This is a genomic window from Clostridium sp. JN-1 (genome assembly GCF_003718715.1).
In the GTDB taxonomy this organism is placed as follows: Bacteria; Bacillota; Clostridia; order Clostridiales; family Clostridiaceae; genus Clostridium_AV.
On the sequence record NZ_CP033465.1, the window covers coordinates 692,059 to 1,153,431 of the forward strand.

Sequence of the window (461,373 nt, forward strand, 5' to 3'; positions counted from 1 at the left end):
TTGACAGCTCAGATAGGAGATAAACTATGGATAAAAATAAAGCGAATGTACCTAAAATAAGATTTCCAGGATTCACTGACCCTTGGGAACAGCGTAAGTTGGGTGAAGTCCTTGAAATTATGACAAGAACGAATAATGACGGTGAATATACTCGGGATGATGTTTTATCTGTTTCAGATGAATATGGTGTTATAAATCAGATAAAATTTCAAGGCAGAAGTTTTGCTGCTGAAGATGTTACAGGCTACAAAAAAGTTGTCAAGGGTGACATTATTTATACGAGAAGTCCGTTGGCAGCAAAACCGTTCGGAATTATAAAAAAAGTAAGCAATGAAGAGGGTATAGTATCTCCGTTGTATATCGTAAATGTTCCGACTGAGGGCAATGACTCAACATTCATTTATTACAACTTTGATATGCCTGAAAAGACAAACAATTATCTTCGTCCACTCGTAAGAATGGGTGCTAAACATACAATGAATATTTCTAACGATGAATGGTTATCGGGTGAAATCTATGTTCCGTCTTTAGCTGAACAAAAAAAAATAGGTGCTTACCTTGCAGAACTCGATAACCTTATCACCCTTCATCAGCGTAAGTTAAATCACTTGCAAGATAAGAAGAAGAGTTTGTTGCAAAAAATGTTCCCGAAAAATGGCGAGAATTTTCCAAAACTTCGTTTTCCAGAGTTTACCGACCCTTGGGAACAGCGTAAGTTAGGAGAGATTTCAGATAAAGTAACTGAAAAGAATACAGAAAATTTTTATGATGAAACTCTTACTAATTCAGCAGAGTTTGGTATTGTCACCCAAAGAGATTTTTTTGACAAAGATATTTCCAATGCAAAGAACTTAAATGGATATTATGTAGTTCAAAATGATGATTTTGTTTATAATCCACGAATTTCAAACTTTGCCCCCGTCGGACCAATAAAAAGGAACAAATTAGCAAGAACAGGCGTAATGTCGCCACTTTACTATGTATTCCGAACACACGATATTGATAAAACCTACTTAGAACATTATTTCGATACGACTTGCTGGCATAGTTTCATGAAACTAAATGGAGATTCGGGCGCACGTTCCGATCGGTTTGCAATTAAGGATTCTGTGTTTATAGAAATGCCAATTCCATTTCCAAACTTGGAAGAACAGAAAAAGATCGGGAGGTTTTTTGATACAATAACAACCCTTATCACCCTTCATCAACGTAAGTTAAATCACTTGCAAGAACAAAAGAAAGCATTATTACAACAGATGTTTGTATAAAATAATTTGAAAAGAGGAAATAAAACAATGAGTAATAATCCACAAACAATTACTAGCAAACTTTGGGCTATGGCAAATGAACTGCGCGGCACAATGGATGCGTCAGAGTACAAAAACTATATCTTAGCATTTATGTTTTATCGATACCTTTCGGAACATCAAGAGCAGTATTTAGTGGGGAATAATGTTATTGATGTTCGTGATGGAGAATCTATTAATGATGCTTATCTAAAACAAGCGGTAGGTAAAGATTTAGATGACTATTTACAAGATATTTCATCAAGTCTGGGATATGCAATTGCGCCAAATGATACATGGGAGTCTCTGATTAATAAAATTAATGACGCACAAGTTATTCCTAGTGACTACCAAACTATTTTTGATAACTTTAATAAAAATGCGGAATTAAATAAAGAAGCAGTTAAAGATTTTCGCGGTATATTCAACGATATTAACTTGGGAGACTCACGTCTTGGAAGTTCTACAAATGAACGTGCAAAGTCACTTAACAATATAGTTAAGTTAGTTGATGGAATTGAATACAAGGGGGATGATGGAAAAGATATTTTAGGTGAAATCTATGAATACTTAATCGGTCAATTTGCTGCAAATGCTGGTAAAAAAGGTGGAGAATTCTATACACCTCATCAAGTAAGTAAGATTTTAGCTAAAGTAGTAACTAGCGGTGTAGAAAAATCAGATGAATTCTTCAGCGTATATGACCCAACAATGGGTTCAGGTTCATTACTACTTACTGTTGGACAAGAATTGCCTAATGGTACTCATATTAAGTATTTTGGTCAAGAGTTGAATACAACAACTTATAACTTGGCTCGTATGAACTTGATGATGCACGATGTACCTTATAACAATATGACACTAAATAATGCTGATACTTTGGAAAGCGATTGGCCAGATGGACCAGACGGAAAAGGAATTGACCACCCACGTAGTTTTGATGCAGTGGTTGCAAATCCACCATATTCTGCAAAATGGAATAATGATAAAACCAAATTAAAAGATCCACGTTTTAGCGATTATGGAAAATTAGCACCAGCGTCAAAGGCGGATTATGCTTTTATATTGCACAGTATATATCATTTAAACAGCACTGGCACAATGGCTATTGTTTTGCCTCACGGTGTGCTATTTCGTGGTGCAGCAGAAGGTAAAATTCGTCAAACTCTGATTGAAAAAAATTATCTTGATACGGTCATAGGTTTGCCAGCTAACTTATTCTATGGAACAAGTATACCAACAATCATTTTAGTATTTAAGAAGAATCGTAAAATGAAAGACATATTATTCATTGATGCAAGTAATGATTTTGAAAAGGGTAAGAATCAAAATAACTTAAGTAATGAAAATATAGATAAAATCATTAATACGTTTAAAGAACGTAAAGATGTTGATAAATATGCTCACGTAGCATCAATTAAGGAAATCAAGGAAAATGAGTTTAACTTGAATATTCCACGTTATGTTGACACTTTTGAAGAAGAAGCTCCAATTGATTTGGATGAAGTAAATAGGCAGTTAGAACAAGATAATAAGGAAATTGCAGAACTTGAGGCAGAGATTAATGAACAATTAAAGATTTTAGGTGTAAAAAATTAGATTTATTGGTAGTGGGAAAGTGAGACATTCACTTTCCCGCATTTGTTTGGTACAGCGTGATGCAATTTTCGATAATGGTTTCTAGTTAAATTAATTCTGATAATGAACGCATAACCAAATCTATATCTTTATTTTCAAGTTCCTGAATAATATGCAAATAGGTTTTTTGGGTTGTTGTCATACTAGCATGCCCTAACCTTCTTGCGACACTTGCAATTGACACACCAGCAAATAACAAAAGAGAGGCATGCGTGTGGCGTAATCCGTGAATTGAAATTACTGGGACTTTTGCATTCTTACAGTGTCTTGTTAATATGTCATTAACAGTTGAATTATATACTTTGTTTTCTGCAAATATAGGTTTATCTTCTGGTAATCCTTTTAGTAATTCAGAAAACTGAATTACTGTTTGCCAGTCTATTTGTACTTTTCGTACAGAGGATTGATTTTTTGTTGGAAGAAATCCCCCACTTCCTTTATAATCCCATGTTTTACTGATTGAAAGTATCTGATGTGAAAAATCAAAATCTTTAGGTGTAAGTGCTAATGCTTCCGAAAATCGCATCCCAGTTTTTGCAACTAATAGTATAAACCAATCCCAACTTACTTCAGACTTTAAATCAAGATTACTTAATAGAGTATGTAACTCGAACTGATTCAGGTACTTTGTTTTTTTATTTCTTGGAGCTTTTCCTTTGATTATTGCTTTTCTCGTAGGATCCCTATCAATTAGACCTTCATCCACTGCATCTAAAATTGCAGCTTTTAATTGATGATGAAAATCCATTGTTGTTTGACGCTCATGATATGCAGCATAGTCATTAAGTAATTGTTGGTAGGTTATACGATTCAAATCGCAAATCATAAGGTTCGGAATAAGTTTTTTAAGCCACTTTTCTGTCATAAGATATTTATCCATAGTCACTTTTCTTATAGCACCATCTTTGTATACTGTAATCCACTGTGCATAATATTGGCAAAATAAATCAGTTTTCTTTATTTTTTCTAACATTAATAATTCCTCCTTTTGAGTTATCGAAAATTGCTCACGCTGATGAAGGGTGATAAGGGTTGTTATTGTATCAAAAAACCTCCCGATCTTTTTCTGTTCTTCCAAGTTTGGAAATGGAATTGGCATTTCTATAAACACAGAATCCTTAATTACAAACCGATCGGAACGTGCGCCCGAATCTCCATTTAGTTTCATGAAACTATGCCAGCAAGTCGTATCGAAATAATGTTCTAAGTAGGTTTTATCAATATCGTGTGTTCGGAATACATAGTAAAGTGGCGACATTACGCCTGTTCTTGCTAATTTGTTCCTTTTTATTGGTCCGACGGGGGCAAAGTTTGAAATTCGTGGATTATAAACAAAATCATCATTTTGAACTACATAATATCCATTTAAGTTCTTTGCATTGGAAATATCTTTGTCAAAAAAATCTCTTTGGGTGACAATACCAAACTCTGCTGAATTAGTAAGAGTTTCATCATAAAAATTTTCTGTATTCTTTTCAGTTACTTTATCTGAAATCTCTCCTAACTTACACTGTTCCCAAGCATAAGTTGATCATTTGGATGAGATCTTGCTTACTTAATTCTTTTCGAAATAATTAAGTGTGAGCACAAATCAGTAATTGAAAAAGTATACCTATTTTATTAGTATAACCATATGTTGGAATTTAGTGGTTAGTATTTTTACCTTAGCATTACTCTTAACAGGTATCTTATACTAAGGCTAAGACTCTGCGTCTAGCGTTCACCACACTAAGGGGAGTAAGTAAAAGAGGAATAGTGAAGTAAAGTGATCCCAATATCAAGGACATTTATAAAAAAGGCATTAAGTCTTAAAGTAATATTTCAACCAAATGAGGGACGCTTAGATTTATACTATAAGGAAAGACTTATATCTTTAGATAACAGTGGGAAAGAACATATTCCTTATTTGAGATGGTGTTTAGGTTATAATAATAATCACATAGATTACTGTTTTAATGGTTTTATGTTTAAAAATTTACTATACAGAAACAACTATGTATGTGGATTATACAATGTACCTGAATTTATAGGAGCCTTAGCAACATTTTTAAGAAATCGAAATATTGGAACTGATTATTTCCAAAACAGTAAATACTATTGTTTTTAATATAAGGAGAGAAAGTTTTTTAATATCCTTATGTCATAAAGGCGATATGACACAGAGGCATTGGTATTGTATCTCCAACAGATACGTTTACCGGTGCCTTTATCAAGTGGCATCCTTGATCAGAATGAATTAAGATTTCCTTCGTTTTATAATAACCATACCTAGAAATACCAGCACATTTACACAACCAGCTTATATTCAAGAGATTATTATCCCGCTGCACCATTTACTGAATCATCTTGAACTTTAGTATTTCAGTTGGTATTTTGCTAGTCTCATATTCTGAGACAAAGTATGCCCTAAATTCTTCAGTGTATGTTATAACCTTCAAGCTGGCACTCTTTACGTATGGATTTTTCAATAAAACTTCTAATTGTTCATCTGTAAAATAATTTTTTCCTATAGTAATCGGTTCATTTAAAATAATTTACAACAAAAAAAGATTCTGTAAAACAGAATCAGTTAAAAATGGTGCTTTGTACGTTTTTTATAACTGTCTATTTTATAGGACCTATTTTACAAATCTAGGTACGTTCTCTTTTATATTTTTTATTGTCCACCACACTTGGGGATCTAGAGACTTTAACCTTAGCTTCTTCCTTTTTTAAGGTTTCTTTAATATGCTGTATATCTTTAACTTGTTGTTTATATATGGATACATCTTCTAAGATGACTTTATGTTTTACAAATTCCACCTGTTCCTCGCTCAAAGGGATACGTATAAATTCAGTAGAACTATTTTTATGTTGTGCATCAGCTGAGGCAAAGGTCTTTTTCTCAATTATAAGTTCTTCATGTACAATAGGTATAGTAAAATTTTTTTCTTCTGTGAAAGTTTCTTTATGAGTTTTTACATTTCCCGTTTGTATCCACTTTTTTGCTATATCAAGCTGTTCTTTTTTAATTTGAAGAGTTGCATTATTGATATTATTATTTGTCTTTACCATAAATTTTGTCCTCCAATTGTTTAGAAAGACACCTCACGAATTGTGTATAATTTGTGAGGTGTCTCAAATTTAACTAGCTCTGGTTACTTGTACTGTCAACTACATTAGGATCGCCAATTTTATTTACTTTAGCTTCTTCTCGTTTAAGAGTTTCATCTATATGCTCTGTATTTTCTATAGCACGTTTATGAGCTGAAACTTCTCCTGATACTACTGTGTGCTTATTTACATCAACCTTTTCTTCACTGACGGGAATTTTAATGCTTTCCTCATCAGTTATAGGAGAATCAGAGGATTCATTGTCTAGGTTTCTTCTTTCAATTACGACTTCTTCACGTGTTACAGGGACATCTACACTTTTTTTCTCTTCTATGATTTCTTTACCAAGTTCTACCTCACCTTTTTGAACTTTATTTTTAGTAATGTCAAGTTCTTCCTTACGGAGACGAAGTTTTGCTTCATCCTTATCAGTATCCCTTTTATTATCATCATTGTTTCCCCAAATTCCATTTAATATACTCATATATAAACACCTCCTTAAATAATAACCATTTATATATTGCCCTTTGTGAAATGTATTATCCTGATTGAATATTGGAAATATGCTAAAGAAAAGGTTTGACAGTAATTAAAAATGTTTTCCAGTGTTAACAACAATTTAAAAATTTATTTTAATACAAGAAATTACAATTAAATAATTTTATGAAACATACCCCTCATGTGTAAGCTGTAGTTAGATTAATTAAACTAAACTATTGAAGGTTTTACGAAGGATAATAAATAGTGTTTTTCCGCTATTCTTACTCTATAAATTTAAGAGGATGTTTTTAAAAAATTTTATAATATAGATTACTATATATTTGCAAGGTTAATACTTTCATGTTCACATTTAATATATTATTTGCATAATATACTTATATATAGATAAGCGTTTATGTAAGAATATATTTATCATTGATAAGTATAAAATGTATTGACATTACATAGGATACTATCTATACTATTATATATAGACAAACATCTATATAGGAGGAGCATTAATGAGCTTAAATTATGATGATAATGCAAAAATTATTAAAGCATTATCAGATGGTAGTAGATTAAAAATAATTGATATATTGTCTTGTGGAGAAAAGTGTGCTTGTGACATATTGGAGCACTTTGATTTTACACAGCCAACACTTTCCCATCATATGAAAGTCCTAATGGATTGCGGTCTTGTACAATCTAGAAAAGAAGGTTTATGGTCATATTATTCATTAAATATTACTAATTGTAATAAATTAATTTTATTTTTAATGAATATTATAACGGATACAGATGAATGTATCTGTAAAGGTAAAACAAAATGTAAATGTAAATAATAAAAAACTTAGTTAAGAGAATTAAATTATATTACATTAAGATAATGCAGCTTTACAAAAGAAGTTTGGATAGCACCTAAGAACCTTGCAACTTTAGTCGTGAAAAGTTCAGCATTGGATAATTAAATTAAGGAGGAAAAAAGATGAGTGATTTTAAAAAGGTAGATGTTAGAAATGCTGTTCGTAATAGTTATGGAAAGATAGCTATTGGGAATGCAAAAAAGGATGGCTGCTGTGGTGGAAGTATTAAGCTTAAAAAACCTGCTGTAGATATATCTCGTAAAATTGGATATTCTGATGAAGAGATATCAACTGCTCCAGAGGAAGCTAATATGGGATTAGGCTGTGGAAATCCTCAATTAATAGCTAATATTAAGGAAGGAGAAACTGTTATAGACCTTGGAAGTGGTGCAGGATTTGACTGCTTTTTAGCTTCAAAGAAAGTTGGGACTAAGGGATATGTTATTGGAATTGACATGACTCCAGAGATGATTAATAAATCAAGGGTTATGTCTAAAAAATATAGATATAGAAATGTAGATTTTAGATTAGGTGAAATTGAAAATATTCCTGCAGCAGATAATACTGCGGATGTAATTATTTCAAATTGTGTTATAAATTTATCTCCAAATAAACAAAGAGTATATAATGAAGCTTATCGTGTATTAAAAAAAGGTGGAAGAATTGCTATTTCTGATATAGTTCTTGTTAGAGAATTGACGAAGGAAATGAAGCAAGATGAGAAACTTTATTGTGGATGAGTTACTGGTGCATCTTCAGTTGAAGAATTAAAATTATATTTAGAAAAAGCTGGCTTTAGTAATATTAAAATTGAAACTCATGAAGTCTCAAAGGAATATGCTGAAAAATGGGGACATAATTTAAAAGTTGGAGAATACATTATGTCTGCATCAATAAAAGCAATAAAACCATAAAAGTTTTTTACTGTTTAGTAAGATAAAATTGAGATATTCACTTTATATTATAATATTATGATATGTTATAAATATATATAACATTATGTTATTTATAACATAGTGCTATTTTTAGGTGTCTTTGTGGCGGAGACATTAAATATGAGCCAAAACTTTTAAAGTTGATAGAAATGAACAAAAGCTCTGATTTTATAATCAGAGCTCTATATTTTGCATTAATTCATAATAAAGTTGAGGACAAGCCAATGATTTTAAATTGCCAACAATTAAATATGTCAACTCAAAACCCAAAGATTAATTCTATTACTTTGGATCTTCTTAGATAGTATTAGAATTAGGATATTATATTTCTAATAAACATTACAACTCACTTCTTTTTTATTATTCGTAAAATCTTTACCCGATAGGGTGTGTTTCTAATCTAACTTAGCTTTCTATTTTCACTTAACGTGAAACCAAATTAGCAAATATTGATGTATCAGCAGACTTCTCAGTAGTTGCTATATTAGCACCTGACGGTGAAATTTATAGAAAGCTTTTTAAGATTATGCATAATAGAAATGGTTTTGATTACCTAGTAGATCAAATAAAAAAAGTGGAAGAAGAGTTTAACATGAAAACAGGAATTTTCATGGAATCTACTGGTGTATAAGAAAAATGTACAATTACTTTATTCAATACCAGGTGTTGGAGAATTAACTGTCATCACAATAATGAGTGAAATCGGCAATATTAAAGGTTTTGTTAAACCTAAACACTTAGTTGCTTATTTTGGTTTAGGTCCTTCTGTTAGCCAATCTGTTGAGTTTAGTAGTGACAAAATCATGCCTAAACGAGGCACTAGAACAGGCCGTTACCTTATATGCTGTCGCGTTAGCGTCTATACGTAAGAATTAGAAACGATGAACCTATAAATAGAGTTCTACTAAATTTCTATAATGAGAATATGAAGGGTAAATTACTAGCTGGTCTATAGTATTTCTTTCTGGGTTTGGAGTTTAGCAAGTGGCTAAGTATCAGACATAAAGGAGGGTAGTAGTGTTATATGATGATAGGGGAATGCTGGTATTGTAAAACATATATGCAAATGATATAATTATGCTATTATATTAGAGAATTTGGTAAATAAGTGACAATGATACAAAGAGTATATTGATTATTGTAACAAGTTAAAATGGCAAAATATTACTGAAGGGATTAAATATGTTAGTAGAATACAGCCATTGGCAAGTATATGAAGGAGCTTCTGAAGGTAGTGGTAGAAGCGATAAGGTGTGGTTAATAAATCCAGATACTAAAGAAATAGGATTGTTTAAATTTACTAAAACTGATAAGACTACTGAGCATATTTCAGAAAAATTAGCTTCAGAATTGGCTGAATTAATAGGATTGGAATGTGCTAGAATAGAAATAGGTAGGTATGATTCAAGAATAGGATCTATGAGTTATCTTATTAATAATAAATCTGAGATATTAATAGAGGGGATTTATTTAATTAATAAGCAATATCCAAATTATGATCCTGCTTCTATGTATGATAATGTAAATGAAGAGTATTATTCAATAGATATGATATTGAACTCACTTGATGAATATAATTTAAAGGATGAATTCCTTAAAATAGCTATTTTTGATTTTTTAATTGGAAATACGGATAGGCATCAAAATAATTGGGCAGTTATTAGATATAATGATAATTTTAGGATGTGTCCAATGTATGATAATGGATCTTCATTATGTTGTTATTTACAAGAAGATAATATAGATTCTTATTTAGGGAATGACAAGATGAAATTTAATTCTTTGGTTAATACTAAGTCTAGATCTAGAGTTAGAATCAATAAAAAAATAAAGAAAGAACCAACGCATCTTGAAATACTTAAATATATAAAATTACATTATTATGATTGTGTTATTGATTTGATAAAGGTTATAAATAAGAATATAACAGAATATAATTTAGAAAGAATTATTTCCAATTATTAAGTAAAAAAAGAAAAATATTAATAGAAAAATTTTTATTAGAAAAGACTAATTTAATGAGTCAGGTATTTTTGAGAGAGGAGGAATAGTATGTCTATTAAATGTGGTAGAGATTATATTTATTTAGTATGGAAAGATATTAAAACAAGAAGACAATATATTGTTGGACAATTATCAAAGAATGGACAATTTGAGTTTAATTATGGATTTGAGGTTGAAGAAGCAATAAAACAAGGATTTAAACTGTTAATTTCTTTTGAAGAAATTAATAAAGTTTATAAAAGTGACATTCTATTTCCAGCTTTCTCAAGCAGATTACCAGATAGCAAAAGAAAAGGAATTGAAAAAATTCTTTCTAAATATGGTTTAGATGATTATGATGCATATAAACTATTAAAAAGAAGTGGAGCTAAGTTGCCAATTGATAACTTAGAATTTATAGATCCTATATTAGATGAGAATGAAGAGATTATTAAGAGAATTTTTTATTTAGCTGGACCTAGACATTATATTGGATGTGAAGGAATAGATTGTGCTAAAGCAGAAAACTTAGAAGTTGGAGATGTATTACAATTAGTTTTAGAACCAGAAAATAAATTTGATAGAAATGCAATAAAAGTTTTAAATGAGAATAGCATTCACATTGGTTATATACCAAGATTTTATTCTGAAAGTATTATTAATTTGCTTAATAAGGGATACACATATAATTGTAATATTTATGAAATTCAAAAAGATAATAATTGCAATGAATGCGTAAAAATACAATTAGAAATGAAAAAATAGAATATGTAAGTATACAAAGATTTGGAGCCCTTGGGTGTATGTACACACATTCGAGGGCTTTCGTGTGTGGAAACATATGGATTAAATTTTTTAAAAGATTAATTAGAGGAGGATACATTATGAAAATTTCAAAGAAAGATGCGCTGCAATGGTTTGAGTTTTTCTCCATGTTACCAGAAGATGAAGAACTTATGACAAAACAACAGGAAATCATTTACGCTGTCTTTGCACAAATTGAGGAAGCAATCGATCATAGAAATGATATGTTAATGTCAGAAATTAGAGGTTTAAAAACTTTGGACAATAGAACCTTTTTCGTGGGAAATGAAAGCAAGTTCTCAAAAGGATGTCGTTCTTGTTTGTTCGGAACTGGTTTGAATGCAATTAGAAAAACGAATAAATGTAACATAGAGTGTAAGTTCTGTTACAATTATGGAGACTTAGATAATGTTCCTCCAATTGGCGAAGGTATGTGGGAAATTGGTGGCACAAAGTTTTATGAGAAGGATATTGATTTACTTCTTTCAATACACAATAAACCTACTGGCATTTCATACGTTTATTTAGAGCCATTTATGGAAATTGAAAAATACTATTCGATTATAAAGAAATTTAGGGATGCAAAGATTCATCAACATCTATATACAAATGGCATTTTAGCTACAGAAGAGACATTGAAAGCATTAGGTGAAGCAGGTCTTGACGAGATACGTTTCAACCTTGGTGCTTCTAATTGTTCAGATAATGTTATCGAAAATATTGGAATAGCGAAAAAGTATATTAAAAGTGTAGGTATTGAAACTCCAATGACTCCTGAGTTTTTCAAAAGCTTTTTTAAGAAAAAGCAGGCGATTTTAGATACAAAACTCGATTTTATTAATTGTGCAGAATTACATTTAAATGAGAATAATATAGACAATTATTATGGAGAAAACATGTATATTGCAAGGCTCGGATATATTTCTCCAATTTGGAGCAGAGAACTAACCTTGAAATTCATGAAAATAGCTGATGAAGAAAACTGGGATTTAGCAGTTCATGATTGCTCAAATCATACAAAGTTTGCTAGAGATTTGAATTTGAGCAGCAAAGAGGGTAAGTGGTTTGGAGCAAGTAGTTATGCCTGTGAGTTCTCTAGGATTCCATATGAAGCATTTTTACCAATACTGCGTGATGATAATTTCAAATTTTTAAGTGAAGAAGAATTACCTGACGGCTATAAACCAGGAGAATTGATTTTTTAGAGAGTCTTTGTAAATAGTAAGTAAATTCAATTATTTAGGAGTATGAAATGTGCTCAATTAATTAGTTAGTCCATATTTTCATGGAGGATGATGTGATAGTAAAAGTTTTTTGATAGAAAGGATGATATTATGCGTAGTAGAATTGATCGAATCAAAAAATATATTATACTTCTAATTATAATACTTGCTTTAGCAATAGTTATTTTTATTACATACAATGGCAATATACCTGTTCAGTGGAATGGTAATCAGGTTAGTTCGTATATGAATAAGTATTTTATTTTATTGTTTCCTGTAATTGCTGTATTTTTATTAATGTACTTAGAGGATTTTATTCGATGTTTTATAGATAAAAATGCTATTGATATCAAGAAACTTGATTTTTTCAATATTTTAAGTCAGATTATTATTATAGGTGTGGAAGCACAGATACTGTTAAATTTAATTGAAATCAGAGTAAATATTATTGTTCTTCTTATTCTTTGCACAGCTATGTCTGGTGTTGTAAAAAGAATTTATGATATTAAAACAAAATATTAGTAATTTAAAGCTCTTGAGTGTTGATGATGCATTTGAGGGTTTTTTTTATATAAATGTAAAAAAGCATCAGATTAATTTTTGATGTTTTTTGTATAAACAATTGGAAATTTAAAGGAATTAGTAACATTTATGAAGAACAATGTAATTATGTAATAATTGTGAGTGGGGTGTATTATATGGAGCTCAAAGAAATTTTAAATATTATAAAAGATGATTTTCCAGATAAATCAATAGATATTTCTGAAAGTTTAGGACTTTTAATGGATACAATTGATGACATTATAAATAGAATAAATGATAAAATGGGACAATCTTATTTAAATAGAGATTTTTCAGCTGCTGAGAAATATATTACTCTTGGTAAGTCAATTAACTTTTATGAAAATAAAGTTGATGAAATAATTAATTTTACAAGAATAGAAGAAAATGAAACTATTAAAGAAGATGATTCCGAAAATGATAATATTAAATCTTTACCTAATTATGAAGAATACATTGTTGATAATAAAGTAGAGCATACATTATACGAAAATTTTACGCATATAAGACCATTTGGATTTAGAATTGATGGAGCAGAACTTGTTGAGGTTAAAACTTGGCAAGAAGTATTTTTAAAAACATGTGAATTACTTATTCGTAAAGATGAAAAAAAATTCTTACAATTTGAAAATAAACCCAATATGAATGGTAAGAAAAATAAATATTTTTCAGTTAATGTTAAAGGAATTAGAAAGCCGGAAATGATTTTAGGCAAAATATACGTAGAGACTAATATGAGTAGTAATTCAATAAGAAATATTATAGTCAAAATGCTTAGAGAATATGATATTAAGATAAATGATTTTAAACTTTATTTTAGAGCTGATTATACAAATATAAATAAAGAAAATTTATGATAATTGGAGTGGTTTTAATGTCAATTAAAGAATTTGAATATTATCATGGTGCGGTTTTAACAAAGCTTTTGAGAAAAGATATTCCTATGACTTTAACCCTTATAGAAACAGATAAGAATCAATCTTGGTCAGCCTATAAAATCTCAAGTGATAAAAATGATTATATATTTTATATAAAATATTGTTTATCTCCAAAAGTTACTAATAAGCACGTTAGATGGACTTTTAGTTTTATAAATGAACATTTAAATGAACTAAAAAAATTTTCATCAAGTAATTTATGGCTGGCATTAGTGTGTGCTCAAAAGAATTGTAAGACAAAACCAATGGAATTATGTTTGTTAAATAAAAAGGAAATATTAGATGGAATTGATATTGATTCAATTAATAAACAAACCTTTACTGTTTATGCTGAGTCACGAAAAGAGTTAAGGGTATGTGGTACAATGAATAAGGAAAAGTTTACAGTTAAAAGAGATAGAATAAAATGTATTGTATAAAATCAAATGTTGACAACTGTAACTTGTCTTATATCTAATAATGTACATATTAGTTGTTTTGAACTAACATCAATGAAAATAAGAGATAGTTATTTTATAGACTTTAGTAAAATATTCTTTCTGCCAGCTTTAGAAGATTTTTATGTTGATGCTAAAGCAATAAATTTATTATATTAAATAAACTGGGGATGGGTGTTTGAGAATTGAATGGAATGATAAAATAAATATAACTAAAGAACAATGGAAAGAACTTTTTTTAAATAAAAATATAATAAAAGATTTTAATAAAGATTTAATTTTAAAAATTTATAAAAAGCCTAATTATATGGCAACAGCAACAGAAATTGCGAATGATGAAGGGAGAAAACCTAATTCATATAATTTTGCAGTTGGAGCTTTAGGAAAAAGAATTGCACATTACTTAAAAATTGAACCGCCAAGACAAAAAGAGGATAGCACAAAATTTAATTATTGGCATGTAATGTTTTTAGGGGCTATAGAAAAAAGTACTGGGCATTTTATATGGATTTTGCGTCCAGAATTGAAAATAGCTATAGATGAACTTATACAAGAAAATAAAATTCTGCTTAATAGTGAAGATATAAAACAAGTAATAAATATACCAGAAGAAATTACTAGAAAGCAATCACAAAAACTTAAGGAAGGTTCTAAATATAGAATTATAGTAAATGCTTATGAAAGAAATCCAAAAGCAAAGAGGGAATGTATTGAATATTACAAAAAACTTAATAATGGAAGAGTCATTTGTCAGATTTGTGGATTTGATTTTGAAATCTTTTATGGAAAAGAAGTAGAAGGACGAATTAATGTACACCATTTAAAACCACTACATGAAATTGGAGAGGAATATGAAATAGATGCAATAAATGATTTAATTCCAGTTTGTCCAAATTGTCATTTAGTAATTCATAGTAGACAACCTGCTTATACACCTAAAGAAGTCAAGAAAATGATTAAAAAGTGCAATTTGAACAAAAATAACAAATGAGAGTGAGTTTCCGGTAGTTTGGGAATTTATTTGTTTCCCAGATTTGCAAAATGAAATAAGAGTAGATTTAGTTATAAGGAACATATATTAAAGTCAGGGATTTAAAAAAATAACCATATGTGATAAAGTAGATTAGATGGAAAAACTTATAGAATGGGGACATGAAAATGAAAAGAAACTCTATTAAGGTAAGACTTGCAATTATGTTTTCGATAATATTTTTTATTTCAATTGCGTTATTTGCAGCGTTTGTTTTATTCAATTTTAGAGACAATATGATTAAACAAGTGGAATCAAATAGTTTAGAAATAGCTAAAAGTATATCTATTTCAGTAAAAAACAGTAATAATATTTCTAAGACTGTAGAAAAACAATTAGAAGAACAAATACATACAGCATGTCAGGCTGTACTTAATATGAAAGACATTAGCAATGAGTCTTTAACTGAACTTGCTGAAAAAATAGGTGTAACAGAAGTAGCTGTGGTAAATAAAGATGGAGTAGTTACATATTCAAATTTCCAAAACGATTTGGGATTTAGATTTAAGGATACATCTCCTTCAAGAAAGTTGTTAACTACTGATGCTTTAAGAATTAATGAAAGTATAAAGTTGAGTGATACAGATGACAAATATTATAAATATGGTTCAGCAACTTTAGATCACAATGGATTTGTGCAGGTAGGCATAGAAGCTAGCAAGGTTATGAATACTATAAATGAAAATTCAGCTCAAGCTTTTTTAGATAAAATGGATAAGTCTAAGCTTTTATATGCGGATGTATTGGATAAAGATTTAAAAGTAATTGCTCATACAGATAAAAGTAATATAGGGAAAAAGCTTGAAGATAGTATAAGTAGACAAGCACTAAATACAGGAAAGATAAGCACTAAAATGGAAAAAGATGCTTACGTAATGGCATTACCATATAAAGAAGGTAACTCCATAAATGGTGTAATTGAAGTTGCAATATCTGTTAAAGATGTGAACCAAAGTATTCAAAAAGTTATTTTGATTTCTATAATTGCTGTACTAGTATTAATTATAGGTATGATATGGTTTTTACATAAAGAATTAAATAAAGCTATTTCACCATTAATTAATCTTGCTGAGACTTCCGAAGAAATTTCTAATGGTGATTTAACGACAGAAATTGATGTGAATAATAGCTATAGTGAATTAAATGTGCTTTCACAAAGTTATAGTAAAATGGTTAACAATTTAAAAACACTTATTACAGATATTCAATATTCTTCAAATAATATTATAAATTCATCTGAAGAGTTAGCATCATTTTCAGAAGAGGTAAGCTCAACTTCAGATGAAATTACGAATACAATACAAACATCTAAGGAAGATTCTATGATTCAATCAAAGGAAGTAAATTATGTGAAAGAATCCGTTGACAATTTGTGTGATAAGCTCCAGCTTATTGGTGATAGAATAAACAACTTAAGAGAATCTTCAAATACAACTAATGAATTAAGTTCTAAAGGAAAAGATTATTTAGTATCTTTAAACAGCAGTATTACTAATATTAGTAATTCATCTAAAAATATAAGTAGTAAAATTGAAACATTAAATAATAAGTCTTCTGAAATATCAACTATAATACAGGTTATAAATTCTATATCAGAGCAGACAAATCTTCTAGCTCTAAATGCAGCTATTGAGGCAGCAAGAGTAGGAGAAGCAGGAAAAGGTTTTGCTGTAGTAGCAGATGAGATACGTAAATTGGCAGAACAGTCGCAAGGGGCAGCAATGCAGGTAGAAAATTTGATAAAAGATATTTTAAATGAATCTAATGAAACAGTTAAAGTAGTGGAAGAGTCCGAAAAAATTATAACTGGGGGTATAGATACAGCTAAAAATACTGAAATTTGTTTTAATGACATAATACAAAATATACAGTCTATGGTGCCGCAAATACAAAATACAGCAGAACATATTGCTGAAATAAATCAGAGTAGAGATAATGTATTAAATTCAGTAAATAAGACTTTAGATGTTACCAATGGTATAAATGATTCTTTTGAACAAATTGCTTCGGCTGCGGAAGGCCAAAGTTTATCCACAGAACATCTGGCAAGTATTGCCTGCAGTTTAAATGATTTAGCATCAAAGCTAAAAGAGTGTATAGATATATTTAAAATTTAATTGTTAAAGTTAGTAAAGAGATTAGAAAAAAGATTATGCAGTCTGCAGCGTAAAATGTCAAGAAAATATAAGCTAAATAAAAAGGTGGGTCTATAAATGTATGACTATCTAATTGTTGGATCCGGTCTGTTTGGATCAATATTCGCATATGAAGCTAATAAAAGAGGTAAGAAGTGTCTTGTAATAGACAAACGTTCACATGTTGGAGGTAATATATATACAGAACCAATACAAGGAATTCAAGTACATAAGTATGGTGCACATATTTTTCATACAAACAGCAGGAAAGTGTGGGAATATATGAGTAAGTTTGCTGAGTTCAACAGATACACGAATTCCCCTATTGCTAGATATAAATCTGAACTATATAATATGCCTTTTAACATGAACACATTCAATAAAATGTGGGGAGTAATTACTCCATCTGAGGCAAAAGCTAAGATTCAAAAGCAGGTTAAAGAAGCTGGCATTACTGAACCAAAAAATCTTGAGGAACAGGCTGTAAGTTTGGTTGGTAGAGATATTTATAAGAAATTAGTCAAAGGTTATACAGAGAAACAGTGGGGACGCAGAGCGGCAGAACTTCCAAGTTTTATTATAAAAAGACTGCCAATTCGTTTTACATACGACAACAACTACTTTAATGATAAGTACCAAGGGATACCAATTGGAGGTTATACACAAATCATTGAGAAAATGCTGGAGGGTATTGAGGTCCGCCTTGAGACTGATTTCTTTAAAAAACGTGATCAACTGACAGCACTTGCAGATAAGATTGTTTTTACCGGAATGATTGATGAATATTACAAGTATTGTTATGGAGAACTTGAGTATCGTTCTCTTCGCTTTGAAACAGAAATTTTAGATTGTGAAAATTATCAAGGCAATGCAGTTGTCAATTTTACAGAATATGATGTTCCATATACTCGAATAATTGAACATAAGCATTTTGAGTTTGGATGTCAAAGTGAAAATGTTAACCCTAAGACGGTGATCACAAGGGAGTATCCTGCCATATGGAAACGTGGTGATGAACCATATTATCCAATGAATGATAATAGAAATAATCAACTATATGCAAAGTATAAGGCGTTAGCAGACGCAGAAGATCGAGTTATATTCGGCGGACGTCTTGGAATGTATAGATATTTTGATATGCATAATGTTGTAGAAGAAGCATTGATGTGTGTAGAAAATGAGATGACATAAAATATCTAGCAAGATGCATTGAAAGCTTAATCATAAAACTTTCAATGTATCTACAAATAATACCCATCAACAATACGAACTTTTGTTAATTAAATCCAAATACTTTTCTTGATAATGAATAACCTAATAGTATAATTTTCCTTCCCAATAAGCCGTTAATTTGCATAAATAAGCCCAAAAAGGATTTATTTACTTCTTTATACAAACTCTTGTTTTTAGAATTTAAATAATACCAAAGCTCTTCTTTTTTATTTAAACTTTCTTCTGTATTATCTTTTAATAAAAGTACTGTACTAATTGTCATCATCATAACCAAATATTTAATCATGTATTTACGTAAATTTTTACACTTTATATCCATAGGATTACAACAGTCAATAATTATCTTTGTTACTTTAATTTGCTGATCAATACGCTCAATCATTACTTTTTCATTAACTGATTGGTCCTCTCTTCCAATAAGATATCTATAAAGATCCACATTTGCATAATACATTGTTTTTACATAAGGAAGCGGCTTATATACAAAAATGTTGTCAACATAAAACGTATGTTTAGGAAGCTCTAAATTGCATTTTTTAAGAACTTCTGTACGATAAATAACTGAGTGCATCAATATATTTTGGCTGTTTCTAAAATGCCCTAAATCATCCCATGTAAATATTTTCCCTTCTGGCATTGCAAATTTATAATTGATGCTTTTTGATTTGTGCATATTCATATTTTCATATACATAGTTTGTAATAAGCATATCCAATGATTTAGAGTTATTGATCATATTTTTTAATATATCAAGTACTTTTTTTAAGCTGCTTTTGTCAAGCCAGTCATCACTATCCAAAACTTTAAAATATACTCCAGTTGAATATCTAAGGCCTGTATTTACTGCATCACCATGGCCGCCGTTTTCTTTATGTATTGCATGTATTATATTAGGATATTTTTTTTCATATTCATCAGCAATTGCTGAAGTACTATCACTAGAACCATCATCTATAATTAAAATTTCTAAATCCTGGCTTCCAATCAGCAGTGAGTCTATTGCTCTATTCATATAGTCTGCTGAATTGTAACAAGGTATTGCTACAGTAAGAACTTTCATTTATACCTCCTGATTAATAAAGTTAAGCGTTTTATAAAGCTGAAAATGTAAAGATAGCTGCCATGTTAATTCAGCCAACATAACTCCTCCTAAAACATCAGCTATAACATGTTGTTTTGTTGTTAATGTTGAAATACATATCATTATTGCCATAAATAAAGAAAAACATCGATACCATGCAGGAACAGCTTTACAATTTCGCAAACCAGCAAAACAATACCAACTAACCAAACAATGAATTGATGGAAAAAGATTATTTGCTGGATCTATAGTATATAGAAATCTAAGCATGTCCGCAAAAATACCTGATGCAGTTATATCGGGTCTTACGTTAGTTGTAGGAAATACAATATATATAATACCACATATTAATTTTCCTAATAAATCTGCCGCTAAAAAACGATAGCAATGATCTTTACTTATGTTACTGATTAATATATAATTAACAATCCAAAAAACATAGCTTCCAAAATAAATCACTACAAATATTGGGATTACTGGAATCCTATTATCATAGTATGATGTTAAATTATGAAAAATTCTATTTCTATAAAACAAGCGTGCCCCTAAATATATAGAAAAATTAACAATCACACATAAAATCAAAGGTTTAATGGAATAACTTGGTATAAAATTATATATCTTTTTCATTATTTTCATCTTTCTTAACTATTTTTTTAAAAGAATAATATATTTAAATAATTATCTGTCTTTAATGAACAATCATTTCTTACATTAACCGTATGTTGAAATAATTGTTAGTTTTTTCATATAAGATCAGCTTATTTTAAGTATAATGTTTTACATTATACTAAGTCAATATATTAACTGCCCTTTTATAAGAAGTTTTCTAATTGTTCATTATTAACAATACCATAATTTAAATAGAGTACCATGATGAACATGCATATCAATATCTATGAGTGGGAAAAATAAAAACGAGGTGATAACATAATGAAAAAGATTGGTGTAGAAAAAGGATTATCTAGGATTGCAGACTATTTAAATACTGAGGGATATTCAGTAGAAATTCTTGGCGAAAATCTTGAGAGTGATGCTTTAAGGTGTAAAGATTTAGATGTAATTGTTGCAGCAGATTATAATAAAGATATGATGGGCTTTAGTGATACTTCCACAAAAGTCCCTATTGTCAATGCTAGTGGTTTAACAGGAGAAGAAATAAAGAATATGATTCAGCAAAAAACTACTGAGTAATAAATTAATTAATGATTAAAAATAGGATTAAGGACTAAATTCTTTAATCCTATTTTTATTTAAATTCTTAATCATTTACATGTATAAAGAAAAATCTTATATCCTTGTTTCCCCAGCCTAAGTCCCAGGGAACATGATACCTATCTGTTGTATGAGAGTTAACTAATGGATAGTTATGTGTGTCAAAGCCTGTTATTATTGCAAAATGATCTATGTTTCCTCTTCCCTTTTCATAAGCTATTAAGTCTCCAACTTGTAAACTGTTAAGTATTTCATCTGACATGCGGTGTGAATTTGTCAGCTGATTGTAAGTACCAACCTTTATAATTCTTCCTCTTCCACTATATAATAAATAACTTTTAAGACCATCTGCATTTGACCAAGCTCTACTGCTAGGATGCCATGTATCATTAATCTTTAATGAGCCGCCCTGCTTATCACCTAGGACTTGAGAAATAAAGTTAGTACAATCACCACCTGCTCCATTATAATCTTGATATTTTTTATTATATTTAAAGTCATTACTACTTCCCCAAGCTGCACCGCAATATTTATCAGCATAAGCTACTGCATTTTCTCTATTATAATGGTTTCTACTGCTTTTAACCAAAGTACTATTGATTTTACTTATAAAGTTCGAAGTCATATCAAAAATATTTTGTGATGATGCATATTTGTTATCAGCGTTATTGGCATAAAGTTGTAATGAGTCTTCAAAGCAGTCAGTATACCAATCACTAAGTATCAGCCATTTTTGGTTTTTGTTAATTAAACTAACAGTATGTCGTATACCCACTCCAAATGGATTTATTGAATTAGCCTGGTCCCCTTTATAATTATAATCAAATTTGTAACTTTCAATAAGACTTAATCTCAGTGCGTTTCCGGAACGTCTAACTTTTTTAATGTTAATATTAGATTTAATATTTTGAAATTCTATGTTTTTTTGACTAGACCAATCCTTTAAATATTTAACTCTTTTTATTTCGTGATCTAATGCATATTTACCACTTGGTTTGGATGTATCATAACAATCACTTAATGTTGAATAATCACCTGTTTTAAGAGCATTTGATCGAATATCATATATTTTTTGTAATTCAGAACTTATATCACTGTCACTTATATGTTTATTAGAATCATATGCTGAGGTTTTATAAAGCGGTGTTATTAAAAAAATAAGTATCAAAACTATGGATATAAGTTTAAATTTTGTATATTTCAATTTCAACATAATTTCCCCCCTAAGATTTAACATTGCTATTTTTAAAGCTTTTATAAATATATAATTAGAAGTTTATTATAAAATCATGCAATGAATATGTTACCAGCTGCAATATTAATAACAAATGATTAATTTTGCAAAAAGTTTTTATTTGCAATTGTAACAAATTAGAAGTAAGTGCATAAAATAAAGTGATTGTAATATTTGATTTTGGAGGTAATTATGCATTTTGAAAATTATGAGTGCCCTTTTTTAGATTATGATTATGAAGATATGTATAGACAGCAGCAGCAACAGCCTAGAAGAAGAGCTATAGCAAATATAACAGGAGGACCATTAGCCCCTAATATAAGAGGTACTGTAACATTTACAGATGTAAGAGGTGGAACTGAAGTTTCTGTAGAAGTTAATGGACTTCCACCATATAGACGTGGAGGAGGAGGCAGACCACAAGTTGGACCTTTTGGATTCCACATACATCAAAATGGTAATTGCAATCCAGGTACGCCTAGGGAACCATTACCTAGTACAGGGGAGCATTGGAATCCAACTAATCAACCTCACGGCAATCATGCAGGTGATTTTCCAGTTCTATTTTCAAATAATGGATATGCTAGGATGACATTTTTTACAAACAAGTTTAGAGTTGGTCAAGTTGTAGGCAGGTCCGTAGTAATACATGAAAGTCCGGATGATTATAGGACACAGCCAGCAGGGGCATCTGGTAGAAAACTAGCATGCGGTGTTATTAGATGGATGAGATAAATATACTTATTATTGAAAAGTTTAAGAAACATTAAAAATAATTTTATAAAATAATTGCATTGGTATATCCGATGCAATTATTTTTGAATTAAAGTGAATATAGTTAAGATAAGGTTCTGCTGTATCTAGCATAGTCCATATCCCTAGATAGTATGTGTCCAGATATCCATTTTATGAAAAATTCTAATATTCCCATTAAATATTTATCTTGATCTTCGTCTATTTCATCAAAATTTATATCTCTAAGCTTTTTAATAAATCCCTCATGCTGTGCTTTATGACTAACGAATTTTTTGTAACCTATATCTAATAAGTACTTTTCTTCCGTAGAAAAGTGATATTCACAATAATCTAGTAACTCATTTAAGATTTCTACTACTCTATCATATTTATCTAAAATCATATCATTTTTTAAAAGAGCATAAGATTTATTTGCTATTCTAAATAACTCTTGATGCTGTTCATCTATGGTTTTTATTCCAGTTTCATATTCCTTTTTCCATTGAAACATATACATACCCCCATTAACAAATTATATTAAATTTTCCTTACAATATAAGTATAACAAAATAAAGAAATAAGTCAATAATAATTATTATATAATTATTATTTTAAGTTATATTAATATAATTAAGTTAAAAGGTAATTGGCAAAATAAAAAATCCTATGTTTATTAAAATCATAGGATTTTTTATATGCTATTTATCTACTAACTTTTTTTCAAATGCTTCTACCATTTTTTTAGTCATTAATCCACCAACTGGTCCTCCAATATAACCGTTTAATTTTGAAGCTCTATTTCCCTTATAGCTATCATTAAGTTCCATTCCAAATTCGTTTTCATATTTTGTTTTTAATTTATCAAGTTCATCTTTTGCCTCTGGAACTAAAGGTCTTCTACTCATAATATTACACCTCCACTTCAGTATTAGTGTTGTACTTTTATGTAGAGATATACTTAGTAATTTAATATTTCCTTGTTAATATTAAGTTTTTTTGTCATCATGAAATTTGGAAAATTGAAGATAAATATGCATATTTCTAGAATGTATCGATACATTTGAGCTTTATAAATTAAATAATATAATTAATTTATAAGTAAAATAGATAAGGGGTGTAGTCATGGCAAAGTATGAATTAAACAAAAATTTAGCCCAAATGCTTAAGGGCGGAGTAATTATGGATGTAGTGGATGCTAAACAAGCTGAAATTGCTGAAAAAGCAGGAGCTTGTGCGGTTATGGCACTTGAAAAGGTACCAGCAGATATAAGAAAACAAGGTGGAGTTGCAAGAATGTCAGATCCTAAGATGATAAAGGAGATAAAAGCGGCAGTTTCAATTCCAGTTATGGCAAAGGTTAGAATAGGACATTTTGTTGAAGCTGAGATACTTCAAGCTATTGGAATTGATTTTATAGATGAAAGTGAAGTTTTAACACCTGCAGATGATAAATATCATATAGATAAGACAAGCTTTGATGTTCCTTTTGTATGTGGTGCGAGAAATTTAGGTGAAGCATTAAGAAGGATAGGGGAAGGGGCAGCAATGATAAGAACTAAAGGAGAAGCAGGAACAGGCGATATAGTTCAAGCTGTTACTCACATGAGATGCATAATGGATGAAATGAGAAAAGTTAAGAATTCACCAAAGGATGAACTTATGACATTAGCTAAAGAAATTGGAGCACCTTTTAACCTTGTAAAGTACGTTTGGGAAAATGGAAAGCTTCCAGTAGTCAATTTTGCTGCTGGTGGAGTTGCTACACCTGCCGATGCAGCACTCATGATGAAATTGGGGGCTGAAGGAGTATTTGTTGGATCAGGAATATTTAAGTCAGGAGATCCTGAAAAAAGGGCTAAAGCAATAGTTATGGCAGTAACTTATTACAATGATTCAAAGATTATAGCAGAAGTTTCAGAAGATCTTGGTGAGCCAATGGTTGGAATAAATTGCAGTGAATTAACTAACAGATTTGAAGAAAGAGGCTGGTAAGATGAAAATAGGTGTACTTGCATTTCAAGGAGGGGTAGTAGAGCATATAAATCATTTAAAATCATTAAATTATGATGCAGTTGAAGTAAAAAGATGCGAAGATTTAGATAATCTCGACGGCATCATACTTCCAGGGGGTGAAAGCACAACTATTGGCAAGTTACTCAAAAAAACAGGAGTTTTTCAAAAACTAAAAGAAAAAATAATAGATGGTCTTCCAGTATGGGGAACGTGTGCAGGAATGATACTTTTAGCTAAAGACATTGAAAATGATTCAGCGAGATATATGCAAGTAATGGATATAACAGTTAGAAGAAATGCATACGGAAGTCAAGTTAATAGTTTTTTAGCAAAAAAAGTTATTAATGAAGTTTGTGATGAGGAAATACCTCTAGTGTTCATAAGAGCTCCTTACATAACCAAAGTAAATGAAAATGTAAAAGTGTTGTGTAAAGTCAATGAGAATATAGTTGCAGTAAGAGAAAATAATATGCTTGCAACTTCATTTCATCCTGAACTAACTGGCAATTTAAAATTTCATGAATATTTTATCAATATGTGTAAGTAGTAATGATCATAATCCTATGAACTTAGTTTTTCAGGTTCAATAAAATAGCTTAGGGGGCTGTTGCACTAAGAGTAATTTATACAATATGTTGTACTGATTTTTGATTTGCAAAACAACATATTGTATGTAAATTACTTAATGCAACAGTCCCTTACTTTATTATTAATAAAATAGTATTGAAAATAATTTGAGAAAGGAATAATATAATATTATGGATTACAATTGTAATTAAGCTTTAGGAGGAATATTTATGTCAAACATACCTAAAATATCTGAAGCCGAGTGGGAAGTAATGAAAATTATATGGAGCAAAAATCCTTGCTCGGCAAACGAAATAATAAAACAATTGGAAGATAGTACAAGTTGGAAACCTAAAACAGTTAAATCACTTATAAGCAGGCTTTTAAAGAAAAATATAATTGGATTTAATGAAGAAGGCAGAACTTATTATTATTATCCTTTATTTGATGAAAAAGAGTGTGTAAGACAGGAGAGCAGTTCTTTTATTAAAAGAGTATATAATGGTGCTGCTAAGAATATGTTATTAAATTTCATAGAAGACAATAAATTGACAGAAGAGGATTTAGACGATTTGAGAAAAATATTAAATGATAAGGATTAGAAATTATGTTTAAGTTTATTATTTTATATAAATGGGTTTTATACCTATCATTTTTAACTAGTTTTTGATAATATTTTTCTTTATTATTAAGAAAATTTTAAAACAAAGACTGAGAATAGAAGTTCAATATGTTATTGGAATTTTGATTTTAATAAGACTTATTGTACCAGCTCTGCCTAAGAGTTCACTTAGCATATTCAATGTAATACCATTTTACTTAAATAGACCTCCTGTTGAATCAGCAATAGACAAATTTGATTATGATCAGTATCTTACTGAGAGTACAGATGAAAAAAGTGTAGATAATACTAAAGACAATGGTAATTATAGATATTTAAATCCAAATATTATCATGGATACTTTCAATATACCTGAATCATATATACAAGTAATATTTAAAATATGGTGTGCAGGTTTTATTTTGGGCATGGTGTATATTTTTATGTCATATGCAGCATGTTTAAAAAAAGTAAATAAATATACAAATGTAAAGGACAAAAGAGTTATTGACATATTACAGAAGTGTAAGAGTAATATGAATATTAAAAAGGATATTAATGTTGTACAAGGGTTGAATATAAAGAGCCCAGCAATTTTTGGTATGTTTAAACCTAAGATATTAATGCCATTAGCTGTAATTAAAAATATGGATGATGATGATATTAAAAATATATTTTTACATGAACTTTCACATTATAAGAAAAAAGATATTTTAGTAAATTATGTTATCAGAATAACTAGAGTAATTTATTGGTTTAATCCTATCATATGGTATTTCACAAATGAAATGAAAAAGGATATGGAATTGTCCTGTGATTCTATAGCTCTTAACTATATAGAATCTGAGAAGACCAAAGAATATGGATATGCTATGATAGACCTCATAAAATACTCAAAGTTTGTTAAAAAATCTAGAGTAAATATGGCAGTTGGCATATCTGTAGATGCTAAATATATGACCAAAAGAATTAGCATGATAAAGAAATTTGAAAGAATTTCACCTAAGGCCATTGTAAGCTCCATAATTGTATTCTGCTTTTGTATATTAATTATGCTTACTGAAGCAAAAATAAACAATGTATTTTCACAAGGTACGTTAAATAAACAGATAACATCCAAATATGTAGTAGATGAACTTGGGGTAAATAGAATAGAGGATAATACAAGTTATCCTTACGAATGTGATCATGATGCTTTGGGAAGTTGGAAATCTGTAGATATTGTTGATAATATAGCTGATTTCAAAAAAGATAAGAGACAGTGGAAAAGTAACATGTATATAAAAGAAATTAAATTTTTTAATGGAGGTACTACAGATAAAAGTTGGTTAACGTGGACAAAAGGAATTGTAGTTAATAAAAGTGATAAACTTTCTAGTGAATATGTAATAAAAAATGTAGATGGACAAACTTATATGTTTTTCCAGTGGAAAAGTGGAGACTATGCTTTTGGATGCAGAAAACCAATTTACTATGTTTTGAAAAAGGTTTAAATATAGAGTTTGCAGCTTGAAAGTTAAATTATACAGATCATATAATGACGAATTTCATCATCATAAAAACTTTTAATAAGTCTAAAGCTTGGTATTTTGAAAACCTAAAGAAACTTAGATAAACTCGTACCTCAGACATATCTAAGTTTCTAAGGTTTTCTAAAATACCTCACTAAGACGTATTTATAAAAGTTTTTAAGTATAATTTCAAATTTGTCATTATATTTCATGTATAAGTTTAAATTTCAATTAGAAACGCTATAAAAATTAATTATGGATAGAAGGAGAATTAAAGATGAAGAAAAAAATTTTAGTTATTATGATTACAATTGTAATTCTATTTGCAATTGGAGGAGGCATTTTTGTAAAGAATGCTATGGAAGAAGGTGACCCTAAGAATTGGGGAATAAATCCTTCAAAAATTTCAGATATAGTAACAAACAGGGTTTTGCAAAAATGCAACTCAGATCTTGAGATAATATATGGATTTCAAGATAAAGATATGTCTAAAAAGGATTTGTCACAGGTCTCTTTAGATGTTATTTCAAATATAAGTTTTGATAAGTACACAAAGTGGCCTGAGAAAAGCAAACTTCCACAAGGATATGATCCAAATAAGTGGTTTGATATGGGTAAAGATCCAGGACTTAATTTGAGTAAAATTCATGAAAAGGGCATTACAGGAAAAGGAATTAGTGTTGCAGTTATAGATAAGCCAATAAGATCTACTCATGATGAATTTAAAGGTAAGATGAATTACTATAAAGTAGGTGATCATCAAACAAGCCCTCATTTTCATGGATTAGCGTGTGCTTCTATTTTAGCAGGAAAAACTTGTGGAGTAGCAAATGATGCAAAATTATATTATTTTGCAACTCCAGATTCAAAAGATAGGCAGAAGTATTATATGGAAGCCATAGATAAAATTATTGATGTTAATAAGTCACTTCCTAAGAATGAAAAAATAAAAATTGTATCTATATCAGACGGTATAAGAAAGAATGATAAAAACTATAGTAAATGGCAGCAAACTATAAAGAGAGCAAATTCCAGCGGCCTTACAGTAGTATATTCTAATTTACTTGGAAAAAAAAAGTTCGTATGGGGAGGATGTGATCCTTCAAAGGATAGAAATAATCCATTAAATTATAAACTTAGTAAATACTTAAATGAAAAAAAGATAGATAAATCCAACATAATTGTTCCAGGAGATTTTAGAACTACTGCTGGTAATAGTTCTGATAATGCCTATGTTTACCGGGGTGAAGGAGGATTTAGCTGGGCTATTCCATACGTTACAGGACTTGCAGCTCTAGCATGGCAGGTAAATCCAAATTTAACCTTTGATCAAATATTAGATAAGCTTATAGAAACAAAGACCACTACATCAGAAGGTAGATATATAATTAATCCAGAGAAATTTATAAATTCTATATCTAAATAAATTACATTAAAAGATGATTTCTATATTTATAGGAACCATCTTTTTTAGTTATAATAGTTCTTAAGTTATTTAAAGTTGTACTTATTACATTTATATAAATTCAAACGTTAACAAGTTAACAAGTTAACAAGCGTATTTATTACATATTTTATGATATTTGCAAAAAATATGTGATTTTTCGGCATATACTGCACAATATGAATATATGTAATTATTCCAATATAGGTTATAATTATCATGTATAAGTGAAATTATGAATTCAATTTATAACAGAGGAAATAAAAACATAGGACAGAGGACAAAGGACAGATGACAATGAAGGTTGATTTTTTGCTAATGCAAAAGAATCTTTAAATTTATATAAATTAGCAATGTTTCGCTTTAGCGAAACGAGCTATCAAAAGTTTAATTAAAGATTTTTCGCAAGCTTAGCGGAGAAAAATCTTCCTTCTCTGTCCTCTGTCCTGTGACTTATGTCCTCTGTTTTTATATACTTTATTAATAAACCGGGGGTGTTATATTGTGAAAAGCATTAAAGTAAAATTATTAGTACCTATTGAGATATTAATTTTAATAGTCATAATTGGGCTAAGTAGTGTTTCATTAAAATTATCATCTAAGGCCATTGCAAACAGTAATAGTAAGACTATGACTAAAATTGCAGAAGAAGGGGCAGATATTGTCTCAGTTAAGGTTTCAGAGCAGCTAAGTATACTTCAACAAATTGCCTTACGTGACTCAATAACAGATAGTACAAAATCTGTAGAGGATAAACTTGCAGCATTAAACGACGATGTTAAAAGAAACAATTATATTAGCATTGCAATTGTTGATTTAAATGGAAATGCTAAGTATACGGATGGAAAATCTGCAAATATTTCTGAAAGGGATTTTTATAAAAAGGCTTTGTCAGGTAAGGCAGTTGTTTCTGATCCAATTATAAATAAGGTAGGCAAAAATTTAGTTGTAGTATATGCTGTGCCAATAAAAGAAAACGATAAAATAGTTGGAGTGATGGCTGCTGCAAAGGATGGAAATAACATCAGCTCTATATCAAGTGATATAAAGTTTGGCAGTACTGGAAGATCGTTTATGATATCAAATACTGGAGTAACAATAGCCAACACAAACAAAGATTTAGTAATTAAAATGGATAATATTATTGAAGATTCAAAAAATGATCCTAAATTAAACGAACTTGCGAACATAGAAAAGAAAATGATCAACCGCGAAAATGGTTCAGGTACATATTCTTATAATGGAAAAGATGAATTTATAACATTTGCACCAGTTCCAAATACAACTTGGTCCCTTGGTGTTATTGTAGACAAAAGTGAAGTAAATTCAAAGCTTAATGTTTTGAAAAAGATTATAATAGTGTCTGCTATTTTATTCTTAATTTTAACTTTTGTCATTGTACATTTTATTTCAAATAATTTTGCTAAAAGAATAAAAACTGCAACTAATTATGTTGTTACAATGGCATCTGGCGATTTTACAAGCACGATACCAAAAGTTAATTTGAATATGAATGATGAAATAGGAACAATGATGCAAGCAGTAGATACTATGCAGGAATCTATAAAAGCTATGCTGCAATCTGTAACAGGTAATTCAACTAAAATTGATAAAGATTCACAAAAGTTGTTTTCTATTTCTGATGAGATGAGTTCATCTTCAGAAGCTGTATCACTTGCAATTCAAGAAGTTACTAAGGGTGCAGCATCTCAAGCTCAAGATTTGGTATCTATAACTGAAACTTTAAATAGCTTTGGTAATAACTTAGGGAAAATTACTGAAAAAATTAAAGATGTTGATACAAATTCTAAAGGAATTATGACACTGTCAGGAGAAAGTAGTAAACAAATTCATGAACTTTCCCAATCTATAAGTGATACAACAACTACTTTTAAAAACTTTGAAGCAAAAATTATAGATTCCGGTAAAAATATAAGCAAAATAAATGAAATAACTAGTTTGATTAATTCAATAGCAGAACAAACAAATTTACTAGCACTTAATGCAGCTATTGAAGCTGCAAGAGCAGGAGAGGCAGGAAAAGGTTTTTCTGTGGTTGCGGATGAAATTAGAAAGCTTGCTGAACAATCTAGGGATTCTTCTGATAGTATATCAAAATTAATTGATGATATTTATAATCAAAATAAAGTGATGGTGAATACGACTGCTGAAGTTAGCAGTGATTTAGGTAAACAAACTTTGATTATTGATAATACATTAAATTCATATAATAGCATTATTAAAGCTGTAAAAGAGATTATTCCTAAAATTGACGACATAAATAATGCTGCATCAGAAATAAATGAAAGAAAAGATGGAATTTTAACTAAAGTAGAATCTACGGCATCTATTGCAGAGGAAACTTCAGCTGCTACAGAAGAAATATCTGCTTCTTCCCAAGAAATGAATAGTTCTTCTGCAGAAGTTTTAAATGCTTCAAATAACCTTAGTTCAAGTACAAAGGAAATGATGCTTCAAGTACAAAAATTTAAATTATAGTTTAGTTAAGATATGGCAAAGAATTTTAAAGTCTTTGCCATATTTAAATCATCATGATTGATTTTTGTGTTCATACTGTGTATAATATATATACACAGTATGAACATAAAATTCACGAGTATTTACAAAATGTATATAAATAGTTAGTATTTATATAGAATCGAATTATTTTAAATTAGGAGGGGAGTTAAATGTCAGAAGAAAATAAAGATGGTAAAGATGGAATTTTAAAAAATATTATTGGTGTTATAATTTCACCTAAGGAAACTATGGAGAGGGTCAGTGAAAACCCTAAAGTATGGAGATACTTAATCCCTATAACACTTATTCAATTAATTATTACTGCAGTTGAACTGCCAAAACTTACAAGTTATACTATTTTAAAAGCCCAGGAAATGACAAATGTTTCTCAATCTGCTCTTCCAGCTTTAAAAACAGGAGTTATAATTTCTGGAATAGTTACAGCATTAATTTTGCCAGCACTAATAGCATTAGTGTCAAGTGCATTTATCAAAGTTGTATCTTCTATTACAAGCGAAAAGGGAAGTTTTAAGAGCTTATACTGTATGAATATTTTAGCTTATGTTCCAATGTTAATAGGAGCAATTTTAACTGCAGTAATAATGATGTTTACAGAACCACAAAATATAAAAAATATTTCAACAAGCCTCACATTGTTCTTGAGTTCATCGGTAGATATGAAAAGTACTATTTATAAGTTGTTCTCAGCTATAGATTTTTTCTATATATGGAGTATTGTATTATCGGTAATAGGGACTTCTGTTGTATTTAAAATGAAAACTAAGAAGGCTGCAATTATAGTTTTTGGAATTTATATTGTTTCAATTATTATTAGAGTTTTAGCTTAAAAGGTATCTTATTAAGAATATTTATAATGTAATAAGCTGACATTGTTTTTTATATAATGTCAGTTTCGCATTTATTTATACAATTTGTCTAAAAAAAAGTGAATAATTTTATATTAATGTTATAATAAAAATGTATTGTGTTTTAAAGTAATTTGTATATTATATTTAGCTTAGAAAGGTGAGGAAAAGTGAAAATGAAATCTAAGTTCAAATTTATAAAGGACAAGAAGAAATTAGGAATTATAGCAGCCGTTGTACTTATAATCGCAATTATAGGAATACTTTCTTATGCAAAGGCTCAAAAATCTCAAATAAAGAATGTAAGTATATCTAAAGTTATCAAGAAAAGCATAGTTCAAAGTACTGTTGTTCCTGGAACTATACAGCCTAATTATAGAAATGAAATAACTTTAAATAATACTCAAAAAGTAGCAAAGGTTTTGGTAAGTGAAGGGCAAGAAGTAAAACAAGGTGATGTTTTAGTTAAAATGGATACATCTGACTATGAAAGTGAGTTAAAAAAAGCAAAGGCAGATTTGGATAGTGCTGAAAGTGCAATATCACAAGCACAGACAGCAGGAGGACAAGCAGGTAATAGTGGATCAATTTCAACAAGTTCCATTAAATCTCAAATTGATAGCTTAAATGAAAAGATAGATAATGCCAATATAAAGGCTGGTGTGGATGGAAAAGTAGTAAAAGTTGATGCAAAAGAAGGTCAAACTCCACAAGAAGGAGATAAGATAATAGTAGATGATGCTTCGAAATATAAAGTTTCTATAGATATGAGTCAATATGATGCTATGAAGGTTTCAAAGGGACAAAAGGCTATTGTTAAAATAAAAGGAAATGACGACATGAGGTATATTGGTTCTGTTACTGATGTAGGACAAATAGCCCAAACCCAGACTGATATTAAAAATGGTCAGCAGGAACCTAAGGTAAATGTTATAGTAACTCTTAATGATGCAAGTGGTGATGATAGTATAAAATCAGGATACGAAGCTGATGTAGAAATTATATTTGATGAGAGACAAAATGCAATTACTATAGGGGTAGATAGCATAAGAGAAGAAAAAGGAACAAAGAAAAAGTATGTTTATGCAGTAAATAATCAAAACAAGGTTGAAAAAAGATACATAAGAACGGGAATAGAAACAGATGATGCTGTAGAGGTTACAAGCGGTTTTAAACAAGGAGAAAGATATATAACAAATCCTCAAGATACACTTAAGGTTGGAGATACTGTAAAAGATGCTTCAAAGGATCAAGCAGGAGGGACTAAGAAGTGATAATTAAATTGGAGAATTTAGTTAAGGTATATGATACTGGAGCTATAAAGCTCAAAGCTTTAAAGGAAATCAACCTGGAAATTGAAAAAGAAGAGTATGTAGCAATAATGGGTGCCTCTGGATCTGGAAAGTCTACTCTTATGAATGTACTTGGATGTTTGGACAAACTTACAGATGGAAAGTATTATTTGGAAGATACTGATGTATCTTCACTAGATGATAATAGCCTAGCTGAAATAAGAAATAAAAAAATAGGATTTGTATTTCAAGCTTTTAACTTACTTCCAAAGCTTACAGCCATAGATAATGTGGAACTTCCAATGATGTACGCAGGAGTTTCTAAGCAGGAAAGAGAAAAAAAGGCAAAGTGGGCATTAGATAGAGTTGGGTTATCTAATAGAATTCATCATAAACCAAATGAAATGTCCGGCGGACAAAAACAGAGAGTTGCCATTGCAAGGGCTTTAGTTAACAACCCATCAATAATACTTGCAGATGAACCTACAGGAAATTTAGACAGCGTTTCGAGTGAAGAAATAATGGGCATTTTTCAAGGGCTAAATGATGAAGGGGTAACTATTGTTATGGTTACACACGAACCTGATATAGCCATGCACACAAAGAGAAATGTAGTTTTTAAAGATGGAGCTATAATTTCTGACAGCTTAGTTACAAATAGAACTATAGTTGGGGGGCAGAAGTAATATGAATGTCGAAGAAGGATTTAAATCTGCACTGCAGAGCATAAAGTCCAATAAACTAAGATCTTTTCTAACTATGCTTGGAATAATAATAGGGATATCTTCTGTAATCACTATAGTTTCTATAGGTGCTGCTGCAAAAGAATATATTGCAGGAGAATTTCAAGGAATAGGCAGTAATGTAATTAATGTACGTTTAAATCAATATTCAGATAAATCTATAGAGAAAAAAGATTACTTTACTATGGATGATGTTGATCTTATAAAGAATAAGATACCTGAAGTTACACAAGTTGTTCCAACGCTTTCAGGTGATGGAAACTTGAATGTTGAAAATAAATCTAGACATGTAGAAATCATAGCATCAGCAAAAGGGTATGACAAGATTTCAGGTATAAAGATGCTCAGCGGAAGATTTCTAAATGAACATGATGTAGAAATAAGATCAAGTGCAGCAATTATAGATGAAAAGACAGCTCAAAAGTTATTTCATGGAACAGATAATGCAATTGGAGAAGACATTGAATTGACATCCGATACTGGAGAAGTAAATCTTCATGTAGTTGGAGTATGTAAAGATCCTAATGGAGATTTAGGAGAAGCATCAGAGAATGTTCCAGGCGACGTATTCATACCTGTAACAGCTGCGGATAGGATACTTACAAATACTGATATTAGTTATATGTCGGTTATGTTATCAGATATGAGTAAAGCAGATGAGATAAGTTCTAAAATAGTAAAAATGCTTGAAAATAAACACCAAACTAAGGGAGTATATATGGCTCAAGATGGCTTCAAGGGACTTGACTCTCTAAATAAGGTCTTAAATATTATAACTGCTATACTTGGTGCTATTGCAGCTATATCTCTTTTAGTAGGTGGAATAGGTGTTATGAATATAATGCTTGTTTCTGTAACAGAGAGAACTAGAGAAATTGGTATAAGGAAGGCAATTGGAGCAAAAACGCGTGACATAAAAATACAATTTCTTATGGAATCTATAATATTATGTCTCATAGGTGGGATAATTGGTACTATATTTGGTATAACCACAGGCAAAATTGTTGGGGCTATATTAAAAATACATGTTCCAATATCGATTGGAATAATACTTATAGCATTTTTATTTTCATCGGCAATTGGAATATTCTTTGGATTATATCCAGCAAGTAAGGCAGCAAAATTAGATCCTATTGAAGCTTTAAGATATGAATAATAAAGTTGCACCCCTGGGGTGCAACTTTTTATATATTTGGAAAAATCTACACCCCTGGGGTATAAGTTATTAGACCTTTTTTACAATATTCATAATGAAACCATTGGCATGTGCTGCATATATTTTTAAAACTTTCATAAGTTATTTTTTTGTAGATAATATCTAGAAGATCTCTATAATAATACACTTTATTTTTTACTATTTGAAATAAATCTAATACTTCTTTGTCCAAATAGTTCACTTTATATTGATTACAACAAGATTTTCCACCTATGTTATAAGGGCAGCAAGAACAGATGATATCTGTTTTTGCTATAATCTTTACCTGTATGGAAGTGTCTTTTTTTAATGAATAAACAATCTTATCCATATTCTTAGTGAAATCTTTGCTATAACCATAACCCCTATACCCCTGAATACATAATAAATGGTGAGCTCTTAATGTTAGCATTGCGTAAGGCTTGTTTTTATAAGAGAGACCCGAACTCTGCTGCCTAATATATAGGCAAGTATAACTTTTATAGTATCTAGGGGAATAAAGGGAAGAATACCTACCATTATAGATTTTCCTATTGTCATTTTTGTTACAAATGCAAGTTGAAGTGATCCAATTGTATAACATAATATCAGTGCAGTTATTAACCCCATAATTGATTTAACAAAAGACAATTCTTTTTCTGAAATTTTTCCTATGATGAAGGCTATAATAGGATAACTTATGAGATATCCTCCAGATGGTCCTAATACTATATTTAAACCGCCAGTAAAATTTGCAAATACAGGTGCACCAATTGCTCCTAAAAGTACATATACAAGTTGAGATAATGCACCAAGTTTACTGCCTAAAATTATTGCAGATATGAAAACTGCGAATATTTGAAAGGTTATAGGCACGGGAGTAAAAGGCAGCGGTATAGAAATTTGAGCTAGAATAGCTGTTAAAGCTGTAAATATAGCTGCTGTGGTCATTTCTTTAAGTTTTAAATTCATATTTTTTCCTCCTTATTAATTGTTAACACAAGTACACATTTTATGTTGACAATAAAAGTATAATAGCTGTTTAATAAATTGTCAACATAAAACATGCACCCCAGGGGTGCAATATATTATATATTTGGAAAAATTTGCACCTACAGGGTGCAATGTTGTAAGATAGTAATGAGAGTTTATATTAAGAATATTAAATGAGGTGACCAAAAATGGGTAAACAATTGCTGGAAGGTATAAGAGTACTAGATTTTACACAATATTTAGCTGGACCATATTGTTCTATGTTTTTGGCTGATATGGGAGCAGAAGTAATCAAAGTAGAAAATCTTAAAAGCCGAGGAGATTTTGTAAGAGGTACTCCACCAAAGGAAAAGAAAACAGGAAATAGTATGTACTTTGCTAATTTAAATCGTAACAAAAAAGATGTTTGTCTTAATTTGAAGACAGAAGAAGGAAAAGAATTATTTGCAAAGCTAGTGAAGTCAGCAGATGTCCTTGTAGAAAACATGCGCCCTGGTGTTATTGCGAAGTTGGGATTTAGTTATGAAAATTGTAAAGCTTTAAATCCAGGTTTAATATTTACTTCAATTTCTGGATTTGGACAGTACGGACCATATTCTAGCAGACCAGGATTTGATTTAATTGCACAAGCTATGGGTGGATCTATGAGTGTTACAGGATGGCCGGGAGAAGAACCTACTCGTGCAGGTATAGCAATTGGTGATATTATGTCAGGTATGAATGCTTGTATTGGTATTTTAGCATCTCTTGTAAAGAAAAAAGAAACAGGTCTTGGACAGCAGATTGATGTTGCACTAGTTGATAGTATTGTATCTAGTTTGGAATCCAAAGCTATGCAGTATATTTATGAAGGAAAAGTTCCAGAAAAAGAAGGAAATAAATATATAGCTTCAGCTCCATATGATTCATTTACAGCAAAAGATGATTATTTTGTAATTGCTAGCGGAACAGATCTGCATTTTAAAGCATTATCAGCAGTAATTGGACAACCTGAATTAGCTGATAATCCTTTATATAAAACTACAGAAGATCGTAAAGTTAATGCTAAGACATTAAAAGAGATTATTAATAAATGGGCAAGCAATAAAACAGTTTCTGAATGTGTAGATGCTATTTTAGGGGCTGGAGTTCCTGCAGCACCAATATATAATGCTAAAGACATATATGAAGATAAAAATATTAGTGAAGTTAGAGAAATGTTTGTTAAAGTTAAAGACCCTGAAGCAGGGGAAATAACTATTCTAGGTAATCCAATTAAAATGAGTGAATATCCATGTCAATATAAAACATCTGCTCCAAAGTTAGGTGAACATGATAATGAAATCTTTGAACAATTAGGATATTCTAGAGAAAAACTTGATGAATATAGATCTAAAGGAGCACTTATTTAATAATCAACTAGAAAAATAGAAATATTAAAGGCAGTATGTGCTATATTAATACATACTGCCTTTAATATATGTATAATTTGATTCCTATTTTAATACGTATCCAGCAAGTACACTTTGAAGTTCATATATATTTAAAGTTCTGTTGAATTGTTTTTCAATAGGTGCTTGAGTTCCAGATATCCATATTTTTAGCTCTGCATCTAAATCAAAGTTTCCAGATGTTTCAATGCTAAAGTGAGTAATGTTTTTGTAGGGAATTGAGTGATATTCTACCTTTTTACCAGTCATACCTTGTTTATCTACTAATATAAGTCTTTTATTTGTAAAAATGAATAAATCGCGAATTAATTTATATGCTTTTTCAACATTTTCCGTGGATGTAAGTATATTAGCAAAGTTTTTTTGTATTTCTTGAGTATTTACTTCTGAAGCATTTCCCATTAGTCCATTAAATAATCCCATTTGTTTCCTCCTAACATAGTAGTGATATTATTAATTAATTCTATATAATAAAAAGAAGTCCTTCTAAAGTCTATTTAAAAGTTTTAGATTTATGGATGTCATATACTATTATGAATTTAAAGCAAAGAATTATCTTTTAATGTAATAGTTAAAATACCTGCACAATGAGAAATTTTTTTATAACTACAATTATATTTATATTTTAATTTTTCTTTTATTTGAGAATAAATAAAATAACTTTCAGTATAATCCCAATAATCTATAAACTTTTCTTTACATTCATTTAGTTCCATCTTTGTTTTAAAAGAAATATCTCCCAAAAAAATTTTGCCTGATGGTTTTAGTAATAAGCAAATTTTATCAATAAAACTTATTTTTTTTATATCTGACAAGTGATGAATTGCATAAGTACTAATAATATAATCATATTTTAAGCTTTTTATTTCATCTGAAAATTCATTAGAAAAATCTCCAGTAACTAAAAGTGCATTTGGCATTTTTTTTCTCGCAATTTCAACCATTTTATGAGAAAAATCTAATCCAGCTATTCTGTATCCCTTATTATAGAGTTGTGATGTTAAAGTCCCTGTCCCAAAACCAATATCTAGTACAGCGGCATTTTCTTTTTTACAAACTTGTTTATATATATAGTTTAATACGTCTTTATATCCTGCAAATGGATATTGATTATTTTCTTCACTAAGATTTACACTTGCATCATATTCATTTGCCCATAGATTAAAATCGTTGCTAGTTAACATTAAAAAAATCTCCCTTTATAAAAATATTAACCTTTTTTTACAACAAACATATATTACACAAATTATATCACATTTTTTATTTAGTTCTTTTATATAAACAGAGTATCTTCCGTGGTTGAAGATACTCTGTTTATTCAGTTTATACAAAATTTTTTAAAGGCTTTATAAAATCTACATGTTATAGAAGTTGTCAAATTAGACTTTACTCTGATGCCTGTTCAGGTATAAGTAACTCTACAGAACTTCTTTCAATCAGTTCAATGTATTCTTCAGGTGGAAGTTTATCTGTTATTAAGTAATCTATGTCATCTAAATTGCAGTAGGTTACTAAAGAACAAATATTAAATTTTGAATAGTCTGCTAGTAAAAATACTTCAGTACTTTTTTTAACTGCAGTTTTTTTAATTTCACTTTCAAGTGGAGAAGAATTTGTAACTCCACTAGTTAGAGATATTCCTGTGGCAGCCATAAAAGCCTTGTTTATATTATAATTTTTAAACAAATTTAATGAAGCTATACCTGCAAAAGAATTTGTTTTTCGATTTAACGTTCCGCCAGTAGAAATTATATTTATATTATTGTATTTTGAACAATTCATGATAAAATTTAAGTTATTTGTTATTATGGTTAAATTGTTTCTATCTTTTAAAAACTCTACCATGTTTAAAGTTGTTGTACCTGAATCTACAAATATTATATCGCCGTCTTTAACAAAGTTGGAGGCAGCTTTTGCTATTAAATTTTTGGCGCAGCTGTTTTTTATTTGTCTCTCGTCAAATGAAACTAATAGTTTTGAATTTGCTGCTACACCTCCATATACCTTTTTTATGTTACCTCTTTTAACTAATTCTTGTACATCTCTGCGGATAGTGTTTTTGGACACGTTAAAAACACTAGTTAATGTGTCTAAAGTTACAGTGTTTTTATTTAATACATATTCCTCTATTTGATTCATCCTCTTTGACTTCATAATACCATCCTTTCCATAAAGTGTAGGTTTAGTGAATTTATATGATAAAAACAAAACATTATTATTCGTATACTACAAATTATTTGATTATGTTATATATATATAATTATATATGAAAATTAATAAAAGTAAACTAGTTGAGTATAAAATCAGTCTTAAATTAACCAAAATATATTCAATTATATAGTAATAAAGAAATCAATGGTTAAAATAATAAAAAAATGTTGACTAATTTATAAACTAGTGATAATATGTAATCAAAAGATAACCATAACATAACAAACAAATAGTGATTATAAATAATTAATTATGTATGAGAAGGTGAAAATATGAGTAATTTATTTTTAATGCCAAGGTACGTTGTTACTGGCGAAGGTGCCCTAGATAAAGCAGGTAATGATATAAAGTTACTTGGAAGCAAAGCACTTATAATAACAGATGATATTATGGTTAAGTTAGGTAACATAAATAAGGTTACTGATTTATTGGACAAAATTAATGTAAAATATGCAATTTACCATGATGTAAATGGTGAACCTACAGATTCTATGGTTGAAAACGGAATCAGGAAATATAAAGACGAAAACTGTGATTTCTTAATAGCATTGGGTGGAGGAAGTCCTATAGATACAATGAAAGCTATAGGTGCAATGATAACTAATCCTGGTAATATTAATGACTATTTAGGAAAGGTAATAGAAAAAGAAACACCGCCGCTTGTTGCAATACCAACTACGGCTGGAACTGGATCAGAAGCAACTCAGTTTACTATAATAACAGACACTAAGAGGAATATAAAGATGCTTTTAAAAGGTTCGTACTTAATTCCTACAATTGCAATAATAGACCCTGTTTTTTCAATGACATCTCCAAAAGGTGTTACATCTGCAACTGGATTGGATGCATTGACACATGCAATTGAATCGTATACATCAAAACTTGTACAACCTATGTCTGAAATATTCTCAATTTCAGCAGTAAAGAAAATATTTAACAATTTACTTGAAGCATATAATGATGGAAGTAACATTAAAGCAAGAACGGAAATGTCTATAGCAGCACTTCAAGCTGGAATAGCATTTAATAATTCATCAGTTACAATAGTTCATGGTATGAGCAGACCAATAGGAGCTCTTTTCCATGTACCTCACGGACTTTCAAATGCAATGCTTCTAACAGATTGTTTAAAATTTGCACTATCTGGAGCACCAGATAAGTTTTGTGACTTAGCAAAGGCAATCGGAATATATAAAGATGGAATGAGTGATATAGAGGCTGGTGAGGCTTTTATAAAAGCAGTTGAAGATTTATGTAAAGATTTACATGTACAAACACTAGAAGAGTTTGGCGTTGATAAAAGCAAATTTGATGGTAACTTGGATAAAATGGCAAGTGATGCACTTGATAGTGGAAGTCCTCAAAATACTATGAGAGAAGTTAAAAAGGAAGATATTATAAGTATATATAAAGATCTTTGGAAGTAGGTGATACTGTGTCGCTAGAAAAATTAGAAAATTTGTTAGCTAATGCTGAGAAAGAAAAATATGCTGTAGGAGCTTTTAGTATTGCAAATATGGAAATGATAATAGGTGCTGTAAAAGCTGCGGAAGAATTAAATGCACCAATTATACTTCAAATTGCAGAAGCCAGACTCAAACATTCACCGCTTAAACTTATAGGTCCTGTTATGATTGCAGCGGCTAAAGATGCCAAAGTTCCAGTAGCAGTACACTTAGATCATGGTTTAACTATGGATTGTATAAAGGAAGCTCTTAATCTTGGATTTACTTCAGTTATGATTGATGGTTCTAAACATTCGCTTGAAGATAATATAAAGTTGACTAAAGATGTTATAACTGAGGCGAAGAAATATGGAGCGTCAGTAGAAGCTGAAATTGGAAGAGTTGGCGGAAGTGAAGATGGAAGTGAAGACATATCAGCTTTGTATACGAATACAGAAGATGCAAAGAGATTTTATAAGGAAACAGGTGTAAATGCACTTGCAATAGGAATAGGAAATGCTCATGGAGTTTACAAGGGTTCACCTAATTTAAACTTTGATGTGCTTAAGGATGTTGATAAAAATGCGGACGTTCCATTAGTATTACATGGAGGTTCAGGTATAAGCGATGATGATTTTAGAAAATGTGTAACTTTGGGAATGAGAAAAATAAACATAGCAACTGCTACATTTATGTCTGTTGCTAATAATGTGAAGATGCTCTGCGATAAATCTAAAACTGTTGATTATTTTAAACTGCATGAAGCAGAAATAGAAGGAGCTTACTTAAATGTAAAAAGGCACATTAAAATATTTGGCACTGAAAATAAAGCGTAGGAGGATAAGTATGAAGTATATAGAGTTTGATAATAATAGAAAAATTGATGTAATACCACTAGGAAGAGCAGCAATAGATTTTAATCCTGTAGATGTAAATAGAACATTAGCTGAAAGTACAACTTTTAAAAAATATTTGGGAGGTTCTCCAGCTAATGTAGCAGTCGGACTTGCTAGGTTAGGAAAAAAGGTAGGATTTATAGGAAAAATATCAAACGATAGGTTCGGAGATTTTATAATTGATTACTTTAAAAAAGAGGGAATAGATACATCAAATGTTTATAGAGCTAAAAATGGTGAATCTTTAGGACTTACATTTACAGAAATATTGAGTCCAACTGAAAGCAGTATTTTAATGTATAGAAATAGCATTGCAGACTTAAGCTTGAATGTAGATGAAATTGATGAAGAGTATATAAAAAATGCAAAGGCAATTTCAATATCGGGAACTGCATTAGCTCAAAGTCCATCAAGGGAAGCTGCTTTAAAAGCATTAGAGTATGCTAAAAAGAATAACACAGTAGTTATATTTGATATAGACTATAGAGAATATAACTGGCATAATAAAAATGAAATTGCAATTTACTATTCGATAGTAGGAAAAAATAGTGATCTTATAATAGGATCAAGGGAAGAATTTGATCTTATGGAAGGATTAATTTGCAAAGATAGCAGTGATGAAGAAACTGCCAAGAGATGGATTGAATATGGAAATAAAATTGTGGTTATAAAACACGGTAAAGAAGGTTCAACAGCTTATACAAGTGATGGCAAAAGTTATAACATAAAGCCTTTCCCTGTAAAACTTTTAAAATCATTTGGCGGTGGAGATGCCTACGGTTCAGCATTTATATATGCTCTTCTAGAAGGATGGGACATTATGGATGCACTTGAATTTGGAAGTGCTTCTGCTGCAATGTTAGTTGCAAGTCACAGTTGTTCAGATGCAATGCCAAAAGTTGAAGAAATAAAAGAATTTATAAAGAAAGAAAAAGCTGAATATGGAGAGATGGTAGCAAGATCTTAAAGCAAGGAGGAATTATACATGAGTTTGAGTGAATTTGGAAACTTAGGTTCTTTAAAATATGGTCAAAACAAAATATGCGGAATAAGCGGTCCGTATAAAGAAATGTTTATGGATATTTCAGTAAACAAGATTAAAAAAGGTTCAGAAGAATCATATGAAGAAAGTGACAAGGAAATAGCTGTACTTCTTTTGACTGGAAAAGTTGAGATAAGCTGGCTCCACAATAAAGAAATCATAGAAAGACATTCTGTATTTGATGAAGATCCATGGTGCCTTCATGTCCCACATGGTATAAAAGTAACAGTAAAAGCAGAAGAAGAAAGTGAAATAATCTTCCAAGCTGCAGAAAATAAAAATGACTTTACTGCAAAATTGTATTCTCCAAAAGAGTGTCAAAGTGATATATTTGGCAAAGGAGTATGGAATGATACTGCAAGAAGAGTAGTTAGAACTGTATTTGATTATCATAATGCACCTTATTCCAATATGGTAATTGGAGAAGTTATAACTTTTCCTGGAAAATGGTCAAGTTACCCACCACATTACCATCCACAACCTGAAGTATACTATTATAAATTCAATAAACCTCAAGGATTAGGAATGTGTCTCACAGGAGATACTGCACATATGATAACTGATAATAGTTTTGTTGCTATTCATGGAGGAGATGTTCATCCTCAAACATCAGCACCCGGATATGCTATGTACTATTGCTGGATGATAAGACATCTTAAAGATAATCCATGGACAGATAGAATTGATGTTGATGAACACAAGTGGTTATGGGAAAAAGATGTTAAAATATGGCCTGAAAAGTAGTATTAAAGCAGGAGGAGATTTTAAAATGAGTACAATTAGATTGACTACAGCTCAAGCATTGGTTAAATTTTTAAATAATCAGTACGTAAAATTTGATGGTAAAGAAGAAAGATTTGTAGAAGGAATATTTGCTATATTTGGACATGGAAATGTAGTAGGACTTGGACAAGCACTAGAAGAAAACAGAGGAGATCTTATAGTACGTCAGGGAAAAAATGAGCAGGGTATGGCTCAGGCAGCTGTGGCATTTGCAAAGCAGCACAGAAGAAGAAAAATATATGCATGCACATCATCTGTAGGACCGGGAGCAGCTAATATGGTAACAGCAGCAGCAACTGCTACTGCAAATAATATTCCAGTATTATTACTTCCAGGTGATACATTTGCAACAAGACAGCCAGATCCAGTACTTCAGCAAGTAGAGCATACAAATAATCTGTCTATAACTACAAATGATGCATTTAAAGCTGTATGTAAGTATTGGGATAGAGTAACTAGACCAGAACAACTTATGAGTGCAATGATAAATGCTATGAGAGTACTTACAAGTGTAGATAATACGGGAGCTGTATGTATTGCATTACCTCAAGATGTTCAAGGAGAAGCCTATGATTTTCCAGACTACTTCTTTAAAAAGAGAGTGCATGTGATTGCTAGAAGAAAAGCAACTGATGAAGAGATAGAAGAAGCTTCTAAATTAATAGCTTCAAAGAAAAAACCATTTATTATATGCGGCGGTGGTGTAAAGTATTCAGAAGCTGGAGAAGAACTTAAAAAGTTTGCGGAAGAATTTAAAATACCTATTGGTGAAACCCAAGCTGGAAAGAGTTCAGTAGAAAGTGATTTTAAATTGAATCTTGGAGGAGTTGGAGTTACAGGAAACTTAGCAGCAAATCTTATAGCTGAAAGTGCGGATTTAGTAATAGGTGTAGGAACTAGATTTACTGATTTTACATCAGGATCAAAGGAATTGTTTAGAAATAAAGATGTTGATTTTGTTACAATAAATACTTCTGTATTTCATGCATACAAGATGGATGCAGCAAAAGTAGTAGGAGATGCCAAAGCATGTCTTATACAATTAAGGGAAGCTCTTGAAAAGCTGTCTTATAAGAGTTCTTATAAAAATGAAATAGAAGAAGCTAAGAATAAGTGGGAAAATGAAGTAAAAAGATTGTATAGTATTGAATATCCAAAAGCAGGATTTAAGCCTGAAATAGCAGGACAAAATGAAGAGTTTTTAGATGAATTTTATAAAATGAATAAATCAGCACTTACTCAGACTACAGCTATAGGTGAAATCAATAAATTTTTAGAAGAAAAATTAAATGGAAACTATGTAGTAGTTGGTGCTTCAGGAAGTCTTCCAGGAGATTTGCAAAGATTATGGTATTCAACTAAAAAGTACAGTTATCACATGGAATATGGTTATTCATGCATGGGATATGAAGTATCGGGATCTTTGGGAGTAAAGCTTGCAGAACCTGATAGAGAAGTATATACAATGGTTGGCGATGGTGCTTTCCTAATGTTACATTCAGAATTTATAACTTCAATTCAAGAAAAAGAGAAGATAAATGTAATTTTATTTGACAACTGCGGATTTGGATGTATAAATAATCTGCAAATGGGAAATGGAATGAGCAGTTTTGGAACTGAATTTAGATTCAGAAATGAAGATGAAAACAGATTGAATGGTAATTATGTTCCTGTGGATTTTGCAAAATGTGCAGAAGGTTATGGAGCTAAATCATATACAGTAAAAACTATTGATGAATTAAAAGACGCATTAGAAGATGCTAGAAATCAAAACGTGTCAACTTTAATAGATGTAAAGGTACTGCCTAAGACAATGACAAATGGCTACAAGTCATGGTGGCATGTTGGCGTTGCAGAAGTGTCCAATAAGAAGTCAATACAAGATGCATATGCTCAAAAACAAAAATTCCTTGGAAATGCAAAAAAGTACTAATTTATCTATAATTCGTAATATAAAAACAGAGGACACAGGACAATTGACAGTGAAGGTTGATTTTTTGCTAACGCAAAAGAATCTCTAAATTTATATAAATTAGCAATGTTTCGCTTTAGCGAAACGAGTTATCAAAAATCTTCCTTCTCTGCCCTCTGTCCTCTGGTTCTTGTTACGAATTGAAGAACTGTATGAGTTGATTGAAAAATATTTTGAGATTGAATAGTGTTTTTGAAGAGTTTAGCAAAGTTATGGTAGATATTTGACCACATATTCAATATATGAACAAGATATACTCAAAAAATCACAAAAATGTATTGCAAATATGTGAAATTAATGTATAATTAATTATAAGAGATAAATACATTACTAAAATACAATATTTAAATTAATTGCTGCAATCGTTTTTTATATTGATTTTTTAACTTACCTACATAATGTATAAAGGAGATGTTTTTATGTTAAAAGTCGGAATCATTGGCGCAGGTAGAATAGGCAGAGTACATGGTGAAAGCATATCAAAATATGTAAAAGAAGCACAAATTAAAGCAATAGCTGATCCATTTTTAAATGAAGATCAGAAAAAATGGGCTAAAGAAAAAGGAATACCGTATACTTATACTGATTATAAAGAAATATTAAATGATCCAGAAATAGATGCTGTTTTGATTTGTTCATCAACTGACACACATTCAAAAATTTCAATTGAAGCTATAAAGGCACATAAACATGTATTTTGTGAAAAGCCAATAGATCATGATCTTTCTAAAATAAAAGATGTTATAGAAACACTCAAGAAAAACCCTGGAGTTAAATATCAAGTTGGATTTAACAGAAGATATGATCATAATTTCAGAGCAATTAAACAAGCAGTACTAGATGGAAAAGTAGGAGAACCACATATTTTAAAAATAACTTCAAGAGATCCTGAACCACCATCAATTGATTATGTTAAGGTATCAGGAGGAATGTTCCTTGATATGACTATACACGATTTTGATATGGTTAGATATTTAATGGACAGTGAAGTTGTTGAAGTTTATGCTATAGGAAATGTTTTAGTTGACAATGCAATAGGAGAAGCCGGAGATGTTGATACAGCTATTATAACTTTGAAACTTGAAAATGGTGCTATGGCAGTTATAGATAATTCTAGAAAATCAGTTTATGGATATGACCAGAGAGCAGAGGTATTTGGATCAAAAGGACAAGTTGCTATATCGAATGATTCAGTATCATCAGCAGTTATATCAACAGAAAATGGTGTTACAGCAGAAAAACCAATGTTCTTCTTCCTTGAGAGATATATGCAGGCTTATGCAGAAGAAATAAGAGAATTTATTGATGCTATTGTAAACGATAAAGATACTCCGGTAAATGCAGATGATGGATTAAAGCCAGTACTCATTGGACTTGCTGCAAAAAAATCATTAGAAGAAAATAGACCTGTTAAAATATCAGAAATAAAATACTAGAATTCATTTTAAGATTTAGGAGGAACTGCAAATGTTTAATAAGGATAAAGTAAAAATAGGAATTTGTCCTATAGGATGGACCAATGATGATATGCCGGACTTAGGAAAAGAAAATACTTTTGAACAAGCTGTAAGCGAAATGGCGCTAGCAGGATTTAAAGGTACAGAAGTTGGAAATAAGTATCCTAAAGATGTAAAGGTTTTAAAAAAGGCTCTTGATTTGAGAGGATTACAAATAGCTAGTGCATGGTTTAGTTCATTTTTAACAACAAAACCATATGAAGAAACAGAAAAAGCATTTATTGCACACAGAGACTTTTTACATGCTATGGGCGCAAAGGTAATTGTTGTTTCAGAACAAGGACACAGCATACAAGGACAGATGGATACTCCAATATTTGATGGAAAATACCATATGAATGAAGAAGAGTGGAAGATGCTTGCAGATGGACTTAATAAATTAGGAGAAGCTGCAAAAGAAAAGGATATGAAAATAGTTTACCATCATCATATGGGTACAGTAGTACAAACAACAGAAGAAATAGATAAGCTTATGGAGATGACTGATGATAGTTTAGTTTATTTATTACTCGATACAGGTCATTTAGTATATTCTGGAGAAGATCCAGTTGCTATAACAAAAAAATATGTAAATAGAATAAAGCATGTACATTTAAAAGATGTTAGACCTGAAAAAAAGGACAAGGTTAAGAGAGAAAAATTGAGTTTCCTTAAAGGAGTTAGAGAAGGAGCTTTCACAGTACCTGGAGATGGATGCATAGATTTTGAACCAATATTTAAAATACTCTCTGACAACGATTACGAAGGATGGATGCTAGTAGAAGCTGAACAAGATCCAGCTATAGCAAATCCACTTGAATATGCATTAAAGGCAAGAAAATATATTGAGGATAAGATAGGATTTTAAATTGCCATAAAAATTTTCCTTTTACGTTTTGCTTTTGAGTAAGACCCCAAAGCAAAACGTAAAATCTTGTTATATGAAGCATTTCTCATAGAAAGCATACAAATAAAGTATTTACATATAATGTAACCTTATCATTTATTATATGCAAGATATTAATTTTATATTGTTAGCCTTTCCATGGAAAACCATTACATTGTAATAGTAACATATTTATTATATTACATCAAGAATAAGTATAAAAGACTAAAAAGTTCAAATGTTATATATTTATCGTAAAATTTATGAAATATTAATAGTAAATAGTTTGGGGGGATTAATGAAATGGAGCAAAGCGTTAATAAATCTAGAAGAAAGTTTTTAAAGAAAATATCCATTTTATCAACTTTTGGTTCACTCCTATTTGGTTATGATAGTGGAGTAATAAATGGTTCTCTTAGTTTTATGAGCAGAAAAGATCAATTAAATTTAACGCCTTTAACTGAAGGACTTGTTACAAGCTCATTACTATTAGGTGCAGCTTTAGGTGCAGTAGCATGGGGGCGTCTTGCCGACAAATATGGAAGAAAGAAAATACTTAAAATACTTGCTGCAATTTTTTTCTTTTCTACGGTAGGATGTGCAGTTTCACCTAATGCAGCAGTCATAATTATGTGCAGATTCATAGTAGGAGTGGGAGTAGGAGGAGTATCAGTTGTTGTGCCAACATTTTTGGCTGAAATGGCTCCTACTGAAATAAGAGGAAGTCTTGTTTCTCAAGATCAATTGATGATCGTTACAGGACAGCTATTAGCATATATATTTAATAGTATTCTGGGGAATTTTTGTAATAATCCTGGAGTTTGGCGTTATATGATAGTTATTTCTACTATTCCAGCAATTGTGCTGTGGTTTGGAATGTTTATAGTTCCTGAAACACCAAGATGGCTGGCTGCCAATGGAAAAGTTGCCCAAGCACTAGAGGTTTTAAGACAAACACGTGATGATGCAGAAGCTGAATCAGACCTTAGAGAAATCAAAAAAAATCTCGATAAGGCTACTTTTAAAGATTTAGGTACTCCGTGGATTAAGCGAATTGTAGTTATTGGATGTGTAATAGCTATTATACAACAATTTGCAGGAATTAATGTAATAATGTATTATGGAACAACTGTTTTGGAACAGTCTGGATTTGGAGTTAAAACAGCATTAATTGCAAATGTAGCAAATGGATGTATGTCTGTTATTGCATCGTGGTCTTATATGCACCACATGGCAAATAGATACAGACGAAGACCTTTACTCATAGGTGGATATGTTGGAACCACTTTAACCCTGCTCGCAATGAGTATTGTTTCACGTGTGCTAGTAGGTACAGCTGTACTTCCTTACTTAGTGGTTGTTTTAACTATGATTTACCTAGCAATATTCCAATCTACTCTAGGACCGTTAACATGGTTATTATTATCTGAGATTTTCCCAATGAGAGTAAGAGGAATAGGATATGGTGTTGCTACATTCTTTAACTGGATAGGTAACTTTGGAGTTGGTTTATGCTTCCCTATAGTAGTAGCAACGATTGGTTTATCTAGTACATTTATGTTATTTGTAGGATGTGGAGTTATATGTATAATATGTGCATATAAATTTGTACCAGAAACGTTTGGTAAATCCCTCGAAGAGATGGAACAATATTTTAGAAATTATGATAAAAGTGAGTTAACTGATAAAATAGCGAAGTAACTGCTAAAAAGTAATTGCTGATTAAATTATATTAATTAACACAAACAGTATGAAAAATTGTTAATATCTAAATAAACAAAACAGGGGGTATTAAAAATGAAAAAGATTAAAATTGGTTCTGCAGGTTTGGGACGACTTGGCTATGAACATGCCTGCAATATTGCAACTCGTGTACCTGGAGCTGAATTAACTGCCATTTGTGATATGGATCAGAAAAGACTTAAGGAAGTGGCAGAGGAGCTAAGTGTTGAATACACTTATACTGACTTTGCTGAGATGTGTAATAATCCAGAACTAGATGCAATTGCTATAGTAACTCCATCTGCACTTCATACACAGCAGATTGAGATTGCACTAAAAGCAGGCAAGCATGTTTTCTGCGAGAAACCGCTTGATACCAATATAGAACACTGTAAACAAGTTGAGAAGGTAGTAGAAGCACATAAGGACAAAATATTTATGCTTGGTTTCATGCGCCGTTATGATAAATCTTACCGCAAGGCAAAAGAAAAAATAGAAAATGGTGATATTGGAAGAGTTGTTTTAGTACGTTCATATACTCAGGACCCTATAACTGGTATAGAAGGTGCTTTGAAGTTTGGACCTCACAGTGGAGGACAATTCTTGGATATGTGTGTTCATGATATAGATTTGTGCCGCTGGTTTACTGGAAGCGAACCTAAAAATATGTGGGGAATTGGTGGATGTTTTGAATTCAAACAATATAGTCAGTGGAATGATGGAGACAATGTAAGCTGTCTTATTCAATTTGAAGATGAAACTATGGCATTCCTATTTGCAGGTAGGGCTGCTGCACATGGCTGTAATGTAGAAACTGAAATCATTGGTACACGTGGTACACTTCGTATTGGATCTGTTGGAACGGACAGCTTGCTTGAAGTATTGAGTGAACATGGTGTATGTCGTGAATGTTATCCAGATTTTCTTGCTCGCTGGCATGATGCTTATATAGATGAAATGGTTGAGTTTGTTAAATGCATTCAAAAAAATCATCAGCCTGATGTAACAGTATATGATGGTACAGCTGTATCAAAAATTGCAAATAGATGTAAAGAATCATTTGAAAAAGGAGAAATGCTTCCATATAATTCATAGGACTTATATGGAAGGGAGGAGAACGTACCTAGATTTGATTTACACAAATCTAGGTACGTTCTCTCCTCCCTTTGATTAAAATTACTTACCAAGCCGCATATTTGAGATATTCAAAGTATTCATTTCTCCCCAAATTCCTTTCGAATGTGAGAACTTGTCTATTTTCTGGAGAATATCAACTTCTTCTTTATTTAATTTAATTTTGTCTACAAAACATATTGTACTAATGTTTATAAATACTGATCGTGCCTCAAGTTGTGGTGTTTGGCTTCTATTTGCAGTGCGTTCAATTGCACAATTTAAAATGTCTAGAAGTCTAGAATATCTATTGTCTTGTGAACTCTTTCCAAAATCAATCTTTTAAAAGTATCAAATAGGTTAATTGCTGTTTGTTCATCTTTTCCCTTTTTCATTGACGATTTTCCCTGGTTATGAAAATCGTAACAAAACATAACCTCTCCCCTCTTTTTATTTTTATTTCAACGATTTTTAAAAACCAATATATTTTATTAAATCTCCATAATATAAGATGTTAAAGTAATAGTTTAACAATTTTTCCACCATTAACATCCATTTCAACCAACATTATAGTTTAATATTAATCAAACATCAATGCAGAACAAAAAACGGTTTGTGTCAATTATATAACTTGAAACCTATTTTGTAGATTATATTAAAAAACGGAAAAATTTTGGATGGGCAAAAATCTATCCAAAATTTTAAACAATCTTATGATCAATAATCTGTATTAGAAAAATTATATTAATATATCTTTGTTTATTTTGAATAATAGTATATAATTTATATGTTTATGGAAAAAACTAATTTAAGAATAACTAAATAAAAGGCGGTATTATATGAGAAATTTGAAATTATCAATTGAGTACGATGGAAGTAAGTATAAAGGATGGCAAAAGCAAAAAGAAGGAATTTTAACTGTACAGGCAAAACTAGAAAATGTTTTAAGTAAGATGACTGAAGAAGACATCCAAGTAATAGGATGCGGCAGAACTGATACTGGTGTTCATGCAGAAGATTACATAGCAAACTTTCATACAAATTGTACATTGAGTATAGATGATATGTTAGATTATTTATACAAGTTTTTACCTGAAGATATAGTAGTAAAATCCATGAAGGATACTTCAGAGCGATTTCATGCAAGATATAATGCTAAATCTAAAACTTATGTATATACGATAAATAATAATAAGTTTAGAGATGTATTTAATAGAAAGTATGTATATCATATTGATCAAAAGCTTGATTTGAATAAAATGAGGAGTGCAGCTGAAGTTTTAGTTGGAACTCATGATTTCCAAAGCTTTACTAGATTAAAATCTAGTAATAAATCAACTGTTAAAACCATCAATTATATAAAGATAAATGAGAATAATGGGATGATATCCATAGAGATAAATGGAAATTCATTTTTACTTAACATGGTGAGAATAATTACTGGAACCCTTATAGAAGTGGGTATGGGAAAAATTGAGGATAAGGATGTAAAAGAAATATTAGAGAAAAAGGAAAGACCGGAAACAATCCCCATAGCTCAAGCAAAAGGGTTGTGTTTAAAAACTGTTCAATATTAAACTTTTATTTTGGCAGCATACCATACCCTGCGTGCAAACTAAGTTTTAAGCTAAAAGTAATGTATAGTTATTTTAATTTGCAAATCAACTTACACGCAGAGATATATTTGTAAAATGATAGCACATTTAAAAAGTTTTTTACAGCTCTTAGTGAAGTATTTTAGAAAATCTTAGTAGATTATATATTGTTTGAGCTTGCGAGTTTATATAATCTACTTAGATTTTCAAAATACAAGCTTAGAGCTGTTAAAACTTTTTAACGTGCTGAAATTTGCAAATATATCCCGAGTGTAAGTTAAGCTGCAAACTACAAACCCTATAAATTAACTTAAACCCATTTCTTTTCTTTTTTTAAGTATATGACTTTCAATACCATCTGCAATTTCTGGAGGATTGTCACCTAAAGCTAATTTACCTCCAGTTACATCTTCACACTTTTTAGTTAGTAAGTCTATAAGTTTTGGAGCACCAGTCATAAAAGGAGTGGGGGATAAATGAGTATAAGTACCATAAGCTAGTGCAAAAATTCCATCTATGGTTGCTTTCTGTTCCATCCATGCCGGTGCAGTAATAGCTATTGGAAGCTGAGGAATATCAACATTAAGATGATCTGCAAGTGCAGTAACTAACATGGATATTCTACCAGTATCTGTACAAGTTCCAAAACTCAACACAGGAGGAATTTTAAGCATGCTGCAAACTTCTCTTAGACCGCTTCCTGCAAGGTCATTTGCTGCTTCTAAGGTACAAAGTCCAGCAACTTCAAGGGCGTGATTTCCGCAGCCTCCGCTTACTACTAGTATATCTCTTTTTATAAGTTCTTTTGTTAGGTTTATTGTAACCCAATCTTGAGGACCATTTCTTAAAGTAGAACAGTTTACAAGTGCTACTATTCCTTTTATTTTTCCAGAAGCTATTACATCAACTAGGGGATCAAGTTTGTTTCCAAGAGCACCTAAGACAGCCTCAGTAGAGAAGCCGGCTATAGCTTTTTGAGTTCTCTTTGGAACAACTGCTTTTATATTTCTTTCTTTTCTCTTGCGGAAATTTTCTATTCCAAGGTCAATTAATTTATCTGCCATACCGTCAACTTTTGATGGGTCATATGGAATCTTATATTTAAGTCCTGGTAAATCTATGATAGTGCTTACTGAAACTAGAGTTATTTGATATTTTTCAGCATACATATCTATAGCTGGAGGTGAACAGTTTTCTTCCATTGCAAATACATCCACGGCACCAGTGGCTAACAGCGGTTCTATGCTGAGCCAGTCTCCCGTGTGACCTACAAAAGTTTTATCCATATCAAATCTTTGCAGGAGTTCTTGACCAGTTTCTATTGAACCAACAATTCTAAGTCCCTTTGCTCCAGCAGATATTGCCTTTTGCTGCACTTCATCTGTTCTTGCCTTTAATATTGATGCAGCGCCGGGCCACGGCTGATGTCCATTAAATACTATATTTACATAGTCTGGATCCATAACTCCCAAATCCATATTTACTTCATGAGGTTTTGGAGTCCCAAAAAGTATATCTTGAACCATTTCAAGTCCTATTTGAGAATTATATATTGTGGCTATACCAAGTCTAAGTGCTTTCATTGCAAGAGAAACATGGCTTCCATCTACATTTGTAAGACAGCTGGCAACACAATTTTGTTCCTCATGTACTGAACCAGCTGGGTATATACCTAATTTTCTCCAAACTTCTTTTCTCTTTTTAGGAGCAAAAGCTTTAACCATTATATTGTCTTCTTCTACACCAATTCTTTGTTGATCTTCAAGTAAAGTGGCAAGTTCAATTGCCATATCGTTAACTTCTTGATTTGTATTTATTCCTACTTTTTCACACATCCACTTAAGCTTATTTATGTCAGTAATTTTAAAAGGTGTTTTTCCTTCAGCTGTGGCTTTTAAAGTTCTAAAGGCTTCATAAGCATGATGGCTATATGTACCACTTCCCATTATATTCTTTAAAAGAAAGTTTCTCATTGCCATAGCATCTGGACCTATTCCGCATACACCCCTGTCTTGACCAGTTTTCTCGCTGATTCTACAAGGTCCGTTTGAACAAAGTTGGCAGCTTAACCCTTGAAGACAAAATTTGCAGCGGATTTTTTCTTGAAGTTCATATCTGTCAAAGACATTTGACATTTTGTCTTCTCTTATCCTTTTTAGCATTTCTTCAACAGAATCATGGTAACTAGCTCTTTTATTCAAAGTAGTTTGGGTCATAAATTTATTCACTCCTTTAACTTTTATATGTTAATAGATTCCTTTTAATTAGTATATCTATGTATATATAAATTAGTCTGTCAAGTATTATCATAATTTCCTAGTTAATTGAAAAAGTAAGATACATATTGTTAAAGTTAGCTGTAGGATATACTATAAAATACAAGAATTAATTTGGAAAAATAAGTATATAATAATTTTAGATAAGTAAAGGCATAATAATATTGATAAATTAAAGCACTTCTTGTTTTAGAAGTGCTCTAATTTTATTTTAAACAAACTGTCTGAAGATTCACCCTATAGTAAAATATCCATATAAAGTAAACGTATACAAGGGGGACGTTAAATGATTAAAAGATTGAAGGGCATAACAATATTAACTACACTTTTAATATTTGCATCACAGACATTTGCAGTGCAGACATTAAATAGTGTTAAAGCATCAGAAACAAATACACAATTAATAACCATGTCTATAGATGATGATTCTTTAGGAGGATTTAAATTAATTTCTAAGAAGTGGATAAAAGATATAAAATCAACTGCTTATATTTATGAACATTTTAAAAGCGGTGCACATCTCATATATCTTGAAAATGACAGTGACAATAAAATGATGTGTGTAAATTTTCGCACACCTTCAAAGGACAATACAGGTGTAAATCATGTAATAGAACATTCTGTACTTGAAGGTTCCGAAAAGTATCCAGTTAAAGATCTTCTAAATCAACTTATGAAACAATCCATGAGTACATTTTTAAATGCATTTACATCGGACAATAGTACAAGTTATCCTGTATCTAGCAAGAGTGATAAGGATTTCCAAAACTTAATGAGTGTGTATTTAGATTCAGTTTTTTACCCTAATGTATTAAAAGATAAGAAGATTTTTGAACAGGAAGGCATAAGATATGAACTCAATTCTCCAGATAGTGAATTAAAGTACAATGGCATAGTATATAATGAAATGAAAGGAGATTACTCTTCCCCTGACTGGATTTTAAGCAGAGCTATACAGCAATCCTTATTTCCAGATACTTCTTATAAGTATGAATCCGGCGGACTTCCAGACGAAATACCAAAGCTAACTTACGATGAACTTGTGGATACATACAATAGCAATTACAATCCTTCAAATAGTTATTTTTATCTATATGGCAAAATGGACATTAATAGTAAGTTGAAATTTATAGGTGACAATTACTTAAATAAAATACCGAAAAAGCAAGTAAATACAGAACTTAAGATTCAAAAACCTTTTACTAAAATGGTTGAAAAGAAGGTATCATATCCTGTTGAAAGCGGAACAAATACTAAAAATAAAACTTATTTAAGTTTAAATTATGTAATTGATGAAGTCACAAATGAAGAATTAGTTAACTCATTTAAATTTATCAGTACACTTTTAGGCGGACTCCCATCTTCACCCATCACAAAAGCCTTAAAAGATAATGGATTTGGCTGTAACGTATCAGTTAAATTTAATGCTGACAGTATTCAACCTGTTCTTAGTATAGCAGCAGAAAATGTTAATGAAAATCAAAGAAATAAATTTAAGAAAGTTATTGCAGATACACTTCAGGGTATAGTTAAAAATGGAATAGATGAAAGTTTATTAAATGCAGTTGAAAAAAGACAAAATTACAGCAGGAGAGTGATGCAGGGAGATTATGCATTAGCATATAATAATTTAATTATGATGAGCTGGCTTTGTGGGGGAGATCCTACAACATTTTTAAATATAGATGCTGATTTAACTTATGCTAAAAGTAATGCACAAAATCTTATAAAAAAATATTTGCTGGATAATAACCATTCATCCTTAGTAGCTTTGGTGCCAAAACCTGGACTTGAAGAAAAAAATGAAGCTTTACTTAAAGGAAAATTAGCAAAATACAAGGCTTCGCTTTCAAAAGATCAAATAAATGAACTTGTTAAAGATACACAGGACTTAAAGAAGTGGCAGGAAACACCACCATCAAAGGAAGAACTAAATACACTTCCAACATTATCACGCTCAGATATAAATAAAAATGTTAAGGAATATAAAACTGTAGAAAAAAATGAAAGTGGTTTTAAAGTTTTAGATCATCCTATAAATACTAATGGATTGGATATTGTAACGATGTATTTTGATACTGCTAAGGTACCTCAGGATAAACTAGGATACATATACTTATTAAATAATGTTCTTGGTAATATAGATACAAAAAATTATTCTAAGGAAAAGTTATTAGAACAAAATATGATAAATGGAAGCACGGCATTTTATACTAATTGTTTAGTTAAAAATGGAGACAATGATTCCTATTTCCCAAAGTTTGCTGCACAAATATCATCTGCAGACGATAACTTATCGCCATCTTTTGATCTTTTAAAAGAAGTTATTTTTAATTCAAATTTAAGTGATAAGGCTAGATTGAAAGAAATAATAAAGCAGATGAGGATAAAACAAGAACAATCTAGAGCATATGATGGAAATACTATGGGTTTTCAAAAAGTTTTATCATATATGTCTGGTTCCGGCAGATATCAAAATTATGTTAATGATGGACTATATGCATTTATATGTGATCTTAATAAAAACTTTGATAGTAAGAGTGATGAAATTGTTCAAAATCTGCAGCAAGTTAGAGATATTGTATTCAATAAACAGGATATGATTGCAAGTTTTATTGGAAATGATGATAATTATAGAAATTTTGCAGATAATTTTAGTAAGTTTGCTGCTAATCTTAAAGATGAAAAATTGCAGACGTATAAATACAGCTTTGACAGTTCTAAGATAAATGAAGGGATTATCATTCCTTCAAAAGTTCAATATGTATTTAAAGGCGGAGATCTTAAAAAATCAGGATATACACAAAGTGGTAAGTATATGGTACTTCAAAACATAATAGATGGTTACTTGTGGAACAACATAAGGATTAAAGGAGGCGCTTATGGGGCAGGATCAAGTATGAATAATGGTACTATTTTGTTCCATTCTTATATGGATCCTAATTTAAAAGAGACCTTGGATGTTTTTAATGGAATACCTGAATACTTAAAGAACTTTAATGTGGATGAAAAGCAGATGGATAACTATATAATAAGTGCAGCTTCAAATGTAGATAATCAATACAATTATGTTAATACACTTATAGGACCTGCAGGAGATGGAATTACAGCGGATGAACTGTATTTAGAAGGCATAAATCAATCTGACATTCAGAAGCAAAGAGATGAACTTGTATCTACTACAGAACAAGATATAAGAGATTTTGCACCTGTTATGGATGCTGTATTAAAGCAAAATTACATTTGTGTTGTAGGTGGAGAATCAAAGATAGAAGAAAATAAGGATAATTTTAGTACGATAGAAAATGTACTAACTTCAAAAGAAGAAAAAGATAACTAAAATTTTGCTGCATCATAATTATATTATTGACAAGTAGAATAAGTAGTAATATATTTAAAGTATACTAGTTGAGTATACTTTAAATATTACACATAAGGAGAAGATATATGAGAATAACGCAGGAAGCAGATTATGCATTAAGAGTTGTACTTTATCTATCAAAAGTTGGATATGGAAATAAAGTAGATGCTGCCACTATTTCAGATAGTCAAAGGATTCCACTGAGGTTTTTATTAAAGCTTTTAAGAAAACTTGTGGCTTCAGGTATAATAATTTCGTATAGGGGCAAAAATGGTGGGTATTCTCTAAACAAATTTCCAGAGGAAATTTCAATTAAAAATGTTGTTGAGTCAATAGATGGACCAATTTGTTTAAATAGATGTATACTTGATCCTAACTACTGTACTGCAAAAAGAGCAGGGAAATGCGAAGTACATATGGTGCTTGAAAAAGTAAATAGAAATCTTACATCTGAACTTGAAAAAATTAATTTTGAAGATTTAAAAAATGGGAAACATTAGTTTCCCATTTTAAATATAAAGTTTTTTTATTACGTATTTTTCAAATTCAAGCGCAGTATCTTTATCCATATCTTTTATTCCTTCAAGTTTATAGTCAATTTTTAAATTTCTATACTTGTCTAATCCCAATGTGTGATAAGGTAAGATTTCAAACTTATCAACTTTGGATAGATCAATATATTCTTTTATTAAGCTAACTAATTTATCCATACACTCCTTACTATCCGTTATTCCAGGTACCATTACATGTCTAAGCCATATTCTAGAGTTTGAATTATTTACTGCTTTTACAAAGTTTAAAAATTCACTAATACCTTTTCCAGTTAAACTTTTATAACCATTGTCATCTATGCTTTTTACGTCGAGAATAACAAGATCTGTGTATTTTAAAATCTCATCATACATACCAATGCCAAAGCCTGCTGTATCAACTGCTGTGTGTATATTATTAGCTTTACAAAGTTTTAAAAAATCAATTAAAAATTCAGGCTGCATGAGAGGTTCGCCGCCGGAGCATGTTACCCCACCATTTGACTTTTCAAAGTAAACTTTAAATCTTTCAACTTTTTTTAAAAGCTCATCTGCACTTATATGAATTCCTGAATTTAATTTCCATGTCTCTGGATTGTGGCAAAATGCACACCTAATACTGCATCCTTGAAAAAATATAACTACACGTATTCCAGGGCCGTCAACCAAACCCATGCTTTCTATAGAATGAATATTTCCCATACAAATCCCTTCAATAATTTAAATTTACATTCTCTCATGGAAAGTTCTGTGTATAACTTCCATTTGCTGTTCTCTTGTTAGTTTGATAAAGTGAACTGCATATCCAGATACTCTTATAGTTAAAGTAGGGTATTTTTCTGGATGATCTACTGCATCTAATAATGTTTCCCTATTCATTACATTTACATTCAAGTGATGAGCACTTTTATAAAAATATCCATCTAAAATAAATGAAAGATTATTTATTCTGCTTGTCTCATCTTTTCCAAGTGCAGATGGTGTAATTGAAAAAGTATTTGATACACCATCTTGGCAAACTGAACGATAAGGTATTTTAGCTACAGAATTTAATGATGCAAGAGCTCCATTTTTATCCCTGCCGTGCATTGGATTAGCTCCTGGAGCTAAAGGTTCCCCAGCTTTTCTTCCATCAGGTGTAGTTCCTGTCTTTTTACCATACATTACATTTGATGTAATTGTTAGAGCAGAAAGTGTATGTTCTGCATTTCTGTATGTTTTAGTTTTTCTAAGTTCATTTATAAATGTATTTACTATTTCAACTGCTATATCATCTGCTCTATCATCATCATTTCCGTATTTAGGGAAATCTCCTTCGACTTTAAAGTCAATAGCAATCCCATCTTCATTTCTTATTGGTTTTACTTTTGCATATTTTATTGCACTTAATGAATCTGCTGCAACTGAAAGTCCTGCTATTCCACATGCTAAATATCTGTGCACATTAGTATCATGCAGTGCCATAAGCCCTGCTTCATATGCATATTTATCATGCATATAGTGAATTAAGTTAAGTGTATTTACATAGAGATTTGCAACATATTCTAATACTTTGGAATAATTATCTTTAACTTCTTTATAGTCCAAGAATTCTCCATCTAATTTTTTAATATTAGGAACTACTTTTTCAAATTTTTTCTCATCAATTCCACCATTTATTGCATATAATAATGATTTAGCAAGGTTAGATCTTGCACCGAAAAATTGCATTTCTTTACCTATTTTCATTGCAGATACACAGCAAGCTATTCCATAATCATCACCATATATTGGTCTCATTATATCGTCATTTTCGTACTGAAGTGCATCAGTTTCTATTGACATTTTTGAGCAGTACTTCTTAAATGGCTCTGGGAGATTTTGAGACCACAGTACTGTCATATTTGGTTCTGGAGCAGGTCCTAAATTTGTAAGAGTATGAAGAAATCTATAAGAATTCTTAGTAACTAGTGTTCTGCCGTCTATTCCCATACCACCTATTGATTCAGTAACCCAATTTGGATCTCCAGCAAATAGTTCATTGTATTCAGGTGTTCTAAGGTGTCTTTCAAGCCTTAGTTTTATTACAAATTGATCAATTAGTTCTTGTGCTTCAGCTTCAGTTATTATTCCAAGCTTTAAATCTCTTTCAATATATATATCAAGAAATGTTGAAACTCTGCCGAGGGACATGGCTGCCCCATTATTCTCCTTTATGCCTGCAAGATATCCAAAGTAAGTAAATTGTACAGCTTCTTTTGCATTTGATGCTGGATTTGAGATATCTATTCCGTATTTTTTAGCCATGGATTTAATCTTTTTAAGAGCTTTAATTTGTTCAGCAACCTCTTCTCTTTGTCTTATCAAATCTTCAAGCATGTCACCTTTTAATGATTTCAAATCTTTTTGTTTTTCCTCTATTAAGAAATCTATTCCGTATAGAGCTATTCTTCTAAAGTCTCCTATGATTCTTCCTCTTCCATATGCATCAGGCAAACCTGTTAAAAGTCCAACGTGTCTTGCTGTTCTCATTTCTTCTGTATAAGTATCAAATACACCTTCATTATGAGTTTTTCTATACTTTGTAAATATTTCATCCATTTCTTCGTCAATTTTATATCCATAGGCGTCAAGAGCTTGTCTTGCCATTCTGATTCCACCAAATGGATTTACCATTCTCTTTAAAGGTGCATCTGTTTGAAGACCAACTATAGTTTCATTTTCTTTATCTATATATCCAGGGTTAAAGTTGTCTATGCCTGATACTGTTTTTGTATCTACATCAAGTACTCCACCTTTTTTTATTTCGTCTGATATTAAACCTTCACATTTTTCCCAAAGAGTTTTAGTCTTAGAAGCAGCAGGTGCAAGAAAGTTTTCGTCTCCAGTATAAGGAGTATAATTTTTTTGTATAAAGTTCCTCACGTCAATAGTTTCAGCCCATATTCCTTGATTGAAATTATTCCATTCTTTTTTCATAAAAATCCTCCTTCTAATATTTCTTTAGATTACTTTGCTGTATACAACTTAAATATGCATATTGTTATTTTGAAAATATTACTAATATGTTAAATAAAAAGACCGCCTGGACTATTATTGCCCAGGCGGTCGGCTTTCAAGAATCATACTCCCTGTGGTTATATCCACTTCCGCCGGTTATACGATCCATTTAAATTCAATTTTATTTACAATGTTAAAATATCATACTTTAAAAATAATGTCAATATAAATTCTTCAATTTGTTTTTTTGTCTACCAGCCCTTGGCTGCAGTAAGAACTTCATCTGGAATGTCGCCTCTTAAATAATCCACTATTGAAGATTCAATAACATCAAGTGCTTTATCAAGCTGCTCTTTAGTTATAACAAGCGGCGGCTGAACACGTAATACATTGTTTGCAAAAAAGGTAAGCAGCACTCCCTTTTCCCAGCATCTATAACAAATTTTTGCTGCAGCTTCTTGTGCTCTCTCTTTTGTATTTCTATCTTTAACTAAATCAACACCTATATTAAGTCCTATGCCTCTAACATCTCCTATTAGTGGATATTTATCTTTCATCTTATTAAAACGTTCTTTGGCATACTTACCTAAATTTTTGGAGTTTTCTAAAAGGTTTTCTTCTTTTATTATATTAATTGTAGCAAGTGCTGCCTTGCAGCATATAGGATTGGCCATAGTTGTAAAAGCATGTGCAATGGGACCTAATGCATCCATAATCTCTGCCCTTGCCACAATTGCACTCATTGGCATGCCGGAGGCTATTGATTTTCCCATAACTATTATGTCTGGTTCAACTCCGAAGTTTTCTATGCTAAACCATTTACCAGTTCTTCCAAAGCCCTGCTGTACCTCGTCAACAGCAAATAAAATTCCATTTTTCTTGCATAACTCATACAGCTTTTTAACATACTCTTGTGGAGGTACAATAATCCCTGCATCACCTTGTATAGGTTCCATTATTACTGCAGCTACTTCTTCTGGTGGTAAATAACTCTTAAATTTATCTTCTAAATCTTGTAGACATTCTAAATTACAACTTTCTTTCTTCTTATTGAACTTACAGCGATAGCAGTGAGGATAATTTATGTGATATATATCTGGAACTAAAGGTCCAATTTTTCGGCGCATATTTAAACTTATAGCAGAAAGTGAAATAGAACCATATGTGGATCCATGATAAGCACCAATAAAGGAAATTATTTTGCTTCTCCCTGTATAAGCTCTAACTAATTTAATCATTCCATCATTAGAATCAGATCCTGTAAGACCAAATATAACTTTCTTTTTGAAGTTTCCCGGTGTTATTTCTGTTAGCTCCTTAGCTAATTTAACTAAAGGTTCATGATATGTGTAAACTGGTGTGTAGTGAATGATTTCTTTTGCTTGTTCTATGATTGCGTTTACAACTTTAGGATGTGAATGACCAACATTAGCTGCTCCTGCACTAGATAACATGTCTATATATTGATTTCCATCAGCATCTTCAATTATAGCTCCTCGTCCGCGTTTCACAACCATTGGATAGTAAGGTACCCTGCAAGCAGCTCCAATAACCTCAGCATCTTGAGCAACAATATTTTCACAGTGTTTTACATTCATAGTCAATACACTCCCCTTTCATGAATAAAAATAAATTAACTAGTTATTAACTTTTTAAGTATTTATTAACTCATTTGTTATTAACTATTCTATTACACATTAAAGATAAATTCAACCATTTTTTAATAAATAATTAAAAAATTAAGTTATACTTATTTAGACAAAAAAACTGTATTCTTGCTATTAAGAATACAGTTTAAATCTTCAAAATAAACTAGTGTACTAATTAATATATTGGCGGACATATACTACTTATACCTATGACCTTTTCGGAAGTTGGATTATAAAATCTATGAGGTATATTTTCTTGTATGTAAATACTATCTCCTTTATTTAAAGTATACTTATCTTCTGCTAGATATAATTCAACGGTACCTTCAATTATAAATATGCATTCATCTGCTGGATGTATCATTAACTCATCGTTACTCCAACTGCAAGGATCCAATTGAAAATATATAATTTCCATTTTAGAATTCACTTCTTTATCTGAAGCCATAGGAGTAACAAATTCGTATATAATACTGGAGTTAGGAAGCTCAAGCTTTTTTCGCTTTTCTGCATGAATAAGCACATTCTGCTTTTTTTCATCAGTTAAAAATGTATAGATAGGTACTCCCAGCTCAACTGAAATTTTTCTTAATGACGATATAGAAGGATCAATAATATTTCTCTCAATTTGAGAAAGATAACTAGCTGTTAATTTTGTCTTATCAGCTAGTTCGTTTAATGTTAACCCTTTTTCCTGTCTTATTTCTCTAATTTTAGGTCCTAGCAAAAGTAACACATCCTTATCACTATATAATATAGTATTTTAATCTCTTCTTAAGTATTATTTTACATTATATATCTATAATGTCAATTTTCAAATCCATAGAGGTTTTTTACTACTAATTTATGCATATTTTATATTATGATAATTCGTTTTTCAGGTTGATGTCAAAATTTCCAAAATGGGATTTTTTATTTTATATATGTCTGATTTAAATATACATTGACAGGCGATGTATGTTTATGTATAATGTAACTAAATTATTGAAGTAATGTTTTAACAACAGAAGATTTAAAGAAATTGCGAGGTGATGAAGTGTCTATAACTTCAGATATTATAAGAGGTCATACTGAAACTATAATTTTAGCACACCTGGTTAAAAAGGATAGTTATGGGTATGAAATAAATAAGTTTATAAAGAAAAAGACAAATAATAAATATGAACTTAAAGAAGCAACTCTTTATTCAGCATTTAGAAGATTGGAAAAAGCGTCTCTTATAACTTCCTATTGGGGAGATCAAAAGACAGGAGCAAGAAGAAGATACTATTCTATAACTGAAGAAGGAAAAAAAGTATTAGAGCAAAATAGATTAGATTGGAATGAATCAAAAGAATTGATTGATAAATTAATTAATGGAGGTATTTAAAGATGCATGAAAAATTGAGAAAGAGTGTTGAGGAATTGTTTGAAAATACACCTCAAACTTATAGGGCAAATGAGCTTAAGGAGGAGCTTTTAGCCAATCTAATAGATAAATATGATGACTTAGTGTCATCTGGAAAAGATGAAGAGGAAGCTTTTAAAATGGCAATTTCAAGTATTGGAGATGTAGATGAGCTTATAGATGGTTTAAAAGATAAAAATGCATTTAACTATAATGAAGAGTATTGTAAAAAAAGTGCACTTATTTTATCTATATCAATAGGCTTATATATTATGAGTGTAGTAGTTTTAATACTGTTAAATGAGGTTTTTATGGTAAATGATGTTGTGTCAGTGAGTATTATGATTACCATGGATGCTATTGCTACATGCCTTATAGTTTATAACCACGCTTCAAAACCAAAGTATGTGAAAGGTGATGATACTTTAGTGGAAGAATTTAAGGAGTGGAAATATTCAAATGATAATCAAAGGGAAATTATGAGGTCAATAAAATCTATAATGTGGCTTATCATAGTTGCTTTGTATTTTGTTTTAAACTTTGTATTTGGAGCTTGGGCATATTCATGGATTATATTTATAATAGGTGCTGCAGTTAATAGAATTATAACTTTAAGTTTTAAATTGAGGGAGCAGCGAGATGAATAGACGATTAATAAAAATATTGATTATAATATGGTCAGTTATTGCTTTTATAGCTGCAGCATTTTTAGTATATGGTATTTCACATGCAGGAAGTTTTGGAATGTTTGAATTTGGACACATTGATGATTCATATATAGTACAAAAAAGTCAGAGCATACAAGTAAGTAATTGCAATAAAATAGGCTTGAATTTTCCTAGGGGTAATGTAATTATACAGACAACAAATGAACCAAGTTTAAAAGTGGTACAAAGTTCATCTAGAAAATTGAAAGATAAAGACAAGTTTACAATCAAAAAACAAGGAGATAATATTCAAATTGAAACAGGTGCAAAAAATAGGGCATTTACCTTTAGTATATTTGATTTTGATGAGGATACTTCTAATGAAAAAATAGAAATTTATATACCTAAAGATTATGCGAAAGACCTGGATGTAAATACATCTTCAGGAAATATCTTATTCAGTTCAGATATGAAGTTAAATGATATAAATTGCAGTCAGGGTTCCGGTGATTTTAAAATTCAAAATAGTATTACTGCAAATAATGCTGCTATAAAAACAAATTCGGGAGATATATACATAGCCAGTCTGGATTCTAAATATTACAATATAGAAGCTGCATCAGGGGATATATTGGTAAAGTATATTTTAGGTTCAGGAAATGCGAAAGCTGTATCAGGGAATATAAAAATGAATTACAAGTCCATTGGTGAGTATGCAAAGGCAAGTTCTACTTCTGGAGATGTAAAATTGATACTTCCTCAGAATTTGAGTTTTAAATTTGAAGGAGAGTGTACTTCTGGAGATATAAAAGGGGATTTCCCATTAAATTATGAAAATGATAGAAAAAGCAAAGCGTCTGCGCAGGTAGGAAATGACCCGTATAAGACAATAGATGTAAGTACAGTATCAGGTGATATAGACATTTCAAGCAAGTGATGAATAATATTCAAAAACCCAGCAATTTTAAAATGCTGGGTAAAATTATTTTTATTTAAGTATAAAATTTTTACATTATGGTATCTAATCAAATATAGTATTAATTAATTTAATTACTGTTTCATTGCAAACTTTGTAATTGATTTCAAGACCATTTCTCGTGCCTTCTATTATCCCTGCCGTTCTGAGTTTTTGAAGATGTTGAGACAATGTAGATTGAGGAATCCCAAGGCAATTTTGCATATGACTAACATTGCATGACCCTGATTTTAGAAGCCCTGTAACTATACATATCCTAACTGGATGTGCAAGTATTTTAAATAAATTAGCTATTTCATTATATTTTTCAAAGTTATTAAAATTATCACTCATAATTTTGATTCTCCCTAAACTGTATTTTCACATTCATATATTACGATGTATAAATATGATAGTCAATTACAGAAATCCAAGAATAAATGATTATATTAAAGAAAATAAAAGATTATAGAAGGAGGTGGGATTGATGAATGATAAACTTACTAAAATAGATATTATTACTTCTAAGGGAAAATTTGAAGAATTGAAAATTTATATCTAAATTCCAGTAAAAAAATTAATTTTACTGGAATTTAGATGCGAAATTTCTGGCTTTAATCCATGCTGCTTTTGTTTTTTGAAACTCTTCATAGTGTTCCCTTACATGAAAGTTGTATAATTTGAGTTCATCTAATATATTTAAAAACTTTTTGTTCTTAAAATATGCACAAACTTTGGGAGTAACTTTAGTAAGGTCATCCATCATTTTACCTATTTTTGCATTATAATCTTTTTTATTTGTAATATAGAGTAAAAGTGGTTTATATCTTATCCAGCCTATTGAAGCTAATAGAAATCTCCTGATAATGTCATTTGTATTTGGAACTACAGCCTTTAGTTTGCCTGGAAGTACTCCTTTTAGTATATGTTGATACTTGGAGAATCCATCATGAAAGGTGTAGCATGGAACTTTTTTTACAGTACAATTACTTAAGCATGTACTCATAAATGTGTCTTCACCTCTGGCACCCGGTGGATTATAAAACGGGTATAATTTATCAACATTTTTTAAGTTAAAGCATAAATTTGAACCTGAAATGAATTTCATGCCGTTTATTTCATTGACTTCTTCAATTAAATTACTATTGATGATTTTAGGATCGGCATATGTGACGCCGCTATTTACCATCTTTTCTTTAATTGACTCCCAGTTTATAATGTCGTTGCTGATGGATTCTATAAATAGTTTGAAATCATCTTCTGTAAAATCATTATTAAATTTAATTATTGGAATTGGCGAAATATACCCACATTGACGCCCATAAGTTATATCGGAGTTTTTAATATTTTTTATATGTGTTGATAAAATGTCCTGACCTTCCCAGACTATTTTATTATTAATTTTTATAGGAGCTACTGGATATTCATCATCATCAATAAAAATAAGGTAATCCATGTTATTTTTTATAGCAAAATATAAGATTGTATTTCTCTTCATTGCATATCCTTCACCAAATATCAGTTTACATTCTTCTAATGTCATTATATTGTTTTTAACCAAGTAGTCTATTTCATTTGATATTTTACTTTTGTCTAAATAACTTATTGAATTGATTATTTCAAGTACATTTTTGTCAGTAATAATGTAATCATTGATGTTTGTCTTTGTATATCCTAAATCAAAGTTAACGAATAAATTTATGTTGACTTTTTTACTGTCAATTTGAGATTCATTTAGGCTTTCGACATAAGTCTTAACCAAATTTTTAAAATTTTTACGACCTGTAACAAAACCAATACCTATATTAACCTTCACAATATATACCTTCCTTCACTATATTGATTTTTATAATATAGGGTTTCTAATTCCAAATTTAACTTATACTCCGGGATATTTTTGAAAGGACAGAGGACAGAGGACATAGGACAGCAAAAGAACATGAGTTTCTTTTAAATTAAAGATTTTTCTTAAGTACAGCGGAGAAAAATCCTCCTTCACTGACCGATGTCAATTGTTCTTTGTCCTCTAAAAATGCTTAGCATTTTTGCAATTTACGAATTGCAGATAATCTACTAAGACTTTCTAAAATACTTCACTGAAAGTTGCAAAAAACTTTTTGAATGTTCTATCATTTTACAAATATATCCCTGAGTATGAGTTAAGTTTTAAGCTAGAAACCCTATACATACCTTCTTAATTAAACATATGTAAATTGCATATAAGATTATTTTTATAAAATTGTAGATTAATAGAATAGGGTGAACTTGATAAGTTTAAAATAATAACAACTTTATTATAACACATAAGTTGTTACATTTAAATATTTAACATAAAAATTGTAATAATTAGTATGATGTGACAAATATTAAAATCAATTTCAACATTACTTTAGAGCATCTAGTTTATAAATTATAAATTAAATACAAAAATAAGAATTAAGCAAAAATACTGAAAGAATTGTTAAAAATATATTATATAATATAATAATTTTAAAATTTTAGCAGGAAATTATTTATAAAATGAAAATTATAAATTTTTTGTTTGTATATAAAGTAGAAAATTTAGTCAAAAGAAAACGTTTGTTGAATTTTTGGGTCTTTTATTTTTCAAAATTCGTTATATAATATAAAAATATATAACATTTTGAAAAATAAATTATATAGATTAAAGGGGGGCAATTTAATGAATATTTTTAAGAAAAAGTCATTACATGAATTAATGAAAAGCGTAGAAAAAACTGGCTTAAAGAAAAATCTTAAAGCAAAAGACATAGCAGCGCTTGGCATTGGGGCAGTTGTTGGCGTTGGAATTTTTGTAGCTACGGGAGAAGGAGCTCATGCTGCTGGTCCAGGAATTATAATTTCATTTGTTTTATGTGGTATAATAGCATGTCTTTGCGGATTATGTTACTGTGAGCTTGCAACCATGTTTCCAGTAGCTGGTAGTACATATTCATATGCTTATATAGCATTTGGAGAATTTGTTGCAATGATTATCGGATGGTGTTTAACTTCTGAATATTTAGTTGCAACTAGTGCAGTTGCATCGGGATGGTCTGGAACATTTAGAGGTATTTTGCAATCTGCTGGAATTACGCTTCCAAAGGCAATTGCTGCATCACCAAGTAATGGTGGAATAATAGATTTGCCTGCTGTTGCGATAATATTAATTTTAACAGCTCTTTTGTGTTATGGAATGCATGAAAGTGCAAGAGTAAATAATATTATAGTTGGTGTTAAGGTATTTATAATTTTGCTATTTATATTTCTTGGAGTATCACATATAAGGGTATCGAATTATACACCTTTTGCTCCTTTTGGATGGAAAGGCATATTTACTGGTGCAAGTACAGTATTTTTCTCGTATATAGGTTTTGATGCAATTTCAACAGCAGCCGAAGAAGCTGAAAATCCTAAAAAGGATGTATCAAGAGGTATTATAATATGTTTAACTGTAGTTAGTATTTTATATATCGCAGTTGCTGTTGTACTTACAGGAATAGTTCCATATAATGAAATAATTTCAGATAATGCAGTACCTGCTTCTTTAGCAAGAATAGGTATTAACTGGGGATCAGCTTTAGTCGGTGTTGGTGCAATTCTTGGTATGATTTCTACTATGATTGCTGTTTTGTATGGACAAATTAGGATATTCATGGTTATGTCAAGAGATGGTTTGATTCCAAAGGCATTTTCAAAGATTCATAAGACTCATAAGACTCCGTATATAGCTACGATAATAACTGGTATTATTGCTTCAGTTATAGCAGGATTTCTACCACTAGATATAATAGTACAATTTTTGAGTATAGGTACATTATTGAGTTTTATGGTTGTATCTGCTGGAGTTATATATTTAAGAAAAGCTATGCCTAATTTTGAAAGAAAATTTAAATGTCCTGGGGTTCCATTTACACCTATAATAACAATATTATGCTGTTTGACTCTTCTGAAATCAATGCATATTGTAACTTGGATTGGATTCCTTATTTGGCTTGCTATAGGATTATTAATTTACTTCACTTATGGTATAAGACACAGTGTTGTTCAAAATGATTATAGAGAAGAAGAAAAAAGTGCTTAAAATAAAAGTACAGCTTTAAAGGCTGTGCTTTTTTATATATGAGACAAAAGTTTATGTGCGGCGTAACATGGATTACAAATATGATAAAATAACTTTGTAGGTGTTACTTAATTTGTTATGATAAGTAAAGGAGATATAAAGAAAGTCAAAAGTGGCTTAAAAAATATGGAATAAAGATGGATATTTAAGGGGGAATAAAAATGCCAAGACCGACAAAGTTTAGAAAAGTTGAGTTTTTTCCAAAATATAATTATTTTATTCCTTTTGGAGAAAGAAAGTGCAAAATTAAAGAGATAGTTTTAAAAGTTGAAGAACTTGAAGCTATGAGACTTAAAGACATTGAAGAATTGAATCAAGAAGAGTGTGCAGAAAAAATGCAGGTATCCAGACAAACATTCCAAAATATAATAGATAGTGCAAGAAAAAAGGTTACATTAGCTTTAACACAAGGTAACGCTATTAGAATTAGCGGCGGAAACTATACAACAAACTTTTGCAAATTTAAATGTATGGACTGTGGTACAATTTATGATATAAAGTATGAGCAAGATAGAGTAACTTGTCCTAAGTGTCATTCACAGAATGTCGTATGTAGTAAAAAAGCCAAGTTTTGTGGAAAGTGGTGTAAGGGCAATAAGTGTAATAGCATATAAGTGTAGGGTTTCTAATTCAAAACTTAACTTACACTCTGGGAAATGCTCTCAAACTTCAGCACGATAAAAACTTTTAATCATTCTAAAGTTCAGCATTTTGAAACTCTAAGAACCTTTGATAAACTCGTACCTCAAACAGTATCAAAAGTTCTAAGATTTTCTAAAATACTTCGCTAAGAATGATAAAAAAGTTTTTATATGTACTTACAGTTTGAGAGCATTTCTCTGCGTGTAAGTTAAGTTTTTACTTGGAAACCCTATATAGGAAAACTAACTAACAGAGAAAAGTAAATATATTTATTTTTCAGCTGCATAATTTCCTGAGAAATATAAAATTCCTCCTAAAATAAGAATAATTACAACATTTATTTTAAATAAAAGTATTTTATTTAATAAAATTGATGATAAGAATATTAGTCCTATCCACAGTGAACATATTATCCAAAGAATAAAAAATTCTTTTTTACTGTTCTTTGGTTTTTCTTTAAAACAAGATTTGTTTATCCATAACATAATTATTATTATACCAATAATTATGACTATAAATTCTACTATACTTCCAAGAGAGAGATTTAAGTATAAGCTTAAATTCAATGTACGACTTTTTATATATTGTACTAAATTTTGAGATACATAATTTATTGGTACTAGTATCAAAATCATCATTCCCAGGTACATGACATATTCTCCTAGCCTAGAAAATATGTTGTAACTTGATTTATAGGCAGTTACTATGTCTTCACAATAACTTTTAAAATTATCTGTTCCTAAAACAACTTCCAAACTTACATTTTTACTTTGGGCAGTCAAAAAGCTATCTAAAAGCTGCTGTAGGAATTCTTCTGCATCTTTCGATTTCACATTTGATGTTCTTATAAATACTATTATGTCATCAAATACTTCCTTATTTTCATCAGTTAAATTTTCAGAAGCACTATTTAACTGTCTTATTAGAGAATTTATATTATTCATTTGAATCACCATCCAAAATTTTATTAACTGATTTTGATATGTCATCCCAGGCTTTGCAAAAGTCTATAAGTTCGGATTCGCCAAGTTTAGTCAAAGAATAATATTTTCGCTTTGGACCAAGTGGAGAATCACGTGTTACTGAAGATAATAGTTTATTCTTTTCTAATCTTATAAGAAGAGGATAAAGTGTTCCTTCAGACAAGTCCGTAAATCCATAATTACTCAATGAACTATAGAGTTCATATCCATATGTTTCTTTCTCTGATATTATTTTTAGGATACATCCTTCAAGTATACCTTTTAATAATTGAGATGTATTAGCCATTATATCACCTACCATGTAATACAACTTAGTTACTATATTGTAATGCATGTATATTGCAATGTCAAGTAGTTGATTTGATAAAAATTTAAAATTATTTTAAGATTTTAGTTAGTATTTAATAATATATTTTATTGAATTTAATTGATATGATAAGGCACTTTCAAATAATTTGAGGGAACTCGAGATAACTTTAATAAACTCTCAAATTATAACTTTTATGGCTATAGACTTTACCTAATAACACATTATATGGTAAAGTAATAGGTAGTATGTTAAAAGTAAGGAGGACAGAAGTTGAGAAATTTTATCAAACAAGCTATAAAAGTATTTTTTATGGCAGTGTTCATTGTAAGTATTTATTCTTTTGCAAGCATATCAGATAATCTGTATCTTTCAAAGAATAAGGTTTATGCTGATGATGAAACTCTTGCTAGTACTCAATCAAATGCAAACACAGCTGCGCAATCAACTAAAGTGCAGATAAATGGTCCTGCAGATATATTTTATGCACCTTTAGGATCGAGTAAAACTGTAAGGTGGGTAAAGAATGACGAAGTTACAGTATTAAATAAGGAAGGTAACTCTTATTATATTGAGTACAATAGTGACAAGGGCAAGTTAAGAGGATATATCGATCAAAGTTATGTATCTCCAAATTCTAACATTCCAGTAGTAGATCATAGCCAAAGTTCACAGATAGGTTGTTCTGGTGAATGCGTAAAAGTATATTCTGGACCAGGTGATGATTATGAAAACGATGATACAATAAGCAATAAAACAGTAAAAGTTTTAGGAAAAGAAGGCAGCTGGTATTTCATCGAATATACATATAATTTTGGTGGATTAAGAAGAGGTTATATTAGCTCAGAAAATGTCACACTAGGTTCAACATCACAAGGTAGTGATGCTGCTGTTCCAAGTGATCCTGCAGATTTAAATACAAATGTGAAGAGATTTTTAAATACTGCACGTTCACAAATAGGAACTTTGGCAAGTGGCAGCGAGGGTAATACAGTAAAATATGGAGAATGGTATGGGACCAATAATATACCTTGGTCTTCAACGTTTATTAGTTGGGCCGCATATAATTCAGGGCTGCAGAGTGAATTTCCAAAGACTTCATCCTATTCAGATTCAATGAAGTGGTTTAAGGACAAGGGTTTATGGGGAAATACTCCTAAAATAGGTTCAATCGCATATTTAAAAAACAATGGTTTACAATTTAATGGAATAGTTGAATCAATAGGCAGCGATGGAACATTGACATTGATACAGGGAGACTATTGTAAAAATAATTATTATCAAGTTGCAAGAGTAAATTATAAGCCTTCAGATGTTATAGTAGATGGATATGGATATCCTTCTTATCCAGCACCTACAAATACAGATACTTTTATAAATAAAAGAATATCTATATATGCAGGTTCATCAAATGATGCAGCTAATATAGGTTATATAGACAATGAATTAGTTACAGTTTTGAATAAAGAAGGAAATAGATGCTTAGTAGAATATAATACTTACGATGGAAAAAAAAGAGCGTATATTGATGCAAGTTATGCAGACTTAAGTAATGTGTCTGATGCAAACTATGGCAGTAATAAACAAGTTGGAACAATTCAAGATAATACTGCTGTAAGTTTTGGACCTTCAAGTGAATATGTTTCAAATGGAACTGCAAAATCTCAAACAGTAACCATATTGAATAAAGAAAATAACTATGACTTAGTTGAATATAAGACTTCAAATGGAGATATGGAAAGAGGATATATTGCAGCTGACTCAATTAAGGACATACATTCACTTGGTACAAGTTCTAATGGTACAAGTTCTAATAATTCTGGATCATCAGGAACTGTTGACTTGGTAAACTATGTATATAAGTTTCCAAATGCGATAATAAGTTCTTATGGCGAAAAAGGAATGGGATCTGGAGGTTATTATTGTAATGGAAATGGATCAATAGTTGCAGCACACAACATGAGAGCAGGCACTCAAATATATATTCCGCAGTTGAAATATATAAATTCGGCTGGTATTTTTACAGTTGGTGATACAGGCGGTCCATTTTTTGATTTTGATATAAATACAACACAAGATCTTGGTAGAAGTGCTTATGATGTTTATGTGTTGAAATGGGGCGAAGGTCCTATGATGCAATCATTTGAATCAGCAATACAAGAACAGAAAAGTTACGGTCAATGGGGCAGATACCAAGGTGTATACAATCAATATCATGGTCAGTTTCAGACAGAAAATTTTAGACAACCATAACTAACGTATTTAAAATTAAAATTTAAGCTGTGAAATTAAATTATATATTTAAATTCACAGCTTTTTTTCATATATAAGATCTAACGGCACAATTTTGAGGAAGATGGCTTGTATCATTTAACAGCATTATTAAAGGTTTAAAGTCGTCATTAAAGACTATTTTTGAAATAGAAGTATTACCAAGACGAATTTTATGGTACATAGACATGTCCCAGTTGAATATTCCAATTAACCCTGCTTTTAAAATTCCCCCATGTGATACAATTACAATTCTTTTTCCTTTATGTAATTTTGCAATCTTTATAATGGCATCTCTAGCACGTATACTAGCTTTCCTTAAGCTTAAATCGCCACCTACAAGTGGGGCTGTTATTTTATCAGTAGCCCAGCTTTGATATTGAATAGGATAATTATTTTTTATTTCATCTATAGTAAGTCCTTCCCATTTGCCAAAATTAATTTCTCTTAGATCATTTTCAACTATAGGTTTTAAGTTATTGTTATTATCTTTACAAATTATTTTTGCAGTTTTTATAGCTCTAATTAAAGGGCTTGTATAGATAAAGTCAAATTTGTAGTTTAATTTCTCTTTTAAAAACTGTGCTTGTCTAATTCCTTGATTTGAAAGGTTTATGTCATGACATCCTTGAAATTTACCTTTGATGTTCCATTCTGTTTCACCATGTCTTATTAACAATAATTCAGTATTCATAGAACTTCTCCTTAAATATTTATATTGTATATCGATTCTTCATTTTAAACCATTGAAAAATTAATTTCAAGGGACAGTGAAGGTGAGTTTATTTTAAATTAAATATTATAATGTGTTATAATATTTTAATGAAATGAAATAAACTCAATAATAATTTATATATCAAAGTTTATGAAATTATTTAAACTATTGTTAGTAGTACAGGAGAATTTTAATTATGAAAAATATTAAAAGCTATGTATCTTTTGAACGTTTTAGAAATTTTATATTAAACAATTTAGACATAATATTATTTATAGGAATTATGTCCGTAAAAATTATTGCATATGGTGCTCAAATTCAAAAGCAGTATTTTTCGGCTAAAGAATTGTATCCACCAGTTTTAACCTCTATTTTAGTTATCTGTGGAATTGGACTCATGCTAAAAAAGAGAAAAAGGGTTACTTTTCTATACATATCAGATATAATTTTAACTATTTTAATATTTATAGACTTAATTTATTTTCAATACTTTAGGGATATAACATCTATTTCAATAATTGAAAATGGATTGCTGCTTGGACCTGTAAAATCTAGTATAGGCAGTCTCTTAAAATGGCAGTACTTTTTATGCTTTATAGATATAATTTTACTTCCACATATAGTATTTAAAGTAATGCCTCAAAAACAAAATACTTTAAGAGCAAGAATTATATCATCTATAATTGTGCTTGCTGTAGGCTGCTTTGGCAGTGCAAATTATATATACAAACTTTCAGTAGAACAACCTAACCTTATAACTACGATGTATAATAGGATATATATTGCAGAAAAGTTAGGAAATTTGGACTTTCATGTACTTGATGCATATAATTTTGTATACAGGACAATTCAAAAAAATACAGTAATATCTCCTCAAAAAGAAGATGAAATTAAAAATTATTTTCAAAGTAATACTCCAAATGGAACACGTATTTTAACAGGTGAGGCAAAAGGAAAAAATCTTATAGTGATACAGGTAGAAGCATTACAGCAATTTGTCATAAATAAGACAATTAATGGCGAAGAAATTACGCCTAATTTAAATGTATGGCTCAAGAAAAGTGCATATTTTGACAATTACTTTTATCAAGTTTCAGCAGGAAATACTTCAGATGCAGAACTTATTACTAATAATTCATTGTATCCAGCAAGCCAAGGTGCAGCTGCATATCTCTATTGTGGAAATGAATTTAATTCTCTTCCAAAGGCACTTGATAAAAAAGGATATACAAGCATTGCACTGCATGGATATAGGGGAGATTTTTGGAATAGGAACGCAATGAATAAGGCAGAAGGATATGATACATTTTATTCTGAAAGTGACTTTAACATTGATGAAGTTGTTGGAATGGGTATTAGTGATAAATCATTTTTAAATCAGTCTTTTAATATTATAAGTAAACAGAAACAGCCGTTTTTTAGTTTCCTTATAACTTTAAGCAGTCACTTCCCATTTGATGATGTTAAGCATTATGGCAATTTTGATGTAGGCGAGTATAAAGATACACTGCTAGGAGACTATATTAAGTCAATACATTATACTGATGAGCAGCTTGGTATGTTTTTAAAGAAACTGGATGATTCGGGTATGACTAAAAATTCTATTATAGTTATATATGGAGATCATTATGCCATACCAAAAAACCAAGACAAATTATTATACAAGTTTTTGAATATAAAAAATGGAAGTGATTTAAGTTGGATGGAGCTGCAAAAAGTGCCTTTAATAATTCACTTCCCAGATGATAAGAATAGTGGAGTATATCATAATTACTCAGGTCAAGTGGATTTGTATCCAACTCTTGCAAATTTGTATAACTTGCCATCTAATTATTTACTTGGAAGTGATATTTTTAATACTAAGAATGAGTTGGTTATCTTTAGAAATGGATCTTTTACAGATGGAAATGTATTTTATTTATCTCAATTAAACAAGTACTATGATATAAGTACTGGAAAAGAAATTAAAGAAACTAGTAAACTTAAAGAAAAGAAGGTAAGTGCACAGAAAGAATTAGAGTATTCAGATGATGTTTTAAATCATAATTTGTTAAAAAAGTTTAATGAAGAGGCAAAATAATCTTGAATTTAGTTTATATGGGGCTGTCGCACTAAAAAAATTTAGTGCGGCAGCCCCAAGCTTGAACTTAAGGTACATCCAACAGAAGGGAGGACACGTTTTGACAGATATTTATAACATATTAATGGAATTTGTGGAAAGGGCAGCCTTACTTATTATAGGTATATTTATTATAACTAGAATAAAAAATTTCAGAAGTATATTCCAAAAGCAAAACCATGAAAAAAAGGATCTTATAATTATTGCAATAATATTTAGCTTTTTTGCGGTATTAGGAACATATACAGGGGCAAAAGTAGAGGGCTCTCTTGTAAATGTAAGAATAGTTACAATAATATCAGGGGGAATACTATTTGGACCCTTTGTTGGAGTTGCCGCAGGAGTAGTATCTGGAATACATAGATATTTGATAGATGTAAATGGAGTAACTTCCTTTCCATGCCTTATAAGTAGTATAACAGCAGGAATTGTGTCCGGGTATATAAATGAACATTTTGGCAAAAAATATAGATGGATGGCAGGTATAATAGCAGGGATGTTGTGTGAAGTAATAACAATGCTTCTCATACTTTTATTTGCAAGGCCGCATTCTTTAGGAATTGATATAGTGTCTAAAATAGCATTTCCAATGATAGTAGGTGAGGTCAATGTGGGATTTATTGTGCTCTTGGTACAAAATGTAGAAGATGAAAAGGAAATGATAGCAGCTAAGCAGTCGAAACTTGCTCTAGATATTGCAAATAAAACCTTGCCTTATTTTAGAAACATAAATAGTAAATCTTTAAAAAAAATATGTACTATTATAAAAGAAGATATAAAAGCTGATGCAGTAGGAATTACTGATAATAAGTATATACTAGCTTATGTTGGAGTTGGACAGGAATATTACAATATAGGAAATGAAATAATAAATGACACTACTAAAGAAGCTATAAGTAGTGGTAAAATTATAATAAAGGAAACAAATATAGATAATAAAAGTCCTAAATTAAAATCTGCTATTATAATACCCCTTAAAGATAAAGATGAAGTTATAGGCGCTTTGAAAATATATTACATTAAGAACAATAAGATAACATATTCTGTTCGAGCACTGGCTATAGGACTTTCTCAGATTATATCCACATTAATGGAAGTTTCAAAGGTTGAAGAAATAAAGGAGATGGCAAATAAGGCGGAAATTAAAGCTCTTCAAACTAAGATTAATCCTCATTTTTTATTTAATGCACTGAATGCCATTGCTTCATCCATAAGAATTAATCCAGACAAGGCAAGAGAACTTATAATAAATTTATCAGGTTATTTGAGATTTAATATTGAATTAAATGATGAGTTTATAAATATAAAAAGAGAACTTAAACAAGTTATGGATTACGTAGAGATAGAAAAGGCTAGATTTGGAGATAAAATTAATATTATTTATGATATAGATGAGGTAGATGTTAAAATGCCAAGCCTTATAATACAGCCTTTAGTTGAAAATGCCATAATTCATGGAGTTTTAAAAGAAAAAGGTAAAGGTACTGTAAAGATAAGTGTAAAAGATGAAGGAGAAAAGGTTAAAATCTCCATAGCTGACACCGGCGTGGGCATAAGCCAGGATATAATAGATAGAGTTTATTCAGACAATATGCCAAATAACAAAATAGGACTTTACAATGTACACTCTAGGTTAAAATTAATTTATGGACAAGGACTAAATATTAAAAGGTTGGAAAAGGGCACGAAAATAGAATTTTTTATAAAGAGGTGAGGTTATGAAAGCTATAATAGTTGAAGATGAATTTTTGGCTAGACAGGAACTTAAGTATTTTGTTGAAAATTATAGCAGCATAAAGATAGTAAATGAATTTGAGGATGGTCTTGATGCGTTAAAATTTATAGAAGAAAATGAAGTTGATGTTATATTTTTAGATATAAATATTCCATCTATTGATGGGGTAGTACTTGCTAAAAGTATAAGCAAATTTTCTAGAAAACCTTATATAGTGTTTATAACAGCCTATAGAGAACATGCAGTAGAAGCTTTTGAAGTGGAAGCTTTTGACTATATACTGAAACCCTATGATGAATCTAGAATTAGGTCTATGTTAAAAAAGTTAGAAGTAAATTATAGGGAGAAACATAATAACGGCTCTTCGAAAAATAGAATATCAAATAAGATAAATCTATGGAAAAATGAAAAAATAATAGTAGTAGATATAGATGATATATGTTATTGTGAAGCTAAAGAGAGAACAACCAGTGTATTTACTAAGAAAGAAGAGTATTCTATAAATAGCAGTATATCTGAATTTTATAATACTTTGCCTAAAGACAGATTTTTTAAGTGTCACAGATCCTATATAGTAAATACAACAAAAATAAAAGAGATAATACCTTGGTTTAACAATACTTATAATTTGAGGTTAAAAGACATATCTTTTGAGGTGCCAGTAAGCAGAAGTAATATAAAGGAATTCAAGAAGATAATGAACATATAAGTTTTGATATATAACAATTGCAACCTATTACATATATAAATGCATTTTATGTAGATATTTCTGCATTTCATTCCAAAATAACAATTTTAATTCACGGAAAGATTATAATGATGGTAAATTAGTTAAATGATTTATTATCATTATAAATTAAGGAGTGAGCGCAGTGGAAAATACATATGAAGGACAACAGAACCGCTGGATAGTAATATTAGGTACAATAATTGCTCAGATAGGACTTGGAACAATTTATACATGGAGTTTATTTAACCAGCCTATTTCAAAACAGTTTGGATGGCCGGTAAGTAAAGTAGCCCTTACATTTTCAATAACTAGTTTTGCTCTATCTTTTTCTACATTAGCTGCAGGTAAACTGCAAGAAAAATTGGGAATAAGAAAATTAACTACAATATGTGGATTTATATTAGGTATTGGACTTCTTCTTACATCAAAGGCATCTTCTCTTGCAATGTTATATATTACAGCAGGTATTATCTTAGGAGCAGCAGATGGTATAGGATATATTACTTCACTTTCTAATGCTATAAAATGGTTTCCTGAAAAAAAAGGACTTATATCAGGTATTTCTGTAGGAGCTTATGGAACAGGAAGTTTAATATTCAAGTATTTAAATGGAGGACTTATTTCTTCAAAGGGAATATCACAAGCTTTTATATGGTGGGGAATAATTGCAATGGCTTTAATAATTGTAGGAGCTCAGTTTTTGAAAGATGCACCTGTTGAGCCAAATACCAATTCCAATAATTTGGTAGGTAATGTTGAAAACGTTAATTTTACTGTAGGTGAAATGCTTAGAACAAAAGAAGCTTATCTTTTATTTATAGTTTTCTTTAGTGCAGCTATGAGCGGACTTTATATGATAGGCAGTGTTAAAGATATAGGAATGCAGCTTGCTGGATTAGATGCTGTAACTGCTGCTAATGCTGTAGCATTAGTTGCTATATTCAATACTGTAGGAAGGCTTGTACTTGGAACTTTATCAGATAAGCTTGGAAGGATTAAAGTAGTGCAATTTTCTATTATAGTAACGGTTGTGTCAGTATTTACTTTGAGTTCCGTACATTTGAATTTTGGAATTTTCTTTACCTGCGTAAGCGCAATTGCTTTCTGTTTTGGAGGAAATGTTACAGTATATCCAACTATAGTAGGAGAATTCTTTGGACTTAAAAATCAGACTAAAAATTATGGAATTATATATCAAGGATTTGGAATAGGAGCTTTATCAGGATCTTTTATATCAGTTTTAGTGGGAGGATTTAAACCTACGTTTTTGATTATAGGTGTACTTTGTATTATTTCTGTAGTAATACTTGCAGTGATAAAACCACCAAAGAAAGAGGAGCAAACTTCTACAAATTCACATACATGTGCGGCAGCTTAAGTCAATTTATATCTTGTATATATATTATGTGAATAGAAATTTTATTTAAAAGTAAATATGTTTAAGTGACAACTTGAAATTAGAAATCCTATAAAGGCGATCGTGAGTTGTCACTTTTTTTATGAAGATATTCATTTCAAATTTATCTTTAGATGTGAATAAATTATGCTGAAAATGAGCAAATATACTATTATATTGGGAATTGTTAAGTATAAGTTTTTTTTTGACTATACCCACAGGTGAATTTATAAGTTTTAGTATTTACAAATAGAAAAATAATTTATATTATAAAGCCTAAATGTGGAATTTGTTATCAATTAAGTAGAGGTGATTGTTGTGAAAAAAGTAAATATAATTTATTGGTCAGGCACAGGAAATACTGAAGCTATGGCTTCATTAATATCAGAAGGAGCAAAAGAAAAAGGAGCAGATGTTGCGCTGTTAAATGTTGCTGAAGCATCAAATGATGATATAACTGACGCAGATATAGTAGCTCTAGGTTCTCCAGCAATGGGGGATGAAGTTATAGAAGAGTCTGAAATGGAACCTTTTATTGAATCGGCTGCAGATGTTTTAAAAGGCAAAAAAGTTGCACTATTTGGTTCATATGGCTGGGGAAGCGGTCAGTGGATGGAAGACTGGACTCAAAAAATGGAACAAGATTATGGTGCAGATGTAATAAATGATGGATTAATTGTAAATGAGGCTCCAGAAGGTGAGGCTGAGGAAGAATGCAGAGACTTTGGTAGGGATTTAGCCAATTAACTTTTGAAGTCTTGAAAGGTATATTAAACAATATGAACAATAATATATTAAATTTTATTGAAAATCGAGAAGACAAAGAATATATGGTAAATCTTATTACGTATGCTATATCGCCTACAATATCAGGGTATAAGCCATCAACTATAATTACAATTTCCAATAAGTACAAATCCATGTATGATTTATGGAGTAAATATGGCAGCGAATATTTAAATGAGATAAATTTAAATGTTTATGAAATTAAATCGGAGCCCAATTTAAAAATATTAATGTTTTATAATGAGAAACTATTATCTAAAACTATATTTGAAGAAGATAATATTAAGTTTTTAATGAAATTTGGATATTCTAGTTCAATGTCGCTGAATGAATGTTTGAATTTATTGAAGTTAAGGTATCTTGAATGTGCATGTCCTCATGAAATAGGTATATTTTTAGGAATCCCTATTAAAGATGTAGAGGATTTTATAAATTATAATGGCAGTGGATGTATATACTGTGGATATTGGAAGGTTTATCACGATAGTAAAGTTGCCTTAGAGACTTTTGAAAATTATGATCGTTCTAAAGATATAACAGTGAAACTTCTTGAGAGAAAAACTGATTTGAGGATGATTGTAAAGACATTGTGTTCACATACAATTAAAATATAAGCCTGTAAAAACAGAGGACAGGAACCAAAGCAGAGGACATAGGACAGAGGACAGAGGACAATGAAGGTTGATTTTTCTCCGCTGTGCTGCAAAAAATCTTTAATTTAAAAGAAACCCTTATTCTTTTGTTTCTCAGGAGTATTCTCCTAAGCAAGCGGAGAGTTAGCATCAAAATTCCAGTGAAAATTTTATTTTTACTGGAATTTTATTTTTTTACACTTACTCTTACACCAAGAAATCTTAATAAGTCAATTTCCAGTAAAAATCGGAATTTATTAATTCTATTGTAAATACTCATAAACCTTTATAATCCAAAGGACTGTTGTCCTAGAAACTTTTTAATTGCTAAACTTCTGCTGCTAACTTATATAAATTTAAGGATTTTTTTGCGTTAGCAAAAAATCAACCTTCTCTGTCCATTGTCCTCTGTCCTCTAAAAAATGCTTAGCATTTTTTAAAGTGTGAGTTAACATACAGTGGTACAAAACTTGTTAAAAATTCATATTATGGTGTAGATAAAAGTATATAATTTTATGTTAAGCTTCACAAAAGCTAATAAATAGATATTCTTTAGAGGAGGGAATATATATGAGTATTCATCTTGAACCTATATTGATTCCTAAATATATTAATCAGTTAAAAATTCCTCCAGTATATTATCCAGAAGTCATAAGAGATACGAATACAGGGGATATAATAAGTTATAATTATGTAGTTACTATAAGTCAATTTAAGCAGTCTATCTTGCCAAGGGGGTTTCCGAAAACTACAGTTTGGGGATATGGAGGAAGAGTAATAAATAATTTAAGTTGTAAAAGTTTCTATAATTATAGAAGTTCACCGGGCCCAACATTTGAAGCTGTAAGGGGAATACCAATCAATGTTCAATGGATAAATGACTTAAGTAAATCCAATCGAATAGTTCCGCATATTCATGGTGGGGAGAATCATTCTATTTTTGATGGACACCCTAAGGCATGGTTTACCAAGGGTGAATATGTAACAGGATCTCAATTTGTAACTTCAAATTATAATTATCCAAATGAACAGGAAGCTGCAACACTATGGTATCATGATTATACATTTGTTATAGCTAGATTAAATGTTTTGATGGGGCTTTCAGGTTTCTATATAGTAAGAGATCCAGCAAATAAACTAGAAAGTAGAAGAAATTGCTTGCCAGCTAGAAGGTATGATATACCAATTGTAATTCAAGATAGATCTTTTAATGTAGATGGTTCATTTGACTTCCCAGGCGCTAAAGTGAACCAAAAAGTTCATTCTTATTGGAATCCAAGGTTTTTTGGAGATACAATTATGGTTAATGGCAAAGTATGGCCAAACTTGAATGTTAAAAAACATGAGTATCGTTTTAGATTATTAAATGGTTCTAATGCTAGATTCTATAAATTGCAATTTTCAAGTGGTATGTCATTTATTCAAATTGCTAGTGACGGCGGCTACTTGAGAGAGCCTGTAAGACTTACTTCGCTGCTCCTTGCACCAGGTGAACGTGCAGAGATTATTGTAAACTTTTCCTCATTAAGACCTGGAAGTAAAATAATTTTAGAAAATCATGCAAATGCGCCTTTCCCAAATGGAACTCCACCAGATCATGAAACAGTTGGACAGGTAATGCAATTTACTGTGATGAATTCAGTTTGCAGGAAACCAAATAATTTGCCAGAGAGACTAAATCAAATACCAAAACTTATAACTGATTCACCTAAAAGAATATTAGTATTATTTAAAGTCACGGGTGATAACGGTTCTGTACAAGTTTTACTAAATGGTCAAACAGGAGAATCGCCTGTTTTTGAACGTCTGGTAGTTGGATCTACAGAAGAATGGGAAATTATAAATCTTACAGAAGATACACATCCGATACATTTACATTTAGTTCAATTTCAAGTTTTAAATAGACAAAATTTTAATAAAAAAGTCTACACAAATGACTGGATAAAGGAAAATGGTGATCTACAATTAGATCATTCAGCTAAAAATATTTCAGTTGAAAAATATCTTGAAGGTGAACCAAGAAAGCCGCAAAAAAATGAATTAGGTTGGAAAGATACAGTTAGGGTTAACCCGGGAGAGGTAACAAGGATAGTAATAAGATTTGCACCTCAGGATGTTGATCCTAGATATGTTAAACCAAGAGAAAATTTATATCCTTTTAATCCTACAACAGGACCTGGATATGCATGGCATTGCCATAATTTAGATCATAAAAATAATGACATAATGAGACCTCATAAGTTAATTGATTAAATGAAAATTCATTAAAGTGTATAATTGGCAAGTCAACTCTTGACTTGCCAATTATTTTAAGAAAAATATAATAGATGTCATAAGACAGGAAGATTAATTGTATTATATTATAAGTGAGTTTATAGAGGGTGATTAAAGTGGCATCCGAAATTTTATTTGTCCTAGCCCTTATTTTAGCTGCTATAATTATTGCAGTAGTAAAGGATAAGAAATCAAACAAGTGATAAAAATACAATATATAGTTAATTGTAATGTTTTAAGGGTTTCTAGCTTGCAACTTAACTTACACTCCGGGACATATATACAGCCTTTGACACTGTAAAAACTTTTAACAAGTTTTTAATGTGTCTTCAGGCTGTATATATGTCTCTGCGTGTAAGTTGATTTGCAAATTAAAATAACTATACATTACTTTTAGCTTAAAACTTAGTTTGCACGCAGGGGTATGCTTTCATTTTGTCAGCATACTCCGGAGTGTAAACTAAATTTGGAACTAGAAGCTATGTGTGGCTGTTTATGCTTTTGCAATTTACTTTATTATTTCTATTGCAGTCATAATTATACCCATCGCCGTAAAGCATATACCTACAATCTTTTGTAATGTCTTTTCATTAACCTTATTGGCATAACGAGAACCCAAGATTCCGCCAGTTACTGCACCTATAGATAATAAGATTCCCAATACAAAGTCTATGCTGCCTCTAGCTGCATAACCGATAGTAGAGGAAAGTGCTGTTATAGCCATTATAAGAGTAGAAGTACCTATAGCCTTATGAAGTGGAAATGACATTATTATTATTAGAGCTAGAAGTATCATAACTCCACCGCCAGCTCCGAATATTCCACTTAATATTCCTATACCTAATCCTATAATTAAAGCTGTTAATATTCTTTGCCATTCCTTTTTAAATTCAATATGTTTATTTAAATTATCCGATGAATCACTTTTTTCTTTAAAGCTCTTACGAATCATTGATAAACCTGCAATAACTAATATAACTCCAAACCAGGAGGACAGTTTACTTTCTCCCATTTTACTTGCAAGCGATGCACCTAATTGAGCTCCAATGATAGAAGTTAAAGCTATCCACATACCTGACTTAAGTTCTATATTACCGTGTTTGTAGTAAGAATAAGCTACCGTTAAAGAAGCTATAACATCTACAAAAAGACTTGTACCTATTGCGGTATGAACGCTAACTTTAAAGAGCATAGTTAAAATAGGAACTATAACCATAACTCCGCTAGCACCTATAAGACTTGTTATACCACCAGTGACAACACCAATACATATTGCTAATAAATGAAATACTAAATTCATAAAAATATATCTCCTTTGATGTTCTATTTTATAGATAAATTTATAAGTTTATCTAAAAAGTTAATATTGTCTTCTTTATCATTTGGATGAAATTCTAACATCATTAATATAGATACTAATAAAGATTCTGCTAATCTAGTATCAATCTTGGAACATGTATTAAGAGTATCTACTTTGTTAAGACATTTAAAGAGGTTTTCTATTCTTAAAATTAATCTATTTTTTAAGTCATTAATCTCTTTATCATTTTTAAGTTCATCTGCTGAAGTATTTATTAAAGCTTTCCCTAAACCATTTCTTGATTCAATATCTTCATAAAGTGTCTTTATGAATTTTCTAAGTTTTTCTTCCGAAGAAACGTCAAGTGTATTTATAGAATCAAGCTTATTAAATGTATTTCCCCAGCTCTCTTTAAGTATACTTAGATAAAGCTGCTTCTTATTTTTATAGTAATTGTATAAAGTCCCAACAGCTACTCCAGATTTTTTAGATATCATTTTCATATCAACATTAACATAGCTAAACTCAACAAACAATTTAATAGCACAATTCCTAATAGTTTTCTCAACATCTTTTATTATCTTTGGCATAATATCACCTTCTATTATGAATGATGGTTCATTTAAAGTATAACATTATTATATAAATTCCTTCTTTATTTGTAAATAAGTAATTCTTGAAATTTCATTTAATATATAATACATGAAAGCTAATAAGTATGTGTTTCTGTTTATCAAGATAATATAGACACGTGGTATGACGGATGTGTAAATTAATTATATACTAAGTGAAGTTAATTACCACCGAGACAAGCAGCGGTGGTTTTCTTGCTGTAATTCTACGAAGGCATGATTAGTGTAAAAAGTGAACTTGGAAAGGGAACATCTTTTACTAGTACATTTTTAAATCTTATTCAGCCATAGTTTTTAATAATTCTACATTTTTAATATGAATTGATGATCTATGAAAGTCAATGAGTCCTTCATCTCTCATATGACACATCTCTCTTGAAAGTGATGGTCTTGATACATTTAAAAAATCTGCAAGTTCGTTTCGTTTCAATGGAAGTTTGAAAGTATCATTTTCAGACTTTTTATATTGCTCAATTAAAAGAGTACTTATTTTAGCTCTTATACTCTTGATATTTAAATATTCAATGTGTTTATTGAGTTTTAATGCTCTATCAGATATAATCATAAGTATGTTGCTTATAAGTGTATGATGCCATGTACATGCTTTGCAGCATTGACTTATTATTTTTTTGCCTGGCAAAAATAAAATAATACAATCCTCTTGAGCTTCAACTGTTGCAGGAAGTATAGATTTTCTTGAAAAAACAGCCATTTCACCAAAGATATCACCTGGGTTTAAAGTTATCATAAACATTCTGTTTCCTGAAGCACCTTCTTTAACTACAGCAGCTTTTCCATGTAATATAATAGCAACACTTTCAAATTTGCTTCCACTTATGGCAATCAAATTACCTTTTTTAAAGTTATCTATTTTAGGATTAATACAATTCAACATTAAGCTTATACTATTTTCATCTATATTCTCAAATATGATGGACTTCGATAATATGTGGATATATTCTTCAAACATAAATAAATCACCTTTATCTTATAATTCATATTACTAAAGTTTTATAATCATTATATTATAACTAATATATAAAAGCAATTGTAATAATATCGAAACATTGCTAACTCAGAAATTTAACACTTAAATTCCAGTGAAAATTTTATTTTTACCGGAATTTTATTTTTTTACACTTACTTGAAGAGCTGGTAAGCTCGCAGACCGTTAGGTTAATGTCATCAAATCAAAATGTAAATAACTAGGAAGATTTAAGAATAACGCTAAATCATTCTAGTTATTATTAATTTTACAGATAAAAAATATATTTATTTTAAAAAGACACTTGAAATTTGAAAATCGCTCCAATTATTGAAAATAACACACTTTTGTGTATCTATAATGATTATGGGTGATTAAGATGAAGTTTAAAAAAAGCTTTAGTAAATGTCTATTAACAAGTAAAATGATGATTGAGGACTATTTGTTCAAGTGTTCAAATAGAATTACCCAATACAGAGCTATTGCGCAGTGAATTTGAATATGATAAAAATCAATATGCAGGAGTCGCCGTTGCTAGATTTACATATTTCTATGACTTGTTTCTTATGCAAAAAATGTGGAAATACCGCTTATAATCCTTTGTTCTTTAAAATTATTAACATCAAAGCATATTATCCACATTTTTCGATATTAAGTTGATGACATTGGACTACCGGTCTAAAAAATTTTAGGTGCAAAATCTCTGTTTTATATTTAGTAAAAAAACCTTAAAACTGCTAATAAAATTAACTTTTAGCATAATAACAGAATTACATCAATGTTAAATGATTTGTGTCATTAGTACAAAATAGATACACCTTTTCGATTTATTAGACCAAGGTGTTATAATAATTTTATATCACATCAAAACTTAGTTCTAACAGCCATAGCCAAGACCTCCCGTATGTTTGGATTGGGTACCTAAATCATACACAATTTCTCACTATGGTTGTTATATTTTTTTTATTCAATGTTACTGCTGCAATTAATTTTACAATGAACCGATTATTTTTAAATAGCTAATAACTATACAAGTTTTTACCGTTTGATTCTATTACATTTTTGTACCAATAAAAGCTTTTTTTCCTATATCTTTTTAATGTACCCTTTCCTTCATTATTTTTATCAACATAAATGAAACCATATCTTTTTTCGAATTCACCTGTTCCTGAACTGACTAAGTCTATTGCACTCCAAGGTGTATAGCCAATCACGTTTACCCCATCTAAAGCAATGGCTTTTTTCATCTCTATGATATGACTTCTCAAATATTCTATTCTATAATCATCATTGATTTCATTGTCTGCATTTTTTTTATCATATGCACCCAATCCATTTTCAACGATAAATATAGGTTTACCATATCTCTCATTTAATAAATTTAATGCATACCTCAAGCCAATCGGATCTATTTGCCATCCCCAATCACTAGCTTTTAAGTACGGATTTTTAACCTCATGTTCAAATTCGCCAGAATTGTAACTTTTATCTATTGATGTACTGGAAATTGTTTTGGATTTATAGTAACTCATCCCTATAAAATCCACCGTACCAGCTCTGAGAATTTCCAAGTCTTCAGGTGTATAGTCAATATGATATCTCTCTCTTTCCCATTCTTTTAGTACATATACTGGTATTTCTCCACGCACATGGATATCACTATAGAAATATCGATTATGCATCTTCTGCAATGATAAAAAGACATCTTCGGGTTTGCAAGTCACCGGATAAATTGGTATAAAACTCATCATGCACCCAATTTTATAATTAGAATTAATCTTATGTCCTAATATAACTGCTTTTGCACTAGCTATTAATTCATTAAGTGATGCCTGATACATCGCTTCGGTTTTATTTTCTCCACTTTTATATAAAATTCCTGAGTTGGTGAAGCTATCAAAATTATCTGATGTGTTCATTTGATTATTAATTTCATTAAATGTCATCCAGTATTTAACTTTATCTTTATATCTTTCAAAAACAACTTCCGCAAATCTAGTAAAATAATTAATTAATTTTTTATTTCTGAACCCTCCATATTTGTGAGCCAAATTATATGGCATTTCAAAATGAGAAAGTGTTATAATAGGTTCTATTCCATATTTTAATAATTGGTCAAAAATATTGTCGTAAAATTTCAACCCTTCCTCATTTGGTTCCTCATCATCACCATTAGGAAATATTCTGGACCATGAAATAGAGGTTCTGAAGCACTTAAATCCCATTTCAGCAAATAATTCGATGTCTTCTTTATAATGATGATAAAAATCCACTGCTTCATGATTAGGATAATATTCATTATCTAATACTCCGGGAGTGATTCTTCTGCTTGTATGAACATCCCCTGCTGTCATTAAATCTGCTACACTGACACCTTTATCTCCTAAATTCCATCCACCTTCTAATTGATGAGCAGCTGCAGCTCCACCCCATAAAAATTCTTTTGAAAACTTGTTATTCTGCATAAAAAGCTCCTCCTAATAAATATTTTTATTTTATTAACTATTACTTTAGCAATCTTTCTTTTCTTCTGCTAAGTATTGCTTATCCAATGCTACAACAAAAGGATAATATATCATTACAATCAGAATTATTGAAACAAGTTGAACGACAGCTCCCTGCCAACCACATAATAAAAACCCAGAAATGATTGGTGGAGTAGCCCATGGTATCGTAACGCCGGTGAATATTGGCATGAAGCCGGTTTTTATGGCAATAATAGGTAAAGTTACCCCAACAATAGGTGACAATACAATAGGTATTAGCATTTGGGCATTAAATACAATCGGGACACCAAATATGACAGGTTCATTTATATTGAACATAGCTGGAACTGCGCTTAACTTCGTAATGGTGCTCAATCTCTGTGATTTTGCTACAAAAATCATTGATATTATTAAACCGATTGTACAACCGGCACCACCCATTGTTGCAAATTGATCCAACATTTGAGTAACTCCAATATGACCGGTTTCGATTGTTAATTTTCCCGCTTTAAATAAAGCATAGTTTTCCAGAGCATTTGCGTTAAGCAATGGGTATAATAAAGAATTAATGACTGTAGGATGTATACCAAACCACCAAAACAATCCATTTAATCCTGCAACTATAATCATTGCTCCTGCGCTGCCAGTTATCCCTTGCAGTGGGGTTTGTATTAATTTATAGATCATTTCATGTAATGAGGATCCAGACATAGAAGTAATTTGGTTAATGGCTAAACAAGCAATAACAATTAACAAACCAGGAATCAAAGAACTAAATGATTGACTAACTGCATCAGGAACACTTTCAGGCAGTTTAATAACCAGATGTTTTTTAATACAGAGACGATTAATCTCAACTGTCATAATTCCTATTAATAATGCTGTGATAACTCCTTTCGTGCCCAACCAAGCAAAAGGCAAAACCCCTGTTACTACTTCACCTGATTTTAAAATAATGCTTTTGGGGGTAATAACAATATATGCAACTATGGCTAATATCAAATTCTGGAGTTCATTCATTTTATATTCTTTTGCGAGATAATAGGCAAATGTTGCTGCAGTCATAACTCCAAATATATCATAAGTAGCACTTGTCGCTTGGGAAAGAAGCGGTGACCAATTTTTCCCAAAAATATTGTTCATAAAATCTGAATACCCTTTAATAGGAAAATTAAGTATTAGCACAAATATCGATCCTATCAACGTTAAAGACATAATAGACAAGAAGCCTGATCTTAAAGCAACAAAATATTTAAAATTTGTTACTTTTGATACAGACGGTACAATTTTGTTTTCAATAAATTTTGTTGGCGCTTTCATTCAATTATTTACTCCTTCCTTGAGTATCTAGTTAGCCGCTTGTGGAATTCCGCAAGCATTAATTCGCCTAGCTTTTTAGCCGTTAGGCTTTTATATTTCTCTCCACCATGATATAATAAATTGTAACCACACAAAATAATAAATCACGGAGGAGAAGAACAAACATGTTTTGATATTTTTTTGCACATTTTAAATATATTCTAAAAAGTTATCCATACTTTTTAATTTCAAATTCTGTAATCAACTATGAGTATCTAGTTATATTCTTAAGTAATTTAGAATATATTTTTTAAAGTTCTAATGCCTTTTTTAGAATCTCATTGCCTCGCATCATTCCGTAATCTTCCATATTAATAACTGCAACTTTTGTTTTCGTTCCTTTAACTTTTTCTTCAAATTGCTCTTTTGCATATTTAATTTGCGGACCGAGGAGAATTACATCTATATCTTTTGTCTCTAAACTTAAACCGGCATTGGACATAGGTTCAGCAAAAATTTCAGCATCTATGCAATTCTTTTCAGCAGCTTCCCGCATCTTTCTTACTAATATGCTTGTACTCATTCCATGGGTACAAACCAACATAATAGTTTTTTTTGTCATTTTTAACCCTCCAATAATAATATTTATTTTAGTCACTTGCGGAATTTCGCAAGCATTAATTCGCCTAGCTTTTTAGCCGTTAGGCTTTTATATTTTCCTCTACCATGATATAATAAATTGTAACCACACAAAATAATAAATCACGGAGGAGGAGAACAAACATATTTTGATATTTTTTTTGCATATTTTAAGCAAATTCTAAAAAGTTACCCACACTTTTTAATTTCAAATTCTGCAATCAACTATAATATTTATTTGCTTTTTAGATTATAAATCATTTTATAAAGTGATATTAATTCTTTTGCACCATCAATGGCTATGGTAGCCATTGTCAAGTGATCTAATGCGTGAATTAATATGATATTAATATTATTTTTTTTACCATTTGCCTCATTTGTTAATAAACTTGTCTGAATATCATGAGACTTGATAAAGGTTTCATTTGATTTTTTTAATAAGTCTTCAGCTTCATCAAACTTAAACTCTCTAGCTTTTTGAATAGCCTCCATAGCATTGCTTCTCGCATCACCAGCAACTGAAATTAGCTGAAAGGCTGTTAGATATTCATCTTCATTTATACTTGTTTCGTTTTCTTTGCTTTTTACATTTTTATCAATCATCATTTTGCATATCCCTTTTATTTTTAATAATTAGTATATTTGTGTAGGAAAAAGAATAACAATATTATTATTTTTTAAAGAAATGTTTTTATTATAATTCACCCCTTTCATATATTATCATTGCCACTTTTTCTAACAATTTTATTATAGTCTTTATCCTATTTTCCCTTAAGCTAATCATTTTCCATATCCCTCCGGAAAAATCTCTACCAAATGATTTTCTCATTCTTAAGTAAGATTTTTAAAGAATAACAGAATCCCTTGAGATAAGGTTAATTATTTCAAGGGATTCTGTTATTCTACACTACTTGAATATTCAACATTTCAATATTTATTTAATATTCACACATTAATTGAATTAATTCTTTCGGTGAATTACATTCAATTAATTTCTGCACAACCGTTTTATCTTCAATAATATCGATTAACTGTTGATACACTTGGTTTAAATCACCCGTATATCCTTTCCTTATATTTAACAAGCAAACAAATTGAACTTTTCTTTGCTCATCCCATTGAATCGGATTTTTCAATGTGCAAATCGTCCAAAATGTTTCGCTTGTACCAAATTTCATAGGGTGAGGGAGAGCTACCAAGTTTGTAAAACTTGTTGTCGCTACATTTTCTCTTTCTAAAACAAGGCTCTCATAATTATGTGAAACCAGACCCTGCTTTTCTAATTTGCTGCACAAATATTGAATTACACTTTCTTTATTATTTATATTTTTATGGATAAATACCCTTGATGAATTTAAAAGCAAATGCATATCAATTTTATTTGAAAACAACTTTTCTTTTATTTCCTTTACATCTTTATCTGATAAAAAGATATCAACTTTTTGGACAGGTATTCCACAATTATCCTCGATTGGAATAGTACTGATAATCATATCAATCTTTGATAAGTTATATGATTCAAGATTATAGCAGCTAATTGCATCAGCTATTTCAACATGATCTCCAAATACTTTTTGCAATCGATTGTAAAGTATTTTTGCACTTCCCATACCAGTTGCACAAACAACCAGGACTCTTTTTTTAGCACTTTTATTGCTCTCCATCCGCTCTAATGCTACCTCAATATGAAGTGCAATATATGAAGTCTCATTCATATCCACCTCTTTATGAATGTATGATTCAATACATTTACTAGCAATAATTGCTCCTTCAAATGCACTAGGACATTTTAATTCAATTTCATACAAAAGAGGATTTTTTATATTGAAATGAAATAATATACGATTTATTGCTGGACGAAGATGTAGTGTTAGCCCTTGAATAAATTCAAGGTCATTGCGGAAATCCCAATGAAATTCTTCTCTTAATTGGTCTATAATATTATCTACAATTTTACCTACCTCGCCGCTATATTCAATATATGCTTTTTCTGAGAACAGTTTCGTGCAAAGCAAATGAACAGTGATATAGTCAATCTCTGTTTCTAGAAATTCTAAATTTGTATAGCTTTCTACTTCTTTTACAATTTCTTTAGCCACATTTTTTTCAAAAGTATACTCTATATTTGAATGAGTATTTAATGGTTCAATAATAAACCCTTCTTTAATTCTTTTACAAGCTATTGCAATATGTTTAGCCAAATTATCCAATGAAACATCTGAAATTTCTATTTGATAACTTTTTACCTTTTTTATAAGAATATCTTTAGTTTTAATGAACAAATCTTTATCATATGATTGGAGTTTATTATATTCTGTAACCATATTTGCACTATTATCAAGAAGTAAGTTAGATAGACACATTCTTTTCATGTATTCGTTCCCTTCAATTTCTGTTCCATAGTAGGGGCGATTAATAATTTTTAATTTATATGTACCCATTATTTGTCGGACTATTTTTAAGTCCTTTTGTAATGTTGATTTAGAAACAAACATTTCATCTTCAAGGTCTTCCATCTTTATGTAACCCTTTGCCAATAAAAAACGCTTGATAATATAATTAACACGGTCATTTTTATCAGTAAAGTCATTGGAAATATCTCCGTCCTTATCAAATGACTGACAGTAAAATTTCAGAAATTGTTCTGCATTAATGATTTCTAATTTATAACCTTTTCCACTAATTGATTGAATTTTAGCGCCTATTTTTTGACTTTCACCTTGTAATACTTTTATCTCATTTCTAACTGTTTTGTCGCTAACCCCTAATTCTTTAGATATCCATTTAGCAGTCAGTATCCCTTTAAACTTAGTTAAAAATAATAAAATTTGTTTTTGTCGATTTGTTAGCAGAGACAATTTAATATCCTCCCTTTGACATTGTTGATAAAAAGTGTTAGCTTACCAAATAACTAACTTTGTGAGGTGCTTTTTATGTTAGGTATCTGGCGTTCTCATGCTAAATATCAATCATTCCTTATCAACAATTTATTGTTATTCTATATCTAGAATAAAACTTCTCTAAACTTTATATTCTTGATTTAGATGTTATCAAACCTTTGATTGAACCTTGTTTTTCTAATACTGGTAAGCCATCTAACCAACAGCAGGAAATATTTCGTTCATTTATTTTTATGCCTAAACTTGGATATCACAGCATTTCAAAATGGATTGATTTTCTTAGGGTTACACCTATTTTTTGTTATTCCATTGGTGTTTCATCTGACGATGTTCCTGGTGTTGGCAGTCATTATGACTTTATTGACAGGTTGTGACTAGAGAACCCTGATATTCTTAAAGAACGTCAGAATTTTCTTTACCCATTTTAAGTAATTCAACCAATTTAGATTTTATAGTAATAAATTTTAATTATACTATTTTTTATATTGTAACATTTTGAGAATATTATTGTAAGAGGTTAATTCTGAAAGCATTTAACCACACATGCCTATTATTGACCTTAATTCGTTATATAATCCAGTTTTTTCACCTCTCTGCTTTTATTTGAGGACAAAAAACATAGGACAAAGGACAGTAAAGGAGGATTTTTCTCCGCTGCGCTGTAAAAAATCAACCTTCTCTGTCCTCTGACTTCTGCCTCCTGTTATTTATACACCTGTATATTGTACTTGCCTTTCTATTGTAATTTCAGCTGGTTCTATTGGAACGCCATTTGCTATGCTGTCTCCCATTGGGTATTTTTTTTCAACAGATCTAATAAGTTCTATTACTTTACTTTCTGGAGAATTGGTTTTTATGTGAACATTAAATCTTATATCTTGATACCCAGGTCTTGAATTAGAAGAACTCATAGAAGCATTTGGGTCTATATCACCTTCAAGTTCAATTGATAAGTCTTCTATATTTACTCCATATTTGCTTGCAGACGATGCCGTGGATATTGCTTGGCAGCCTCCTAGTGCACAAAGCAAAAGTTGTGCAGGATTCATACCTGTATTTGTTCCGCCGGATTCTATTGGCTGATCTATTAAAACTTTAAATTCACCAGATTGTGCTTCTACTGATATTCCATTCTTTTTTTGAACTGCTGCTTTTATAGTTGTTAATGCCATTAAAATCACTCCTTCAAATATATTATTTCAAAACAAAGTTAAATTATTATGACAAATGGGTAAATTCGAAATAATAATTTAGGCATATTGAAAAAAATCAAAAAATAGTATAAACTTTATATATGCTAGTATATATAAGTTTTGGTAAAGGATACTGGCAAAATTTATATTACCCTTTGAAGGGGCAACAATAAAGAGGGGGAACAGATATGGAACTTAATAAAAAAATTGACGACATGAAAGACGAACTTATCAAAGCATCTCAAGAATTAGTTAGAATTAAGAGTACTCTAGAAGATGGAAAACCAGGTATGCCTTTTGGTGAAGGTGTATCAAAAACACTCGATAAGGCTCTTGAAATAGCAGCTGGTCTGGGTTTCCACACATATAAAGAAGAAGATGGATATTATGGATATGCAGAATATGGCGAAGGAGAAGATTATGTAGCAATTCTTGGACATTTAGATGTAGTTCCAGAAGGAGACAATTGGATTCATCCACCATATGGAGCAGAAATCCATGAAGATAAGATTTTTGGAAGAGGTACATTAGATGACAAAGCTCCAACAATGGCAGCACTTTTTGGATTAAAAGCTATAAAAGATTCAAAATTGCCACTTTCAAAGAAAGTTAGAGTTATTTTTGGAACAAATGAAGAAACTGGAAGTTCCGAAATGCATGTTTATAATAAAAAGGAAAAGGTTCCAGTATCCGGATTTACACCAGATGCTATGTATCCACTTATAAATGCTGAAAAAGGTATAAGAAGATTTCATCTTGTTAAAAAATTAAATTCATGCAATTCTGAAATAGCAATTAAGTCAATAAAAGGTGGAATAAGACCTAATATGGTTGCAGATAAATGCGAAACCGTAATAGCTGCAAAGGATACAGAAGGTATTATTAAAGCAGTAAAGGAATTTGCAAGCAAAAAAGGTTACAATATGAAAGCTGAAGTTGTTAATGGAAATGTAGTTATACATACCTTCGGAGTAGGAGCACATGGAAGTATGCCTGAATTAGGTAAAAATGCTATTATGCAGACTTTTGATTTTTTAGGAACTATCCTAAAAGATACTTGTTCTCTTGCAGATTATATAAACTGTGCTAATAAGTATATCGGATTTGAAACAGATGGTACTTCTCTTGGAATAGCATGTGAGGATAAACCATCAGGAAAGTTATCAGTAAATGTTGGAGTTACTGAAATCAATGAAGAGACAGCAGACCTGTGGATAGATATGAGATATCCTGTTACTATGAAAGGTGAAAAAATCATGGATATCATGTCTAAGAAATTTGCAGAGTGCGGTGCTAAAATAGAAAGAGTAGCCCCAGATGAACCTCTTTACTTCCCAGAAGATAGTAAGTTAGTTAAAGATCTTCTTAAGGTTTATAATGAGCAGACAGGTGAAGAAGGAAAAGCTTATGGAATAGGTGGAGGAACTTATGCCAAGGAGCTTCCAAATATAATTGGATTTGGACCAATATTCCCTGGAAAACCAGACCTTGATCATCAAGCTAATGAATATATTGAAATTGGGGATCTAATAATGAATGCTAAAATATATGCTCATGCAATATATCAACTTGCAAAATAATTTTGTATTAAAAAAATAGCACGAGAATTTTGTGCTATTTTTTTTAGCATAATGATATAATAAAGTTAACATATATGTATAATTCATACTTTAGGTGGATTGCATTTATAATGCCGTACAAAATATTGAGAATCAAAAAAGAAGGATTCAACGATACTTGGATAGAAGTAAAAGAAGTATGAACCCTAACAATTTTAAAAATGTATATATAATTATACTGATTATTAAAAATATCTAGGGGCATTATGAGGAGGGTTAAATATGTCTAAAGTTGTGGAAAAGTTTATTAAGTATGTGAAATTTAATACTGCGTCAGATGAATCTATGAATACAGTTCCTACTACTTCAGGGCAGTTGGTACTAGCGAAAGAATTAGTAAAAGAACTAGAGCAAATAGGAATGAGTGAAGTATCAGTAGATGAAAATGGATATGTAATGGCAGTATTACCATCCAATGTTAAAAAGGAAATTCCTAAAATAGGGTTTATTGCACATATGGATACGTGTCCAGAAGTTTCAGGAATGAATATAAATCCCAAGTTTGTTGAAAATTATGATGGCAAGGATATAGTTTTAAATGAAGAAAAAAATATTATTCTTTCTCCAAAGGATTTTCCAGAATTAAAGGATTACGTTGGAAAAACACTAATTACTACAGATGGAACTACTCTTTTAGGTGCTGATGATAAAGCAGGGGTTGCTGAGATTGTTACTGCTGTGGAATTTTTAATAGAAAATCCGGAAATCAAACATGGAGACATCAAAGTTGCATTTACTCCAGATGAGGAAATTGGAAAAGGAGCAGATCATTTTAATGTCAAAAAATTTAATGCAGATTTAGCTTATACAATGGATGGAGGGGCTATTGGAGAATTGGAATGTGAAAATTTCAATGCTGCAAGTGCAAAAATAATTATTAACGGAAGAAATACCCACCCAGGAACTGCAAAAGGAATAATGATAAATTCAATGCTTATTGCTGGAGAATTTATGGACATGCTTCCAAAGAATGAAACTCCAGCAACTACAGAAGGCTATGAAGGCTTTTATCACCTAGTTACACTTAATGGTGGAGTAGAGAAGACAAAGCTTGAATATATAATAAGAGATTTTGATGCTCAGAAGTTTGAAAAGAGGAAACAATTTATAACTAATGCTGCAGAAAGTTTAAACAAAAAATATAGCAAAGGTACAGTTGAAATTGAGATAAAAGAGCAGTATAGAAATATGAAGGAAAAAATTGAACCTGTAAAATATATAGTAGACACTGCTTTTAAAGCAATGAAATTAGCAAATGTAGTTCCTAAAGTTCAACCTATAAGAGGAGGCACAGATGGAGCTAGATTATCTTTTATGGGAATGCCTACACCAAACATATTTAATGGCGGACATAATTTCCACGGTAAACTTGAGTATATACCTGTAGATTCCATGGAGAAAGCTGTACAAGTAATACTTAAAATAGTACAGTTATATGAAGAAATGTAGTACGTAAAGCAATACAAAAATTGAGCGGAAATATCTTAAGATTTTTCAAAAACCCAGTATCTTTAAAGATGCTGGGTAAAGTTACATGATCGATAATACCTTAAGATGCTTATCGTGCTTTAAAAAAATGATACAATATAGAAGTGTATAAGTACATGAGAAAATCTAGTAAGTAAAACAAAAGATAAATTCAGGAGGAAAAAGATGGAGTCAAGTCAGCAAAAAAAGATGACACTAACAGCACTTGTATTAATGATTTTTACATCAGTATTTGGATTTGCAAATATACCTAGAGCATTTTATTTAATGGGATATGGTGCAATTCCTTGGTATATTTTATCTGCAGTAACTTTTTTTATACCTTATGCATTCATGATGGCAGAATATGGAGCAGCATTTAAAAGTGAAAAGGGCGGAATTTATTCATGGATGGAAAAATCCGTTGGAGGCAAATATGCTTTTATAGGAACATTCATGTGGTATGCTGCTTATATAATTTGGATGGTCAATATATCTTCAACGATATGGATACCATTTTCAAATGCAATATTTGGAAGCGACAAAACAGCAGTTTGGTCATTGTTTGGATTAAATTCTACTCAAACATTAGGAGTATTAGGAATTTGCTGGATTTTAGTTGTAACTTTAACAGCATCTAAGGGATTAGAAAAAATAACAAAGGTAACTTCAGTAGGCGGTACTGCAGTGGCATTATTAAATATTGTATTATTAATTGGAGCAGCAGCTGTTTTAATAGGAAATGGCGGACATTTAGCTCAACCAGTTGTATCATCGATAGCTTTTACGCAGTCACCAAACCCATCTTATCAAAGCGGCATTAGTGTATTATCATTTTTAGTCTTTGCATTATTTGCTTATGGTGGAATAGAAGCTGTTGGAGGATTAGTAGATCAAACTGAAAAAGCAGAAGTAACATTTCCAAAAGGTGTTATTCTAGCAGCAGCAATTATTGCTGTAGGATATTGTTTAGGTATATTTTTATGCGGTATATTTACTAATTGGCAGGAAGTATTGTCTTTAAAAAATGTAAACTTAGCTAATGTTGCTTATATAACAATGCAAAATTTGGGATACCAAATAGGACAAAGCTTTGGATGCAGTCAAGCTGCTTCATTGACAATAGGAGCTTGGGCAGCTAGATATACAGGATTATCTATGTTCTTGGCATTAACAGGAGGATTCTTCACATTATGCTATGCACCATTGAAGCAGCTAATAGAAGGTACGCCAAAAGAATTATGGCCGGGAAAATTGGCTGAAATTAAAGATGGGATACCTAAAAATGCTATGTGGGTTCAGTGTGCATTTGTAATAGCATTTATAGTGCTAGTATCTTTTGGAGGAGATGCAGCAGCTAAATTCTTTGCTATACTAGTAAATATGACTAACGTGGCAATGACTTTACCATATATGTTTTTAGTAGGTGCATTTATTGCTTTTAAAAAGAATAAAGATATTAAAAAACCTTTTGAAGTTTATAAGAATCATACATGGACATGGATTATTACTGTAGTGGTTATATTTACTATAGGATTTGCTAACTTTTTTACAATAATAGAACCGGCAGTACGTGGAGATTTGAAGGATACAATATGGATGATTGTAGGTCCAGTATTCTTTACTGTAATTGCTTTATTTATATATGGATCATATGAAAAGAAACAAAAAAGAGAATTACAATAATATCTTTAACCCAGCATTTTTAAAAGTGCTGGGTAAAATTATATGATTTGATTAACTATTTATAAGCATATTTATTGGACTAGTTGGTCCTAAAAGGTTCCTTATTTTATTGTATGGTAATTCAATTTTAAAAAGTCCGTAGTAGTATGGAGTGTATTCGTAAACTTGATAATAAAGTACTAAAGAATTGGGAGTTAAGTAGTACTGCTGATCTTGGGTTACTCCTTTGTATTCATTTATTAATGTAATATTATTATCCTTTATATATTGCTTAGCAAGTTCATTTAAAAAGCCTATATAATAAATTCTGGGGTTGAATAAATCACTAAAGTTATACACTTGTCCTGTTTTTACATTCAATGTTATTGAAGAATAAGCTGTAAATCCATGAGCAGCCTTATTTATATAAGTGTACATACTAAATAATATACTTAAAAGATTGTTCTTATTTAACATTACATCATAAGTACCTAAAACTTCATTAAAATCAACTTCTTCTGGAAGCAAAACTTGAGAAGTAAAAAGTTTACCTACCTCATTTATGATAGACGAGTTTATTTTATTTATTATTTCGCTGTTATTAGAATTTGTGATGAATGGATATTTTATAGTAAATTTTTCAGGTTTTATATTTGCTTCATTTAAGGGAACAGCATTAATTAGTTCACTTCTAGAAAGGCAGCTGATAAATGGACAACTGAATTTTAAAAGATTATAATCATAAAACATTTACAATTCCTTTCAATAATAATTTCTATAGTATAATCTATTTTATTAATAATACTATTATTCTTATTAGTTGGTGAAATTTTTAAATTTATATAATAAACCATAATGTCTGCTAAAAATGAGCTTATTACGGTTCTTAAATAGTTGAAGAAACAGCTTCATCAACGGAGGATATAAGTACTGTTTCAGAATCAATTAATGAGATAGCAGGATCAAATAATAAAGGTGCTGCTGAGACTAGTGAATCCGCAGATAAAATATCAAAAATTAAAAATGATTCGGATGATGTTAAAAATCAAATATGCAATTTAACGAATGATATTGAGTATTTAAATGGTCTTATATCATAATTTAAAATATAATTAAAAAAATAACCGACTATACATATAGTGTTGTCGGTTATTTTTGATTGAGAAGAACTACTAGAAATATCTACAAAAATTTAATGCTTCTTACAACCTGGGCAGCTGCAATCGCAGCCACCGCCATTTTTATGAGATTTATAAGTTTTATATCCTGAAAATCCGATTAAGCCAAATAGAACTACGCAAACTATAAAGGTTGCCATTTATACTACCTCCCTTTGATCTATGGATTTATCAAATTCGACTACGTTCTCCGTAGGTTTTCTAAATAACATGTACAATAATCCTGCAAGTAATATTATAGCGACAATAGTTCCTATACCAAAGCTCCCTCCTGAGAGAACAGAGCCAAATTGATATACCATAAGTGATACTATATAAGCAAATATTGTTTGATATCCTACTGAAAATGCAAGCCATTTTTTTGAACCAAGTTCTGTACGAGTCGCTCCGATTGCCGCGAAGCAAGGTGCACATAGTAAGTTAAACATAAGGAATGTGTATGCTGAAAGTGGTGTAAAGGCTGCATGAAGTTGACTCCATATTTCAGCACCATTTTCAGAAACACTTGCTGCCCCGTAGAGTATACCGAAAGTTCCAACTACATTTTCTTTTGCAATTAATCCAGTTACAGTTGCAACTGCATCTTTCCAGTGTCCCCAACCAAGAGGCGCGAATATAGGTGCAATTACATTTCCAATGTCTGCAAGCATTGATTTTTCAAGATCTACCATTTCGAGATTCCAAGTGAAAGAACTTAGGAACCAAACTAAAGTGGTTGCAAATAGTATTACAGTTCCTGCTTTTTTCATAAATGCTTTTGAACGTTCCAAAACATGGAGTAAAACTCCTTTTGCACTAGGGACATGGTACGCTGGAAGTTCCATTACAAATGGAGCTGGATTTCCAGAGAATAATTTAGTCTTCTTAAGAATAATTCCTGATATAATAATTGCAGATATTCCAACGAAATAAGCTGAAGGTGCAATCCATATTGATCCCGGGAACAAAGCACCAGCCATTAAAGCTATAATAGGGAGTTTAGCACTACATGGTATAAATGTTGTAACAATGACTGTCATTTTTCTATCATGATCATTTTCAATTGTACGAGTTGACATGATTCCAGGGACACCGCATCCAGTTCCTATAAGTATTGGAATGAATGATTTTCCAGACAATCCAAATTTTCTAAAAATCCTGTCCATGATAAAAGCTATACGTGCCATATATCCGCAGTCTTCTAAGATACCAAGACATAAGAATAATACCATCATTTGAGGAAGAAAACCAATTACAGCACCTATACCAGCTACTATACCATTTATAATGAAAGAATTTAACCAATCAGCAGTACCTATTGTGTTTAAAAACCATTGAACATTGTTAGGAACAAAATTGCCAAATAGGTTGTCATTTATCCAGTCTGTACCCGCAGTTCCAATGGTTGAAATAGATAAGTAATATACTAGAAACATTACTAATACAAAAATTGGCAGCCCTAAAAATCTATTAGTGACAATTCTATCTATTTTATCAGAGGTTGAAAGTCCTGATGTATTTTTTTTATGTACAGATTTTTTTATAAGTCCCGATATATAAGTATAACGTTCATTTGTAATCAAGCTTTCACTGTCATCATCAAATTTCTTTTCACAAACTGAAATTATACTATCAATCTGTTTTTTATCATTTTGTGAAAGAGATATTTGATCTTCTACCTTTTCATCATGTTCAAATAATTTTATTGAAAACCATCTAGCATTTGTTTCATCTGTCTTTTCATGAATTACAGTTTGTATTTTTGATAGTGCATTTTCAATATCTTCTGAAAAGATGCTTTTCTGTGAAATTATACTTTTTTCTTTTGCAAGTTTTATAGCACTAGTAACTACTTCTTTTGAACCAATACTTTTTATTGCCGAAGTTTCAACAATCTCGCAGCCAAGCTCTTGCTTAAGCTTCTTAGTATCTATAGTATCGCCATTTTTTCTGATTACATCTATCATGTTTAAAGCCATTACAACAGGAACACCTATTTCGGTAAGCTGTGTGGTTAAATATAGATTCCTTTCAATATTTGTAGCATCAACAATATCAATGATTACATCTGGCTTTTCATTAATTAAATAATTTCTTGAAACAACTTCTTCTAGTGTGTATGGCGAAAGGGAATATACACCAGGTAAATCTTGAATTATAATATCCTTATTCCATTTGAGTTTACCTTCTTTTTTCTCTACAGTAACGCCAGGCCAATTTCCAACATATTGAGAACTGCCAGTCAGCCCGTTAAACATAGTCGTCTTACCACAGTTTGGATTACCGGCAAGAGCAATTTTAATTGACATTTATATACCTCCTATTGGCATCTAAGCCTTAAATCTTAAGATAAATCTTAGCTGACCTCAATCATCAATGCATCTTCTTTACGCAGACTGAGTTCATAACCTCTTACTGTAATTTCTACAGGATCACCGAGAGGTGCCACTTTTCTTACATATACATCAGTACCTTTAGTGATTCCCATATCCATGAATCTCCTTTTTACAGCACCATGCCCATGAAGTTTAATTACAGTAACTGTGTCACCACATTCTACATTTTTAAGTGTTTTCATACAAAATCTATCTCCTTTCTAAAATGGTATTTTATATTTATACCATAATTCTATTTGCCATTGATTTGCTTAAGGCAATACGAGCATCTTTTACATTAACAATTAAATTTCCTGCAAGTTCAGCGACTACAGTAACAGCTTCACCTGCAACAAAACCAAGATGCTCAAGATGACACTTTGTATTGTCATTTCCTACAATATTTTTTATGCTATTTGTCTCTCCAATTCTCAACATAGTAAGTGGTATCATAAATTCCTCCTCCTAATAAATTTTATATATGTTTTTATAAAAGTTTTATTGTAAGTATTAACACATAGAGTTATGTAGTTATAGTAATAAAATTTGTACAAATGATTTAACTTAAATAATATTGAAAGTCATTATCAGTGTTATTTTTTAGCAGCACATACTATAAAATTAAATAATAGATAGTGTTGATAATGATTTTCAATGTCATTATAGCACATAAAAAAAACAATGTAAATAATATTTTTGGAAAAGTCTGTAGCAGTTTAGATCTGAAAAAATATAATAAAAATGCTTTAATATTTAAGTAATTTGTATTGAATTTAGACTAAATCAATTTAAAATTAGGAAATAGACCAGCTAGTAAAAGTCAATAAGTTTTTATAAAAAATATTATCAATAAAAATAGGCATCACCAAAAGTCCATTAAAAAACACGAACAATTAAAATTGACTCCTAATTATTTTAGCCGTTAGGTGCTAGTATAGCAACTACTGAGAAGTCTGTTGATACATCAATATCTACTAATTTGGTTTCCTGTTAAGGGAAAATAGAAAACTAAGTTAGATTAGAAACGCACCCTATCGGGTAAAGATTTTACGAATAATAAAAAAGAAGTGAGTTGTAATGTTTATTAGAAATATAGATAGTTTTCTATTGAATGCTATGACTACATTATAAAAGTGTTTTATAATTTTCTTTATAAGGTTATACTGACATGATCCCCATCTTTTGATTGAACGTCTACAATTTTTAAACCCTTGTATTCCTTTAAAATATTAATACAACTTGAAAGCTTTTCTAACATATTTATATTTACATATTTTTTATCCTTTTCAGGAATGTACCTTTGCACAAATGAAGCTTTTGCAATTGAAAGTCCCAATTTTAAAAATACATTTGGCATTGGTATTATAAATCGCATTTTTCCTGATTTAATGTATATCCTCATAAGTTATTTTCTCCTCTATTCAATACTAACTTCTACTATGTCACCATTTGCACTTTTTACATCTGCTATTTTTCCTGAAAGTCCATTATCTATTGCCTCTGAAATAAGATTTAAATCTACACTTTCCATTCCTTTTATATTGTCTGGTATAGGAAGTTTTCCTATAGTTTTAAGCACAGTTTTTATAAATTTAATAGGAAGATTAACATTTACGGTATCACCATCTTTTGAATTAACCCTTATTTTAAGCATTTTATTTATGATATCAGTATCATCTGATATATTATTCAAAGGTTCAATCGATGTATTCTTGCTGTCGAGTGCTTCTATGAGTTCTTTAGCTTTATCAGAAGTTATTTTACCTTCTTCCACCATTTTTAATATTTTTAACATTTCTTCACTCATTTTAAAACTCTCCTTTAAATTAATATTTACTCCTTTAACATTTTAATTGCTTGGTCGGAGGTTATTTCTCCTTTATCGAGCATATCAACTATTTTCTTTTTATCTACTGATGGTGTTTTTTCTACGTTGTACCCAAGAGCAGTTATGACTTCATCCAATTTAGCTCTTACAGTAGGATAGGATATTCCAAGTTCTTTTTCTACGTCTTTTATATTTCCTCTGTTTTTTAAAAACACTTCTATAAATTTCAATTGACCGTCTGTAAGATATTCAAACTTTGACATTTCAAAATCATTTTCAATTACAGTACCGCATTTATGACATTTTAATTTTGAAATAAAAAGTTTGGATGAACAAACAGGACATTTATTAATAACCTTATATGCCAAGTTATCACTCCTTCCTTTGTATGATTATAATATACTACTCAAAATTAAAAAAATCAATATTAAAATTAAGTATTTTAATATTGACCTTTAAATATATTGGCTTTATTAACTTTTAAATTTATAATTTTAAGTTTGAAATTAATATATTAATATTTTATAAGTGTAAATGAAAAAAGCCAATGCTTAATTCAGCATTGACTTTGAACTTACTTCTTATATCCAAAATACCGGTACTTTAATTTTGACACCTATCTCTCGATAGGGGGGTGTTCTCACAAATGTATCTATTGCCTTCAATGCCTAAAAGGACTCACAAGAAAGTATATATCCTCACCTAAATATTGAACTCCCAATGTTTAAATGTAGGTTCAAAATAAAAGCTTAGCGAATATTTCAGATTACGTAATTATAATAACACATTGAAATTATCATTGCAAGAGGATAATTTGTAATAGAAAGTAATGATAAGTAGGAATCATCATTTTGATGGTTCCTATTCTTTAGCATCTACAATTTTTCCTTTATATACTGATTTGTGAAGTATTTTTATTTTGAACTTTTTCTCATATTGTTTGATAAGAGAAACTTCTCTAGGAGAAACGATGGATATAGCAGTACCATGATTGCTGCCGCGTCCACAGCGCCCGACTCTATGTAGATAACTAATGGATTGTTCTGGAATATCAAGGTTAAAAACATGGGTTATGCCTTTTATATCAAGGCCTCTTGAGGCAATATCAGAAGCAACTAAAAGTTGAAGTTTGCCAAGTCTAAAATCCTGCAGTGCCTTTTTTCTATCTTCTTTTATATTTGTACCATGAAGGCTTTCTACTTTAATCTTATGATATTTCAATTTTGAAGTTGTAATATTTATATCATCACTTTTGTTTATAAAAACTATAGATTTATCTGGATTAATTGCATGAACTAGTTTCCTTAAAATTTCTATTTTGTCTCTTTGCTCACAAGTGAAATAATAATGATTTATATTTGGATTTACTTCTATTTTACTATCTATACGTATTATGTGAGGATTTTTCATAATATCTTTTGCAGTAGAAAGAGTTTTTAAAGACATAGTTGCGGAAAACAGCATGAGTTGTCTATCTCTTAATGTAGTTTTAATTATATCTTTTACTACTTTAACATTGTTAACATCGAGAAGTTTATCGGCTTCGTCTATTACAATTGTTTTTATGGTATGAGCAGATATTTTCTTCCTTTTAATTAACTCTAAGGTTCTTCCAGGGGTTCCAACTATGATGTGGGGCTTTTCTCTTAACTTTTCAATTTGCCTATTTATATTTGTATCGCCAATTACTGCAGCAGATCTAACTTTTACTCCTGAAGCTTCTGATAGAGAAGTTATAGTTCTATACACTTGCATAACTAGTTCGTGAGTCGGAGCAAGAATAATAACTTGCATTTCTCGTTTTTCTGTATCTGTTCTTTGAAAAGAAGGAAGTAAGTATGCAAGTGTTTTTCCACTCCCAGTTTTAGATTGACCTATAATATCATTATTCATAAGTGCTAGTGGTACAACTTTTTCTTGTATTTCTGTTGGGATTTTAATGCCTAATTTTTTTAAGCCTTCTACAATAGAAGTACTTAAACCAATTTCTTCAAATAAATTATCCATTTTTGCCTCCTAAGATTACTATAAAGACTACAATACTATATTTTGTAGTATTCCACAATAGCAAAATTCAATTGCTTTGACAGTATAAACTATAAAAATTATTTTTTAAGTGAAATATCTCATCTTTCATGATAAGATTTGTATGTTGGACAAAATTCAGTTGCGGATTTGGAAGGGTGGGAATTATAAAATGGAAAGTTTAATATACAGTTTAAATGCAACTGTGCCAGTATTTTTAGTCATTGTAGTAGGATACGTATTGAAACAAATAGGAATGTTAAATGATAATTTTATAGAAGTAGCCAATAAGTTTAATTTTAAAGTTACTTTACCAATATTATTATTAACTGATATAGGGTCTACTAACATAATTAAAAATTTTGATGCAAAGTATATATTGTTTTGTGCAGTAGTTACATCGATTTGTTTTTGGTCAATTTGGTTTTTTACTAAAAAATTCATGAAGGATCCTTCTATGACAGGAGCTTTTGTCCAAGCATCTTTTCGTGGAAGTGCAGCTGTACTAGGAATTGCATTTGTGCAAAATATTTATGGAAATGCTGGTATGGCACCTATGATGATTATAGGTGCTGTTCCACTTTATAATATATATTCTGTTATTGTACTTACTTTTGAAGGTGAAAATAGTAAAGAAGGAAATGACAATATAAAAAAAGCATGTATTAATATCATGAAAAATCCTATAATTATTGGAATCTTATTAGGCATGATAATATCTTTATTAAATATCCATTTTCCTCAAATGATTGATAAAACACTCAAAAATTTTGCAGTTATGGCTTCTCCACTAGCACTTGTTACTATTGGAGCTAGTTTTGAAGGAAGAAAAGCTCTTGTAAAAATAAAACTAACATTAGCAGCTTCTTTTATAAAATTAGTGGCTCAAGCTGCCATATTTTTGCCGCTGGCAGTATATTTTGGGTTTAGAGATCAAAAACTTGTCGCATTAATTATTATGCTTGGGTCTCCAACTACAGCAAGCTGCTACATAATGGCGAAGAATATGAATAACGATGGTGTCCTAACCTCAAGTATTATTGTAGTAACTACATTGCTATCAGCTTTTACTTTGACATTTTTTATCTTTATATTAAAGAGTTTTAACTTTATTATGTAAATCAGCTATAAAGAGTCAATAAATTAATAAATAATATTGTTTAATTTTTGCATGATTTGCGGTATTATGTAGAATATAAGATGTTACTATGAAAGAGGTGGTAATTTGAAAAAATCAATGAAACTTTGGGATATTGTCTTTATGAATGTTACTGCAGTTATTGGACTTAGGTGGTTACCTATAGCAGCGGGATATGGAGCATCATCTATTACTTTATGGATACTTGCTGCAATGTTCTTCTTTATCCCTGTTAGTTTAATAGCTTCAGAACTTGCAACAACATGGCCAGATGAAGGAGGATTTTATGTATGGGTTAAAAATACATATGGTGAAAAACCGGCATTTATAACCTCATGGTTTTATTGGACGACGAACTTATTTTATTATCCATCATTATTAACCTTTATAGCAGTCGTTATTGCATTCTTAATAGATCCAAAACTCTCAAACAATAAATTATATGTATGCAGTGTAATATTAGTTGTTTTCTGGGTTGTAACATTAATCAACTTAAAAGGAACAAGTGTAGGAAAATGGCTTTCAAACTTAAGTGGTACATTGGGAACCCTTTTACCAGGTCTTATAATAATTTTACTAGGAATAGCTTCAGTATTTATTTGGAAAAGACCTATACCAACTGATTATTCATTACACAGCTTAATACCTCAGCTTGGTTCAAAATCAAATATATCATTTTTATCAACATTAATGTTTGCTATGGCTGGTATTGAAGTTACTACAATTTTAGCCGGTGAAACAGAAAATCCACAAAAAGTTTTCCCTAAGGCTATTGTTATTTCAGCATTTTTAATAGCTGGAGTATATATATTAGGAACAGTTGCAATGACATTTATTATTGCACCAGACAAAATAGGTACTGCAAGTGGTATTATGGATGCTGTTAAACTTATTGCAGATGAACTTAATATTCCAGGTATAGTTGCAATAGTTGCAATATCACTTACCATCGGAAACTTTGGCGGACTTAGTATTTGGATAGTGGGTCCTATAAAGATGTTATTTGAAAGCACAAAATCAGGAGTACTTCCAAAAAGCTTTACTAAACTTAATAAAAATGATATGCCTGCAAATGCTATGATTATACAGGCTTGTATAGTTACTGCTATAGTACTTGTAACATCATTACTTCCATCAGTAAATGCATTCTATGGAATTCTTGTTCTTATGACTACAATAAATTATTTTATACCATATTTATTCATATTCCCTTCATTTATAAAGCTTAGAAAACTGTATCCAGATAAGCACAGACCATTTAGAGTACCTGGTGGTAATGGATTTGCTTACTTAATTACAGCACTTGGATTTTTCTCAGTTGTTCTTGCAATAGCTGTGGCACTTATACCATCAGCAGATTTAAAGACAATGAAGGATATAATAGTCAACGAATCAGAATTAATAGGAGGTCCTGTTGTATTCTTAGCGGTAGGGTTAGCATTCTTTAGAAACTATGAAAAGAAAAAAATTAGTAACACATAAAAATATGAATATGTAAATAAAAAACCTTCGATGAATTTTCATTGAAGGTTTTTTATTTATATATAGTAATCAAATTTTTCATCCCTTATAAAATCCTTATAATTATAAATTATTATTTAATCAAATGAGGAGGATGATAAGGATGAATGATTTTATTTTAGAAACTAGAGATCTTTGTAAAAAATTTAAAGAACAAATGGCAGTAAACAATATATCACTTAAAGTTAAGAAAAATTCTATTTATGGGCTGCTTGGACCAAATGGAGCAGGAAAGTCCACAGCATTAAAGATGATAACTGGAATGCTGCGTCCAAGTAGTGGAGAAATTTTATTTGAAGGTCATAAATGGAGTAGAAATGATTTAAAAAATATGGGAGCTTTAATTGAGGATGCACCACTTTATGGAAATCTTACTGCAAGGGAAAACTTAAAAGTGCGTACAACAGTTTTGGGATTACCTGATGAGAGAATTAGTGAAGTTCTTGGCATAGTTGATTTGAAAAACACAGGTAAAAAAAGAGCATATCAATTTTCTATGGGAATGAAGCAAAGGCTTGGAATTGCAATTGCTCTCTTAAATAATCCAAAGCTTTTAATTTTAGATGAACCTACTAATGGACTAGATCCTTTTGGTATACAGGAACTTCGTGAATTAATTCGATCTTTTCCAAATCAGGGGATTACGGTAATATTGTCAAGTCATATATTGAGTGAAGTTGAACAGGTAGCTCATGAAATTGGAATTATTTCAGGTGGAATTTTAGGATATCAAGGAGATATGAAAAAGGGAGAGAACCTTGAAAAACTGTTCATAGAAGTTGCTGGAAAATATAGAAGGGAAGGCGAATAGTATGGGGAACTATTTTAAATCAGAATATTTAAAGATAAAACATACGTTTATAGGAAAACTTATTTTTCTGGCACCAACTTTTGCAATAATTCTTTCCCTGGGGTTAACACCTATGTATTTTGAAATAGATGCATATAACTGGTGGTACTCAATGCTGCTTCCAGGAATGGTATCATTGTTATGTGCATTAGTTGCTGATAAAGATAACAAAATGAAAAACATGGCAGTACTTTCACTTCCAGTAGATCTTAAAAAAGTATGGATATCAAAAATACTTGTGTGCGTACTTATGATTGCTTTTGCTTCTATAATTCATTTACTTGGATGTATAGTTATTGGTAATGTTTTTCACTTTGGCAAACTAGGAATAATTCCAGCTGCAAATGCAGTATTAGGAAGTTTAATTTTAATTATTACTTTTTTATGGCAAGTACCACTTTGTTTATTTCTTGGGAATAAAATTGGAATGTTTCCAACAATACTAATTAATATTGCTGCTTATTTTATACTAGGAATAATATCTGCTGTTAAAGACGTTCTGTGGACAATACCATATGCAGTTCCTGCTAGATTAATGTGTCCAATTATAAAAGTCCTACCAAATGGACTTCCAGCTGTTCAAGGAAATACCACGTTTAGACCAGAGTTGCTATCAAGCAGTGTAATTTTACCTGGAATTATAATTACAGTAGTTTTATTTTTCATACTTACAATCTTAACTGCAAAATGGTATCAAGGACAGGAGGCGAAGTAAAATGGGTACACTTTTTAAACTTATAAGAGCAGATTTTCAAAAGATACGTCATACTCCAATAGTATGGATGCATATTATTGTTCCAATATTAATTTCAATCTTGTTTACAGCTTATTATGCATCTATGCCTTTAACTGCAGACAATGTTTCAAAAGTAGAATTGTATATACAGGTTTTATCAATTGGATTTCCACTGATAATCGGCATTGTCTGTGCCATGGCTGTGGAGCAGGAAGCTGATGCAGGAAATTTTCAAGAACTTTTGATGACAAGACATAAATTACTTGAGCTTTTTAGTAAGATATGCATGTTACTCCTTATGGGATTAGGATCTCTTATTATTGCTATTGGTATTTTAGGTTTGGGACTAGAATTTTTAATTCATAAAAATGTATTTAGTGCAGTTTTTTACGGAAAGATAACTTTAATTTTATTGTTTTGTGAGGTATTTTTATATTTATTACATTTACTCTGCAGTTTTAGATTTGGAAGTGGAGTTTCTATAGGACTTGGAATAGCAGAAAGTTTGATTACAGCACTTATGCTTACAGGACTTGGAGATAGAATTTGGAAGTGGGTACCATGCAGCTGGGGTTCTAGAATACCTGATTATTATATTAATTTAAAAACTAGTAAAGTTAAGCATTTATTTTTAATGAATGAATTTCAAAGTGGAATATATAGTTGTTTAGCTGCAACTATATTGCTATTTTTAATAAGTTTTTTATGGTATAACTATTTTGAAGGAAGAAGTGAAAATTAAAAGGAAGTGATAAATGTGGCAAATATATTAGCAGTTGATGATGAAAAAGGTATTCTTGAAATTATAAAAGCAGCACTTTCAAGAGAGGGGCATAGAGTTACTGCTGTAAGTGATTTTTCAACATTTCCTGTTCAAAAGTGCTCGGATTATGACTTGATTTTACTCGATGTTATGATGCCCAATATAGATGGATTCACTCTTTGTAAAAATATCCGTGACTTAGTAGATTGTCCTATTTTGTTTTTGACGGCAAAGACCATGGAAGAAGACATTGTAAAAGGACTTGGAATGGGCGGCGATGATTATATTACAAAACCATTTGGACTTAACGAACTGCGTTCAAGGGTAGCAGCACACCTTAGAAGAGAACACAGGGAAAAGCATAATAGTTTTATTGTATCTGGGGTAAAGTTCAATATTTTAGCAAAAGAAGCATTTGTAGAAGACAAGCCTATTCCTTTGACAAAGAGCGAATATGAAATTAGTGAATTCCTTGCTATAAATCATGGACAAGTATTTTCAAAAGAACAGATATACGAAGCTGTATTTGGTTTTGATGGGGAAAGTGATAGTTCAGCTGTTGTTGAACATATAAAAAATATAAGAGCAAAGTTTGGAAAAGTAAGTTGTTCTCCAATTGAAACAGTTTGGGGGATTGGATACAAATGGGTTTAAGGGCTAAGAAAACTTTAAGAGGTATATTTATCAGGTATATTTTATGCTTTGGCTTTGCAACAATTTTACTTATAGCAGTGTATTCCTTTTTATTTATTATGATGATTGAAAAGCATATTATATTACCTGCCAATTACTCTGAGCAAAAGCTTGAAGAAAATAGCAGTATAATTTTAAATGCAGATAAGGTGACAAAGAATCTAATACCTGAGGGATGCAGTTATGGTGTGTACAATAAAGACGGCAGGATGCTCTATGGAAATTTTACAGTTGAACAATCTAAACAAGTATGGATTGATGCGAAGAACAATCAAAATAGTATGCTTGATGATCGTCATTATAAATTATTTAATAGAAAAGATGGCATTTGTATTGTTAAATATTCAATTAGAGCACAATTTGATAGTCCATTATTAAAAAAATATTTTGCGAATGCCAAGCTATTTGGAATAGCCCTGTTTTTTTTGCTTTTTACAGGAGAAGTACTGCTGCTAGCTGCAATGTTTGCTAGATACCTTTCCAAGGAAATAAAAATTTTAATGGAGGTAACTGACAATATAAAAAGGAAGAACCTTGAATTTGAATCAAAACATTCTCGTATTCGTGAAATTGAAGAAGTTATTGATTCTTTGAATGACATGAAAAATGCTCTAAAGGACTCTTTAGAAAAGCAGTGGAATATGGAGAAGTCAAGGAAAAATCAAATTTCTGCACTAGCACATGATATAAAGACACCACTTACCATCATAAAGGGAAATGCAGAATTAATTAAAGAAAACAGCAGAGAAGTAGATAATATAAAGTATGACGATTACATTTTAAAAAGTGCAGATGAAATTGAAAGATATTTAAGGCTGCTTATTGATATGACAAAGTCAGAGGATACACTCATTTTAAAACCAGCTAAAATAGAAACTAAAGTATTTTTTGAAAAAATCATGGATAAGGAAAAGGCTTTAGCTTCTGAAAAAAATCTTGAAATTATAAGTAAAGCGGAAAATATACCACAACTTTTCTATGCAGACGAGGAATTTTTGTACAGAGCTATTATGAATGTTATTTCAAATGCAATTGAGTATTCTCCAAGGTATGGCAAACTCATCTTCAAAATTCGTGAACATGAAAAAGTCCTAGAATTTGTAATTGAAGACAGCGGAAAGGGATTTTCAAAGGAAGAATTGCAATCTGCAGCAGAACAATTTTACAGGGGTGATAAGAGCAGAAATTCAAAGAATCATTATGGTATGGGACTATTTATTACAAATTCATTTATAAAAATGCATAGTGGAGTTATGGAATTATCAAATTCTGAGGAAACTGGCGGCGCAAGAGTAGTTTTAAAAATACCGTTAAATAAAAAATAATTAAAAAGTTTCAGATAAGCTAACTTATTATTTTGATGAAAAGACAGCTCATAAAATAGGTATAAACGGAGCTTACAATCATGATGCGGCAGTAGTTTATGCAAATAATCCATATATAATATCAATTATGACTAAAGGAGAAAATGATGAATTTATTTCCCAATTGTCTAAAAAAGTTTACGATGAACTGCAGTAACTAGTACCCCAGGGGTACTTTTATTTTGAACTATTATAAACCTATGGGGTAATTAAGTTTCAATAAACTTATAATACAAAATATTTTGAAACATATTGCATTTACTTATAAAATGATGTTATTATAAGAAATAAACAAATGCAGTATACAAAATTTTAATAGACAAATTAAGCCTTTGTTCTTAAGTCAGAAAATATTAAATATTATGAAAATTGAAAAAGTGTTATAACATAAAAGGTTTACAATAGTTACTTATGCGTTGTAAATTTCAATCTATCTGCATATTATTAATTAAGATAGAAGATTCACAATAGTTACTTCTGTGTTACAACAAAAAGTCGAATTGGGGCATTTAAACATTAATTAAGAGTATTGTTTTATCATTCTAAAGTTTTAAATTGCAGAAGAATGTAAAATATATACAACATTAATAAATCAAAAAGGGGGCTAACTATGGAAACAAAGTTAGAAAAAAGGTACGGCCTGGGTATGGCTATAGCAATGGTTGTCGGCAGTGTTATAGGAAGCGGCGTTTTTTTCAAAGCAGAAAAAGTTTTAAATGCAACTGGGGGGAATCTTACTCTAGGTATATTAGCTTGGGTTATAGGCGGTATTATTATGATTTCTTGTGCTTATACTTTTGCTGTAATGGCAACTAAATATCAATATGTAAATGGTGTAGTAGATTATGCGCAAGCTACTTTGGGTAAAAAGTATGCATATTATGTTGGATGGTTTATGGCACTTATTTATTATCCAACATTGACATCGGTATTAGCGTGGGTTTCAGCTAGATATACTTGTGTATTATTTGGATTTTCAATTACAGGTGGAGAGTGTATGACAATTGCAGGCTTATATTTGATAGCAAGCTTTACATTAAATGCATTATCACCAGTTTTAGCAGGTAAATTTCAAGTTAGTACAACTATTATAAAAATTATTCCACTAGCTTTAATGGCTGTAGTTGGAACAATTGTAGGTATTAGTAATGGTATGATTTCATATAACTTTACAACAATAGTAAAGGAAGTAAACACTTCTAATGCACTATTTACGGCTGTTGTTGCTACAGCGTTTGCATATGAGGGATGGATTATTGCTACAAGTATCAATGCTGAGTTAAAAGATGCAAAAAGAAATCTTCCATTAGCTCTTGTTGGAGGAACCTTTGCTATCATGATAATTTATATATTATATTATGTTGGATTAGCTGGATCAGTAACAAATAAAGTTATGATGGCCGGCGGTGAAGCAGGAGTTAAATTAGCATTTCAAAATGTTTTTTCAGCGGCAGGTGGTACAATACTCTTTGTATTTATTGTTATCTCCTGTCTTGGAGCTTTAAATGGATTAATGCTTGGATGTACTCGAGGCATTTATGCATTAGCAGCAAGAGACCTTGGACCAAAGCCAAATATATTTAAGCAAATTGATAGTGCTACAAATATGCCAACAAATTCATCTATTTTTGGATTGCTTCTTTCTGGTATATGGTTATTGTACTTCTATGGTGCTAACTTAACAAAACCTTGGTTTGGATTTTTCTCATTTGATTCTTCAGAGTTACCTATAGTTACTATTTATGCAGCATATATTCCTATTTTTATTGCGATGATGAAGAAAGAAAAAGATTTAAGCTCATTCAAGAGATTTGTAGCACCTATTGTTTCCATAGCAGGATGTATTTTTATGATAATTGCCGCTTGTTTTTCTCATAAGATAGCAGTCGCTGCATATTTAATTGTTTTTGCTATTATAATGATTTTTGGTGCTGTGTTCTCTAATAAAAAAGCTATTGAGTAAGTATGATATGAAAAAGGGTTAAGTTATTTAGCCCTTTTTTCATGATGTGTATTCTTTATACAGTAAAAATTGCATTTAAAAAGATAAGAGAAAAAATCCTCTTACCTAAGTCTATGAAATGGTATTCTTGTTTTAATTTTGAAAAATATTTCAAATAATTTTGAATGTAAAATTGGCGGCCTTCGCATTCTAAATATATTAAATGCACCTAAAAATATAATTAATCCTGAGAACACTATTATTGAACTCAAAACTTTACCTATAACAATTGTATTCTTTTTATTCAACTTGCTGTTAAATCTTCCAGCAGTAAAAACTAATATGAACCACCATATCATGCTTCCTGTAAATATTCCTAGAATCATAATTATTCTATTCCCAATATTATTTTGCATTCGTGATGTCATATGGAGTCCTGTAAATACAGCTATGAATGAAAAAATAGTTGCTGGATTTGCAAGGGCTATTAAAAATGTTGAAGTAAAAGCTTTAAGTGGTAAAATACTAGAAGAAGTGCTTCTTGCTGGTAATTGAGTTTGAGCTTCAATAATTTTAATTTTACTATCGTTTTTTTCATTCAAAAAAGTATGTATACCAAAGCTAGCTAATACAAGTCCTCCTAGTATGTGCAAATAAAATTCATGTAAAACGATAAACTTTTCTACCAATATAAATCCCAATGCAGCAAGCCCAGCAAATATACTATCTGCAAATGCTGATCCAAGTCCCGATATCAATCCATATTTACGACCAAATGAAAGAGTATTTTTAAGGCATATAGCACCAATTGGACCGAATGGCATACCTGTTATCAGTCCTATGAGTATTCCTCTAAAGAAATTCTTAAACATAAGGCAATTTCCTGCTTTCAATATTATATTTCCTATTAAAATTTACAATGAAAATTAGTTTATAAAATTATTTTATTCACATACTGTAATTTTATCCTCAACATAATATATATTCAATATGATGCATATTTTAATATCGTAAACTTTATGTAATATATTGTCATGCTTAAAATCTAAGTTTTTTATCTTTGTACATGAATATAATACAAAATACAATGGTCAAAAAAGCAGCTATTGGTACATACTTGCTTTTTGCAATTAACATTCCTATAAGTATTATACAAAGTGCAATGGAGATTAATTTTCCTATTAATCTCGCGGAATTACTCATTTTCTTTACATTAGTATTATTGTCTTTTAAGTTACTTTCAGTATAGTCGGCACTTCCAAATCTATTAAATGTAGTCCTTAAAGCAAAGTCTTCCTCAACTCCTTTAGAAAGAAGTTCTTCAACACTAAATATCAAATTAGATTTTAGTTCTTCTTTAAAACTTGATTCTTCGCTTTTAGGTATTATCATTTTAGATAAAAATTTATCTACATAATTATCTATTTGTTTAATTCCATTAGAGCTTATTTCAGCATCGTCTGCCATAATCAAATTCCCCCTAAAAATTTATCTATACTATATGATACAATTTATATAAATATAATACAATGTATATAAACGTAATTAACTCTATCGAAATATATAATAAAATTAACTTTACAAAACCTTTTATTTGGCATATAATCTTTGTTAATAACTTTTGGTAAATTTGTAATATTGTATTAAACCTTTGTTTGTTTATTGCTAAAAAATAAGCTAACTTTTACGTGGCTTGCTTATTTAATTTATATTATGAGGAGTGAATAAAATGAAAGCTATTATTTCTGTAATTGGTAAAGATAAGATAGGGATTATTGCTGGCATAACTTCCGAACTTGAAAAGTTTCAAATTAATGTTTTAGACATAACACAAACTATCATGGAAGAATATTTTACAATGATAACATTAGTTGACATATCCAAAATGAATGCACCTTTTGATAAAGTTAAACAAGCTTTAAAAGAAAAAGGTAAAGAGCTTGGAGTAGAAGTTAATATTCAAAGAGAAGAAATATTTAATTCTATGCATAAACTATAGGAGGGGCAAATATGGATATAAATCGTATTTTAGAAACTGATAGAATGATTCAAGAAGAAAAATTAGATATACGTACTATTACTATGGGAATATCACTACTTGATTGTTGTGATTCCGACGGCGAAAAGGCAAGAGCAAAGATATATGATAAAATTACTAAGTCTGCTGAAAACTTAGTAAAAGTAGGTGAGCAAATAGAAAATGAATTTGGTATACCTATTATACATAAAAGAATATCTGTAACACCAATATCAATGGTAGCTGGTTCATCAAATGATACTGACTATGTAAAATATGCTGAAACTTTGGATGCAGCTGCTAAAACTGTTGGTGTAAATTTTATAGGAGGATTTTCAGCATTAGTTCATAAGGGATATACAAAGGGAGATCATATACTAATAAAATCAATTCCAGAGGCATTAAGCAGAACTGAACTTGTATGTTCTTCAGTGAATGTAGGTTCAACTAAAGCTGGAATAAACATGGATGCTGTAAGAGAAATGGGTCAAATAGTTAAATCTACTGCAAAGCTTACAAAGAATGATAATGGACTTGGATGTGCAAAACTTGTTATATTTGCAAATGCAGTTGAAGATAACCCATTTATGGCAGGTGCTTTTCACGGAGTTGGAGAGCCAGACACAGTTATAAATGTTGGAGTAAGCGGACCTGGAGTGGTTAAATGTGCACTTGAGCGTGTAAAGGGTGCTAGCTTTGATGTTGCAGCAGAAACAATAAAGAAGACAGCATTTAAGATAACTAGAATGGGTCAGCTTGTAGCAAAGGAAGCTTCAAAAAGATTAGAAGTTCCATTTGGAATAGTTGATTTATCACTTGCACCTACACCTGCAGTTGGTGACAGTGTAGCACGTATACTTGAAGAATTAGGTGTTGAAAGCTGCGGCGCACCGGGTACTACTGCTGGTCTTGTATTATTAAATGATGCTGTTAAAAAAGGTGGAGTAATGGCTTGTAGTAACGCAGGAGGATTGAGTGGAGCTTTTATACCTGTAAGTGAGGATGCAGGAATGATTGATGCAGTTAATGTAGGTTCATTGTGTCTTGAAAAATTAGAAGCTATGACTTGTGTGTGCTCGGTAGGATTAGATATGATTGCATTACCAGGTAGTACTTCAGCTGAAACTATTTCTGCAATAATTGCAGATGAATCAGCAATAGGTGTAATAAATAATAAGACTACTGCTGTAAGAGTAATTCCCTGCGAGGGCAAGGATGTTGGAGATACTGTAGAATTTGGCGGACTTTTAGGACGCTGTCCTATTATGAATGTAAGTAAATTCAGCAGTGCTAAATTTGTAGAAAGAGGCGGAAGAATTCCAGCACCTATACACAGTTTCAAAAATTAAAAAATTGATCTGATTTTGTTAAAATAAATTTTTAATTATCAAACTGTTGACAATTAACTTTGTATGCTCTATCATGGAAAATAAGTTTTAAAATTGAAATTTAAATACAAAGAAGAGGATTAGTAAAAATTCAAGTCTTTTTTAAGAGAGGGAAGAATGGTGAAAGTTCCTAAAAGACAATTTTGAACCTGCCTTGGAGTTCTGTACTGAAGTAATAGTAGGATACAGCGGTTATTAATCGTTAAAATTATGAGTGAATGTACTTTTATTTAAGTATGTTAATCAGGGTGGCACCGCCGTAAGTTTAAGTCTCGGTCCCTTATTGTAGGGTTCGGGACTTTTTATTGTATTTGAAAAAAGTTAAAAATTAAGTAATAAGAGGTGTTTTATTATGTCAAATGAAAAAAAATTAGTAGAACAAATAACTTCAATGGATGAAGATTTTACACAATGGTATACTGACATTGTAAAAAAAGCGGAATTAGCAGATTATTCAAGTGTTAGAGGCTGCATGATTATACGTCCATATGCTTATGCTATGTGGGAAAATATTCAATCAGCTCTTGATAAAAGATTTAAAGATACTGGCCATCAAAATGTGTATATGCCAATGTTTATACCAGAAAGTCTACTTCAAAAAGAAAAGGATCATGTAGAAGGTTTTGCACCTGAAGTTGCATGGGTTACACAAGGTGGAAATGAAAAATTAACTGAAAGAATGTGTATTCGCCCAACTTCTGAAACATTGTTTTGTGAACACTATGCTAAGATAGTTCAATCATATAAGGATTTACCTAAATTATATAATCAATGGTGTTCTGTTGTAAGATGGGAAAAGACTACTAGACCATTTTTAAGAACTACAGAATTTTTGTGGCAGGAAGGCCATACAATACACGAAACTAAAGAAGAAGCAGAAAAAGAAACAATACAGATGCTAAATGTATATGCAGATGTAATTGAAAACTTACTTGCAATACCAGTTGTAAAGGGAAGAAAAACAGAAAGTGAAAAATTTGCAGGTGGAGATGCAACTTATACACTAGAAGCTTTAATGCATGATGGAAAGGCACTTCAAACAGCAACATCGCATTATCTTGGACAGAATTTTGCAAAGGCATTTGGAATGAAATTTTTAGACAGAGAAGGTAAGCTTAAGTATGTACACCAAACATCATGGGGTGTAACTACACGTTTAATTGGTGCTATAATAATGGTACACGGTGATAATGATGGTTTAAAAGTTCCTCCAAGAATTGCTCCAGTTCAAGTTATTATTGTTCCAATTGCACAGCATAAAGCTGGTGTACTTGACAAGGCTATTGAACTTAAGGATAGACTTTCTAAAGTTGCTAGAGTTAAAATTGATGATTCAGATAAAATGCCCGGCTGGAAATTTAGTGAATATGAAATGAAAGGTGTTCCAGTACGTCTTGAAGTTGGACCTAAAGATATTGAGAAAAATCAAGTTGTGCTTGTAAGAAGGGATACTAGAGAAAAGATAGTAGTTCCTATGGATGAATTAGAGACGAGAGTACCACAATTACTTGAAGATATTCATAATTCAATGTTTAACGCAGCTAAAGAAGTTTTAGAAGAAAAAACTAGTACGGCAGCAAGTATGGATGAATTCAAAGATGTAGTTGAAAACAAGACTGGATTTGTAAAGGCAATGTGGTGTGGAGATCCTGAATGTGAAGATAAAATAAAGGAAATTACAGGAGCTAGTTCAAGATGCATGCCATTTGAACAAGAAAATATATCGGATACATGTGTATGCTGCGGTAAAAAAGCTAAAAAAATGGTTTATTGGGGAAGAGCATATTAAATTTAAATTAACTAAATAAGTATTTTGATTAGAGAATAAGTATTTTAGGCTTATTCTTTAATTAGCTTTTTGTAAAATATATGTTTTGAAAAATATACATTATTATATTAAAATAGAAGTAGTAAAATACAAAATACATAGTTTGGAGGCTAGGAATGTTTAATGATAAAAAGTTCGGTGGTAATAAGATAAAGTATGCAATTTACTATGCAGTTATTGTAGCTATTGTAGTATTTGTCTTAAATGATTATATGGTAAATATGAGAACCAAACACATAAAATATAGTGATTTTGTAAACTATATAAATCAAAATAAGATAGAAGAGGTTCAAATATCTAGAGATAAGCTCATAATAATTCCCAAAAAAACTAACCCAAATGAAAAGCAAAAAACCTTATATACTGAAAGAATAGATGATCCCGATTTGGTTAAAAAATTGGATACTGCAAAAATAAAGTATGGAGGGCTTCCGCAGGAAAATAGTACTATTAAGAATTTTGTTGTAAACTGGATACTTCCAATTATAATTTTCCTATTCTTGGGCAAACTTTTATTTGGAAGATTGGATAAGAAAATTGGTAATGGCGTTATGTCGTTTGGTAAAAATACTGCTAAAATATATGCTGAAAGTGAAACTGGAGTAACATTTAAAGATGTTGCAGGACAAGAAGAAGCAAAGGAGTCTTTGGTTGAAATAGTTGATTTCTTACACTCACCAAAAAAGTATACGGATATAGGAGCTAGATTGCCTAAAGGTGCACTATTAGTTGGACCTCCAGGAACAGGAAAAACTCTTTTGGCTAAGGCTGTAGCAGGAGAAGCCAAGGTTCCATTCTTTTCTATAACTGGTTCTGCTTTTGTGGAAATGTTTGTAGGTATGGGTGCATCGAGAGTTAGGGATTTATTTGATCAAGCACAGCAAAAAGCTCCTTGTATAGTGTTTATAGATGAAATAGATGCAATTGGTAAAAGTAGAGATAATAATGTTTCAGCTAATGATGAAAGGGAACAAACTTTAAATCAGCTGCTTTCTGAAATGGATGGATTTGATTCTTCAAAAGGTGTTGTAATTTTAGCTGCAACTAATAGACCTGAAGTACTTGATAAAGCACTTTTAAGACCTGGGAGATTTGATAGAAGGATAATAGTAGATAGACCCGATCTAAAAGGAAGAGAAGAAATATTAAAAGTTCACGCAAAGGGAGTTAAGATATCCCAAGATGTAAATTTAACCGACATTGCAAAATCTACTCCTGGAGCTGTAGGAGCTGACCTTGCTAATATAATAAATGAAGCAGCTTTAAGGGCTGTTAAAAAAGATAGAACAGAAGTAATTCAAGATGATCTTGAAGAAGCAGTTGAAGTAATTATTGCTGGTAAGGAGAAAAAGGATAGAATTTTATCTGAAAAGGAAAAGAGAGAGGTTGCTTTTCATGAAGTAGGTCATGCACTTATAGCTGCACTTTTGAAAAATACAGATCCTGTGCATAAGATAACCATAGTTCCAACTACTATGGGGGCTTTAGGTTATACAAGACAACTTCCAACAGAAAAATATCTTAATAGTAAAGATGAAATGCTGGATCAAATATGTGTAATGCTTGGTGGAAGAGCTGCAGAAGAAGTTGAATTTAATAGTATTTCTACTGGTGCATCTAATGATATAGAAAAGGCTACTCAAACTGCTAGAAGTATGGTTACTATCTATGGAATGACTGATAGATTCGATATGATGGGGCTTGAGTCTGTTCAAAACAAGTATTTGGATGGAAGACCTGTTCAAAATTGCAGCCCAGAGACATCAACAGCTATTGATGGGGAAACTTTGAATATAATAAAGACTGCACACAATAGAGCTGAAAAGATACTTAGTGAAAATAGACCATTACTTATTAAGGTATCCGAAAAGTTGATTGAAAAAGAAACTCTTATGGGTGAAGAATTTATGGCACTCATAAATGAAAATAAGGAAGTCATAGAATAATTATTATTTTGGGTAAGTCAAAATTTATGATGAGGTATGTATTATGGATAATAGTGAATTGAATAAGGAATTAGAGAAAAAAAGTCAATTTGATTTAGAAAGTAAAAGACTTGACGCTGTATTCCTTGAAATAAAAAGGCAAGTTTTGAGCTCCATTGAAAAGAGAAAAAAAATAGCAGACTATATACTAGATTTGAGAAAGAAGAACCTTGAGGAGTACAAGGATGATGAAGATAAGATAATAGAATACTTTGATCATGAAGCTTTTGCAAAAGAAGAAGTATTTAAAATGATGGACAAAAAGCTCAAGCAGCTTACTGTATTAAAAGAGTCACCTTACTTTGGCAAAGTTGATTTTAAAGATAAGTTTGGTGAAAATACAATATATATAGGTAGATTTGGACTCAATAAGGAAGGTGAGGAAGAACCTATAGTTGTAGATTGGAGAGCTCCAATAAGTTCTGTATTTTATGCTGGAAAACTTGGAGAAGTTTCGTATGAGGCTCCTATGGGTAAGGTAAAAGCTAATGTCACTGCTAAAAGACAGTTTATAATTAAAAAATCGAAACTTTTAGGAATGTTTGATTCAAGTTTAGATGTGAAGGATGAAATACTTCAAATGGTTTTAAGCAAAAATTCAGGTGACAAGTTAAAAGATATAGTCATGACTATACAAGCTGAACAAGATGAAATCATAAGACAGCCAAAGAATAAGGTTATAGTTGTAAATGGTACAGCTGGAACAGGAAAAACTACAATAGCTCTTCATAGGGTTGCATACTTGCTTTATAATTTTAGGGAGAGCTTGCAGGATAAAGTTTTAATAATAGGACCTAATAGTATATTTATGGATTATATATCTACAGTACTTCCAAGTTTAGGTGAAGTTGGTGTTAAGCAAACTACTTTTGTTGACTTTGCTTTGGATATTATAAATTCAAATGAAAAAGTTGTAGATTTTAAAGATTATATGGAAAAAGTTTTGAGTAATGATGAAAAACTACATAAGTCCATAATTTATAAGGGTTCGATAGATTATATAGAAGAACTAAATTCACTAGTTGAAAAACTTGACTATGGATATTTTAATATAGAAGATGTTGAATTCTATGATAACATTATAGTAAGCTCAGATGAAATTGAAGAAATGTTTAATCACTATTTTAAATATATGCCTTTATTTAGAAGAAATAAAAAAGTAAAATTAATAATTTTTTCTAAGATAAAAGATGAGAGAGATAGACTTGTAAGGAATATAGAGGCTAAGTATAAAGAAGATAAGGGCAAACTAGCAGAAGAAGAACTAAATAACGAGTTAAATAATTTGATATTTAAGAGAAAAAATGCAATAAGAAATGTTATAAAAGAAGTCATGAGGGTAAAAGAAAGTTTATCGTGGCTTGAAAATGAAGACATTGTAGATATATACAGGAAGTTTAACCAAGATAGTTTTTCTAATGAGGAACTAATATATGATGATTTGGCACCTATAATATATTTAAAAATAAAGCTTGAAGGTATTAAATTTAAACAAGATATAAGACATGTAGTTATAGATGAAGCTCAAGATTATTCTCCGCTTCAATTTCTGGTTATAAAGGAACTCACTAGATGTAAGTCTTTTACTATAGTTGGAGATAGCAATCAAAGGCTTTTACCTATTAGAGGTGAAACTCCTATGCTCAATTTACAAAGTGTATTTAAGGATTTAAATATAGAATACTTTAGCCTATTAAAGAGTTATAGATCTACGCAGCAAATAATGAATTATGCAAATAAGTACATAAAATATAATGATACTTTGCCGCCTATTAGAAGTGGAGAAGAAGTTGTAGAGAAACAAGTGCACACTATGGATGAACTTACAGATGGAGTAATTAATGATATTATAGAGTCAAAGTACAAAGGTTATGAAAGCATTGCAGTAATTTGTAAAGATATGCAGCAGACACTGAACTTAGGATCTCGTATCAAAAAGAAACACCATATTACTATATTTAATAGTGAAGATGTATTATATTCAAGTGGAGAAGTAATCATTCCATCATATTTTGCCAAAGGTCTTGAATTTGATTCAGTTATTCTCATCAATATGCAAATACCACATGATGAGGGTGAAGGCAGATTAAAATATGTTATGGCAACAAGAGCTCTACATGAATTATATGTATATAATCTTACAAATTAAGCTTTCAATTTTGAAAGCTTTTTTTGTAAAAGTAAGTAGGAAAGGAATTGCATGTTATATGGATAATTCTATATTAATTTTAATAAAAAAAATAGAGCAAAAACATGACTTGAACAGGGATGAATTAATACAAATACTTAAAAATAATGATTGCAATCAAGAATTATTTAGTGCAGCAGATAGAGTTAGAAATAAGTATGTTGGGGATGAAGTACACTTAAGGGGGATTATAGAGTTTTCCAACATATGCAAGAGGAATTGCTTGTACTGCGGATTAAGGTCTTCTAATACTAATATAAAAAGATACAGGCTTACTTCAGATCAAATAATAGAATTTGCATCAAATGCAGTTGAATATGGATATAAAACTATAGTTATGCAATCAGGGGAAGATGAATACTATACTGTAGATAAACTAAAATACATAATAACAAATATAAAAAAAATGGATGCAGCTGTTACTTTAAGTATTGGAGAAAAGACTTATGAAGAATATAAAGCATATAAGGAAGCTGGAGCAGATAGATATCTTATGAGGATAGAGACTACTGACAAAAAACTATATGAATATATGGATCCTGGAATGAGCCATGAAAATAGAAAATTATGCCTTAAAAATTTAAAGCAGCTTGGTTATGAACTTGGGACAGGGTGTCTGGTTGGACTTCCAAATCAAACAATTGAATCGTTAGCAGATGATATTTTATTTTTTAGGGACGTAGAAGCTGATATGATTGGACTTGGACCATTTGTACCAAACCAAGATACACCTTTGAAAAATTATAAAAGTGATGGAAATTTTATAATGAGTCTAAAAGTTATGGCACTTACGAGATTATTAATACCAGACGCTAACATTCCTGCAACTACAGCTATGGAAACATTAAATCCAAATGGGAGAATAATTGCACTTCAAAGTGGTGCAAATGTAGTTATGCCAAATGTAACAGAAGGTGAATACAGAAAATTATATGCACTTTATCCTGGAAAAGTATGTATTAGTGATACACCTTCACACTGCAGAGGATGTATAACATCTAAAATAAAATCAATTGGGAGAAGCATAGCTTCAAGTAAAGGATTTAGAGTTAAAAATAAAGTTTTTCATTAAATTAAGTATTGCCTGTATTTTGTAATTATGATATACTAAATGTAATCATTAATTATTATATAATTAATGTGGAAAGATTTAATGTATGAGTAACATTTCTTCTTTTTTAGGAGCGTAATGTGAGTCAATTTTTAAATCTTAATTCTATAGAAAAGGAGGAATGTTAAGATGGCAGATAAAACTTTAGTTTGTAAAGATTGTGGAAAAGAATTCGTATTTACAGAAGGCGAACAGGAATTTTATAAAGAAAAAGGTTTTGAAAATGAACCTAAGAGATGTCCTGATTGCAGAAAAGCAAGAAAACAACAGAACAATAGAGGATTCAGAGGTTAATATTGTTTTGCAATTTAAGTCCTATAAGAATTAATTCTTATAGGACTTTTTATTTTGTGCAGGGAATACCGCTAGTATTCCCTGCACTAAGTTACAATATGGGTGTATTTCATATGAAGTACACCTTTATTTTATATAAAAAACTTTAAATTACTACAATACTTCAAATAATCATATAAAAATGTAAACGTTCATATAAATTGCTTGCAATAATTCATAAATAGTGATAAAATTCAATTAAACAAATAAATAAACATAAAAATGAACAAAACGTTTACTTAAGGAGGAAAAAATGAGTAAGATTGATGAGATAAGCAAAGAAAGTTGGATTATGAATGCATTTCCGGAATGGGGAACATGGCTTAACGAAGAAATTGAAAATGAAAAAGTAGCACCGGGAAATGTAGCAATGTGGTGGCTGGGATGTACCGGACTTTGGATAAAAACACCTGAAGATTGTAATATTACAATTGATTTATGGTGCGGTAATGGTAAACGTACACACGGTAATGGCAAAATGAAAGTAGGACATCAAATGGCAAATATGTGCGGTGCGAGAGCAATGCAGCCAAATTTACGAGCAATTCCATTTGTAATTGATCCTTTTGAAATCAAAAAAGTGGATGCAGTATTAGCAACTCATTATCATCAGGATCATATGAGTGCAGAATATGCATCGCATGTAATTAAAAGCGGCATGACAACAGTTGATAAAGATGGGAAAGAAATTCCAGTTCCATTTATTGGACCTAAGAAATCAGTTGAATTGTGGCAATCCTGGGGAGTTCCAGCTGAAAGATGTATTACTGTAAAACCTGGAGATACTATTAGGATAAAAGATCTTGAAATTGTAGTACTTGATTCTTTTGACCGTACGTGTATCGTAACTACAGATTCACAAGGACCTGATAGAAAAGAACTTACAGGAGTGTGTCCTACAGATATGGATGATAAAGCAGTAAATTATCTTATTAAGACACCTGGTGGAAATATATATCACAGCGGTGATTCTCATTATTCTATCTACTTTGCAAAACATGGTAAAGATTATGATGTTGATGTAGCATTTGCTTCTTATGGAGAGAATCCAATAGGGATGGCAGATAAAATGACTTCCAGTGATGTTTTGCGTATGGCAGAAGCACTTAGATGTAAAGTAGTAATTCCAATTCATTATGATGTATGGTCAAATTTTATGGCAGATGTAAACGAAATCAGAGTTCTTTATGATATGAAGAAAGATCGTTTAGATTATAAATTTCATCCATTTTTCTGGGAAGTAGGTGGTAAGTACATTTATCCAGCAGATAAGGATAAAAAGGCATATCATCATAGAAGAGGATTTGAAGATTGTTTTGAAGCACCACAGAATATTCCATATCGTTCGTGTTTATAGACTTAAGGATAAGGGGGCAGCATTTTGTTAAAAAAATTTGTAGAGATGAAACATTATAAGTTTGCGAAAGAAGCAAAGGATTGGGAAGAGGCAATCCGCATGAGTTGTGAACCATTGGAAGCAGATGGAACTGTAGAAGAAAATTATAAAGAAGATATTATTGCATGTGTGAAAAAGTATGGACCATATATAATAATTGTACCGAATGTAGCAATGCCTCATTCGCAAGAATGTGCAAAAGGGGTTCATAAAACAGCAATTAGTTTTATGAAATTAGAAAAACCAGTTAGCTTTGATTTAGAAGATCCGGAAAAAGATGCGCAATTATTTTTTACACTTGCATCATGCAATCCAGAAGAACATCTAAATAATATGGCACACTTGTCAGAAATACTAATGAATGAAAAGCTGCTTGAAGAATTGGCTAAAATTCATACACCTGGGGAGTTATTGGAACTTCAAAAAAAATATGTGAATAAATAATAAGAAAACAAATAGAATGCAGGGGGAAAACGGAGGGTAAATAAAATGAGTGTATTAATGAATATTTGGTCATATTTTGCTACAAATATATTGCAGCAGCCAGCTTTTATGATTGGATTAATCGTTATGTTTGGTTACATTCTACTTGGAAAACCATGGTACGATGTACTTGCAGGAGTAATTAAAGCAATCGTAGGATACTTGATATTAATGGTAGGTTCCAGCGGACTAGTAAGCAACTTTAGACCGGTACTTGTAGGCTTAAAAGGCAGATTCAATATGGATGCAATGGTTATTGATCCATACTTTGGACAAAATGCAGTTACTGTAGGAGTAAAATCAGTATTTGGCAAAGAGTTTGGTCAGGCAATGATACTTTTATTAATTGCATTTATTGTAAACATTTTATTAGTGCGTTTCAGTAAATATACAAAACTAAGAGCATTATTTACTACAGGACATGTGCAGGTACAGCAAGCAGCAACGGCGTATTGGCTAATCATGTTTGCATGTCCATTCTTATTAAAAGGCAACATAAAATTGATGATTGTTATGTCAGTAATTTTAGGATTGTATTGGGCAGTTGGGTCGAATCTAACTATAAAACCTTGTCAGGAAGTAACCGATGGAGCAGGATTCTGCCTAGCACATCAACAGATGTTTGGTGTTGCAATAAACTACTGGCTGGCAGGTAAAATTTTTGGAAAAAGAAAAGATGGTAATAAAGTCAAAAAAATTGATGACATTGAGTTACCTAGTTATATGTCAATATTTAATGACAACATGGTGTGTACTTCTATTTTGATGTTAATCTTCTTTGGGGCAATTCTTGTGATTCTCGGAAGAGATTATTTAACAGCACAGGGTTTCTTAAAAAAGGGTTCAAGTATGGTATTCTATGTAATTCAGACTTGTCTATATTTTGCGGTATATCTTGCAATATTACAACTAGGTGTACGTACATTCGTAACAGAACTTACACAATCTTTCCAAGGTATTGCAGATAAATTATTACCAGGTTCTATTCCAGGTGTAGATTGTGCAGTTATCTTCGGATTTGGTTCTGCAAATGCAGTACCACTTGGATTCTTAGCAGGATTTATGGGTCAGATATTGGCAATCACAGTACTAATTGTATTAAAGAGTCCAGTACTTGTTATTTGCGGATTCGTTCCTGTATTCTTTGATAATGCAACAATTGCAATTTTTGCAAATGAAAAAGGCGGTATTAAAGCAGCATTGATTTTACCATTCCTTTCGGGAATAGTGCAAGTATTTGGTTCTGCATTTATTGCAGGATGGGTTGGTATGGCTGCTTATGGTGGATATCTTGGAATGTGGGATTGGGCAGTTATATGGCCAACCATGACAGTAATTATGAAATATTTGAGTTATGCAGGTATTATTATTTGTGCAGTTGGTTTAGCTGTTATTCCACAAATACAGTATAGATTAGATAAAAAAGGTTATTTTAAGATAACAGAAGACTATGAAGAATATAAAGAAATGAAAGGAATGGTTAATAATGAATAAAGAAAATATAAGTTTTATGGTATGCTGTGCAAATGGAGCAGGTTCTAGTTTAATGATGAAGATGACATTGAAAAAGGTATTAGATAAAGTAGGAATTAAACCTGGAAAACTTCAGCATTGTTCACTTTCAGAAGGAAAAAGTTCAGCATCACAATATAATGTCGTATTATGTGCTAAGAATTTTACAAGTATGTTTAAAGATGCAGAAAAAAAAGGAACACAGGTAGTTGGACTTCGCAACATTATGTCTGCAAAAGAAATTGAGGAAAAGTTGAGAGAACATGGTGTGATTGATTAGATATATATGGAGGCAATTATGGAAAAAACGTATACATTAGGATTATATGAAAAATCAATGCCAAAGCAGCTTAGCTGGAAAGAAAAATTAAAGGCAGCAAAAGAAGCAGGCTTTGATTTTGTGGAAATCAGTATTGACCAGACAGATGAAAAAATCAATCGTATTTATATGACAAAAGAAGAACGTCTGAAAATGGTACAGTATATGTTTGATGCAGAAATTCCAATTCGTTCTATGTGTGTCAGTGCACTTACAAAGTATTCTATTGGAAATGATGATGATGAATTATGCAGAAAGGGAATGGAAATAGCAGAAAGGGCAATCCAATTAGCAGATGATCTGGGAATACGTATTGTGATGATACCTGGATATGATGTGTACTATGGAAAGTCTACGTCTGAAACACAGAAAAGGTTTGCTAAAAATTTAAAAAAGATATCGATGATTGCAGCTAAATATGGTGTTTTACTCGAAATGGAAACCATGGAAAACAATTTCATGAATACTGTATGGAAGGCAATGTATTATGTGAAACAAGTTGATTCTGTATATTTAGGTGTATACCCTGATTCTGGGAATATCAAGAATGCAGCAGTTGCTCTTGGTAATGATGAAGTTCAGGATCTGCTGTCTGGGAAAGGGCATATTACATCTTTACATCTAAAAGAAACATGTCCTGGAAAGTTTAGAGAGGTACCATATGGAACTGGTCATGTAGATTTTCCCAAAATAATTAAAGCAGCATGGGATATTGGAGTTAGAAAATTTGTAACTGAGTTTTGGTATACAGGAAATAAGGACTGGAGGCAGGATTTGATGTTAGTACATAATATGGCATCGGATATATTGAACCAGCAAAAATAGGCGGCATAGAGAGGATACATATATAATGAAAGTTAAAAAGAAAATAATATCAAATTTAACAAAGTGTTATTCAATAGCACCATTAAAATATAATAATAAAGATCATTTGTTGGTAGCAGCAGAGAAAGCGGATAAATGTCTATTGTTTGATCAGGATGGAAATTTGGAGGATACAGTTTGGAGTGAACCTGGCGGCGTTATGAGTATGGTACAGGTTCCAGGAAGCAATGGTCAATTTCTTGCTACACATAAATTTTATTCACCAAATGATTCAAAAGAAGCTAAGATTGTTGTTGTAACTCCAGTTTCAAAAGGAAACTGGGAAGTGAGGACTTTAGTAAAACTTCCACATGTACATCGTTTTGATATTGTAAAGCGAAATGGTGTGAATTACTTGATTGCTTGTGCATTGAAATCAGGACATGAATTTAAAGAAGATTGGTCTGTGCCTGGAAAAGTATATGCAGCAGTTTTGCCAGACGATTTAAGTGCTTTTAATGATGAAAATCAATTAAAACTTACTGTTTTGAAAGATAATATGCTGAAAAATCATGGTTATTATCGAGTAAAAGATAACGGAGTGGAAACTAGTATTATATCAGCTGATTGTGGAGTTTATCAGTTTATTCCACCTGAAACAGTAGATAGCTGCTGGAATATTAACAAACTATTAGATGTACCTGCAAGTGATGCGGTACTTGTTGACATGGATGAAGATGGAGAAAAAGAACTTGCTGTATTATCTCCGTTTCATGGGGATCAGATAAGTATTTATAAGAAATTGAACGGGAAGTTCGAGAAAATATATGATTATGAAAAAAAAGCAGATTTCACACATGCAATTTACGGCGGTGAATTATGCGGAAAACCTGCATTGGTTGTAGGACACAGAAAAGGAGAACGAAATTTAATCGTATTTACGTATGATAAAGTGAAAGGTGATTACAAGGCTCAAATTATTGATAAAGACTGCGGACCTGCAAATGTATTTAGATATAAGAAAGAAGGAAAAGATATTATTATATCTACGAATCGTGAAATTAATGAAGTTGCAATGTATATATTAGAGGCATAAAAAAACGAAAGCCGTCTAAAAATTTCCGCCCACTAGTATGTAGGCGGAAATTTTAAAAAATGTTAACAGATATCGGAGGTTAAATATGTTAGAAACGTTAAAGCAAAAAGTATATGAAGCAAATATGTTATTACCCAAGTATGGATTAGTTACATTTACATGGGGAAATGTCAGTGAAATCGATCGTGAAACAGGCTATTTTGCTATTAAACCAAGTGGTGTAGATTATGAAAAATTACGTCCTGAAGATATGGTATTAGTTGATTTAAATGGTAAAGTTGTAGAAGGAGAATATAATCCTTCATCAGATACAGCTACTCATGTGGAATTATATAAAGCATTTCCGAATATAGGCGGCGTTGTACATACGCATTCTCCTTGGGCGACAAGCTGGGCACAGGCAGGTAGGGGAATTCCATGCTATGGAACAACACATGCAGACTATTTATATGGGACAGTTCCATGTGTAAGAAATCTTACAAAAAAAGAACTGGAAAAGTATGAAATGAACACAGGTAAGCTGATTGTGACAGAAGGATTCAAAAATAATGACTATGAGGCAATGCCAGCAGTACTTTGTAAAAATCATGGTCCATTTACATGGGGAAAAGATGGAAAGACAGCAGTACATAATGCAGTGGTACTAGAAGAAGTTGCAAAAATGGCTGCACTATGCGAGACGATAAACCCCAAAGTGGGTCAAGCACCACAGGAACTTATGGATAAGCATTATTACAGAAAACATGGTGCAAATGCATACTATGGACAAACAAAGAATAATTGCAAATAATATTAGAAATAGAGGACAGAGGACAGAGAAGGATGATTTTTCTTCGCTGCACTTACGAAAAATTTTTAATTAAATTTTTGATAACTCATTTCGCTAAAGCGAAACATTGCTAATTTATATATTTATATAAATTTAAAGATTCTTTTGCGTTAGCAAAAAATCGACCTTCACTGTCAATTGTCCTATGTTTTATGTCCTCTATTTTTTGATATAACTTAATGACTGTTTTCAACATAAGTGCTATAATCTTTTATAAAGGAGCATCATATGAAAAGGGAAAAGGCGTATATAGATAATCGAAGAAAACGAATACTAGAAATACTTAATAAAAATTTACAGGTACGTGTAGAAGATTTATCTAAAATATTAGGTGTCTCTTTATTAACTGTCAGAAGGGATTTGCAATATCTAGAAGAAAAAAAGAAGTTAGTTCGCTTTTATGGAGGAGCAAAACTGATCCAAAGTGAAGAATCTAAGGTTGATGAAGTGCAAATGTATCGTGAATTGATTGCACGATATGCAGCAACATTAGTAGAAAATGATGATTCTATATTTGTAAATACAAGCAGCACTGCTCTTCAAATTTTAAGATATATTACAAGTAGAAATGTTACAGTCATAACGAACAATGGCAGGGCACTTGAATGTGAGCATGGTTCCGAGATTCATATTATTTTAACTGGAGGAGAACTTAGGCATCCAAAAGAAGTTATGGTAGGTGATTTTGCAATTAGAAATCTGCAGACAGTATATGCTAAAAAATCATTCATAGGCTGTTCAGGAATTTCACCAATAACGGGTATGACAACTGAAAATGCAAATGAAGTGAATATCAATGAATTGATGATTGATCATGTGACACAAAATGTATACATATTAGCAGATCATACAAAAATCGGGAAAAACAGCAGCTTTATTAGTTGTCCAATTGATAAGGTGACACATTTAATTACGGATGAAAAGGCTCCAGAAGATGTGCTTGCACTTATGAGAGAAGCTGGTATCCAAGTTTATCAGGTGAAAAAGGAAGACTTTTTTGGAGGACAGAGGACAAAGGCAGAGGACAAAGGACAGAGGACAGAAGTCAGAGAACATAGGACAGAGGACAATTGACAATGAAGGAGGATTTTTCTCCGCTATACTTACGAAAAATCTTTAATTAAACTTTTGATAACCCGTTTCGATAAAGCGAAACATTGCTAACTTATATAAATTTAAAGATTTTTTTGCGTTAGCAAAAAATCAACTTTCACTGTCATCTGTCCTCTGTTTTTATATTATGAATTACGAAATATAAAAAATAACTTGAAAGGGATAAATATTTGTGTTAAACTAAGAACAATTTAATAAAAAACATAAAGAAACTTACCTTAGGGTAGAGGTGCTGTAATTAATAGTATTTATTTCTAGTTGGCAGACGATGAAAAATAAAAAAAGGAATTGCAGCCGAAGAAAATAACTTGGCAAAATTATTTTCTGGCTTTATACATAATATGTGTAAAGCTGTCACTTAAAAAACATTTTCTAGTTAATTTTATAAAAATGTGATTAGTGAGTGGAGAGCTACAAAGGTACACTTGTATGGTTGCAGAAAGTAATTATTGTTATGCAGCAAAGGTGTTCCTCCTTTGCTGTATTTATTTTTATACTAAATTAGGGCATAGTTTCTTTGCCAGAAATCATTTAAGGAGAGGATGTATACTATGGCTATTGTTGTTCAGAAATATGGTGGAAGTTCTGTTGGATCTGTGGAAAAGATAAAAAAGGTTGCAGAAACTATTATAAAGAAAAGAGAAGCTGGAAATGATGTAGTTGTAGTAGTATCAGCAATGGGAAATACTACAGACAACTTAATATCAATTGCTAGTAAAGTTACTGAAAATCCAGACAAGAGAGAATTGGATGCTCTTTTATCTACAGGAGAAATGGTTTCAGCAGCTCTTTTAGCTATGACAATTAAAGACAAAGGTTATGATGCTGTAAGCTATACAGCATATCAAGCAGAAGTAAAAACATTTGGCGGGTATGGTAAATCCCTTATTAAAGATATAGACGGTAAGAATATAAAAGACAGCCTAAAAAGAGGGAAAATTGTGATTATAGCAGGATTTCAAGGTATAAATGAAGATGGGGATATAACAACCCTTGGAAGAGGAGGATCAGATACTACAGCTGTTGCTATAGCTGTAAAGCTAAATGGAACATGTGAAATATATACAGATGTAGATGGAATATACAGTGTTGATCCAAGAAAGTATAAGAATGCTAAAAAACTTGACAAAATAGATTATGAAGAAATGCTTGAACTTTCAAGTCTTGGGGCACAAATAATGCATTCTAGATCTATAGAACTTGGTCAAAAGTACAATATACCAATTTATGTTGGGTTAAGTAACAGCAGTATAAAAGGAACTATAATTAGGGGGTTGAATAAAGTGAATATGGAAAGTAAACCAGTAACAGGACTTGCTACAAGTGATGAGGATGCTGCGATAACAATAAGGGAAATTGAAAGTGACATAAACTTAATAGCTGATTTATTTGAAAAAGTAGCAAGCAAGAGAATAAATATAGATATGATAAGTCAAACTGCACCAATGGATGGTAAAGTTAGTTTATCATTTACTATACCTAAAACTGATTTAAAAGAAGGATTAGGTATAATAAATGGATTTTGCAAAGACAAGGCAAAGATAGCTATAGATGAGGATATAACTAAATTTTCAGTAGTTGGTATAGGAATGAAAACAACATCTGGTGTTGCAGCTAAAATGCTTAAGTTATTGAGTGACAATAATATAGAAGTTAAGATGATAACTACATCTGAAATAAGAATTACATGTGCTATAAAGCAAGAAGATAAGGTTAAGGCAGTAAATATTGTAGCTAAAGAGTTTAATCTATAAAATATTGGGAGGAAAATGTAATGAAGTTAGTTGGCAATATGGAGGTAAAAGATAATGTCCTCTTTATTGGGGGGGTTAGTACACTGGATCTGGCAAAAGAATTTAAAACTCCGCTTTATGTGATAGATGAGAAACTTGTAAGAAGCCAGTGTAGAAGGTATTATGAGGCTTTTAAAGTAAAGGAATGTGGAAATAAAGTAGCATATGCAGGAAAGGCATTTTTGACCATGTCTATGTGTCAGATAGTAAATAGTGAAGGACTTAATTTGGATGTTGTTTCTGGGGGAGAATTATATACTGCACTTAAGAGTGGATTTCCAGCAAAAAATATATATTTTCATGGAAATAATAAAACGATAGAAGAAATTGAGATGGGAATTAACTTAGGGGTTGGAAGATTTGTAGTTGATAACTTTTATGAATTAGAAAAAATAAATTATATTGCCTTACAAAAAAATGTTGTCCAAAAAGTACTTCTTAGAATAACTCCAGGAATAGAAGCACATACGCATGATTATATAAAAACTGGTCAAATTGATTCAAAGTTTGGATTTACACTTCCCAATGATGATGCTATAAAAGCAGTAAAAAAAGCTTTAACACTTCCTAATATACAGCTAGAAGGACTTCACTGCCATATTGGATCACAGATATTTGAAATTGAACCTTATGAAAGAGAAGTTGAAATAATGCTTTCATTTATAGGAAGAATTAAGGATGAATTGAATTATGAAATAGAGGAACTTGATCTTGGAGGTGGATTTGGAATTTACTACAAGGAAGGAGATAAACCTCAAAAAGTAGAAAAGTTTTGTGAAAGCATATTGAATAAGGCTGAGGATGCTGCAAAAAGTATTGGCATAAAGCTTCCTATACTTGTTATAGAACCTGGAAGGTCAATAATTGGAAATGCAGGTACTACCTTATATACAGTAGGTTCAATAAAGGAAATAGAAAATATAAGAAAATATGTATCTGTTGATGGAGGAATGACTGATAATATAAGACCATCTTTATACAATGCAGAATATGAGTGTGTAATAGCAAATAATGTTGAAAATACGCTTAAGGACAAAGTTGCTATAGCGGGAAAATGCTGCGAATCTGGAGATATATTATTAAATGATATTACAATCTCAAAACCTGAAAGTGGTGATATATTAGCAGTATTTACTACTGGAGCATATGGGTACTCAATGTCCAGTAACTATAATAAAATACCTAAACCTGCAGTAGTTATGGTTAAAGACGGAGAAAATAAGCTTATTTGCAGACGCCAGAGCTTTGAACAAATAGTAGAAGATGAAATACTTCTATAAAAGTTTTGCTTTTGTTAGTCTAGTGGTTAATAAAAACTCAAAACAACTACTAGAAATCTTCCTAGTAGTTGTTTTATTTAAACCTACGTTTCATTTTATTTTAGCTTAAAAAAACTCTTTAACTGCAGGATACATATGATTATACTTAGCATATGCTTTAGAATAAGCAGAGTAATTTAAAGGATTAGGAGTTATCTTGTTTTGACAATGAAGAATTAAATTACATGCATCTTCAATTGATTCATAAATTCCGGCACCAACGCTTGCTAAAATTGCAGCCCCCAACGCAGGACCTTCCGTTGTCCTTAAAGTAAATAACGGATACTCAAAAATATCAGACAATATCTGCTTCCAAACTATACTTTCAGCTCCACCACCACAAACACGAATTTCCTCTAGATTGATGTTCATATTTAACATAATATCTAAACAATTTTTTAGACTAAAAGAAACTCCTTCTAAAATACTTCGTATAAAATCATCTTTGGTATTTGCATGTGTAAATCCAAAAAACATGCCTTTAGCTTTTGGATTTAAATGAGGTGACCTTTCCCCCATAAGATAAGGTAAATATATTATACCATTTGCTCCTGGTTTTGAATGAGAAGCCATATCTGATAATAAGTCATATACATTTTTACTAGTTTTAGTAGCCTTATCAACCACATCACTGCAGAAATTTTCCTTAAACCACTTTAGTGATAATCCTGCACTTTGAGTAACACCCATAACATTCCACATACCCGGAACAGCATGACATAATGTATGAACACGTCCTAATTTATCTAAAACAGGTTTGTTAGTGGCAGCAAAAACGACTCCAGATGTTCCAATACTAGTAGAAATTATGCCTTCTTTATAGATACCATTTCCAATGGCTGCCGCCGCTTGATCACCTGCACCACCAACCACACTAGTATCTATATTTAGTCCAATTTCTTTAGCAACATTAGATTTAAGTGTTCCAGTAACATAAGTTGATTCATACACCGGTGGTAAAATATCATTTGAAATATCTAATTCATCCAGTAACTCATTACTCCACTTTCGAGAATTAATATCAAGCATTTGCGTACCACTAGCATCAGATACTTCTGTTGCAAAAACTCCCGTTAATTTATATCTAATGTAATCTTTAGGCAGCAATAATTTATCTGATTTTCGGTAAACATCAGGTTCATTCTTTTTTATCCACATAAGTTTAGATAATGTAAAACCTGTCATAGCTGGATTCCCAGTAATGCAAATCAACTTTTTTAATTCAAACTGATTTGTTAGTTCTTTACATTCATTATCTGTTCTTTGATCACACCAAATTATCGCATTTCTTAAAACCTCACCTTTACTATTTAGTAAAACAAGCCCATGCATCTGTCCTGTTAATCCAATACTTTTAATATCTTTTGAATTTACCTTGCTTTTATTTATAACATTAATAATTCCATTTTTAGTTGCTTGCCACCAATCCTCAGGATTTTGCTCTGCCCATCCAACTTGAGGTTGTATAATTTTATAGCCAACAGTTACCGAAGAAATTGTTTTTCCCATTTCATTAAATAGTGCCGTCTTTGTACCTGATGTTCCAACATCTATTCCCAACATATATCTCATATTATTTCCTCCTTAGAATAAAGGCTAAGATTAATATAAATCTTAGCCTAGATGATTTCCATAAATTTTGAATGACCTAAAATGAAACTTTAATATCATCCATATTAATATCAGCTTCAGATGTATTATTTTCAGAGGCAGTTGCATTTATATCGACAGGTTTTTTCAAAATTAACAAAATAATTGCTGTAGCTAAAGAACCTATCAATAAAGCTAAAAAGAACAATTCTGGATGAGTCATAGTTGGCATTGCAAATAAACCTCCTGCGGGAATAGATGAATCGCATCCCCACATCATACTAAATCCACCGCCTATTGCACCACCAACACCTGTTGCAATAACGCACCTAACTATATCATTCATAACAATTGGCAAGCATCCTTCTGTTATTTCACAAACCCCCATTGGGAAAGCTGCTTTTAACGTTTCAACTTCTGTTTTTGTATATATATTTTTCTTAAATACTTTAGAAGCAAAATGAGCTATAGTCATACCAAATGGAGTAACCATTGAAGCTAAAATTAATACTGTAATAGGCTGTTTAACTCCATCTGATTGCAATCCTAAAACAAAAGCAAATACTACTTTATTAATAGCTCCACCATAATCAATTGATGCAAGAACTCCTATAATCATACCGTAAATAAATTTAGATGTACCACTTAAATTAGTTAAATAACCTGTTAACATTTTTGAAAATGCTACTATTGGAATTCCAATTACATAAAACATTATAATTCCAGAAACACCAGAGGCAAGTAATGGAATAATAAGCATAGGCATTAATCCTTCTGCCCAAGCAGGAACTTTTATATGTTTAATTAAAAATACTGTTAAATATCCAGCAATATAACCACCAAGAAATCCACCAAGGAATCCTGCCCCAATAGTTTTGGAGATTAATCCTATAATAAGACCTGGAGCAATTCCTGGCTTATCAGCAATTGAATATGCAATTCCGGTAGATACAACAGCTGGTAATAGTCCTAATCCTAAACCACCCATAGTGGTAAAGGCATCAAAGATTGTAAATCCCTTTGAAAAGTCCTTGATTTCTTTTCCTCCAGCGATATTACCAATTGCCAGCAAAAAACCAGCAGCTACTACAATTGGAATTAAGAAAGAAATGGCTGTCATCGCATGTTTCTTTAGTTCCGCAACTTTCATTGATAAAATACCTCCTTATTTGTTAATAATACTTTCTACTTTTTTAATGAGATTATTAGGTGATTTAATTACAGTATCGGTTGAAACTTCTATCTTTTTTTTCCCCTCAAATCTATCCATGCCATTTATCTTAATATCGGCCGCAATAATTACTACATCTGCATTTTTAATGTCATCCTCTGATAATTTGTTTCTAACACCGATGGTTCCCTGAGTTTCCATGTATATTTCATGTCCTGCCTTTTTTGCAGCAGTAACCAACTTTTCTTTTGCAATATACGTATGTGCAATTCCAGCAGCACAAGCAGCAACACCTACAATTTTCATATTTACATCCTTCCCTTCTTTATAAAAAATCTAAAAGCCCATATTCATGACAACGATTACTAACCAGCTAATTTTTAAAGTAATTTTATGTTAAATATCTATTATTCTTATAATGATATTTTCTGTGTTGATAATGATTATGCTTTATCAAATTATGATTGGAGAATTCTGAAGTATTTTAACAGTATCAGAATTCCCTTCATCCATTTAAATTCAAAATACAGTTCATTAGTAGTCTTAAATACTTTAACAACAGCTGTTGCAATACATTTGTTATGTCTTTTAAAATCATCTAGTTTTCTACAAATACATTTTTAATATCATCAATAGATTTTGCCTTTAATAGCTTGTCTACTGCTTGATCATTTCCGAGTTTAGAAGCTATTTCAGCTAATAATGCTAAATGATTTTCAGCGTATTCATTATTATTACTTACTGCAAATAGAAATACTATTTTAACGCCTTTATCATCTAAGGTTTCCCACTGAACTTCATTCTTTAATTTTGCAATTGCAATGCCTATTTTTTTAACGGAATCACTCTTTCCATGTGGAATTGCAATGTAATTTCCTATACCAGTTATTCCTATTGATTCTCTATAGTAAATATCTTTTTTAAAAGATTCTATATTATCAATATAACCTGCTTTTTTTAATTTTTGTGAAAGGGCAGTAATAACTTCATCTTTGCTATTTGCTAACAGATTAATACAAATAATCTTATCATCTAATATATCATTCAAATTCATAAAAAGACCTCAAATCTTATATTTTATTTGGAAAGCTTAAAGTATTTAACTTTATTAGCATCATTAAATAAGTCAATTTTATGATCAACTACCTTACGGCATGCTTTTATACACTCAGGGAACATAACATTTGGTTCTCTTATTTCACTAATGTCACTTTCTTCTATAAGTTCTTTTAATCTTTCTGCAAAAGCAATTTTTATATCACTTGAAATATTAATTTTACGTATACCTAATTTAACGGATTTAGCAATTTCTTCATCAGGGTTGCTTGAGCCGCCATGTAATACAAGTGGAACATTAACTACCTTTTTTATTTCTTGTAAAATATCCATTTTTAATTCAGGTTTTAGATCTTTAGGATAAATACCATGTGCTGTACCAATTGCAACTGCTAGAGAATCAACATTAGTTCTTTCTACAAATTCCTTTGCTTTTTTAGGATCTGTATAAATAACTTTTGTAACACCACCCTCTATATTGTTCCCAGTATCTCCTATTGTACCTAACTCAGCTTCTACAGAAACTCCAACTGCATGTGCTGCTTCTACAACTTTTTGAGCAACTTTTACGTTTTCTTCAAATGGTAACTTAGAACTATCAATCATAACTGAAGTAAATCCTAATTGAATTGCATGAATTACCTGTTCATAACTTGCACCATGATCCAAATGTAAAACAATAGGAAGTTTACTATGGTTACATTCATAGATAACTTGTGATATAAAACTATCTCTTAAAAAAGATAATTCATCTGGGTGAATTGCCATAATAAAGGGAGCTTGCTTTTCCTCAGCACTTTCCATAACTGCTGTTAAAAGCTGTCCTGAACCTGCATTAAAAGCTGGAACTGCAAATTTGTGCTCTTCTGCTGCACTTAACATTTCTTTCATATTAATTAACATACAAAAATCATCCTTTCAAATAAAATTATTTTAGATCATATTTTTTCAAAAATTGGTTAATTCCATTTATTTCACTTAGGAATCCAACTTCGATATCATATTCAACAGATGTTTGTGCTTTTAGCACTTTCAATCTACCAGACCTGCGTTCTACATTTCTTCCATTAACCCGGGCATTTCCAGGTTCCAATCCAATAATGTAATTTCCCTCACCCATAAACTTCCATTGTGTAAATTGATCTAGCGATTTTTTAGAAAATTTTAAATAAAATCCTATATTTCTTTTCTCATTGACTACGGCTACCTGACATTCGTCTTTATAATCAGGCTTTAGATTATGATAATAAACAACATCAGGATAACTATGTGTAGGATCAAGGAATTCATCAAATTTATCAATTCTATTTTTTGCTATCTCATCTCTTGGATTAACAGATATTGACTTTATATATAATTTTAAATTCCTATCAAGAATTGGATAGCCAATATTAAAATGATAAAGAATCATGTGCTCGGTATCAGTAAAACCTTCATTTGTAACTATGTCATGTATGTGAAAAGCATTAGTACCTGCTTTAGCAGTTATACAGCGTTCTAATAATAAATTATAATTAAGTGCCTTTGCCTCTCTAACACTACCATTTACATCTAAATATAAATCATCGTTTTCCCACCTATTTTTTGTGTAAAATGATTCTGATGGTATATTACTTAATCTACCATGAAGAGGAAGAATTTCTCCTTTATCATTGATTGGTGTACCTATTGAAGTTAATCCACAAGTAGTTAGAAGCCCACCTGAGTAACTTCTTAACCATCCATCATTAAATGTTTCATAAAAGGTAGGATATGATTCAGATACACATGATCTGAAAGATATTGGGATTTCTTTATAGTAGCACCTTCCAATGTCTAATCCCCTGCTTTTTAATACTTCAAATCTAAAGCCTGTTCCTGTTGAAACTTGTACAACTTCTACATCTTTTTCTTTGCCATTGTTAAGCTTATAATGCTGAAATCCAACCAAATGATTATAATCACCAAATCTTTTAGTTAATTCAGTTTTTGATAGTTCTTCACCCAAAAGTTTTACCATAATATGTTCCTTTCATCTGTAGTTTAAAATTCAGGAGCTCTTTGTATTCTTGGATCAGTAAATACATCAGAATCATCATCACTATTTGAAGAAAATTCTGAGACAATTGCCCCATCTGGTCCTCCTATAAACCAATGCAGAGTACCCGGAACAATAGTATATTGCTCACCTGGTTTTAATATAATTTCATGTTTAGCTGTATAATATTTTTCATCACCTTTTGGTGGCTTTGCCTTAGGATTTGGTGTTTCTTCACCAGAAACATAAAGATAAACTAATCCACTTCTGCAGCGAAACGTCTCCTGTTTTCCTACTGATCCATCTTTTCTAGTTGGATGTCTATGTTCAGGACAAATTTGTCCCGGAAACATTAACATTTCCTTGCTGCAATATCTTGGTGTATTAATATAAGTAACAACTTGGAAACCAACTTCATCAATTTTTCCTAAACCAAAGTCTGCAATTTCAATGTTATTTTTTTCTTCCTCTGTCAATGCAATCTTTGCATTTTCATACCATACTGCTGAATTTTTTCTACGATTTATCACTTCTTGTTCATTCATAAAAACAACCTCCTTCAGTATCTAACTTTTAAACTTGATAGATCTTTTTAAATTTTCAGTTTTCTGCAAAAATTCGATAAATTTCTTCAACATTATTTGTATATAATAAACTTTTACAAGCTTTATCATGGCCTAATTTTATTGCTGCTTGTGAAAGTATTAAGCTATTTATACTTTCTGTATCATTATCTGCTGCTGCAAACAATACTATAAACTGTACTGGCCCATTATCCAGGCTTTCCCACTTAATTGGTATCTTAGTTTTGCCTATAGCTAATGTTGTTTCGTTCACAAACTTCGATTTTCCATGAGGTATTGCAATTTTATTACCAATGCCTGATGGGCCAAGTTTTTCTCTATAATACACATCATTTAAGAAAGCGTCTTTGTCCAATAAAGATCCTGAATTATCTAACAATGTCACTAATTCAAGTAAAGCTTCTTCTTTCGTTGTAGCATCCATATTTAATTTAATATTTTCCCTTTTAATCACTTTTCTAAAATCATCCTCTGAGAATTCCATCTTTTCTTCATATATTTTAAAATAATCCCTTATCTTCTTTGGACTCTTATATTTTTTTAAACAAGCTGCAAACTTTTTAGAAGTACGAAGATGGTATATCTCTGACAATATATTAGTCATTACATTTATATCTTCCATAGCAATATAAAATTCAACTTTCACATCAGTACTCGTGTTATTGTTTACATTTAAGGCTAAAATAGAACTTTGATTACAAAATCCTATATATACACTTACACTATCGCTAAGTACTATATTTCGAAATGAAGTATTAATTCCATACTTTTTATTTAAATCTTTGATAATTACAGCATCCTGTTCATTAAAGAAGATATTTTCTTCAATAATAAATTTATTAATATAAAATGTACCTGTTTCAATATTGTTAGTTCCTAGAGGCTTATCTGTTAACATCTTTGAAATATTCTTAGTATCCTGATCATTTAAAAATGCAGATATTAGAATACATGGTTTTTCTTTAATATCTATAGGTACTGTGGAGATAATAAAGTCAACATCATCAAGATTTCTCTCCTTCAGCATGCTTACAGATAGTACACCAGCAACTTTCCACTGTGGAAACGCCTTTTTTATTCTTGTTGTCAGTAACTGAGATGTTCCAAGCCCACTGTGACATACCACATATACTCGTTTTTTTACAGGTAAACGTTCTAGCGCTGTTTGATAATATAACGTTAGATAGCCAATCTCATCAATTGGAATTTCCTTCTGTTTTAACTCATAAGATGTCATAAGCACAGCGATTTTACAAATACTTAATAATTCAGGATATTCTTTTTTTATATCTTCTATTAATGGATTTGATACATTGATATCATAATTTAAACGATTTAACATAGGGCGTACATGTAATAAAAGACTCTTCATAATTATTTCATCATTAGAAATATCTATATGCATAATTTTTTCAATACAATTTGTTACTTTTTCAGTAAAAATCTTTGCTTTAAAATTTAATTTATCTAATACTTCATCTGCATTTTGAGTTGTGTTTTTTACCAATCCAAAAGAAACAAAATATTGATATAAATAATAAATTTCAGATTCACCTAATTTAATATTAAAATCTTCATTTATTTTATTAACCATATTTACAGCTTCTTCATAAGCCCTTTCGGATTTCAAATAATTATAATTTTCTTCCTTAATTTTCTCTTTTATCTGTTTTCCGCTTAATGCTCTAGTCAATGAAATAAGAATATGAGTCAAAAGGTTAATATAATATGTATCATTTAATCTACAATTATACTTTTTCTCTAATTCAACAAGGTATTGATTGATGTAAGAAATCTTATCTTTATCGAAAGTTTCAGACAATGCATTTAATGTATCTGGATCTATACGGGCTGCTATATCATATAATCCTTCATTCTTATAGTCCTTTTTAGGATATTTAACAAGAAGAGAATCTAACGCTTTTCTTATGTCGACTTCATTTCCTCTTATTCTAGTTCCTTCTACACTTTTTTCTATTATTAAATTGAAATTTGCCGCCCACTTCTCAATGCAACTTAAATCAACAGATATGCTTGTCTTACTCACATAATACATATCAGAAAGTTTTTGTATTGAAGTTGCAGTACCTGAATTAATTAGCATATTTCTGGCAATCTCAATTCTACGTTCATTAACTGAAACTTTTTTACATTCTTTTTCTTGCCACTTAATGTTATTATATAAAAGCCATTTAGCATTCTTAACGTTTACAATCATTATGCCTGTTCCACGCTTTCGTGCAAGAACAATGTTGAATTTGTTTAAATACTTTTCTATTACTCTAAGATCTTTTTGTAATGTTTTACATGAAGTTTTTAAAAAAGTAGAAAAATATTTAATTGTTTTATACTCATTTTCTTCTAACAATAATTTTACAAATTCTATCTGCCGATTGTTTAGATTACTCAACTTTTATCTCCTTTCTTTTATGTATTTGCTTATTTATAGATTATCATGTTATTTTAATTACTAAAATACCAAACCAGTTCCTTTAATTAAGGAATTTATGTGTTACCTAGCAACTTCTTTATATTTAACGTGGGAAAAGTTAGTGTGCCATATTTATTTTGTAGAATTAAAGTATAATATTAAGTGATTTTATGGAGATAATAAATAAATAAGCAATTCTTTTTTTTTATGAAAGGATGATTTTTGTGATTTATTATATTTATACTCTAATTATATGTATACTTTTATTGTTATTTTTGCATTCAATATTAAGACGATTTAAATATAATGACAGCGTGGATAACATAATGGATGATGTGCCCAGCATAAATGCAAGTAGAGAAGAACTAGAAAAACGTGCTGTAGAAATATCAAATAATTCATATGCAAATAGAAAAAGCAACTGCAGACGCAAACTTATCAAAAGTTTAGATAAGAGTTATAGCGAGATACTTGAGGGCAATGATTACATAGATAGAGAATTTAAAAATAAAAAAGATGTACTTCAATGTGCAGAGTGGATTTTAGATAATTTATATTTGATACAAAGAGAGTATGCAAATATAAAAAAGTATATGCCCAGAAGCTATTATAATGATCTTCCAGTTATAAGTAAGGGAATTATGAAAGGGTATCCAAGAATTTATTACATAGCAGTTGAGATGATCTCATATACAGATGGGAGAATCGATGAGGATGTTATAAAAACATTTATCAATGCATATCAAAAAAGTACTATTTTAACAAGTGCAGAACTTTGGGCACTTCCTATAATGATAAGAATAGCACTTATTCAAAATATAAGTAAGATAACTCAAAAAATTGTATTTGCACAAAGGGAAAGAGAAAAGGCAGATAAAATAGCACAAGACATAATTAATGCAATTGATAGTGACAATGTAAAGAAAGAATTGCAGAAAATATCAGCTGTAAATATGAAATTAACTCCTCATTTAGTTGAAAGAATTTTAAAACTCATGAGGGATAATGAAATTGAAAATCCAGATGTATATAGTTGGATAGATGAAAAATTAGATACCTTAGAAACTGATGCAAACAGAATAGTGTTAGTTGAACATCAAAAACAGTTAAGTTATCAGGCATCTATAGGGAATTCCATAACTAGCATAAGGGAAATTGCTTCATTAAATTGGAGATACAGTTTTGAAAAGTTGAGTTATGTAGAAAATATTTTAAGAAAAGATCCTTCTAATATATATGAAAATATGGATTTCCAATCTAGAGACTATTACAGACATGTTATAGAAAAAATATCAAGATACGTTAATTTACCAGAATCATCTATTGCCAAAAAGGCAGTTGAGTGTGCAAAGGAGTACTCAGATAAAATCGGAAGTAAGGAATGTGAAAAGCACGTTGGGTACTTTATAGTAGATGATGGAATCTATGTTTTAAGTAAAAAAATTGGACTTAAAAGAAGTAAATTAAAGTTTATAAGCAGTAAATTTATAAATGTACACCCTAGACTCTATATAACATTTATGATTTTAAGCACAATAGTACTTTCTTTAATTACGACTGCTTCAATATATAATTATGATACAAATCCTATAGCTTGGAAGTATGTATTGGCTTTTATAGTAATTTTAATTCCAATTAGTGAAATAATAATTTCAATATTTAATTGGAGCGTTAGCAAGTTAGTAGAGCCGAGGTTTATACCTAAAATGAACTTTGAAGGCGGTGTACCTCAAGAATCGAGTACCATGGTTGTTATACCAACTTTGCTAAATGATGAAAATAGAGTAAAGCATATATTAGGTGAAATGGAAGTCTATTATTTAGCTAATGGGGGTCCAAATATGTATTTTGGACTGCTTGGAGATTTTAAAGACAGCAGTGAAGAACATGAAAAAAATGATGAAAATATAACAAAATTAGCATTAAAACTCGTGAAAAAACTGAATGAAAAGTATGCCAAAGGTGGAAAGGACATATTTTATTTTTTTAATCGCTATAGACAATACAATGAAAAAGAAGGAACTTGGCTTGGGTGGGAGAGAAAACGCGGCAAAATAATGGAATTCAATGAGCTCCTTAAAGGAAGTGAAAATACAAGTTATGATGTCATAAGTGGTGATATAACAAACCTAAATAAACTAAAATACATTATAACATTAGATGCTGATACAAAACTTCCAAGAGATAGTGCAAAAAAATTGATAGGAGCAATGGCACATGTTTTAAATAAACCTTATATTGATATTAAAAGTAAAAAAGTATTAAGAGGACACGGACTCATGCAGCCGAGGATAAGTGTATCGAATTCAAGTGCAAACAAGACAATGTTTGCAAGGATATTTTCAGGAGAAACTGGAATGGATTTATACACAAATGCTATTTCAGATGTGTATGAAGACTTGTTTGGAGAAGGAATTTTTACTGGAAAAGGAATATATGATATAGATGCATTTTATAATATTTTAAAAAATGAGATACCTGAAAATTCAGTTTTGAGTCATGACTTACTTGAAGGATCATACGTTAGAGCTGCATTACTTACAGATGTTGAGTTGATAGATGGATATCCAGCTTATTATAATTCCAGCTGTAAAAGATTGCATAGATGGGTTAGAGGAGATTGGCAGCTTATTCCGTGGCTCTTTAAAAAGTCTCCATTAAATATGTTATCTAAGTGGAAGATTTTTGATAATTTAAGGAGAAGCCTTATATCACCAACTATAATAATACTTGTTATATTAAGCTTGTTTATTTTCAAAAATCCTGACAAGTGGCTTGTTATAGCTTTTATTTCATTACTAGGTCCTATATTTTTTGACGTTTCAGAGAGTGTAATATTGCCTAATACTGGTGTAACACTTACAGGAAAAATCGACAGCTGGAAGAATGTAATTGAGCAAGTATTTTTGATATTTTGTTTTTTGCCTTATCAAGCATATTTAATGTTAGATGCTATAATAAGAACATTATATAGGCTTTTTATAAGTAAAAAAAATTTACTTGAATGGCAAACTGCTGCAGATGCAGAAGCTAATATAGGCAAGAGTTTATCAAGTTATATAGAAAATATGTGGGTAAGTAGTTTAATAAGTATAATAATTGCTGCTGCTGCTTTTAAAGATTCAATAGATACCGGGGTACTGCTTATACCTACTGCAATTTTATGGTTTTTAAGTCCGTGGATAGCTTATAAAATAAGTAAGGATGAAAAAGCATATTCAAATGAACTTACAGAGTATGAATTAAAAACTTTGAGGAGAATTAGTAGAAAAACATGGGCATACTTTGAGGATTTTGTAAACCCTCAAAATAATTGGCTTACCCCAGATAACTATCAGGAGTTTCCAAGTAAAGGGGCAGCATTTAGAACATCACCAACAAATATTGGAATGAACCTTACATCAAATATTGCAGCTTATGATTTAGGTTATATTGGAATAGTAGAGCTCAAGGATAGGTTTTATAAGATTTTAACTAGTATGGAAAGTTTGAAAATGTTTAAGGGACATTTTTATAATTGGTATGATACAAAGACAAAGGAACCATTATATCCTAAGTATGTATCTACAGTTGATAGTGGAAACTTAGTTGGATATACTTGGCTTGTATCTCAAGCTTTAAGTGATTATATAAATATGCCAGCATTAAATAAAAGTCTAGCTTACGGATTAATGGATACTCTTATGCTAGCTAATGATGAAATAGAAAAAGAGCTTAATATAAAAGGCTTTTACTCAGAGAGTGCAGTTGAGTTCAATAATTTTAAGTTTGATTTAATTTCATGGAAAAAGGTGCTCCTTGATTTATGGAGTAAGTGTCTCTATATTGAGAAAAACTCGCAGGGTAAAAAATTGTATTGGAACAATAAGGTTAAAACTTCAGTAAGTAAACACATAAATCAAATTCAGATATTATTTCCATGGGTTGATGTGTTTTCTGATAAATCAAGTAAATATAGTGAATTTGAATCTCAGTTGAATGAAATTATAATGAAAGAGCCATTAACTGAACTATGTGATAAAATAGACAGTTTGAAGTTAAAGTTTCAAACGAAATCGCTGAATTTAGAATTTAAAAAGAGTGATGTTAAACAATTTGAAGATCTTGTAGAAAGTAGTAAAAATGAAATAAAAAATCTAATAGAAAGTATAAAAAATATTAAATCAAGGTTAAATACAATAGCGGAAAATACTGATTTTAAACTAGTATATGATGGAAAAAAGCAGCTTTTTAGCATAGGATATAATTGTGAAAGAGGAAGTATAGATAAGTGTTATTACGATTTGATGGCTTCTGAAGCAAGGCAAGCAAGTTTTGTATCAATAGCCAAGGGAGATGTAAGCCAGTCACATTGGTTTAAGCTCAATAGAGCACTTACTATGATTGGTAAAAACAAAGCTTTAGTATCGTGGAGCGGTACTATGTTTGAGTATTTTATGCCGCTGCTTATTATGAAAAATTATCCTAATACTCTTATGGATGTAACCTATAAATCTGTTATTGAAGGTCAAAAAAAGTACTGCATGAAAAAAAATGTACCTTGGGGAATATCGGAGGCTGCATTTTATGATTTTGATATAAATTCAAATTATCAATACAAGGCTTTTGGAGTACCTAATGTAGGATTAAAAAGGGGACTTATGGATGACCTTGTAATTTCACCTTATTCATCTGTAATGGCACTTCAACTTGATTTTAAGGGGGCATTTGATAACATTGAGCAGTTGATAGGAATAGGTATGGAAGGATTATATGGATTGTATGAATCGGTTGATTATACAAAAAGTAGACTTCCAAAAGGTAAGGATAAAGCTATTGTAAAATGCTTTATGGTTCACCATCAAGGTATGAGTTTAATGGCATTTGACAATGTCTTAAATGGCAATATACTTCAAAATAGATTTCATAAAATACCAAGAGTTAAGGCAACAGAATTATTACTTCAGGAGAAAGTTCCAAAGACTGTTATATATAATAGAGAGCAGAAGATTGATGATATTACTGATGTCAAACTTGAAAATCAAAATATAGCTAGAAATTTTGATACGGCTTTAACTGAAATGCCTGAAACACATATAATGTCCAATGGTGAGTATTCGCTTATGATTACAAATAGTGGAAGCGGTTACGGTAAAAAGGATGATATCATGCTCTATAGATGGAGAGAAGATGTCACAAATGATAATAAGGGAATGTTTTTCTATATAAAAAATATAAATTCAAATGAGTATTGGTCGTCTTCATATGAACCTTGCAAGTATGAGGGAGAAGATTATAAAGTTACTTTTTCACTAGATAAGGCAGAATTTGAGAGAAAAGATGGAAACATATTAACTCATACTGATGTAATTGTATCAAGTGAAGACAATGCTGAGATAAGGAGAATTTCAATAACAAATCAAAGTGAACATCGCAGAGAAATTGAAATAACTAGCTATTGTGAGATAACAATGTCTCCTTATAATGCAGATTTAGTCCATCCTGCATTTGGCAACTTATTTATAGAAACTGAGTACAATGATGATTTGAAATGTATAATTGCAAATAGAAGATCTAGAAAAAAAGAAGGAACACAGAATTGGATGATGCAGACAGCAGCACTAGATGGAAAATATATAGGCCATATACAGTATGAAACTAGCAGAGCTAATTTTATAGGAAGAGGTAGAGATCTTACAGATCCACAAGCCATGGACAGCGATGTTCAATTAAAGATGAATGTTGGTTCAGTAATAGACCCAATTATAAGTATGAGAGTTAGAATTGGGGTAGAAAAAGGTCAGACAGTTAAACTTGCTTTTACTACTGGAATGGCTAATTCAAAAGAGAAAGTAATTGAATTGGCACAAAAGTATAATAATATGAATAATATAGCAAGAGAATTTGAAATATCATGGACAGGTGCTCAAATACAGCTTGATTATCTTGGAATAAAATCTACTCAAGCTAATGTATATCAAATTGCGGCTTCAAAGATATTATTTTTAAGTACACTATTAGGTGATAGAGCTGAGTATATAAAAAATATTAAAAAAGGTCAATCTGCACTGTGGCCATATGGTATTTCTGGAGATTTGCCGATTGTAATTGCTGTAATTAGGGATTATAAAGATATAAATGTACTTAAGAGAATTTTAAAAGCACATGAGTATTGGAACATAAAAGGACTTAAAGTGGATTTAGTCATTTTAAATTTAAAAGATAGTTCGTATATTCAAGAACTTCAAGATTGTGTAAGCAGCGTGATAAATTCAGGTTATGAAAGAAATAATAAAAATAAGAGCGGAGGAGTTTTCTTATATAGTAAATCCACTATGAAAGAAGACGATATTGAATTTATAATGGGTATAGCTAGAATTGTGCTTGACTGCAGTAATGAATCAATAGTTTCTCAAGTTAAGGATAAGGAAGTAAATAGACTGGAAAAACAAGAGCCAATTCAAGTTCAACTTAAAGAATATAATTATACAAATTATAAATTTGAAGTTCCTAGTTTGGATTATTTTAATGGCATAGGAGGTTTTGATTCTCAAAGTAACTCTTATATTATAGTACTTAAAAATGGAGAAACTACACCGGCTCCATGGATAAATGTAATTTCAAATAAGGAATTTGGTTTTCATGTTTCAGAAAGTGGAGTTTCTTATACTTGGAACAAAAACAGCAGGGAAAATAAGCTTACAACATGGTCAAATGATCCTGTAGTTGATGGAGAGGCTGAAGAAATATATATTAGAGATGAAGTTACAGGTAAGCTTTGGAGCATATCTTGTAAGCCTATAAATGATAATGGGGAATATATAATCGAACATGGTTTTGGATACTCGACTTTTAAACATGAAGCTTATGGTATTCTAGGTCAAATGACAATGTTTTTAGATACGAATGAAAGTGTGAAGTTATGTAAGGTAAAACTAAAAAATAATTCTGATGTTAATAGAAATTTATCCGTGACTTATTATGCAAAACTTGTAATGGGAGTTACTCATGAGAGTACGGCTCAATATATATATACGGGATTTGATGAAAATTACAATTATATGTATGCTAAAAATCCTTACAGTGAGCATTTTGGAAACTTAATATGTTATTCAAAGATATATGGTGGTGAAGAACTATCTTATACAGGAGACAGAAAAGAGTTTATTGGCAGAGGAGGAAGCATAGAATCTCCTCGGGGACTAAAGTATAAAAATTTATCAAATTACGCTGGTGCAGGTATAGATCCATGTATGTGTCAAACTGCAAAGATCAATTTAAAACCTGGAGAGGAAAAAGAAATACTAATAATTTTAGGGGAAACTTATGGTTTTGAACAAATAGAAGATGTTGTTAAAAAATATGAAAACTCCAGTGAAAGTTACAAAACACTATCTTATACAAAGGACTATTGGATGAAACTTCTCAGTGCAATAAAAGTTGAAACTCCAGATAAGTCAATGGACATAATGCTAAATGGGTGGCTTTTGTATCAAGTAATATCTTGTAGATATTGGTCAAGGACAGCTTTTTATCAATCTGGTGGAGCTTATGGATTTAGAGATCAACTGCAGGATGTAATGGCAATAGAGTATGCTGATCCAAGCATAACTAGAAAACATATATTGTACAGTGCTTCAAGACAATATATTGAAGGTGATGTACAACATTGGTGGCATCCTATAGTTGAAAGTGGTATAAGAACTAGATTTTCAGATGATTTATTATGGCTTCCTTATGTAGTTATAGATTATATAAAAAATACAGAAGACTATAGTATATTAGATGAAGAGGTTGGATATCTTGAAGATGAACCATTAAAGGAAGGAGAGGATGAAAGATACAATATATCGAAGGTGTCTGACAAGGTAGGTACTATATATGAACACTGCATAAAGGCAATAGATAAATCACTTAAATTTGGAGAACATAATATACCACTTATGGGATCTGGAGATTGGAATGACGGCATGAATTCTGTAGGTAATAAAGGGAAGGGTGAAAGTGTATGGCTTGCATGGTTCTTATATAGTATACTTGATAACTTTATTTCGATAAGTGAGTTTAATAAGGATGAATATCATGTAAAGAAATACGGCGAAATGAAAGAATTTATAAGAGAAAATGTAGAAAAGAATGCATGGGATGGAAGCTGGTACAGGAGAGCTTACTTTGATGATGGAACTGCCCTTGGATCAGTTAAAAATGATGAATGTAAAATAGATTCACTTTCACAGTCATGGGCAGTAATATCAAAGGCAGCAAAGAAATCAAGGGCAAAAGAAGCAATAGGTGCTCTTGAAAAAAATCTTATAGATTACAATAAGGGAATAGTTTTACTTTTAACTCCAGCGTTTGATAAATCTTCACTTGATCCTGGATATATAAAAGGGTACATTCCAGGAGTTAGAGAAAATGGAGGACAGTACACTCATGCAGCTATATGGGTTATATTGGCTTTAATTGAGATGGGATACAATAATAAGGCATGGAAGATATTTAACATGATAAATCCTATAAATCACTCTATTTCATATTTGGATTGTCAAACTTATAAGGTTGAACCATATGTCTTAGCTGCAGATGTTTATGCAGTTCAATCCCATGTTGGTAGAGGAGGATGGACCTGGTACACTGGAGCTGCAGGTTGGATGTATAGAGTTGGAACGCAGGGTATATTAGGATTTAATTTTAAGGGTAAAAGTGGTTTTACTATAAATCCATGTGTACCTGATGAATGGAAAAATTATAATATCATTTATACAAGAGGAAAATGTAAATACAGCATAAGTGTAAACAGAGATGAAGAAAAAGGTATATGGCTTGATGGTAAACTAATTGAGAATAGTATAATTCCATTTTTAGAAAATGGAGAACACAAAGTTAAAGTTAATTTTTGAAATTGATGAATAATTATAGGATTTCTAGTTCATGCATTAACTTATACGCAGGGAAATATATACAGTCTAAAGGCACATTAAAAGTTTTTTACAGTGTCAAAGGCTGTATATATTTCTCGGAGTGTAGGTTAAGTTGCAAACTAGAAACACTATAATGGCGGCAAATACAAAATACCAAAATGGAGGGATTAGAATGACAGAACTTAAGCAAATATATAAATGTGAAGTTTGTGGAAACATTGTTGAAGTTGTTCACCAAGGCAAAGGCGCATTAGTTTGCTGCGGAAAAGAAATGAAACTTCTTGATGAAAACACAACTGACGCAGCTCATGAAAAACATGTTCCGGTTATTGAGAAAATTCAAGACGGAGTGTATGTGAAAGTAGGAGGAATAGAGCATCCTATGACAGAAAAGCATTATATTGAATGGATTGAAGTTCATACACCTCATAAGGTATGTAGAAAGCATTTAAGACCAAATGATAAACCTGAAGCAGTATTTAAGGTAGATGAAGAAGTTTTATTTGCAAGAGAGTATTGTAATATTCATGGATTATGGAGAAAATAAATTAAAAAGTTATAACTTGACACAAACATAACTTGACAGGGTATTGACAATTTTAAAGTTTAGTAATATTATAGTAAAAATGAAGTCCTTTGATTGAAAGCAAGTAAGCTTAAAAACAGACTTTAAGAGAGCTGTAGATGGTGTGATTACAGTAGTTATGATTGAGCTGAATGGGTTCATGAGGTTCGGAATGAATTAAGTAGTAATTCTAGACGTATGCTTTACGTTATAAAAGCAGGATATTAAATGTATCTTTAATGAGCTTAAAGTACTTTCAAATGTACTTTTAAACTTAGGTGGCAAAGCGGTAACACGCCCTATGAATTTTGAAATCATAGGGCTTTTTTTATAAAATTATTAAAGTAATACTTTGGAGGTAAACGTTATGGAAGAAAAGAAGAAAGTAATATTTAGTGGAATACAACCGTCTGGAAATTTAACATTGGGTAATTACTTAGGAGCATTAAAAAATTGGGTAAAGCTTCAAGATGAAGATAAATATGAATGCTATTTTTGCGTAGTTGATTTACATGCAATAACTGTAAGGCAAGAACCTAAGGATTTGAGAAGAAGAACTTTAGAAGTTTTAGCAATATATCTGGCAGCTGGAATAGATCCAGAAAAAACTACGCTGTTTATTCAATCACACGTATCAACACATTCAGAAGCAGCATGGCTTTTAAATTGTTTTACGTATATTGGTGAAGCATCAAGGATGACACAATTTAAGGATAAGTCTAAAAGATATGGTGAATCTGTTAGTGTTGGATTATTAGATTATCCAATTTTAATGGCAGCAGATATACTGCTCTACAATGCAGATTTAGTTCCTGTTGGAAAGGATCAAACTCAGCATCTTGAACTGGCAAGGGACATTGCCCAAAGATTCAATAATTTATATAGTCCTACTTTTACATTACCAGAAGGTTATATACCTGAAGAAGGTGCTAAAATAATGGACTTACAGGAGCCAACTAAAAAAATGTCTAAATCAGCAGATAATCCTAATAGCTATATACTCATAATGGATCCGCCTGAAGTTATAAGAAAGAAAATAAATAGGTGTGTTACAGACAGTATAGGAGTTGTAAATTATACTGATGAACAACCGGGAATAAAAAATTTGATTACTATATTAGGAGCTATAAGTGGACTTAAACCAGATGAAATAGTAGAAAAGTATAAAGGTAAAGGATATGCTGAATTTAAAAAAGATGCAGCGGATGCCATAGTAGGAGAACTTGAACCTATACAACAAAAGGTACAAAAATTCCTTAGCGATAAAGAATATTTGGAAAGTATATACAAAGCTGGTGCACAAAAAGCTTATTATGTTTCAAATAAGGTTCTTAGAAAGATGCAGAAAAAGATAGGTTTTATACCAAGAGCATAAAAACAGAGGACAGAGGACAGTGAAGGAGGATTTTTCTCCGCTGCGCTGCAAAAAATCTTTAATTAAGGGAACGTCCATAGATTTGTGTAAAATAGAATAGATAAGATAAAATTTACTTGAAAATTACTATAGGATTAAGTGGTATGCTCCCCTTAAGGTAACAGATTTTATTTTTTAATCTGTCTACTATAAGGGGAGCATATAAACCCTATAAGGCTTTTAACTTTTTATTTTAAAATAAGTTTCGGCATCTTTTTGAAGCTTTTTTAAGGAAGAATCATCAAAACCAGGATCTTTAGCTGCTTTTTTTCTAACAGATTTAGGGAATATTTTAAGAGATTCGTCTGTTTCTTCTGCTCTTGATATATTACAGTTTACAAATTTATAATTATTATTTTCCTGTTTGACCGTAAGAACTGCAGTAAAATCTCCTCCTGTCCCCATAAGTAGCTTATTATCTTTGACATAGTATTCTTGTGCTAGTAAGAATAAATATATCTTTATTGTGCTGTTATCTTTTTCTGAATCTATTACCTTATAATCACAAAATGCCTTACCACCAAAGGAAAGCGGTATTGATGTTGGTTCAACATTCTTTTTAATTATACTGTCTAATGTGTACTTTGGAATTGGTGCTGCAGCTTCTTGTTTTGGTGATGCAGGTTGAATAGAAGAGCAGCCAATTACTGCTAAAAGGGTTATTATAAGAGAGTATATGCCTATCTTTCTATAATTCATCACTGACCTCCATTATTAGTAAGGCTTGTATCTATTTTACACACCAAGATATTCTTGCAGAGTTAACGTCCAAATTCATCTATGAGCCATGGAGAATTTTTATCTTTTCTAATAACAGTTGCCCAGCATCCATTTTTCCCGTTTGGTTCAGATGCTTGTCCGCTATATTTTACATCATAGTCAACTCTAAAAATGATTATGTTTTCTGCTTTAGCTCCATTAAGAGTGCCTCTGCCATTATTTATATACTCTTCTTTAAGTTTTGGATTTTTATCTTCAACGATATTGATAAGTTTTATATAATCCACTGTTGATTCATTGGATCTACAAAAAGAAGATTCAGTAAGAGTTGAATTCATTTTATCAAGGTTTTTTTCATTTCTATAAATGTAGTAATCTTCAACTACTTTTTTGGCAGCTTCTAAATCCGAAGCAGTAATATCTGATTGTTTAGATTTATTAAGAGTTGAAGTTTCTTTATGTGTGGTTGTATTTGTAATATTTTCAGTTTTTTTAGTACAACCACTGAAAACGAGCAGTATGCTTAAAGTTATTAATATAAACTTAAATTTCATATTACTACATACCTTTCTTTGAGAGAACATAAAAACACTGCTAGTTAAGTATGAATTTGTTTATTACGTGAGCTACGCCATTTTCTTGATTGGATTTTGTTATGTAGTCTGCTGCTTCTTTTACATCAGAAAATCCATTTCCCATTGCAACTCCAAGTCCAGCATATTTTATCATTTGTATGTCGTTGCTGGCATCACCAACACATATGATTTCATCTCTTTTAATATGAAGGCTTTCAGATAGGACTTGTACACCATGACCCTTATTTGTTTTTTTATTTAAAAATTCTAAAAAGAAAGGAGAACTTCTAAATACAGTATACTTTTCATAAACCTTATCTGGAAGCTTTTTCATTGCTTCTAATAGATAGGATTCTTCTTCAATAAACATTACTTTTGCTATAGGAGTAGAACCATCTATTTTATCTGGAGATTTTAATTCTATGTCAACATCGTTTAAACAAGACTCTAGTTTAGCACATGGAGTTAATTTAGCTGTTATGCACGTATTAGGGGTCCAAACATGCATTATAACATTTAGCTTTTTGCTTAAGTTATATAGGTATTTTACATCATCTAAAGTTATTAAGTTTTGCTCTACAATTTTGTGCGTCTTTGTATTTTGAATTATAGCACCATTAAAAGTTACAGCATAATCATTTTCTGTAAGTAAGTTTAATTGCTGCAGGTATTTTTGAATTCCTTTAATAGGTCTTCCTGTAGCCAAAGCAATCTTTATATTTTTTAATTTAGCTGCTTTAATAGCTTCCAGATTCTCACAAGATATGGTCTTGTCCTTTTTAAGTAGAGTTCCATCCATATCGAGTACCAATAGTTTATACATCAAAATCCTCCTACATACTATAATTTAATTTAAATACAATAACATTATATCATTTGTTTAGCTTAAGTTAGTTACTTTGAAATTAAATATTTGATTGAAATGATAAATATATGATGATATAATCAAATTTGTTTCACTTAATGTATAATATATATGTTATAATATCAATTTAATATTATCGTATAAGTTGAATTAAAATAATTCATAAACTAAAAAGGAGAGAATATAGTGGCAGATTTAATTAAGGAAATTGATAGAAGAAGAACTTTTGCTATAATATCTCATCCAGATGCAGGTAAGACAACTTTAACTGAAAAGTTATTGTTATATGGAGGTGCTATAAGGCTTGCTGGTTCAGTTAAGGCAAGAAAGGCATCTAAACATGCTGTATCTGACTGGATGGAAATAGAAAAGCAGAGGGGAATTTCAGTTACATCATCAGTTATGCAGTTTAATTATAATGGATTTTGTATAAATATATTAGATACACCTGGACATCAAGATTTTAGTGAGGATACATATAGAACGCTTATGGCAGCTGATAGTGCTGTTATGGTAATTGATGCTGCAAAGGGAGTAGAGGAACAGACAAAAAAGCTGTTTTATGTTTGTAGTTTAAGGGGAATACCTATTTTTACATTTATAAATAAGATGGATAGAGAAAGTAAGGATCCATTTGAATTATTAGAGGATATAGAAAATACATTGGGAATAAAATCCTATCCAATGAATTGGCCTATAGGTTCTGGATCAGACTTTAAAGGTGTATATGACAGAAATAAAAATGTAGTTGAATTGTTTAATGGTGGGAACCATGGTCAAACTGAAGTTGAATCTATAGAGAGAAATGTAGAAGATAATATATTCAAGGATTTACTTGGGAGTTCGCTGCATGATAAATTGAAAGAAGATATAGAACTTTTAGATATAGCAGGCGACAAATTTGATATAAAAAAAGTAAGAGATGCATCTTTAACACCTGTATTCTTTGGGAGTGCACTTACAAACTTCGGAGTAGAACCATTTTTAGAGCAATTTTTAAGTTTAACTACTCCTCCATTATCAAGACAAACAGATCAAGGTGAAGTAGACGCTCATGATAATAATTTTTCTGCGTTTATATTTAAAATACAAGCAAATATGAATCCTTCTCATAGGGATAGAATTGCCTTTATGAGAATATGTTCTGGAAAGTTTAAAAAAGGTATGGAAGTTTATCATGTTCAGGGCAATAATAAGGTAAAGCTTTCACAGCCGCAGCAATTTTTAGCTCAAGATAGAGAAATAGTGGAAGAAGCTTATGCAGGAGATATAATAGGAGTATTTGATCCAGGAATCTTTAGAATAGGAGATACTCTGTGTGCTAGTCCTAAAAAATTTAAATTTGAAGGAATACCTGTTTTTGCACCTGAGCACTTTGCAAGGGTAAAGACAATAGATACAATGAAAAGAAAGCAATTTATAAAAGGTATAACGGAAATTTCACAAGAAGGTGCAATTCAAGTTTTCAAAGAACTTAATATAGGAATAGAAGAGATAATTGTAGGCGTTGTAGGAGTGCTACAGTTTGAAGTGCTTGAATATAGAATGAAACATGAATACAATGTTGATGTTAAAATTGATAGACTTTCTTATAAACATATAAGATGGATAGAAGATTTTGACGGCGAAGTAGATAATTTAGTTACAACTAGTGATACCAAGTTAGTCAAGGATTTAAGGGATAGAGATATACTTATATTCCAAAGTGAATGGGCAATAAGCTGGGCACTTGAGCACAATAAAGGACTTATGTTATCCGATGTTGGAAAATCTGAATAGTTTTAATATAAGCATAGCATAGATTAAAAAAAGGCGTAAACTCTTTTAGCTGCAATTGCATTAGAGTTTAAGCCTTTGTTTTTTCCTTTTAAAGTGAATCTAAATAATAATTTTTTATAACAATAGAGGTTGTCTTTTTTTCCGTATAGTAAATACTATTGAGCGGTCTTTCTATAATTGATTTACCCTTGTCCAAGATTATATCAACTAACTTAACTGTTACGTAACCTAAAATTAATCCTCCAACTACATCTAAAACCCAGTGAATTTCTAAATACAAAGTTGAGAATATTACACTTAAGCAGAAAAATCCCCATACGTATTTAAATAGCTTATTCTTTTCGTGCATGACAACAAGAAACATTGCAAATGCTATAGATGTATGCATAGATGGAAAACAATTTATTGTAACACCAGCTGCAGCTTGAGGACTTAGATGTCTTGCTAAACCATCCGGCTGGCCAAGTACGTACCATACCTCTTGTAAGTGAAATATTAAATAAAAAGGAGATATCAAAAATATTTGCAAAAGATGGCCAGATAAGACGTATCTTATTGCTTTTTTAAAATCTTTGCATACAAGAGCCCTGTACAATGGCAGGAGTAGAGGAATAACAAAGCCGTTGTTATATACCATTCTCATTATCCATGTAAGGGTTTCAGGTTGATATATTCTAAATAAGCTGCCATCGTTAAAAGGTATTTGTTTGAATATAGGATTTAAGTCTACAACAATATCTTTACTTATTTGCCAGTTTAATATTTTTCCCCAGAATGCGTAGCCGTGGATATTTGCATATGCTACAAAAATTAAAAAAGGTACAGTTAAAATTAAAAATGGAATCCATTTTACATCCTTACGGAGATCTGAATAAGCTGTAAGAGCTGCAAAGGCTAATAAAAACATATATGCTTTATAGTCAACGCTGGATTTTGAATGAAGTGCTATTCTTATAGCTCTATGGAGACAATATAATCCTATTGGAATATAATAATAATTATCAATTAAATTCCAAAGCTTTGATAGTATGCTCATAGATACTTTTTTAGATGAATTTTTGCTTAGAGTTAACATACCTATCCCCCTTCTTTGTACAAAGTAAATTATAGCATATAGAATGGGTTTAAGTACATAAAAATTATATCGAAATATAAAATAAATTATATGTATTCTTCTCAAAATTAACATTTAAAAATAAGTATGGTACTTAAAGGCATTATTTTAAAATTTATTTGTAGAAAGAGCACGGATATCTCCGTACTTTTCTAATTTATCTTGTAATTTTCCACTTACTAAAAGTAATATCAACTATAAAAATTAATGCAGCTATGAGCAGCAGCAAGTTAATTACATTTCCGCCTATCTTGAATATTAACCCAATTATCAAAGTTAATAGTATAAATCCTCCAAGCCATTGAAAAAATGACATAAACACTACCTCCTAAAGTTGAAATTTTTAATATATTTAGTTTTGTCAATATGAAAGAAAAATATTAAAAACTTGAAATAAGAAATATTGTATCGTTACATTTGCGTTTTGATAAAATGATAATATAATGGTTTTATAAATTGCAATAATATTTTTAAGGGGGATGTATAAATTATGGAACATAAGAATTCAATATCTAGCAATATTACAGTACAGGATATAGTACAAGTATCTCTTATGGCAGCAGTAACTTATATTGCAACAGCTGTTATAAATATACCAAGTGGTCTTCTTGTAAAAGGAGTAGTTCATTTGGGAGATACAATGGTTTTTGTTGCTGCAGTACTTTTAGGAAGAAAAAAATCATTTCTTTCGGCAGGCATAGGAATGGGATTATTTGACTTACTTTCACCATATGCAATATGGGCACCATTCACATTTTTTATTAAGGGAATAATGGCATATATTGCTTCAACTATAGCTTATAGAAAAGGCTATAATGGAGAAAATGTATTAAATAATGTATTTGGATTTTTACTTGGCGGATTGTGGATGGTAGCTGCGTATTACGTGTCAGGTTCATATATAGCTCACTTTACAATGAATATAAATTTAACACAGGCATTTATATTGACATTAACTCATATACCTGGAGATATTGCTCAAGTTGCAGCTGGAACAGTGATTGCAGTACCACTTTGTAAAGTATTAAAAAAGGCAAATGTAGTAAGAAATAAATAAGAGAGGTTAGATTTAACCTCCCTGTTGTTTTCATTAATTATCTGTTTCTCATTCTATTCTTTTCAGCTTTTCTTTTCTTTCTGCAATCAGGGCATCTTACAGGATCATTTTCAAAACCCTTTTCTTTATAAAATTCTTGTTCACCTTCGGTAAATACGAATTCTTTTCCACAATCTTTGCATACAATAGTTCTGTCTGCCATTTTCAAACCTCCTTAAAAACATAGGACTAATTTATTCTTGAAAACCAACTCCTGCGTTAAGGAGGTTAGTACCTTGAAAAAATTAACCTTTAATAAATTATTTTATATAACTTAGAGTGTTAACTCTTAAAAGTATTATAGCATATTAAAACAAAAAAACAATATTAAGTTGTACTAGACATAGAATATAGAAAGAAGAACTTTATTTGGCCTGCTGTTTTAAATATACACTTTTGGTAGTACAATAATTATAGTTTAGTGAAAAATCAATATTAAATTACATATAATATTTATAGTATATATGTTTGGAGTTGTTTTATTATGGATAAAAAAAGACTTGTAAATTTATTAAAAAAACCTGAAGGACCAAAACTTGATTTTAAAAGACATGTTGATATAGATACAGATAGTGGAAGAAAGGAATTAGCTAAAGATGTGTGTGCAATAGCAAATTCAAGGGGAGGAAGAGGCTATTTAATAATAGGAGTAGAAGACAAAACCAAGGAAATAGTAGGTGTAGACAACTTGGAGTTAGGTGAAGAAAAAATACAGCAGATAATAAGTTCAAGGATAGATCCACCTGTACCAGTGTATTTAGAATTTATGGAGTACCACGATAAAAAAATAGCTATCATAAATATATATGATGGACCTCAAAAACCATATCAAATGAGAGATAATGGTGCCTTTTACACAAGAAGGGGTTCAACTACAGATACTATGAGAAAGCAGGAAATAGTTTCTGCACTTCAAGATAACCTTAATTTGGATCCGGAATTGTGTCCAATTGCAAGAAGTGATTTGTCATGTTTAGATATGAACATAATCTATAAATACTTTAATTCTCAGGCAATTGATATAAATGATGATAATAAAATGGAGCTAATGGAAAGTGCGTCAATTATATATAAGGATAAAGAATCCAATAAATATATGGTTACTTTAGGAGGAATTCTTGTATTTTCAAAAATAAATAATATATATGTTCCATATAATATGGTTAAAATAGTAAATAAGATTGATGATGATAAGAATAAAGATATTATAATTCAAGGTGATTTACTATCAATACTTGATAAAAGTGAATTGATATTAAAGGATATCTTACCTGAAACTTATCCGATTAATGCAGTTAATGAGGGAATAAAGAATGCAGTTTTATATAGAGATTATACGATTTATTATAAAGTAATAGAGATAGTAATAAGTTATAAAAGTATTGTTATAAAGAGTCCTGGAATTTTAATTAAAAACAAAAGTTTAAATTCAGTAGATTATTTGAAAAGAAATATATGGATGTATGAAAAGATGATTGCACTCGATAATAAGAAGAGGTTTCTCAATTCAAATAATGGCTTTAAGATGATGAGAAAAGCCTTCAAAAATAAAGGTAGAGTGTATTTTGCAAATTCTTTTAAAAAAAATGAATTTAAAGTGATATATCCTGGAATCAAAGGATTTGAATAGCTTTTACTGATGTATTATTTTTTATCTCCTAAAATTAGAAAATAATGTTATATTTATGTTGAAATAATATTCTGAATATTATATAATTTACTTATAGATACGGCCTAAATATTAAAGTAAGAGGTGGTTAAAAATGATTCATGTAAATTGCAGCAAAAGAGGTTCAGGAAAGACAAAAATGCTAATCAATTTAGCTAATGAGATGATTTCTAAGAACGACGGTAATATTGTGTATATTGATGATGACAAAAGACCATTGCTTGAACTTGATAGGAGAATTAGGTTTATTACTACATCTGAATTTTGTTTAAAAAATCAAGAAACTTTTTATGGATTTTTGTGCGGCATACTTTCAGAAGACTATGATATTGATACCATTTTTATTGATGGATTATTTAATATTGTAGAGGGAAGTCTTCAAGGTGCGGCACATTTGTTTTATTTAATAGAAAAATTATCTGAAGAAAATGAAGTTAATTTTTATATAACTGTAAATGAAGATGAAAAAGTTCCAGAATTTATAATGAAATATGTAGCATAATGTTGAAAGAAAGATAAAGACAATTTTATCATTCAATAGGGGCTGGGTTATAATTTTTGTTAACTTGGTCCTTTTTTATTTTGCTGTAATACAGTTCATGCATATTATAAATTGTAGTTATATGTAAAATGTTGATAAAAAGGTGCTTAGAATATATACTATAAGTTATAATAATAATTATAAATAATAACTTAAGATGTAGAAGGTAGGGATTACAATTGGCTAATGTTTTTGACACTCTAGTAGAGAGAGGTTATGTAAAACAAATTACCCATGAAGAAATTAAAGATGTTTTAAATAAGGAAAAAGTAACATTTTATATAGGCTTTGATCCAACTGCAGACAGTCTTCATGTAGGACATTTTATACAGATGATGGTTATGGCTCATATGCAAAAAGCAGGACACAGACCAATAGTATTAATTGGTGGAGGAACTACTATGGTTGGTGATCCAACAGGTAAGACTGACATGAGAAAGATGCTTTCAAAAGAACAAATAGAACATAATGCTAGGTGCTTTAAAAAGCAGTTTGAAAGACTTGTAGATTTTAGTGATGGAAAAGCACTTATGGAAAACAATGCAAATTGGTTAATGAATCTTAATTACATAGAATTTTTAAGGGAAGTTGGAGTTCATTTTTCTGTAAATAGGATGCTTACAGCAGAATGCTTTAAAAAGAGAATGGAAAAAGGACTTTCTTTTCTTGAATTTAACTACATGTTAATGCAGGGATATGATTTTCTTCAGTTGAATAGAAAATATGGCTGTATGCTGGAAATGGGTGGAGATGATCAATGGTCAAATATCATAGCAGGAGTTAATTTAATAAGGAAAAAGGAAAATAAACCTGCATTTGGTATGACATTTGCACTTTTAACTAATAGTGAAGGTAAAAAAATGGGTAAAACTGAAAAAGGTGCATTGTGGTTAGATCCTGAAAAGACGCCGCCTTATGAGTTTTACCAATACTGGAGAAACGTAGAAGATGCAGATGTGGAAAAATGTCTGTCACTTTTAACATTTTTACCTATGGATGAAGTTAAAAGATTGTCTTCTCTAGAAGGAGCAAAGATTAATGAAGCTAAAAAAGTTCTTGCTTTTGAAGTAACTAAGTTGATACACGGCGAAAAAGAAGCAAAAAATGCTCAAGATGCTGCAGAAGCTCTTTTTTCAAATGGATCTGATTTAAGCAGTGTTCCAACAGTTGAATTTGAAAAAAGCGGACTTGGATGTACAGTGCTTGACTTAATAGTAAGTACAGGTATAGTACCATCGAAAAGTGAGGGAAGAAGACTTACGCAGCAAGGCGGCCTTACTATAAATGACGAAAAAATATTAGATAGTAATAGTTTAATAACTCAAGAAAATTTTAAAGATGGAAGTATGCTTGTAAGAAAAGGTAAGAAAAAATACAGCAAAGTTATATTAAAGTAAAAATTAAATGTGTATAATCGAAAGTTAACTTATTCTATAATTAGTGTAAGTTAACTTTTGATTTTAACTTCTATTTTATAATATTGCGTTTCCACATTATTATAGCATCTTCTTTATTATCCTGATAATAACCTTTTCTTAGACCTTCTTCTATAAAACCATATTTGTGATAAAGTTTTTGTGCAATTAAATTTGATTTTCTAACTTCTAATGTCATACTATTTACAGATTCACTTTTAGAAAGCTCTATAAGTGATTCTAAAAGTGCGCTGCCTGCACTAATTCCTCTATAATCAGGATGTACTGCTATATTTGTTATATGTGACTCATCTAAGATTATCCACATACCGGCATAACCTATTATTATACCATCTTTTTTAGCTACAATATATCTTGAAAATGAGTTGCTTTCAAGCTCAATCTCAAATGACTTTCGGCTCCACGGTGTTGGAAAACTTAGAAAGTCTATTACAAGAACACTTTCTATATGTTCTCGTTTAAATGAAATAATTTCAATATCATTATTCATTTCTTGAAGACTCCAATTTTTTTTCATATTCTCTTTCAGCTTGAGATTTTCTTATGTAAAGTGGGCAAAAATTATATAAATCATCGCTCAAACCTGATTTTAAAAGCTTTAAACCTATTTCACCGAGAGAGGATGCTTTTACTACATTTAAATGATTTGGAGAAAAAATGGCTTTAGGAATATTTTGAAGCAGTATATCTTTATATTTGTAAATACCATCACCTATAAAACAAACTTGAGTTTTATGTTTATTTACTAATGATATTAAATTTTCTACTGAAATAAGCATGTAATCACTTAATTTTTTTAAATTGTTATTTGAAAAAGTATATAATGCTGTATAAACATTACCTCTTAATGCATCCATTATAGGACATATAATACCATCAGTGTATGCCATATTATATGCTAATGCATCTAATGAAGAAACACTTATAAATGGTTTGCCGGTTCCATGACTTAATCCTTTTATAGTTGATATACCTATTCTCAAACCTGTAAAAGAACCAGGACCTTTTGAAACTACAAAACCATCTATAGAATCAATGCCTAAATTCAAATTTTTCAGCAGTGTATCTATCATAGGCATTAATATGACAGAATGTTGTTTTTTGTAATTAAACGTTATTTCACCTAATAACTTATCTTCACTCATTATTGCACAAGTAGCTGATTCTGTAGCTGAATCCAAACTTAAAATTTTCATATTTCATTTAGCTCCTTTATATAATTATATCTGTTACCATAATGTTTTATTATTATTTTCCTGAAGCTTATATCTACTTCTGGTATTTTTTTTATTTCTATGTATATGTGTTCATCCGGAATTAATTCCTCTATAAAGTTCGACCATTCTATTATACTTACTGCATCACTAAATATGTATTCATCAAAACCTATGGCTTCAATTTCATCAGGATCATTTACCCTGTATACATCAAAGTGATATAATTTTAATCTGCCTTCATATTCATTAACTATGTTGAAAGTTGGGCTAGTTATTTCATCGTGTATATTTAGTCCTTTTGCTAACCCTTTTGTAAAATGTGTTTTTCCTGTTCCTAAATCACCATTTATGCATATTATGTCACCAGGGTGCAATAGAGTACCTAGTTTTCTGCCAAGTTCTATAGTTTCATTTACTGTTTTTGTAATAAATTCCATAAAGGTCACCTCATACGATAATTCTTAAACTCTTATTATATTTTAGCATAATTATAAATTATGTAAAATGTATGTGAATTTAAGTGCTAAATCTCTGTAAAAGCCTTATATTATTTGCATTACAAAATTATATTATGTAAAATATATGTTATATATTATATCTTTCATGATAAGAGGTGAATGATTTGAAAAAGGGTATTTCAATATTCCTTATATTATATATATTAATGTTTACTGGATGTGAGTATAAAGTAGCTAGTAATAAAACGAATACAAAAGATAATTCAACTGAAATGGAAATGATAAAAGATCAGGAACTTAATATAGTAACTACAGATAAGCTGCTTTATTATTCAGTTAAGAGTATAGTTAAAGATAAGCATAATGTAAGCTATATGTTTAAAGATAGGACTGATGAATTAAATTTTAAATTTACAAGTGATAGTTTGAACAATATATCTAAAAATGATTTGCTTTTTTATATGGGAGGCGGATTTGAACCTTGGATTAATGGTTTTGTTGATAAGTTAGATAAGAACAAAGTTAGTGCTGTAAATGTATCTAGAGGAGTTAAATTTATTCCATATAATGAGCCAGTTAAAATTAATGAAACTGTTTTAAAAGATAATCCATATTATCTAATGAATGTAGATAATTATAAAATAGTTTTGACAAATATAAAAAATTCCATACAGGATAGGGACCCTAAAAATAGAGATATATATCAAAAAAATTTTTCGGATACATTGAAGAATATTGATGATTATAAAAAACAGTTAAGTGATATTACTGATAAACTTAGCAGCTATATTTTTATAACTAGTGAGGATGGATTGAATTACTTTACGAAAAGCAGCGGCTTAAATACAATTGATATAAACAAGGACATAAGTAATAAAGATGAATTAGAATCTAAAATTAAAAATTCAAAAAATGTAGTTTTTTTGTATAATGGCGAAAATATTTTGAATGATAACGAAGATATAATAAAAAAGTATAACATAAAAACCATAAATATGATGATTTATGATGGTCAAAAGCCATGTGAGGATTGTATTGAATACAACTTGAATAGTTTTAAAAACTTTTATGAAAGTGAAAAGTCTGCCGAGAGGTAAATTGGTATTTAAAAAAGGATTTATATGTTTCTTACATAAAAAAAATGATTTTACGAACAATATTATTTGTAAAATCAATTTCTTTATATGGAGGTAATAAAAATGAGAGCAGAAAAAATGAATAAACCAAATCAAGGAATTAGATGTGCTGTAAATACTTGTCATTACTATATGAATGGTGATCATTGCAGTGCATCACAAATAGAAGTTCAACCTAAAAATGCAAGTAGTTCACATGAAACTGACTGTACAACATTTATTCCAGAACAGCAAGCATAAAAACCAGAGGACATGAGTCAGAGGACAGAGGACAAAGGACATAGGACAGAGAAGGAGGATTTTTCTCCGCTGCGCTTACGAAAAATCTTTAATTAGATTTTGACAACTCGTTTCGCAAAGCGAAACATTGCTAACTTATATAAATTTAAAGATTCTTTTGCGTTAGCAAAAAATCAACCTTCTCTGTCCTCTGTCAATTGTCCTCTGTCCTATGTTTTTATATAATGAATACAATCACATTTCTAAGACCTATAACATATTATAATTTTGTAATACCATGAAAAAGGGAAGGAACAATATGTATAGTAATAGAAAGTATCCATGCTATTATTGCATTAATACACAAATGCATAATGCTTATTCATGTCCTTATTTTGCTAATACATCAATGCATGACCAAGATTATTCGAGACAGTTTGATGATCAATATATTCTTTCTGATGATGAAATTGAGCATAATTCAAGATTTGATTTTTTACAATCTTCAAGAGAAGGTGATTACTCAATTCAATTAAAGGATTATGGACCGGAGCCGTTTGTAGTTAACATTAATGAAGCGGCTGAACAAAATAATACTTTCCGCACTGCTTTATGGACAGGAAAACATCTGCAGGTTACTTTAATGAGCATCAATGTTGGTGATGATATTGGTTTAGAAGTTCATCCAAATGTTGATCAGTTTATACGTATTGAAGACGGTCAAGGACTTGTTAAAATGGGAAAAAATAAACGTAATTTGGATTTTAAGAAAAGAGTAGACGATGATTTTGCAATAATGATACCTGCTGGTACATGGCACGATGTTATAAATACAGGTAATAAACCACTTAAAGTATATTCTATTTATGCACCTCCGCAGCATCCACGTAATACGGTTCATGTGACTAAAGCAGATGAAGAAGCTGCTGAAAGGGATTAACACTAATTACGTAAAATATGGTTGGCAGCTGCTTATTCATAAAGTATGCTGCCAATTGTTTTGAAAATTTATGCTTTATGAATAAGTTAATTGCATAATACGCATAATACGGATGTTGGTACTACTCTTAGTATAAAATAATAAGAGCAGCACAAAATAAGGTTGGAGGTGTAGTATTATGGAAATAACTTTATCACAAAAAGAAAGGACGTTGCTAGAGGATCAAAAAAGTCACGAGCAAATTTGTATAGAAAAATATACGAATTATGCAAATCAGACGAAAGATAATCAATTGAAACAAATATTCAATGCAAATGGGCAAGTAGAAAGGACACATCTTGATAGCATTAATCAGATGTTAAGCGGTAAAATTCCTCAAATGAACCAACAGCAAAATCAAAGTTCAGGGCAAACTATGGGAAATCAAGGTTCTATGAGTAATATGAATAATATGCAATCAGGTGGAGTTAATTTATCTGATGCTGATATGTGCACAGATTTATTAATGACAGAAAAATATGTTTCAGGAACTTATGATACTACAATTTTTGAATTTAGAGACACCGAAGCTCGTGATCTATTAAACCATATACAAAAGGAAGAGCAAAAACATGGAGAATCTATATTTAAGTATATGGAAAGTAAAGGAATGTATGATGTTAAATAATCTAGCACGATAATTGCATAAAATATAAACTTTGGCTGTATTTAAAGATAGTATTGATTTTGAACTTTCATTCATTTCAACATTTTTCTTAAATACAGCCAAATTTTTAACTATGTAATTTCTCTAATTAATAAAATAAAGAAAGATGATATAAATGCTTAGTGTAAATATTTGCACCTGTTTTTTTTCGGCTCCTATTGTTTATAGGAGACATCGACAAACTATTGATAAATGATTATTATAATATTGATGATAATGATATGTAGATTTTACTGAAAGGAAGGTAATATTAAATGAAAATTGCAGGTGTAATTTTTACTATATTAGGTATATTAGGAGCTGTTTGCAGCGGTTACATAGATGGTGGTATAAAATTAGTTACTATGGCAGGTTCACTTGGATCTTTGATGTGTGGTATAGGATTTATTCTTTCTTATGTTAATTTTGAAAGATTATACAATATAGCAGTTGATGATAATAGAAAATCACTTTCAAAAGCAGCATAAACAAGATTTTAATTAAATGTTTTTAATATCTCAATCATAAAACCCTTGTTAATTTCAGGGGTTTTATTTTTATATATTAAAAGGTATAGACATTACACAGAAATACATTTAAAATTGTATATATTAAGTCTTGCAAACGTTTGTTGTGTGAATTAAAAAGGAGGTCTGTCTTATGGAAAATAAAATAATTTTAGGTAAAACTATAACGGAGTGGATAAATGAATATCCTTTAATGGATAAAATTATAGCAGCTGAGGAAGTATTTTGGACTAATCCTAAACATGGAAAATTTGAAGAGGCTATTAAAAAGATTTCTTTATCCGAGTTAGATGTACAAGATGCAGCTGAAAGATTAAATCGTTTTGCTCCTTATATTGCTAAAGTCTTTCCTGAAACTCAAAAGACAAATGGTATTATAGAATCTCCTATTGTTAAAATTCCTAATATGAAAAAAGCACTAGAAGATAGATTTAATCAAGAGCTTTTAGGAGATTTATTATTAAAATGCGACAGTCATCTTGCCATTTCAGGATCTATCAAAGCAAGAGGTGGTATTTATGAAGTATTAAAACATACTGAAGATCTTGCTGTTGAAAATGGTATGCTAAAATTAGATGATGATTATTCAATTATAGATAGTGATAAATTTAAACAATTCTTTTCACAATATTCTATAGCAGTAGGTTCAACTGGAAATCTAGGTCTTAGTATTGGTATAATGAGTGCTCAGCTTGGATTTAAAGTATATGTTCATATGTCTGCTGATGCAAAACAATGGAAAAAAGATCTTCTAAGAAGTAAAGGTGTTACAGTTGTTGAGTATCAATCAGATTACAGCAAGGCAGTAGTAGAAGGCAGAAAGCAAGCAGCTAATGATAAAAATATGTATTTTGTTGATGATGAAAACTCAACCAATTTATTCTTAGGATATGCAGTTGCAGCTTATAGATTAAGAAAACAATTAGAAGAAATGAATGTAACTGTAGATGAAGACCATCCACTATTTGTTTACCTTCCATGCGGAGTTGGCGGCGGCCCTGGTGGAGTGGCATTTGGATTGAAATTAGTATTTAAAGATAATGTACACTGCTTCTTTGCTGAACCAACACATTCCCCATGTATGCTTATAGGTTTAATGACTGGAATGCATGATAAAGTGTGTGTTCAAGACTTTGGAATTGATAATGTTACAGAGGCAGATGGTCTTGCAGTTGGTAGAGCTTCTGGTTTTGTAGGAAAAACATTAGAAAATTTAATAAGTGGATCTTATACAATAACAGACGATAAATTACATATTCTTTTAAGTATATTAGCGGATTCAGAAAATATCTATCTAGAACCTTCTGCATTAGCTGGAGTACCTGGTCCTACTCAATTATTTAAAACTGATTCAGGTCAAAAATATATTGAAAATAACAACTTAAAAGACAAGATGAAAAATGCTTCTCACATTGCTTGGGCTACTGGCGGAAGTATGGTTCCAAAGGAAGTTATGGATGCTTACTATAAAAAAGGTTGTGAATTAAGAACAAATTGAGGAAGAAAGAATGCTTAATATTATATCAGATGAGGAAGTAGTTATGTTCCAGTGTTTTTTACTTGATTGGTATGATAAAAATAAAAGAGAGTTTCCATGGAGATATACATTTGATCCATATAAAGTTTTGATATCTGAGACACTGCTGCAGCAGACTAACGTTGAAAAAGTTATACAGCCTTATTTGAAAATAACTAATAAATATAAAAATATAAATGAATTAGCGTGTGCAGATACTGAATTTTTAAGGGATGTATTTAAAGATATAGGATTATTTTATAGAGCAGATAGATTAAAAGAAGAAGCTGTAGAAATAATGCAATCTTTCAAAGGAGTAATACCTAATACATGGGAAGATCTTATGAAAATAAAAGGTATAGGAAATTATATCTGCAGTGCAGTACTGTGTTTTGGATATAATAAGCCGTATGCTGTTTTAGATACTAATGTAATAAGGATATTTGAGAGAATTTTTGATATTAGTTCGGAGAAAAAAAGACATAGAGATGATATGAAACTTTGGAAATTTGCTCAAATGCTTATTCCTGAGGATAGGTATGTAGATTATAATTATGCTGTTTTGGATTTTGGCGCATGTGTATGTACAATGTATAATCCAAAATGCAGTGGATGTATATTTAAGTTTATGTGCTGCAGTGTTTAAAACTGCAGCGCATTATTTTACAGAAGTTTAAATATATCATTTATATCATGCATATCACCAGTTTGTATATAATAATTTTCAGCATCCATTTTTGTATATCTACCCAAAATTGCATTTTTAGGAATGGTAAATTCATTTTGTATTGCATTAACTAATTCTTCATGAGTTATATATCCTGGAATATCGTAAGACCATTTAAAGCTTGTGATTAATTTTTCCAAATTGCATCTATCAATACTGCTGCTATATAGAAGTTTATGATTCCTCATTAGAGATTCACCATCCTGTATTTTGATGAAATCTTCATTATAAGCTTTAATTCTTACCAAAACTCATATTGTAAGCAAAATCAAAAGCCGTCTTTACTGAGGTGTTTTTAAAGCATCCTATTGTGTTGAAATTTTTAGTATTAGTGAAGCTGTAATGATTGTTTTCACAACTCATCAAATGTAATGCACACATAAATATACATCTCCTTTAAATAATGTGTATATGTGTTTGACATTTATCTAGTAAATTCCTGCCATTGTAATGAATTTTTATATATAAGTAAAAAAGCAGTACCACCTGCCCTTTTTATTTTTATATGATATAATTAATTTTTAGTATATTGTGGAGGAGAGAAACTTAAAGATGAGAAAAGAATACTTAGTAGGAAGTTTGTTCGCAGGAGTTGGGGGTATTTGTTTAGGCATTAAAAGTGCACACTTTAAAGACTCTGGATATAAACTTGCATGGGCAAATGAAATAGATGAGTATGCAGCAGAAACATACAGAACTAATTTTGATCATGGATTAATAGTTGGAGATATAGAAAAGATTATAGATCCTAGTATTCTTGATAAAGAAAAAGAGAGCTGTGAAAAACTCATGAAAGAAGCCGTAGACAGTGACAAAAGATTTGAATATGAAAAGTTGATAAAAGAATGTGAAACTGCAAAGCCTTTATATGAGGAGAAGAAAAAGCAGATATTAAGTCATAGAATAGATATCTTAAACGGCGGTTTTCCATGTCAGGCTTTTAGTATAGCGGGAGAAAGAAAAGGCTTTGAAGACCACAGGGGAAACTTATTTTGGAGTATAGTTAATTTAGTAAATATGCTTGAACCTATACATGGAAAACCAAGAATTTTATTTTTAGAAAATGTAAGAAATTTGATGTCTCATGACGGCGGAAGGACGTATAGTGTTATAAAAGGAGAGCTCGAAAAAGCAGGATACATAATTAAAGAAAAAGTTTTAAATACGATGGATTTTTCAGATTTGCCTCAAACTAGAGAAAGAATTTATATAATAGGATTTTTAAATAAAGAAGATGCAGATAGATTTACTATGTTTGATAATATAGATAAGTATATGGTAAATAAGTCGCCTGAGGATAGAATACAGAATATAAAAAATGTTATAGATTACGATTTAAATAAAGAAAATGCTGAAAAATATTACTATACAAAAGAAAAATATCCTAAATATTTTTTAACTGAGGAAGAATACTTAAAGATACCTCAAGAAAAGAGAAAAGGGGTTAGAATTAATTTAGATGAGCAAATTAAGGATAAGTATAAATTCTATCAAGTTAGAAGAGGAATGTATGTTAGAGAAAACAAAAGCGGAGTATGTCCAACACTTACTGCTAATATGGGTACAGGAGGACATAATGTACCTCTTATAAAAGTAGATGATGGAATAAGAAAATTGACACCGGCTGAAACTTTTAAACTTCAAGGTTTTCCTGTTGGTAATGGGTATACTTTGCCGGATAGATTTAATAATAGAGCTTATCCAGACAGCAAACTTTATAAACAGGCAGGAAATGCAGTTTCTGTTCCAATCATAAAGCTTATAGCTAAAGAAATATTAAAAGTACTTGATGAAAATAAGTAATACTGGAAAAGTATAAATAATCTGTGTAAACTCTAAACAGTGTAAATGCAAGTAATTTTTTTACAGGCTAAATCTCTGGGGCCTATTAGTGTTATTTGACTTCACATATATTTGGTAGTAAAATGAAAATAATTTAATAATAGTTGGAAGCAATGAAAAATTTCTGCTATTTGGGCACTTGGAAATTTTAAAGCTAGTAGTGCACCCGGCCAACAATTAATAATGTCTATTAATTGTTGGTTTTATTTATTTTAAGGTTACTGGGAGGAATAAAAGTTATTATGTTAAAGATTTTAATTGTTGATGATTCTAACTTTTCTCAAAAGATAATATCTAATTTATTAAAAGGTTTTTTAGATAATGCTGAGTTCTTTTTTGCAAGTGATGGAAGAGAAGGTTTTAGAAAATACAAAGAAATTAAACCGAAGTATGTATTTGTAGATTTGTTGATGCCAAATATAAATGGTAAAGAATTGATAAAATTAATAAAAGAATATGATGCTAGTTGTAAAATAATTGTTATTTCCGCAGATGTACAAAAAAGTGTAAGAGAAGATATGGAATCATATAACATAATGTACTTTATAAATAAACCGTTTAATCAGGAAAAAGCAAAGTTTATATGCGATAAAATAAGGAATGATAAAAATGAATAGTGATGCTTTAGTATATGATATATTGAAAGAATTATTTAATATAAGTGTTGGCAAGGCTGCAAGTATTCTTTCGGAAATAACAAATAAAAAGATTTTGTTAGATGTTCCTAATGTAGAAATATTAAATTTTCAAGATGAAAAATTTAAAGTAAATGGATATCTACCTGATAAAATAGATGGAACACTAATGGTATCTTCTATTTCTTTTGAAAAAAAGTTAGAAGGAAAAGCAAATCTAATCTTTCCTGCTAAAAAAATGAGAACTTTTATAAATCTTTGTTTAAATGAGAAACAAGAAAATAGTGAATATTATGATATGAATTTTACAGATATTGATTTTGATACTATTAAAGAAATAGGAAATATAATTTTAAACTGTATTTTAGGGGAGGTTGGAAATTACTTAAATATTAACTTAACCTATACTTTACCAGAAGTAAAAGTATTTAATGCAATAGATTTTAGCAAAGATATTGAAAATGAAAGTTATATGTATACTTTGATTTTATACATAACTTTTCTCATAGATGATGTGGAAATAGAGGGCGCTGTAATAATTGATTTAACATTAAAATCCTTAAATGAATTGATGAAAAAAATTGATAAAGTAAGGGATGAACTTTATGAATAGAATTTTATTTGATGCTCTAGATAATGTTAATGAAGGAGTAGTAATTTTAAATGAGCAATTTAAAATTTTATTTTGGAACAGTTATATGAAACATATAACTGGAATTGGAACAAAGTATATCATAGGTAAAAGTATTTATGAAGCGTTACCAAATTTTAACAAAAATTATTTTAATGAATCTATAAAATCTTTAATGAATAATGAATATAAACTGTTTTTTTCAGCAACTATGCATAAGGATCTAGTTAATGATAATGGGAAATTTAATTTAAAGATAAGTAAGTTGGAAGAGGATAAGTGTAAATTTTTATTTTTGGAATTTATTAGTGTTACCAATGAATTTGAGAGAGTTAATCAATTAAAATTATATATCAACAAATTATCTCTTTTAAATAAAGAACTAAAGGATAAAGAAAAAATTATTAAGAATTTGGCTTATTATGATAAACTAACAGGGTTAGGAAATAGAGTGCTATTTTATGAAGTTGCAGACAAAATACTTGATAATTGCTGTAGAAATAACCACATGTTAGGGTTAATGTTCATAGATATAGATAATTTTAAAAGTATTAATGATACCTATGGACATACGGTTGGCGACAGCGTCCTCGCCGAAGTGGCAGATATATTGAAAAAAGCTACGAGAAAAAATGATGTAATTGCTAGATTTGGTGGAGATGAATTTTTAGTATTGCTGCCAGATATAAAAAACTTTAATAATTATAAAATCATACATTCTAGGATTATAAATACTAAAAAGAGGATTATAAATTTAGGCGGCAATAAAATAAATGTATCTCTTAGCACAGGAGTTAGTTTTTATCCTCAGGATGGCAAAAGTATAGATGAGCTTATAATAAAGGCTGATGAGGCAATGTATATTGCAAAAAATGTAGATGGAAATGATAATTGTTTTTGCAGTAAATATATTGGGTAAGACTGTATTTAATTTAAAAGTCATAGAGTATAATTTTAGTAGGCAAAGATAGCAGTAATTACTGCTTAAATAATAAAGGGGCTGCCGCGTTAGTATATTTTTTTATGCTAATGAGACAGCCCCTCAAAATAGCACTAAACTGTTATAAGTTAATACTATCTTATATACTAATTTATATTTTGTTTTTAAGTTTCAACTACTTTAATATACAGTTATTAACTCCAACATTCGCTGATTTTCTGTCAACAACTCCTTGAACTGTTACAGTATCACCTTTTTTCGAGTTCGCTATTTTATCAATTCCTGACTTTTCCTTAAAAAAACATTGAACATTTGTTAATGCAAGCTCTTCTCCTGATGAAAGGACAATATAGGTTTGTCCAGCAACAACGCCAATATCTTTTATTGTTCCACTTGTTAAAACTGTTTTACCCTTATAAGTCTTATCTGCATTTACTTCATTATCTTTATAAGCTTTAGCTAAATCAACAGCTTAAATAAATAATTAAGAAAACGAGAAGTGTTATTACCTTTAGATATTAAAATATTAATTTGTATAATTTAGATTAACTTCTGTATTTATTGGTCTTTTTAATCTAAACTTGAAACACTCTAAGTCACTGATACTAAAAAGAAAAAAGCAGTCTAACCACTGATTAGACTACTTTCATTTCTATTTGGCAGGGGTACAGTGACTCGAACACTGAACCAACGGTTTTGGAGACCGCTACTCTACCAATTGAGCTATACCCCTATATTATTATCAGCTAAATCAACATTAGTAAATTTACAATGCCGATTGCCGACATGAATTATTATAGGACAGAAGGCTTCATCTGTCAAGCTTTTTAAAAAAGTTATTTTATGAAAAATGCCAGAAAACATCAATTTACACAAACTTAAATAAAAACTATAAAGTAATTATCTAAAAGTGGTATAATAGTTGTTGAAATTATACACCTAATTAAGAAAAATCTCACTATTGTAAAAAGCTTATAAAAAAGTAATATTGATCAATTTAAAATAATTATATTTGGAGGTGCTAAAAATGGATTTTAAATCAGATATAGAAATAGCACAGGAGTGTAAAATGAGACCCATTAAAGAAATTGCAAGTAAACTTGGAATTCCTGAGGATGATATTGAACTTTACGGAAATTATAAGGCTAAAATTGATTATAATCTTTTAAAAAGAACTCAAGGCAAAGATGGTAAAATAATTTTATGTACAGCAATTAATCCAACTCCAGCAGGTGAAGGAAAGACTACCACTTCTATAGGTGTAGCAGATGCATTATCAGAGCTTGGAAAATCTGTTGTAGTTGCACTAAGGGAACCATCCATGGGACCTGTTTTTGGAATTAAAGGCGGCGCTGCAGGCGGCGGATATTCTCAAGTTGTTCCAATGGAAGATATAAATCTTCATTTTACTGGTGACATACATGCAATAGGTGCTGCAAATAATTTACTTGCCGCAATGATAGATAATCACATTTACCAAGGAAATAAATTAAATATAGATCCAAGAAGAATAACTTGGAGAAGATGCGTTGATATGAATGATAGGCAGCTTAGATTTATAACTGATGGACTTGGCGGAAAAGCAAATGGTATGCCAAGAGAAGACGGCTTTGATATAACAGTTGCATCTGAAATAATGGCTATATTCTGTCTAGCATCAGATATAAGCGATTTAAAGCAGAGAATTGCAAAAATAGTTATAGGATATACTAGAGATGGCAAACCTGTAACCGCACATGATTTAAAAGCAGAAGGTGCAATGGCTGCTATTTTAAAGGATGCATTAAAACCAAATTTAGTTCAAACTTTAGAGGGAACTCCAGCATTTGTTCACGGCGGACCATTTGCCAATATAGCTCATGGATGTAATTCACTTATAGCAACTAGAATGGCAAGACATTTTGGTGATTATGTAGTTACTGAGGCAGGTTTTGGTGCTGACCTTGGAGCAGAAAAATTTTTAGATATAAAATGCAGAATGTCAAACCTTAAACCAGATGCAGTAATTATAGTTGCAACAGTTAGAGCTCTTAAGTACAATGGAGGAGTTGTAAAGCAGGAATTAAACAAGGAAGATCTTGAAGCTTTAGAAAGAGGACTTCCAAATTTATTAAAGCATGTTGAAAATATAACTAAAGTATTTAAACTTCCAGCGGTAGTTGCAATAAATAAATTTCCAACTGATACTGATAGAGAAATTGAATTAGTTGAAAGAAGATGCAAAGAGTTAGGAGTTAATGTAAAAATATCAAATGTATGGGCAGAAGGTGGAAAAGGCGGAATAGAAATTGCAAAAGAAGTTCTAAGACTTATAGATGAAGGAGAAAATAATTTTGAATATGCTTATGATGAAAAACTTCCAATAAGAGAGAAGATAAGGACTATAGCTCAAAAAATTTATGGTGCCGATGATGTAACATTTACAACTAAGGCAAGTAAAGAAATAGATGAACTTGAGAAATTAGGATTCGGTGAAACACCAGTATGCATAGCAAAAACTCAGTATTCATTAACTGATGATAAGAACAAACTTGGAAGACCAGCGGGATTCAATATAACCGTAAACCAAGTTACTGTTTCAGCAGGAGCAGGTTTTGTAGTTGCAATAACTGGTTCTATAATGAAAATGCCGGGATTGTCAAAGACTCCATCTGCTGAAAAAATAGATGTTGATGAAAATGGTGTAATAAGCGGATTGTTTTAGTGTTACAGGGAGGTACTATTATGAAGTTGGCAGATAATACATGCAGTGAATTTGTTCATAAGCTGTCGTCAAAGTTACCAACTCCGGGCGGTGGTGGAGCTGCAGCATTAGTTGGTTCCATTGGAACAGCTCTTGCAAGTATGGCAGCAAATTTAACGGCTAACAATAAGAAATTTAGTGAATATGAAAAAGATATCAAATACATAGCTGAGAGTGCACAGAAAATACAAGATGAACTGCTGAGTTTGATTGATGAAGATGCAGAGCATTTTTTGCCGTTTATAAAAGCATTTGATATGCCTAAAGAAACTGAAGAAGAAAAAAAGTCAAGGCAGGAAGTTATACAAAAATGCTTAAAAGATGCATGTGTAACGCCTATTAAAATAATAAAAAAGTGCTGTGAAGCTCTTGAAATTCATGAATATATGGTGAATCACTGTTCAAAGATGGTTGCAAGTGATATAGGAGTTGGTGTACAGAGCCTTAGGTCAGCAATACTAAGTGGAGAATTGAATGTAATTATAAATATAAATTCAATTAAAGATGATGAGTACGTTAGTAAAGTGAAAAAAGAAGTCGGCTCACTTGTTAAAAGTGGTACGGAAAAAGCCGATATGATTTATAAAAAGGTACTTAATACCATCTCTAAATAACTCATTTTATCAAATTTTTAATGTGAAGGAGAATTGAAATGGGCCGGATAATCAAAGGTAAACCAGCTGCAGATGCCATAAGCAAAGAGCTAATCGAGGAAGTAATTGATTTGAAGTCAAAAGGAATTGCTCCAAAACTTTCAGTTGTGAGGGTTGGAGAAAATGAAAGTGATTTAGCTTACGAAAGAGGAGCCTCAAAGAGGTGCTCTAAAATAGGAATTCAAATGGAAGTTAAAGAACTTCCGGAAGATATAGATGAAGAGCATTTTACAGCAGAAATCAAAAAATTAAATAATGATAAAACAGTAAATGGTATATTGATATTTAGACCGCTTCCAAAGCAATTAAAGGAAGACTCGGTAAAGTACATAATTGCACCTAATAAAGATGTAGATTGTTTTAGTCCTATAAATGTATCAAAATTAATGGAAAATGATAAAACTGGTTTTGTTCCATGTACACCATCAGCAGTTATAGAAATATTAAAGCACTATAATGTTGAGATAAAAGGAAAAAATGCTGTAGTCATAGGGAGGTCAATGGTAGTTGGTAAACCTGTATCCATGCTCCTGTTAAATGAAAATGCAACAGTTACAATTTGTCATTCAAAAACTCGAGATATACATTTAATAGCTTCAAAAGCAGATATACTTGTAGTTGGAGTTGGAAAAGCAAAAATGGTAGATGAAAGGTATATTAAAGAAGGTGCAATTGTAATAGATGTTGGTATAAATGTTGATAAAGATGGAAAACTATGTGGGGATGTAGATACTGATAGATGTGTCAATAAATCTTCGATGATAACTCCAGTTCCTGCAGGAGTAGGTTCTGTTACAACATCTATTCTTGCTAAACATGTTGTAAAAGCATGTAAATTGCAAAATGATTTATAATAAACAACTATTTTTGCATATCTTTTTAAGTTTATGTATTGAACATTTAGTTTTAATGTGATATACTTTAAGTAATTTAATAAAATGATTTTAAGGCGGAGTTTAAGAGAGCCAATATTAAGGTATAGTATACCTTAATATTAGTTCTCTTTTTTATTTGTCTTGAGGAGGTATTTAAATGTTTGATATAACAATTATAGGAACTGGTGTAGTAGGCTCTGCAATAGCAAGAGAATTGTCAAGATATAAATTAAAGATATGTGTTTTAGAAAAAGAATCAGATACAGCAAGTGGTACAACTAAAGCTAATAGTGCTATAGTTCATGCTGGATTTGATGCTGAACCTGGAACTTTAAAAGGCAAATTAAATGCAAAAGGAAATGCTATGTTTGATGAACTTTCAAAAGAATTAGATTTTCCTTTCAAGAGAATAGGATCATTGGTATTGTGTTTTGATGAAAAGGATTTAGATGGACTCTATAAGTTGAAGAAACAAGGAGAGGAAAACGGTGTACCAGGTCTTGAAATATTAGACGGTGACAAGGTAAAAAACATGGAACCAAATATTTCTGAAAATGCTGCTGCTGCATTATATGCACCAACTGGTGGAATAGTTTGTCCTTATGAGATGACAATTGCTTTAGCAGAAAATGCTTATACTAATGGTGCTGAATTTAAATTTGATACCAAAGTTGAATCAATAGATAAAAAAGATGGAAAATATGTAATAAATACTAATAAGGGAAGTATAGAAACTAAATTAGTTATAAATGCTGCTGGAATTTATGCAGATGAAATAAATAATATGGTTAGTAAAAATAAGTTAAAAATAATACCAAGAAAAGGTGAATACTGTCTGTTTGATAAGGCTGTTGGAAATACTGTTTCAAAGACTATATTCCAACTTCCAACTAAAATGGGAAAGGGTGTTTTGATTACACCAACAGTTGACGGAAATCTCCTAGTTGGACCTAATGCAGTTGATATAGATGATAAAGAAGATTTAGATACAACAAGTGAAGGCATAAACGATATACTTGAAAAGGCTTCACTAAGTGTAAAATCCATACCTGTAAGACAAGTTATAACTTCATTTTCAGGTTTAAGAGCTCATTCAACAGCTGGAGATTTTATAATAGGAGAAGCTGAAGACGCAGAAAACTTTATAAATACAGCAGGAATTGAATCGCCTGGATTATCAAGTGCACCTGCAATAGCAAAAATGGTTGAGGGTATGGTTGTAAAAAAATTAAGCCCTGAAAAGAATGATAAGTTTAATCCTATAAGAAAAGGAATACCAAAGTTTAGAGAAATGAGCAATGAAGAGAGAAAGAAGCTTATAGCACAGGATCATAGATATGGTAAAATAGTATGCAGATGTGAAACTGTCACAGAAGGAGAAATTGTAAATGCAATACAAAGACCATTAGGTGCTAAAAATTTAGATGGTATAAAGAGAAGAACTAGAGCTGGAATGGGCAGATGTCAGTGTGGTTTTTGTTCAACAAGATTAGTTGATATTTTAGCGAGAGAGCTTAAAGTTGATCCAAAAAGTATAACTAAATATGGTAAAGGTTCAAATATATTAATAGGCAAAAATAAAGAAACTATTTAGGTATATGTTTATTGGACTATGAAAAACCAATTTGATATGGAGGGTTAAAAATGCAAGCATATGATATAGTAGTAATAGGTGGAGGTCCTGCTGGACTTGCAGCAGCAATCTCGGCTAAAGAAGAAGGCATAGATAATATTTTAATATTGGAAAGAGAAGATCAACTAGGTGGAATTTTAAATCAGTGTATTCACAATGGATTTGGACTTCATACTTTTAAAGAAGAATTGACTGGTCCTGAATATGCTCAAAGATTTATAGATAAAACTCTTGCTTTAAAGATACCATATAAATTAAATACAATGGTTCTTGATATAAATGAAAAAAAAGAAATAACAGCTGTCAATGAAGAAGATGGAATTATAGAAATAAAGGCAAAATCAATAATATTAGCGATGGGATGTAGAGAAAGACCTAGAGGAGCTATAAATATACCTGGAAGCAGATGTGCTGGTATATATACTGCTGGAACAGCTCAAAAGTTTGTAAATGTTGAAGGGTACATGCCGGGCAAGGAAGTAGTAATACTTGGATCTGGTGATATAGGACTTATAATGGCAAGAAGGATGACTTTAGAAGGTGCTAAAGTTAAGGCAGTAGTTGAACTTATGCCGTACTCAAGTGGACTTAAGAGAAATATAGTACAGTGTCTTGATGATTTTGGAATTCCGCTTAAATTAAGTCACACTATCACAAATATAAATGGAAAAGGCAGAGTTGAAGGTGTAACTATTGCAAAGGTCGGCGAAGATAGAAAACCTATAAAGGGAACAGAAGAATATATTAAATGTGATACAATACTTCTTTCAGTAGGTCTTTTACCTGAAAATGAACTTTCAAGAAAGGCAAATGTAAAGCTGTCCAATGTAACTAGCGGACCTGAGGTAGATGAAAGTTTGGAAACTAACATTGAAGGTGTATTTGCATGTGGAAATGTTCTTCACGTACATGACCTTGTTGATAATGTTACACTTGAAAGTTATAATGCTGGAAAAAATGCAGCTAAATATGTAAGTGGCAAAAGATTTAATGGTGAAAAAATAGAAGTTATAGCTGCAGGTGGTGTAAGATATACTGTTCCTAAGTTTATAAATCCAGAAAATGTAGAAAAAGTTTTGGATGTTAGATTTAGAGTTGGAAATGTTTATAAGGACAGCTTTATAAGTGTGTATTTCGACGATAAGAGAGAAATGCATATAAAGAAGAGAATTCTTGCTCCAGGTGAGATGGAAACTGTTAAACTTACAAAAGCAATTTTTGATAAGTACAGTAATTGCAAAAAAATAACCATTAAAGTTGAAGGGGAGTAATTTTTATGGATATAAGAGAATTAGTATGCATAGGTTGTCCTATGGGATGCCAACTTCAAGTTAAATTAAATGGAAAAGAAGCTGTAGAAGTTACAGGAAATACTTGCAAAAGAGGAGAAGTATACGGTAAAAAAGAATGTGTAAATCCAACAAGAATAGTTACTTCTTCTGTATGTGTAAAAGATGGTAAAATAGATGTTGTACCAGTAAAAACTGAAAGTGATATTCCTAAGGAAAAGATATTTAACTGTGTAAAGGCATTAAAAAATCTAGTTGTAGAAGCACCAGTAAAAATAGGAGATGTAGTAGTAGAAAATATACTTGGCACAGGAGTTAATGTTATAGCTACTAAAAATATTGAAGCAAAATAATTTAAATATTGAAAAAGGGATGTCCAAAGTTTTGTATTTGGACATCCCTTTGTATTAAAATAAATTTTTAAAGCACGTTTTACATATAATAAGAGAACCTTTATTTGCAGTGATTATATCACGGCTTTTTATTATTTTTCCGCACATACTGCAGTAAGTTTCACCATCTTTTAATTTGGATTTAGGTTCAATTTTACGAGCACCCTGCAAATGTTTTTTATTTGGCGGTGGAGAATAGTTTATAGGATCACTTTTGCATTCTTTTTGATTTATTTTATAATTTATTGAATAATTGCTTTCACAAAATAATTCCAATTCAAAACGCGGATTTTCCCTGTCATAAAATTCTTCAATCATTAATTTCCGTATTTGAGCATCATTTATTATTAAGCCGCTTTTTTCTATACCATCAAATATACTCTTTGTTATGTTAGTTGTATCTGGATGTCTTTTTTTACTTTTATAATACACTTTGAGTACAGCAATTAAGGATTCTGTTAATGTCAGCCCTGGATTTTGAGACCTTGCCTCATATGCTATTTCTTCTTCATATATTGCATATCTATCATGATATTTTCCAGAATTGTATGGAAGAATAGCTCTACCTTTTGCATTTGAAAGCTTAAAATTTGATTTAGTTATTGGAGAACCTTGTACGATTACTTTTGCATAATTTTGTTCCATATACAGCTGCTCCTTTTATAAAATTTAAATTACCTACTTATTAGAATACTTTTTTACCCACACTTTAAACTTCAATTTGTTTATTAAGTCGTAAATTCCATATATAAAAGGAAAAACACGATTTACTGTATAATAGCTAAGCGGATAAAGCATAAATGGATACACAGAATGAAAATTGAACTTTATGCCCATAAGTATACATAGAGCAACCCATTTAGGCGGCTGTATAGGCCACGGAATTGGTGCTTTCTTTCCAGCATTTTTAAAGAAATTAGATGATGTTGAAACTGGATATACAAGTGTTAGTTTTCCCATATCATTTTTCTCAAAACGGTAAGTATGTGCAAAATGGTCTATTGCAGCTTTTGTAGAACAGTATAGTGCATAACCTGGAAGTGGTACATGGCTTACTGCAGAGCAAGTTATTACAACTGTATAACGTCTTCCTCTATTTAGTTCTTTCATTTTTTCAAGTGAATATATTGGTGAAATTACATTTGTTTTAAATATTTTTTCAGCATGATCCCAATCTGCATCGTTTAATTCCTCACAATACGCAAAACCTGCATTTGCAATAAATAAATCAATTTTACCAAAGGTTTTTAATGCAAAGTTAAATAATTCATCTACATTTTCTTTTTTAGATACATCACATTTATAAGGTTTAACTTTATCATCTATTAAAGGTATATTTTCAATATTACGTGCGACTGCAATTATTTCCGTATCATACTTTGATAGAAGTTTTAAAAGTTCGCGCCCTATACCTGAAGAAGCTCCTGTTATAATTATTTTTTTACCACTTAAATCCATACTTTCACCTCCTGTATATACTTATTTTAAACTATAATTTATTACATATTCTAATTATAACATTCATCAAGTTGATTTGAAGATAATATAATTTTATAATGAAGTGTGTAATAATATAAATGTTAATAGTTTATCTAATATTTAAAGTATGGGAGGCATATAAATGAGCGAAATTGCAAGAAGATTAAATCAATGTAAAAAACCTGAAGGTGATTTAGGAAAAGTTGTTGTAGATGATATGAATGAAAGTCACTATGAATTGACAGGATGGGGACTTAATAAGGTGAAAATTGATACAGATAGTGTTATTTTAGATATAGGATGCGGTGGTGGAAAAACCATAAATAGGCTTGCATCTATAGCTAAAAGCGGCAAAATTTTTGGAATAGATTACTCTGTAGATTGTGTAAAGTGGTCAAAACAGTACAATAGGGATTTAATTGATAAAGAACAAGTCAACATTATAAATGCAAGTGTGGAAAAGTTACCATTTGAGGATAGTAAATTTGATATTGTAACAGCAGTTGAAACAATTTATTTTTGGCCTAATCTTGTTAAAAACTTAAAGGAAATTAAAAGGGTTTTAAAAGATAAAGGTAAATTAGTTATAATCAATGAAATATATAAGGATCAAAATTTTGAAGAGAGAAATAATAATTATGTAAAAAATTGTAACATGAAAATATATACTCCTAATGAACTTAAAAAATTATTGGAGATGGCTGGCTATCAAGATATACAGATGGAATTAAAAGAAGAAAAAAATTGGGTATGCTATATAGCTCAAAAGTAATATAATTGATTTACAATATTATTAGTAAAGTTGCTGACAAACTTATTTTGTCAGCAATCATTTTAAGCTGTTATAGATTGATTCTAAATTTGAGTCCATAGATTCAATGTAATTTTTATTATCCTCCCTATTTTCTATTGTATATATTTTTTTTACACTGGCATTAACTTCTTTTGCAAGTGTTTCAGATACTTTAGGACTTGTCATGTCTTCCATGAATATAGTTTTAATATTATTTTTTTTACAGTAGTCAGTAAGTTCTTTTAATTGCTTTGTACTTGGTTCACCAGTTGCAAAAACATCTTCTATGCTTTTTTGATTCAATCCAAAGTCTCTGCAAAGATATGCAAATGCTGCATGACCTGTAACAAAGTCTTTATTTGAAACTGATTTAAACTTTTCACTGTATTTACTATACAGTAAGTCAAGCTCTTTTGAAAATTCATTGAAGTTTTTTTCATAATAATTCTTGTTTGATGGATCAGCTTTAATAAGTGCATCTTTTATATTGGAGGATTCAATTTTAGCACCTTTTAAACTAAGCCATAAATGTGGATCATATTGACCGTGTTCCTGCATTTCACTGCGATTATAATTTTTAATAGGATTTGATCCTTTAGAAGCATCAACTACAATTAAATTTTTATTGTCTATTGCTTTTAAAGTCCTATCTGTCCAGTTTTCCATTCCAAGTCCATTATATATGAACACTTTTGTATCACTTATATTTTCCATATCTTTTGCCTTTGGTTCAAAATCATGGGGTTCAGTTCCATCAGGGACTAATGTTGTTATATCAACTTTATCTTTTCCAATTGCATAAGCAAATTCACGCACAGCATTAAATGTAACTACAACTCTTATTTTTGAACCAGAATTTTTAACATTATCTTGAGGTTTATTGCTATTACTGCATCCAGCTGACGAAATTATCAAAAGTGCAGTTATAAATACAGTAAGTATTTTCTTTGACATTATACCACTCCTAGAAATTAGTGTTGCAAATCATTTGCATTTATATATATAATATATTTATGAAAAAAATTTGTCAATGAGATGATTGGAGGACAGATATGCTGAAAATTAGCAACTTGTATTTCTCATATAACAAGCATGCACCTTATATATTAAACAATATTAATTTAACTATAAATAATGGCGAATATGTATCCATACTAGGGGAAAATGGATGTGGAAAATCAACTTTAATAAAATTAATGCTCAATATTTTACAACCAACAAGCGGTACTATAATAAATGAAGCTAAAAATATTGGATATGTAGCACAAAAATCAGATTTCCTAAATTCACAGTTTCCAATTACCGTTTATGAAATGCTTGATTGTTATAGAAAATTGTTAAAGATAAAGGATAAGGGAATAATAACAAAGAGTTTAGAAACAGTAAATATGCTGGAATTTAAAAATTCACTTATAGGAAATTTATCAGGGGGACAATGTCAAAAGATATTTATAGCAAGAGCAATAATGGGAAATCCAGATTTGCTTATTTTAGATGAGCCATCTACTGGTGTTGATATAAAAAGTCAGAAAGAAATTTATAGCTTGATTAAATATTTAAATAGAAATAAATGCATAACTGTTATATCAATAGAACATAACCTTAAGGCGGCAATTTCAAATTCATCGCTTATATATCATTTGTCAAATGGAAATGGTCATATGTGCAAGCCGGATATATATATCAAAGAATATGTAGAGGCTAATGGAGGTAATAAATTTTATGTTTGATTATACATTTATGCAAAATGCTTTTATAATAGCTGTATTGATTTCAATACTTTGCCCGTGTATAGGTATTTTTTTGGTTTTAAAGCGATATTCCATGATAGGAGATACTCTATCACATGCTTCACTTGCAGGGGCTGCAATAGGACTTTTAACACAAAAAAATCCTATTTTTGCTGCATTTATATTTACTTCAATATGTGGAGTTTTAATTGAATTTTTAAGGGGCTATTTTAGAAAGTATGCTGAACTTATACTTGTAATAGTTATGTCATTGGGTGTTGGAATTGCAATTACCATAATGAGTTCTGGAATATTACATACAAATGTTGATTCATTTATATTTGGAAGTATACTTACAGTGTCAAGAGAGGATTTGTATACGGTCATTATACTGAGTGTTATATCATATATATTGATATTTTTCTCATATAATCAGCTTGTCTTTATTGCTTTTGACGAAGAAGCAGCAAAAATATCTGGAGTAAAGGTTAAAATGATCAACTATGTATTTGCAATATTGGTTGCAGCTACGGTTTCTGTTTCAATAAGGATAGTTGGGGTGCTTGTTTTAAGTTCAATGATTGCCCTGCCAGTTGCAACTGCACTGCAGCTTAAGAAAGGATTTAAAGTTACATTAATATCGTCAATAATATTTAGTATTATAGATGTTTTAATAGGTTTATTTTCTTCATATTATATAGGATGTGCACCAGGTGGATTGATTGCATTAGCATCTGTTGCAATGTTAGCTGTAGTTATGTTTTTAAAAAAAGTATCTAGTCTCAGCTGCTCTTATAGGTTATCTAATAAGAGTATTGCAAAAGAAAACGACTAAAATTATTGACAATAAAGTAAATGTGTGTTACTAATTAATTAAAATAAAAAATATTTTGGGGAGTCTGTGTTACAGACTGAGAGTGAGATTGAATCTTAAGACCCTTATGACCTGATTTGGGTAATGCCAACGTAGGGAAAACTTTATATAACTTTGAATTTAAAAGGTTTATTAAAAGGTTTGAAGAGGAAAGCATTACGTGGCTTTCCTCTTTTTGCGTATAAAATTGAAAGGGAGATGTATAAAATGAATTATACTACGCAGATGGATGCAGCTAAAAAAGGCATAGTTACAAGTCAAATGAAGACAGCAGCTGAAAAGGAAAATATGGATGTACAAAAGTTAATTAAGCTTGTTGCAGAAGGAAAGGTTGTTATTCCAGCTAATAAAAATCATAAGAAATTAAGTGCAGAAGGTGTAGGAAAGGGGTTAAAAACTAAGATAAATGTAAATTTAGGTATTTCAAAAGACTGCTGCAATATAGATTTAGAACTCAATAAAGTAAAAAAAGCAATAGAAATGAAAGCAGAAGCTATAATGGATTTAAGCTGCTTTGGAAAGACAAGGGAATTTAGAAGCAGGCTTATAGAAATGTCTCCAGCTATGATAGGTACAGTACCTATGTATGATGCAGTTGGCTTTTATGATAAGGAATTGAAGGATATAACTGCTGAAGAACTTCTAGGAGTTATAGAAACTCATGCAAAAGATGGTGTTGATTTTATGACTATACATGCAGGTATAAATAGGGAAACTGCACAAGTATTTAAAAGAAACCCAAGACTTATGAATTTTGTATCAAGAGGAGGAAGTTTACTATATGCATGGATGAATTTAAATAATAGAGAAAATCCTTTCTATGAGTACTTTGATAAGGTGCTTGATATATGTGAAAAATATGATGTTACAATAAGCTTGGGGGATGCATGCAGACCAGGATGTCTAGATGATTCAACAGATCCAAGTCAAATTAAAGAACTTATGACTTTAGGAGAGCTTACAAAGAGAGCGTGGAAAAGGAATGTACAAGTTATGATAGAAGGACCTGGACATATGGCTTTAAATGAAATAGAAACAAATATGTTACTTGAGAAAAAACTTTGTCATGATGCACCTTTTTACGTTTTAGGACCTATTGTGACTGACATAGCACCTGGCTATGATCATATAACTAGTGCTATAGGAGGAGCAATTGCAGCAACTTATGGAGCAGATTTCTTGTGTTATGTAACTCCAGCTGAACATTTAAGATTGCCAGATTTAGATGATATGAAAGAGGGAATTATAGCAGCGAAAATAGCAGCACATGCCGCAGATATTGCAAAGGGAGTTAATGGTGCAAGAAATTGGGATAATAAAATGGCTAATGCAAGAAGAGAACTTGATTGGAATAAAATGCTTGAACTTGCGATAGATCCAGAAAAAGCTAAAAGATACAGGGAGAGTTCAAGACCAGAAGATGAAAAAACTTGTACAATGTGTGGAAAAATGTGTGCAGTAAGGAATATGAACAAAGTCATGGAAGGCAAAAATATAAATATCCTAAGGGATGATGATTAGAAAGTATGTGAAAATATGAGTTGAATTCCCATAATGATTAAAGTCATTATGGGAATTTTTATATACATCTTAAAATAATTTATTTATAGACGATATTAAAATAGTATAATAAATTGTATTATCTTAGTTTTCATTGTAATATTAGGTATGCGATTATTTATTTTCTAAAACGCATATACAACAGTTTAGATATGCGTTAATTTGCGGTGAAATTTATCGCTTTATAAAATCAATTTTGGGGGGAATAGTTGTGGAAATTAATAAGTTTAAAAGTTCTGTGAAATCTAAAATTTTATTGATACCAATAATTATAATTTTTATTATAATAGCTACTATAGCATGTGTATCTATAAGTATAGCTAAAAACAAAATATTGTTACAGATGAAATCAGATGGTATGACAATAGCAAATCATATTGGAGGTGAAATGGGAAGAAATAATATTTCTATGGATGAATTAAATGAATCAATAGATACTAGAATAAGAACACTTGGAGGTTTTATAGCAATTAATCAAGATAAAATCGATAATGATTATTTGACTACTCTTGCAAATAAATTTGAAGTTGATGAAATAAATGTTACTGATCCGTCTGGAAAGATTATTTATTCAAATTTGCCAACAAGTATAGGTACTGTATTTGATAGTAAAACGGATCCTTATAAAGTTTTAAAGGGAGATAAAGATATTTCTATAGAAGATATTAGAAAAAGTCGTGAAACTAATGATTATTTTAAATATGGATCTATTAAAAAAAGTGATGGAGGAGTTGCCCAAATAGGAATCTTAGCAAACAAAGTTAAAGTTTTAACTTCAAATTTGGAAGCACAAAACTTAATGGAAAGTTTGGCTAAAGATAATGGTATAGTATATGCACTATTTGTGGACAAGAATTTAAAAGTAACAGCTGATAGTGATAAAAATAAAATTGGTACTACTTTAGATGATGTTGGAAGTAGAACTGCTGCTGTTAATGGAAAAGTTTATTCTTCTGAGTATAAGTACGAAAATAAAGTTCAAGTATATGATATATTAGTTCCTGTTGTTAAAAATGGTAAAACTATAGGGGCAATTGATTTGGGAATGTCTATGGAAAATGTAAATAAAACTGTATTTATAATTACTGGTTCCATAATTGTTTTGGCACTTATAGCTTTCGCTGTAGCTGCGATTATACTTATTAAAATTTCAAAAAAAATAACCGCTCCTTTAAATGAATTAGTTGCAGTAGCTAAGAAAATAGAAGATGGGGATCTAAATAATGATATAACTATAAATAATACAGATGAAATTGGTATCTTGGCACGCAGTTTTAGAAATATGAGTGATGGATTAAAAAATACCGTAAATTCTATAATAGAAAATTCCAGTAAAGTTCAATCAATGTCAAATGATTTGAATACAAATGCAGAGCATATTACAAGTGCTGCAAATGAGGTTTCTGGTGCCATACAAGAGGTTGCAAAGGGAACTACAAAACAATCAGAAGATTTGATTTCTATATCAAATAGTATGGACAAACTCGGAGAAGAAATTCAAAATATATTTGATAAACTTTCATATGTTGAGAAAACTTCTAAAACATCAGAAAATAAGGCTGACACCGGAAAAAAGGAAATAAACTTACTTTTGAAATCAATAACTGATGTTAAAAGTTCATTTGAAGAGGTTGTAAAGAGAATAAATAGCTTGAATATAAGTGTTTCTAAGGTTGGAAGTATTACAGAAGTAATAAATGGTATATCAGAACAAACTAATCTTTTAGCATTAAATGCTGCAATAGAAGCATCAAGAGCAGGTGAAGCAGGAAGAGGTTTTTCAGTTGTAGCTGAAGAGGTTAGAACCCTAGCAGAACAATCTCATGAATCAACTGCACAAATACAGAAGCTTATTCAATCTATAAGTGCTGAAACTAAAGATGTAATTTCTACTTCAGGTAAAGTTAACGATGTAGTTAAAAGTCAATCTGCAATAGTAGATAGAGCCATGAATTCATTTGAAGAAATGTCATCATCTATAGCTAAGATAGGTCCTTTAATTGATGATGCATATAAATCAATAAAGACAACTAATGAATCAAAGAATATTATTGTAGGTAAGATTGAATCTGTAACTGCAGTTTCAGAGGAAACATCGGCATCTTCAGAGGAGATAGCTGCATCTTCTGAAGAAATGTTTGCATCATCTGAAAATGCTACAAAATTCTCAGATGATTTAAAGAAAGTTGTAAGTGAACTAAACGAAAAAATATCTAGATTTAAAATTTAATAATTTGTTAAGTAACAGCAATGTAAAATATTGAGCAGAACTTTCAAAGTAAAAACTTAACTCATACTACGAAATATATTTGCAAACTTCAGTATGTTAAAAGGTTTTAACAGCTTTAAGCTTTTAATAATGGTTTTAGACTATTATTAAAAGCTTTTTTTGTAATATAATTTAATTAAACTAAAGTTTGTATTAACTTGATATTTAATGTAATATTTAATCATGATATGTATTTAAAAATATATCATAAATTTGTTAGAAAAGCATTAGTAAAATTTATTGTTTTATAAGATTAGTTAAAGGAGGATATGTTATGAAAAATGTCGGTAAATTTAAAAATTCTATAAAGTTTAAAGTCCTTACAATTCCTATAAGCATAATCTTTGTAGTTATAGCAGCTATAGCATGTGTATCTATAGGAATAGCAAAAAATAAAATAGTATTGCAAATGAAAACTGATGGAATGAGCATAGCAAATCAAATTGCTAGTCAATTAGAAAGAAATAATAGTTCTATAGATGAATTAAACAGTTCCATTGATACTAGAATAAGGACATTAGGCAGCTTCTTGGTAGAAAATTCAGATAAAATTAATAATGATTATTTGACATCTATTGCAAAGCAGTTTGAAGTAGATGAAATAAACTTAACTGATACATCTGGGAAAATAATTTATTCTAATTTACCATCAAGTATAAACTTTGTATTTGACAACAAAATGGATGCTTATAAGGTTTTGAATGGGGATAAAAATATTTCTATAGAAGGTATTAGGAAGAGCAGCAAATCTAATAATTATTATAAATATGGAGCTATTAGAAAAGCTGATGGAGGAATTATTCAAATAGGTATTCTGGCAAATAAAGTTCAAAAGTTAACTTCAAATCTTGAAGCACAAAATTTGTTAGAAAGTCTAGGTAAAGATAAAAGTATAGTATATGCCTTAGTTATAGATAAGAATTTAAAGGTTACAGCTCACAGTGATAAGAGCAAGGTAGGTGCGACCGTAAATAATATTGGAGGTAAAACTGCTGCTGTAGATGGTAAAACATATTCAAGTGAATACAAGTATAATAACAAGCCTGTTTACGATATATTAGTTCCCATAACTAAAAATGGTACAAACATAGGAAAAATAGAGTTGGGAATGTCTATGAAAAATGTAGATAAAACTGTATTTACAATTACTTGTCTTATAGTTATTTTGGCGCTTATAGCTTTTGCTATAGCTGCGATTATACTTATTAAAGTTTCAAAGAGCATAACATCTCCTTTAAATGAAGTAGTTGAAGCGGCTAAAAAAATAGAAAACGGCGACTTGAATAATAACATAACTGTAAATAGTAACGATGAGATTGGCATTTTAGCACATAGTTTTAGAAGTATGAGTGACGGCTTAAAAAATACTATAGAATCTATAAGAGAAAGTTCTACGAGTGTCAAATCAATGTCTGATGATTTAAACACAAATACAGAACATATGAGTGGTTCTGCTAATGAAGTTGCAACTGCTATACAGGAAGTAGCAAAAGGAACTATGCAGCAGTCTAACGATTTAGTGTTTATATCAAACAGTATGGAAAAATTTACAGAAGAGTTTCAAAATGTATTTGATAAACTCTCAAATGTTAAAAAGAGTTCCAATATAACAAAAGAGAAAGCTGATAATGGAAGTGAGCAGGTGAATTTACTTTTACAATCAATAAATGATGTAAAAGTTTCATTTGAGAAGGTTGTAGAAAGAATTAATAGTTTAGATGATAGTGTTTCAAAGGTTGGAAGTATAACTGAAGTAATAAATGGTATATCAGAACAGACAAATCTTCTGGCATTAAATGCAGCAATTGAAGCAGCGAGGGCAGGTGAAGCAGGGAAAGGTTTTTCTGTTGTAGCTGAAGAGGTTAGAACTCTAGCAGAACAATCTAAGGAATCAACCAATCAGATACAATCACTTGTTAAATCAATAAGCATTGAAACTCAAGAAGTAACCTCTACTTCTAATAAAGTTAAAGATTTAGTTAAAGGTCAAACTACTATAGTGGATAATGCTATAGATTCGTTCAAACAGATGTCATCTTCCATACAGGAAATAGGTCCATTAGTTGAAGATGCATATAAGTCTATAAAATCAACGAATGATTCCAAGAACACTATTGCTAGCAAGGTTGAATCGATAACTGCTGTATCACAGGAAACATCTGCATCGTCGGGGGAAATAGCAGCATCATCAGAAGAAATGCTTGCATCATCTGAAAGCGTTGCAAAATTTTCTGAACAACTAAACGAAGTGATAAATAAGCTCAGTGAAAAAGTATCCAAGTTTAAACTATAATAGAAATAGAGTTTCTAGTTTGCGACTAGAAACTCTGTAATATTTATGGAAATATATTTACGAATTTTATAGAATAAATATCTCCAAGCGTTAGCTCACCAGTACTTTCTTCTTTTAAAATAACATAACTTATGCCAACAGTTGTAAGTGTACCTGTACGATCTTGTAAAGTGTTTGTACCGAGTAAAAATGTAATTCTAACTCTTTTACCTATTTGGGTTTTTAAATATCCCTGTGTATATTCAATTCCCAAGATAGTAGGTGAACCAGGTGCTTCTACAAAGTTGGATGTTTGAGGCATTTGACTAGGAGTTGGTACCTCCTTATGTTGATTTTCAGTAGTAGAAGGCGCAGTACTATTAGAAGTACTATCCATTGAATCATCCTTCATTTGGTCGTATGGAAACATATTTGAACTTGGAAAGTTAGGCGGTACAGCTCTATAAAAACAATTCGTGCAATATGAATCAAATTCAGGAAACATCTAATTACCTCCGTTAAATATTAATAGTAAAATAAAAGTTAAGTTTTAGCATAGAGTTCAGTAGGGTTGTAAAAGCAATGGTTTTCAATGGAAACTTGAAAACTACCAGTTCCGTTTGGTGGAAAAGTGTATGGGCATCCAGGAGCAAATGGATTAAAATACCATAGGGAATAACCTATATTGTATAATCTATGACCAGATAGTGCCCAATCCGCTATATCATAGTGAATTTGCTCAGGTGGGCTGGCCCAGATAGTTTGTGGATTAGCAACACCACCTAATACTGATCTCATACAGTCAAATTGACCTTTTTGATATATTACTTTTCTAATATCCCCCTGACATACTTTGTGATATTCACCATAAGGTACTCTAACCCTGTTCATAATAACAGTTGCAACTGCCTTCATACCATTTTCTCCTTCGCCCCCAGCTTCACACTTAATAATACGTGCAAGCAATTCTCTATCTGAGAAAGACATATATTTCACCTCATTTAAAATATTTGTTTAACAAGGCAGTTATAATATACTTAAATCATATGAAAAATAAATATATAATTCAAATCCTCCAATAAAAATTAATTATACAATATTATATTATGATTTAAGCTAAATATGTGTTACAGAAATTAATTGCTAAATTTAAATTTATAAAAAGACAAATTTTTATGAAAGTGTTATAATAACTTCGTAAAAAGATTAGGAGTGATAAAATGAGTGATATTGCAGGAAATGGCTGTGAAGTTATGGTTCCATATAATGAAAGAAAGCCTCTTAGTGAAATAGAAAATAGTATAAGTAAGACGTATAAAAAGCATATTTGGTCCAAGTTTGTAAAAGCTATAAAAGATTTTAAGCTAATACAGGAAGGCGATAAAATTGCTGTAGCTGTATCTGGTGGAAAAGACAGCTTACTTATGGCTAAGTTGTTTCAAAAATTACATAAACATTCACAAGTTAAATTTGAGCTGGAATTTATATCCATGGATCCTGGATATCATCCTGACATAAGAAAACTTTTAATTGATAATTGTGAATATTTAAAAATACCAATTCATATTTTTGAATCTAATATTTTTGAAGTAGTAAATCGCATAGCAAAAGATTATCCATGCTATATGTGTGCGAGGATGCGCAGAGGAAATTTATACTCAAAGGCTCAAGAACTTGGATGTAATAAGCTTGCACTTGGGCACCATTTTAATGATGTTATAGAAACTACATTGTTAAATATATTTTATTCTGGAAACTTTAAAACAATGCTGCCAAAGCTAAAAGCATCTAATTTTAAAGGACTTGAACTTATAAGACCTCTTTATTATATTGAAGAAGATTATATTAAGAAATTTATAAAAAGAAGTGGTATTTGGCCGCTAAATTGTGCTTGTATGGTAGCTGCTAAGAAGACAGGTAACAAACGATATGAAATTAAAGATTTAATTAAAGGGTTAAAAGGCAATTATAAAGATGTTGAAAAATCAATTTTTAAAGCTGCACAAAATGTTAATATGGATTCAATAATAGGCTGGCAAAAGGATGGCAAGAAATATTCTTTCTTAGATTATTATGATGAACAATAAGTACATGTTGTACCATTAATTACATGATTAATTTTTCTAGTATAGTACAAACTATGATTACAATAAAGTATAGTACAAAATACAATATAAAGAGGAGGAGTTAATTATGCCATCCAATAATAATAGAGTCTTAGTACCAGAAGCAAAAGAAGAGTTAAACCAATTTAAAATGGAATCAGCAAAAGAAGTTGGAGTTGATTTGAAAAATGGTTATAATGGAGACTTAACTTCAAGACAAAATGGTTCCGTTGGAGGACAGATGGTTAAAAAGATGATTCAAAGCTATGAACAAGGCTTAAAGTAACATATTAAAAGGGTGTCTGTATCTTAAAAGGTGCAGGCACCTTTTAATTTTATGGAACTTAATTTGAAAAGAATCATACTATAATTTAAGAGTCTATAATATAAAAGAATGGTGATATTGATATGTGTGGTATAGCGGGTGTTATTAATTTTAAAAGGGATTTAACACACGAAAAAAGGATAATAGAATCTATGACGGATACATTAAAGAAAAGGGGCCCAGATTCATATGGATACTATATATCTCAAAATGCATTATTGGGCCACAGACGTCTTATAGTTGTAGATCCAGAAGGTGGAAGTCAGCCTATGATAAAGTTCTGTAATAATAAAAAATATGTAATTGTATATAATGGGGAACTTTATAATACTGAAGATGTAAGAAAGGTTCTATTAAAAGCAGGATATGAATTTCAATCATATTCGGATACAGAAGTACTATTGGCATCATATATACATTGGGGAGAAGATTGTTTAAAGCATATAAATGGTATATTTGCTTTTGGAGTTTACTGTGAAGAAGATAAAAAAGTTTTCCTTGCAAGAGATCAACTTGGAGTAAAACCTCTCTTTTATTCTGTAAAGAATGAAAATTTGATATTTGGATCTGAAATAAAAACTATTTTAGCTAATCCATTGGTAGAGCCAATACTAACTGAAGAAGGACTTACAGAAATATTTGCACTTGGACCAGCAAGGAATATTGGGAGCGGTGTTTTAAAGGATATATTTGAAGTACCACCTGCACATTGTCTTACATTTACACTTGATGGTGTTAAACTCAAGGAATACTGGAAACTCAAGTGTTATCCACATACTGAAACAGCTGATGAAACAGCTTACCATGTGAGAAGCATTTTAGTAGATGCTATAAAACGCCAGCTCTATGCTGATGTTCCAGTATGTACTTTTTTATCAGGAGGATTGGATTCAAGCATAATCTCAGCAGTAGCAGCAAAAGAATTTAAAAATAAAGGTAAGGTATTAAATACTTATGCAATAGATTATGAAGATAATGATTTGTATTTTAAAAATGATGGATTTGTAATAACTACTGATAGTATATGGGCACAAAGAATGTCTGAATTCATAGGAAGCAAGCATCATAAGATATTAAATGACAATGAAAATCTTGCAAAGGCACTTAAAGATGCCGTAGAAGCAAATGACGTTCCAGGTATGGCAGATATAGATTCATCACTTTTCTTATTTTGTAAGGCTGTAAAAAAAGAAAATATTGTTGCACTTTCTGGAGAATGTGCTGATGAAATCTTTGGAGGGTATCCTTGGTTTACTCGAAAAGAAATGGTAAATGCAAATACATTTCCATGGTCAAGATTTGTAAAACAAAGAAGTGAACTACTTTCTCCAGAGTTTAAATCTATAAACTTACAAGAATTTGTGGATCAAAGGTATAAGGAAAATATAAATAAGGTCCCATACTTGGATACAGATACTCCATATGCCAGAAGAATGCGTGAACTAGTTTATTTAAATATTAAGTGGTTTATGATAACTTTACTCACGCGAAAAGATCGTATGAGTATGGCAAATAGTTTAGAAGTTAGAGTACCTTTTGCAGATTACAGATTAGTTGAATATGCATTTAATATTCCCCCAGAAATAAGATTTTATGGGAATAGAGAAAAAGGTATTTTAAGAAAAGCTGCCGAAGGTATTTTGCCGCAGGATGTAGTAGAGAGAAAAAAGAGTCCTTATCCAAAGACATTTGACCCAAGGTATACTTCTATAGTTCAAAAGTGGCTCAGGGAAATTTTAAATGACAAAACTTCTCCTATACTAGATATAATAGATTTGAAAAATGTAAGTGAACTTGTGGAAAGTGGAGGAGAGTCATATAAGACTCCATGGTTTGGTCAGCTTATGAAGGGACCTCAATTAATTGCATATCTAATACAATTAAACTTATGGCTTAAAGAGTATAATGTAAAATTAGTATAAATTCTAGAGGACATAAAAACAGAGGACATAGGACATAGGACAATGAAGGAAGATTTTTTCCGCTGCGCTTACGAAAAATCTTTAATTTAAAACGCGGCTATAGCCGTGTTGTTTCGCTTCAGCGAAACGAGCTATCAAAAATTTAATTAAAGATTTTTTACAGCGCAGCGGAGAAAAATCAACCTTCTCTGTCCTATGTCCTCTGTCCTCTATTTTTATGTCCTCTGTTTTTATTATGAGGAAAATCTTTTTTATGGTATACTGATGTTGAATGTCAATAGGCTAAATATGTAAGGACAGGGGAGTTACAATTTGAAAAAAGGGTATATATATTCTATTTTATCAGCTGTACTTTTTGGAACTTGCGGAATAGTAATTAAAACAGCCTTTTCACAAGGCATAGATTCTATAAGTTTAATAATTTTGCAATATATAGTGTCAATTACAATAATGTTTTTTTATATGCTAATAATGAATAGAAATTTACTTGTAATAAGCAAAACGGATTTATATCATACAGCAGTATTGGGTGTAGTTGGTAACACATTTATGACTGTATTTTATTATCTAGCGTTTAATTATATAGATGTTTCAATGGTTACAATATTACTTTATACATATCCTATAATGGTTTTTATATATTCTGTTATATTTCAAAAAATGAAAATAAGCTTTAACAAGCTTTTTTTATTGATTTTAGCTTTTGCAGGATGTTTCCTAGCACTAGGACTCACAAGTGGAACGAGAACATTTTCAATTAAGGGAGTCGTATATGGCGTTTTATCAGCATTGTTTTATGCATTTATGAACATATATACAGAAAAAAAGATGAGTCATATAAATTCTTTTGTTATTAACTTTTATTCAATTATATTTTCTTTAATATTTTTGATTATTTTAAAGCTGCCATATTTAAATCTTAAACAAAATTTAAATGCAAAGCTCATAGCATGTGTTTTGCTCTTATCTGTAATGTGCGAAATAATACCTTTAACTTTATTGTATTCAGCAATTAAAAGGATTGGTTCCTTAAAAGTTTCTATAATAGGCAATTTAGAAATACCTACAGCCATGTTTTTATCAGTATTGATTTTAGGGGAAAAGGTTACAGTAATTCAGGTATTTGGAGCAGCTATGGTTATATATGCTGTTTATAGTATAAGAAAAGTAAATTAACAAGTCCAATTCTGTTTCCATTGATAATTACTGTTATTAAATGTTAAGCAGCCAATAATATAATATACCAATGATTATATGTTTAAGAAGGATGTGAAGTAAATGAGAAAAAGATTGGTTATTATAGGATATAGTGCATCAACAATTAATATATATCATGAACAAATTACTAGTCTATTTTCGGATGCTGTAATTGTAGATGAATTTTGTGTTGATAATGAAGAGATTAAGCAGGGCTTACAAGCAGATTTAATATTAGTTCAATCCTACAACATTCTTAAAACAATCAAGCAATATATTCAAAAAAAAAGTAAAATTATAATAGTAAATAGAACCATATCTAAAGCTGGGTTAGAAAAAATCATGAGTATTCCAGAGGGTAGACAAGTAATGCTTGTAGATGAGAATGCAGAAATGGCTGCACAAATGGTTTCTGTAATATATCAATTGGGTGCAAGACATATAGAATTAACGCCAGTTTATTGGGGAAGTAATGATATTGCCAAAGGAAAGAGTTTTATTATACTCAGAGAATCAAAATGTATTTCTAGCTCTTCAAAAGAGATTATTAATATTGGAAATACACTCTTAGATATTAGCACAATAATGGATATAGCAGCAGTGTTAGGGCTATCTGATATCTTAGAAAGTCAAAATATTCAAAAAAGTTATAAAGAAATTGTTACTGCGGATTTTGGATTATCGCATTTAATTGGAGAAGCTAATCGGTTTGAAAAAGAATTGGACATTTTGCTTCAAGTTTCAGATGATGGTATTATAGGAATTAATTATGATGGTTTAATATGTACATATAATGAAAGTGCAGAAAAAATTATAGGATATAAAAAACATGATGTTATGTATAAGTATGGGCTGGACGTATTGAATGATATTCCTTTTAAATATGTACTTGAAAGTTTGCAGCCAGTTAAGGAAAAGTTGATAAAAATAAATGGTTATGATGTTGTTGTTTCAGTTGATCCAATAATTCACTCCAATAGATTATATGGAGCAGTTGCTATTATAAGAAAATTCAATGATATAGAAAAGAAACAGCATAAATTGAGGTCGCAGCTTATTGGTAAGGGACATAGAGCTAAATATAACTTTCAGGATATATTAGGGGAGAGTAAAGCAATAAAAAAATGCAAAAATGATGCTGTGAAAATGGCAAAATCCAATTTTACAATATTAATAACTGGAGAAAGCGGTACCGGGAAGGAATTATTTGCCCAAGCCATACATAATAGTTCAAGTAGAAAAGACTATCAGTTTGTAGCTGTCAATTGTGGAGCTTTACCAGAAAACCTTTTGGAAAGTGAACTTTTTGGGTATGAAGAAGGAGCATTTACAGGTGCGCGAAAAGGAGGAAAACCTGGTCTTTTTGAGCTGGCACATAAAGGAACCCTCTTTCTAGATGAAATTGGGGTAATCTCAAAAAACATCCAGATGGAACTTTTAAGAGTTTTACAAGAAAGGCAGGTTATGAGAGTAGGTGGGGATAGGCTAATAGATGTAGACATTAGATTAATAGCTGCTACAAATAGGAATTTAAATGATATGGTTATTAAGGGAGAGTTTCGAGAGGATTTATTTTATAGACTAAATGTACTTAGACTAAAAGTACCAAATTTGAATTCCAGGCGGGAAGACATATTTCTTCTTATAAATCAATTTAAAGAAGAGCTTAATGGTAAGTTTGAAATGGATGAAGATGTTAAAAGGGTATTTTTAAATCATGATTGGAAGGGAAATGTAAGGGAATTAAAAAATTATGTTGAATATATAATAAGTCTTGAAATAAAAAAAGTTCATATTGAAGATTTACCATTTGAAGATAGAAAAAGTTTGAAGAATAACATGCTCAATAATGATGAAAAAATTTTGATGAATAAATTAATAAAAATAGCAGGTAAAAATATTAAAAAATATATCTTTGTCTTAAAAGAACTGGAAAAAGGGTTCAAGGAAAATAAGAGATTAGGAAGAAGAAGCATTTTTCAAAAATCTCAAGAAAATAACATTTTTATTAGTGAACAAGAAATAAGAACTATTTTAGTTAATTTAGGAAAATATCAAATGGTAGAAATATTTAAGGGAAGGACAGGTACGGTAATTACTGAATCCGGAAGAAAGTTGCTTGAGTATTTAAAGGGTTAATAGGTAAAACCGCAGATACCTATTAACCCTCTTAGTAAGTTTTTTGTAAATTTTTTCAAGACCAAAGTACCATTTAGTAACAAGTTTGGAAATTGGTATAATATTTGCTTAACATACTTTATACAATGAGTATGAAATAAAAAGGAGAGAAAAATATGAAAAAGTTATTAACGGGGAATGAAGCTGTTGCACGTGGTGCATGGGAAGCAGGGGTAAGATTTGCATCTGCATATCCAGGAACACCAAGTACAGAAATATTAGAAAATGTTGCATTGTATAAAGATGATGTTTTAGCTGAATGGGCTACAAATGAAAAAGTTGCTTTAGAATCTGTAATAGGAGCATCTTATGCAGGAGCTAGAGCCATGGCATCTATGAAACATGTTGGACTTAATGTTGCTTCAGATCCACTTTTTACTTCATCTTATACAGGAGTTAATGGTGGACTTGTTGTGGTTACAGCAGATGAACCAGGAATGCATTCATCACAAGATGAACAAGATAATAGAAACTATGCAAGGGCTGCAAAAATTCCAATGTTAGAACCGTCAGATAGCCAGGAAGCAAAAGATATGATTAGACAAGCTTTTGAGATAAGTGAAAAATATGGTACTCCAGTACTTTATAGACTTACCACTAGGCTTTGTCATTCCAAGGGTATAGTTGAGTGTGGAGACAGAACGGAAGTTCCAATAAAGGAATATGTTAAAGATGCATCAAAACGTATCCCAGTTCCAGCATTTGCAGTAGGAATGAGAATAAGAGTAGAAGAAAGACAAAATAAATTAGCAGAGCTTTCAGATAATACACATTTAAATTATATAGAAATGCATGATACCAAAATAGGTGTAGCTGCGTCAGGATGCTGCTATAAGTTTGCAAAGGAAGTTTTTGGAGATAAGGCATCTTATCTAAAATTAGGATTTACAAATCCATATCCCCAAAAATTGATGAAAGAGTTTGCTTCAAAGGTAGATAAAATTTATGTAATAGAAGAAAACGATCCCGTAATTGAAAATGAATTAAAAATGCTCGGAATAAAGTGCCATGGTAAAGACACATTCCCATTCTGTAATGAAATTACTCCAGATATAATAAGAAAAGCAGTTTATGGCAAATTTAATAAAACTATAGAATACGATGAAAATAAAATAGTTGCAAGACCACCAGGATTTTGTGCAGGATGTCCTCATAGAGGTTTCTTCTATGAAGTAGGAAAGAGAAAGGATGCTGTTATATCAGGAGATATAGGATGTTATTCATTGGGCTTTGCTGAACCATATAATGCTATGGACTTTTCATTATGCATGGGTGCAAGTTTTAGTATGGGACATGGAGCACAGCAAGTGTTCAATATGAAGAATGATCATAGTAAAAGAGTAGTATCAGTACTTGGAGATTCAACATTTTTCCATACTGGTATAAATTCATTAATTGACGTTGCTTATAACAAAGGTAATTCTATAAATGTAATTTTAGATAATAGAATTACTGGCATGACAGGACATCAACAGAATCCAGGAACAGGTTATACACTTCAAGGTAAAAAAACAGAAGCAATAAGTATAGAAGCTTTAGTAAAAGCATGTGGAATTAAAAATGTAAGAGTAGTAAATCCCAACAATTTAAAAGAAGTAAAAGAAACTTTGGACTGGGCTTTTGATTTAGATGAAGCATCAGTAATTATAACTAGATGGCCCTGCGTACTTAAAAAATTATCCGTAGAAGATAAGGAAGAATTTAAAGATGTATTTAAAGAAAAATGCACAGTAAATAAAGAAAAATGTATAGGATGTAAAAAGTGTACACGTACAGGCTGCCCGGCAATATCCTTTAATAAAGTAGAAAAGAAAGCGTCAATAGATCCTGCACCATGTGTTGGCTGTGAAGTATGTAAGCAAGTATGTCCAGCAGGTGCAATTGAAAAGGAGGTAAAATAACATGACTAAAAATATATTGTTAGTTGGGGTAGGTGGACAAGGTACAATTCTTGCCAGTAAGCTTTTAACAACTGGCTTAATGCAAGAAGGTTATGATGTTAAGATGAGTGAAATACATGGAATGTCTCAAAGAGGAGGCTCTGTATCATCACAGGTTAGATATGGTGAAAAGGTTGAATCACCAGTTATAGAAATTGGTGGGGCAGATATATTAGTATCATTTGAAAAAATGGAAGCATTAAGATGGCTTAAATATTTAAAACCGGAAGGAAAAGTTGTAGTTAATGATTGTCAGATCGATTCAATGCCTATTCTTAATGGAAAAGCAGAGTATCCAGAAGGAATAATAGAAGAATTACAAAGCAAAGTTCCTACAACTGTCATAGATGCACTTGGAAAAGCTAATGAGCTTGGTAATCTTAAGGTAGCAAATATTATACTTTTAGGTACTTTAGTTAGAAAAATGGGGCTAGAAGGCATAGATTGGAAAAAGATTATAAGTGAAAATGTAAAAGAAAAATTTATTGATATAAATATTAAAGCATTTAATGTGGGAATGAAATTAGCATAATCTGTTACAACAAATAAATAACATAAGGCAGCTAGTTATGAGACTGTTTAAAAGGAGTGAGAGATAATGATATCAAAAGAAATGTATGAATTAGGAGCAAAACGCTCTGTAATAAGAGAATTATTTGAATATGGAAAGCAGCAATCTGCAATTGTTGGAAAAGAAAATGTATTTGACTTCAGTATTGGAAATCCAACTGTTCCAGCACCAGACTGTGTAAAAGAATCTATAATAGAACTGCTGAAAACAAAAAAATCAGATGAAATTCACGGCTATACTTCTGCACAGGGGGATTTTGAAGTAAGAAAATGTCTAGCTGATTATATGAACAACACATATAATTGTAAGCTTAAAGCAGAGAATTTTTATATGACATGCGGTGCAGCGGCTTCACTGTCTATTACACTTAAGGCTCTTACTGTAAATTCCGATGATGAATTTATTATTATTGCACCTTATTTTCCAGAATATAGAGTATTTATAAAAAATTCAGGCGCAAAGGCTGTAGTAGTACCGGCAGATGCAAAAGATTTTCAAATTCAGGTGGATTTACTAGAAAAGTCTATTAATTCTCATACAAAAGGAATTATAATAAATTCCCCTAATAATCCATCAGGCGTTGTTTATTCAGAAAAAACATTAAAATCTTTAGCAGATTTATTAAAAAAGAAATCTAAGGAATATCAAAAACCTTTGTATATAATATCAGATGAACCTTACAGGGAGATTGTTTATGATGGCATACAGATACCATATATTCCAGATTATTATGAGAATACAATTGTATGCTATTCATACAGTAAATCACTTTCACTTCCAGGAGAACGAATAGGATATATTTTGATTCCTGACTGCTTGGAAAATGCCAAGGATGTCTATACCGCTGTATGTGGAGCAGGGCGTTCTCTTGGGTACGTATGTGCTCCAAGTTTGTTCCAAAGGGTAATTATGAAGTGTATGGGAGAGACGTCAGATATAGCATTATATGATACAAATAGAAAATTATTATATGATGGACTTAGTAAAATGGGTTATCAATGTATTAGACCAGATGGTGCATTTTACTTGTTTGTAAAATCACTGGAAGAAAATGCTGTTAATTTTTCTGAAAATGCAAAAAAACTTAATCTTCTTATTGTGCCATCAGATGATTTTGGATGTCCAGGATATGTAAGGGTATCTTATTGTGTTGATACAGAGATGATAAAAAGATCTTTTGATGTATTTCAGAAACTAAAAGATTCATATGAAGTAAGGTAAAGGAAATCTTGACTGGAAATGAAGCCATAGTCAGAAGAGCATATTTTAGTTATGATGTTAGATGCTGTACATTATGAACTTCCAAACCATTGAAAGCAATAGATTCAAGTATATGCATGGGAGCATCGATTATTGCAGAAGTTTCGCACTTGAAAATTTTTAGGGACGATGTCAGCTGGCTTATAAGTATTTGTATCTAACTTAAGAAAAAAGTTTGAAAAATAAAAGCATCCCTTTTATAATGATTCTGCTAAGAAACTCAAAAGAAAGGGATGCTTGAAAATGGGAAAGAATTGTTTAAAACAAATTCTCACCTACATTAATAAGGTATACTATGCTGGCAAAAAAATCAACAGTGTAAAGGATTACAATTCTAGTAAAAATTCTATTTTTACTGTAATCTAGGCGCGAACTCTCTGCGATTATTGCTGTTCATTGATTTGAAAAAGTTAGCAGGATAATAAATGATAGTACTGCAATTCGTAATATGCAATTTATACACAAAATATTCATTGATTTTGTATAAATATTCTCTCAGCAAATGTCACAAAACCGGATTATATCATCAAATAATTTTAGATATTGTTTCAAATTACGGATTGAATATGATATTAGAAAAAAATGCTTATACTTGTTCTTTTCTTATATGAAGAATGTTCAGAAGATTTTAAATATTGAGAGGAGAATTTAATATGAAAGTAAAAGAACAAGGCAAGAAGGGTAATTTGAAAAAAAGACATTTGGAAATGATTTCATTAGGAAGTGCAATTGGAACTGGTATATTTCTGGTCTCGTCAGAAACAATTCAGATGGCTGGACCTGCTGTGATGTTGTCGTATGCTATAGCTGGATTCGTTATCTTTTTAATTCTGAGAATGTTAGGTGAAATGACTATAGAAAATCCTGATCCCGGTTCATATTGTACATATGCTGAACAATACTGGGGTAAATTGCCAGGTTTTATTGTTGGATGGAATTGGTGGTATACATGTATTGTTGTAAGTATGCTGGAATTAACAGCAGCTTGTGTCTTTATGGATTACTGGTTTCCACATTTGCCGCATTGGATTACAGTCCTTGTATTATTGTCAATTATCTATGCTGTAAATATGATTAATGCAAAAGCTTTTGGTGAATTTGAGTTTTGGTTTTCACTTATAAAGGTAATGGCAGTTCTTTTAATAATAGTTTTAGGCATTGCCATGATTTTAGGAATCAAAGGGGGAAAGCCTACAGGTTTTAGTAACCTTTGGGCGCATGGAGGATTCTTTCCAAAAGGTGCAAAAGGAGTATTATTTGCTCTTTTATCGGCTTCATTTGCTTTCGGTGGAATTGAATCTATAGGAACAACAGCTGGAGAAACTGAAGATTTAGAAACTACACTTCCAAAGTCGATTAACAAAATATTTTGGCTGCGAGTTCTTATATTTTATATAGGAGCTATTGGAGTCATATTAATTATTTGGCCTTGGACCAAAATTGCAATAAATACTAGTCCGTTTGTTATGGCTATGGATGGATTGGGGATAAAATCAGCAGCAGCTATTATGAATATAGTTTGCATAATTGCTTGTCTTTCGGTGTTTAATTGCATGGTTTTTAGTAATCCAAGGATACTTTGCAGTCTTGCTCAAAATGGAAGTGCACCTAAGTTTTTGACTAAAAAAAACAAAGCTGGCGTGCCAACTACAGGTCTTAAAATAAATGCAGCTATAACTTTATTGGTAGTAGTTTTAAACTATTTTTTCCCGCATCTATTTAACTATCTTGTATCAATAGTACTTGTATCAGAAATTATTACTTGGTCGGCAATTGCTATTACTAACATTCACTTTCATAAAAAATTGGGTAAAAAGGCTAGTGAGCTAAAATTCAAAGTTCCATTTTATCCATACTCAAATTATTTTTGTTTAGCTTATTTAGCTTTACTATTAGTTTTGATGATAATAGTGCCTAGTTACAGAATAGGTATTATTGCCTTGCCAATATGGTTATGCGTATTGTTTATAGGCTATAAGTGTAAACAAATGTATGATAGTAAGTCTGTTAGTAAGATAGAAGAAAGTAATCAAATTAAACAGATTAAATAAGAATTCTAGGTAAAACTCTATTTAATATTAATATGTTTTAGCGGATGGCGAGAGCCACTCGCTAAATAAGAATTTGATAAAAATTAGTATTAATCGAATAGATTGTAGCTATATTTAATATATATTAATATAGATTTTAAATACTTAATCATACTGTAAGATGGAGGTAATTACTAATGAATATTATAGTTTTGATTAAACAGGTTCCCGATATGGAGAAAGTAAAGTTTGATAGAGAAAAGGGTGTAGTAGATCGTAAATCAGCAGGTACAGAAATCAATCCATTTGATTTAAATGCACTTGAAGCTGCTGTAGAGATAAGTGAAAAAGTTGATACAAAAATTACAGCAGTAAGCATGGGACCTCCAAGCGCAAAAGATGCCTTAAAGGAATGTATTGCAAGAGGTGCCAATGAAGGAGTGCTTGTAAGTGATGTAAAATTTGGTGGATCAGATACTAGGGCAACATCAATTATACTTGCAAGTGCAATCAAGAAATTAGGTGATTTTGATCTTATAATTGCAGGCGAAAAGACAGTAGATGGAGACACAGGACAAGTTGGTCCTGAAATTGCAGAATTCTTAAATATACCACATGCAAGTTATATAAGTAAGATTGAAGATGTAAGTGATGCGGAAATCAAAGTTTGTTCAGAAATTTGTGACGGCACTTATTTAAAACAAGCTAAATTACCTTTACTGATTACTGTTACTAAAGATATTAATGAACCTAGACTTCCTTCATTTAAAAATAAAATGAAGGCAAGAAAAGCAGAGATAAATGTTTTGAGTTTTAATGATTTAAAAGAATATTTAGATGAGAGTAAAGTAGGATTTAACGGCTCACCAACAAAAGTAAAAAAGATAGAAGTTCCTCCTGCACAGACAAGAGAAGGAAAAATTTATAGAGCAGAAAATACATCTGAAGCTGAAGACAAGCTTATTGATATATTCAGAAAAAAGAAAGCTTTGGAGGTATAATTATGATTAAAAAATACAATGGAATATTAGTATTTGCCGAGCAAAAGAATGGACAAATTCATAAAGTTAGTTTTGAACTGCTTGGAAAAGCAAAAGAGCTTGCACAAAAATTAAAAACACCTGTATATAGTGTGATTTTAGGACCAGAAGGCATGGATGTTCAAGAACTCATATATAAGGGAGCAGACAAGGTTTTTTACATAAGTGGAAGTGAATTTGATGAACCTGAAGAACTGATTTATAAAATCAATTTGGAAAGCTTAATAAATGAGGTCAAGCCTGAAATTTGTTTAATTGGAGCAACTAGTCTTGGAAGATCCCTGGCACCAAGACTTGCAGCTGCACTTGGTACAGGCTTAACAGCAGATTGTACAGGACTTGAAGTAGATGAAGATGGGAAATTAGTTCAAATAAGGCCAGCATTTAGCGAGAACATACTGGCACATATAAAAACTGACACTTATCCCCAAATGGCAACAGTAAGGTATAAAGAATTTAATGAAATACCTAGAAATGAAAAAAATACAGGAGAAATTGTAAAAGTAAATGCGATAAAACAAGAAGTCAATCTAGTTAAAATTATAAAGAAATTGAAATCACAAGAAGTCAACATTTCAGATGCGAATGTAGTAGTTGCAGTTGGCAGAGGATTAAAGAAGGCTGAAGATATTGCAATGATAAAGGAACTTGCTGATCTATTAGGAGGAGTAGTTGGAGCAAGCAGAAGTATTGTAGATGATGGACTTATTTCTAAAGATTTTCAAGTTGGATACAGTGGAAATAGAGTAAAACCAAAGTTATACATTGCTTGTGGAATTTCTGGGGCACCGCAGCATTTAGCAGGTATGAAGGAATCTGAGTTCATTGCAGCAATTAATACTGATCCATCAGCTCCAATATTTAATGCAGCTGATTATGGTATAGTTGATGACATGTATAAAGTAATACCAGATTTAATAAATAAAATAAAAAATAGTTAGACTTTAATTTGTTTAGTAAAGAGGGGGCAATAAAATTGGAAAATGAATTAATCAAAAATTCACCTGAAAAGGTAATTGGGGTTTTGAAACAAATATCAGGCGGCGATTGGGTTACAAATGATATATCACAGATGCAGGGATACTTGTATGACGAAACAGAACCACTGCTTAGACCTAAAGCATCAAAGGATTGTATAGTGGTTAAGCCTGCTTCAGCAGAAGAAATATCAGAAATATTGAAATATGCAAATAAAGAGAAAATATCTATAGTTACAAGAGGAGGAGGAACTGGAGTAGTTGCTGGAGCTATACCAACTGAGCCAAGTATAATCATATCCTTGGAAAGATTGAATAAAGTTATTGAACTTGATGAAAAGAATTTGATGATTACAATTGAATCGGGAGCAACATTAGCAGATTTGCTTGAAGCATTGAGCAGCAATAGCAAATTGTTTTTCCCTATACATCCTGGAGATGAGGGAGCGCAAATTGGTGGAATGGTTGCAACAAATGCAGGAGGTACCAGGGCTGTAAAGCATGGAATTATGAGAAATCATGTTAAAGCACTTGAAGTGGTTCTCCCGACAGGTGAGATAGTTACTTTAGGTGGAAAACTTCTTAAAAACAACATGGGATATGATTTACTGCAGATCATGATTGGAAGTGAAGGTACTTTAGGAATTATAACGAAAGTAACACTTAGACTTTATGCAAAGAATGAATATAATAATACACTTATAATATCATTTAATACGAAAGAAGATGCTGCTAATGCAGTACCAGAAATACTTCAAAGTGGAATTGTACCTTTGGCAGTTGAGTATATGGACAGAGATATTTCAAAGGCATCTGCGAAAGATTTAGGAACTACATGGCCTGCAGATAAAGGTTCTGTAGATTTGATATTTATAATTGATGAAGTAAATGAAGATAATTTGTATGCAAGCAGCGAAAAAATTGTAGAAATATGCGAAAAACATAATGCAGTAGATAGTATTGTAGCAGAAAGCACAAAGGAACAAAGACGTATTTTAGAAATAAGAAGTAATGCATATACTCCTTATAAAAACAATGTGGCAGATGCTTTAGATGCAGCAGTTCCACCGTCAACTGTACCAAAATTCTTTAATGATATCAAACGACTTTCAAAGAAATATAACAATAATATATTGTCAGTTGGTCATATTGCAGATGGAAATATTCATAATTTTGTTATGTCGGATAATGGAAGACTGCCAGACAATTATGAAGAACTTAAAGAAGAAATATATAAAACTGCAATAAAGTACGGCGGCACAATAACCGCTGAGCATGGAACTGGAAAGCTAAGAAAGAAAAATATGTCTCTTCAATTTAATGAGAAGGAAATTGATATTATGGAAGGAATTAAAAAGGTTTTTGACCCTAATAAAATTCTTAATCCAGGAACTATAGTTGATTAATTTTATATGTGAACTTACTTCCATCCCCTTGTGGTGGGGTAAGTTCATTATCATTTTCCATATTTATCATTGTTTTGCTTATATCCATTAAATAGAGCTTCTATTTTAGGCTTGATATCATTTTCAATAGTTAAATTGGTTTTATGTATTTCTTTTTTTAGTCATTCTGCTATTCTTTTAATTTGGATATTTTTTAGTTAATGTCATTAAAATTAATCATAGAATCTATGGCGTTTTCATATGATGAAATTGTATCTGAAGTGCTTTTGTATCTTGCATCAACTACACAAGAGCAAACTAAGGAGGATACTGTTAAATCGCCTATAAAAACAGAGAAGGCACAAGGGTATGAACCTTGTAGTGTTTGTAATCCACCACAATAGATGGTTGTAAACATTATACTGTAATAGATAATAATATAAACCTAATAATATAGTATTTAAGCAAGATAAAAAAGTAATAGACACTAATTGGGCTGTTTCCATAGCTTCATATAATTATTATAAGGGAAACATGTCTAAGAGTACTGGCAGCGTTAAAACTATGATACAAAACAAACCGGAAATATCGGGTAATGTAACAAGTGAGTCAATTAAGCTTACTAAGGATGAAATGAAAAATATTAAAGGAGTTGCACTTACAGTACAAGATATGTTAAAGACAAGTGCAGGCACAATTGGTGCAGGTGGGTTAATTGGAATAGCCACATCTGGAGGTTTAGCAAGTACGATAACAGTAGCTTCTACTGGAACTGCTATAAGTACATTGTCTGGAGCAGCAGCAACTAATGCAACTTTAGCAGCTTTTGGAGGAGGTTCACTAGCTAGTGGCGGATTAGGTATAGCTGGAGGAACTGCAGTTTTAGGGGGAGTGACCTTTTTTATCCATACTCAAATTATTTTTGTTTAGCTTATTTAGCTTTACTATTAGTTTTGATGATAATAGTGCCTAGTTACAGAATAGGTATTATTGCCTTGCCAATATGGTTATGCGTATTGTTTATAGGCTATAAGTTTAAACAAATGTATGATAGTAAGTCTGTTAGTAAGATAGAAGAAAGTAATAAGATTAAACAGATTAAATAAGAATTCTAGGTAAAACTCTATTTAATATTAATATGTTTTAGCGGATGGCGAGAGCCACCCGCTAAAATTGGTAGGTGGAAAATAAATATTGAAGAAAATGAATCAATTATATAGACTGTAGATCTAAAAGAGGTGATTTCAAAATACTTTTTATTTTGAAACCATTTCTTTTAATGTGATAAGTTTTTCCTGTAGTTTTTACCTGCAGTTTCAACACTGCCTATTGTCATTATGGCATCTTTGTCAAAGTCATATACTATAGATTTTAGTTTTGAAATTTCTAGACGGGATACAATTATATATATGACATTTACAGAGTCACCTTTATATCCTCCTTGACCATTTAAAAGAGTCACTCCCCTTCCAAGGTTTAACATAAGTGCATCAGATAGTTCTTGATGCTTTTGAGATATAATTATTACTGCTTTAGATTCATCTAATCCTTCTACAACCATATCAATTATTTTTATTGCTATAAAATAGGCTATTAAAGAATACATTCCTCTATCCAATCCAAATATTAAACCAGCAGTTACGAGTATAAAGAAATTGAAGAATAGCACAATTTGACCTAATGAAAAACTTATTTTTTTGTCAAGAATTATTGAGACAATTTCTATTCCATCAGTTGATCCTCCATTTCGTATAATAAGTCCTATTCCTAAACCTATAGTTATTCCACCAAAAACTGAAGCTAATAAAATATCTTGAGTTATACCAGGGATTGGTCTTAAAATAGATATTCCTAAAGAATAGCATATGACAGAAAACAACGTGAGTAGGGTAAATGACTTACCTATTTGTTTGTATCCAACTATAAGAAATGGAATATTTAGTACAAAGGTTAAGAATCCAAGTGGTATTTTAGTAAAATGACTTGTCATTATGGATATACCTACAACCCCGCCATCTATTATGTTGTTTGGTATTAAAAATACCTCCAATCCAGTTGAATATAAAGCTGCTCCTAATATTATAAATAAGAACTTGCTTATAGTAGAGTAAACATTATTGTGTTTTTTATTCATCTGCAGACCTCCTATTTATAAGTTTTATGATAATAGATGTATAAAAAAATTAGCACCTTATTATATTTTATCATAAATGATTATAATATTCTAAATACTAAACTTACTTAAAAATGCTGTAAGGACTGTAATTAGAGGTAGGATATAGCATAGTATAGCATATGGAATATATACAGAAACTGAAATTCCAGTTACTGCAACAATAAACAGAGAATTTGCGTTCCATGGTATGAGTGGTGCAACGGCAATCCCGGTATCGGATATAGTCCTTACCAGTACATTGTTTTTTACCTTAACTTCTTTATATTTATCCTTTAAAAAATTACATGGAATTATAATTCCAACAGTTTGGTCAATGAATGTAGTTTTCTAAATCAAGAAACATTTCACAGTTTTCTTTAAATTATTCGCTTTAAAATACCCAGGGTATTAATTTCCATGTCTTATTAATATAATTCAAGTACTCCTTACCAAATGAATTTATAAGAACTTTTTCCTCAATTTTTATCCTGTATCCATATACAACTGAAATTATAATCAAGGCAGTCAATATGGACATGATTGATTTAATTGATATTGAAATTCCAATAAGTGTGAGAATAGTTCCAGTATATGCAGGATGTCTTATTAACTTATAAGGTCCACTGCTTACAATAGATTGTTTTGATTCTACTATGACAGAAAGCGAGAAAAATTTTCTAAGTGTAAAAACGGCCCAACATCTTATGACGATACCAACTGACATAAAGATTATTCCAACCCAAAAAAATGAATGTGGTAAAATTAAATTTAATTTATTCCTAAATAAAAAACTAAAATAAATACATGCATATACTCCAATTACAATCGTGAAGAAAGATCCTTTATCTTTAAATTTTTTATCACTGTTTTTTGAAAAAGATTTATGAAATGTGAATATAAAAATTGCACATTCTACGATAAGCCATATGAGAAAAACAGTCTGAAAGACATCGTGATCGAAAATATTTGAAAAAAATTTGTAACCAATTAAGTTCATAATGGTAATCTCCTTTGATATATTTTATTTAAGTACAATTATCATTATAGTTTCCATTGAGAAAGTTAAAATATGATTTAAGTAATGATTTATAAAAAAATAGACATTATATATGACTAAAGTCATATACATGTCTATTTTTCATTTATAAAGAGAGCGGATAACTGAGTTCTCCTCTGCAAATTAAGTTTTTTTAGAATGCTGGATATATAGTTCTTTACTGTGCCTTCTGAAATAAAAAGATTACTTGAAATTTGACAGTTACTTTGTCCTTTTATTACAAGATTTAATATTTCAATTTCTCTTTTGGTAAGTAAATCAAAAATTTTATCTTCTGATGGTTTGATATCGTGTTGATTATTTAAAGCACCTATAAGTTTTGGAGTTACGCTAGGATCAAACATCATTTTATCATTATAAGCTTCTTTTATACTCTTTATGATATAATTAATTTCGCTATCTTTTAAGATATAACCACTTATTCCTTGCTTAATTCCATCAAATAGATATTCATCTTCATTAAAAGTTGTCAAAATTATTATTTTAATGTCTGGATATTGTTTTTTTACGATACCAGCAGCCTTTATTCCATCCATTTTTGGCATTCTTACATCCATTAGGATGACATCTACAATATGTTTATTTAACTTTTCGAGTACGTCATAACCATTTTCAGCTTCACAAACTACTTGTATTTCAGAGTCAATACTTAATATTTTTTTTAATCCTTCTCGAATAATAGGTTGATCATCGGCTATCATCACTTTGATCATATACAATCACCTCTGGTATTGTGACATTTACAGCAAATCCTTTTTTGGGAGAACTTGTAAAGTTTACATTTCCATTCAACTTTTTGAATCTGTTTTCAATTCCATTGAGACCATTTGATTTGAGTATATTTTTACAACCATCTCCGTTATCTTTAATTATAAGCTCGATAGTATTTATTATCAATTTAATTGAAATAGATATTCTAGAGGCATTTCCATGTTTCAAACTATTGGTTATGGATTCTTTTATTGTTGTAATTAAAATGTTTTTTATATTAATTGATGATTTTTCTATATTACTGTCATAATCCAGGGTTATTTTTATCATACCCAAATTGTTGAATTTTGATATTATGGTCATTATTTCATTATAAAGATTAAAATTTTGATCAAGTTCTTTGAGATTATATACAGTAGTTCTCAAATTCTGTATACTTTTATTTATTAAAAGTTCAAGTTCATTTACTTCAGTATTTATTTTTCCCTTATCATTTATTGTCTTGAGATATTTTACATTCATCGAAAGAGCCATAAGCAAATGACCAAGTGAATCATGTAATTCTTGAGATATTCTATTTCTCTCATTTGAAAGAAGGTATTCTTTTTCTTTGAATGAATAGTCAATTAAAGAACAATTCAGCAGTTTGAGATTATTCATTTCGTATTTATATCCATGAATGCAAACACACATAAATAATATTAAAAGATATACAAATATAGCAAATGCATAAGATAATATATTAGTATAAAATGGTTCTTTAATTATTAAAATATTATCAATTAAAACATACAACATAAATCCTGCCATGTGATAAAAAATAAGTGATTTTCTTGACTTGGGATCATCAATATCGAATATATTATCTAGTAAAAAGAAATAGTAAAATGACATGAAGCTGTTATTTGAATTTAAAAGCCATGCTATTACACTTAATGTTGTAAGTGATACAGAAAGAATTATAAGTTTATTCTTATTATGCTCTGCCATGATATTAAATTCTATATAAGTCAGCACAATTAGTACTGTTACTGAAACTATAAAAAGAATATGGTTTACATGTGTTTGTTTGTTATCCATTAAACTAGATGCTATAGATAAAATTAATAGTGAATATATTAGCTTTGATTTTATTAAATTCCATAATTTTAATATTCTGTTCATTGTAAAACTCTTTTCTTATTATAATTTATAATAATTAGTATATAATACAAGTAATTATTTTACAATGAGCTTATTTGCTAGAATATTTTTACTGTAGTTCCTACAGGAACAAGCTTAAAAAGTTCAATTACATCTCTATTGAACATTCTTATACATCCATGGGACACTGGACCGCCTATAGATAATGGATTATTAGTGCCATGTATACCAACGCCTTCTACATTTAAGCCAAGCCACCTTGCTCCATATGGACCACCTGGATTAACTTGTTTATTTATTATCTTAAATGTACCAGTTGGAGTAGGAGTTTTGCCTTTGCCTATTGCTACACGGTACGTTTTATATGGTTTGTTATCTCTGTATAATATAAGTTTTCGTTCTCTTTTATTGATTGTAATAAGATATGTTGGATTTGTAACTCTAAATAGAAATTGATTCAGATAAGGGCATATATACACAATAAAAATCTCCTGTAAATTAGTCTTAATTTATAATATGTTTATTTAAGGAAAATGTACTATACCTTAGAACGATACTCGATAAGTTTTAGATGATATATAGAAGTCAATTATGTAAAGATAAACTGTACTCTGGTAGTACAGTTTACTTTTTATTTAAGGTTTGCTTTGAGGTATAGCTACAGAAATATTGTAAGATGTAAATTTTTCACCATTCCAGGTTAGCATATTTTGAACGTATCCTAATGTATCTGCATTGTAGGTACCAATTATACGTTGAAATGCAGTTAAGTCATAACTATTATTTTTTTCATTAGCTGCAATTGGAATTAAAGCACCTAAAGAAAGAACATCGCCTTGAACTGGCTCTTTTAGTTTTCCACTTTTGTTATAGTATTGTGACAAATACTCTTTGCTTTTATAACTTATATCTAATATAAAAAGTTGATTAAGAGTTATACAAAAAACTTTTACTTTGTAAAAATCCATATAATCTACTTTATATTCATATCCGTTATTGTAGTTTTCAAAGTTAAAAAGTTCTTGTTTGATACTGTTTTTAAATGAATATATATAGTAAACACCATATCCGCCGCTTCCACCAGAATCAATACTAATTTTTATATCATCTATTTTGTCTTTATTAAAATCACCAAGAAATATTCTTGGGTTATATCCTTCATTGAATTTAGGAGTAATTATACTAGTTCGATTACAGTGTCCATTTTGAATTACAATGGAAATATTACTTATAAACTCACTATCTTGGCCATCAGGTTTATTTCCATAAAGTGATACTTTATCTATAATTTTATCACCAGTTACATCTCCAAATTTCATATCTATTAAAGAAGTACCTCTAAAAAGATTATTAAGTGGACATAAATATGTTGGATAAAACATACTCATATTATCTGATTCTCCTAATTACTATAAATTTTAAATTAACGACTTATTAAATATATTTGATAAACCTAACTTTTTTATTCTATCTTGAATTTCCCCTTTATCTATTGAATAAAGACCTCTTGCCTTCATTCTATTAAAATATTCTGCACCAGCAAAAGTATATCTATTTCTTCTTCCTTCTTTAGTTTTTATCTTGCAATTTGCATAATTTATTATATCACCTATGGCTGTATCAGTTGGAAGAATAAGTGTATCAAGACCGAGAGCAGATCTTACAGCATTATTGCCTGCAAGTGAACCAGTACAGATAGCTTCAGTGTGACCAACAAATAAACCGCTTTTTTCACCAGCACAGAATAAATTGTCAACTCCTTTTACTTTTAAATCATTATAAACCGGTGCTGTGGAAAGATATCTTATAGAATTTCCCTTTCCACCAGAATAAGGATCTATGAATTTGACATTTTCAAGACCTGGTATTTTCCTGAGCTTTTCTAGTGGATAATACGAAGTCATAAGTTTTACATGACCTGTATCAAGAAGAATGATATTTTCTGCAAATTCTTTTAATGCATATTGCTGACATACCTTTGCATTGAGTTTATCTAAGTTTATATCTTCTTTTGGAACTTTTAAAACGACAACACCCTTTTCTTCAAGTTCATTTAAGAGGTCTTTATCTATAGTTTCTTTAGCCAATTTGCAAGAACCGCTAAAAGCTCCATAATTGCCATCAGCTCTTTCTCCATGCAGATCCTCTACGCCTGCACACTTACTTATGCTTATTCTTGGACCGAAAGAAGGACATCTTAAAATACACATAGAACAGCCATTACCATATTTTATGCAATTGCCCATAGGTCCTGTAGAACCTGTAGTTTCAATAAATACATCAGCTTCTTTGTATTCTCTATCAGCTGTGTAAATACCTTTAATTTTATGCCCATCCATGTTTACATCTACTACTCTTGAAATTAAGTTTAATTTTATTCCGCTGTCTAGAATATATTTTCTAACAGCTGGTTCTATTTTATTTACATCATAAAGCCATGCGTGCTCATGACCTGGAAAATCTAGATTTTTGTGCCTCGTAAGACTATCTGTAATGTTTATAAGATCTCCGGCACCAAGTGCTGTAATCTCCTCAGCGGCTGTATATCTTCCATTATTCCTCATTATCCCGCCTACATTTCCAAGTCCAAGTACCATATCTGTCTTTTCATAAATTGTTACATCTGCACCAGCTTTTTTAGCAGTTAAGGCTGCAGCACACCCTGACCATCCAGAACCAATTACTATTACTTTCATAAAAAATACCTCCTCACATGGCTCTTCTGTCTTTAAATAAGTCCCTTGGATCTATCTGTACTTTGCATAATCTTTTGACTATATCACCTTCATAGTGTTTAGTACAGCTGCCGCATATACCTTCTCCGCAGCCCATTTTTGAATTATTGCAGCATGAAAGGTTTATGGATTTATCTATAGATTTAATAATTTGATATATCATTATGTCAGGCCCCCCACAATGTATTAAATTTACAGTGTTTTCATCTAAAATTTTGCTTATAGTAGATTTAAATTCTTCCGTAAGATTTCCATGATCGAGTATAGTACAATTTATAATTTCTGAATTGCAGTCCTCAAAATACTTTTTATAAACGCTTGGATTAGATTTACTATCAATTAAGGATATAATTTTGTTACCATTTGAATATAACTTTTTCATGACGAGAATTGAAGGAACTATGCCTATTTCACGGGCGGCAATAATTGACGTTCCATTTTTTGCTTTGTTTATATTTAGAAGCCCCATTATGCCATTTGAAAACGGCCCCCTAAGTAAAAGTTCATCTCCTTCATTTAGTTCAAATAACTTTTTAGTTTTTGTACCATTTACTTTTATTACAATTTTTAAAGTATAACTATCTATGTCTGATTCCATTACTGATATTGGAACATCATAATAATTTAAACTATCCATAGTTCTCAAGAATACAAAGCTGCCGGGATATATTAGTTCTTTAGCTAAACTTTGAGGTACACTTAATTTAAATATACATAAATTGTTTTGAAAAATTTCTTTTTTTAATATTGAACACTTATAGGTTTCTCTTAATTTTGAAGCAGTACTTCCATTTGATAAATACTTTTCATATATACATACTCCACACCAATCCTTACAATTACAAAACTCATCTCCAGAAAGCTGCGAACAGTGTACACAATCAAGGGTTTCAGCGAGGTGACATGGACAATAGATACTTCCAGCGTCAATACAGTACATGTAAATAATCACCACCTATAATTTACTATAACCTTTTATCACATTTAAAAATTTTGTATACAATATATATTATTTTCCCTATAAGACAATTGTTACTTTTATATGGTGTGTATTTCCTCAAACGGAAGTTTTAATAAACGTAAAACTAAAAAAACATATAAGACATCTTCTTATATGTTTAAAGCGTTGATCAACTTCCAGAGTTTTTATTTACTTCTTCAAATTTGCGATCTATTTGTTCTGATAGATTTTTATGCCCTTCAACTAATAACTGTATGTTTTTCTCTTGCTTTTCAAGCATTAGAGTATTCTTATCAACTTTCTTCTCTAAATTATCGATTTTTTTATTAACACTTTCAAATCCATTTTGTATTTCGGCATACATTTTTTCCTGACTTTCTTTTAAATCGGCATACATTTTGGTCATGAGTTCGAATATTTTATCGTTTTCCATATTGAATTCTCACTTAAGGTAAAATCTTTTCTACTATTTATTAATTTTCAGCTGAAGAGAATTTGTTAAAGTTTTCAAGGTAGTCATAAGCCTTTTGACCCTTAACTACAGCAGATTTAATTGATTTTACATCACCGGATATTTTAGCAATATCATGAGTTAAGTTATCTATTTCAGCTTTATGTACTTCTGAACTATGTTCAAGAGCTTTAAGAATTTGAGTGTTTTCTGATGTTTGAGATTCTATATTGCTTGTTTTGGATTTAAGTTCATTAAGTTTAGATTGTATTGAATTAAATTTATTATCCATTGAGTCAACCTTGTTTGTAAGATTACCTAATATATTTAATATTTTTTCTTCATTATTCATTATAACGGCTCCTTTCAGTTCCTCTATTCATTTATAAATTATACTCTAGATTAATTAATATTATATCATGAAATTATATTTTAGAAAGGATATATTCAACATGTATTATGAATAATTGAATGTTTAAAAAATGAAAATAAAATAGCAGCATATTTAAGTAAGGATAAAGATGAAGATAGATTTCTTGGATTAAAGTATTAAATAAATTGTGAATGGGTATAGATTTTATTTTTACACAAATTTATACCCACCCCCGCGTTTTTATAAAAGTCTTTATAAAATTATTACTAGATTAGTATTAAATTAATACATATTTTCTTACTTGTTTTTATTTTATTTTTTAAATTAAAGTCCCAAGTTAGAAGCCTTTACGTTTCTAACCTGGAACTTATCATTTATCTATTTTATTTTTTACATTTAGCTGGAGGTTTTTCTGAGCATGGCAGAAGATTTTCTAAGAAATCAAGATTAGTGTCTTCCATATGTTATTATATATTTAATTCTTGTTTTTAAAACGTTAAATTTAAATCGAATCTATTTTTAAAATATGCCAATAAATCATCCTTTGTATCAAATAAAAGGTTATAATCCATATCTTTATAGTTGTATTTGTTGGTATAATTGCATAGTCTTATTTTGTAAGTCCTTATTATTGGTTTGCCATCAACTTTATTTACTTTTGAATTTTCTATTGTTAAAATTCCGCTGCCAAGTTCCTCTATACGTTCTTGTAAAATCATATTTATATATATCCTTTCTATGTAGATTTTGATCTTATGCAATAGAAAAAAGTGAAAAACTCTTGCTCTGCATATCTAATAAGTATGCAGGATTTATTTTTATAAGCTTATTATTAACCATTATGACTATAGTTTCATATATTTCACTTATGCATTTAGAGTTTGTTTCTTTGCTTATATATCCAATAACTTCACATTTATAAGCACCATGCTTGTCCTTATAGTATATATCTTTTAATTCTTCAGATTTTGGACTTAATAACTGCCATTCTTTTAATTTAGATATTTTTTCATTAATGTCATTAAAATTAATCATAGAATCTATGGTGTTTTCATATGATGAAATTGTATCTGAAGTGCTTTTGGTATCTATGCATATGAGCTCTAAAAATTCCTTTTCTTTTAAAATACTTATATTATGTCCTTTTTCAATGAGTTCATATGCCCTTTCTTCTTTTGTGCTCATACCATCATCACCAACTAAAGTTTTATCCTGAATACCAACAATTAAGTAATTAGTCTTTGAAGATACAGAACTCTTTAATGTGGCCCCTAAATTAACAACTTTTTGCATTGCTTCTTTTCTACTCATTGTTTCTAATTCACCAGTGAAAACCATATTTTTACCAAATAACTTATTGCTATTGTCTATTGATTCGGCATTTGGTTTAATTTCAGATAATACAATTCTATCAAAATGTCTATGTTCTTTCTTTAATTGTTTTAATGGGTTTAAGTCTTTAAAGTTTTTTATTGAAATGCTCTTATATGTATTGCAATATGAAGTTAGAGATTTTCTCTTTTTAGCTGTTATACATGCTAGTACTAAATTGGCACAAGCCTTGGCATCATCTAGGGAATTATGATGATTTCCAATATCTATCCCAAAATATTGAGTTCTAGTTTCAAGAGAAGTATTTAATTTACTTCCACAGACTCTATTTGATATTGGAATGCTGCAAACATAGTTGAAATCTGGAATTTCTAAGTTGTATTTGATTAAGCAATTTTTAAGTACAGACATATCAAATACAGCATTGTGAGCTACTATAATAGTACTACCATCAAAATAAGATTTTATTTCATCCCATAACTCAGAAAATAAAGGAGCATCTTTCACATCATCAGGTGTAATTTTATTAATTGATATATTTTTTTTATCAAATTTCATATCGGGTGGTTGAATAAGATAATATTTTTCTTCTACTATTTGATTATTATTTACACATGCAATTCCAAGAGAACATGCACTATCGTTGCTATTATTTGCGGTTTCAAAATCAATTGCAATAAAATCATAAGACATATTAAATCATCTTCTTTCTAAATTAATTATACTTTTTTATCTGTTAATTTATATAAAAATAAGGATTCAAAATCATTTCTTGTCCTTTTTACCTAGTTGATCTTGAGTGAGTTCTTTTTCTTTTCTAAGCTTTTTAAACGTTGACCAAAAGTCATATTATAATTTCCATATCTATAAATAATTATACAGTATCAATAGGAAAGGAGAAGGTATTTTTTAAAAAATAATCAGTTTAGAGTACAGAAGCTTTAACTTATATTTTAATATTTTGATTCAAAAGACAAAAAGTTAAATCATGTTTTTTAAAAGCTTGATATAGGGAGTAATAGAGAAGAAATACTCAAAATTATTCCTGAACTAATTATTTGTGTAAAGTGTACTCAAAATACATGACAAAATTCTTAAGGGTAAATCAGACATTTTAAACTGCCTAATCATTTTCCAGTTAAGAGAAAAATTACTTACAAGTATATTTTATTTGTAACATGTGTTACCGACTTAAAATAGTTGTCATGTTAAGATGAATCTATAATAAATACTAAATAAATACGGGAGGAATCAAATATGGAAAATAAAATGTTTTGCTATCAATGTCAAGAAACAGCAGGATGTTCTGGATGTACACAAATGGGTGTATGCGGAAAAACCCCAGAAGTTGCTAAAATGCAGGATTTGCTAATTTATGTTACTAAAGGAATTAGTGAAGTCGCAGCTCGTTTAAGAGGAGAAGGAAAAGAAATAGAAAGCAATGTAAATCATATGATTACTACAAATTTGTTTACAACAATAACTAATGCAAATTTTGATGAAGATGCTGTAGTTTCACGTATTTTCATGACTTTGAAAACTAAACGTGATTTAATAAATAAATTAAATAACAAAGACAAACTCTCAGATGCTGCCCTTTGGGAAAGCAGTGATATAGAAGAATTTAGAGAAAAAGCAAAAACTGTTGGTGTACTTTCAACAGAAAATGAAGATATAAGAAGTTTAAGAGAATTAATTACTTATGGATTAAAGGGACTTGCTGCATACAGTAAACATGCAAATGTACTTGGAGAAGAGGATAAAAAAATTGATGGATTTTTGCAAAGTACACTAGCAAAAACTTTGGATGATTCTTTAAGTGTTGATGATCTTGTAGGGTTAACACTTGAAACTGGTAAGTATGGTGTAGATGGAATGGCTTTATTAGATAAGGCAAATACTTCTGCATATGGCAATCCTGAAATAACTAAAGTTAATATAGGAGTTCGTAAAAATCCAGGAATCTTGATATCAGGTCATGATTTAAAGGATATAGAAATGCTGTTAAAGCAAACAGAAGGTACAGGAGTAGATGTTTATACTCATTCTGAAATGCTTCCAGCTCATTATTATCCTGCATTCAAAAAGTATTCACATTTTGTAGGAAACTATGGAAATGCATGGTGGAAACAAAAAGAAGAATTTGAAAGTTTTAATGGTCCAATTTTAATGACTACAAATTGTATTGTTCCTCCAAAGGACAGCTATAAAGATAGAGTTTATACTACAGGCGCAGTAGGATTTCCTGGATGCAAATATATTGAAGGTGAGATTGGCGGGGAAAAGGACTTTTCTGCAATTATCGAACATGCTAAAAGATGTGCTCCTCCAACAGAAATTGAAAATGGTGAGATAGTTGGTGGTTTTGCTCACAATCAAGTATTTGCATTAGCTGATAAAGTTGTTGAAGCAGTTAAAAGTGGTGCAATAAAGAAATTTGTTGTTATGGCAGGCTGCGATGGAAGGGCAAAATCTAGAAGTTATTATACAGAATTTGCAAAAGCAATGCCAAAGGATACTATAATTCTTACAGCAGGCTGTGCAAAATACAAGTATAATAAATTGAATTTAGGTGACATAAATGGTATTCCGCGTGTACTTGATGCTGGACAATGTAATGATTCGTATTCCCTAGCTCTTATTGCATTAAAGCTTAAAGAAATATTTGGATTGGATGATATAAATAAGTTACCTATAGTATACAATATTGCATGGTACGAGCAAAAAGCAGTTATTGTATTATTGGCACTATTATCTCTTGGTGTAAAAAATATTCACCTTGGTCCAACCCTTCCTGCATTCCTTTCACCTAATGTTGTAAAGGTACTAGTAGATAATTTTGGAATCGCTGGAATAGGAACTGTTGAAGATGACATTAAGTTATTCTTCTAATGGAACTTAAATTGATAATAAAAAAAGATACGGACATGGGTATTAGCCATGTCCGTATTTTGCGCTGCAATATATACAATTGAATGTGAAATTAATGTATGTTAAAATGATTTTGGATGATATATACAATAAATTTCAAGATAGAGGGATCAGATATGATAGATATAAAAACTAAAAAAGAAATAGGTTATATGGCAGAAGCAGGTAAAATACTAGCATCATGTCATAAAGAAATCAAAAAGATGATAAAACCAGGTATAACTACAATGGAAATAGACCAATTTGTAGAAAGGTATTTAAAAGATCATAATGCCACACCAGAAGAAAAAGGTTACATGGGATTCCCATATGCAACATGTGCATCTGTAAATGATGAAGTTTGCCATGGATTTCCTAATAAAAAACCTTTAAAAAATGGAGATATTGTAACTATTGACATGGTTGTAAACTTAAATGGCTGGCTTGCTGATTCGGCATGGTCATACCCAGTTGGAAATATATCAAAAGAAGCAGAAGATCTTATGAAAGTTACAAAGGAATGTCTATATAAGGGAATAAAAAAAGCTGTTGTAGGAAATAGAATAGGGGATATAGGACATGAAATACAAACTTATGCTGAACCACTTGGATACTCAGTTGTAAGAGATTATACAGGTCACGGCATAGGTAAAAAAATGCATGATGATATATGTGTGCCGCACTATGGGAAACCAGGTAAAGGTATAAGGCTTAGAGAAGGAATGGTAATTACCATAGAACCTATGATAAACATAGGAAAATATCAAGTTACAACAGATGATAATGAATGGACAGCACGTACATTAGATGGAAGTCTTTCAGCTCAATATGAGCACACAATAGCTATAACAAAGGATGGACCTATTATTTTAACTGATCAAGATAACTTATAAAATCTAAAATAAATGAGTAGATTCTAAAAAAATCTACTCATTTATTTTAATCAAAAATTTTAAAATTAAGCAGCAGCTGAATCTTTAGATCTATCATGTACATTCCATGTAAATGATAGAAATACTATAGCAAGTATTGAACATATAATAAGCATGTTAAAACCGCCGCTCCAATTAAATTTATCTACGACAACACCCATTACAGCTTCTGCACAAACTTCTCCACCTAAATATCCAAATAGTCCGGTGAATCCTGCTGCTGTACCAGATGCTTTTTTAGGAACTAAGTCAAGTGCACTTACGCCTATTAACATAACAGGTCCATATATTAAAGCACCCATTACAGCTAATGAAATGAATAATAATGTTACATTTGTAGTATGAGCATAAACTAATATGGCTAAAATATCACCTACCATACATATAATTCCCATAGGAGCTCTTCTACCATGAAATACTTTATCACTCAGCCATCCAACTAATATAGTTCCTGGAATTGCAGCATATTCATATATTGAAAATCCAAGAGCAGCACCTGAATTACCCAAATGAGCTACTTCTTTTAAATATATAGGTGACCAGTTTAATACACCATATCTAACAACGTATACAAATATGTTTGCAATTGCTATATACCATAAATATTTATTATTTAACACATGTTTAAATAGTATTTCCTTACCAGTCATTTCCCTTTCTCTATTGTCTACATCAACCTTAGGATAGTCATTTTTATATTCTTCTATTGGAGGAAGACCAACAGATTGAGGAGTATCTTTTGCAAATACCATATATAAGATACCTACTACTATAGCAATCATGCCGGGAAAATAGAAAACACCTTTCCAGCTTCCGAATATTGCAACACCAAATAGGACAATGAATGATATTGTTCCACCGCCTACATTATGTGCAGTATTCCAAATTGACATTTTTACTCCACGTTCTTTATCAGAGAACCAGTGAGTCATAGTTCGTCCGCATGGAGGCCAGCCCATACCTTGGAACCATCCATTTAAAAGCATTATTATAAACATCATTGTAACACTTGTAGTTATTGGAAAAAGAAAATTTACAATACCTGATAATATTAATCCTATGCCTAAAAAGTACCTTGGATTAGATCTGTCAGAGACATTTCCCATAACAAATTTACTAATCCCGTAAGCTAGTCCTAATGCTGAAGCTACAATACCCAGCTGTGTTTTGGTAAATCCCTCTTGAATTAAATAAACTTTACCCATTGCAAAGTTACTTCTTACAAAATAATAAGTTAAGTAACCTATGTAGATGCTTAAAAATACTTGTAAACGATATTTTTTGTAGGTTGAATCAATCTTTTCCTCTGGAAGTCTGGCGATATGTGGGGCAGGCTTCAGAAAATTTAACATATAAAAATACCACCTTTCAAAATTAATTCTAAATATATAACATTTAAATAATATATATTTGAGTATTTTATACTACATTAGCGCTGGAAGTAGTATAAAATATGTGCAAACAATTACATAAAGATACAAAAAAAGCAGAGATACCTTATATAATAAGGTTCTCCGCTCTCTACCTTTATGATATCATTATATATAAATTACAGTATATTGTCAAATAGTATAATAAATAATGTTAAGCTCACATTAAGAAAATGTTAAACTTATGTTAAATTTTATATGCTCATACATAAAATTAAAACTCCTGCCCATATTTAGCAGCAGAAGTCTTACTCTTTATTTTGTATATAACTATAAATTGTAAAACTCTTCAAAAGATTTCATGGCGTATATATAATCTTTTACTCCACCAAGCTCTCTTATTGAATGCATTGATAATATTGCAAGTCCCATATCTAATGTTGTCATATTTATGTGGCTTGAAGATATTGGTCCTATAGTCGAGCCGCCTCTTTCGTCTGAACGATTTACAAATACCTGGAAGGGAACTTTGGCTTTATTACAAATACTCTTATATACTGCACTTGATACGGCATCTGTAGTATAACTTTGACTTGCAGCCATTTTTATAATAGGACCCTTATTTATTATAGGCTTATTCACAGGATCGGATTTTTCTTGATAATTTGGATGAAGTGCATGACCTAAGTCACAAGATATCATAAATGATTTTGAGATAGCTCTATAAAAATCTTCTTTATTTTTACCAAGATTAAATGCTATTCTCTCTAAAACAGATAAGAGCATTGGAGAATTTGCTCCTTGTTTTGTAGTACTTCCAACTTCCTCATTGTCAAAGCAAACCATAACATTTGTGCTGTTCTTTGCAGTACTATTGCAAATTGACTTTATACCAGAGTATACCATGCTTAAATCATCCAATCTACCAGAAGATATAAATTCATTATTTGCACCTAACATGGTTCCTTTTTCAAATTCATATAAAAACAAATCAAAATCTAGTATGTCTTCCTGTGATACACATAATTCGTCACTTATGATTTTAGTTAAGTACCTTGAAGTTTCGAATTTTTCATTTACAAGGGATAGAAGGGGAAGTGTGTGTATTTGCTTATTTAGCTTAATCCCAAGGTTTATGTCTCTATTCATATGAATTGCTAAGTTAGGGATAATTAGCAGCGGTCTTTTTATATTTATTAATTTTATATCAGGAGAAAGTATGTTTTTACCTTTTAAAATAACTCTGCCTGCGATTGAAAGAGGTCTGTCCATCCATGTATTTAATATAGGTCCGCCGTATACTTCTGTATTCAATTTTACATAGGAATTTTCAACTTGTATATCTGCATTTGGTTTTATTTTAAAACCAGGTGAATCAGTATGAGCTCCTATTATTTTAAAACCATCATTTTCAAGTTCACCATTTCCAACAACAAAGGCAGTGAGTGCAGAATTATTTTTAACTACAAAGTATTTTCCGCCTTTTTCTATTTTCCATGAGTCTTCTTCTTTTAGTTCTGTAAACTTGAATTTTTTAAGAATAGATACTGCATTTTTAACTACATGGAATGCTGTAGGACTTTCATAAATATAATTTATAAGTTCATTTGCTTCACTAATTTCATAATCTGTCATAAGTTATCGTCTCCTTTTTAAATACAATACTAAGTTATATTATAGTATATAGTTCAAATTTTAGGAAATACAAAACATAATTTTAGTCAGCCAGAAAAAATAAACATATTGACAGGAAAATATTTTAAATTATATAATAGTAATATACGGTTAAAAGACGTTCATGTAATTTTAATTTGCATGTAATGGGAGCATATATAAATCTAAGGGTAATTTTAGTTAGGTTTTATATGCTCTTTTATGTTTTGCAAGTATTTATTGATAAAAATTATAAATAATATAAATGTGGGGAGGGATTGTATTTGAAAAAAGATATAAAAGATATACCCATGTTATTAATTGCAGCCTTTTTAGTTGCATTTGGGACTTATTTTTTTCTAAAACCTTGTAATATAGCAGCTGGAGGAGTAAGTGGAGCAGCTATAATTGTAAATAGTATTTTTCCTAGTATACCTATGGGAATGTTTATGCTGATTTGTGAGGTAATTCTTTTTACAGTGGGTGTTATAGTCATAGGACCAATTTTTGGAGGAAAGACGATATTTTGCAGTTTTTCTATATCAATAATTATATGGATAATGCAAAAAGTGTATCCAGCAGTAAAACCATTTAGCAGTGACACTCTAATGCAACTGATATTTGGAATATTAATATGTGGTGTTGGAATGGGTATTGTATTCAATAGAAATGCATCCACAGGGGGGACAGATATAATAGCTAAGATAATAAATAAATACACTAAAATAAGTATAGGCAAGTGTATACTTATTCCTGATATTATTATAGCATTTATTGCAGCTATTATATTTGGAATAGATAAGGGTATGTATGCAATTTTGGGAATAATTTTGAATGCTACAATTATTGATAGGGTTATTTTAAGTTTAAATACTTATAAGCATGTTGCTATAATAAGCTCAAAGGGTAAAGAAATAGAAAGATATATTATGGATGAACTTGATAGAAGTGCAACTATATATTATGCTAAGGGAGCTTATAAAAATAATGAAAATGAAGTCATAACAACTATACTTGATAGAAAACAGTTCCTTAAATTAAAGGAATATATATTGAAAGTAGATGATAAAGCATTTATTACTGTAAATGAAGTAAATGAAGTATTAGGAGAGGGATTTTCTAGTATAGTTTAATTTTAAACGTCTCGGAAAGTTTAAATTTGCCAAGCTTTGAGTCATAAGGCAGATCTAAGTTTAGATTGTTTAAACTTGTGATTATCTTAATAAATCCCAAAAGAGAACTATCTCAATAATTTCTAGAATTATTGAGGTAGTTCCTTACTATAGATTTTATAAATTTTAAATTTGGGGAAAGTGACATATGTCTATTGAATATTATATCCATAATATAATATTTAATACTAAATATTATATAAAAATTTAAAACATAAAATTTAAGATAATGGAAATAATAATGTTAGTTATATATTGATAACCTATTATTTAAGTGATATAATGTACCATATATTTAAAACTGCGATGAGAAGAAGTAGAAATCATAAAGTTTTCAACAGAAAGCTGCCGGTTGATGAGAGGAGCAGAAAACAGATTTTGAATACATCTCTGAGTGGCACACCGAAAGGATTTATATCCAAGTAGACTGCTGCCGGGTGCGACCGTTACATCGCTAGGGTATAAATACTTGTATCGTACCTGATGAGGTTTACACAGCGATGTGTAGATAAATTTTGAGGTGGTAACACGTGAGTAATGCTCCCGTCCTCTGCATAATGCAGTGGACAGGAGTTTTTTTTATTTGGATTTATAATAATAGAGAGGATGATAAAAATGAAAAGTGTTGAAGAACAGTTTAAGATTATTATGAAAGGTGTAAACCAGGTCGTGAGTGAAGAAAATTTAAAGCAAAAGCTGGAAAGGAGCGCAGCATCAGGCAGTCCTCTTACAGTTAAACTCGGACTTGATCCTTCTGCACCAGATATACATCTTGGTCATGCAGTTGTGCTTCGAAAAATTAAACAAATGCAGGATTTAGGACATCGTGCAGTAATTATAATTGGTGATTTTACTGGCAAAATTGGTGATCCTACAGGCAAAAGCAAAACTCGTAAGCAATTGACAACTGAGCAGGTACTTGAAAATGCTAGAACTTACGAAAAACAGATATTCAAAATACTTGATAGAGATAAGACGGAGGTTAGGTTTAACAGCGAGTGGCTGTCTAAGCTTAATTTTGAAGATATATTAAAACTTGCTGGAAAAGTTACCGTTGCAAGAATACTTGAAAGAGATGATTTTGAGAAAAGATATAAAAACAATGAACCTATAGGACTGCATGAATTTTTCTACCCATTAATGCAGGCATATGATTCTGTAGAGATAAAGGCAGATATTGAAATGGGCGGCACAGATCAAACCTTCAATGTTCTAATGGGCCGTACATTACAAAAGGATTATGGCCAGGAAAGTCAAATAGCTCTGTTTATGCCTTTACTTGAAGGTACAGATGGTGTTGAAAAAATGAGTAAAAGTTTGGGAAATTATATTGGAATATCTGAAGATGCTGTTTCAATTTACCAAAAGACAATGACTATTCCAGATAATCTTATTATTAAATACTTTGAACTTGCGACAGATATTCACCCAGATGAAGTTGAAGCAATTAAGTTAAAGCTTAATAATCCAGAAACAAACCCGCGTGACATTAAAATGCGCCTTGCAAAAGAAATAACAACTTTATACTGCGGCATAAGTGAAGCAGAATCTGCTGAAGAACATTTTAAAACTGTGTTCCAGAAAAATCTCATTCCAGATGATGTTTGTGAATTTATTCTGTCTGAGGACTGCTTTTCACCAAATGATGAAATAGACTTGATAAAGGTTATTACTAGAAGCGGAATTGCTAAAAGTAATAGTGAAGCTAGGCGCCTTATATCTCAAAATGCTGTAAAGGTAGATGGCGAAAAGTTTAATAATTTTGTAATGCAAAATCCAGGTAAAAGCTTTGTTATTCAAGTTGGAAAGGCAAATTTTATTAAAGTAAAGAGTGAATTATTTGAATAGAAAAATGCCGCATGATATTGACAAGAGTGGATTTTGGTAGTAATTTAATAGTTAAGAAGTCATATGACTGACGGACGTGGATAACCACATGGGAGTATGACAGAAAAGGCCGACCGTCTGGGCAGATAAGTCCGGATAGTCGGCTTTTTTGTATTATCTTTGAAAGGAGGGATTACTTAATTATTAATTTTTAGGTTAGATTTGTATATTAAGAAAAATGGCAGAGTAGATAATCGTGGGTTATGTGTCTGAGAAACGGGGAGTTGATCTCAGGACGGAAACATTTAACATATTTATAATATCTTATGTTGATGTTGCCATACAGTTATCGCATCCCGCTGCTGCATATTGGAGATATCTTCCTCTATGTGGCATGAAGTTTTGCCAATTTAAGGAGGAATTTTTTTATGATTAAAAATAGTATTGATTCAATTTTTACAACTGGATATTGGACTGCTGCAGCTGCAGAAGTTCATAAATTGAGATCACTTGTTTTTGCCGGCTTGACTATTGCGCTTGGCACTGTTTTAAGTTCAATTTACATTCCTGTAGGAATAAACCTTCGTATTTCATTTTCTTTTCTAGTGGTGGCTTTTGGTTCTATGATCTTTGGTCCCGTTGTAGGTCTGTTTACTGGATTGGCTTACGATTTGATTGGCTTCGTAATTTTGCCTTCTAATATTTTTTTCCCAGGTTATACTTTATCAACTATGCTTGAATTCTTTATTTATGGAATTTTTCTATATCACAGTCAAATTTCTGTTTTAAGGATTTTCGTCATGAAATTTCTAGTTAACTTTATTATACATGTAGGACTTGGCTCACTTTGGAGTGCAATTTTGTTTGGTAAGGGATATTATTATTTCTTTGTAAAGAGCTTAATTAAAAATACAATTATGCTTCCAATAGAGGTTATCATGTTAGTTGCACTGCTTCAAGTATTTCTTCACATCCTTGTACGTGAGGGCTTTATACCAAAGCAAAAAGGAAAGTATATACCAATTGTATAATAAAAACAGAATTTTCACCCCAGGGGTGTAAATTTTTCCATTGCCAGAGGACATAGGACAGAGAAGGTTGATTTTTCTCCGCTGTGCTCTAAAAAATCTTTAATTTAAAAGAAACCCTTATTCTTTTGTTCCTCAGGAGTACTCTTCTAAGTTAACAGGGATTTAGCACTTAAATTCCAGTAAAAATTCTATTTTTACTGGAATTGTATTTTTTTACGTTTAATTAAAGAGCTGGTAAGCTTGCAGACCGATAGGTCGTAAAAATAGATACACTCACCCTTTTACCTAAAAACTTTAATAAAAAATTTCCAGCTTATTTTGAAATTTTACCTTTATAAATAGTGGATTATTCCAATTATCTTCTATAGTAAATCTCTCATCCTTTTATGTCTTCAACAACATCTATTTGAAGCATATTATTCTTTCTAACTCTGTCAATTGTCCTCTGTCCTATGTCCTCTGTTTTTATATTATGAATTGCAATGTAACTTAATGGTTGAGATTTCTAACATATAGATGTATTTAATAACATTAATTAGCTATAATTATATCAGTACCGCTATTTTTTATAAAATCTATTGTGTTTTGTTCTTCAGGTGAAAAGTTTTTGAAACCGTCAATTATTATTTTAGATATATTGTTTGTATCACAAACTTTAATTAAAGAAGTTTGGTTTAATTTAGTATGATCTATCAGCAATATAATTTCTTTTGTATTTTCCATAGCTGCTTTCTTAGCTTCTATTTCAAAAGTATTCACATCTGTAAGTCCGTCTTTGAGTGACAAAGCTTTTCCTGATAAGAAGAGCTTATTTGTATTATATTGTTTTAAAAATTTATTGGTATCAGTACCTATTAAAGATAACGTTCCACATCTTAATATTCCACCAGCAAGAATAATATTTATATTTTTAATTGTATTAAAATAATTGCATATTCTAATACAATTTGTAACTATAGTTATTTTCTTATTTAATATGTAAGGACATAATGCACAGACAGTGGTTGAAGCATCTAGAAATATTATATCATCATCATTTATTAGTGTACTTGCATACTTAGCTATAGCTTTTTTTTCCTCTATACTTTGATTCATTCTTATATTTAAGCTATCATCTATTGGATCTATTTTGTTGATAGAGTTCAATATGGCACCATTTAACACTCTCTTTAATATGCCTTTTTTTTCTAAATAGTCCAAGTCTCTTCGTATAGTCATTTCTGATACATTTAAATCTTTGCTTAAGTCTTTTGTTTCTACTTTTTTGTTGTAATTTAAAATCTTTTTAATATATAATCTTCTTTCTTCTTGTGTCATGGTATAAAACCTCCTTAATTGAAGATAAAGATTAAATTAATATATTAAATATATCATAGTAATGTTATTTATGAAAGAATGTTATCTCAAATTATTATTTTCTTTGGATATAAAGAGAAATATTAAGTATATTATTTAAGATTTATAAAATTTAGTAGTTTTTAATACAATTTGATGATTGCAAGTTTGAACATATTGGTGTAATATTTAAACAAACATATGTTAAACATAAACATATACTTGTTTAAACAATCACTGTTCACAATATAAAACAAATGGAGGTTTTAAAAATGGGTGAGTATAAAGCGATGACAAATGACACTATTGGAGAATATTTAAAAAAAATAAATATATTTCCCGAGGATCATGAAGTTACGAGTAAAGAAGTAGGAGATGGAAATTTAAATCTTGTTTTTAGAGTGGAAGACATGGATAATAACAAAAAAGTTATAGTTAAACAAGCATTACCCTATTTGAAAGTTGCAGGGGAAGGTTGGAAATTAACTTTAGATAGAAATAGAATTGAAGCTGAGACATTAAAACTTCAAAATAAAGTATGTCCTAATAGTGTGCCAAAAGTATACTATCATAGTAATGAATATGCTTTAACTGTAATGGAAGACTTAGGGGATATGGAAGTTTTAAGAAAAGGTTTAATGGAAATGAAAATGTTTAATAAATTTCCAGAGCAAATAGGAAAATTCATGGCGAGAAATTTGTTTTTAACATCTGATATGGGAATGAGCCCAATGGAAAAGAAAAAAATTGTTGGAAAATTTATAAGCCCCGAACTTTGTGATATAACGGAAAGACTTGTTTTAAATGATCCTTATATGGATGCTGAATCAAACAATGTAAACGAATGTATAAAGGATTATGTAAAAAAAGTTTGGAATAATAAAAAAGTATGGTTTGAAGTTTCCAAATTGAAAAATATATTTATGACTAAGGCAGAAGCGCTGCTTCATGGAGACTTACATACAGGATCTATATTTATAAATGAAGATAAAAGCATTGTGTTTGACTGTGAATTTGCTTTTTATGGACCATATGGATATGATATAGGTTTGCTATTTGCAAATTTCATTTTAAATTATGTATCGTGGGAAGGTAGAAAAGATAAAAGTCAAAGTGAGATAAAGGAGTATAGGGAATATTTACTTAATTCAATTGTACAAATATGGAATGAGTTTTATAAGGAATTTGATTATCTGTGGGAAAATGAGTCAAAGGATATAATAACAAAAGTACCTAGTTATAAGGAATACTATATAAAAAATTTATTACATGAAACTATTGGATTTTGTTCTTGTGAAATTATGAGGAGAATTATTGGCATGGCTCATGTACCAGACTTAGATGAAATAGAAGATTTACAGGAAAGAGCTAAAGCACAAATATTAGGTTTAGAAATTGGCCAAGCAATACTTGTGGAAAGAAATAATGTGAATTCAATTGATGAATTTATTTTATTAGTTGAAAAATGTAAAAAAACATATAGGGAGGCAAAATAATGTCTGAATTATTAGCAATTCAATGGAATGATGAAAAGGAGGAGCTTGTGTTATTAGACCAAACCAAGCTTCCTAATTCTATAGAATATAAAACTTATGACTCAGTAGAAGGTGTGTACGATGCTATAAAAACCATGATAGTTAGAGGTGCACCGGCTATAGGAGTTACGGCAGGTTATGGATTATATTTTGGAATAAAGAATGCAACAGAAAGTTCTTTCAAAGAATTTTATGAAGAAGTAAAAGAAAAAGCTAGTTATTTAAATTCAAGCAGACCTACAGCTGTAAACCTTTCATGGGCATTAAAAAGAATGCTAAAGAAAATTGAAGAAGTAAAGGACAAGCCTATTGATGAAATAAAGAAGATATCAAAAATTGAAGCCAGAAACATTCACAGTGAGGATATAAAAATTTGCAGGACCATAGGAGAAAATTTGATTACCCTTCTAAAAGATGGGATGGGTATCTTGACCCACTGTAATGCAGGGCAGCTGGCAACATCCAAATATGGTACAGCTACAGCCCCTATGTACCTTGCAAAGGAAAAAGGGTGGCATCTTAAAGTATATTCGGATGAGACAAGACCTAGACTGCAGGGATCAACATTGACGGCACTTGAGCTTTATATGGCTGGAATAGATGTAACAACTATTACTGATAATATGGCAGCTGTAGTTATGGCACAGCATAAAATTGATGCAGTAATAGTAGGCTGTGACAGAATAGCTGCAAATGGTGATACTGCAAATAAAATAGGTACCTTTGGAGTCTCTATCTTAGCTAAATATTTTAATATACCGATGTATATAGCTGCACCTACTCCAAGCATTGATTTGAGTACTCCAAGTGGCAAAGATATACCTATAGAGGAAAGAGATCCTAAGGAAGTTACTTGCAGATTTGGGGTGTGGACAGCACCTAAGAACGTTAAAGTATATAATCCATCTTTTGATGTAACTCCACATGAAAATATAACTGCTATAGTCACAGAAAAGGGGATAGTATATCCTCCATTTGAGGAAAATTTGCGAAAGATAATAAAGTAAATTTATATGCTCTCTTTTAATATATCAAACTTATTCATAAAAGTATGTAAAAAGGGGGCATACAAAGTTAAATTTTAGAATGGAGGAACAAGATGGGTTATGTAGTAAAATATATACTGGATTTAGGAGCTGCAGTTTTTTTACCAATAGTAATGATTATAATAGCACTAGGAGTTAAAATGAAATTAAAAAAAGCCATAGTATGTGGTTTAACTCTTGGAATAGCCTTTACAGGCATGAACGTAGTACTGGAGTTTATGTTTAAATCTATTAGTCCTGCTGCAAATGCATTTGTAAGTAGCACAGGGATAAAATTGACTACAATGGACGTAGGATGGGCACCTGTTGCAGCTATAGCATGGGCATGGCCTTATGCATTAATAGTTTTTCCTATACAAATAGGTATAAATATATTAATGCTGGCATTTGGATGGACAAATTGTTTGAATGTGGATATGTGGAACGTATGGGGTAAAATATTAACAGCCACTATAGTTGCTGCATTAACTCACAGCGTACCTCTTGCCCTTATTGCAGCAGCAATTGAGGTAGTATTTGAATTAAAAAATGCAGATATAGTTCAAAAGTCAGTAGGTAGATTATCTAAGATGAACAATGTAACTTGTCCCCATGTTATGAATTTGCAGGGTGTAATTTTAGCACCGTTAAGTAGACTTTTAGATTTTATTCCTGGAATTAATAAAATAAATTTAGATTCAAATAAATTAAAAGAAAAGATAGGTATATTTGGCGAAAACAGTGTAATGGGATTTATAGTAGGAGTTTTAATTGCAAGTATTGGCGGGTGCAGTGTTAAGGTTATATTGCAAACAGGAGTAGAAATTGCTACAGCACTAGTACTTTTTCCTTTAGTAGCAAATCTTTTTCTTGAGTCACTTGGGCCAATAGCTGAGGCTGCAGGTGAATATATGAAAAAGAAATATAAAGGTAGAGAATTTTGCATAGGTATAGATTGGTCTGTACTTGGAGGAAGTTCGGAACTTTGGGTTACATGTATTTTGCTTGTTCCTGTTGAACTTATATTTGCCATAGTACTTGCTAAGTTTGGAATAAACAGTGTTTTACCATTAGCTTCAATTATAAATGTAGCAGCAACTGTGCCTGCACTAATAGTAACTGGTGGGAATCTAGTGAAGATGTTCATAATGGGTGTGATAACTACACCTATATATTTGGTAGTTTCTTCTCAATTTGCACCTATTCTTACAAATTTGGCTATAGCCCAAAAAACATTGACAGTTCCCAAGGGACAATTATTAACCTACTATGGAATAGAGGGACCAGAATTTAGATGGTGTATAGCACATGCAGCTAATATAGTAAATGGAGATGTAATTGGACTTGTATCATTTGTTTGTTTTGTAGGATTGTTTTTTTGGTATGCAAAATATATGAAGAAGATAGATAAGGAAATAGATATGAAAAAGGAAATTGAAGTAGAAAGGAGAAAGTATGATGCTTGAAGATATAAAAAAGAAATTAGTTTCAATTGCCAAAAAAGCAGATGATGAAGGTTTATGTAAACACAAATCCGGCAATTTTAGTATTAAAGATAAAAAAACAGGATATATAGTAATAACTCCTTCTGGTGTTGACAGAAAAGAATTATCTTATGAGGATATATGTGTAGTGGATTCAAAATTGAATGTAATAGAGAATAATAAAAATCGCAGACCAAGCAGTGAGTTATTAATGCACGTTTATGCATATAACTCAAGGCCGGATGTTACAGCTGTAGTACATACACATTCACGTTTTGCCACATCTTTTGCAGTATTAAAGAAAGAAATTCCACCAATTGTTTATGAAGCTATGTATTATGGAGGAACTGTTTATGTTGCGCCTTATGGCAGACCTGGTACTAGAGAACTTGCAGAATCAATAGTTGAACCTCTTAAAAAATCAGATGCATGTTTACTTGAAAGTCATGGAGTTATAACTGTAGGTGAAGATATAGATAGTACTTATCTTAAGGCAAAATATGTAGAGGAAATAGCTGAAATTTATTACAGGGTTTTATTGATTAATGGGTATAAGGAACCTAAAGCTTTACCTGTAGAGGAATTACAAAAGTGGAATTACCCATCATATATAAATTTTAAATAATAACTTATTTAGATATAAGGTTTCTAGTTTGCAACTTAACTTACACTCCAGAAAATATGTACAGCCTTTGACACTGTAAAAACTTTTAACAAGTTTTTAATGTGCCTTCAGGCTGTATATATTTCCCTGTGTATAAGTTGAGTTTGCAAATTAAAATAACTATACATTACTTTACTTTTAGCTATAAACTAAGTTTGGAACTAGAAACCTTATTGGAAAAGGGAGATAAATATGAAGGTTAATATACTAATAGAAAATACAAAGGGTTATTCAAAAGACCTGATTTGTGAACGAGGCTTGTCTATATACATAGAAGCAAATGATAAACGTATACTTTTTGATACAGGCAGAACCGGGAATTTTATAAAAAATGCAAATAAGATGGGAATAAATTTGCAGCAAATTGATGCTGTAATTCTTTCACATGGCCATGGTGACCATGGAGGGGGACTTTTATCATTTTTACAAATAAATGATAAAGCAAAAGTTTATTGCAAAAGAGGAGTGGAACGGGATTTCTATTTTCGCACCATGTTATTTAGCAAAAGTGTTAGAATCAATAAAATGGTGTTTAACAAATATTTATACAGAATTAATTATATCGATAAATTTATAGAAATAATGGATAACGTATATATTATTACTGATATAGAGAAGCGATATAAAATTCCTAAAGGAAACAAATATTTATTTGTTAGAGATGGAAATAAAATAATTAGAGATAAGTTTGACCATGAATTAATTATGGTTATTAAGGAGAAAAATGAGTTAACTATTTTTACAGGCTGTTCCCATAATGGTACAGCTAATATGATTGAAACGGTAAGAAAGAGATTTCCAAACTTAAAAATTAAAGCAATAATAGGGGGTTTTCATTTAGTTAGGATTCCTTTAATAAAATTCTTAAATCCATCTCAAGAAGAAATTGATGTACTCATAAAAAAGATATTGGATGAAAATATAGAAAAAGTTTATACAGGACATTGTACCGGAGAAAAGGCATTTAAAAAATTGGAAAGTGTCTTAGGAAATAAAATTTCACATATTAGGACTGGAATGGAATTAAATATTTAACAAGGCGCCTGAAACTTTAAGCTTGCTTGAAATTTCAGACACCTTTAAGCATCAATATTACTATTCGGTACCGTTTGTTAAGTTCCTTAACTTAAACTAAGTTCATTCCTACTTTAACTGCTTTTTGGTTCAAGTCAACAAACTTTTCTTTAACATTATCTTTAATTATCTTTTTCCAATCTATTTCCTCAAGTCCCATCAATTTAATAATGGTTCCGAGCAATATTACGTTCATAACCTTTGGACTTCCAAGTTTTTCAGCTTGATTTGCAGCATCTATAACCTTTGTTACAGCACTTTTGTTAAGTTCTTCTATAATTTCTTTAGGATAATCTACTTTTCCGGAAACAACTGGCATAGGTTCTATTTCATAATCGTTAACTACAATCTTTCCACCTTTTTTCAAATACTTAAGCCATCTTAATGCCTCCATTTTTTCAAAAGCTACAATTATATCAGCTTCGCCCATTTCAATAACTGGAGATTCAACCTTATCTCCATATCTAACGTCAGTTGATACTGATCCTCCTCTTTGAGACATTCCATGGATTTCACTCATTTTAACATCATAACCTGCCTCAACAAGACCTGCTGTCAAAAGTTTGCTAGCAAGTATGGTTCCTTGTCCACCTACGCCTACTAAAAGAATGCTTTTTACCATATTATCTTTCCACCTTTCCAATTGCTTTTACTGGACAAACTTGAAGACATACCTCGCAGCCTACACATGAACTTGAATTAATTTTAGCTTTCTTGGCTGTCTTGTCAAAAGATAAAGATGGACATCCTGTTTTGATACAAGATCTACATCCAATACACTTTTCATCATTAATTTCACATTTACTCTTAAAAGCATCAGTAAATCTTTCCTTATCATGATCTGATAGCTTTTTTAGTGCACAAGGCCATTTTGTAATAATTACTGAGGGTTCATCAAGGTTAAGTGCCCAATCTAATGAATCATTTACCTGTTTAAGATTATTTGGATTTACTGTGGTGACATTCTTAATACCAAATGCCCTGGCAACCTTTTCAATATCTGTTTCGAATGTTTCTTCTTCCTGCAGTGTATAACCTGTTCCTGGATTTTGCTGGTGACCCGTCATACCGGTAGTACGGTTATCTAATATTACATTTACTGTGTTGCTTTTATTATATGTTACTTCTAAAAGTGAAGTCATACCGCTGTGAAAGAATGTTGAATCTCCTAAAACAGATACAACTCTCATCTTATTATCTTTTTTCATGTTGAAAACCTTTTGCGCTCCATGTCCAGCACTTATACTTGCCCCCATACATATAGCTGTATCCATAGCGTTATATGGATAATCATAAGCCAAAGTATAGCATCCGATATCTCCACATACCATTATATTTTTCCTTTTTCCAAGTTCATAGAAGAATCCCCTGTGAGGACATCCTGCACATAATGATGGTGGTCTTGGAACTACTTTACTTTTGTCAAAGGAACTAGTTTCCTTAGTTTTTCCATATACAACTTTTCTAATAACATCTGGAGTCATTTCTCCAAAAGCAGGGAAAAGCTCTTTGCCAAGGCAGTTAAAACCTAAAAGTTTAACTCGTTCTTCAATATATGGATCATTTTCCTCTATAACATATAGTTTATCTATTTTCTCAGCAAATTCTTTAATCTTTTGATCAGGAAGCGGATTAGTAAATCCTAATTTTAGATATGAAGCTGAATCCCCAAACACTTCTTTAGCATAACTAAAAGAAATGCCTGAAGCAATTACTCCAATTTTAGTATCATTCCATTCAATATAATTCAAGTTAGTTTTATTAGAAAAATCCAGGAGCTTTTTTATTCTTTCTTCTAGCGATGCTCTGCGTTTTTTTGCATTAGCTGGAACAGTTAAATACTTTTCAGGGTTCTTAGAATACTCCTTAATTTCAACTTCTTTTCTGTCATTATATTCAACTAATCCTTTAGAATGAGCAACTCTTGTAGTCGTTCTTATTAAAGCAGGAATATCAAATTTTTCACTTACTTCAAAAGCCATTTTTATCATGTCTTTTGCTTCTTGGCTGTTTGTTGGCTCAAACATTGCAACTTTAGCAGCTTTTGCATAATTACGATTATCCTGTTCTGTTTGGGATGAAAATTGACCTGGATCATCTGCAGTTATTACAACCATACCACCATTAACACCTGTATAGGCAGAAGTAAACAGAGGATCTGCTGCTACATTAAGACCTACTAATTTCATTGCTGCTAAAGATCTTGCACCGGCAATAGAAGCACCTATAGCTGCTTCTAAAGCAACTTTTTCATTTGGTGCCCATTCTGCAGCAATGTCTTTTTTATAGGCTGCAATATTTTCTAATATTTCTGTACTTGGTGTACCTGGATATGCTGAAGCAAATCTTAATCCTGCTTCCCATGCCCCGCGGGCAATTGCCTCATTTCCTGTTAATAATTTTTTCATGATTTCACTCCTATCTATAAATATATTACTTAACTCTGCTGATGCAGATAAAGCTAAATCTTTTGGAAATAATTATATAATACTATTTTTAACTTCTACATTGGGAGTGATAACTCCTACTTTTTTATCAATATATGTTATAATTTAAAAGTTAAAATTATTCATATGCTAATAATATGGAATGACAATAAATATACATATTAATGCTGTTACAGGGGAGGTTTATTATGGAAAAGTATTTTTCGATAGGAGAGATATCTAAACTATCTAACTTGTCTGTTCAAACCTTAAGACATTATGATAAATTAGGACTTTTAAAACCAAGTTTGGTTAAGAATAATGGATACAGGTATTATTCTCTAGAACAATTTTACAAGTTAGATTTTATAATATTTTATAGAAAGTTGGGACTATCTCTTTTAGAAATAAAAGAAATTATATCAAACAAAATTAGTATAGAAGATGCACTTGGATTCTTACAAAATCAAGAATATGAAATAGATAGACAGATTAAGGAGCTCAAAAAGCGAAGGAACTTAATTCAAAAGAAAGGACAGCACATAAAATCTATGCTTAAGAAACCCTTGGGGAAAGTATTTTTAAATGAAAAACCTAAAAAGAAGATTGCTAAGGTAAATATGGCGAATAAAGATTTAGAAGATGCAGAAATAAGTTTTAGAAAAGTCTTGAATACACTTTCTAAGTTAAATGACCTTTTGACTTTGGAAGTTATATATGAAACAAGCTATGAAGAGTTTAACAAAAAAAGAGGGCCAAAATGCAATATTTATCTTGATATTACGGATAACGATATAGAAAAAAATGAAAACATTAAGATTTGTGAACTTCAAAAAGGATTATATGCATCTATCCTTTATATTGATTACTATAGTAATTACAAAAAATATGTAAAACAACTTTTTAAATTTATTGAGGATGAAAATTTAAAGGTTGAAGGATCTTTGTATGAAAGCTATATAGCTTCAGAATTTTGTGATGATAAAGAGAAAGGTTTTGTGGAATTATTTATAAAGGTTGCAAAGTAAAAATTTTCTTGACTCTATAATCGTTGTAGAGTATATAATTTTTCTCTGTAGGGAGGAGGTTGTATTGATGAGAAAATTTTTTAACTATGTAACTCCAGCTGTAATTGGAATGTTAGTTACATCATTATACATTATTGTAGATGGAATGTTTGTTGGTAAAGGAATTGGAAGTAATGCACTGGCAGCAGTAAATATAGCATTTCCACCAAATCTCATAGCTACAGCATTAGGGCTAATAGTTTCTGTTGGTGGATCAACCTTAGCTGCGATGAACTTAGGAGCCGGTAAAAGTGAGGAGGCTATAGATAAATTTAATGAATCTATTTTATTCCTAATTATAGTGGCAATTGTACTATTTATAGTAGGTGTATTTTTTTCAAAACCTATAGCCTATGCCTTGGGAGCACCGGATTCTTTAATAGAGGATGTTTATAATTATATGAAATTTTGTTTCATATTTTCTGTACCTTTAGTTTTAAGTGAAGGATTAAACTGTTTTTTAAGAAATGATGGTGCACCAAAACTTGCAATGTATGCAATGATAGCAGGATCATTAACTAACATACTGCTGGATTATATATTCATTTTTATATTTAAATGGGGGGTTACAGGGGCTGCTATTGCTACAGGACTAGGTGAATTTGTAAGCATGACTATAGCAATTGTTTACTTTCTAAGTGGAAAAGGAGTCTTCAGGTTTAAAAGATGCAAAATGTCATTTAAATCAATTAAAGATATAACAATAATAGGATTTCCTACATTTTTAACAGAGTCTACCACAGCAGTTGTAACAATGTCCTTTAATATGGTAATTTTAAAGAGAATTGGAGAAAGTGGTGCTGCAGCCTACAGCATAATAAACTATACCTTAACAGTTATAGCTGCGATATTTGTGGGTATAGCCCAAGGGATGCAGCCGCTATTAAGCTTTTATCATGGGGCTAAGGAAAAGGATAAAGTTAAATACTATTATTCACTAGCTATAAAAAGTGTGCTTGCAGCAGCATTTGTTAATTATTTTATTTTCTTCTTATTTGGGAAATGGATAGTATCATTTTTTACTACCAATATAGATTTAATAAATACAGCATATAATGCACTTAAAATATTTAGTCTGGGAACTTTCTTTGCTGGTATTAATATAATTAAATCAACCTATTTTCAAAGTATCGAAATGTGCAAAATTTCAACTGCTATATGCGTATTTAGGGGATTTTTGGCTACGCAAATTTCTTTAATCATATTGCCAAGAATAATAGGGGACAATGGAATATGGCTTAGCAATTTAGGTGGAGAATTATTAGTGTTCTTAGCAGTAATAGCCGGTGGTCATATGAATCATAATAGGAAGCTCAAGGGGCTCTCGAATTGAATTTATCTCTTTCTGTATACTATTGCATTAACTTCTCCACCTATTATTATTATATTTGAAAGAATAAAGAGCCAGGTAAGAAGAGCTATTACTGCACCTATACTTCCATAAATCAATGAATAATTTGAAAAATTATTTACATAAAATGCAAAACAAATTGATACAATTATAAGACTAAAGGTAGCTGTAAAAGTTCCGCTCAATACTTCTCTCCATTTAAGTTTAATGCTGGGAGTATATTTATAAACTGTAGCAAAGATAAGGCTTATAGATAAAAATATTACTATATATCTTACAACATTCCAGACAACATTAAATTCACTGGAAAGTTTAAATTTATATGCTAGAAATTCACCAATTATCTGTCCAAAAATTAAAAACATACTGGTTATCAATATAATCATTATAAATCCTAATGTACATAAAATTGATATAGCATAAAGTTTCAATTTACTTCTTCTTTCCCTCAATCCATATGCCATATTAAGTCCTTTTATAACAGCGTGAAACCCACTGCAAGCAGTCCATATCATAAAAATCAAGCTTGGAAACAATATTTTATTATTTCTGGTATCCACTGTATATATTACAGTATCATTTATAAGTTTTAATATATTGGAAGGTAATATTACATTTAATATCTTAAGTACATCGCTGCTTTGAATTGGCATATATCCTATAAGGCTTATTATGAATATTAAAAATGGGAAAAAGAAATACAAGACTATATGCAAGCTGGGAAGACAGTGCCATTACATCATCTTTTACAAATCTTATTATGATACATTTTAAATAGTACAATAATTTTTTTCGCATAACAATATCACCTTTATAGTTACTATAATAATTATATTAATCAACTAATTATATAAGACTTTTACAGTAAAAAATATTTAAAAGAATATCTTTAAAGGAGATTGCTAATAAGTTTTAAAGTTACGAACAGACTATAGTGCTGTACCTAATAGCATTATAGTCTGCTGCATTACTGTAATTGTAATATTATGAAATTTTTCTGGTATATTCTTTTAACCAGTCTTTTTCCTCTTGATTTAGGTACTGGTGAAATTTTAGTATATACAGATCATGGTATTCATTTAACCATGCTTTTTCTTCTAAACTCATAAGTTTAGGATTTATTGCGTCTAAATCTATAGGTACATAACTAATTGGTTCAAAGTACATGAATTGACCGTATTCATTTTTTGCACCCTTACATGTAAGAAGTTCATTTTCAATACGTACTCCATGTGAGCCTGCTATATAAACTCCTGGTTCATCAGTTATAATCATGCCTTCTTCAAGACGGTGAGATTCATTTGGACGGTACTGCCACCTAAATCCAGTTGGTGATTCATGGATGTTCATTAAATATCCAACACCATGACCTGTACCATGGTTAAAGTTTAAGCCTATATTCCAGAATGGGGCACGTGCAAGGATATCTAAATTCATACCAGTACAGCCATAAAGGAATTTTGCATGGGCAAGGTGAAGATTACTGTTAACAGTTACAGTAAAGTGATCTTTCATTATCTGCGGTACTTCTCCTAATGCATAAGTTCTTGAAATATCTGTAGAACCTTCGTAAAAACCAGCACCTGTATCTGTTAAGTATAGAGAACCTTCTTTTAGTTCTACATCTGTTTCAGGAGTTGGAGCATAGTGTACTATGGCAGCATGCTCACCAAATGAAGAAATAGGTTCAAAACTTGGACGAATAAATCCTCCCTGCTCTGCACGGAATTCATCTAGTTTATTAGAAGCGCTTATTTCTGTAATGACTTCTTTGCCTATATTATGTTTAAGCCAGTACATAAATTTAGTATGAGCTATTCCATCTTTTATTGAGCCTTTTTAATATTTTCAATTTCAATTGGGTTTTTCATAGCTTTAAATAGAACAGATGGGTTCTGCTTTTCTACTTTTTTAACATTCTCTGGAATATTGTTATATAATGCATAATTCATCCTAGCTGGATCAACTAAGACAATGTCAGAAGGGGTGAATTTTTTTACTGCTTCATATATTTCATTATATGGATGTATAGATACACTATTTTTCTTAAGATTTGATTTGATTTCATCGCTTAATTTATCTTCATTTATGAATAGATAAGCTTCATCCATTGTAATAATAAGGTAACTCAAAACTAGCGGGAAAAATTCGATATCGTTTCCACGAATATTAAGAATCCACGCAGTATCATCTAGAGATGTAATAACATGTACATTTGTACCTGCATCTGTCATTGCTTCTCTAACACGTTTTAATTTAGAAGCAGTAGATTCTCCAGTATATTTTATATCAAGTTCAAATACTGGTTCTTCAGAAAGCGGCGGACGATCTTCCCATATATCATTAATTAAATCACAATCGTAGTTGATGTTAGCATTTTTACTTGACAATATTTTTCCATAAGTTTGTCCATCTAGCATAGAAACAACACGACCATCAAATCCAAGAGTGCCTTTATTAGGAAGTGTGTTTATTATATATTCTTCTATGGTTGGAACTTTAGGTTCTCCCATTTTAAATAATTCTACAGTAGTTCCTTTTAACTGGTCTTCAGCCTGCAAGAAGTATCTTCCATCTGTCCATAATCCTGCATGATCTTTTGTTATAACAGCAGTTCCTGCAGAACCCGAGAATCCAGTTATATATTCCCTGGCTTTGAAATGTTCACCTACATATTCGCTTTGATGAAAATCAGCAGTAGGTACAATATACATATCAATATTTTTTTCTGCCATTAATGTCCTCAATTTCATAAGTCTTTCTGATACTTTCATTGTATTAATCCCCTTTCAATTAATATTGGTTTTTACAAGAATTATAGCACAAAAGGTTTAGAAGGAATATACTAACCAGTCAAATATATGTAAAAGAAATCCTTTAGATAACCTTCATTTAAATTGTCCTCTGTTTTTATATTATGAATTATAGTTATTACTATTATAAAATGAAAGAAAACAAGTTTTAGGGTATAATTTAAATATAAGTAAAATATTTAAGGGACATGTTAAAATACAGACTAAGGGGTTGAACATATGTCGAATTTTTCATTCCTAAATAAAGAATGGCCTATGTTGGCTAAACTTGGGACGCAGGCAGAAAGTTATTTGCATACGGATAACAATGCTACAATGCTAAAATGCGTATGTTTGGAGAGAAAATAATTGATTATATATTAGTAATGTACAAGCTAGAAGCAGATAGATTTGCTGCACAGAATGATAAGATTAAGCTTTTGAGAACTACAACTATAAATAAAGCTATTCCAGATTTATTTGATATAGTAAGAAGATTCGGAAATAAAGCAAATCATGATGGATATGAGAACAAAAAAGATGCATTAGAATGTTTGGTTTCCATGTACAAAATAGCTGCATGGTTTTATATTAGGATTACAAAGGATACTTCAATTAAACCACTAACATACAAAATACCAAAACGCAAAGCAGCTAGTGCTAAGGTTTATGATATAGAAGCTTATGCTAAAGAAAAAGAAAAAATTAAAGAAGAACATGCTAAAGAAGTAAAAACTGTAAAGGAACAAGCAGCTAAATTAGTTCAAACTGAAGAAGATAAAAAAGTACAAAAAGAGGTTGAAAGTACTTTAGAATTTAATGAAGCACAAACAAGGAAGAAACTTATTGATATAATGCTAAAAGACGCAGGTTGGGATGTAAATAATAAGGAGTTGGTAAAACTTGAAGTACCTTTAGAAAATCATAAGGGAAAAGGTAAAAAAGGTTATGCTGATTATGTACTTTTTAATAAAAAGGGTAAGCCTATTGCAGTAGTTGAAGCTAAGAAAACTTCTGTAGATCCTATAATTGGCAGACAGCAGGCTGTGGAATATGCAAATAGTATTGAAAAAATATATAAAATACGTCCTATAGTTTTTTATACCAATGGATATGAAATATATATGTGGGATGATAATTACAGTGAACCTAGGCAAATTTGGGGGTTCTATACTTTAGAGGATTTGGAAGAACTGTTTTTTAAACATAAATATGAAAAGGATTTAAACAAAATTCAGATAGATAAAAATATAGCTGGAAGACCATATCAAATAGAAGGTATTAAGAGAGTTTATGAAAGATACCAAAATGGAAAAAGAAAAGCTCTTTTAGTAATGGCAACAGGAACGGGAAAAACTAGAACGGTAATAGCCTTAACTAAAGGATTAATGGAAGCAAATTGGGTTAAAGAGTCTTGTTTTTAGCAGACAGAGATGAATTAGTAAAGCAAGCTAAAGAGGATAAGAATAGTTTTAAAACTTTTATGCCCGAGGAAATATCATGTAGATTTACTGGCAAAAATTCAGATAATAGAGAATCTACTTTGTATTTTTCAACTTATCAAACCATGATAAATTATTATAGAGAATTTAGTGTTGGATTCTTTGATTTGATAATATGTGATGAATCTCATAGAAGTATTTATAAGGTATATAGAGATATTCTTGAATATTTTGATTCTCACATAATAGGGTTAACTGCTACACCAGTAGATTTTATTGAAAGAAATACTTTTAGTTTGTTTAGCTGTGATAATGGTGATCCAACATTTAATTTTTCCATTGAAGATGCATGGAATCATGTACCACCATATTTAATTGAACCTAGAGTTATAGATGCTACTACAGATTTTTTAAGAAAAGGTATTAAATATAATGAAATGACAGAAGAACAGAGACAAGAGATAGATGAAGAAGGATATGATGGCTGCGAAATAAACTATGATAAGAAAGAGCTGGAAAAGAAGATTACTAACAAAGATACTAACAGATATATACTGAGGACATTAATGGAAAAGGGAATAAAGGCAGGAGACTACATTGGTAAAACCATAATATTTGCTAAAAATAAGAAGCATGCTAATCTTTTAGACTCGCTATTTAATGAACTTTATCCTCAATATAAAGGCAAGCTTACAGCGGTAATTTATTCTGAGATAAAAGATAAATCTGTTTTAATAGAAAATTTTAAAGAACAAGATTTTCCTAGAATAGCTATTTCAGTAGATTTGCTTGATACAGGTATAGATGTGCCTGAGATTACTAACTTAGTTTTTGCCAAGCCTATTTATTCAAAAGTTAAGTTTTGGCAGATGCTAGGTAGAGGAACTAGAAGGTGTGAAAACCTGTTTGGAGAAGGAAAGGATAAAAAGGAATTTGCTATTTTTGATTGTTATAAAAACTTTGAATTCTTTGAAATGCATACAAAAGGATATGAACCAAAGCCGCAGAAAACTTCTATTCAAGTGAGATTTGAAACTATGTGCAGGCTTTTAAAAAAATTTAAAGAAAAGAGAGAATTGGATATATGTGAGGTATTCGCATCTAAATTGAAGGCAGATATAAATGAATTACCAGAGAATAGTATAGAAATTAAAAAGAATAGAAAGAAAATAGAACAGGTTAAAAAGGAAGAATATTGGAACAATTTAAGTGATGATTTCATTAAAAAATTAAAGCTTGAAATTTCACCATTAATAGAATGGATAGAAAGTAATGATAATTCAGATGCAGTAGGCTTTGATAACTCTATTTATAGAATTATGCTTTATAAGATTTCTGATGATAAAGATAACTTAATAAGAGAAATAAATGAAACGATTAAAAAACTTTCAAAATTAAAGCTTAACTTGAATCAATTTGATGGCACCAGGGAACTTGTAAAGACATTATTACAGCCTTCTGGCTGGCAGGATTTAAGCTATGAAAGACTAGAAAAAATCAGATTGAGTATTAGAGATCTTATGAAATATAAAGGAGAAAGCAGCAATACTTTTGTAGTACTTGATGTAAAAGATACAGGCTCAATAGTTAAAGAAATTAGTGCAGGTTCAGTACTTTATGGAGGTAATATGGAACCTTATGAAAAGAGAGTAAAGCTTGCCATAGAGGAAAAATTAAGAGATCAAATTGTAATTCATAAGATTAGAAAAGGTGAAAAATTGTCGCAAGATGAGATGCAAAGTGTATATTCCATATTTGGTGAAGATTTTGTATACAGTATTGATGAGCTTTCAAGCAAAACAGATATTGACAAAGAAGATATAGTTGGTATAATAAGAAAGTTTGTTGGTGTTGATGAAGTTGAGCTTAATAAAAGATTTGAAGAGTTCATTCAAAAACATCATAATAAAATGAATTCAACACAAATAAAAACCTTAGAAATAATAAAAAATGATATTGCTAAAAATAGAGGAATATCTTTTGCAGCATTATTTGCAGAACCATATACAAACTTTAATCAAAATGGTGTAGATGGCATATTTGGCAAAATGGCTGATGATGTATTTGAGCTGATTGCGCCATTTAGAGCATCATATATTTCTTAGCAAGGAAAGGAATAAGGAAAATGTTAAACGGAGAGATAAAAAGTAAAATTGATAGACTATGGAATAATTTCTGGTCAGGGGGAATATCTAACCCATTAACTGTAATAGAACAAATATCTTATCTTTTGTTTATTAAAAGATTAGATGATATTGATAATGCAAAAGAAAAAATGGCTAATAGAATTGGAAAGCCATATGCTTCAGTATTTCCGGAGGAGTTAATGAAATGGAGTGAATTCAGACATTTAGATGTAAATGAAGTGTTTGATATAGTATCACAAAAGGTTTTTCCATTTATAAAAACTATGGGCGGTGAGGATTCCAGCTTTACGGCAGAAATGAAGGATGCTGTATTTATAATACCTAAACCATCACTACTTCAAGAATCGATAAGAATTATTGATGGAATAAACATGGAAGATGCAGATACTAAAGGTGATCTATATGAATATCTATTATCCAAGCTTTCAGTATCGGGAGTAAATGGACAGTTTAGAACACCGAGACATATCATTAGAATGATGGTTGAATTAATGGATCCCACAGCAGAGGATAAAATATGTGACCCGGCTTGTGGAACAGCAGGGTTTTTAATAAATTCACTGGAGTATATATTAGAAAAGTATACAAAACCAGAAAGTGTATTCAAGGATGAAGAAGGTATTATACATAAAAGAATTGGGGATATGATGAATAGCTCAGAGTGGGAGCACTTTAGAACGTCTATGTTTTATGGATTTGATTTTGACCCATCCATGGTTAGAATAGCTTGCATGAACTTGATGCTCCACAGTATAGACAATCCTAATGTAGTGCAAAGTGATAGTTTATCTAAGAGATATGAAGAAGAAAACAAATATAATTTAGTTTTAGCAAATCCACCTTTTAAGGGCAGTATAGATAAAGGAGATATCAGTAAGTCACTAGCTAAAGGTGCAAGTACTACAAAAACAGAACTTTTATTTATAAAACTTATAAATAGAATATTGGACTTAGGTGGAAGATGTGCAGTAATAGTACCAGATGGAGTGCTATTTGGATCGACTAAGGCCCATAAAGAAGTTAGGAAAAGCCTAGTAGAAAACAATGCACTAGAAGGAGTTATATCCATGCCTTCAGGAGTATTTAAGCCTTATGCAGGAGTTTCCACAGCTGTGCTTATGTTTACAAAAGGCGGACAAACAGACAAAGTATGGTTTTATGATATGCAAAGTGATGGATTCTCACTAGATGATAAGAGAAATAAGCTTGATAATGATGGAGATATTCCAGATATAATTGAAAAGTGGAGAGCTATTAAAAAAGATAATACTTTAGAACCTACTAAAGATGATAAATGGTTCTGGGTAGAAAAAGAAGAAATAGCTAGTAATGGTTATGACCTTTCTATAAATAAGTATAAGGAAATAGAATATGAAGAAGTGGTATATGAAAAGCCAGAGGTTATACTTAATAAGATTGAGGCTTTAGAAAAATCAATTTTAGAAGATATAGCTGTGATAAAGGGAATGGTGAAGTAATATGAAGAATATTAAGTTACCTGATGGATGGAAAATAGAGAAATTATGTGATTTAGCTATAATATCAGCAGGTCAAGGAGCTCCACAAAAAGAATCAGATTATGGGGATGAAGGATATCCATTTATAAAGGTTAGTAATTTAGAATTCCTTTGTAATGGAGGAAGCGAAAGAGAGATACCTAAAATTAATAACAGTATAGCATCTGATAAAAAATTAAGATTATATGATAAGGGAACAATAATATTTGCAAAAAGTGGAATGTCTTGTATGAAGGAAAGAGTTTATGCATTAAATGAGTCATGTTATATAGTTAATCACTTAGCATGTGTGACTCCTAAAGATATCAATAGTAAGTATCTAGTATATTTTTTGAGAAAAAATCCACCTACGAGACTAATTAAAGATCTATCTTATCCATCAATAAGATTGTCTGATATAGAAAAGATGAAGATAACTGTTCCTCCATTAAAAACCCAAAAGAAAATAGTTGAGGTTTTAGAAAAGTCTGAAGATACTATAAAAAATAGAAAAGAAGCAATTAAATTATTAGATGAATTAGTCAAATCGAGATTTATCGAGATGTTTGGTTCAAGTGAAGATGCAACTGCAATGGAGTTAAATAATATATGTTTAAAGATTACTGACGGCACGCATCAATCTCCACAATTTGTAAGCGCGGGTGTGCCATTTTTATTTGTATCTAATATAGTTAATAATAAAATTAACTATAAAACTGAAAAGTTTATAACAAGGGAAGAGTATCAATTGCTTATAAAAAGGACACCAATTGAAATAGGAGATGTTTTATTAACTATTGTTGGATCTTATGGAAATCCAGCTGTTGTAGAATCAGCGAAAGAATTTTGCTTTCAAAGACATATAGCATATATTAAACCTAACAAAAAGCAAATTAATAGTTATTACTTGCATGCAGCATTACAAACGCCTTACGTTAGAAGGCAGATTGATACCAGGGTAAAAGGTATTGCACAGAAAACTTTAAATCTGTCAGAACTTAAAAAAATTAGAATTAATATTCCTAAAATAGAAAAGCAGAATGACTTCGGAAGGTTTTATAAGCAAGTCGACAAATTGAAATTTGAAATGGAGAATAGTCTAAAAGGATTAAAGGACAACTTTAATTCACTGATGCAAAAGGCTTTTAAAGGGGAATTATTTAATTAGAAATGCTGATTTTATGAAATGGGAAGAGGTTAGAAAAATATATCCTAATAAATTTGTAAAACTTCAAATACTAAAGTTTCATTTGGAAGGTAATATTAAAATTATAGATGATGTGGTTGTAATTAAGGTTATTGATGATAATAAAAGTGCAACAAAGGAACTTGTAAATTCTAAGGAAGGTACAATTGTCTATCATACAGCAAATGAAAATATAAGTATTGAAGTTAAGAATATAAGGGCATATAGAGGTAGAATATAATGAAACTGGAGTATAAAGATAGATTATATCATATCAGAATACCATTTGGAAAACAGTATAATAATATAAATAATGGCAATATACCATAATATATTAAAGTTTAGGAGTTGAAGATTATGGTAGAAAAGCTTATTGTTCAAATTGAACAGGAAATGATAAATTTACTTGATAATATGCAAATGGAAGCACTTAATAAAGTTTTATTGAAAAATCTGCAGGGGTTAGCTTTTACAGATGAAGCTAATAATAAAAATTTAGAGAGTGAAGAAACAGATTATTGCAATATATTTATTTGTGCAAAGCAAGTAGAGGGCTGCTCAGAAAAATCTCTTAAGTATTATAAATCAACTATAGAAAATATGTTAAAAACCTTGAATAAACCAGTTAAGCATATTATAACAGGGGATTTAAGAGGATATTTAGCAGAATATCATAAAAGAAGTGATTGTAGCAAGGTCACTATTGATAATATTAGAAGAATTTTATCCACATTCTTTTCGTGGCTTGAGGATGAAAACTATATTTTAAAGAGTCCAGTAAGACGAATTCATAAAATAAGAACTGGGAAAATCGTAAAAGAAATATATACGGATGAGAATTTAGAAATAATGCGTGATAATTGTAAAGAAATCCGTGACCTTGCAATTATAGATTTGTTAAACTCTACTGGAATGCGTGTTGGAGAGTTAGTAAAATTAAATATTGATGATATAGATTTTAATGAGAGAGAATGTATTGTTGAAGGAAAAGGTGATAAGCAAAGAAGAGTTTATTTTGATGCAAGGACAAAAATACATTTGAAAAATTATCTTAATAGTAGAGTTGATGATAATAAAGCATTATTTGTATCACTAATAGAACCATATAATAGGTTAAATATTAGTGGAGTTGAAATTAGAATGAGGGAGCTTGGCAGAAGGCTTAATATTAATAGAGTTCACCCACATAAATTTAGAAGAACACTTGCAACAAGAGCTATTGATAAAGGAATGCCGATAGAGCAGGTGCAGCAACTTTTAGGACATCAGAAGATAGATACAACACTTCAGTATGCAATGGTAAATCAAAATAATGTTAAGAATTCACATCGAAAATATATTGGATAGTGTTTTAAGTGAGTTTATATATAAAATTGATATTTATTATATAATATTAGGAGGGAGAGTATTCTATGTTATATCATGCTTCAGGTGAAATAGTTGAGTTCCCTGAAATTAGAAAAAGTAAGTATACTTAAGTTTTCATACTTTAAAAGCTCTTGATTGTCTGAAGTTTGAAAGAGGTGAGATTATTAATGAATGATACTTTAAAAAACGATTTGTTTTATATATGTTGTCTTATAGAATTTATAGGTAGAAAAACTAAAAATAGAAGGGCAACAATTGTTCAAATATTAGGTAAAGAAGAATTGGTAAGACAATTAGATATTGCAGAAGTCAATCATTGTCTATCATTTGAGCAAGTTTCAGATGAAATAATAGAGTATTTTAATATACAAGAGGGTGATTATGATACCGTTGGATTATGTAAATACAATCTCCCAAGTGTTCAGGCAATAGGAAAAGTGTATCAGAGATTAATAATAAGTATAATTTCAGAAAAAGATAATTTAGTGGATATTTTATTAAAAGTATTTAATTCATTTATAAGTGATGAAATTTCGGATTTCAATTCATCTGTTTATTATAGTAACCCAGAGTATTTAAAGTACTCCTACTTAGAAGGAAGATTATTAGATTAGTCACTTTTTTGGTGAACTTAATGGTGTTTTGTATGATTTTTAACCCCTAAAGCAAATCGAGATTTATCGAGATGTTTGGTGACCCAGTTTTAAATCCTATGAACTGGGAGATTAAGACCGTGATTGACGTATGTGATTGTATGGTGCCAGGAAGAGATAAACCTAAGAGTTTTACTGGGAGTACACCTTGGATTACAATAGATGATTTGAATGTTAATAGTGTTACATATAAATCTAGATCAAGCCTAGGATTAACAGACGATGAAATAAATGAGGTAAAGCGAAAAAAAGTTCCTAAAGGTAGTGTATTGATGAGTTGTGTCGGGAATTTAGGTATTTGCTCTATTGCAGGCGAGAAAATGGTTATCAACCAGCAATTGCATTCATTTCAGTGTAAAGATATTAATAATTTCTTTTTAATGTATTACTTAGAATTCAGGAAAGATTATATGATGTCACAGGCGAGTAGTACTACAGTTTTATATATGAATAAAACTGTATGTAATTCTATTCCAGTATATCTTCCACCAATAGAACTTCAAAACCAATTTGCATGTTTTGTTAACCAAGTCGACAAATTGAAATTTGAAATGAAGAAGAGTTTAGAAAAATTAGAATTTAATTAGTCAGTGAAATTTTCACTGGCTAATTTTTATAATTCGATATTTATATAAACTTAAATACGGTAACTTTTACTAAAAGGTCACATTTTGCACTGAAAAAAGTGTCATATCTGCACTTGCAGACACTTTTCCCTAAATTTATAATAAAACATGTAAGTTGAGAGTTGGCTCCAATAAAATAAGATAAATTAGCCATTTATGAGTAAAGCATTACATTAATATAAGTGAAGCGAGGTGAGGATAATATGCTATGTGATTTATTAAATAAGGATACTATTCAAATTGATAATAACGCCCATATGAGCTGGGAGGATGCTATTCGAAAAGCAGCTATTCCACTATTAAAAAATAATAGCATTGAAGACGAGTATGTAGATGCTATGATTGATTCTGTAAAAGAAAATGGTCCTTATATCAATATAGGACAAGGTATTGCACTTGCACATTCTCGTCCAGAAAATGGAGTTCATAAAATTGCAGTTTCTCTTTTAAGGACATATCCAGCTGTCAGCCTAGTAAACGATGATCATAAAATCGAACTATGGTTTGTATTATCAGCTGTGGATAACAACAGTCATTTAAAAGTAATTCAACGATTAGCAGAAATATTAGGAGATCAAGAAAAAGTCAGCCATATGCTGTCTGCAGAAAATGTTGACGAAATAGTAAATATTATTAATTTAAATAAAAAGGAGAGATAAATATGAAAATTATTGCAGTATGCCAAAGTGGACTAGGAAGTAGTTTTATGGTTCAAATGAATATTCAACAAGTTTTGCAAGAGGAAGGAGTTAATGCAGATAATATTCAACTGGAACACAGTGATGTAGGTAGTGTTACAGCTGAATCAGCAGATTACTTCTTTGTTGAATCAACTCTTGCCGGAGCACTAAGCAGTATTCCTAAAGATAAAATTGTATCACTAAAAAGTCTAATTGATAAAGAAGAAATAAGAAAACAAATAAACAAAATTTTGGATAAAGAAAATATAATCCATTCTTAAATAAAGTAAACTAAGAGGTGAGTTTAAAAATGAAATCTTTATTAAATTTATTCGTATCTATTGCAACTCAACCTGCTATTTTAGTTGCTTTAATTGCAATGTTAGGTCTTATTTTGCAAAACAAAAAACCAACTGAAATAATTCAAGGTACAATTAAAACTTTTGCTGGTTTCCTAGTTTTAATTGGAGGTGCAGGTATTTTAAGTAATTCTTTAGCACCTTTTGCCGCAATGTTTAAATTTGCACTGCATGTTCAAGGTGTTGTTCCAAGTAATGAAGCAGTCGTTGCAATTGCTTTAGTCAAATACGGAACTACAACAGCACTTATAATGTTAGTCGGAATGATTGTTAATATTGCATTAGCTCGTTTTACAAGATTTAAATATATTTTTCTAACTGGTCAGGCAATGCTGTATGTTTCATGTTTGACTGCAGTTATTTTAGTAAGTGCTAACTTAGGAACTGGCATAGAAACAATCTTACTTGGGGGATTATTTGAAGGAACATTATTGACCATTACACCTGCATTATGCCAGCCATTTATGCGTAAAATTACAGGCGGCGATGCTGTTGCAATGGGACATACCGGAAATATAGGATATGCCATTTCTGGATTAATTGGTAAGTGTTTTGGAGATAATAAACAAAGTACTGAAGATTTGAATGTTCCTAAAAGTTTAAGCTTTTTACGTGATTCAACGGTCTCAATTACTTTGTTGATGTCCATAGTTTACATTGCTCTAGCTATTGTTGCAGGTCCAAGTTTTGTTGAAAGCAAGTTGAGTTCAGGTACTAACTTTATCGTATATGCCCTTGTTCAAGCGGGAACTTTTGCAGCTGGATTTATCGTAGTTCTTCAGGGAGTCCGCATGATTTTAGCAGAAATTGTACCTGCTTTTCAAGGCATTGCTAAAAAGCTAGTTCCAAACTCTAAACCGGCATTAGACGTACCAATTATATTTCCATATGCACCAAATGCTGTTTTAATTGGTTTCTTTGTAAGTTTTATTGTAGGTACTATAAGTATGTTTATAATGATTGCTATGGGGACAACAGTTATTATTCCAGGTGTGGTTGGACACTTCTTTTGCGGTGCAGCTGCTGCTGTTTACGGAAATGCAACTGGAGGAAAACGAGGTGCAGTACTTGGTTCAGCAGTTAACGGATTATTAATTAGCTGGCTGCCACTGTTTATTCTTCCTGTGCTCGGAAACTTAAAACTTGCTGCATCTACATTTGCAGATACAGATTACTTAATTCCAGGAATCATATTGGGTAAGATTGGATCTTACGGTCAATCAGCACTTATTTTTAGTATTATTGCATTTACACTCATAGTGGTTCTTTTAAGTTTTATACTAGATTCTCGCAGCAAGAAAAAAATAACAGAAGAATAGAAATTATAACCTCCGGATTTTAATTCGGAGGTTATAGTATAGTCTAAAGGGAGGTGATTTCATGATTCACTTTAGTCATACAAAACATGGGGATGAGTTATTGAATTTATTAATAAATGCTAGTAGATATCTATCCCTTCAAGAATTACAGGATAGGCTAAAACTATCCAGGAGAAATGTGTTCTACATCCTTAAAAAAGTCAACGGTGAACTCGAACAGAATAATTTAGATCCTATTCAGAGAATTGGCAGTGCAGGATATTACTTGACCCCGGATAATATTGTCCAGTTAAATAAAAAACAGTGTTCATCTAATTCTATACTGGAACCTAAACTTAGTCGTCTTGAAAGAGAGCAGTTTATTATATATAAATTAATAAATAGTGAAAGAGTTTCGTTACTTACAATTACCTCAACTTTAAATATCTCCAAAAATACTGCTATTAGCGATTTAAGAAACATAAGCAGTGAATTAGAAAAGCATGGATTAAAATTAATCAAATCAAAACAAGGTCAAAAGCTTGAGGGATCAGAAATAGCACAGCGTAATTGGGTATATGAACAATTGAGCAAGCACAGTTCAGTTATTTATAGCCAGCTGTCCAATGACCCAAGTAAACTATCACAGATTAATACTTACCTTCACCAGTTAGAAAGAATAACCGGAAACTACTTAACAGATGATGCTTTAATGATTATAAGTACTTTCATACTTTGGTACTTAAATCGCACTAGCAGTGCAGATAAATTATTAATTAATACTCTAGAAAATGTAAGATTTGAAGATTCAGCAGGATTAAAATGGACCAAAGAATTTCTCAATAAAAATGGTATTATAAATGAAGGTGAAGCTCACTATTTACTAAAAATGATTAATTCCAGCCAGTTTTCTAAAGTAAATCAAGAAGATCTCACAATTAAGAAATTGATTCCCATTACCAGGGCAATAGTTGATAGATTCAACAAAGTAGCAGGTGTTGATATTCCACCGAAGAATTTAGAAATTTCTTTAACTACACACTTGCTTTCAACTTATCACCGCGTAAAGTACAACATTTCTTATAAGCATCCAAATTTAAAACAAATAGAAGTAGAATATCATCAGTTATTTAGCCTTACAAGATATTCTGTTTACTATTTTGAGAAATTTATCTCAATGCACTTAAGCGATGATGAAATAGCACTTATTGCCCTTTATTTTGGAAGTGAACTTAGAAAACTAGAAGAAAAAACTTTTAAAAATGAAAAACCTGATGTAATTGTAGTTTGCTCAAGTGGAATAGGTACATCTATTTTTTTAGAGCAGCAACTGCGCAGTCGTTATCCTTCAATTAAATTTTCTTCACCTATGAATGTCCTCCAGTACGAGAGTAGTTCTCTATCTGGAGTTAAATTGGTTATTAGCACAATAGATTTACACGAAAGGAAACAAATACCTGTAATTCAAGTTCCTGCAATTCCAGATATACTTGAATGGAATTACATTACTCAAGCACTTGCTAAAGTCGGTCTAAATAGTGGAAAAAGGTCTCAGATTAATACGGAAAATTTGTTGGATATCATTAGTAATTATGCCAGAATTGAAGATGTAAATGGTCTTAAAAAAGCATTGGAAAGTTATTTTAATCAAATAAAAAATGTTGAAAAAGTAACTACAGAAAATAATATCAGACTTCAGGATCTACTTTCCGAATCCCACATTATGATATATAAACAAAAATTAAATTGGGATGAGGCTGTTCAAATTACCTACGTTCCACTTATTAAAGGAAATATCGTAAAATATAGATATATTGATAAAATTATTAATTTAACTAGAATTCATGGACCATATATGGTGCTTGGAAAAGGCATTATGCTTGCACATGCAAAACCAAGCGATGGTGTTAACTCTCTTGGAATTTGTTTAGCACTGTTTAAACATGCCGTGGATATACCAACTCCAAACGATAAAAAAACAGCTAAAGTTAATCTTATTATAGGTTTAGCTCCAGTTGATTCAGTAAGTCATCTTACAGCACTGTCACAATTAATGAATAAAATTCAAGATGACAATTGGATTGCTTCTGTTTATAAATGCAATAATAAAAAACAATTAAAAGAATTAATTTTAAATGAAATTTTTGATTAAAAGTGTTGTAAAACAAGAGAACATACCTAGATTTGTGTAAATCAAATCTAGGTACGTTCTCGAACTTGACACAAACCTTAAGTACCTCTATTCTTCAATTATCATGACAAATCCAGCATTACCATCAACTCTTATTTTCTGACCTGTCTTGATTTTCTTAGTAGCTTCCGTAATTCCAACTACTGCTGGTATTCCGTATTCTCTAGCAACCACAGTACCGTGAGTGAGTAAACCTCCAACCTCCATAACAAGACCAGCTGCATTTATAAATAATGGTGTCCAGCCTGGGTCTGTAAAAGGTGCTACTAGAATTTCGCCTTTATTTATAGAAGTCTTTGAGGGGTCAGTGATTACTCTTGCGATACCTTCAATAACTCCTGAGGAAACGGGCATGCCGGGTAGTGCACCTTCAGGAAGGTTCTCTCTTTTATAGCCTGCTTTGATTTCTTCACCATCACTAGTTATGAGGCGAGGAGGGGTTAGCTTATTAAAGTGCTCATATTCCTCTTTCCTCAGTTTTACAAGTTCTACAAGGCTATAATTATTTTGTATTGCCTTATAAAGCTCCCAGAAGCCTACATAGAATATATCCTTTTCTTCTAAAAGATGGCCTTTTTCAACTAGCAGCCTTGCTTCTTCTAAGAAGGCTTTCTTATAGGTCAGAATAAGCTTCATTATTAAATATTTAGGATGTTCTCTAATTGGCATATAGTTTCTTAATACCCTTACCATACGTCTTACTACTTTGCCTTTTACTTTTCCGTGATTTTCTTCTACTTCTTTAATGAGTTCTGCTGAAGCTTTCTTTGCTCTTTCAATAGTTTCCTTATGCTCTTTTCTGTGGATGCCTTCCTCTGAGGTATTAACTATAGATATAATTGCCTTTGCTAGAGGTTCAGGATTCTCTATCCATCTATCCTTTGCCATGTCTATTTCACCAGCAGCCCTCATGTCGTATATATCAATAAAGGTATTAAACTTCTTTTTAAATTCATTATTGTCCTTTAGTTTGTTTATTCTATCAATTAAAGTGATATAATCCTCATTTGTAAATTCTCTTATTAAATCAGGTGATTTTCTAACCATATCAGCTAGGTCTCCAACAAGAAGACCCATTTCTGTGGTTATATTGCCCTCCAGGCCTTTAATTATAATATCAACATATTTGTGTTCTAAAAGCAGCTTTTCTTCCTGTGCTTCAAGAGCTTTAAAGCTTAACATTGCAGGAGCCATTATTGGAAGCAACACCCGAAAATCATCAGAAAAGTCTGCAGACTTATATATAGCTTCAAGTTTTTCTATGCCTTGCTTTGCACTATTAACAGCCTTAGCCGCTTCTTTTGTTCGCTTATCTATATAGCTTTTTACAAATTCAACAGTACCCTCAGGTTTTCTGTAGGTAATATTTTTTATAGATTTGAAAACTATAGGCTTAAAGAATTTTCTTAAGGCTTTCCCTGAGTTTTTGTTCTTTTTAATTTCTGTTTCAAAGTCAGGCCTGTTTATAAGCTCTTTTAAAGCTTGTGACATCAAGGCATCAGCATTTTTGAGAAATGAAGATATAACCTCTCTAGGTTTTTTATATTGAAGAATATCACTTAAATCAAGATATATTCTGCCTGCTGCTGACTTTATTACTCTATATTCCTCGGCACTTCTAGCTCCTTTGTCAAAAGGAAAAATCATTCTAAGCATGTCAATTCCAAGTGGTGAAATAGGGGCTGTCATAACTTGAAAATGGTTAAAGGAAACATAGACATGCAGAGCCTCATCCTTTGGCATAGGCTGCGGCATAGGAAATAATGAGGTAATAGCACGGCTTTGAACTATATACAGCTTGCCATTTTTAAGACACCACTCAATGTCCTGTGGGCAGCCGTAGTGCTTTTCTATTGCCATGCCTAATTCGGCAAGATTTTTTATCTGTGAGTCCTGAAGAACTTGGCTTGCTGCTTTCTCAGCTGTTATCTCGACTTTTTTTGTGCCACCGCCTCTAATCGGCATTATAGCAAGTTTTTTCTCAGCAATTGTTTTACTTTCTATCTCTGAACTTCTTTTATTATATTTATATATGTCAGGGGATACTAAACCGGAAACAAGAGCTTCTCCTAAACCGTAGCTTGCATCTATGGATATGAGCTTTCTGTGACCTAATATAGGGTCCGCCGTAAACATAATTCCTGATACTTGAGGCAGTACCATCTTTTGAACAACTACTGACATATGAACCTTTTCATGTTCAATTTTATTTTGAATTCTATATAATATAGCTCTATCTGTAAACAGTGATGCCCAGCAGTTTCTTACTGAGTTTAGTAGGGCTTTTTCTCCCATGATATTAAGATAGGTGTCCTGCTGACCAGCAAAAGAGGCAAAAGCTAAGTCTTCTGCTGTGGCGCTTGATCTAACTGCATAGTAGTTGTCTGCTCCTAGCTTGTTAAATGATTTTATTATTTCCTGTTCCACTTTTTCAGGTACAGCTGATTGCTGTATTTTCTCTCTTATTTGCTTCCCAATTTTATTTATGTTATCAAGACTTGCAACTTTAATTGTCTGAGCTATGAATTCTGACAGATTGTTATAGTGTATGAATTCCTTATAGCCTTCTGTTGTCACACAAAATCCAAAAGGTACAGGGAAACCTGCCAGTGTCATTTCACCTAGGTTTGCACCTTTACCTCCTACAAGAGGCAAGTCTTTTTTATCTGTCTCATCAAAGAATAAAGTATACCTTTTTTCCATAATCCTTCCACCTCCATAATATTTATAGCTTTGCACCGTTCAAAAATAGTTCGGTTAATTGATTTCTTTATCTTAAGTAAATAGCTGTTAATTTAGTCTTAATTTGTTTTATTTTTTTGGATGACATTTGGAGGACATAGATATGAAAAAGGCTCTTTGAAATATTAATCCAAAGAGCCTTTAACCATTGAAAACACTTGGTGCCGGAGGCGGGACTTGAACCCGCATGTTGTTACCAACGACGGATTTTGAATCCGTTGCGTCTGCCAATTCCACCACTTCGGCAAGGAACGAATATATAATATCACATGAATTCAACATAGTCAATGATAAATACAAAAAAAGTAGAAGATTATAGTGAAATTTTGAGAAAAAACATTTTTGCTGCCCAGCTTTTTATATAAGGTATATTCAAAACATTAGGTGTATGTTGAGCTATTAAAGGATTTCCGTAATCATCAAAAGAAGTGATGATTGCGGAATGAGCTATTATTCCTTTTGAATCTTGGTAAGATATTATATCACCAGGTTCGAGCATGCTTACAGAAGGGACTTCTTTTCCTTTGACTCCATATAAATTTTTAGCATAACTATTTTTTAGATACCAATAAAGTGAGCCGGCAACTGCCCATGAGATGGACCACTTATCGTCTGATAAATTTGGAGTGTTATTATTGGAATACCACCATGGATTTTCACCTGAAAAAATCATTGGAGCACCTCCAGCATTTAAACATTGAGAAATGAAGTTTGTACAGTCACCACCATTTTCACCATATAAGACAAAGTACTTAAAAGCAGGATTTGGTACTACGGTATAGTTTATAGCGTAGTTTACAGCCTTTTCTCTAGAATATAATAGATTTTTCATATACTTATAATTTCCTCATAAAATTAATTACAGTATTATATTATGATTAATTTTATGAGGAAGTTAACCTTTAAAGCTAACACGATATTTTTTAGTGCTTAAAATTTTAAACTTATATCGAGTGCATTTACAGAATGGGTGAGGGCTCCAAGTGATATTATATCCACGCCAGTTGCTGCAACGTTTTTTATATTTTCTTCTGTAACATTTCCTGAAGCCTCTAAAATAAATTTACCGTGAGCAAGCTTTACTGCTTCCTTCATAGTTTTAATATCCATATTATCAAGCATGATTACATCAACTTTAGTTTTCATTGCTTCTCTTAGCTGATCTAAATTTTCAACTTCAACTTCAATTTTAGTTGTAAAACCAACTTTGTCATTTATTCTTTTAACAGCTTCAGTTATAGAACCAACTGCCTGTATATGATTGTCCTTAATCATTACAAAATCGGATAAATTCAATCTGTGGTTGTAACCTCCTCCAACTTTTACAGAATACTTATCTAACATTCTAAAACCAGGAAGAGTTTTTCGAGTGTCAGCTATTTTAACATCGTAATCCTTAACTAAGTTTACAATTTTATTGGTTTTAGTTGCAATTCCAGACATCCTTTGAAGTATATTTAAGGCAACTCTTTCTGCCTTTAATATTGATTTGGATGATCCTTCTACTTCTGCAATAATGTCACCCTCTTTTACACTTAGACCATCATTTATAAGTATTTTAAAGTTAACACTCTTATCTAAGAATTCAAAAACCCTTTTTGCAACATCAATTCCAGCAATTACACCACATTCTTTTGCAACAAATTTCCCTTTTGAAATTTCATCACCAGAAAATAAGGTGTCTGTGGTTATATCACCATAATTGATATCTTCTATAAGTGCATTTTCAATTAATTTATCTACTATTAAATAATTCAATCAAGATCACCTCAAAACTAATTTTTCTTTAGAGTAGTCTTCAATGTAATTGCTTCCAAGCGAAGAGTGAGATTCTAAAACAGCATCAATAACACTTTTGGCAGCTTCATACATATTATAAACTTCTACTCCTTCTAAGTCTCTAAAATTCATATTTTCAAGTTTACATAGAACTTCATTCACAGCTTTTGATGCAAATTTAACATTATCAATTGTTCTAACTATACCAACATTGTTTTCCATAATTGTTTTTAAATCATTTTTTAACTTTGAAAAATTAAAACTTTTTTCTTCAACTTCGAAATTAATATTCTCATTAGCATGTTCATATATATCTTTAATTCTATATTTAATATCATTGGCAATTCGTTTTCCAAAGACAACAGCTTCCACTAAGGAGTTACTTGCAAGTCTATTTGCTCCATGAACTCCAGTACAAGAACATTCTCCAACAGCATATAGATTTTCCATACTTGTTCTTCCAAACAAGTCAACTTTAATTCCACCCATAAAATAATGCTGGGCTGGAGTTACAGGTATATAATCTTTGTAAATTTCTATATTGTTATTTTCACATTCTGTATAAATTTTATTAAATCTATTTTTTAAAAAATTTTTATCGTACATGGTTGCATCCAAATAAACATAATCTGAATCACTTTTTTCCATTTGATCACTAATAGCTCTAGCTACAATATCTCTAGGTGCGAGTTCCATTCTCTTATCGTACTCTTCCATAAATCTGCTGCCAGATTTATTTCTAAGTACAGCACCTTCTCCCCTTACTGCTTCAGATATGAGAAACATTTTTTCAAAGTTATGTTTTTTAGAATACAAGGCAGTAGGGTGAAACTGGATGTACTCCATATCAGCTAAATCTACATCTGCTCTTATTGCCATTGCAATTCCATCACCTGTAAGTACGTCTGCATTTGTAGTCTTTGAAAATAACTGACCTATTCCACCTGATGCAATAACGCAGCATTTTGATTTTAAATAGATAAGTTTATCGTTGTAAAATGCAGTTATTCCAGTATAAATATTTTTGCTGTCCACAATATCTAAAGCAAATATATTTGACATTATCTCTATATTTGGAGCAGCTTTAGCTTTTTTTATCAAACTTTCCATTATACCTTTTCCAGTAGAATCACCGTGTACATGCAAGATTCTAGGAATAGAATGATTTCCTTCAAATGATCTATAAAAGTTGCCATTTTCATCTTTGTCAAAATTGACTCCAAGATCTACAAGACTGTCTATAGCTTCATCGGATTCATTCACAAGTACGTTTACTGCATCAACGTCATTTACATAGCAGCCTGCATTCATAGTATCCTTTACATGCAGCTCTCTTTTATCATCATCTATGCTTGCAGCAATTCCTCCTTGAGCAAGATATGAGTCACAATCGTATATGTCTTTTTTACTTAAAACAGCTATTTTTAAACTCTTAGGAAGCATCAAAGCTGTGTAGATGCCGCCTATTCCTGCTCCAATTATAACTACGTCAAAATTTTTGGTGCCACAGGAATTATTGTAATTTACTAGATATCTTCTTTTCATTTTATACCACCAACTATCCTTAATTTATTCAATTTTAAGCATTTTTTCAAGAGAACTAAGCGCCTTTAATCTAATTTCATCAGGAACAAATATTTCATGTTCCATATTTAAAAGGGAATTATGAACTTCTTTAAGTGTAGTCATTTTCATGTTTTGACATATGAGTTTTGAACTTAATAAATAAAATTTCTTTTCAGGGTTATCATTCTCCATTTTGTGCAGTACTCCCATTTCAGTACCTATGATAAATTCACTGTTTTGAGAATTCTTTGCATAGTCAATTATCTGCGAAGTACTTCCTACAAAGTCAGCATTATCTCTTATTACTTTTGGAACTTCAGGATGTACCAGTATTTCAGCTTCAGGATGATCATTTTTTACTTTTTTAACATCTTCCATGGTTATTCTGGCATGAGTTATACAGTGACCACTTGTCCATGGTATGATTTCTTTGTCTGTAACCTTTTCAGCCGCGAAACTTGCAAGATTTTCGTCTGGCACAAATAATATCTTATTTTTATCTATACTTTCTATAACTTTAACTGCATTAGAAGAAGTACAGCATATATCACTTATAGCTTTAACTTCAGTTGAAGAGTTTATATAACATACTACAGCTGCATCAGGGTGCTTTTCCTTTTCCATCATTAGCTGTTCTTCATCTATACAATCTGCTAAAGGACATCCTGCATATTTTGAAGGCAGTAGAACCCTTTTGTTTGGGGAAAGTATCTTTGCACTTTCTGCCATAAATTTAACACCGCAAAATACAATAACTTCATTATCCATTTTTGCAGCAGCACGGCTAAGTGCAAAAGAATCACCTACGATGTCTGCTATATCTTGAACTTCTGGTAGTTGATAATTATGTGCTAATATACAAGCGTTTTTCTCTTTCTTTAACCTATTTATTTCATTTACCAAAATGTTATTATCCATAAGTACACCCCTAAAATTTATATAATTTAATGTATATACACAAGTATATACTAATTTTTGCGCCTTAACAATATTAAAATTGCATATATACAATTCGCATTATATATGCTTGTGTATGCAGATTAAGAACTTGTATTTATTATTCCAAACTTTTTAAATTTTAATTATGATTTTTAAGTTTATTATTTATGAAAAACTTTATGCTAATATTTCAAAATGTATTGTTATATATGTCTATCTTTGCTAAAATGTAAGTGGTAGGAAGATATTTTCACTGTGGGACTTAAGATATCCCAGCGGGTTAAAATAATCCTATGAAGATAACAAATTATTTTATTTTTGTAGTTAATAATTAAATGATCGGAAGGGAGAATAAAATATGATTTATTCAGCAGAAGTTGAAAGAATGTGTTGTGTAGCTAAGGGACCAAATCATGGACCAGCTCCAATTCCAGAAGAAGGAAAATGGGTACAAGCTAAAGAAATAAAAGATATTTCAGGTTTAACTCATGGTGTAGGTTGGTGTGCTCCTCAACAAGGTGCTTGCAAACTTACTTTAAATGTTAAAGATGGTGTTATACAAGAGGCTCTAATTGAAACACTAGGATGTTCAGGAATGACTCATTCAGCAGCTATGGCATCAGAAATATTACCTGGAAAGACAATTCTTGAAGCATTAAACACAGACTTAGTATGTGATGCTATAAATACAGCTATGAGAGAATTATTCTTACAAATAGTATATGGAAGAACTCAAACTGCTTTCTCAGAAGGCGGACTTCCAATAGGTGCAGGACTTGAAGACTTAGGAAAAGGACTTAGAAGCCAAATCGGTACTATGTATGGAACAAAAGCTAAGGGAACAAGATACCTTGAAATGACAGAAGGATATGTTACTAAAATTGCTTTAGACGAAAACGATGAAGTTATAGGATATAAGTTTGTAAGCCTTGGTAAAATGATGGAAATGATTAAAAAGGGTATGGATGCTAACGAAGCTGTGGAAAAAGCTTCAGGTCAATATGGTAGATTTGATGAAGCTTGCAAAGTTATAGATCCAAGACAAGAATAGTACATAAGGAGGATAAGAAAATGGCATTATTTGAAAGTTATGAAAGAAGAATAGATCAAATTATACCAGTACTTAAGAAGTATGGTATGAATTCCGTAGAAGAAGCTAAGGCTGTTTGTGATGAAAAAGGAGTAGATGCCTACAACATAGTTAAATCAACACAGCCAATATGTTTTGAAAATGCTTGCTGGGCTTACACTGTAGGTGCTGCAATAGCTATAAAAAAAGGATGTAAAAAAGCTGCTGATGCTGCTGAAGCAATTGGAGAAGGACTGCAATCATTCTGTATCCCTGGTTCAGTTGCAGATGACAGAAAAGTTGGACTTGGACACGGAAATCTTGCAGCAATGTTACTTAGGGAAGAAACTAAATGTTTTGCTTTCTTAGCAGGACATGAATCCTTTGCAGCAGCAGAAGGTGCTATAAAAATAGCAGGAGCTGCTAACAAAGTAAGAAAGACTCCACTTAAAGTTATATTAAATGGTCTTGGAAAAGATGCTGCTTACATAATTTCAAGAATAAATGGTTTTACTTATGTTCAAACAAAATTTGACTACTATACTGGAAAATTAACTATAGTTAAAGAAATAGCTTATTCAAAAGGTGACAGAGCAAAAGTTAAATGCTATGGTGCTGATGATGTTAGAGAAGGTGTTGCAATAATGCACCATGAGGGCGTTGATGTATCAATAACTGGTAACTCAACTAACCCAACAAGATTCCAGCATCCAGTTGCAGGAACATATAAAAAAGAATGTATTCAAATGGGTAAGAAATACTTCTCAGTTGCATCAGGCGGTGGTACTGGAAGAACTCTTCATCCAGACAATATGGGAGCAGGCCCAGCTTCTTATGGTATGACAGATACTATGGGAAGAATGCATTCAGATGCTCAATTTGCAGGTTCTTCATCAGTTCCAGCTCATGTTGAAATGATGGGACTTATCGGAATGGGCAACAACCCAATGGTTGGAGCTTCCGTTGCAGTAGCTGTTGCAGTTGAAGAAGCTATGAATAAATAATTTGCATTATAAACTTAATTAAAAATGAGAGGCACGTTTAATTAAACATGTCTCTTTTTTATATGCAATTATTTTGTGATATTGTGTTAAACTGGTGCTTCTGATTGAAAAATCTATGGAAATCTCTTAATATATAAAAATAGTATACAAGTTTATAATAACATGTCCAATAAAGCAAATGTAGAATTCTGGCTTACGGACAAGGCAGATCATATACAATCATATCTATTTTATAAAACTAGATATGAAAATAAAGTTATTAAATTTTTGAGTCAAAATTAGTTTATAGTAGTTGCTGCAATTGAAAAGTTATTAGTAAATTACATTAGAATGTAAAAGATGGACAATAGTTAAGCATGCCCATCTTTGTAGATATATTTGAATTACATCAGAGCTCTTTCTATATTATTTTTTATATTAAGTACAATTTCTTCAATAATATCTTTGATTTGAAGATTTCTTGTGCCTGGTATATAAATACCATGTTTTTGTAGTGGAAGTATATATTTAGTACAATCCATACTAAATATTGACGTGGAAATCATAGATGTAATTTCTCCATTTATACCACCATTACAGATTATTCCAATCGGGCCTATTATACTATCAATTTTATTTTTTTTACAAAAATCACAGATCGCTATTTCTCCACTTATGCCAACATTAGCACCTGATTTTACCATGTTTGAAGTAGCGAATGTATTTGTACCGAGTGCTATGATATAAATATCCTGGTTTATTTCTTTACGGATTTTCTTTATAATAGTTTGTCCAAGGCCTGCTCCTTGTGCGTCTACTACAGCAATTTTCATTGTAATGCCCCCAAAAGTAAAATTTATAATGAAATGTATCTATTTATATTTACAAGCATTATTATATAATAAAATAGAAGTAGATTCTATTTTTGATCTAAGCAAAGTTGAAGTTGATTCGAAAGTTAATGTTTACAAATTAGAAATTGTGTAGTACTATTAACTTGTGTGCTACGAGAGTATACATTTGTATAAAAAATTTATTAATTTTGATTAATAACCACGAAGGTTGATTACTATAAACAGTTATCAATTTTTGTGGCTTTATTTTTTGGAATTTTAAGGGGGATTAAAATGCACATTCCAGATAATTATTTAAGTCCATCAACCTGTGCTTTTATGGGTGCTGTAATGCTTCCAGTTTGGAGCATGTCTATTAAAAAAGTAAAAGAGAATATAACTAAAAAGAAAATGCCACTTCTTGGCATAGGAGGAGCATTTTCATTCTTAATTATGATGTTTAATGTACCAGTACCAGGAGGTACGACTGCTCATGCAGTAGGAGGTACTTTGGTAGCAATTTTTCTAGGCCCAGAGGCTGCGTGTATTTCAGTATCTATTGCTCTTTTGATTCAGGCTCTGTTATTTGGAGACGGAGGTATTTTAGCATATGGGGCAAATTGCTTTAATATGGCATTTATATTGCCACTTGTTGGATACTATATTTATAATTTTGCTAAATCAAGGCTAAAGTTTGCCAAAGGAGAATATTTATCTGCCTTTTTAGGTTCATATATTGGAATTAATGCAGCAGCACTTTGTGCATCTATAATGTTCGGTATTCAACCTTTATTATTTAAAGATGCAGCAGGAATGCCAATGTATTCTCCATATTCGCTTTCAGTATCAATACCTGCTATGCTAATACCACATATGACTGTGGCAGGAGTTTTAGAAGGATTAGTAACAGCCGGGGTATTTGCATATGTTAAAAAAGCATCACCAGATATGATTTATCAAGGGAATAATGGTGAATCCAAACCAATTTATGGAGTGATTATTGCAATGATAATTCTAACACCACTTGGTCTTTTAGCAAAGGCAACAGCATGGGGTGAATGGGGTGCAGATGAAATAAAGGATATTGTAGGTTTTGTGCCATCAGGAATTAAGAATGGATTTAATTTTAATGCATTTATGCAGGATTATGGAGTAAAGGGTATACCAGAAACGGCTGGTTATGTCTTATCGGCTGTGGCAGGAGTGGCTATATTGATTATTATTTTTAAATTAATTAGTAGTTTGAAGAAGAAAAATATTAACATTTAATATTAGTTAATTATTGGAGGAGTTTATATGCCAGAATGGCTTTCTAAAAAAGATAACTATATTCCTCTAAAAGATAGGGATGCTTTTATTGACAAGAGCATTTTATCTTTTTTAGAGGTCATATCGAAATTAATTTTAAAATCAGAAGGGAAAAGAAATATTATTGAAATTAATGCCGTTGTAAAGATTATATCAACTTTAATGCTTGTTATATTATTATCTACATCAAGGAGTTTATTGTTTATAATAACAGTAAACATACTGTTATTATTGATAGTCAGTTTACTTAGTTCCGATGAAATAATAAGTATATTGAGTGCAAGTTTTATTATGTCAATCTTTACATTTGTAATATTGATACCTTCAATTGTAAATGGAAATATTGGCAATAGTATTTTGATTATTCTTAAAGTATTAGCAACGATAACGTCAGTAAGTGTTTTATCACATATTACTAAATGGAACGACATTACAAGTGCACTAAAAATATTTTTTATACCAGATCTTTTTATTTTGGTATTGGATATTACTATTAAATATATTGTAGTTCTTGGTAAATTCTCTTTGAATATGATGTATGCCCTTAAATTAAGATCAATTGGTAAAAATAAAAATAAATATTATCATCTGTCAGGTATAATGGGCACTATGTTTATTAAATCAAAAGAAATGTCTGAGGAAATGTATAATGCTATGGAATGCAGGGGGTTTACAGGTGAATATAAAGCATATAAGAAATTTAAATTCAACTTTAAAGATTATATAGTTATTCTTGCAGATGTAGTAATAGTTAATATGTACATTTTCTTTAGATAGGTTGATTTATGGAGGCTCAGTATCTATTATGGCAGGAACAGGAATTAAAAATTCCTGTTCTCATTTTTCAACTGCAGTTATTTCATGATTTCTATTTGTAACTTCCATATTGTAAAATTTCTTGTTTTTGGAAGTTCCATTCTAAAGCAGCAGCAATTTTGCACAGCTGCAGTTGCATTTTTTATTGAAAGTTCACTTATATACCCTCCAACTTTTTTATTTATTTTTGCTTATAAGATGGAAGTGATGTCCTGGAACATTAAGCCCTTCAACAAATGATGGACAAGTAAATCCAACTACATACCCATCTATATATTTGTATTTAAAAGTAGGTTGATTTTTAACAGCCTCAGCCATAGGTTTATATATTGAAATTCGATAAGCACTGAAGTAATTTTGGTGTAAGATAAAATATCTTTTAATCTAATTTTAATCTCGTAAGTACATAATATAAATAGATACAGCAGCGAGTATAAAAATAACAGATATCAATGTTTATAGAGATGGAACTTACTCATAAAGGATATAAAGTTGATACAGCATATGAAGGTAGAGGAGCTTTAAATAAAGTAAGGGAAACAAGTTATAATTTGATACTTCTTGATATCATGATTCCAAATTTAAATGGGATTGAAGTTTGCAGGAGAATAAGACAATTTTCTAATGTACCTATTATAATGTTAACAGCCAAAAGCGATATACCAGATAAGGTTTTAGGGTTGGATGTAGGAGCCAATGACTATTTAACTAAACCTTTTGTAATAGAAGAATTATTGGCAAGAATAAGGGTATATGAAAGAAGTAATATTTTAGATACTGATAGTGATGTACTCAAGGTTAAAGACATTGTTATGGATAATAAAACACATGAGGTACTAAGAGATGGTAAGAAAATTGAACTAACTAAGAAAGAATATGATCTTTTTAAAATGCTTCTAATTAATAAAAATGTTGTGCTTACAAGAGAAAAGTTGATTGAAGAAGTATGGGGTTATGATTATGTGGGAGATACTAATGTAGTTGATGTATTTATAAGATATTTGAGAAGTAAAATTGATGGTGGCTTTGATGATAAATTCATGACTACCGTAAGAGGTGTAGGATATGTTATTAAAGAAAATTGATGATATTTTTAAGGTTATTAAAAGTGCAAAAATTTCTGTAAAGTTAACTGCATTATATGCTGTCATGTTTTCATTAGTACTGCTGCTTTTGAATGCATCAATTTTATTTGGAGTAAAATATTATATTTATAATTAAGCAAATAGACAAATTGATGATATGCAAATTTATTGGATAGGTGGGGAAAAGATGATAGGGATGCCTTAGAGAAATCAATTTATGCTATTAAGTTAGAATCTTACAATATGGCTAATTTAATTGAGAAGTTACTCTTTCTTGCAAGGGGTGATAGAGGTACTCAACTGATAGAAAAAAGAATTTTGGATTAATGAATTGATTGGTGAAGTAGTTGAAGAAACTAGGCTTATAGAAAAGGATCATGAGATATCCAATAAGGAAAATGATGTTGTAAAAATTTTGGCAGATTACAAGATGGTAAAACAAATGATAAGAATATTTATTGAGAACAGTATTAAGTTTACTCCAAAGGGTGGAACAATAGATATAAGCTCAAAGGTGCAGGAAAATGCTGTGAAGATAACTGTTAGTGATACAGGTATTGGAATACCTAAAGATGAAATTGAAAAGATATTCAATAGGTTTTATATTGTGGATAAATCTAGATCTAAGGAAAAAGGTGGGTCTGGATTAGGATTGTCTATAGCTAAATGGATTGCAAGTGTACATGGAGGAACTATAGACGTAGATAGTGAAGAAGGTAAGTGGACAAAAGTAACCGTAACATTAAACTTAAATACGTAAATAATATCTTTAACATTAAAAGGTGAAGGAGAAAGTTTCTTTCATCTTTTTTTAATTATCCAATTTTAAAATATAGAACATTTTTTAAGATGAATATAAGTTCTTTTTAATATAATTTTAATCTTGAATAGTCATAATGTAATACATAATAAAAATCGGTACAGTAATTTATATGTAAATAGTGGTGTTTATTATCAAAATATATTATAAAGGAGATAGTTAAAAATGAATATGGAGATTTTTAGGCTTATAAATAATTTAGCAAATAAAAATATGGTTTTAGATAAGATAATGATTTTCTTTTCAAAAGATATGCCTTATATATTTATGGCAGTTATTGCAATAATATTTATTTTAGAAATTGTAAAAAGAAATTCTAATTATAGAAAAGTTGTTTTTAGTACCTTTGTTATTACAGTAATAAATTTAATATTAAGTTTTATCATTGGCAGTATATACTATGTGGACAGACCTTTTGTTCATAATAAAGTAAATTTATTAACACCCCATGTGGCAGATGCATCTTTTCCAAGTGATCATGCAATAGGAACTATGAGTATAGCTTTAGGGCTTGCAAAATATAATAAGTTAGTTAGTATGATTTTAACTATAATGTCTATAGTTGTAGGCTTTTCACGAATATATGTTGGACATCACTATCCTATGGATGTTGTAGGGGCATATTTAATGGTTTTTGCAACAAGCTATATTTATAACTTAAAATTAAGAAGTAAGGTTGAAAATTTATATGAAATGGCTGAAAAAAAGGCGACAATAAAATTAGGCTTCAAGTCATTATATAATGAAATTTAAATATACTTAAATAAGTTAACTTAATATAGAAAATAATAAGTTAGAATACTAAGCTTAAGATATGTTGATTAAAATATATAATCTTGTTATAAAAATTCTCAATGACAGTTTAAAGATATTTCATTCTCTTGGAAAAATAAAGGCTGCCATAGCAGAAACAGCAGTTTTATTTTTGATGTTTTTAGCTTACACTATAATAAAGTACAGTAAGAAAACTTGGATCAAACCATTAGCTATAGATATTTATTTATGTCTTTGCTTTCTTATTGGATTAAGCATGGTTTATTTAAATTTGCAGTATCCAAGTGATGTTGCAGCTGGATATGAATTTGGAGTGGTTTATCTTAGTTTAAGTATTATTTTATTAGAGGTTTATAAAGTTTTACCTGATGCAATAATAGGTTAAGTAAATTTTGCTGGCATTTGACAGCAATCTATATATATCATATAATTTAAATAGCATATGCCAATAATAATATGGAGGTTAGATAGTATGAAAATAGCATTACCTAGTAATGGAAACGTGGTTAATCAACATTTTGGAATGAGTAAGAGTTTTGAAATTGTAACAGTAGAAGATAAAAAGGTTACTAATGTAGAAGAAATATCTTCTGAAGAATTTCAACATCAGCATGAAGGTTTAGCAAACTTGCTTTCAAAGCATGGAGTAGAGGTAGTTATAGTAGGAGGCATAGGTCAAGGAGCAATTAATGGTTTAAAGATGAATGGTCTTCAAGTAATAAGAGGAGCATCAGGGGAGTACATGAAGGTTGTTGAAGAATACATTAATGGAACATTAGAAGATAAAAATATAGTCTGCAATCATCATGGAGAGCACCATAATCATTAAAAAATAGAGGACAGAGGGAGAACGTACCTAGATTTGTGTAAATCAAATCTAGGTACGTTCTCTAAGTTAGCAATGTTTCGCTTTAGCGAAACGAGTTATCAAAAGTTTAATTAAAGATTTTTCGTAAGCTTAGCGGAGAAAAATCCTCCTTCACCGTCCTCTGTCCTATGTCTTGGAAAAATTTACACCCCTGGGGTAGAGATTCCTTGTTTATGTTTGTTAAAAATAGAGTACAGCTGTTCTATAGGAAGAAACGCCATAATAACAATACATATTCCGCCTTCTACTGCCATAAAAGGTCCATTAATCGTAAGTGAATATAAATATGTAGACATTCCTTTAGGAGCAAAGCTTCCGAAAAATACCACACCGGAAATGAAGTGGCATATAAACCGAGCAAATACAGCGACAATAGTTCCTAGTATCTTTCTATCTCTAAAATAGCCTGCAAGTCCAAGAGCCATAAAAGGCAGTGGATAATCAAATAATACTTGTACAGGATGGAGAATGTAAGGACCAAGTATTAATGATATTATTCCGTATAAGAAGCCAGTTAAGAACCCAACTTCAGGACCATAAAAGAATGCCATAACTAAAATTGGTACCATACTTCCTAAAGTTACACTTCCGCCTTGTGGAAAGTGATAAATTCTGAAGATTTTAAGTACAGTTGCAAGCGCAAGAGCTACTCCAATTTGAACAACCATGGAAGTGGTGAATTTTATCTTTTTTACCTTAATTGCAGCCAAAATTAAAATAATTACAGCAAGCAGTGCAAACAAAGATACTGGATGTTTTAAAATTTCAATTAAGTTTTGAGGAATAGATAAAAAAACTTTTAAATCTTTTAAAATAACGGACATAAAAAAAACCCCCTTAAATTAGTGCTCAGGAAGTCTAGGTTTAACACAAAAAACCGACTCCAGATATTCGGAATACGGTTTTAATTGTATATAAATCACTTTTCCTACGCTGGTATTATCCAGATCAGGTATAAGGGTTTATGAAGAATAATAAACTTCACTTCTCAGCCTAATGCACCCCTAGCACTTTTATAAAATTTTATTTAATTATACCACTAAGTCTATTAAATTTAAAGCCTGCTTGCTGCTTTAAGTTTGAGGCTGGCGGTAAAATGAAAAGGGGCAGGAGTATAATTTAAATGTCTTTAGCCCAAATATTAATACTTTCAAACTCACCGCATATATTACAATCATTCACTAGCTTACCTCTAAAGTTAAAGCCGTGTTTACTCAATACAATATTTATACTTGGATTTATCGCCCTAGACAAACTATATAAGCTAATGAATCCTTCCTTTTTAAGATCTAATTCTAAAAGGTAAATTATATTTGACAATATGCCTTTATCTCTATAGTGAGGGTAAGTAGCACAGTCAGCTATTTCTGCATTTAAATTTTCGTAATCTAAATATGCAGAAGCTGCACCAATTATTTTACCATTATAAGTGGCAACTTTATATAAAACATTTTTGTTCATATTTTGAATTAAATAATCCTTATCATATATTTGAGAAGGATACGCAAAAAATGCGCTAGAAAATAAGTCTATTAATTCATCTATATCGCTTTCTTTTGCATTCCTTATCTGGTACTTGAAATTATTACTAAACTTAAAACTATTTTTTACATTTAAACTTTTCATTAAAAATAACTTTTCCATATTATCATTTTTACAAGCTTTTCGTTTACCTATTATAAAGTACGACATGCATAAAGCATCCTCGCCTCTAAAATAGGAATCTATTTTACCTTCTAAAATAAATCCTGCATCAGAAAAAGTTTGAAAATATGCGGTATCGCAGTTACATACAACTTTGCTTAAATGCTGTCTTGATGCATAGCGTATTATTCTTTTTATAGTTTGTACCGATATCTTATGGAAATTAACTATTTTTACACGGTTATTAATATAATCAATATATATTTTACTTTTATCTATTTTAGCATAGTAATTATTATTTAATTTACATTTAGCAGCATTCACGATTTATTCTCCCCTTAAAAATTAATAATATATAAATCTAATAATTAGATAAAAAATAAGCTGCAGAGAAGCAACTGCAGCTTATTAAATGCTATTTATATACATGATAAAAAATACAGTATATATAATAACAAAGTATACTAAAACTTCTCTTCAACGCTTACGAGATTAGCTGACGGATTTGGGTCGAAGAAAATAACCCTACTTATCATATTTTGATAAGATTCACCCCAAAGTTGGTTCTCCCGTTCGAAATGATTCAGCGCTACCGCTATTTATTATTTTACATATAAGCATATCATTATAATGTATGCATGTCAATATATTATGATTCAATGACTCAATATATTATATTCAATTGATGATTCAATGATTCAATTAAATAATAATTTTTCATACATTTTTTAAAATTAGAGATAATATCTATGAAAGGAGGAGTTGTTATGGAAGAAGATAGAGTTAAGGATAGTTCTATGGAATCTCCAATTGAAAAACATGATACTGCAGCATGGGCAAATATTCACAAGTCAAAACCAGTTTCAAATGTACCCGTGCCAAGTGAATTCGATGTTAAAAATGCCAAGGAATATGTAGATTCTAATGAAAAATGATGCTAATAATAAAAAGTCTAACCAATTGGTTAGACTTTTTATTATTAGCAATGTTGAAGAGATGATAATTTTTTGTAAATATTGTATCTTTCGCGAGCATTATTTTCAGATTCCTGAAATGCTTTTTCAACCCTTTCAGGGAAGACTTTCTTTAATGAAGAATAACGGATTTCACCATTGATAAAGTCAATATATGGTTTTGTAGGTTCTTTTGAGTCTAATATAAATGGGTTTTTACCATCTTGTTTTAGCATAGGATTATACCTAAATAAGTGCCAGTAACCAGATTCAACGGCTTTTTTCTCCTCAGCCATACTCGTTCCCATTCCAGTTTTAATACCATGACTTATACAAGGTGCGTAAGCTATGATTAAGGAAGGACCTTTATAAGCTTCTGCTTCTGTAATTGCTTTAATGGCCTGGTTCATATTTGCACCCATGGCTATTTGAGTTACATAAACATTTCCATAGGTCATAGCCATCAATCCTAAGTCTTTCTTCCTTGTTTTTTTACCACTTGCAGCAAGTTTTGCAACTGCTCCAGTAGGAGTTGACTTTGATGATTGACCGCCTGTATTTGAATAAACTTCCGTATCCAAAACAAATATATTTACATCATCACCTAGTGCAAGAACATGATCTAATCCACCATATCCTATATCATATGCCCATCCATCGCCGCCAATTAGCCAGTGGGATTTTTTAATTAAATAATCTTTTTTCATGAGAATTTCATTTAAAATATTATTTTGTTTAAGATCTTCATTATTTATTAGTTTTAATATCTTTGCAGAAGCTTTTTTTGAAATATCTGCATCATTAAATCCACCAAGCCATTCTTTAAAAGCTTCTTTGAGTTCAGAATTTATATTCATTGTCACAGCTTGATTCATCAAATCAGCTAATCGTTCTCTCATTTGGTTTACAGCAAGGAACATTCCATATCCATATTCAGCATTATCTTCAAATAATGAATTACCCCAAGAAGGTCCTTTGCCAAAATTATTTGTAGTGTAAGCTATTGAAGGTGCACTTGCTCCCCAAATAGATGAACAGCCTGTTGCGTTTGCTATCATCATTCTGTCTCCGTAAAGCTGAGTCAAGAGTTTGACATAAGGAGTTTCACCGCAGCCAGGACAAGCACCGTTAAATTCCAATAGAGGTTTTGCAAATTGACTTCCCTTTACTGTGTGCAAATCCATTAATCCTTCTTTAGAAGTAATTTTTAAGGCATATTCAAAGTTGCCAGATTGTTCATCTATTTGTTCCTGGGCAGGTTTCATTATAAGGGCCTTACCTGGAGCAGGGCAGATATCTGCACAGTTTCCACATCCAGTACAATCAAGTGGACTTATTTGAATACGATATTGTAAGTTCTCAAGACCTTTGCCAACAGCCTTCTTAGTTAAAAATTCTTTAGGAGCTTTTTGTAGTTCTTCATTATTTACCAAGCATGCTCTTATTACACCATGAGGACAAACATATGAACATTGGTTGCATTGTATACACTTGTCAATTTGCCATTCAGGTACACGAACTGCAATTCCGCGTTTTTCATAAGCTGATATGCCAACTGGGTAAGTACCATCTTCCATTCCCTTAAAGGCACTAACTGGAAGTTCATCTCCTTCATGTCTTGCCATGGGTCTTTCAATTTTACTAACGAAGTCAGGAACTTCTTTTTTAGGAATATCTTGGCCTTTAGCATCTTTCCATGATTCTGGTACAGTAACTTTATGGGCAGCATTTACACCAGCATCTATTGCTGCCTTATTTGCGTCAACTATATTCTTACCTTTTTTACCGTAAGTGTATTCTACAGAGTCTTTTAAATATTGCACTGCTTGATCTGCAGGAATTATATTTGCTAGTTTAAAGAATACAGCTTGCATTACCATGTTTATTCTAGAACCCAACCCAACTTTCTGTGATATTGAAATTGCATCAACTATATAAAATTGAATATTATTTTGGGCAATATATCTCCTCATTGAAGCAGGCAGGTTTTCATCCAATTCACTTTCTTGCCATGGACAGTTTAAAACAAATGTTCCATTTTTCTTTAAACCTTTTAATACATCTATATTGTAAATAAAAGATTTGTTGTGGCAAGCGGTATAATCTGATTCATAAACCAAGTAAGGTGATTTTATTGGTTTATCTCCAAATCTTAAGTGGGAAACTGTACTTCCGCCGGACTTTTTACTATCATATGAAAAATAAGCTTGACAATATAAGTTTGTTTTATCACCTATGATTTTAACTGCTGTTTTATTTGCACCAACAGTACCATCTGAACCCAAACCATAAAATTTACACCTTATAGTTCCTTGAGGTGATGTATCTATTACCTCGTCTTCTGGTAGAGATGTATTTGTAACATCATCAACTATTCCAATTGTGAATCTATTTTTTGGATTAGGATTTTCAAGATTTTTAAATACAGCTAGGATTTGAGAAGGTGTTGTATCCTTTGAACCCAATCCATATCTTCCACCAACTATTACAGGTTTATCTGGATTATTATAGAATAAATTTACTATATCTAAGTAAAGGGGTTCTCCTGTGGAACCAGGTTCTTTTGTTCTATCCAAGACAGCAATTTTTTTAACCGTTTTAGGTAAATATTTAAAGAAATAATCAGAAGAAAATGGTCTGTACAAGTGCACTTTTATAAGACCTACTTTTTTATTATTTTGTCTTAAATAATCTACAGTTTCTTCTATAGTGTCACAAACTGATCCCATAGCCACAACTACATATTCAGCATTTGGATCTCCATAGTAATCAAATGGATGATATACTCTCCCAGTGATTTTTTCTATTTCCCTCATATAGTTTTCAACGATGTCAGGAACAGCATCGAAAAACTTATTTGAAGATTCTCTTTGTTGAAAATAAATATCAGGATTTTGGGCAGTTCCTCTAACAGAAGGATGTTCTGGATTTAAAGATTTATTTCTAAACTTTTGTATTGCATTGTAGTCTACTAATTTTGCAATATCAGCATAGTCAATTACTTCAATCTTTTGATATTCATGTGATGTTCTAAAACCATCAAAAAAGTGTAAAAATGGTATACTGGATTTAATTGCTGAAAGATGAGCAATATTTGTCATATCCATGACTTCTTGAACATTAGATGATGCTAAAAGTGCAAATCCAGTTTGCCTTGTTGCCATAACGTCTTGATGGTCGCCAAAAATTGATAATGCATGAGTTGCAAGTGCACGGGCAGTTACGTGAAATACACCAGGTAGAAGTTCACCTGCTATTTTATACATATTAGGTATCATTAGAAGCAGTCCTTGTGAAGCAGTGTATGTAGTTGTTAGTGCACCAGCAGCTAACGATCCGTGGACAGCACCAGCAGCACCAGCTTCTGACTGCATTTCAACAAGTTTAACTGGCTGACCGAATATATTTTTTCTACCATGAGCAGACATGTCATCTACAAATTCAGCCATCGGAGTAGATGGTGTTATAGGATAAATAGCAGCAACATCTGTGAAGGCATAGGAAGCTTCAGCAGCAGCTTGGTTTCCATCCATGGTTTTTAACTTTTTTGACATACTATGTTTCCTCCTCTATAAATAATTTTTAACATATTTAGTATTTACAAAGTACGTCAATTGAATTCATTAATTTAGATAAAATTCTAAATTTTAATTATATAATTACGCTGTTGGGCAAGGGGCAAGCTATTGTATAGCTATGCCGCTTACGCTAAATTTAGGTTTCATGAATGGAAGTTTGAGGAGGATAGATATATGAACATTTTCACTTAAAATTAAACTATTTAATATATAAACTTTAATTCCTTGATATTCATATTCATCATAATCTTCATAGTATTCTCTATTAAAATATTTTAAAATCTCAACCTTGAGATTTGTGACTTTTTTCGTCTCACCATTTCAACAACCTATAGAGTTAGAAATAGTTTTAATTAAAAAGCAGCCTCGAACTTTTTTAGCATATTTAAGAGCTTTTTCTTGAATAGTTATCATATAAACATCTCCAGATAGTATTTAGATATTAAAAAAATTATCTATACTATATAAATTATATTAGTACAGGCTTAAAATCAACTACTTAATTATGACTTAATACAAAATTATTGTTATAATCTTTATGTTGATTAGTTAAAGTAGTAAATAATCAGATAGGATATATATTTTGTATTTTGTATAAAGGAGATGTTATATATGGAATATGAAGGCATTGTATACAGACCGCCAAGTGAAGCGTATAGTTTGATAATTCAAGTTACAATAGGGTGTTCACATAATAAATGCAGTTTTTGCAGCATGTATAAAAATAAAAAATTTAGAATAAAAAGCTTAGAAGAGATATATGAAGATTTAAATGAGGCAAGACAAGCATATAATTACGTAGAAAAGATATTTTTAGCTGATGGTGATGCGCTTGTACTTCAAACAGAAAAATTAAAAAGTATACTATTAAAGATAAGAGAACTATTTCCAGAGTGTAGAAAAGTTTCTGCTTATGCTGCACCAAAAGATGTTTTGAGAAAATCTATAAATGAACTTAAGGAACTTAAAGAATCTGGAATAAAAATGCTGTATATGGGAATAGAAAGTGGAAGTGATTACATATTAGAAAAAATAAATAAAGGAGTAACTGCTTCTCAAATCATAGAGGCAGGACGAAAAGTTAAACAAAGCGGTATAAGACTTTCGGTTACTTTGATTTCTGGAATAGGTGGAAAAGATAAATGGAAGGAAAATGCCCATGAATCTGCAAAAGTCATAAGTGAAATTGATCCAGATTATGTTGGACTTTTAACTCTTATGGTTGAAAGAGGGACTCAAATGTATGAGGATATAAATTCAGAAAGTTTCAAACCTTTAACACCTGAGGAAGTTATGTTTGAGACACGTTAACTTGTTAAAAATATACAAGTCAGTAGTTGTATTTTTAGAAGCAATCATGCTTCAAATTATGTATCGTTAGGGGGAACATTATCACGGGATAAAGACATTATAATTGAAAAAATCGATGCTGTACTTAAAGGTGAGCACGGCTATAAACCTGAAGAATTTAGAGCATTGTAGCAGAAAATTAAACTACCTATATGGGGTTCCTAGTTCCAAACTTAGTTTACACTCCGGGATATGCTGCCAAACTTCAGCACGATAAATACTTTTAATCATTCTAAGGCTCAGTATTTTGAAAATCTAATAAACATTGATAAACTCGTGCCTCAAACAATATCAATATTTATAGATTTTCTAAAATATTTCGCCAAGAATGATAAAAAAGTATTTATATGTGCTTTCATTTTGGCAACATACCCCTGCGTGCAAACTAAGTTTTAAGCTAAAAGGAATGTATAGTTATTTTAATTTACAAATCAACTTACACGCAGGGATATATATACAGCCTGAAGACACATTAAAAACTTTTATTACAAGTTTTAGCGAAGTATTTTAGAAAATTCTAGAGGCCCAAATACTGTTTGAGCTTGCGAGTTTATTTGAGCCTCTTGAATTTTCAAAATAAGAGCTTTAAACTTGTTAAAAGTTTTTACAGTGTCAAAGGCTGTATATATTTCCCGGAGTGTAAGTTAAGCTGCAAACTAGAAATCCTATAAGCTAAACAATTTTTAAAGCTCCCATTGGACATAGTTTGACACATTTGCCGCATTGTAGACATTGTTCATGATTTACAACAGGTGCATTGAAATTGTATTGAGTTAGAGCATTTGCAGGACACATTTCTACTGCAGGACATTTATGGTTTTGTGGACAATTATTTTTTATAACAACTATTTTCATTATCAACGTCTCCTCTTGATTAATTTGTATATAATACTAAAGTTTATATGTTACATTTCAGTATATGTTTAACTTGATTTTTTGTTAAGTAAAATTAAAAACAAAGAGAACCTAAATAAAGCAGGTCCCCTTTGTTTTAATCTTATTTTTGTAATTTCATTAAGGTACTAATTTTTTAACATATAAGTCATTTTCATTTCTTAAATCAAGAAATCCATTGTTATCAAGCAGCAGCGGTTTTGTTAAATCAGTTATATTAACTTGAATTACTTTGTATGATTTGTTGTTACTTAAAATTACATTTTCACCTATATAATAATTTATTATGTGACTTAGAAATACATTACAGTATTTACAGTCTAGTTTACCAAGCCCTTCATCTTGAATGAATTTTAATGCTTCAAATGGACCATTGGCCTTTTTAAAATATCTATCTGAGCTAATATTATCAAATAAATCCGCAATAGCTATTATTTTTGCAAATTTATGAATTTTATCTTCCTTAATTCCAAAAGGATAACCTAAACCATCCATTTTTTCATGATGCATTAATACACCACAAGTTACAGAAAAGTTTAGGTATGGAATTCGTTTTACAAAGTTGTATCCCAGCACCACATGGGATTTATAAGTTTCATATTCTTTTTGCGTAAGATTTGGAAACTTATTTAGTAAATTTTTGCTTAATTGCATTTTCCCAAAGTCATGGAATATTGCAGAATACGTTAATAAATTCAATTCTTTTTCACTAAAGTTCAACCATTTACCAAGTATATAGCTTATAGCTGCTGTATTTATACTGTGTCTATAGATAGGATCACCCTTGCTGCCATAAAAAATTATATTTCTAATAACTATTCCTGTGGATTTTAATTCGTTTTGCAGCTTCTTTGAAAATACTCTTATAGGATCTATTTCTGGAACTTTTAGATTTGAAATATCATTAAAAATATCTTTAAGATTTGAAGAAAATTCATTAAATGTATTTTCAAGTTCATGTATTGTTTTAATTTTTAAATTTGAAGGTTCTTCATAAGATTTCACTTTAGAATTATCATGAAATTCTGTTGTATCTTCTATATAAACATCTACTTTATTAATAATATAATTTTTCTTTAACTTTTCTATAGCTTGTTCTGTAATAGCTACATTTTTTGCAACTAATAATTTACCTTCAAATGTAATGTCGCTTGCTGATATCATTCCCGGTTTTAGTTTGCTAATTAGTAATGAACTTTTTTTAAATGACATATTATTTCACCCCGTATACATTAATAACCTAGTAACATATAACATTTATGTATATATAATCGTGATATTTTTGAATTTCTAAATACCTTATTGAGATTCAAGAGGATATTTATAATGTAGATAAAAGACAATACTTTGGTATAATAGTATCTGTAGTAATAAAGGTAAAAAGCAATGCTTTTAGCTAAATGTGTAAAATTGCAGGTGTTTTTTGATTGAATATTACAACTAGATTGAAAGGAGGAATTTATGTTGTCTTTACTAGAATTTGAAAATGTATCTTATTTTAATGATGGAAAATCTATATTAAAAGATATATCATTTAAAATTGATCAAGGTGATTTTGTTTCTATAGTAGGTCATTCTGGAAGTGGTAAGAGCACATTTTTAAAATTGTGTTCATACCTTATAAGTCCTACAGGAGGAAATATAAAATATAAAAATAAATGCTGCTTGGAATATAATCCAATAGAATGGAGAAAAAATATAGCTTATTGTTTTCAAACTCCACATCTTTTTGGGGATACTGTTATAGATAACTTGAAATTTCCATACACCATAAGAAATACTAAATTTAATCTAAATAGGGTAAAGAAACTTTTTTCAAGTTTTAAATTAGATGAGTCCTATTTGGATAAAGAAGTTAAAAACCTTTCAGGAGGAGAAAAACAGAGAATAGCACTTATAAGAACACTGCTATTTGAACCAGAAGTACTTTTATTAGATGAAGTTACATCAGCTCTAGATGTAGATAATACATCAATTGTTGAAGGTGTAATTCAGTCTTTAAATGAAAAAGGTATTACAATTTTATGGGTAACTCATAACCCGAAACAAAGTAAAAAATATGCAAATAAATTATTGACAATAGAAGATGGCAGGATAAAATCACTGGAGGTGTTAAAATGAATGGTTCAGCTGAAATGAATATTTCATCACTTCTTATATCATCAGTACTTGTTTTGATTTCACTTGGCTTTTCGTATTTCCAAAAGCTAAAACTTGAAAAAGAAACAATTATTGGTGCAATAAGAGCTGTAGTTCAATTAACTATTGTTGGATATCTTTTAAATTACATATTCGGATTAAAAAACCCGCTGTTTACTACATTTTTACTATTATTTATGATTTTTAATGCCTCATATAATTCTGCAAAGAGAAGTATAAAATTAAAAAGTGGTTTATGGATATCATTTGTTTCAATATCAATTGGAACTATTATTACTTTGGCTGTACTCTTATTTTCTAAGGCAATTAAGTATGAACCATATCAAATAATACCTATAGGAGGAATGATAATAAGTAATTCAATGGTAGCAATAGGATTATGCTTTAATCAAATGAGCTTGAATTTTAAAAATAAGAAAGAAGAAGTTGAGACTAAACTAGCGCTTGGTGCAGATATTTTACCAGCATCAATAAATATAATAAGGGACTCTATTAAAACTGGAATGCTTCCTACTGTAGATTCAACAAAAACACTTGGAATTGTATCATTACCTGGAATGATGACAGGACTTATTTTAGCAGGAACGTCACCTATAAATGCTGTTAGATATCAGATAATGGTTACATTTATGATGCTTTCAACTACATCTATAGCATCATTTATAGCATGCTATTTGTACTATACCAACTTCTTCAATGATAAAAAACAATTGATATAACATTATTCTACCCCAGGGGTCATAAATACCCCTGGGGTAGTTTCCACTTAACTGCAAGCTTTGCAGTTTTTTCTTATGGATGTTTTAATTTTTCTAAACTCCATTTTAAGACCATCGTATATTAAAAGATATCCAGTGAGTAGTTTCCCTATTCCAATGATATATTTTATAGCTTCAGTTGCTTGAATAGTACCTATAACCCCTGGGGTAGTTCCCACTATTCCAACTTCTTTTGAAGTTGGAACAGCACCTTTTGAAGGTGGATTTAAAAATATGCATCTATAGCAGGGTCCTTTATTAGGAACATAAGTCATAGTTTGACCATTAAATCTTATGACACCGCCATAAGAAAAAGGTTTTTTTAGATTAACACAAGCATCATTTATGAGAAATTTTGATTCAAAGTTGTCCGTGCAGTCTAAAATGAAATCATAATCTACGTCATTTATTACGTCATTTATATTGTTAAAGTCAAGGCGTTCATTGTAAGTTATTATATTCATATCTGGATTCAAATTTGAAAGAGTTTCTTTTGCAGATAAAACTTTTAATGTTCCAATATTTTTTGTCATGTGAACTATTTGCCTTTGGAGATTTGATAGATCTACTTTATCAAAATCAACAAGTCCAAGTGTTCCAATACCAGCAGCAGTAAGGTATTCTGAAGCTGGAGAACCAAGTCCTCCAGTTCCAATAACCAATACTTTGGAATTTAAAAGCTTTTCTTGACCATTTTCTCCAATTTCTTTTAATACAAGGTGTCTTGCATATTTTTCACGCATCTTTTCTGTCAGCATTTGCATTCCTCCGTTTTAACTTCTTTAAAGTGTTTTTTTAAGTTGTTTGTTGTGATAAATGGATCGCTTGAAGTCATAATAAGAGACATAACTGCAGCACCACTAACTCCGGTTTTTAATACGCTGTCTATGTTATCTTCATTTATTCCACCTATAGCTATGACTGGTATTGTAACTTTACTTAATATATCTTCTAAAAATGAAATTCCCCTGCCTTTGAGTCCTTTTTTGCAGTTCGTTTCAAAAACATGACCTGCAAGAAGATAGCTGGCTCCTTTTTTATATGCATTTACGGCTTCTGTAGTACTGTGTACAGACACTCCAATAATGCCTTTAAACTTAATTCCACTATTCATATAATTTTCATAACTTGTCTGAAATCCTTCAGCATTTAATTTTAAAGCGGCATCGAGGTTACCATTTACTATAAGAGGTGTATTCCTGATTTCAGTAATCCTTCTAATTTCATTTCCTATTTGAATTATTTGATTACAATTAAGATCCTTTTCTCTGAGTATTATGGCATCAATACCACCTAAAACTGCCTCGTCTATTATATGAAATAATTTTTTTGGGGGGGCTAATTTTCTATTTGTGACCATGTACAATTTTTTACCCATACTATCATAGTCCCCAATCTTTCATTACTGGGAAATATCCTTTGGATACTATTACATCCTTAATTTCAGTAAGACTTCTTTTATCAGATATATCAAATTGTTCTTCACCTGGATTTACCTGAGTATGTCCTCCAACTTCTGTAGATACTCCCGCTGACATTTTAGTTACTCCAAGTTGGATAAGATTGTTACGCATTTCCATACATTCACGTGTTGTTATGTTTGTGCCAGATCTTGGTACAAATAGTTTAAGGGCAAGTAATATTTGAACCATATTTTTATCGCTTATTTCATGAAGGTCATTAAATGTTCCAGCATGAGGTCTTATTCTTGGAACTGAAAAGTTTACATCGACTCCTTTAAACTTATTTTGAATATATGCACCGTGAAGTCCTCCAAGAAAAGCTTCCCTGTGCCAATCGTAAAGACCATATAATGGACCGAGACCTATAGAATACATACCAGCTTCACAAGCTCTTTCAGGAGTTTCAAGTCTATATCTATAGTTTTTCTTTGGACCAGCAAGATGCACTTTTGAATAAACTTCTTCATTATATGTTTCCTGGTACATTGTAAGGCTGTCTGCACCAGCTTTTATCAATTCGCTGTATTCTTCTTTTGTTAGTGAATATATTTCAAGACATATTGAACTGAAATATTTTTTTAAAATCTTTACACAATCTCTTATATATGAGACTGGCGAATATATTCTGGATTCTCCAGTTAGAAGTATTACATGCCTGAACCCCATGTCATATACTGCTTTAGCCTCTTTGTCTACTTCTCCAATGGTTAAAACTTTTCTATTTATTTTATTTGTGCAGTTATATCCGCAGTATGCGCATCTATTTTCACAATAGTTGGCAACATACATTGGAGTATATAGTACAACATTTTTACCAAAATACTTAATGGATATGTTATGAGCTTTCTGTGCCATTTCTTCAATATGTTTTTCAGCAGCTGGAGAAAGTAGTGCTAAAAACTCCATTTCATTTATGCTATCTTTTGAAATTATTCTTTCAATTTGTGAATCTGTAACATTATTAAAAAATTTATCATAGTCAAATTCCTTATATTTTTGAACTACATCATAAAAACTCATTTTTACACTTCCTATCTTAAAAATCCTGTAAGAGGAGATGATGGGGCAGCAAATTCTCTTTCAATGCCCGGCTTTGCAAGGAATGCTTTCCTACCTGCTTGTACTGCAAGTTTGAAAGCTTCAGCTATAAGTACTGGATTTTCAGCTGCTGCAAGAGCAGTATTGGCAAGTACTGCATCAGCACCCATTTCCATAGCTTCTGCAGCATGAGATGGTTTGCCTATACCAGCATCTACGACAATTGGAATATCTATTTCATTAATTAAAATTCTTAGAAGTTCCTTAGTTTTAAGCCCTCTGTTAGTACCTATAGGTGCACCAAGAGGCATTACTGCTGAAGCACCAATATCTACAAGCCTTTTTGCATCCATTAAATCTGGATTTATATAAGGAAGTACTACAAATCCTTCTTTTGCAAGAGTTTCAGCAGCTTTTATAGTTTCATAGTTATCCGGAAGAAGATATTTGTTATCTGGAATTACTTCGATTTTTACCCAGTTTCCACATCCCATTGCCTTGGAAATATGTGCAAGTCTTATAGCTTCTTCAGCATTTCTAGCACCTGATGTATTTGCAACAAGTATGCAATCTTTATTTATAAAATTTAATATATTGTCATCTGAATCTGTAGAGTGAATATCTATACGTCTCATGGCTACTGTTACAACTTGAGCTTCGGAACTTTTAAGTACCTCTGGAATTATTTTATTTGATGTAAATTTCCCAGTTCCAACAAAAAATCTGCTATTTATTTTTTTATTTGCTATTACTAATTCATCCATAAAATTAACTCTCCTTTTTTATTATGTTATTAAAAAATTAATATTGTGTACGTTTACTAAATCATAGATTAACCGCCTCCGACGTAACGGATAATTTCTACTTTAGAACCACTTGAAAGCTTTTTAATTTTATAATTATCTTTATCTACTATATTCAAATCCGATTCAACTACAACTGTTTCTTCATTTATGTTTAGTTTGTCCAATAACTCAGATACAGTTAAGTTGTCAGCAAAATTCATTTCTTCTCCATTTACAATCACTTTAAGACCTCCTTTCAAAAAAAATATGGAAAGCAAATAATGCTTTCCATAAAAATCAAACATATCAAATAAAGTTTCCTACGTTGGCATTATCCAAATCAGGTTGTAATGGTAAAAGATAACATCTTACTCTCAGCACATCTATATGAGCTCCCATACAATATTGTATTTACTTTTAAAACAAAAAGGAGTACTTATGTTGTTAAGCACTCCTTGAAATATACATATTAATTGATTTGCATCCCTACGGTAGTGTTAACTACATCAAGTTCAAAGGGTCAGGTTTTAACCTTCTCAACCAAACGGTCCCCCTGCAAACACTTTTATTAACTTATATACATATAATACCACTTATTTAGATATGTGTAAACAGTTTATACAAATTATACATGTATAATTTTTTCACTTTTTCATTTAAAATTATATTATAAAAACTTTAAACAGACATAAAAACAGTTTATCATATTAAAAAAATTTGTGCTTAGAAAGGAAAATGTATAATAAATTTTTATGTATTTTTATTGTACAAGGTGAAAATATGATAATAATTAGTATTTGTGTAGGAAGTGCGTGTTATTTAAAAGGCTCACAAAATGTAATAGAAAGTCTTCAAAATTTAATTTTAAAATATCAATTAAAAAGTTTTGTAGAATTGAGGGGATCTTTTTGTTTAGGATATTGTGCACATGATGTTTCAGTGAAAATTAATGAAGAAGAAAAAGTATATTCTGTTAATGAAAATAATATAGACAAATTTTTTGAAAACGAAATATTGGGGAGGATAAAAAAATGAAGTACATGAACTTTTCCAGTGCGAATTGCAAAAACTGCTATAAGTGCTTACGTTCATGTCCGGTAAAGGCTATAAAATTTAAAAATGAGCAAGCTGAAATTGTAGAAGATAGATGTATAGCATGCAGTCATTGTCTGGGAATATGTCCTCAAGATGCAAGACATATAGTAAGTGATTTGGAAAGAGTTAAATATGCTGTAGCTTCTGGTAAAAAAGTTATAGCAAGTGTGGCACCTTCTTTTCCAGGAGCTTTTGATATAAACGCTAACAAGTTTGTTCACTTACTAAAAAAGTTAGGTTTTAAATATGTGGAAGAAACAGCAGCTGGAGCAGATGTAGTTTCTAATTTATATAAAGAATATATAAAAAGTGAAAATAAACGAGTATATATATCTACGGCATGTCCTTCTGCTAACTATTTGATTGAAAAGTATTTTCCAAGTTTAATTCCTTATATGATTCCGGTAGTGTCACCAATGATTGCTCATGGAAAATTATTAAAAGAGGTATATGGACAAGATAGTTTTGTAGTGTTTATTGGACCCTGTATAGCTAAAAAAATTGAAACTCAGAGTCTTAAAAATAAAGAAGTAGTAGATGCAGTACTATCTTTTGAAGAAATTCCAAGTTGGATTCAAAGTTTGAATATGCAGATAGAAGATTTAGAAGAAGAATTTGATGAAAATTCATTTATGAATGGAAGAAACTATCCAATGTTAGGTGGTATAGTAAAATGTATATCTTCTGCTATAGAAGAAAAAAAGTTAGAAACTATATCTGTAAGTGGAATAGAAGAATGTATGGAATTATTTAAAAGTATTGAGAAAAAAGAAATTGATCATGTTTTTATTGAAGTTAACGCTTGCAAGGGAAGTTGTATAGGTGGACCTAAAATGATTAATAATGAAAAAGGATATTATAAAAGGGTCCAAAAGGTTAAGAAATATATTAGCAGCAAGTGTTTTACTAATAAAAGTAAGATACATCTAAACAATCATATAGATTTTGCTGCAGTATTCACAGATAAGCAGATAAAAAAACAAAAGGCATCAGAAGATGAAATAGAAAAAATAATGAACATGATGGGCAAGTATAGTGAAGAAGATGAACTTAATTGTGGAGTATGTGGATATAATACTTGTAAAGAGAAGGCTCAAGCTGTATTTGAAGGTATGGCAGAAACAAATATGTGTCTTCATTATATGAGAAGTAAAGCTGAAAGTGTAAGAAATGTTATATTTGAAAATAGTTTAAACTGTATTATATTTTTAGATGGACACATGAAAGTTAAAGATATTAATCCAGCAGCTGAAGATATTTTTATGATAAAAATTCAAAATATAAAAAATAAACCTATATCATTAATCATGGATGATGAAGACTTTAAATATGTTAAAAAAACTGAAAAAAGTATATTGGGTAAAAAAATTTCTAATCCTAAATATAATGTGAATTTTATAGAAACTGTTGTATATCTCAGAAAACAGGATATGGTGATGGTTGCACTAGTAAATATTACAGAAGAAGAAAAAAATAGAGAGAAGATTTTAAAGTTTAAAGAAAATACCATAAATACGACTCAAGAAGTTATAGAAAAGCAAATGAGAGCAGCACAAGAGATAGCAAGCTTACTCGGAGAAACTACTGCAGAAACTAAAATGGCATTAACCAAATTAAAGAAACTAGTAGAAGATCAGAAGGGGTGTGACGGTTAGTGGAACTTTTTGTAGATGCAGCTTATGGCACTTTAATTAAACATGGAGAAGAGCTCCCAGGTGATATGGTAAATGTCATAAGATTAGAAGATTGTACAATAGTAGTTATGGCAGATGGACTCGGCAGCGGAGTTAAAGCAAATATTCTTGCTACTTTAACATCTAAAATTGCAGGAACTATGCTCAAAGAAGGAGCAGATATATATGAAACAGTAGACACTATAGCTAATACTCTGCCCGTGTGTAAAGTAAGAAATATTGCTTATTCTACTTTTACTCTTATTAAAGTTTATGATAATGGACAAGCCTATATAGCGGAATATGATAATCCTCCTATTTTTGTTATAAGAAATGGGAAAAGTATGGATATTAAAAAAAATGAAATTGTCGTAAATGGGAAGATTATAAGGGAAAGCAACATATTGCTAGAAGAAAACGATATAATTACTATAGTAAGTGACGGAGTAGTACATGCAGGGCTTGGAAATATATTGAACTTTGGATGGCAGTGGAAAGATGTTGAAACTTATCTTAAGAAAAGATCACTTAACAATTTGAGTTCTCAAGAAATTACAAAAGATTTATTAGAGACATGTGGAGAATTATATAATTTTAAGCCGGGAGATGATACTACTACAGTATGTATAAAGGTTAGAAAACCATGTTTTGTAAATATGTTTACGGGACCTCCCGCAAATAGAGAATTTGATAGTATTGTCATAAAAGAATTTATAAATAGTAATGGTAAAAAAATAATATGTGGGGGGACTGCTGCCAATATTGCGGAGAGAGAACTTAAAAGAAAGCTTAAAGTTAATTTAAATTTCTCGGATAAAGAAGTACCACCTACTGCAGCTATGGAAGGTATAGATTTAATAACAGAAGGGGTATTAACTTTAAATAAAACTGTAGAAAAAATGAAAAAATATACAGATGAAATTAGAGAAAACAGTCATTATGATTTAGAATTGAAAGGAACTGATGGAGTTTCTTCTCTTCTCAAAATCCTTATTGAAGAATGTACACACTTAAATTTATGGGTTGGAAAAGCTGTGAATCCAGCTCATCAAAATCCAAACTTCCCTATAGATTTAAGTATAAAATTAAAATTAGTACAAGAATTATGCAGCTTAATGGAAAAACTAGGAAAAAATGTGCATATAAATTATGTATAGCTAACTGTAAAATTGCAGGATTTCTATTCCAAAAATTAACTTGAGGTTTAGAAATCCTATTATTTGTTACTTTTAAATGTATTTTCCTGTAAACTTTTTTACGAAAGTTGTTTATTTTTCGACTTTTTCTGATATAATCTGATTATGTGAAAAATATATCACTTAGGAGGTTATATTGATGTATTGTAATAATTTGAACGATTCTTGTTTTTGTGAACTAGAACAATTTATTAGCAATATTGAAGATAAAAAAGGTTGCTTAATTTCTGTTCTTCATAAAGCTCAAAATATATTTGGATATCTATCTAAAGATGTTCAAAAATTTGTAGCTAAGAAATTAGATATACCAGTTTCTAAGGTTAATGGTGTTGTTACTTTTTACTCATATTTTACTGAAGAACCTACTGGTAAATATGTTATAAATGTATGTATGGGAACTGCCTGCTTTGTCAGAGGTGCAGGAGAAATTCTTGAGGAGTTCCAAAATAAATTAGGAATTAAAATTGGTGAAACTACTGAAAATGGTAAATTTACTATACAAGTATTGAGATGTGTAGGTGCATGTGGTCTTGCCCCTGTAGTAACTGTAAACGATAAAGTTTATGGACATTTTAACAAACAAATGGTTGAAAAACTATTAGATGAGTACAACCAAAATGAATAGGAGGTAATACTATTGAATAGCATAAATTCATTTGAAGATTTAAAAAAAGTTTACTATAAATATTCTCAAAATTTAAAATTAAGACAACCTTCTGAACAAGAAGAACTCGTTTGTGAAAACAGCAGATGCAGCCGTTATGTAGCTGTTTGTGGTGGAACAGGATGTAAATCTTCTGAAAGTTACAAAATTGTAAAAAATTTAAGAGAAGAAATTAAAAAAGCTGGTTTGTCAGAAGAAGTAACTGTAGAAATTACTGGATGCTTTGGATTCTGTGAAAAAGGCCCTATTGTAAAGATAAGTCCCGATAATGCTTTTTATATACATGTTAAACCAGAAGATGCTTACGAAATAGTAAATGAGCATTTGCTAAGCGGAAAAATAGTTAACAGGCTTTTATATGAAGAACCAGCCATAAAAGAAAAAGTTAAAAGACAAGATGAAATGTTTTTCTATAAAAAACAACAGAGAATAGCTCTTCGAAACTGTGGATTAATAAATCCTGAAGATATAACTGAAAGTATTTCAGCAGAAGGCTACCTGGCTTTAGGAAAGGTTCTTACTGAAATGACTCCAGATGATGTTATCAAATTAATTACTGATTCTGGATTAAGAGGCAGAGGTGGTGGAGGATTTCCTACGGGTAAGAAGTGGTTATTTGCAAAAGCTTATAATTCAGATCAAAAATATGTTATATGTAATGCAGATGAGGGAGATCCTGGTGCTTTCATGGATCGTTCTATCCTAGAAGGAGATCCTAACAGTGTTTTAGAAGCTATGGCTATAGCTGGTTATGCTATTGAAGCTTCAAAAGGTGTTATATACATTAGAGCTGAATATCCTCTTGCTGTTAATAGATTAAGAATAGCCATAGAACAAGCTAGAGAATTAGGACTTCTTGGTGACAATATATTAAATTCTGGTTTTAACTTTGATGTAGATATAAAATATGGTGCCGGTGCTTTTGTTTGTGGTGAAGAAACTGCTTTAATTCACTCTGTTGAGGGCTGTAGAGGCGAACCTACAAATAAACCTCCATTTCCAGCAGAAAGCGGACTCTGGAATAAACCTACTTGCGTAAACAATGTTGAAACTTATGCTAACATTCCTGCAATAATAAATAAAGGTGCTGAATGGTATAGTTCTATTGGTACAAGCACTTCAAAAGGAACAAAAGTTTTTGCATTAGCAGGTAAAATTAACAATGTTGGACTTGTTGAAGTTCCTATGGGTACAAGTTTAAGAGAAATTATATATGACATAGGTGGAGGCATTAAAAACGGTCGTAAATTTAAAGCAGTACAAACAGGCGGCCCTTCTGGCGGATGTATACCTGCATCAAATTTGGACACAGCAATAGATTATGAATCCTTAATATCTATAGGTTCTATGATGGGTTCTGGCGGAATGATAGTTATGGATGAAGATAATTGTATGGTAGATATAGCTAAATTCTATCTAGAATTTACTGTAGAAGAATCCTGCGGAAAATGTACTCCTTGTAGAATAGGTAACAAACGCCTACTTGAGATATTAACAAGGATAACTAATGGACAAGGTACTGAACAAGATTTAGAAAATTTAAAGGAATTAGCACAAACAATAAAGGATACTTCCCTTTGTGGACTTGGTCAAACTGCACCTAATCCTGTATTGAGTACTTTGAACTTCTTCTGGGATGAATATGCTGCACATGTTAGGGAAAAAAGATGTCCCGCAGGAGTTTGTAAGAACTTAGTTAGCTATGAAATTACAGACAAATGTATTGGCTGTACTAAGTGCAAGAGAAACTGTCCTGTATCTTGTATTGAAGGCAGCGTAAAGAAACCACATACCATCATAAAAGATAAATGTATAAAATGCGGCACTTGTTTCAATGGCTGTCCTGTTGATGCCATAGTTAAAAAATGATAAAAAATTTAAGGAAAGAGGTGGACATTTTGAGTTTAGTTACTCTTACTATAAATAATAACCAAGTTCAAGTAGAAGAAGGAACTACTGTATTACAAGCAGCTAAACTACTTGGCATTAATATACCAACATTATGTCATTTAAATCTCCATCAAGGAGTTGAAAATAAACCAGGTTCCTGCAGAGTATGTATGGTAGAGATTGAGGGAAGAAAGAATCTTGCTCCTTCCTGCACTACTCCAGCAGCCAATGGAATGATAGTAAAAACTAATTCTATAAAAGCAATAAAAGCTAGAAGAAATGTGGTAGAATTACTTCTTTCTGATCACCCACAAAATTGTTTGCTTTGTGAAAAAAATACTAACTGTGAATTACAATCTCTAGCTGCTGATATGGGTATACGTGAAGTTAAATATAAAGGAGAGATGTCTACTTATCCTAAAGATACATCTAACTACTCTATAACTCGAGACTTGGATAAGTGTATATTATGCAGACGATGTGAAACTATATGTAATGAAGTCCAAACTGTTTCAGCATTATCTGCTGTAAATAGAGGTTTTGGAACTATTATATCTCCTGCTTTTGGTTTGCCTTTATTAAAAACAAATTGTACATTCTGTGGACAATGTGTTTCAGTATGTCCAACAGGTGCTTTAACTGAAGTAAATAATGCTTCTAAAGTGTGGAATGCTTTAAATGATAAGGATAAACTTGTCATTGTTCAAACAGCTCCTGCTGTAAGGGCAGCACTTGGAGAAGAATTTGGATTAGAAATTGGAAAAGCAGTTACAGGAAAGATGGCAGCAGCTTTACGTTCTCTTGGATTTGACAAAGTTTTTGATACAGATTTTGCTGCAGATTTAACCATAATGGAAGAAGCTGCAGAACTAATGGGCAGAATAACTAATGGTGGTAAGCTTCCTTTATTTACAAGCTGCTGCCCTGGATGGATAAACTTCCTTGAAGGTGAATTTGCTGACTTATTAGATAATCCTTCTAGTTGTAAATCACCTCAACAAATGTTTGGTGCAATAGCTAAAACTTATTTTGCAGAAAAAATGAATATAGATCCTAAAAAAATTGTTTTAGTTTCTGTTATGCCTTGTCTTGCTAAAAAATATGAAGCTGCAAGACCTGAAATGAATAACGATGTAGATATTGTTTTGAGTACAAGAGAATTGGCTAAAATGATTAGAGAAGCTGGTATTGACTTTCCTAATTTACAAGATGAAAGCTTTGATAGCATTCTTGGAGAATCTACTGGTGCAGCAGTAATTTTCGGTGTAACTGGTGGGGTTATGGAAGCTGCTCTTCGTACAGCTTATGAATGGATAACTAATGAAAGTTTAGATAATGTAGAATTCAATGCAGTGCGTGGTTTAGATGGTATAAAGGAAGCTTCTGTAAAGATAAAGGACATAGAAATTAAAGCTGCTATTGTTAGCGGACTTGGAAATGCACGTAAATTACTAAATGCTATAAAAGAAGGAAAAGCAGATTACCAAGTAATTGAGGTAATGGCTTGCCCTGGTGGATGTATTAATGGTGGTGGACAACCATATATTCACGGCAATTATGAAATCTTAAAGGACAGAATGAATGCTTTATATGAAGAAGATAGAAATAAACCTTTAAGAAAATCACATGAAAATCCAGAAATTATCAAACTATATAATGACTTCTTAGGAAAACCTAATAGTGAAAAAGCTCACAAGTTACTCCATACTAAATACACTAAACGAAGCTGTTAAAATTTATGACATATTCTACCCCAGGGGTGGAGTCACACCTGACATATACTACCCCAGGGGTGATTCACCCCTGGGGTAGTATTGGAGTGGAGTCACCCCTGGGGTAGTCTGTCTATATTTGTCCAGTTACAAATTGAACTGCTATGCTTACAATTGCAACAGTGAACCAAACAATAAGACCTAAGAATATTGGTTTTACACCAGTTTTTATCATTTCCATAAAATCAGAATTAAGTCCAACTGCACAAAGAGCAGTAGTTATCATAAATTTACCTAATAGATTTATATAATTTATAGTGCTGCCTTTAAAAAGTCCTATGGTATTTAAGAAGGATGCAGCTAGGAACCACAGTATAAACCATGGAAATATTTTAACGAGATTATAATTAACAGCTTGACCTTTATTTGATTCTCTTTTTTTCTGAATTGCAGTAGCTGCAGCAAAAATGATTGATATTGGTATAATCATTGTAGTCCTTGTGAGTTTAACAATTGTAGCATATGCACCAGCTGCATTGCTGAAAGCATAACCAGCTGCAACGACAGAAGAAGTATCATTAATAGCAGTTCCAGCCCAGAGCCCAAAAGCCTTGTCCGAAAAATTAAGTAGATGACCTAAAGGTGGAAATATTAAAACTGCAATTATATTGAATAAGAATATGGTCGATATTGAATATGAAACTTCCATTTCATCAGCTTCTATTATTGGAGCTATGGCAGCTATAGCAGAACCGCCGCATACTGCTGTACCAACTCCTATCAATGATTTTAATTTAAATGGAATTTTAAGTAACTTACCAAAGGCATAAGCTGCAATGAATGATGCACTTAAAGTAAAAATCATTACAGAAAATGAACTGAGACCAGTTTTCCACACTTGATTTAAATTTAATCCAGCACCAAGTACAATTATAGCCCATTGAAGTATTTTTTTAGATGTAAATTTTATTCCAGTTGATAGTTTTTTAGGCTTACCAACTGTATTATTTATTAATATACCCAAAATGATACCAAAAACTGGGGCACCTATTATGGGAAAGTAATTTCCTAAAAGGGTTGCTGCAAATGCTAGAATAATAGAAAAGAGTATTCCAAGCAAATTATTTTTAATCCAATTCATAAGTTTCTCCTTTTATTAAAAAATATATATAAATTTTAAGAAGCTTCCTAATTTACATTTCAATAATAAAGTATAGTGACCAATAAAACAAATTATATATATTTATGAAATTATAAGAGTTACTTATATGTTATAATAGTAGCACGAATAATTGTTTTTAACAGAAAGGTGATATTATTGGGTGATATTAGACTACTAACATTTATAACCGTTGCCGAGACAAAGAGTTTTACTAAGTCGGCAGAAATACTTAACATAACTCAGCCGGCTGTGTCTCAGCATATAAAGTTTTTAGAAGATGAGTATGGTGTTAATCTCATAAAAAAGTATGGTAATAAATTTGACTTAACAGAAGAAGGTTTTATTTTACTTGATTATGCTAAAAAGATAGAAGCTATGTATAGGGAATTGAGTATGAGATTAAAGAATAAGTCTAGTATTATAAAAACTTATAAGGTAGGGGCAAGTATGACAATAGGAGGTTATGTCCTTCCTTATATTATAGGAAAATATAAAAAGTTGTATGATAATGTAAATATACTTCTTGTTGTGAATAACACTAAAGAAATATTAGAAAAGTTAGTTAACTCAGAACTTGATTTTGCACTAGTTGAAGGACCTTTTGATAAGAGTAAATTTAAATTTATAAAGTTTAGAGATGACGAGCTAATTTTAGCCGTATCTCCACATCATGAATTTGCAGCAAGCGGCAAAGTTAGCATAGAAAGTGTTTTAAAAGGAAATCTTATACTTAGAGAAAAAGGATCAGGAACAAGGAGTATATTTGAAAACAAACTACTTGAACTTGGTTATAAGCTAGGTGACATCAATCCTTATATGGAAATAGGAAGTATTGATGCAATTAAATCACTTATAGAATCAAATCTTGGATACTCAATAATTTCGCAGGAGACAATAAAAAAAGAATTAAATGAAGGTATTATAAAAAAGGTTGAAATAGAAGGTGTGCGTATTTTTAGAGAATTTAATTTTGTATATGTTAGATGTGAAGAGTTTATGTATGAATTTATAGATTTTTGTTGTAATAACATGCTAAAGTAGATGGAGGACATAGGACATAGGACAGAGGAAAGTGATTGTTGCTTTTCACTACGGAAAACCTTTAATTATTTTTCGTAACTCGTTTTGTTAAAGCAAAACATCGCTCATTGTCCTCTGTCCTCTGTCCTTTGTCAATTATTTCTTTCCCAATGTTTTTATTAAATTATGATTTAATATATCGTCTGAATAAGATAGTTCATTTGTGTATTCTGTCTTTTTCTGTTTGAGTTCAGGAGTTTCAGGTATCTTTTCACCAGTTTTTATATCATAATAAGTATTTGTCGAAGAAGCATAATATACTTTCCCGTCTGTAAAAGATCCATCTCTAAGAATTACTTTTTTGTCGTCTGCAGGAGTGTTTAATATATCTTGCCCAAACATATATTTATGAGGTAAATTTAATAAGTTAGCTAGTGTTGGATATAAATCCATTTGTCCTGAATAAGTATGATTTACACCGCTGTTTTGATCTCCTGGAAAATGAATCATTAGTGGAACTTTTTGATATTGAAACCAGCTTAAATCATTTGTATTTTGAGTACCCTCAAATTTATACAGTTGATCTGCATCATTCTTAGGAATTGCAAAATGATCACCATATAGTACAATTACTGAGTTTTGAGTGATACCTTCTTTGTCCAATTCATCTAAAAAAGTTCCAAGTTGTTCGTCAGTATAATGTATAGCTTTAAGATAATTTCCAATTAAGGAGCCTTCGTACTGACCAACGTTAAAGTTTCCATAGTGTTCCACATCATCATATGGATAGTGGCTGCTCAAAGTTATCAAGAATGAATAATAAGGCTGCTTAAAACTTTTCAATTTATCAACTGATTGATTTAAGAAAGACTTATCGCTTATTCCAAGTCCTACAATTTCATCTGAATTAAGACTGCTCTTGCCATAGAATTTATCAAAACCTTCTGATCTATACATTACATTTCTATTCCAAAACCCTTCAGTATTTCCATGAAGCGCTGCAGTATAGTAATTCTTATTCTGTAATTCTTTAGCTAGTGATGAATATGTGTTGTTACTGTAATTGTAGTAAGCAGCTCCTGATACTGCAGGATATAGGGAATTATTAGACATAAATTCTGCATCAGAAGTAGTTCCCCCAGCTACTTGATAAAAGTAATTATCAAAGTATAAACTTTTATTTAACCATCTATTTAAATTTGGGGTTATTTCTTGTCCATTTACTTTTTGGTTTATAACAAATTGTTGAAGGGCCTCAACTTGTATAACAATGACATTTTTGCCTTCCATTGATCCTTTCAAGGTTGAGCCAGTTGATTGATTGTTTTTTTGTAAAAAGTTATTTATTTCAGTTCCCCTGCTGCTTGGTAGAGGCTTTAAATTTTTAGCTTTTGTACTTGCAAAGTTGTAAGCATCTACTGCATGAAAATTTAAGCTGCCAATTAATTTAGTCAAGTATATCCTGTTGCTCATGGAACTTAGGAGCGCAGGTTGTTCTTTTGAAACTGCATGTACTGATTTAGCGTCAAGAGAAAATCCTATTATAAATATAAAAAGGAAACTTAAAAATCTTTTAAGTAAAGTACTATTTTTAGAAACTTTTTTATTATACTTTTTTATAAAAAAGTATAAAACTGCAATATCAAGAAAATATAAAAAATCTTTTACATCAATTAAACTTGTTACACTTGAAGTTACTCCACCCAAAAGTCTGATATTTCCCACTTCAGATACTGTTATAATATCCTTAAAGTACCTATAATACATGCTGTCAGCTACTAAAATTATACTTATAATTATATCCATAATGTATAGGAACTTTGTCCTTTTTTTCTCTTTAAATAGTATTGAAAAACTTACTATAATTAAGATTGAAGCAATTATTGGAAAAAAAACTTTAGTATATAGATAATCGGGAGATATTTGTCTTGTATAAATCGTCACTTTTATGAAAATTATTGCTATGAAGAAAATCAAATCTATATTATCCATAGTAAAATTAAATAATTTATTATTGTCTAATTTATTATTGTCTAATTTTAAAATATGCACTAGTACCACCCCTGTATAATACGTTATGTTATAATAATATATTATTTTAGTGACAACAAGATGGCAAGAAAATTAATAAACTGTAAACTTATTTTTCAGTTTTAGATATTTTAGTAGAACATTTGTTTTCATATGTTATTTTTGCTATAATCATTAATAATAATATTAAACAAAATTTTGGCAGCTTTTTTGATAAACTAGGAGGTAGATTATGGAACAAAGGGATGAAAAAACATCTATATATGATGTCAATGCCTTAACTTCTCTGGAAAAATTAGAGCCAGTTAGAGTAAGACCAGGCATGTACATAGGTTCCACGGGTAGTAAGGGACTTCATCACTGCATATGGGAAATCTTAGATAATGCTATAGATGAGATCTCCAATGGATTTGGAGATACTGCTGTAGTTATTTTAAATAAAGATGGTAGTGCAAGTATTAAGGATAATGGAAGAGGTATACCGACTGGTATACATCCTATAAAGAAAAAGTCTGGTGTTGAAATGGTATTTACAGAATTACATACAGGTGGAAAGTTTAATAATGACATATATAAAACTTCAGGTGGACTTCATGGAGTTGGAGCTGCTGTAGTAAATGCACTATCAAGTTGGCTGGAAGTTGAGATAAAACAAAATGGGCATATTTATAAACAGAGGTTTGAATATGGATATGATAAGAGCTTAAAGAGAAAAATGCCTGGAACACCTTTATATCGTTTAAAAATTATAGGAGATTCGAATGAAACAGGCACAGCTGTAACATTTATGCCGGATAAAAATGTATTTTCAAATACTGAATTTAAAATAGATGTAATAGATGAAAGACTTCAAGAACTTGCATTTCAAAATAAGGGAATAAGGTTAAAATTAATAGATAACAGAGGGGAAGAGACTGTAGAAAGAGAATATCATTCAGAAAATGGACTTTTAGATTTTATAAAGTATCTAAATGAAAGTAAAACAGTTTTGCATGCTTCTCCAATATTATTTGATGGTGAAAGAGAGGTAAATGGAATAAATATGTATGCTGAAGTATGTATACAATTTACAGATTCCACTTCAGAATACATAGCAAGCTATGTAAATAACATTCCAACAACCGAATCGGGCACACATGAAAGTGGTTTTAAAACTGGAATGACAAGGGCGTTTAAAGAATGGGCAAAGAAGCTAAATCTCTTAAAGGAAAAGTCCAAGGAATTTGATGGTGATGATTTAAGAGAGGGCATGACAGCTATAGTTAGAATAAAAATTACGAATCCAATTTTTGAAGGGCAGACTAAGACGAAACTTGGAAACTCAGAAGCTTATACTATGATGAACGATTTGAGTTATACAAAGTTTTCAGAATGGATAGAAGATAATAAAGATACAGCAGCATTTATTATAAATAATGCTGTTCATGCAGCAGCAAGGAGAGAAAAAATAAAGAAAATAAATGATGCAGAAAAGAGAAAGATAGGAAAAGGTACAGCACCTCTTGCTGGCAAAGTAGCAGTATGCACCATAAAAGATCCATCTACCTGTGAATTTATAGTTGTTGAGGGAGATTCAGCAGGTGGTTCGGCAAAACAAGCAAGGGATAGAAGATTTCAAACTATAATGCCGTCCAAAGGAAAAATAATGAATACGGAAAAGCAAAATCTTGAAAATGTACTTGGAAGTGAAGAGTTAAAGATGTTCAATACTGCTATAGGGACTGGAATACTTGAAAATTATGATGAAAGTGATTTAAAGTATGACAAAATTATTATAATGTCTGATGCAGATGTTGATGGATTTCATATAAGGACATTATGGATGACATATATATATAGATATATGAGACCGCTTATAACAAATGGACATCTGTATATAGCACAGCCGCCGCTTTATAAAGTTTATAAGGAAAATAAAAATGGTAGTGTTGTAAAATACGCTTATGATGATGATGAGTTGGGAAAAGCTAAACGCGAGATCGGAAAAGGAGCACTTATTCAAAGATATAAGGGACTTGGAGAAATGAATCCAGATCAACTATGGGAAACTACATTAAATCCTGAAACAAGGACTCTTGATAAAATTACAATAGAAGATGCAGCAAAAGCTGAAAAGATGGTATCTCTTCTCATGGGCGAAGTAGTTGCACCTAGAAAAAATTATATGTATAAATATGCGAAATTTTAAAAGGAGGATAACTCGTGACAAAAAAGATAAATATACCGATTGATAAAAATATAATTCAAATACCTTTGGAAGAAGCTATGCCGGATAATTATCTTCCATATGCAGTAGAAGTTGCAAAGGAAAGGGCAATTCCAGATGTTAGAGATGGATTAAAACCAGTACACAGGAGAATAATTTATGGAGCATATATGCTTAGAGCATTTCCAGATAGACCTTATTATAAATCAGCTAGAATAGTTGGAGATATTTTGGGTAAGTATCATCCACATGGTGATTCATCTGTATATGATGCAATGGTAATACTTGCACAAAATTTTACAACAAGAATGCCGCTTATAGATGGCCACGGCAACTGGGGAAGTCAAGACGGCGATAATGCAGCTGCAATGCGTTATACGGAAGCTAGGCTTACAAATGTAGCAATGGAAATTATAAGAGATATAGATAAAGATGTAGTTGATATGGTTGATAACTATTCAGGTTCTGAAAAAGAACCTGAGGTGCTTCCATCGAGATATCCAAATATACTTGTAAATGGTTCATTTGGTATAGCTGTTGGTCTAGCAACTAACATACCGCCTCATAATTTAAAAGAAGTTATAGATGGCTGTGCTGCTTTAATTGATAAACCTGATATGGATACAGAAGGATTAATGAATTATATAAAGGGACCAGACCTTCCAACAGGAGGTATTTTAATAGGAAAAAATTCACTCCTCTCTGCATATGAAACTGGTGAAGGAAAAGTTACATTAAGAGCTAAGACTGCAATACAAAAGCTTGAAAATGGCAGGTTTGGAATAGTAATTACTGAGTTCCCATACAGGAGAAGTAAGGCTAAGATGCTTCAAACTATTTCTGACATGACTGCAGATAAGAAGCATTCTAAAGTATTAGAAGTTATTTCTGATATAAGAGATGAATCAGATAGAACTGGGATTAGGGCCGTTATAGAATTTAAAAAGTCTGTAGAAAGAGAAACTGTAGATAAGGTTCTCAAGTACTTGTTTAAAAAAACTGAACTTCAATGTAATGTGTCATTTAATATGGTTGCCCTAGCAGATGGAAAACCACAAACTATGGGCCTAAAAACTATATTACAGTACTATATAAACTATCAAAAAGATGTGGTAAGGAGGAGGACAACTACAGAATTTAAGACAGCCCAAAAAAGATTTCATATAGTAGAAGGTTTTATAAAAGCTATTAGTATAATGGATGATGTTATAAAGACAATAAGATCATCAAAGTCCAAAAAAGATGCACAAAAAAATCTTATGGATAAATTTGAATTCACTCAAGTCCAATCTGAATCAATACTTGAACTCATGTTATACAGGCTTACTGGTCTTGAAATAAAAACTTTTCAAAAGGAATATAAAGAGCTTGATAAAAAAATAAAAGGATTAAAAAAGATATTAGATAGTGATAAGGAATTATTTAAAGTTATAAAGAAAGAACTTTTAGAGATAAAAGAAAAGTACGGAGATGAGAGAAGAACTGCCATAATTGAAGATGATAAAAAGGCTAAAATTGAAGTAGAAGATATCATAGTTGATGAAGATATTATAGTGACGCTGTCAAATGAAGGATTTATAAAGAGAACATCATTAAAGTCGTATAATCGCTCTAATTCTGATGTAAATGACATAGAATATAGAGAGGGAGATTTTAACAAGTTTTTTATACAATCAAATACTAAGGATATTTTAATGCTTTTTACAGGTAAAGGAAATGTGTATAAAATTAGAGGAATAAATGTACCTGAATTTAAATGGAAAGATAAAGGTGAGAAGATCGAGGAAATAATAAAAGGAATTAATTTAGAAGAAGAAAATATAGTCGCTTTTTACACGATTAAAGATTTTTCTTGTCCAATTCAATTTATGTTTTTTACTACTAGCGGCGGAATAAAGAAAACAGCATTAAAAAGATTTGATACAAACTATACTAAAATTATGGCTTTAAAATTAAAAGATGGTGAAAAACTTTTAAAGGTACAAATGTTTTCTGAAGATAAAAATGAAAAGTTTATATCTGTTAAAACAAAAAATGGATTAAATTTTGTCTCTGATATGCCTAAAATAGAAGAAACAGATAGAAACATAATGCCAGCTCAAATGTTTAATTTGTGTGCTAGTGATGAAGTTACTTTTATTGAATTTGCAGATGATTTTATAGACGAAAGTTTTGAAATTATAATTGATCAATATGGAATTTTAAAAGTACAAAAAGATAAGCATATTAGAAAAGGTGTTATGGGAGTTTATACTGATTCGTCAAGTAAAATATTGCTTTTTACAAAGAATGGCTTCGTATATTCTATAAAATCAAGAATGCTTCAGAATATAGGAAGTAAAGGTATAGCTGTTGAAGATATATTTGATGGTGTACATAGAAGCGGCATTTTAAATATGTTTTCTATAAAAGAATTCGATAATAGATACATTTATTTCTTTAGTAAATATGGAATGGTAAAAAAGACATTATTGAGTGATTTTGAAGGAAATTATGTTTCAAATACTGCATATAAATTTAAAAAAGCTAATGATGAACTGATAAAAGTTGAAATATCTGAAGATAGTAATGAAAAGATAATTTTAATTACTAAAGAGGCAATGTGTATAGAGTTTGAATCGGAGAGTGTAAGTTTAATGGGGAGAATTGCATCTGGGGTTACAGGCATAAATTTAAACGAAGATGATGAAGTTAATTTTGCACTGCTTTTAAAGGAAAGTAATTCAAACAAGAATTTAACAATAAAATTAAAAAAAGGTCAAAAAATTGCTATAAATATAGATGGAATTAAAATTCAAAATAGAGCTGGAAAAGGGAAAAAACTTGTTGAAAAATATAAATAAATGTTATATAATCATATCATTATAATGATATATATATTGTGGCAGAGATTAGGAGAAGCCATATGCTTTTAAAAGTCTTTTTATGAAAAAGATTTTTAAAGGTATGTGGCTTTTGTGTTTCAAAGCTAAATTTTGTAGTTAATCTGATTTCATAAATTAATTAACTACTTTGGTTTTAATCTAAATGTAACCGGTTGCAAATTATATATTTTTTAGAATTATTTTAATATTATAAGGGAGGTTATATAAATGTCACATTTATTAGCAGAATTTGTAGGAACTGCATTACTTGTATTTTTAGGAGATGGTGTTTGTGCTAACTGTACTTTAACTAAAAGTAAAGGACAAAACTCTGGATGGATAGTTATAACCATTGGTTGGGCTTTTGCAGTTGGAATTCCTGCATTCATATTTCAAAACTTTAGTAATCAATTTAATCCGGCACTCACTATAGCACTTGCTGTTATTGGTAAGTTTCCAGCAGATCAAGTATTAGGCTATGTTGTTGCCCAAATGCTTGGAGGAATAGTTGGAGCAGTTTTAGTTTGGCTTACTTATCTTCCTCATTGGGCAGAGACAGAGGACAAAGCTGCAAAACTAGGCATATTCTGTACTGCACCAGCTATAAGGAATTATCCAGCTAACTTTTTAACAGAGTTTTTAGCTACAGCTGTTCTTGTATTCAGTTTAGCTGCAATAGGTACAGTTAAAACTGCTGATGGTATGGGTCCAATTATAGTTGTAAGTGCAATCATCTTTTCTTTAGGTGCTTCACTTGGCGGACCTACTGGATATGCAATGAATCCAGCGAGAGACTTATCACCTAGAATTGCTCATGCAATACTTCCTATAGCAGGAAAAGGAGATTCAGATTGGTCTTATTCTTGGGTTCCGGTTTTCGGACCAATAGTAGGAGGGATAGCAGGAGCATTACTTTTTGCACTGATATTTTAAATTCTAATTTTAAACTTATTAAAGGGAATCCTTTATAAATTATAAATAATGTTGGTATTGTTTAATAAACGATGTTAAAATAACTTTAAATATAAATAATGAAAAGGAGTCCTTATACATGATAAAATTAAAGGATATACTGCTTGAAAATCCAATAATAGCGGCAATTAGAAATAACGATGATTTAGAAAGCGTTTTAGAAAGTAAGGCTGATGTTATATTTGTATTGTATGGAGACATACTAAATATAGGACAAATATGTAAAAAGATAAAGCAAAAAAATAAAATTGTATTTGTACATGTGGATTTAATCGAGGGTTTAAGAGGTGATTCATCAGGAATCAGGTATATAAAAGAGAGTGCTAATCCAGACGGTATAATAAGTACAAAGGCTTCTAATATTAAATATGGCAATAAGTTAGGTATGTACACTATTCAGAGAATATTTATTATAGATTCGCTTTCATTAAAGACAGGTATAAAAAACATTCATGAAACTAATCCAAATGCAGTAGAAGTAATGCCGGGGGTTGCAAGCAAGATAATAAGCAGTATGGAGAAGGAAGTAAATACTTATATAATTGCTGGAGGACTTATAAAAACTAAAAAGGATGTAATAGATTCTCTATCAGCAGGGGCTTTGGCTATATCTACTACTGAAAGAATGTTATGGAGTATGGAGTAAAACTTAAACATTGAAAAGTTTAATTATGTATTGTATTGTAGTACTATAATACAATACATATGTAAATTGGCAGAGACTATGAGAAGCCATGTGTTTTTAAAAAAACTTTTATTAAAAGGATTTTTTGGCATATGACTTTTAATTTTGTTTAAATGAAAACGTTATAAATATAAGGAGGAAGTAAAACTATGGCAAAGTATATTATGGCATTGGATCAAGGTACAACTAGCTCGAGGTGTATAATATTTAATGAAAAAGGATTAGCTGTTAGTACAGCACAAAAAGAATTTAAACAAGTTTATCCAGAAGCAGGATGGGTTGAGCACAATCCTATGGAAATATGGGCAACTCAATTCGGGGTTGCTTCAGAAGCTTTGATAAAGTCAAACATAGATGCCAAGGATATAGCCGGCATTGGTATTACTAACCAAAGGGAAACTACAGTAGTTTGGGATAAGAGAACGGGACTTCCTGTATATAATGCAATAGTATGGCAGTGTAGAAGAACATCAAATTATTGTGATGAATTAAGAGCAAAAGGTATTGATAAGGTTATAAAAGAAAAGACAGGACTTGTGTTAGATGCTTATTTTTCAGGCACAAAGATAAAATGGATTTTAGATAATGTACCTGGTGCAAGAAAAGAAGCTGAGAGGGGAAACTTAGCTTTTGGTAATATAGATACATGGCTTATATGGAACCTTACAAAGGGAAAAGTATATGTAACAGATTATACAAATGCTTCAAGGACAATGTTATTTAATATACATGAATTAAAATGGGACAAAGAATTGTTAGAATTATTGGATATACCAGAAAGTATGCTTCCAGAGGTAAAACCATCCAGCTGCATATATGGAGAAACAGATAAAAACTTATTTGGAGTAAGTATTCCTATAGCTGGTGATGCAGGAGATCAACAAGCAGCTTTATTTGGACAGACATGTTTTAAACCTGGAACTGCTAAAAATACTTATGGTACTGGATGTTTCTTACTTATGAATACTGGTGAAAAAGCAGTAGAATCCAAAAACGGATTATTAACAACTATAGCAGTTGGCATAGATGGAAAAGTTGAATATGCTTTAGAAGGAAGTATATTTATAGGAGGAGCTGTTATACAATGGCTTCGTGATGAACTTAGAATGATTAAATCAGCTCCAGAGTCAGAAAAATATTGTACAGCAGTTAAAGATACTAATGGAGTATATTTAGTTCCTGCATTTGTTGGAATAGGAGCACCATATTGGGATCAATATGCAAGGGGAACAATAGTAGGACTTACAAGGGGAGCTAAAAAAGAACATTTTATAAGAGCAGCAGTAGAATCACTTGCATATCAAACTTATGATGTACTTAAAGCTATGGAGGAAGATTCTGGTATAGAGCTTAAAGAACTTAAAGTGGATGGAGGAGCATGTGCTAATAATTTCTTAATGCAATTCCAATCTGACGTATTAAATGTTCAAGTTGACAGACCAGAAGTAATAGAAACAACAGCACTAGGAGCTGCGTATCTTGCAGGAATAGCAGTAGGGTATTGGAAAGACAGAGATGAAGTATCCCAAAACTGGGCACTATCAAGGAGCTTTGAACCAACTATAGCTGATGATAAGAGAAGTGAACTTCTTAAAGGATGGCATGAAGCAGTAAAACGTTCTATGAACTGGGCAAAATAGTTAGATAAATACGTTAATATTAAGATCTTGCAGTATAAGCGTTACTGCAGGATCTTTTATTATAGGCAATTTTTATGTATAATGGTATATGAATTGAATTTTTAGTCAAATGGAGGATCAATAATGAAGAGCGGATATATAGATATATTTTTATCAACAATTTTATTTAGTACTATGGAAATAGCTTTGAAATTAGTATCAAATCAATTCAATCCTATACAAATGACCTTTTTAAGATTTTTTATAGGTGGTATAGTATTACTGCCGTTAGCTATAAAGAACACAAAGAGTCCATTAAAAAAGGAAGACTTTAAATTTTTTGCAGTACAGGGATTTATTTGTGTTGTAGTTAGTATGGTATTTTTCCAATTAGCAGTAGAATATGGTAAAGCATCGATTGTTGCAATATTATTTAGCTGCAATCCTGTATTTGTAGTTTTGTTTGCATATTTTATGGTTAATGAAAAAATATATAAAACAACTATTATATCATTAATAATTAGCGTTTTGGGCATGCTTTGTATAATGAATCCATTGAATATGACAAACAATGTAAATAGTATAATATTTGCAATTTTAGCAGCTGTAACATTTGCGTTATATGGAGTAACTGGTAAAAAGAAAAGTAATGAGTTCGGCGGTGTAGCTCAAAGTTGTTTTAGCTTCATAATGGGAAGTGTTGAGATGCTTATACTCATCCTTTTAACAAAGATAAGCTTTGTATCCAACTTTTTTTCAAACCACGGATTAAAGATGTTTGCAAATATACCAATTTTAAAAGGTATTACACTTCAAAGTCTGCCAAGTTTAATTTATATTGGAGTATTTGTAACTGGACTTGGATATACATTTTACTTTTTAGCCATGGAAAAAACTACTGCAGCCACAGCATCATTGGTATTTTATATCAAACCAGCTTTAGCTCCAATTTTAGCACTGATAATATTAAAGGAAGATATTGCTATAAACACAGTTTTAGGTATTGTTTTAATTATTCTAAGTTCAGGTATAACCTTTGCAGCAAATAGTAAAAGGGATAGACAAAACAGTATCGAACAAGAAAAATGTGTATAATAAAAATAGAGGACATAGGACAGAGAAGGTTGATTTTTCTCAGCTGTGCTGCGAAAAATCTTTAATTTAAAAAAGACCCTTATTCTTTTGTTTCTTGGGGAGTACTACTCTCCTAAGTAAACAGAGATTTAGCATCAAAATTCCAGTAAAAATTTTATTTTTACTGGAATTTTATTTTTTTACACTTAATTAAAGAGCTGGTAAGCTCGCAGACCGTTAGGTCATAAAAATAAATACACTTACTTCTGCCCCAAGAAATCCTAATAAGTCAATTTCCAGTTTTATTTTGAGATTAGGTCTTTTCAAACAATGGATTATCCCAACCGTTTTCTATAGTAAGTCTTTCATTTCTTATATCTTCAATAATATCTATTTGAAGCATACGCTTCTTTCTAAACCCTCTTATACATCTAAAAAAATATAATTGCATTAAATTAAATGTTATTATTATAAACATCAAAACTGTCTCTATGCCAGCAGGGCTGTGAAAAAAGCGATGATCTAAATACTATCAAATAATTCTACTGTAAATACTCATAAACCTTTATAATCCAAAGGACTATCGTCCTATAAACTTTTTAAGTGCTAAACTTCTGTAAGTTAGCAATGTTTCGCTTTAGCGAAACGAGTTATCAAAAATTTAATTAAAGATTTTTAGCAGCGCAGCGGAGAAAAATCCTCCTTCTCTGTCCTTTGTCCTCTGTCCTCTGTTTTTGTGTCCTTTAAAAAATGCATTGCATTTTTAGCAAATTGCAGCTGCATAGTGCTATACTAAAAGGTATAAATTGTTATTAAAGTTAGGAGTGTGTTTGTTATGAAGAAGGCTTTAGTTTTATTTGCAGATGGTTTTGAAGAAATTGAAGCGCTGACAGTAGTGGATGTGCTTAGAAGAGGTGAGGTTGACTGCCTAATGTGTTCTACAAGTGATACAAAGTGCGTTAAAGGAGCACATGATGTAAATATACAATGTAATATATTGCTAAAACAAGTTAATCCAAGTGATTATGGAGCACTTATTATACCAGGTGGAATGCCGGGAGCTGAAAATTTAAGAGATAATGATGAAGTTATAAATTTAGTGAAAAGATTCAACAGCGAAAATAAGATTTTAGGAGCAATATGTGCAGGACCAATAGTATTTGAAAAGGCAGGAGTATTAAAAGAAATAAGTGCAACTTCATATCCTGGATTTAAAGATAAATTACATGCAGGTAAATATATAGAAAATAAGGTAGTTGTACAAGATAAAAATATAATAACTAGTAGAGGACCTGCAACAGCACCGTATTTCGCATTTAAGATATTGGAAAACTTAACAGACAAAGATACTGCGGACAATATAAAAAATGATATGCTTATAAGTTTCGTAGAAAATGTAATTTAAGTAAAAAGTTTTTATGAGCTTATTATTAAATGAATTAAAAAAATTATGGTGAAATTGAATAAGATATGATTTTAACAACTGTTTATAAGCATATACTTGCTGCAAATAATATTTGACTTTATTTGCAGCAAGTATTTTTATTTAACATATTTTACTGCATTTTTATGCCTTAAACGTGTATAAGTTAAATTGTATAATGCGTAATTTGATAAACTTAAAATATACTTAATATTATGAATATATGCATTTTAACTCTATAATTAGTAACTTAAAAAAAAAACGATAAACATAAATGTCATGTGATTAAATTAAATTTTTTAAAGTAAAATGAGTTAAGAGTGTCATAAAAAGCATTATGATAAAAACATAGAATAATATATAATCATTCATTATTAAAACAAAGCTTAAGTATTATGCTTTTAGAGGTGTGAATGATGGAAATAAAATTAGGAAAATTGCTCATAGGGAAAAGTTTAAAAACAGATCAATTAAAAAGTCAAAAGTTCAACGTATTTTGGGGACTCCCTATTATGTCTAGTGATGCTATATCATCAGTAGCTTATGCTGGAGAAGAAATTTTAATTGTTCTTATACCTGTTCTCGGATTGATGTCATATAAATATATGTTTTATGCTTCAATGTGTATAGTAACCTTAATGTTTATTCTAGTGTTTTCTTATAGACAAACTATAGATAGTTATCCAAATGGCGGGGGATCTTATATAGTTGCTAAGGATAATTTAGGAACAACAGCTGGTCTTGTAGCAGGCTCAGCTCTATCAATAGACTATGTACTTACAGTTGCTGTTAGCAGCTGCGCAGGAACAGCAGCAATAACTTCTGCAGTACCATCGCTGCTGCCTTACAGGGTTATTATTACTATACTTCTCATAATGTTTATAACTATTGGCAACTTAAGAGGAATAAGAGAATCATCGAGAATGTTTGGAATACCTACTTATTTATTTGTACTTTCCATACTTGCAATGCTTATAACTGGTATTGTTAAAGTAAATGTGTATGGATATATTCCTCAGCCGCTTTATACAATACCAAAAGCTGCAGGTGATATAAGTTTATTTTTATTTTTAAGAGCGTTTGCCTCAGGGTGTACAGCCTTAACTGGAGTAGAAGCTGTTAGCAATGGTGTCCCAAATTTTAAAGAACCTTCACAAAAAAATGCAAAAAGGGTACTTGAATTACTTGCACTAATTATATTAATTATGTTTGGAGGAATATCTTATTTGGCAACCTTGTATCATGCAGTTCCAAACCCTAATGTAACGGTTGTTGCACAAATTGCAAAACAAGTTTTTGGACAAACAGGAATAATGTTTTATGTAGTTCAAATTACAACAGCAATAATATTAGTTATGGCAACTAATACAGCTTTTTCAGGACTACCTTTGTTATTTGCACTTATGGCTAAGGATGGATTTTTGCCGAGACAGTTTTCAAAAAGAGGAAAAAGACTTAGTTTTTCAAATGGTATTATAGTTTTAGGTGTACTTGCATGTTTGTTAGTTATTATTTCTAATGGTGATGATCATGTACTATTATCAATGTATGCTGTAGGAGTTTTCATTTCATTTACATTGTCACAATCTGGAATGTTTGTGAGATGGATTAGAAATAAGGGTAAAGGCTGGAGACATAAGGCAGCTATAAATGGTTTCGGAGCATTAGTAACTTTTACTACAGTAGTAATATTAGGTATAACAAAATTTAAGGCTGGTGCATGGATAATCTTAATATTAATACCTGTTATGATAATTGTAATGAGCAAAATAAAGGAACATTATACAAAGGTAGCCAAACAGTTGAAATTAAGCCTTAATGAAAAACCTAAAGAAATAAATTTTGCAGAACAAAAAAGATACGTAATCGTACCAATAGACACTTTAAATAGATCATTTTTAAAAGCATTAAATTATGCTAGAACCATATCGGATAATATAATAGTATTTCATGTATCGGTAGATGATGAAGCCACAGATAGATTATTAAATAAATGGGATAAATATAATATTGGAATTCCTATTGTAGTTAAAAAGTCTCCTTATAGAAGTATACTTGGACCGCTAGTTAAATTTATAGAATCAGAGGAATATACTGCAGGAAAAAATGATACTATAACTGTAGTGCTGCCTCAGTTTGTAGTTAAAAAGTGGTGGGGTAATATACTGCATAATCAAACAGCTTTATTTATAAAAACTATGCTTGTTAGAAGAAGGAATATAGCTATAGTTACGATACCTTATATAATTAATGAATAGAAAGAGAGGCAAACCCTCTCTTTTTTGTTGTATAATTTAAAATTAAGAGTTAAAAATTTATATAGGAGTGTAATAGTTATGAAAAAGGTTATTTTAGATAATGGAATAGTTTTAATATATGAATATAGACCTTCAGAATTGACTTCTTTTTGTATAGGATTTAATGCAGGGGCTTTAGAGGAAAAAGACAAGTTTAATTGGGGAACAGCACATGTAGTAGAACATATGATATCAAAAGGTACTAAAAAAAGAAGTGAAAAAGTTATAAATGAATTGTGTGATAGAATATTTGGATTTGAAAATGCTATGACTAATTTTTCATATGTTGTATATTATGGAACTTGTTTATCTCAAAACTTTAAAAGCGGTTTTGAAGTATACTCTGATATATTGTTAAATCCACTTTTTTCTGAGGTTGGATTTAGTGAAGAAATGAATGTGATATCACAAGAGCTAAAAGAGTGGAAAGAAAACATATATCAATATTGCGAAGATTTGGCATTATACAATGCATTTTTGAAAAAGAGAATAAGGATACCCATAATTGGAGAGGAAAACAGTATAAGGTCAATAACTTTAGATGATATAAGGAAGTTTTATGAAACTTATTATGCTCCTCAAAATTGTGTTATAAGCGTATGTTCTTCTTTAAAGTTTGAAGACGTATTAGACGTTGTAAATAAGTATATTGGCAGTTGGAAAAGAGATTTTAGCGGCATAAATCCATGTATATATGAAAAAAATAAGGCTGGTACTTTTGCCCAAAGGTTAGACGGAGTAAAAGGAGCTAAAATCCAATATATTTTTTCAATAGATGATTTGAATTTAAAGGAATTTAAAAATTTAAACTTATTTAATACAGCTTTTGGAGATGGATTAAGCAGTATACTATTTGATGAAATAAGGACAAATTATGGTCTTGCATACGATGTCGCAAGCAGAATAAATTACGATAGGGGAAGTAAATTTTTTACTATAACAATGGGAACGTCCAGTCAAAATGTAGAAATGGCTTTAAAATTAACAAATTCTAAAATTGAACAGATAAAAAATGATGATAAATTTTTTATTAGGGAAAAAATAAGTTATTTAAATGATAGAATAAAGCTAAAAAAACAATTGAGACTTGAGAAGGCAATTCAACTTTGCAAGGATCTAACTTGCTGTGAATTGATGTATAATTCAGCAGAGCTTGTATACAAACAAACACAAGGTCTTGATAAAGTAAATTCATGTCAAATACTTGAGACTATAAACAAAGTTTTAAATGGTGCTGCAGTACAAATAATATTCACCCCAGGGGTGTAAATTTTTCCAAAAGGTTTTTCTTAAGCGCAGCCGGAGAAAAATCAACCTTCTTTGTCCTCTGTCCTCTAAAAAATGTTTTACATTTTTAACATATTATGAATTACAGTTGTATATATGGAAAGTATATCAATTTTGGATTATAATGTATTTGGTCAGCGTATTAGTAAATATATTTAAGTTTTATATTTTGATTTAGTATTTTTAATGTGAAAGAGGAAATATATGAGCAAGTGGATGATAAAAAATAAAAAATGCAATATAAAGAGAATTTGCAGCGCTATAAATGAAAACGAAACAGTAATTAAGATAATGCTAAATAGAAATATCTACACACTAAATGGAATGAAACATTTTTTAAAACCATCATTTGATGATTTACATGACCCGTTGGAAATGAAAGATATTGGAAAAGCAGTTGATATAATAATTAATAGTATAAATAAAAAATTAAAAATATTAGCTATAAGCGATTATGATGTCGATGGAATAATGAGTGTATTTATACTTTGCAGTGCAATAGAGGATTGCGGAGGAAGTATTGAATACTATATTCCCGATAGAGTTACTGAAGGATACGGCATAAATAAAAGCATAATAGATAAAGCATATAAGGGAAATTATGATGTTATTATAACGTGTGATAATGGAATTGCAGCTATTGAGCAAATTAAGTATGCAAAAGAATTAGGAATAACAGTAATTGTTACAGATCATCATGATATACCCTTTGTAGAAGATGAATTTCAAAATAGAAAGTACATAGTGCCAGATGCTGATGCTGTGGTAAATCCTAAACAGTTTGATTGTAAATATCCATTTAAGTCATTGTGCGGTGCAGGAATAGTTTTTAAATTTGTACAATTGCTTTATAATAAAATTAAAGGGAAAAAACAAGAAGCTGATAAGTTTATTGAGTATGCAGCTATTGCTACTATTTGTGATGTAGTAGATTTAGCAGATGAAAACAGATTTATTGTAAAATATGGACTAAGCTTACTTAATAATACCAAAAATTTAGGGCTAAAGGCATTAAAAGAGATTACTGGAGTTAGCGGCAAGAAAATGAACTCGTATATAATAGGATTTATAATAGGTCCGTGCTTCAATGCTGCTGGAAGATTGGAACATGCATCTACGTCATTGAAATTGCTTTTGTCTGATAGTGAAAGCAAAGCAAAAGAGTTAGCACTTAAGTTATATGAACTAAATAAAGAAAGACAAAGTATGACAAGTGCTGGAGTAGATGAAGCTGTAAAATACATAGAGAATTCTTGCACTGCGAATAATAAGGTGTTAGTTATTTATCTACCAGAACTTCATGAGAGTATTGCTGGAATAGTTGCTGGGAGAATAAGGGAAATATATAATTTGCCAGCAATTTTGCTTACTAAAGGGATGAACGGTGTAAAGGGATCTGGAAGATCTATTGACGGCTATAACATGTTTGAAGAATTATTAAAATGTAAGGATTTGCTGGAGAAGTTTGGTGGACATCCTATGGCTGCAGGTTTATCTCTAAAACAGTCAAACATAAAAACACTTACAAAAATGTTAAATGACAACTGCAGGTTAAAAGATGAAGATGTTATTCCTAGAATAACTATAGATTGTCAGCTGCCATTTAAAAAGATAACATTAGAATTTGCTAAAAAGATAAGAAGTTTAGAACCATTTGGAAAGGGAAATCCCAGACCTATATTTGCAGAAAAAGGTGTGAATATAATAAATATAACTACTTTAGGTAAGAAGCATAACGTATTAAAGTTAGCATTAAGGAAAGATAGTGTATGGTTAAATGCAGTAATGTTTGAAGGTTTAGAAGAATTTAAAAAGTTAATAGGTAATGAAAATAACTTAAATCGTATAAAATTTGATATTGTATTTTACGTAAGCATTAACGAATATATGGGAAATGAGTATCTTCAATTACAGATAAAAGAGTTGAGAAAATCTATTTCGCAGTATTAAAATGCATAATTTATTTTTGATATATTTATTTATATTTTAACTAAACTTAGACAGGAGAAAGTATAAATGAAAGATGAAAGAGAAAAATTTTTGGAACTTTCAACAGAACTAAATACTAAATGTAATATTATAGAGATACTTAGAAATAAGGAAAAAGAACATTTAATGTACTTAAAAGATGTTATAAATAACATATCAGAGGGTATAGTAGTTTTTGATTCCAATGAAAAAATAAGTTTATGCAATAAAGCTGTATCTAAAATATTGGGCTTAACGGTTTTGGAGTTAGTAAATAAGCTGAGACTATTTGAAAAATATTATATCTATCTAGAAAATTACGGAAGGGGAAGCCAAGAGGATGCTGTAGAACTTTATAATAAATATATGAAAAATAAAAAGCCCATGAAAAATATTGTGCTTAAGCTCAGAGAAAAATCTTCCCTTAATGATAAGTATTTAGAACTAAATAGTAATCCCATAATAAAGAACAATGAACTAGCCTATACAATTCTTACAATAAAGGATGTTACTGAAAAAAGAGTTCACCGGATAAATTCACAAAAACAAGCCAAGTTTGTGAAAAATGTAGTCGATACAGTAGAAGTTCCAATAGCTGTGGTAGAATATCCTAAAATGAAGTACAAGCTCACTAATAAAAAATATGAGCAGATAATTAGATGTCAATCTAAATCAAATAAAACTTTGATCTTTGATAGTAAAAAACCCAAGTATATAAATTATAATTTATGTAAGATATTACAAGGCACAGCCTGTAACTATAAAACATATACCGTAAATCCATACAGTACAAAGGACAAAAATGGAAGTGAAAGATTTTACAAGCTAAAGTTTATACCGTATAAAAATAATGATAATAGCATTAATATACACATACATGGTTCTGATATAACTGAAGAAGTAAACCATAATATTGAACTTGAAAAGGTAACAAAACTAAAAGATGAATTCTTTACAATTATATCTCATGAATTAAGAACCCCACTTACCATAATATATTCCTCAATTCAATTAGCTTATGATGTATATAAAGACGAAATAACACCTAATATGGGGAAAACACTTTTTAGAATAAATCAAAATTGCAGTAGATTACTCAAACTTACCAATAATATACTAGATATATCAAAAGCAGAAGCCGGTTTTTTGACTTTAAACAATTCAGATTTTGATATAGTTTATATAAGTGAAACTATTGTAAATTCTGTAAATGAATACGCAGTTAGTAGAGACATAGAATTGATATTTGATACTAATCAGGAAGAGTGCAGTGTGAAAATGGACAAGGATAAGTATGAAAAGATACTGCTTAACTTGCTTTCAAATGCTATAAAATTTACTCCAGAAGGTAAGAGAATACTAGTATCACTAGATATAGAGGAAAACATTTTTTATCTAAGTGTGAAAGACTCTGGTGTTGGAATAGCTGATGATAAAATAAGTCATATTTTTGATAGATTTGCTCAAATTAATAGTTCACTATCTAGGAGGGCAGAGGGTACTGGCATAGGCCTTGCCTTAGTAAAAAAATTGGTAGAACTCATGGATGGAAAAATTACAGTTAAGAGTAAATTGGGAAAAGGAACAGAGTTTGTAATTAAATTAAAAAAAATAAATGCAGAAACAAATGGAAGCAAAAGTTGTGTTATTTTGGCAGAAGATATCAAGGATAGAATAAATATAGAGTTTTCAGATATAAATTAAGAGAGAATACAAAATTTTGTATTCTCTCTACTGTTGTTATAATCTTTTTTCGTAGTCTTCAACCATCCTCTTAACCATTTCTCCGCCTACAGAACCACATTGTCTTGATGTTAAGTCACCATTATAATCGGAAAATGGTACATCTAGCTCATCTGCAACTTCCATTTTAAAATTATCTAATGCTTCCCTAGCTTCTGGTACTAATTTGTTTGATCTATTTGACACAGCGATTACCTCCTCTTTTTAGTTTTAAAGTAATTAAGGTGGATAAACTCTGATGTCTTGTTAAAATAATTTTAAAAATTTGTTTTATTAACTAGATCATTATTATATTAACCACCTTCAAAAATAATATTCACCCCAGGGGTGTAAATTTTTCCATTATGAATTGCAGTTCAAAAAATAATTTATAATTTAAATTTTATTTGTTTATTTAAAAAAAAGTAGTATTATAATTAAGGAGAAATATATTTTGTGGTTAGCTTATATTTAAGGTATATCCACCAAATCGTTGATTTAGTAATTATTAACTATTAATTGTTAAAAGGGGTGCAGTAATTGAAAAAGATAATAATGACAGGTGGGGGTTCAGCTGGACACGTAACACCAAATTTAGCTTTAATCCCTAAGTTAAAGAAGATGGGATACGAAGTTCAGTATATAGGTACTGAAGATGGTATAGAGAGAAAAATAATTGAGAAACAGAACATAAAATATCATGTCATATCCAGTGGAAAATTGAGAAGATACTTCGATGTAAAAAACTTTACAGATCCATTTAAGGTTTTAAAAGGTATAATTCAATCTACACTTATAATAAAAAGAGAAAAACCCAATATAGTGTTCTCAAAAGGGGGATTTGTCTCAGTACCAGTTGTTATTGGAGCTAATTTTAATAAGGTTCCAGTTATTGCCCATGAATCTGATATTACTCCAGGACTTGCAAATAAGCTGTCAGTCCCATATTGTACTAAGGTTTGTGTAACTTTTCCCGAATCTCAAAAATATATAAAAGATAATAAGGCTGTACTTACAGGTACACCTATAAGGGAAGAACTCATAAATGGAAGCAGTATACTAGGTAAACGAATATGTGGATTTGAAGATAAAAAGCCTGTGCTGCTTGTAATAGGCGGAAGTTTAGGCTCTAAATTTATAAATGATACTATAAGAGAATGTATTGATAAATTAACAAGAGATTATAATGTAGTTCATATATGCGGAAAAAACAACATAGATAATAATTTAAAAAATAAAAAAGGGTATGTACAATTTGAATATGTAAATGAAGAATTGCCCCATATAATGAATTCAGCAGATTTAGTTATATCAAGAGCTGGAGCAAATGTAATATTTGAACTGCTGGCATTAAAAAAGCCTAATATTCTAATACCTCTTTCTAAAAAGTCAAGTAGAGGAGATCAAATTTTAGATGCAAGGTCTTTTGAAAAAAGTGGTTACAGTATGGTTTTACAGGAAGATGGTTTAGATGGAAAATTGCTTATAGATAAATTAGCAGAATTACAAAAAAATAGGGCAAAATATGTTAAAAATATGGAATCTAGTTCTATAAAAAATGGAGTTGATAAAATTATAGAATTGATAAATAGATATTCAATCTAAAAAATCTTAATTTGAATTTTAAGGTGTATATTACTGGTACTAAATGACTTAAATTAAACAATTTTTGAGAAACGTGCAATAAAACTTTGCAAAATTAATTTATATTTTCTATAACTTTTAAAATTAAGTTTTACATATAACAAATTTTGTTGTATAGTAAAAATAGAAGATAAATTTATTTGGATATTAAGTAATTTTGGTGTATGTTTACGTTTTTTGTGCCTAGAATGGTATAAAGGTCTTACCATGTTTAAGTAAACGCAAACACTATTAAAATAAGTTAGAAAAAGTTGTCATTTTTAAAATCAGTATATCAAAAAAAGATTATAAGAATTATGCTTAAATACTGCATAATCTTATTTATAAATTTTCTTAAATATAATAGAAAGAAGGGAAATTTTTTATGAGAAAAATGAAGACTATGGATGGAAACACTGCTGCAGCACATATTTCATATGCATTTACTGATGTAGCAGCTATTTATCCAATAACTCCTTCATCACCAATGGCAGAACACGTTGATGAGTGGGTATCCCAAGGAAGAAAGAATATTTTTGGACAAACTGTAAAGGTTATGGAAATGCAATCAGAAGCAGGTGCCGCTGGTGCAGTACATGGTTCATTACAAGCAGGAGCATTAACTACTACATATACTGCATCACAAGGTTTCTTATTAATGATACCTAATCTTTATAAAATAGCTGGAGAACTTTTACCTGGAGTATTCCACGTAACAGCAAGAGCTTTAGCTGCTAATTCACTTAATATATTTGGAGATCATCAAGATGTAATGGCTGCAAGACAAACAGGATGTGCCCTTCTTGCTGAAAGTTCAGTACAGCAAGTTATGGATTTATCTGCAGTAGCTCATCTAGCAGCAATAAAAGGAAGAGTTCCATTCATTAACTTCTTTGATGGATTTAGAACTTCACATGAAATTCAAAAAATAGAAGTATTAGAATATGATGAGTTAGCTAAATTAGTTGATATGGATGCTGTAAATGCATTTAGAAGACATGGTTTAAATCCAGACCATCCAGTAACTAGAGGAACAGCTCAAAACCCAGATATATACTTCCAGGAAAGAGAAGTAAGTAATAAATTCTATGAAAAACTTCCAGAAATCGTTGAAAATTACATGAAAGAAATAACTAAATTAACTGGAAGAGAATATCATCTATTTAATTATTATGGAGCACCAGATGCTGATAGAATGATAATAGCAATGGGTTCCGTATGTGATGTTGTAGAAGAAACAATAGATTATCTAAGAGCTAAGGGAGAAAAAGTTGGTCTACTTACAGTTCACTTATATAGACCATTCTCATTAGAACATTTCTTTAAATATATACCAAAGACAGTTAAGAAGATTGCTGTTCTTGATAGAACTAAGGAACCAGGATCAGCTGGAGAACCTTTATACTTAGATGTTAAGAATGCATTCTATGGAAAAGAAAATCAACCAGTAATAGTTGGAGGAAGATATGGATTAGGATCAAAAGATACTGTTCCAGCTCATATTTTACCAATATTTGAAAATTTAAAATCAAATAATCCAAAGAATGGATTTACAGTTGCAATAGTTGATGATGTAACTAATACTTCACTTCCAGTAGGAGAAGATATAGATACAACACCAGAAGGAACTACAGCTTGTAAGTTCTGGGGATTAGGATCAGATGGTACTGTTGGTGCAAACAAGAGTGCTATAAAGATCATTGGAGATCATACAGACATGTATGCTCAAGGATACTTTGCATATGATTCAAAAAAATCTGGCGGTATAACAGTTTCTCACTTAAGATTTGGTAAGAAACCAATTAAATCTCCATATTTAATAAACAAAGCTGATTTTATAGCTTGTCATAAACAATCATATGTTTATAAATACAATGTATTAGAAGGATTAAAGAAGGGTGGTAAGTTCTTACTTAACACTACTTGTAGTCCAGAAGTAGTAGAAGAAAAATTACCAGCATCAATGAAGAGATATATTGCTAATAACAATATTGAATTCTATATATTAAATGCTGTTAAAATAGCTCAAGAAATAGGTCTTGGCGGAAGAGTAAACATGATATGCCAAGCTGCATTCTTCAAGATTGCAAACATCATTCCAGTAGAAGATGCTGTTAAATACTTAAAACAGGCTGTTGTAACTAACTACGGCAAAAAAGGTCAAAAAGTTGTTGACATGAACAACGCTGCAATAGATCAAGGTGTTGGTGCTATTGTTAAAATCAATGTTCCTGATTCATGGAAAGATGCAGTAGATGCTGAAGCAGCAGCTGCAGTAGATGCTCCAGAATTCGTAAAGAACATTCTTCAACCAATGAATAGACAAGATGGAGACAAACTTCCAGTAAGTGCTTTCGTAGGAATGGAAGATGGTACATTCCCAGCAGGTACAGCAGCTTATGAAAAGAGAGGAATTGCTATAAACGTTCCTGAATGGCAGATGGATAAATGTATTCAATGTAATCAGTGTTCATTTATATGCCCTCATGCAGCAATAAGACCTGTTCTTTTAAATGAAGAAGAAGTTAAAAATGCACCTAAGGGATTTGCTGCTAAAGATGCATCAGGAGCTAAGGGATTAAAATTCACTATGGCTGTTTCACCACTTGATTGTACAGGATGCGGAAACTGTGCTCAAGTATGTCCAGCTAAAGACAAAGCTCTTGTTATGAAACCTCTTGAAACTCAAGCTGATAAAGCTGCAGCATGGGATTATGCTATGGGAGTATCACCAAAGGCAAATCCAATGAACAAATTTAGTGTTAAAGGAAGCCAATTTGAGAAACCTCTATTAGAGTTCTCAGGTTCTTGCGGCGGCTGTGGAGAAACTCCATATGCTAAAATTGTTACTCAATTATTTGGTGACAGAATGATGATAGCTAATGCTACTGGATGTTCATCAATTTGGGGAGCTTCAGCACCAGCAATGCCATATACTAAAAACAATGAAGGACATGGACCAGCATGGGCTAACTCATTATTTGAAGATAATGCTGAATTTGGTCTTGGAATGTTCTTAGGAGTTAAACAAGTAAGAGATAGATTAGTTGATAAAGCTAAAGAAGCTGTTGAATCAGGAAAAGTTAGTGCTGAATTAAAGGACGCTTTAAATGATTGGACAAGTAATATAAATGAAGGCGAAGGCACAAGAGAAAGAGCAAATAAACTTACAGCTTTACTTGAAAAAGAAAAAGGTAATGATAAAGCTGTTGAAGAACTCTACACTAATAAAGATTTCTTAGTTAAGAGATCACAATGGATATTTGGTGGAGACGGCTGGGCTTATGATATAGGATATGGTGGATTAGATCATGTTCTTGCATCAGGAGAAGATGTAAATGTTCTTGTATTTGATACAGAAGTTTACTCAAATACTGGTGGACAATCATCAAAATCAACTCCAGCAGCTGCAGTAGCTAAATTTGCATCAAGTGGTAAGAAAACTAAGAAAAAAGATCTTGGTATGATGGCTATGAGCTATGGATATGTTTATGTAGCACAAGTATCAATGGGTGCTGACAAGAATCAAACATTAAAAGCTTTGAAAGAAGCTGAAGCTTACAAAGGACCATCATTAGTTATCTGCTATGCTCCATGTATAAATCACGGCTTAAAAGCAGGTATGGGATGCAGCCAATTAGAATCTAAAAAAGCTGTAGACTGTGGATACTGGGCATTATATAGATTTAACCCAGAATTAAAATCAGAAGGCAAAAATCCATTTGCATTGGATTCAAAAGAGCCAACTGGAAACTTTAGAGATTTCTTAATGGGTGAAGTAAGATACTCTTCACTTGCTAAGCAGTTCCCAGGACAAGCAGAAGCATTATTTGAAAAAACTCAAAAAGATGCTCAAGAAAGACTTGAAGGTTACAAAAAACTTGCTAATAAGTAAAACAACATTAAAGGGAGTTCTATTTTATCAGAACTCCCTTTTTAAAATGCATAAATAATATTATTTTGCAAAAAATACTTTTAATATTATGTGAATAAGGGTAAAATTAGAACATAACGTATATAAGGAGGTCTTGTAATGGATAAAGAAAACTTAAATGAAAATAGCGGATGCGGCTGTGGAGATTCAAGCTGCGGCTGTGAAGAACATAATCATGAGCACGGTGATGAATGTGATTGTGGATGTGGATGTGGAGAACATGAATCCTTAATAGTCGATCTAGAAGATGAAAATGGTAATGTAGTTCCATGCGAAGTTGTAGATGGATTTCAATATAAGGAAAATGAATATGCTGTAGTTCAAAATCCTGAGAATGAATCAGTTTATCTATTTAAAGTAGTGGGAGAAGGCGATGAAGGAGAACTTGTTATACCTGAAGATGATGAGTTTGAAGAAGCATCGACTTATTATAATGATTTAACTTCGGATAAATAATGTGAAATTAAAAAAAGTCGCTGCTTTATAGCATCGACTTTTCTTTTTAGAATGTTTTAGGAGTGATGTTTTTGGAAAAGTTGGCGATATTTGATGTAGATTATACTTTAACTAAAAGAGAAACTCTTGCGGAGTTTTATTTGTTTATGCTTACAAAAAATCCTAAACTAATAATGCATTTACCTAAAAGCATTGTATCTGCATTTTTTTATGTATTTAAAGTATTTAATGCAGCAAAGGCAAAAGAAAACTTTATAGCATTTATAGATGGTATTGAAGAAAAAAAAATGAAAAGTTTAGTAGAAGAATTTTATGAAAAAAGATTAAGCAAAATTTTTTATAAAGATGCCATAGATACAATGAAAAAATTAAAAAAGCAGGGCTGTAAAATATATTTGATATCAGCTTCAGCAGAATTTTATCTAAATGAATTGTACAAAATAGAGGAAGTTGACAAAGTTATAGGTACTAAGTTTACATGTGAACATGGAATATACAGGAGAAAAATTATAGGAGAAAACTGTAAAGGTGAAGAAAAGGTTAAGAGACTTATGAGTGTTCTTAAAGAAGAAAATATAGAAGTAGACTTTAAAAATTCATATATGTTTTCAGATTCACTATCTGATATGCCGCTGTTTAAGTTAGTTGGTAATCCATATCTTATAAATTATAAAAAACCATATGATAAAATTAAAATATTAAATTGGAAATGATCTTAGACGATAAAGTATTATGAAGGAGAGGATATTAATGAGTGAATGTACAAATAATTATTATATATATAATGGTAATATAAAAGAAAGTGAGAACTTTGATGAAAAAATTTTAAGTAAAGGTACGGCTTTGTATGAAGTTATAAGAATAATAGATGGTAAACCTTTATTTTTTAAAAAACATATGGCACGGTTAAAAAATTCTGCTAAAATTACAAACGTAACTATTAAATTTACAGATGAAGAAATTAAGCAGAGCATAGATAAACTTATAGATATAAATAAAGTATGTAATGGAAATGTCAAATTAATATTTAACTTTGAAGTAAATTTAGATAAATTAAATGTCTTTGCAGTTTATTTTGTAAGACACAGTTATCCTTCTAAAGAGGAGTACATGTTTGGAGTAAGTACAATTTTCTATCGTGCTGAAAGGGACAATCCAAATGCAAAGGTTTTAAATACTGGCTTTAGGGAACTTGTAAATAAGGAAATAGGAGATAAACATGCTTTTGAAGCCATACTTTTAGATAGAAATGGAGACATAACCGAAGGAAGCAAATCAAACATTTTCATGGTAAAAGGAGACAAAGTTATAACTGCACCGATTGAAGCAGTGCTGCCTGGAACTACAAGGCAAACTATAATTGAAATATGTAATAAACTAAACATTCAAGTTGTAGAAAAAAAGATTAACTGTACTCAAGTTAAAGATTTAGATGCACTTTTTATCTCAGGTACATCTCCTAAGGTTTTACCTATATCTAAAGTAGATAAAATTGAATTTAAATCCCCACAAAATGAAATAGTATTAAAGATCATGAGAGCATATGATGAAGAAATGAATAATGATTTAGCTTAAAGTAAATTGGCATGTTTAATAAATTTAACTAGTCTAAACTCAGCTTTTATATAAATTTTAAGGGGGCATAAGACTATGAAAAAGATTTATGAGGGAGCTACAATACGCGGATGTATTGATGAAGCTTGCAGAGATTTGGGTATAAATGAGAAAGATTTAAAATACCAAGTAATTGAACATAAGAAGTCTTTCTTTAAAAAAAAGGTTGTTGAAATTGAAGTCGATAGCGGTGAGCCCAAAATATCTCCAAATATTTGTGATGGATCTTCTAAGGTTGTTAACGGGAAATTAATTGTACGTGATCCTAAAAGTGGTGGAAATCCAGCATGTATAGTTATAGGTAATAATATTAAAGTTACAATAGATGGCATGGAAGCTAGTAAGGAGGCAGAAGTATACGAAAAAAATGATATAGAAGTAAAGATTAAAGAAGAAGAGGCATATAGAAAGCTAAAGATTACAACTTCAAAAGATCACATGAAGGTATATGCTAACCTTGAATATAGACCAAAGATAACTTATAAACTAAAGGATAAAGATGACAGAAGTACTTTGGTTCTTGAAAGAGAAAAGGAGTCAAGAAGAGATCCTCCTAAATACACTGCAGATGAAATAAAACAAGAACTATCTAAAAATAATGTAAATTACGGCATAATAGAAGAAAATTTAGAAAAGTTTATACATGGAACATGTCAAAATTGTTTACTAGCAGAGGGGACCCCAAAAATAGATTCAGTGGATGACTTCATAGAGATAAAATTTAAAATTGATGAAAGTATAAAGAAATTAAAAGAAGATAAACTTGGAAATATAGATTTTAAAAGCATAGGTTCTATAGAAGCTGTGAAAAAAGGTGATGTCATTGCAGTAAAACATGATGGAAAAGATGGAACTTGCGGAAAGGATGTTACAGGCAAAATAATTGAGGTAAAGCCTAAGAAGACATTAAAATTGGCTGCGGGAAATGGATGCATTATAAGGGGTAATACTATTGAAGCAGCAATAGATGGCAAACCCTGCACAAAAGGCAGTACATTCTATGTATATAAACTTCATGAAGTAGCAGCGGATGTAGACTTAAAAACTGGAAACATAAAATTTATAGGAGATATAAATATATGCGGATCAGTTATGGAAGGAATGGTAGTAGAGTGCGGAAACTCACTTACTATAGGGAAAGATGTTGATAGAGCAAATATCAAAGCAAAGGGAAATATAGATATAAAGGGAAATGTAATAGCTTCTAAAATATTTGCCGGCGGCGAGGATGTAAACAGAATAAAGTGTATTAAGGATATGACAGCATTAAAAGATCTTTTGAAAGCTTTAATTTTAGCTGTTGAAGAGATAAAAAAATATAAGCTGCTTGGAAAAGATAAAAAAGATGGACAAATAATAAAAGTATTAATTGAAAATAAGTTTAAGACTATGCCTAGGATATGCATGAGTATAATAGTAAACTTGAAAATCAATGAAAGTGATTTTGAAGGACAAGACTTAATTGAAATGCTCCGCGGTAAATTATTAGGTATATCACCTATAAACATAAAAAATTATAATGAGCTCAATTTGATAGTAGATTGTATAGAAGAAAAGATATCATTTTTAAAAAAATCACTTTCTATACCTGTTAATATAAGTATATCGTATTGTCAAGATTCTAATATAAGCAGTTCAGGAGATGTAATCATTGGCGGAAAGGGTGAATACATTTCGAAAATTGATGCAAATGGCAGAATAGATTTTATACAAGAGAGAAGCGCTGCAAGGGGCGGAATTCTTAAAGCTAGGAAAGAAATCAAATGCAGAGTTGTTGGAAGTACTGCAGGTGTTACTACTAAACTTAAGGTTGAAAAGGGTGGCAATATATGGGCTGACGAAGCATATCAAAATACTGCATTTGTAGTTGGAACAAGGGAATACATTTTAGATGTGCCAAGTAAAAGTATACATGTATATTTAAATGATAAAGGTGATATACAAGTAGACAAATTTGTGTTGTAAATTGTAGAAAATAATTTTAAATATGATAGGTGAATTTGTACTCTGTTAAAAAAAATGTACAAAATGACAAAATCTATTATATAATGAAAATATAAATGAGAGGAAAAATTTATGCTGTGGTTAAGGAGGAATGAAGTAAATGGAAAATAAAGAGTTAAAAGTATTAATTTTTAATATAAATGGTCAATACTATGCTGCAGATATTATGGAAGTTGAAAGGATATTAGGATATGAAGAGCCAACTAAACTCCCGGATTCGCCGGATTTTGTAGAAGGAGTTATAAATTATCAAGGGAATATAATATCGATAATATCACTGACGAAGAGATTTAAAATACAAAGCAATTTAAATACTAGTGAAGCAAAAATCATAGTTACAAAACAAGATGAAAACAAAATAGGAATAATAGTAGATTTAGTATCTGAAGTTAAAGATATAAATGTAGATGATATAGAAGATCCACCAGAGATAGCAGCGGGAATTTCAAAAAGGTACTTAAAAGGGTTGATAAAATTAAAAGATAAGATAATTATACTTTTAAATTTAGGTACAATCTTAACAAAGGAGGAAAAAGAACTTATTTAGAAAACCTTATTTAAATAGGAACGAAGGGTGCGTACTATGGATGTAAAAGAAATTAGAGTTGGAATTGCAGATATGAATACTGCAGTTTCGCCAGATAAGATAATAACAGTTGGTCTTGGTTCTTGTATAGGTATAGCTTTATATGACAGCAGAAAGAATTTAGGTGGACTTGCCCATATAATGCTTCCTGATAGTACACAGTTTAATAAAATTACTAATCCTTTAAAATTTGCAGATTTAGCAGTCCCTCTTTTAATAGAAAAGTTAGAAAAGTTAGGAGCTTCTAAAATAAACTTAAAAGCTAAAATAGCTGGAGGAGCATCAATGTTTAACTTTTCTGATAAAAGTATGATAATGGATATTGGAAATAGAAATAGCAAAGCTGTAAAAAGTGTATTGAAGAAGTATTCGATTGCTATTATAGGAGAAGATACTGGAGGAAATAAAGGTAGAACTATGGTTTTTAGTACAGAAGATGGTTCTGTACAGATAAAAACAGTTGGCGTGAATATCAAAGAAATCTAATGCAATTAAGTTATACTAAATTAAATTGGAGTGATAATACTTTGAATAAATTAAGAGTTATTGCAGTAGATGATTCAACTTTAACGGGAAAGAAAATTGATGCAGTAGTAATAGGAGCTTCTACTGGGGGACCTAGGGCTCTCTATACGGTTATTACAAATTTGCCTCAAGATTTAGAGGTACCTGTGTTTGTAGTACAGCATATGCCTGTTGGATTCACTAAAGCTTTTGCTGAAAGACTCAATAGCAATAGTAAAATGAAAGTTATTGAAGCCCAGGATAAAATGTACATACAAAAAAATATAGTGTATGTAGCCCCAGGTGGTTTTCATATGGAAGTTGGTTTAGATAATAGAATACACTTAAATACTGAACCTGCCATATGGGGGGTTCGACCAGCTGTAGATAAATTATTTATATCAGCCTCCAAAGTTTATAAGTCGAATATATTAAGTGTAGTTTTAACCGGTATGGGAAGAGATGGAGCACAGGGAACTGTACAAATAAAGGAAAATGGAGGAATAACCATATCAGAAGATAAATCTACGTGTACCATATATGGAATGCCAAAAGCAGCATATGAAACTGGAAAAGTTGATATGGTATTACCAATACAAGAGATACCTTATCAAATAGTGAGATTAGTGTCTGGATACAGGAGGTAAAATTTTATGGACATGGCATATTTTGAGCAGTGGGCATTAAGAGAATTTGGTATAAATTTATCTGCCTATAAATCAAATCAGCTGCATAGAAGAATAAAAAGTTTAATGTCAAGGGTTGGAGTTAACTCTGTAGAAGAGTATATAGCCCTTTTAAAGAGGGATGAGTCACAAAGACAGAAGTTTTTGGACTTTATAACTATAAATGTTTCAGAGTTTTTTAGAAATCCAGAGATATTTGATACATTAAAAGATAAATTAAAAAGTGATTTATTAAGCAAAAATAATTCACTTAATATATGGAGTGCAGCTTGTTCTATAGGAGCAGAACCATATTCTATAGCTATGTATTTGGATGAACTTACACCCATGAGAAAACATAGAATATTAGCTACAGATATAGATCTTACTATTCTTGAAAGGGCTAAAAAGGCAGAATATGTACAATCTGAAGTGAAAAACGTAAAACAAGAATATTTGAGTAAGTATTTTAAGGTAATTGACGATAAATATATTGTAGATAATAAAATAAAAAATATGGTTACATTTAAAAAGCATGACTTAATACTTGACAATTATGAAAAAAATTTTGATTTAATTGTTTGTAGAAATGTAGTAATATACTTTAATCAAGACGTAAAGGATAAGATATATAGAAAATTTAATCAATCGCTCAAAAAAGGTGGATTATTATTTGTAGGAGCTACTGAAAGTATTTATAATTACAAAGATTATGGTTTTGAAAAAGCTTCTACGTTTATATATAAGAAGTTATAAGGAGGGAATATAAATGGATACATCACAGTATCTGTCCTTGTTTTTGGAAGAATCTATGGATAATCTACAAATACTTAATGATTCATTACTTCAACTTGAACAAGAACCAGATAATATAGATAAATTAAATGAAATATTTAGAGTTGCCCATACTATAAAGGGAATGGCAGCTACTATGGGATATACTGAAATGGCAGAGCTTACCCATAAGATGGAAGATGTTCTTTCTGAATTTAGAGATGGAAAACTTAAAGTTACTCAAAACGTTGTTACAGTTTTGTTTAAATGTTTAGATACCTTAGAGCAAATGGTAGATAATATATCAGAGGGGGTAGATGAAAAAGTTCCAATTGAAGATATAATAAGTAATCTTGAAGAGATTGCATCTAATGCTGAAAATAGTGATAATACTGCAGATAAAGATGAAAGTGAAAAAATAGCAGTTCAAAAGCAAGCAGAAAATGGAGCATTTATAGAATTAAATGAATATGATATAAATGTTGTAAAACAAGCAAAAGATAAGGGATTTAATGCTTACCAAATAAAGATAGTTTTAAATGAAGGTACTCTTTTAAAATCAGCAAGAGCTTTTTTAATATTTAAAGATCTAGAAGAATGTGGAGAGATAATAAAATCTATACCGGGAACTGATGACATAGAAAATGAAAACTTCGACTTTGAAATAAAATTGGTTTTCTTAACTACAAAAAATTCGAAAGATGTATATAATATTTTAGTAAATATATCTGAAGTAGACGAAGTAGTAATCGATAATGTAAATATAAAAGCAGAGCAGATGAAAAAGATAGAAGAACGTTCAAATAATTTGGATGTGGAGAAAAAGGCTGCACCTAAAAAAGAAGAGAAAAAAAGTGTTAAAGTTAAGTCAAAGAAATCTTCAAAAAAAGAAACTCATAAGAAGATACATCAATCTGTTAGGGTAGATCTTGAGAGATTGGATAAATTCATGAATATGGTATCCGAATTGGTCATACATAGGACAAGGCTGGAACAGATAAGCAGTAATTATAAATTAAATGAATTAAATGAAACTTTGGAGCAAGTTGCAAGAACTACTTCGGATCTCCAGGATTTAGTTATGAAAATAAGAATGTTACCGTTAGATACAGTCTTTAATAGGTTCCCAAGGATGGTAAGAGATCTTTCGGTAGAACTTGATAAAGAAATGGAACTTATAATTCAAGGAGCTGATACAGAACTTGACAGAACAGTTATAGATGAAATAGGAGATCCTTTAATACATTTGATAAGAAATGCTGCAGATCATGGTATAGAGAAATCTAAAGATGAAAGAATTGCAAAGGGAAAAGATCCAGTTGGAAAAATAAAACTTATTGCATACCAAGAGGGAACAAAAGCTGTTATAAAAGTTGAAGATGACGGCGGCGGAATAGATGTTGATAAGGTAAGGGCTAAAGCTGAAAAGAGTGGAATAAATACAGAAGGAATGTCTGAATCTGATATAAAAAATCTTATACTTATGCAGGGTTTTAGTACAAATGAAGAAGTTACTGATATATCAGGAAGAGGAGTAGGTATGGATGTAGTAAAAACTAAAATATCTGCACTCGGCGGAACCTTGGATGTAATTAGTGAAAAGGATAAGGGATCTTCATTTATAATAAGACTTCCTCTTACACTTCAAATAATCCAAGCACTGCTTGTAAAAGTTGGAACAGAAACTATGGCAATATCTTTAGGTTACATAGACAGAGTCATTGACTATACTGATGATTTAGTTAAAATGACTAATAATAAGGAAGTCATAATATATAATGATAGTGTTATACCGCTTATAAGACTTAACAATAAACTTGGGGTAGAAAGAGTAGATACTGATAAGAATTATATAGTAATAGTAAAAGTTGGAGAAAAAACTATAGGACTTATAGTAGATGGATTGTTTGGACAAAAGGAAATAGTAATAAAACCTCTTGGTAAGACACTCCAGACTTTAAAGGAATATATAGGAGCAACAATACTTGGAGATGGACTTGTAACTTTGATATTAGATGTTGCTGCTTTGGTATAAGGGGGTAAATAAAATGACTTATCAAAATCTTACTCCATTTCAATTGGATGCACTTAGAGAAATAGGAAACATAGGTACAGGTAATGCTGCAACTTCATTGTCACAACTTATAAATAAAAAGGTGGATATGACAGTACCTTCTGTTAATGTTGTACCTTTTGACGATATTTTTTCAAGCATTGGAGGAGACGAAATAGTCGTAGGTGTAATAGTTAGAGTTTTAGGAGATACTCCTGGAAACATATTGTTTATATTTGAAAAAGATATAGCACTAAATTTGGTAGAAACTCTTACAGGACAAAAAGAAGATTATTTAAGTGAAATGGGCAATTCTGTAATATGCGAGATAGGAAATATAATATCCAGTTCTTATATGAATGCTATAGCCAAATTTACGGGGCTTTGTATAATGCCTTCTGTACCGGCTGTAACTTATGACATGTTAGGTGCAATATTATCTACGACCTTTATAGAATCAGGTCAATTTGATGACTATGTACTTGATATAGAAACGGTATTTGAGCAAAATAGTGCTGCAATAAGTGGGCATTTTTATTATATACCAATGCCGGGATCACTTGAAAAAATGTTAAATGCATTGGGATTACAATAAAAGACTACGAGTAAATAATTTTGGAGGGAAGAAAATGGCAAAGATATTAATTGTTGATGATGCTGCTTTTATGAGAATGATGATAAAGGATATACTAGAGAAAAACGGATATGAGGTTGTAGGAGAAGCAAATAACGGCGCAAAGGCCGTAGAGTTATATAAGAAAGAAAAACCAGACATAGTAACTATGGACATAACTATGCCTGATATGGATGGTATAGAAGCTGTAAAAGCTATAAAAGCTCTTGATCCAGCAGCAAAAATAGTAATGTGTTCTGCTATGGGCCAGCAAACTATGGTTATGGATGCCATAAAAGCAGGAGCAAGAGACTTTATTGTTAAACCGTTCCAGCCTGATAGAGTTTTAGAAGCAATAAAAAAAGTTTTAGGATAAGTTCATCCTAAGGGGAATTGTAAATAATTTTTTAGTTTCAATTCCCAATTATTTTTAAATTTATGACAATGGAGGTATTTGAATTGCAAGTAGTTGTATTTAAATTAAATAGTGAACAATTTGCAGTAGAAACATCTAAAGTACAAGCTATAAATGATGCCATGGAAATAACTAAAGTACCAAAGGCACCAGCTTATATAAAAGGACTTATCAATTTAAGGGGAAATATAATATCACTTTTAGATGTAAATCTTCTTCTAGATGTTCCAAAGTCTGAACAAGAACAAAGTAATATAATAATACTTGATATGGATGATGAGTCAGTAGGTATACTTGTGGATCAAGTAGACGAAGTTTTAGATATAGATGAAAATTTACTGGAGAAGATTGGTGACACAAAAAAAGGATATATACAAGGAGTTATAAACTTTAAAGATAGAATAATTACTTTAATAGATATAGATAAACTTCTTTCAAATTAGAATTTTGTTTAGAAATGAGGGAAAAAGATGGCAGATGTACTATCACAGAGTGAGATAGATTCCCTTTTGGCTGCATTGTCCGCTGGAGAACTTAACCCAGACGAAGTACCTAAAGAAGAGGAAAAGCAAAAAGTTAAGCCGTATGATTTTAGAAGTCCTCAAAAGTTCTCAAAGGATCACTTAAGGACTCTAGAACTTATTCATGATAACTATGCCAGAATAATTTCTAGTTATTTAACTGCTCAAGTTAGAAATAATGTGAAAGTAAAGATAGAATCTGTACAGCAAATAACTTATGAAGAATTTATTCATTCTGTACCAAATCCAACTATACTCACTATATTTAAAATGCCGCCGTTAAGTGGATCTATATTATTTGAAACAAATCCTGAATTTGTCTTTGAAATAATAGACGTACTTTTAGGTGGAAGAGGAAATGGAAAATATAAAATAAGGGAATTTACTGACATAGATAAAAATATTATAAAAGTTATTAATGCAGGTCTTATAGGAAATTTAAAGCTGGCATGGGAAGATGTACTTGAGGTTGAACCAGAAATAGAGGGTATAGAGACAAATCCAGCTCTTAACCAGACACTAGCACCAAATGAGCCGGTGGCACTCATTACTTTTTCAGTTGAAATGGGAAAAAGCAATACTTTTATAAATATATGTATACCTTATTTAAGTATAGAAAAGGTATTGGATAAATTAGTGGTGCAGTATTGGTTTCAAGAAAACAATGAATCGGTTTTACAGGAGTCTAGAGGCAAGCTGAGGGAAAGACTTAATGTAGTAAACATGAAGTTGACGGCAGTTTTAGGTGAAACTGTTATTACTATAGATCAATTTTTAAGGCTTAGAATAGGTGATGTATTAACCTTAGATGAAAAAACTATAAGTCCTATAAAATTAATGGTCGAAGATCAGCCGTACTGTTATGGAAAACCAGGAGTAATAGGCAAAAATATGGGAGTTCAGGTACTAGATATTATAGATAAGGATGTGGAAAATTATGAGTAATGGGTTTCTTTCGCAGGAAGAAATAGATGCACTTTTGAATGGGGGAGGAGACACACAAGGGGACACACAGCCTGTATCATCAGAAAAAGAAAATAATTCAGAAGAAGCAAGTAAAGGGGAAACACAAACAGCTGAAAGTAAACAAGATACACCAGAAGAAAATGTAAAGCAGCCTTTAGAGGCGCAAAATGACGATGTAAATCAAATTACAGATATGGAAAAAGACTTACTAGGTGAAATTGGAAATATATCTATGGGATCCGCGTCTACCGCGCTTTCTACAATAATTAATCAGCAAGTAAATATAACAACTCCTGTAGTAAGCGTTACTACACTCAACGATTTAAAAGGAGAATTCCATACTCCTAATGTTGCTTTAGAAGTTAAATTTACAAGCGGCATAGTAGGTGAAAATTTGCTTGTAATGGACATTGCAGATGCAGCAGTAATTGCAAACCTCATGATGGGTGGAGATGGAAAGGTACCAGATGAGATTAAAGAATTATCTGAAATAGAATTAAGTGCAGTATCTGAAGCTATGAATCAAATGATTGGTTCAGCTGCTACTTCCATGGCTACAATGTTTATGAGGGAAGTAAATATATCACCCCCTTTATCCAAGATATGGAATAACTTAACTGAACCATTGGCAGAGGGAATATCCGATGATGAATTAATAGTAAAAGTTTCTTTTTCATTGAATATAGGAGATTTGGTAGACAGCTATATAATGCAGCTTCTTCCTATGGGTACTGCTAAAAAGATAATTGCAATAATGATGGGTGAGGAAAAACCTATTGGAAGTGATGATGAAGCTGCCGCTCTGGAGGCGCAGAAGCCAGCAGAGCAAAAGTTAACAAATCCGGCACCGCAGAATCAAGTAAAAGAACAGTTTCAATATAAAAATGAAGGTCAGAATATAAATGTAAGTGAAAAACCAATTGAAACACCAAAAGCGCCATCTCAACCTAGAGTTGAAGTGCATCAAGCTTCATTTAAGCCTTTAGAAAATACTTCATATAATGAACCTGTTCCTAAAAATATAGACTTAATTTTAGATGTGCCGCTTGAAATATCGGTAGTACTTGGAAGAACCAAAAAGAACGTTAAGGAAATTTTAAACTTTGGAACTGGATCTTTAATAGAACTAGATAGATTGGCAGAAGAACCAGTTGAAATTTTAGTTAATGGAAAAAAAGTAGCTTATGGTGAAGTAGTTGTTGTCGATGAAAACTTTGGAGTTAGAATTACAAGTATTGTGACAGGAGAAGAGAGAATTAAGTCTCTTGGTAAGTAAGCAACCGAAAATTACAATTCGGTTGTTTTTTTAATCAGGCTTATACTTGGATTAAAGCAGTAAAAATAAGGTACATTGAGGTAAAAATAGGATTTCTTAAGGTATAAATATTGCCCGCTTATAATCGATAATATTAATAACGACAGCTAAATTAAGAAGTTTCTAAAGTATAAGTTAGGAGTGTATATATGTATGAATGTAAATGGAATTAGTTCAAGTAAAATGATAAGTTTGTATAATGTAAACAAAAGAAATATTGAAAAGAAACATGATATAAAACAAAATGACAGTATACAAATATCGCATTTAGGAAAAAACTTGAGCACATATTCACTTGATGATAAATTTGTGAATACTACAAGCAGGATAAAAGAGCTTAAGGAAAAGATTGAAAATGGTACTTATAAACCAGATTCAAAAAAAATCGCACAAAAAATGATAGAAAGCATGAATAAAAAACTTTGATTGAATTTTAAAAGTGGAGGTATGTTATGGTTTCAGAACAGTTGAATTCTATAATATTGAATGAATACAGTGCACTTAAAAAATTGTTGAAAACCTTAAATGAACAGTTTGACTATATAACAAAGAGAAATGTCTTTGCACTAGATGCAGTTAGAGAAAAAATAGAAAATTGTGCAAGTGAAGTTGCAAAATATGAAGTTGAAAGAAGAAAAATTACAGATGGAAGACTGATGAGTACCATAGTATCTGAAAGCGGAGATAAAACTTTAGAAAAAAGTTATGAAAAAATACAAAATTTACTTCATCAAGTACAACTTCAAAAAGATACAAATGAAATTTTAATAAGGCAGGGACTCAATTATACTACACAAATGCTCGGTATGTTGAATCCAAATAGGAGTCCTAAGACGTATAATGCATACGGAAGGAGTAGATAAAATATGGCAGGATTATTTGGTATTTTAAATATAGGCAAAAGTGGTTTGTTTGGACAGCAGGAAGCAATTAATGTAACTTCCCACAATATATCCAATGCAAACACTCCTGGATATACAAGGCAGAGAGCTGAACTTCAAGCATCACTGCCAGCTTCGGTAACCCCGGGACAGATGGGAACTGGTGTTGATGTAGTTGATATAAAGAGAATAAGAAATACTTTCTTGGACTGTGCTATTAGGTCGCAGAATGGTGCAGCTGGAAAGTACAGTGGAATGGATACACTTTTAAGTCAAGTTGAAGATGTATTAAATGAACCCAGTGATGATTCGGGATTGTCAGTCTTGTTAGGTAAATTTTTTGATGCATGGAATACTCTTGGAACTCATGCAGATAACTACGATTCCAAATCATCAGTTGCAAAAGCTGCAGTATCTGCTGCAGATAACTTAAATCAAATGTCTGCAAATCTTACACAATTAAAGGAAAACTCACAAAAGCTTATACAAGAAAGCGTAGTTAATAATGTAAATAATGTCTTAGATGAAATAAATAAGTTAAATCAGCAGATAAGACAAGTTGAAGTAACGCATCAAAGTCCTAATGATCTTATGGATAGAAGAGATTCATTACTTGATGATTTAAGCAAGGAATTTGGAATAAGCACAGACAGCAGAGAGTATGGATCAATAAATCTAACTACTTCTAATGAAACTGATATTGGCAAAAATAATTATGATGGAAACCCACCTGTTAAATCTGGTAAGAGTGTTAATCTTGTTGAAGCAGACGATCCAGATGGAGGTGCTAGATTTGCATATATAAATGATATAAAGCCGCCTAAAGGGAAGCAAGCTGGAGATGAAGGAGACTATACAGTAATTTATTATAAAAATGGTGACGTAAGTTTAGAAGCTAACAAAGTTACTATAACTGTTACTATAAAAGACACAGGTAAATTAGGAGATAAAGATTATGTAAGTGCAGCAGAGAAATACAGCAGATTGGATCATTCAAGAGTTATATGGACAGACAGAAAAACTGGTGCAGTTTTAAAAAAAGACGGATCACCTGCAGCAGGTGGAGACACAGTTAATTTTAACGATTTGTCACTTTTTCAACCGCCGTCTGGAAGTTTGAATGGTTATATACAAGCACAAGAATGTATAGATAAATATCAGTGTGAATTAGACAATGAAGCAAAAGCTCTTGCCTTTGCAGTAAATGGAATAATAAGTCAAAGTTCTACAGCTGTAGGTGATACAAGCACAAATATAAATAACTTTTTTGTAAACTCTTCAATGGAGTCAGTGTACACTGGAAAAGATCTGGGGAAAATAGATGAAGCTGAAAAAGGTATAACAGCAGCCAATATAGCAGTAAATAGAGGCATAATAGATGATCCTAATCTCATAAAAACAGCAGCACAGTATGATGCTGATGGAAATAGAATAGGTGCAGAAGGCGATGGTACGAGGGCTACAGCTGTAGAAATGCTTCGTGATCAAAAAATGTCAATATCAGCTGTAGATAATTCAACTGACAAAGAATCCTTTTTAAAAGATATATTTGTACAGGATTCCACTATAGGAAGTGCACCTATTTATACAGTTAGAGGAAATCAAACAGGCATGACTGTTGATACTTATTTTAGAACAACTATAAGTAAATTAGGTATAGATGAACAAGCTGTAAAAGCTGGGATATCTAATAATTCTAAAGCACTAAACGATTCAATAGAAAAAAGAAATTCTGTATCTGGAGTTTCATTAGATGAAGAAATGACAAACTTGATACAATTTCAACACTGTTATCAGGCAAATGCAAAGATTATAGCAACAGTAGATCAGCTGCTAGATGTAGTTGTAAATGGACTTAAAAAGTAGTGAGGTGAATTTATAATGAGAATTACTAATAAAATGCTTTCTGATAATTATCTAAATGATATGCAGACAAACTTAAATAATTTAAGGAAAATCCAGCAGCAGATAACAACACAAAGTAATTTTTCAAAACCTTCAGATGCTCCATTTGATGTATCCATATCCATGCAAATGCAGTCGGCTATAAATGCCAATACTCAATATGGTAAGAATATAACTAATACTAAGAATTGGATGGAGTCTACTGATACTGCACTTGGACAAATTGGAGAGATATATAAAAATATAAGAGATGACTTAATAAAGGCTGGAGGCGCACCATATAGAAGCGATGATATGGCAAAAATAAAAGACGAGATAAACCAATATGTAAGCAGCGTTTCTGAAATATTAAACTCAAATTCACAAGGTGCGTTTATATTTGGAGGTACTAAAAGTTCTTCAAAACCAGTAAGCGTTCAAAACAATTATATTGTGACCAAATCAAATGCAGATAGCGGCAGCATAAATATTTCAGGAATACCTGATTCAACACTGCCTTCAAGTACCATGTATAAAATAACAGCTGATACTGTTGAGTCAAGTGGAAATGTAAAAAAAGTAATTTGCCAAAGGTCCAGCGACGGAGGAAAAACATGGACAGCGGGCTCATCATATACACCAGATGCAGCACATAATTCTATTACAGTAGATGGTTTTAATATACAATTTAATCCAAACTTAAATACTAAAGCTAAGGATACTTATACATTTTCACTTGTAAAAAATACTCAGTTAACATATAACTCAAGTGATAATCAAGCTGTGCAAAACTTACCTGCAGTTATTTCAGATGGTTTTACTGCAAGCAATTGGGCTGGAAAAGATATAACTTTTAATGTGAATGGTTCAAGTAAAGATTCAAAAATAACATTAGATTTTTCAAATACACCATCTGCAGCTATAGATGATGTTATAAAAAATATAAATGATAAGATTATAGCAAATTCAGATTTGAAAGGCAAAGTATTTGCACAAAAAACTTCAGATAACAAAATAAGATTTGATACACTGACAAATGATATAGTATTTTTAAAGGATTCTACAGTTTCAGATCTTCCGGTAATATCAACAAATCCAAAGAAGCAGATTCCTAACATTCAATTAAGTCAAATGGGCTCTGCTAGGCAGACGGAAATATCGCAGGGGGTTTTGGTTAAGTATAATGTATCAGCATCTGATGTAATAAATTATGGTAATGGAAATAAAGATAATATGATGGATTTATTTAAGAGAATAATAAATAATCTTGATGGTAAAGATGATGCAGGTATAGAAGATACTGATGCAGCAAGAAAGTCATTAGCAAACGAGGATTTAGCTGACTTGGATAAAGCTATGACGCAGATTTTAAAAGTGCGTTCAGATGTTGGTTCTGTAGAAAATAGAATGACTGCAGCACAAAACCAAAATACTGACTCAAATACTAATATGACTGATGTATTATCTAAAACTAAAAATGTAGATATAACTAAAGTAATTATGGAATATGCTACAGCACAAACAGTATATCTTGCATCACTTCAAACAAGTGCAAAGATAATAGAACCAACACTTATGGACTACATTAGATAGAATTGAGAATGTAAAATTGAGGAGATAAAGATGAAATTAGATACAAGGTATCATGGGGTACTTAATTATGAAAAGGAAGATATAATAACTTTTAAAAAAGGGCTTCCTGGATTTGAAAATTTAAAAAATTTTATACTAGTTCCAGCAGAAGAAAATAAGTTATTTTATATACTGCATTCCATGGAAGATACAAATGTTGGAATCATAGTAATTTCACCTTTTAATGTGATGAAGGATTATGAATTTGATTTAAATGATTATAAAGTATCAGAGCTCAATATAAAAAATCAAAAGGATATTATTGTAGTAAATACAGTTAACTTGAGTTCTAAAATAGAAAATATAACAATTAATTTAAAAGCTCCTATAATAATAAATAAGGATGAAAATATTGGGGAACAATTAATATTGGATAAATCAAATTATCCAATAAAATACCCGCTCCTTAAGGGGGAGATTTAATTGTTAGTCATAAGCAGGAAAAAGGGCGAGTCAATACGTATAGGGGAAGACATAGAAGTAACTGTTACAAAAATAGCAGATGGAACAGTTAAACTTTCTATATCAGCACCTAAAAATATTACAATACTTAGAGAAGAACTTTACAGGGAAGTAGGAAAAGAAAATAAAAGTTCAGCAGCTTCAGATATAAGCATATTGAAAAAATTAAAAAGATAAAACTATCAAAAAATTATAAAGAGGTGTTTAGCATGGATGTTAGAGGTATAAGTCAGGGAGGACAGCTATCTTTAGATTTTATTGCAGTAGATTCTAATAAATTTAGTAATGATTTAGACAATGAATCATTACAGCATAAAGATGTAAATGAAAAAAGTGTAGAAGAAAAAGATGTAAAAAAAGCTGTAGACAAATTCAATAAATTGCTGGAGGATAAATCAACTCATCTAGAATATGAGGTGTATGGAAAATTTAAAGACATAGTAGTTAGAGTGGTTGATGACAGTACTAAAGATGTAATACAAGAAGTTCCCCCTAAAAATATCATAGATATGATTGATAAATTTTGTGAAATGGCAGGTATGTTTGTAGATAAAAGGGCATAGAAAAAGTCAATTGTATATGGAGGTGTTTTAATGGAATTTAGATTAAATAAAATCGATCCAGAATTACGCCGGAGGATAAAGGAAACTACAAGTACCAGAAGGGTACACACAAAGTCAGGTATAGTCATAGATAAGCACAGTAAAAATAAAAAGGGAGAAGGCTCAGCTGACTTTAGTGAAGAATTAGAAAAACATAAGGATAAAGAGAAAAACAGGGACAAGAAATTTGTTTCTGTAGAGGCAGTGAAATCAAAAGAGCTAAAAGTACCTGCATATAGGGAAGAAGCAGCGGATTTAGCAAAAGACAATTTAAAAGGGCATATTTTAGACGTAAAGAAATAAATTGAGTATGCTCATTAATTTATTAAGAGGGGTGTTAGAGTATGTATGCTTCAAATGCTTATAATACTTATAAAACTAACAGTGTAAATTATGCATCAAAAGAACAGCTTTTATTGATGCTTGTAGAGGGTGCTGTAAAGTTTTCTAAAATAGGAAGACAAGCAATGATAGATAAAGATATAAAAAAGTCCCACGAAAACATAGTTAAGACTGAGAATATATTCTATGAACTTATGTCATCTTTGGATATCTCAAAAGCTGGAGATTGGGGACAGTCACTTATGAGTTTATATGATTTTATAGTAAGGAGACTTACAGATGCAAATATAAAAAAGGATGTAAAAATAATGGATGAGGTAATTCCACTAATAGAAAATGTTAGAGACACGTGGAACGAAGCATATAAAGTTTCTAAAGGAACCCCAGGGGTGTAAATTTTTCCAGATATGTAATATATTGCACCCCAGGGGTGCAAAAGAATAGGAGGAATAAACATGAGCGGTGACATAAGTACACCAGTATCCGGTATGACTGGAGCTGGGGGCGGCGATTTACTCAGGTTAACTGGTATGGCTACAGGTCTTGATGTAGATGCAGTGGTTAAAAAAATGATGAAGGCAGAACAGGTAAAACTTGATAAGGCGAAGCAAGATCAGCAAACTATTCAGTGGAAACAAGAGGCGTATCAAGATATTATTAAGGACATAAAGGATTTGCAAAGTTCTTTTTTTGATTCTGTAAGTTCAGATAAAAATATTTTATCGGGAGCAAATTTTGCACCATTTACTGTAAGCGGTGCTGATACATCAATAGCAACTTTTACCCCAGAGGTAGGTGCGAAGGCAGGAAAGTATTCAATTGAAGTTAAACAATTGGCAAAGGGTGCTGGAGTAACCAATACATTAAGTGGAAAATCACTTTCTACACCACTGACAGATATAGGTATAAGTGGATCTATTAAATTAGTATTAAATGCTAATAGTGTGGCTAATGATATTAATGTTACTTTAGATAACACATCTGATACGGCTACAATAGGAGATCTTGTTAATGTTATAAACAATCAGACAGGCGGAAGTGTAAAGGCAGCCTATAGTGAACTTACAGGTGAGTTTAAATTGAATACTTCACAAACTGGCAGTGATACAAGTTTAGCAATAAAAAAAGGAAGTACAGCATCACTTTCTACCATACTTGGATTTTCTGCATTAAATAGTGAAGGGTTAACTACTGCTGATTGGACAGTTTCAAGTACATCTACTGATACTGCTACTGGAACAATTCAAAAGGGTCAGAATGCAGATGTAACAATTACGCCACCAGGTTCATCAACAGGAACTCCAGTTACAGACAAGGCAACTAATAATTTTACTATAGATGGAATGACCTATACATTATCAAGTGAAGGTTCTAAGGATGCTAGTGGTAATCCTATTCCTGTTACTACATCGGCAACTGTTGGACAAGATACGGATAAGGTATATGATAAAATTAAAGGGTTTATTGACAAATACAGCGCTATAATGGATAAGATTCAAACAAAACTTACTGAGAAACCAGATCATAACTATAAACCATTAACAGATGCGCAAAAAAGTAGTATGAGTGCTGCTGATATAACTAACTGGGAAACTAAAGCTAAACAAGGTATTTTAAGGAATGATGATAATCTTCAAAATATGCTTAATGATTTGAGAAGTGCATTTAATACAGCGGTAAGTAATACTGGGCTTTCACTTGGAAAGTATGGTTCAAATAGTATTGGAATAGATATATCTGCTGATTACAAAAAGCCTGCACATGTTGATATATTAGATACAGCAAAATTAAAGGAAGCAATATCATCTAAACCTGACCAGATATTAAAAATATTTACGAATGTATCCACTGCAGCAGCTGAAACTACAAGTGATGGAAGTAAAAAGTACGACCCTAGTACTCAAGAGTATAAGGAAGATGGAATTTTTACTAGAATTAAAAGCATACTTGAAAAGAATGCAGGAAATACAAATGTAACTTTAAATAGTTCCATATTAACTTCTTATGCTAATAAACAATATGATTATAGCATTACGGGAACTGGCGGAAAAAATACTCTGCCGGACCAAATATACGAGCAGCAGCTTGCCATAGGAAAAATTACAGATGAAATGAGTACAAAGCAGGAAAAGTATTACCAGCAGTTCTCCAAACTTGAAACTGCTATGAATCAGCTAAATGCTCAGCAATCACAACTATCTTATATGCTTGGACAGTAATATAAAAATTAGAATGGGGAATAAATAATGAAGCTGGATTTGAGAAACTCTATGAAAGGTTTAAAGAAAGTTACCTGTGAGCTTATTTACAAACTTGACAGCGGTGATTACGATTCTTTAAAAAATCTAATGGATGAAAGACAGCAATTATTAGATACTTTAGGAAATATGGACTGCACAAAAGGGGAATACAAGAAAGCAGCCGAAGAATTTGAAATAATTAAGCTCCAGGACAAACTATTCAAAGTAATGAATGAAAAAAGAAACGAATTTAGAAAAAAAATAGATATGATATCTAAAAAAAAGGTTATGGCAAAGAGTTATAATAATTATAATATAGGTGGAAATATTTTTAGCAAAAAAATTTAAAAAACTATCAAGTGGATAAGAAAGACTACGATATTTATAACATAAGGAAAGTAATAACTAGTAGAATGTAATTTTCTTAAATGACTACTCTCAACTTTCCACTCTCAATTCTCAACTTAAAAAATGTTAGTAAGCTCAAAAAGCTTAACTATAAATAATACAGTGGACAAGGAAGTTCACTTTAAAAATCAAGGAGGAATTTATTATGATAATTAATCATAACTTAGGAGCAAACAATGCAATAAGACAGATGAGCATTAACTCAAGTAATGCATCAAAATCAATGGAAAAGCTTTCTTCAGGTCTTAGAATTAACAGAGCTGGAGATGATGCAGCAGGACTAGCTATATCTGAAAAAATGAGAGGACAAATCAGAGGTCTTGACCAGGCTTCAGCTAATGCTCAAGATGGTATATCAATGATTCAAACTGCTGAAGGTGCTTTAAATGAAACTACTTCAATTCTACAAAGAATGAGAGAACTTGCTGTTCAATCATCAAATAGTACTAATGTTGGTCAAGATAGAGATGCTATTCAGACTGAAATATCACAGCTAAAAAATGAAATTGACAGAATAGGTGATACAACTGAATTCAATACTCAAAAGTTATTAAATGGTAACTTATCTGCACAAGGAGCAGCAGGTGGAGTTAATTCAGTATCAGGTGCTCAAGTATTTAAACAAACTGCAGGTACTTTGACAGGCGTTGATGCAAAAGCTATTAATGCATCTGGAACAAATATGGATTTAACTAAAACTGATGCACTTGTTGTAGATGGAAAGAAAATTGCAATTGATTGGAATAAGTATTTATCCGATGCTGATAAAGCAACATTACAGCAAGATTGGTCAACTACTAACATGGATTCCACAACAAGTGGTAAAGTTCGTGATATATTACAAAATACAATTAACAAAGCAATTGATGATTCAGGAACAGGTGCTGCACACATTACTATAACTGATTCTGCTATTGGAACATTCAAAATTGAAAGTGGTAGCGCTGGAAACAATTCAAAAGTTGAATTGTATTATGGTGATGGTGGAGCTACAGGCACTGCTAAATTAGCAGATGGAACTACAACTGCTGTAGGTGCTAAATCAGTATTAAGTTTATTCGCTGGAGCAAATGCTGAAATGGCAGGTGCTGCTACACAAGCATCAGGAACAAATAAAGTTTTAGATGCTTTAACAAATACTGATAAGTTCCAGTTAAGCATTGGTGGACATACAATGGAAATTACATCTCCAGCAGCAGCAGCTGATAGTGATGCTAACACTTATGCAGCAGCATTACAAAGTGCTATTAATACAGCAATTAGTGCTTATAATACAACTGCAGGATTTACATCAGATGCTCAGAAAATTAAGGATGTAACAGTAGAAGTTGATAACGGAAGATTAGCTATTGATAGTCCAAGTGGTGCAGTAGACTTACAAGATGTTACAAATGGAAGTGCATTAAAGAAATTAGGCTTAGATACAGCATCTAGAACAAGTGCTGGTAATGGAGCATTAACATTCCAAATAGGTGCTAATCAAGGACAAACTATGGGACTTTCAATAAATGATATGAGAACTAGTGCACTAGGAATTGCAGGAATTGATTTATCAACTCAAGCAGGAGCTCAAGATGCTATAACAAAACTTGATAGTGCAACAAAATCAGTTTCAAGTGAAAGAGCTAAACTTGGAGCAGTTCAAAACAGATTAGAACATACAATAGCTAATTTAGGAACATCAAGTGAAAACTTAACATCAGCAGAGTCAAGAATTAGAGACGTAGATATGGCTAAAGAAATGATGAACTTCCAAAAGAATAATATTCTTTCACAGGCGGCTCAATCAATGCTTGCGCAAGCAAACCAGCAACCACAGCAGGTTCTTCAGTTATTAAGATAATTGACACTTTAAATCTTTGATTTAGTTAGTGGAACTTACTCATTCGACGCAAGGAGAAGGAGTTTCATATAATTGATAAGCTTACAATAGTAATAATAAGGAGCCAGGGTGATAAGACTCTGGCTTCTTTTTATAATAAGCAATGGAGTGAAATATTTATGAATAAGATAGTTGAGCAAACACTTGTAACAGTTTCAGATTTAACTACAGCTGGTATAGCTGGAGATATTATTTCACTAGTTAGTAAGTTGCCTCAAGGAGTTCAAAATTTAGTTGCTTTAGGATTACCAGCTTTAGCATGTACTTATAATACTATTAGTCGTATAAACAATCAAAGAATTCAAAAAAAGGATTATGAAAAAATCAGCAAACTAATAGAAGAACTTAAACAAGAGATGGAAATAAGAAAAATTAAAGATCTTCAGAAATTTATTGGACTTGACATATCAACAGAAGAATATGCAGCAATTGAAGAGTTAGTTAAGGAAGCTATTAATTCTAAAAATATATGGATAAGAAAGCTAGCAGCATCTATGCTAGTTACTGTTGGTTCTGAGGAGGAAAATGATTTAAGAGGATTTCAAAGATGTATTAGAGTTATAAAGGAACTTGATGATTTAGATATTCGTCTTTTAATAATACATATGAACATACATTATAATAGAGAGGGCAACGATACGTTAAGAAAAGAATCTGAGCAATTAAAAAAAGATTTAATAGAAGATGATACTATTTACGCTCAATCTATAAATGTAAGTTCCAAGAGACTTAGTTTACTAGGTCTAGTATCACATGAATGTTCAATGCATCCATATGATGGTAGTGATTGTAATAAAGCTGATATAATAGGAGATTTTATTGCACAAAATAGTTCAGATGTTACTCCATATTTAGTACTTTTTCAAAGGTTTGTTAATGGTACACTTAGGAGTAAGCAGCAACTGCAATAACAACCCCTAGCGAGCTCAGTCACTTCGCTTTTTTCGCAAGGGTAGCTGTGACTTGGCAAAAGTAGTAAATAGGAGGTGATTTAATGGATATAGCATCGCTATCAATGGTAATGAGTCAGTCAAAGGTACAAACAGCAGCTAGCATAGCAGTAATGAAAAAAGCTATGGATACTAATAAGGAAAATGCTGCACAGATGACAGAAATGATGAGAAATGTTGCGGTAGACCCTAATCTTGGCAATCACATAGATGTTAGTGCCTGATGCAGATGGATGAAAAAATAATTCAGAAAGTATATGTAATAGGTTAAGTACAGTATATGAGTAGTGAGTTAGAGGTTAACACTTTATATTAGAAGCTAATTAGGAATTATTAAGGTAAGTGGGGAATTTGAAATGAAAATAAAAAAATAGAAACCATTACAGAAACCATTTATGAAAGAGAGTATAAAAGAACACCTTAAACCTTATTCCATTTTTGGTAAAAGAAAAACAACAATAAATCATGCATTTGCTTCAGCTTTAGCTAGTTATGATGAATATGACAATAAAAAGGTTAGCGATGCAATAAAAATATTAGGTCAAGATCCTAATAATCAATTAAAGTGTGTATATTGTGATAAACCAGCTCAAACATGGGATCATGTTTTAAGTCTTGTAAAAAAGGGGGAATTTTCTGGATATGGTCATCAAATAGGTAATCTTTTACCATGTTGTAAGGAATGTAACTCTGCGAAAGGAAATAAACCTTGGGAGGTATATCTTGATAAATTAATTAAAGAACCTAAAATATTAAGTGAAAAGAAAGAAAAAATAAGAAAGTATATATCAAATAATACAATAAATACCTTACAGTATATTGAAAAACAGGAGGATAAACTTAATGAATATAAAAATATCAAGGAAGAGATTTTAAATCTAATGAAAAAAGCAGATAAAATTGCTGGTGAAATTAGAAAAGCTGTAGAAGATCAGTTGAACATAGAAAATAGTAATAGGTAATGGTATAATATTGAACAAGTTCATCGGCAAGGATTCTAACCGGGATGACAGGAACTTGTAAGATAAAATAGAATGGGGTAACCATATGGATATAGCAACACTATCAATTGTAATGAGTCAATCAAGAGTACAACAATCAGCTGGCATAGCAGTAATGAAAATAGCTATGGATGCTGGCAAAGAAAATGCCACACAGATGACAGAAATGACGAAGAACCTTGCAGTAGACCCTAATCTAGGTAATCACATAGATGTCAGTGCGTAATGCAGATGGATGAAAGAGAAGAGATAAAAATGGAACTGGAGCAGTTCAAAGCAGATTAAAGCATATAATAGCTAACTTAGGGACATCAAGTGAAAACTTGACATCATCTGAATCAAGAATTAGAGACGTTAATATGGCTAAAGAAATGTCAACATTCTCAAAGAACAATATTCTTAGCCAAGTTGCTCAAGCTATGCTTGCTCAAGCAAACCAACAGCCACAGCAGGTTCTTCAGTTATTAAGATAAGTGATACTCTAAATCTTTGATTTAGTTAGTGGAACTTACTCATTCGACGTAAGGAGAAGGAGTTTTATATAATTGATAGGCTAATAATAAGGTTATTAAGGAGAAACATAATGAGTTATTCAAAGGAAAATATAGTTGATTTTATATCAGAATCTATAACTCTCAAAAATATTTTTAGCAAAAGCGCAGATGAGTTAAAAGAACTATTTTTGGATTTGATAGGAAAAACCATAACATGTAGTGATAACAAAACAGGGAAAAGCGGATTATATGCAAAGGAAATGAAAGAAACAAGCTTCAGATATTCGAAGATATATCTAGACGCAAAAGGAAGAAAACTACAGAACTATTGTATGTACACATTATCTCCAGCTAAAAATTGTATTTATGTTGACTTACGCACTGATGGTATAGGTATTCAATCAGAAATACTAGACTTAATTAATAGAGGAAATTGTTATAATGGTGGATATGAATGGTATAGATTTGCTATAAGAAAAAGAGATGAAATAGATGAAGCTGAGCGCCTTATAAGGTTTGTATATACTAAATAATAGCATAAAAGTTTCAAAGTATGGATATTGGGAAGTTTAGTGAAATGAGTTAATGCAATGAATGAAAAAGAGAAACTAAAGAAAGAGCTGCAGCAGGAACTGCAGTGGGTTCAGTATAGGCAGAAGATTTTGGACATAATGAAGGAAAAGCTACTGCAAATGAAGCAACTAGCACGGAAGGCTAAGCAGGCTAATCTTACTGCAGGAGAGCTGGAAGAAATAAATGTTAGGCTAAACAATCTAGCGGTACAAGTTAGAGCATTAGATGGAGAAAGTAGAAGAACAGAAGATGGAAAAATATTAGAATGAATACTAATAACTAGGAAAGCTAGTGGTGCTCATTTTGTTGTAGGGATATTCTACTTTGAGCTTTATAAACTATCTCAGACTTTTGGTACAAACTTTTTAGGTGTTATGTTAGTACGTTTTATGAATTTAGTTATTGCAGAAGATGAAAGAGAAATATTAGTATTTAGATATCAAAATATTTAACCATGTCAAATTTCGTTGGAAGTCTTATAGAAATTTGGTATCATTATTTAAGATTAATCATATGATACTAAAAAAGTTGGCAATGTGAATATGTTAAAATTAGAGTAGAGTTGATTCAAGTGTCAGTGGGCGGTGTTGATAATACTATTTTTGTAATGTCATTTCATTTTTCAACTGTAGAATTTAAGAATGTAATTTTCCATATTCTAAAAAGTAGGAGGTATACTATGGAAATTTTAAAAACTCAAAATAAACTCTGTCTTAGTTGTATGGAAGAGTATGAAGTTCAAGAAGTTGCAGTACCAGAGGAAAATGTATTTAATGGCACTGATAAATCAAATGAAAGCGAATGCTGTATCTGATGAAATGAGATTAAATTTTGGAATGGCTGATACTATAGAAATAGATGCCTTAAAGGTTCAATTAAGCAAAGCTCAAACAGCAGAGAGTCATATAGAAGAGGGTGTGTCTCTCTTGCAAGAAAAAAATAAAGCTGCAAATTCATTAAAGGATATGTCACAGAAATTAAAACAGTTGTCTTCTGAATATAATAGTAATACTGTAGATAAGCAAGAAATAGAAAAACAAGCGAAGGAAATAATAACTGAAATGGATAATGTAATAAATTCTACCTTTGGTGATAAGAGTGCAACTAAGGATAAGCAGATTAGTGTGGAAACCAACCATGGTTCAAATATTATTATAGATAGAAAATTTGCTGATATACGTATAGATTCTGATATAAATAAAAGTAAAGAAAAAGATGGTGGCACAGGCTATCATATTGAGGGAGAGCTAAATGTAGAGAATATACTAAAAAATACTACTAATAGGATAGAGAATAATCTTATAAAGCCACTTGATAAATATTCTGATAATATAAAAGATCAAATGGTAAGTGTGGTAAATGATGCTATGTATCAAGATATGGCAGTGACTATGTCAGCTAAAGAATTACGTAAATTTAAAGCTATAGATGGATATACTGAAAGTAAGATTATAAAAAATTCCAATGATATTTTAAAAAATGCTAGTGAAGCATTATATTGCCAGTCATCTAATCTCGGTAATCACATAGATGTTAGTGTCTAAAGATGTTTCACCCCAGGGGTGTAAATTTTCCCAAGTGAGGTGTAAAAACAATGAAAAAAGGTTTAACGTAATGGAAACCATTTATATTTTCGTTTGATTTACTTCAGTTGACGTGGAAATCATCTAGATTTGATTTATCCCTAGGTGATTTTTTATCATCTTGGAAAATTAAAAAATCTCAAATAATACATTTATTAAAAGTGACAGTTAAATGGGGTTTTTAATTTAATAATATTTTTAATTGTGTAAACATTTGTATTTATTTAATGATTATTATTATAATATGGATCTTAAAACTAAAAATGGTTTTAAATATTATTATAATGTAAGGTAATGAAAAATGATTATAAATCATAATATTAATGCATTAGATACATGCAATAAACTTAATTCTGCAACAAAATTGAAATCTAATGCTATGAAAAAAGTATCTTCAGGACTGAGGATAAATGAAGCCGCAGATGATGCAGCAGGTTCTAGTATATCAGAGAAAATGAAGGCTCAAATTAGGGGATTGGAACAGGCTGGAGAAAATATTCAGGATGGAATATCACTTGTTCAAACAGCAGAAGCAGGACTTGGTTCAATTCAGGATCCAAATCTTTTAAGAATGAGAGATCTTATAGTACAAGCATTGAATGGTACGTTAAAGCAATCAGATAGAATGATAATTCAAAATGAGCTTGATAATGTAAAGGCAAATATAGACGACATAGCTAATGACACTGAGTTCAATACTACAAAATTATTATCGCCTCCATCTATAGATGCGTCTGTTCAACCAAAATGGACGCCTGGAACTGCTGATATTATATTTGTTGTGGATAGAACCGGAAGTATGCAGTCACTAATTGATTCTGTACGGGATAACATAGATGGATTTATTGATAAAATAACAAGCAATGGAATTGATTTAAATATGGGACTAGTAACCTATGGGGATATTAACAATAGTGAGCCTATTGTAAAAAAGGACATGATTAATGATTTGAGCGATTTTAAATCTTACTTAACTAATATTAAACCAACAGGTGGTGGAGATCTTAATGAGTCTGGTCTTGAGGGAATTGCTGACACATCCAGTGGAGCGCTATCCTATAATTTGAGATTAGATTCAGCTAAGCAGTTTATTTTAATAACCGATGCACCTGTTCATGATAACAATTCAGATGGTGATGGTGGAGATTGTATGTCAAGTTTTGATATTGATGATGTAGCCACAGAACTCAAAAATAAAGGAATTAAGTTAACTGTAGTAAGTAATGATTATTATAAATCACAGCTTAGCAGGCTTTCAGATCCAACTGGAGGTGATTATATAAACATTAATTCTAATTTTAAAGACCAATTAAGCAGCTTTGCAAGTAAGATATTAACAGATGCTGGTTGTAAAAAGGAGATAAGTACAGAAGAAATGCCTAAGCTTCAGTTACAAGTGGGAGCAAATTCTGGTGAACAATTTCAAGTGGAACTTTTTGATGCAAGAACTAAAAAACTAGGAATAGATGATATCAAGGTTGATCCGATTGAAGAAGCAGAAAAATCTTTAGAAAAAGTAGATAAAGCTATAAAGATAGTATCAAGTCAGCGTGCGAAGTTTGGTACATACCAAAATGCTTTAGAACACATAGAAAAAAATGTTGATAATTATGGAAGCAGTATATCTAGTGCAGAATCAAGAATTACGAATGCAGATATGGCAAAAGAAGCAATGGAAATAACTAAAAATAGTATAATTGAACAATCAGCTGAATCAATTTTGAAGCAAGCAGAAAAAATGCCGGAAAGTGTTATTAATCTAATGAACAAATGGCAAGGAAATACTCAAGAATAATTTTTCACCCCAGGGGTGTAAATCTTGGAAAATGATTTCATATACAAAGTATAAAAGTAAAAACTTTATTGGAGGAATGAGCATGGACATAGCAGCACTATCAATTATAATGAGTCAGTCAAAGGCACAGACAGCAGCTAGTATAGCAGTAATGAAAATGGCTATGGATACTGGTAAGGAAAATGCTGTACAGATGACAGAAATGATGAAGAATGTTGCAGTAGACCCTAATCTCGGTAATCACATAGATGTTAGTGCCTAATGCAGATGGATGAAAAAGAAGAACTAAAGCAAGAATTACAGCAGGAACTGCAGTGGGTTCAGTATAGGCAGAAGATTTTGGACATAATGAAGGAAAAGCTACTGCAAATGAAGCAACTAGCACGGAAGGCTAAGCAGGCTAATCTTACTGCAGGAGAGCTGGAAGAAATAAATGCTAGGCTAAACAACTTAGCAACACAGGTTAGAGCATTAGATGTAGAAAGCAGAAGAACAGAAGATGGAAAAATATTAGAATGAGCGCTAATGGCCGGGAAGCAGCTAGTGGTGCTCATTTTGCTATGGGGGCTATTCCTATTTTTAGAGCAAACAGGGCACAGTTTTTACCCCAATAGTTTTCCCGAAGTAGAAGTAGAGTGTATCTGCAGCTGCCATTGTTATTAAAATTAAAAATAAGGTATAGTGAAAAACATAAGTATAAATAGTTCACGTAATATAGACTCGGATTTTGATGTAAAAATGGGTTTTTCAAAAGAAGATTATTGTTAAATATTAAAAGAAAACTTTATAGTTTCTTTTTGTTTAAATGAAAATTAAATATGGTAAAATATATAGCATAAGGGGTGTGAGTTTTTTGGAAAAGGAATTTAACATTACAGGAACTTGTATACCACATATGCATTATATGGTTGATACTTCAAATAAGATAGATAAAATAATTAAGTTAATACAAAAAGGAAAGTATTTCATAATAAATAGACCAAGGCAGTATGGAAAGACTACAACTTTATTTTTACTTAATAAAAGACTTAGGGCAGATGAAAATTATTTACCTATAAAAATAAGCTTTGAAGGTATTGGAGATTCTGTTTTTGAAAATGAAGAAGGTTTTTCGAAAGCTTTTTTACAAATAATAGAGAGAAGTTTAATGTTAAACAATAAAAATTTATCAGATTTTCTGAAAAAAGAGAGAGTTAAGGTTCAAAATTTAAATGATTTATCAAATGTAATAACTGAATTGGTTATGAAGGCAGATAAAAAGGTAGTTTTAATGATAGATGAAGTTGATAAGAGCAGTAACAATCAACTTTTTCTAAGTTTCTTGGGAATGCTTAGAAATAAGTATTTACAGAGAAATGAAGGAGAGGATGTTACTTTTCACAGTGTAATATTGGCAGGTGTACATGACGTGAAGAGTTTAAAAATAAAAATAAGACCTGATGAAGAGCATAAATATAATAGCCCATGGAATATAGCTTCTGATTTTGATGTGGATATGAGCTTTTGTAAGGAAGAAATAGAAACAATGTTAGATGAATATATAAAGGATAAAGGAGTAAGGCTTGATAAACAGTATTTTTCAGAAAGGCTGTATTTCTATACTTCGGGTTATCCTTTCTTAGTAAGTAAGCTTTGCAAGATAATAGATGAGAAAATAATGCTAGAAGGTGAACTTGAGTGGAAAAAGGAATATATGGATATGGCTGTAAAGAAACTTTTAAATGATGATAATACAAACTTCCAGAGTTTAATCAAAAATATTGAAAATAATAGTAAACTAAAAGAAATGATAAAGAGTTTACTTATAGATGGAAATAAAATTAACTACAATATAAATAATCCCATTATAAATATGGGAATGCTTTATGGAATATTTAAAAATGAAGATAATAACTTAAAAATAAATAATAGGATATATGAGCAGGTAATTTATGATTACATGAGTTCTTTAATAGAAACTTCAACTGATGTGAGCTTTTACAACGAAAGGTCGAATTTTATAAAAGAAGATGGAAATCTTGATGTAAAAGAGATACTTTTAAAATTCCAGCAGTTTATGAAACATGAGTATTCGGAAAAAAGGAAGACATTTTTGGAGGCAGATGGCAGATTGTTGTTTTTAGCTTTTATAAGTCCCATAATAAATGGCACAGGTTTTGCCTTTAAAGAAGTGCAGGGCGGAGAAGAAAAGCGTTTTGACATAGTTATAACTTATAATAAAAAAATGTATATATTAGAACTTAAAATATGGCATGGTGAAGAATACCATGAAAAAGGACTTATTCAGCTGGCACAGTATTTGGAACAGTACAGCCTGGATACAGGATATCTGTTAATATTTGACTTTAGAAATCTTAAAGGTGAAGCTGGAAAAGTGAATGAAACTAGTGTTAATATAGGCAGCATGGAAAAGAATATAGTGGAAGTTTACTGCTAGAATATTTTCACCCCAGGGGTGAAAATTTTGGAAAATGGCAATAATCAATAACACAAGGAGGTTTTTGATTATGCCAACGACGATAAGAAAATGGTATCCTGGTGCAAGTTATCATGTTACTGTAAGGGGGAATCGTAGAGATAATATATTTAAAGGTAGAGCAGATTTTTTATACTATTTAAATTTACTTGAAGAAACTTTAGAATATTATATATATGATAAATATGAAATAATGAGTTATTGCTTAATGAGTAACCATGTTCATTTATTGATTAAAGCGAGCGAAAAACCTTTGGGACAATTTATGGGTAGAATAAGCAGTAAATATGCAAAATACTATAATAGAAAATATAATTATGTTGGGCATCTATTTCAAGGTAGATATTATTCGGAAATCATAAAGTCAGATGCACAAATGCTTGAAACAAGTAGATATATACATCTGAATCCAGTCAGGGCTAAAATAGTTGAAAAGCCTGAAGCTTATGAATGGAGCAGCTATTCTATGTATATTGGTGAGGAGAAAGAAAAACTAATCTGCAGCGAACTACTGTTATCTTATTTTAAGGGCAATATCGAAAACAGAAAATTATATAGAAGATTTGTTGAGAGTACCCCAGGGGTGTAAATTCTGGAAATTAAGATAAAAAGAAGAACTAAAACAAGAATCATATGATATAATTAATAAAAGTGAATATTTTTAATATGGGTGATTAAAAATTACCCCAGGGGTGTAGTTTGTTTATGAGGGGAGAGATAAATATATGAATATGTTAGTTACTGGAGGAGCTGGATTTATAGGACGCTGGGTAGTAAAAAAACTATTAGATGATGGTCATAAAGTTGTGGCATTTGATAATTTATCTAATGGAAGACTTGAAAATATAAAAGAGTTTAAAGGCAGTGACAATTTTAAATTTATAGGTGGAGATATAAGGGATAGGAATAAACTAGATGAAGTATTTAAAGAAAAGTTTGACATAATATATCATTTAGCTTCATCTATAGATGTTCAAGATAGTATAGACGATCCGGAAACTACTTTTAACAATGATACTGTAGGCACATTTAACATACTTGAAAGAGCTAAAACACAAATGTTTGGCAAAAATGGCAGGTTAAGTGGAGATGAATGGATTTTAGATTCTATGGAAGATACATACCCATGTAAAGTTGTTTTTATAAGTACTTGTACAGTTTATAGTGCAGCAGAAGATAAAAAGCTAGATGAAAAGTGTCCTGTTAAACCACTTTCCCCTTATGTTGGAAGTAAGATAGCAGCAGAAAATATGGTACTTTCTTATTTTAACGCATATAAGCTTCCAGCAGTAGTAGTAAGACCTTTTAATACTTATGGACCATTTCAAAAAGCCAATGGTGAAGGTGGAGTAGTTGCCATATTTATAAGCAATTTGCTGCGCGGCAGAAATATAAATATATATGGTTCTGGTGAACAAACTAGGGATCTTCTCTACGTTAAAGATTGTGTAAAATTTATAGCTATGGCAGGATATTCTGAAAGGGCTAATGGTGAGATAATTAATGTTGGTACTGGAAAGGATGTTACTATAAATAAATTAGCTGAAGTAATTACAAAAAATAAAGTTAAAATAAAACATACAAAACATAATCATCCTCATGGTGAAATTATGAGATTAAGATGTAATTATGATAAAGCAAAAAATCTTATCAATTGGGAACCAGAATATACTTTGGAAAGAGGAATTGAAGAAAGTAAAGAGTGGATGAAAGGAACTTTTTTAATTACCCCAGGGGTGTAAATATTGGAAAAAGTGGAACGTACCTAGGTACGTTCCACTTTTTCCAATATTTACACCCCTGGGGCAGCGTTATACTGCATTTTTCTTACTTTCTAGAAACTTTATGTTGTCAGCTTGAACTAATGTAAAGTATCTTTTGTTTCCGCTTTTATTTATGTAATTTCCAGTTGTTATCTTACCGCTTATTCCTATTAGTTTACCTTTTGTAAGGTGCGGACATAATTTACTGGAATGGTTGCTCCAGTAGGCTACCTGAATAAAATCTGCTTCTCTAGTACCATCTTTAGTGAAAAAATCTCTTTCTACGGCAAGTGTAAATCTTACAGCGCCCCTTTTGCTATTTTCCATTTGAAGGAGTTCGGCATCACGAGTAAGCCTTCCTATTAGCATTACCTTATTCAATTTAAGACCTCCTAATATGTTTTTTATAATTATGTCCCCATAATCAATAAATAAACATATTAGAAAAAAGCTTTTTCAAAATTTGGTACATCCAATGGCTTCCCGAAGTAGTATCCTTGAACTTCATCACAATTTATACTTTTTAAAAAATTTAACTGATTTTCAGTTTCTACACCTTCGCATATTATGTTTAAGTCTATATCGTGAGACAATATTGTTATAGATTTTATAATAGCCTTCTTTTTGTAGTCATTTTCTATGTCATCCATGAAACACTTATCTATTTTTATAGTGTTAAGAGGCAAGTCTTTTAAATAATTTAATGAAGAATATCCTGTTCCAAAATCATCTAATGCTATTTTTACATTTATATCTTTTAAAGATTTTAAAAGGAGTGCTACTTTTTTTATATCTCTTATAGCTGTGCTTTCAGTTATTTCAAGTTCTAAAAATTTGGGGTCAAGTCCTGTTTCATTTAAAATGCTTTGAACCGTGCTTATAAAGTTTACTTCTTCTAGCTGCTTTTCGGCAGCATTTACAGATACTTTTAAAGGATAAGAGGTTTTCTTATGCCATATTTTCATTTGTTCACAGGCTTTTTTTAAAACAAATTCACCTATTGGAACTATAAGGCCTGTACTTTCTGCTGTTGGTATAAAATCTGATGGCATTATCATTGTGCCATCTGGTTTAATCCACCTTAGGAGAGCTTCTACTCCTATAAGTTTATTATTGTTTATATTTACTTGAGGCTGGTAGAAAACTTCAAATTCATTATTCTTTAGTGCTAATTTTAAACTATTTTCTAATTTTGCATTTTCCAAAGTTTCGGAAAATATAACATTACTGTATATTGTATAATTGTTTTTAGAACAATTTTTTGTATAATACATTGCACTACTTGCATAGTTTAGAAGTTTATTCATGTCACTTGAATGATCTGGAAATATGCTTACACCAATAGTTGTATTTATAGAAAGAGGTATATTCTTAATTGTAAAAGTATAGTCATTTAAAACCTTATATAAACTTTCCATAAATGCTTCTAAAGTATGTTTATATTTTGTATCTTTTATTATGAATATAAATTCATCACCAGAGTACCTATACAGCTTATGCCCTTTATCTTGAAATTTTTTGAAAACTTTTGATACTTCATTTAAGAACATATCACCTATATCATGACCTAGGGTATCGTTTATTATTTTTAAATTATCTATATCCATGAAGATTAAAAAAAATCTATTTTCTCCGCTGCATAAAGTTTTTAAGTCCTTTTTTAACATATTGTTATTCGGAAGATTAGTTAGGCTGTCATAATATGCTATTTTGTATAATTTATCTTGCCACTTCTTTTTTTCGGTAACATCTATTATACAACCTATCAGTCTAACAGGGATACCATCTGAATTATAAAAGATTTTGCAATAACACTTTATCCAAGTATAGTTTTTATCAGGCCGTAAAACTTTACATTCACAGCTAAATTGATCTTTATTATTTTCAATAGAATCATTTAAAACTTTTAAAAAAGTTCCTTTAACGCTAACTTTTAGTGAATTTATTAAATTCATATAAGTTTTTTCACTATACCCAAGTATCTCCAAAGAGCTTTGAGAAAAATATATAACATTGCTTAATAGATCCCATTCGCATATTCCTTGCTTCGATACTGAAAAAATAGATTCAAAATCATCAACTTCAAAATGTGAAATCCTTTTAAATTTGTATGTTGGTTTCGTTTTGTACTTCATGTAAAAACTCCTTTATAAGCTATTGTTTATTAATTACTGCGTATGTTATATTTTAAGATTTGAACACTTATTTAAATTATAATATATATAACTATATTATTAAATAAAAATAAGGAATTTTATGAGTTAGCGGCAAGTTAATCTAGATATGGGTACACATTTAAAATTACTTAGATATAATTGACAGTTTAGCCATTACATTGTTAAAATAAAATAAACAATAAAATTATGATAGGATTATATTAAGGTGGGGTTGAGTATTGGTTAAAGATGAAAAAGTACTTATTAGTAAGAAGTGTATAAATGATATTATATCTGGGTTGAGTTCTATAAAAGTTGTTTCAAAAGAAAAGAGTATAAAAAAAGAAGCAGAAAAACTGCTTAAATTAGTTCAAGATGAAATTAGTTTAGGTAATATGTCTCTAGAAGACAAAATAAAAGAAAAAATGAAAGAAACTAAAAATACAGATCCAGATATGAATGCAAACCTATATATTTTATATCGAAAGCTTATGAATAATCAGATAACTCAAGAACAAGCTCTTAAATTATTTCAAATGTACGTTAAAATAGAACCTTATGAAAGTAAGGCGTTTTAGAAAGTTGAACCTATAAAGCTTTAATTCATGCTTTATAAGGTTTATTTTTCTCATCTATTAAACTATATTTTTATTTCAACGATAATAAGTGTACATTAATTAAATAAAATCATAGAAAGGAGACTTTGAACTCAATGTATTACAGAAAGTTTACATACGTATTGAAAGGCAAGAAGTTAGCTGCCGCGGTTTTTGGAATAGTATTAGCATCTGCAATTAGTTGTACTAAAGTATGTGCAGCTTCTGTAGAGATAAGGTACGACGGCATGGATAGGTATGAAACTGCTGCAAAGGTATGTGAAGACGGCTGGAAAACTGGAAGTAATTATGCCGTTATAGTAAGCGGTGACGATTTTCCAGATGCTCTATCAGCTGCTCCTTTAGCTAAAAAATATAATGCACCAATACTGCTTACAAATAGAGATGTACTAAATCCTTATACTTCATCTGAGCTTGGAAGGTTAAAAGTAAAAAGTTTATATATAATAGGTGGAAAAGGGGTTGTATCACAGAGTATACAAGATGCTTTAAATGCAAAGGGAATGAAAGTTACGAGAATTGGCGGCTCAGATAGATATGAGACAAGCATAGCAGTTGCAAAAGCACTTGGAAAACCAAAAGAAATTGCGGTAGTAAATGGGGAAGAATTCCATGATGGAATGTCTATAGCCCCTATAGCAGCACTTAAGGGCATGCCAGTTATACTAACTGAGAGAAGTTACGTACCCTCTGCAGTTCAAAAGTATTTAAAGAGTAATTCCAAGGTTGATCAAACATATGTAATAGGTGGAAATTCTGAAATAAGCAGCAGTATTATAGGAAGTTTCCCAAATGCAAAGAGAATTGGAGATGGAGATATTTATAGTAGAAATACAGGTATAATAGAAGCTTTCCAAAATGAAATTAGCACGGGAACACTTTATGTAGCTTCTGCCAAGGATTTCCCAGATTCATTAGTTGCAGCAGCAATAGCACCTCAAACTAAATCTCCAGTGTTATTTGTAGATGACTATATTCCGCAGACAGTTCAAAATTTTCTAAGATCCCGTATAGTCAATAATATAAAGATACTTGGAGGACTTGGTTCTGTAAGTTATGATACACAGCAAACTGTAACATACTTACCTTTAAGTGTATCGAGTACAAATAGTATAACAGATACTATCTGGCAAAATGATAAATACAATTTAAGACCAACAATAGTTGTAACAGCTAGTGATGGAAGCATAAAAGAAGTGCCAGTAACTTGGAATATATCTAAAGTAAATACGTCTAAGCCTGGGATTTATACTATAAATGGGAAAGTTGATGGAATGGATCAAGATGTTACTATGACTTTAGTTATTAAGCCAGTACCTACAAAAATAAATGATATAACAGCATCAACATCGAGTGAAAGTGATTATTCTTTTCCTGAAACAGTTAGTGCACAAATGTCAGATGGTACAACAAGCAGACTTCCTGTGACATGGGATTATGGCGTCCAGCAGGGTAATAAACCAGGTGTATATGTATTTCAAGGAACTGTTGATCATTATTCTAAAAAGGTAAAACTTACACTTACAGTATCAATACCGCCGCAGATAATTTCTATAGCAGATATAAAACTTAAACTTCAAGAGTTCAATGATTTTTATTCATCTGCATATTACATAAATGTACCTGCTAAGATGAGTGATGGTACTACAAAACAGGTTCCTATAACATGGGATATAAATAGTAAGACAGAGTATCCAGGATATCCAGGAGTATATCAGTTTACTGGAAAGGTTTCAGATTATGATCAAGATATAAAAGCACTTATTATAACAGGAAATGCAAGTGATCCAACACCTGGTCAGCCAGTAACTCCAATAGATCCTATTCCAGGTACAGGGGGAACTTTAGTTAATTTACCAGATATAGATATAATGGAAGGAGATCCATATAATCTTCCTAAGACTGTAACTGATCCAGCTTCAGGCAAGAATGTTAAAGTTACATGGACGACAAGTACTATAGATACTACTCCTATTTCAACTGATAGTGTTGAGACAAGTAGGGTTAGTGCAATTAATTTTATAGGTACTTCGACAGCTTCCGATAATCAATTTGCACTTACAGCAAATGTAAGACCTAAGATTATGGGTATTGAGCCTGATTCACTAAACATTCCAGTTAGCGCTTTAGAGTATCCTAATGGAACATATCCTTTACCTTCTAAGTTGACAGCGGTAATGCAGGATGGAAGCCATAAGAGTATAAGTGTTGTGAACTGGGATAAACCTGATATCCCAATAAGTGCAGGTCATACGTATTACATTAAAGGAACAGTTAAATGGTATAGTACTCCAGTTACACTTACTTTAACTGTAACTCAGTAAATATATTTTAAAAATGTTAATTAATAAGGATAACTTGATAAGGGGGTAAATTAAAATATGAAAAAGACGAAAGTACTTGTGTTATCAGCAATTTTAGCAATTGGAATTCCTATGACAGCTTATGCATTCCCTGCTGATAAACAAGTACTCATAATAGGAAATAGAGCTTATGATATGAGTAACATAAGCTATTTAGAAAGTAAATTTAACGATACTGATTTTGTAAATTATGTTTCAAATAACTATAAGAATATGTACTATGTAGATAGCACTTCAAGTGGTGCTATTACAATTAACAATGTATTTGGTGGAGGAACTATACAAGAACAAGATTTAATAAATAAATGCGGTAACAGGATAAATTATTGTTCAGGACCTAAAGAAACTTTTTCAGATTATTGGGTTACTCAAGGTGGAGAATATAAGACAAGCTCTGAACTCTCAGATAAGAATTCACCAAAAGATAAGTCGGAGTTTATAACTTTGGAAGTAAGTTCTAATCAAATTGCAGGAAACTTATATTTATATAACTTTAAAATTGATAACATAGTAGGACTTTCTGGAGGTGCATTTTACAGTATAGGAAACAGTAATATGAAATCAAAATTTAGTAACAATATAAGTTACATGGTAGATATTTCACATCCAGAGAATATAAACGTGCCAATATATATATATTCAAGTGACATGAAGACAAAGATAGCAGTTGCCACATTGACCAAGGATGACATTATGGATGGTACAAATCCAATTACTGGATTTGCAGTTAAGACAGTTAAATTTAGTAGTGCCAATAATCCTATAAAGCCTATAATGGCAAGATGGATGGTACTTGGAAATACGAGCAATGGTGGAATGCTTGATTGTGACAACAATTATATTTACTATATCAATACTGCAGATGGAAATAAGATATACAAGAAAAATTTATATGGTACTGAAAATTATGCCATAAATAATGATTCATCTGGATATATAACTGTATATGGGGATTGGGTATATTATTGTAATTATTCAGATGGGGGTAGAATATACAAAGTTAAGAATGATGGAACTCAAAGACAAAAGATAAGTGATAATAAAGGAACTTATCTCAATGCAGTAGATGATAAGTTATATTATATAAATGGTTCAGATGGAAATAGAATTTATTCTCTAGATTCAGCTGGAAATTCAACTAAGCTTGGAAATGATGAGGCTGCTTATTTGGAACTTGGTTTCAATAACAATCTTTTCTACAGTAATATAACTGATAATAGAAGCTTGTACCAGATAGATGCATTTGGAAATAATATTAAGGTTGATAATCTTGATAAGAGTAATCCTGCTTCATATGTAAATGTATCTATTAATTCAAGTGTTGCATACTATTCAAGCAGTGATGGAAATGTATATCGTTCAGGAGATCCATATAATCCAATAAAGATAAGCATACAAACTTCTAATGGACTTGTAAATGATAAAGCTGCAAATATAAATGTATCCAACAATACTATATATTATAAGAGTTTGGTGGACGGCGGAAAACTTTATAAAGTTGGAGCAAATGGTGGAGTAGCACAAAAGATTTCAAATGATAGTGTAGATGGCATATTTGTATATTCTTACAATGGATTAAAGGATGATATATACTATACAAAGAATGGAAAGATGTACATGATTTCAGGTGATGATTTACTTGTAAACACGCTTCCTAAGCCTACAGCTATAACAAAACCAAAAAGTAATTTGAAAATATCACGTATTAATCCTATACCTATGGTTTATACTGATATAAGTGATTCACAGAAAGATAATATTAGTGCTATAGATGTATTAAGATATCTACCTGATAAAGTATCAGCTATAATGAGTGATGGTTCCATAAGACAGCTTCCAGTAAATTGGAATATAGATAATCCTAAAGTAAAAAATGGAGTATATACCTATGATGGCACTATAGTTGGATATGGAAACAAAGTAACTGTAAGTTTGGCAATAGCATCTACTTCAGGATTAAATTCAGATAATACTTTAACAGATAACGAAATAGGTAAAAATGATACTATTACGATAATTAATGGAACACTTAAAAATGGTGATATAGTTAAAGTCTATGATGTAAGGAATTCAAGTAAAGTTGTAAAAACAGCTGTTATAGATGCATCAGGAGGAACTGTTATAGGCGGACTTGACTTTGGAGTAAATAAAGGACAAGTAAAAGTTACTGTAACTGAACCTGGTAAAGCAGAAGGATTACCTTATTATGCACCTTTTGGACCAGAGAGAGGAGCAGCTCCTGCTATTCAAGGTTCAACTTTGGTAAATACAACTTTAACTTATTCAAGTGATAAGAGTAAAGTTACAATAGGAGGAATTGAGCTGACACTTAGTCCTAATGATCAAATTTATATTGGTGATGAAAAAGATGCAGCTGCTGCAAGCAATGATGATGGTAAGTGGGTTGATGTTTCTTCAATAGATGCAAACCATGGTACATGGAATTCATCAACAAATGTACTGACTGTAAATGGTAATGCAAGCAGTGGATGGGTTACAGTTCCATCAAAAGATTTAAAATTTGGCGGCAGTGGAACAAAATTATTTATAAGAGAAAAAGGTCAGGGAGGCAATCCAGCAAGTGCACCTGCTGTTTTTGTAATTAATCCAAGAATACCTGCTCCATATGGAGTTACATTTGATGAAACAAACAAGATGATAAGAGGAACTACAAGCAGAGAAGAGTATTCAATAGATGGCGGTACGAAGTGGAATGATTGCTCTGATAATGACACTAGTATTACATTCCCTGCTGACAAATCTGTTTTAGTTAGGACAAAAGCTGCCCAATCTACTTTAGCAAGTATGGAAACTGAACAAGTTAGGGTAACTGATATGAATGAAAAATATGATAATGTAGCAATAATTAATGGTACCTTGAACGTAGATGCAAATGGAACACCGGTTTCAGATTCAAGTGGAAATTACTGCAGCGATAACACTATAGAACTTAAGTCTTCAATACCTGTAACATGGAGAGTAACAGATGACATGGGTCAATCTACAGATAAAGCATCTATTAAACAAGTAGATAGTACTCATGCAATCTTAACGGGATATGAAGATGGTACTGTAAATGTAAAAGCTACATCTACTGATGGAAGTTATCTACAGGGTAATTTGAATGTAAATATAACTAATCAACCTGTTATAACTGTAAAGAATACAGACGAATTAAATAATGCTGTTAATGATGGAATTAACGTCATAAAACTCATAGGAATAGGTGGAGATTATAGATTAAGCTCCCTTCCAGGTTCTGGAACACTTGCTATAGTAGGACAGGATGCTAGTTCGGTATTAAATATTTCAAGCAGTTTAGCAAATGTTGGTTCAGGCATTAATAATTTGACTCTTAAAAACTTAACTGTTAGAGGAAATGCTAGTTCAAGTGCAGGAGATTTAATAAACGTTATGTCAGGTATGTTTACTGTAGATGGGGTATCATTTGATTCCATAAACGGAAGCAGTATAATAAAACAAACTGGAGGTAAAATTGATATCAAAAATTCTAAATTCTTACCTTCTAATAAAGTTCCACAAGCTGTTATTGCAAATAGCGGTTCTTTGATGAATAATTTCTTCACTGGAAATGATGGAAATGCAAGTGAAATTGGAGCTGTAAGTGCTAGTGGAGATGTAAAAATACAAGGAAACAGTTTTACAAACTATGTTACAAACGATGGATGTGCAATTAAACTATCGTCAGGATTTAGTGATAGCAATGTAGGTGGACAATCAAGAGATTCTTGGAATAAAATTAATAATTGTAAGATAGGTATCTGGCTTCCAGGAGGAAATGAAGGGATACTTAGAACTAACAATGCCGTAGAAGTTACAAGTGTAACAACTCCTATAAAAACTACTAATTAAAACCTGCACCCCAGGGGTGCCATTTGGAAAAATTTGCACCCCAGGGGTTACTTTATATGAGGGGGGAAAAAAGTTGAAAAAATTTACTTCAAAAATAAGACTCAGCATTATTACTTTTGCTTTGATTGTTTTTATTTTACCATGCACAGTATTGGCATATGGAATTAGCGATGTAAACAAATTTTATGACAAGACTATATCAAATACAAATAAGAGTTGGGATATAAAGTTTAATGCTAAGGCTGATATGGATTCTGTAAAAAATAGTATTCATATAAAGGATTTGACGAACAACTCTGACTTGAGTGTGATTCCAATATTTGATGCAAATCAAGATACAGTTAAAGTAAATGCTCCATCACAAGGATATAAGGTTGGACATGAGTACCAAATACTTATAGATAAGAGTGCAAAGTCGCAGAGGGGCAGAACACATAAAAAGGATGCAATCATGAATTTTAAAGTTATAGATGTAACTAATGGGAATTATACTGCGTCAGCTAAAGTTGTTACTTCTTCAATAATTCCTAAATTAAAGCAAATATCAATTAATTCCACAAACCTGCCTGACATTAAAAAATTTAAAGTGGATGGAAGTGCAGGGGTACTGGATATTGGTCAAACTAATGTAGTAGTACTAAGTGGAAATACAGCTAATATATACTTTTATGGACAAGATGGAAATACTGTAATTGCAAAAGGTACTATAGATGCAGGAAATTCTAATAATAATTTGACTATAAAACTTACAAATGAAAATTAAGTTTGGAGGTGACCTTTTATGAAATTAATTCCTAACATGGCATCTTTAAATACGTATGTATCTTACTCTAGGGCATTGGGGAAACAAGCTATTTCATTAAATAGGGTGTCAAGTGGAGTAAAGATAGAGAGAGCTGAAGATGATCCAAGTGGATTATGTGATAGTGAAAGAATGGAAGTTCAAATAAGAGGACTTCAAGTTGTATCTCAAAATGCCCAAGATGGTGTGAGTATGCTTCAAACAGCAGAAGGAGGTCTTAGTTGTATTACAGATACGCTTCAAAGGGTTAGGACTTTAATTGTACAATCAAATGATGGTTCAAAAACTCCTTCAGATGTGCAAAATATACAAGCTGAAGTTGATCAGTTAATGGAAGGAATAAGTGATGCTGTAAATCATACTGAATTTAATGGACAAAACTTATTAAAGGCAGTTAATGACCCTGAAAGTTTGTTAATGACTGTAGGAGCCAATCCAGGTGACACAGTTGACATACCAATGTATAATTTATCTACAGATAAATTGGGTGATGGAACTTATTCACTTGATGATTTGAAAATTGGAGGCAGCTTGAATATAACCGATAGGGCAAATTCTGATAAGGCATTAGGCGTTGTGGACAAAGCATTAGAATCAGTTGTAAATGTTAGAAGTGAATATGGGTCACTTGAAAATAGATTTGATGTAAAAATGCAAGATGCAGTTGAATTTGCAGATCAAATTCAAGGAGCACAAAGTTATTTATGTGATGCAGATATGGCAGTTGAAATCTCAAATTATTCAACACAAAATATAATTATTCAAGCTAACATTGCAATATTAGCTCAGACAAATAAATTACCGCAGGATGCACTTAATGTACTTCAAGGCGTTAAAAGCAGATAATTTTATACAGAGGACAAAAAAACAGAGGACATAGGACAGAGGACAATGAAGGTTGATTTTTCTCCGCTGCGCTGCAAAAAATCTTTAAATTTATATAAATTAGCAATAGAGATTTAGCACTTAAGTTCCAGTAAAAAATTTATTTTTACTGGAACTGCATTTTTTTATACTTACTTGAAGGGCTGGTAAGCCCGCAGGTCGGTAGAACGTTGATTTTATACTTAGTTTTATTTTATTGCTAGAACTACGAAAAGGTGATAATCATCTCTTATATATTCAATAATATCTATTTTCGCTCATCCTTTTCTTTTGAGTTTCTTAGCAGAACCATTATAAAAAGGATGCTTTATTATGCAAATTTTTTCTATATAATTTCCAGTAAAAATCGGAATCTATTAATTCTACTGTAAATACTCATAAACCTTTATAATCCAAAGAACTAACATCATTAAAATCTTTTAAGTGCTAAATCTCTGTTAAATTTATATAAATTGGTAATGTTTCGCTTCAGCGAAACGAGTTATCAAAAATTTAATTAAAGATTTTTCATAAGCACAGTGGAGAAAAATTCTCCTTCTCTGTCCTTTGTCCTATGTTTTTGTGTTTTCTGTTTTTTAAGAATTTCAGTACAATTACTAAAGTAATAGCAAATTATGTTAGTATATTGTATAATAGTAAGGAAAAATAAGTAGAATTTAACTTGGAATATTTATAATGTACTTGATATATTATCAAGTTTTGAGATAAAATTATATAAAATTAAGTTTTATTTAATGTAAGATTTAAAATTATGTGTAAAATTTATAATAAATGAAATAAGTTAACATAACATTTAAATTTTGTGATAAAATATTTGTGTAATATACAAAATTTAATTAAAAATAAAGTCATATTAAAAAGTATTTTTGTAATTAAATAACAAAATATAGGTTTAAATACGCTGTGGAGGATGATAAATTGAATGTACAAGATTTGCCAAAAGATCAGCAGGTTTATAGTTTGATTAAAAAGGGACTTGATGCAGCTTCTGAAAGAAGTAAAGTATCTGCAAATAATATTGCAAATATAAATACTAAAGGCTATAAGAGAAGATATGTCACATTTGAGGAAAATTTAAAACAAAGCATGGATGGAATAGAATTAAAGAAAACAGATGATAAGCATATGTCTTTAAACAATGAGCATGGAAATATAGAAGTTAAAAGAGACGATAGCACTAGTCTTAAGGAAGATGGAAATAATGTGGATATAGAAAATGAAGAAGTAAATCAAGCGGCGAATGCACTTATGTATAATGCTCTTATAGCTCAAGCAAATGCTAGACTTTCTGAAACTAAATATGTTATAGATGGAAGATAAATAATATAAAAGAAGATAAATAATATAAGATAGGAAGTGATAAATGTGATTAAAGCTTTTAATACTATGAGAATAAGTGCTAGTGGGCTTTCAGCTGAAAGACTTAGTATGGATACGATATCATCTAATATAGCAAATGTAGATACCACAAGGGGAGCAGATGGAAAGCCATATAGAAGAAAAATACCGGTATTTCAAGAAAATTTAAATCAAGAATTAAATAAAAACACAGGTTCATATGAAGATGTGCCTATGGGAGTAAAAGCTGTTGGAATAGTTGATGATTCTTCGCCGCTGAGGAGAGAATATGATCCATCTAATCCAGATGCAGATGCACAAGGTTATGTTTCTAAACCTAATGTAAATGTGTTAAATGAAATGGCGGATATGATAGTTGCAACTAGAACATATGAGGCAAATGCAACCGCGATAGAATCAGAAAAAAGCATGTTTTCAAAAGCATTAGAAATTGGAAGGTAGGTTTTGAAAAATGGTTATAAATGAATTTGTACCCGATAGCAAAATTTTTGACAGCGTTATTTCTAAACCGGAAGACGAAAAACAAAATAATGGACAAGATCAAGTCGGGTTTGGAGGTTTTTTAAAACAAAAGTTGGATGAAGTAAATGATAAGCAATTGAATGCTGAAAATACAACCCAAAGGTTTATACAAGGTGATGATGTTGATATACATAAAGTAATGCTTGATACTGAAGAAGCTAAAATGTCATTAGAACTAGCAGTTCAAGTTAGAAATAAGTTATTAGATGCATATCAAGAGATTAATAGAACACAGTTATAGTTAGGTAAGGAGAGACTAGTTTAATGAGCAAGCTATCACAATTTTTTAGGAATTTAATAGGGAAGTGGAAAGAATTAAGCAGAAGAAAAAAGATAGCTTTTGGTGTAATTTTTGCAGGAGTAATAGCAGCTCTTATATTTGCAGGTATATCCTTAGGTTCTACAAAATATGAGGTATTATTTTCAAATATGAATTCTACTGATTCTGCTGCTGTGTATAAACAGCTTCAAGCTGATAAAGTTGATGCAAAGGTTAAAGGAAATTCTATATTAGTACCAAAGGATCAAGTTGATAAAGTTAGAATGCAAGTTTTGTCCGAGGTACAGATGACTAATGGAAGTCAGGGCTTTGAACTATTAGATAAAAGTAAATTTGGTTCTACAGATGCAGAATTGAAAATAAATTATCAAAGGGCGCTTCAAGGAGAACTTGAAAGAACTATTAAGAGTTTTTCAGAGATTGAAGATGCAAGGGTTCATTTGGTTATTCCAGATGATACTGCTTTTGTAAAAGATACTGAGCCGGGAACGGCGTCTGTAACTTTGAAAGTCAAGCAGGGTCAAAGCTTAACGCCGGATCAAGTTAAAGCTGTAGTGGCATTGATATCTGGAGCAGTTAAAAATATACCGCCTCAAAATGTACAAGTTATGGATGCCAATATGAATTTACTTTCCAATGACTTATATACTGATAAAAAAGATGGAAATCAGTCAACTACATCAGCAGACAAGCAGCAGCAGTTGAAAAAGCAATATGAACAGGATTTGCAAAAGAGACTTAAAGATATGCTTGAGAGTGTTTATGGTAAAGATAAAGTAAAGGTTACTGTAAATGCAGATTTAGACTTTGATGCTGTTCAGCAGGACGCAGTAACTTATGATCCTAAAAGTGTAGTTGTAAGTGAAAATAATAAGAAAAGTACTTCTAATTCTGGAAGCTCAGGAGCTTCTAACAGCCCTGTAGATAATAATATGACTAATTCTGCAGCAGCTAATAATGGAAATAGTGTATCTACTAATGAAGAAAGTACTAAAAATTATGATGTATCAAAGGTAGAACAAAAAACTATAAAAGCACCTGGTTCTGTAAAAAGACTTACAGCTTCTGTAGCATTAGATGGTAATGTAGATGATGCTACAAAGACAGCTATAAAAAATCTTGCAGTTTCAACTATAGGTTATGATGATAAAAGAGGAGATACTATAAGTGTTGAAGGTATACCATTTGATACAACACTCAAGGATAAAGCTAAAAAAGATTTAGACGATATGAATAAAGCTACCGAGCAAGCACAAAAAAATAAGTTATATACTATAATTGGTATTATAGCAGCTGTAATTATAGCAGCAGCAGTTGGTATATTCTTATGGATGAGAAAGAATAGAATGGAAGAAGAAGATGCATTTGACGATGAATTTGGTCAAACTCAATCAATTGATACAGTTATAGGTGATGATGAAGCTGATATGACTGGACAGCAGCCTAAATTTAAGCCAGTTGAATTTGAAGAAGAAAATGAGCAAACTCATCTGGAAAATGAAATAAAGAAATATGCAAAAGAAAAGCCGGATCAAGTAGCAGATGTAATAAAATCATGGCTGGCAGAGGATGAGAGGTGATAGATGATGGCTAAAGAAAATCAAAAAATGACAGGAGTCCAAAAAGCAGCCATATTGTTTATAACTCTTGGACCTGAAACAGCAGCAAATATAATAAAAAAGTTACCAGATTCAGAAATACAAAAAATAACCTATGAAATAGCCAATATAACATCTGTTAAGGCAGAGGAAAAACAGGAAATTTTCGAAGAATTTATACAAATGAACAAAGCAAAAGACTATTTGGTAGAAGGCGGTATTGAGTATGCTAGAAATGTATTATCCAAGGCACTAGGAACTCAAAAAGCTATGGAAATTTTGGATAAGGTTACAGAAGCTACTCAACAGTTTAGACCTTTTGCCATAGCTAGAAAGGCAGATGCCCATCAGCTTTTAAATTTAATTTCAGATGAGCATCCACAAACTATTGCACTTATATTATGCTATTTACAAGCAGATAAGTCTGCCCAAATAATGTCGGCTTTGCCAGAGGATTTGCAAGCAGAGGTAGCATTTAGAATAGCAACAATGAGTAATACATCTACTGTAGTTGTTAAAGAAATTGAAAAAGTACTTGATGACAAATTGTCATCTGTTGTTAAATCAGATAATAAGATCATTGGAGGAGTTCAAACTATAGTAGACATCTTAAATCAAGTTGATAGGACTACAGAAAAGAATATTACAGAGGGATTGGAGAAGGAAGATGCTGAGTTAGCAGAAAAGGTAAAAGAATCCATGTTTGTATTCGAAGATATTGTTACACTTGATGATGTTTCAATTCAAAGAGTACTTCGAGAAGTTGATAATAAAGAACTTTCACTTGCGCTTAAAGGATGCTCGGAAGAAGTTGCAAATTGTATTTATAGAAACCAATCTAAGAGAGCATCTGCAGCACTTAAAGAAGATATAGAATTTTTAGGACCTGTTAGACTTATAGATGTTGAAAAGTCACAGCAGAAGATTGTAAGTATAATAAGGAGATTGGACGAAGCAGGAGAGATAGTAATATCAAGAGGTGGCGAGGATGCAATCATCGTATAAGATTATTAAAAATTCAAATGTGGTTAGTGATGGATATAAAGAAATAGTTACTGAATTTGAAGGTAAGCCTAAATTAAAGCAAATTAAACTATCAGAAGATAATGCTAAACTTTTCATTGATAATTATGAAAATTTGGCGAAGACTATGGTTGAAAATGCTAGAGAGAAAGCAGATAAGTTACTTTCAAATGCTTACAGCGAAGCTCATGTTATACAGAAAAAAGCATATGAAAAAGGTTATAACAATGGACAAAAAAAAGGTTATGATGATGCCTATAGTAAAGCTTATGAGGAAGGTTATAAAAAGAATGTAGATAAAGCTTTAAAGGAAGCTGAAGTCATAAAAAATAATGCCGATAATGTGTTAAAGTCTGCTGTAGAACAAAAGGACAGCTATCTTAAAGAGAAAGAGAAAATTATAAGAAATCTTATAGTAGATTGCATCGAAAGTATTTTAAAGCAGGAAGTAAAGGATAAAGCTTCGCTGGATAATGTCGTTTTTGAGGCACTATCTCAAGTTAAAAATGCTAAAGTATTTATAATTAAAAGCAAAAAGGTATACTGTGACGAATTTAAAGATAAGATAGATTTGTGGAAGGATCAAATCCCCTTTAATGGAGATATATTTATAATACCAGATGAATCAATTGAAGATGGATCTGTAATTATAGAAAGAGATAATGGAAAAGTAAAATTTGGAGTTGACATTGCCGTCCAAAAGATAAAAGAACTTTTTAAAAATGAAGATTAGAAGGTTTAATTGTGATTAATATAGATTTTAGCAGCATAAGTAAAAAATTAAATAAGATCAATTTTCTATATTCTGAAGGTATTGTAAGAAAAGTTATAGGACTTACAATAGAAGTAGAAGGAATAAAGTCTTTTGTTGGGGAAGTTTGTACAATATACAATGAACAAAATGATGCAATTCCATGTGAAGCTGTTGGATTCAAAGAGGACAAGGTCATATTAATGCCTCTTGGAGAACTCACTGGCATATCACCAGGATGCAGAGTAGTTCCAGAAGGAAAACCACTAAGTGTAAGGTGTTCTGATGAATTATTTGGTAAAGTATTAGATGGACTTGGAAATCCATTTAATGATGAAAAGATAGAATACGGCGAGCTGTATCCTATGGATAAAGAGCCGCCGGATCCGTTAAAAAGAAGAAGAATACAGGATATAATTCCAACTGGTGTAAGGGCAATAGATGGATTCTTGACATGCGGAGAAGGACAGAGAATTGGTATATTTGCAGGAAGCGGTGTCGGTAAAAGTACAACTTTAGGAATGATAGCAAGATATGCAGAAGCAGATGTAAATGTAATAGCTCTGATAGGCGAAAGAGGAAGAGAAGTTAAGGACTTCATAGAAAAAGATATCGGAGAAGATGGAATGAAAAAGACCATAATAGTATGCGCAACGTCTGATAAGCCGGCACTTGTCAGGTTGACAGGTGCTTTTACAGCTACAGCTATTGCAGAATACTTTAGGGATAAGGGCAAAAAAGTAATACTGATGATGGATTCTGTTACAAGGTTTGCTATGGCTCAAAGAGAAGTTGGACTTGCAATTGGGGAGCCGCCTGCAACTAAAGGATATACGCCTTCAGTGTTTGCAAAACTTCCAAGACTTATGGAAAGGGCAGGTATGTCAGATAAGGGATCTATAACTGCATTTTACACAGTTTTGGTAGATGGTGATGATTTTAATGAGCCAATAGCGGATGCTGTTAGAGGTATATTAGATGGACATATTATATTATCTAGAAGTTTAGCAGGTAAAAATCATTACCCGGCAATAGATGTATTAAATAGCATAAGCAGGCTTATGTCAGAAGTAGCAAGTGAAGATCATAAAAATGCAGCTTCGCTTGCGAGGGATTTACTTGCAACTTATAAGAATTCAGAGGATTTGATAAATATAGGTGCTTATGTTAAAGGCAGCAATAAAAAAGTAGATACTGCAATACAATACTATGACAAGATTATAGATTATTTAAAGCAGGGCACTAATGAGCACGTTTCATTTGATGACAGCATAAAAAGTTTAATAAACATTTTTAATGGCTAATCCTAACTTTAAGGGCTTGGAGGTAACTTATGAGGGGATACAAATTTAAATTACAAAAGCTCCTGGATATAAGGGTTGATATGGAAGAAGAAAGTAAGAGAATATTTAAAGAGGCGCAGCTTGAAAAATTGAAGGTTGAAGAAAAGCTAAATTCTCTCGAGGAAAATTATAAAAAATATAGTGAGATAACTGGAAGCGAAACCTCCATAGAGAGAAAAATGAAATATTTATATTTAAACAATATCAATTACATAATAAACAATACCAATGATGAACTTAAAAAAAAGGAAAAAAATTTGGAAGAGAAGAGAAGTAATTTAAAACAAAAGCAAATTGAAAGAAAGACAGTTGAAATACTAAAAGAAAAAGGACAAAAGGCATTTGATATTAAACAAAAGTTAACCGAGCAAAAAATGAATGATGAATTTGCCCTATATGGATATATAAGAAACCTTGGAAGGAGGTGAAAATGATGAAGATTGATATTTCAAACTCTATTTCTCAAATGACAAATGGCTTTAATTCAAATATAGGAAATAATATAAAGACTGCAAGTGGATGCTCAAATTCTAATAAAAGTTTTGATGATTTTATGTCAAAGGTAAATAATAATGTACACGACTCAAACTCCAATAAAGTTAAACTAAAAAATGATGATAAAACCAATGATAAACTTAAGAGTAATAAGTTAAATGATGATGATGGATCTAATATCAGCAAAGTAAATGATGATAAATCAAATTCAAATAGTTCCAGCGATGATAAAAAAGTTAAGCTTTCAAAAGAAACTAAGAAAGCTTTAAAGAGTATAGGTGCATCTGACAAGGAAATAAATAATATTAAATCTTTAGATGATTTAAAAAGTTTAATAGAAAAGAAACTTTTAGATTCAGATAATCTTCAAAAGTTATTAAGTGGAAGTTTATTAAATAATTCTGCAGTGAATAAATTACTTATGCTTTTTATGACATCATCTAACCAAGCTAATATTCAAAGTGTTTCAGATAACATTATAGCTGACTTAAAAAATCAAATTAATGATCTTTTGAAAGGCTTATCTGGTCAAAATTCTAATGATAAGATCACACAGCTTTTGGATAATTTCAAGGATAATGTTCAAAAAGCTGTACAAGCAAATTGTTCTAATACTAATGATCCTGCATTTAAGGTGTTAGTTACAAAAAATGTTGAGTCTCAAATATTAAATTTACTTAGTGGAAATATGGATGAGTCAAAATTTAATTCTATGCTTCCTAAAGTTAAACAAGAGTTGATTTCACTATTAAATGATGCAGCAAAAGATGTAAAAAATCAAAAGGTAAATAACAGTGATGTTTTAAACAATTTAGTTAATTTGTTAAAGCAGGATCAAGGTTTAGATAAAACAGCTGTTGAAACTTATTCTTCGGCGGATAATTTAGATTCTAATAATTCTAATTTAAATAAAGATGAGAACTTAACTAACAATCAAAGTACCAAAGATGAAAGCTTTTTGAATTTGCTTACAAATAAAGATGATAAAAGCAGTGGTATATCAAAGGTTACTAACTTTATGAATCAATTTAATAATACAGTCAATAATTTGGATACAGCCGTAAATGGAAATAATATTACTATAAATAAGGCTAACTTAAACAATGACATAATAAAAGCACTAAAATATATGGAATCAAATAATGTAAAGAATTTGACTGTAAAAATAAATCCAAAGGAATTAGGTGAAGTTACAATTAACCTTACTATGGAAGCAGGGGAAATGAAGGCAAATATAACAGCAAGTACCAAAGATGCTTATAATCTTTTGAATTCAAATATTGCAAATATAACAAATAAGTTACAAAATAATGATATAAAAATTCAAAATGTTTCACTTGGTATATATAATGAAGATACAACATTCTTTAAAGATGGATCAAACAGCCAAGAAAATAGTGGACAAGGCTCAAATAAAGATCAAAAGCATTTTACAGATAGAACAAATGGAAGTAATGATGATACTTTAGACAGCTCAAGTAGTATTGATAGTAATGTAAATATGCTTGCATAGTGTAATTTATTAGGAGGTGAAATTATGACAGCAGTAAATGCGGTGGATAATAATACTACTATAAATGATAAGCTAAATCAAATATCTACAGCGAGTAAAAACAAAAATAATGTAGATGAAAATCTTTTTTTAAAGATATTAGCTTCAGAACTTCAAAACCAAGATCCTCAAAATGCAAAAGATGGTACTGAATATGTAACCCAAATGGCACAATTTTCAGCACTTCAGCAAATGGCGAATTTAAATTCAACTATGAAGATGACAGGTGCTAATTCGCTTATTGGTAAGACAGTGGTACTTTCTAAATTTAATCAAAATGGACAGCTGTATAGTGGAAAAGTGTTAGATGTAATAAAAGATGGAGACAACGTAGAAATGGATGTAGTAGTTGGACAGAAAAAAGATGCTGATGGAAAGCTTGAGGATGATGTTAGGCAATTTGATTTAAACGATGTGTATGAAGTTAAACAGTCAAACGATGTAAATAATTCTGCAAATATGAGTATGAATCTTTTAAATGCAGCTGCTCTAATTGGTAAGATTGTTACTTTAAGTGATATTGACAATAACAATAATAATTATACTGGAAAGATAAAGAACATATCAAAGGATGGAGATAAGATAAAAGTCAATGTTGAAATAAGTGCAGGTCAAACTAAAGAGTTTCCAGTTGATGATATTACATCAGTAAGTAATGAGTAATAGTTTAAGTTAAGCTGCGGAAAGAGTGATTTCATGGGATATAGAGTTATCGATGGAAAAGTTCATATGGCTTTGGATTTTCAAGCTTATGACAAAAGTTCCAAAGTTCAAAAACAAGAATCAAAAAGCAGTACTTTTGATGATATATTAAATGAAAAAGTCAATAAAAAAAGTGGCTTTGTAATATCCAATCATGCAGCTTGCAGACTTAAGGAGAGAAATATAAATTTTAATGAAAATGATATGAAAAATATAAATGAAGGTATAAACAAGGCAGAAGCTAAAGGATGCAAACAAGCAGTAATATTGTATAGAAATACTGCACTTGTAACTTCTATAAAAAATAGGACTATAATAACTGCTGTGGATAGTCAAGACAGTAAGGAAAATGTATTTACTAATATTGATAGTGCAGTTATTTTGTAAGGGCAGGACCACTTTGGAAGCCCAGCTTTGTGGAATGATAGAAGCAGAGCAACTTTATAGAGAAAATTAGTAATTTAAAAATTTGGAGGTATAAATAATGCTACCATCAATGTATTCGGCAGTTAGCGGACTTAAGGTTAATCAGAGAAAATTGGATGTTGTAGGAAATAACATAGCCAATTCTTCAACTACTGCATTTAAGAGCCAGAGAGTTAATTATGAAGATGTTATGAGCCAAACTATTGCAGGAGGCAGTGCAGCAAATGGCACTGCTGGCGGTGTTAATGAACAGCAAGTAGGATTGGGTGTTCAAATCGGAGGTATAGACACAGATATTAGTAGAGGAGATTTACAGCCAACTAATAATCCCCTAGATTGTGCTATAGGTGGAAAGGGGTACTTTGTAGTTGGTTCAGGAGTATTACCTGAGGAAAGTGGCAGTACGGATTCTGGAACTATAGAACAGCCAGATGAAGCTGCACATTTAATGGATCCAAATAAAGTTGATGTAAGCTATACAAGAGATGGTTCTTTTGGATTGGATTCACAGGGGAATTTGCGTACTGCATCAGGACTTAGAATTTATGGATATCCAAACGATAATGCTAAAATAACTTATTCTAAGGATCCAAAAGTTCAACATACAGTTGCAGTTGAAAATGGGGGAACAGCTAATATGAAAGGAGAAGCTTTAGTACCTATGGTTATTCCAAACTCTCTTTCTATAGATGACCAGCCGTATCCAGTTACTCAAATATCAATAGAAACAAATGGCTTTATAACAGCTACTTGCAGTAAAGGAACTGTAGTATTAGGTCAGCTTGCGGAAGTTTCTTTTAGTAATGAGCAGGGGCTTAATAAATTGGGAAATAACACTTATAGTACTTCTCCAAATTCAGGAGATGCTGTACTTAGAAACAGAGAAGGTGCTGAAGAAGCTGATGTAAATAGCAGCTTATATGGAAATATTCTATCAAATAAGCTCGAGGCATCAAATGTTGATTTGGCTTCAGAATTTACTGATATGATAATTGCAAGCAGATCATTTGAAGCTAATGGAAAAATTATAACAACTGATGATTCAATACTTGAAACCTTAGTAAATTTAAAGAGATAATTAAATAATGCAGTGTGTAATTGAAAATTTGGGAACAGCTATCCTGAATTTTCAATTGCTAATTTTGATTTAAATTGGGGGATTATTATGATAAAAGTTACTGGACTTGATAGTAAAGAATTTGTTATAAATGCTGATAATATAGAAAGATTGGAACAGATTCCAGAAAGTTTGATAGTACTAACAAATGGAAAAAAGTATCTAGTGAAGGAGCCCGTTGATGAAATAATAAATAAGGTTTTAGAATACAAGAGAAAAATATTTACGCAGTATATAAAATAATATATATTTTGAATATAAAACTTAAATATAATTTAAGTTATTAAATAGATAAATTTTTATTATTTAAAATGCAAAAAATATATAAATCTTTTTAGTGAATAAAAAAGGAGTATATAGTTATGGAAAGTAAAGCTAAAAAAAAAGGAAAAGGTAAATTAATAATTGTAGTTGCTGTACTATTACTTGTTGTAGCTGTTGGAGTTTATCTTGGATATACCTCGTTTTTAAAAGGTAAGGGAGGTGCATCACAAAATGCAGTAAATAAGCAGCAGGTTCCACAAACTCAAGTAGTGCAAAACGGACAAACTGTCCAAACTGCAAATCAACAAATTGTTTCAGCTAAGACATATGGATTAGATGATATTTTAGTGAATTTAGCTGATGAAGATTCAAAAAGGTATTTAAAAATTACAGTTTTTCTAGGATATGATTCTAAAAAATTGGATTCAGAATTGGAAGAAAAAAAGCCTATGATAAGAGATGCAATAATAAGTACACTCAGAACTAAAAAAGCTTCAGATATATCGGATAAAGGTCTTGAAGCCATAAAAGCTGAATTGATACAGAAGATAAATCCTCTTTTGCAAAAGGGACAGATAAATAATGTTTATTTCAGCAATGTTTTAGTTCAATAAATTGAGAATGGAGAATACGCATGGATTTGCAGTTCTTATGGATGTTTTTAAAAATAATAATTTTCCTGCCGTTTATACTTTTACTCGTGTATATATCGATAAAGTACGGCGGAAATAAGCTGCAAAATATTCAAAATGGTAAATATATAAAGATTTTAGAGAGAACAAATGTATCTAAGACAAATAGTTTATTCGTGGTTAAGTTAGGAGAAAAAGCATATGTAATGGCTTCTACAAATAAAGATATGAAAATTATTTCAGAATTGAGTGAAGAAGAAGTAATTAAATTAGAAAATAATAAAGTAATACCGCAGTATAAGAGTTTAGAAGATTTTTGTGAAAAGATGGGATTAAAGAATTTTTTAAAAGGTAAACTTACTAGATTAAAAAAGGAAGATAAGAATGAATAAGAAAAGTAGTAAAATTTTTATAGTAATTTTAGCAATATTGTGTATATCGGCATTTGCTTCAATAAATGTACATGCTGCACCGCAGAGTTTGACTGTTCCAAACGTAAACATGTCTATTGACAATTCAGGTACACCACAGCAGTATGTTTCAAGTATAAAATTGCTTATAGTTCTTACAGTACTAACGCTTTTACCATCTTTTATAATGATGATGACGTGCTTTGTAAGAATTATAGTTGTTTTTGGATTTTTGAGAAATGCAATAGGTACTCAGCAATCTCCACCTAATCAAGTTTTAATAGGACTGGCATTATTTTTAACTATTTTTATAATGTCGCCTGTTTACACTAAAATTAATAAAAATGCAATACAACCATATTTAAATAATCAGATAACAGAAGAACAAGCAGTAGATGCAGGAGCAAAACCACTTAGAGAATTTATGCTTAAAACTACATATAAAAAGGACTTTCAATTATTTGTAGACCAGGCACATTTAAACTATAAGGTTACTAAAGATAATGCTCCACTATACATAGTTATTCCCGCTTATATGATAAGTGAACTCAAGACTGCATTCCAAATAGGATTTTTGCTTTATATACCTTTTATGATAATAGATTTAGTGGTAGCAAGTGTCTTGATGTCAATGGGTATGTTCATGCTGCCGCCTTCTATGATATCACTGCCATTTAAGCTTTTGCTATTTGTAATGGTAGATGGATGGTATCTACTTGTAAAATCTTTAATTGTAAGTTTTCAATGAGGTGAAATAAAATGAGTGAAAATATGATAATGGGCATTATGAAAGATGCAATACAAACAGGACTTATTGTAGCTGCACCAATATTATTGGTATCCATATTAGTAGGCCTTATTATAAGTATATTTCAGGCAACTACACAAATACAAGAGCAGACACTGACTTTTGTGCCTAAACTCATAGCAATAGCCTTTGTAGGAGTTGTTACAGGAAGCTGGATGCTGCATCAAGTTGTTGCTTTTACGGAGAGAATTTTCGGTTATATAGCTCATATAACGCAATGATTATAGTAAGGAATAGGTGAATACTTTGATTGACACACTATATTTCACAGCACTTATTTTGATAAGTATTAGATTATTTTGTTTTTTTGCAGCAGTTCCTATATTTTTTCCAAATGGATTACCTAATATAACGAAGGTTGGAATTGCACTTGTAATGGCATATATTTTAATACCAGGTATTAATTATACTGGAATTAGTAATATAAATAGCAGTATGCTTCTTATTATTAATTGTGCAAATGAAGCAGCAGCAGGATTTACTTTAGGATTTATAGTTAACCTTTGTTTTATGGCTGTAAGGTTTGCAGGAAGCGTCATAGATATCCAAATAGGATTTTCAATGATGACTCAATATGATCCAAATTCAAACAGCAATACAACTTTAATAGAACATTTATTTTACTGGTTTAGTATGGTGCTTTTCTTTGCTGTTGATGGACATCATATGCTTATCAAGGCACTTATAAATAGTTTTGATGTCATAAAGCTGGGACAATTTATGTTAACACAAAATTCAATAAGTTTTATAATAAAAGCTTTTATTGAATTCTTTAGCATAGGACTTAGAATAGCAATACCTATTGTACTCATACTTTTTATATCAGATTTAACTATGGGACTTATAGCAAGGACAGTTCCGCAGTTAAATGTAATGATTCTTGGACTTCCTATGAAAATATTGATTGGATTTACAGCTATTTGTTTTGCCCTTCCAATGATTTTAAATCTTATAGAAAATTCGTTTTATGGAGTACAAGATGCATTAAAAGGTTTTTATAAAACTATGCCGCTCATTTTAATATTTGCATCCGATGATAAAACAGAGGAGGCAACACCGCATAAAAAGAGTGAAACAAGGAAAAAAGGACAAGTAGCAAAAAGTAAGGAACTTGGATTAGCACTAACATTGCTTGCTTGTACTTTAACTTTAATTATTTTTGGCGGAGCTGCCGGAAACAACTTAAAGGAAACTATGATTACATTTTTAAATAATTATCTAACTCAATCTTTAAGTTATGATAGTGTGAAAAAAGTTACTTTTATAACGGTATGGAGGATTGCAGTAGTTTTTTTACCAATTGCCATTCCAATTATGGCAATGGGAATTTTGGCTAACTTCATACAGACAGGAGCACTTTTTACAACTCAACCTTTAAAACCGGATTTTTCAAAGTTAAATCCTATAAATGGTTTTAAGAGAATGTTTTCGATGAGATCACTTATGGAACTTTTGAAAGATATAGCTATAGTTTTGGTTATAGGGATTATAGGATTTAATTTTATTAAGGATAATTATACATACATATTGACATTAGGTAACCTCAATCCTGCAGCTGTATTAGAGGCTGCTGGTAAACTTACTGTCAGCATATTTTTTAGAATAACTTTGATTATGATTGCAATATCCATAATTGATTATATTTTTCAAAGATATCAATACAACAAGGATTTAAAAATGACAAAGCAGGAAGTAAAGGAAGAATTTAAACAAGATGAAGGAGATCCTCAAATAAAGGGAAAGATAAGACAAAAACAGAGGGAAATGGCAACCAGGAGGATGATGCAGGAGATACCTAAGGCAACTGTAGTTGTAACTAACCCTACGCATATTGCAGTAGCTTTAAAGTATGAAAAGGGTCAAAATAATGCACCTATAGTTGTAGCAAAGGGAGCAGATATGGTTGCACTTAGAATAAAGGAAGTAGCTAAGAAAAATGACGTTCCTATAGTTGAAAATAAACCTTTAGCAAGACTTATATATTCAGAGGTAGAATTAGATAGGGAAATACCTATGGAAATGTATCAATCTGTAGCGGAAATTATAGCATTAGTATATAGTACAAACAAAAATAAATAACTTATTATTTAATTAAAACAGGGGTGGTATTTTGGGCAGCAAAAGAAAATTTAATATAAAGGACAATGCAGATGTAATAATGGCCTTTGTGGTAATACTGGTAATTTTAATGATTATAATACCAATGCCTGCAAAACTTCTTGATATATTTATAGCATTTAATATGGCAACATCCATAGTCATAATTCTTTTAACTATGTTTACTACAGAAGTACTAGAGTTTTCAGTATTTCCAACTTTATTGCTGGTTACTACTCTTTTTAGATTGTCACTTAATGTGTCTTCTACAAGACTAATATTAAAAGATGCTTATGCAGGAGAAGTAATTAATGCTTTTGGCAGTTTTGTTGTTGGAGGCAATTATTTAGTTGGAATAATCATATTCTTAATTATAATTATTATACAATTTGTAGTAATTACTAGCGGTGCTACTAGAGTTGCAGAAGTTTCTGCAAGATTTGCACTTGATGCTATGCCGGGTAAACAGATGAGCATAGATGCGGATTTGAATTCAGGATTGATTGATGAAAGAGGTGCCAGGGAAAAAAGATCAAAGCTTCAACAAGAAGCAGATTTTTACGGAGCAATGGATGGTGCTTCTAAATTTGTAAAAGGAGATGTAATAGCTTCTCTTATAATTACTCTTATAAATATAATAGCAGGAATTATCGCTGGAGTTTTGATGAAGAATATGGATATAGCTACTGCAGCACAAACTTATACAAAGCTCACGATAGGTGATGGTCTTGTAAGCCAATTACCAGCACTTCTGATATCTACAGCATCGGGTATACTTGTTACACGTTCGGGAAGTAATGAAAACTTTGGAAATATGGCTTTTAGACAGCTTACAGGTTTTCCTAAGGTTATAGCTATAACTTCAGCGGTGCTGCTCTTTTTAGCTATTATACCAGGTCTTCCGCACTTTTCATTTTTAGTTTTATCAGTATGCTGCGCTGCTGCAGCTTACCTTTTATATAAGGATGAGAAAGAACAGAAAATGCAGCAAGTTGAAGTTGAACAGCAGCAGATAACTGAAACTGAAAGTAAGGAACCTGAAAATGTGATGAATTTAATATCAGTTGAGCCTATGGAGGTAGAAATAGGTTATGGATTAATTCCATTAGCTGATGAAGCTTCAGGAGGTGACTTACTTCAGAGAATAACTTCTGTAAGGCGCCAGTGTGCTATAGAAATGGGTATAATTGTACAACCTATTAGAATAAGAGATAACCTTCAACTAAAGACAAATGAATATGTTATTAAAATAAGGGGAACGGTGATGGCAAAAGGTGAACTTATGCCAAACATGTTACTTTGCATGGATCCTACAAATAGTAAGGTTGAAATGCAGGGTATTAAGACAGAGGAACCATCCTTTGGACTGCCAGCTGTGTGGATAAATAATGATCAAAGAGAAGAAGCTGAAATAAAAGGACTTACGGTTGTAGATCCTACTACTGTTATGGTTACACATTTAACTGAAACTATAAAGAATCATTCTTATGAATTACTTGGAAGACAAGAAGTTAAGCTTATAGTTGATTCAGTTAAGGAAAAATACAGTGCAGTTGTAGAAGAACTCATACCAGATCTTTTAACTATAGGAGAATTACAAAAAGTACTTCAAAATTTGCTGCGGGAAAGAGTTCCTATAAAGGACATGGTTACAATAATGGAATCACTTGCAGATAATTCAAGAATGACAAAAGATATAGAAACTTTAACTGAATATGTGAGATTTGCACTTGGAAGGAGCATTTGTAATCCATTTATAGATGAAGACAGGAAAATAACCGTAGTTACATTGGATTCTGCAATAGAAAATCTTATAGGAAATAACATACAAAAATCTATGCAGGGTTCTTTTCCAGCAATAGATCCAGATACTACCTCAAAGATATTGAACTCATTGAAAAATACGCTTGATTCATCATATTTTTATGAAAATCAACCTATAGTTATGGTATCACCTAAGATAAGACCGGCTTTTAGAAAATTAATAGAGATGGTTTTTCCGGCAGTTAATGTACTGTCGCTTAATGAAATACCAAATGATGTAAAAATAAAAACCGAAGGGGTGGTTTCGATATAAATGATAATAAAAAGATACATAGCAAGCAATATGGGTGAAGCACTTAATAGAATAAAATATGAACTAGGGAAAGATGCAATTATAATAAGTCAGAGGAGAGTGAGAAGAAAAGGAGGCTTATTTGGGCTATTTTCTAAAAAAGGTGTTGAAGTTACTGCAGCAATAAATAGTGATAATAGTACATCAAGCAAAAGAGACAGTAATATAAATGTTCAAAATAGTATTAATGCTATAAGACGTGTAATCAATAATACGGTTGAGGGAAGTAAGCCTTCCACTGAGGTAAGTAAGCCCTCCAGAAATAAGGTAATTGATAAAGTAGACAGTAAAAATGATGATGGGCTTATAAAAGAAATGCATGAAATGAGGGGAATGCTCGATGAAATGATGCATATATCCCTTAAAGGTACAAAAAGTGAACTTCAAATAAATTTGGAGAATATTGATATCGATGAAAATATTGCAGAAGATATAGTAAATAGTGTAAATTCAATTAAAGATGATAGAACTGAACAGGAAAAATTAAAAGATATAGTGAAAAGCAGTATAAAGGTTGCAGATAATGTATTACAAGATGTTGTTATATTAGTAGGTCCTACGGGCGTTGGAAAAACTACTACGATTGCAAAATTATCTGGAAGACTGGCACTAATTGAAAAAAAGAAAGTAGGGCTATTGACAATAGATACCTATAGAATAGGTGCAGTTGAACAACTCAAGACTTATGCTGATATTATGAATATACCTTTTAAGGTAGTTTTTACAATAAAGGAAATGGAAGCTGCTGTAAAGAGTATGGAAGATTGTGATGTTATTTTAATAGACACTACAGGTAGAAGTAGTAAAAATGTTATGCAGATATCTGAACTCAGAGCTTTTATGGAAAAAGTAAATGTAAATAGTGTACACCTTGTAATAAGCTGTACAACTAAAAATAGAGATATTGATATCATAGCAAATGGTTATAGATGTTTAAATTATAATAATGTAATAATTACAAAGCTGGATGAAACGTCAACATATGGATCGATATTAAACATATGTAATAAAACAGGCAAACCAATAAGTTTTGTAACTACAGGACAAAATGTACCAGATGACATAAGATTAATGAGTTCAAAAGAATTAGCAAGTTTAGTACTAGGAGAGGATACACTATGATAGATCAAGCAGAAAGATTGAGAGAGCTTGTTAAAAAGAAGGTAGATAATAATAATAAAATAAAAGAACCTTCATCGCCTAGAATTATAACTATCACATCTGGTAAAGGAGGAGTTGGCAAAAGCAATTTTGTAGTAAACTTAGCAATATGTCTTCAAAAAAGTAAGAAAAAGGTACTTATATTTGATGCTGATATGGGAATGGGGAATGATGATGTACTCATGGGATTTTTGCCCAAATATAATGTATATGATATAATATTTAATGATAAAACAATAGATGAAGTTGTTACAGAAACTCAATTTGGTGTAAAATTACTTCCAGCAGGGATGGGTGTATCCAGATTTGAAGAAGTAACACATGAACAGAGAAAAAAGTTTATAGATAAACTGTCAAGTTTAGAAGATGTTGATTATATATTAATAGATACAGGAGCTGGAATAAATAGAAACGTACTTGCTTTTATAGCCTGCTGTGAAGAGCTCGTGGTTGTTACTACGCCGGAGCCAACATCGATTACAGATGCATATAGTTTACTTAAAGCAGTAAATTACTTTAAATTAAAGGATACTGCCAAGCTTATTGTAAATAGGACAGTAAATAAAGAAGAAGGGAAACATACTTATGATAAATTCAGTACTGTAGTTAAAAAGTTTCTAAATATAAATCTTGTTTATTTAGGAAGTATGAGTGATGATAAAAAACTTGTTCAAGCTGTGAGAAGTCAGCAGCCATTTTTAATAAAGTACCCAAATGCAAATGTATCAATTGATTTAAAAAGTATAGCAAATATAATTATGGGATCTAATGAATATAAAAAAGGTGCATCTTTACAAGGGTTATTTAAAAAGTTATTTAATATTTTTTCATAAGGGGTAGATTTAAATGAAAAGAAAAGTGGATTTTATTGTTAATAGTAAGATAGAAATACAAGTTGAAAATAAAACATATAAGAGCAATATTCAGGACGTTACAGATGATTCTATAGGAATAAGCATACCCGTAAATAATGGTGAATATCTACCTTTGAGGGGAAATGAAAAAATTAACGTATTATACTATTGTAATAAAGACATATATGGATTTGAGACAAGAGTAATTGGAAGAAAAGTAGAAAACATACAAATGATATTAATCCAAAAACCTTATCAATTCAAGACTATTCAAAGAAGAAATTTTGTAAGAGTAAATGTAATGATAAATGTACGCTGTATATTTATAAATAATGAAAAATATATGCAAAATATAAATGATAATCAAGTCAAAATATTTGAGGGATATACACTTGATATGAGTGGTGGAGGAATGAGGATAGCTTTTGATAGATCTTTGGAAAAAAATCTGCGATATGGAAGTATTTTAATGATAGAGGTCCCATTTCAAACGAAAAACTTTGTTTTAAAGTCTAAAATAGTTAGAATAGAAAATGACAAAAAAAATCCTAAAATTATATGCGGGGTTAATTTTATAGATTTAGATAAAGTAACACGGGAACATGTAATAAGAATGGTCTTTAGAACCATGAGGGATCAGATGAAAAATGGAGCAAGGGAGGAATAGGTTTTATATGGCATTAGCAGGAGATTTGTGCGTAAGAGAAGAACTGGTAAAAAAATATATACCTTTAGTCAAATACATTGCTTCAAGAGTTATAATAGGCAAAACTAAATATATAGAATATGAGGATTTGGTAAGCTGCGGAATGGTAGGACTTATGGATGCAATAAATAAATTTGATGAGAGCAGAGGAATGAAGTTTTCTACCTATGCATCCATAAGAATAAAGGGATCTATGATAGATGAAATAAGGAGAAATAGCCCTATATCAAAAGGCGCCATGGATAAATTAAATAGATATAATTGTGCTATAGAAAAACTTCAAAAATTCTTAGGTAGAGAGCCATCATACATGGAAATAGCTAAAGAGTTAAATATATCCATAAAAGAAATGATGCAAATTGAAAATTATATAAATTATATATCTGTTGTGTCACTAGAAGATTTGATTTTTTCGGAAAAATATGATGTTACACGTATGGAAACTATACAAGATAATAAAAGTCCAAGCCCTGAAAAATTTATAGAAGAAAAGGAAAAAGTAGAATATTTGACTAAAGCTTTGGACATGCTATGCGAAAAGGATAAGCTTGTCCTTTCACTTTACTATTATGAAGGATTAACTCTTAAAGAAATAGGAAAAGTTTTAAGTGTATCGGAGTCTAGGGTGTGCCAGCTGCATAGTAGATCTATTTTTCATCTTAAAAAGATGATGGAGAAACTTAAATACATTTAAAGAGTTTAGTAAAGGAGGATTAGTATGAATGCCGTTATTCTTATAATTATAGGAAGTTTGCTTATAGTGCTTAATGTTAGGGCTATCAATAATCAAAAAAAGTCTTTTGATGGTATTTTAAATAATAGACAAGATAATGTTAAAGATTACGAAATTGAGATAACCAAGTTAAGGGAGGAGTTTTCCAATACAATATTGGAACTTCAAAAGGAAATAGAGCAATTAAAAATTAAACTTAAAGAAAACAAAGATGAAAATCATAAAAATATAGATTGTAATATACATAAAGAAGATAGTGTTTCTTCAAATGGTGTAAAAGTAAATGAAATAAAAAGGTTATTGAATTCAGGTATGTCTATTGATAGTATATGCCAAGAGTTAGATATGGGTAAGGGGGAAGTATTATTAGTAAAAGAATTATACGCAAAATAATGTTATTAATAGATTTCTTAAGCGATAGAAAATTACTTATAGGAATTGGCATAGGAATTATTATGGCTACTTTTATAATGATAGGTACTAAAGTTAATTATCAAATGAGTAAAACCCAAATTGAAGACAAGGCGAGGGGCATGGGAATGATATATCCCGAGGAAGTTAAAGTTATTAATGATAAGGGAGTGAGCAAATGATAAGAGGTCTTTATACGGCAGTCTCTGGAATGATTACTCAGGAAGCTAAACAAGATGTTATAACTAATAATTTAGCTAATGTAAATACAGTTGGATTTAAAAAAGACAATCTAGCTGTACGAAGTTTTGAAAATATGCTTATGCAAAATTATGACAAAGTTGTTGGCGGTCAAAATGTAAGAAATACAATTGGTTATTTAAATAATGGCAGCAAAGTTGATTCTGTAAATACCGATTTTACTTCAGGCACTATACAATCTACTGGAAAGCCTACTGACTTTGCAATAGATGGAAGAGGATTTTTTACTGTAAATAGAAATGGACAAAATTATTATACTAGAGATGGACATTTTCATGTAAATCAAGAAGGATATTTAGTTACAGACAGCGGAGATTATGTTTCATTTCAGCAAAATCAGAGGCTGTTTGTTGGAAACAATAAAATAGTATGTGATCCTCAAGGCAGTGTTAAACTATTGGATTCAAATAATAATGTTGTTGGACAAGATAGATTTGCTGCAGTTGATTTTGATAATTATAATAACCTTCAAAAGATAGGTGATAACCTTTACCAGGGAAATAATCCGCATGCAGCTAACATTACAGTTAGACAAAATAGCCTTGAAAGCTCTAATGTAAATACCGTAAATGAAATGGTGGACATGATTACAACTATGAGAACTTTTGAAACAAATCAAAAAATAGTACAATCAACGGATGAAACATTAGATAAAGTTGTAAATCAAGTTGGAAGTGTAAGATAGTTATATGGATTAAAAATTGAGATATGGAGGAGGTGAACTGCTGTGGAATCTTTAATAAATTCTATAAAAGTATGTAAATATAGGGTTTTATAAGGTTTTGGCAGCGGATGACTGATGCTAAGAATTTTATGGAATAGTAAAAGTGCTATGAATGCTGAACAGGAAAAACTTAATGTTATATCTAACAATCTTGCAAATTCAAGTACAGCAGGTTATAAAAGAGAGAATGTTGGTTTTGAAGATTTAGTTTATGAAACATTGAATAGAACAGGTTATCCTAATAGTGGAAATAGCCCTAAAGAACCTATAAATGGCACAGGTGTTAAGGCTGCAGAGTGGATAAGAGATACATCGGAGGGAAGCTTGAAGCAAACTGGAATTAATACTGATCTTGCAATAGACGGAGATGGATATTTTAGAGTTACACTGCCAAATGGAACAAAGGCATATGAAAGGGCAGGAGATTTTAATATAGACGCTGCAGGAACTGTTGTAGATAAGAATGGAAATAGGCTGGATATGGGGTTATCACCTGAAGGTACTAGTCTTAGAAATTCAGGCACTTTCTTAAGACCAGATAATTTTAAAGTAGGTGAAAATGGTGAAGTATATTTAAACAATAATGATACTACTTACTTATATGGAAAAATAAATTTATATATGCCTATAGGTCAAACTGCCTTTAGATCAATAGGAAACAACTTATACCAACCTATACCTGGAGCTCAAGTAATTCCATCAAATGCTAAAATACGTCAAGGTGCTCTGGAAGGTTCAAATGTAGATTTAGCTGCTGAAATGACTGATTTGATTTCAGCTCAAAGGGCTTTTGAAATTAATTCAAAAGGAGTTCAAACTGCAGATGAAATGTGGCAGCTTGTAAATAATATGAAATCTAAGTAATTAATATTGAATTATATAATCCTTCTGTGATATTTCAGAAGTGTTTGCATATATTTATATTGTTAGAATTTTATTTCAGGAGGATTATATTTTATGAGAAGGGACAGAGATGATTTAAGAATGTGCCCTATGATGCAAATGATGAATAAGAAAGGTTCAATGTGTCCTATGATGATGGATGGTATGCATTATGATAGTCAGGGTATGATGTGTCCTATGATGCAGGGCCAAGGTATGTGGTGCCCTATGATGCAAGGTCAAGGTATGTGTCCTATGATGATGCCGGCATGTCCTATGATGCAAATGCCAGCGTCAGGTAAAAAAAGTAAAACGTGCCGTGCAATGTCGGCAGATGAAATGAATGATATGAAAATGAGAACAGTAGATGCGAGTGATATAGAAGATTAAAAAAGGAACTGCCTAAAGTAGGCAGTTTTTTTAGTCTTTAGCTAATGTACTTGTTAGTGGTGGTATAACTTGTTTTTTCCTAGACAATATTCCAGGAACATAGGCACTATTATTTTCTAAGTTAATGTTAAATGCTTTTTCAACTACATCTGCTTTTTCACCGGCTGCAATTAATTCTGAGCCTCCATCAAGTATATTTGTAAGCATTAATACCATTAAGTCAAACTTTTCATTAGCACATCTATTTTCCATAAGTTCTATTATATCATGTCTTATTGTTTCAAATCCATCAGTATCCATGGTTGAAATTTGGGAAACTCCTACTTTTGTTCCACTTAAGATAAATTCCTTGAAGTCTTGATTTAATATTTCATCAGGTGTCTTTCCATCTAGAGAAGAACCTGCTTTAAACATCTGTTTTGCGAAATCTTCAGGATATATGTCAGCTATGTTTGCCAATCTCTTCAATATATGTTTATCAGTATTAGTTGAAGTAGGAGATTTAAATAATAGTGTATCTGAAATAATTGCCGCACTTAGGAGACCGGCAACTTTTTTCGAAGGTCTTATGCCATTTTCAAAAAACATTGATGCAATTATTGTAGCACTGCATCCTACTGGCTCATTTCTAAAATATATAGGGGATGATGTTTGAATATCAGCTATTCTATGATGATCTATAATTTCAAGTATGTCAGCATCATCTAACCCATGAACTGATTGAGTCTTTTCATTATGATCAACTAGTATAACCTTTTTCTTCTTTTGAGATATTAAATGATATCTTGAAATACTTCCTACAATTTTATTTTGTGAATTTACTACTGGATAACTTCTATACCTTGTTTTAAGCATTTCCTGTCTTACATCTTCAGTAAAGTCATCAGTTTTGAATACCAATAGATTTTCTTTAGTCATTATGTAACTTACTGGTATACTTTGAGTTATAAGTCTTGAGGCAGTAAAAGTATCATATGGTGTTACAATTATAGTGCAATTAGACTCTTTGCATTTATTAAGAATTTTTTCATTTACACTGTGGTTACCAGCTATAATTATAAGAGAAGCTTTAGAGTCAACTGCTACATCTTGAGCATCGTCTCTGTCACCACAAATTATGATGTCACCTTCTTCTATAACCTCTTTAGCACTTTCAGGCATCATGGCAGCAACTACAACTTTTCCTGCAAATTTTACATCGTCACTTGGTGCATATATGCATTTAGCAGAAAGTGTATCTACAATATTTTCAAGTTTAGTGCCGCTCTTGTTTATGACATTATTGTCCCATATATCCATATAACATGAGGTTATATTTGATTGAGAGGCAAGTCCTATTAGCCTATCCTCATCATCTACTACAGGTAACGTTTTTACATTGTTTTTTCTAATCAATGACCAAGCTGTTTTTAATGATGTATCTGGACAAATAGGAGATACACTATCAAAATCTAAGTCAGCTATTTGAGATTTAACTGTTTTTACTAACTTTGGAGCTTTAACTCCAAAGTAATCGAGTACGAATTGAGTTTCTCTGCTTACATCACCTAAACGAATAGGAACTGCATTCATACCCATTTTATTTTTTAATTCTGAATAAGATATAGCAGAACAAATAGAATCCGTATCAGGATTTCTATGACCTGTTATATATACTACATCATTCATTTTATGTCTCCTCCTGTTAAAAGTTAAGTTTTTACTTGGAAACCATGTATAGGGTTTCTAATTCCAAATTTAGTTTACACTCCGGGGTATGCTGCCAAACTTCAGGCACGATAAATACTTTTAATCATTCTAAGACTCAGTATTTTGAAAAGCTAATAAACATTGATAAACTCGTACCTCAGACAATATCAATATTTATAGATTTTCTAAAATACTTCGCCAAGAATGATAAAAAAGTATTTATATGTGCTTTCATTTTGGCAGCATACCCCTGCGTGCAAACTAAGTTTTAAGCTAAAAGTAAATGTATAGTTATTTAAATTTGCAAATTAACTTACACGCAGGGATATATATCCCGGAGTATGAGTTAAGTCTTGAATCAGAAACTTTATATATGTTTTATAATTACAAACTTAACCTAAAAATATGTATACATCTATATTATATCCAATAAATAACACCTTATCAACTATATTTTTGAGAGAACAAAGGATAAAAGCAGAGGACAGAGGACAGAGGACAGAGAAGGACTCATAGGCCCCTTTCGAATAGTAGACTCATAGCTTGAGTTAACTTATACTAGAAATTAGCAGATGGAGGGGTGCCTTATGAGTGATAAATTTGTTAGAAGATATACAGAAGAGGAACGAGTAAAAATTGTAGAAGAAGCTTTATCATGTGGAAGTAATGCTTTAGTAGAGGCAAAATATAATTTAAACAAAAGTTTACTATCTAGATGGAAATGTAATTATAGAAGATATAAACAAACTTTGAAGCCTAAAGATACTAAAGAACCTAAAACTGATGAAATAATCGTAGATTATAAAAAAGAATATAAGAAAACACAAGAAAAATGCAAAAAACTCGAATTAGAAGTTGCTGTTCTTAGAGACTTATTAAAAAAAAGCAAATAAATGAGGAATTTGACTTATATTCTTATGCAACTGAGTGGATTTCTACAGGTGCACCTATTAAAACCATATTACAAATATTAGGTTTGAAGAAATCTACTTATTATAAACGTCAAATGTTAACTAAAAGCAAAAATAAGCCTTTAAATAAATCAGAAGGCAACATTCCAGGATATAGTTTAAATATGCATAGTGAAAAAGTTTCTGATTTAAAGATTCAAAAATATATAACAGAAATAAAAAATGATGAAGTAGGACAATTTTATGGATATAAAAAAATCACTGCAATCTTAAGGAACAAATATAAACTAAAAATTAATAAGAAAAAAGTTTATAGATTAATGGATAGTATGAATTTGTTAGAAAGGAAAAAACTAAGCATTAAAAGATACTCTAAAGTGTGCAAAAATCATGTAATTATAGATTCAAATCAACTTTGGGAAATGGATATGAAGTATGTTTATATAGCTGAAACAAATCAAGTAGCTTATTTAACATCTATAATAGATGTATTTGATAGAAGCATACTTGCATATTGATTTAGCACTTTCTGCAGATGCAAAGCAAGCTGAAACTGTAGTAATAAAAGCACTTTACAATAGAGGTATCAAAGGAAAAATTTCAAAGCTGACAGTACGCACAGACAATGGATCACAATTTATAGCTAGTAAATTTGAAAAGTTATGTATTCAAGAAAATATTATTCATGAACGAATACCTGCTCATAGTCCTAATTATAACGCTCATATAGAGTCATATCATAGATATATACAGCAAGAATGTTTTACAGGTAAGTTATTTAAGAACTTAGATGATGCAGAAAATACTATAAAAAAATATGTGGATAATTATAACTTCAAAAGAATACATTCTTCAATAGATTATAGAACTCCAAATGAATTCTATAATCTAATAAATAGTAATTTCAAGAATAAACTAGTAATTAGCATTTAGAGTCCACTTTTAAGGGGCCAATCCGAGGTTGATTTTTCTCCGCTGCACTGCGAAAAATCTTTAATTAAACTTTTCTTTAAACTTTTTCTTCCCTAAGTAAATTTAAAGACAAATGTCGTAAGATAGCTAAATTGGAATTTGTCTATCCTAAATTCTTTGTATTTTCAACGTAGATAGATACTTCACCACAGTTTGGACAAATGGCTACTTTCGGTTTTCCTATTCTATTGGCGAATAAACGCTTATCGTCTGTTGCCATTACTATACCATAGCCATCACCTTCAATTTTTATTGAACAATTTTCAATCATTTCGGTTTCACACCTTATACACTTTCTCATACATATACCTCCGTTAAATTACTTATTTATAATACTCAACTTTAAATTTTGGTTTATATACTATATTATACTGATTAAATCGTAAAAATAAAAGGACTGCGCCCTAAAATCTTATATGCGTTTGTCCTGTCGCTAAAGCAAAATACTGCTAACCTATATAGATTTAAAGATTCTTTTGCATTAGCAAAAAATCAACCTTCAATGTCCTTTGTCCTCTGTTTTTTTGTTCTCTGATTTTGTCTTTTCAAAAAAATTGCTTCGCATTTTTTGTATATTATCAATTATAGTTTTAATCATAATAATGTATTTGATAATCATATATTTACATTAGATTATGAGTTTTTAATCGTTGATTTTGGAGGGGATGGGATTTGATAAACGAAAAAGAAATTCAAAGTGGACTCACGCAAAGAGAAGCTGAAAGAAGATTAAAAAGGTATGGATCCAATACACTACAAGAAAAGAAGAAGATATCACCAGTTAAAATATTCATTTCACAATTTAATGACCTTATAACATGGGTACTTATTGTGGCAACTGTACTATCTGGATTCATGGGAGAAAAAGCTGATTGTATAACTATACTCATAATTGTAGTTATGAATGCTGTACTTGGATTTATGCAAGAGTATAAAACAGAAAGGTCGCTTGAAGCTTTAAAAAAGATGGCATCACCCACAGCAAAAGTTGTGAGGGATGGATTTGTAAAGGTAATAAATACTGAGAATCTAGTAATTGGAGATTTAGTCATACTTGAAAGTGGAGACAGAATACCTGCAGACTGCATTCTTATGGAAGATAGTAACTTTATGGTAGATGAATCGCTTTTAACAGGTGAGTCTGCAGGAGTAAGTAAAAGCTGTAATTCAAAAGATAACTCAACATACATGGGAACTATAGTACTTACTGGTAAGGGCAAAGCAAAAGTTGTACAAACAGGTATGAAAACCGAAATGGGAAAAATAGCTGGCATGTTAGATAGTATAGAAAGTGAAAGATCGCCTTTAAAAGAAAAGCTCACCTCACTTGGAAAAGTTCTTGTTGCAGCATGTATAGCCATATGTATTATCGTAACTTTAACTGGAATATGGAGAGGTGAGGACAAGTATCAGATGTTCTTACTTGGGGTCAGTCTTGCAGTAGCAGCTATACCAGAAGGGCTTCCAGCAATAGTAACAGTTGCTCTTGCACTCGGAGTGTCAAGAATGCTCAAGAGAAATGCTTTAGTTAGAAAATTACCGGCTGTAGAAACACTTGGATGTACATCTATTATATGCAGCGATAAAACAGGGACACTTACGCAAAATAAAATGACAGTTAAAGCAATGTATTTTGATAAAAACATATTTTATTTAGATAAAGAAAAGATTCCAGAAAATGTTTTACTTAAGAAGGCATTTGTATATTGTAATGATTGTGATTATGATTTTAATCAAAAGGATTTTTCTAAGAGCTTATTTGGAGATCCGACGGAAACATCACTTATAAAAGTTTATTTTAAGGAAAATAAGCCTTTAAAAGAATTTCTTCAAAAGGCAAAGAGAGTATATAGTAATCCATTTGATTCAGACAGAAAAATGATGTCGGTAATTGTAAAAGAAGGCAGTAAGAATATTTGCTACGTAAAGGGCGCTCCTGAAAGAGTAATTGCGAGGTGCAAATATATTCTGGATAAAGGAGAAGTTAAATTATTTACTTCCGAGTATAAGGCAAGTGTAAACAAGGCGCTTGAAGATATGTCATTTAAAGCACTTAGATGTATAGCAGGTGCATATAAGGAAAAAGGGGTTGTTAGGGGAAAAAGTTTAGAGGAAGATCTTGTATTTTTAGGTATAGCAGGTATTATAGATCCTCCTAGAAAGGAAGCTAAGGATGCAGTATTAAAATGTAAAATGGCTGGTATAAAGCCTATAATGATAACAGGTGACCACAAAAATACTGCTTTTGCAATAGCAAATGAATTGAGTATATGTAAAGATAGGTCTCAAGTTATAACAGGATCAGAATTAGATGAATTAACAGATAAGCAGCTTTCAAGTAAGATAGAAAATCTTTCTGTTTTTGCACGTGTAAACCCAGGACATAAACTTAGAATTGTAAAAATACTTAAATCCAAAGACAAAATTGTAGCAATGACTGGTGATGGAGTAAATGATGCACCAGCAGTAAAAGAAGCCGATATAGGTGTTGCCATGGGAATTTCAGGAACAGATGTAACTAAGGAAGCTTCATCAATGATACTTTTAGATGATAATTTTTCAACAATAGTATCAGCTATAGAAGAGGGAAGAGTAATTTATGACAATATAAGAAAGTTTATAAGGTATCTACTTTCGTGCAATCTTGGAGAAGTACTTACTATGTTTTTAGCATCACTTTTTTATTTGGAGACACCTCTTCTCCCAATACAAATTTTACTAATTAATCTTGCAACAGATGGTCTTCCAGCTATGGCTCTTGGCGTGGATCCAGCCGATGGTAATATAATGGAGGATAAGCCAAGGCCTAAAAATGAAAGTATATTTGCAAGGGGATTGAGTGAGAAAATAATTATAAGAGGATCTTTGATAGGAATTTGCACAATATTAGCTTTTGTAACCGGAAAGTTTTACAAGTGCAATTTAAATGTATGCAGAACGCTTGCATTATGCACTCTTGTAATGTCACAACTCATTCATGTATTTGAATGCAGGTCTGAAAAGCATTCTTTATTTGAAATTAAGTTATTCACCAATAAATACTTGGTAGGATCTGTACTTATATCTATAGGTATGGTTATGTGTGTTCTATATGTGCCTTTTATGCAAGGTGTATTCCATACAAGTCCACTTGATATAGGGCAGTGGGCGATAGTAATATTTTTTTCAGGCATAATTGCACTTATAAACAGTTTATATCTTTATTTTAAGTAGTTAAAAACAAGGACATAGGACATAGGACATAGAAGGAGGATTTTTGATAACTCGTTTCGCTAAAGCGAAACATTGCTGAATTATATAAATTTAAAGATTTTTTGCGTTAGCAAAAAATCAACCTTCAATGTCCTCTGTCCTTTGTCCTCTGAAAAATTTAAGGTTTGATTTTTTAAAAATCAAACCTTAAATTTTTATTTAATTCTCTGAACTTTTCTTGCTCTTTGAACTTTTCCTTCTACAGGAACTAAATCTTTCTTTGTTGTCATATTTCTTATATTTATAAGGTTAATAAAGTCTTTACCTTGCTTTCCTTTTCTTGCTTTAAGACCCTGTACTAATACTAAATTACCTTGATTTACAGTAATAAACTCTGGCTTTTTAAACCATTTTTTTCTTACATAAGAACATTTCACTATGTTTTTGCTTCTCTCTGGTCTTACGAGTAAGCTGACATTTAATTTATGGAATATCCATAAAATAGTTTTCTTGGTTACTTTAACTGATACAACAGTACCTTGAACTTGAGTAAGTCTATCCCCATATTTTTTCAAATAAGATTTAGTATAATATTGCGAAATTTTTTCTTTAAAACTCATGTGTATAACTCCTTTTTGTTAATATTTATGAGAAATGCTGTATTTTTCAGCAGATTTTCCTTGAAGAATTTTAAGTATATTATAGCATAGTATTGATTTTTTGAAAATATATTAACCCATGCTAACAAAAGAGTAGGGATTTGCTGCTAAAATAAACTATCTTAAGGTATATAAATATTTTTCCCCAGAACTCATTAATAGATACTGTTAAAGTTTTATATTTAAAAATTTGTTCCTAAATAATGTTTTTGCGAATATTATTATAGTAAGCGATGAAAGGAGGACGATGTATGAATACAGAATTAGACCCTCAAAAAATTATATATGATTTTAAATTTGATAATATAAGTATAAGAGGAGAAATAAATGATACTCCTGAGTATGACGAGGTATATAAAAAAATAAAAACAGCCTTAGAAATAGACAAGGATGGATATAATGTTTATCTTATAGATGATTTTTCCGAATATAATTTAAGTAAGATCATGGAGTTTGTACATGATAACTTAAAATATAAGGGAAAGCCAGAAGATATATGTTATGTTGTATGTAAAGATGAAAAGCATCCTGAGGTTTTATTCTTACCAGGTGGAAAAGGCAAAACATTAAAAAATATGGTAGAAAAAATAAAAAATTTATATTTAGATAGTACTTATGAATTTTATAATAATGCTTCAGTTAAGGAAAAAGAAGATATATTAACAAGCCTTGACAAGAGAAAAACTGATTTAGTGAATAAGCTATTAAAGGTTTCTAAAGATGATGGCTTTATTATGAAACCTACGGTGAGCGGATTTACATTTGTTCCCATAAAAGAAGATGGTGACATGATGAGTGAAAAAGAATATGATGCACTTGATACAGAAAAAAGAGAAGAAATATTAGATAAAATAAATAATTTGAAAAGTAGTGCACATGAAATACTAGATGAACTCAAAGAAATGGAACTATCTGAGATTGATAAGATAAAGATTATTATGGATAAGTATTATTTTGATAAAACAATTGATATAAAATCAAGTTACACGAATGAATTCAATGGAAGTTACAAAGTAATAGGTTATTTAAATGATATGTGTAATGATATAGAAGAAAGTATAAAAAGTATATATTCAATAAGTTATGAGGATGACAGGGAAAGTATAATTAAAATTATTTATAAATATGTAGTAAATGTACTTGTAGATAATAGTGAAGTGAATGAACCTCCTGTCATATTTGAAGAAGATCCAAGTGTAAGTAATTTAATAGGCAGCATAGAATATGAAAATAAAAATGGTACCTATGTTACAAATGCAGGTTTAATAAAAAGTGGTTCTTTTTTAAAAGCTAATGGAGGCTGTCTTATAATAAGAGCTAACAGTCTTTTAAATAATTTAAATTCTTATTATTACTTGAAGAAAACTTTTTTAAGTGGAAAGGTAGATTTAAATTATAATAGAGGATATCTTGAATTATTATCTTTAAGCGGACTAAAGCCGCAGTCAATAAAATTTAACGAAACAGTCATATTAATAGGGAATTATAAAACTTATGATTTACTTTATTCCTATGATGAAGACTTTAAAAAGCTGTTTAAGATTAGAGCAGAGCGCAGGGGAATATTAAATTTGAATGAGGAAACTAAAAAGTGTTTTATAGCTAAAACTTACAATACATGTAAGCGTAATAAACTGCATACACTTACTGATGAAGCTATAAAAGAGCTTGCAAAATTTTTATCTAGAAAAGCAGAGGATAGAAATAAACTGTATATGAATAGCTGCGAACTTAACAATGTACTCATAATTGCAGACAATAAGGTAACTAGGGATAATAGAGAAAGTATAGAAAGACAGGACATAATGGATACAGTTTATAAACACGAATTGATTGAAGAACAGGTGTATGAAGGTTATAAAGAAAATAAACTTTTAATAGATGTTCAAGGTAAGGTAATCGGTCAAGTAAATGGACTTTCGGTAATTGATACAGGGTATGTTACATTTGGAAGGCCAATAAGGATAACATGTTCCTGCCATAAGGGAGATGGAAATGTAATAGATGTACAAAGAGAGGCAAATTTAAGCGGAAATATTCACAGCAAAGCTATAAATATTCTTAAAGGATATTTAAATTCACTTATAGGGGGATATGAGAAGATACCTGTAAATTTTCATTTGAGTTTTGAACAAGTTTATGGAAAAGTAGATGGAGATAGTGCTTCAGTTGCAGAGGTAATGGCTATGATTTCTGCCTTAAGCAAAGTTGGTATAAATCAAAATATAGCAGTTACAGGTTCTATAGATCAGCTTGGTCAAGTTCAAGCTATAGGGGGAGTTAATGAGAAAATAGAAGGGTTTTTTGATATATGTAAGCTCGTGGGTGATACTAATGAAAAAGGAGTACTCATTCCAAAATCAAATATAAGCAGCTTGGTTTTAAAAAGTGATGTTGAAACGGAAATAGCAAATGGTAAGTTCCACATTTATACTATGTCTAATTTAAAAGATGCAGTTGAAGTCCTTATGGAAGAAGATTATGAAAGTGTAATTCGTGAGAGTAAAAAAGAACTCAAAAAATATTTAAAAAAACAGGGAACGGTTAAGGATTAAATTATACGGACTGTAAGCTTAATTGATAAAACTTGCTTCAGTCCTTATAACTTTACTTTAAAAAACAAAAAGGAACAAAATGTTTTATATTTTGTTCCAAAATTACAAGCATATACAAATGAGGCTTAGACGTTAAATCTAAAATGTACAATGTCTCCATCTTGCATTATGTAATCCTTGCCTTCAAGTCTATAAAATCCCTTTTCTTTTGCTGCTGCTTCAGATCCGCATTCTATCAATTTATCATAAGATATTACTTCTGCACGAATAAATCCTTTTTCTATATCAGTATGTACTTTACCAGCAGCTTTTGGTGCTTTTGTACCTTCTTTAATAGTCCATGCTCTTACTTCATCTGATCCAACTGTTAAGAAACTAATCAATCCTAAAAGTTTGTAACTTGAATTAATTAGTTTGTTGAGTCCAGCTTCCTTGAGCCCATACTCTGCTAACATTTCTATCCTTTCATCGTCATCAAGTGAAGAAAGCTCTTCTTCTATTTTAGCTGAAATAACTATTACTTCAGAATTTTCATTTTTTGCAAATTCTCTTACCTTCTTAACATAGTCATTTTCAGTATTACCTGATATTAAGTCGTCTTCGGATATGTTTGCAACATATAATACTGGTTTTGTTGTAAGTAAAAAATAGCCTTTTACTATTTCACTTTCATCTTCATCTAAGTCCAATGTTCTAACAGGCTTTCCAGCTTCAAGATGATTTTTGATTTTTAACATTAATTCATATTCAGTTTTAGCTTCCTTAAGTCCGCCATGAGCAAGTTTAGCTATCTTTTCGATCTTTCTATCCATGACTTCAATATCTGAAAATATAAGTTCCAAATTTATAGTTTCAATATCACGGATTGGATCTATTGATCCATCAACATGTACTATGTTAGGATCTTCAAAACATCTAACGACGTGTACTATTGCTTCTACTTCTCTTATGTGTGATAAGAACTTATTTCCAAGACCTTCTCCTTTGCTTGCACCTTTAACTAAACCGGCTATATCATAAAATTCTATTGATGTATATATCTTTTTCTTAGGATTATACATTTTTTCTAATATGTCTAATCTATCATCGGGCACACTTACTACCCCAACATTTGGTTCTATTGTGCAAAATGGATAGTTTGCTGATTCAGCCCCTGCTTGAGTTATAGCATTAAATAAAGTACTTTTACCTACATTAGGTAAACCTACTATTCCAAGTTTCATATATGTACATTCCTTTCTTTCGCAAAATTAAAAGCAAAATTCTATTAAAAGTTCTATTAAATTATACCCTAGACAGTTAGTAATTTCAATAATCTTCACCCCAGGGGTATAAACTTTGGAAGAATTTACACCCCTGGGGTGAAAGCAAGGGTATTTTAATCTATTTAAAAAAAATTTTAAAAAGTTATTTATAAAAGAGGGAATTTTTATGTTAAAATAGAATAGTTAAGTTTAGTGGTTAAAAGTGGAGTAAAGTGGAGTAAATACAAAGTTTACTTGAATATGCTGAGATTAAAAAAGGAATAGTAAGTATAGGTGTATCAACTAGAGCTGAAATATGGAGTAAGAAAAGCGGCAGGAATATAATGATTCAAATATAGACTTTAATGAATTATAAGAACAAATGAGTAAACTAGGAATATAAACTTTTAGGAGGCAATTATGGAATTTAAGCATATACCAGTATTATTAGAAGAAACTATAGAATCACTTAATATAAAAAAAGATGGGATATATGTTGACTGTACAATTGGTGGAGGGGGTCATTCATATGAAATTGCAAAGAGGCTCTCTAAAGATGGAAGGTTAATAGGAGTAGACCAAGATACTTGTGCATTAAAAGCAGCATCTGAAAAATTGAAGGACTTTGATAATATTACATATGTTCATGATAACTTTTACAATTTAGATTCTATATTAAAAGAGCTGGGAATAAAAAAAGTAGATGGAATTATGATGGACCTTGGAGTATCTTCTTATCAACTTGATGAAACCGAGAGGGGATTTAGTTATATGAAAGATGCCCCTTTGGATATGAGAATGAACAGGGAAAATCAATTTTCAGCTTATGATGTTATAAATACATATAATGAAGATCAACTTTATGATGTAATTAAAAATTATGGTGAAGAAAAGTTTGCAAGGAGAATAGCAAGGTTAATATTAGAAAGAAGGATACAAGAACCTATAAAGACTACAGGAGAACTTGTGGAAATTATAAGATGTGCCATACCTAAAAAGTTTCAAAGAAAAGGCCATCCTGCAAAGAAAACATTTCAAGCTGTAAGAATAGAAGTAAATAAGGAACTCGATATACTAAATAAAGCTGTTGACAATAGCATTAGATTTTTAAATGAGGGTGGAAGGCTGTCTATCATAACTTTTCATTCCCTTGAAGATAGAAAGATAAAAGTTAAGTTTAAGGAATTAGAAAATCCATGTACGTGTCCGCGTGATTTTCCTATATGTGTATGTGGGAAAAAACCTTCAATTAAAATTATTACTAAAAAGCCAATTGAACCATCAGAAGAAGAAAGGGAAATTAATTCAAGAAGCAGAAGTGCAAAGCTTAGAGTAGCTCAGAAAATTTAGTTCTAAAGTTTACGAGGGGTGAATAAAGTGATAGTGGTGAATAAAGATACTATATCTGGAAATACTGTTTTGCAGCCTGAAGAGGTACCTGATTATGGTAAAGGCCAAGAAAAAAATCGTGAAAAAGAAAAACTAAAAAGAGAAAAACTGAGACAAAAAAGGATAAAAAATAAAGCTAAAATACTGAGAAACATCCTATTGATATTTGTAATAGGTTTATTGCTTGTAGGCAGATACTGTATAATCTATAATATGCAGACACAATTAAACTCTATAAATAATAATATAAGTAAGTTAAATAGTAAAAATGAACAATTGAAAGTTAATTTAGTTCAATACAATAATATTCAATATATAGAGAGTACAGCAATAAATAAATTACATATGGTATTTCCAAACAAGGCATCAATTGTCTATACGGATTTAGATAAAAAAAATATAAGCACAACTCCACAAAAAGAAAGTAGAGAGACTAAAGAACAAAATATATGGGATAAACTCATTAAATTTTTATATTAGTTAAATAGACACATGATTTTGTCTAAGCAATGCTTTTATGGAGGTAAAGTTTTTGACTAAAAGAGAATATAGAGATAAAGTTATTGTAAGAAAGAGAATGGTAATTATCTTTTGTTTTCTTTTATTATTAATTTGCGGACTCATAGGGAGAATGATATATGTAATGGTATATGAGTCACCTAAATTGAAATCAATTGCCATCGCACAGTGGACAAGCGAAGTAAAGATTGATGCTAAAAGAGGAAAGGTTTTGGATAAAAGTGGACACGAGCTTGCAATAAGTGCAAATGTCTATAGAGTTGATTTAGACATGAATACTTTGAGGCAGACTATGAAAGAAAAAAATTTATCTCAAGATCAAGTTGCATCTGAATTAGCTGCGGCTATGTCAATGGATAAAAATGAAGTTTCTAAAATTTTAAGTAAGACACTTCCAGGTGGACTGCCGCTTTCTTCAGTTAATTTAAAGAGAAGGGTAGAAAAAGAACAAGCAGATAATGTGAGAAACTTAAATTTAAATGGTGTTCTCATATCTGGAGATACTAAAAGATATTATCCTAATGGTAATTTTTTATCACATGTTTTAGGACATACTAATTCAGATGGAAATGGACTTACAGGTGTTGAACTTTACTATAATAAACAACTTTCTGGCACCCCAGGGGTTAGAATTTCGGAAACCGATAGAAAAAGCAAAGGGCTTCCATATACGATTTCTGATTATACAAAACCAGTTGATGGAGAGGACGTTGTTTTAACTATAGATGAAATGATTCAAAGCTTTTGTGAAAAAATTGCAGCTCAAACCTTGAATGATAATAAAGCTAAAGCTGTAAGTATAATTGTGATGAATCCTAAGAATGGTGAAATACTTGCTATGGTGAATAAACCGGATTACAATCCAAATGATCCGTGGATTGAAGGAAAATCATATGATGAACTTCAAAAAACGTGGAGAAACAGAGCGGTTAGTGATACCTTTGAACCAGGTTCTATATTTAAGGTAGTAACAGCTTCTGCAGCTTTGGAAGAGGGAATAGTAAATAAAGATACAAAGTTTTCATGTAATGGAAGTATAAAGATAGGAAATAAGACTATACACTGCTGGAAAAGTGCAGGTCATGGAGAACAAACATTTAGTGACATATTAAAAAATTCATGTAATGTAGGATTTGCACAGCTTGGAAAGATGATTGGAAAAGAAACTTTAAACAAGTATATACAAAAATTTGGTTTCGGACAGAAAACAGGTATAGATTTGCCTGGTGAAGCTAAAGGTATAATTAAAAAAACTCAGGATATAACTGATATAGATCTTGCTACCATATCTTTTGGGCAGGCAAATACAGTTTCAGCAGTTCAATATTTAACTGCATTTAATGCAATAGCAAATGGAGGTACCCTTATAAAACCCCATGTCATGAAAGAAATAACTCATTATGATGATACTAAAAAGGAAAATGTAGTTGATCAAACTTTTGATATCTCAGGCAGTAATAGTAAAAAAATCGTAGATTCTAGTAAAATGTCAGAATTGAGGGGATACCTTGAAAGAGTAGTATCAGAAGGCGGCGGAAAAAAAGCTTGTATAGAAGGCTACCATATAGCTGGTAAAACTGGAACTGCACAAAAAGCTGGAGTTGGAGGATACCAATCAGGAAAATATATATCTTCATTTGCTGGAATGGCACCAGCTAATGATCCAAAGGTAACAGTATTAGTATCTATAGATGAACCAGATCCATCTAACTATTATGCTGCTCAAACTGCAGCGCCTGCAGCTAAATTGGTTTTTAATGATATATTTAATTATATGGGTATAAAAGGTGACAAAAGCCAAGAAGAAGCAGCTAAGAGCATGTTAAAGGATGTGGTAATTCCAGATGTTAGAGGAATGAAAAAAGAGGATGCACAAAAATTATTAAAAGATAATGGTCTAAATGCAGAAGTTGATAATAATGGAGAGTATATAGTAGATATGAATCCTAAACCAGGGTATACAGTAAAAGAAGGTAGTAAAGTTATACTTTACACAGGAAGTGCAGAAAATTATAATAAAGTAGTAGCTGTTCCAGATATAACAGGATTGAGTCCACAAAAAGCAGTTGAAGTATTTCAAAGTGTAGGTTTAAAGGCAAACTTTGAAGGAGAAGGCATAGTATGTGATCAAAGTATCAAACCAGGGAAACAAGTTGAAAAGGGAACGGTTATAGATGTTGAAGCAGATCCTATAGGAGATTAATTTAAAAAAATAGAATGATTTGCTAAGTTAAATAGAGTAAAGTTCTGTTTAAAATTGATTTCTATGGTAAGATTAAAATATATAAAAGCTTATTTTTATATAAGGCATGCAATGTATAGATAAATAGCTGTAATTGCATGCCAATGCTATGTAATATTATTTAAGAATAAAAAAAGAGAGGTGTTTTACTATGAAATTAAAGCAAGTTCTTGATAATATTGAATATAAAGTTTTAAAAGGCAGCGAAGATCTAGACATAAGACAAATTCAATATGATTCAAGGGAAGTCAAAAAAGGGGATCTATTTGTTTGTATTGAAGGATATAGTACAGATGGTCATAAGTACATAAATAGTGCTGCTAAAAATGGAGCAACTGCAATAATATGCAGTAGAGAAGTAGAAAATTTACCTGATTGCACTATTTTAATGGTAGATGATAGTAGAAAAGTTCTTGCAAAGGCAGGGGCTAATTATTATGATAATCCTGCAGACAAACTTAAAATTATAGGAATTACAGGGACTAATGGCAAAACCACATCAACTTTTATGATGAAGTCAATTTTGGAAACTGCCGGATATAAAGTAGGGCTTGTAGGAACTATAGCTAATTATATAGGAAATAAAAAAGTACCAACTCACAGAACTACTCCTGAATCATTGGAACTTCAAAAGTTATTTAAGGAAATGGTAGATGAAGGTGTTGAGTATTGTGTTATGGAAGTTTCTTCACACTCACTTTATTTAAATAGAGTGTATGGAATTAAATTTTGTGAAGCAATATTTACAAATTTGACAAGAGATCATTTGGATTTCCACAAGACTTTTGAAAATTATTATAAAGCCAAGTTAATACTTTTTAAAAACACTTTAAATTCAATAGTAAACTTAGATGATACTTACGGAGATAGGGTATACAAAGATGCAGGTGGAAATAAAATTTCATATTCAATTAATAAAGATGCCAATGTCAGGGCAGATAATATACATATGCATTCAAGGGGAATAGAATTTGATTTAACATATAATAGCAAAGCAGTTCATATAAATTTAAATATACCAGGCAGATACAATGTTATGAATGCTCTTGGCAGTGCAGCTGCTTGTCTGAATGAAGGTATATCACTTGAAATAGTAAAAAAAGGTCTTGAAAATATGTTATATGTTCCAGGAAGGTGTGAGATAGTAACTCAAAATTATAATCTTGGATATGAAGTTATAGTAGATTATGCACATACTCCAGATGGTCTTCAAAATATATTAAATACAGCAAGAGAATTTACTAAAGGCAGACTTATAAGTGTTTTTGGATGTGGAGGAGATAGGGATAATACTAAAAGACCTATTATGGGTAAGATTGGAACTGACTTAAGTGATATTGCAGTAATTACTTCAGATAATCCAAGAACAGAAGATCCAATGTCTATAATAAAAGAAGTTACAGCAGGAGTTGAAAAAGACAACTATATAGTAATAGAAAACAGAAGAGAAGCTATAAAGAAAGCTATGGAGATGGCTAAAAAGGATGATGTTATAGTAGTAGCTGGAAAAGGTCATGAAGATTATCAAATATTAAAGGATAAAACCATACATTTTGATGAAAGAGAGGTAGTAAGTGAAATAGTAAAAGAACTTAACAAGTAGATAAAATAATTAATAACAAAGGAAGAACAAGTTAAGGGGGAGGTGAATATACTCTAATCTATATTTTTGATTAGGGTAAGTTAAATTGAATAAATTAATATATTCGGTATTAGTCGCATTTTTTATATCTTTATTAGAAGGACCTATTTTGATTCCACTACTACATAAACTGAAATTTGGTCAGAATATAAGGGAAGAAGGACCCAAAAGCCATATGAAAAAGGCAGGTACGCCTACTATGGGAGGAATAATATTTATACTATCTACATTTATTGCAATGGCTATTATTGTAAGAAAGCCAAGTGATGAAGCAATGGTTGTATTATATTCTTTTGTGGCATTTGGAGCAATAGGTGCAATAGATGATTTTTTGAAAATTTATCATAAAAATAATTTGGGACTTAGAGCTTATCAAAAGATGCTTTTAATTTTAATTGTGTCGGGTATTTTTGCATATTATGCATATAAAAATCCTTATATAGGTACATCAATAATAGTTCCATTTTTGCATAAGTCATGGAATCTTGGAAGTATGTATATTCCATTTGTTATATTTTACTTTGCTGCTACAACAAATGCAGTCAACTTAACTGATGGATTAGATGGACTTGCAACGTCTGTTACACTTTTAGTTATGACATTCTTTGGACTTGTAAGTTTTGCAATGGGCCATTACACTTTGGCTATATTTTGTGCAGTTTTATCTGGGGCTTTACTAGGATTTTTAAAGTACAATGCTTTTCCCGCACAAGTATTTATGGGCGATACAGGTTCTCTAGCTTTGGGAGGAGCTGTGGCAACTACAGCATTGATACTAAAACTGCCATTACTGGTTATAATAGTAGGTGGAATATATGTTTTGGAAGCTTTATCCGTTTTAATTCAAGTAACTTCATTTAAACTAACAGGAAAAAGAGTATTTAAAATGAGTCCTATACATCATCACTTTGAACTATCGGGCTGGCATGAAACTAAGGTTGTTTCAATGTTTTGTATAGTTACTGTATTACTTTGCTTACTAGGATTCTTGTCACTATAATTTGTATTAAGTAGTTTTGATTGCCTAAGTTAGTAATTTTATTAGGAGGAAATAGGTATATTATGAAGATAAGTAAACCTACTATTAAAACTGGATCTATTGATTTTATATTATTTTCAACTATAATGCTTCTAGTTGCTATTGGAGTAGTTATGGTGTATAGTGCCAGTTCATATAGTGCTTTTTTTAATCCTAACATAAAGGACAGCACTTACTTTTTAAAGAAACAGGGAGCTGCAGCACTAATAGGTATGGTCTGTATGTTTGCAACTATAAAGATAGACTATCATAAGATAAAAAGGTATACTACAATACTTATGATAATAACTGCAGGATTGCTAGCAGTAGTTCTTGCATTTGAACCTGTAAATGGTGCTACTAGATGGATTCAGCTTGGTCCGCTTTCTTTTCAACCTTCTGAAATAGCAAAATACATTGTTGTAATATATATGGCAAAGAGTATACCTAAAAAGGGTGAAAAAATAAAAACACTGACTTATGGAATAGTTCCATATATTATAACTTCCGGATTTTATGCTGGAATGGTATTTGTAGAAAAAAATTTGAGTATTGCAGTAATAATAATGTTAGTTACTTTGATTATATTGTATATATCAGGAACTAAAACATCTCATATTCTTGGATTAATAGGTTTAGTCGCTTTGTGCGGCGCAGCAGGCATAATCTTCGAACCATATAGGATGGCAAGATTTACAAGTTTCCTTGATCCATGGAAAGATCCTAAAAAAGATGGATATCAATTAATTCAATCTCTTTTGGCTTTGGGATCAGGTGGAATATGGGGAGTAGGGCTTGGAAAGTCAAGGCAAAAGTGTTATTACATACCTGAACCTCATAATGATTTTATATTTTCAATAATTGGTGAAGAACTTGGTTTAATAGGATGTACTTTAGTAGTTACATTGTTTGTAGTATTTATATGGAGGGGCATAGTTACAGCTGTAAAAGCTAAGGATGCTTATGGAACACTTTTAGCAGCTGGTATAACATCAGTTATATCAATACAAGCAATAATAAATATAGCCGTTGTAACAGGAGCAATGCCAGTAACAGGAGTTCCACTTCCATTTATAAGTTATGGAGGGTCATCGCTTGTAATTAATTTAATAGCAGTAGGTATACTTCTTAACATATCACGTCAAAAAACAAATACTTAAACTTTAATTTTAAAATGCTGCCAAATTATAACCTAGTTTAATTTGACAGCATTTTTTACCATAATATTAAGCAATTTATATAAGATTTAATAAATATTTTAGTGAAATTTAATAAAGTAAGTGTTATTATATTTATAGTAAAATGATTCAACTTTGTATGTAAGGTGGTTAGTTGGTCGATGGGATTATTATTAAAAAAAACGGATAATGAATTAATCCTAAGGCGCAGGAGACGTATAAGATTAAAAAAGTTAATTATGGCATTTATATTGTTAGTATCTTTATGTGTTATACTTTGTTTGAAGCTCCCGTACTTCAATATAAGTAATATTGAGGTTTATGGGAGTAAAAATATTCCTAAAAGTAGTATAATTGAGTCATCTAAAATATATTACGGTAATAATATATTTTATGTTAATTCTAGAAGTGCTGCCAACAATATTTTAAGTAATCCGTATATGTCAAATGTAAATATAGATAGAAAGTTTCCTTCTACAATACAAATAAATGTAAAAGAGAGACAAGCATTTTTTTATGTTATGGCAGACAACAAATATTTCGTTATAGATGAAAATGGAATTTTGCTTGAAAAAAGAAATGATGTAAGTAACATGAAGTTAATTAAATTAAATGGCATTAATTTAGGTAAAAAAGAAATTGGTAAGCCCGTTGAAAATGGCGATAAGAGGAAGATAGATATTATAAATTCCCTATCTAATATATTTAAAGATAGCAGCATAGCATCTAATATTACTTTAGTTGATGTAAGCAATTCTATTGACTTAAAAGTGTATTATAGGAACATATGCATAAAACTTGGGGATGAAGAAAATATTGAGCAAAGGTTCAATAGGGCTTTAAATATAATTCAGAAACAACAATTACAAGATGCAAATGGATACATTAATGTAAGTTTTAATGGCAATCCTGTATTTTTCATTCAAAATTAGGAGGATATTATTGTATGCGTAAAGTTAGTTCTCAAATTAGTATAGCTGTAGTTTGTGGAATATTAGGATTTATGCTTGCATATCAGTTCAAAGCTTTGATGAAACAAGATAATGCTTTTAATTTATCCAATAAGAACAGCACAGATGTTACTGTAGAAATTGAACAGTATAAAAAAGAAAAAGATGAACTGAATTCTAAAATAAATACTTTGGAAAATCAAATTAAAAATTATGAAGAAGCAGCTGCAGGCAAGAGTGATGCCACTAAAAATCTCCTAAAGGAAGTTGAAGATAGCAGGATATTAACGGGATCTACTGATGTAACGGGACCTGGTATAATAATTTATTTGACACCAAATAATGCATTGTTTGGAAACGATAATTTAAATGATCATATAACAGATAAGCATCTTGTTTATTTAGTCAATGAATTAAGATTTGCTGGTGCAGAAGCTATATCTATAAATGATATAAGGATTGTTTCAAGGACAGGAATTAGAAGTGCAGGTAATTACATTTTGATAAATGATGAAAAAATATCACCATCATCTAAAATAGTTATACAAGCTATTGGAGATGAAAAATTATTAAATAGTGCCATGAGTTTTCCAGAAGTCTTTGCAGATTTCAAAGGATTATGTGACGTTAAATTTGAAAAATCTGATAATATTAATATAAAAAAATGTAATAAAACTTATAAGTTTGAATATGCAAAACCAGTAAGTTAAGTCATGGAGGTGTTATTTTGCTAGGATTTATTGGACTTATAATAGGAATTATTCTAGGTATTGTATGGAATGTAAATATTCCTGATAAATTTTCTCCATATATGTCAGTTGCCATACTTGCTTGTTTGGATTCAGTTTTTGGAGCTGTAAAAGGAAGTCTGCTTAAAAATTTTCAAGCTGATATATTTATATCTGGTTTTTTTGGAAATGCTGTTTTAGCTGCAGCTCTTGCTTATCTTGGAGATAAATTAGGTGTTCCTATATATCTTGCTGCTGTAATAGTTTTTGGAGGAAGAATTTTTGATAATTTTGCAGCTATAAGAAGACTTTTGATAGAAAAAGCTAGATCACGGCAGTGAGGTGAAATAGATGAAAAGTAATGAAGCTAATATATTTGTCTTTATAGCTTCTATAATAATAGGTATATTGATATCCATGAACATCAGTTTTAGAAGTAAACCCAACAGGGTGATTTTGAATGCCAAACAATATCAAGATGCTTATAATTATAAAAATAAACTTTATAATGAGGTAGTTGGACTTATTAATCAGTATAATGGTTATTCATCTAAAATTAAAAAGTATAAAAGTGATAGTCAGAGTCAGGAAAAAATTACGAATAATATGAAGGAAGAATTAAATGAGAATAATATTTTGTTAGGTAAAGTTGCACTCGAGGGTCAGGGAATAATGATAACTCTAGATGATGCAAGTACAGCAGGTGCTGCTAATCAGTTTGAATATCAACTTAGAATTATACATAACACTGATATAATACAGATTATAAATGATTTAAAGAATTCTGGTGCTGAAGCCATATCATTAAATGGACAGAGAATTATAGATAGAAGTGAAGTATATTGCAGCGGTCCATTTTTAAGGATAAATGGTGTAAAAATAGCAGCTCCTTTTGAAATCTATGCAATTGGGAATAAAGATGTAATGTATAATTATATGGTATCTAACGAAAACTATCTAAAAACTTTAATTATGAGAAAGATAAAGGTAAATGTGCAGCAACTTGATAATGTTAAAGTTCCAGCGTATAACGGAGAAGAAGATATAAAATTTATAAAGAATGAAAGTTAGTTAATCATATGAAAAGATCAATTTAGTTTTTAGGTATCTTAAATATATATTCAAAAATGATTAATTTTATGAAGGAATTTTAAAATATGTGAAGAATACTATAATAATGTATATTGACATTAAAGGAGACGATAAGGTTGTCAATTGAGGAAAATATTAAAACTGTTAAAAATAATTTGCCTGAAGGGGTAACTTTAATAGCTGTTTCTAAAACCAAGCCTGCATGTGATATACAAGAAGCGTATGACTTAGGTGTTAGAGATTTTGGTGAGAATAAAGTACAAGAGCTTGTAGATAAATATGATAAGCTGCCGCATGATATAAGATGGCATTTAATAGGGCATCTTCAGAGAAATAAGGTAAAGTACATTGTTGGAAAAGTACACCTCATTCATTCGTTAGACAGTGTACGATTATTGAATGAAATAGAAAAGCAGTACAAACAAAGTAATGCAGTTTGCAATGCTTTAATCCAAATAAATATTGGAAAAGAAGATAGCAAGACAGGAATCTACTTAGAAAATTTAGAAGAATTAATAAAGAATTGTGAACAATGCACGAATGTTAAGATTAAAGGACTTATGGCTGTAATTCCAAAGGGAAATGAAGAAATTTGTAGAAATTACTTTAGGCAAATGAAGGATATATTTGAAAGCTTACGCCAAAGAAAGTTTAAAAACATAGAGATGAAAATTTTATCTATGGGTATGACCCACGATTATCAGTATGCAATAGAGGAGGGCTCTAATATGGTAAGAGTTGGGGAAGGTATATTTGGAAAGAGAAATTATAACAATAAATAGAGGAGGAGTATTAAAATGGCTGGTAAAGTACTAAATAAAATGATGGGACTTTTGGGATTGGAAGATGACTTGGATGATGAAGAAATAGAAGAAACTGAAGATAGTGTAGAACAGAAAAAGGCAGCAAATGACGATCTTTTTGTAGAGCCCGTTGTATCAACTTCAAAAAAACAAAATAAGGTTGTAAGTATACATACTACGATTTCAGCAAAAGTTAAAATTGTAAAGCCAACTAGCTACGAAGAAGCAGCTGACATATGTGACGAGCTTAAAAACAGAAAAATTTTAGTTATAAATACTACGGATTTGGAAACAAGAACAGCACAGAGACTCTTAGATTTTATGGGTGGTTCAAGTTATGCATTAGGTGGAGATTTAGAAGAAGTTGAAAAAGGAGTTTATATATTATCACCATCAACTGTAGAAGTAAGTAATGATTTTAAAAATGAACTATCAACTAAGGGGATTTTTGGCTGGAACAAATAACGTTTGGAGGAAAAGATGATAGGTGGTACTTTAAGTATAGCATTGTCTTTATTGTTTAGATTTATAGAAATAGCTATAATATTAGATGTGATATTTTCATGGATTATGCCGGGGAGAAGTAATGTTCTTCTTGACATAATTCATGTGTTTACTGAACCATTTATGATTCCAGGGAGAAAAATTCAAGAAAAAATTATACCTGGTTTCAGAATTGATTTTTCACCAATATTAGCTCTGCTCATATTGGATTTACTGGAAAGGATAGTATTTAGTATATTATGAATAAAAAGACTTTTATGGGTAAGATGAAATCTGCAGGCGATAATATAGCTTCTAATATCTATGAAAAAGTTCTTTTGGCTCAAAATATAAATAAAACAGTATATATGACTGAATTTTCAACACCTAATGTGTGGAAGATACTCGAAGATATTTCCCATGAACTCAATATAGGAGTTTATAGTTATGGAATATTTGAAGATGCACAGAGAAAGATGATAGCTTTTTCTTATGATGATGTACTTGACTATCCTATAACTCTTATGAGGATAGACAAGAAATCGAAATTTTGTAAGCTTAAGCATAGAGATTATCTTGGTGCAATTATGTCACTTGGAATAAAGAGAGAAAAGTTTGGAGATTTGATTGTGAAAGGAGATTCATGCTATTTGGCAGTTCAATGTGAAATTGCTGATTACATAAGGATGAATTTGACTGCCATAGGAAAATCTCCTTGTGAAGTAAGTATATTAAATATAAATGATTGTGAAATTCCCGTATACGACTTTCAAGATATTGTTGTGAATGTTTCCTCTCTTAGAGTTGATTGTGTAATTAGTTCTTTGTGTAATATATCAAGAAATAAAGCAGAAGATTTAATTAGAAGCGATAAAGTACTTATAAATTATTCGAGAAATTTTAAAAGGGATAGTATTTTAAAATGTGATTGTATATTAACTATAAGTGGATATGGAAAATATAAATTAGTAGAAGATATAGGATGGACAGGCAGTGGAAAAACTAAAATTTTGATAAAAAAATTTATTTGATTTGAGGTGTTCACAATGGGAATTACATCTATGGAAATAACAGAAAAAGATTTTAAAAAAGTTTTAAGAGGTTATAGTGTAGACGAGGTAGATGAATTTTTAGATAATGTATCTGAAGATTATGAAGCTATTTGTAGGGAAAATTCAAGTTTAAAAGAAAAGCTGGGAAATATACAAGAAAAGGTAGATCATTATAACAAAATGGAAAATACTATACAAAATACTTTGCTTTTAGCGCAAAATGCTTCAGAGCAAACTAGGGAAAATGCTAAGAAGGAAAGTGAGCTTATAATAAAGAATGCAAATGAAGCTGCACAGAGAATAATTGATAAAGCTCATAGTGATATAATACAGATAAATGATGAATTTGAAAAAGTTAAACAGGATTTTTGTAAATTTAGAACTAAGTACAGAGGTTTTATAACTTCTCAATTAGAGATGTTTGATGACATGGAAAAGGAATTTGTTAAAAACTATAACATAGGTTATGAAACTAATGAGAATACAAATGAGAATGCAATTGTAGAATGTGAAAAAAGAAGTATAAGTGATGATACTTTACATGAAAAGGAAATAGAAGAGGTTTCAGATGATAAAAATTCAAATTCTCAAGTGAATGTTACAGATGATGAGGATTTAGATGATAAAGATGCAGTGTCTGGGTTTTTAAATGATGAAAATGAACTGCAGGAAATTAAGAATTTTTTTGTAAAAGGTTAGTAAAAAACCTCACTCATATGAGTGAGATTTTTTTATGATAAATATACAACATTGATTATTTAGGGGGTATTTAAAATGACAATTGGAATAATAGGAGCAATGGATGAAGAGTTAGAATTGTTATTAAAAGAAATGAAAATAGAAAAGAGTCAAGTTAAAGCTAACATGACTTTTAATTTTGGAAAATTGTATAATAAAAATTTAGTTATAGTAAGGTGCGGAATAGGAAAGGTAAATGCAGCAGTTTGTGCACAAATTTTAATAGATGATTTTAATGTTGATAAAATCATAAACGTAGGCATTGCAGGCGGCATAGGAAAAAATGTATATCCCGGCGACATTGTTATTGCAGATAATTTAGTTCAGCATGATATGGATGCATCTGGATTTGGTGATCCTGTGGGACAAGTACCAAGGCTTGATACTTTTCAATTTAATTGTGATGATGAATTAATATGTAAAGCTAAAAAGGCGTTTGAAAAAATATCAGATCATAAGAGTTTTGTTGGAAGAATAGTAACGGGAGACCAATTTATATCTGATACATGTAAAATAAAGTGGCTAAATGAAAAATTTGATGCACTTGCATGTGAAATGGAAGGTGGAAGTATTGCTCAAGTTTGTCACTTGAATAATGTACCTTTTGTTGTAATAAGATCTATATCTGACAATGCAAATAATGGTGCTCACATGGATTATGAAAAATTTGCACCAATAGCCATTAAAAATTCTACTGAAATTTTGAAAAATATGCTTTTTGATTAAAATTGTACATAATTTAAGAATTCATAATTATAGAATAAATGATTTTTTTTTAGTTAAAATATATATATGTTGAAATATAGTTGAGAGGTGTCTATAATTATGAATGATAAATTATTACAAGATTTCAAAGATAAATTAAAAAAACAAAGAGATGCAGCATGTGATTTATTAGAACAAATGGAAAAGAATGAAACCATAAAGTCTAATAATGAAATAGCAAATGAGCTGTCCCTTTATGACAATCATCCTGCTGATAATGCCGGCCCAATATATGATAGGCAAAGAGGGATGGTTCTCCAAAAAAATGAGACAGTTATAGTAAAAAAAATAGATGAAGCACTTCATAATATAGAAAATGGAACTTATGGAATGTGTAAAAGATGTGGAAAGGAAATAGATACAAGTAGGCTGGAATTTGTTCCATATGCAGAGTATTGTGTTGACTGCCAGAAAATTCTTGACAGCAAAAAACCCAGCGAAAGAAATAATAGACCTCCGGAAGAAGAAGTACTTAAGGATACTGTGGATAATGGATACGATGGATATCATGATCAAGTAGAATTTGATATGGAAGACAGTTACCAGTCAGTTGGAAAATTTAATAGAAGAAAAAATATAGTTGAAGAATATGTGGATGAAGATGAAAGGTATACTGATCCTATAGAGAGGATAAGTAATGGTCAATATAAAAGCCAACTGCCTTAGCTTAATTGGCTTTTAAAGCTGCCTATTACACTTTAGCGGTGGGGGGAAGTAAATGGAATTTTTATTTATTGTACTAGTATTGATATTAGATAGATTAACAAAATTGTGGGCTCTAAATGTGCTTACAGCAGTTCCAGAAATAGTTGTTATTAAAAACTTTCTAAGTTTTTCATATTTAGAAAATAGAGGCGCCGCATTTGGTATATTACAAAATAAAGTATCTCTCTTAGTTATAGTTACACTTGTGGTAGTTATAGGAATTATATATTATCTTATAAAATACAAGCCTAGTTCAAGATTATTAAAATTAAGTTTATCACTTATAATAGGAGGAGCACTTGGAAATTTATTTGACAGGATATTTTATAAGTATGTAGTAGATTTTATATTGATACATTATAAGGATGTATTTTATTTTCCAACATTTAATGCAGCTGACATGGCGGTAGTTATAGGTACTTTTTTGCTTATATTTTACTTAATAAAGGAAGATGAAAATGGAAAATAAAAGGTTTGTCGTAGATAATGACTTTAACAATAAAAGATTAGACATATTTTTAACTAAGTGCATTGATGATAAGTCTAGATCTCATATTCAAGGACTTATATCAGATGGTATGGTAAAGGTAAATGGAATCGTAAAGAAGAGCAATTATAAGTTAAAGCAGGAAGATAGTGTAGAAATTACAATTCCTGATCCGGTTAGTTTAAATATAGAACCTGAAGATATAAAATTAGATATATTGTATGAAGATAGTGATTTAATAGTTGTGAATAAACCACAGGGGATGATAGTACACCCAGCTCCGGGAGTTTATAGTGGAACTTTAGTAAATGCACTTTTAAATCACTGTAAGGACTTATCTGGAATAAATGGAGTTATGAGACCTGGAATAGTTCATAGAATTGATAAGGATACATCAGGGGTTTTAGTAGCAGCTAAAAATGATAATGCACATAATAAATTAGCTTATCAATTTAAAGAACATTCAATTACCAGAGAATATTTAGCCTTAACTGAAGGGATTGTTAAAGAAGATGGAACTATAGATGCTCCACTTGGAAGGCATCCCGTAGATAGAATAAAAATTGCTGTTGTAAATAATGGAAGAAGGGCAGTAACTCATTATAGTGTCCTGGAAAAATTTAAGAAGAACACTCTTATAAAATGTGTTTTGGAAACAGGAAGAACACATCAAATAAGGGTACATATGTCTTATATAGGACATCCATTAGTAGGTGATCCCGTATACGGATATAAAAAGCAAAGATTTAATTTAAAAGGACAAATCCTTCATGCTAGAAAGTTAGGTTTTATACATCCTACTAAAAATGAATATATGGAGTTTGAAATTGATATTCCACCGTATTTTAAAAGAATTTTAAATATTTTACGATCGGAGTTGAAATGACCTAACTTATATGATAAAATAGCAGTGGTTAATAGAGATGTTTAATTGTATTAAAAATTTAAAAACCCTTTAAAAGTGATCCAGTGAGGTCGTAAGGTTTTATAGCAGTTTGCAATATAAGAGATAAACTATGTCCATACTCACTGAGTATGGACTTTATTTTTATAAAATTTAATTCTAACTTGAGAAAGAGTTTGGGGGTGATGATATGCAGCTTAAAACAGTTGTATTGGATGATAAGGGTATAAGGAGAACTTTAACAAGAATATCTCACGAGATAATAGAAAAAAATAAAGGCGTTGAAAATATTGTATTAGTGGGAATAAGGCGAAGAGGGTATCCTATAGCAGAGAGAATAGCTAAAATAGTAGAGAGTATAGAAGGAGTAAGCTTAAAAGTAGAAAGTGTAGATATAACTCTTTACAGAGATGACCTAAGTAAGTTAAATGAACAGCCCGTAATAAAAGATATGGATTTAATTGATGTAGAAAACAAAAAAGTAATATTAATTGATGATGTAATATACACAGGAAGAACAGCAAGAGCAGCTATTGATGCAGTTATGCATGCTGGAAGACCTAAACTTATACAATTAGCAGTATTAATAGATAGAGGTCATAGAGAATTACCTATAAGACCTGATTATGTTGGGAAAAACATTCCAACATCTAGAACAGAAATGGTTTCAGTAGAACTTTCAGAAATTGATAAAGAAGATTCTGTAAAAATATATGAGTTATAAATTTTGATTTTATATAAATTAGTCTTGTGTACTACTTTTAAAATAGTCCAGAGAGGCTAAAAAGGAGGAAAATAAATGAAAAATTATATTGATGTAGAGGACAAATTACCGATAATTGAGACTATACCACTTAGCTTTCAGCATTTATTTGCTATGGTTGGTGCTACAATATTAGTTCCAATACTTACAGGAATGAGCCCATCTATTGCACTCTTTTGCAGTGGAGTTGGGACACTTTTATATATCTTATGTACTAAAGCAAAACTTCCAGCATATATAGGTTCATCCTTTGCTTTTATAGCACCTATGATTGCAGCTTCTAAAAATTATGGACCAGAGTCCATGCTTTCAGGAGTTATAGCAGCAGGTTGTGTTTATATAATAGTTGCAGTAATAATAAAGTTTTGTGGTATAAAGTGGTTAAATAGAATTTTGTCGCCAGTAGTAGTAGGATCTATTGTAATAGTTATAGGACTTAGTATGGCAGGAACAGCTATAAATTGGGCAGGATTAAATTTAAATTTTACTAATGCTTCGCTTCAAAGTGTTCCAAGATGGGCATGGGTAACTGTATCAATGGTTACTTTAGCGGTAGGCATAATTGGAAGTATGTATTTTAAAGGATTTTTAGGAGTTATACCGGTACTTATAGCTATGATAACAGGATATATTTTAGCACTTGTGCTTGGAGTAATACCACATAGTGTAATACAAACTATAGCACATACAAAATTTTTTAGGCTTCCGCCATTTATGATGCCAAAATTTAATTTAAGTGCAATGATGTTAATGGCTCCAGTATCTTTTGTAACAATAGCAGAGCATATAGGACATATATATGTTACAAATAACGTAGTAGGAAGAGATTTTACTAAAGATCCAGGACTTCACAGGTCAATATTAGGTGACGGTGTAGCTACAATGTTTGCAGGTTTTGTTGGAGGTCCTCCAAGTACAACTTATGGAGAAAATATAGGAGTTATGGCAATAACTAAAGTTTATAGTGTATGGGTTATAGGAGGAGCAGCTATAATAGCAATCATACTTTCCTTCATAGGACCTGTATCAGCAATAATAGAAAATATGCCTTTGCCAGTAATGGGCGGTGTCAGTATACTGCTATTTGGTATAATAGCGTCATCTGGATTTAGGATATTTGTTGAAGATAAGATAGACTTTGGTGAAAAAAGAAACTTATTGATTGCTTCAGTAATAATAGTACTTGGAGTAGGTGGAGCATCTTTGAAGTTTAAATTTAACGGTGCTGATGTAGAAATAGCTGGAGTAGCACTTGCAACTTTAGCTGGAATTATTTTAAACTTAGTATTACCTCAAAAAAGTGCATCTGAAGAAGTTGATAATGAAGAAGCCCCTAATGAGATAGAGGAAAATGAGAAAGCAGTATAAAAGAGTATAAAAGCTTAAGTATATTTAAAGGTGCAGCTTCGAATCACATGTTAGAAGCTGCACCTTTATTTTAATTTGAAACTTGTTCTATTTCAGGTTTTTCAGGGGCTGCATATATTGTCTTATTAGTATAGTATATTACCATTCCAGGTTTTGCACCATTTGGTTTATGTACATTTTTAACTTGAGTATAGTCTACAGCTACTTTAGAAGATTCTTTACCTTTACTGTAATAAGCCGCAAGTTTAGCTGCTTCATCTAAAGTCTTATCAGGTACATCTTTGAAGCTTTTTATTATAACGTGTGATCCTGGAATATTCTTTGTGTGCATCCATATGTCTCTTTTATCTGCAAATTTTAAAGTCAAATAGTCATTTTGAAAGTTGTTTTTACCAACATATATATAAATACCATCGCTGGATATAAATTTCATAGGCTTTAAAGGCTTTGACTTTTTTGAATGTACATTTTTTTTGAACCTTATATATCCTGTAGATATAAGTTCCTTTTTTATTTCTTCTATACTATCGTAATCCTCTGCATTTTTTATATTTGTGAGTACTGATTCAAGATAATTTATTTCTTCTTCTGTAAGTTCTAACTGGGATTTAGCAGCTTCCTCAGTTTTTTTCAGTTTATTGTATTTTTTAAAGTACCTCTGAACATTTTCGGAAGGAGTTTTATTTTCATCCAACTTTATTTCTACCAATACTAAGTTTTCATCGTAATAATTTTGAACGTTAATTTTTGAATCACCTTTTTTTATATTGTATATATTTGATGTCAAGAGATTACCATATAACATGTATTTGTCTTTTTTAGAACATTCTTTCAGGTTATTTTGAAGTATTTTTAATTTTTTATTGCATCTATCTAAGTTTATATTTATGAGTTTTTGAAGATCAGATGATTTATTTTTTAATCTGTCTGCTTTATCTTTTTTATAATAAAATTCTTCTATAAGCTCAGACGGAGATAGGTATTTTTTCTCTTTAAAATCTTTAAATTGTGTAATTTGTTCACAATAGAAATCCTTTGCTCTACTTTCATCAAAATAAGAAGAAAAATGAAAGTTCTTAATTTTTAAGTCATGTATTACATTTTGAAAAAGAGTATCTATACCCTTAAGATTGTCATACTTAAAATCTTTATTATCTTGGGTAAATCTATAAAAGATTTCATTTGAAAAAAGTGAACTAACTCCAGTAAAAACATTTGAAAAAAATCGTTTGTCAAATTTAATTGTATTTTGATTTATAAATTCAATTAAATTATTAAAAGTATAATCAAATGGATTGAGTTTCAATGATTTTGGAGGAAGTACATAGGCAATACCTGGATAAATACATCTTATTGTATTTATTTCCAAAGTTATATGTTTTATACTGTCCATAATTAAGTTATCCCTATTTCTTACAAGTGTTATATTACTGTGTCTTCCCATAATTTCAACTACCAGTGTGTATATACTATTGAATCCAAGTTCGTCTGTATTTTCAAAATCTAAAAATACTATCCTATCAGTGTCAAGCTGTCTTATATTAACGACTTTCCCGGAATTTATATATTTCCTTAAAACCATACAAAACATTGGAGGCTTAATAGGATTTGGTTTGGCTGCATTTGTAATGTGTATTTTAGGATATATAGAGCTTGCACTTATTGATAATTTGTATGTTTTTCTATTGTTTTTTATTGATAATATTATTTCATCTTTTTCAGGTTGATTTACTTTTTCAACTTTACCATTTAATAAATATTTTTTTAACTCATCGACTAATGTATATAAAAAGATTCCATCTAAAGCCATTTTATCATCCCTTCTGCTTACAACATAACGAAGTTTCAACTTATAGTATTATATCATTTTAAAATTTTAAAATAAAGTGAATAGTATTGATAAAAGCTTACCCAAGTAGTAAACTAATTTTAAGTTTTATTATTATAAAAAGAATTTAAACTTAAGAATGGAGGCGAATTAAATTATGAAGTTTATTAAAATGAATGGAAATGGAAATGATTTTGTAGTAATAGATGATAGAGATGATGCAATTAAATGTAGGGAAAGTGAAATTGCTAAAATACTCTGCGATAGACACTTTGGCATTGGTGCAGATGGTATATTGTTAGTACGTGATAGTAAAATTGCTCGAACTCAAATGGTAATAATAAATTCAGATGGATCTTATGCATCTATGTGCGGAAATGGTATAAGGTGTTTTGCAAAATATATATGGGATAAAGGAATAGTAAAGGATAATCCAATTAAAATAGAAACTGGAGATGGTGTAAAAGAGGCTTTTTTACATATAGAAAATAATAAGGTAGAAAAGGTTACTATAAATATGGGAAAACCATCATTTAATTGTAAGTATATACCTGCAAATTGCAAGGATGAAATTGTAGATAAAAAGATAAAATTAAATGATAAAGAATATAATATAACAACAATGCTTATGGGAGTACCACATACAGTTGTATTTGGAAAATTAGATGATTTTGATGTAAATGAAGGAAGGATAATAGAAAAATTTGAGCTTTTTCCTGAAGGAACAAATGTAAACTTTTGTGAAGTTATAGACAGCAGAACAATTAAAGTTAAGACGTGGGAAAGAGGGGCTGGAGCTACTTTAGCATGTGGTACTGGAAATTGTTCGTCTGTCATAGCAGCTAATAAATTAGGCTTTACAGGAAATGAAGTAGAAGTTCATGCACCAGGAGGAAAGTTACTAGTTGAAATAAAACAAGATGGAGTTTTTATGACTGGACCAGCATTAATTTCTTTTAAAGGGGAATTTGAGATTTAATGAAAAGTTTGGTGAAAATTTTAACTTCTTTGTTATTTTTAATTGCTATTATTTTAATACCCGTATTAAACAGCGAAAAGAATGATATAGGTACTGAAAAAATTAGTGCGCCTGATCTTGGAAAAGTAACTGTATTAGATAATAAAGATGAAAATTATGATTTATATAAAATTGAAAATGATAAGTTAAATAGTGTAGGGACAATGACTGGACTTAAAGAGCTAGTTTACAATACTGAAAGTTCAATTTATGCTTATTCGATGGAAATTTCTAAAGGAAATAATCTTGTACACAACTTTGTACAAATTATGAGTAAAGATAAATTCAAAAAATTAGATGATTTTTACTGTGCATCTGATTTGAAGTTAAGTCCATCAGGTCATAGGATTGCATTTAGAACTTTTAAAGATGATTCAAATCAAAGTGCAGAAGGTATGCGCATATACGATATAGAGCAGAATAAATATGTGAATTTGAATTCTAAAGTGCTTGTTTCAGGAAACTTATATGAATGGTTAGATGATGACCATATAGTTTATTATGGAACAAAGGAAGGCATAAAAGATTCCAGCAAGATTTATATATACAACTTAAAAGATAAAAAAGAGAGTGCCTATTTTGATAAGATAGATGGATATTATATTTACTTTAAGTTAATAGATAATAATTTGTTTATATTTTCAAGGCAAACAAATGGAGATAACCTTTATTATTATAATTTCTCAAATAATACAGTTAAAAACATAAAAAGCAATGTGACAAGTATATATGATTCTAAGTTCAGCGAAAAAAATCAAGAATTATATTTTCTAGGAACAGAAGATAATAAATATGTAAATTTATATAAATTTTCACCTGTAAGTTTGAATATAGATAAAATTACTTATGATTTTCCTAAGTCAGTGAATCCAGCAAGTGGAATAGCTGAGGATAACGATGGTAATATATTTTTTTGCGGCAGTAATTTAGAAGATCAAAAAAATGATAAACAAGATATATTTGTTTATCTTAAGGATAAAAATTGTATTAATTTAATTTCAGATGATAAGAGTACATACAAACTTTATAATGATGAATACAATTAAAAGCAGAGGACAAAACAGAGGACAGAGGACAGTGAAGGAGGATTTTTCTTAGCTTCGCTTACGAAAAATCTTTAATTAAACTTTTGATAGCTCGTTTCGCTAAAGCGAAACATTGCTGACTTATATAAATTTAAAGATTCTTTTGCGTTAGCAAAAAATCAACTTTCATTGTCCTATGTTCTCTGTCCTATGTCATCTTATTATTTATTTTGCCAAGCATCATTAATACTGCTGCACTAACAATAGAAATTATAGCAGTACTTAAAAACTTATCTGAAATAAAATAGCAAACTATAATTAGTGATAGAGCAATTAATATCGAATAGTGTTTAAGCTGCTTTCTGCGTTTTTCACTTTTTATTTTTTTATTAATATTATCTACAGGAGAAAAAATACAAATGAGTATGAAAGAAGCAGCTAATAAAAGTAGTAAGATAGTATGACTAATTATTAAGTATTTACCAATAAAAACTATTATGCAAAATACAAAAAAGCTCATAAAAAAACAGCCCCAATAAGTTTTGGCATGGTATCCACCTGAAAATAATCTAATTGGGCAAAAAAATATAAGGGCAACTGCATAATAGTTTTGAAGAGAAAGTATCCAGAATATGATAAAGTATGGAACAAGTTTTGTAACTTCATCAAAAGTACAAATTAATCCATATTCCATTTTTTTTAATTGCAACTCTGAAAATTCGGGATTTGATTCAGAAATCTTTTTTACTAAAATAGTGATAAATTTGTTCATTTTTACGTCTCCTTTATTTCAAATGTAACTAAAAATGTAGTCGTTTCAGAATTACTTTCTAGCGATATAGATCCTTTGTTTTGTTCAACTAATTGTTTAGTGATATATAAACCAAAGCCGTGGTCACTTGATTTCTCAGATTTTGTGGAAAATCCCTTTTCAAAAATTTTATTTTGAATGTTTTCAGGAATCATACCGGCATTATCTGATATTTCAATACAAAATTTGATACCTTCAATAAAAGTATCAAATGTTATTTTCTTATTATCAATATTGGATTCAGGTTGAAATGCCTCAAATGCATTATCTATAAGGTTGCTAATAATGCTTATTAATTCGTTTTCTTTGATTTTTAATTTATTAAATGGTTCATCAATCATGATATCAAAATTTATGTTATTTTTAACTGCAAAGTTGTTTTTAATGGATAATAACCCATCCAAATAGTCATTACCTGTGTTTATATATTTGAATGATGAATGAATTGTATTTGAAACTTGACTTATATAATTTTTGATCCTTTCAACAGTATTTGGTTTATCCAGCAAACACAATCCCCATATAACATTAATATGGTTGGAAAAATCATGCTTTTCCTGCCTAATTATACTAATTATTTCTTCCATATTTTCAATTTGATGTTCTTGTATCTTATAGTTTGACTTTATATTTATAAATTTTTGATATTTTTTCATTTCTCTAAATGCTATTATTAAAAATATGAAGTATAAAATGAAAATTAGAACATTATATGTTTTCGTATTTTCTACATTAAATACTTGAAAAGTTACTATGAAAACAAAAATGCTAAAAATACCAATTTGGATTACTAAACTAGATATAAATGAATTTTCATGATTAATCAGGTCAAATTTAGTAAAGTATTTACTGAACTTATAAATAATCAGTATAATAAGTATTTGAATCAATTTAGATATTATTAAAAAAGTCCAAGAATATTTTGGAGTTAAAAAGATCTGGTTTAAATTTGTATTAAATATTATCATTTCAATAGTTTCAGTTAAATTTTCAGTAATAAAAATTATTAAAAAAAACGAAAAAAATATTACGCATGAAGTAAAAAAATTTATTCTTGTAATATAAGTTAATAGTAAAATGCAAAATATAGAAAGTATTAATGTGTGATAAATCTTACTTACATAAAGTGTACTAAAGTAATTGGCAACAATATATAATGCACAAAACCAAAATGTTTTAATTTTATTTTCTTTTATAAATTTTTTATTGTTACAGAATATCTCAAAAATCATTAAAAAAAGTATAGCTTCTATACCATCTGATATTATTTCTTTTATAATGTACATATTTTCTCCTATATATTTTTTGAATTTTTCTATATAGAGTTTCTAGCTGCAAACTAGAAACTCTATAAGCATCCATAGAAAAACCTAATGTAATTACTTCAAAAATTCATTAGGACATTTTGGTTGATAGCCACTGATAAGTGATGTCGGTGTTATGACAAGTCCACCTAACAATAATGCTGCAGAACCTATGAGTTTCATGGATCTTTTTAAAAGACATTTTTTTAAAGACTTCATTACTATTACCTCCTAAAATTAATTATAATTAACACGTATTTTATACATTCTATAATAATTTGATTTTTCCTTTATAATTTGCAAAGAAAAGTATAATTAGTATGAAAAAATTTTTATTTTAAGTTTTATTTTCTATTGATCCCTCGATTATTCTAGTATTTTCCATAGTAAACCATATCATTATTTATTCATGCTAAGCCATGGTAATTATATTGTAACATAAAAACAGAGGACAGAGGACAGAGGACACTGAAGGAGGATTTTTCTCCGCTAAGCTTACGAAAAATCTTTAATTAAACTTTTGATAACTCGTTTCGTTAAAGCGAAACATTGCTAACTTATATAAATTTAAAGATTTTTTTGCGTTAGCAAAAAATCAACCTTCTCTGTCCTTTGTCCTATGTCCCCTGATTTTAATGTATTATATGCAGCAATTATAAAGAGAACTTTAGTGAACATTTAAATAAAAATAATATCATTTTAATATTATTTTATTGTTTAAAAGAAGAAAAATGTGGAAATAATTATGACGTAAACATAAAATCACAGGAGGATATGTGTATTGAATTTTATAAATAAAGATAAATTTATAGATTTAGATAGTATATCTATAGATATTGAAGCCATAAAGGCTGTACCTGAAAAAATAGCTGTTGAAAATTCAATAATAGCATTTAAGGAAGAAAAGGAAAACTTATATATAGCAATTAGTAGAGATTTAGAGCAGTCTGTAATTGAAGAACTTAATTTTATAACAAATAAAGCTTTAAAGTTATTTTATGCTGATAAATATAAAATAGTTAATTTAATAAATACATATTACTGTAGATACAGTGCAGAAAAAGCCTTAAAAAGTATGAAAAAGAACAATTATGATTACATTATAAAAAAGAAAATTGAAAGTTCAGCATATGGAGATAGTATTCAAGATGTGCCAATAGTTAAAGTTGTAAACTATATAATAAATGATGCTTTATGCAAACAAGCTAGTGATATTCATATAGAGCCATTTGAAAGATATGTCCTAATTAGATTTAGAATAGATGGAATAATGCAGGAGTTTACTAAAATTCCTAAAGATATATATTCTCTTTTAAATACAAGATTTAAAATAATGGCTTCAATGGACATAACTGAAAAGAAAACACCGCAGGATGGAAAAATTCAATATTCTTATAATGATGAAAACTACGATTTTAGAGTTTCAACGCTGCCTACATTCTTTGGTGAAAAGATAGTTATAAGAATTTTACATAGATCTAGCAAAATGAATCATTTAAGTGTATTGGGATTTAAAAATGAAGATATAGATATAATTCATTCTATGATTCATAGTCACTGCGGTATAATTCTAGTAACTGGACCAACTGGCAGCGGTAAAACTACTACGCTTTATTCAATGATAAATAGTTTAGACAAGAAAAAGATGAATATTACAAGTATTGAAGATCCAGTTGAATACATGATAGAAAATGTCAATCAAGTAAATGTAAATTCAAAAATAGGATTTGATTTTCCAAAAGGTCTTAGAACTATATTAAGACAGGATCCAGATGTAATTATGTTAGGTGAAATAAGAGACGAGGAGACAGCTAAAATTGCTATAAGAGCTGCTATTACAGGACACCTTGTCATAAGTACACTTCATACCAATGGAGCTCTAGAATCAATATCGAGGTTACTTGACATGGGAGTTAAAAATTACTTTATTAAAGATGCTTTGATTGGAGTAATATCACAAAGGCTGGTTAGAAAGGTTTGCCCGCTTTGTAAAAAGGCATACTATCCTTCTTTAAGTGAAAGAGAAGAACTTAAAATTAGAGAAGAATTTAAATTATATAAAGGTGCTGGATGCAGCAAATGCGGAAACTCAGGTTATAATGGCAGAACAATAGTATATGAAATGATAGATTTTAGAAATATTAAAAAGAGTATGGATAGTAACTTTAATTGGTATGATTTTAAGGATGAATTTAAATCAATAGATAATGACTGCAGAAATCTTATAAAATCTGGAGTAACTACATACGAAGAATTTTTAAGATTAAAGTTCTAGGAAAGAAGGGATATAATATTTGTTAAGTATACGGCTGTAAATATTACAGGTCAAAAATTAAAAGGTCAGCTTGAAGTGAGTGACATAAATCAATTATCAAGTATATTAAGAAAAAAAGGATATTTTCTTACAAAATATAATAATTCAAATAAGTTTTTTAAAATATTTCAAAGAAAGCCCAGCTTTAAGGATTTGAGTATGTTCTGTAATAGTCTTGGTGTATTATTGGAATCTGGTATGAATGTAACTCAAGCAGTTAGGATAGTATATTTCAACAGTGATAGAAAAACTATAAAAAATAGCTTGTACAGCATCTATTTTGGATTAATGGAGGGAAAAAGTATATATGAAAGTATGAAACAATTTAAAAATGTGTATCCTTATTTCATGATAGAGATGATAGGCGTTGGAGAACAAGGAGGAAAATTGGATAAGGTATGCAAAAGATTATCAGAGTATTATGAAAAGCAGCATAAATTATGCATTGATATTAAATCATCACTAATGTACCCAGTTATAGTTTTTATTGTTTCTATATTTACAATAGTATTTATAACTAGCACAATAATACCTCAATTTATTTCAACATTAAAGGATATGGGGGCAAATGTTCCATTTCTCACTCATGTAGTATTAAATTTATTAAGTGCTCTAAAAGAGTATTTTTTAATTATAGTTATAGGAACATTTATTACCGCATACATGTTTTTAAAATATATATCAAGTAAGAATGGTAGATATAAGTATGATAGTTTAAAATTAAAAATACCATTGATTAAGAATATTTACAGTAAACTTTTAATATTGAGGTTTTCACTTGCAGCAGGCATATTGATGTCTTCAGGATGTAATGCAGTATTATCTATGGAAAAATCAATTAATGTATTGAATAATAAATTTATAGAAAATAAGATGTTTAGATCAATACAGTATATAAAGAGTGGTAGAAGCATATATGATGCATTTAAGTGTGAAATAGATGATTTGCCATTTTTATATGCTCTTCGCATAGGAGAGGAAACTGGAAATTTAGATGGCATGTTGTTAAAACTGGGAGAAGAGTTACAAATAAATATAGAATATAAATTAAAAAGATTAATTAAATTTATAGAACCAGCATGTATTTTAGTATTGGCATTGTTCGTTGGAACATTTATAATATCAGCTCTTTTACCAATAGTAAATATTATGGATTCCATAAATTAATTATTTGAAAGGAAGGATTAAATTGAAGATTAGGCGCTTAAAAAGAAAAGGATTTACGCTTATAGAGCTTATGTTAGTTATAACTATAATATTAATACTTATGAGCTTTTTAATACCTAAGTTTTCTTCTTATCAAAATAAGGCTAAAGATACAAAAGCTATAAATGCAGCAAAACAAATTCAAACTGCAGCTATGGTAAGTTATGGCGACAAAGATAGTAAATTTGATGTTGGTGATATCAAGGAAAATGTAAAAGATCTTACATCTGTTGAGGAGATAGACGGTGTAAAACTTGGGGATGATCAATCTGTTGAAGTTTATTATAAAAGCGATAAGAAACCATATATGGTAAATATAGATGCAGCAAAAAATACATATACCGTGAAGAGCGGCGAAAATCAGATATATCCTAAGTAAACAGCATAAAATCGAGTATAGGTGATATATATGAAAACTAAAGGATTCACTTTAATAGAAATGACATTGTGCTTAAGCATTATATTTATAGTTTTTAGTTACAGCCTTATAAATTATAGTGGATTTAGTAAATTGCAAAATAAAATATATGCAGAAACATTTGGAAGTTCACTTATAAATTTTATAAATAATTCAAAGAGATACTGCAGAGAAAAAAATAATGGCGGTTACATATATTTTGATATAGATAAAAATTGTGTAACATTTAACAGCGGGACAGAAAGAATATACACTTTAGAAGTACCAGATGGCTTTAAACTAACTTCTGTGAGAGATAACAATAAAATTGAAATTGATAACAGAGGGTTAACAGGAAGTGCTTGTACAATAGAATATATAGATAGAAAAGGGAAAAGTCATTTTGTTAGTATGTGCGTGGGAAGTGCTTATGTTGAATTTAAAGAATAGTAGGGGTTTTACGTTAATTGAGGTACTGTGCAGTATATCTGTATTTTCAATTTTATTTATGTCAGCTTTAACTATGCAGATTAGCAGTTATAAAATGCAAAAATATTATGGAAGAATGTATACGTATTCAATATTTGAAGAATATGTTAAGAATAATATCATATACAATTGTACTTATGAACAAATCGAACAATTAAAAATGCAAAATAGATTATATATATCAGAACATAATATTAATTTAAATAATATAGATAATATTAATTTTACCGATATTTTCATGAGTACTGTACCACAGCAAAAGCCTTATGTTCAAATAAATGTACAAGGAGATAAGGTCTTAAAAATAGACATAAAATTATATACACAAGAAATGAATAAAAAAGAAGTTATGGAGTGTGAAGTTTATAAAGGAAAGTATAAAAAATAAAAAAAGAGGATTTACATTGATAGAACTTTTACTTGTTATGTCTTTAATAGGTATGATAACGTCGGCAGGGGTTATCTGCATATTTAAGTATATGAGAGTGTACAGACAGCAGATAAATTTGAGTAAAGAGAAATTTTATGTAGATGAAGCATTTTTAATAATAGAAGATGAGATAAATTACTCGCAGTATGCGGAAGTTAAAGACAATTGTATTATGGTGAGAAATTCTGAAAAAAGTAGAAATGATTATATTAGAAAAGACAAAGACGGCGATTTAATTATATCGTATGATTACAAGTATTATTTTGCAACTAACAATATATTAAAAGGCATTAAAGACTTTAAAGCCAGGCAATCTGACAAATTAGTATATGTAACTATAGAAACTAAGAGAGGTAATACATATAAAAGATGTTTTGGATTAGAAAGAGTAAAAGCAAAGGATTTACATTGATATACGTATTTTTTATAGGAAGTGTGTGTATATTTATATCACTTATTTGTTTTAAACTTTCATTTTTGCAGAGAAGTAATACTTTAAAAATGAGGGAATACTGCTGTAAGGTGGAACCAGTACAAAAAATTAGAGAGTATATGTTAACTGATTTAAACAGTTTAATATACAAAAATTGCACAAGTATAAATGATGATTCTATAAAAAATTATCTATCTTCAATAAGTGGAAATATAGTTAATTATGATTATTCATATATAAAATACAACGATGCTGCTAATTCTTTTACACTAGTTTATTATATAGGAAAAAAGTTTTATAAGGAAGAATTGTATAAGTATACTATTAAAGATGGAAATGTATTTTATAATTGTTTAGATTATTCTTTTAAGAAGGGAGAATTATATTGATAAATAGGAAATTTTTTATTGAATTAGATGGAGAAAATATTCTTTATAAAAATGAAAATGGAGAAAAAGTTAAATGTAGATATGTGGAATTTAATAAGGCAAAAGTTAATATGAAAAATAAAAATTTATATATAATTGTTCATGGAGAAGAAGTTTATATAAGGATTATAAAGATTCCAAAGGTTAAAAAGGATAAATTATATTTCATGATAAGACAAGAATTGATTTATATTTTTAAAAGTATAGATAACATATTATTTAATTATAATGTATGTAGTGATAATGGTACTAATTTAGAAGTAGCTGTATTTTGTTTAAACTGGAATAAAAATAATCTTTTGAAAAAATGTATAAATTCAGGTGCGAAATTTAAGGCAGTATTTCCTGTACAATTTTATGCATTAGATATAATGAAGAATAAAATTAAAAGTAATAATTATATATTTGTATTTTCCTATAATTACACAATTTACTTTATAAAGTGTAAAAATTCTGAAGTCGTAGATAACAGCATGATAAAAAATTTTAGTATACATAAATTCCATGAGCAATTAAATGAATTCATTATAAAATCTGATTATATAGAACAAATTGATATACCAGATGTGTTTTTTTTGAATTTTCCATATAAAGATCTTATAAAAGAGCTTTCTTATACTTATAGATGTAAAGATTTAAAAGGTTTTAATTCATCCAGATTCGAGGTGGTGCAGTATAAATAATTTATTTTTTATACCTGAATGGTATTTAAAAAGAATAGATAATAGAAAAAAATATATTATCAAAATTATAATAGTAATTTTAATAATACTGAACTCAGTATGCATGATTTTTTATATATTTAAATCAAATGAACTAAAAGTTATAAATACTCAAATAAAAGATTTAACTTTAAAAGAACAAAATATTAAACATTCTAATATTAACAAAGAAACAAAGACTTTAGAGTCATTTGAGTGTTTTCCAAGAATGGTTTTAGATGATTTCAAATCTCAAAACTTATACATAGAAAACAAAAATATAAGCATCAGTGGATATATGGAAGAAGATCAAAAAAGTCAAAATTATATTTCGATTATAAAAGCTATACAACAGGGAAATAAATTTAATATAAAAGATATCCATTTGCCATCTAATGATAGTAAATTTGGGGATTTTAAAATAGATTTAGAATTAAAATAGAAATATAGTGAAGCGCATGCTGCACGAGATATTAAAGGAAAGGAATATTAGATGAAAAAGGCTATTTATATAATTTTGATAACTTTTAATATAATATTGTTAATACTGCTATCACTGCAGGATTTAAACTTACAAAACAAAGTTTGTGCAGGACAGAAAAAGTTAACAACTTTAAGCAGTATTAATCAAAATTGTAATAAGCAGAAAAGTTTTAATTATACTAAAGATATAGAGGATTTTATAAAAGATAATAAAGTATATATTAAGGATTTGGAAACAATACCTAGTAGAAAAATTGTAAGTATAGAAATTGGTACTAATGGAAACTTAGATGATATAGATAAATTGTTAAAACAAATAAAGTTAAAACCTAGTTTTGAAAATTTCACCAAGATAGTTATAAAGAAGAGTGATGAAAACATTTTAAACGCTGATATAAGTATTGAATTTGCAGAAAGCAGATAGTATAAACATTAATATAGTATTTGCAAATAATCACAAGTTTTGATAAAATAACATTGTTTATTAGACTGATTTTGTATTTCATATACGTTTTGTTAAATTATTATTAATAGTTTAAAAAGTAATATTTAACAAACTTTAATCTATTCTTTTATAAACATTGGTGGTAATTATTAATGATTGAAAAGAGAATAGAAAAATTGAGGCAGTTAATATCAAATAATAGTATGGATGATGTCCTTATAGTTGAAGATATTAATAGAAATTATTTAAGTGGTTTTACTGGAAGTGAAAGGTTTTCTGTAATAACACAAAAAAGATTGTGGTAAATAAAATGTATATGATTGCCTAAAAAGGTTATAATATAAATTGATTAAAAAGTTTTGGAGGGATACATAATGATATCAGCAGGAGATTTAAGAAAAGGAACTACTTTTGAACAAGATGGACAAGTGTATACTGTGGTAGACTTCCTTCATGTAAAACCAGGTAAAGGAGCTGCTTTTGTAAGAACTAAACTTAGAAATGTTATAACAGGAGCAGTTACAGATACAACTTTCAATCCAACTGTAAAACTTCAAGAAGCAGTAATTGAAAGAAAGGAAATGCAGTATTTGTATTCGGATGGAGAATTATATTATTTTATGGACCAAGAGACTTTTGAGCAAATTCCATTAGAATATGAAAAAGTTGAAGGAGCTATAAAGTTTTTAAAAGAAAATATGATTGCTGTAATAAAGTTTTTCAAAGGAGAAGCTTTCTCGGTAGAAGCTCCAAACTTTGTTGAATTACAAATAACACATACAGAACCAGGGGTTAAGGGAAATACTGCAACTAATGTTCTCAAGCCAGCTACACTTGAAACAGGTGCAGTTGTTCAAGTACCTATATTTGTAAATGAAGGTGAAATGATAAGAGTAGATACAAGAACTGGAGAATATATGGAAAGAGTTTAAAATACTATGTGGCAAAATAAATTTAAGGATGTGGTTAAATGAGTTCGATTTTGTCAAAGGTTTCCTATGTCAATGGCTTAATGGATGGATTAGATATTGATAAAAATACTAAAGAAGGAAAGATATTAGTTGAAGTAGTCAATGTATTGAAAGCTATGGCTGAAGAAATAGAGGATATATCTGAATCACAAAAAAGTATTGGGGAATATATGGATGTGGTGGATGAAAACTTAAACGATTTACAAGATGATTTGTATTATGATGATTATCAATTGTATGAAGATGAAGGTGATAATTTCATTCAATTTAAATGTTCCAATTGTGGTGATGATATATATATTGATAAGGATATAATAGGCCAAAGAGAAGAAATAACATGTCCTAATTGCCACAACAAAATGCCTCTTGATGTAGATCTCGGAAAGTGCGAAAAATAAAAATTTTAAAAGTACCATATGATATAAAGTTTATATCATATGGTACTTTTTATTTTTTGCAAAAATAATTTTTAAATTAAGTGTAATAATTTTTGCCATTGTTAAATAAAAATTAATATAAAGAGGGGAGATGAGAAAAATAGGTACAAAAGAGATTATTGATATATTACCTCAAAGTATAAACAATGTACTTAAAAATATTTTAAGTGATAGTAAGCTGCAGGAAATAAGAATAAGAATGGACAAACCATTGATTGTTGAATTTAACAATGATGAATTGATATGTGATTATATCGTTAAAAAGGAAGACATGAAAACTATTATACAAAGGATAAGTAATTATTCTATATATGCCTTTGAAGAAGAAATAAAAAAAGGATATATAACTGTAAAAGGAGGGCATAGAATAGGGATTTGCGGTAGATGTGTTATAGAAAAAAATGAAGTAAAGACTATAAAGAACATAGGTTCTATAAATATTAGAATTTGTCATGAAGTAATAGGATGTTCAAATAAGATTATGAAATTTATTGTATCAAGTGGTGGGATTTTAAATAGCATAATAATTTCACCACCTAAATGTGGAAAGACTACATTGATAAGGGATATTACAAAAAATATTTCAGAGGGAGTAAAGAGCTTAAATTTAGCAGGCAAAAAAGTTTGCGTTATAGATGAAAGAAGTGAAATAGGAGCTTGCTATAATGGAGTTCCTCAGTTAAATGTTGGAATGAGAACCGATATTTTAGACAGCTGTCCTAAAAGTGAAGGCATAATTATGGCAATACGAAGTATGTCACCTGATTTGATTGTATGTGATGAAATAGGAACATATAAGGAAATTGACAGTATTCTTACTGCTTTAAATTCAGGAGTCAGTTTGATAGTTACAATACATGGATATGGTATTGAGGATTTGTACAAAAGACCTGTGTTTAAAGAAATTATAGATAATAATGTATTTAAGCGATCTATAGTTTTAAGCACAAAAAATGGAGCTGGTACTATTGAATATGTATATGATTTTAATAGCAAGTCTGTGATATGGAGGCGATAAGGTGATTAAATTCTTAGGATGCAGTATGATACTAGGCGCTTCCACAGCTATAGGCTATATATATAGTGAGGGCTTGAAAAAAAGAACTAAGGAGCTAAAGGAGCTTGAAAGATGTATTATCCAGCTTCAAAATGAAATAGTATATACACACACACCTCTTCCAGAAGCTAGTTTAAATATAGCACAGAAGAGTTTTGGCGGTATAAAGAATATTTTTAAAAAGGTTTCAGATTTATTGCTGTTTAATAAAGTGGACAGTGTATATGAAGCATTCTTAACAGTAACAAATGCCGAAAAAGAATCATTGAGCTTGAAAGATGAAGATTTATGTATATTACTAGATATGGCTAAAACTTTGGGAGAATCTGATATACAGGGGCAAAAAAAGATGTTTTTATTAACTCTTAATAATTTTAAAAGCCAAATAAAAATCTCAGAAACTTTAATGAATAGTAATGTTAAAATGTACAGATGTCTAGGGTTTGCACTAGGTGCTATGACGGTTATTGTGCTTATTTAATTAGCTATCAATCCCTAGATAAAAGAGGAGGTCAAAAAATGCTGGATGTGAGTTTGATATTTAAGATAGCTGGTATAGGCATAATTGTAATGCTCATAGATAAGGTATTAGAATCAAGTGGAAAAGGAGACTATGCAGTAGTTGCAAATTTAGCTGGAATTCTTATAGTACTTACAATGATAATTAGCCTCATAAATAAGTTGTTCACTGCTGTTAGGACAATGTTTCAACTTTAGGAGGAAAACTATGGAGATAATAAAAATAGTTACATTTGCCTTTATTGCTTTATTTATAGTTTTACTTTTTAAAGATAGGAAAAGTGAGATAGCAGTTTACGTTAGTCTGGCAGCTGGAATATGCATATTTTTATTTATGATATCTAAGATAACAGCTGTACTTCAATTTATTCAAGAGTTAGCTATTAAAGCTAATGTAGATTTTGCATATTTAACTACTGTATTTAAAATACTTGGTATTGCATATTTAGCTTCTTTTTGCAGCCAAATATGTAAAGATGCTGGCCAAGAGAATATAGGAACAAAAGTAGAATTTGCAGGTAAAATATTAATTTTGACTCTTGCAATTCCTATATTAATGGCCGTGCTTCAATCTATTCTAAAGATAATGTAGGTGTTAAACATGAAAAAGATTATGTTAATTTTATCTATAATTTTTATAATGTGTTTTAATGTACAAGCTGCTGATATAAACAGCAGTGCCAGTACAAACTACAATCAAGATGCAGAAGTCAACCAAAAAATAGAACAATTTTATGATTATATTTCTAATATGAAAACTAAATATGAATTGATAAACGATTTTGATGTTAAAAGTTATGTTAAAAACTTTATGAAAACAGGTGATGGAAAGTTTAATATAAAAAAGTTAGTACAAGCACTGATCACATATTCAATGAAAGAAGTTGTGTCTTCTTTAAAACTTTTATCAACTGTAGTTATAATAGCTCTTATATGCGCACTGCTTACAAATTTACAAAAGGCCTTTAGTAATGAGAGTTTATCTAACATTGCTTATTATGCATGCTATTCATTAATTATAATAATCATGGCCAAGAGTTTTTACATAGGTGTGGATATAGCAAGAAGTACAATAAATGAAATGACAGACTTTATGACAGCGTTAGTTCCAATTTTAATAATGCTAGTTGGAAGTGTAGGAGGGTTTGTTGAAGCTGCTGTTATTGATCCAATAGTAATGGGAGCCATAACTATAAGTGCAAGATTATTCATGAACATAGTAATTCCAATAATAAGTATGACATTTGTACTGCAGTTTGTTAATAATTTATCGTCAGACTATAAAGTAGACAAACTTACTAAGTTTTTAAATCAGTGTGCATTGTGGGTTCAAGGGATAATAATGACAGTATTTATAGGGATTATAACTATACGTGGTATTACTGCTAAAACTATTGATCAGGTTGCTGCTAAGACTGCAAAATTTGCCGTAGATAACTTTGTACCAATAGTCGGAAAAAGTCTTTCAGATGCTGTTTCTACAGTAGCAGGATACTCAATACTCTTAAAGAATGCAATAAGCAGTGTTGGATTAGTTATACTTGTTTGTATTATTTTACTCCCTATAATTAAAATTTTAATTATAGCTCTGTCATATAAGTTAACTGGTGCACTCATAGAACCTATAAGTGACAGCAGGCTCGTGAATTGTTTAACTTCAGCAGGAAATTCTCTCATACTTATAATGTCATGCTTAATATCTGTTTCAATAATGTTTTTTATAATGATAGCTATAATTGCATCAGCAGGTAAGGTGATGCTTGGAACATAAAATTTTGTACAAGATTAAGAAGAGAGGGATATACTTGTGATTCAAGCACTTAGAAGTTGGATTATAACTATATGTACAGCAGTATTCTTTATTACAGCAGTTGAAATGATTTTACCCGATAATAGTCTTAAAAAATATTCTAAGTTTGTGTTAGGTCTTATTATGATCACAGTTTTTATAAATCCTTTAATTAAATTATTTAATAATAACTTTGATATAAATTCATATGTTAGTACTGCTGCTCAAAATTTTGATAGTGAGACTTGTAAAGATGATTTCCAAAAGTATAAACAAAAGAGTATTGATGAAACTATGGAAAATTTTAAGCTGAATTTACAAAACAGCTGCGAGAAAAAGCTCAAGGAGAAATATCCTGATAATAACTATAAGGTTAGTGTGGAAGCATCAATAGACAGTAATAATCAAAAAATTGATATAAAAAGTTTAAAAGTTGGTGTCAAAGATGGAAATGTAGAAAAAATAAAAAAGGTAAGCATTGATATAGGAAGTAAAGCTATTGAAAATAATAACACATATGAAGAAGTAGATAAAAACAAGGCTTCAGAGATAAAAAAGTATTTAAGCAGTGAATTGAATATTCCTGCAAATATAATACAGGCATATAAGATTTAAATGAAATACATTATGGGAGGAATAATATATGAACTTGAAAAATATTCTGGATAAGGTTGTTAAGTCTATTAAGGACAGTAATTTGTCAAACAAGAAAAACTTTACTAACTTACTGATATTGTTTTTATCTGGAATACTTATAGTTATAGCAGGAAGTTTTTTTAAGACACCTAGTGTTTCAGGAGCTAATGGAATTGTCTCGCAGAATAAGAATAAAAATCAAGATCAAAGCCAAAAGCAAAGTGAGCAGCCTGTAAGTAAAGAATCTCAAGATTATGAAACTTCAGTACAAGAGAAGCTCAAGAGTACTTTAGAGAACATAGATGGTGTTGGAAAAGTAGATGTAATGGTTAGTTTTGAAAGTGGAGAAGAGCAGGTACCAGCAGTAAATGTAAATGATTCTACCAATACTACAGAGGAAAAAGATAATGCAGGAGGAGTGAGAAATTCAGTTCAAAAAAATAATGGGAGTACAGTAGTAATTACAAATGACAATGGCAAGTCACAGCCTCTTATATTAAAAAAGTACAAACCTAAAGTTGCAGGAGTGTGTGTAGTGGCTGAAGGTGCAGAAGATAATCTCACACAACTTAGAATAACGAAAGCTGTAATGGATTTATTTAACTTGCCAGAGGACAAAGTAAATGTTTATCCTATGAAAAAGTAGTATATATAAGATTTTCTAAGCATATAATTTTTTAGAAAGGTGATATGGGGGGAATTAAAGTGAATAAAAAACAGGCGGCAATCATTGTTACCCTTTTAGTACTTATTGTATGTGCGGGGGTTCTGGCTACAAAACTTAATAATCCTCTTTATGTAGATGGAGGAAATAGTACAAGCGGAGAGAGTACAGTATCATTTAATAATGATAAAAGCAGCAGTAAAACTGATAATAAGGATAGTAGTAAAAATCAGTATTTTGACGAAGCAAAGCTAACTCGTGATCAAAAAAATGCACAAACTCTTCAAACTTTAAAGACTTTGATCGATGACCAGAATGTTGCCAAGGATAATAGGGACGAAGCAGCAAAAAAATATACTCAATTAGCTATGAATACAAATTATGAATCTAAAATAGAAACTACTTTAAAGAGTAAAGGTTACAGTGATGTAATATGTTCTATAGAAGATAATAAAGCTAGAGTTATTATAAAGGCAAAGGACAAACTTACAGATAAGCAAACAAGAGACATAAAAAATGTTGTTGTCGGAATATCAAAAGTACAGGATGTTGAAATAGAGACTAAACAATAAAGCTTTCAATAAAAGGCTAACATATATTTTTATGTGTAAGCCTTTTCTTCTAGTTTGTAAAAGAAATTTGTATTTGGTATAATATAAGCAAATTGTTTTATATGTTTAAAACAGAGGAGGTGCCATTAATGGAAGAAAACTTGAGCAGTGAAACTAATATGGGCATTGTTAAGATTTCAGATGAAGTAGTAGGAGTTATTTCAGGATTGGCTACAACAGAAGTAAAAGGTATAGCTGGAATGAGCGCAAGTCTTGTTGGTGGAATAACTCAAATATTGAGTGGAAAGAAAAACCTATCTAAAGGTGTTAAGGTTAGTGTTGGTGAAAATAGTGCAGCTATTGATTTATACGTGGTAGTTGAATATGGAGTTAGAATTCCTGATGTAGCATTAGAGGTACAGGAAAATGTAAAAAAAGCAGTTGAATCTATGACAGGACTTTATGTTTCTGCAGTAAATATACATGTGCAAAATGTTATGATTTCAAAAGTTGAAGAAAAAGTTCAAGAATCAGATGAAGAAAGTTTATAATATCTTTATTTGAATTTATTTATATAGGGAATCAAATTATTACATAATTTGATTCCCTATACTACGTAGTAGAATACAAAAGTTACTTGAATTAAATAAGCAGTTTAAAGTATAATTGTATCTGAAATGCTAATAATTATTCATATAAGAAGAAAGTTACTTAATGGGAGGAAGAAATGAATAGAAGAAAATCCAGGGAATTAGCCATGAAGTTGTTATTCCAAATGACTATAAATAAAGAAGATTTTAAAGAAGTTATAGAAAATTTAAAGGAGAATTTAGAAATAGATAATGATAAACCAGATATAATTTCTGATTTAAAATCAAATAAAGAAGACTTAGAAAATATAGATTTAACTGATGTAGATATGTCATATGTAACGAGAGTTCTTAAGGGTATTCAGGAAAAAAGAGAGGAAATAGATGATAAAATAAATAAGTGTCTTATAAATTGGAAAATCAACAGAATATCAAAGGTTGACTTAGCTATACTTAGAATATGCACTTATGAATTTTTATATGAAACTGACATTCCAGAAAATGTATCAATAAATGAAGCAATAGAGTTAGCTAAAAAGTATTCTGGAAATAAATCAGCTGCTTTTGTAAATGGCATACTTGGAAAAATGATAAAAGATAAAGAATAAATCCATTGATAAAAGGTGAGATTATGTACATAAAAACTTTAACTGTATCAGATTTAAATAATTATTTAAAAAAGATATTAGATAATGATTTTATTCTTGCAAATTTATGTATAAAGGGCGAAATATATAATTTAAAGTTTCATACAAGCGGGCATATTTATTTTTCGCTTAAAGATGAATACAGCAAAATAAATTGTGTCATGTTTAAAGATGCTGCTAGTACTCTAAATTTTATACCTGAGAATGGTATGAAAGTAGTAGTAAAGGGAAGAGTTTCTGTTTATAAAAAAGAGGGAGTTTATCAGCTGTATTGCAATGAAATGCAAAGAGAAGGTATAGGAGAACTTTATATAGCCTTTGAAAAGTTGAAAAGTAAGTTAAGTAAAGAGGGACTTTTTGAAGAATCACATAAAAAAAATATACCTTTATATTCAAAAAATATAGGGGTTATAACTTCTCCAACGGGTGCTGCCATGCGAGATATAATAAATGTTACAATGAGGAGAAATCCAAAAATAAATATTAAATTATATCCTTCTTTAGTTCAAGGAGATTGTGCAGTTCAAAATATAATAGATGGAATAAATAGATTGAATAATATAGAGAACATAGATGTTATAATAATAGCAAGAGGGGGAGGATCTGTAGAAGATTTATGGTGCTTTAATGATGAGACTCTAGCACGTGCAATATATAAATCTTCAAAGCCAATAATAACTGGAATAGGGCATGAAATTGATTATACAATAGCAGATTTTGTGAGTGATAGAAGAGCTCCAACTCCTTCGGCAGCAGCAGAGATAGCTGTATTTGACATTAATGAATTTGAAAACAAGATTTTAAATTTTAGGAATCTTTTATATACAAAGATGAAATCAAGATTAAATAATGAAGTTAATAATTTGGAAATTGTGCTAAAACAATTAAATTCTAATAGCCCTCTTATATATATGGCAAATCAATATAATAATCTAGACAGATTGTATGAGCTGCTTAATATAAAAGTAAAAGGAAAGTTTCAAAAAGAAAGAGAAAAGTTACGTAACATTGATTCATTGTTATCTGCAAATAATCCTCTTAATATATTAAAAAAGGGATATGCTGTAATTGAAGATAAGAATAAAAAGGTTGTTAGCAGCATAGATGTCCTTTCCAAAACAAAAAAAGTCAGTATAATATTAAAAGATGGAAGAAAAAGTTTTACACTCCAAAGTGATAATAATGAATTGTAAAGGAGATGTATTATGCCTAAAAAAAATGAATCTTATGAGAGTATGCTTAATAAACTTGAGACTATTGTAAATGAAATGGACGGTGAAAATATTTCTTTGGAAGAAAGTATAAAAAAGTATGAAGATGGCATTAAGCTGTATCAAAAATTATATAAAACCTTAAGTGAAGCAGAAGGAAAAATAAAGATACTTACGGAAAAATCAGAAAAAGACTTCGAGATAAAAAATAACTAGAAGAACTTTATATAAAATATTATAAATTGGAAATGGAGAAATTATAATATGGATGAGTATGAAACCATAAATAATCTTAAGAATGAAATTGACAATTGGTTAAGTGAGTATTTTAAAGGAAAAGGATCTTATAACAAGAGGGTTTATGAAGCTATGGAATATAGCTTAAATGCAGGTGGAAAGAGAATAAGACCACTTTTACTAGTTTTAACTTATATGTTATATAAAGAAGATTATAAAAATATTCTTGATATAGCATGTGCTTTAGAAATGATTCATACGTATTCTTTAATTCATGATGATCTGCCGTGTATGGATAATGATGATTTGAGAAGAGGGAAACCTACTAATCATAAGGTATTTGGAGATGCTATAGCTACACTTGCTGGAGATGGATTATTAAATGAAGCTATGAATGTCATGTTTAAACATTGCATAGGAAATAATAATGCAATAAAAGCATGCAGCATTATTTCTGAATGTGCTGGAGTAGAGGGAATGGTTGGAGGTCAAACCGTAGATATACTGAGTGAAAATAAAAAAATTCCAATAGATCAACTATATTATATGCACAGTAAAAAAACTGGTGCTTTAATAAAAGCCTCAATACTTTCAGGTGCTCTTCTTGGAGGGGCAGGACGTGAAGATTTAAATAAATTAGATTATTATGGACAAAAGTTAGGTCTTGCCTTTCAAATAAAAGATGATATTTTAGATGTAACTGGTGATACAAAAGTGTTAGGCAAGAAAACAAAAAGTGATGCGGATAATAATAAAACAACTTTTATTACAACTTATGGTATAAAAAGGTGCATTGAGATGTGTAATTCGATAACATCGGAATGTATAGAAATATTAGATACATTTCCAAATGATACTTCTAAAGTGAAAGAGCTGACATTATTTTTACTAAATAGGAACAAATAATGTATTATTGGATTCTTATAGTTATTTTAGATTTAAATATACTTTGAATAAGATTAAAAGCTATGATATAATCTAAAGTTGTATAATATATGGTGGTGCAGTATCCTAGTCAGGTAAGTATTTTCGAAGACGGGGCTAAAAATCCGTTAAAGGGCATATCGATGAAGTTCCTTGTGCTGGCTTGCAACGCCCAGTTGCGGGCTGGTGCTGGGAGTTAAGGAGGATGGGGCAACTGCAATGGCATGCGGGGCTTAGACCCTACTTCCGTGGAGACCATTGTTTGTGTATAGGGTTAGATACCCTATGTACGCCAATGGATTAAACCTGTAATGTGGTGTAAAATCTATGTACAGCGTAGCCTGTCTTGAAGTGAAAATGGTGGAGGTAAGTCTAAACTGAATTTTTGGCCAAAAATTCATCTAATTGCTTAAGGAAACCATTTTTGCAAAAGAGACTAGAAAATACCTAACTGTTGAGGAAAACTCCTAGGCTGTTTTTTAAAAGTATATTAGGGATTGCAGTGCGGACTAAGTGGCGATCTAGTTCTGTTTATAGCGATATGGCAGATAGAATATTAAAAGGAAACTGTCAAAGTGGCGACATTTTGATTATTCTATGGGAAAACCTACTAGACCTAAGCCGTAAAGTTTACTTAATATGCTGCCACCTTATTTAAATTTTGAAATTTATCTATTGTAAAGATATTGTCAAGTAAATTGGAGGAATGAATTTTTGTCAGATAGATCTAAATCTAATAGGAAAAGCAATACTAAATGGTTATTTATAATAGTATTTTGGTCAATAATAACCTGCGGTAGTATTTCGCTTTTGTCTGATATGCTGCTAAAAAGTGTTAATATATTAGTGGCTTTTCTTATATTAGGTTTTATTATAATAGTTGGAATAATTTCTGATATGTTGGGAGTTGCTGTAACTGTAGCTCAAGAAAGATCTTTTCATGCTATGGCATCTAAAAGAGTAAGTGGTGCTAAATTAGCTATAAGATTGATTAAAAATGCAGATAAAGCTTCAACAATATTCCAAGACGTAATTGGAGATATATGTGGTATAGTAAGTGGTTCTGTTGGAGTTTTAATAGCTCACAAGATTTCTTATGATTTTCCAGATGTGCATGAAGCTATTTTAAATACAATTATAGGCGTACTTATAGGTGCACTCACAATAGGAGGAAAGGCTGTAGGAAAAAACCTAGCTATAAATAATGGTAACAATGTGTTATATAGATTTTGCAAATTAATATATTTTTTTAAAAGGGATAGATGATAATGATGAGTATATTGGATAATTATAATGACTTTCATCAAATAAGGCATATGACACTTAAACAAAAACAGCAGTTCGCAGCGGAAATCAGAAAATTCTTAATAGAAAAGGTATCCAAGACAGGAGGACACCTTGCTTCAAACTTGGGGGTTGTAGAACTTACTTTGAGTTTATTTAGTGTATTTAATTTAGATAAAGATAAAGTCATATGGGATGTTGGACACCAATCATATGTACATAAGATATTGACAGGCAGAAAAGATAAATTTGATACTTTGAGACAATTTGGCGGTATAAGTGGATTTCCTAAGTATTCTGAAAGTATATATGATTTTTTTGAAACAGGACACAGCAGCACATCTATATCTGCAGCTCTTGGCATGGCAAGAGCAAGAGATTTAAAGAATCAAAAGCATGAAGTAGTTGCTGTAATAGGTGATGGAGCACTAACTGGAGGTATGGCATTAGAAGCTTTAAATGATGCTGGATATAGAAAAACTAAAATTATAATTGTATTAAATGATAATCAAATGTCTATTGCAAAAAATGTAGGTGGAATGTCAAAGTATTTAAACAAGATTAGGGTAGATCCTAAGTATAATAAACTCAAAGAGGATGTTGAAACTACTTTGAAAAGAATCCCAAATATAGGCAAGGGTATGGCTAAGTCTCTTGAAAAAGTTAAAAATGGAATAAAGCAAATGTTAGTTCCAGGAATGTTTTTTGAAGATATGGGAATAAAATATTTAGGACCAATTGACGGACATAATATGAAAGATTTAATTGAAGTTTTATCAAAGGCTAAAAATATTAAGGAACCAGTTATAATACATATAGTAACAAAAAAAGGTAAAGGGTATGAATTTGCGGAAAAAAATCCCGGAAAATTTCATGGAATAGGACCTTTTGACTGCAGTAATGGCGAATTATGTAATGATTCATGCAGTACATATTCAATGGCTTTTGGAGAAGAAATAGTTAAAATAGCAGATAAAAATAAGAGTGTAGTTGCTATAACAGCTGCAATGCGTGATGGAACAGGTCTTAAAAATTTTGCAATTAAGTATCCAAATAGATTTTTTGATGTTGGAATAGCAGAACAACATGCTGTAACTTTGGCTGCTGGAATGGCAAAAGAAGGGTTGAAACCAATTTTTGCAGTATACTCTACATTTCTTCAAAGAGCATATGATCAAGTATTACATGATGTGTGTCTTCAAAAATTGCCAGTTATACTTGCTATAGATAGGGCAGGCATTGTTGGAAACGATGGAGAAACTCATCAAGGTGTCTTTGATTTATCGTATTTAACACATATGCCAAATATGACTATTATGTCGCCAAAATGTACTTGTGAACTTAAATATATGCTAAAGTGGGCAGTTAATCAAAGTTACCCAATAGCAATAAGGTATCCTCGAGGAGGGGACAGCACTGAAGTTATAGTAAAGCCGCTGGAAGATTTTAAACTTGGAAAATGGGAATTACTTTGCGATGAAGGTAATATAGCTATAATAGCACAGGGAAGAATGGTAGAACATGCACTCCTTGCAAGAAAAAAGCTGTTAGAGCTTGGTATAAAAGTAAAAGTTATAAATGCCTGTTTTATAAAACCTATAGATAAGTTAATGCTAGATAAGCTAGTTCAAAATAATATTAGTATAGTTACAGTAGAAGATAACATTAAACATGGAGGTTTAGGTTCATGCGTGCTTGAATATGTGAATACCTTAAATAAAAAGGCAAAAGTTTTAATGCTTGGATTTAAAGATGAATTTATACCTCATGGGAAATTAGATATATTATATAAATTATATGGATTAGATGCAGATGGGATTGTAAATAGTATATTAAAAATAGTATAAATAGAGGAGTTCATTATGTCAGGAAATAAAGAAAGACTAGATATATTGTTAGTAAAAAAAGGAATTTTCACATCGAGAGAAAGGGCAAAAGCAAGTATAATGGCTGGAGAAATATTTGTAAACAATCAAAGAATAGACAAATGCGGTCAAAAAGTGGATGAAAATTCTAATGTAGAATTTAAAGGAAAACATATGCCTTTTGTAAGTCGAGGTGGATTAAAACTTGAAAAAGCTATAAAGAATTTTAATATAGATTTAAGTGATAAAGTATGCATGGACATAGGTGCTTCAACTGGAGGATTTACAGATTGCATGCTTCAAAATAAGGCTAAAAAGGTATATTCAATAGATGTAGGATATGGTCAGTTTGCATGGAAACTTAGAATAGACGAAAGAGTTGTATGCATGGAGAGGACTAATATAAGGTATGTAAAACCTGAAGATATAGGAGAGCTAACAGACTTTGCAAGTATAGATGTATCATTTATTTCATTAAAAAAGGTAATACCTGTTGTACTAGAATTATTAAAGGAAAATGGTGAAATAATGGCTTTAATAAAGCCGCAGTTTGAAGCAGGAAGAGAAAAAGTTGGCAAAAAGGGTGTAGTAAAAGAAAAAAGTACTCATGAAGAAGTTGTTAGGGATATTGTAAACTTCTTAGACAAATATAATGTTAAAATTATAAACTTGGATTATTCCCCTATAAAAGGACCTGAGGGAAACATAGAGTATTTAATTTATTTCACTAAGTCTAAAGATTTTAACCAAAGTTTTAATGACGATGAAATTGTAAATATAGTTAACTTAGCGCACCATGAACTTAATGGGGAGGAATTATGAAGAACATAGGTATAAATGTAAATACTACTAAAGATAGTGAAAAAAAAATAATAAATTCTATAGTTAAAGCTGTACATAATGAAAGGGAAGGAATCAATGTAAGAATATACGAAGATTGCAATGGACTTGATTGTGAGGAAAGCTGCAACTTAGATATAATCATAGCATTGGGCGGCGATGGAACTATATTAAATACAGCAAGACATGCAGCAAAATATGAAATACCTATTTTAGGAATAAACATGGGACATTTAGGTTTTTTAGCTCAAGTAGAAAATTCAAAGATAAATTCTGCAATGATGAGCTTATTTAATGGAGATTATACTATAGAAGAAAGAAATATGATCGAATGTACTTATAAGGAAATTAAAGGCAGCGGTATAGTCAAAAAGTATATAGGACTTAATGATGTAGTTTTATCAAAAGGTTTTTTAGAAAGAATAATTAAGTATAAAGTGTATATTGGAAATAAGTATTATAATACATTTGCGGCAGATGGAATAATAGTATCTACTGCAACTGGTTCAACTGCGTATTCTCTGTCAGCTGGAGGACCTATAATATATCCTACTTTAAATACCTTAGCACTTACACCTATGTTTTCAACTAATCTTGGTGCAAGAACTATAGTTCTTGATGGCAGCGCTAATATATCTATAGAATTTTCTAAAAGTATTGAAGATGTATTCATGTCTATAGATGGACAACAGTGGGTAAAGATGGATAAAACAGATGCTATTAATATACATACTGCTAAAAATAAATGTAAACTTATAAAATTAAATAGTAATGACTATTTTGATACACTGCGAAAAAAAATAATTTACAGGGTAAGGGAATGTGAAGGTGAAAATTATGAAAGTAACAAGACATGCTAAAATACTTGAAATTATAAATACTAAAGATATTGAAACGCAAGAAGAACTGGCAAGTGAATTAAGGAAAAGTGGCATGGATGTTACGCAAGCTACTGTTTCAAGGGATATAAAAGAGTTAAAATTAATTAAGGTTTTAGGTGAAAATGGTAAATATAAATATGCTACTATATCACATACTGAAAACTTTTTATCAAACAAACTTATCAATATTTTTTCTCAAACAGTTATAAGTGTAGAGAATGTACAGAACTTTATTGTCATAAAAACTATTTCAGGTTCTGGATCTGCAGCAGCAGAAGCTATAGATTCCCTTAAGTTTGAAGGAATTGCAGGTACTGTTGCCGGAGATAACACTATCTTCATATTGGCAAGGGATAGTGAAAAAGCTCAAGTTATAACTCAAAAAATGAAAAGGATGATTTCTGATTAGGAGGCTTTTGATTTATGCTCCTTCAATTAAATATAAAAAATTTTGCTTTAATACAAGCACTGACAATATCATTTAGCGGCGGATTTAATGTATTTGCAGGTGAAACAGGTGCTGGTAAATCTATATTGATAGATGCTATAAATTATGTGCTTGGATGTAAATTTAATAGAGATTTAATAAGGACAGGTGAAAATAAAACTTTTGTAGAAGCCGTTTTTACAATTGAAAATCCAAAGACTTCAAGTATTTTAAAAAAAAATGAAATTGAAATGGAAGATTTAATAATAATAAGTAGAGAAACATTTCAATCTGGAAAAAGTATTGCAAAGGTAAATGGAAAGTCAGTTTTATTGAGTACACTTAGAACTATAAGTTCAACTTTAATTGATATTCATGGTCAGCATGAAAATCAAAATTTACTTTCAGCTGAAAATCATATAAATTATGTAGATGATTTTGGTAATGAAAAGTTTCAAAACTATTTAAATCATTATAAACAAAAGTACAAGGAACTTATTGATAAACAAAATGATATTGTAAGGCTAAAAGGTAACGGCGAGGAAAGAAGCAAACTTGTAGATTTTTTGAAGTATCAAATAGATGAAATAAATTCTGCTAATTTAAAGGTTAATGAGGATATAAAACTAGAGGAAAAGTATAAAATACTCTCTAATTCAGAAAAAATAAGTAATATTTTAAATAATTGTTATGTTGATTTGTATGAAGGAAGAGAAAACATTGAACCTATATATAATAAATTAAGACTTATAATAAAGAGCCTTGATACTATAGAGGAAAGTTTTCCTCAAGCTGTAGATATTAGCAAAGCTCTTAAAGATGCTTATTATAACATAGAAGATGCTATTGAAAATGTAAGAAGTATTAAAGATAATGTATATTATGATGAATCTGAACTAGAATATATAAATAGTAGAATGTATCAGATAAGCGGCTATAAAAAAAAGTATGGAAGTACAATATCTAAAATTTTTGAATATAAAGACAAGATATTAATCCAATATAATGAAATTATAAATAGTAACGAGATAATTAAAAGTTTAGAAGTTGAAAAGACAAAAATAGAAGAAAAATTAAAAACTTATGGTAAATATATTCATACCGAAAGATGTAAAATAGCTAAAAGTTTAGAAAAAGACATAAAAAATGAATTGAATTTTGTTGGACTTGAAAAGAGTGTTTTTAAGGTAGAAGTAAAATTAGATGAAAAGTTTCATTTAAACGGTATGGATTCAGTTCAATTTCTTATTTCTACAAACCCTGGGGAACCATTAAAACCCTTGGAAAAGGTTGTATCAGGAGGAGAGCTTTCTAGAATTATGTTAGCACTTAAAACTGTATTTGTAGATAAAGATAAGATTCCATCGGTTATATTTGATGAAATAGATACTGGAATTAGCGGTAGAATAGCTCAATGTGTGGCTGAAAAAATGTATGCTATATCCAAAAATCATCAAGTTTTTTGTGTAACACATTTGCCGCAGATTGCATGTATATCAGATGAATACTATCTAGTATCTAAAGAAGTTAAAAATAAGAAGACTTTTACACATGTTAGAAAAATGAAAGATAACCAAAAAGAATATGAAATAGCTAAAATGATAGGCGGCTTGGAAGTTACAAAATTGACGCTGGAACATTCTAGAGAGCTTATAAAGATGGCTAATATTAAGAAATTAGAAATAAAGTCAAAAAGATAAAAATCGCATTTAAACTGCGATTTTTTATTTTTTGACTAATATATATAATTCATCTGAAAAAATTTACTTATAAATTAAATCATAACTTTAAATGAAAGTATATAATAGCATAATAAAATATCTAAAAGGGTAATTTAAAAACATAGATATAAAAAACAGGAGGTAAAAAAACATGCATATTAAAAGAAAAAAACTTCTATGTTTTATTTTAATTCCTATCCTGTTAATAACAATGACTGTTTATTATAAAGTTCAAAGAGTACCACAGACGATATTTTTGAGGGAAGGAGAATGTTTAAAACTTAATACAATTTTAAAAGTTAGAGACAAAGATGATATTAAAGTAGATAATGTAGATAAAAAGATAGTAAGTGATTGTAAAAA

General features: G+C 30.6%; 433 protein-coding genes, 2 tRNA genes, 1 other RNA gene, 8 pseudogenes, 10 riboswitches and 2 other annotated features (1 of these 456 only partly in view). Of the genes and pseudogenes, 321 read left to right on the plus strand and 123 right to left on the minus strand.

What is annotated here, in order from left to right:
* The first annotated feature begins 26 nt into the window (after positions 1–26).
* Together EBB51_RS03515 and EBB51_RS03520 are read left to right on the plus strand one after the other, a co-directional pair.
* A complete protein-coding gene (locus EBB51_RS03515) occupies positions 27–1,268 on the plus strand; it encodes a restriction endonuclease subunit S (RefSeq protein ID WP_123053183.1) in 1,242 nt (413 codons plus the stop codon).
* A gap of 27 nt (positions 1,269–1,295) precedes the next feature.
* On the plus strand, positions 1,296–2,885 hold the full coding sequence (locus tag EBB51_RS03520) for a type I restriction-modification system subunit M (RefSeq protein WP_123053184.1): 1,590 nt from the start codon (positions 1,296–1,298) through the stop codon (positions 2,883–2,885).
* Positions 2,886–2,970: 85 nt separating this feature from the next.
* Here the strand turns inward: EBB51_RS03520 and EBB51_RS03525 are convergent, their stop codons facing one another.
* Both EBB51_RS03525 and EBB51_RS13540 read right to left on the minus strand, forming a co-directional pair.
* The gene (locus EBB51_RS03525; RefSeq protein WP_150131714.1) at positions 2,971–3,897 is read right to left on the minus strand and encodes a site-specific integrase; all 927 of its coding nucleotides are present in this window, start codon (positions 3,895–3,897) and stop codon (positions 2,971–2,973) included.
* Between the two features lie 33 nt (positions 3,898–3,930).
* Positions 3,931–4,431: pseudogene (locus EBB51_RS13540) on the minus strand (restriction endonuclease subunit S); the annotation flags it as partial.
* 258 nt (positions 4,432–4,689) lie between these two features.
* Here EBB51_RS13540 and EBB51_RS03530 point away from each other — a divergent pair.
* Positions 4,690–5,031, plus strand: coding sequence for a hypothetical protein (locus EBB51_RS03530; RefSeq protein ID WP_123053186.1), 342 nt, complete (start codon positions 4,690–4,692; stop codon positions 5,029–5,031).
* 524 nt (positions 5,032–5,555) lie between these two features.
* Here the strand turns inward: EBB51_RS03530 and EBB51_RS03535 are convergent.
* Both EBB51_RS03535 and EBB51_RS03540 read right to left on the minus strand, forming a co-directional pair.
* Positions 5,556–5,978 carry a YsnF/AvaK domain-containing protein gene (locus EBB51_RS03535; RefSeq protein WP_123053187.1) on the minus strand — a complete coding sequence of 141 codons (423 nt, stop codon included), beginning with the start codon at positions 5,976–5,978 and terminating at the stop codon, positions 5,556–5,558.
* Between the two features lie 73 nt (positions 5,979–6,051).
* Positions 6,052–6,501, minus strand: a complete 450-nt coding sequence (locus EBB51_RS03540; protein ID WP_123053188.1) for a YsnF/AvaK domain-containing protein — start codon at positions 6,499–6,501, stop codon at positions 6,052–6,054.
* Between the two features lie 517 nt (positions 6,502–7,018).
* Here EBB51_RS03540 and EBB51_RS03545 point away from each other — a divergent pair.
* The 12 genes and pseudogenes from EBB51_RS03545 (at position 7,019) to glf (ending at position 18,600) form a co-directional block, all read left to right on the plus strand.
* Positions 7,019–7,342: a metalloregulator ArsR/SmtB family transcription factor gene (locus EBB51_RS03545; RefSeq protein ID WP_123053189.1), complete on the plus strand. Its 324-nt coding sequence runs from the start codon at positions 7,019–7,021 to the stop codon at positions 7,340–7,342.
* 143 nt (positions 7,343–7,485) lie between these two features.
* Positions 7,486–8,277, plus strand: coding sequence for an arsenite methyltransferase (arsM, locus tag EBB51_RS03550; protein WP_190285321.1), 792 nt, complete (start codon positions 7,486–7,488; stop codon positions 8,275–8,277).
* Between the two features lie 469 nt (positions 8,278–8,746).
* Positions 8,747–9,235, plus strand: a pseudogene (locus EBB51_RS03555) (transposase); the annotation flags it as partial.
* Positions 9,236–9,480: 245 nt separating this feature from the next.
* On the plus strand, positions 9,481–10,263 hold the full coding sequence (locus EBB51_RS03560; protein ID WP_243103905.1) for a HipA domain-containing protein: 783 nt from the start codon (positions 9,481–9,483) through the stop codon (positions 10,261–10,263).
* Between the two features lie 87 nt (positions 10,264–10,350).
* Complete coding sequence (locus EBB51_RS03565; RefSeq protein ID WP_123053191.1) at positions 10,351–11,046, plus strand: HIRAN domain-containing protein; 696 nt, start codon at positions 10,351–10,353, stop codon at positions 11,044–11,046.
* Between the two features lie 119 nt (positions 11,047–11,165).
* Complete coding sequence (locus EBB51_RS03570; protein WP_123053192.1) at positions 11,166–12,290, plus strand: radical SAM protein; 1,125 nt, start codon at positions 11,166–11,168, stop codon at positions 12,288–12,290.
* A 129-nt stretch (positions 12,291–12,419) separates the two neighbouring features.
* The gene (locus EBB51_RS03575; RefSeq protein ID WP_123053193.1) at positions 12,420–12,830 is read left to right on the plus strand and encodes a hypothetical protein; all 411 of its coding nucleotides are present in this window, start codon (positions 12,420–12,422) and stop codon (positions 12,828–12,830) included.
* A gap of 176 nt (positions 12,831–13,006) precedes the next feature.
* On the plus strand, positions 13,007–13,726 hold the full coding sequence (locus EBB51_RS03580) for a hypothetical protein (RefSeq protein WP_123053194.1): 720 nt from the start codon (positions 13,007–13,009) through the stop codon (positions 13,724–13,726).
* Between the two features lie 17 nt (positions 13,727–13,743).
* Complete coding sequence (locus tag EBB51_RS03585; RefSeq protein ID WP_123053195.1) at positions 13,744–14,226, plus strand: hypothetical protein; 483 nt, start codon at positions 13,744–13,746, stop codon at positions 14,224–14,226.
* Between the two features lie 196 nt (positions 14,227–14,422).
* Complete coding sequence (locus tag EBB51_RS13805) at positions 14,423–15,235, plus strand: HNH endonuclease (RefSeq protein WP_123053196.1); 813 nt, start codon at positions 14,423–14,425, stop codon at positions 15,233–15,235.
* 167 nt (positions 15,236–15,402) lie between these two features.
* On the plus strand, positions 15,403–17,391 hold the full coding sequence (locus EBB51_RS03595; protein WP_190285322.1) for a methyl-accepting chemotaxis protein: 1,989 nt from the start codon (positions 15,403–15,405) through the stop codon (positions 17,389–17,391).
* A 96-nt stretch (positions 17,392–17,487) separates the two neighbouring features.
* The gene (glf, locus tag EBB51_RS03600; RefSeq protein WP_123053198.1) at positions 17,488–18,600 is read left to right on the plus strand and encodes a UDP-galactopyranose mutase; all 1,113 of its coding nucleotides are present in this window, start codon (positions 17,488–17,490) and stop codon (positions 18,598–18,600) included.
* Positions 18,601–18,685: 85 nt separating this feature from the next.
* On the opposite strand, the gene EBB51_RS03605 is transcribed toward glf, so the two are convergent.
* Positions 18,686–19,702 carry a glycosyltransferase family 2 protein gene (locus EBB51_RS03605; RefSeq protein WP_123053199.1) on the minus strand — a complete coding sequence of 339 codons (1,017 nt, stop codon included), beginning with the start codon at positions 19,700–19,702 and terminating at the stop codon, positions 18,686–18,688.
* The gene (locus tag EBB51_RS03610) at positions 19,703–20,353 is read right to left on the minus strand and encodes a phosphatase PAP2 family protein (protein WP_243103906.1); all 651 of its coding nucleotides are present in this window, start codon (positions 20,351–20,353) and stop codon (positions 19,703–19,705) included.
* 303 nt (positions 20,354–20,656) lie between these two features.
* On the opposite strand from EBB51_RS03610, the gene EBB51_RS03615 reads away from it, so the two are divergent.
* Positions 20,657–20,917, plus strand: coding sequence for a YkuS family protein (locus tag EBB51_RS03615; protein ID WP_123053201.1), 261 nt, complete (start codon positions 20,657–20,659; stop codon positions 20,915–20,917).
* 67 nt (positions 20,918–20,984) lie between these two features.
* Here the strand turns inward: EBB51_RS03615 and EBB51_RS03620 are convergent, their stop codons facing one another.
* Positions 20,985–22,151, minus strand: a complete 1,167-nt coding sequence (locus tag EBB51_RS03620) for an amidase domain-containing protein (protein ID WP_123053202.1) — start codon at positions 22,149–22,151, stop codon at positions 20,985–20,987.
* A gap of 213 nt (positions 22,152–22,364) precedes the next feature.
* Here EBB51_RS03620 and EBB51_RS03625 point away from each other — a divergent pair, with 213 nt between their 5' ends.
* Complete coding sequence (locus EBB51_RS03625; protein WP_123053203.1) at positions 22,365–22,907, plus strand: superoxide dismutase family protein; 543 nt, start codon at positions 22,365–22,367, stop codon at positions 22,905–22,907.
* 103 nt (positions 22,908–23,010) lie between these two features.
* Here EBB51_RS03625 and EBB51_RS03630 read toward each other — a convergent pair whose 3' ends face one another.
* Both EBB51_RS03630 and EBB51_RS03635 read right to left on the minus strand, forming a co-directional pair.
* Entirely contained in the window at positions 23,011–23,418 is a 408-nt protein-coding gene (locus tag EBB51_RS03630) for a bacteriohemerythrin (RefSeq protein WP_123053204.1), read from the minus strand.
* A gap of 187 nt (positions 23,419–23,605) precedes the next feature.
* The gene (locus tag EBB51_RS03635; RefSeq protein ID WP_123053205.1) at positions 23,606–23,812 is read right to left on the minus strand and encodes an alpha/beta-type small acid-soluble spore protein; all 207 of its coding nucleotides are present in this window, start codon (positions 23,810–23,812) and stop codon (positions 23,606–23,608) included.
* 217 nt (positions 23,813–24,029) lie between these two features.
* On the opposite strand from EBB51_RS03635, the gene pdxS reads away from it, so the two are divergent.
* The 10 genes from pdxS (at position 24,030) to EBB51_RS03685 (ending at position 35,620) form a co-directional block, all read left to right on the plus strand.
* Positions 24,030–24,899 carry a pyridoxal 5'-phosphate synthase lyase subunit PdxS gene (pdxS, locus tag EBB51_RS03640; RefSeq protein WP_123053206.1) on the plus strand — a complete coding sequence of 290 codons (870 nt, stop codon included), beginning with the start codon at positions 24,030–24,032 and terminating at the stop codon, positions 24,897–24,899.
* Position 24,900: 1 nt separating this feature from the next.
* Complete coding sequence (pdxT, locus tag EBB51_RS03645; protein ID WP_123053207.1) at positions 24,901–25,467, plus strand: pyridoxal 5'-phosphate synthase glutaminase subunit PdxT; 567 nt, start codon at positions 24,901–24,903, stop codon at positions 25,465–25,467.
* A 250-nt stretch (positions 25,468–25,717) separates the two neighbouring features.
* The gene (locus EBB51_RS03650; RefSeq protein WP_123053208.1) at positions 25,718–26,089 is read left to right on the plus strand and encodes a BlaI/MecI/CopY family transcriptional regulator; all 372 of its coding nucleotides are present in this window, start codon (positions 25,718–25,720) and stop codon (positions 26,087–26,089) included.
* Positions 26,090–26,153: 64 nt separating this feature from the next.
* Positions 26,154–27,581: a M56 family metallopeptidase gene (locus tag EBB51_RS03655; protein WP_243103907.1), complete on the plus strand. Its 1,428-nt coding sequence runs from the start codon at positions 26,154–26,156 to the stop codon at positions 27,579–27,581.
* Positions 27,582–27,876: 295 nt separating this feature from the next.
* Positions 27,877–29,025, plus strand: a complete 1,149-nt coding sequence (locus EBB51_RS03660) for a S8 family serine peptidase (protein ID WP_123053209.1) — start codon at positions 27,877–27,879, stop codon at positions 29,023–29,025.
* A gap of 522 nt (positions 29,026–29,547) precedes the next feature.
* Positions 29,548–31,542, plus strand: a complete 1,995-nt coding sequence (locus tag EBB51_RS03665; protein WP_123053210.1) for a methyl-accepting chemotaxis protein — start codon at positions 29,548–29,550, stop codon at positions 31,540–31,542.
* Between the two features lie 191 nt (positions 31,543–31,733).
* On the plus strand, positions 31,734–32,411 hold the full coding sequence (locus EBB51_RS03670) for a Yip1 family protein (RefSeq protein ID WP_123053211.1): 678 nt from the start codon (positions 31,734–31,736) through the stop codon (positions 32,409–32,411).
* A 194-nt stretch (positions 32,412–32,605) separates the two neighbouring features.
* Positions 32,606–33,703 (plus strand): biotin/lipoyl-binding protein, encoded by a 1,098-nt coding sequence (locus EBB51_RS03675; RefSeq protein ID WP_123053212.1) that lies wholly within the window; start codon positions 32,606–32,608, stop codon positions 33,701–33,703.
* Positions 33,700–34,407 (plus strand): ABC transporter ATP-binding protein, encoded by a 708-nt coding sequence (locus EBB51_RS03680; protein ID WP_123053213.1) that lies wholly within the window; start codon positions 33,700–33,702, stop codon positions 34,405–34,407. The genes EBB51_RS03675 and EBB51_RS03680 overlap by 4 nt, the downstream gene beginning before the upstream one ends.
* A 1-nt stretch (position 34,408) precedes the next feature.
* Positions 34,409–35,620 carry an ABC transporter permease gene (locus EBB51_RS03685; protein WP_123053214.1) on the plus strand — a complete coding sequence of 404 codons (1,212 nt, stop codon included), beginning with the start codon at positions 34,409–34,411 and terminating at the stop codon, positions 35,618–35,620.
* A gap of 46 nt (positions 35,621–35,666) precedes the next feature.
* Here EBB51_RS03685 and EBB51_RS03690 read toward each other — a convergent pair whose 3' ends face one another.
* Both EBB51_RS03690 and EBB51_RS03695 read right to left on the minus strand, forming a co-directional pair.
* Positions 35,667–36,071, minus strand: a complete 405-nt coding sequence (locus tag EBB51_RS03690) for a DUF1284 domain-containing protein (protein WP_123053215.1) — start codon at positions 36,069–36,071, stop codon at positions 35,667–35,669.
* Entirely contained in the window at positions 36,065–36,610 is a 546-nt protein-coding gene (locus EBB51_RS03695; protein WP_123053216.1) for a biotin transporter BioY, read from the minus strand. Before EBB51_RS03695 ends, EBB51_RS03690 begins: the two co-directional genes overlap by 7 nt.
* Before the next feature lie 209 nt (positions 36,611–36,819).
* Between EBB51_RS03695 and EBB51_RS03700 the strand changes: the two genes are divergently transcribed.
* On the plus strand, positions 36,820–38,022 hold the full coding sequence (locus EBB51_RS03700; RefSeq protein WP_123053217.1) for a CoA transferase: 1,203 nt from the start codon (positions 36,820–36,822) through the stop codon (positions 38,020–38,022).
* A gap of 84 nt (positions 38,023–38,106) precedes the next feature.
* Here the strand turns inward: EBB51_RS03700 and EBB51_RS03705 are convergent, their stop codons facing one another.
* From EBB51_RS03705 to EBB51_RS03715, 3 genes are all read right to left on the minus strand, one after another.
* Positions 38,107–38,484 (minus strand): PH domain-containing protein, encoded by a 378-nt coding sequence (locus tag EBB51_RS03705; RefSeq protein WP_123053218.1) that lies wholly within the window; start codon positions 38,482–38,484, stop codon positions 38,107–38,109.
* A gap of 116 nt (positions 38,485–38,600) precedes the next feature.
* On the minus strand, positions 38,601–39,245 hold the full coding sequence (locus EBB51_RS03710; RefSeq protein ID WP_123053219.1) for a class I SAM-dependent methyltransferase: 645 nt from the start codon (positions 39,243–39,245) through the stop codon (positions 38,601–38,603).
* Positions 39,246–39,447: 202 nt separating this feature from the next.
* Positions 39,448–40,215 (minus strand): DeoR/GlpR family DNA-binding transcription regulator, encoded by a 768-nt coding sequence (locus EBB51_RS03715; protein WP_123053220.1) that lies wholly within the window; start codon positions 40,213–40,215, stop codon positions 39,448–39,450.
* A gap of 329 nt (positions 40,216–40,544) precedes the next feature.
* On the opposite strand from EBB51_RS03715, the gene EBB51_RS03720 reads away from it, so the two are divergent.
* The 9 genes from EBB51_RS03720 to EBB51_RS03760 all read left to right on the plus strand — a co-directional run bounded on the left by EBB51_RS03720 (position 40,545) and on the right by EBB51_RS03760 (position 51,609).
* Positions 40,545–41,699, plus strand: coding sequence for an iron-containing alcohol dehydrogenase (locus EBB51_RS03720; RefSeq protein ID WP_123053221.1), 1,155 nt, complete (start codon positions 40,545–40,547; stop codon positions 41,697–41,699).
* 8 nt (positions 41,700–41,707) lie between these two features.
* Entirely contained in the window at positions 41,708–42,553 is an 846-nt protein-coding gene (locus tag EBB51_RS03725) for a class II fructose-bisphosphate aldolase (RefSeq protein WP_190285323.1), read from the plus strand.
* Between the two features lie 10 nt (positions 42,554–42,563).
* On the plus strand, positions 42,564–43,580 hold the full coding sequence (iolC, locus tag EBB51_RS03730) for a 5-dehydro-2-deoxygluconokinase (protein ID WP_123053223.1): 1,017 nt from the start codon (positions 42,564–42,566) through the stop codon (positions 43,578–43,580).
* 18 nt (positions 43,581–43,598) lie between these two features.
* A complete protein-coding gene (locus tag EBB51_RS03735) occupies positions 43,599–44,399 on the plus strand; it encodes a 5-deoxy-glucuronate isomerase (protein WP_123053224.1) in 801 nt (266 codons plus the stop codon).
* 25 nt (positions 44,400–44,424) lie between these two features.
* A complete protein-coding gene (gene iolD, locus EBB51_RS03740; protein ID WP_123054969.1) occupies positions 44,425–46,371 on the plus strand; it encodes a 3D-(3,5/4)-trihydroxycyclohexane-1,2-dione acylhydrolase (decyclizing) in 1,947 nt (648 codons plus the stop codon).
* Between the two features lie 458 nt (positions 46,372–46,829).
* Positions 46,830–47,846 (plus strand): inositol 2-dehydrogenase, encoded by a 1,017-nt coding sequence (gene iolG / locus EBB51_RS03745; protein WP_123053225.1) that lies wholly within the window; start codon positions 46,830–46,832, stop codon positions 47,844–47,846.
* Positions 47,847–47,877: 31 nt separating this feature from the next.
* Complete coding sequence (gene iolE / locus EBB51_RS03750) at positions 47,878–48,774, plus strand: myo-inosose-2 dehydratase (protein ID WP_123053226.1); 897 nt, start codon at positions 47,878–47,880, stop codon at positions 48,772–48,774.
* 321 nt (positions 48,775–49,095) lie between these two features.
* Positions 49,096–50,493 (plus strand): sugar porter family MFS transporter, encoded by a 1,398-nt coding sequence (locus tag EBB51_RS03755; protein ID WP_123053227.1) that lies wholly within the window; start codon positions 49,096–49,098, stop codon positions 50,491–50,493.
* A 96-nt stretch (positions 50,494–50,589) separates the two neighbouring features.
* On the plus strand, positions 50,590–51,609 hold the full coding sequence (locus EBB51_RS03760) for a Gfo/Idh/MocA family oxidoreductase (protein ID WP_123053228.1): 1,020 nt from the start codon (positions 50,590–50,592) through the stop codon (positions 51,607–51,609).
* A gap of 81 nt (positions 51,610–51,690) precedes the next feature.
* Here EBB51_RS03760 and EBB51_RS13810 read toward each other — a convergent pair whose 3' ends face one another.
* A complete protein-coding gene (locus EBB51_RS13810) occupies positions 51,691–51,966 on the minus strand; it encodes a bacteriocin immunity protein (protein ID WP_347560955.1) in 276 nt (91 codons plus the stop codon).
* Positions 51,918–52,061 (minus strand): hypothetical protein, encoded by a 144-nt coding sequence (locus tag EBB51_RS13815; protein ID WP_243103909.1) that lies wholly within the window; start codon positions 52,059–52,061, stop codon positions 51,918–51,920. Before EBB51_RS13815 ends, EBB51_RS13810 begins: the two co-directional genes overlap by 49 nt.
* Positions 52,062–52,466: 405 nt before the next feature.
* Here EBB51_RS13815 and truA point away from each other — a divergent pair, with 405 nt between their 5' ends.
* Positions 52,467–53,204, plus strand: coding sequence for a tRNA pseudouridine(38-40) synthase TruA (truA, locus tag EBB51_RS03770; protein WP_123053229.1), 738 nt, complete (start codon positions 52,467–52,469; stop codon positions 53,202–53,204).
* A 323-nt stretch (positions 53,205–53,527) separates the two neighbouring features.
* On the opposite strand, the gene cooS is transcribed toward truA, so the two are convergent.
* Positions 53,528–55,438 carry an anaerobic carbon-monoxide dehydrogenase catalytic subunit gene (cooS, locus tag EBB51_RS03775; protein ID WP_123053230.1) on the minus strand — a complete coding sequence of 637 codons (1,911 nt, stop codon included), beginning with the start codon at positions 55,436–55,438 and terminating at the stop codon, positions 53,528–53,530.
* Positions 55,439–55,784: 346 nt separating this feature from the next.
* Here cooS and EBB51_RS03780 point away from each other — a divergent pair, with 346 nt between their 5' ends.
* Positions 55,785–58,838 (plus strand): insulinase family protein, encoded by a 3,054-nt coding sequence (locus EBB51_RS03780; RefSeq protein WP_123053231.1) that lies wholly within the window; start codon positions 55,785–55,787, stop codon positions 58,836–58,838.
* A 107-nt stretch (positions 58,839–58,945) separates the two neighbouring features.
* The gene (locus EBB51_RS03785; RefSeq protein WP_123053232.1) at positions 58,946–59,359 is read left to right on the plus strand and encodes an Rrf2 family transcriptional regulator; all 414 of its coding nucleotides are present in this window, start codon (positions 58,946–58,948) and stop codon (positions 59,357–59,359) included.
* Between the two features lie 9 nt (positions 59,360–59,368).
* Here EBB51_RS03785 and pflA read toward each other — a convergent pair whose 3' ends face one another.
* The 4 genes from pflA to EBB51_RS03805 form a co-directional block, all read right to left on the minus strand.
* A complete protein-coding gene (gene pflA, locus EBB51_RS03790) occupies positions 59,369–60,091 on the minus strand; it encodes a pyruvate formate-lyase-activating protein (RefSeq protein WP_123053233.1) in 723 nt (240 codons plus the stop codon).
* Between the two features lie 24 nt (positions 60,092–60,115).
* Positions 60,116–62,347 (minus strand): formate C-acetyltransferase, encoded by a 2,232-nt coding sequence (gene pflB, locus EBB51_RS03795; RefSeq protein WP_123053234.1) that lies wholly within the window; start codon positions 62,345–62,347, stop codon positions 60,116–60,118.
* Positions 62,348–62,459: 112 nt separating this feature from the next.
* Positions 62,460–62,538, minus strand: a riboswitch (ZMP/ZTP riboswitch).
* An 81-nt stretch (positions 62,539–62,619) separates the two neighbouring features.
* Complete coding sequence (locus EBB51_RS03800; RefSeq protein ID WP_123053235.1) at positions 62,620–63,966, minus strand: aspartate aminotransferase family protein; 1,347 nt, start codon at positions 63,964–63,966, stop codon at positions 62,620–62,622.
* Between the two features lie 226 nt (positions 63,967–64,192).
* A complete protein-coding gene (locus EBB51_RS03805) occupies positions 64,193–64,744 on the minus strand; it encodes a helix-turn-helix domain-containing protein (protein WP_150131715.1) in 552 nt (183 codons plus the stop codon).
* Positions 64,745–65,053: 309 nt separating this feature from the next.
* Here EBB51_RS03805 and EBB51_RS03810 point away from each other — a divergent pair, with 309 nt between their 5' ends.
* Genes EBB51_RS03810 through EBB51_RS03820 form a run of 3 tightly spaced genes read left to right on the plus strand, consistent with a single transcriptional unit; the run spans position 65,054 to position 66,988 of the window.
* Positions 65,054–65,386, plus strand: a complete 333-nt coding sequence (locus EBB51_RS03810; RefSeq protein ID WP_123053237.1) for a PadR family transcriptional regulator — start codon at positions 65,054–65,056, stop codon at positions 65,384–65,386.
* Positions 65,387–65,388: 2 nt separating this feature from the next.
* Positions 65,389–66,051, plus strand: coding sequence for a permease prefix domain 1-containing protein (locus tag EBB51_RS03815; RefSeq protein ID WP_123053238.1), 663 nt, complete (start codon positions 65,389–65,391; stop codon positions 66,049–66,051).
* Entirely contained in the window at positions 66,044–66,988 is a 945-nt protein-coding gene (locus tag EBB51_RS03820; protein WP_123053239.1) for a DUF4097 domain-containing protein, read from the plus strand. Before EBB51_RS03815 ends, EBB51_RS03820 begins: the two co-directional genes overlap by 8 nt.
* 84 nt (positions 66,989–67,072) lie before the next feature.
* Here EBB51_RS03820 and EBB51_RS03825 read toward each other — a convergent pair whose 3' ends face one another.
* Together EBB51_RS03825 and EBB51_RS03830 are read right to left on the minus strand one after the other, a co-directional pair.
* The gene (locus tag EBB51_RS03825) at positions 67,073–67,360 is read right to left on the minus strand and encodes a metalloregulator ArsR/SmtB family transcription factor (RefSeq protein ID WP_123053240.1); all 288 of its coding nucleotides are present in this window, start codon (positions 67,358–67,360) and stop codon (positions 67,073–67,075) included.
* Between the two features lie 229 nt (positions 67,361–67,589).
* Positions 67,590–68,822 carry a hypothetical protein gene (locus EBB51_RS03830; RefSeq protein WP_243103910.1) on the minus strand — a complete coding sequence of 411 codons (1,233 nt, stop codon included), beginning with the start codon at positions 68,820–68,822 and terminating at the stop codon, positions 67,590–67,592.
* An 867-nt stretch (positions 68,823–69,689) separates the two neighbouring features.
* Here EBB51_RS03830 and EBB51_RS03835 point away from each other — a divergent pair.
* Complete coding sequence (locus EBB51_RS03835) at positions 69,690–71,090, plus strand: amino acid permease (RefSeq protein ID WP_123053242.1); 1,401 nt, start codon at positions 69,690–69,692, stop codon at positions 71,088–71,090.
* Positions 71,091–71,290: 200 nt separating this feature from the next.
* Positions 71,291–71,743 carry a DUF134 domain-containing protein gene (locus EBB51_RS03840; RefSeq protein WP_123053243.1) on the plus strand — a complete coding sequence of 151 codons (453 nt, stop codon included), beginning with the start codon at positions 71,291–71,293 and terminating at the stop codon, positions 71,741–71,743.
* 297 nt (positions 71,744–72,040) lie between these two features.
* On the opposite strand, the gene EBB51_RS03845 is transcribed toward EBB51_RS03840, so the two are convergent.
* Both EBB51_RS03845 and EBB51_RS03850 read right to left on the minus strand, forming a co-directional pair.
* Entirely contained in the window at positions 72,041–72,715 is a 675-nt protein-coding gene (locus tag EBB51_RS03845; RefSeq protein ID WP_123053244.1) for a hypothetical protein, read from the minus strand.
* Positions 72,708–73,040, minus strand: coding sequence for a PadR family transcriptional regulator (locus tag EBB51_RS03850; RefSeq protein WP_123053245.1), 333 nt, complete (start codon positions 73,038–73,040; stop codon positions 72,708–72,710). The genes EBB51_RS03845 and EBB51_RS03850 overlap by 8 nt, the downstream gene beginning before the upstream one ends.
* A gap of 294 nt (positions 73,041–73,334) precedes the next feature.
* On the opposite strand from EBB51_RS03850, the gene EBB51_RS03855 reads away from it, so the two are divergent.
* The gene (locus EBB51_RS03855; RefSeq protein WP_123053246.1) at positions 73,335–75,314 is read left to right on the plus strand and encodes a hypothetical protein; all 1,980 of its coding nucleotides are present in this window, start codon (positions 73,335–73,337) and stop codon (positions 75,312–75,314) included.
* A 67-nt stretch (positions 75,315–75,381) separates the two neighbouring features.
* On the opposite strand, the gene EBB51_RS03860 is transcribed toward EBB51_RS03855, so the two are convergent.
* The gene (locus EBB51_RS03860) at positions 75,382–76,026 is read right to left on the minus strand and encodes a histidine phosphatase family protein (RefSeq protein WP_123053247.1); all 645 of its coding nucleotides are present in this window, start codon (positions 76,024–76,026) and stop codon (positions 75,382–75,384) included.
* A 217-nt stretch (positions 76,027–76,243) separates the two neighbouring features.
* On the opposite strand from EBB51_RS03860, the gene EBB51_RS03865 reads away from it, so the two are divergent.
* The 7 genes from EBB51_RS03865 (at position 76,244) to EBB51_RS03895 (ending at position 85,698) form a co-directional block, all read left to right on the plus strand.
* Complete coding sequence (locus EBB51_RS03865) at positions 76,244–78,127, plus strand: LTA synthase family protein (protein WP_123053248.1); 1,884 nt, start codon at positions 76,244–76,246, stop codon at positions 78,125–78,127.
* Positions 78,128–78,251: 124 nt separating this feature from the next.
* Positions 78,252–79,880, plus strand: a complete 1,629-nt coding sequence (locus EBB51_RS03870; RefSeq protein WP_123054970.1) for a sensor histidine kinase — start codon at positions 78,252–78,254, stop codon at positions 79,878–79,880.
* Positions 79,881–79,884: 4 nt separating this feature from the next.
* Positions 79,885–80,610 carry a LytTR family DNA-binding domain-containing protein gene (locus EBB51_RS03875; protein WP_123053249.1) on the plus strand — a complete coding sequence of 242 codons (726 nt, stop codon included), beginning with the start codon at positions 79,885–79,887 and terminating at the stop codon, positions 80,608–80,610.
* Between the two features lie 163 nt (positions 80,611–80,773).
* Positions 80,774–82,009 carry an OFA family MFS transporter gene (locus EBB51_RS03880; protein ID WP_123053250.1) on the plus strand — a complete coding sequence of 412 codons (1,236 nt, stop codon included), beginning with the start codon at positions 80,774–80,776 and terminating at the stop codon, positions 82,007–82,009.
* Positions 82,010–82,345: 336 nt separating this feature from the next.
* Positions 82,346–82,774, plus strand: a complete 429-nt coding sequence (locus tag EBB51_RS03885; RefSeq protein WP_123053251.1) for a flavodoxin — start codon at positions 82,346–82,348, stop codon at positions 82,772–82,774.
* Between the two features lie 32 nt (positions 82,775–82,806).
* Positions 82,807–83,427 carry a DUF3793 family protein gene (locus EBB51_RS03890; RefSeq protein WP_123053252.1) on the plus strand — a complete coding sequence of 207 codons (621 nt, stop codon included), beginning with the start codon at positions 82,807–82,809 and terminating at the stop codon, positions 83,425–83,427.
* 588 nt (positions 83,428–84,015) lie between these two features.
* A complete protein-coding gene (locus EBB51_RS03895) occupies positions 84,016–85,698 on the plus strand; it encodes a multicopper oxidase domain-containing protein (protein WP_123053253.1) in 1,683 nt (560 codons plus the stop codon).
* Between the two features lie 529 nt (positions 85,699–86,227).
* Here the strand turns inward: EBB51_RS03895 and EBB51_RS03900 are convergent.
* The 8 genes from EBB51_RS03900 to EBB51_RS03935 all read right to left on the minus strand — a co-directional run bounded on the left by EBB51_RS03900 (position 86,228) and on the right by EBB51_RS03935 (position 95,918).
* Positions 86,228–87,019, minus strand: coding sequence for a sulfite exporter TauE/SafE family protein (locus EBB51_RS03900; RefSeq protein ID WP_123053254.1), 792 nt, complete (start codon positions 87,017–87,019; stop codon positions 86,228–86,230).
* 23 nt (positions 87,020–87,042) lie between these two features.
* A complete protein-coding gene (locus tag EBB51_RS03905; protein ID WP_123053255.1) occupies positions 87,043–87,609 on the minus strand; it encodes a TetR/AcrR family transcriptional regulator in 567 nt (188 codons plus the stop codon).
* Between the two features lie 319 nt (positions 87,610–87,928).
* Entirely contained in the window at positions 87,929–88,621 is a 693-nt protein-coding gene (locus tag EBB51_RS03910; protein WP_123053256.1) for a Crp/Fnr family transcriptional regulator, read from the minus strand.
* A gap of 1,034 nt (positions 88,622–89,655) precedes the next feature.
* Positions 89,656–91,101, minus strand: a complete 1,446-nt coding sequence (locus tag EBB51_RS03915) for a 6-phospho-beta-glucosidase (RefSeq protein WP_123053257.1) — start codon at positions 91,099–91,101, stop codon at positions 89,656–89,658.
* Positions 91,102–91,146: 45 nt separating this feature from the next.
* A complete protein-coding gene (locus EBB51_RS03920) occupies positions 91,147–92,442 on the minus strand; it encodes a PTS transporter subunit EIIC (RefSeq protein WP_123053258.1) in 1,296 nt (431 codons plus the stop codon).
* A gap of 289 nt (positions 92,443–92,731) precedes the next feature.
* Positions 92,732–93,043, minus strand: a complete 312-nt coding sequence (locus EBB51_RS03925) for a PTS sugar transporter subunit IIB (RefSeq protein WP_123053259.1) — start codon at positions 93,041–93,043, stop codon at positions 92,732–92,734.
* Positions 93,044–93,294: 251 nt separating this feature from the next.
* Entirely contained in the window at positions 93,295–93,666 is a 372-nt protein-coding gene (locus EBB51_RS03930; protein ID WP_207667290.1) for a PTS lactose/cellobiose transporter subunit IIA, read from the minus strand.
* 332 nt (positions 93,667–93,998) lie between these two features.
* On the minus strand, positions 93,999–95,918 hold the full coding sequence (locus EBB51_RS03935; RefSeq protein WP_123053260.1) for a BglG family transcription antiterminator: 1,920 nt from the start codon (positions 95,916–95,918) through the stop codon (positions 93,999–94,001).
* A 200-nt stretch (positions 95,919–96,118) separates the two neighbouring features.
* Here EBB51_RS03935 and EBB51_RS13545 point away from each other — a divergent pair, with 200 nt between their 5' ends.
* Entirely contained in the window at positions 96,119–96,334 is a 216-nt protein-coding gene (locus EBB51_RS13545) for a hypothetical protein (RefSeq protein WP_150131716.1), read from the plus strand.
* Positions 96,335–96,667: 333 nt separating this feature from the next.
* Here the strand turns inward: EBB51_RS13545 and EBB51_RS03940 are convergent, their stop codons facing one another.
* The gene (locus EBB51_RS03940) at positions 96,668–97,132 is read right to left on the minus strand and encodes an OsmC family protein (protein ID WP_123053261.1); all 465 of its coding nucleotides are present in this window, start codon (positions 97,130–97,132) and stop codon (positions 96,668–96,670) included.
* 209 nt (positions 97,133–97,341) lie between these two features.
* On the opposite strand from EBB51_RS03940, the gene pepV reads away from it, so the two are divergent.
* The 3 genes from pepV to yjeM all read left to right on the plus strand — a co-directional run bounded on the left by pepV (position 97,342) and on the right by yjeM (position 101,925).
* Positions 97,342–98,733, plus strand: coding sequence for a dipeptidase PepV (gene pepV / locus EBB51_RS03945; protein ID WP_123053262.1), 1,392 nt, complete (start codon positions 97,342–97,344; stop codon positions 98,731–98,733).
* Between the two features lie 261 nt (positions 98,734–98,994).
* Positions 98,995–100,221: a peptidase T gene (pepT, locus tag EBB51_RS03950; protein ID WP_123053263.1), complete on the plus strand. Its 1,227-nt coding sequence runs from the start codon at positions 98,995–98,997 to the stop codon at positions 100,219–100,221.
* 204 nt (positions 100,222–100,425) lie between these two features.
* Complete coding sequence (gene yjeM, locus EBB51_RS03955) at positions 100,426–101,925, plus strand: glutamate/gamma-aminobutyrate family transporter YjeM (RefSeq protein WP_123053264.1); 1,500 nt, start codon at positions 100,426–100,428, stop codon at positions 101,923–101,925.
* A 51-nt stretch (positions 101,926–101,976) separates the two neighbouring features.
* Here the strand turns inward: yjeM and EBB51_RS03960 are convergent, their stop codons facing one another.
* From EBB51_RS03960 to EBB51_RS04005, 10 genes are all read right to left on the minus strand, one after another.
* The gene (locus EBB51_RS03960) at positions 101,977–102,654 is read right to left on the minus strand and encodes an RsiV family protein (protein WP_123053265.1); all 678 of its coding nucleotides are present in this window, start codon (positions 102,652–102,654) and stop codon (positions 101,977–101,979) included.
* Positions 102,655–103,096: 442 nt separating this feature from the next.
* Positions 103,097–103,222, minus strand: a complete 126-nt coding sequence (locus EBB51_RS03965; protein ID WP_123053266.1) for a FeoB-associated Cys-rich membrane protein — start codon at positions 103,220–103,222, stop codon at positions 103,097–103,099.
* Positions 103,223–105,370: a ferrous iron transport protein B gene (gene feoB, locus EBB51_RS03970; protein ID WP_123053267.1), complete on the minus strand. Its 2,148-nt coding sequence runs from the start codon at positions 105,368–105,370 to the stop codon at positions 103,223–103,225.
* A gap of 47 nt (positions 105,371–105,417) precedes the next feature.
* Positions 105,418–105,639 (minus strand): FeoA family protein, encoded by a 222-nt coding sequence (locus tag EBB51_RS03975; RefSeq protein ID WP_123053268.1) that lies wholly within the window; start codon positions 105,637–105,639, stop codon positions 105,418–105,420.
* Between the two features lie 37 nt (positions 105,640–105,676).
* Positions 105,677–105,886 carry a FeoA family protein gene (locus tag EBB51_RS03980; protein ID WP_347560957.1) on the minus strand — a complete coding sequence of 70 codons (210 nt, stop codon included), beginning with the start codon at positions 105,884–105,886 and terminating at the stop codon, positions 105,677–105,679.
* Between the two features lie 700 nt (positions 105,887–106,586).
* Positions 106,587–106,838, minus strand: a complete 252-nt coding sequence (locus EBB51_RS03985) for a hypothetical protein (RefSeq protein ID WP_123053270.1) — start codon at positions 106,836–106,838, stop codon at positions 106,587–106,589.
* A gap of 15 nt (positions 106,839–106,853) precedes the next feature.
* Entirely contained in the window at positions 106,854–107,243 is a 390-nt protein-coding gene (locus tag EBB51_RS03990) for a hypothetical protein (protein WP_123053271.1), read from the minus strand.
* A 26-nt stretch (positions 107,244–107,269) separates the two neighbouring features.
* Positions 107,270–107,632 carry a DUF2089 domain-containing protein gene (locus tag EBB51_RS03995; protein WP_123053272.1) on the minus strand — a complete coding sequence of 121 codons (363 nt, stop codon included), beginning with the start codon at positions 107,630–107,632 and terminating at the stop codon, positions 107,270–107,272.
* Between the two features lie 213 nt (positions 107,633–107,845).
* A non-coding RNA gene (gene ssrS, locus EBB51_RS04000) (6S RNA) lies at positions 107,846–108,035 on the minus strand.
* A gap of 90 nt (positions 108,036–108,125) precedes the next feature.
* Positions 108,126–109,271 carry a DEAD/DEAH box helicase gene (locus EBB51_RS04005; RefSeq protein ID WP_123053273.1) on the minus strand — a complete coding sequence of 382 codons (1,146 nt, stop codon included), beginning with the start codon at positions 109,269–109,271 and terminating at the stop codon, positions 108,126–108,128.
* A gap of 190 nt (positions 109,272–109,461) precedes the next feature.
* Between EBB51_RS04005 and EBB51_RS04010 the strand changes: the two genes are divergently transcribed.
* The 8 genes from EBB51_RS04010 (at position 109,462) to EBB51_RS04045 (ending at position 118,317) form a co-directional block, all read left to right on the plus strand.
* The gene (locus EBB51_RS04010; protein ID WP_123053274.1) at positions 109,462–110,409 is read left to right on the plus strand and encodes an AEC family transporter; all 948 of its coding nucleotides are present in this window, start codon (positions 109,462–109,464) and stop codon (positions 110,407–110,409) included.
* A 105-nt stretch (positions 110,410–110,514) separates the two neighbouring features.
* Positions 110,515–111,909, plus strand: a complete 1,395-nt coding sequence (locus EBB51_RS04015) for an amino acid permease (protein ID WP_207667291.1) — start codon at positions 110,515–110,517, stop codon at positions 111,907–111,909.
* A 142-nt stretch (positions 111,910–112,051) separates the two neighbouring features.
* Positions 112,052–112,759 (plus strand): lantibiotic protection ABC transporter ATP-binding protein, encoded by a 708-nt coding sequence (locus EBB51_RS04020; RefSeq protein WP_123053275.1) that lies wholly within the window; start codon positions 112,052–112,054, stop codon positions 112,757–112,759.
* 1 nt (position 112,760) lies between these two features.
* Positions 112,761–113,513 carry a lantibiotic immunity ABC transporter MutE/EpiE family permease subunit gene (locus EBB51_RS04025; RefSeq protein WP_123053276.1) on the plus strand — a complete coding sequence of 251 codons (753 nt, stop codon included), beginning with the start codon at positions 112,761–112,763 and terminating at the stop codon, positions 113,511–113,513.
* A gap of 1 nt (position 113,514) precedes the next feature.
* Positions 113,515–114,276: a lantibiotic immunity ABC transporter MutG family permease subunit gene (locus tag EBB51_RS04030; protein WP_123053277.1), complete on the plus strand. Its 762-nt coding sequence runs from the start codon at positions 113,515–113,517 to the stop codon at positions 114,274–114,276.
* 15 nt (positions 114,277–114,291) lie between these two features.
* Entirely contained in the window at positions 114,292–114,951 is a 660-nt protein-coding gene (locus tag EBB51_RS04035) for a response regulator transcription factor (RefSeq protein WP_123053278.1), read from the plus strand.
* Positions 114,942–116,315, plus strand: coding sequence for a HAMP domain-containing sensor histidine kinase (locus tag EBB51_RS04040; protein WP_123053279.1), 1,374 nt, complete (start codon positions 114,942–114,944; stop codon positions 116,313–116,315). The genes EBB51_RS04035 and EBB51_RS04040 overlap by 10 nt, the downstream gene beginning before the upstream one ends.
* Positions 116,316–116,964: 649 nt before the next feature.
* Complete coding sequence (locus EBB51_RS04045) at positions 116,965–118,317, plus strand: APC family permease (RefSeq protein WP_123053280.1); 1,353 nt, start codon at positions 116,965–116,967, stop codon at positions 118,315–118,317.
* Positions 118,318–118,418: 101 nt separating this feature from the next.
* On the opposite strand, the gene EBB51_RS04050 is transcribed toward EBB51_RS04045, so the two are convergent.
* On the minus strand, positions 118,419–119,168 hold the full coding sequence (locus EBB51_RS04050; RefSeq protein WP_123053281.1) for a LysE family transporter: 750 nt from the start codon (positions 119,166–119,168) through the stop codon (positions 118,419–118,421).
* A gap of 166 nt (positions 119,169–119,334) precedes the next feature.
* Positions 119,335–119,763, minus strand: a complete 429-nt coding sequence (locus EBB51_RS04055) for a hypothetical protein (RefSeq protein WP_123053282.1) — start codon at positions 119,761–119,763, stop codon at positions 119,335–119,337.
* 262 nt (positions 119,764–120,025) lie between these two features.
* Between EBB51_RS04055 and EBB51_RS04060 the strand changes: the two genes are divergently transcribed.
* The 17 genes from EBB51_RS04060 (at position 120,026) to lysA (ending at position 139,771) form a co-directional block, all read left to right on the plus strand.
* Positions 120,026–120,295, plus strand: coding sequence for an ACT domain-containing protein (locus EBB51_RS04060; protein WP_123053283.1), 270 nt, complete (start codon positions 120,026–120,028; stop codon positions 120,293–120,295).
* Between the two features lie 11 nt (positions 120,296–120,306).
* On the plus strand, positions 120,307–121,662 hold the full coding sequence (locus tag EBB51_RS04065; RefSeq protein WP_123053284.1) for a PFL family protein: 1,356 nt from the start codon (positions 120,307–120,309) through the stop codon (positions 121,660–121,662).
* A 100-nt stretch (positions 121,663–121,762) separates the two neighbouring features.
* Positions 121,763–121,985 (plus strand) — a binding site (T-box leader).
* Positions 121,986–122,053: 68 nt separating this feature from the next.
* On the plus strand, positions 122,054–123,490 hold the full coding sequence (proS, locus tag EBB51_RS04070; RefSeq protein WP_123053285.1) for a proline--tRNA ligase: 1,437 nt from the start codon (positions 122,054–122,056) through the stop codon (positions 123,488–123,490).
* 155 nt (positions 123,491–123,645) lie between these two features.
* A complete protein-coding gene (gene ftsH, locus EBB51_RS04075) occupies positions 123,646–125,475 on the plus strand; it encodes an ATP-dependent zinc metalloprotease FtsH (RefSeq protein WP_123053286.1) in 1,830 nt (609 codons plus the stop codon).
* A 43-nt stretch (positions 125,476–125,518) separates the two neighbouring features.
* Positions 125,519–127,663, plus strand: coding sequence for a UvrD-helicase domain-containing protein (locus tag EBB51_RS04080; protein ID WP_123053287.1), 2,145 nt, complete (start codon positions 125,519–125,521; stop codon positions 127,661–127,663).
* Between the two features lie 58 nt (positions 127,664–127,721).
* A complete protein-coding gene (hydE, locus tag EBB51_RS04085; protein WP_123054973.1) occupies positions 127,722–128,774 on the plus strand; it encodes a [FeFe] hydrogenase H-cluster radical SAM maturase HydE in 1,053 nt (350 codons plus the stop codon).
* A 168-nt stretch (positions 128,775–128,942) separates the two neighbouring features.
* A complete protein-coding gene (locus EBB51_RS04090) occupies positions 128,943–129,107 on the plus strand; it encodes a zinc-ribbon domain-containing protein (protein WP_123053288.1) in 165 nt (54 codons plus the stop codon).
* 292 nt (positions 129,108–129,399) lie between these two features.
* Positions 129,400–130,503, plus strand: a complete 1,104-nt coding sequence (ulaG, locus tag EBB51_RS04095) for an L-ascorbate 6-phosphate lactonase (protein ID WP_123053289.1) — start codon at positions 129,400–129,402, stop codon at positions 130,501–130,503.
* A gap of 24 nt (positions 130,504–130,527) precedes the next feature.
* Positions 130,528–130,986, plus strand: a complete 459-nt coding sequence (locus EBB51_RS04100) for a PTS sugar transporter subunit IIA (protein ID WP_190285325.1) — start codon at positions 130,528–130,530, stop codon at positions 130,984–130,986.
* Between the two features lie 45 nt (positions 130,987–131,031).
* A complete protein-coding gene (locus EBB51_RS04105; protein ID WP_123053290.1) occupies positions 131,032–132,519 on the plus strand; it encodes a PTS ascorbate transporter subunit IIC in 1,488 nt (495 codons plus the stop codon).
* Positions 132,512–132,817: a PTS sugar transporter subunit IIB gene (locus tag EBB51_RS04110; RefSeq protein WP_123053291.1), complete on the plus strand. Its 306-nt coding sequence runs from the start codon at positions 132,512–132,514 to the stop codon at positions 132,815–132,817. Before EBB51_RS04105 ends, EBB51_RS04110 begins: the two co-directional genes overlap by 8 nt.
* 18 nt (positions 132,818–132,835) lie before the next feature.
* Positions 132,836–133,681 (plus strand): L-ribulose-5-phosphate 3-epimerase, encoded by an 846-nt coding sequence (locus EBB51_RS04115; protein WP_123053292.1) that lies wholly within the window; start codon positions 132,836–132,838, stop codon positions 133,679–133,681.
* Positions 133,682–133,706: 25 nt separating this feature from the next.
* A complete protein-coding gene (locus EBB51_RS04120) occupies positions 133,707–134,756 on the plus strand; it encodes a hypothetical protein (protein WP_123053293.1) in 1,050 nt (349 codons plus the stop codon).
* Between the two features lie 85 nt (positions 134,757–134,841).
* Positions 134,842–135,546, plus strand: a complete 705-nt coding sequence (locus tag EBB51_RS04125) for an L-ribulose-5-phosphate 4-epimerase (protein WP_123053294.1) — start codon at positions 134,842–134,844, stop codon at positions 135,544–135,546.
* A gap of 267 nt (positions 135,547–135,813) precedes the next feature.
* Entirely contained in the window at positions 135,814–136,659 is an 846-nt protein-coding gene (locus EBB51_RS04130; RefSeq protein WP_123053295.1) for a DeoR/GlpR family DNA-binding transcription regulator, read from the plus strand.
* A 255-nt stretch (positions 136,660–136,914) separates the two neighbouring features.
* Positions 136,915–137,120: riboswitch (Lysine riboswitch) on the plus strand.
* A gap of 129 nt (positions 137,121–137,249) precedes the next feature.
* The gene (locus EBB51_RS04135) at positions 137,250–138,452 is read left to right on the plus strand and encodes an aspartate kinase (RefSeq protein ID WP_123053296.1); all 1,203 of its coding nucleotides are present in this window, start codon (positions 137,250–137,252) and stop codon (positions 138,450–138,452) included.
* 20 nt (positions 138,453–138,472) lie between these two features.
* The gene (gene lysA / locus EBB51_RS04140) at positions 138,473–139,771 is read left to right on the plus strand and encodes a diaminopimelate decarboxylase (RefSeq protein ID WP_123053297.1); all 1,299 of its coding nucleotides are present in this window, start codon (positions 138,473–138,475) and stop codon (positions 139,769–139,771) included.
* Between the two features lie 105 nt (positions 139,772–139,876).
* Here the strand turns inward: lysA and xylB are convergent, their stop codons facing one another.
* The 8 genes from xylB to EBB51_RS04180 all read right to left on the minus strand — a co-directional run bounded on the left by xylB (position 139,877) and on the right by EBB51_RS04180 (position 148,638).
* Positions 139,877–141,382, minus strand: a complete 1,506-nt coding sequence (xylB, locus tag EBB51_RS04145; RefSeq protein WP_123053298.1) for a xylulokinase — start codon at positions 141,380–141,382, stop codon at positions 139,877–139,879.
* A 76-nt stretch (positions 141,383–141,458) separates the two neighbouring features.
* Positions 141,459–142,550: a PTS fructose transporter subunit IIC gene (locus EBB51_RS04150; RefSeq protein ID WP_123053299.1), complete on the minus strand. Its 1,092-nt coding sequence runs from the start codon at positions 142,548–142,550 to the stop codon at positions 141,459–141,461.
* A gap of 15 nt (positions 142,551–142,565) precedes the next feature.
* The gene (locus EBB51_RS04155; protein WP_123053300.1) at positions 142,566–142,877 is read right to left on the minus strand and encodes a fructose PTS transporter subunit IIB; all 312 of its coding nucleotides are present in this window, start codon (positions 142,875–142,877) and stop codon (positions 142,566–142,568) included.
* A gap of 292 nt (positions 142,878–143,169) precedes the next feature.
* The gene (locus tag EBB51_RS04160) at positions 143,170–143,625 is read right to left on the minus strand and encodes a fructose PTS transporter subunit IIA (protein ID WP_123053301.1); all 456 of its coding nucleotides are present in this window, start codon (positions 143,623–143,625) and stop codon (positions 143,170–143,172) included.
* 23 nt (positions 143,626–143,648) lie between these two features.
* Positions 143,649–144,530, minus strand: coding sequence for a ketose-bisphosphate aldolase (locus EBB51_RS04165; protein ID WP_123053302.1), 882 nt, complete (start codon positions 144,528–144,530; stop codon positions 143,649–143,651).
* 25 nt (positions 144,531–144,555) lie between these two features.
* Positions 144,556–145,626 (minus strand): aldose 1-epimerase family protein, encoded by a 1,071-nt coding sequence (locus EBB51_RS04170; RefSeq protein ID WP_123053303.1) that lies wholly within the window; start codon positions 145,624–145,626, stop codon positions 144,556–144,558.
* A gap of 23 nt (positions 145,627–145,649) precedes the next feature.
* Positions 145,650–146,189, minus strand: coding sequence for a D-lyxose/D-mannose family sugar isomerase (locus EBB51_RS04175; protein WP_123053304.1), 540 nt, complete (start codon positions 146,187–146,189; stop codon positions 145,650–145,652).
* Between the two features lie 55 nt (positions 146,190–146,244).
* A complete protein-coding gene (locus EBB51_RS04180; protein WP_123053305.1) occupies positions 146,245–148,638 on the minus strand; it encodes a PTS sugar transporter subunit IIA in 2,394 nt (797 codons plus the stop codon).
* 236 nt (positions 148,639–148,874) lie between these two features.
* Between EBB51_RS04180 and EBB51_RS04185 the strand changes: the two genes are divergently transcribed.
* The 3 genes from EBB51_RS04185 (at position 148,875) to trpS (ending at position 159,499) form a co-directional block, all read left to right on the plus strand.
* The gene (locus tag EBB51_RS04185) at positions 148,875–157,538 is read left to right on the plus strand and encodes a glucoamylase family protein (RefSeq protein WP_123053306.1); all 8,664 of its coding nucleotides are present in this window, start codon (positions 148,875–148,877) and stop codon (positions 157,536–157,538) included.
* 193 nt (positions 157,539–157,731) lie between these two features.
* Positions 157,732–158,106, plus strand: coding sequence for a desulfoferrodoxin (locus EBB51_RS04190; protein WP_123053307.1), 375 nt, complete (start codon positions 157,732–157,734; stop codon positions 158,104–158,106).
* Between the two features lie 385 nt (positions 158,107–158,491).
* Entirely contained in the window at positions 158,492–159,499 is a 1,008-nt protein-coding gene (trpS, locus tag EBB51_RS04195; RefSeq protein ID WP_123053308.1) for a tryptophan--tRNA ligase, read from the plus strand.
* Between the two features lie 219 nt (positions 159,500–159,718).
* Here the strand turns inward: trpS and EBB51_RS04200 are convergent, their stop codons facing one another.
* The 3 genes from EBB51_RS04200 to EBB51_RS04210 form a co-directional block, all read right to left on the minus strand.
* Positions 159,719–160,237, minus strand: a complete 519-nt coding sequence (locus EBB51_RS04200; protein WP_190285326.1) for a hypothetical protein — start codon at positions 160,235–160,237, stop codon at positions 159,719–159,721.
* Positions 160,238–160,299: 62 nt separating this feature from the next.
* Positions 160,300–160,812 (minus strand): DUF4829 domain-containing protein, encoded by a 513-nt coding sequence (locus EBB51_RS04205; protein ID WP_190285327.1) that lies wholly within the window; start codon positions 160,810–160,812, stop codon positions 160,300–160,302.
* 40 nt (positions 160,813–160,852) lie between these two features.
* On the minus strand, positions 160,853–161,656 hold the full coding sequence (locus EBB51_RS04210; protein ID WP_123053310.1) for a Cof-type HAD-IIB family hydrolase: 804 nt from the start codon (positions 161,654–161,656) through the stop codon (positions 160,853–160,855).
* Between the two features lie 228 nt (positions 161,657–161,884).
* On the opposite strand from EBB51_RS04210, the gene EBB51_RS04215 reads away from it, so the two are divergent.
* Positions 161,885–163,477, plus strand: a complete 1,593-nt coding sequence (locus EBB51_RS04215) for a peptide chain release factor 3 (protein WP_123053311.1) — start codon at positions 161,885–161,887, stop codon at positions 163,475–163,477.
* A gap of 88 nt (positions 163,478–163,565) precedes the next feature.
* Here the strand turns inward: EBB51_RS04215 and EBB51_RS04220 are convergent, their stop codons facing one another.
* Together EBB51_RS04220 and EBB51_RS13635 are read right to left on the minus strand one after the other, a co-directional pair.
* On the minus strand, positions 163,566–164,552 hold the full coding sequence (locus EBB51_RS04220; protein ID WP_123053312.1) for a phosphatase PAP2 family protein: 987 nt from the start codon (positions 164,550–164,552) through the stop codon (positions 163,566–163,568).
* Positions 164,553–164,748: 196 nt separating this feature from the next.
* Complete coding sequence (locus EBB51_RS13635; RefSeq protein ID WP_190285328.1) at positions 164,749–164,907, minus strand: hypothetical protein; 159 nt, start codon at positions 164,905–164,907, stop codon at positions 164,749–164,751.
* A gap of 174 nt (positions 164,908–165,081) precedes the next feature.
* Here EBB51_RS13635 and EBB51_RS04225 point away from each other — a divergent pair, with 174 nt between their 5' ends.
* Positions 165,082–165,648 (plus strand): ECF transporter S component, encoded by a 567-nt coding sequence (locus tag EBB51_RS04225; protein WP_123053313.1) that lies wholly within the window; start codon positions 165,082–165,084, stop codon positions 165,646–165,648.
* Between the two features lie 37 nt (positions 165,649–165,685).
* Here EBB51_RS04225 and EBB51_RS04230 read toward each other — a convergent pair whose 3' ends face one another.
* On the minus strand, positions 165,686–165,850 hold the full coding sequence (locus EBB51_RS04230) for a zinc-ribbon domain-containing protein (RefSeq protein WP_123053314.1): 165 nt from the start codon (positions 165,848–165,850) through the stop codon (positions 165,686–165,688).
* 321 nt (positions 165,851–166,171) lie between these two features.
* Between EBB51_RS04230 and EBB51_RS04235 the strand changes: the two genes are divergently transcribed.
* From EBB51_RS04235 to tyrS (EBB51_RS04245), 3 genes are all read left to right on the plus strand, one after another.
* Complete coding sequence (locus EBB51_RS04235) at positions 166,172–167,317, plus strand: RNA-binding domain-containing protein (protein ID WP_123053315.1); 1,146 nt, start codon at positions 166,172–166,174, stop codon at positions 167,315–167,317.
* Positions 167,318–167,450: 133 nt separating this feature from the next.
* The gene (locus EBB51_RS04240; protein WP_123053316.1) at positions 167,451–167,858 is read left to right on the plus strand and encodes a hypothetical protein; all 408 of its coding nucleotides are present in this window, start codon (positions 167,451–167,453) and stop codon (positions 167,856–167,858) included.
* Between the two features lie 218 nt (positions 167,859–168,076).
* Entirely contained in the window at positions 168,077–169,294 is a 1,218-nt protein-coding gene (gene tyrS / locus EBB51_RS04245; RefSeq protein WP_123053317.1) for a tyrosine--tRNA ligase, read from the plus strand.
* A 70-nt stretch (positions 169,295–169,364) separates the two neighbouring features.
* Here tyrS (EBB51_RS04245) and rimI read toward each other — a convergent pair whose 3' ends face one another.
* The 3 genes from rimI to tsaE are packed head-to-tail and all read right to left on the minus strand — an operon-like array spanning position 169,365 to position 170,987.
* Entirely contained in the window at positions 169,365–169,823 is a 459-nt protein-coding gene (rimI, locus tag EBB51_RS04250; protein WP_123053318.1) for a ribosomal protein S18-alanine N-acetyltransferase, read from the minus strand.
* A complete protein-coding gene (gene tsaB / locus EBB51_RS04255) occupies positions 169,816–170,529 on the minus strand; it encodes a tRNA (adenosine(37)-N6)-threonylcarbamoyltransferase complex dimerization subunit type 1 TsaB (protein WP_123053319.1) in 714 nt (237 codons plus the stop codon). The genes rimI and tsaB overlap by 8 nt, the downstream gene beginning before the upstream one ends.
* Positions 170,526–170,987: a tRNA (adenosine(37)-N6)-threonylcarbamoyltransferase complex ATPase subunit type 1 TsaE gene (tsaE, locus tag EBB51_RS04260; protein WP_123053320.1), complete on the minus strand. Its 462-nt coding sequence runs from the start codon at positions 170,985–170,987 to the stop codon at positions 170,526–170,528. The genes tsaB and tsaE overlap by 4 nt, the downstream gene beginning before the upstream one ends.
* Positions 170,988–171,172: 185 nt before the next feature.
* Here tsaE and EBB51_RS04265 point away from each other — a divergent pair, with 185 nt between their 5' ends.
* From EBB51_RS04265 to EBB51_RS04295, 7 genes are all read left to right on the plus strand, one after another.
* Positions 171,173–172,105 carry a metal ABC transporter substrate-binding protein gene (locus tag EBB51_RS04265; protein WP_123053321.1) on the plus strand — a complete coding sequence of 311 codons (933 nt, stop codon included), beginning with the start codon at positions 171,173–171,175 and terminating at the stop codon, positions 172,103–172,105.
* A gap of 102 nt (positions 172,106–172,207) precedes the next feature.
* Positions 172,208–172,384: a DUF1540 domain-containing protein gene (locus EBB51_RS04270; RefSeq protein ID WP_123053322.1), complete on the plus strand. Its 177-nt coding sequence runs from the start codon at positions 172,208–172,210 to the stop codon at positions 172,382–172,384.
* A gap of 298 nt (positions 172,385–172,682) precedes the next feature.
* Positions 172,683–173,303 (plus strand): cupin domain-containing protein, encoded by a 621-nt coding sequence (locus EBB51_RS04275; RefSeq protein ID WP_123053323.1) that lies wholly within the window; start codon positions 172,683–172,685, stop codon positions 173,301–173,303.
* A 178-nt stretch (positions 173,304–173,481) separates the two neighbouring features.
* Positions 173,482–173,970, plus strand: coding sequence for a spore coat protein (locus EBB51_RS04280; RefSeq protein ID WP_123053324.1), 489 nt, complete (start codon positions 173,482–173,484; stop codon positions 173,968–173,970).
* A 293-nt stretch (positions 173,971–174,263) separates the two neighbouring features.
* Entirely contained in the window at positions 174,264–174,476 is a 213-nt protein-coding gene (locus EBB51_RS04285; protein ID WP_123053325.1) for a hypothetical protein, read from the plus strand.
* A gap of 172 nt (positions 174,477–174,648) precedes the next feature.
* Complete coding sequence (dsdA, locus tag EBB51_RS04290; RefSeq protein ID WP_123053326.1) at positions 174,649–176,013, plus strand: D-serine ammonia-lyase; 1,365 nt, start codon at positions 174,649–174,651, stop codon at positions 176,011–176,013.
* Between the two features lie 10 nt (positions 176,014–176,023).
* Complete coding sequence (locus tag EBB51_RS04295) at positions 176,024–176,677, plus strand: A/G-specific adenine glycosylase (protein ID WP_123053327.1); 654 nt, start codon at positions 176,024–176,026, stop codon at positions 176,675–176,677.
* Between the two features lie 17 nt (positions 176,678–176,694).
* Here EBB51_RS04295 and EBB51_RS04300 read toward each other — a convergent pair whose 3' ends face one another.
* Entirely contained in the window at positions 176,695–176,946 is a 252-nt protein-coding gene (locus EBB51_RS04300; RefSeq protein ID WP_123053328.1) for a hypothetical protein, read from the minus strand.
* Between the two features lie 364 nt (positions 176,947–177,310).
* Between EBB51_RS04300 and dcm the strand changes: the two genes are divergently transcribed.
* From dcm to EBB51_RS04320, 4 genes are all read left to right on the plus strand, one after another.
* Positions 177,311–178,561 (plus strand): DNA (cytosine-5-)-methyltransferase, encoded by a 1,251-nt coding sequence (dcm, locus tag EBB51_RS04305; RefSeq protein WP_123053329.1) that lies wholly within the window; start codon positions 177,311–177,313, stop codon positions 178,559–178,561.
* Between the two features lie 136 nt (positions 178,562–178,697).
* Positions 178,698–178,781: riboswitch (cyclic di-GMP riboswitch) on the plus strand.
* A 61-nt stretch (positions 178,782–178,842) separates the two neighbouring features.
* On the plus strand, positions 178,843–179,217 hold the full coding sequence (locus EBB51_RS04310; protein WP_123053330.1) for a response regulator: 375 nt from the start codon (positions 178,843–178,845) through the stop codon (positions 179,215–179,217).
* A complete protein-coding gene (locus tag EBB51_RS04315; protein WP_123053331.1) occupies positions 179,210–179,848 on the plus strand; it encodes a chemotaxis protein CheC in 639 nt (212 codons plus the stop codon). The genes EBB51_RS04310 and EBB51_RS04315 overlap by 8 nt, the downstream gene beginning before the upstream one ends.
* The gene (locus EBB51_RS04320; protein ID WP_123053332.1) at positions 179,841–180,785 is read left to right on the plus strand and encodes a sensor domain-containing diguanylate cyclase; all 945 of its coding nucleotides are present in this window, start codon (positions 179,841–179,843) and stop codon (positions 180,783–180,785) included. The genes EBB51_RS04315 and EBB51_RS04320 overlap by 8 nt, the downstream gene beginning before the upstream one ends.
* A gap of 678 nt (positions 180,786–181,463) precedes the next feature.
* Here EBB51_RS04320 and EBB51_RS04330 read toward each other — a convergent pair.
* Positions 181,464–181,539 (minus strand) — tRNA-Trp (locus EBB51_RS04330).
* 294 nt (positions 181,540–181,833) lie between these two features.
* On the opposite strand from EBB51_RS04330, the gene EBB51_RS04335 reads away from it, so the two are divergent.
* The 6 genes from EBB51_RS04335 to EBB51_RS04360 all read left to right on the plus strand — a co-directional run bounded on the left by EBB51_RS04335 (position 181,834) and on the right by EBB51_RS04360 (position 188,352).
* The gene (locus EBB51_RS04335) at positions 181,834–183,510 is read left to right on the plus strand and encodes a formate--tetrahydrofolate ligase (protein WP_123053333.1); all 1,677 of its coding nucleotides are present in this window, start codon (positions 181,834–181,836) and stop codon (positions 183,508–183,510) included.
* Positions 183,511–183,530: 20 nt separating this feature from the next.
* Positions 183,531–184,163: a cyclodeaminase/cyclohydrolase family protein gene (locus EBB51_RS04340; protein ID WP_123053334.1), complete on the plus strand. Its 633-nt coding sequence runs from the start codon at positions 183,531–183,533 to the stop codon at positions 184,161–184,163.
* A gap of 38 nt (positions 184,164–184,201) precedes the next feature.
* Positions 184,202–185,056 (plus strand): tetrahydrofolate dehydrogenase/cyclohydrolase catalytic domain-containing protein, encoded by an 855-nt coding sequence (locus EBB51_RS04345; RefSeq protein ID WP_123053335.1) that lies wholly within the window; start codon positions 184,202–184,204, stop codon positions 185,054–185,056.
* A 178-nt stretch (positions 185,057–185,234) separates the two neighbouring features.
* Complete coding sequence (locus EBB51_RS04350) at positions 185,235–186,671, plus strand: NAD(P)/FAD-dependent oxidoreductase (RefSeq protein ID WP_123053336.1); 1,437 nt, start codon at positions 185,235–185,237, stop codon at positions 186,669–186,671.
* Positions 186,672–186,721: 50 nt separating this feature from the next.
* Positions 186,722–187,981 carry an FAD-dependent oxidoreductase gene (locus EBB51_RS04355; RefSeq protein WP_123053337.1) on the plus strand — a complete coding sequence of 420 codons (1,260 nt, stop codon included), beginning with the start codon at positions 186,722–186,724 and terminating at the stop codon, positions 187,979–187,981.
* A 5-nt stretch (positions 187,982–187,986) separates the two neighbouring features.
* The gene (locus EBB51_RS04360) at positions 187,987–188,352 is read left to right on the plus strand and encodes a DUF1667 domain-containing protein (protein ID WP_123053338.1); all 366 of its coding nucleotides are present in this window, start codon (positions 187,987–187,989) and stop codon (positions 188,350–188,352) included.
* 54 nt (positions 188,353–188,406) lie between these two features.
* Here EBB51_RS04360 and EBB51_RS04365 read toward each other — a convergent pair whose 3' ends face one another.
* Together EBB51_RS04365 and EBB51_RS04370 are read right to left on the minus strand one after the other, a co-directional pair.
* Positions 188,407–189,036, minus strand: a complete 630-nt coding sequence (locus tag EBB51_RS04365) for a RusA family crossover junction endodeoxyribonuclease (RefSeq protein WP_123053339.1) — start codon at positions 189,034–189,036, stop codon at positions 188,407–188,409.
* Between the two features lie 33 nt (positions 189,037–189,069).
* Positions 189,070–189,849 carry an SDR family NAD(P)-dependent oxidoreductase gene (locus EBB51_RS04370; protein ID WP_123053340.1) on the minus strand — a complete coding sequence of 260 codons (780 nt, stop codon included), beginning with the start codon at positions 189,847–189,849 and terminating at the stop codon, positions 189,070–189,072.
* Between the two features lie 163 nt (positions 189,850–190,012).
* Here EBB51_RS04370 and EBB51_RS04375 point away from each other — a divergent pair, with 163 nt between their 5' ends.
* Positions 190,013–190,642 (plus strand): class I SAM-dependent methyltransferase, encoded by a 630-nt coding sequence (locus tag EBB51_RS04375; protein WP_123053341.1) that lies wholly within the window; start codon positions 190,013–190,015, stop codon positions 190,640–190,642.
* A gap of 57 nt (positions 190,643–190,699) precedes the next feature.
* Here EBB51_RS04375 and EBB51_RS04380 read toward each other — a convergent pair whose 3' ends face one another.
* The gene (locus EBB51_RS04380; protein WP_123053342.1) at positions 190,700–191,617 is read right to left on the minus strand and encodes a metal ABC transporter substrate-binding protein; all 918 of its coding nucleotides are present in this window, start codon (positions 191,615–191,617) and stop codon (positions 190,700–190,702) included.
* 98 nt (positions 191,618–191,715) lie between these two features.
* Between EBB51_RS04380 and EBB51_RS04385 the strand changes: the two genes are divergently transcribed.
* The 5 genes from EBB51_RS04385 (at position 191,716) to EBB51_RS04405 (ending at position 199,389) form a co-directional block, all read left to right on the plus strand.
* On the plus strand, positions 191,716–192,393 hold the full coding sequence (locus tag EBB51_RS04385; protein WP_123053343.1) for a metal ABC transporter ATP-binding protein: 678 nt from the start codon (positions 191,716–191,718) through the stop codon (positions 192,391–192,393).
* On the plus strand, positions 192,386–193,228 hold the full coding sequence (locus EBB51_RS04390) for a metal ABC transporter permease (protein WP_123053344.1): 843 nt from the start codon (positions 192,386–192,388) through the stop codon (positions 193,226–193,228). Before EBB51_RS04385 ends, EBB51_RS04390 begins: the two co-directional genes overlap by 8 nt.
* Before the next feature lie 46 nt (positions 193,229–193,274).
* Positions 193,275–193,383, plus strand: a riboswitch (TPP riboswitch).
* A gap of 91 nt (positions 193,384–193,474) precedes the next feature.
* Complete coding sequence (gene thiC, locus EBB51_RS04395) at positions 193,475–194,788, plus strand: phosphomethylpyrimidine synthase ThiC (protein ID WP_123053345.1); 1,314 nt, start codon at positions 193,475–193,477, stop codon at positions 194,786–194,788.
* A gap of 250 nt (positions 194,789–195,038) precedes the next feature.
* Positions 195,039–197,057 carry a methyl-accepting chemotaxis protein gene (locus EBB51_RS04400; RefSeq protein WP_243103911.1) on the plus strand — a complete coding sequence of 673 codons (2,019 nt, stop codon included), beginning with the start codon at positions 195,039–195,041 and terminating at the stop codon, positions 197,055–197,057.
* A gap of 313 nt (positions 197,058–197,370) precedes the next feature.
* Positions 197,371–199,389, plus strand: coding sequence for a methyl-accepting chemotaxis protein (locus tag EBB51_RS04405; RefSeq protein WP_123053346.1), 2,019 nt, complete (start codon positions 197,371–197,373; stop codon positions 199,387–199,389).
* A gap of 43 nt (positions 199,390–199,432) precedes the next feature.
* Here EBB51_RS04405 and EBB51_RS04410 read toward each other — a convergent pair whose 3' ends face one another.
* Together EBB51_RS04410 and EBB51_RS04415 are read right to left on the minus strand one after the other, a co-directional pair.
* Positions 199,433–199,873, minus strand: a complete 441-nt coding sequence (locus EBB51_RS04410) for a hypothetical protein (RefSeq protein WP_123053347.1) — start codon at positions 199,871–199,873, stop codon at positions 199,433–199,435.
* Positions 199,874–199,911: 38 nt separating this feature from the next.
* Entirely contained in the window at positions 199,912–200,355 is a 444-nt protein-coding gene (locus EBB51_RS04415; protein ID WP_123053348.1) for a cell wall hydrolase, read from the minus strand.
* A gap of 233 nt (positions 200,356–200,588) precedes the next feature.
* On the opposite strand from EBB51_RS04415, the gene EBB51_RS04420 reads away from it, so the two are divergent.
* The 14 genes from EBB51_RS04420 to EBB51_RS04485 all read left to right on the plus strand — a co-directional run bounded on the left by EBB51_RS04420 (position 200,589) and on the right by EBB51_RS04485 (position 217,228).
* Positions 200,589–201,455, plus strand: coding sequence for an ATP-binding protein (locus tag EBB51_RS04420; RefSeq protein ID WP_123053349.1), 867 nt, complete (start codon positions 200,589–200,591; stop codon positions 201,453–201,455).
* 106 nt (positions 201,456–201,561) lie between these two features.
* Entirely contained in the window at positions 201,562–201,759 is a 198-nt protein-coding gene (locus EBB51_RS04425; protein ID WP_123053350.1) for an alpha/beta-type small acid-soluble spore protein, read from the plus strand.
* A gap of 122 nt (positions 201,760–201,881) precedes the next feature.
* A complete protein-coding gene (asnB, locus tag EBB51_RS04430; RefSeq protein WP_123053351.1) occupies positions 201,882–203,720 on the plus strand; it encodes an asparagine synthase (glutamine-hydrolyzing) in 1,839 nt (612 codons plus the stop codon).
* A 312-nt stretch (positions 203,721–204,032) separates the two neighbouring features.
* The gene (locus EBB51_RS04435; protein ID WP_123053352.1) at positions 204,033–204,896 is read left to right on the plus strand and encodes a DMT family transporter; all 864 of its coding nucleotides are present in this window, start codon (positions 204,033–204,035) and stop codon (positions 204,894–204,896) included.
* A gap of 102 nt (positions 204,897–204,998) precedes the next feature.
* On the plus strand, positions 204,999–207,056 hold the full coding sequence (locus EBB51_RS04440; protein WP_123053353.1) for a sigma 54-interacting transcriptional regulator: 2,058 nt from the start codon (positions 204,999–205,001) through the stop codon (positions 207,054–207,056).
* 155 nt (positions 207,057–207,211) lie between these two features.
* The gene (iorA, locus tag EBB51_RS04445) at positions 207,212–208,996 is read left to right on the plus strand and encodes an indolepyruvate ferredoxin oxidoreductase subunit alpha (protein ID WP_123053354.1); all 1,785 of its coding nucleotides are present in this window, start codon (positions 207,212–207,214) and stop codon (positions 208,994–208,996) included.
* 1 nt (position 208,997) lies between these two features.
* Positions 208,998–209,567 carry an indolepyruvate oxidoreductase subunit beta gene (locus EBB51_RS04450; protein ID WP_123053355.1) on the plus strand — a complete coding sequence of 190 codons (570 nt, stop codon included), beginning with the start codon at positions 208,998–209,000 and terminating at the stop codon, positions 209,565–209,567.
* Between the two features lie 66 nt (positions 209,568–209,633).
* Positions 209,634–210,827 (plus strand): pyridoxal phosphate-dependent aminotransferase, encoded by a 1,194-nt coding sequence (locus tag EBB51_RS04455; protein ID WP_123053356.1) that lies wholly within the window; start codon positions 209,634–209,636, stop codon positions 210,825–210,827.
* 692 nt (positions 210,828–211,519) lie between these two features.
* Entirely contained in the window at positions 211,520–212,917 is a 1,398-nt protein-coding gene (locus EBB51_RS04460) for an amino acid permease (RefSeq protein WP_123053357.1), read from the plus strand.
* Between the two features lie 176 nt (positions 212,918–213,093).
* Positions 213,094–213,897, plus strand: coding sequence for an electron transfer flavoprotein subunit beta/FixA family protein (locus EBB51_RS04465; RefSeq protein WP_123053358.1), 804 nt, complete (start codon positions 213,094–213,096; stop codon positions 213,895–213,897).
* Positions 213,898–213,899: 2 nt separating this feature from the next.
* Positions 213,900–214,877 carry an electron transfer flavoprotein subunit alpha/FixB family protein gene (locus tag EBB51_RS04470; protein ID WP_123053359.1) on the plus strand — a complete coding sequence of 326 codons (978 nt, stop codon included), beginning with the start codon at positions 213,900–213,902 and terminating at the stop codon, positions 214,875–214,877.
* A 35-nt stretch (positions 214,878–214,912) separates the two neighbouring features.
* A complete protein-coding gene (locus tag EBB51_RS04475) occupies positions 214,913–216,319 on the plus strand; it encodes an FAD-binding oxidoreductase (protein WP_190285329.1) in 1,407 nt (468 codons plus the stop codon).
* Positions 216,320–216,519: 200 nt separating this feature from the next.
* Positions 216,520–216,702: a hypothetical protein gene (locus tag EBB51_RS04480; RefSeq protein WP_123053360.1), complete on the plus strand. Its 183-nt coding sequence runs from the start codon at positions 216,520–216,522 to the stop codon at positions 216,700–216,702.
* A 130-nt stretch (positions 216,703–216,832) separates the two neighbouring features.
* Positions 216,833–217,228: a hypothetical protein gene (locus EBB51_RS04485; RefSeq protein ID WP_123053361.1), complete on the plus strand. Its 396-nt coding sequence runs from the start codon at positions 216,833–216,835 to the stop codon at positions 217,226–217,228.
* A gap of 346 nt (positions 217,229–217,574) precedes the next feature.
* Here the strand turns inward: EBB51_RS04485 and EBB51_RS04490 are convergent, their stop codons facing one another.
* The 13 genes from EBB51_RS04490 to EBB51_RS04550 all read right to left on the minus strand — a co-directional run bounded on the left by EBB51_RS04490 (position 217,575) and on the right by EBB51_RS04550 (position 227,909).
* On the minus strand, positions 217,575–218,432 hold the full coding sequence (locus tag EBB51_RS04490) for a YitT family protein (protein ID WP_123053362.1): 858 nt from the start codon (positions 218,430–218,432) through the stop codon (positions 217,575–217,577).
* Positions 218,433–218,522: 90 nt separating this feature from the next.
* A complete protein-coding gene (locus EBB51_RS04495; RefSeq protein WP_123054978.1) occupies positions 218,523–218,789 on the minus strand; it encodes a Na+/H+ antiporter NhaC family protein in 267 nt (88 codons plus the stop codon).
* Positions 218,790–218,844: 55 nt separating this feature from the next.
* Positions 218,845–219,450, minus strand: a complete 606-nt coding sequence (locus tag EBB51_RS04500; protein ID WP_123053363.1) for an isoprenylcysteine carboxylmethyltransferase family protein — start codon at positions 219,448–219,450, stop codon at positions 218,845–218,847.
* A 134-nt stretch (positions 219,451–219,584) separates the two neighbouring features.
* Positions 219,585–220,223, minus strand: a complete 639-nt coding sequence (locus EBB51_RS04505) for a response regulator transcription factor (RefSeq protein ID WP_123053364.1) — start codon at positions 220,221–220,223, stop codon at positions 219,585–219,587.
* Positions 220,198–221,385, minus strand: a complete 1,188-nt coding sequence (locus EBB51_RS04510; RefSeq protein WP_123053365.1) for a sensor histidine kinase — start codon at positions 221,383–221,385, stop codon at positions 220,198–220,200. The genes EBB51_RS04505 and EBB51_RS04510 overlap by 26 nt, the downstream gene beginning before the upstream one ends.
* Positions 221,386–221,462: 77 nt before the next feature.
* Positions 221,463–221,783, minus strand: coding sequence for a L,D-transpeptidase (locus EBB51_RS04515; RefSeq protein WP_243103939.1), 321 nt, complete (start codon positions 221,781–221,783; stop codon positions 221,463–221,465).
* A 216-nt stretch (positions 221,784–221,999) separates the two neighbouring features.
* Positions 222,000–222,752, minus strand: coding sequence for a VCBS repeat-containing protein (locus tag EBB51_RS04520; protein WP_123053366.1), 753 nt, complete (start codon positions 222,750–222,752; stop codon positions 222,000–222,002).
* A gap of 30 nt (positions 222,753–222,782) precedes the next feature.
* Positions 222,783–224,060, minus strand: coding sequence for an FAD-dependent oxidoreductase (locus EBB51_RS04525; protein WP_123053367.1), 1,278 nt, complete (start codon positions 224,058–224,060; stop codon positions 222,783–222,785).
* Positions 224,061–224,073: 13 nt separating this feature from the next.
* The gene (locus tag EBB51_RS04530; protein WP_123053368.1) at positions 224,074–225,039 is read right to left on the minus strand and encodes a sulfide/dihydroorotate dehydrogenase-like FAD/NAD-binding protein; all 966 of its coding nucleotides are present in this window, start codon (positions 225,037–225,039) and stop codon (positions 224,074–224,076) included.
* A 190-nt stretch (positions 225,040–225,229) separates the two neighbouring features.
* The gene (locus tag EBB51_RS04535; protein ID WP_123053369.1) at positions 225,230–225,493 is read right to left on the minus strand and encodes a hypothetical protein; all 264 of its coding nucleotides are present in this window, start codon (positions 225,491–225,493) and stop codon (positions 225,230–225,232) included.
* Between the two features lie 40 nt (positions 225,494–225,533).
* Positions 225,534–225,863, minus strand: a complete 330-nt coding sequence (locus EBB51_RS04540; RefSeq protein WP_123053370.1) for a hypothetical protein — start codon at positions 225,861–225,863, stop codon at positions 225,534–225,536.
* Between the two features lie 509 nt (positions 225,864–226,372).
* A complete protein-coding gene (locus EBB51_RS04545) occupies positions 226,373–226,603 on the minus strand; it encodes a hypothetical protein (RefSeq protein WP_123053371.1) in 231 nt (76 codons plus the stop codon).
* Positions 226,604–226,637: 34 nt separating this feature from the next.
* A complete protein-coding gene (locus EBB51_RS04550; protein WP_123053372.1) occupies positions 226,638–227,909 on the minus strand; it encodes an exonuclease domain-containing protein in 1,272 nt (423 codons plus the stop codon).
* A 564-nt stretch (positions 227,910–228,473) separates the two neighbouring features.
* On the opposite strand from EBB51_RS04550, the gene hcp reads away from it, so the two are divergent.
* Entirely contained in the window at positions 228,474–230,108 is a 1,635-nt protein-coding gene (gene hcp, locus EBB51_RS04555) for a hydroxylamine reductase (RefSeq protein WP_123053373.1), read from the plus strand.
* Positions 230,109–230,263: 155 nt separating this feature from the next.
* Positions 230,264–231,019 (plus strand): type I methionyl aminopeptidase, encoded by a 756-nt coding sequence (map, locus tag EBB51_RS04560; protein ID WP_123053374.1) that lies wholly within the window; start codon positions 230,264–230,266, stop codon positions 231,017–231,019.
* 65 nt (positions 231,020–231,084) lie between these two features.
* Here map and glpT read toward each other — a convergent pair whose 3' ends face one another.
* Together glpT and EBB51_RS04570 are read right to left on the minus strand one after the other, a co-directional pair.
* Complete coding sequence (glpT, locus tag EBB51_RS04565; protein WP_123053375.1) at positions 231,085–232,410, minus strand: glycerol-3-phosphate transporter; 1,326 nt, start codon at positions 232,408–232,410, stop codon at positions 231,085–231,087.
* A gap of 348 nt (positions 232,411–232,758) precedes the next feature.
* Positions 232,759–234,063 carry a M18 family aminopeptidase gene (locus EBB51_RS04570; RefSeq protein ID WP_123053376.1) on the minus strand — a complete coding sequence of 435 codons (1,305 nt, stop codon included), beginning with the start codon at positions 234,061–234,063 and terminating at the stop codon, positions 232,759–232,761.
* Positions 234,064–234,365: 302 nt separating this feature from the next.
* Between EBB51_RS04570 and EBB51_RS04575 the strand changes: the two genes are divergently transcribed.
* From EBB51_RS04575 to EBB51_RS04590, 3 genes are all read left to right on the plus strand, one after another.
* On the plus strand, positions 234,366–235,214 hold the full coding sequence (locus tag EBB51_RS04575; RefSeq protein ID WP_123053377.1) for a YitT family protein: 849 nt from the start codon (positions 234,366–234,368) through the stop codon (positions 235,212–235,214).
* Between the two features lie 333 nt (positions 235,215–235,547).
* Positions 235,548–235,807: a binding site (T-box leader), on the plus strand.
* A gap of 61 nt (positions 235,808–235,868) precedes the next feature.
* The gene (gene tyrS, locus EBB51_RS04580) at positions 235,869–237,101 is read left to right on the plus strand and encodes a tyrosine--tRNA ligase (RefSeq protein ID WP_123053378.1); all 1,233 of its coding nucleotides are present in this window, start codon (positions 235,869–235,871) and stop codon (positions 237,099–237,101) included.
* Positions 237,102–237,154: 53 nt separating this feature from the next.
* Positions 237,155–237,231, plus strand: a riboswitch (ZMP/ZTP riboswitch).
* Between the two features lie 89 nt (positions 237,232–237,320).
* A riboswitch (THF riboswitch) is annotated at positions 237,321–237,444 on the plus strand.
* A gap of 64 nt (positions 237,445–237,508) precedes the next feature.
* Complete coding sequence (locus tag EBB51_RS04590) at positions 237,509–238,111, plus strand: folate family ECF transporter S component (protein WP_123053380.1); 603 nt, start codon at positions 237,509–237,511, stop codon at positions 238,109–238,111.
* A gap of 531 nt (positions 238,112–238,642) precedes the next feature.
* Here the strand turns inward: EBB51_RS04590 and EBB51_RS04595 are convergent.
* Positions 238,643–239,428, minus strand: a complete 786-nt coding sequence (locus EBB51_RS04595) for a DeoR/GlpR family DNA-binding transcription regulator (protein ID WP_123053381.1) — start codon at positions 239,426–239,428, stop codon at positions 238,643–238,645.
* Positions 239,429–239,718: 290 nt separating this feature from the next.
* Between EBB51_RS04595 and mtnK the strand changes: the two genes are divergently transcribed.
* From mtnK to EBB51_RS04620, 5 genes are all read left to right on the plus strand, one after another.
* On the plus strand, positions 239,719–240,942 hold the full coding sequence (mtnK, locus tag EBB51_RS04600) for an S-methyl-5-thioribose kinase (RefSeq protein ID WP_123053382.1): 1,224 nt from the start codon (positions 239,719–239,721) through the stop codon (positions 240,940–240,942).
* Positions 240,942–241,988 (plus strand): S-methyl-5-thioribose-1-phosphate isomerase, encoded by a 1,047-nt coding sequence (mtnA, locus tag EBB51_RS04605; RefSeq protein WP_123053383.1) that lies wholly within the window; start codon positions 240,942–240,944, stop codon positions 241,986–241,988. The genes mtnK and mtnA overlap by 1 nt, the downstream gene beginning before the upstream one ends.
* Before the next feature lie 92 nt (positions 241,989–242,080).
* The gene (locus EBB51_RS04610; protein WP_123053384.1) at positions 242,081–243,472 is read left to right on the plus strand and encodes a PTS transporter subunit IIC; all 1,392 of its coding nucleotides are present in this window, start codon (positions 242,081–242,083) and stop codon (positions 243,470–243,472) included.
* Positions 243,465–244,115 carry a class II aldolase/adducin family protein gene (locus EBB51_RS04615; protein ID WP_123053385.1) on the plus strand — a complete coding sequence of 217 codons (651 nt, stop codon included), beginning with the start codon at positions 243,465–243,467 and terminating at the stop codon, positions 244,113–244,115. Before EBB51_RS04610 ends, EBB51_RS04615 begins: the two co-directional genes overlap by 8 nt.
* A gap of 231 nt (positions 244,116–244,346) precedes the next feature.
* Positions 244,347–245,189, plus strand: coding sequence for an MBL fold metallo-hydrolase (locus tag EBB51_RS04620; protein ID WP_123053386.1), 843 nt, complete (start codon positions 244,347–244,349; stop codon positions 245,187–245,189).
* A 91-nt stretch (positions 245,190–245,280) separates the two neighbouring features.
* Here the strand turns inward: EBB51_RS04620 and EBB51_RS04625 are convergent, their stop codons facing one another.
* Positions 245,281–245,850: an indolepyruvate oxidoreductase subunit beta gene (locus EBB51_RS04625; protein WP_123053387.1), complete on the minus strand. Its 570-nt coding sequence runs from the start codon at positions 245,848–245,850 to the stop codon at positions 245,281–245,283.
* Position 245,851: 1 nt separating this feature from the next.
* Complete coding sequence (gene iorA, locus EBB51_RS04630) at positions 245,852–247,636, minus strand: indolepyruvate ferredoxin oxidoreductase subunit alpha (protein ID WP_123053388.1); 1,785 nt, start codon at positions 247,634–247,636, stop codon at positions 245,852–245,854.
* Positions 247,637–247,863: 227 nt separating this feature from the next.
* Here iorA (EBB51_RS04630) and EBB51_RS04635 point away from each other — a divergent pair, with 227 nt between their 5' ends.
* Both EBB51_RS04635 and EBB51_RS04640 read left to right on the plus strand, forming a co-directional pair.
* Positions 247,864–248,682, plus strand: a complete 819-nt coding sequence (locus tag EBB51_RS04635) for a MerR family transcriptional regulator (RefSeq protein WP_190285330.1) — start codon at positions 247,864–247,866, stop codon at positions 248,680–248,682.
* 67 nt (positions 248,683–248,749) lie between these two features.
* Entirely contained in the window at positions 248,750–250,054 is a 1,305-nt protein-coding gene (locus tag EBB51_RS04640) for an MATE family efflux transporter (protein ID WP_123053390.1), read from the plus strand.
* 2 nt (positions 250,055–250,056) lie between these two features.
* On the opposite strand, the gene EBB51_RS04645 is transcribed toward EBB51_RS04640, so the two are convergent.
* Positions 250,057–250,725, minus strand: coding sequence for a YihY/virulence factor BrkB family protein (locus tag EBB51_RS04645; RefSeq protein WP_243103912.1), 669 nt, complete (start codon positions 250,723–250,725; stop codon positions 250,057–250,059).
* Between the two features lie 331 nt (positions 250,726–251,056).
* Positions 251,057–252,846, minus strand: a pseudogene (locus tag EBB51_RS04650) (aminopeptidase P family N-terminal domain-containing protein).
* An 872-nt stretch (positions 252,847–253,718) separates the two neighbouring features.
* Between EBB51_RS04650 and EBB51_RS14010 the strand changes: the two are divergent.
* The 12 genes and pseudogenes from EBB51_RS14010 to EBB51_RS04710 form a co-directional block, all read left to right on the plus strand.
* A pseudogene (locus tag EBB51_RS14010) lies at positions 253,719–254,602 on the plus strand (DEAD/DEAH box helicase family protein); the annotation flags it as partial.
* Entirely contained in the window at positions 254,582–256,411 is a 1,830-nt protein-coding gene (locus tag EBB51_RS13945; RefSeq protein ID WP_347560958.1) for a type I restriction-modification enzyme R subunit C-terminal domain-containing protein, read from the plus strand. The pseudogene EBB51_RS14010 and the gene EBB51_RS13945, both read left to right, overlap by 21 nt.
* A gap of 20 nt (positions 256,412–256,431) precedes the next feature.
* Positions 256,432–257,931 (plus strand): class I SAM-dependent DNA methyltransferase, encoded by a 1,500-nt coding sequence (locus EBB51_RS04660; RefSeq protein ID WP_123053391.1) that lies wholly within the window; start codon positions 256,432–256,434, stop codon positions 257,929–257,931.
* Position 257,932: 1 nt separating this feature from the next.
* Positions 257,933–259,117 carry a restriction endonuclease subunit S gene (locus EBB51_RS04665; protein ID WP_123053392.1) on the plus strand — a complete coding sequence of 395 codons (1,185 nt, stop codon included), beginning with the start codon at positions 257,933–257,935 and terminating at the stop codon, positions 259,115–259,117.
* Between the two features lie 13 nt (positions 259,118–259,130).
* The gene (locus tag EBB51_RS04670; protein ID WP_123053393.1) at positions 259,131–259,376 is read left to right on the plus strand and encodes a hypothetical protein; all 246 of its coding nucleotides are present in this window, start codon (positions 259,131–259,133) and stop codon (positions 259,374–259,376) included.
* A gap of 116 nt (positions 259,377–259,492) precedes the next feature.
* Complete coding sequence (xerA, locus tag EBB51_RS04675) at positions 259,493–260,482, plus strand: site-specific tyrosine recombinase/integron integrase (RefSeq protein WP_123053394.1); 990 nt, start codon at positions 259,493–259,495, stop codon at positions 260,480–260,482.
* A 188-nt stretch (positions 260,483–260,670) separates the two neighbouring features.
* On the plus strand, positions 260,671–261,117 hold the full coding sequence (locus tag EBB51_RS04685) for a hypothetical protein (RefSeq protein WP_123053395.1): 447 nt from the start codon (positions 260,671–260,673) through the stop codon (positions 261,115–261,117).
* Between the two features lie 98 nt (positions 261,118–261,215).
* On the plus strand, positions 261,216–261,743 hold the full coding sequence (locus EBB51_RS04690) for a restriction endonuclease subunit S (protein ID WP_279221832.1): 528 nt from the start codon (positions 261,216–261,218) through the stop codon (positions 261,741–261,743).
* A gap of 242 nt (positions 261,744–261,985) precedes the next feature.
* Positions 261,986–262,441: a PTS sugar transporter subunit IIA gene (locus EBB51_RS04695; RefSeq protein WP_123053397.1), complete on the plus strand. Its 456-nt coding sequence runs from the start codon at positions 261,986–261,988 to the stop codon at positions 262,439–262,441.
* Positions 262,442–262,443: 2 nt separating this feature from the next.
* Positions 262,444–262,743 (plus strand): PTS sugar transporter subunit IIB, encoded by a 300-nt coding sequence (locus EBB51_RS04700; protein WP_123053398.1) that lies wholly within the window; start codon positions 262,444–262,446, stop codon positions 262,741–262,743.
* A 29-nt stretch (positions 262,744–262,772) separates the two neighbouring features.
* The gene (locus EBB51_RS04705; protein WP_123053399.1) at positions 262,773–264,140 is read left to right on the plus strand and encodes a PTS ascorbate transporter subunit IIC; all 1,368 of its coding nucleotides are present in this window, start codon (positions 262,773–262,775) and stop codon (positions 264,138–264,140) included.
* A 61-nt stretch (positions 264,141–264,201) separates the two neighbouring features.
* On the plus strand, positions 264,202–266,271 hold the full coding sequence (locus tag EBB51_RS04710) for a BglG family transcription antiterminator (protein ID WP_123053400.1): 2,070 nt from the start codon (positions 264,202–264,204) through the stop codon (positions 266,269–266,271).
* An 87-nt stretch (positions 266,272–266,358) separates the two neighbouring features.
* Here EBB51_RS04710 and EBB51_RS04715 read toward each other — a convergent pair whose 3' ends face one another.
* The 6 genes from EBB51_RS04715 to nadA all read right to left on the minus strand — a co-directional run bounded on the left by EBB51_RS04715 (position 266,359) and on the right by nadA (position 273,315).
* A complete protein-coding gene (locus EBB51_RS04715; RefSeq protein WP_123053401.1) occupies positions 266,359–269,013 on the minus strand; it encodes a phosphoenolpyruvate synthase in 2,655 nt (884 codons plus the stop codon).
* A 198-nt stretch (positions 269,014–269,211) separates the two neighbouring features.
* Positions 269,212–269,298, minus strand: a tRNA-Leu gene (locus tag EBB51_RS04720).
* Positions 269,299–269,365: 67 nt separating this feature from the next.
* On the minus strand, positions 269,366–269,884 hold the full coding sequence (locus tag EBB51_RS04725; RefSeq protein WP_123053402.1) for an amidase domain-containing protein: 519 nt from the start codon (positions 269,882–269,884) through the stop codon (positions 269,366–269,368).
* 98 nt (positions 269,885–269,982) lie between these two features.
* Positions 269,983–270,810 (minus strand): carboxylating nicotinate-nucleotide diphosphorylase, encoded by an 828-nt coding sequence (gene nadC / locus EBB51_RS04730; protein ID WP_123053403.1) that lies wholly within the window; start codon positions 270,808–270,810, stop codon positions 269,983–269,985.
* Between the two features lie 6 nt (positions 270,811–270,816).
* Entirely contained in the window at positions 270,817–272,376 is a 1,560-nt protein-coding gene (locus tag EBB51_RS04735; RefSeq protein WP_123053404.1) for an L-aspartate oxidase, read from the minus strand.
* Positions 272,377–272,400: 24 nt separating this feature from the next.
* On the minus strand, positions 272,401–273,315 hold the full coding sequence (gene nadA, locus EBB51_RS04740; RefSeq protein ID WP_123053405.1) for a quinolinate synthase NadA: 915 nt from the start codon (positions 273,313–273,315) through the stop codon (positions 272,401–272,403).
* A gap of 379 nt (positions 273,316–273,694) precedes the next feature.
* On the opposite strand from nadA, the gene EBB51_RS04745 reads away from it, so the two are divergent.
* Positions 273,695–274,387, plus strand: coding sequence for a hypothetical protein (locus tag EBB51_RS04745; protein WP_123053406.1), 693 nt, complete (start codon positions 273,695–273,697; stop codon positions 274,385–274,387).
* 20 nt (positions 274,388–274,407) lie between these two features.
* Positions 274,408–275,409, plus strand: coding sequence for a GGGtGRT protein (locus EBB51_RS04750; RefSeq protein ID WP_123053407.1), 1,002 nt, complete (start codon positions 274,408–274,410; stop codon positions 275,407–275,409).
* Between the two features lie 383 nt (positions 275,410–275,792).
* Here EBB51_RS04750 and EBB51_RS04755 read toward each other — a convergent pair whose 3' ends face one another.
* A complete protein-coding gene (locus tag EBB51_RS04755) occupies positions 275,793–276,221 on the minus strand; it encodes a DUF3842 family protein (protein WP_123053408.1) in 429 nt (142 codons plus the stop codon).
* A 294-nt stretch (positions 276,222–276,515) separates the two neighbouring features.
* On the opposite strand from EBB51_RS04755, the gene cbiM reads away from it, so the two are divergent.
* Both cbiM and EBB51_RS04765 read left to right on the plus strand, forming a co-directional pair.
* Positions 276,516–277,490: a cobalt transporter CbiM gene (gene cbiM, locus EBB51_RS04760; protein ID WP_123053409.1), complete on the plus strand. Its 975-nt coding sequence runs from the start codon at positions 276,516–276,518 to the stop codon at positions 277,488–277,490.
* Positions 277,491–277,517: 27 nt separating this feature from the next.
* Positions 277,518–278,306, plus strand: a complete 789-nt coding sequence (locus tag EBB51_RS04765) for an energy-coupling factor transporter transmembrane component T (RefSeq protein WP_123053410.1) — start codon at positions 277,518–277,520, stop codon at positions 278,304–278,306.
* A 216-nt stretch (positions 278,307–278,522) separates the two neighbouring features.
* On the opposite strand, the gene EBB51_RS13830 is transcribed toward EBB51_RS04765, so the two are convergent.
* On the minus strand, positions 278,523–278,663 hold the full coding sequence (locus EBB51_RS13830) for an acetolactate decarboxylase (protein ID WP_243103913.1): 141 nt from the start codon (positions 278,661–278,663) through the stop codon (positions 278,523–278,525).
* Between the two features lie 134 nt (positions 278,664–278,797).
* Here EBB51_RS13830 and EBB51_RS04775 point away from each other — a divergent pair, with 134 nt between their 5' ends.
* The 6 genes from EBB51_RS04775 (at position 278,798) to EBB51_RS04795 (ending at position 281,853) form a co-directional block, all read left to right on the plus strand.
* Positions 278,798–279,430, plus strand: a complete 633-nt coding sequence (locus EBB51_RS04775; RefSeq protein ID WP_123053411.1) for a response regulator transcription factor — start codon at positions 278,798–278,800, stop codon at positions 279,428–279,430.
* Positions 279,411–279,566 (plus strand): hypothetical protein, encoded by a 156-nt coding sequence (locus tag EBB51_RS13640; protein WP_190285332.1) that lies wholly within the window; start codon positions 279,411–279,413, stop codon positions 279,564–279,566. The genes EBB51_RS04775 and EBB51_RS13640 overlap by 20 nt, the downstream gene beginning before the upstream one ends.
* Positions 279,567–279,761: 195 nt before the next feature.
* A complete protein-coding gene (locus EBB51_RS04780; RefSeq protein WP_279221821.1) occupies positions 279,762–280,190 on the plus strand; it encodes a sensor histidine kinase in 429 nt (142 codons plus the stop codon).
* Between the two features lie 225 nt (positions 280,191–280,415).
* On the plus strand, positions 280,416–281,003 hold the full coding sequence (locus EBB51_RS04785) for an undecaprenyl-diphosphatase (RefSeq protein ID WP_123053412.1): 588 nt from the start codon (positions 280,416–280,418) through the stop codon (positions 281,001–281,003).
* A gap of 61 nt (positions 281,004–281,064) precedes the next feature.
* Positions 281,065–281,409 (plus strand): phosphatase PAP2 family protein, encoded by a 345-nt coding sequence (locus EBB51_RS13740; RefSeq protein ID WP_123053413.1) that lies wholly within the window; start codon positions 281,065–281,067, stop codon positions 281,407–281,409.
* Between the two features lie 87 nt (positions 281,410–281,496).
* Complete coding sequence (locus tag EBB51_RS04795; protein WP_123053414.1) at positions 281,497–281,853, plus strand: NifB/NifX family molybdenum-iron cluster-binding protein; 357 nt, start codon at positions 281,497–281,499, stop codon at positions 281,851–281,853.
* Positions 281,854–282,035: 182 nt separating this feature from the next.
* Here the strand turns inward: EBB51_RS04795 and thiT are convergent, their stop codons facing one another.
* Together thiT and ablB are read right to left on the minus strand one after the other, a co-directional pair.
* Positions 282,036–282,716 (minus strand): energy-coupled thiamine transporter ThiT, encoded by a 681-nt coding sequence (gene thiT, locus EBB51_RS04800; protein ID WP_123053415.1) that lies wholly within the window; start codon positions 282,714–282,716, stop codon positions 282,036–282,038.
* An 83-nt stretch (positions 282,717–282,799) separates the two neighbouring features.
* A riboswitch (TPP riboswitch) is annotated at positions 282,800–282,908 on the minus strand.
* 103 nt (positions 282,909–283,011) lie between these two features.
* Complete coding sequence (ablB, locus tag EBB51_RS04805) at positions 283,012–283,860, minus strand: putative beta-lysine N-acetyltransferase (RefSeq protein WP_123053416.1); 849 nt, start codon at positions 283,858–283,860, stop codon at positions 283,012–283,014.
* Between the two features lie 142 nt (positions 283,861–284,002).
* Positions 284,003–284,135, minus strand: a riboswitch (cyclic di-AMP (ydaO/yuaA leader).
* A gap of 168 nt (positions 284,136–284,303) precedes the next feature.
* Between ablB and EBB51_RS04810 the strand changes: the two genes are divergently transcribed.
* A complete protein-coding gene (locus tag EBB51_RS04810; protein WP_190285333.1) occupies positions 284,304–284,471 on the plus strand; it encodes a DUF3787 domain-containing protein in 168 nt (55 codons plus the stop codon).
* Between the two features lie 44 nt (positions 284,472–284,515).
* On the opposite strand, the gene nifJ (EBB51_RS04815) is transcribed toward EBB51_RS04810, so the two are convergent.
* Entirely contained in the window at positions 284,516–288,043 is a 3,528-nt protein-coding gene (gene nifJ / locus EBB51_RS04815) for a pyruvate:ferredoxin (flavodoxin) oxidoreductase (protein ID WP_123053418.1), read from the minus strand.
* 636 nt (positions 288,044–288,679) lie between these two features.
* Here nifJ (EBB51_RS04815) and EBB51_RS04820 point away from each other — a divergent pair.
* Positions 288,680–289,549 (plus strand): annotated as a pseudogene (locus EBB51_RS04820) (radical SAM protein).
* 540 nt (positions 289,550–290,089) lie between these two features.
* Here EBB51_RS04820 and EBB51_RS04825 read toward each other — a convergent pair.
* Both EBB51_RS04825 and EBB51_RS04830 read right to left on the minus strand, forming a co-directional pair.
* A complete protein-coding gene (locus tag EBB51_RS04825; RefSeq protein WP_123053419.1) occupies positions 290,090–290,272 on the minus strand; it encodes a 4Fe-4S binding protein in 183 nt (60 codons plus the stop codon).
* A gap of 159 nt (positions 290,273–290,431) precedes the next feature.
* Positions 290,432–291,523 carry an HD-GYP domain-containing protein gene (locus EBB51_RS04830; RefSeq protein ID WP_123053420.1) on the minus strand — a complete coding sequence of 364 codons (1,092 nt, stop codon included), beginning with the start codon at positions 291,521–291,523 and terminating at the stop codon, positions 290,432–290,434.
* 252 nt (positions 291,524–291,775) lie between these two features.
* On the opposite strand from EBB51_RS04830, the gene EBB51_RS04835 reads away from it, so the two are divergent.
* Positions 291,776–292,432 (plus strand): ATP-binding cassette domain-containing protein, encoded by a 657-nt coding sequence (locus EBB51_RS04835; RefSeq protein ID WP_123054981.1) that lies wholly within the window; start codon positions 291,776–291,778, stop codon positions 292,430–292,432.
* Positions 292,429–293,190, plus strand: a complete 762-nt coding sequence (gene fetB / locus EBB51_RS04840) for an iron export ABC transporter permease subunit FetB (protein WP_123053421.1) — start codon at positions 292,429–292,431, stop codon at positions 293,188–293,190. The genes EBB51_RS04835 and fetB overlap by 4 nt, the downstream gene beginning before the upstream one ends.
* Before the next feature lie 47 nt (positions 293,191–293,237).
* Here the strand turns inward: fetB and EBB51_RS04845 are convergent, their stop codons facing one another.
* From EBB51_RS04845 to thiS, 5 genes are all read right to left on the minus strand, one after another.
* Positions 293,238–293,987, minus strand: a complete 750-nt coding sequence (locus EBB51_RS04845) for a HesA/MoeB/ThiF family protein (protein WP_123053422.1) — start codon at positions 293,985–293,987, stop codon at positions 293,238–293,240.
* Positions 293,981–294,607: a thiamine phosphate synthase gene (locus EBB51_RS04850; protein ID WP_123053423.1), complete on the minus strand. Its 627-nt coding sequence runs from the start codon at positions 294,605–294,607 to the stop codon at positions 293,981–293,983. Before EBB51_RS04850 ends, EBB51_RS04845 begins: the two co-directional genes overlap by 7 nt.
* Positions 294,608–294,611: 4 nt before the next feature.
* The gene (gene thiH, locus EBB51_RS04855; RefSeq protein WP_123053424.1) at positions 294,612–295,712 is read right to left on the minus strand and encodes a 2-iminoacetate synthase ThiH; all 1,101 of its coding nucleotides are present in this window, start codon (positions 295,710–295,712) and stop codon (positions 294,612–294,614) included.
* An 11-nt stretch (positions 295,713–295,723) separates the two neighbouring features.
* Positions 295,724–296,494, minus strand: coding sequence for a thiazole synthase (locus EBB51_RS04860; RefSeq protein ID WP_123053425.1), 771 nt, complete (start codon positions 296,492–296,494; stop codon positions 295,724–295,726).
* Between the two features lie 68 nt (positions 296,495–296,562).
* A complete protein-coding gene (thiS, locus tag EBB51_RS04865; protein ID WP_123054982.1) occupies positions 296,563–296,757 on the minus strand; it encodes a sulfur carrier protein ThiS in 195 nt (64 codons plus the stop codon).
* A gap of 58 nt (positions 296,758–296,815) precedes the next feature.
* A riboswitch (TPP riboswitch) is annotated at positions 296,816–296,924 on the minus strand.
* Between the two features lie 56 nt (positions 296,925–296,980).
* Positions 296,981–297,080: riboswitch (TPP riboswitch) on the minus strand.
* 170 nt (positions 297,081–297,250) lie between these two features.
* Between thiS and EBB51_RS04870 the strand changes: the two genes are divergently transcribed.
* From EBB51_RS04870 to EBB51_RS04895, 6 genes are all read left to right on the plus strand, one after another.
* Positions 297,251–297,550, plus strand: a complete 300-nt coding sequence (locus EBB51_RS04870) for a (2Fe-2S) ferredoxin domain-containing protein (protein ID WP_279221823.1) — start codon at positions 297,251–297,253, stop codon at positions 297,548–297,550.
* Positions 297,547–299,265 carry a [Fe-Fe] hydrogenase large subunit C-terminal domain-containing protein gene (locus tag EBB51_RS04875; RefSeq protein ID WP_123053426.1) on the plus strand — a complete coding sequence of 573 codons (1,719 nt, stop codon included), beginning with the start codon at positions 297,547–297,549 and terminating at the stop codon, positions 299,263–299,265. Before EBB51_RS04870 ends, EBB51_RS04875 begins: the two co-directional genes overlap by 4 nt.
* Positions 299,265–300,440 carry a SpoIIE family protein phosphatase gene (locus EBB51_RS04880; protein ID WP_123053427.1) on the plus strand — a complete coding sequence of 392 codons (1,176 nt, stop codon included), beginning with the start codon at positions 299,265–299,267 and terminating at the stop codon, positions 300,438–300,440. The genes EBB51_RS04875 and EBB51_RS04880 overlap by 1 nt, the downstream gene beginning before the upstream one ends.
* A gap of 178 nt (positions 300,441–300,618) precedes the next feature.
* Positions 300,619–301,104, plus strand: a complete 486-nt coding sequence (locus EBB51_RS04885; protein ID WP_123053428.1) for an NAD(P)H-dependent oxidoreductase subunit E — start codon at positions 300,619–300,621, stop codon at positions 301,102–301,104.
* 12 nt (positions 301,105–301,116) lie between these two features.
* A complete protein-coding gene (locus EBB51_RS04890) occupies positions 301,117–303,012 on the plus strand; it encodes an NADH-quinone oxidoreductase subunit NuoF (protein ID WP_123053429.1) in 1,896 nt (631 codons plus the stop codon).
* A 29-nt stretch (positions 303,013–303,041) separates the two neighbouring features.
* Positions 303,042–304,766, plus strand: a complete 1,725-nt coding sequence (locus tag EBB51_RS04895; protein WP_123053430.1) for an NADH-dependent [FeFe] hydrogenase, group A6 — start codon at positions 303,042–303,044, stop codon at positions 304,764–304,766.
* A gap of 112 nt (positions 304,767–304,878) precedes the next feature.
* Here the strand turns inward: EBB51_RS04895 and EBB51_RS04900 are convergent, their stop codons facing one another.
* Positions 304,879–305,886: a putative sulfate exporter family transporter gene (locus tag EBB51_RS04900; RefSeq protein WP_123053431.1), complete on the minus strand. Its 1,008-nt coding sequence runs from the start codon at positions 305,884–305,886 to the stop codon at positions 304,879–304,881.
* Between the two features lie 168 nt (positions 305,887–306,054).
* Between EBB51_RS04900 and EBB51_RS04905 the strand changes: the two genes are divergently transcribed.
* On the plus strand, positions 306,055–306,948 hold the full coding sequence (locus EBB51_RS04905; protein ID WP_347560944.1) for a LysR family transcriptional regulator: 894 nt from the start codon (positions 306,055–306,057) through the stop codon (positions 306,946–306,948).
* Positions 306,949–307,083: 135 nt separating this feature from the next.
* Here the strand turns inward: EBB51_RS04905 and EBB51_RS04910 are convergent, their stop codons facing one another.
* Entirely contained in the window at positions 307,084–308,919 is a 1,836-nt protein-coding gene (locus EBB51_RS04910; RefSeq protein WP_123054984.1) for an LTA synthase family protein, read from the minus strand.
* 271 nt (positions 308,920–309,190) lie between these two features.
* On the opposite strand from EBB51_RS04910, the gene EBB51_RS04915 reads away from it, so the two are divergent.
* The 6 genes from EBB51_RS04915 (at position 309,191) to EBB51_RS04940 (ending at position 318,399) form a co-directional block, all read left to right on the plus strand.
* The gene (locus tag EBB51_RS04915; protein WP_123053433.1) at positions 309,191–311,146 is read left to right on the plus strand and encodes a DNA topoisomerase IV subunit B; all 1,956 of its coding nucleotides are present in this window, start codon (positions 309,191–309,193) and stop codon (positions 311,144–311,146) included.
* A gap of 14 nt (positions 311,147–311,160) precedes the next feature.
* Positions 311,161–314,007, plus strand: a complete 2,847-nt coding sequence (locus EBB51_RS04920) for a DNA topoisomerase IV subunit A (RefSeq protein WP_123053434.1) — start codon at positions 311,161–311,163, stop codon at positions 314,005–314,007.
* A gap of 249 nt (positions 314,008–314,256) precedes the next feature.
* On the plus strand, positions 314,257–314,961 hold the full coding sequence (locus EBB51_RS04925) for an MIP/aquaporin family protein (protein ID WP_123053435.1): 705 nt from the start codon (positions 314,257–314,259) through the stop codon (positions 314,959–314,961).
* 121 nt (positions 314,962–315,082) lie between these two features.
* Positions 315,083–315,646: a glycerol-3-phosphate responsive antiterminator gene (locus tag EBB51_RS04930; protein WP_123054985.1), complete on the plus strand. Its 564-nt coding sequence runs from the start codon at positions 315,083–315,085 to the stop codon at positions 315,644–315,646.
* A gap of 188 nt (positions 315,647–315,834) precedes the next feature.
* Positions 315,835–317,325 (plus strand): glycerol kinase GlpK, encoded by a 1,491-nt coding sequence (gene glpK, locus EBB51_RS04935; RefSeq protein WP_123053436.1) that lies wholly within the window; start codon positions 315,835–315,837, stop codon positions 317,323–317,325.
* A 123-nt stretch (positions 317,326–317,448) separates the two neighbouring features.
* Entirely contained in the window at positions 317,449–318,399 is a 951-nt protein-coding gene (locus EBB51_RS04940; RefSeq protein WP_123053437.1) for a DMT family transporter, read from the plus strand.
* Between the two features lie 292 nt (positions 318,400–318,691).
* Here the strand turns inward: EBB51_RS04940 and EBB51_RS04945 are convergent, their stop codons facing one another.
* Entirely contained in the window at positions 318,692–318,856 is a 165-nt protein-coding gene (locus tag EBB51_RS04945) for a hypothetical protein (RefSeq protein WP_207667292.1), read from the minus strand.
* 357 nt (positions 318,857–319,213) lie between these two features.
* On the opposite strand from EBB51_RS04945, the gene EBB51_RS04950 reads away from it, so the two are divergent.
* From EBB51_RS04950 to EBB51_RS04970, 5 genes are all read left to right on the plus strand, one after another.
* Positions 319,214–319,783 (plus strand): DJ-1 family glyoxalase III, encoded by a 570-nt coding sequence (locus EBB51_RS04950; protein ID WP_123053438.1) that lies wholly within the window; start codon positions 319,214–319,216, stop codon positions 319,781–319,783.
* A 434-nt stretch (positions 319,784–320,217) separates the two neighbouring features.
* Complete coding sequence (locus EBB51_RS04955; RefSeq protein ID WP_123053439.1) at positions 320,218–322,059, plus strand: APC family permease; 1,842 nt, start codon at positions 320,218–320,220, stop codon at positions 322,057–322,059.
* Positions 322,060–322,137: 78 nt separating this feature from the next.
* Positions 322,138–323,367, plus strand: a complete 1,230-nt coding sequence (locus tag EBB51_RS04960) for a pitrilysin family protein (RefSeq protein WP_123053440.1) — start codon at positions 322,138–322,140, stop codon at positions 323,365–323,367.
* A gap of 222 nt (positions 323,368–323,589) precedes the next feature.
* Positions 323,590–325,335 carry a single-stranded-DNA-specific exonuclease RecJ gene (gene recJ, locus EBB51_RS04965; RefSeq protein WP_123053441.1) on the plus strand — a complete coding sequence of 582 codons (1,746 nt, stop codon included), beginning with the start codon at positions 323,590–323,592 and terminating at the stop codon, positions 325,333–325,335.
* 66 nt (positions 325,336–325,401) lie between these two features.
* Positions 325,402–327,057: a PAS domain-containing sensor histidine kinase gene (locus EBB51_RS04970; RefSeq protein ID WP_123053442.1), complete on the plus strand. Its 1,656-nt coding sequence runs from the start codon at positions 325,402–325,404 to the stop codon at positions 327,055–327,057.
* A 36-nt stretch (positions 327,058–327,093) separates the two neighbouring features.
* On the opposite strand, the gene EBB51_RS04975 is transcribed toward EBB51_RS04970, so the two are convergent.
* Entirely contained in the window at positions 327,094–327,282 is a 189-nt protein-coding gene (locus EBB51_RS04975; RefSeq protein WP_123053443.1) for an alpha/beta-type small acid-soluble spore protein, read from the minus strand.
* 333 nt (positions 327,283–327,615) lie between these two features.
* Here EBB51_RS04975 and EBB51_RS04980 point away from each other — a divergent pair, with 333 nt between their 5' ends.
* The 43 genes and pseudogenes from EBB51_RS04980 to EBB51_RS05185 all read left to right on the plus strand — a co-directional run bounded on the left by EBB51_RS04980 (position 327,616) and on the right by EBB51_RS05185 (position 366,065).
* Positions 327,616–328,680, plus strand: a complete 1,065-nt coding sequence (locus tag EBB51_RS04980) for an undecaprenyldiphospho-muramoylpentapeptide beta-N-acetylglucosaminyltransferase (RefSeq protein ID WP_123053444.1) — start codon at positions 327,616–327,618, stop codon at positions 328,678–328,680.
* Positions 328,681–329,083: 403 nt separating this feature from the next.
* Entirely contained in the window at positions 329,084–332,593 is a 3,510-nt protein-coding gene (nifJ, locus tag EBB51_RS04985) for a pyruvate:ferredoxin (flavodoxin) oxidoreductase (protein ID WP_123053445.1), read from the plus strand.
* Positions 332,594–332,731: 138 nt separating this feature from the next.
* Positions 332,732–333,088 (plus strand): DUF1292 domain-containing protein, encoded by a 357-nt coding sequence (locus tag EBB51_RS04990; RefSeq protein ID WP_123053446.1) that lies wholly within the window; start codon positions 332,732–332,734, stop codon positions 333,086–333,088.
* Between the two features lie 71 nt (positions 333,089–333,159).
* On the plus strand, positions 333,160–333,801 hold the full coding sequence (locus EBB51_RS04995; protein ID WP_123053447.1) for an HAD-IB family hydrolase: 642 nt from the start codon (positions 333,160–333,162) through the stop codon (positions 333,799–333,801).
* Positions 333,802–333,838: 37 nt separating this feature from the next.
* On the plus strand, positions 333,839–334,663 hold the full coding sequence (locus EBB51_RS05000) for an aminotransferase class IV (RefSeq protein ID WP_123053448.1): 825 nt from the start codon (positions 333,839–333,841) through the stop codon (positions 334,661–334,663).
* Between the two features lie 75 nt (positions 334,664–334,738).
* Positions 334,739–336,667 carry a flagellar assembly protein A gene (locus EBB51_RS05005; RefSeq protein ID WP_123053449.1) on the plus strand — a complete coding sequence of 643 codons (1,929 nt, stop codon included), beginning with the start codon at positions 334,739–334,741 and terminating at the stop codon, positions 336,665–336,667.
* Positions 336,668–336,806: 139 nt separating this feature from the next.
* Positions 336,807–337,253, plus strand: coding sequence for a chemotaxis protein CheW (locus EBB51_RS05010; protein ID WP_123053450.1), 447 nt, complete (start codon positions 336,807–336,809; stop codon positions 337,251–337,253).
* 36 nt (positions 337,254–337,289) lie between these two features.
* On the plus strand, positions 337,290–337,778 hold the full coding sequence (locus EBB51_RS05015) for a chemotaxis protein CheD (protein ID WP_123053451.1): 489 nt from the start codon (positions 337,290–337,292) through the stop codon (positions 337,776–337,778).
* A 77-nt stretch (positions 337,779–337,855) separates the two neighbouring features.
* Positions 337,856–338,443, plus strand: a pseudogene (locus tag EBB51_RS05020) (CheB methylesterase domain-containing protein); the annotation flags it as partial.
* Between the two features lie 6 nt (positions 338,444–338,449).
* On the plus strand, positions 338,450–339,217 hold the full coding sequence (locus EBB51_RS05025; protein WP_123053453.1) for a protein-glutamate O-methyltransferase CheR: 768 nt from the start codon (positions 338,450–338,452) through the stop codon (positions 339,215–339,217).
* Positions 339,218–339,230: 13 nt separating this feature from the next.
* Positions 339,231–341,270: a chemotaxis protein CheA gene (locus EBB51_RS05030; RefSeq protein ID WP_123053454.1), complete on the plus strand. Its 2,040-nt coding sequence runs from the start codon at positions 339,231–339,233 to the stop codon at positions 341,268–341,270.
* 13 nt (positions 341,271–341,283) lie between these two features.
* Positions 341,284–341,883, plus strand: a complete 600-nt coding sequence (locus EBB51_RS05035; protein WP_123053455.1) for a chemotaxis protein CheC — start codon at positions 341,284–341,286, stop codon at positions 341,881–341,883.
* A gap of 34 nt (positions 341,884–341,917) precedes the next feature.
* Entirely contained in the window at positions 341,918–342,277 is a 360-nt protein-coding gene (locus tag EBB51_RS05040) for a response regulator (protein WP_123053456.1), read from the plus strand.
* An 83-nt stretch (positions 342,278–342,360) separates the two neighbouring features.
* Positions 342,361–342,759, plus strand: coding sequence for a chemotaxis protein CheW (locus EBB51_RS05045; RefSeq protein WP_190285335.1), 399 nt, complete (start codon positions 342,361–342,363; stop codon positions 342,757–342,759).
* 27 nt (positions 342,760–342,786) lie between these two features.
* Positions 342,787–343,782: a flagellar motor switch protein FliM gene (gene fliM, locus EBB51_RS05050; protein ID WP_123053458.1), complete on the plus strand. Its 996-nt coding sequence runs from the start codon at positions 342,787–342,789 to the stop codon at positions 343,780–343,782.
* Entirely contained in the window at positions 343,775–345,079 is a 1,305-nt protein-coding gene (gene fliY / locus EBB51_RS05055; protein WP_123053459.1) for a flagellar motor switch phosphatase FliY, read from the plus strand. The genes fliM and fliY overlap by 8 nt, the downstream gene beginning before the upstream one ends.
* 192 nt (positions 345,080–345,271) lie before the next feature.
* The gene (flgM, locus tag EBB51_RS05060; protein WP_123053460.1) at positions 345,272–345,544 is read left to right on the plus strand and encodes a flagellar biosynthesis anti-sigma factor FlgM; all 273 of its coding nucleotides are present in this window, start codon (positions 345,272–345,274) and stop codon (positions 345,542–345,544) included.
* Positions 345,545–345,570: 26 nt separating this feature from the next.
* A complete protein-coding gene (locus tag EBB51_RS05065) occupies positions 345,571–345,981 on the plus strand; it encodes a flagellar protein FlgN (RefSeq protein ID WP_123053461.1) in 411 nt (136 codons plus the stop codon).
* A 3-nt stretch (positions 345,982–345,984) separates the two neighbouring features.
* Positions 345,985–347,865 carry a flagellar hook-associated protein FlgK gene (gene flgK, locus EBB51_RS05070; RefSeq protein WP_123053462.1) on the plus strand — a complete coding sequence of 627 codons (1,881 nt, stop codon included), beginning with the start codon at positions 345,985–345,987 and terminating at the stop codon, positions 347,863–347,865.
* Between the two features lie 15 nt (positions 347,866–347,880).
* Positions 347,881–349,476 carry a flagellar hook-associated protein FlgL gene (flgL, locus tag EBB51_RS05075; protein ID WP_123053463.1) on the plus strand — a complete coding sequence of 532 codons (1,596 nt, stop codon included), beginning with the start codon at positions 347,881–347,883 and terminating at the stop codon, positions 349,474–349,476.
* Positions 349,477–349,506: 30 nt separating this feature from the next.
* On the plus strand, positions 349,507–349,938 hold the full coding sequence (fliW, locus tag EBB51_RS05080; protein ID WP_123053464.1) for a flagellar assembly protein FliW: 432 nt from the start codon (positions 349,507–349,509) through the stop codon (positions 349,936–349,938).
* Positions 349,939–350,154: a carbon storage regulator CsrA gene (gene csrA, locus EBB51_RS05085; protein ID WP_123053465.1), complete on the plus strand. Its 216-nt coding sequence runs from the start codon at positions 349,939–349,941 to the stop codon at positions 350,152–350,154.
* A 32-nt stretch (positions 350,155–350,186) separates the two neighbouring features.
* Positions 350,187–350,540: a flagellar protein FlaG gene (locus EBB51_RS05090; RefSeq protein WP_123053466.1), complete on the plus strand. Its 354-nt coding sequence runs from the start codon at positions 350,187–350,189 to the stop codon at positions 350,538–350,540.
* A 30-nt stretch (positions 350,541–350,570) separates the two neighbouring features.
* The gene (locus EBB51_RS05095; protein ID WP_123053467.1) at positions 350,571–350,882 is read left to right on the plus strand and encodes a hypothetical protein; all 312 of its coding nucleotides are present in this window, start codon (positions 350,571–350,573) and stop codon (positions 350,880–350,882) included.
* Positions 350,883–350,923: 41 nt separating this feature from the next.
* Positions 350,924–351,316 (plus strand): flagellar export chaperone FliS, encoded by a 393-nt coding sequence (fliS, locus tag EBB51_RS05100; protein ID WP_123053468.1) that lies wholly within the window; start codon positions 350,924–350,926, stop codon positions 351,314–351,316.
* Between the two features lie 60 nt (positions 351,317–351,376).
* On the plus strand, positions 351,377–353,140 hold the full coding sequence (gene fliD / locus EBB51_RS05105) for a flagellar filament capping protein FliD (RefSeq protein ID WP_123053469.1): 1,764 nt from the start codon (positions 351,377–351,379) through the stop codon (positions 353,138–353,140).
* A 27-nt stretch (positions 353,141–353,167) separates the two neighbouring features.
* Positions 353,168–353,509, plus strand: coding sequence for a flagellar protein FliT (locus EBB51_RS05110; RefSeq protein ID WP_123053470.1), 342 nt, complete (start codon positions 353,168–353,170; stop codon positions 353,507–353,509).
* A gap of 205 nt (positions 353,510–353,714) precedes the next feature.
* Positions 353,715–355,412: a flagellin gene (locus tag EBB51_RS13950; protein ID WP_123053471.1), complete on the plus strand. Its 1,698-nt coding sequence runs from the start codon at positions 353,715–353,717 to the stop codon at positions 355,410–355,412.
* A gap of 158 nt (positions 355,413–355,570) precedes the next feature.
* A complete protein-coding gene (locus tag EBB51_RS05120; protein WP_123053472.1) occupies positions 355,571–356,362 on the plus strand; it encodes a hypothetical protein in 792 nt (263 codons plus the stop codon).
* An 83-nt stretch (positions 356,363–356,445) separates the two neighbouring features.
* Positions 356,446–356,625: a YjfB family protein gene (locus EBB51_RS05125; RefSeq protein ID WP_123053473.1), complete on the plus strand. Its 180-nt coding sequence runs from the start codon at positions 356,446–356,448 to the stop codon at positions 356,623–356,625.
* A gap of 171 nt (positions 356,626–356,796) precedes the next feature.
* Positions 356,797–357,363 carry an HNH endonuclease gene (locus tag EBB51_RS05130; RefSeq protein ID WP_123053474.1) on the plus strand — a complete coding sequence of 189 codons (567 nt, stop codon included), beginning with the start codon at positions 356,797–356,799 and terminating at the stop codon, positions 357,361–357,363.
* 85 nt (positions 357,364–357,448) lie between these two features.
* Positions 357,449–357,628 carry a YjfB family protein gene (locus tag EBB51_RS05135; protein ID WP_123053475.1) on the plus strand — a complete coding sequence of 60 codons (180 nt, stop codon included), beginning with the start codon at positions 357,449–357,451 and terminating at the stop codon, positions 357,626–357,628.
* A 22-nt stretch (positions 357,629–357,650) separates the two neighbouring features.
* Positions 357,651–357,875, plus strand: a pseudogene (locus EBB51_RS05140) (flagellin); the annotation flags it as partial.
* 110 nt (positions 357,876–357,985) lie between these two features.
* Positions 357,986–358,429, plus strand: a complete 444-nt coding sequence (locus EBB51_RS05145) for a hypothetical protein (RefSeq protein ID WP_123053476.1) — start codon at positions 357,986–357,988, stop codon at positions 358,427–358,429.
* Positions 358,430–358,486: 57 nt separating this feature from the next.
* A complete protein-coding gene (locus EBB51_RS05150) occupies positions 358,487–358,738 on the plus strand; it encodes a hypothetical protein (protein WP_123053477.1) in 252 nt (83 codons plus the stop codon).
* 302 nt (positions 358,739–359,040) lie between these two features.
* Positions 359,041–359,283 (plus strand): hypothetical protein, encoded by a 243-nt coding sequence (locus EBB51_RS13550; RefSeq protein WP_150131717.1) that lies wholly within the window; start codon positions 359,041–359,043, stop codon positions 359,281–359,283.
* The gene (locus EBB51_RS05155; protein WP_150131718.1) at positions 359,243–360,013 is read left to right on the plus strand and encodes a hypothetical protein; all 771 of its coding nucleotides are present in this window, start codon (positions 359,243–359,245) and stop codon (positions 360,011–360,013) included. The genes EBB51_RS13550 and EBB51_RS05155 overlap by 41 nt, the downstream gene beginning before the upstream one ends.
* Before the next feature lie 340 nt (positions 360,014–360,353).
* Complete coding sequence (locus EBB51_RS05160; protein ID WP_123053479.1) at positions 360,354–361,847, plus strand: flagellin; 1,494 nt, start codon at positions 360,354–360,356, stop codon at positions 361,845–361,847.
* Between the two features lie 31 nt (positions 361,848–361,878).
* Entirely contained in the window at positions 361,879–362,109 is a 231-nt protein-coding gene (locus EBB51_RS05165) for a YjfB family protein (protein WP_347560945.1), read from the plus strand.
* Entirely contained in the window at positions 362,109–362,366 is a 258-nt protein-coding gene (locus tag EBB51_RS05170) for a hypothetical protein (protein WP_243103915.1), read from the plus strand. The genes EBB51_RS05165 and EBB51_RS05170 overlap by 1 nt, the downstream gene beginning before the upstream one ends.
* Positions 362,367–362,700: 334 nt before the next feature.
* The gene (locus EBB51_RS05175; protein WP_123053481.1) at positions 362,701–364,284 is read left to right on the plus strand and encodes an AAA-like domain-containing protein; all 1,584 of its coding nucleotides are present in this window, start codon (positions 362,701–362,703) and stop codon (positions 364,282–364,284) included.
* Between the two features lie 70 nt (positions 364,285–364,354).
* On the plus strand, positions 364,355–364,912 hold the full coding sequence (locus EBB51_RS05180; protein ID WP_123053482.1) for a transposase: 558 nt from the start codon (positions 364,355–364,357) through the stop codon (positions 364,910–364,912).
* Between the two features lie 136 nt (positions 364,913–365,048).
* A complete protein-coding gene (locus EBB51_RS05185; RefSeq protein WP_123053483.1) occupies positions 365,049–366,065 on the plus strand; it encodes an SDR family NAD(P)-dependent oxidoreductase in 1,017 nt (338 codons plus the stop codon).
* A 69-nt stretch (positions 366,066–366,134) separates the two neighbouring features.
* On the opposite strand, the gene ssb is transcribed toward EBB51_RS05185, so the two are convergent.
* Positions 366,135–366,467, minus strand: a complete 333-nt coding sequence (gene ssb, locus EBB51_RS05190; RefSeq protein WP_123053484.1) for a single-stranded DNA-binding protein — start codon at positions 366,465–366,467, stop codon at positions 366,135–366,137.
* A 59-nt stretch (positions 366,468–366,526) separates the two neighbouring features.
* Positions 366,527–368,221 (minus strand): EAL domain-containing protein, encoded by a 1,695-nt coding sequence (locus tag EBB51_RS05195; RefSeq protein ID WP_123053485.1) that lies wholly within the window; start codon positions 368,219–368,221, stop codon positions 366,527–366,529.
* Between the two features lie 260 nt (positions 368,222–368,481).
* Here EBB51_RS05195 and EBB51_RS05200 point away from each other — a divergent pair, with 260 nt between their 5' ends.
* From EBB51_RS05200 to EBB51_RS05360, 33 genes are all read left to right on the plus strand, one after another.
* Positions 368,482–368,820, plus strand: coding sequence for a hypothetical protein (locus EBB51_RS05200; RefSeq protein ID WP_123053486.1), 339 nt, complete (start codon positions 368,482–368,484; stop codon positions 368,818–368,820).
* A 134-nt stretch (positions 368,821–368,954) separates the two neighbouring features.
* Positions 368,955–371,183 carry a cell wall-binding repeat-containing protein gene (locus EBB51_RS05205; RefSeq protein WP_123053487.1) on the plus strand — a complete coding sequence of 743 codons (2,229 nt, stop codon included), beginning with the start codon at positions 368,955–368,957 and terminating at the stop codon, positions 371,181–371,183.
* Positions 371,184–371,240: 57 nt separating this feature from the next.
* Positions 371,241–375,095, plus strand: coding sequence for a DUF5050 domain-containing protein (locus EBB51_RS05210; RefSeq protein ID WP_123053488.1), 3,855 nt, complete (start codon positions 371,241–371,243; stop codon positions 375,093–375,095).
* 73 nt (positions 375,096–375,168) lie between these two features.
* Positions 375,169–375,858 (plus strand): hypothetical protein, encoded by a 690-nt coding sequence (locus EBB51_RS05215; protein WP_123053489.1) that lies wholly within the window; start codon positions 375,169–375,171, stop codon positions 375,856–375,858.
* An 18-nt stretch (positions 375,859–375,876) separates the two neighbouring features.
* Complete coding sequence (locus EBB51_RS05220) at positions 375,877–376,743, plus strand: flagellin (RefSeq protein WP_123053490.1); 867 nt, start codon at positions 375,877–375,879, stop codon at positions 376,741–376,743.
* 957 nt (positions 376,744–377,700) lie between these two features.
* The gene (flgB, locus tag EBB51_RS05225; protein WP_123053491.1) at positions 377,701–378,102 is read left to right on the plus strand and encodes a flagellar basal body rod protein FlgB; all 402 of its coding nucleotides are present in this window, start codon (positions 377,701–377,703) and stop codon (positions 378,100–378,102) included.
* Positions 378,103–378,147: 45 nt separating this feature from the next.
* On the plus strand, positions 378,148–378,582 hold the full coding sequence (gene flgC / locus EBB51_RS05230) for a flagellar basal body rod protein FlgC (protein WP_123053492.1): 435 nt from the start codon (positions 378,148–378,150) through the stop codon (positions 378,580–378,582).
* Positions 378,583–378,592: 10 nt separating this feature from the next.
* The gene (gene fliE, locus EBB51_RS05235) at positions 378,593–378,904 is read left to right on the plus strand and encodes a flagellar hook-basal body complex protein FliE (RefSeq protein WP_123053493.1); all 312 of its coding nucleotides are present in this window, start codon (positions 378,593–378,595) and stop codon (positions 378,902–378,904) included.
* A gap of 23 nt (positions 378,905–378,927) precedes the next feature.
* A complete protein-coding gene (fliF, locus tag EBB51_RS05240; protein ID WP_123053494.1) occupies positions 378,928–380,523 on the plus strand; it encodes a flagellar basal-body MS-ring/collar protein FliF in 1,596 nt (531 codons plus the stop codon).
* A gap of 6 nt (positions 380,524–380,529) precedes the next feature.
* Positions 380,530–381,546, plus strand: coding sequence for a flagellar motor switch protein FliG (gene fliG, locus EBB51_RS05245; RefSeq protein ID WP_123054987.1), 1,017 nt, complete (start codon positions 380,530–380,532; stop codon positions 381,544–381,546).
* Positions 381,530–382,297, plus strand: coding sequence for a flagellar assembly protein FliH (locus tag EBB51_RS05250; RefSeq protein WP_123053495.1), 768 nt, complete (start codon positions 381,530–381,532; stop codon positions 382,295–382,297). Before fliG ends, EBB51_RS05250 begins: the two co-directional genes overlap by 17 nt.
* Before the next feature lie 11 nt (positions 382,298–382,308).
* Positions 382,309–383,619 (plus strand): flagellar protein export ATPase FliI, encoded by a 1,311-nt coding sequence (gene fliI, locus EBB51_RS05255; RefSeq protein ID WP_123053496.1) that lies wholly within the window; start codon positions 382,309–382,311, stop codon positions 383,617–383,619.
* A gap of 29 nt (positions 383,620–383,648) precedes the next feature.
* On the plus strand, positions 383,649–384,086 hold the full coding sequence (gene fliJ / locus EBB51_RS05260) for a flagellar export protein FliJ (RefSeq protein ID WP_123053497.1): 438 nt from the start codon (positions 383,649–383,651) through the stop codon (positions 384,084–384,086).
* A gap of 2 nt (positions 384,087–384,088) precedes the next feature.
* Positions 384,089–385,666, plus strand: a complete 1,578-nt coding sequence (locus EBB51_RS05265; RefSeq protein ID WP_123053498.1) for a flagellar hook-length control protein FliK — start codon at positions 384,089–384,091, stop codon at positions 385,664–385,666.
* Positions 385,667–385,690: 24 nt separating this feature from the next.
* A complete protein-coding gene (locus EBB51_RS05270; RefSeq protein WP_123053499.1) occupies positions 385,691–386,368 on the plus strand; it encodes a flagellar hook capping FlgD N-terminal domain-containing protein in 678 nt (225 codons plus the stop codon).
* 33 nt (positions 386,369–386,401) lie between these two features.
* Entirely contained in the window at positions 386,402–386,794 is a 393-nt protein-coding gene (locus tag EBB51_RS05275) for a TIGR02530 family flagellar biosynthesis protein (RefSeq protein ID WP_123053500.1), read from the plus strand.
* 97 nt (positions 386,795–386,891) lie between these two features.
* A complete protein-coding gene (locus tag EBB51_RS05280; protein WP_123053501.1) occupies positions 386,892–387,911 on the plus strand; it encodes a flagellar hook-basal body complex protein in 1,020 nt (339 codons plus the stop codon).
* An 87-nt stretch (positions 387,912–387,998) separates the two neighbouring features.
* On the plus strand, positions 387,999–388,193 hold the full coding sequence (locus EBB51_RS05285) for a flagellar FlbD family protein (protein WP_123053502.1): 195 nt from the start codon (positions 387,999–388,001) through the stop codon (positions 388,191–388,193).
* Positions 388,194–388,312: 119 nt separating this feature from the next.
* Positions 388,313–388,828 (plus strand): flagellar basal body-associated FliL family protein, encoded by a 516-nt coding sequence (locus tag EBB51_RS05290; protein ID WP_123053503.1) that lies wholly within the window; start codon positions 388,313–388,315, stop codon positions 388,826–388,828.
* 20 nt (positions 388,829–388,848) lie between these two features.
* Entirely contained in the window at positions 388,849–389,238 is a 390-nt protein-coding gene (gene fliO, locus EBB51_RS05295) for a flagellar biosynthetic protein FliO (protein WP_123053504.1), read from the plus strand.
* Entirely contained in the window at positions 389,231–390,004 is a 774-nt protein-coding gene (gene fliP, locus EBB51_RS05300; protein ID WP_123053505.1) for a flagellar type III secretion system pore protein FliP, read from the plus strand. The genes fliO and fliP overlap by 8 nt, the downstream gene beginning before the upstream one ends.
* Before the next feature lie 11 nt (positions 390,005–390,015).
* Positions 390,016–390,285, plus strand: a complete 270-nt coding sequence (gene fliQ, locus EBB51_RS05305; protein WP_123053506.1) for a flagellar biosynthesis protein FliQ — start codon at positions 390,016–390,018, stop codon at positions 390,283–390,285.
* 25 nt (positions 390,286–390,310) lie between these two features.
* On the plus strand, positions 390,311–392,143 hold the full coding sequence (locus EBB51_RS05310; protein ID WP_123053507.1) for a fused FliR family export protein/FlhB family type III secretion system protein: 1,833 nt from the start codon (positions 390,311–390,313) through the stop codon (positions 392,141–392,143).
* A 28-nt stretch (positions 392,144–392,171) separates the two neighbouring features.
* Positions 392,172–394,238 (plus strand): flagellar biosynthesis protein FlhA, encoded by a 2,067-nt coding sequence (gene flhA / locus EBB51_RS05315; RefSeq protein WP_123053508.1) that lies wholly within the window; start codon positions 392,172–392,174, stop codon positions 394,236–394,238.
* Positions 394,239–395,399: a flagellar biosynthesis protein FlhF gene (gene flhF / locus EBB51_RS05320; protein ID WP_123053509.1), complete on the plus strand. Its 1,161-nt coding sequence runs from the start codon at positions 394,239–394,241 to the stop codon at positions 395,397–395,399.
* Entirely contained in the window at positions 395,396–396,271 is an 876-nt protein-coding gene (locus EBB51_RS05325) for a MinD/ParA family protein (protein WP_123053510.1), read from the plus strand. Before flhF ends, EBB51_RS05325 begins: the two co-directional genes overlap by 4 nt.
* Before the next feature lie 13 nt (positions 396,272–396,284).
* Positions 396,285–396,959: a flagellar brake domain-containing protein gene (locus tag EBB51_RS05330; RefSeq protein ID WP_123053511.1), complete on the plus strand. Its 675-nt coding sequence runs from the start codon at positions 396,285–396,287 to the stop codon at positions 396,957–396,959.
* A 7-nt stretch (positions 396,960–396,966) separates the two neighbouring features.
* Positions 396,967–397,692, plus strand: a complete 726-nt coding sequence (locus EBB51_RS05335; RefSeq protein ID WP_123053512.1) for a FliA/WhiG family RNA polymerase sigma factor — start codon at positions 396,967–396,969, stop codon at positions 397,690–397,692.
* Between the two features lie 24 nt (positions 397,693–397,716).
* On the plus strand, positions 397,717–398,124 hold the full coding sequence (locus tag EBB51_RS05340; RefSeq protein WP_243103916.1) for a hypothetical protein: 408 nt from the start codon (positions 397,717–397,719) through the stop codon (positions 398,122–398,124).
* Positions 398,124–398,324: a hypothetical protein gene (locus EBB51_RS05345; RefSeq protein ID WP_123053514.1), complete on the plus strand. Its 201-nt coding sequence runs from the start codon at positions 398,124–398,126 to the stop codon at positions 398,322–398,324. Before EBB51_RS05340 ends, EBB51_RS05345 begins: the two co-directional genes overlap by 1 nt.
* On the plus strand, positions 398,321–399,088 hold the full coding sequence (locus EBB51_RS05350) for a flagellar hook-basal body complex protein (protein WP_123053515.1): 768 nt from the start codon (positions 398,321–398,323) through the stop codon (positions 399,086–399,088). Before EBB51_RS05345 ends, EBB51_RS05350 begins: the two co-directional genes overlap by 4 nt.
* A gap of 114 nt (positions 399,089–399,202) precedes the next feature.
* Positions 399,203–399,991 (plus strand): flagellar hook-basal body complex protein, encoded by a 789-nt coding sequence (locus EBB51_RS05355; RefSeq protein ID WP_123053516.1) that lies wholly within the window; start codon positions 399,203–399,205, stop codon positions 399,989–399,991.
* 93 nt (positions 399,992–400,084) lie between these two features.
* Positions 400,085–400,399: a hypothetical protein gene (locus EBB51_RS05360; protein WP_123053517.1), complete on the plus strand. Its 315-nt coding sequence runs from the start codon at positions 400,085–400,087 to the stop codon at positions 400,397–400,399.
* Between the two features lie 30 nt (positions 400,400–400,429).
* On the opposite strand, the gene EBB51_RS05365 is transcribed toward EBB51_RS05360, so the two are convergent.
* On the minus strand, positions 400,430–402,067 hold the full coding sequence (locus EBB51_RS05365) for a putative manganese-dependent inorganic diphosphatase (RefSeq protein WP_123053518.1): 1,638 nt from the start codon (positions 402,065–402,067) through the stop codon (positions 400,430–400,432).
* A gap of 608 nt (positions 402,068–402,675) precedes the next feature.
* Here EBB51_RS05365 and EBB51_RS05370 point away from each other — a divergent pair.
* The 3 genes from EBB51_RS05370 to EBB51_RS05380 all read left to right on the plus strand — a co-directional run bounded on the left by EBB51_RS05370 (position 402,676) and on the right by EBB51_RS05380 (position 403,932).
* Complete coding sequence (locus tag EBB51_RS05370; RefSeq protein ID WP_123053519.1) at positions 402,676–402,981, plus strand: helix-turn-helix domain-containing protein; 306 nt, start codon at positions 402,676–402,678, stop codon at positions 402,979–402,981.
* Between the two features lie 83 nt (positions 402,982–403,064).
* Positions 403,065–403,517, plus strand: a complete 453-nt coding sequence (locus tag EBB51_RS05375) for an IS3 family transposase (RefSeq protein ID WP_150131719.1) — start codon at positions 403,065–403,067, stop codon at positions 403,515–403,517.
* On the plus strand, positions 403,507–403,932 hold the full coding sequence (locus EBB51_RS05380; protein WP_190285336.1) for an integrase core domain-containing protein: 426 nt from the start codon (positions 403,507–403,509) through the stop codon (positions 403,930–403,932). The genes EBB51_RS05375 and EBB51_RS05380 overlap by 11 nt, the downstream gene beginning before the upstream one ends.
* A gap of 142 nt (positions 403,933–404,074) precedes the next feature.
* Here the strand turns inward: EBB51_RS05380 and EBB51_RS05385 are convergent, their stop codons facing one another.
* Complete coding sequence (locus EBB51_RS05385; protein WP_123053522.1) at positions 404,075–404,272, minus strand: nucleic acid-binding protein; 198 nt, start codon at positions 404,270–404,272, stop codon at positions 404,075–404,077.
* 374 nt (positions 404,273–404,646) lie between these two features.
* Between EBB51_RS05385 and EBB51_RS05390 the strand changes: the two genes are divergently transcribed.
* Complete coding sequence (locus EBB51_RS05390) at positions 404,647–407,184, plus strand: calcium-translocating P-type ATPase, PMCA-type (RefSeq protein ID WP_190285352.1); 2,538 nt, start codon at positions 404,647–404,649, stop codon at positions 407,182–407,184.
* Between the two features lie 194 nt (positions 407,185–407,378).
* On the opposite strand, the gene EBB51_RS05395 is transcribed toward EBB51_RS05390, so the two are convergent.
* Positions 407,379–407,783, minus strand: coding sequence for a hypothetical protein (locus EBB51_RS05395; protein WP_123053524.1), 405 nt, complete (start codon positions 407,781–407,783; stop codon positions 407,379–407,381).
* 290 nt (positions 407,784–408,073) lie between these two features.
* Here EBB51_RS05395 and EBB51_RS05400 point away from each other — a divergent pair, with 290 nt between their 5' ends.
* On the plus strand, positions 408,074–410,377 hold the full coding sequence (locus tag EBB51_RS05400) for an AAA family ATPase (protein ID WP_123053525.1): 2,304 nt from the start codon (positions 408,074–408,076) through the stop codon (positions 410,375–410,377).
* Between the two features lie 125 nt (positions 410,378–410,502).
* Here the strand turns inward: EBB51_RS05400 and ychF are convergent, their stop codons facing one another.
* The gene (gene ychF, locus EBB51_RS05405; RefSeq protein ID WP_123053526.1) at positions 410,503–411,600 is read right to left on the minus strand and encodes a redox-regulated ATPase YchF; all 1,098 of its coding nucleotides are present in this window, start codon (positions 411,598–411,600) and stop codon (positions 410,503–410,505) included.
* A 266-nt stretch (positions 411,601–411,866) separates the two neighbouring features.
* Between ychF and EBB51_RS13845 the strand changes: the two are divergent.
* The 22 genes and pseudogenes from EBB51_RS13845 to uraA all read left to right on the plus strand — a co-directional run.
* A pseudogene (locus EBB51_RS13845) lies at positions 411,867–411,997 on the plus strand (cell division/cell wall cluster transcriptional repressor MraZ); the annotation flags it as partial.
* 44 nt (positions 411,998–412,041) lie between these two features.
* Positions 412,042–412,971 (plus strand): 16S rRNA (cytosine(1402)-N(4))-methyltransferase RsmH, encoded by a 930-nt coding sequence (gene rsmH, locus EBB51_RS05415; protein ID WP_123053527.1) that lies wholly within the window; start codon positions 412,042–412,044, stop codon positions 412,969–412,971.
* A gap of 27 nt (positions 412,972–412,998) precedes the next feature.
* Positions 412,999–413,490: a septum formation initiator family protein gene (locus tag EBB51_RS05420; protein WP_123053528.1), complete on the plus strand. Its 492-nt coding sequence runs from the start codon at positions 412,999–413,001 to the stop codon at positions 413,488–413,490.
* Between the two features lie 52 nt (positions 413,491–413,542).
* Positions 413,543–415,732, plus strand: coding sequence for a stage V sporulation protein D (locus EBB51_RS05425; RefSeq protein WP_123053529.1), 2,190 nt, complete (start codon positions 413,543–413,545; stop codon positions 415,730–415,732).
* Between the two features lie 190 nt (positions 415,733–415,922).
* Positions 415,923–417,374 (plus strand): UDP-N-acetylmuramoyl-L-alanyl-D-glutamate--2,6-diaminopimelate ligase, encoded by a 1,452-nt coding sequence (locus EBB51_RS05430; RefSeq protein ID WP_123053530.1) that lies wholly within the window; start codon positions 415,923–415,925, stop codon positions 417,372–417,374.
* Positions 417,375–417,459: 85 nt separating this feature from the next.
* The gene (gene mraY, locus EBB51_RS05435; protein ID WP_123053531.1) at positions 417,460–418,413 is read left to right on the plus strand and encodes a phospho-N-acetylmuramoyl-pentapeptide-transferase; all 954 of its coding nucleotides are present in this window, start codon (positions 417,460–417,462) and stop codon (positions 418,411–418,413) included.
* 62 nt (positions 418,414–418,475) lie between these two features.
* Positions 418,476–419,591 (plus strand): stage V sporulation protein E, encoded by a 1,116-nt coding sequence (spoVE, locus tag EBB51_RS05440; protein WP_123053532.1) that lies wholly within the window; start codon positions 418,476–418,478, stop codon positions 419,589–419,591.
* A 179-nt stretch (positions 419,592–419,770) separates the two neighbouring features.
* Complete coding sequence (locus EBB51_RS05445; protein ID WP_123053533.1) at positions 419,771–420,541, plus strand: FtsQ-type POTRA domain-containing protein; 771 nt, start codon at positions 419,771–419,773, stop codon at positions 420,539–420,541.
* A 14-nt stretch (positions 420,542–420,555) separates the two neighbouring features.
* Complete coding sequence (locus EBB51_RS05450; RefSeq protein ID WP_123053534.1) at positions 420,556–421,269, plus strand: DUF881 domain-containing protein; 714 nt, start codon at positions 420,556–420,558, stop codon at positions 421,267–421,269.
* 17 nt (positions 421,270–421,286) lie between these two features.
* Positions 421,287–421,628, plus strand: coding sequence for a small basic family protein (locus tag EBB51_RS05455; RefSeq protein ID WP_123053535.1), 342 nt, complete (start codon positions 421,287–421,289; stop codon positions 421,626–421,628).
* Positions 421,629–421,638: 10 nt separating this feature from the next.
* On the plus strand, positions 421,639–422,358 hold the full coding sequence (locus tag EBB51_RS05460) for a DUF881 domain-containing protein (RefSeq protein WP_123053536.1): 720 nt from the start codon (positions 421,639–421,641) through the stop codon (positions 422,356–422,358).
* A gap of 137 nt (positions 422,359–422,495) precedes the next feature.
* Entirely contained in the window at positions 422,496–423,161 is a 666-nt protein-coding gene (locus EBB51_RS05465; protein ID WP_123053537.1) for a YggS family pyridoxal phosphate-dependent enzyme, read from the plus strand.
* Positions 423,162–423,176: 15 nt separating this feature from the next.
* The gene (gene sepF, locus EBB51_RS05470) at positions 423,177–423,647 is read left to right on the plus strand and encodes a cell division protein SepF (RefSeq protein ID WP_123053538.1); all 471 of its coding nucleotides are present in this window, start codon (positions 423,177–423,179) and stop codon (positions 423,645–423,647) included.
* 15 nt (positions 423,648–423,662) lie between these two features.
* Entirely contained in the window at positions 423,663–423,929 is a 267-nt protein-coding gene (locus tag EBB51_RS05475) for a YggT family protein (RefSeq protein ID WP_123053539.1), read from the plus strand.
* A complete protein-coding gene (locus EBB51_RS05480; protein WP_123053540.1) occupies positions 423,926–424,696 on the plus strand; it encodes a YlmH/Sll1252 family protein in 771 nt (256 codons plus the stop codon). Before EBB51_RS05475 ends, EBB51_RS05480 begins: the two co-directional genes overlap by 4 nt.
* Before the next feature lie 15 nt (positions 424,697–424,711).
* A complete protein-coding gene (locus EBB51_RS05485; protein ID WP_123053541.1) occupies positions 424,712–425,416 on the plus strand; it encodes a DivIVA domain-containing protein in 705 nt (234 codons plus the stop codon).
* Positions 425,417–425,491: 75 nt separating this feature from the next.
* Positions 425,492–426,181, plus strand: coding sequence for a 5'-methylthioadenosine/adenosylhomocysteine nucleosidase (locus EBB51_RS05490; protein ID WP_123053542.1), 690 nt, complete (start codon positions 425,492–425,494; stop codon positions 426,179–426,181).
* A gap of 99 nt (positions 426,182–426,280) precedes the next feature.
* Positions 426,281–426,886 (plus strand): TraR/DksA C4-type zinc finger protein, encoded by a 606-nt coding sequence (locus EBB51_RS05495; protein WP_123053543.1) that lies wholly within the window; start codon positions 426,281–426,283, stop codon positions 426,884–426,886.
* A 52-nt stretch (positions 426,887–426,938) separates the two neighbouring features.
* On the plus strand, positions 426,939–427,394 hold the full coding sequence (gene lspA, locus EBB51_RS05500) for a signal peptidase II (RefSeq protein WP_123053544.1): 456 nt from the start codon (positions 426,939–426,941) through the stop codon (positions 427,392–427,394).
* Positions 427,384–428,298 carry an RluA family pseudouridine synthase gene (locus tag EBB51_RS05505; protein ID WP_123053545.1) on the plus strand — a complete coding sequence of 305 codons (915 nt, stop codon included), beginning with the start codon at positions 427,384–427,386 and terminating at the stop codon, positions 428,296–428,298. Before lspA ends, EBB51_RS05505 begins: the two co-directional genes overlap by 11 nt.
* 208 nt (positions 428,299–428,506) lie before the next feature.
* The gene (gene pyrR, locus EBB51_RS05510; RefSeq protein ID WP_123053546.1) at positions 428,507–429,040 is read left to right on the plus strand and encodes a bifunctional pyr operon transcriptional regulator/uracil phosphoribosyltransferase PyrR; all 534 of its coding nucleotides are present in this window, start codon (positions 428,507–428,509) and stop codon (positions 429,038–429,040) included.
* Between the two features lie 75 nt (positions 429,041–429,115).
* The gene (gene uraA, locus EBB51_RS05515; RefSeq protein ID WP_123053547.1) at positions 429,116–430,447 is read left to right on the plus strand and encodes a uracil permease; all 1,332 of its coding nucleotides are present in this window, start codon (positions 429,116–429,118) and stop codon (positions 430,445–430,447) included.
* 70 nt (positions 430,448–430,517) lie between these two features.
* Here uraA and EBB51_RS05520 read toward each other — a convergent pair whose 3' ends face one another.
* Positions 430,518–432,257: an NFACT RNA binding domain-containing protein gene (locus EBB51_RS05520; RefSeq protein ID WP_123053548.1), complete on the minus strand. Its 1,740-nt coding sequence runs from the start codon at positions 432,255–432,257 to the stop codon at positions 430,518–430,520.
* A gap of 175 nt (positions 432,258–432,432) precedes the next feature.
* Here EBB51_RS05520 and dapF point away from each other — a divergent pair, with 175 nt between their 5' ends.
* Both dapF and EBB51_RS05530 read left to right on the plus strand, forming a co-directional pair.
* Positions 432,433–433,254 carry a diaminopimelate epimerase gene (gene dapF / locus EBB51_RS05525; RefSeq protein WP_123053549.1) on the plus strand — a complete coding sequence of 274 codons (822 nt, stop codon included), beginning with the start codon at positions 432,433–432,435 and terminating at the stop codon, positions 433,252–433,254.
* The gene (locus EBB51_RS05530; protein ID WP_123053550.1) at positions 433,254–434,339 is read left to right on the plus strand and encodes a hypothetical protein; all 1,086 of its coding nucleotides are present in this window, start codon (positions 433,254–433,256) and stop codon (positions 434,337–434,339) included. The genes dapF and EBB51_RS05530 overlap by 1 nt, the downstream gene beginning before the upstream one ends.
* A 187-nt stretch (positions 434,340–434,526) precedes the next feature.
* On the opposite strand, the gene EBB51_RS05535 is transcribed toward EBB51_RS05530, so the two are convergent.
* The 3 genes from EBB51_RS05535 to EBB51_RS05545 all read right to left on the minus strand — a co-directional run bounded on the left by EBB51_RS05535 (position 434,527) and on the right by EBB51_RS05545 (position 436,652).
* Positions 434,527–435,090 carry an accessory gene regulator B family protein gene (locus EBB51_RS05535; protein ID WP_123053551.1) on the minus strand — a complete coding sequence of 188 codons (564 nt, stop codon included), beginning with the start codon at positions 435,088–435,090 and terminating at the stop codon, positions 434,527–434,529.
* 2 nt (positions 435,091–435,092) lie between these two features.
* Positions 435,093–436,415: an ATP-binding protein gene (locus tag EBB51_RS05540; RefSeq protein ID WP_123053552.1), complete on the minus strand. Its 1,323-nt coding sequence runs from the start codon at positions 436,413–436,415 to the stop codon at positions 435,093–435,095.
* 93 nt (positions 436,416–436,508) lie between these two features.
* On the minus strand, positions 436,509–436,652 hold the full coding sequence (locus EBB51_RS05545) for a cyclic lactone autoinducer peptide (RefSeq protein ID WP_123053553.1): 144 nt from the start codon (positions 436,650–436,652) through the stop codon (positions 436,509–436,511).
* 562 nt (positions 436,653–437,214) lie between these two features.
* On the opposite strand from EBB51_RS05545, the gene EBB51_RS05550 reads away from it, so the two are divergent.
* From EBB51_RS05550 to spoIVB, 33 genes are all read left to right on the plus strand, one after another.
* Complete coding sequence (locus tag EBB51_RS05550) at positions 437,215–438,708, plus strand: GspE/PulE family protein (protein ID WP_243103917.1); 1,494 nt, start codon at positions 437,215–437,217, stop codon at positions 438,706–438,708.
* A 75-nt stretch (positions 438,709–438,783) separates the two neighbouring features.
* On the plus strand, positions 438,784–439,914 hold the full coding sequence (locus EBB51_RS05555; protein WP_123053554.1) for a type II secretion system F family protein: 1,131 nt from the start codon (positions 438,784–438,786) through the stop codon (positions 439,912–439,914).
* A 22-nt stretch (positions 439,915–439,936) separates the two neighbouring features.
* Positions 439,937–440,332: a type II secretion system protein gene (locus EBB51_RS05560; RefSeq protein WP_243103918.1), complete on the plus strand. Its 396-nt coding sequence runs from the start codon at positions 439,937–439,939 to the stop codon at positions 440,330–440,332.
* Positions 440,333–440,362: 30 nt separating this feature from the next.
* A complete protein-coding gene (locus EBB51_RS05565; RefSeq protein WP_243103919.1) occupies positions 440,363–440,800 on the plus strand; it encodes a type II secretion system protein in 438 nt (145 codons plus the stop codon).
* Positions 440,781–441,227, plus strand: coding sequence for a type II secretion system protein (locus EBB51_RS05570; RefSeq protein ID WP_123053556.1), 447 nt, complete (start codon positions 440,781–440,783; stop codon positions 441,225–441,227). The genes EBB51_RS05565 and EBB51_RS05570 overlap by 20 nt, the downstream gene beginning before the upstream one ends.
* Positions 441,196–441,681 (plus strand): type II secretion system protein, encoded by a 486-nt coding sequence (locus EBB51_RS05575; RefSeq protein WP_190285337.1) that lies wholly within the window; start codon positions 441,196–441,198, stop codon positions 441,679–441,681. The genes EBB51_RS05570 and EBB51_RS05575 overlap by 32 nt, the downstream gene beginning before the upstream one ends.
* Before the next feature lie 23 nt (positions 441,682–441,704).
* The gene (locus EBB51_RS05580; RefSeq protein WP_150131720.1) at positions 441,705–442,091 is read left to right on the plus strand and encodes a hypothetical protein; all 387 of its coding nucleotides are present in this window, start codon (positions 441,705–441,707) and stop codon (positions 442,089–442,091) included.
* The gene (locus EBB51_RS05585) at positions 442,088–442,813 is read left to right on the plus strand and encodes a hypothetical protein (RefSeq protein WP_123053559.1); all 726 of its coding nucleotides are present in this window, start codon (positions 442,088–442,090) and stop codon (positions 442,811–442,813) included. The genes EBB51_RS05580 and EBB51_RS05585 overlap by 4 nt, the downstream gene beginning before the upstream one ends.
* A gap of 103 nt (positions 442,814–442,916) precedes the next feature.
* Positions 442,917–443,273: a hypothetical protein gene (locus tag EBB51_RS05590; protein WP_123053560.1), complete on the plus strand. Its 357-nt coding sequence runs from the start codon at positions 442,917–442,919 to the stop codon at positions 443,271–443,273.
* 51 nt (positions 443,274–443,324) lie between these two features.
* Positions 443,325–443,738, plus strand: coding sequence for a hypothetical protein (locus EBB51_RS05595; RefSeq protein WP_123053561.1), 414 nt, complete (start codon positions 443,325–443,327; stop codon positions 443,736–443,738).
* A gap of 173 nt (positions 443,739–443,911) precedes the next feature.
* The gene (locus EBB51_RS05600) at positions 443,912–444,064 is read left to right on the plus strand and encodes an aminopeptidase P family N-terminal domain-containing protein (protein ID WP_123053562.1); all 153 of its coding nucleotides are present in this window, start codon (positions 443,912–443,914) and stop codon (positions 444,062–444,064) included.
* Positions 444,065–444,133: 69 nt separating this feature from the next.
* Entirely contained in the window at positions 444,134–444,691 is a 558-nt protein-coding gene (gene efp / locus EBB51_RS05605; protein WP_123053563.1) for an elongation factor P, read from the plus strand.
* 38 nt (positions 444,692–444,729) lie between these two features.
* On the plus strand, positions 444,730–445,128 hold the full coding sequence (locus EBB51_RS05610) for a CD1247 N-terminal domain-containing protein (protein WP_123053564.1): 399 nt from the start codon (positions 444,730–444,732) through the stop codon (positions 445,126–445,128).
* Positions 445,129–445,258: 130 nt separating this feature from the next.
* Positions 445,259–446,185, plus strand: a complete 927-nt coding sequence (spoIIIAA, locus tag EBB51_RS05615) for a stage III sporulation protein AA (protein WP_123053565.1) — start codon at positions 445,259–445,261, stop codon at positions 446,183–446,185.
* Between the two features lies 1 nt (position 446,186).
* Positions 446,187–446,705 (plus strand): stage III sporulation protein SpoIIIAB, encoded by a 519-nt coding sequence (gene spoIIIAB / locus EBB51_RS05620; RefSeq protein ID WP_123053566.1) that lies wholly within the window; start codon positions 446,187–446,189, stop codon positions 446,703–446,705.
* Positions 446,706–446,743: 38 nt separating this feature from the next.
* On the plus strand, positions 446,744–446,941 hold the full coding sequence (gene spoIIIAC, locus EBB51_RS05625; RefSeq protein ID WP_123053567.1) for a stage III sporulation protein AC: 198 nt from the start codon (positions 446,744–446,746) through the stop codon (positions 446,939–446,941).
* A gap of 10 nt (positions 446,942–446,951) precedes the next feature.
* A complete protein-coding gene (gene spoIIIAD / locus EBB51_RS05630) occupies positions 446,952–447,335 on the plus strand; it encodes a stage III sporulation protein AD (RefSeq protein ID WP_123053568.1) in 384 nt (127 codons plus the stop codon).
* A gap of 9 nt (positions 447,336–447,344) precedes the next feature.
* The gene (gene spoIIIAE, locus EBB51_RS05635; protein WP_123053569.1) at positions 447,345–448,514 is read left to right on the plus strand and encodes a stage III sporulation protein AE; all 1,170 of its coding nucleotides are present in this window, start codon (positions 447,345–447,347) and stop codon (positions 448,512–448,514) included.
* Between the two features lie 36 nt (positions 448,515–448,550).
* The gene (spoIIIAF, locus tag EBB51_RS05640; RefSeq protein WP_123053570.1) at positions 448,551–449,147 is read left to right on the plus strand and encodes a stage III sporulation protein AF; all 597 of its coding nucleotides are present in this window, start codon (positions 448,551–448,553) and stop codon (positions 449,145–449,147) included.
* Positions 449,148–449,175: 28 nt separating this feature from the next.
* Positions 449,176–449,814: a stage III sporulation protein AG gene (spoIIIAG, locus tag EBB51_RS05645; protein ID WP_123053571.1), complete on the plus strand. Its 639-nt coding sequence runs from the start codon at positions 449,176–449,178 to the stop codon at positions 449,812–449,814.
* Positions 449,815–449,873: 59 nt separating this feature from the next.
* Positions 449,874–450,404, plus strand: a complete 531-nt coding sequence (locus EBB51_RS05650; protein ID WP_123053572.1) for a SpoIIIAH-like family protein — start codon at positions 449,874–449,876, stop codon at positions 450,402–450,404.
* Positions 450,405–450,532: 128 nt separating this feature from the next.
* On the plus strand, positions 450,533–450,934 hold the full coding sequence (locus tag EBB51_RS05655) for an Asp23/Gls24 family envelope stress response protein (protein WP_123053573.1): 402 nt from the start codon (positions 450,533–450,535) through the stop codon (positions 450,932–450,934).
* Positions 450,935–451,110: 176 nt separating this feature from the next.
* Positions 451,111–451,581 (plus strand): transcription antitermination factor NusB, encoded by a 471-nt coding sequence (nusB, locus tag EBB51_RS05660; protein ID WP_123053574.1) that lies wholly within the window; start codon positions 451,111–451,113, stop codon positions 451,579–451,581.
* 23 nt (positions 451,582–451,604) lie between these two features.
* A complete protein-coding gene (gene xseA, locus EBB51_RS05665; RefSeq protein WP_123053575.1) occupies positions 451,605–452,813 on the plus strand; it encodes an exodeoxyribonuclease VII large subunit in 1,209 nt (402 codons plus the stop codon).
* Positions 452,814–452,825: 12 nt separating this feature from the next.
* Positions 452,826–453,047, plus strand: coding sequence for an exodeoxyribonuclease VII small subunit (locus tag EBB51_RS05670; protein WP_123053576.1), 222 nt, complete (start codon positions 452,826–452,828; stop codon positions 453,045–453,047).
* A gap of 48 nt (positions 453,048–453,095) precedes the next feature.
* Entirely contained in the window at positions 453,096–453,974 is an 879-nt protein-coding gene (locus EBB51_RS05675; RefSeq protein ID WP_123053577.1) for a polyprenyl synthetase family protein, read from the plus strand.
* A gap of 732 nt (positions 453,975–454,706) precedes the next feature.
* Positions 454,707–455,258, plus strand: coding sequence for a hypothetical protein (locus tag EBB51_RS05685; RefSeq protein WP_123053578.1), 552 nt, complete (start codon positions 454,707–454,709; stop codon positions 455,256–455,258).
* Between the two features lie 2 nt (positions 455,259–455,260).
* Entirely contained in the window at positions 455,261–457,123 is a 1,863-nt protein-coding gene (dxs, locus tag EBB51_RS05690) for a 1-deoxy-D-xylulose-5-phosphate synthase (protein ID WP_123054990.1), read from the plus strand.
* A 15-nt stretch (positions 457,124–457,138) separates the two neighbouring features.
* The gene (locus tag EBB51_RS05695) at positions 457,139–457,963 is read left to right on the plus strand and encodes a TlyA family RNA methyltransferase (RefSeq protein ID WP_123053579.1); all 825 of its coding nucleotides are present in this window, start codon (positions 457,139–457,141) and stop codon (positions 457,961–457,963) included.
* Entirely contained in the window at positions 457,960–458,841 is an 882-nt protein-coding gene (locus tag EBB51_RS05700) for an NAD(+)/NADH kinase (RefSeq protein ID WP_123053580.1), read from the plus strand. Before EBB51_RS05695 ends, EBB51_RS05700 begins: the two co-directional genes overlap by 4 nt.
* Positions 458,819–459,271, plus strand: coding sequence for an arginine repressor (locus tag EBB51_RS05705; RefSeq protein ID WP_123053581.1), 453 nt, complete (start codon positions 458,819–458,821; stop codon positions 459,269–459,271). Before EBB51_RS05700 ends, EBB51_RS05705 begins: the two co-directional genes overlap by 23 nt.
* A gap of 14 nt (positions 459,272–459,285) precedes the next feature.
* Complete coding sequence (recN, locus tag EBB51_RS05710) at positions 459,286–460,989, plus strand: DNA repair protein RecN (protein WP_123053582.1); 1,704 nt, start codon at positions 459,286–459,288, stop codon at positions 460,987–460,989.
* A 172-nt stretch (positions 460,990–461,161) separates the two neighbouring features.
* Positions 461,162–461,373, plus strand: partial view of a SpoIVB peptidase gene (spoIVB, locus tag EBB51_RS05715; RefSeq protein WP_123053583.1) — the start only. Its footprint extends 1,012 nt past the window's final position; only the first 212 of its 1,224 coding nucleotides appear in the window; the start codon lies at positions 461,162–461,164; its stop codon lies off the right edge, out of view.

Excerpts from the sequence above, each read along its gene's own strand:
- EBB51_RS03515 (WP_123053183.1), top strand. The coding sequence starts at position 27 with ATGGATAAAAATAAAGCGAATGTACCTAAAATAAGATTTCCAGGATTC.
- EBB51_RS03520 (WP_123053184.1), top strand. The coding sequence starts at position 1,296 with ATGAGTAATAATCCACAAACAATTACTAGCAAACTTTGGGCTATGGCA.
- EBB51_RS03525 (WP_150131714.1), bottom strand. The coding sequence starts at position 3,897 with ATGTTAGAAAAAATAAAGAAAACTGATTTATTTTGCCAATATTATGCA.
- EBB51_RS03535 (WP_123053187.1), bottom strand. The coding sequence starts at position 5,978 with ATGGTAAAGACAAATAATAATATCAATAATGCAACTCTTCAAATTAAA.
- EBB51_RS03540 (WP_123053188.1), bottom strand. The coding sequence starts at position 6,501 with ATGAGTATATTAAATGGAATTTGGGGAAACAATGATGATAATAAAAGG.
- EBB51_RS03545 (WP_123053189.1), top strand. The coding sequence starts at position 7,019 with ATGAGCTTAAATTATGATGATAATGCAAAAATTATTAAAGCATTATCA.
- EBB51_RS03560 (WP_243103905.1), top strand. The coding sequence starts at position 9,481 with ATGTTAGTAGAATACAGCCATTGGCAAGTATATGAAGGAGCTTCTGAA.
- EBB51_RS03565 (WP_123053191.1), top strand. The coding sequence starts at position 10,351 with ATGTCTATTAAATGTGGTAGAGATTATATTTATTTAGTATGGAAAGAT.
- EBB51_RS03570 (WP_123053192.1), top strand. The coding sequence starts at position 11,166 with ATGAAAATTTCAAAGAAAGATGCGCTGCAATGGTTTGAGTTTTTCTCC.
- EBB51_RS03575 (WP_123053193.1), top strand. The coding sequence starts at position 12,420 with ATGCGTAGTAGAATTGATCGAATCAAAAAATATATTATACTTCTAATT.
- EBB51_RS03580 (WP_123053194.1), top strand. The coding sequence starts at position 13,007 with ATGGAGCTCAAAGAAATTTTAAATATTATAAAAGATGATTTTCCAGAT.
- EBB51_RS03585 (WP_123053195.1), top strand. The coding sequence starts at position 13,744 with ATGTCAATTAAAGAATTTGAATATTATCATGGTGCGGTTTTAACAAAG.
- EBB51_RS03595 (WP_190285322.1), top strand. The coding sequence starts at position 15,403 with ATGAAAAGAAACTCTATTAAGGTAAGACTTGCAATTATGTTTTCGATA.
- glf (WP_123053198.1), top strand. The coding sequence starts at position 17,488 with ATGTATGACTATCTAATTGTTGGATCCGGTCTGTTTGGATCAATATTC.
- EBB51_RS03605 (WP_123053199.1), bottom strand. The coding sequence starts at position 19,702 with ATGAAAGTTCTTACTGTAGCAATACCTTGTTACAATTCAGCAGACTAT.
- EBB51_RS03610 (WP_243103906.1), bottom strand. The coding sequence starts at position 20,353 with ATGAAAAAGATATATAATTTTATACCAAGTTATTCCATTAAACCTTTG.
- EBB51_RS03615 (WP_123053201.1), top strand. The coding sequence starts at position 20,657 with ATGAAAAAGATTGGTGTAGAAAAAGGATTATCTAGGATTGCAGACTAT.
- EBB51_RS03620 (WP_123053202.1), bottom strand. The coding sequence starts at position 22,151 with ATGTTGAAATTGAAATATACAAAATTTAAACTTATATCCATAGTTTTG.
- EBB51_RS03625 (WP_123053203.1), top strand. The coding sequence starts at position 22,365 with ATGCATTTTGAAAATTATGAGTGCCCTTTTTTAGATTATGATTATGAA.
- EBB51_RS03630 (WP_123053204.1), bottom strand. The coding sequence starts at position 23,418 with ATGTTTCAATGGAAAAAGGAATATGAAACTGGAATAAAAACCATAGAT.
- EBB51_RS03635 (WP_123053205.1), bottom strand. The coding sequence starts at position 23,812 with ATGAGTAGAAGACCTTTAGTTCCAGAGGCAAAAGATGAACTTGATAAA.
- pdxS (WP_123053206.1), top strand. The coding sequence starts at position 24,030 with ATGGCAAAGTATGAATTAAACAAAAATTTAGCCCAAATGCTTAAGGGC.
- pdxT (WP_123053207.1), top strand. The coding sequence starts at position 24,901 with ATGAAAATAGGTGTACTTGCATTTCAAGGAGGGGTAGTAGAGCATATA.
- EBB51_RS03650 (WP_123053208.1), top strand. The coding sequence starts at position 25,718 with ATGTCAAACATACCTAAAATATCTGAAGCCGAGTGGGAAGTAATGAAA.
- EBB51_RS03660 (WP_123053209.1), top strand. The coding sequence starts at position 27,877 with ATGAAGAAAAAAATTTTAGTTATTATGATTACAATTGTAATTCTATTT.
- EBB51_RS03670 (WP_123053211.1), top strand. The coding sequence starts at position 31,734 with ATGTCAGAAGAAAATAAAGATGGTAAAGATGGAATTTTAAAAAATATT.
- EBB51_RS03675 (WP_123053212.1), top strand. The coding sequence starts at position 32,606 with ATGAAATCTAAGTTCAAATTTATAAAGGACAAGAAGAAATTAGGAATT.
- EBB51_RS03685 (WP_123053214.1), top strand. The coding sequence starts at position 34,409 with ATGAATGTCGAAGAAGGATTTAAATCTGCACTGCAGAGCATAAAGTCC.
- EBB51_RS03690 (WP_123053215.1), bottom strand. The coding sequence starts at position 36,071 with ATGCTAACATTAAGAGCTCACCATTTATTATGTATTCAGGGGTATAGG.
- EBB51_RS03695 (WP_123053216.1), bottom strand. The coding sequence starts at position 36,610 with ATGAATTTAAAACTTAAAGAAATGACCACAGCAGCTATATTTACAGCT.
- EBB51_RS03700 (WP_123053217.1), top strand. The coding sequence starts at position 36,820 with ATGGGTAAACAATTGCTGGAAGGTATAAGAGTACTAGATTTTACACAA.
- EBB51_RS03705 (WP_123053218.1), bottom strand. The coding sequence starts at position 38,484 with ATGGGATTATTTAATGGACTAATGGGAAATGCTTCAGAAGTAAATACT.
- EBB51_RS03710 (WP_123053219.1), bottom strand. The coding sequence starts at position 39,245 with ATGTTAACTAGCAACGATTTTAATCTATGGGCAAATGAATATGATGCA.
- EBB51_RS03715 (WP_123053220.1), bottom strand. The coding sequence starts at position 40,215 with ATGAAGTCAAAGAGGATGAATCAAATAGAGGAATATGTATTAAATAAA.
- EBB51_RS03720 (WP_123053221.1), top strand. The coding sequence starts at position 40,545 with ATGAGTAATTTATTTTTAATGCCAAGGTACGTTGTTACTGGCGAAGGT.
- iolC (WP_123053223.1), top strand. The coding sequence starts at position 42,564 with ATGAAGTATATAGAGTTTGATAATAATAGAAAAATTGATGTAATACCA.
- EBB51_RS03735 (WP_123053224.1), top strand. The coding sequence starts at position 43,599 with ATGAGTTTGAGTGAATTTGGAAACTTAGGTTCTTTAAAATATGGTCAA.
- iolD (WP_123054969.1), top strand. The coding sequence starts at position 44,425 with ATGAGTACAATTAGATTGACTACAGCTCAAGCATTGGTTAAATTTTTA.
- iolG (WP_123053225.1), top strand. The coding sequence starts at position 46,830 with ATGTTAAAAGTCGGAATCATTGGCGCAGGTAGAATAGGCAGAGTACAT.
- iolE (WP_123053226.1), top strand. The coding sequence starts at position 47,878 with ATGTTTAATAAGGATAAAGTAAAAATAGGAATTTGTCCTATAGGATGG.
- EBB51_RS03755 (WP_123053227.1), top strand. The coding sequence starts at position 49,096 with ATGGAGCAAAGCGTTAATAAATCTAGAAGAAAGTTTTTAAAGAAAATA.
- EBB51_RS03760 (WP_123053228.1), top strand. The coding sequence starts at position 50,590 with ATGAAAAAGATTAAAATTGGTTCTGCAGGTTTGGGACGACTTGGCTAT.
- EBB51_RS13815 (WP_243103909.1), bottom strand. The coding sequence starts at position 52,061 with ATGTTTTGTTACGATTTTCATAACCAGGGAAAATCGTCAATGAAAAAG.
- truA (WP_123053229.1), top strand. The coding sequence starts at position 52,467 with ATGAGAAATTTGAAATTATCAATTGAGTACGATGGAAGTAAGTATAAA.
- cooS (WP_123053230.1), bottom strand. The coding sequence starts at position 55,438 with ATGACCCAAACTACTTTGAATAAAAGAGCTAGTTACCATGATTCTGTT.
- EBB51_RS03780 (WP_123053231.1), top strand. The coding sequence starts at position 55,785 with ATGATTAAAAGATTGAAGGGCATAACAATATTAACTACACTTTTAATA.
- EBB51_RS03785 (WP_123053232.1), top strand. The coding sequence starts at position 58,946 with ATGAGAATAACGCAGGAAGCAGATTATGCATTAAGAGTTGTACTTTAT.
- pflA (WP_123053233.1), bottom strand. The coding sequence starts at position 60,091 with ATGGGAAATATTCATTCTATAGAAAGCATGGGTTTGGTTGACGGCCCT.
- pflB (WP_123053234.1), bottom strand. The coding sequence starts at position 62,347 with ATGAAAAAAGAATGGAATAATTTCAATCAAGGAATATGGGCTGAAACT.
- EBB51_RS03800 (WP_123053235.1), bottom strand. The coding sequence starts at position 63,966 with ATGAATGTAAAACACTGTGAAAATATTGTTGCTCAAGATGCTGAGGTT.
- EBB51_RS03815 (WP_123053238.1), top strand. The coding sequence starts at position 65,389 with ATGCATGAAAAATTGAGAAAGAGTGTTGAGGAATTGTTTGAAAATACA.
- EBB51_RS03820 (WP_123053239.1), top strand. The coding sequence starts at position 66,044 with ATGAATAGACGATTAATAAAAATATTGATTATAATATGGTCAGTTATT.
- EBB51_RS03825 (WP_123053240.1), bottom strand. The coding sequence starts at position 67,360 with ATGAGTGATAATTTTAATAACTTTGAAAAATATAATGAAATAGCTAAT.
- EBB51_RS03835 (WP_123053242.1), top strand. The coding sequence starts at position 69,690 with ATGAATATTTTTAAGAAAAAGTCATTACATGAATTAATGAAAAGCGTA.
- EBB51_RS03840 (WP_123053243.1), top strand. The coding sequence starts at position 71,291 with ATGCCAAGACCGACAAAGTTTAGAAAAGTTGAGTTTTTTCCAAAATAT.
- EBB51_RS03845 (WP_123053244.1), bottom strand. The coding sequence starts at position 72,715 with ATGAATAATATAAATTCTCTAATAAGACAGTTAAATAGTGCTTCTGAA.
- EBB51_RS03850 (WP_123053245.1), bottom strand. The coding sequence starts at position 73,040 with ATGGCTAATACATCTCAATTATTAAAAGGTATACTTGAAGGATGTATC.
- EBB51_RS03860 (WP_123053247.1), bottom strand. The coding sequence starts at position 76,026 with ATGAATACTGAATTATTGTTAATAAGACATGGTGAAACAGAATGGAAC.
- EBB51_RS03865 (WP_123053248.1), top strand. The coding sequence starts at position 76,244 with ATGAAAAATATTAAAAGCTATGTATCTTTTGAACGTTTTAGAAATTTT.
- EBB51_RS03870 (WP_123054970.1), top strand. The coding sequence starts at position 78,252 with ATGGAATTTGTGGAAAGGGCAGCCTTACTTATTATAGGTATATTTATT.
- EBB51_RS03875 (WP_123053249.1), top strand. The coding sequence starts at position 79,885 with ATGAAAGCTATAATAGTTGAAGATGAATTTTTGGCTAGACAGGAACTT.
- EBB51_RS03890 (WP_123053252.1), top strand. The coding sequence starts at position 82,807 with ATGAACAATAATATATTAAATTTTATTGAAAATCGAGAAGACAAAGAA.
- EBB51_RS03895 (WP_123053253.1), top strand. The coding sequence starts at position 84,016 with ATGAGTATTCATCTTGAACCTATATTGATTCCTAAATATATTAATCAG.
- EBB51_RS03900 (WP_123053254.1), bottom strand. The coding sequence starts at position 87,019 with ATGAATTTAGTATTTCATTTATTAGCAATATGTATTGGTGTTGTCACT.
- EBB51_RS03905 (WP_123053255.1), bottom strand. The coding sequence starts at position 87,609 with ATGCCAAAGATAATAAAAGATGTTGAGAAAACTATTAGGAATTGTGCT.
- EBB51_RS03910 (WP_123053256.1), bottom strand. The coding sequence starts at position 88,621 with ATGTTTGAAGAATATATCCACATATTATCGAAGTCCATCATATTTGAG.
- EBB51_RS03915 (WP_123053257.1), bottom strand. The coding sequence starts at position 91,101 with ATGCAGAATAACAAGTTTTCAAAAGAATTTTTATGGGGTGGAGCTGCA.
- EBB51_RS03920 (WP_123053258.1), bottom strand. The coding sequence starts at position 92,442 with ATGAAAGCGCCAACAAAATTTATTGAAAACAAAATTGTACCGTCTGTA.
- EBB51_RS03925 (WP_123053259.1), bottom strand. The coding sequence starts at position 93,043 with ATGACAAAAAAAACTATTATGTTGGTTTGTACCCATGGAATGAGTACA.
- EBB51_RS03930 (WP_207667290.1), bottom strand. The coding sequence starts at position 93,666 with ATGATGATTGATAAAAATGTAAAAAGCAAAGAAAACGAAACAAGTATA.
- EBB51_RS03940 (WP_123053261.1), bottom strand. The coding sequence starts at position 97,132 with ATGGCATTAACAACTATAAAAGCAGCAGTTCAAAAAAAGAATGGAATA.
- pepV (WP_123053262.1), top strand. The coding sequence starts at position 97,342 with ATGGAACTTAATAAAAAAATTGACGACATGAAAGACGAACTTATCAAA.
- pepT (WP_123053263.1), top strand. The coding sequence starts at position 98,995 with ATGTCTAAAGTTGTGGAAAAGTTTATTAAGTATGTGAAATTTAATACT.
- yjeM (WP_123053264.1), top strand. The coding sequence starts at position 100,426 with ATGGAGTCAAGTCAGCAAAAAAAGATGACACTAACAGCACTTGTATTA.
- EBB51_RS03960 (WP_123053265.1), bottom strand. The coding sequence starts at position 102,654 with ATGTTTTATGATTATAATCTTTTAAAATTCAGTTGTCCATTTATCAGC.
- EBB51_RS03965 (WP_123053266.1), bottom strand. The coding sequence starts at position 103,222 with ATGGCAACCTTTATAGTTTGCGTAGTTCTATTTGGCTTAATCGGATTT.
- feoB (WP_123053267.1), bottom strand. The coding sequence starts at position 105,370 with ATGTCAATTAAAATTGCTCTTGCCGGTAATCCAAACTGTGGTAAGACG.
- EBB51_RS03975 (WP_123053268.1), bottom strand. The coding sequence starts at position 105,639 with ATGAAAACACTTAAAAATGTAGAATGTGGTGACACAGTTACTGTAATT.
- EBB51_RS03985 (WP_123053270.1), bottom strand. The coding sequence starts at position 106,838 with ATGAGGATATACATTAAATCAGGAAAAATGCGATTTATAATACCAATG.
- EBB51_RS03990 (WP_123053271.1), bottom strand. The coding sequence starts at position 107,243 with ATGAGTGAAGAAATGTTAAAAATATTAAAAATGGTGGAAGAAGGTAAA.
- EBB51_RS04005 (WP_123053273.1), bottom strand. The coding sequence starts at position 109,271 with ATGGATAATTTATTTGAAGAAATTGGTTTAAGTACTTCTATTGTAGAA.
- EBB51_RS04010 (WP_123053274.1), top strand. The coding sequence starts at position 109,462 with ATGGAAAGTTTAATATACAGTTTAAATGCAACTGTGCCAGTATTTTTA.
- EBB51_RS04020 (WP_123053275.1), top strand. The coding sequence starts at position 112,052 with ATGAATGATTTTATTTTAGAAACTAGAGATCTTTGTAAAAAATTTAAA.
- EBB51_RS04025 (WP_123053276.1), top strand. The coding sequence starts at position 112,761 with ATGGGGAACTATTTTAAATCAGAATATTTAAAGATAAAACATACGTTT.
- EBB51_RS04030 (WP_123053277.1), top strand. The coding sequence starts at position 113,515 with ATGGGTACACTTTTTAAACTTATAAGAGCAGATTTTCAAAAGATACGT.
- EBB51_RS04040 (WP_123053279.1), top strand. The coding sequence starts at position 114,942 with ATGGGTTTAAGGGCTAAGAAAACTTTAAGAGGTATATTTATCAGGTAT.
- EBB51_RS04045 (WP_123053280.1), top strand. The coding sequence starts at position 116,965 with ATGGAAACAAAGTTAGAAAAAAGGTACGGCCTGGGTATGGCTATAGCA.
- EBB51_RS04050 (WP_123053281.1), bottom strand. The coding sequence starts at position 119,168 with ATGTTTAAGAATTTCTTTAGAGGAATACTCATAGGACTGATAACAGGT.
- EBB51_RS04055 (WP_123053282.1), bottom strand. The coding sequence starts at position 119,763 with ATGGCAGACGATGCTGAAATAAGCTCTAATGGAATTAAACAAATAGAT.
- EBB51_RS04060 (WP_123053283.1), top strand. The coding sequence starts at position 120,026 with ATGAAAGCTATTATTTCTGTAATTGGTAAAGATAAGATAGGGATTATT.
- EBB51_RS04065 (WP_123053284.1), top strand. The coding sequence starts at position 120,307 with ATGGATATAAATCGTATTTTAGAAACTGATAGAATGATTCAAGAAGAA.
- proS (WP_123053285.1), top strand. The coding sequence starts at position 122,054 with ATGTCAAATGAAAAAAAATTAGTAGAACAAATAACTTCAATGGATGAA.
- ftsH (WP_123053286.1), top strand. The coding sequence starts at position 123,646 with ATGTTTAATGATAAAAAGTTCGGTGGTAATAAGATAAAGTATGCAATT.
- EBB51_RS04080 (WP_123053287.1), top strand. The coding sequence starts at position 125,519 with ATGGATAATAGTGAATTGAATAAGGAATTAGAGAAAAAAAGTCAATTT.
- hydE (WP_123054973.1), top strand. The coding sequence starts at position 127,722 with ATGGATAATTCTATATTAATTTTAATAAAAAAAATAGAGCAAAAACAT.
- EBB51_RS04090 (WP_123053288.1), top strand. The coding sequence starts at position 128,943 with ATGGCAGATAAAACTTTAGTTTGTAAAGATTGTGGAAAAGAATTCGTA.
- ulaG (WP_123053289.1), top strand. The coding sequence starts at position 129,400 with ATGAGTAAGATTGATGAGATAAGCAAAGAAAGTTGGATTATGAATGCA.
- EBB51_RS04105 (WP_123053290.1), top strand. The coding sequence starts at position 131,032 with ATGAGTGTATTAATGAATATTTGGTCATATTTTGCTACAAATATATTG.
- EBB51_RS04110 (WP_123053291.1), top strand. The coding sequence starts at position 132,512 with ATGAATAAAGAAAATATAAGTTTTATGGTATGCTGTGCAAATGGAGCA.
- EBB51_RS04115 (WP_123053292.1), top strand. The coding sequence starts at position 132,836 with ATGGAAAAAACGTATACATTAGGATTATATGAAAAATCAATGCCAAAG.
- EBB51_RS04120 (WP_123053293.1), top strand. The coding sequence starts at position 133,707 with ATGAAAGTTAAAAAGAAAATAATATCAAATTTAACAAAGTGTTATTCA.
- EBB51_RS04125 (WP_123053294.1), top strand. The coding sequence starts at position 134,842 with ATGTTAGAAACGTTAAAGCAAAAAGTATATGAAGCAAATATGTTATTA.
- EBB51_RS04130 (WP_123053295.1), top strand. The coding sequence starts at position 135,814 with ATGAAAAGGGAAAAGGCGTATATAGATAATCGAAGAAAACGAATACTA.
- EBB51_RS04135 (WP_123053296.1), top strand. The coding sequence starts at position 137,250 with ATGGCTATTGTTGTTCAGAAATATGGTGGAAGTTCTGTTGGATCTGTG.
- lysA (WP_123053297.1), top strand. The coding sequence starts at position 138,473 with ATGAAGTTAGTTGGCAATATGGAGGTAAAAGATAATGTCCTCTTTATT.
- xylB (WP_123053298.1), bottom strand. The coding sequence starts at position 141,382 with ATGAGATATATGTTGGGAATAGATGTTGGAACATCAGGTACAAAGACG.
- EBB51_RS04150 (WP_123053299.1), bottom strand. The coding sequence starts at position 142,550 with ATGAAAGTTGCGGAACTAAAGAAACATGCGATGACAGCCATTTCTTTC.
- EBB51_RS04155 (WP_123053300.1), bottom strand. The coding sequence starts at position 142,877 with ATGAAAATTGTAGGTGTTGCTGCTTGTGCTGCTGGAATTGCACATACG.
- EBB51_RS04160 (WP_123053301.1), bottom strand. The coding sequence starts at position 143,625 with ATGAATTTGAATGATATATTAGATGATAAGATTATTTGTATTAATCTG.
- EBB51_RS04165 (WP_123053302.1), bottom strand. The coding sequence starts at position 144,530 with ATGTTAATTAATATGAAAGAAATGTTAAGTGCAGCAGAAGAGCACAAA.
- EBB51_RS04170 (WP_123053303.1), bottom strand. The coding sequence starts at position 145,626 with ATGGTAAAACTTTTGGGTGAAGAACTATCAAAAACTGAATTAACTAAA.
- EBB51_RS04175 (WP_123053304.1), bottom strand. The coding sequence starts at position 146,189 with ATGAATGAACAAGAAGTGATAAATCGTAGAAAAAATTCAGCAGTATGG.
- EBB51_RS04185 (WP_123053306.1), top strand. The coding sequence starts at position 148,875 with ATGATTTTTGTGATTTATTATATTTATACTCTAATTATATGTATACTT.
- EBB51_RS04190 (WP_123053307.1), top strand. The coding sequence starts at position 157,732 with ATGACAGAACTTAAGCAAATATATAAATGTGAAGTTTGTGGAAACATT.
- trpS (WP_123053308.1), top strand. The coding sequence starts at position 158,492 with ATGGAAGAAAAGAAGAAAGTAATATTTAGTGGAATACAACCGTCTGGA.
- EBB51_RS04200 (WP_190285326.1), bottom strand. The coding sequence starts at position 160,237 with ATGAATTATAGAAAGATAGGCATATACTCTCTTATAATAACCCTTTTA.
- EBB51_RS04205 (WP_190285327.1), bottom strand. The coding sequence starts at position 160,812 with ATGAAATTTAAGTTTATATTAATAACTTTAAGCATACTGCTCGTTTTC.
- EBB51_RS04210 (WP_123053310.1), bottom strand. The coding sequence starts at position 161,656 with ATGTATAAACTATTGGTACTCGATATGGATGGAACTCTACTTAAAAAG.
- EBB51_RS04220 (WP_123053312.1), bottom strand. The coding sequence starts at position 164,552 with ATGTTAACTCTAAGCAAAAATTCATCTAAAAAAGTATCTATGAGCATA.
- EBB51_RS13635 (WP_190285328.1), bottom strand. The coding sequence starts at position 164,907 with ATGTCATTTTTTCAATGGCTTGGAGGATTTATACTATTAACTTTGATA.
- EBB51_RS04225 (WP_123053313.1), top strand. The coding sequence starts at position 165,082 with ATGGAACATAAGAATTCAATATCTAGCAATATTACAGTACAGGATATA.
- EBB51_RS04230 (WP_123053314.1), bottom strand. The coding sequence starts at position 165,850 with ATGGCAGACAGAACTATTGTATGCAAAGATTGTGGAAAAGAATTCGTA.
- EBB51_RS04235 (WP_123053315.1), top strand. The coding sequence starts at position 166,172 with ATGGATAAAAAAAGACTTGTAAATTTATTAAAAAAACCTGAAGGACCA.
- EBB51_RS04240 (WP_123053316.1), top strand. The coding sequence starts at position 167,451 with ATGATTCATGTAAATTGCAGCAAAAGAGGTTCAGGAAAGACAAAAATG.
- rimI (WP_123053318.1), bottom strand. The coding sequence starts at position 169,823 with ATGAATAATGATATTGAAATTATTTCATTTAAACGAGAACATATAGAA.
- tsaB (WP_123053319.1), bottom strand. The coding sequence starts at position 170,529 with ATGAAAATTTTAAGTTTGGATTCAGCTACAGAATCAGCTACTTGTGCA.
- tsaE (WP_123053320.1), bottom strand. The coding sequence starts at position 170,987 with ATGGAATTTATTACAAAAACAGTAAATGAAACTATAGAACTTGGCAGA.
- EBB51_RS04270 (WP_123053322.1), top strand. The coding sequence starts at position 172,208 with ATGAGAGCAGAAAAAATGAATAAACCAAATCAAGGAATTAGATGTGCT.
- EBB51_RS04275 (WP_123053323.1), top strand. The coding sequence starts at position 172,683 with ATGTATAGTAATAGAAAGTATCCATGCTATTATTGCATTAATACACAA.
- EBB51_RS04280 (WP_123053324.1), top strand. The coding sequence starts at position 173,482 with ATGGAAATAACTTTATCACAAAAAGAAAGGACGTTGCTAGAGGATCAA.
- EBB51_RS04285 (WP_123053325.1), top strand. The coding sequence starts at position 174,264 with ATGAAAATTGCAGGTGTAATTTTTACTATATTAGGTATATTAGGAGCT.
- dsdA (WP_123053326.1), top strand. The coding sequence starts at position 174,649 with ATGGAAAATAAAATAATTTTAGGTAAAACTATAACGGAGTGGATAAAT.
- EBB51_RS04295 (WP_123053327.1), top strand. The coding sequence starts at position 176,024 with ATGCTTAATATTATATCAGATGAGGAAGTAGTTATGTTCCAGTGTTTT.
- EBB51_RS04300 (WP_123053328.1), bottom strand. The coding sequence starts at position 176,946 with ATGAGGAATCATAAACTTCTATATAGCAGCAGTATTGATAGATGCAAT.
- dcm (WP_123053329.1), top strand. The coding sequence starts at position 177,311 with ATGAGAAAAGAATACTTAGTAGGAAGTTTGTTCGCAGGAGTTGGGGGT.
- EBB51_RS04310 (WP_123053330.1), top strand. The coding sequence starts at position 178,843 with ATGTTAAAGATTTTAATTGTTGATGATTCTAACTTTTCTCAAAAGATA.
- EBB51_RS04315 (WP_123053331.1), top strand. The coding sequence starts at position 179,210 with ATGAATAGTGATGCTTTAGTATATGATATATTGAAAGAATTATTTAAT.
- EBB51_RS04320 (WP_123053332.1), top strand. The coding sequence starts at position 179,841 with ATGAATAGAATTTTATTTGATGCTCTAGATAATGTTAATGAAGGAGTA.
- EBB51_RS04335 (WP_123053333.1), top strand. The coding sequence starts at position 181,834 with ATGGATTTTAAATCAGATATAGAAATAGCACAGGAGTGTAAAATGAGA.
- EBB51_RS04340 (WP_123053334.1), top strand. The coding sequence starts at position 183,531 with ATGAAGTTGGCAGATAATACATGCAGTGAATTTGTTCATAAGCTGTCG.
- EBB51_RS04345 (WP_123053335.1), top strand. The coding sequence starts at position 184,202 with ATGGGCCGGATAATCAAAGGTAAACCAGCTGCAGATGCCATAAGCAAA.
- EBB51_RS04350 (WP_123053336.1), top strand. The coding sequence starts at position 185,235 with ATGTTTGATATAACAATTATAGGAACTGGTGTAGTAGGCTCTGCAATA.
- EBB51_RS04355 (WP_123053337.1), top strand. The coding sequence starts at position 186,722 with ATGCAAGCATATGATATAGTAGTAATAGGTGGAGGTCCTGCTGGACTT.
- EBB51_RS04360 (WP_123053338.1), top strand. The coding sequence starts at position 187,987 with ATGGATATAAGAGAATTAGTATGCATAGGTTGTCCTATGGGATGCCAA.
- EBB51_RS04365 (WP_123053339.1), bottom strand. The coding sequence starts at position 189,036 with ATGGAACAAAATTATGCAAAAGTAATCGTACAAGGTTCTCCAATAACT.
- EBB51_RS04370 (WP_123053340.1), bottom strand. The coding sequence starts at position 189,849 with ATGGATTTAAGTGGTAAAAAAATAATTATAACAGGAGCTTCTTCAGGT.
- EBB51_RS04375 (WP_123053341.1), top strand. The coding sequence starts at position 190,013 with ATGAGCGAAATTGCAAGAAGATTAAATCAATGTAAAAAACCTGAAGGT.
- EBB51_RS04380 (WP_123053342.1), bottom strand. The coding sequence starts at position 191,617 with ATGTCAAAGAAAATACTTACTGTATTTATAACTGCACTTTTGATAATT.
- EBB51_RS04385 (WP_123053343.1), top strand. The coding sequence starts at position 191,716 with ATGCTGAAAATTAGCAACTTGTATTTCTCATATAACAAGCATGCACCT.
- EBB51_RS04390 (WP_123053344.1), top strand. The coding sequence starts at position 192,386 with ATGTTTGATTATACATTTATGCAAAATGCTTTTATAATAGCTGTATTG.
- thiC (WP_123053345.1), top strand. The coding sequence starts at position 193,475 with ATGAATTATACTACGCAGATGGATGCAGCTAAAAAAGGCATAGTTACA.
- EBB51_RS04405 (WP_123053346.1), top strand. The coding sequence starts at position 197,371 with ATGAAAAATGTCGGTAAATTTAAAAATTCTATAAAGTTTAAAGTCCTT.
- EBB51_RS04410 (WP_123053347.1), bottom strand. The coding sequence starts at position 199,873 with ATGTTTCCTGAATTTGATTCATATTGCACGAATTGTTTTTATAGAGCT.
- EBB51_RS04415 (WP_123053348.1), bottom strand. The coding sequence starts at position 200,355 with ATGTCTTTCTCAGATAGAGAATTGCTTGCACGTATTATTAAGTGTGAA.
- EBB51_RS04420 (WP_123053349.1), top strand. The coding sequence starts at position 200,589 with ATGAGTGATATTGCAGGAAATGGCTGTGAAGTTATGGTTCCATATAAT.
- EBB51_RS04425 (WP_123053350.1), top strand. The coding sequence starts at position 201,562 with ATGCCATCCAATAATAATAGAGTCTTAGTACCAGAAGCAAAAGAAGAG.
- asnB (WP_123053351.1), top strand. The coding sequence starts at position 201,882 with ATGTGTGGTATAGCGGGTGTTATTAATTTTAAAAGGGATTTAACACAC.
- EBB51_RS04440 (WP_123053353.1), top strand. The coding sequence starts at position 204,999 with ATGAGAAAAAGATTGGTTATTATAGGATATAGTGCATCAACAATTAAT.
- iorA (WP_123053354.1), top strand. The coding sequence starts at position 207,212 with ATGAAAAAGTTATTAACGGGGAATGAAGCTGTTGCACGTGGTGCATGG.
- EBB51_RS04450 (WP_123053355.1), top strand. The coding sequence starts at position 208,998 with ATGACTAAAAATATATTGTTAGTTGGGGTAGGTGGACAAGGTACAATT.
- EBB51_RS04455 (WP_123053356.1), top strand. The coding sequence starts at position 209,634 with ATGATATCAAAAGAAATGTATGAATTAGGAGCAAAACGCTCTGTAATA.
- EBB51_RS04460 (WP_123053357.1), top strand. The coding sequence starts at position 211,520 with ATGAAAGTAAAAGAACAAGGCAAGAAGGGTAATTTGAAAAAAAGACAT.
- EBB51_RS04465 (WP_123053358.1), top strand. The coding sequence starts at position 213,094 with ATGAATATTATAGTTTTGATTAAACAGGTTCCCGATATGGAGAAAGTA.
- EBB51_RS04470 (WP_123053359.1), top strand. The coding sequence starts at position 213,900 with ATGATTAAAAAATACAATGGAATATTAGTATTTGCCGAGCAAAAGAAT.
- EBB51_RS04480 (WP_123053360.1), top strand. The coding sequence starts at position 216,520 with ATGTCATTAAAATTAATCATAGAATCTATGGCGTTTTCATATGATGAA.
- EBB51_RS04485 (WP_123053361.1), top strand. The coding sequence starts at position 216,833 with ATGTCTAAGAGTACTGGCAGCGTTAAAACTATGATACAAAACAAACCG.
- EBB51_RS04490 (WP_123053362.1), bottom strand. The coding sequence starts at position 218,432 with ATGAATAAAAAACACAATAATGTTTACTCTACTATAAGCAAGTTCTTA.
- EBB51_RS04500 (WP_123053363.1), bottom strand. The coding sequence starts at position 219,450 with ATGAACTTAATTGGTTACAAATTTTTTTCAAATATTTTCGATCACGAT.
- EBB51_RS04505 (WP_123053364.1), bottom strand. The coding sequence starts at position 220,223 with ATGATCAAAGTGATGATAGCCGATGATCAACCTATTATTCGAGAAGGA.
- EBB51_RS04510 (WP_123053365.1), bottom strand. The coding sequence starts at position 221,385 with ATGAACAGAATATTAAAATTATGGAATTTAATAAAATCAAAGCTAATA.
- EBB51_RS04520 (WP_123053366.1), bottom strand. The coding sequence starts at position 222,752 with ATGAGTATGTTTTATCCAACATATTTATGTCCACTTAATAATCTTTTT.
- EBB51_RS04525 (WP_123053367.1), bottom strand. The coding sequence starts at position 224,060 with ATGAAAGTAATAGTAATTGGTTCTGGATGGTCAGGGTGTGCTGCAGCC.
- EBB51_RS04530 (WP_123053368.1), bottom strand. The coding sequence starts at position 225,039 with ATGTACTGTATTGACGCTGGAAGTATCTATTGTCCATGTCACCTCGCT.
- EBB51_RS04535 (WP_123053369.1), bottom strand. The coding sequence starts at position 225,493 with ATGGAAAACGATAAAATATTCGAACTCATGACCAAAATGTATGCCGAT.
- EBB51_RS04540 (WP_123053370.1), bottom strand. The coding sequence starts at position 225,863 with ATGAATAATGAAGAAAAAATATTAAATATATTAGGTAATCTTACAAAC.
- EBB51_RS04545 (WP_123053371.1), bottom strand. The coding sequence starts at position 226,603 with ATGATTTTACAAGAACGTATAGAGGAACTTGGCAGCGGAATTTTAACA.
- EBB51_RS04550 (WP_123053372.1), bottom strand. The coding sequence starts at position 227,909 with ATGTCTTATGATTTTATTGCAATTGATTTTGAAACCGCAAATAATAGC.
- hcp (WP_123053373.1), top strand. The coding sequence starts at position 228,474 with ATGGAAAATAAAATGTTTTGCTATCAATGTCAAGAAACAGCAGGATGT.
- map (WP_123053374.1), top strand. The coding sequence starts at position 230,264 with ATGATAGATATAAAAACTAAAAAAGAAATAGGTTATATGGCAGAAGCA.
- glpT (WP_123053375.1), bottom strand. The coding sequence starts at position 232,410 with ATGTTAAATTTTCTGAAGCCTGCCCCACATATCGCCAGACTTCCAGAG.
- EBB51_RS04570 (WP_123053376.1), bottom strand. The coding sequence starts at position 234,063 with ATGACAGATTATGAAATTAGTGAAGCAAATGAACTTATAAATTATATT.
- tyrS (WP_123053378.1), top strand. The coding sequence starts at position 235,869 with ATGAAAAGTGTTGAAGAACAGTTTAAGATTATTATGAAAGGTGTAAAC.
- EBB51_RS04590 (WP_123053380.1), top strand. The coding sequence starts at position 237,509 with ATGATTAAAAATAGTATTGATTCAATTTTTACAACTGGATATTGGACT.
- EBB51_RS04595 (WP_123053381.1), bottom strand. The coding sequence starts at position 239,428 with ATGACACAAGAAGAAAGAAGATTATATATTAAAAAGATTTTAAATTAC.
- mtnK (WP_123053382.1), top strand. The coding sequence starts at position 239,719 with ATGGGTGAGTATAAAGCGATGACAAATGACACTATTGGAGAATATTTA.
- mtnA (WP_123053383.1), top strand. The coding sequence starts at position 240,942 with ATGTCTGAATTATTAGCAATTCAATGGAATGATGAAAAGGAGGAGCTT.
- EBB51_RS04610 (WP_123053384.1), top strand. The coding sequence starts at position 242,081 with ATGGGTTATGTAGTAAAATATATACTGGATTTAGGAGCTGCAGTTTTT.
- EBB51_RS04615 (WP_123053385.1), top strand. The coding sequence starts at position 243,465 with ATGCTTGAAGATATAAAAAAGAAATTAGTTTCAATTGCCAAAAAAGCA.
- EBB51_RS04620 (WP_123053386.1), top strand. The coding sequence starts at position 244,347 with ATGAAGGTTAATATACTAATAGAAAATACAAAGGGTTATTCAAAAGAC.
- EBB51_RS04625 (WP_123053387.1), bottom strand. The coding sequence starts at position 245,850 with ATGGTAAAAAGCATTCTTTTAGTAGGCGTAGGTGGACAAGGAACCATA.
- iorA (WP_123053388.1), bottom strand. The coding sequence starts at position 247,636 with ATGAAAAAATTATTAACAGGAAATGAGGCAATTGCCCGCGGGGCATGG.
- EBB51_RS04635 (WP_190285330.1), top strand. The coding sequence starts at position 247,864 with ATGGAAAAGTATTTTTCGATAGGAGAGATATCTAAACTATCTAACTTG.
- EBB51_RS04640 (WP_123053390.1), top strand. The coding sequence starts at position 248,750 with ATGAGAAAATTTTTTAACTATGTAACTCCAGCTGTAATTGGAATGTTA.
- EBB51_RS04645 (WP_243103912.1), bottom strand. The coding sequence starts at position 250,725 with ATGCCAATTCAAAGCAGCGATGTACTTAAGATATTAAATGTAATATTA.
- EBB51_RS04660 (WP_123053391.1), top strand. The coding sequence starts at position 256,432 with ATGTTAAACGGAGAGATAAAAAGTAAAATTGATAGACTATGGAATAAT.
- EBB51_RS04665 (WP_123053392.1), top strand. The coding sequence starts at position 257,933 with ATGAAGAATATTAAGTTACCTGATGGATGGAAAATAGAGAAATTATGT.
- EBB51_RS04670 (WP_123053393.1), top strand. The coding sequence starts at position 259,131 with ATGAAATGGGAAGAGGTTAGAAAAATATATCCTAATAAATTTGTAAAA.
- xerA (WP_123053394.1), top strand. The coding sequence starts at position 259,493 with ATGGTAGAAAAGCTTATTGTTCAAATTGAACAGGAAATGATAAATTTA.
- EBB51_RS04685 (WP_123053395.1), top strand. The coding sequence starts at position 260,671 with ATGAATGATACTTTAAAAAACGATTTGTTTTATATATGTTGTCTTATA.
- EBB51_RS04690 (WP_279221832.1), top strand. The coding sequence starts at position 261,216 with ATGAACTGGGAGATTAAGACCGTGATTGACGTATGTGATTGTATGGTG.
- EBB51_RS04695 (WP_123053397.1), top strand. The coding sequence starts at position 261,986 with ATGCTATGTGATTTATTAAATAAGGATACTATTCAAATTGATAATAAC.
- EBB51_RS04700 (WP_123053398.1), top strand. The coding sequence starts at position 262,444 with ATGAAAATTATTGCAGTATGCCAAAGTGGACTAGGAAGTAGTTTTATG.
- EBB51_RS04705 (WP_123053399.1), top strand. The coding sequence starts at position 262,773 with ATGAAATCTTTATTAAATTTATTCGTATCTATTGCAACTCAACCTGCT.
- EBB51_RS04710 (WP_123053400.1), top strand. The coding sequence starts at position 264,202 with ATGATTCACTTTAGTCATACAAAACATGGGGATGAGTTATTGAATTTA.
- EBB51_RS04715 (WP_123053401.1), bottom strand. The coding sequence starts at position 269,013 with ATGGAAAAAAGGTATACTTTATTCTTTGATGAGACAGATAAAAAAGAC.
- EBB51_RS04725 (WP_123053402.1), bottom strand. The coding sequence starts at position 269,884 with ATGAAAAATCTATTATATTCTAGAGAAAAGGCTGTAAACTACGCTATA.
- EBB51_RS04735 (WP_123053404.1), bottom strand. The coding sequence starts at position 272,376 with ATGAAAAGAAGATATCTAGTAAATTACAATAATTCCTGTGGCACCAAA.
- nadA (WP_123053405.1), bottom strand. The coding sequence starts at position 273,315 with ATGGATAATAACATTTTGGTAAATGAAATAAATAGGTTAAAGAAAGAG.
- EBB51_RS04745 (WP_123053406.1), top strand. The coding sequence starts at position 273,695 with ATGATTTATTCAGCAGAAGTTGAAAGAATGTGTTGTGTAGCTAAGGGA.
- EBB51_RS04750 (WP_123053407.1), top strand. The coding sequence starts at position 274,408 with ATGGCATTATTTGAAAGTTATGAAAGAAGAATAGATCAAATTATACCA.
- EBB51_RS04755 (WP_123053408.1), bottom strand. The coding sequence starts at position 276,221 with ATGAAAATTGCTGTAGTAGACGCACAAGGAGCAGGCCTTGGACAAACT.
- cbiM (WP_123053409.1), top strand. The coding sequence starts at position 276,516 with ATGCACATTCCAGATAATTATTTAAGTCCATCAACCTGTGCTTTTATG.
- EBB51_RS04765 (WP_123053410.1), top strand. The coding sequence starts at position 277,518 with ATGCCAGAATGGCTTTCTAAAAAAGATAACTATATTCCTCTAAAAGAT.
- EBB51_RS13830 (WP_243103913.1), bottom strand. The coding sequence starts at position 278,663 with ATGGCTGAGGCTGTTAAAAATCAACCTACTTTTAAATACAAATATATA.
- EBB51_RS04775 (WP_123053411.1), top strand. The coding sequence starts at position 278,798 with ATGTTTATAGAGATGGAACTTACTCATAAAGGATATAAAGTTGATACA.
- EBB51_RS13640 (WP_190285332.1), top strand. The coding sequence starts at position 279,411 with ATGTTATTAAAGAAAATTGATGATATTTTTAAGGTTATTAAAAGTGCA.
- EBB51_RS04785 (WP_123053412.1), top strand. The coding sequence starts at position 280,416 with ATGAATATGGAGATTTTTAGGCTTATAAATAATTTAGCAAATAAAAAT.
- EBB51_RS13740 (WP_123053413.1), top strand. The coding sequence starts at position 281,065 with ATGTTGATTAAAATATATAATCTTGTTATAAAAATTCTCAATGACAGT.
- EBB51_RS04795 (WP_123053414.1), top strand. The coding sequence starts at position 281,497 with ATGAAAATAGCATTACCTAGTAATGGAAACGTGGTTAATCAACATTTT.
- thiT (WP_123053415.1), bottom strand. The coding sequence starts at position 282,716 with ATGTCCGTTATTTTAAAAGATTTAAAAGTTTTTTTATCTATTCCTCAA.
- EBB51_RS04810 (WP_190285333.1), top strand. The coding sequence starts at position 284,304 with ATGGAAGAAGATAGAGTTAAGGATAGTTCTATGGAATCTCCAATTGAA.
- nifJ (WP_123053418.1), bottom strand. The coding sequence starts at position 288,043 with ATGTCAAAAAAGTTAAAAACCATGGATGGAAACCAAGCTGCTGCTGAA.
- EBB51_RS04825 (WP_123053419.1), bottom strand. The coding sequence starts at position 290,272 with ATGAAAATAGTTGTTATAAAAAATAATTGTCCACAAAACCATAAATGT.
- EBB51_RS04830 (WP_123053420.1), bottom strand. The coding sequence starts at position 291,523 with ATGTCATTTAAAAAAAGTTCATTACTAATTAGCAAACTAAAACCGGGA.
- fetB (WP_123053421.1), top strand. The coding sequence starts at position 292,429 with ATGAATGGTTCAGCTGAAATGAATATTTCATCACTTCTTATATCATCA.
- EBB51_RS04845 (WP_123053422.1), bottom strand. The coding sequence starts at position 293,987 with ATGCTGACAGAAAAGATGCGTGAAAAATATGCAAGACACCTTGTATTA.
- EBB51_RS04850 (WP_123053423.1), bottom strand. The coding sequence starts at position 294,607 with ATGGGTAAAAAATTGTACATGGTCACAAATAGAAAATTAGCCCCCCCA.
- thiH (WP_123053424.1), bottom strand. The coding sequence starts at position 295,712 with ATGAGTTTTTATGATGTAGTTCAAAAATATAAGGAATTTGACTATGAT.
- EBB51_RS04860 (WP_123053425.1), bottom strand. The coding sequence starts at position 296,494 with ATGGATGAATTAGTAATAGCAAATAAAAAAATAAATAGCAGATTTTTT.
- EBB51_RS04870 (WP_279221823.1), top strand. The coding sequence starts at position 297,251 with ATGTATAATAAATTTTTATGTATTTTTATTGTACAAGGTGAAAATATG.
- EBB51_RS04875 (WP_123053426.1), top strand. The coding sequence starts at position 297,547 with ATGAAGTACATGAACTTTTCCAGTGCGAATTGCAAAAACTGCTATAAG.
- EBB51_RS04885 (WP_123053428.1), top strand. The coding sequence starts at position 300,619 with ATGTATTGTAATAATTTGAACGATTCTTGTTTTTGTGAACTAGAACAA.
- EBB51_RS04900 (WP_123053431.1), bottom strand. The coding sequence starts at position 305,886 with ATGAATTGGATTAAAAATAATTTGCTTGGAATACTCTTTTCTATTATT.
- EBB51_RS04910 (WP_123054984.1), bottom strand. The coding sequence starts at position 308,919 with ATGGATAATATAGATTTGATTTTCTTCATAGCAATAATTTTCATAAAA.
- EBB51_RS04915 (WP_123053433.1), top strand. The coding sequence starts at position 309,191 with ATGGAACAAAGGGATGAAAAAACATCTATATATGATGTCAATGCCTTA.
- EBB51_RS04925 (WP_123053435.1), top strand. The coding sequence starts at position 314,257 with ATGTCACATTTATTAGCAGAATTTGTAGGAACTGCATTACTTGTATTT.
- glpK (WP_123053436.1), top strand. The coding sequence starts at position 315,835 with ATGGCAAAGTATATTATGGCATTGGATCAAGGTACAACTAGCTCGAGG.
- EBB51_RS04940 (WP_123053437.1), top strand. The coding sequence starts at position 317,449 with ATGAAGAGCGGATATATAGATATATTTTTATCAACAATTTTATTTAGT.
- EBB51_RS04945 (WP_207667292.1), bottom strand. The coding sequence starts at position 318,856 with ATGTTTATAATAATAACATTTAATTTAATGCAATTATATTTTTTTAGA.
- EBB51_RS04950 (WP_123053438.1), top strand. The coding sequence starts at position 319,214 with ATGAAGAAGGCTTTAGTTTTATTTGCAGATGGTTTTGAAGAAATTGAA.
- EBB51_RS04955 (WP_123053439.1), top strand. The coding sequence starts at position 320,218 with ATGGAAATAAAATTAGGAAAATTGCTCATAGGGAAAAGTTTAAAAACA.
- EBB51_RS04960 (WP_123053440.1), top strand. The coding sequence starts at position 322,138 with ATGAAAAAGGTTATTTTAGATAATGGAATAGTTTTAATATATGAATAT.
- recJ (WP_123053441.1), top strand. The coding sequence starts at position 323,590 with ATGAGCAAGTGGATGATAAAAAATAAAAAATGCAATATAAAGAGAATT.
- EBB51_RS04970 (WP_123053442.1), top strand. The coding sequence starts at position 325,402 with ATGAAAGATGAAAGAGAAAAATTTTTGGAACTTTCAACAGAACTAAAT.
- nifJ (WP_123053445.1), top strand. The coding sequence starts at position 329,084 with ATGAGAAAAATGAAGACTATGGATGGAAACACTGCTGCAGCACATATT.
- EBB51_RS04990 (WP_123053446.1), top strand. The coding sequence starts at position 332,732 with ATGGATAAAGAAAACTTAAATGAAAATAGCGGATGCGGCTGTGGAGAT.
- EBB51_RS05000 (WP_123053448.1), top strand. The coding sequence starts at position 333,839 with ATGAGTGAATGTACAAATAATTATTATATATATAATGGTAATATAAAA.
- EBB51_RS05005 (WP_123053449.1), top strand. The coding sequence starts at position 334,739 with ATGAAAAAGATTTATGAGGGAGCTACAATACGCGGATGTATTGATGAA.
- EBB51_RS05010 (WP_123053450.1), top strand. The coding sequence starts at position 336,807 with ATGGAAAATAAAGAGTTAAAAGTATTAATTTTTAATATAAATGGTCAA.
- EBB51_RS05015 (WP_123053451.1), top strand. The coding sequence starts at position 337,290 with ATGGATGTAAAAGAAATTAGAGTTGGAATTGCAGATATGAATACTGCA.
- EBB51_RS05025 (WP_123053453.1), top strand. The coding sequence starts at position 338,450 with ATGGACATGGCATATTTTGAGCAGTGGGCATTAAGAGAATTTGGTATA.
- EBB51_RS05030 (WP_123053454.1), top strand. The coding sequence starts at position 339,231 with ATGGATACATCACAGTATCTGTCCTTGTTTTTGGAAGAATCTATGGAT.
- EBB51_RS05035 (WP_123053455.1), top strand. The coding sequence starts at position 341,284 with ATGACTTATCAAAATCTTACTCCATTTCAATTGGATGCACTTAGAGAA.
- EBB51_RS05040 (WP_123053456.1), top strand. The coding sequence starts at position 341,918 with ATGGCAAAGATATTAATTGTTGATGATGCTGCTTTTATGAGAATGATG.
- fliM (WP_123053458.1), top strand. The coding sequence starts at position 342,787 with ATGGCAGATGTACTATCACAGAGTGAGATAGATTCCCTTTTGGCTGCA.
- fliY (WP_123053459.1), top strand. The coding sequence starts at position 343,775 with ATGAGTAATGGGTTTCTTTCGCAGGAAGAAATAGATGCACTTTTGAAT.
- flgM (WP_123053460.1), top strand. The coding sequence starts at position 345,272 with ATGAATGTAAATGGAATTAGTTCAAGTAAAATGATAAGTTTGTATAAT.
- EBB51_RS05065 (WP_123053461.1), top strand. The coding sequence starts at position 345,571 with ATGGTTTCAGAACAGTTGAATTCTATAATATTGAATGAATACAGTGCA.
- flgK (WP_123053462.1), top strand. The coding sequence starts at position 345,985 with ATGGCAGGATTATTTGGTATTTTAAATATAGGCAAAAGTGGTTTGTTT.
- flgL (WP_123053463.1), top strand. The coding sequence starts at position 347,881 with ATGAGAATTACTAATAAAATGCTTTCTGATAATTATCTAAATGATATG.
- fliW (WP_123053464.1), top strand. The coding sequence starts at position 349,507 with ATGAAATTAGATACAAGGTATCATGGGGTACTTAATTATGAAAAGGAA.
- EBB51_RS05090 (WP_123053466.1), top strand. The coding sequence starts at position 350,187 with ATGGATGTTAGAGGTATAAGTCAGGGAGGACAGCTATCTTTAGATTTT.
- EBB51_RS05095 (WP_123053467.1), top strand. The coding sequence starts at position 350,571 with ATGGAATTTAGATTAAATAAAATCGATCCAGAATTACGCCGGAGGATA.
- fliS (WP_123053468.1), top strand. The coding sequence starts at position 350,924 with ATGTATGCTTCAAATGCTTATAATACTTATAAAACTAACAGTGTAAAT.
- fliD (WP_123053469.1), top strand. The coding sequence starts at position 351,377 with ATGAGCGGTGACATAAGTACACCAGTATCCGGTATGACTGGAGCTGGG.
- EBB51_RS05110 (WP_123053470.1), top strand. The coding sequence starts at position 353,168 with ATGAAGCTGGATTTGAGAAACTCTATGAAAGGTTTAAAGAAAGTTACC.
- EBB51_RS13950 (WP_123053471.1), top strand. The coding sequence starts at position 353,715 with ATGATAATTAATCATAACTTAGGAGCAAACAATGCAATAAGACAGATG.
- EBB51_RS05120 (WP_123053472.1), top strand. The coding sequence starts at position 355,571 with ATGAATAAGATAGTTGAGCAAACACTTGTAACAGTTTCAGATTTAACT.
- EBB51_RS05125 (WP_123053473.1), top strand. The coding sequence starts at position 356,446 with ATGGATATAGCATCGCTATCAATGGTAATGAGTCAGTCAAAGGTACAA.
- EBB51_RS05130 (WP_123053474.1), top strand. The coding sequence starts at position 356,797 with ATGAAAGAGAGTATAAAAGAACACCTTAAACCTTATTCCATTTTTGGT.
- EBB51_RS05135 (WP_123053475.1), top strand. The coding sequence starts at position 357,449 with ATGGATATAGCAACACTATCAATTGTAATGAGTCAATCAAGAGTACAA.
- EBB51_RS05145 (WP_123053476.1), top strand. The coding sequence starts at position 357,986 with ATGAGTTATTCAAAGGAAAATATAGTTGATTTTATATCAGAATCTATA.
- EBB51_RS05150 (WP_123053477.1), top strand. The coding sequence starts at position 358,487 with ATGAATGAAAAAGAGAAACTAAAGAAAGAGCTGCAGCAGGAACTGCAG.
- EBB51_RS05155 (WP_150131718.1), top strand. The coding sequence starts at position 359,243 with ATGGCACTGATAAATCAAATGAAAGCGAATGCTGTATCTGATGAAATG.
- EBB51_RS05160 (WP_123053479.1), top strand. The coding sequence starts at position 360,354 with ATGATTATAAATCATAATATTAATGCATTAGATACATGCAATAAACTT.
- EBB51_RS05165 (WP_347560945.1), top strand. The coding sequence starts at position 361,879 with ATGATTTCATATACAAAGTATAAAAGTAAAAACTTTATTGGAGGAATG.
- EBB51_RS05170 (WP_243103915.1), top strand. The coding sequence starts at position 362,109 with ATGCAGATGGATGAAAAAGAAGAACTAAAGCAAGAATTACAGCAGGAA.
- EBB51_RS05180 (WP_123053482.1), top strand. The coding sequence starts at position 364,355 with ATGCCAACGACGATAAGAAAATGGTATCCTGGTGCAAGTTATCATGTT.
- EBB51_RS05185 (WP_123053483.1), top strand. The coding sequence starts at position 365,049 with ATGAATATGTTAGTTACTGGAGGAGCTGGATTTATAGGACGCTGGGTA.
- EBB51_RS05195 (WP_123053485.1), bottom strand. The coding sequence starts at position 368,221 with ATGAAGTACAAAACGAAACCAACATACAAATTTAAAAGGATTTCACAT.
- EBB51_RS05205 (WP_123053487.1), top strand. The coding sequence starts at position 368,955 with ATGTATTACAGAAAGTTTACATACGTATTGAAAGGCAAGAAGTTAGCT.
- EBB51_RS05210 (WP_123053488.1), top strand. The coding sequence starts at position 371,241 with ATGAAAAAGACGAAAGTACTTGTGTTATCAGCAATTTTAGCAATTGGA.
- EBB51_RS05220 (WP_123053490.1), top strand. The coding sequence starts at position 375,877 with ATGAAATTAATTCCTAACATGGCATCTTTAAATACGTATGTATCTTAC.
- fliE (WP_123053493.1), top strand. The coding sequence starts at position 378,593 with ATGGTTATAAATGAATTTGTACCCGATAGCAAAATTTTTGACAGCGTT.
- fliF (WP_123053494.1), top strand. The coding sequence starts at position 378,928 with ATGAGCAAGCTATCACAATTTTTTAGGAATTTAATAGGGAAGTGGAAA.
- fliG (WP_123054987.1), top strand. The coding sequence starts at position 380,530 with ATGGCTAAAGAAAATCAAAAAATGACAGGAGTCCAAAAAGCAGCCATA.
- EBB51_RS05250 (WP_123053495.1), top strand. The coding sequence starts at position 381,530 with ATGCAATCATCGTATAAGATTATTAAAAATTCAAATGTGGTTAGTGAT.
- fliJ (WP_123053497.1), top strand. The coding sequence starts at position 383,649 with ATGAGGGGATACAAATTTAAATTACAAAAGCTCCTGGATATAAGGGTT.
- EBB51_RS05265 (WP_123053498.1), top strand. The coding sequence starts at position 384,089 with ATGATGAAGATTGATATTTCAAACTCTATTTCTCAAATGACAAATGGC.
- EBB51_RS05270 (WP_123053499.1), top strand. The coding sequence starts at position 385,691 with ATGACAGCAGTAAATGCGGTGGATAATAATACTACTATAAATGATAAG.
- EBB51_RS05275 (WP_123053500.1), top strand. The coding sequence starts at position 386,402 with ATGGGATATAGAGTTATCGATGGAAAAGTTCATATGGCTTTGGATTTT.
- EBB51_RS05280 (WP_123053501.1), top strand. The coding sequence starts at position 386,892 with ATGCTACCATCAATGTATTCGGCAGTTAGCGGACTTAAGGTTAATCAG.
- EBB51_RS05285 (WP_123053502.1), top strand. The coding sequence starts at position 387,999 with ATGATAAAAGTTACTGGACTTGATAGTAAAGAATTTGTTATAAATGCT.
- EBB51_RS05290 (WP_123053503.1), top strand. The coding sequence starts at position 388,313 with ATGGAAAGTAAAGCTAAAAAAAAAGGAAAAGGTAAATTAATAATTGTA.
- fliO (WP_123053504.1), top strand. The coding sequence starts at position 388,849 with ATGGATTTGCAGTTCTTATGGATGTTTTTAAAAATAATAATTTTCCTG.
- fliP (WP_123053505.1), top strand. The coding sequence starts at position 389,231 with ATGAATAAGAAAAGTAGTAAAATTTTTATAGTAATTTTAGCAATATTG.
- fliQ (WP_123053506.1), top strand. The coding sequence starts at position 390,016 with ATGAGTGAAAATATGATAATGGGCATTATGAAAGATGCAATACAAACA.
- flhF (WP_123053509.1), top strand. The coding sequence starts at position 394,239 with ATGATAATAAAAAGATACATAGCAAGCAATATGGGTGAAGCACTTAAT.
- EBB51_RS05325 (WP_123053510.1), top strand. The coding sequence starts at position 395,396 with ATGATAGATCAAGCAGAAAGATTGAGAGAGCTTGTTAAAAAGAAGGTA.
- EBB51_RS05330 (WP_123053511.1), top strand. The coding sequence starts at position 396,285 with ATGAAAAGAAAAGTGGATTTTATTGTTAATAGTAAGATAGAAATACAA.
- EBB51_RS05335 (WP_123053512.1), top strand. The coding sequence starts at position 396,967 with ATGGCATTAGCAGGAGATTTGTGCGTAAGAGAAGAACTGGTAAAAAAA.
- EBB51_RS05340 (WP_243103916.1), top strand. The coding sequence starts at position 397,717 with ATGAATGCCGTTATTCTTATAATTATAGGAAGTTTGCTTATAGTGCTT.
- EBB51_RS05345 (WP_123053514.1), top strand. The coding sequence starts at position 398,124 with ATGTTATTAATAGATTTCTTAAGCGATAGAAAATTACTTATAGGAATT.
- EBB51_RS05350 (WP_123053515.1), top strand. The coding sequence starts at position 398,321 with ATGATAAGAGGTCTTTATACGGCAGTCTCTGGAATGATTACTCAGGAA.
- EBB51_RS05355 (WP_123053516.1), top strand. The coding sequence starts at position 399,203 with ATGCTAAGAATTTTATGGAATAGTAAAAGTGCTATGAATGCTGAACAG.
- EBB51_RS05360 (WP_123053517.1), top strand. The coding sequence starts at position 400,085 with ATGAGAAGGGACAGAGATGATTTAAGAATGTGCCCTATGATGCAAATG.
- EBB51_RS05365 (WP_123053518.1), bottom strand. The coding sequence starts at position 402,067 with ATGAATGATGTAGTATATATAACAGGTCATAGAAATCCTGATACGGAT.
- EBB51_RS05370 (WP_123053519.1), top strand. The coding sequence starts at position 402,676 with ATGAGTGATAAATTTGTTAGAAGATATACAGAAGAGGAACGAGTAAAA.
- EBB51_RS05385 (WP_123053522.1), bottom strand. The coding sequence starts at position 404,272 with ATGAGAAAGTGTATAAGGTGTGAAACCGAAATGATTGAAAATTGTTCA.
- EBB51_RS05395 (WP_123053524.1), bottom strand. The coding sequence starts at position 407,783 with ATGAGTTTTAAAGAAAAAATTTCGCAATATTATACTAAATCTTATTTG.
- EBB51_RS05400 (WP_123053525.1), top strand. The coding sequence starts at position 408,074 with ATGAATACAGAATTAGACCCTCAAAAAATTATATATGATTTTAAATTT.
- ychF (WP_123053526.1), bottom strand. The coding sequence starts at position 411,600 with ATGAAACTTGGAATAGTAGGTTTACCTAATGTAGGTAAAAGTACTTTA.
- rsmH (WP_123053527.1), top strand. The coding sequence starts at position 412,042 with ATGGAATTTAAGCATATACCAGTATTATTAGAAGAAACTATAGAATCA.
- EBB51_RS05430 (WP_123053530.1), top strand. The coding sequence starts at position 415,923 with ATGAAATTAAAGCAAGTTCTTGATAATATTGAATATAAAGTTTTAAAA.
- spoVE (WP_123053532.1), top strand. The coding sequence starts at position 418,476 with ATGAAGATAAGTAAACCTACTATTAAAACTGGATCTATTGATTTTATA.
- EBB51_RS05445 (WP_123053533.1), top strand. The coding sequence starts at position 419,771 with ATGGGATTATTATTAAAAAAAACGGATAATGAATTAATCCTAAGGCGC.
- EBB51_RS05450 (WP_123053534.1), top strand. The coding sequence starts at position 420,556 with ATGCGTAAAGTTAGTTCTCAAATTAGTATAGCTGTAGTTTGTGGAATA.
- EBB51_RS05460 (WP_123053536.1), top strand. The coding sequence starts at position 421,639 with ATGAAAAGTAATGAAGCTAATATATTTGTCTTTATAGCTTCTATAATA.
- sepF (WP_123053538.1), top strand. The coding sequence starts at position 423,177 with ATGGCTGGTAAAGTACTAAATAAAATGATGGGACTTTTGGGATTGGAA.
- EBB51_RS05475 (WP_123053539.1), top strand. The coding sequence starts at position 423,663 with ATGATAGGTGGTACTTTAAGTATAGCATTGTCTTTATTGTTTAGATTT.
- EBB51_RS05480 (WP_123053540.1), top strand. The coding sequence starts at position 423,926 with ATGAATAAAAAGACTTTTATGGGTAAGATGAAATCTGCAGGCGATAAT.
- EBB51_RS05485 (WP_123053541.1), top strand. The coding sequence starts at position 424,712 with ATGGGAATTACATCTATGGAAATAACAGAAAAAGATTTTAAAAAAGTT.
- EBB51_RS05490 (WP_123053542.1), top strand. The coding sequence starts at position 425,492 with ATGACAATTGGAATAATAGGAGCAATGGATGAAGAGTTAGAATTGTTA.
- EBB51_RS05495 (WP_123053543.1), top strand. The coding sequence starts at position 426,281 with ATGAATGATAAATTATTACAAGATTTCAAAGATAAATTAAAAAAACAA.
- lspA (WP_123053544.1), top strand. The coding sequence starts at position 426,939 with ATGGAATTTTTATTTATTGTACTAGTATTGATATTAGATAGATTAACA.
- EBB51_RS05505 (WP_123053545.1), top strand. The coding sequence starts at position 427,384 with ATGGAAAATAAAAGGTTTGTCGTAGATAATGACTTTAACAATAAAAGA.
- pyrR (WP_123053546.1), top strand. The coding sequence starts at position 428,507 with ATGCAGCTTAAAACAGTTGTATTGGATGATAAGGGTATAAGGAGAACT.
- uraA (WP_123053547.1), top strand. The coding sequence starts at position 429,116 with ATGAAAAATTATATTGATGTAGAGGACAAATTACCGATAATTGAGACT.
- EBB51_RS05520 (WP_123053548.1), bottom strand. The coding sequence starts at position 432,257 with ATGGCTTTAGATGGAATCTTTTTATATACATTAGTCGATGAGTTAAAA.
- dapF (WP_123053549.1), top strand. The coding sequence starts at position 432,433 with ATGAAGTTTATTAAAATGAATGGAAATGGAAATGATTTTGTAGTAATA.
- EBB51_RS05530 (WP_123053550.1), top strand. The coding sequence starts at position 433,254 with ATGAAAAGTTTGGTGAAAATTTTAACTTCTTTGTTATTTTTAATTGCT.
- EBB51_RS05535 (WP_123053551.1), bottom strand. The coding sequence starts at position 435,090 with ATGAACAAATTTATCACTATTTTAGTAAAAAAGATTTCTGAATCAAAT.
- EBB51_RS05540 (WP_123053552.1), bottom strand. The coding sequence starts at position 436,415 with ATGTACATTATAAAAGAAATAATATCAGATGGTATAGAAGCTATACTT.
- EBB51_RS05545 (WP_123053553.1), bottom strand. The coding sequence starts at position 436,652 with ATGAAGTCTTTAAAAAAATGTCTTTTAAAAAGATCCATGAAACTCATA.
- EBB51_RS05565 (WP_243103919.1), top strand. The coding sequence starts at position 440,363 with ATGAAAACTAAAGGATTCACTTTAATAGAAATGACATTGTGCTTAAGC.
- EBB51_RS05570 (WP_123053556.1), top strand. The coding sequence starts at position 440,781 with ATGTTGAATTTAAAGAATAGTAGGGGTTTTACGTTAATTGAGGTACTG.
- EBB51_RS05590 (WP_123053560.1), top strand. The coding sequence starts at position 442,917 with ATGATTTTTTATATATTTAAATCAAATGAACTAAAAGTTATAAATACT.
- EBB51_RS05595 (WP_123053561.1), top strand. The coding sequence starts at position 443,325 with ATGAAAAAGGCTATTTATATAATTTTGATAACTTTTAATATAATATTG.
- EBB51_RS05600 (WP_123053562.1), top strand. The coding sequence starts at position 443,912 with ATGATTGAAAAGAGAATAGAAAAATTGAGGCAGTTAATATCAAATAAT.
- efp (WP_123053563.1), top strand. The coding sequence starts at position 444,134 with ATGATATCAGCAGGAGATTTAAGAAAAGGAACTACTTTTGAACAAGAT.
- EBB51_RS05610 (WP_123053564.1), top strand. The coding sequence starts at position 444,730 with ATGAGTTCGATTTTGTCAAAGGTTTCCTATGTCAATGGCTTAATGGAT.
- spoIIIAA (WP_123053565.1), top strand. The coding sequence starts at position 445,259 with ATGAGAAAAATAGGTACAAAAGAGATTATTGATATATTACCTCAAAGT.
- spoIIIAC (WP_123053567.1), top strand. The coding sequence starts at position 446,744 with ATGCTGGATGTGAGTTTGATATTTAAGATAGCTGGTATAGGCATAATT.
- spoIIIAD (WP_123053568.1), top strand. The coding sequence starts at position 446,952 with ATGGAGATAATAAAAATAGTTACATTTGCCTTTATTGCTTTATTTATA.
- spoIIIAE (WP_123053569.1), top strand. The coding sequence starts at position 447,345 with ATGAAAAAGATTATGTTAATTTTATCTATAATTTTTATAATGTGTTTT.
- spoIIIAG (WP_123053571.1), top strand. The coding sequence starts at position 449,176 with ATGAACTTGAAAAATATTCTGGATAAGGTTGTTAAGTCTATTAAGGAC.
- EBB51_RS05655 (WP_123053573.1), top strand. The coding sequence starts at position 450,533 with ATGGAAGAAAACTTGAGCAGTGAAACTAATATGGGCATTGTTAAGATT.
- nusB (WP_123053574.1), top strand. The coding sequence starts at position 451,111 with ATGAATAGAAGAAAATCCAGGGAATTAGCCATGAAGTTGTTATTCCAA.
- xseA (WP_123053575.1), top strand. The coding sequence starts at position 451,605 with ATGTACATAAAAACTTTAACTGTATCAGATTTAAATAATTATTTAAAA.
- EBB51_RS05670 (WP_123053576.1), top strand. The coding sequence starts at position 452,826 with ATGCCTAAAAAAAATGAATCTTATGAGAGTATGCTTAATAAACTTGAG.
- EBB51_RS05675 (WP_123053577.1), top strand. The coding sequence starts at position 453,096 with ATGGATGAGTATGAAACCATAAATAATCTTAAGAATGAAATTGACAAT.
- dxs (WP_123054990.1), top strand. The coding sequence starts at position 455,261 with ATGATGAGTATATTGGATAATTATAATGACTTTCATCAAATAAGGCAT.
- EBB51_RS05695 (WP_123053579.1), top strand. The coding sequence starts at position 457,139 with ATGTCAGGAAATAAAGAAAGACTAGATATATTGTTAGTAAAAAAAGGA.
- EBB51_RS05700 (WP_123053580.1), top strand. The coding sequence starts at position 457,960 with ATGAAGAACATAGGTATAAATGTAAATACTACTAAAGATAGTGAAAAA.
- EBB51_RS05705 (WP_123053581.1), top strand. The coding sequence starts at position 458,819 with ATGAAAGTAACAAGACATGCTAAAATACTTGAAATTATAAATACTAAA.
- recN (WP_123053582.1), top strand. The coding sequence starts at position 459,286 with ATGCTCCTTCAATTAAATATAAAAAATTTTGCTTTAATACAAGCACTG.